The 445,866-nt window shown below is 68.4% G+C and carries 436 protein-coding genes, 4 tRNA genes, 1 other RNA gene, 2 pseudogenes and 1 riboswitch (1 of these 444 running past the window's edge); of the genes and pseudogenes, 202 read left to right on the forward strand and 241 right to left on the reverse strand.

The features are described from left to right. Window positions 1–209: 209 nt before the first annotated feature. Genes fixJ through ABID41_RS00300 form a run of 6 tightly spaced genes read right to left on the reverse strand, consistent with a single transcriptional unit; the run spans window position 210 to window position 5,768 of the window. A complete protein-coding gene (gene fixJ, locus ABID41_RS00275) occupies window positions 210–818 on the reverse strand; it encodes a response regulator FixJ (RefSeq protein WP_331929323.1) in 609 nt (202 codons plus the stop codon). Continuing rightward, the gene (locus ABID41_RS00280; RefSeq protein WP_331929321.1) at window positions 811–2,292 is read right to left on the reverse strand and encodes a PAS domain S-box protein; all 1,482 of its coding nucleotides are present in this window, start codon (window positions 2,290–2,292) and stop codon (window positions 811–813) included. Before ABID41_RS00280 ends, fixJ begins: the two co-directional genes overlap by 8 nt. A gap of 58 nt (window positions 2,293–2,350) precedes the next feature. Further along, window positions 2,351–3,157 (reverse strand): tryptophan 2,3-dioxygenase, encoded by an 807-nt coding sequence (gene kynA, locus ABID41_RS00285; protein WP_331929319.1) that lies wholly within the window; start codon window positions 3,155–3,157, stop codon window positions 2,351–2,353. After that, entirely contained in the window at window positions 3,154–4,380 is a 1,227-nt protein-coding gene (gene kynU, locus ABID41_RS00290; protein ID WP_331929317.1) for a kynureninase, read from the reverse strand. Before kynU ends, kynA begins: the two co-directional genes overlap by 4 nt. A 42-nt stretch (window positions 4,381–4,422) precedes the next feature. Continuing rightward, window positions 4,423–4,782, reverse strand: coding sequence for a DUF6285 domain-containing protein (locus ABID41_RS00295; protein ID WP_331929315.1), 360 nt, complete (start codon window positions 4,780–4,782; stop codon window positions 4,423–4,425). Next, the gene (locus ABID41_RS00300; RefSeq protein ID WP_354296911.1) at window positions 4,779–5,768 is read right to left on the reverse strand and encodes a phosphotransferase family protein; all 990 of its coding nucleotides are present in this window, start codon (window positions 5,766–5,768) and stop codon (window positions 4,779–4,781) included. Before ABID41_RS00300 ends, ABID41_RS00295 begins: the two co-directional genes overlap by 4 nt. A 176-nt stretch (window positions 5,769–5,944) precedes the next feature. Here ABID41_RS00300 and ABID41_RS00305 point away from each other — a divergent pair, with 176 nt between their 5' ends. Next, on the forward strand, window positions 5,945–7,243 hold the full coding sequence (locus ABID41_RS00305) for an acyl-CoA dehydrogenase family protein (protein WP_331931917.1): 1,299 nt from the start codon (window positions 5,945–5,947) through the stop codon (window positions 7,241–7,243). Between the two features lie 3 nt (window positions 7,244–7,246). Here ABID41_RS00305 and ABID41_RS00310 read toward each other — a convergent pair whose 3' ends face one another. Next, window positions 7,247–8,656: a Mur ligase domain-containing protein gene (locus ABID41_RS00310; RefSeq protein WP_331931916.1), complete on the reverse strand. Its 1,410-nt coding sequence runs from the start codon at window positions 8,654–8,656 to the stop codon at window positions 7,247–7,249. Window positions 8,657–8,937: 281 nt separating this feature from the next. On the opposite strand from ABID41_RS00310, the gene ABID41_RS00315 reads away from it, so the two are divergent. Next, window positions 8,938–9,013: transfer RNA gene (locus tag ABID41_RS00315), tRNA-Asn, on the forward strand. Between the two features lie 113 nt (window positions 9,014–9,126). Beyond that, window positions 9,127–9,735: a peptidylprolyl isomerase gene (locus ABID41_RS00320; RefSeq protein ID WP_331931915.1), complete on the forward strand. Its 609-nt coding sequence runs from the start codon at window positions 9,127–9,129 to the stop codon at window positions 9,733–9,735. Here the strand turns inward: ABID41_RS00320 and ABID41_RS00325 are convergent. Beyond that, on the reverse strand, window positions 9,710–11,098 hold the full coding sequence (locus ABID41_RS00325) for an aminotransferase-like domain-containing protein (RefSeq protein ID WP_354296915.1): 1,389 nt from the start codon (window positions 11,096–11,098) through the stop codon (window positions 9,710–9,712). The two genes, ABID41_RS00320 and ABID41_RS00325, sit on opposite strands and share 26 nt — an antisense overlap. A 101-nt stretch (window positions 11,099–11,199) precedes the next feature. Between ABID41_RS00325 and ABID41_RS00330 the strand changes: the two genes are divergently transcribed. Beyond that, window positions 11,200–12,060, forward strand: a complete 861-nt coding sequence (locus ABID41_RS00330) for a DMT family transporter (protein ID WP_331932388.1) — start codon at window positions 11,200–11,202, stop codon at window positions 12,058–12,060. A gap of 15 nt (window positions 12,061–12,075) precedes the next feature. Here ABID41_RS00330 and efp read toward each other — a convergent pair whose 3' ends face one another. Further along, on the reverse strand, window positions 12,076–12,642 hold the full coding sequence (gene efp / locus ABID41_RS00335) for an elongation factor P (protein ID WP_331932389.1): 567 nt from the start codon (window positions 12,640–12,642) through the stop codon (window positions 12,076–12,078). Window positions 12,643–12,780: 138 nt separating this feature from the next. Between efp and epmA the strand changes: the two genes are divergently transcribed. Both epmA and ABID41_RS00345 read left to right on the forward strand, forming a co-directional pair. Next, the gene (epmA, locus tag ABID41_RS00340; RefSeq protein WP_331932390.1) at window positions 12,781–13,833 is read left to right on the forward strand and encodes an EF-P lysine aminoacylase EpmA; all 1,053 of its coding nucleotides are present in this window, start codon (window positions 12,781–12,783) and stop codon (window positions 13,831–13,833) included. 43 nt (window positions 13,834–13,876) lie between these two features. Then, a complete protein-coding gene (locus tag ABID41_RS00345) occupies window positions 13,877–14,905 on the forward strand; it encodes a lysine-2,3-aminomutase-like protein (protein WP_331932391.1) in 1,029 nt (342 codons plus the stop codon). A 7-nt stretch (window positions 14,906–14,912) separates the two neighbouring features. Here ABID41_RS00345 and ABID41_RS00350 read toward each other — a convergent pair whose 3' ends face one another. Then, entirely contained in the window at window positions 14,913–15,731 is an 819-nt protein-coding gene (locus ABID41_RS00350; RefSeq protein ID WP_331932392.1) for a DUF2306 domain-containing protein, read from the reverse strand. A 173-nt stretch (window positions 15,732–15,904) separates the two neighbouring features. Here ABID41_RS00350 and ABID41_RS00355 point away from each other — a divergent pair, with 173 nt between their 5' ends. Together ABID41_RS00355 and ABID41_RS00360 are read left to right on the forward strand one after the other, a co-directional pair. Continuing rightward, the gene (locus ABID41_RS00355; RefSeq protein WP_331932393.1) at window positions 15,905–16,912 is read left to right on the forward strand and encodes a helix-turn-helix domain-containing protein; all 1,008 of its coding nucleotides are present in this window, start codon (window positions 15,905–15,907) and stop codon (window positions 16,910–16,912) included. A 103-nt stretch (window positions 16,913–17,015) separates the two neighbouring features. Continuing rightward, window positions 17,016–17,474 (forward strand): hypothetical protein, encoded by a 459-nt coding sequence (locus ABID41_RS00360; protein WP_331932394.1) that lies wholly within the window; start codon window positions 17,016–17,018, stop codon window positions 17,472–17,474. 32 nt (window positions 17,475–17,506) lie between these two features. Here the strand turns inward: ABID41_RS00360 and ABID41_RS00365 are convergent, their stop codons facing one another. The 3 genes from ABID41_RS00365 to ABID41_RS00375 all read right to left on the reverse strand — a co-directional run bounded on the left by ABID41_RS00365 (window position 17,507) and on the right by ABID41_RS00375 (window position 20,427). Then, window positions 17,507–19,123, reverse strand: a complete 1,617-nt coding sequence (locus ABID41_RS00365; RefSeq protein WP_331932395.1) for an NAD(P)/FAD-dependent oxidoreductase — start codon at window positions 19,121–19,123, stop codon at window positions 17,507–17,509. Window positions 19,124–19,207: 84 nt separating this feature from the next. Continuing rightward, window positions 19,208–19,990 (reverse strand): SDR family NAD(P)-dependent oxidoreductase, encoded by a 783-nt coding sequence (locus tag ABID41_RS00370; protein ID WP_331932396.1) that lies wholly within the window; start codon window positions 19,988–19,990, stop codon window positions 19,208–19,210. Continuing rightward, window positions 19,987–20,427: a VOC family protein gene (locus ABID41_RS00375; protein ID WP_331932397.1), complete on the reverse strand. Its 441-nt coding sequence runs from the start codon at window positions 20,425–20,427 to the stop codon at window positions 19,987–19,989. The genes ABID41_RS00370 and ABID41_RS00375 overlap by 4 nt, the downstream gene beginning before the upstream one ends. Window positions 20,428–20,672: 245 nt before the next feature. Between ABID41_RS00375 and ABID41_RS00380 the strand changes: the two genes are divergently transcribed. Further along, window positions 20,673–21,734, forward strand: coding sequence for an efflux RND transporter periplasmic adaptor subunit (locus ABID41_RS00380; protein ID WP_331932398.1), 1,062 nt, complete (start codon window positions 20,673–20,675; stop codon window positions 21,732–21,734). A 28-nt stretch (window positions 21,735–21,762) separates the two neighbouring features. Further along, complete coding sequence (locus ABID41_RS00385; RefSeq protein WP_331932399.1) at window positions 21,763–24,996, forward strand: efflux RND transporter permease subunit; 3,234 nt, start codon at window positions 21,763–21,765, stop codon at window positions 24,994–24,996. A gap of 42 nt (window positions 24,997–25,038) precedes the next feature. Here the strand turns inward: ABID41_RS00385 and ABID41_RS00390 are convergent, their stop codons facing one another. Beyond that, window positions 25,039–26,868, reverse strand: coding sequence for an ABCB family ABC transporter ATP-binding protein/permease (locus tag ABID41_RS00390; RefSeq protein ID WP_354296923.1), 1,830 nt, complete (start codon window positions 26,866–26,868; stop codon window positions 25,039–25,041). 22 nt (window positions 26,869–26,890) lie between these two features. Beyond that, a complete protein-coding gene (locus ABID41_RS00395; protein WP_354296925.1) occupies window positions 26,891–27,673 on the reverse strand; it encodes a hypothetical protein in 783 nt (260 codons plus the stop codon). 97 nt (window positions 27,674–27,770) lie between these two features. On the opposite strand from ABID41_RS00395, the gene ABID41_RS00400 reads away from it, so the two are divergent. Next, window positions 27,771–28,373: an LOG family protein gene (locus ABID41_RS00400; RefSeq protein WP_331930538.1), complete on the forward strand. Its 603-nt coding sequence runs from the start codon at window positions 27,771–27,773 to the stop codon at window positions 28,371–28,373. A gap of 20 nt (window positions 28,374–28,393) precedes the next feature. Here ABID41_RS00400 and fabA read toward each other — a convergent pair whose 3' ends face one another. From fabA to fliX, 6 genes are all read right to left on the reverse strand, one after another. Continuing rightward, entirely contained in the window at window positions 28,394–28,927 is a 534-nt protein-coding gene (gene fabA, locus ABID41_RS00405; protein WP_331930536.1) for a bifunctional 3-hydroxydecanoyl-ACP dehydratase/trans-2-decenoyl-ACP isomerase, read from the reverse strand. 111 nt (window positions 28,928–29,038) lie between these two features. Beyond that, on the reverse strand, window positions 29,039–29,563 hold the full coding sequence (locus ABID41_RS00410; protein WP_331930534.1) for a GNAT family N-acetyltransferase: 525 nt from the start codon (window positions 29,561–29,563) through the stop codon (window positions 29,039–29,041). After that, window positions 29,560–31,227, reverse strand: coding sequence for an NAD+ synthase (locus ABID41_RS00415; protein WP_331930532.1), 1,668 nt, complete (start codon window positions 31,225–31,227; stop codon window positions 29,560–29,562). The genes ABID41_RS00410 and ABID41_RS00415 overlap by 4 nt, the downstream gene beginning before the upstream one ends. Before the next feature lie 49 nt (window positions 31,228–31,276). Next, window positions 31,277–31,507, reverse strand: a complete 231-nt coding sequence (locus ABID41_RS00420; protein ID WP_354296930.1) for an MmyB family transcriptional regulator — start codon at window positions 31,505–31,507, stop codon at window positions 31,277–31,279. Between the two features lie 215 nt (window positions 31,508–31,722). Next, on the reverse strand, window positions 31,723–32,151 hold the full coding sequence (gene dksA / locus ABID41_RS00425) for an RNA polymerase-binding protein DksA (protein ID WP_331930528.1): 429 nt from the start codon (window positions 32,149–32,151) through the stop codon (window positions 31,723–31,725). A 98-nt stretch (window positions 32,152–32,249) separates the two neighbouring features. After that, window positions 32,250–32,681, reverse strand: coding sequence for a flagellar assembly regulator FliX (gene fliX, locus ABID41_RS00430; protein ID WP_354296932.1), 432 nt, complete (start codon window positions 32,679–32,681; stop codon window positions 32,250–32,252). A 201-nt stretch (window positions 32,682–32,882) separates the two neighbouring features. On the opposite strand from fliX, the gene ABID41_RS00435 reads away from it, so the two are divergent. The 7 genes from ABID41_RS00435 to ABID41_RS00465 all read left to right on the forward strand — a co-directional run bounded on the left by ABID41_RS00435 (window position 32,883) and on the right by ABID41_RS00465 (window position 38,686). After that, entirely contained in the window at window positions 32,883–33,989 is a 1,107-nt protein-coding gene (locus ABID41_RS00435; protein WP_331929538.1) for a flagellar basal body P-ring protein FlgI, read from the forward strand. Continuing rightward, entirely contained in the window at window positions 33,989–34,300 is a 312-nt protein-coding gene (locus ABID41_RS00440) for a rod-binding protein (protein WP_331929540.1), read from the forward strand. The genes ABID41_RS00435 and ABID41_RS00440 overlap by 1 nt, the downstream gene beginning before the upstream one ends. Before the next feature lie 10 nt (window positions 34,301–34,310). Beyond that, window positions 34,311–34,754, forward strand: coding sequence for a flagellar basal body protein (locus ABID41_RS00445; protein WP_354296936.1), 444 nt, complete (start codon window positions 34,311–34,313; stop codon window positions 34,752–34,754). 182 nt (window positions 34,755–34,936) lie between these two features. Then, window positions 34,937–35,094, forward strand: a riboswitch (FMN riboswitch). A gap of 99 nt (window positions 35,095–35,193) precedes the next feature. Continuing rightward, window positions 35,194–35,697 carry a 6,7-dimethyl-8-ribityllumazine synthase gene (locus tag ABID41_RS00450; RefSeq protein ID WP_331932939.1) on the forward strand — a complete coding sequence of 168 codons (504 nt, stop codon included), beginning with the start codon at window positions 35,194–35,196 and terminating at the stop codon, window positions 35,695–35,697. An 8-nt stretch (window positions 35,698–35,705) separates the two neighbouring features. Continuing rightward, window positions 35,706–36,134: a PaaI family thioesterase gene (locus ABID41_RS00455; protein ID WP_354296938.1), complete on the forward strand. Its 429-nt coding sequence runs from the start codon at window positions 35,706–35,708 to the stop codon at window positions 36,132–36,134. Window positions 36,135–36,449: 315 nt separating this feature from the next. Continuing rightward, entirely contained in the window at window positions 36,450–37,337 is an 888-nt protein-coding gene (locus ABID41_RS00460) for a type II toxin-antitoxin system prevent-host-death family antitoxin (RefSeq protein WP_331932937.1), read from the forward strand. Window positions 37,338–37,483: 146 nt separating this feature from the next. Next, a complete protein-coding gene (locus tag ABID41_RS00465; RefSeq protein WP_331932936.1) occupies window positions 37,484–38,686 on the forward strand; it encodes a multidrug effflux MFS transporter in 1,203 nt (400 codons plus the stop codon). Here the strand turns inward: ABID41_RS00465 and ABID41_RS00470 are convergent, their stop codons facing one another. Beyond that, window positions 38,687–40,267, reverse strand: coding sequence for an ABC-F family ATP-binding cassette domain-containing protein (locus tag ABID41_RS00470; RefSeq protein WP_354296941.1), 1,581 nt, complete (start codon window positions 40,265–40,267; stop codon window positions 38,687–38,689). 254 nt (window positions 40,268–40,521) lie between these two features. Between ABID41_RS00470 and ada the strand changes: the two genes are divergently transcribed. The 6 genes from ada (at window position 40,522) to uvrA (ending at window position 48,030) form a co-directional block, all read left to right on the forward strand. After that, complete coding sequence (gene ada / locus ABID41_RS00475) at window positions 40,522–41,577, forward strand: bifunctional DNA-binding transcriptional regulator/O6-methylguanine-DNA methyltransferase Ada (RefSeq protein WP_354296943.1); 1,056 nt, start codon at window positions 40,522–40,524, stop codon at window positions 41,575–41,577. Next, window positions 41,574–42,299: a 2OG-Fe(II) oxygenase gene (locus tag ABID41_RS00480; RefSeq protein ID WP_331929919.1), complete on the forward strand. Its 726-nt coding sequence runs from the start codon at window positions 41,574–41,576 to the stop codon at window positions 42,297–42,299. The genes ada and ABID41_RS00480 overlap by 4 nt, the downstream gene beginning before the upstream one ends. Before the next feature lie 18 nt (window positions 42,300–42,317). Continuing rightward, window positions 42,318–42,788 (forward strand): DUF1203 domain-containing protein, encoded by a 471-nt coding sequence (locus tag ABID41_RS00485; RefSeq protein ID WP_331929917.1) that lies wholly within the window; start codon window positions 42,318–42,320, stop codon window positions 42,786–42,788. A gap of 62 nt (window positions 42,789–42,850) precedes the next feature. Further along, window positions 42,851–44,071, forward strand: a complete 1,221-nt coding sequence (locus tag ABID41_RS00490) for a dipeptidase (protein ID WP_331929915.1) — start codon at window positions 42,851–42,853, stop codon at window positions 44,069–44,071. A gap of 63 nt (window positions 44,072–44,134) precedes the next feature. Then, complete coding sequence (locus ABID41_RS00495) at window positions 44,135–44,938, forward strand: enoyl-CoA hydratase/isomerase family protein (protein WP_331929913.1); 804 nt, start codon at window positions 44,135–44,137, stop codon at window positions 44,936–44,938. A 200-nt stretch (window positions 44,939–45,138) separates the two neighbouring features. After that, a complete protein-coding gene (gene uvrA, locus ABID41_RS00500) occupies window positions 45,139–48,030 on the forward strand; it encodes an excinuclease ABC subunit UvrA (RefSeq protein WP_331929911.1) in 2,892 nt (963 codons plus the stop codon). 38 nt (window positions 48,031–48,068) lie between these two features. Here uvrA and ABID41_RS00505 read toward each other — a convergent pair whose 3' ends face one another. Beyond that, window positions 48,069–48,614 carry a methylated-DNA--[protein]-cysteine S-methyltransferase gene (locus tag ABID41_RS00505; protein WP_331929909.1) on the reverse strand — a complete coding sequence of 182 codons (546 nt, stop codon included), beginning with the start codon at window positions 48,612–48,614 and terminating at the stop codon, window positions 48,069–48,071. Window positions 48,615–48,717: 103 nt separating this feature from the next. Between ABID41_RS00505 and ABID41_RS00510 the strand changes: the two genes are divergently transcribed. Then, window positions 48,718–49,329, forward strand: a complete 612-nt coding sequence (locus ABID41_RS00510; RefSeq protein WP_331929907.1) for a glutathione S-transferase family protein — start codon at window positions 48,718–48,720, stop codon at window positions 49,327–49,329. Here ABID41_RS00510 and ABID41_RS00515 read toward each other — a convergent pair. Further along, the gene (locus ABID41_RS00515; RefSeq protein ID WP_331929905.1) at window positions 49,326–50,210 is read right to left on the reverse strand and encodes a hypothetical protein; all 885 of its coding nucleotides are present in this window, start codon (window positions 50,208–50,210) and stop codon (window positions 49,326–49,328) included. The genes ABID41_RS00510 and ABID41_RS00515 overlap by 4 nt on opposite strands. Window positions 50,211–50,338: 128 nt before the next feature. On the opposite strand from ABID41_RS00515, the gene trmFO reads away from it, so the two are divergent. Further along, window positions 50,339–51,745 carry a methylenetetrahydrofolate--tRNA-(uracil(54)-C(5))-methyltransferase (FADH(2)-oxidizing) TrmFO gene (gene trmFO, locus ABID41_RS00520; protein WP_354296950.1) on the forward strand — a complete coding sequence of 469 codons (1,407 nt, stop codon included), beginning with the start codon at window positions 50,339–50,341 and terminating at the stop codon, window positions 51,743–51,745. A gap of 3 nt (window positions 51,746–51,748) precedes the next feature. Here trmFO and ABID41_RS00525 read toward each other — a convergent pair whose 3' ends face one another. The 5 genes from ABID41_RS00525 to yajC are packed head-to-tail and all read right to left on the reverse strand — an operon-like array spanning window position 51,749 to window position 55,765. Beyond that, on the reverse strand, window positions 51,749–52,441 hold the full coding sequence (locus tag ABID41_RS00525; RefSeq protein ID WP_354297720.1) for a squalene/phytoene synthase family protein: 693 nt from the start codon (window positions 52,439–52,441) through the stop codon (window positions 51,749–51,751). Window positions 52,442–52,490: 49 nt separating this feature from the next. Further along, window positions 52,491–52,850 carry an Mth938-like domain-containing protein gene (locus ABID41_RS00530; protein ID WP_331932671.1) on the reverse strand — a complete coding sequence of 120 codons (360 nt, stop codon included), beginning with the start codon at window positions 52,848–52,850 and terminating at the stop codon, window positions 52,491–52,493. Continuing rightward, complete coding sequence (gene secF / locus ABID41_RS00535) at window positions 52,850–53,785, reverse strand: protein translocase subunit SecF (protein ID WP_331932670.1); 936 nt, start codon at window positions 53,783–53,785, stop codon at window positions 52,850–52,852. The genes ABID41_RS00530 and secF overlap by 1 nt, the downstream gene beginning before the upstream one ends. A 10-nt stretch (window positions 53,786–53,795) precedes the next feature. Continuing rightward, the gene (gene secD, locus ABID41_RS00540; protein WP_331932669.1) at window positions 53,796–55,397 is read right to left on the reverse strand and encodes a protein translocase subunit SecD; all 1,602 of its coding nucleotides are present in this window, start codon (window positions 55,395–55,397) and stop codon (window positions 53,796–53,798) included. A 17-nt stretch (window positions 55,398–55,414) separates the two neighbouring features. Next, window positions 55,415–55,765, reverse strand: a complete 351-nt coding sequence (gene yajC / locus ABID41_RS00545; RefSeq protein WP_331932668.1) for a preprotein translocase subunit YajC — start codon at window positions 55,763–55,765, stop codon at window positions 55,415–55,417. A 117-nt stretch (window positions 55,766–55,882) separates the two neighbouring features. On the opposite strand from yajC, the gene ABID41_RS00550 reads away from it, so the two are divergent. Next, window positions 55,883–56,722 (forward strand): ATP-binding protein, encoded by an 840-nt coding sequence (locus ABID41_RS00550; protein ID WP_331932673.1) that lies wholly within the window; start codon window positions 55,883–55,885, stop codon window positions 56,720–56,722. A gap of 37 nt (window positions 56,723–56,759) precedes the next feature. On the opposite strand, the gene ABID41_RS00555 is transcribed toward ABID41_RS00550, so the two are convergent. The 12 genes from ABID41_RS00555 to ABID41_RS00610 form a co-directional block, all read right to left on the reverse strand. Next, on the reverse strand, window positions 56,760–58,481 hold the full coding sequence (locus ABID41_RS00555) for a LysM peptidoglycan-binding domain-containing protein (protein ID WP_354296954.1): 1,722 nt from the start codon (window positions 58,479–58,481) through the stop codon (window positions 56,760–56,762). A gap of 94 nt (window positions 58,482–58,575) precedes the next feature. Further along, window positions 58,576–59,247: a protein-L-isoaspartate(D-aspartate) O-methyltransferase gene (locus ABID41_RS00560; RefSeq protein ID WP_331927548.1), complete on the reverse strand. Its 672-nt coding sequence runs from the start codon at window positions 59,245–59,247 to the stop codon at window positions 58,576–58,578. Between the two features lie 8 nt (window positions 59,248–59,255). Then, entirely contained in the window at window positions 59,256–60,035 is a 780-nt protein-coding gene (gene surE, locus ABID41_RS00565; protein WP_331927550.1) for a 5'/3'-nucleotidase SurE, read from the reverse strand. After that, complete coding sequence (gene serS, locus ABID41_RS00570; RefSeq protein WP_331927552.1) at window positions 60,032–61,309, reverse strand: serine--tRNA ligase; 1,278 nt, start codon at window positions 61,307–61,309, stop codon at window positions 60,032–60,034. Before serS ends, surE begins: the two co-directional genes overlap by 4 nt. Window positions 61,310–61,385: 76 nt before the next feature. Next, window positions 61,386–62,327: a twin-arginine translocase subunit TatC gene (gene tatC / locus ABID41_RS00575; RefSeq protein ID WP_331927554.1), complete on the reverse strand. Its 942-nt coding sequence runs from the start codon at window positions 62,325–62,327 to the stop codon at window positions 61,386–61,388. Continuing rightward, window positions 62,324–62,872 (reverse strand): Sec-independent protein translocase protein TatB, encoded by a 549-nt coding sequence (gene tatB, locus ABID41_RS00580; protein WP_331927556.1) that lies wholly within the window; start codon window positions 62,870–62,872, stop codon window positions 62,324–62,326. The genes tatC and tatB overlap by 4 nt, the downstream gene beginning before the upstream one ends. A gap of 74 nt (window positions 62,873–62,946) precedes the next feature. Beyond that, entirely contained in the window at window positions 62,947–63,156 is a 210-nt protein-coding gene (tatA, locus tag ABID41_RS00585; protein ID WP_331927558.1) for a twin-arginine translocase TatA/TatE family subunit, read from the reverse strand. A gap of 94 nt (window positions 63,157–63,250) precedes the next feature. Next, window positions 63,251–63,898 carry an SMC-Scp complex subunit ScpB gene (scpB, locus tag ABID41_RS00590; protein ID WP_331927560.1) on the reverse strand — a complete coding sequence of 216 codons (648 nt, stop codon included), beginning with the start codon at window positions 63,896–63,898 and terminating at the stop codon, window positions 63,251–63,253. Then, a complete protein-coding gene (locus ABID41_RS00595) occupies window positions 63,895–64,698 on the reverse strand; it encodes a segregation and condensation protein A (RefSeq protein WP_331927562.1) in 804 nt (267 codons plus the stop codon). Before ABID41_RS00595 ends, scpB begins: the two co-directional genes overlap by 4 nt. Further along, entirely contained in the window at window positions 64,695–65,717 is a 1,023-nt protein-coding gene (gene nagZ, locus ABID41_RS00600) for a beta-N-acetylhexosaminidase (RefSeq protein WP_331927564.1), read from the reverse strand. Before nagZ ends, ABID41_RS00595 begins: the two co-directional genes overlap by 4 nt. Next, window positions 65,714–66,502 carry a cell division protein FtsN gene (gene ftsN, locus ABID41_RS00605; protein ID WP_354296961.1) on the reverse strand — a complete coding sequence of 263 codons (789 nt, stop codon included), beginning with the start codon at window positions 66,500–66,502 and terminating at the stop codon, window positions 65,714–65,716. Before ftsN ends, nagZ begins: the two co-directional genes overlap by 4 nt. Window positions 66,503–66,601: 99 nt before the next feature. Continuing rightward, window positions 66,602–67,774, reverse strand: coding sequence for a deoxyguanosinetriphosphate triphosphohydrolase (locus ABID41_RS00610; protein ID WP_331930610.1), 1,173 nt, complete (start codon window positions 67,772–67,774; stop codon window positions 66,602–66,604). Between the two features lie 78 nt (window positions 67,775–67,852). Here ABID41_RS00610 and erpA point away from each other — a divergent pair, with 78 nt between their 5' ends. After that, entirely contained in the window at window positions 67,853–68,185 is a 333-nt protein-coding gene (erpA, locus tag ABID41_RS00615) for an iron-sulfur cluster insertion protein ErpA (RefSeq protein WP_331930612.1), read from the forward strand. A gap of 37 nt (window positions 68,186–68,222) precedes the next feature. Here erpA and ABID41_RS00620 read toward each other — a convergent pair whose 3' ends face one another. After that, on the reverse strand, window positions 68,223–69,194 hold the full coding sequence (locus ABID41_RS00620; protein WP_354296963.1) for an SH3 domain-containing protein: 972 nt from the start codon (window positions 69,192–69,194) through the stop codon (window positions 68,223–68,225). A 128-nt stretch (window positions 69,195–69,322) separates the two neighbouring features. Here ABID41_RS00620 and xth point away from each other — a divergent pair, with 128 nt between their 5' ends. After that, window positions 69,323–70,102 (forward strand): exodeoxyribonuclease III, encoded by a 780-nt coding sequence (xth, locus tag ABID41_RS00625; RefSeq protein ID WP_331932816.1) that lies wholly within the window; start codon window positions 69,323–69,325, stop codon window positions 70,100–70,102. Window positions 70,103–70,179: 77 nt separating this feature from the next. Continuing rightward, window positions 70,180–70,776, forward strand: a complete 597-nt coding sequence (locus ABID41_RS00630) for a DUF4126 domain-containing protein (RefSeq protein WP_331932815.1) — start codon at window positions 70,180–70,182, stop codon at window positions 70,774–70,776. Here ABID41_RS00630 and ABID41_RS00635 read toward each other — a convergent pair. After that, window positions 70,773–71,174 carry a YidB family protein gene (locus ABID41_RS00635; protein ID WP_331932814.1) on the reverse strand — a complete coding sequence of 134 codons (402 nt, stop codon included), beginning with the start codon at window positions 71,172–71,174 and terminating at the stop codon, window positions 70,773–70,775. The two genes, ABID41_RS00630 and ABID41_RS00635, sit on opposite strands and share 4 nt — an antisense overlap. 110 nt (window positions 71,175–71,284) lie before the next feature. Here ABID41_RS00635 and ABID41_RS00640 point away from each other — a divergent pair, with 110 nt between their 5' ends. After that, a complete protein-coding gene (locus ABID41_RS00640; RefSeq protein WP_331932813.1) occupies window positions 71,285–71,905 on the forward strand; it encodes a hypothetical protein in 621 nt (206 codons plus the stop codon). A 2-nt stretch (window positions 71,906–71,907) separates the two neighbouring features. On the opposite strand, the gene ABID41_RS00645 is transcribed toward ABID41_RS00640, so the two are convergent. From ABID41_RS00645 to ABID41_RS00655, 3 genes are read right to left on the reverse strand one after another with little or no spacing between them, the layout of a single operon-like run. Further along, window positions 71,908–72,591, reverse strand: a complete 684-nt coding sequence (locus tag ABID41_RS00645; protein WP_331932812.1) for an aspartate/glutamate racemase family protein — start codon at window positions 72,589–72,591, stop codon at window positions 71,908–71,910. A gap of 20 nt (window positions 72,592–72,611) precedes the next feature. Further along, window positions 72,612–73,091 (reverse strand): glutathione peroxidase, encoded by a 480-nt coding sequence (locus ABID41_RS00650; protein ID WP_331932811.1) that lies wholly within the window; start codon window positions 73,089–73,091, stop codon window positions 72,612–72,614. A 40-nt stretch (window positions 73,092–73,131) separates the two neighbouring features. Next, a complete protein-coding gene (locus ABID41_RS00655; protein ID WP_331932810.1) occupies window positions 73,132–74,058 on the reverse strand; it encodes a Gfo/Idh/MocA family protein in 927 nt (308 codons plus the stop codon). 127 nt (window positions 74,059–74,185) lie between these two features. On the opposite strand from ABID41_RS00655, the gene ABID41_RS00660 reads away from it, so the two are divergent. After that, window positions 74,186–75,085, forward strand: a complete 900-nt coding sequence (locus ABID41_RS00660; protein WP_354296968.1) for a cobalamin biosynthesis protein CbiG — start codon at window positions 74,186–74,188, stop codon at window positions 75,083–75,085. Window positions 75,086–75,125: 40 nt separating this feature from the next. On the opposite strand, the gene ABID41_RS00665 is transcribed toward ABID41_RS00660, so the two are convergent. The 8 genes from ABID41_RS00665 to glmU all read right to left on the reverse strand — a co-directional run bounded on the left by ABID41_RS00665 (window position 75,126) and on the right by glmU (window position 83,998). Next, the gene (locus tag ABID41_RS00665) at window positions 75,126–75,545 is read right to left on the reverse strand and encodes a VanZ family protein (RefSeq protein ID WP_331932808.1); all 420 of its coding nucleotides are present in this window, start codon (window positions 75,543–75,545) and stop codon (window positions 75,126–75,128) included. 58 nt (window positions 75,546–75,603) lie between these two features. Beyond that, on the reverse strand, window positions 75,604–76,980 hold the full coding sequence (locus tag ABID41_RS00670) for an MATE family efflux transporter (RefSeq protein WP_331932807.1): 1,377 nt from the start codon (window positions 76,978–76,980) through the stop codon (window positions 75,604–75,606). Window positions 76,981–77,081: 101 nt separating this feature from the next. Next, the gene (locus ABID41_RS00675; protein ID WP_331932806.1) at window positions 77,082–77,879 is read right to left on the reverse strand and encodes a class I SAM-dependent methyltransferase; all 798 of its coding nucleotides are present in this window, start codon (window positions 77,877–77,879) and stop codon (window positions 77,082–77,084) included. Between the two features lie 4 nt (window positions 77,880–77,883). Continuing rightward, window positions 77,884–79,263, reverse strand: coding sequence for a class II 3-deoxy-7-phosphoheptulonate synthase (locus ABID41_RS00680; protein WP_331932805.1), 1,380 nt, complete (start codon window positions 79,261–79,263; stop codon window positions 77,884–77,886). A gap of 72 nt (window positions 79,264–79,335) precedes the next feature. Beyond that, window positions 79,336–80,541 carry an O-antigen ligase family protein gene (locus tag ABID41_RS00685; RefSeq protein ID WP_331932804.1) on the reverse strand — a complete coding sequence of 402 codons (1,206 nt, stop codon included), beginning with the start codon at window positions 80,539–80,541 and terminating at the stop codon, window positions 79,336–79,338. Further along, window positions 80,538–81,914 carry a glutathione-disulfide reductase gene (gor, locus tag ABID41_RS00690; RefSeq protein WP_354296971.1) on the reverse strand — a complete coding sequence of 459 codons (1,377 nt, stop codon included), beginning with the start codon at window positions 81,912–81,914 and terminating at the stop codon, window positions 80,538–80,540. Before gor ends, ABID41_RS00685 begins: the two co-directional genes overlap by 4 nt. Before the next feature lie 10 nt (window positions 81,915–81,924). Further along, a complete protein-coding gene (gene rpiA / locus ABID41_RS00695) occupies window positions 81,925–82,611 on the reverse strand; it encodes a ribose-5-phosphate isomerase RpiA (RefSeq protein WP_331932747.1) in 687 nt (228 codons plus the stop codon). 37 nt (window positions 82,612–82,648) lie between these two features. After that, complete coding sequence (gene glmU / locus ABID41_RS00700) at window positions 82,649–83,998, reverse strand: bifunctional UDP-N-acetylglucosamine diphosphorylase/glucosamine-1-phosphate N-acetyltransferase GlmU (protein ID WP_331932748.1); 1,350 nt, start codon at window positions 83,996–83,998, stop codon at window positions 82,649–82,651. A gap of 81 nt (window positions 83,999–84,079) precedes the next feature. Between glmU and gph the strand changes: the two genes are divergently transcribed. The 4 genes from gph to ABID41_RS00720 all read left to right on the forward strand — a co-directional run bounded on the left by gph (window position 84,080) and on the right by ABID41_RS00720 (window position 85,924). Further along, the gene (gene gph, locus ABID41_RS00705) at window positions 84,080–84,793 is read left to right on the forward strand and encodes a phosphoglycolate phosphatase (protein ID WP_354296973.1); all 714 of its coding nucleotides are present in this window, start codon (window positions 84,080–84,082) and stop codon (window positions 84,791–84,793) included. Between the two features lie 18 nt (window positions 84,794–84,811). Next, a tRNA-Val gene (locus ABID41_RS00710) sits at window positions 84,812–84,886 on the forward strand. A gap of 158 nt (window positions 84,887–85,044) precedes the next feature. After that, a complete protein-coding gene (locus tag ABID41_RS00715) occupies window positions 85,045–85,701 on the forward strand; it encodes a DsbA family protein (protein WP_331932750.1) in 657 nt (218 codons plus the stop codon). 43 nt (window positions 85,702–85,744) lie between these two features. Continuing rightward, entirely contained in the window at window positions 85,745–85,924 is a 180-nt protein-coding gene (locus ABID41_RS00720) for a hypothetical protein (protein ID WP_331932751.1), read from the forward strand. Between the two features lie 6 nt (window positions 85,925–85,930). Here ABID41_RS00720 and ABID41_RS00725 read toward each other — a convergent pair whose 3' ends face one another. Next, the gene (locus ABID41_RS00725) at window positions 85,931–87,415 is read right to left on the reverse strand and encodes a flavin-containing monooxygenase (RefSeq protein WP_331932752.1); all 1,485 of its coding nucleotides are present in this window, start codon (window positions 87,413–87,415) and stop codon (window positions 85,931–85,933) included. 122 nt (window positions 87,416–87,537) lie between these two features. Here ABID41_RS00725 and ABID41_RS00730 point away from each other — a divergent pair, with 122 nt between their 5' ends. From ABID41_RS00730 to ABID41_RS00750, 5 genes are all read left to right on the forward strand, one after another. After that, entirely contained in the window at window positions 87,538–88,788 is a 1,251-nt protein-coding gene (locus tag ABID41_RS00730; RefSeq protein WP_331932753.1) for an NAD(P)/FAD-dependent oxidoreductase, read from the forward strand. A 60-nt stretch (window positions 88,789–88,848) separates the two neighbouring features. Continuing rightward, a complete protein-coding gene (locus tag ABID41_RS00735) occupies window positions 88,849–89,457 on the forward strand; it encodes a TetR/AcrR family transcriptional regulator (protein ID WP_331932754.1) in 609 nt (202 codons plus the stop codon). A gap of 68 nt (window positions 89,458–89,525) precedes the next feature. After that, a complete protein-coding gene (gene ppc / locus ABID41_RS00740) occupies window positions 89,526–92,231 on the forward strand; it encodes a phosphoenolpyruvate carboxylase (protein ID WP_331932755.1) in 2,706 nt (901 codons plus the stop codon). 169 nt (window positions 92,232–92,400) lie between these two features. After that, the gene (locus ABID41_RS00745; protein WP_331932756.1) at window positions 92,401–93,093 is read left to right on the forward strand and encodes a cistern family PEP-CTERM protein; all 693 of its coding nucleotides are present in this window, start codon (window positions 92,401–92,403) and stop codon (window positions 93,091–93,093) included. 198 nt (window positions 93,094–93,291) lie between these two features. Next, on the forward strand, window positions 93,292–93,639 hold the full coding sequence (locus ABID41_RS00750; protein ID WP_331932757.1) for a PRC-barrel domain-containing protein: 348 nt from the start codon (window positions 93,292–93,294) through the stop codon (window positions 93,637–93,639). 10 nt (window positions 93,640–93,649) lie between these two features. Here the strand turns inward: ABID41_RS00750 and ABID41_RS00755 are convergent, their stop codons facing one another. Both ABID41_RS00755 and ABID41_RS00760 read right to left on the reverse strand, forming a co-directional pair. Further along, the gene (locus ABID41_RS00755) at window positions 93,650–94,165 is read right to left on the reverse strand and encodes a YdcF family protein (protein ID WP_331932758.1); all 516 of its coding nucleotides are present in this window, start codon (window positions 94,163–94,165) and stop codon (window positions 93,650–93,652) included. 31 nt (window positions 94,166–94,196) lie between these two features. After that, window positions 94,197–94,523 (reverse strand): hypothetical protein, encoded by a 327-nt coding sequence (locus ABID41_RS00760; RefSeq protein WP_331932759.1) that lies wholly within the window; start codon window positions 94,521–94,523, stop codon window positions 94,197–94,199. Window positions 94,524–94,779: 256 nt separating this feature from the next. Between ABID41_RS00760 and ABID41_RS00765 the strand changes: the two genes are divergently transcribed. From ABID41_RS00765 to ABID41_RS00780, 4 genes are read left to right on the forward strand one after another with little or no spacing between them, the layout of a single operon-like run. Further along, window positions 94,780–95,895, forward strand: coding sequence for an ABC transporter permease (locus ABID41_RS00765; RefSeq protein ID WP_331932760.1), 1,116 nt, complete (start codon window positions 94,780–94,782; stop codon window positions 95,893–95,895). Beyond that, complete coding sequence (locus ABID41_RS00770; protein ID WP_331932761.1) at window positions 95,895–96,710, forward strand: ABC transporter ATP-binding protein; 816 nt, start codon at window positions 95,895–95,897, stop codon at window positions 96,708–96,710. The genes ABID41_RS00765 and ABID41_RS00770 overlap by 1 nt, the downstream gene beginning before the upstream one ends. Further along, window positions 96,710–97,648, forward strand: coding sequence for an MlaD family protein (locus tag ABID41_RS00775; protein ID WP_331932762.1), 939 nt, complete (start codon window positions 96,710–96,712; stop codon window positions 97,646–97,648). The genes ABID41_RS00770 and ABID41_RS00775 overlap by 1 nt, the downstream gene beginning before the upstream one ends. After that, window positions 97,645–98,271, forward strand: coding sequence for an ABC-type transport auxiliary lipoprotein family protein (locus ABID41_RS00780; RefSeq protein ID WP_331932763.1), 627 nt, complete (start codon window positions 97,645–97,647; stop codon window positions 98,269–98,271). The genes ABID41_RS00775 and ABID41_RS00780 overlap by 4 nt, the downstream gene beginning before the upstream one ends. On the opposite strand, the gene folD is transcribed toward ABID41_RS00780, so the two are convergent. Then, window positions 98,268–99,164 (reverse strand): bifunctional methylenetetrahydrofolate dehydrogenase/methenyltetrahydrofolate cyclohydrolase FolD, encoded by an 897-nt coding sequence (gene folD / locus ABID41_RS00785; RefSeq protein ID WP_331932764.1) that lies wholly within the window; start codon window positions 99,162–99,164, stop codon window positions 98,268–98,270. The genes ABID41_RS00780 and folD overlap by 4 nt on opposite strands. Window positions 99,165–99,240: 76 nt before the next feature. Here folD and ABID41_RS00790 point away from each other — a divergent pair, with 76 nt between their 5' ends. Then, entirely contained in the window at window positions 99,241–99,660 is a 420-nt protein-coding gene (locus tag ABID41_RS00790; RefSeq protein WP_331932765.1) for a low affinity iron permease family protein, read from the forward strand. On the opposite strand, the gene ABID41_RS00795 is transcribed toward ABID41_RS00790, so the two are convergent. From ABID41_RS00795 to ABID41_RS00805, 3 genes are read right to left on the reverse strand one after another with little or no spacing between them, the layout of a single operon-like run. After that, window positions 99,657–100,109, reverse strand: coding sequence for an NUDIX domain-containing protein (locus ABID41_RS00795; RefSeq protein ID WP_331932766.1), 453 nt, complete (start codon window positions 100,107–100,109; stop codon window positions 99,657–99,659). The two genes, ABID41_RS00790 and ABID41_RS00795, sit on opposite strands and share 4 nt — an antisense overlap. Further along, window positions 100,109–101,107 (reverse strand): phospholipase C/P1 nuclease family protein, encoded by a 999-nt coding sequence (locus ABID41_RS00800; protein ID WP_331932767.1) that lies wholly within the window; start codon window positions 101,105–101,107, stop codon window positions 100,109–100,111. The genes ABID41_RS00795 and ABID41_RS00800 overlap by 1 nt, the downstream gene beginning before the upstream one ends. A 10-nt stretch (window positions 101,108–101,117) precedes the next feature. Further along, complete coding sequence (locus tag ABID41_RS00805) at window positions 101,118–101,699, reverse strand: glutathione S-transferase family protein (protein ID WP_331932768.1); 582 nt, start codon at window positions 101,697–101,699, stop codon at window positions 101,118–101,120. A gap of 168 nt (window positions 101,700–101,867) precedes the next feature. Here ABID41_RS00805 and ABID41_RS00810 point away from each other — a divergent pair, with 168 nt between their 5' ends. After that, window positions 101,868–102,353, forward strand: a complete 486-nt coding sequence (locus ABID41_RS00810) for a 3D domain-containing protein (RefSeq protein ID WP_331932769.1) — start codon at window positions 101,868–101,870, stop codon at window positions 102,351–102,353. Between the two features lie 41 nt (window positions 102,354–102,394). Here the strand turns inward: ABID41_RS00810 and purC are convergent, their stop codons facing one another. After that, window positions 102,395–103,117: a phosphoribosylaminoimidazolesuccinocarboxamide synthase gene (purC, locus tag ABID41_RS00815; protein ID WP_331932779.1), complete on the reverse strand. Its 723-nt coding sequence runs from the start codon at window positions 103,115–103,117 to the stop codon at window positions 102,395–102,397. 567 nt (window positions 103,118–103,684) lie between these two features. Between purC and ABID41_RS00820 the strand changes: the two genes are divergently transcribed. Continuing rightward, the gene (locus tag ABID41_RS00820; protein WP_331932770.1) at window positions 103,685–103,936 is read left to right on the forward strand and encodes a hypothetical protein; all 252 of its coding nucleotides are present in this window, start codon (window positions 103,685–103,687) and stop codon (window positions 103,934–103,936) included. A gap of 173 nt (window positions 103,937–104,109) precedes the next feature. Beyond that, window positions 104,110–104,580 carry a hypothetical protein gene (locus ABID41_RS00825; RefSeq protein ID WP_331932771.1) on the forward strand — a complete coding sequence of 157 codons (471 nt, stop codon included), beginning with the start codon at window positions 104,110–104,112 and terminating at the stop codon, window positions 104,578–104,580. Window positions 104,581–104,804: 224 nt separating this feature from the next. On the opposite strand, the gene ABID41_RS00830 is transcribed toward ABID41_RS00825, so the two are convergent. Next, window positions 104,805–105,098, reverse strand: a complete 294-nt coding sequence (locus tag ABID41_RS00830; protein WP_331932772.1) for a hypothetical protein — start codon at window positions 105,096–105,098, stop codon at window positions 104,805–104,807. Window positions 105,099–105,428: 330 nt separating this feature from the next. Continuing rightward, complete coding sequence (gene plsY / locus ABID41_RS00835; protein ID WP_331932773.1) at window positions 105,429–106,109, reverse strand: glycerol-3-phosphate 1-O-acyltransferase PlsY; 681 nt, start codon at window positions 106,107–106,109, stop codon at window positions 105,429–105,431. Between the two features lie 513 nt (window positions 106,110–106,622). On the opposite strand from plsY, the gene nhaA reads away from it, so the two are divergent. Then, window positions 106,623–107,840: a Na+/H+ antiporter NhaA gene (gene nhaA, locus ABID41_RS00840; RefSeq protein WP_331932774.1), complete on the forward strand. Its 1,218-nt coding sequence runs from the start codon at window positions 106,623–106,625 to the stop codon at window positions 107,838–107,840. A 110-nt stretch (window positions 107,841–107,950) separates the two neighbouring features. Here nhaA and ABID41_RS00845 read toward each other — a convergent pair whose 3' ends face one another. Together ABID41_RS00845 and ABID41_RS00850 are read right to left on the reverse strand one after the other, a co-directional pair. After that, on the reverse strand, window positions 107,951–108,301 hold the full coding sequence (locus ABID41_RS00845; protein ID WP_331932775.1) for a cupredoxin domain-containing protein: 351 nt from the start codon (window positions 108,299–108,301) through the stop codon (window positions 107,951–107,953). Further along, window positions 108,301–108,825, reverse strand: coding sequence for a DUF4142 domain-containing protein (locus ABID41_RS00850; RefSeq protein WP_331932776.1), 525 nt, complete (start codon window positions 108,823–108,825; stop codon window positions 108,301–108,303). Before ABID41_RS00850 ends, ABID41_RS00845 begins: the two co-directional genes overlap by 1 nt. 152 nt (window positions 108,826–108,977) lie before the next feature. Between ABID41_RS00850 and ABID41_RS00855 the strand changes: the two genes are divergently transcribed. From ABID41_RS00855 to ABID41_RS00865, 3 genes are all read left to right on the forward strand, one after another. Then, a complete protein-coding gene (locus ABID41_RS00855) occupies window positions 108,978–109,673 on the forward strand; it encodes an RNA polymerase sigma factor (protein WP_354296982.1) in 696 nt (231 codons plus the stop codon). A gap of 19 nt (window positions 109,674–109,692) precedes the next feature. Next, window positions 109,693–110,268: an AAA family ATPase gene (locus tag ABID41_RS00860; RefSeq protein WP_331930247.1), complete on the forward strand. Its 576-nt coding sequence runs from the start codon at window positions 109,693–109,695 to the stop codon at window positions 110,266–110,268. An 89-nt stretch (window positions 110,269–110,357) separates the two neighbouring features. Beyond that, a complete protein-coding gene (locus tag ABID41_RS00865; protein ID WP_331930245.1) occupies window positions 110,358–111,761 on the forward strand; it encodes a sensor histidine kinase in 1,404 nt (467 codons plus the stop codon). Between the two features lie 65 nt (window positions 111,762–111,826). Here ABID41_RS00865 and ABID41_RS00870 read toward each other — a convergent pair whose 3' ends face one another. From ABID41_RS00870 to cobA, 6 genes are read right to left on the reverse strand one after another with little or no spacing between them, the layout of a single operon-like run. Continuing rightward, window positions 111,827–112,642: a ferredoxin--NADP reductase gene (locus ABID41_RS00870; protein WP_331930243.1), complete on the reverse strand. Its 816-nt coding sequence runs from the start codon at window positions 112,640–112,642 to the stop codon at window positions 111,827–111,829. A 44-nt stretch (window positions 112,643–112,686) separates the two neighbouring features. Beyond that, window positions 112,687–113,424: a phosphoadenylyl-sulfate reductase gene (locus tag ABID41_RS00875; protein WP_331930241.1), complete on the reverse strand. Its 738-nt coding sequence runs from the start codon at window positions 113,422–113,424 to the stop codon at window positions 112,687–112,689. A 5-nt stretch (window positions 113,425–113,429) separates the two neighbouring features. Then, window positions 113,430–113,933 (reverse strand): DUF934 domain-containing protein, encoded by a 504-nt coding sequence (locus tag ABID41_RS00880; RefSeq protein ID WP_331930239.1) that lies wholly within the window; start codon window positions 113,931–113,933, stop codon window positions 113,430–113,432. Then, window positions 113,917–115,572 carry a nitrite/sulfite reductase gene (locus tag ABID41_RS00885; RefSeq protein WP_331930237.1) on the reverse strand — a complete coding sequence of 552 codons (1,656 nt, stop codon included), beginning with the start codon at window positions 115,570–115,572 and terminating at the stop codon, window positions 113,917–113,919. Before ABID41_RS00885 ends, ABID41_RS00880 begins: the two co-directional genes overlap by 17 nt. A gap of 7 nt (window positions 115,573–115,579) precedes the next feature. Beyond that, complete coding sequence (locus tag ABID41_RS00890; protein WP_354296986.1) at window positions 115,580–115,939, reverse strand: DUF2849 domain-containing protein; 360 nt, start codon at window positions 115,937–115,939, stop codon at window positions 115,580–115,582. After that, window positions 115,936–116,784: a uroporphyrinogen-III C-methyltransferase gene (cobA, locus tag ABID41_RS00895; protein ID WP_435529975.1), complete on the reverse strand. Its 849-nt coding sequence runs from the start codon at window positions 116,782–116,784 to the stop codon at window positions 115,936–115,938. The genes ABID41_RS00890 and cobA overlap by 4 nt, the downstream gene beginning before the upstream one ends. A 178-nt stretch (window positions 116,785–116,962) precedes the next feature. Between cobA and gcvA the strand changes: the two genes are divergently transcribed. Further along, window positions 116,963–117,919: a transcriptional regulator GcvA gene (gene gcvA, locus ABID41_RS00900; RefSeq protein WP_331932737.1), complete on the forward strand. Its 957-nt coding sequence runs from the start codon at window positions 116,963–116,965 to the stop codon at window positions 117,917–117,919. Window positions 117,920–117,932: 13 nt separating this feature from the next. Further along, a complete protein-coding gene (locus tag ABID41_RS00905; protein WP_331932738.1) occupies window positions 117,933–118,265 on the forward strand; it encodes a chorismate mutase in 333 nt (110 codons plus the stop codon). Here the strand turns inward: ABID41_RS00905 and ABID41_RS00910 are convergent. Next, window positions 118,238–118,588, reverse strand: a complete 351-nt coding sequence (locus ABID41_RS00910) for an Hpt domain-containing protein (protein WP_354296988.1) — start codon at window positions 118,586–118,588, stop codon at window positions 118,238–118,240. The two genes, ABID41_RS00905 and ABID41_RS00910, sit on opposite strands and share 28 nt — an antisense overlap. Before the next feature lie 93 nt (window positions 118,589–118,681). Here ABID41_RS00910 and ABID41_RS00915 point away from each other — a divergent pair. Further along, window positions 118,682–118,757: transfer RNA gene (locus tag ABID41_RS00915), tRNA-Lys, on the forward strand. Window positions 118,758–119,066: 309 nt separating this feature from the next. Here the strand turns inward: ABID41_RS00915 and ABID41_RS00920 are convergent. Further along, window positions 119,067–122,618, reverse strand: coding sequence for a beta strand repeat-containing protein (locus ABID41_RS00920; RefSeq protein ID WP_354296989.1), 3,552 nt, complete (start codon window positions 122,616–122,618; stop codon window positions 119,067–119,069). A gap of 207 nt (window positions 122,619–122,825) precedes the next feature. On the opposite strand from ABID41_RS00920, the gene ABID41_RS00925 reads away from it, so the two are divergent. Further along, complete coding sequence (locus tag ABID41_RS00925) at window positions 122,826–123,230, forward strand: GFA family protein (protein WP_354296991.1); 405 nt, start codon at window positions 122,826–122,828, stop codon at window positions 123,228–123,230. Between the two features lie 65 nt (window positions 123,231–123,295). Here the strand turns inward: ABID41_RS00925 and ABID41_RS00930 are convergent, their stop codons facing one another. After that, window positions 123,296–123,676: an RcnB family protein gene (locus tag ABID41_RS00930; protein WP_354296993.1), complete on the reverse strand. Its 381-nt coding sequence runs from the start codon at window positions 123,674–123,676 to the stop codon at window positions 123,296–123,298. 193 nt (window positions 123,677–123,869) lie between these two features. Here ABID41_RS00930 and ABID41_RS00935 point away from each other — a divergent pair, with 193 nt between their 5' ends. Next, entirely contained in the window at window positions 123,870–125,009 is a 1,140-nt protein-coding gene (locus ABID41_RS00935; RefSeq protein WP_354296995.1) for a serine hydrolase domain-containing protein, read from the forward strand. A 43-nt stretch (window positions 125,010–125,052) separates the two neighbouring features. Here ABID41_RS00935 and ABID41_RS00940 read toward each other — a convergent pair. The 3 genes and pseudogenes from ABID41_RS00940 to ABID41_RS00950 form a co-directional block, all read right to left on the reverse strand. Beyond that, window positions 125,053–126,365: pseudogene (locus ABID41_RS00940) on the reverse strand (flavin-containing monooxygenase). A 99-nt stretch (window positions 126,366–126,464) separates the two neighbouring features. Continuing rightward, window positions 126,465–127,868 (reverse strand): aldehyde dehydrogenase family protein, encoded by a 1,404-nt coding sequence (locus ABID41_RS00945; RefSeq protein ID WP_354296997.1) that lies wholly within the window; start codon window positions 127,866–127,868, stop codon window positions 126,465–126,467. A gap of 73 nt (window positions 127,869–127,941) precedes the next feature. After that, window positions 127,942–130,221 (reverse strand): NADP-dependent malic enzyme, encoded by a 2,280-nt coding sequence (locus tag ABID41_RS00950; protein ID WP_354296999.1) that lies wholly within the window; start codon window positions 130,219–130,221, stop codon window positions 127,942–127,944. 287 nt (window positions 130,222–130,508) lie between these two features. Between ABID41_RS00950 and ABID41_RS00955 the strand changes: the two genes are divergently transcribed. Then, complete coding sequence (locus ABID41_RS00955) at window positions 130,509–130,850, forward strand: PilZ domain-containing protein (RefSeq protein WP_354297001.1); 342 nt, start codon at window positions 130,509–130,511, stop codon at window positions 130,848–130,850. Between the two features lie 25 nt (window positions 130,851–130,875). On the opposite strand, the gene ABID41_RS00960 is transcribed toward ABID41_RS00955, so the two are convergent. The 4 genes from ABID41_RS00960 to ABID41_RS00975 form a co-directional block, all read right to left on the reverse strand. Further along, window positions 130,876–131,127, reverse strand: a complete 252-nt coding sequence (locus ABID41_RS00960) for a DUF1272 domain-containing protein (RefSeq protein WP_354297003.1) — start codon at window positions 131,125–131,127, stop codon at window positions 130,876–130,878. 210 nt (window positions 131,128–131,337) lie between these two features. Beyond that, a complete protein-coding gene (locus ABID41_RS00965; RefSeq protein ID WP_354297005.1) occupies window positions 131,338–131,589 on the reverse strand; it encodes a hypothetical protein in 252 nt (83 codons plus the stop codon). A gap of 48 nt (window positions 131,590–131,637) precedes the next feature. Continuing rightward, window positions 131,638–134,157 (reverse strand): ABC transporter permease, encoded by a 2,520-nt coding sequence (locus tag ABID41_RS00970; RefSeq protein WP_354297007.1) that lies wholly within the window; start codon window positions 134,155–134,157, stop codon window positions 131,638–131,640. Then, window positions 134,154–134,822 (reverse strand): ABC transporter ATP-binding protein, encoded by a 669-nt coding sequence (locus ABID41_RS00975; RefSeq protein WP_354297009.1) that lies wholly within the window; start codon window positions 134,820–134,822, stop codon window positions 134,154–134,156. The genes ABID41_RS00970 and ABID41_RS00975 overlap by 4 nt, the downstream gene beginning before the upstream one ends. 53 nt (window positions 134,823–134,875) lie before the next feature. On the opposite strand from ABID41_RS00975, the gene ABID41_RS00980 reads away from it, so the two are divergent. Continuing rightward, window positions 134,876–135,517 (forward strand): arylesterase, encoded by a 642-nt coding sequence (locus ABID41_RS00980; RefSeq protein ID WP_354297011.1) that lies wholly within the window; start codon window positions 134,876–134,878, stop codon window positions 135,515–135,517. A gap of 20 nt (window positions 135,518–135,537) precedes the next feature. On the opposite strand, the gene ABID41_RS00985 is transcribed toward ABID41_RS00980, so the two are convergent. The 3 genes from ABID41_RS00985 to ABID41_RS00995 are packed head-to-tail and all read right to left on the reverse strand — an operon-like array spanning window position 135,538 to window position 137,263. Beyond that, window positions 135,538–136,359 (reverse strand): GIN domain-containing protein, encoded by an 822-nt coding sequence (locus ABID41_RS00985; RefSeq protein WP_331930019.1) that lies wholly within the window; start codon window positions 136,357–136,359, stop codon window positions 135,538–135,540. Then, window positions 136,356–136,940, reverse strand: a complete 585-nt coding sequence (locus tag ABID41_RS00990; protein WP_354297014.1) for a DUF1700 domain-containing protein — start codon at window positions 136,938–136,940, stop codon at window positions 136,356–136,358. Before ABID41_RS00990 ends, ABID41_RS00985 begins: the two co-directional genes overlap by 4 nt. After that, window positions 136,937–137,263, reverse strand: a complete 327-nt coding sequence (locus tag ABID41_RS00995; RefSeq protein ID WP_331930023.1) for a PadR family transcriptional regulator — start codon at window positions 137,261–137,263, stop codon at window positions 136,937–136,939. Before ABID41_RS00995 ends, ABID41_RS00990 begins: the two co-directional genes overlap by 4 nt. Window positions 137,264–137,383: 120 nt before the next feature. Here ABID41_RS00995 and ABID41_RS01000 point away from each other — a divergent pair, with 120 nt between their 5' ends. Both ABID41_RS01000 and ABID41_RS01005 read left to right on the forward strand, forming a co-directional pair. Continuing rightward, window positions 137,384–138,190 (forward strand): peptidylprolyl isomerase, encoded by an 807-nt coding sequence (locus ABID41_RS01000; protein ID WP_331930025.1) that lies wholly within the window; start codon window positions 137,384–137,386, stop codon window positions 138,188–138,190. A gap of 37 nt (window positions 138,191–138,227) precedes the next feature. Next, on the forward strand, window positions 138,228–138,578 hold the full coding sequence (locus ABID41_RS01005; RefSeq protein WP_331930027.1) for a hypothetical protein: 351 nt from the start codon (window positions 138,228–138,230) through the stop codon (window positions 138,576–138,578). Here ABID41_RS01005 and ABID41_RS01010 read toward each other — a convergent pair. Further along, window positions 138,575–139,840 carry an MFS transporter gene (locus tag ABID41_RS01010; protein WP_354297018.1) on the reverse strand — a complete coding sequence of 422 codons (1,266 nt, stop codon included), beginning with the start codon at window positions 139,838–139,840 and terminating at the stop codon, window positions 138,575–138,577. The two genes, ABID41_RS01005 and ABID41_RS01010, sit on opposite strands and share 4 nt — an antisense overlap. 67 nt (window positions 139,841–139,907) lie before the next feature. On the opposite strand from ABID41_RS01010, the gene ABID41_RS01015 reads away from it, so the two are divergent. From ABID41_RS01015 to ABID41_RS01025, 3 genes are all read left to right on the forward strand, one after another. Further along, complete coding sequence (locus ABID41_RS01015; RefSeq protein WP_331932179.1) at window positions 139,908–140,489, forward strand: TetR/AcrR family transcriptional regulator; 582 nt, start codon at window positions 139,908–139,910, stop codon at window positions 140,487–140,489. A 173-nt stretch (window positions 140,490–140,662) separates the two neighbouring features. Then, window positions 140,663–141,229, forward strand: coding sequence for a TetR/AcrR family transcriptional regulator (locus ABID41_RS01020; RefSeq protein ID WP_331932180.1), 567 nt, complete (start codon window positions 140,663–140,665; stop codon window positions 141,227–141,229). A gap of 118 nt (window positions 141,230–141,347) precedes the next feature. Continuing rightward, a complete protein-coding gene (locus ABID41_RS01025) occupies window positions 141,348–142,079 on the forward strand; it encodes an SDR family NAD(P)-dependent oxidoreductase (protein ID WP_331932181.1) in 732 nt (243 codons plus the stop codon). A 49-nt stretch (window positions 142,080–142,128) separates the two neighbouring features. Here ABID41_RS01025 and ABID41_RS01030 read toward each other — a convergent pair whose 3' ends face one another. Further along, a complete protein-coding gene (locus tag ABID41_RS01030; RefSeq protein ID WP_354297021.1) occupies window positions 142,129–143,775 on the reverse strand; it encodes an amidohydrolase in 1,647 nt (548 codons plus the stop codon). Window positions 143,776–143,894: 119 nt separating this feature from the next. Here ABID41_RS01030 and ABID41_RS01035 point away from each other — a divergent pair, with 119 nt between their 5' ends. The 3 genes from ABID41_RS01035 to ABID41_RS01045 all read left to right on the forward strand — a co-directional run bounded on the left by ABID41_RS01035 (window position 143,895) and on the right by ABID41_RS01045 (window position 147,312). Beyond that, entirely contained in the window at window positions 143,895–145,523 is a 1,629-nt protein-coding gene (locus ABID41_RS01035; protein WP_331930771.1) for a hypothetical protein, read from the forward strand. Window positions 145,524–145,643: 120 nt separating this feature from the next. Further along, the gene (locus ABID41_RS01040; RefSeq protein ID WP_331930773.1) at window positions 145,644–146,288 is read left to right on the forward strand and encodes a DUF47 domain-containing protein; all 645 of its coding nucleotides are present in this window, start codon (window positions 145,644–145,646) and stop codon (window positions 146,286–146,288) included. A gap of 4 nt (window positions 146,289–146,292) precedes the next feature. After that, window positions 146,293–147,312, forward strand: coding sequence for an inorganic phosphate transporter (locus ABID41_RS01045; protein WP_331930775.1), 1,020 nt, complete (start codon window positions 146,293–146,295; stop codon window positions 147,310–147,312). An 84-nt stretch (window positions 147,313–147,396) separates the two neighbouring features. Here the strand turns inward: ABID41_RS01045 and ABID41_RS01050 are convergent, their stop codons facing one another. The 5 genes from ABID41_RS01050 to ABID41_RS01070 all read right to left on the reverse strand — a co-directional run bounded on the left by ABID41_RS01050 (window position 147,397) and on the right by ABID41_RS01070 (window position 157,299). Next, window positions 147,397–148,521, reverse strand: coding sequence for a dipeptidase (locus ABID41_RS01050; RefSeq protein WP_331930777.1), 1,125 nt, complete (start codon window positions 148,519–148,521; stop codon window positions 147,397–147,399). Further along, window positions 148,518–149,852, reverse strand: coding sequence for an amidohydrolase family protein (locus ABID41_RS01055; protein WP_331930779.1), 1,335 nt, complete (start codon window positions 149,850–149,852; stop codon window positions 148,518–148,520). The genes ABID41_RS01050 and ABID41_RS01055 overlap by 4 nt, the downstream gene beginning before the upstream one ends. 49 nt (window positions 149,853–149,901) lie before the next feature. Beyond that, window positions 149,902–151,353, reverse strand: a complete 1,452-nt coding sequence (locus ABID41_RS01060; protein ID WP_331930781.1) for a glutamate synthase subunit beta — start codon at window positions 151,351–151,353, stop codon at window positions 149,902–149,904. Between the two features lie 18 nt (window positions 151,354–151,371). Beyond that, window positions 151,372–156,015, reverse strand: coding sequence for a glutamate synthase large subunit (gene gltB / locus ABID41_RS01065; protein WP_331930783.1), 4,644 nt, complete (start codon window positions 156,013–156,015; stop codon window positions 151,372–151,374). Between the two features lie 138 nt (window positions 156,016–156,153). Next, window positions 156,154–157,299 carry an L-lactate dehydrogenase gene (locus tag ABID41_RS01070; RefSeq protein WP_331930785.1) on the reverse strand — a complete coding sequence of 382 codons (1,146 nt, stop codon included), beginning with the start codon at window positions 157,297–157,299 and terminating at the stop codon, window positions 156,154–156,156. 68 nt (window positions 157,300–157,367) lie between these two features. Between ABID41_RS01070 and ABID41_RS01075 the strand changes: the two genes are divergently transcribed. The 3 genes from ABID41_RS01075 (at window position 157,368) to pip (ending at window position 159,811) form a co-directional block, all read left to right on the forward strand. Continuing rightward, window positions 157,368–157,739, forward strand: a complete 372-nt coding sequence (locus ABID41_RS01075; RefSeq protein WP_331930787.1) for a DUF423 domain-containing protein — start codon at window positions 157,368–157,370, stop codon at window positions 157,737–157,739. 75 nt (window positions 157,740–157,814) lie between these two features. Further along, the gene (locus ABID41_RS01080) at window positions 157,815–158,807 is read left to right on the forward strand and encodes an alpha/beta fold hydrolase (protein WP_331930789.1); all 993 of its coding nucleotides are present in this window, start codon (window positions 157,815–157,817) and stop codon (window positions 158,805–158,807) included. An 11-nt stretch (window positions 158,808–158,818) separates the two neighbouring features. Beyond that, window positions 158,819–159,811 (forward strand): prolyl aminopeptidase, encoded by a 993-nt coding sequence (gene pip, locus ABID41_RS01085; protein WP_331930791.1) that lies wholly within the window; start codon window positions 158,819–158,821, stop codon window positions 159,809–159,811. An 83-nt stretch (window positions 159,812–159,894) separates the two neighbouring features. Here pip and rodA read toward each other — a convergent pair whose 3' ends face one another. The 6 genes from rodA to ABID41_RS01115 form a co-directional block, all read right to left on the reverse strand. After that, entirely contained in the window at window positions 159,895–161,049 is a 1,155-nt protein-coding gene (gene rodA, locus ABID41_RS01090; protein WP_331930793.1) for a rod shape-determining protein RodA, read from the reverse strand. Next, complete coding sequence (gene mrdA, locus ABID41_RS01095; protein ID WP_331930795.1) at window positions 161,046–163,031, reverse strand: penicillin-binding protein 2; 1,986 nt, start codon at window positions 163,029–163,031, stop codon at window positions 161,046–161,048. Before mrdA ends, rodA begins: the two co-directional genes overlap by 4 nt. 10 nt (window positions 163,032–163,041) lie before the next feature. After that, window positions 163,042–163,551 carry a hypothetical protein gene (locus tag ABID41_RS01100; protein WP_331930797.1) on the reverse strand — a complete coding sequence of 170 codons (510 nt, stop codon included), beginning with the start codon at window positions 163,549–163,551 and terminating at the stop codon, window positions 163,042–163,044. After that, the gene (gene mreC, locus ABID41_RS01105) at window positions 163,552–164,685 is read right to left on the reverse strand and encodes a rod shape-determining protein MreC (RefSeq protein ID WP_354297027.1); all 1,134 of its coding nucleotides are present in this window, start codon (window positions 164,683–164,685) and stop codon (window positions 163,552–163,554) included. It lies immediately after the preceding gene. A gap of 65 nt (window positions 164,686–164,750) precedes the next feature. Beyond that, entirely contained in the window at window positions 164,751–165,794 is a 1,044-nt protein-coding gene (locus ABID41_RS01110) for a rod shape-determining protein (RefSeq protein WP_305299262.1), read from the reverse strand. Window positions 165,795–166,027: 233 nt separating this feature from the next. After that, on the reverse strand, window positions 166,028–167,431 hold the full coding sequence (locus tag ABID41_RS01115) for a sensor histidine kinase (RefSeq protein ID WP_331931303.1): 1,404 nt from the start codon (window positions 167,429–167,431) through the stop codon (window positions 166,028–166,030). Window positions 167,432–167,617: 186 nt separating this feature from the next. On the opposite strand from ABID41_RS01115, the gene ABID41_RS01120 reads away from it, so the two are divergent. Together ABID41_RS01120 and ABID41_RS01125 are read left to right on the forward strand one after the other, a co-directional pair. Further along, the gene (locus ABID41_RS01120; RefSeq protein ID WP_331931305.1) at window positions 167,618–169,144 is read left to right on the forward strand and encodes an ABC-F family ATP-binding cassette domain-containing protein; all 1,527 of its coding nucleotides are present in this window, start codon (window positions 167,618–167,620) and stop codon (window positions 169,142–169,144) included. A 34-nt stretch (window positions 169,145–169,178) separates the two neighbouring features. Then, on the forward strand, window positions 169,179–169,532 hold the full coding sequence (locus ABID41_RS01125; RefSeq protein WP_331931307.1) for a hypothetical protein: 354 nt from the start codon (window positions 169,179–169,181) through the stop codon (window positions 169,530–169,532). On the opposite strand, the gene modA is transcribed toward ABID41_RS01125, so the two are convergent. The 4 genes from modA to ABID41_RS01145 all read right to left on the reverse strand — a co-directional run bounded on the left by modA (window position 169,529) and on the right by ABID41_RS01145 (window position 174,061). Further along, window positions 169,529–170,284, reverse strand: coding sequence for a molybdate ABC transporter substrate-binding protein (gene modA, locus ABID41_RS01130; RefSeq protein WP_331931309.1), 756 nt, complete (start codon window positions 170,282–170,284; stop codon window positions 169,529–169,531). The two genes, ABID41_RS01125 and modA, sit on opposite strands and share 4 nt — an antisense overlap. 143 nt (window positions 170,285–170,427) lie before the next feature. Continuing rightward, complete coding sequence (locus ABID41_RS01135) at window positions 170,428–171,306, reverse strand: EamA family transporter (protein WP_354297031.1); 879 nt, start codon at window positions 171,304–171,306, stop codon at window positions 170,428–170,430. A 204-nt stretch (window positions 171,307–171,510) separates the two neighbouring features. Beyond that, entirely contained in the window at window positions 171,511–173,088 is a 1,578-nt protein-coding gene (locus ABID41_RS01140) for a 2-isopropylmalate synthase (RefSeq protein ID WP_331932169.1), read from the reverse strand. Between the two features lie 247 nt (window positions 173,089–173,335). Beyond that, window positions 173,336–174,061 carry a TVP38/TMEM64 family protein gene (locus ABID41_RS01145; protein WP_331932168.1) on the reverse strand — a complete coding sequence of 242 codons (726 nt, stop codon included), beginning with the start codon at window positions 174,059–174,061 and terminating at the stop codon, window positions 173,336–173,338. A gap of 86 nt (window positions 174,062–174,147) precedes the next feature. On the opposite strand from ABID41_RS01145, the gene ABID41_RS01150 reads away from it, so the two are divergent. Together ABID41_RS01150 and dmeF are read left to right on the forward strand one after the other, a co-directional pair. Beyond that, a complete protein-coding gene (locus ABID41_RS01150; protein ID WP_331932167.1) occupies window positions 174,148–174,423 on the forward strand; it encodes a metal/formaldehyde-sensitive transcriptional repressor in 276 nt (91 codons plus the stop codon). Between the two features lie 10 nt (window positions 174,424–174,433). Beyond that, window positions 174,434–175,435 (forward strand): CDF family Co(II)/Ni(II) efflux transporter DmeF, encoded by a 1,002-nt coding sequence (gene dmeF / locus ABID41_RS01155; RefSeq protein WP_331932166.1) that lies wholly within the window; start codon window positions 174,434–174,436, stop codon window positions 175,433–175,435. Here the strand turns inward: dmeF and ABID41_RS01160 are convergent. Further along, window positions 175,432–175,872 (reverse strand): hypothetical protein, encoded by a 441-nt coding sequence (locus ABID41_RS01160; protein ID WP_331932165.1) that lies wholly within the window; start codon window positions 175,870–175,872, stop codon window positions 175,432–175,434. The two genes, dmeF and ABID41_RS01160, sit on opposite strands and share 4 nt — an antisense overlap. Window positions 175,873–176,010: 138 nt before the next feature. On the opposite strand from ABID41_RS01160, the gene ABID41_RS01165 reads away from it, so the two are divergent. Both ABID41_RS01165 and pyrE read left to right on the forward strand, forming a co-directional pair. After that, the gene (locus ABID41_RS01165) at window positions 176,011–177,213 is read left to right on the forward strand and encodes a pyridoxal phosphate-dependent aminotransferase (RefSeq protein WP_331932164.1); all 1,203 of its coding nucleotides are present in this window, start codon (window positions 176,011–176,013) and stop codon (window positions 177,211–177,213) included. Next, the gene (gene pyrE / locus ABID41_RS01170) at window positions 177,213–177,749 is read left to right on the forward strand and encodes an orotate phosphoribosyltransferase (RefSeq protein ID WP_331932172.1); all 537 of its coding nucleotides are present in this window, start codon (window positions 177,213–177,215) and stop codon (window positions 177,747–177,749) included. Before ABID41_RS01165 ends, pyrE begins: the two co-directional genes overlap by 1 nt. Window positions 177,750–177,822: 73 nt before the next feature. Here pyrE and ABID41_RS01175 read toward each other — a convergent pair whose 3' ends face one another. Together ABID41_RS01175 and ABID41_RS01180 are read right to left on the reverse strand one after the other, a co-directional pair. Further along, a complete protein-coding gene (locus ABID41_RS01175; RefSeq protein ID WP_331932163.1) occupies window positions 177,823–178,053 on the reverse strand; it encodes a DUF2171 domain-containing protein in 231 nt (76 codons plus the stop codon). A gap of 67 nt (window positions 178,054–178,120) precedes the next feature. Beyond that, the gene (locus tag ABID41_RS01180) at window positions 178,121–179,821 is read right to left on the reverse strand and encodes a CHASE domain-containing protein (RefSeq protein WP_331932162.1); all 1,701 of its coding nucleotides are present in this window, start codon (window positions 179,819–179,821) and stop codon (window positions 178,121–178,123) included. A 125-nt stretch (window positions 179,822–179,946) separates the two neighbouring features. On the opposite strand from ABID41_RS01180, the gene ABID41_RS01185 reads away from it, so the two are divergent. Both ABID41_RS01185 and ABID41_RS01190 read left to right on the forward strand, forming a co-directional pair. Continuing rightward, a complete protein-coding gene (locus tag ABID41_RS01185; RefSeq protein WP_331932161.1) occupies window positions 179,947–180,549 on the forward strand; it encodes a glutathione S-transferase family protein in 603 nt (200 codons plus the stop codon). Next, on the forward strand, window positions 180,546–180,740 hold the full coding sequence (locus ABID41_RS01190; RefSeq protein WP_331932160.1) for a DUF4169 family protein: 195 nt from the start codon (window positions 180,546–180,548) through the stop codon (window positions 180,738–180,740). The genes ABID41_RS01185 and ABID41_RS01190 overlap by 4 nt, the downstream gene beginning before the upstream one ends. A gap of 106 nt (window positions 180,741–180,846) precedes the next feature. Here ABID41_RS01190 and ABID41_RS01195 read toward each other — a convergent pair whose 3' ends face one another. Continuing rightward, window positions 180,847–181,626 carry a Coq4 family protein gene (locus ABID41_RS01195; RefSeq protein WP_331932159.1) on the reverse strand — a complete coding sequence of 260 codons (780 nt, stop codon included), beginning with the start codon at window positions 181,624–181,626 and terminating at the stop codon, window positions 180,847–180,849. 118 nt (window positions 181,627–181,744) lie between these two features. Between ABID41_RS01195 and ABID41_RS01200 the strand changes: the two genes are divergently transcribed. Further along, complete coding sequence (locus ABID41_RS01200) at window positions 181,745–181,957, forward strand: ribbon-helix-helix domain-containing protein (RefSeq protein ID WP_331932171.1); 213 nt, start codon at window positions 181,745–181,747, stop codon at window positions 181,955–181,957. On the opposite strand, the gene ABID41_RS01205 is transcribed toward ABID41_RS01200, so the two are convergent. Then, window positions 181,954–182,100: a hypothetical protein gene (locus tag ABID41_RS01205; RefSeq protein WP_331932158.1), complete on the reverse strand. Its 147-nt coding sequence runs from the start codon at window positions 182,098–182,100 to the stop codon at window positions 181,954–181,956. The two genes, ABID41_RS01200 and ABID41_RS01205, sit on opposite strands and share 4 nt — an antisense overlap. A gap of 2 nt (window positions 182,101–182,102) precedes the next feature. Continuing rightward, a complete protein-coding gene (locus ABID41_RS01210; protein WP_331932157.1) occupies window positions 182,103–182,321 on the reverse strand; it encodes a hypothetical protein in 219 nt (72 codons plus the stop codon). Between the two features lie 98 nt (window positions 182,322–182,419). On the opposite strand from ABID41_RS01210, the gene ABID41_RS01215 reads away from it, so the two are divergent. Continuing rightward, entirely contained in the window at window positions 182,420–184,774 is a 2,355-nt protein-coding gene (locus tag ABID41_RS01215; RefSeq protein ID WP_331932156.1) for an ATP-dependent helicase, read from the forward strand. A gap of 65 nt (window positions 184,775–184,839) precedes the next feature. Next, a complete protein-coding gene (gene hisC, locus ABID41_RS01220) occupies window positions 184,840–185,895 on the forward strand; it encodes a histidinol-phosphate transaminase (protein ID WP_331932155.1) in 1,056 nt (351 codons plus the stop codon). On the opposite strand, the gene ABID41_RS01225 is transcribed toward hisC, so the two are convergent. Beyond that, window positions 185,892–187,988 carry a catalase gene (locus ABID41_RS01225; RefSeq protein WP_331932154.1) on the reverse strand — a complete coding sequence of 699 codons (2,097 nt, stop codon included), beginning with the start codon at window positions 187,986–187,988 and terminating at the stop codon, window positions 185,892–185,894. The genes hisC and ABID41_RS01225 overlap by 4 nt on opposite strands. A gap of 207 nt (window positions 187,989–188,195) precedes the next feature. Next, window positions 188,196–188,597, reverse strand: a complete 402-nt coding sequence (locus ABID41_RS01230; RefSeq protein ID WP_331932153.1) for a DUF7662 domain-containing protein — start codon at window positions 188,595–188,597, stop codon at window positions 188,196–188,198. A gap of 108 nt (window positions 188,598–188,705) precedes the next feature. Here ABID41_RS01230 and ABID41_RS01235 point away from each other — a divergent pair, with 108 nt between their 5' ends. Both ABID41_RS01235 and ABID41_RS01240 read left to right on the forward strand, forming a co-directional pair. Next, window positions 188,706–189,572, forward strand: a complete 867-nt coding sequence (locus ABID41_RS01235; protein ID WP_331932152.1) for a 50S ribosomal protein L11 methyltransferase — start codon at window positions 188,706–188,708, stop codon at window positions 189,570–189,572. A gap of 82 nt (window positions 189,573–189,654) precedes the next feature. Further along, window positions 189,655–190,104: a hypothetical protein gene (locus tag ABID41_RS01240; protein WP_331932151.1), complete on the forward strand. Its 450-nt coding sequence runs from the start codon at window positions 189,655–189,657 to the stop codon at window positions 190,102–190,104. Here the strand turns inward: ABID41_RS01240 and ABID41_RS01245 are convergent. Then, entirely contained in the window at window positions 190,101–190,664 is a 564-nt protein-coding gene (locus ABID41_RS01245) for a GNAT family N-acetyltransferase (protein ID WP_331932150.1), read from the reverse strand. The two genes, ABID41_RS01240 and ABID41_RS01245, sit on opposite strands and share 4 nt — an antisense overlap. A gap of 198 nt (window positions 190,665–190,862) precedes the next feature. Beyond that, complete coding sequence (locus ABID41_RS01250) at window positions 190,863–191,207, reverse strand: GIY-YIG nuclease family protein (RefSeq protein ID WP_331932149.1); 345 nt, start codon at window positions 191,205–191,207, stop codon at window positions 190,863–190,865. Window positions 191,208–191,331: 124 nt separating this feature from the next. Here ABID41_RS01250 and ABID41_RS01255 point away from each other — a divergent pair, with 124 nt between their 5' ends. Further along, window positions 191,332–193,149, forward strand: a complete 1,818-nt coding sequence (locus ABID41_RS01255) for an aminopeptidase P family protein (RefSeq protein WP_331932148.1) — start codon at window positions 191,332–191,334, stop codon at window positions 193,147–193,149. A gap of 158 nt (window positions 193,150–193,307) precedes the next feature. On the opposite strand, the gene ABID41_RS01260 is transcribed toward ABID41_RS01255, so the two are convergent. The 5 genes from ABID41_RS01260 to lpxC form a co-directional block, all read right to left on the reverse strand. Further along, on the reverse strand, window positions 193,308–193,718 hold the full coding sequence (locus tag ABID41_RS01260) for an EVE domain-containing protein (RefSeq protein WP_331932147.1): 411 nt from the start codon (window positions 193,716–193,718) through the stop codon (window positions 193,308–193,310). Between the two features lie 22 nt (window positions 193,719–193,740). Next, a complete protein-coding gene (gene ligA / locus ABID41_RS01265) occupies window positions 193,741–196,080 on the reverse strand; it encodes an NAD-dependent DNA ligase LigA (RefSeq protein ID WP_331932146.1) in 2,340 nt (779 codons plus the stop codon). A gap of 180 nt (window positions 196,081–196,260) precedes the next feature. Further along, a complete protein-coding gene (gene recN, locus ABID41_RS01270) occupies window positions 196,261–197,958 on the reverse strand; it encodes a DNA repair protein RecN (RefSeq protein ID WP_354297043.1) in 1,698 nt (565 codons plus the stop codon). A gap of 60 nt (window positions 197,959–198,018) precedes the next feature. After that, the gene (locus ABID41_RS01275) at window positions 198,019–199,053 is read right to left on the reverse strand and encodes an outer membrane protein assembly factor BamD (protein WP_435529976.1); all 1,035 of its coding nucleotides are present in this window, start codon (window positions 199,051–199,053) and stop codon (window positions 198,019–198,021) included. Window positions 199,054–199,211: 158 nt separating this feature from the next. Beyond that, window positions 199,212–200,105, reverse strand: coding sequence for a UDP-3-O-acyl-N-acetylglucosamine deacetylase (gene lpxC / locus ABID41_RS01280; protein WP_331933005.1), 894 nt, complete (start codon window positions 200,103–200,105; stop codon window positions 199,212–199,214). Window positions 200,106–200,458: 353 nt separating this feature from the next. On the opposite strand from lpxC, the gene ABID41_RS01285 reads away from it, so the two are divergent. Then, on the forward strand, window positions 200,459–201,181 hold the full coding sequence (locus ABID41_RS01285; RefSeq protein WP_331933004.1) for a GNAT family N-acetyltransferase: 723 nt from the start codon (window positions 200,459–200,461) through the stop codon (window positions 201,179–201,181). A 58-nt stretch (window positions 201,182–201,239) separates the two neighbouring features. Here ABID41_RS01285 and ftsZ read toward each other — a convergent pair whose 3' ends face one another. From ftsZ to ABID41_RS01310, 5 genes and pseudogenes are all read right to left on the reverse strand, one after another. Further along, window positions 201,240–202,838, reverse strand: a complete 1,599-nt coding sequence (gene ftsZ / locus ABID41_RS01290) for a cell division protein FtsZ (protein ID WP_354297045.1) — start codon at window positions 202,836–202,838, stop codon at window positions 201,240–201,242. Between the two features lie 326 nt (window positions 202,839–203,164). Continuing rightward, window positions 203,165–204,376, reverse strand: coding sequence for a cell division protein FtsA (gene ftsA / locus ABID41_RS01295; RefSeq protein ID WP_435530000.1), 1,212 nt, complete (start codon window positions 204,374–204,376; stop codon window positions 203,165–203,167). A gap of 138 nt (window positions 204,377–204,514) precedes the next feature. Continuing rightward, a complete protein-coding gene (locus tag ABID41_RS01300) occupies window positions 204,515–205,426 on the reverse strand; it encodes a cell division protein FtsQ/DivIB (RefSeq protein WP_354297721.1) in 912 nt (303 codons plus the stop codon). Next, window positions 205,365–206,340 (reverse strand): annotated as a pseudogene (locus ABID41_RS01305) (D-alanine--D-alanine ligase). Before ABID41_RS01305 ends, ABID41_RS01300 begins: the two are co-directional and overlap by 62 nt. Then, window positions 206,337–207,713, reverse strand: coding sequence for a M20/M25/M40 family metallo-hydrolase (locus tag ABID41_RS01310; RefSeq protein WP_331927927.1), 1,377 nt, complete (start codon window positions 207,711–207,713; stop codon window positions 206,337–206,339). The pseudogene ABID41_RS01305 and the gene ABID41_RS01310 overlap by 4 nt, the downstream one beginning before the upstream one ends. 104 nt (window positions 207,714–207,817) lie before the next feature. Here ABID41_RS01310 and ABID41_RS01315 point away from each other — a divergent pair, with 104 nt between their 5' ends. Together ABID41_RS01315 and ABID41_RS01320 are read left to right on the forward strand one after the other, a co-directional pair. After that, window positions 207,818–208,264, forward strand: a complete 447-nt coding sequence (locus ABID41_RS01315) for a PaaI family thioesterase (RefSeq protein WP_331927929.1) — start codon at window positions 207,818–207,820, stop codon at window positions 208,262–208,264. Window positions 208,265–208,435: 171 nt separating this feature from the next. Further along, on the forward strand, window positions 208,436–209,302 hold the full coding sequence (locus tag ABID41_RS01320) for a THxN family PEP-CTERM protein (RefSeq protein WP_331927931.1): 867 nt from the start codon (window positions 208,436–208,438) through the stop codon (window positions 209,300–209,302). A 54-nt stretch (window positions 209,303–209,356) separates the two neighbouring features. Here ABID41_RS01320 and ABID41_RS01325 read toward each other — a convergent pair whose 3' ends face one another. The 5 genes from ABID41_RS01325 to ftsW are packed head-to-tail and all read right to left on the reverse strand — an operon-like array spanning window position 209,357 to window position 214,501. Next, entirely contained in the window at window positions 209,357–209,932 is a 576-nt protein-coding gene (locus tag ABID41_RS01325) for a histidine phosphatase family protein (RefSeq protein ID WP_331927933.1), read from the reverse strand. Next, window positions 209,893–210,804 carry a UDP-N-acetylmuramate dehydrogenase gene (gene murB / locus ABID41_RS01330; RefSeq protein WP_331927935.1) on the reverse strand — a complete coding sequence of 304 codons (912 nt, stop codon included), beginning with the start codon at window positions 210,802–210,804 and terminating at the stop codon, window positions 209,893–209,895. Before murB ends, ABID41_RS01325 begins: the two co-directional genes overlap by 40 nt. Further along, window positions 210,801–212,213 (reverse strand): UDP-N-acetylmuramate--L-alanine ligase, encoded by a 1,413-nt coding sequence (gene murC / locus ABID41_RS01335; protein ID WP_331927937.1) that lies wholly within the window; start codon window positions 212,211–212,213, stop codon window positions 210,801–210,803. Before murC ends, murB begins: the two co-directional genes overlap by 4 nt. Next, complete coding sequence (murG, locus tag ABID41_RS01340; RefSeq protein WP_331927939.1) at window positions 212,210–213,307, reverse strand: undecaprenyldiphospho-muramoylpentapeptide beta-N-acetylglucosaminyltransferase; 1,098 nt, start codon at window positions 213,305–213,307, stop codon at window positions 212,210–212,212. The genes murC and murG overlap by 4 nt, the downstream gene beginning before the upstream one ends. Before the next feature lie 9 nt (window positions 213,308–213,316). After that, window positions 213,317–214,501, reverse strand: a complete 1,185-nt coding sequence (gene ftsW / locus ABID41_RS01345) for a putative lipid II flippase FtsW (protein WP_331927941.1) — start codon at window positions 214,499–214,501, stop codon at window positions 213,317–213,319. A 144-nt stretch (window positions 214,502–214,645) separates the two neighbouring features. On the opposite strand from ftsW, the gene ABID41_RS01350 reads away from it, so the two are divergent. Further along, on the forward strand, window positions 214,646–215,071 hold the full coding sequence (locus ABID41_RS01350) for a DUF2147 domain-containing protein (RefSeq protein WP_331927943.1): 426 nt from the start codon (window positions 214,646–214,648) through the stop codon (window positions 215,069–215,071). A gap of 119 nt (window positions 215,072–215,190) precedes the next feature. On the opposite strand, the gene murD is transcribed toward ABID41_RS01350, so the two are convergent. The 14 genes from murD to ABID41_RS01420 form a co-directional block, all read right to left on the reverse strand. Continuing rightward, window positions 215,191–216,606: a UDP-N-acetylmuramoyl-L-alanine--D-glutamate ligase gene (gene murD / locus ABID41_RS01355; RefSeq protein WP_331927945.1), complete on the reverse strand. Its 1,416-nt coding sequence runs from the start codon at window positions 216,604–216,606 to the stop codon at window positions 215,191–215,193. A gap of 19 nt (window positions 216,607–216,625) precedes the next feature. Then, on the reverse strand, window positions 216,626–217,735 hold the full coding sequence (mraY, locus tag ABID41_RS01360) for a phospho-N-acetylmuramoyl-pentapeptide-transferase (RefSeq protein WP_331927946.1): 1,110 nt from the start codon (window positions 217,733–217,735) through the stop codon (window positions 216,626–216,628). Continuing rightward, window positions 217,735–219,132, reverse strand: coding sequence for a UDP-N-acetylmuramoyl-tripeptide--D-alanyl-D-alanine ligase (locus tag ABID41_RS01365; RefSeq protein WP_331927947.1), 1,398 nt, complete (start codon window positions 219,130–219,132; stop codon window positions 217,735–217,737). The genes mraY and ABID41_RS01365 overlap by 1 nt, the downstream gene beginning before the upstream one ends. Beyond that, a complete protein-coding gene (locus ABID41_RS01370) occupies window positions 219,125–220,579 on the reverse strand; it encodes a UDP-N-acetylmuramoyl-L-alanyl-D-glutamate--2,6-diaminopimelate ligase (RefSeq protein WP_331927948.1) in 1,455 nt (484 codons plus the stop codon). Before ABID41_RS01370 ends, ABID41_RS01365 begins: the two co-directional genes overlap by 8 nt. Further along, the gene (locus ABID41_RS01375) at window positions 220,579–222,321 is read right to left on the reverse strand and encodes a peptidoglycan D,D-transpeptidase FtsI family protein (RefSeq protein WP_331927950.1); all 1,743 of its coding nucleotides are present in this window, start codon (window positions 222,319–222,321) and stop codon (window positions 220,579–220,581) included. The genes ABID41_RS01370 and ABID41_RS01375 overlap by 1 nt, the downstream gene beginning before the upstream one ends. After that, window positions 222,318–222,641 (reverse strand): cell division protein FtsL, encoded by a 324-nt coding sequence (gene ftsL, locus ABID41_RS01380; RefSeq protein WP_331927952.1) that lies wholly within the window; start codon window positions 222,639–222,641, stop codon window positions 222,318–222,320. Before ftsL ends, ABID41_RS01375 begins: the two co-directional genes overlap by 4 nt. Further along, window positions 222,638–223,567 (reverse strand): 16S rRNA (cytosine(1402)-N(4))-methyltransferase RsmH, encoded by a 930-nt coding sequence (gene rsmH, locus ABID41_RS01385; protein WP_331927954.1) that lies wholly within the window; start codon window positions 223,565–223,567, stop codon window positions 222,638–222,640. The genes ftsL and rsmH overlap by 4 nt, the downstream gene beginning before the upstream one ends. Further along, window positions 223,564–224,031: a division/cell wall cluster transcriptional repressor MraZ gene (locus ABID41_RS01390; RefSeq protein ID WP_331927956.1), complete on the reverse strand. Its 468-nt coding sequence runs from the start codon at window positions 224,029–224,031 to the stop codon at window positions 223,564–223,566. Before ABID41_RS01390 ends, rsmH begins: the two co-directional genes overlap by 4 nt. A gap of 282 nt (window positions 224,032–224,313) precedes the next feature. Further along, an RNA gene (rnpB, locus tag ABID41_RS01395) (RNase P RNA component class A) lies at window positions 224,314–224,691 on the reverse strand. A gap of 164 nt (window positions 224,692–224,855) precedes the next feature. Further along, complete coding sequence (locus ABID41_RS01400) at window positions 224,856–225,623, reverse strand: SDR family oxidoreductase (protein ID WP_331927958.1); 768 nt, start codon at window positions 225,621–225,623, stop codon at window positions 224,856–224,858. Window positions 225,624–225,705: 82 nt separating this feature from the next. Further along, the gene (locus ABID41_RS01405; protein WP_331927960.1) at window positions 225,706–226,425 is read right to left on the reverse strand and encodes an N-acetylmuramoyl-L-alanine amidase; all 720 of its coding nucleotides are present in this window, start codon (window positions 226,423–226,425) and stop codon (window positions 225,706–225,708) included. Beyond that, window positions 226,422–227,315, reverse strand: coding sequence for a DMT family transporter (locus ABID41_RS01410; RefSeq protein WP_331927962.1), 894 nt, complete (start codon window positions 227,313–227,315; stop codon window positions 226,422–226,424). The genes ABID41_RS01405 and ABID41_RS01410 overlap by 4 nt, the downstream gene beginning before the upstream one ends. 57 nt (window positions 227,316–227,372) lie before the next feature. Further along, window positions 227,373–228,671, reverse strand: coding sequence for a cytochrome P450 (locus ABID41_RS01415; RefSeq protein WP_331927964.1), 1,299 nt, complete (start codon window positions 228,669–228,671; stop codon window positions 227,373–227,375). Window positions 228,672–228,812: 141 nt separating this feature from the next. Further along, window positions 228,813–229,238 (reverse strand): VOC family protein, encoded by a 426-nt coding sequence (locus tag ABID41_RS01420; RefSeq protein ID WP_331927966.1) that lies wholly within the window; start codon window positions 229,236–229,238, stop codon window positions 228,813–228,815. A gap of 219 nt (window positions 229,239–229,457) precedes the next feature. Here ABID41_RS01420 and ABID41_RS01425 point away from each other — a divergent pair, with 219 nt between their 5' ends. After that, window positions 229,458–230,282: a hypothetical protein gene (locus ABID41_RS01425; RefSeq protein WP_331927968.1), complete on the forward strand. Its 825-nt coding sequence runs from the start codon at window positions 229,458–229,460 to the stop codon at window positions 230,280–230,282. 58 nt (window positions 230,283–230,340) lie between these two features. Here ABID41_RS01425 and ABID41_RS01430 read toward each other — a convergent pair whose 3' ends face one another. Continuing rightward, window positions 230,341–231,486: an acyl-CoA dehydrogenase family protein gene (locus ABID41_RS01430; RefSeq protein WP_331927970.1), complete on the reverse strand. Its 1,146-nt coding sequence runs from the start codon at window positions 231,484–231,486 to the stop codon at window positions 230,341–230,343. Between the two features lie 86 nt (window positions 231,487–231,572). Beyond that, entirely contained in the window at window positions 231,573–232,775 is a 1,203-nt protein-coding gene (locus ABID41_RS01435) for an acyl-CoA dehydrogenase family protein (RefSeq protein WP_331927972.1), read from the reverse strand. A 191-nt stretch (window positions 232,776–232,966) separates the two neighbouring features. On the opposite strand from ABID41_RS01435, the gene ABID41_RS01440 reads away from it, so the two are divergent. Beyond that, entirely contained in the window at window positions 232,967–233,752 is a 786-nt protein-coding gene (locus ABID41_RS01440) for an endonuclease/exonuclease/phosphatase family protein (protein WP_331927974.1), read from the forward strand. Here ABID41_RS01440 and ABID41_RS01445 read toward each other — a convergent pair. Together ABID41_RS01445 and ABID41_RS01450 are read right to left on the reverse strand one after the other, a co-directional pair. Next, on the reverse strand, window positions 233,685–235,148 hold the full coding sequence (locus ABID41_RS01445; protein ID WP_331927976.1) for a phospholipase D-like domain-containing protein: 1,464 nt from the start codon (window positions 235,146–235,148) through the stop codon (window positions 233,685–233,687). The two genes, ABID41_RS01440 and ABID41_RS01445, sit on opposite strands and share 68 nt — an antisense overlap. Before the next feature lie 148 nt (window positions 235,149–235,296). Beyond that, window positions 235,297–235,632: a hypothetical protein gene (locus ABID41_RS01450; RefSeq protein WP_331927978.1), complete on the reverse strand. Its 336-nt coding sequence runs from the start codon at window positions 235,630–235,632 to the stop codon at window positions 235,297–235,299. A gap of 172 nt (window positions 235,633–235,804) precedes the next feature. On the opposite strand from ABID41_RS01450, the gene ABID41_RS01455 reads away from it, so the two are divergent. The 3 genes from ABID41_RS01455 (at window position 235,805) to ABID41_RS01465 (ending at window position 237,060) form a co-directional block, all read left to right on the forward strand. Further along, complete coding sequence (locus tag ABID41_RS01455; protein ID WP_331927980.1) at window positions 235,805–236,227, forward strand: PaaI family thioesterase; 423 nt, start codon at window positions 235,805–235,807, stop codon at window positions 236,225–236,227. A 1-nt stretch (window position 236,228) separates the two neighbouring features. Beyond that, window positions 236,229–236,447: a DUF1289 domain-containing protein gene (locus ABID41_RS01460; protein ID WP_331927982.1), complete on the forward strand. Its 219-nt coding sequence runs from the start codon at window positions 236,229–236,231 to the stop codon at window positions 236,445–236,447. Between the two features lie 121 nt (window positions 236,448–236,568). Beyond that, on the forward strand, window positions 236,569–237,060 hold the full coding sequence (locus tag ABID41_RS01465) for a TIGR02281 family clan AA aspartic protease (protein WP_331927984.1): 492 nt from the start codon (window positions 236,569–236,571) through the stop codon (window positions 237,058–237,060). On the opposite strand, the gene dusA is transcribed toward ABID41_RS01465, so the two are convergent. Both dusA and ABID41_RS01475 read right to left on the reverse strand, forming a co-directional pair. Further along, window positions 237,004–238,038, reverse strand: coding sequence for a tRNA dihydrouridine(20/20a) synthase DusA (dusA, locus tag ABID41_RS01470; RefSeq protein WP_331927986.1), 1,035 nt, complete (start codon window positions 238,036–238,038; stop codon window positions 237,004–237,006). The two genes, ABID41_RS01465 and dusA, sit on opposite strands and share 57 nt — an antisense overlap. 139 nt (window positions 238,039–238,177) lie before the next feature. Then, window positions 238,178–238,441, reverse strand: coding sequence for a hypothetical protein (locus ABID41_RS01475; protein WP_354297059.1), 264 nt, complete (start codon window positions 238,439–238,441; stop codon window positions 238,178–238,180). A 208-nt stretch (window positions 238,442–238,649) separates the two neighbouring features. Between ABID41_RS01475 and ABID41_RS01480 the strand changes: the two genes are divergently transcribed. After that, window positions 238,650–238,964, forward strand: coding sequence for a hypothetical protein (locus ABID41_RS01480; RefSeq protein WP_331929756.1), 315 nt, complete (start codon window positions 238,650–238,652; stop codon window positions 238,962–238,964). A 29-nt stretch (window positions 238,965–238,993) separates the two neighbouring features. On the opposite strand, the gene ABID41_RS01485 is transcribed toward ABID41_RS01480, so the two are convergent. Continuing rightward, window positions 238,994–239,308 (reverse strand): hypothetical protein, encoded by a 315-nt coding sequence (locus tag ABID41_RS01485; protein ID WP_331929758.1) that lies wholly within the window; start codon window positions 239,306–239,308, stop codon window positions 238,994–238,996. A 160-nt stretch (window positions 239,309–239,468) separates the two neighbouring features. Continuing rightward, complete coding sequence (locus tag ABID41_RS01490; RefSeq protein ID WP_331929760.1) at window positions 239,469–241,289, reverse strand: flavin-containing monooxygenase; 1,821 nt, start codon at window positions 241,287–241,289, stop codon at window positions 239,469–239,471. A gap of 164 nt (window positions 241,290–241,453) precedes the next feature. Here ABID41_RS01490 and ABID41_RS01495 point away from each other — a divergent pair, with 164 nt between their 5' ends. Further along, a complete protein-coding gene (locus ABID41_RS01495; RefSeq protein WP_331929762.1) occupies window positions 241,454–241,777 on the forward strand; it encodes a hypothetical protein in 324 nt (107 codons plus the stop codon). 53 nt (window positions 241,778–241,830) lie between these two features. Beyond that, window positions 241,831–242,031 carry a hypothetical protein gene (locus ABID41_RS01500; RefSeq protein WP_331929764.1) on the forward strand — a complete coding sequence of 67 codons (201 nt, stop codon included), beginning with the start codon at window positions 241,831–241,833 and terminating at the stop codon, window positions 242,029–242,031. A 42-nt stretch (window positions 242,032–242,073) separates the two neighbouring features. Here ABID41_RS01500 and ABID41_RS01505 read toward each other — a convergent pair whose 3' ends face one another. Next, complete coding sequence (locus ABID41_RS01505; protein WP_331929766.1) at window positions 242,074–242,424, reverse strand: DUF2200 domain-containing protein; 351 nt, start codon at window positions 242,422–242,424, stop codon at window positions 242,074–242,076. 43 nt (window positions 242,425–242,467) lie between these two features. Continuing rightward, window positions 242,468–243,118, reverse strand: a complete 651-nt coding sequence (locus ABID41_RS01510; RefSeq protein WP_354297063.1) for a glutathione S-transferase family protein — start codon at window positions 243,116–243,118, stop codon at window positions 242,468–242,470. 658 nt (window positions 243,119–243,776) lie between these two features. On the opposite strand from ABID41_RS01510, the gene ABID41_RS01515 reads away from it, so the two are divergent. Further along, a complete protein-coding gene (locus ABID41_RS01515) occupies window positions 243,777–245,114 on the forward strand; it encodes a PQQ-dependent sugar dehydrogenase (protein ID WP_331929770.1) in 1,338 nt (445 codons plus the stop codon). Here the strand turns inward: ABID41_RS01515 and ABID41_RS01520 are convergent. The 4 genes from ABID41_RS01520 to ABID41_RS01535 form a co-directional block, all read right to left on the reverse strand. Then, window positions 245,095–247,635, reverse strand: a complete 2,541-nt coding sequence (locus ABID41_RS01520; RefSeq protein ID WP_354297065.1) for a TonB-dependent receptor — start codon at window positions 247,633–247,635, stop codon at window positions 245,095–245,097. The genes ABID41_RS01515 and ABID41_RS01520 overlap by 20 nt on opposite strands. 135 nt (window positions 247,636–247,770) lie before the next feature. Continuing rightward, complete coding sequence (locus ABID41_RS01525; protein ID WP_331932998.1) at window positions 247,771–248,463, reverse strand: SDR family NAD(P)-dependent oxidoreductase; 693 nt, start codon at window positions 248,461–248,463, stop codon at window positions 247,771–247,773. 14 nt (window positions 248,464–248,477) lie between these two features. Beyond that, the gene (locus ABID41_RS01530; RefSeq protein ID WP_331932997.1) at window positions 248,478–249,650 is read right to left on the reverse strand and encodes an acetyl-CoA C-acetyltransferase; all 1,173 of its coding nucleotides are present in this window, start codon (window positions 249,648–249,650) and stop codon (window positions 248,478–248,480) included. 140 nt (window positions 249,651–249,790) lie between these two features. Beyond that, the gene (locus tag ABID41_RS01535; protein WP_331932996.1) at window positions 249,791–250,288 is read right to left on the reverse strand and encodes a GAF domain-containing protein; all 498 of its coding nucleotides are present in this window, start codon (window positions 250,286–250,288) and stop codon (window positions 249,791–249,793) included. A gap of 59 nt (window positions 250,289–250,347) precedes the next feature. Here ABID41_RS01535 and ABID41_RS01540 point away from each other — a divergent pair, with 59 nt between their 5' ends. Together ABID41_RS01540 and ABID41_RS01545 are read left to right on the forward strand one after the other, a co-directional pair. Then, entirely contained in the window at window positions 250,348–251,544 is a 1,197-nt protein-coding gene (locus ABID41_RS01540) for a M24 family metallopeptidase (protein WP_331932995.1), read from the forward strand. A gap of 202 nt (window positions 251,545–251,746) precedes the next feature. Continuing rightward, window positions 251,747–252,133 carry a DUF3597 domain-containing protein gene (locus ABID41_RS01545; RefSeq protein ID WP_354297070.1) on the forward strand — a complete coding sequence of 129 codons (387 nt, stop codon included), beginning with the start codon at window positions 251,747–251,749 and terminating at the stop codon, window positions 252,131–252,133. 36 nt (window positions 252,134–252,169) lie between these two features. On the opposite strand, the gene ABID41_RS01550 is transcribed toward ABID41_RS01545, so the two are convergent. Beyond that, window positions 252,170–252,967, reverse strand: a complete 798-nt coding sequence (locus tag ABID41_RS01550; RefSeq protein WP_331927634.1) for a class I SAM-dependent methyltransferase — start codon at window positions 252,965–252,967, stop codon at window positions 252,170–252,172. A gap of 198 nt (window positions 252,968–253,165) precedes the next feature. Here ABID41_RS01550 and ABID41_RS01555 point away from each other — a divergent pair, with 198 nt between their 5' ends. After that, window positions 253,166–253,627: a DUF4126 domain-containing protein gene (locus ABID41_RS01555; protein WP_331927636.1), complete on the forward strand. Its 462-nt coding sequence runs from the start codon at window positions 253,166–253,168 to the stop codon at window positions 253,625–253,627. Beyond that, entirely contained in the window at window positions 253,624–254,997 is a 1,374-nt protein-coding gene (locus tag ABID41_RS01560) for an FAD-containing oxidoreductase (protein WP_331927638.1), read from the forward strand. The genes ABID41_RS01555 and ABID41_RS01560 overlap by 4 nt, the downstream gene beginning before the upstream one ends. A gap of 99 nt (window positions 254,998–255,096) precedes the next feature. Here ABID41_RS01560 and ABID41_RS01565 read toward each other — a convergent pair whose 3' ends face one another. Beyond that, on the reverse strand, window positions 255,097–255,879 hold the full coding sequence (locus tag ABID41_RS01565; protein ID WP_331927640.1) for a phosphocholine cytidylyltransferase family protein: 783 nt from the start codon (window positions 255,877–255,879) through the stop codon (window positions 255,097–255,099). A gap of 371 nt (window positions 255,880–256,250) precedes the next feature. On the opposite strand from ABID41_RS01565, the gene lptC reads away from it, so the two are divergent. From lptC to spt, 7 genes are all read left to right on the forward strand, one after another. Then, the gene (gene lptC, locus ABID41_RS01570) at window positions 256,251–256,859 is read left to right on the forward strand and encodes an LPS export ABC transporter periplasmic protein LptC (protein WP_331927642.1); all 609 of its coding nucleotides are present in this window, start codon (window positions 256,251–256,253) and stop codon (window positions 256,857–256,859) included. A gap of 3 nt (window positions 256,860–256,862) precedes the next feature. Continuing rightward, on the forward strand, window positions 256,863–258,002 hold the full coding sequence (locus ABID41_RS01575) for a glycerophosphotransferase (protein ID WP_354297073.1): 1,140 nt from the start codon (window positions 256,863–256,865) through the stop codon (window positions 258,000–258,002). After that, window positions 257,999–259,309 carry a lipopolysaccharide biosynthesis protein gene (locus ABID41_RS01580; RefSeq protein ID WP_354297075.1) on the forward strand — a complete coding sequence of 437 codons (1,311 nt, stop codon included), beginning with the start codon at window positions 257,999–258,001 and terminating at the stop codon, window positions 259,307–259,309. Before ABID41_RS01575 ends, ABID41_RS01580 begins: the two co-directional genes overlap by 4 nt. Before the next feature lie 43 nt (window positions 259,310–259,352). Then, the gene (locus ABID41_RS01585) at window positions 259,353–261,062 is read left to right on the forward strand and encodes a fatty acyl-AMP ligase (protein WP_354297077.1); all 1,710 of its coding nucleotides are present in this window, start codon (window positions 259,353–259,355) and stop codon (window positions 261,060–261,062) included. Between the two features lie 66 nt (window positions 261,063–261,128). Beyond that, the gene (locus ABID41_RS01590) at window positions 261,129–262,127 is read left to right on the forward strand and encodes an NAD-dependent epimerase/dehydratase family protein (protein WP_331928566.1); all 999 of its coding nucleotides are present in this window, start codon (window positions 261,129–261,131) and stop codon (window positions 262,125–262,127) included. A gap of 28 nt (window positions 262,128–262,155) precedes the next feature. Further along, complete coding sequence (locus tag ABID41_RS01595; protein ID WP_331928568.1) at window positions 262,156–262,407, forward strand: acyl carrier protein; 252 nt, start codon at window positions 262,156–262,158, stop codon at window positions 262,405–262,407. Between the two features lie 3 nt (window positions 262,408–262,410). Beyond that, window positions 262,411–263,628, forward strand: coding sequence for a serine palmitoyltransferase (spt, locus tag ABID41_RS01600; protein ID WP_331928570.1), 1,218 nt, complete (start codon window positions 262,411–262,413; stop codon window positions 263,626–263,628). 39 nt (window positions 263,629–263,667) lie between these two features. Here spt and ABID41_RS01605 read toward each other — a convergent pair whose 3' ends face one another. The 3 genes from ABID41_RS01605 to ABID41_RS01615 are packed head-to-tail and all read right to left on the reverse strand — an operon-like array spanning window position 263,668 to window position 266,589. Continuing rightward, window positions 263,668–264,603, reverse strand: a complete 936-nt coding sequence (locus ABID41_RS01605) for a hypothetical protein (protein WP_354297080.1) — start codon at window positions 264,601–264,603, stop codon at window positions 263,668–263,670. 10 nt (window positions 264,604–264,613) lie between these two features. Then, the gene (locus ABID41_RS01610; protein ID WP_354297082.1) at window positions 264,614–265,543 is read right to left on the reverse strand and encodes a diacylglycerol/lipid kinase family protein; all 930 of its coding nucleotides are present in this window, start codon (window positions 265,541–265,543) and stop codon (window positions 264,614–264,616) included. Continuing rightward, complete coding sequence (locus ABID41_RS01615) at window positions 265,528–266,589, reverse strand: CDP-alcohol phosphatidyltransferase family protein (RefSeq protein WP_331932196.1); 1,062 nt, start codon at window positions 266,587–266,589, stop codon at window positions 265,528–265,530. Before ABID41_RS01615 ends, ABID41_RS01610 begins: the two co-directional genes overlap by 16 nt. Window positions 266,590–266,727: 138 nt before the next feature. On the opposite strand from ABID41_RS01615, the gene ABID41_RS01620 reads away from it, so the two are divergent. After that, on the forward strand, window positions 266,728–267,600 hold the full coding sequence (locus ABID41_RS01620) for a metallophosphoesterase family protein (RefSeq protein ID WP_331932192.1): 873 nt from the start codon (window positions 266,728–266,730) through the stop codon (window positions 267,598–267,600). Window positions 267,601–267,639: 39 nt separating this feature from the next. Here ABID41_RS01620 and ABID41_RS01625 read toward each other — a convergent pair whose 3' ends face one another. Beyond that, window positions 267,640–268,107 carry a DUF2141 domain-containing protein gene (locus ABID41_RS01625; protein WP_331932193.1) on the reverse strand — a complete coding sequence of 156 codons (468 nt, stop codon included), beginning with the start codon at window positions 268,105–268,107 and terminating at the stop codon, window positions 267,640–267,642. A 63-nt stretch (window positions 268,108–268,170) separates the two neighbouring features. Here ABID41_RS01625 and ABID41_RS01630 point away from each other — a divergent pair, with 63 nt between their 5' ends. The 5 genes from ABID41_RS01630 to ABID41_RS01650 are packed head-to-tail and all read left to right on the forward strand — an operon-like array spanning window position 268,171 to window position 272,764. Continuing rightward, entirely contained in the window at window positions 268,171–268,608 is a 438-nt protein-coding gene (locus ABID41_RS01630) for an HIT family protein (RefSeq protein ID WP_331932194.1), read from the forward strand. Next, window positions 268,608–269,795 carry an LptF/LptG family permease gene (locus ABID41_RS01635; RefSeq protein ID WP_354297085.1) on the forward strand — a complete coding sequence of 396 codons (1,188 nt, stop codon included), beginning with the start codon at window positions 268,608–268,610 and terminating at the stop codon, window positions 269,793–269,795. The genes ABID41_RS01630 and ABID41_RS01635 overlap by 1 nt, the downstream gene beginning before the upstream one ends. Then, complete coding sequence (locus tag ABID41_RS01640; RefSeq protein ID WP_354297087.1) at window positions 269,792–270,853, forward strand: LptF/LptG family permease; 1,062 nt, start codon at window positions 269,792–269,794, stop codon at window positions 270,851–270,853. The genes ABID41_RS01635 and ABID41_RS01640 overlap by 4 nt, the downstream gene beginning before the upstream one ends. A gap of 4 nt (window positions 270,854–270,857) precedes the next feature. Beyond that, a complete protein-coding gene (locus tag ABID41_RS01645) occupies window positions 270,858–272,009 on the forward strand; it encodes a GNAT family N-acetyltransferase (protein ID WP_331927654.1) in 1,152 nt (383 codons plus the stop codon). Further along, complete coding sequence (locus ABID41_RS01650) at window positions 272,006–272,764, forward strand: nucleotidyltransferase family protein (RefSeq protein ID WP_331927653.1); 759 nt, start codon at window positions 272,006–272,008, stop codon at window positions 272,762–272,764. The genes ABID41_RS01645 and ABID41_RS01650 overlap by 4 nt, the downstream gene beginning before the upstream one ends. Window positions 272,765–272,946: 182 nt before the next feature. On the opposite strand, the gene ABID41_RS01655 is transcribed toward ABID41_RS01650, so the two are convergent. Both ABID41_RS01655 and ABID41_RS01660 read right to left on the reverse strand, forming a co-directional pair. Then, entirely contained in the window at window positions 272,947–274,974 is a 2,028-nt protein-coding gene (locus tag ABID41_RS01655) for an amidohydrolase family protein (RefSeq protein WP_354297090.1), read from the reverse strand. Between the two features lie 75 nt (window positions 274,975–275,049). Then, on the reverse strand, window positions 275,050–276,516 hold the full coding sequence (locus ABID41_RS01660) for a S10 family peptidase (RefSeq protein WP_354297092.1): 1,467 nt from the start codon (window positions 276,514–276,516) through the stop codon (window positions 275,050–275,052). Between the two features lie 394 nt (window positions 276,517–276,910). Here ABID41_RS01660 and ABID41_RS01665 point away from each other — a divergent pair, with 394 nt between their 5' ends. Then, window positions 276,911–278,398, forward strand: a complete 1,488-nt coding sequence (locus ABID41_RS01665) for a S10 family peptidase (protein ID WP_331932889.1) — start codon at window positions 276,911–276,913, stop codon at window positions 278,396–278,398. 21 nt (window positions 278,399–278,419) lie between these two features. Here the strand turns inward: ABID41_RS01665 and ABID41_RS01670 are convergent, their stop codons facing one another. The 6 genes from ABID41_RS01670 to ABID41_RS01695 form a co-directional block, all read right to left on the reverse strand. After that, window positions 278,420–280,114, reverse strand: a complete 1,695-nt coding sequence (locus ABID41_RS01670) for a M61 metallopeptidase family protein (protein WP_331932890.1) — start codon at window positions 280,112–280,114, stop codon at window positions 278,420–278,422. Beyond that, window positions 280,114–281,064 carry an ornithine cyclodeaminase family protein gene (locus ABID41_RS01675; RefSeq protein ID WP_354297095.1) on the reverse strand — a complete coding sequence of 317 codons (951 nt, stop codon included), beginning with the start codon at window positions 281,062–281,064 and terminating at the stop codon, window positions 280,114–280,116. Before ABID41_RS01675 ends, ABID41_RS01670 begins: the two co-directional genes overlap by 1 nt. Then, entirely contained in the window at window positions 281,064–282,365 is a 1,302-nt protein-coding gene (locus ABID41_RS01680; protein WP_331930174.1) for an APC family permease, read from the reverse strand. Before ABID41_RS01680 ends, ABID41_RS01675 begins: the two co-directional genes overlap by 1 nt. Continuing rightward, window positions 282,362–283,339 carry an ornithine cyclodeaminase family protein gene (locus ABID41_RS01685; protein WP_354297097.1) on the reverse strand — a complete coding sequence of 326 codons (978 nt, stop codon included), beginning with the start codon at window positions 283,337–283,339 and terminating at the stop codon, window positions 282,362–282,364. The genes ABID41_RS01680 and ABID41_RS01685 overlap by 4 nt, the downstream gene beginning before the upstream one ends. A gap of 101 nt (window positions 283,340–283,440) precedes the next feature. After that, window positions 283,441–286,380: a TonB-dependent receptor domain-containing protein gene (locus ABID41_RS01690; RefSeq protein ID WP_331932917.1), complete on the reverse strand. Its 2,940-nt coding sequence runs from the start codon at window positions 286,378–286,380 to the stop codon at window positions 283,441–283,443. A gap of 237 nt (window positions 286,381–286,617) precedes the next feature. After that, window positions 286,618–287,775 (reverse strand): pyridoxal phosphate-dependent aminotransferase, encoded by a 1,158-nt coding sequence (locus ABID41_RS01695; protein ID WP_331932918.1) that lies wholly within the window; start codon window positions 287,773–287,775, stop codon window positions 286,618–286,620. Window positions 287,776–287,933: 158 nt separating this feature from the next. On the opposite strand from ABID41_RS01695, the gene ABID41_RS01700 reads away from it, so the two are divergent. The 4 genes from ABID41_RS01700 (at window position 287,934) to ABID41_RS01715 (ending at window position 293,012) form a co-directional block, all read left to right on the forward strand. Further along, window positions 287,934–288,416 carry an Lrp/AsnC family transcriptional regulator gene (locus ABID41_RS01700; protein ID WP_331932919.1) on the forward strand — a complete coding sequence of 161 codons (483 nt, stop codon included), beginning with the start codon at window positions 287,934–287,936 and terminating at the stop codon, window positions 288,414–288,416. Between the two features lie 164 nt (window positions 288,417–288,580). After that, a complete protein-coding gene (locus tag ABID41_RS01705; protein ID WP_354297099.1) occupies window positions 288,581–289,828 on the forward strand; it encodes an aminotransferase class V-fold PLP-dependent enzyme in 1,248 nt (415 codons plus the stop codon). Next, window positions 289,828–291,543, forward strand: coding sequence for a M61 metallopeptidase family protein (locus ABID41_RS01710; RefSeq protein ID WP_331929499.1), 1,716 nt, complete (start codon window positions 289,828–289,830; stop codon window positions 291,541–291,543). The genes ABID41_RS01705 and ABID41_RS01710 overlap by 1 nt, the downstream gene beginning before the upstream one ends. After that, entirely contained in the window at window positions 291,531–293,012 is a 1,482-nt protein-coding gene (locus ABID41_RS01715; RefSeq protein WP_354297100.1) for a S10 family peptidase, read from the forward strand. Before ABID41_RS01710 ends, ABID41_RS01715 begins: the two co-directional genes overlap by 13 nt. Here the strand turns inward: ABID41_RS01715 and ABID41_RS01720 are convergent. The 5 genes from ABID41_RS01720 to ABID41_RS01740 all read right to left on the reverse strand — a co-directional run bounded on the left by ABID41_RS01720 (window position 292,946) and on the right by ABID41_RS01740 (window position 297,735). Further along, window positions 292,946–293,749 (reverse strand): ABC transporter ATP-binding protein, encoded by an 804-nt coding sequence (locus ABID41_RS01720; RefSeq protein ID WP_331929157.1) that lies wholly within the window; start codon window positions 293,747–293,749, stop codon window positions 292,946–292,948. The two genes, ABID41_RS01715 and ABID41_RS01720, sit on opposite strands and share 67 nt — an antisense overlap. Then, window positions 293,725–294,585: an ABC transporter permease gene (locus ABID41_RS01725; RefSeq protein WP_354297101.1), complete on the reverse strand. Its 861-nt coding sequence runs from the start codon at window positions 294,583–294,585 to the stop codon at window positions 293,725–293,727. The genes ABID41_RS01720 and ABID41_RS01725 overlap by 25 nt, the downstream gene beginning before the upstream one ends. Next, window positions 294,582–295,661: an ABC transporter substrate-binding protein gene (locus ABID41_RS01730; RefSeq protein ID WP_331932835.1), complete on the reverse strand. Its 1,080-nt coding sequence runs from the start codon at window positions 295,659–295,661 to the stop codon at window positions 294,582–294,584. Before ABID41_RS01730 ends, ABID41_RS01725 begins: the two co-directional genes overlap by 4 nt. An 81-nt stretch (window positions 295,662–295,742) precedes the next feature. Next, a complete protein-coding gene (locus ABID41_RS01735; protein WP_331932834.1) occupies window positions 295,743–296,723 on the reverse strand; it encodes a TauD/TfdA dioxygenase family protein in 981 nt (326 codons plus the stop codon). 31 nt (window positions 296,724–296,754) lie between these two features. Further along, complete coding sequence (locus ABID41_RS01740; protein WP_331932833.1) at window positions 296,755–297,735, reverse strand: aldo/keto reductase; 981 nt, start codon at window positions 297,733–297,735, stop codon at window positions 296,755–296,757. 399 nt (window positions 297,736–298,134) lie between these two features. Here ABID41_RS01740 and ABID41_RS01745 point away from each other — a divergent pair, with 399 nt between their 5' ends. Next, window positions 298,135–300,423: a TonB-dependent receptor gene (locus tag ABID41_RS01745; RefSeq protein ID WP_331932832.1), complete on the forward strand. Its 2,289-nt coding sequence runs from the start codon at window positions 298,135–298,137 to the stop codon at window positions 300,421–300,423. Here the strand turns inward: ABID41_RS01745 and hemN are convergent. The 9 genes from hemN to ccoN all read right to left on the reverse strand — a co-directional run bounded on the left by hemN (window position 300,420) and on the right by ccoN (window position 309,473). Continuing rightward, a complete protein-coding gene (hemN, locus tag ABID41_RS01750; RefSeq protein WP_331932831.1) occupies window positions 300,420–301,805 on the reverse strand; it encodes an oxygen-independent coproporphyrinogen III oxidase in 1,386 nt (461 codons plus the stop codon). The two genes, ABID41_RS01745 and hemN, sit on opposite strands and share 4 nt — an antisense overlap. 77 nt (window positions 301,806–301,882) lie before the next feature. After that, a complete protein-coding gene (gene ccoS, locus ABID41_RS01755; RefSeq protein WP_331932830.1) occupies window positions 301,883–302,044 on the reverse strand; it encodes a cbb3-type cytochrome oxidase assembly protein CcoS in 162 nt (53 codons plus the stop codon). Further along, complete coding sequence (locus tag ABID41_RS01760) at window positions 302,041–304,218, reverse strand: heavy metal translocating P-type ATPase (protein ID WP_354297102.1); 2,178 nt, start codon at window positions 304,216–304,218, stop codon at window positions 302,041–302,043. The genes ccoS and ABID41_RS01760 overlap by 4 nt, the downstream gene beginning before the upstream one ends. Further along, window positions 304,209–304,694, reverse strand: coding sequence for a FixH family protein (locus ABID41_RS01765; protein ID WP_331929544.1), 486 nt, complete (start codon window positions 304,692–304,694; stop codon window positions 304,209–304,211). Before ABID41_RS01765 ends, ABID41_RS01760 begins: the two co-directional genes overlap by 10 nt. Further along, window positions 304,691–306,202 (reverse strand): cytochrome c oxidase accessory protein CcoG, encoded by a 1,512-nt coding sequence (ccoG, locus tag ABID41_RS01770; protein WP_331929546.1) that lies wholly within the window; start codon window positions 306,200–306,202, stop codon window positions 304,691–304,693. The genes ABID41_RS01765 and ccoG overlap by 4 nt, the downstream gene beginning before the upstream one ends. Before the next feature lie 10 nt (window positions 306,203–306,212). Continuing rightward, window positions 306,213–307,079: a cytochrome-c oxidase, cbb3-type subunit III gene (ccoP, locus tag ABID41_RS01775; protein ID WP_331929547.1), complete on the reverse strand. Its 867-nt coding sequence runs from the start codon at window positions 307,077–307,079 to the stop codon at window positions 306,213–306,215. After that, window positions 307,066–307,245: a cbb3-type cytochrome c oxidase subunit 3 gene (locus ABID41_RS01780; RefSeq protein WP_331929548.1), complete on the reverse strand. Its 180-nt coding sequence runs from the start codon at window positions 307,243–307,245 to the stop codon at window positions 307,066–307,068. Before ABID41_RS01780 ends, ccoP begins: the two co-directional genes overlap by 14 nt. Continuing rightward, window positions 307,242–307,976, reverse strand: a complete 735-nt coding sequence (gene ccoO / locus ABID41_RS01785; RefSeq protein WP_331929549.1) for a cytochrome-c oxidase, cbb3-type subunit II — start codon at window positions 307,974–307,976, stop codon at window positions 307,242–307,244. Before ccoO ends, ABID41_RS01780 begins: the two co-directional genes overlap by 4 nt. A gap of 12 nt (window positions 307,977–307,988) precedes the next feature. Continuing rightward, complete coding sequence (gene ccoN, locus ABID41_RS01790; RefSeq protein ID WP_331929552.1) at window positions 307,989–309,473, reverse strand: cytochrome-c oxidase, cbb3-type subunit I; 1,485 nt, start codon at window positions 309,471–309,473, stop codon at window positions 307,989–307,991. A 306-nt stretch (window positions 309,474–309,779) separates the two neighbouring features. Here ccoN and ABID41_RS01795 point away from each other — a divergent pair, with 306 nt between their 5' ends. Both ABID41_RS01795 and ABID41_RS01800 read left to right on the forward strand, forming a co-directional pair. Beyond that, window positions 309,780–310,037, forward strand: a complete 258-nt coding sequence (locus tag ABID41_RS01795) for a hypothetical protein (protein ID WP_331929550.1) — start codon at window positions 309,780–309,782, stop codon at window positions 310,035–310,037. Window positions 310,038–310,102: 65 nt separating this feature from the next. Continuing rightward, window positions 310,103–310,744, forward strand: a complete 642-nt coding sequence (locus tag ABID41_RS01800; RefSeq protein WP_331929551.1) for an OmpW/AlkL family protein — start codon at window positions 310,103–310,105, stop codon at window positions 310,742–310,744. 64 nt (window positions 310,745–310,808) lie between these two features. Here the strand turns inward: ABID41_RS01800 and ABID41_RS01805 are convergent, their stop codons facing one another. The 4 genes from ABID41_RS01805 to ABID41_RS01820 all read right to left on the reverse strand — a co-directional run bounded on the left by ABID41_RS01805 (window position 310,809) and on the right by ABID41_RS01820 (window position 317,250). After that, window positions 310,809–313,289, reverse strand: a complete 2,481-nt coding sequence (locus ABID41_RS01805) for a hypothetical protein (RefSeq protein ID WP_354297103.1) — start codon at window positions 313,287–313,289, stop codon at window positions 310,809–310,811. A gap of 101 nt (window positions 313,290–313,390) precedes the next feature. Continuing rightward, window positions 313,391–314,551: an acyltransferase family protein gene (locus ABID41_RS01810; RefSeq protein ID WP_331928287.1), complete on the reverse strand. Its 1,161-nt coding sequence runs from the start codon at window positions 314,549–314,551 to the stop codon at window positions 313,391–313,393. A gap of 226 nt (window positions 314,552–314,777) precedes the next feature. Then, on the reverse strand, window positions 314,778–316,973 hold the full coding sequence (katG, locus tag ABID41_RS01815; protein ID WP_331928285.1) for a catalase/peroxidase HPI: 2,196 nt from the start codon (window positions 316,971–316,973) through the stop codon (window positions 314,778–314,780). A gap of 201 nt (window positions 316,974–317,174) precedes the next feature. Then, window positions 317,175–317,250 (reverse strand) — tRNA-Ile (locus ABID41_RS01820). Window positions 317,251–317,403: 153 nt separating this feature from the next. On the opposite strand from ABID41_RS01820, the gene ABID41_RS01825 reads away from it, so the two are divergent. Beyond that, window positions 317,404–318,147, forward strand: coding sequence for an SIMPL domain-containing protein (locus ABID41_RS01825; RefSeq protein WP_331928283.1), 744 nt, complete (start codon window positions 317,404–317,406; stop codon window positions 318,145–318,147). A 159-nt stretch (window positions 318,148–318,306) separates the two neighbouring features. Here ABID41_RS01825 and ABID41_RS01830 read toward each other — a convergent pair whose 3' ends face one another. From ABID41_RS01830 to ABID41_RS01840, 3 genes are all read right to left on the reverse strand, one after another. Continuing rightward, window positions 318,307–318,765, reverse strand: a complete 459-nt coding sequence (locus tag ABID41_RS01830) for a hypothetical protein (RefSeq protein WP_331928281.1) — start codon at window positions 318,763–318,765, stop codon at window positions 318,307–318,309. Next, window positions 318,762–319,118, reverse strand: a complete 357-nt coding sequence (gene panD / locus ABID41_RS01835) for an aspartate 1-decarboxylase (protein WP_331928279.1) — start codon at window positions 319,116–319,118, stop codon at window positions 318,762–318,764. Before panD ends, ABID41_RS01830 begins: the two co-directional genes overlap by 4 nt. Before the next feature lie 210 nt (window positions 319,119–319,328). Next, entirely contained in the window at window positions 319,329–320,198 is an 870-nt protein-coding gene (locus tag ABID41_RS01840) for an alpha/beta hydrolase (protein ID WP_331928278.1), read from the reverse strand. 87 nt (window positions 320,199–320,285) lie between these two features. Here ABID41_RS01840 and ABID41_RS01845 point away from each other — a divergent pair, with 87 nt between their 5' ends. Beyond that, window positions 320,286–320,825, forward strand: a complete 540-nt coding sequence (locus ABID41_RS01845; protein WP_331928277.1) for a YbhB/YbcL family Raf kinase inhibitor-like protein — start codon at window positions 320,286–320,288, stop codon at window positions 320,823–320,825. A 106-nt stretch (window positions 320,826–320,931) separates the two neighbouring features. Further along, entirely contained in the window at window positions 320,932–322,188 is a 1,257-nt protein-coding gene (locus ABID41_RS01850) for a serine hydrolase domain-containing protein (protein ID WP_331928275.1), read from the forward strand. A 3-nt stretch (window positions 322,189–322,191) separates the two neighbouring features. Here ABID41_RS01850 and ABID41_RS01855 read toward each other — a convergent pair whose 3' ends face one another. After that, window positions 322,192–322,548: an LptA/OstA family protein gene (locus tag ABID41_RS01855; RefSeq protein WP_331928273.1), complete on the reverse strand. Its 357-nt coding sequence runs from the start codon at window positions 322,546–322,548 to the stop codon at window positions 322,192–322,194. Between the two features lie 123 nt (window positions 322,549–322,671). Between ABID41_RS01855 and ABID41_RS01860 the strand changes: the two genes are divergently transcribed. The 3 genes from ABID41_RS01860 to ABID41_RS01870 are packed head-to-tail and all read left to right on the forward strand — an operon-like array spanning window position 322,672 to window position 324,377. Further along, a complete protein-coding gene (locus ABID41_RS01860) occupies window positions 322,672–322,893 on the forward strand; it encodes a flagellar basal body rod C-terminal domain-containing protein (protein WP_331928271.1) in 222 nt (73 codons plus the stop codon). A gap of 38 nt (window positions 322,894–322,931) precedes the next feature. Beyond that, on the forward strand, window positions 322,932–323,552 hold the full coding sequence (locus tag ABID41_RS01865) for a TIGR02466 family protein (protein WP_331928269.1): 621 nt from the start codon (window positions 322,932–322,934) through the stop codon (window positions 323,550–323,552). A 21-nt stretch (window positions 323,553–323,573) separates the two neighbouring features. Continuing rightward, window positions 323,574–324,377, forward strand: a complete 804-nt coding sequence (locus ABID41_RS01870; RefSeq protein ID WP_331928267.1) for an RMD1 family protein — start codon at window positions 323,574–323,576, stop codon at window positions 324,375–324,377. 202 nt (window positions 324,378–324,579) lie between these two features. On the opposite strand, the gene rpoD is transcribed toward ABID41_RS01870, so the two are convergent. Together rpoD and dnaG are read right to left on the reverse strand one after the other, a co-directional pair. Further along, entirely contained in the window at window positions 324,580–326,517 is a 1,938-nt protein-coding gene (gene rpoD, locus ABID41_RS01875; RefSeq protein ID WP_331928265.1) for an RNA polymerase sigma factor RpoD, read from the reverse strand. A gap of 86 nt (window positions 326,518–326,603) precedes the next feature. Further along, entirely contained in the window at window positions 326,604–328,505 is a 1,902-nt protein-coding gene (gene dnaG, locus ABID41_RS01880) for a DNA primase (protein WP_331928263.1), read from the reverse strand. A 996-nt stretch (window positions 328,506–329,501) separates the two neighbouring features. On the opposite strand from dnaG, the gene ABID41_RS01885 reads away from it, so the two are divergent. Further along, window positions 329,502–330,437: a DUF808 domain-containing protein gene (locus tag ABID41_RS01885; protein WP_331928261.1), complete on the forward strand. Its 936-nt coding sequence runs from the start codon at window positions 329,502–329,504 to the stop codon at window positions 330,435–330,437. A gap of 76 nt (window positions 330,438–330,513) precedes the next feature. Here ABID41_RS01885 and sigJ read toward each other — a convergent pair whose 3' ends face one another. From sigJ to ABID41_RS01900, 3 genes are all read right to left on the reverse strand, one after another. Then, window positions 330,514–331,377: an RNA polymerase sigma factor SigJ gene (gene sigJ, locus ABID41_RS01890; protein WP_331928259.1), complete on the reverse strand. Its 864-nt coding sequence runs from the start codon at window positions 331,375–331,377 to the stop codon at window positions 330,514–330,516. Between the two features lie 61 nt (window positions 331,378–331,438). Further along, the gene (locus ABID41_RS01895) at window positions 331,439–331,813 is read right to left on the reverse strand and encodes a hypothetical protein (RefSeq protein ID WP_331928257.1); all 375 of its coding nucleotides are present in this window, start codon (window positions 331,811–331,813) and stop codon (window positions 331,439–331,441) included. Between the two features lie 116 nt (window positions 331,814–331,929). After that, entirely contained in the window at window positions 331,930–332,625 is a 696-nt protein-coding gene (locus ABID41_RS01900; protein ID WP_331928255.1) for an HAD family hydrolase, read from the reverse strand. A 218-nt stretch (window positions 332,626–332,843) separates the two neighbouring features. Between ABID41_RS01900 and carA the strand changes: the two genes are divergently transcribed. Beyond that, entirely contained in the window at window positions 332,844–334,016 is a 1,173-nt protein-coding gene (gene carA, locus ABID41_RS01905; protein ID WP_331928253.1) for a glutamine-hydrolyzing carbamoyl-phosphate synthase small subunit, read from the forward strand. Between the two features lie 7 nt (window positions 334,017–334,023). Here carA and ABID41_RS01910 read toward each other — a convergent pair whose 3' ends face one another. Together ABID41_RS01910 and ABID41_RS01915 are read right to left on the reverse strand one after the other, a co-directional pair. After that, on the reverse strand, window positions 334,024–334,497 hold the full coding sequence (locus ABID41_RS01910; RefSeq protein WP_331928251.1) for a YbjN domain-containing protein: 474 nt from the start codon (window positions 334,495–334,497) through the stop codon (window positions 334,024–334,026). A 63-nt stretch (window positions 334,498–334,560) separates the two neighbouring features. After that, a complete protein-coding gene (locus ABID41_RS01915; protein WP_331928249.1) occupies window positions 334,561–337,506 on the reverse strand; it encodes a TonB-dependent receptor domain-containing protein in 2,946 nt (981 codons plus the stop codon). Between the two features lie 640 nt (window positions 337,507–338,146). Here ABID41_RS01915 and ABID41_RS01920 point away from each other — a divergent pair. The 8 genes from ABID41_RS01920 (at window position 338,147) to pseG (ending at window position 346,831) form a co-directional block, all read left to right on the forward strand. Continuing rightward, window positions 338,147–338,353, forward strand: coding sequence for a cold-shock protein (locus ABID41_RS01920; protein WP_331928247.1), 207 nt, complete (start codon window positions 338,147–338,149; stop codon window positions 338,351–338,353). Between the two features lie 229 nt (window positions 338,354–338,582). Next, window positions 338,583–341,873 (forward strand): carbamoyl-phosphate synthase large subunit, encoded by a 3,291-nt coding sequence (gene carB, locus ABID41_RS01925; RefSeq protein ID WP_331928245.1) that lies wholly within the window; start codon window positions 338,583–338,585, stop codon window positions 341,871–341,873. Window positions 341,874–342,275: 402 nt separating this feature from the next. Continuing rightward, window positions 342,276–342,440 carry a hypothetical protein gene (locus ABID41_RS01930; RefSeq protein ID WP_331928243.1) on the forward strand — a complete coding sequence of 55 codons (165 nt, stop codon included), beginning with the start codon at window positions 342,276–342,278 and terminating at the stop codon, window positions 342,438–342,440. Between the two features lie 224 nt (window positions 342,441–342,664). Then, entirely contained in the window at window positions 342,665–343,462 is a 798-nt protein-coding gene (locus tag ABID41_RS01935) for an SDR family NAD(P)-dependent oxidoreductase (protein ID WP_331928241.1), read from the forward strand. Between the two features lie 10 nt (window positions 343,463–343,472). Then, window positions 343,473–343,973 (forward strand): AAA family ATPase, encoded by a 501-nt coding sequence (locus tag ABID41_RS01940; protein ID WP_331928239.1) that lies wholly within the window; start codon window positions 343,473–343,475, stop codon window positions 343,971–343,973. Window positions 343,974–344,144: 171 nt separating this feature from the next. Further along, window positions 344,145–344,618, forward strand: coding sequence for a transcription elongation factor GreA (gene greA, locus ABID41_RS01945; protein ID WP_331928237.1), 474 nt, complete (start codon window positions 344,145–344,147; stop codon window positions 344,616–344,618). Between the two features lie 122 nt (window positions 344,619–344,740). Beyond that, a complete protein-coding gene (locus ABID41_RS01950) occupies window positions 344,741–345,739 on the forward strand; it encodes a mitochondrial fission ELM1 family protein (protein ID WP_331928235.1) in 999 nt (332 codons plus the stop codon). Window positions 345,740–345,787: 48 nt separating this feature from the next. Next, a complete protein-coding gene (pseG, locus tag ABID41_RS01955) occupies window positions 345,788–346,831 on the forward strand; it encodes a UDP-2,4-diacetamido-2,4,6-trideoxy-beta-L-altropyranose hydrolase (protein WP_331928233.1) in 1,044 nt (347 codons plus the stop codon). An 87-nt stretch (window positions 346,832–346,918) separates the two neighbouring features. Here the strand turns inward: pseG and pseI are convergent, their stop codons facing one another. Next, window positions 346,919–347,974, reverse strand: a complete 1,056-nt coding sequence (gene pseI / locus ABID41_RS01960) for a pseudaminic acid synthase (protein WP_331928231.1) — start codon at window positions 347,972–347,974, stop codon at window positions 346,919–346,921. Between the two features lie 65 nt (window positions 347,975–348,039). Continuing rightward, a complete protein-coding gene (locus ABID41_RS01965; RefSeq protein ID WP_331928229.1) occupies window positions 348,040–348,189 on the reverse strand; it encodes a hypothetical protein in 150 nt (49 codons plus the stop codon). 34 nt (window positions 348,190–348,223) lie between these two features. On the opposite strand from ABID41_RS01965, the gene trxB reads away from it, so the two are divergent. After that, entirely contained in the window at window positions 348,224–349,231 is a 1,008-nt protein-coding gene (gene trxB / locus ABID41_RS01970; protein ID WP_331928289.1) for a thioredoxin-disulfide reductase, read from the forward strand. Window positions 349,232–349,375: 144 nt separating this feature from the next. After that, window positions 349,376–350,674, forward strand: a complete 1,299-nt coding sequence (locus ABID41_RS01975; protein ID WP_331928227.1) for a UDP-N-acetylglucosamine 1-carboxyvinyltransferase — start codon at window positions 349,376–349,378, stop codon at window positions 350,672–350,674. Window positions 350,675–350,805: 131 nt separating this feature from the next. Here ABID41_RS01975 and ABID41_RS01980 read toward each other — a convergent pair whose 3' ends face one another. Then, window positions 350,806–351,393, reverse strand: coding sequence for an HdeD family acid-resistance protein (locus ABID41_RS01980; protein ID WP_331928225.1), 588 nt, complete (start codon window positions 351,391–351,393; stop codon window positions 350,806–350,808). A 94-nt stretch (window positions 351,394–351,487) separates the two neighbouring features. Between ABID41_RS01980 and ABID41_RS01985 the strand changes: the two genes are divergently transcribed. Continuing rightward, window positions 351,488–352,150: a class I SAM-dependent methyltransferase gene (locus ABID41_RS01985; protein WP_331928223.1), complete on the forward strand. Its 663-nt coding sequence runs from the start codon at window positions 351,488–351,490 to the stop codon at window positions 352,148–352,150. 12 nt (window positions 352,151–352,162) lie between these two features. Here the strand turns inward: ABID41_RS01985 and ABID41_RS01990 are convergent, their stop codons facing one another. Beyond that, entirely contained in the window at window positions 352,163–352,441 is a 279-nt protein-coding gene (locus ABID41_RS01990) for a hypothetical protein (RefSeq protein WP_331928221.1), read from the reverse strand. A gap of 144 nt (window positions 352,442–352,585) precedes the next feature. On the opposite strand from ABID41_RS01990, the gene ggt reads away from it, so the two are divergent. The 3 genes from ggt (at window position 352,586) to ABID41_RS02005 (ending at window position 355,036) form a co-directional block, all read left to right on the forward strand. Further along, the gene (gene ggt / locus ABID41_RS01995) at window positions 352,586–354,349 is read left to right on the forward strand and encodes a gamma-glutamyltransferase (protein ID WP_354297104.1); all 1,764 of its coding nucleotides are present in this window, start codon (window positions 352,586–352,588) and stop codon (window positions 354,347–354,349) included. An 89-nt stretch (window positions 354,350–354,438) separates the two neighbouring features. Further along, complete coding sequence (locus ABID41_RS02000) at window positions 354,439–354,783, forward strand: MmcQ/YjbR family DNA-binding protein (protein WP_331931668.1); 345 nt, start codon at window positions 354,439–354,441, stop codon at window positions 354,781–354,783. 70 nt (window positions 354,784–354,853) lie between these two features. After that, window positions 354,854–355,036: a hypothetical protein gene (locus tag ABID41_RS02005; protein ID WP_331931669.1), complete on the forward strand. Its 183-nt coding sequence runs from the start codon at window positions 354,854–354,856 to the stop codon at window positions 355,034–355,036. Window positions 355,037–355,058: 22 nt separating this feature from the next. On the opposite strand, the gene ABID41_RS02010 is transcribed toward ABID41_RS02005, so the two are convergent. Continuing rightward, the gene (locus ABID41_RS02010) at window positions 355,059–355,280 is read right to left on the reverse strand and encodes a hypothetical protein (protein ID WP_331931670.1); all 222 of its coding nucleotides are present in this window, start codon (window positions 355,278–355,280) and stop codon (window positions 355,059–355,061) included. An 82-nt stretch (window positions 355,281–355,362) separates the two neighbouring features. Between ABID41_RS02010 and ABID41_RS02015 the strand changes: the two genes are divergently transcribed. The 3 genes from ABID41_RS02015 (at window position 355,363) to ABID41_RS02025 (ending at window position 358,457) form a co-directional block, all read left to right on the forward strand. Then, window positions 355,363–356,886: a UbiD family decarboxylase gene (locus ABID41_RS02015; RefSeq protein ID WP_331931671.1), complete on the forward strand. Its 1,524-nt coding sequence runs from the start codon at window positions 355,363–355,365 to the stop codon at window positions 356,884–356,886. 59 nt (window positions 356,887–356,945) lie between these two features. Next, entirely contained in the window at window positions 356,946–357,980 is a 1,035-nt protein-coding gene (locus ABID41_RS02020; protein WP_331931672.1) for a M23 family metallopeptidase, read from the forward strand. 75 nt (window positions 357,981–358,055) lie between these two features. After that, window positions 358,056–358,457: an MAPEG family protein gene (locus tag ABID41_RS02025; protein ID WP_331931673.1), complete on the forward strand. Its 402-nt coding sequence runs from the start codon at window positions 358,056–358,058 to the stop codon at window positions 358,455–358,457. Between the two features lie 117 nt (window positions 358,458–358,574). Here the strand turns inward: ABID41_RS02025 and ABID41_RS02030 are convergent, their stop codons facing one another. Next, the gene (locus tag ABID41_RS02030) at window positions 358,575–359,096 is read right to left on the reverse strand and encodes a hypothetical protein (RefSeq protein WP_354297105.1); all 522 of its coding nucleotides are present in this window, start codon (window positions 359,094–359,096) and stop codon (window positions 358,575–358,577) included. A 117-nt stretch (window positions 359,097–359,213) separates the two neighbouring features. Here ABID41_RS02030 and ABID41_RS02035 point away from each other — a divergent pair, with 117 nt between their 5' ends. Beyond that, entirely contained in the window at window positions 359,214–359,696 is a 483-nt protein-coding gene (locus tag ABID41_RS02035) for a GNAT family N-acetyltransferase (RefSeq protein WP_354297106.1), read from the forward strand. Here the strand turns inward: ABID41_RS02035 and ABID41_RS02040 are convergent. Continuing rightward, window positions 359,693–360,754, reverse strand: a complete 1,062-nt coding sequence (locus tag ABID41_RS02040; protein WP_354297107.1) for a cell wall hydrolase — start codon at window positions 360,752–360,754, stop codon at window positions 359,693–359,695. The genes ABID41_RS02035 and ABID41_RS02040 overlap by 4 nt on opposite strands. Before the next feature lie 302 nt (window positions 360,755–361,056). Here ABID41_RS02040 and ABID41_RS02045 point away from each other — a divergent pair, with 302 nt between their 5' ends. The 7 genes from ABID41_RS02045 (at window position 361,057) to ABID41_RS02075 (ending at window position 369,414) form a co-directional block, all read left to right on the forward strand. Then, a complete protein-coding gene (locus ABID41_RS02045; protein ID WP_331932837.1) occupies window positions 361,057–363,396 on the forward strand; it encodes a hybrid sensor histidine kinase/response regulator in 2,340 nt (779 codons plus the stop codon). A gap of 171 nt (window positions 363,397–363,567) precedes the next feature. Further along, the gene (gene nadA, locus ABID41_RS02050; protein ID WP_331932838.1) at window positions 363,568–364,650 is read left to right on the forward strand and encodes a quinolinate synthase NadA; all 1,083 of its coding nucleotides are present in this window, start codon (window positions 363,568–363,570) and stop codon (window positions 364,648–364,650) included. Between the two features lie 67 nt (window positions 364,651–364,717). After that, complete coding sequence (locus ABID41_RS02055; protein ID WP_354297108.1) at window positions 364,718–366,229, forward strand: L-aspartate oxidase; 1,512 nt, start codon at window positions 364,718–364,720, stop codon at window positions 366,227–366,229. Continuing rightward, window positions 366,226–367,071, forward strand: coding sequence for a carboxylating nicotinate-nucleotide diphosphorylase (gene nadC, locus ABID41_RS02060; protein WP_354297109.1), 846 nt, complete (start codon window positions 366,226–366,228; stop codon window positions 367,069–367,071). Before ABID41_RS02055 ends, nadC begins: the two co-directional genes overlap by 4 nt. A 59-nt stretch (window positions 367,072–367,130) precedes the next feature. After that, window positions 367,131–367,343: a hypothetical protein gene (locus ABID41_RS02065; RefSeq protein ID WP_331931690.1), complete on the forward strand. Its 213-nt coding sequence runs from the start codon at window positions 367,131–367,133 to the stop codon at window positions 367,341–367,343. 2 nt (window positions 367,344–367,345) lie between these two features. Beyond that, entirely contained in the window at window positions 367,346–367,576 is a 231-nt protein-coding gene (locus ABID41_RS02070; protein ID WP_331931689.1) for a hypothetical protein, read from the forward strand. 143 nt (window positions 367,577–367,719) lie between these two features. Further along, window positions 367,720–369,414 carry an ATP-binding protein gene (locus tag ABID41_RS02075; protein WP_331931688.1) on the forward strand — a complete coding sequence of 565 codons (1,695 nt, stop codon included), beginning with the start codon at window positions 367,720–367,722 and terminating at the stop codon, window positions 369,412–369,414. Between the two features lie 3 nt (window positions 369,415–369,417). On the opposite strand, the gene ABID41_RS02080 is transcribed toward ABID41_RS02075, so the two are convergent. Next, the gene (locus ABID41_RS02080) at window positions 369,418–370,107 is read right to left on the reverse strand and encodes a DJ-1/PfpI family protein (RefSeq protein WP_331931687.1); all 690 of its coding nucleotides are present in this window, start codon (window positions 370,105–370,107) and stop codon (window positions 369,418–369,420) included. Window positions 370,108–370,188: 81 nt separating this feature from the next. Between ABID41_RS02080 and ABID41_RS02085 the strand changes: the two genes are divergently transcribed. After that, the gene (locus ABID41_RS02085) at window positions 370,189–371,130 is read left to right on the forward strand and encodes a GlxA family transcriptional regulator (RefSeq protein WP_354297110.1); all 942 of its coding nucleotides are present in this window, start codon (window positions 370,189–370,191) and stop codon (window positions 371,128–371,130) included. 3 nt (window positions 371,131–371,133) lie between these two features. On the opposite strand, the gene ABID41_RS02090 is transcribed toward ABID41_RS02085, so the two are convergent. Beyond that, window positions 371,134–372,156 carry a cell wall hydrolase gene (locus tag ABID41_RS02090; protein WP_354297111.1) on the reverse strand — a complete coding sequence of 341 codons (1,023 nt, stop codon included), beginning with the start codon at window positions 372,154–372,156 and terminating at the stop codon, window positions 371,134–371,136. Between the two features lie 294 nt (window positions 372,157–372,450). Between ABID41_RS02090 and ABID41_RS02095 the strand changes: the two genes are divergently transcribed. The 5 genes from ABID41_RS02095 (at window position 372,451) to ABID41_RS02115 (ending at window position 376,345) form a co-directional block, all read left to right on the forward strand. Continuing rightward, window positions 372,451–372,633: a hypothetical protein gene (locus tag ABID41_RS02095; protein WP_354297112.1), complete on the forward strand. Its 183-nt coding sequence runs from the start codon at window positions 372,451–372,453 to the stop codon at window positions 372,631–372,633. Between the two features lie 54 nt (window positions 372,634–372,687). After that, window positions 372,688–373,095: a hypothetical protein gene (locus ABID41_RS02100; protein WP_354297113.1), complete on the forward strand. Its 408-nt coding sequence runs from the start codon at window positions 372,688–372,690 to the stop codon at window positions 373,093–373,095. Between the two features lie 132 nt (window positions 373,096–373,227). Next, window positions 373,228–375,471 carry an excinuclease ABC subunit UvrB gene (gene uvrB / locus ABID41_RS02105; RefSeq protein WP_331931794.1) on the forward strand — a complete coding sequence of 748 codons (2,244 nt, stop codon included), beginning with the start codon at window positions 373,228–373,230 and terminating at the stop codon, window positions 375,469–375,471. Between the two features lie 222 nt (window positions 375,472–375,693). Beyond that, a complete protein-coding gene (locus ABID41_RS02110; protein ID WP_331931792.1) occupies window positions 375,694–375,972 on the forward strand; it encodes an exodeoxyribonuclease VII small subunit in 279 nt (92 codons plus the stop codon). A gap of 85 nt (window positions 375,973–376,057) precedes the next feature. Then, window positions 376,058–376,345 (forward strand): hypothetical protein, encoded by a 288-nt coding sequence (locus tag ABID41_RS02115; RefSeq protein ID WP_331931791.1) that lies wholly within the window; start codon window positions 376,058–376,060, stop codon window positions 376,343–376,345. A gap of 193 nt (window positions 376,346–376,538) precedes the next feature. Here ABID41_RS02115 and ABID41_RS02120 read toward each other — a convergent pair whose 3' ends face one another. The 5 genes from ABID41_RS02120 to flgK all read right to left on the reverse strand — a co-directional run bounded on the left by ABID41_RS02120 (window position 376,539) and on the right by flgK (window position 382,351). Next, the gene (locus ABID41_RS02120) at window positions 376,539–376,811 is read right to left on the reverse strand and encodes a GNAT family N-acetyltransferase (protein WP_331931790.1); all 273 of its coding nucleotides are present in this window, start codon (window positions 376,809–376,811) and stop codon (window positions 376,539–376,541) included. Between the two features lie 38 nt (window positions 376,812–376,849). After that, the gene (locus ABID41_RS02125) at window positions 376,850–378,040 is read right to left on the reverse strand and encodes an acetyl-CoA C-acyltransferase (RefSeq protein ID WP_354297114.1); all 1,191 of its coding nucleotides are present in this window, start codon (window positions 378,038–378,040) and stop codon (window positions 376,850–376,852) included. A gap of 64 nt (window positions 378,041–378,104) precedes the next feature. Next, the gene (mnmA, locus tag ABID41_RS02130) at window positions 378,105–379,268 is read right to left on the reverse strand and encodes a tRNA 2-thiouridine(34) synthase MnmA (RefSeq protein ID WP_354297115.1); all 1,164 of its coding nucleotides are present in this window, start codon (window positions 379,266–379,268) and stop codon (window positions 378,105–378,107) included. 46 nt (window positions 379,269–379,314) lie between these two features. Then, window positions 379,315–380,247 (reverse strand): flagellin, encoded by a 933-nt coding sequence (locus ABID41_RS02135; protein WP_331930315.1) that lies wholly within the window; start codon window positions 380,245–380,247, stop codon window positions 379,315–379,317. Between the two features lie 13 nt (window positions 380,248–380,260). Continuing rightward, window positions 380,261–382,351 (reverse strand): flagellar hook-associated protein FlgK, encoded by a 2,091-nt coding sequence (flgK, locus tag ABID41_RS02140; protein ID WP_354297116.1) that lies wholly within the window; start codon window positions 382,349–382,351, stop codon window positions 380,261–380,263. A 383-nt stretch (window positions 382,352–382,734) separates the two neighbouring features. Between flgK and ABID41_RS02145 the strand changes: the two genes are divergently transcribed. From ABID41_RS02145 to ABID41_RS02165, 5 genes are all read left to right on the forward strand, one after another. After that, window positions 382,735–384,294 (forward strand): flagellar hook-length control protein FliK, encoded by a 1,560-nt coding sequence (locus ABID41_RS02145; protein WP_354297117.1) that lies wholly within the window; start codon window positions 382,735–382,737, stop codon window positions 384,292–384,294. A 10-nt stretch (window positions 384,295–384,304) separates the two neighbouring features. Then, entirely contained in the window at window positions 384,305–385,039 is a 735-nt protein-coding gene (locus ABID41_RS02150) for a flagellar hook assembly protein FlgD (RefSeq protein ID WP_331932714.1), read from the forward strand. A 38-nt stretch (window positions 385,040–385,077) separates the two neighbouring features. After that, window positions 385,078–386,454, forward strand: a complete 1,377-nt coding sequence (locus ABID41_RS02155; protein ID WP_331932715.1) for a flagellar hook protein FlgE — start codon at window positions 385,078–385,080, stop codon at window positions 386,452–386,454. 166 nt (window positions 386,455–386,620) lie between these two features. Continuing rightward, on the forward strand, window positions 386,621–386,908 hold the full coding sequence (gene sciP / locus ABID41_RS02160) for a CtrA inhibitor SciP (protein ID WP_331932716.1): 288 nt from the start codon (window positions 386,621–386,623) through the stop codon (window positions 386,906–386,908). 159 nt (window positions 386,909–387,067) lie between these two features. Then, window positions 387,068–387,514 carry a VOC family protein gene (locus ABID41_RS02165; RefSeq protein WP_331932717.1) on the forward strand — a complete coding sequence of 149 codons (447 nt, stop codon included), beginning with the start codon at window positions 387,068–387,070 and terminating at the stop codon, window positions 387,512–387,514. Window positions 387,515–387,516: 2 nt separating this feature from the next. Here the strand turns inward: ABID41_RS02165 and ABID41_RS02170 are convergent, their stop codons facing one another. Then, entirely contained in the window at window positions 387,517–387,987 is a 471-nt protein-coding gene (locus ABID41_RS02170) for an RpiB/LacA/LacB family sugar-phosphate isomerase (RefSeq protein ID WP_331932718.1), read from the reverse strand. 119 nt (window positions 387,988–388,106) lie between these two features. On the opposite strand from ABID41_RS02170, the gene ABID41_RS02175 reads away from it, so the two are divergent. Further along, complete coding sequence (locus ABID41_RS02175; RefSeq protein ID WP_331932719.1) at window positions 388,107–389,144, forward strand: zinc-dependent alcohol dehydrogenase family protein; 1,038 nt, start codon at window positions 388,107–388,109, stop codon at window positions 389,142–389,144. Window positions 389,145–389,159: 15 nt separating this feature from the next. Here the strand turns inward: ABID41_RS02175 and ABID41_RS02180 are convergent, their stop codons facing one another. Next, complete coding sequence (locus ABID41_RS02180; RefSeq protein ID WP_331932720.1) at window positions 389,160–389,498, reverse strand: nuclear transport factor 2 family protein; 339 nt, start codon at window positions 389,496–389,498, stop codon at window positions 389,160–389,162. A 24-nt stretch (window positions 389,499–389,522) separates the two neighbouring features. Continuing rightward, the gene (locus ABID41_RS02185; protein ID WP_354297118.1) at window positions 389,523–390,293 is read right to left on the reverse strand and encodes a helix-turn-helix domain-containing protein; all 771 of its coding nucleotides are present in this window, start codon (window positions 390,291–390,293) and stop codon (window positions 389,523–389,525) included. Window positions 390,294–390,476: 183 nt separating this feature from the next. Here ABID41_RS02185 and ABID41_RS02190 point away from each other — a divergent pair, with 183 nt between their 5' ends. Further along, window positions 390,477–392,585: a marine proteobacterial sortase target protein gene (locus ABID41_RS02190; protein ID WP_354297119.1), complete on the forward strand. Its 2,109-nt coding sequence runs from the start codon at window positions 390,477–390,479 to the stop codon at window positions 392,583–392,585. Continuing rightward, on the forward strand, window positions 392,582–393,160 hold the full coding sequence (locus tag ABID41_RS02195; protein WP_354297120.1) for a class GN sortase: 579 nt from the start codon (window positions 392,582–392,584) through the stop codon (window positions 393,158–393,160). Before ABID41_RS02190 ends, ABID41_RS02195 begins: the two co-directional genes overlap by 4 nt. Here ABID41_RS02195 and ABID41_RS02200 read toward each other — a convergent pair. Beyond that, window positions 393,148–393,537 (reverse strand): RusA family crossover junction endodeoxyribonuclease, encoded by a 390-nt coding sequence (locus ABID41_RS02200; protein WP_331928409.1) that lies wholly within the window; start codon window positions 393,535–393,537, stop codon window positions 393,148–393,150. The genes ABID41_RS02195 and ABID41_RS02200 overlap by 13 nt on opposite strands. An 82-nt stretch (window positions 393,538–393,619) precedes the next feature. Between ABID41_RS02200 and fumC the strand changes: the two genes are divergently transcribed. After that, window positions 393,620–395,011: a class II fumarate hydratase gene (fumC, locus tag ABID41_RS02205; RefSeq protein WP_331928407.1), complete on the forward strand. Its 1,392-nt coding sequence runs from the start codon at window positions 393,620–393,622 to the stop codon at window positions 395,009–395,011. A gap of 72 nt (window positions 395,012–395,083) precedes the next feature. On the opposite strand, the gene ABID41_RS02210 is transcribed toward fumC, so the two are convergent. Then, window positions 395,084–396,100 (reverse strand): polyprenyl synthetase family protein, encoded by a 1,017-nt coding sequence (locus ABID41_RS02210; protein ID WP_331928405.1) that lies wholly within the window; start codon window positions 396,098–396,100, stop codon window positions 395,084–395,086. Between the two features lie 114 nt (window positions 396,101–396,214). Here ABID41_RS02210 and ABID41_RS02215 point away from each other — a divergent pair, with 114 nt between their 5' ends. Then, window positions 396,215–396,979, forward strand: coding sequence for a tRNA1(Val) (adenine(37)-N6)-methyltransferase (locus ABID41_RS02215; RefSeq protein WP_354297121.1), 765 nt, complete (start codon window positions 396,215–396,217; stop codon window positions 396,977–396,979). Here ABID41_RS02215 and ABID41_RS02220 read toward each other — a convergent pair. Further along, complete coding sequence (locus ABID41_RS02220) at window positions 396,976–398,346, reverse strand: alpha,alpha-trehalose-phosphate synthase (UDP-forming) (protein ID WP_331929975.1); 1,371 nt, start codon at window positions 398,344–398,346, stop codon at window positions 396,976–396,978. The two genes, ABID41_RS02215 and ABID41_RS02220, sit on opposite strands and share 4 nt — an antisense overlap. A gap of 378 nt (window positions 398,347–398,724) precedes the next feature. Here ABID41_RS02220 and ABID41_RS02225 point away from each other — a divergent pair, with 378 nt between their 5' ends. Next, on the forward strand, window positions 398,725–399,414 hold the full coding sequence (locus ABID41_RS02225; protein ID WP_331929977.1) for a M23 family metallopeptidase: 690 nt from the start codon (window positions 398,725–398,727) through the stop codon (window positions 399,412–399,414). Window positions 399,415–399,424: 10 nt separating this feature from the next. Here the strand turns inward: ABID41_RS02225 and ABID41_RS02230 are convergent, their stop codons facing one another. Both ABID41_RS02230 and ilvC read right to left on the reverse strand, forming a co-directional pair. Next, a complete protein-coding gene (locus tag ABID41_RS02230) occupies window positions 399,425–399,790 on the reverse strand; it encodes a hypothetical protein (protein WP_331929979.1) in 366 nt (121 codons plus the stop codon). Window positions 399,791–399,935: 145 nt separating this feature from the next. Continuing rightward, window positions 399,936–400,955 (reverse strand): ketol-acid reductoisomerase, encoded by a 1,020-nt coding sequence (gene ilvC / locus ABID41_RS02235; protein ID WP_331929981.1) that lies wholly within the window; start codon window positions 400,953–400,955, stop codon window positions 399,936–399,938. Window positions 400,956–401,162: 207 nt separating this feature from the next. Here ilvC and ABID41_RS02240 point away from each other — a divergent pair, with 207 nt between their 5' ends. Beyond that, window positions 401,163–401,717, forward strand: coding sequence for a DUF924 family protein (locus ABID41_RS02240; protein ID WP_331929983.1), 555 nt, complete (start codon window positions 401,163–401,165; stop codon window positions 401,715–401,717). Window positions 401,718–401,723: 6 nt separating this feature from the next. Here ABID41_RS02240 and ABID41_RS02245 read toward each other — a convergent pair whose 3' ends face one another. After that, window positions 401,724–401,981, reverse strand: coding sequence for a hypothetical protein (locus ABID41_RS02245; RefSeq protein ID WP_331929985.1), 258 nt, complete (start codon window positions 401,979–401,981; stop codon window positions 401,724–401,726). Window positions 401,982–402,133: 152 nt separating this feature from the next. Between ABID41_RS02245 and ABID41_RS02250 the strand changes: the two genes are divergently transcribed. The 7 genes from ABID41_RS02250 (at window position 402,134) to ABID41_RS02280 (ending at window position 407,624) form a co-directional block, all read left to right on the forward strand. Continuing rightward, window positions 402,134–402,760 carry a hypothetical protein gene (locus ABID41_RS02250; protein ID WP_331929987.1) on the forward strand — a complete coding sequence of 209 codons (627 nt, stop codon included), beginning with the start codon at window positions 402,134–402,136 and terminating at the stop codon, window positions 402,758–402,760. A gap of 28 nt (window positions 402,761–402,788) precedes the next feature. Further along, window positions 402,789–403,625 (forward strand): thymidylate synthase, encoded by an 837-nt coding sequence (locus ABID41_RS02255; protein ID WP_331929989.1) that lies wholly within the window; start codon window positions 402,789–402,791, stop codon window positions 403,623–403,625. Window positions 403,626–403,726: 101 nt separating this feature from the next. After that, window positions 403,727–403,948: a hypothetical protein gene (locus tag ABID41_RS02260; protein ID WP_331929991.1), complete on the forward strand. Its 222-nt coding sequence runs from the start codon at window positions 403,727–403,729 to the stop codon at window positions 403,946–403,948. Between the two features lie 126 nt (window positions 403,949–404,074). Further along, complete coding sequence (locus ABID41_RS02265; RefSeq protein ID WP_331929993.1) at window positions 404,075–404,758, forward strand: response regulator transcription factor; 684 nt, start codon at window positions 404,075–404,077, stop codon at window positions 404,756–404,758. Continuing rightward, window positions 404,755–406,116, forward strand: a complete 1,362-nt coding sequence (locus ABID41_RS02270; protein WP_331929995.1) for a sensor histidine kinase — start codon at window positions 404,755–404,757, stop codon at window positions 406,114–406,116. The genes ABID41_RS02265 and ABID41_RS02270 overlap by 4 nt, the downstream gene beginning before the upstream one ends. A gap of 16 nt (window positions 406,117–406,132) precedes the next feature. Continuing rightward, window positions 406,133–406,651: a dihydrofolate reductase gene (locus ABID41_RS02275; RefSeq protein ID WP_331929997.1), complete on the forward strand. Its 519-nt coding sequence runs from the start codon at window positions 406,133–406,135 to the stop codon at window positions 406,649–406,651. Between the two features lie 61 nt (window positions 406,652–406,712). Next, entirely contained in the window at window positions 406,713–407,624 is a 912-nt protein-coding gene (locus ABID41_RS02280) for an SMP-30/gluconolactonase/LRE family protein (RefSeq protein WP_331929999.1), read from the forward strand. A 56-nt stretch (window positions 407,625–407,680) separates the two neighbouring features. Here the strand turns inward: ABID41_RS02280 and ABID41_RS02285 are convergent, their stop codons facing one another. Next, window positions 407,681–408,781, reverse strand: coding sequence for an NADH:flavin oxidoreductase (locus tag ABID41_RS02285; RefSeq protein WP_331930001.1), 1,101 nt, complete (start codon window positions 408,779–408,781; stop codon window positions 407,681–407,683). A gap of 162 nt (window positions 408,782–408,943) precedes the next feature. On the opposite strand from ABID41_RS02285, the gene ABID41_RS02290 reads away from it, so the two are divergent. Then, window positions 408,944–410,221 (forward strand): cytochrome P450, encoded by a 1,278-nt coding sequence (locus ABID41_RS02290; protein ID WP_331930003.1) that lies wholly within the window; start codon window positions 408,944–408,946, stop codon window positions 410,219–410,221. A 4-nt stretch (window positions 410,222–410,225) separates the two neighbouring features. Here the strand turns inward: ABID41_RS02290 and ABID41_RS02295 are convergent, their stop codons facing one another. The 5 genes from ABID41_RS02295 to ABID41_RS02315 form a co-directional block, all read right to left on the reverse strand. Further along, window positions 410,226–410,864 (reverse strand): DUF6655 family protein, encoded by a 639-nt coding sequence (locus ABID41_RS02295; protein WP_331930005.1) that lies wholly within the window; start codon window positions 410,862–410,864, stop codon window positions 410,226–410,228. Window positions 410,865–410,989: 125 nt separating this feature from the next. Next, a complete protein-coding gene (locus ABID41_RS02300; protein WP_331930007.1) occupies window positions 410,990–412,174 on the reverse strand; it encodes an OprO/OprP family phosphate-selective porin in 1,185 nt (394 codons plus the stop codon). Between the two features lie 85 nt (window positions 412,175–412,259). Then, complete coding sequence (locus ABID41_RS02305; RefSeq protein WP_331930009.1) at window positions 412,260–412,547, reverse strand: putative quinol monooxygenase; 288 nt, start codon at window positions 412,545–412,547, stop codon at window positions 412,260–412,262. 171 nt (window positions 412,548–412,718) lie between these two features. Next, window positions 412,719–413,009, reverse strand: a complete 291-nt coding sequence (locus ABID41_RS02310; RefSeq protein ID WP_331930011.1) for a hypothetical protein — start codon at window positions 413,007–413,009, stop codon at window positions 412,719–412,721. 103 nt (window positions 413,010–413,112) lie between these two features. Continuing rightward, on the reverse strand, window positions 413,113–413,808 hold the full coding sequence (locus tag ABID41_RS02315) for a DnaJ family molecular chaperone (protein ID WP_331930013.1): 696 nt from the start codon (window positions 413,806–413,808) through the stop codon (window positions 413,113–413,115). Between the two features lie 72 nt (window positions 413,809–413,880). Here ABID41_RS02315 and ABID41_RS02320 point away from each other — a divergent pair, with 72 nt between their 5' ends. The 5 genes from ABID41_RS02320 to ABID41_RS02340 all read left to right on the forward strand — a co-directional run bounded on the left by ABID41_RS02320 (window position 413,881) and on the right by ABID41_RS02340 (window position 425,770). Beyond that, window positions 413,881–417,504, forward strand: a complete 3,624-nt coding sequence (locus ABID41_RS02320; protein WP_354297122.1) for a hydantoinase B/oxoprolinase family protein — start codon at window positions 413,881–413,883, stop codon at window positions 417,502–417,504. Window positions 417,505–417,525: 21 nt separating this feature from the next. Further along, window positions 417,526–418,104, forward strand: a complete 579-nt coding sequence (locus tag ABID41_RS02325) for a hypothetical protein (RefSeq protein WP_354297123.1) — start codon at window positions 417,526–417,528, stop codon at window positions 418,102–418,104. Between the two features lie 337 nt (window positions 418,105–418,441). Further along, a complete protein-coding gene (locus tag ABID41_RS02330) occupies window positions 418,442–419,119 on the forward strand; it encodes a ParA family protein (RefSeq protein ID WP_331932358.1) in 678 nt (225 codons plus the stop codon). Window positions 419,120–419,512: 393 nt separating this feature from the next. Further along, entirely contained in the window at window positions 419,513–422,422 is a 2,910-nt protein-coding gene (locus ABID41_RS02335; protein WP_331932357.1) for a TonB-dependent receptor, read from the forward strand. 477 nt (window positions 422,423–422,899) lie between these two features. Continuing rightward, complete coding sequence (locus ABID41_RS02340; protein WP_354297124.1) at window positions 422,900–425,770, forward strand: TonB-dependent receptor; 2,871 nt, start codon at window positions 422,900–422,902, stop codon at window positions 425,768–425,770. Between the two features lie 118 nt (window positions 425,771–425,888). On the opposite strand, the gene ABID41_RS02345 is transcribed toward ABID41_RS02340, so the two are convergent. Then, a complete protein-coding gene (locus ABID41_RS02345) occupies window positions 425,889–426,821 on the reverse strand; it encodes a LysR family transcriptional regulator (RefSeq protein WP_331932355.1) in 933 nt (310 codons plus the stop codon). 109 nt (window positions 426,822–426,930) lie between these two features. Here ABID41_RS02345 and ABID41_RS02350 point away from each other — a divergent pair, with 109 nt between their 5' ends. Further along, a complete protein-coding gene (locus ABID41_RS02350) occupies window positions 426,931–427,536 on the forward strand; it encodes an FMN-dependent NADH-azoreductase (RefSeq protein WP_331932354.1) in 606 nt (201 codons plus the stop codon). 9 nt (window positions 427,537–427,545) lie between these two features. Here the strand turns inward: ABID41_RS02350 and ABID41_RS02355 are convergent, their stop codons facing one another. Further along, window positions 427,546–428,046, reverse strand: a complete 501-nt coding sequence (locus ABID41_RS02355) for a GNAT family N-acetyltransferase (protein WP_331932353.1) — start codon at window positions 428,044–428,046, stop codon at window positions 427,546–427,548. 161 nt (window positions 428,047–428,207) lie between these two features. On the opposite strand from ABID41_RS02355, the gene ABID41_RS02360 reads away from it, so the two are divergent. Next, window positions 428,208–428,861 carry a DsbA family protein gene (locus ABID41_RS02360; protein ID WP_331932352.1) on the forward strand — a complete coding sequence of 218 codons (654 nt, stop codon included), beginning with the start codon at window positions 428,208–428,210 and terminating at the stop codon, window positions 428,859–428,861. Here ABID41_RS02360 and ABID41_RS02365 read toward each other — a convergent pair. Then, complete coding sequence (locus tag ABID41_RS02365; RefSeq protein ID WP_331932351.1) at window positions 428,848–429,057, reverse strand: dodecin; 210 nt, start codon at window positions 429,055–429,057, stop codon at window positions 428,848–428,850. The two genes, ABID41_RS02360 and ABID41_RS02365, sit on opposite strands and share 14 nt — an antisense overlap. A gap of 58 nt (window positions 429,058–429,115) precedes the next feature. After that, window positions 429,116–429,475, reverse strand: coding sequence for a nuclear transport factor 2 family protein (locus tag ABID41_RS02370; RefSeq protein WP_331932350.1), 360 nt, complete (start codon window positions 429,473–429,475; stop codon window positions 429,116–429,118). Between the two features lie 138 nt (window positions 429,476–429,613). Between ABID41_RS02370 and ABID41_RS02375 the strand changes: the two genes are divergently transcribed. Then, window positions 429,614–430,336, forward strand: a complete 723-nt coding sequence (locus tag ABID41_RS02375) for a dienelactone hydrolase family protein (protein WP_331932349.1) — start codon at window positions 429,614–429,616, stop codon at window positions 430,334–430,336. Then, on the forward strand, window positions 430,333–430,698 hold the full coding sequence (locus ABID41_RS02380; protein WP_331932348.1) for an EthD domain-containing protein: 366 nt from the start codon (window positions 430,333–430,335) through the stop codon (window positions 430,696–430,698). Before ABID41_RS02375 ends, ABID41_RS02380 begins: the two co-directional genes overlap by 4 nt. A gap of 243 nt (window positions 430,699–430,941) precedes the next feature. Here ABID41_RS02380 and ABID41_RS02385 read toward each other — a convergent pair whose 3' ends face one another. Further along, window positions 430,942–431,367, reverse strand: a complete 426-nt coding sequence (locus ABID41_RS02385; protein ID WP_331932347.1) for a DUF983 domain-containing protein — start codon at window positions 431,365–431,367, stop codon at window positions 430,942–430,944. A 75-nt stretch (window positions 431,368–431,442) separates the two neighbouring features. On the opposite strand from ABID41_RS02385, the gene ABID41_RS02390 reads away from it, so the two are divergent. Beyond that, entirely contained in the window at window positions 431,443–432,819 is a 1,377-nt protein-coding gene (locus tag ABID41_RS02390; protein ID WP_354297125.1) for an aminotransferase-like domain-containing protein, read from the forward strand. Here ABID41_RS02390 and ABID41_RS02395 read toward each other — a convergent pair. The 4 genes from ABID41_RS02395 to ABID41_RS02410 all read right to left on the reverse strand — a co-directional run bounded on the left by ABID41_RS02395 (window position 432,816) and on the right by ABID41_RS02410 (window position 436,485). After that, window positions 432,816–433,712, reverse strand: coding sequence for a DMT family transporter (locus ABID41_RS02395; protein ID WP_354297126.1), 897 nt, complete (start codon window positions 433,710–433,712; stop codon window positions 432,816–432,818). The genes ABID41_RS02390 and ABID41_RS02395 overlap by 4 nt on opposite strands. Window positions 433,713–433,753: 41 nt before the next feature. After that, window positions 433,754–434,659 (reverse strand): aminoglycoside phosphotransferase family protein, encoded by a 906-nt coding sequence (locus ABID41_RS02400; protein WP_331932745.1) that lies wholly within the window; start codon window positions 434,657–434,659, stop codon window positions 433,754–433,756. 23 nt (window positions 434,660–434,682) lie between these two features. Continuing rightward, entirely contained in the window at window positions 434,683–435,066 is a 384-nt protein-coding gene (locus ABID41_RS02405; protein WP_331932744.1) for a hypothetical protein, read from the reverse strand. Window positions 435,067–435,168: 102 nt separating this feature from the next. Continuing rightward, window positions 435,169–436,485 carry a tetratricopeptide repeat protein gene (locus ABID41_RS02410; protein ID WP_354297127.1) on the reverse strand — a complete coding sequence of 439 codons (1,317 nt, stop codon included), beginning with the start codon at window positions 436,483–436,485 and terminating at the stop codon, window positions 435,169–435,171. A gap of 102 nt (window positions 436,486–436,587) precedes the next feature. Here ABID41_RS02410 and ABID41_RS02415 point away from each other — a divergent pair, with 102 nt between their 5' ends. The 5 genes from ABID41_RS02415 to arsB all read left to right on the forward strand — a co-directional run bounded on the left by ABID41_RS02415 (window position 436,588) and on the right by arsB (window position 439,868). Continuing rightward, window positions 436,588–437,379, forward strand: coding sequence for an AraC family transcriptional regulator (locus ABID41_RS02415; protein WP_331933032.1), 792 nt, complete (start codon window positions 436,588–436,590; stop codon window positions 437,377–437,379). Between the two features lie 93 nt (window positions 437,380–437,472). Further along, a complete protein-coding gene (locus ABID41_RS02420; protein WP_354297128.1) occupies window positions 437,473–437,931 on the forward strand; it encodes an ArsI/CadI family heavy metal resistance metalloenzyme in 459 nt (152 codons plus the stop codon). Continuing rightward, on the forward strand, window positions 437,931–438,284 hold the full coding sequence (locus tag ABID41_RS02425; RefSeq protein ID WP_331930550.1) for an ArsR/SmtB family transcription factor: 354 nt from the start codon (window positions 437,931–437,933) through the stop codon (window positions 438,282–438,284). The genes ABID41_RS02420 and ABID41_RS02425 overlap by 1 nt, the downstream gene beginning before the upstream one ends. 10 nt (window positions 438,285–438,294) lie before the next feature. Further along, window positions 438,295–438,813: an arsenate reductase ArsC gene (locus ABID41_RS02430; protein WP_331930546.1), complete on the forward strand. Its 519-nt coding sequence runs from the start codon at window positions 438,295–438,297 to the stop codon at window positions 438,811–438,813. 20 nt (window positions 438,814–438,833) lie between these two features. After that, window positions 438,834–439,868 (forward strand): ACR3 family arsenite efflux transporter, encoded by a 1,035-nt coding sequence (gene arsB / locus ABID41_RS02435; RefSeq protein WP_331930548.1) that lies wholly within the window; start codon window positions 438,834–438,836, stop codon window positions 439,866–439,868. A 42-nt stretch (window positions 439,869–439,910) separates the two neighbouring features. Here arsB and ABID41_RS02440 read toward each other — a convergent pair whose 3' ends face one another. Beyond that, the gene (locus ABID41_RS02440; protein ID WP_331930544.1) at window positions 439,911–440,513 is read right to left on the reverse strand and encodes a PEPxxWA-CTERM sorting domain-containing protein; all 603 of its coding nucleotides are present in this window, start codon (window positions 440,511–440,513) and stop codon (window positions 439,911–439,913) included. A gap of 173 nt (window positions 440,514–440,686) precedes the next feature. Between ABID41_RS02440 and ABID41_RS02445 the strand changes: the two genes are divergently transcribed. Continuing rightward, window positions 440,687–440,944, forward strand: coding sequence for a DUF3297 family protein (locus ABID41_RS02445; protein ID WP_331930542.1), 258 nt, complete (start codon window positions 440,687–440,689; stop codon window positions 440,942–440,944). A gap of 16 nt (window positions 440,945–440,960) precedes the next feature. On the opposite strand, the gene ABID41_RS02450 is transcribed toward ABID41_RS02445, so the two are convergent. Continuing rightward, on the reverse strand, window positions 440,961–441,356 hold the full coding sequence (locus tag ABID41_RS02450) for a hypothetical protein (RefSeq protein WP_331930540.1): 396 nt from the start codon (window positions 441,354–441,356) through the stop codon (window positions 440,961–440,963). 110 nt (window positions 441,357–441,466) lie between these two features. Between ABID41_RS02450 and ABID41_RS02455 the strand changes: the two genes are divergently transcribed. Next, on the forward strand, window positions 441,467–442,165 hold the full coding sequence (locus ABID41_RS02455; protein WP_354297129.1) for an alpha/beta fold hydrolase: 699 nt from the start codon (window positions 441,467–441,469) through the stop codon (window positions 442,163–442,165). 296 nt (window positions 442,166–442,461) lie between these two features. Continuing rightward, window positions 442,462–443,388 carry a LysR substrate-binding domain-containing protein gene (locus ABID41_RS02460; protein WP_331930126.1) on the forward strand — a complete coding sequence of 309 codons (927 nt, stop codon included), beginning with the start codon at window positions 442,462–442,464 and terminating at the stop codon, window positions 443,386–443,388. Window positions 443,389–443,394: 6 nt separating this feature from the next. Here ABID41_RS02460 and ABID41_RS02465 read toward each other — a convergent pair whose 3' ends face one another. After that, window positions 443,395–443,808: a hypothetical protein gene (locus tag ABID41_RS02465; protein ID WP_331930124.1), complete on the reverse strand. Its 414-nt coding sequence runs from the start codon at window positions 443,806–443,808 to the stop codon at window positions 443,395–443,397. A gap of 207 nt (window positions 443,809–444,015) precedes the next feature. On the opposite strand from ABID41_RS02465, the gene ABID41_RS02470 reads away from it, so the two are divergent. Then, window positions 444,016–444,447, forward strand: coding sequence for a hypothetical protein (locus ABID41_RS02470; protein WP_331930122.1), 432 nt, complete (start codon window positions 444,016–444,018; stop codon window positions 444,445–444,447). Between the two features lie 6 nt (window positions 444,448–444,453). Here ABID41_RS02470 and ABID41_RS02475 read toward each other — a convergent pair whose 3' ends face one another. Then, the gene (locus tag ABID41_RS02475) at window positions 444,454–444,918 is read right to left on the reverse strand and encodes a surface-adhesin E family protein (RefSeq protein ID WP_331930120.1); all 465 of its coding nucleotides are present in this window, start codon (window positions 444,916–444,918) and stop codon (window positions 444,454–444,456) included. 191 nt (window positions 444,919–445,109) lie between these two features. Between ABID41_RS02475 and ABID41_RS02480 the strand changes: the two genes are divergently transcribed. After that, complete coding sequence (locus ABID41_RS02480; protein ID WP_331930118.1) at window positions 445,110–445,700, forward strand: CAP domain-containing protein; 591 nt, start codon at window positions 445,110–445,112, stop codon at window positions 445,698–445,700. Window positions 445,701–445,758: 58 nt separating this feature from the next. On the opposite strand, the gene ABID41_RS02485 is transcribed toward ABID41_RS02480, so the two are convergent. Further along, window positions 445,759–445,866, reverse strand: partial view of a PEPxxWA-CTERM sorting domain-containing protein gene (locus tag ABID41_RS02485; RefSeq protein WP_331930116.1) — the end only. The gene runs 543 nt beyond the window's last position; only the last 108 of its 651 coding nucleotides appear in the window; its start codon lies off the right edge, out of view; it ends in the stop codon at window positions 445,759–445,761.

Genomic DNA, 445,866 nt, shown 5'->3' on the forward strand with positions numbered 1-445,866 from the left:
CTGGCCCGCGCCGCATACGGGAATTCCCTTAAGGGCCGTCCCCGACTTTCAGACCCGGCCAGGTTGAAGCACCGTCGCCTTAACAGCAACGGAGTCAGCCATGTCGATCCAGGACGCCTATCTCTACATGGTCGTGACCGCCTTCTCGATCTTCGCCATCGCGGTGTTTGGCGTGTCGATCTGGAGCAAGGGCGGCAAGCACTGACCCGTCAGGCCCGCTCGGCGATCATCGCCAGGCGGACCAGTTCGGAAAGGCTAGCAGCCTTCATCTTGGTCATCACGTTCGCCCGATAGATCTCGACCGTCCGCGGGCTGATTCCCAGGTCGAAGGCGATGACCTTGTTGGCGTGGCCGGCGACCAGGCCCTCAAGAACTTCGCGCTCGCGGCCCGACAGCGAGGCTATGCGCGCCGAGATATCCGCCGCCTCCGCGGCGCCGTGGCGGTCCTTTTCGCCCGCGCTGAGCGCCATCCGGACGGCGGAGAGGAAGGCGTCGTCGTCGAACGGCTTCTCGATGAAGTCTGCGACGCCGGCCTTCATGGCCTCGACGGCCAGGGGCACGTCGGCGTGGCCGGTGATCATGATGATCGGCAGACGGAAGTTGGACGCTTTCAGGCGACGCACCAGTTCCAGGCCGGTCATCTCCGGCATCCGCACGTCAGTCACCACGCAGCCGGCCTGGACTTCCGGCAGAACCTCCAGAAACGCGATGGCCGACTCATGAAGCCGGGGATGCAGATCGGCGGTCTCGAGCAGGAAGCCCAGGGAGTCGCGCACCGCCGGATCGTCGTCGATCACATGCACTGTCACGTCAGCCATCGAGGTCTTCTTCTCCTACGCTGTGCAGGGTGAAGCGGAACGTCGCGCCTCCCCCTGGTGTTTCCTCGGCCCAGATGCGTCCGCCATGGGCCTCGATGATAGTGCGGCAGATTGACAGCCCCACCCCCATACCGTGCCGCTTGGTCGTGAAGAAGGGCTGGAAGAGCTGGTCCGCGATCTCGGGATCGATGCCAGGACCGGTGTCGGCGACCGCAACCTCGGCAAAGCCGGGTTCGCCTGGCGCAACCGTGATCGTCAGGTTGCGGCGATCGCCCTCCACCATCGAGTCCATGGCGTTGCGGATAAGGTTCAGCACCACCTGCTGTACCTGAACCTTGTCGGCCAGCACCAGATCGACGGCCGGGCTGAACGAGAACTCCACCCGCACGCCGTGCTCCTTCGCGCCGACGAGGGCCAGGGCGCAGGCCTCTTCGATCAGCTTGTGCAGCGATTCTACCCGCCGCTCGGTCTCACCTCGGGCCACGAAGTCGCGAAGCCGGCGGATGATGTCGCCTGCCCGCAGCGTCTGCTCGCTGGCCTTGTCCAGGGCGTCGCTCAGCCGGTCCCTCGGGATTTCCTCGGCCGCCAGCAGCCGAACCGAACCGCGGAGATAGTTCGCCATCGCCGAGAGCGGCTGGTTCAGCTCGTGCGCCAGGGACGAGGCCATCTCGCCCAGAGCGGTGAGGCGCGAGATGTGGACCAGCTCCGATTGCAGTTCCTGCAGGCGGGCCTCGGTTGCCTGCCGCTCGGTGAGGTCGCGCGCGAAGCCGGTGAAGAAGCGGCCGTCCTCGGTGTGCATCTCGCCCACCGCCAGTTCCATCGGGAAGGTGGAGCCATCTTTGCGCTGCCCCACGACCACCCGGCCGACGCCGATAATCCGGCGCTCGTGGGTCCGGTAATAGCGCTCAAGATAACCGTCGTGCGCCTCGTGGTAGGGCGAAGGCATCAGCAGGTTCACGTTCCGCCCGATGATCTCGGCCGACGTCCAGCCGAACAGCCGCTCGGCGGCGCTGGAAAACGACTGGATGAAGCCGCGCTCGTCGATGACCACCATCGCGTCGGGCACGGTATCGAGGATGGACCGCAGGTGAGCTTCGCGGCTGGCCAGGTCGCGATTGATCGCCACCGCCCTGCGCCGGGAACGCTGAAAGGACTCGCCGCCATAGACGATCGCGGCGGCCACGACCGCGAAGACGAAGGCGCTGATCAGGTCGGCGTCGCCCAGGCCCTGATTGCGATAGGCAAGAAAGAGGCCGGCGCTCAACCCCAGGACAGCCGCCGTCGCCCCGGTGACGACGCCCGCATAGGCCGAGGCCACCACGACGGCCGGCACGAAAACCAGGAACGCGACGCTCTCACCGGCCAGGGGAGCCAGCATCACCTGCGCCGCCACCCCCGCCCAAACGCCGAGAATGGCCAGGACCACGCCGGTCCAAAGGCTCTGCGACGTGATCAGCGGATCATCTCCCACCATGCACGGCTAATAGCCCAAGCCGCTACCGCAGCCCCTTACGGTATACTCCTTAGCGGGGCTAGAGGACCGTGCGCACCTTGAAGAGTTCAGGGAAGAAAGATCCCTCGAGCGCCTTGGCGAGATAGGCCGCCCCGGCGCTGCCGCCGGTGCCGCCCTTGAAGCCGATGATGCGCTCCACCGTCTTCAGGTGGGCGAAGCGCCACTGCTGGAAGCGGAACTCCAGGTCCACAAGTTTCTCGGCCAACTCGTAGAGATCCCAATATTTTTCGGGATCCCGGTAGACAGCGGTCCAGGCCGCCTCGACCGCAGCGCTATCGACGTGCGGCCTGCGCCAGTCGCGATTGAGCTCGGCTTCCGGAATGGCGAAGCCGCGGCGGGCAATCAGGCGGATCGCCTCGTCATAGAGGCTCGGCTCGGCCAGGGCCTGCACGAGGGGCGCATGGACGTCCGTGCCCTCATGGACCCGCAGCATCGTGGCGTCCTTGGCTCCCAGCAGGAACTCCAACATCCGATACTGGAACGACTGGAAGCCCGAGCTCTGGCCGAGATATGGTCGCAGCGCGTGGTAGTCGCTGGGAGTCATGGTGCCAAGGACGTCCCAGGACTGGATGAGCTGCCCCTGGATGCGGCTGACGCGCGCGATCATCTTGAAGGCCGGCCCCAGGTCGTCGGCGCGGATGTGCTCGCGCGCGGCCCGCAGCTCGTGCAGCGACAGTTTCAGCCATAGTTCCGAAGCCTGGTGGATGACGATGAACAGCAACTCGTCATGCTCGTCCGAGCGCGGCTTCTGGCTGGCCAGCAGGGTGTCCAGGCCCAGATAGTCGCCATAGCTCATCGCTGGCGGGGTATGCAGCTTTTCGGTCATGTGACCGCCGAGACCTCATTGAAGCGGGCCTGCCGCCACTCGCCGCTGGCCATCACGGCCGCCAGGCGATCGACGGCGTCCCAGACGTCGATATAGCGCAGATAGAGCGGCGTGAAGCCGAAGCGAAGCACGTTGGGCGCGCGGAAATCGCCGATCACGCCGCGCTCGATGAGCGCCTGCATGATGGGATAGCCCTGCGCGTGCGTCAGCGCCACCTGGCTTCCGCGCTGGGCGGCCGCGCGCGGAGAGCCGCGGCCGAACTCCGGGCAGCGCTCGAGCGCCAGGTCGAGGAAGAGGTCGCTCAGCCGCATCGATTTGGCGCGGAGCTCGGCCATATCGACGCCATCGAAGACGTCCAGGGCCGCTTCCAGCGCCGTGAGGCCGAGCACCGAGGGCGTGCCGCAGAGACCGCGCAATATGCCTTCGGCCGGCTGGTACTCGTCCGAGAAGGCAAAGGGCGCGGCGTGGCCCATCCAGCCGGAAAGCGGCGTGCGGAACTGCGCCTGCAGCGCCTGGGACACGAACAGGAAGGCCGGTGCGCCGGGACCGCCGTTCAGGTACTTGTAGCCGCAGCCGACTGCGAGGTCCGCGCCTGCGCCGCGCAGGTCGACCGGCAGGGCGCCGGCCGAATGGCTCAGGTCCCAGAGGGCGAGCGCGCCGACTTCATGGGCCCTGGCTGTCAGGGCCGCCATGTCATGGACCGCGCCGGTCTTGTAGTGGACGTGGGTCAGGACCAGCAGCGCGACGCTCGCATCCAGCGCCTGCGGGATCCGCGCCGCCTCGACCACCCGCAACTCGACCTCGCCCAAGAAGTCGCGCAGCCCCTGCAGGATATAGAGGTCGGTCGGGAAGTTGCCCGGCTCGCTGAGGATCACCCGCCGGCCGGGCCGCAGCTTCAGCGCGCCGGCCGCCAGCTTGAAGAGGTTCACCGAGGTGGAGTCGGCGGCGAGCACCTCGTCGGCGGCCGCTCCGATCAGCGGAGCGATCCTGGCGCCGACGCGGCGCGGCAGGTTGATCCAGTCGGCGGTGTTCCAGCTCCGGATCAGGTCCCTGCCCCACTCGCCGGCGACCGCGGCCTGCAGCCGCGGCCCGATATTGCGCGGCAGGGCGCCCAGCGAGTTCCCGTCGAGATAGATGACGCCTTCAGGCAGGTCGAACATATCCCGGCGGGCGGCCAGGGGATCACTGCGATCGAGGTCCAGGCAGTCTTTGCGGCTGAGCATCCGCCGCTCCTAACGGTGATCGACGAGCTTCGCCAGAAGCGATCAGCTATCAGGCTCAGGAACGTAGCTCGGCTGGTCGATGGCGATCTGGTCCTGGATGTTCGCCTTCAAGGCCGCCAGCAGTCCAGGGGTGTCGCGATCCATCTCGCCGGCGCGCAGGCGGCCGCAAAGCTCCGCAGTCAACTCGCCATGATCGCCCGCGTGCCCCAGCAGCGCCGCAAGCCGCGCCGTGGCAGCGGCCTCCGCAGTCGGCCCCTGGGCCAGTTCGCGCCGCACCACGCCCAGGGCGTTGCCGGCCACCCGGGCCAGGAAGGCGTCGCGCGGGGCAAGGCCCGGCCGCACGCCTTCGATCCAGCGGGCGACCGCCTCCACCAGTTCCTCAGCTCGGGGATGCTCGATCACAGGCCGTTCTCCAGAAGGGTGACAAGGTCGATCTCGGTCTCGGACACGCGCCGTCCGATCATCGGCCGCTCGACCGAGACGTCGCCGCCCCCCGCGTAGCTGGCGTACATCATCAGGCACATGACGCCCCACTTCAGCGAGCCGATGGCCTGCCAGTAGAGCACCCGCGACAATGGAATGCCCCGCCCGCCTGCCTGGGCGTAACCATCCAGCAGCTCCTGGTACTGGCCGAAACCGCCGACCGGCCGGTCGGCGCGCCCGAAGCGCCACGAGTTCACGCAGATCCAGCCCAGATCCTCCGCGGGATCGCCGCAGTGGGAAAGCTCCCAGTCGAGGACAGCAACGACGCCCTTGTCGGGGTCGATCATCAGGTTGCCGTTCCTGAAATCGCCGTGCAGCAGTACAGGCTCGATCGGCGGCGGCGGATTCTTCTTCAGGTGCTGGAAGGCCAGTTCGAGGATCGGCCGCTCGGCGCCGGAATTGCGATAGACCTCCTCGTAACGAGCCAGCTCCTCAAGGGCGCCCACCGACTTCAGTCCCGGCGGCGGTGGGGTCGCGTGGATCTGGGCCAGGATCTGGCCACACTGGCCGGCGAGCTTTGGCTGCACCGCCTCGAAGCGCGAATCGCCGACGATCTTGCGGCCGAGGGTCTCGCCGGCGATGCGCCGGGTGATGTGGGCTTCGCCCAGGCCGTCCTCGGGCTTGGCCAGATGGACCAGCGGGGCGACGGGCGCGCCGCGGGCGCCGGCGGCCCGGATCAGGGCCGCCTCCGTAGCGAGCGAAACCGAGCGGCTGGCCTCGGGGTCCATGGGCGCGGACCTACGGCGCAGGACCATCTCCTCGCGGCCGGTCGGGCTCTCGACCGCAAAGGCCCATGTCTCCATGCTGGCGCCGCCGGACAGCCTCTGCAGGTCGGAGACGCGCGCGCCCTCCCCGCCAAGCTGGCCAGCCAGGCCCTCCAGCGCCTCCCTCACCTCGTTTGACATCTCGCCCTCTTGCCGTGGCCTTGAGCGAGCGATCAGGGCGCTGTTTTCACCGCCTGTAAACGGCTCCGCGACGTCAACCCGACTTCGCGATGGCCTGACCCGGCGTAAGTGCTGACATGAATTAGGCTGCTAGCCAGGCCGGCGGAAACAGCCGGCGTCCCGGGAGGAACATCGCCATGGACTTCAGCCTGCCGCCTGAACTGACCGCCTATCTGGCCGAACTCGACGCCTTCATCGAGCGCGAGATCAAGCCGCTGGAGAACGAGAACGACAACATCCGCTTCTTCGACCACCGCCGCGAATACGAGCGCACCGACTGGGACGCCGGGGGCCTGCCGAAGAAGGAATGGGAAGAACTGCTGGCCGAGGCGCGGCGCCGCGCCGACGCCGCCGGGCACCTTCGCTACGCCTGGCCCAAGGAGATGGGCGGCAAGAACGGCACCAACCTCGACATGGCGGTGATCCGCGAACACCTGGCCGCCAAAGGCCTAGGCCTGCACAACGACCTACAGAACGAACACTCGATCGTCGGCAACAACCCCTTCATCCTGATGTTCAAGGCGTTCGCCACCAATGCGCAGTACGAGCGAGACGGCGACAAGCTGCTGTCAGGCCAGATGCGCACCGGCTTTGGCCTGACCGAACCGAACCATGGCTCGGATGCGACCTTCATGGAGACCCGCGGAGTTCGCCACGAGAAGGACGGCAAGCCCGGCTGGCTGATCAATGGCGAGAAGATGTGGACGACGGGCCTGCACGCGGCCAGCCACGTCATGGTCTTCGCCCGCACCTCCGGCAATGACGGCGACGCCCTCGGGATCACCTGCTTCATCGTGCCGATGGCCACGCCCGGCGTGAAGATCGAGGAGTATCTCTGGACCTTCAACATGCCGACTGACCACCCGCGGGTGTCGTTCACCGATGTATGGATCCCGGAGGACAGCTATTGGGGCCAGGTCGATCGGGGCCTGGGCCTGGGCCAGAGCTTCGTGCACCAGAACCGCATCCGCCAGGCGGCCTCCTCGCTGGGCGCCGCGGTCTACTGCATCGAGGAGAGCGTCAAATACGCCCGGGCCCGCAAGCCGTTCGGCAAGGCCCTTGCCGAGAACCAGGCCATCCAGTGGCCGCTGGTGGAGCTGGCGACCCAGGCCGAAATGCTGCGCCTGCTGATCCGCAAGACCGCCTGGGAGATCGACCGCATGGACCACAAGGAGGTCGAGCGGCAGATCTCCGACAAGGTCTCCATGTGCAACTACTGGGCAAACCGGCTGGTGTGCCAGGCCGCCGACCAGGCCATGCAGGTCCATGGCGGCATCGGCTATTCGCGGCACAAGCCCTTCGAGCACATCTACCGCCACCACCGCCGCTATCGGATCACCGAGGGCTCGGAGGAGATCCAGATGCGCAAGGTGGCCGCCTTCCTGTTCGGCTACCTCGGACCCAAGCGCGCCCAGTTCAAGGAAGCGGCGGAATAGGCCTCAGGCGAAGGCCGGCTCGGAATAGAGCCGGTCGAACATCGCCGGCAGCGCGTCGGGCAGGCCCAGCAGCGGACCAGAGGAGAGCAGCAGCACCGCCTCGTCGCCCTTGAGGCCCGAGAGCGCGGCCATCGCCTCCTCCGCCGTGGTGACCTTCTCGACCGCAAAGCCGGCCGCCTCGGTCCGCTCCACGATCTCCTCGTAGGTCGACTGATGGTGGCTGGCCGCGCCATGGACCGGCGGCGGGCAGATCAACACCCTGGACGCGCCTTCGAAAACCGTATCGTACCAGGGCAGAGCGTCGCGACTGCGCCAACTGAAGGTGTGCGGTTCGAAGACCACCACCAGCGGGCGCTCCGGATAGTGCAACTGCATGGCCTCGATGGCCGAATGCGCCTTCTCGTACGAGCTGCCAAAGCCTTCGATCACGGGGATGCGGGAGCTCTTGGTCAACCGATCGAGGCGACGCCGGATGCCGGCGAAGCTGGCCACGCCGCGCGTCAGCGATTCCTCAGAGACCAGGCCCAGTTCCAGGAGATAGGCCGCGACGCCGACGATGTTCTCGACGTTATGAGCGCCCAGCAGTCCCGTTGTGAGCGGAATCACCCGCCCGTCAGGCGCGACCAGATCGAACCGGGTCGTCTCGCTGAAGACCACGTCGCGGCAATGCCAGCCTGGGCCAGGCGCGGTATCGTACCAGACCACCCGCGCGGAGGTTTCGCCGGCGATCGCGCGGATGGCCGGATGCTCGCGCATCACGGCCAGGCCGCTCGCCGGCAATTTGGCCAGCAGGTCGCGGAACGGCGCCTCGTATTCCGGGAAGGTCGGGAACACGTTGACGTGGTCGTGGATCAGCGAGGTCAGCAGCACGCCGCTCGGGCGGTAGAGCTGGAACTTCGAGCGCCGGTCCGTGTCTGAGAGGATGTATTCGTCGCCCTCGATCACCACCGGTCCTGAACCCCAGTGGCCGGTGGCCTCCAGCGACGGAGATATGGCGCCGACCATCCAGCCCGGATCGGCGCCGGCCTCGACCAGGATATGGGCCATCAGGGCGGTGCAGGTCGACTTGCCGAAGGATCCGGCCACGACCGTGACCTGGCGCTGGCTGGTCACCTCGCCCAGCATCTCCGCAAAGGTCGTCACCGGGACGCCGCGCGCGCGGGCGGCAATGACTTCACGATTCGATTCACCGCCCAGCTTGGCGCTGGCCCCCAGGACGAGAACGTCCAGGTCCTGCGGCAGATTCTCCCCGTCGAATCGCCGGTAGAAGGGAAAGCCCAGCCCTTCGACATAGGTGGACATCGGCGGGAACACGTCTTCGTCAGACCCCGAGACCTGATGCCCCGCGTCACGCATCAGAAGCGCGACCGCGGCCATGCCTGCGCCGGCTATCCCTGTGAAATGAATACGCATTTCGTCAAGAGGACCCTTAATTCCCGCCCTTTCGTAGCCCCCGGCGAAGGCGGGGTCGATGGCCTACGGGGTCGCGGGGCCATTGGTCGCCAAGAAGCATTAATGCCCGTTTAACCATCCAGGCGGAACCTCGCCGGCGTCTTCATCGAAGACACCCACCATCACAGAACTTTCTCTCGAAGCCCGGCTCCGGCCGGGCTCTTTTTGCGATCTGTGGACAAACGCAATATGAGCGCTTGCACGCCGGATCGTCGCTGGGTATATCGCCGCCTCCAACGTGATCCCCGATAGCTCAGTTGGTAGAGCAGTCGGCTGTTAACCGACTTGTCGCAGGTTCGAGTCCTGCTCGGGGAGCCACTTGGATTTCAAATTTCCCGACAATTGAGATCCGCTCCCGACAGCCGCGCTAGCCGGCGATTGCGATGCGAACAACGCGCGTTAAGCTCGCCCCTTCAGTTCGGGAGCGTGCGATGAAGCGACGTGTTTTTCTTGGCGGCGCGGCTGCAGCGGTTGCGGCGCCGGTCCTGGCCCAGGCCCAGGCTCCAGGCCCTGTGCGGGTAAGGCTGGACACCGCCGACGGGCCCATCGTGCTGGAGCTCTATCCCGACAAGGCGCCGATCACGGCGGGGAACTTCCTTCGCTATGTGGACGAGAAGCGCTTCGATGGAGCGACCTTCTATCGAGCCTCCAAGGTGCCCAACGCCCCGGAGTTCGGCCTGGTCCAGGGCGGGGTGCAGAACGACCCGGCTAGGGTCCTGAAGCCCATCGCTCACGAGCCGACCACCAAGACCGGCCTCTCCCACACCAACGGCGCCATCTCCATGGGCCGGACCAGCCCCGGCACAGCCACCTCGGACTTCTTCATCTGCGTCGGCGACATGACCTACATGGACGCCGACCCCAAGCAGCCGGGCGACAACCTGGGCTTTGCGGCCTTCGGCAAGGTGGTCGAGGGCATGGAGATGGTGCAGAAGATCCTGGCCGCCCCCACCTCGCCGACCGCCGGCGAGGGCGTCATGAAGGGCGAGATGCTGGCCCAGCCGGTGAAGATCGTCACCGCCCGGCGCCTGCCTGCCTGATCGCACGGTCGAGAACCTCATAGATCGGCGCTTCGCCCGACTGGGCGGCGTTGAAGCGCAGGAAGCCGCGCCAGCCGCGTGAGGCGCTGAACGCCTCGCCAGGGGCCAGCACGACGCCTTCGGCCAGCGCTCGCTGGGCGATCTCGCCGCCGTCGAGGCCGTCCGGCAGCCGCATCCAGAGAAAGATTCCCGCCGCCGGCTCGACCCACGGCGTCAGGCCGAGCGGACGCAGCCGCGCCAGCGTCTCGCCCCGCGCCCGCGCCAGCCGCTCTCGCAGCGACGACAGATAGCGGCGATAGGCGCTGTCCATCAGGATCGCTTGGGTCAGCTCGGCCGCCAGCCCGCCGCCACCGAAGGAGGTCGCGACCTTCAGGTCGATCAGGCCTTCGGTCCACTCCCGCCGGGCGGCCACGAAGCCGCAGCGACCAGCGGCCGACATGGTCTTGGAGAAGCTGCCGATGACCACCACGCGCTCCAGGCCGTCGAAGGCCGCCAGGCGCGGCGAGGCCTCGGCCTCAAGGTCGGCATAGACCTCGTCCTCGACGATCAGAAGGTCATGCCGCTCGGCCAGCTTCAGCAGGCGGTGAGCGGTCACTGCCGAAAGCGTGGCCCCGGTGGGGTTCTGCGGGCCGGAATTGGTGATGTAGAGCCGCGGCTTGCGGGCGATCAGAATCTGTTCGAACTGGTCGAGGTCCGGGCCGGACGGCGTCCAGGGCGCCCCGACCACCTCCACGCGATGGGCGCGCAGCAGGGCCTGGAAATTGAAGTAGCAAGGATCGTCCACCAGGACCGTGTCGCCCGGCTCCAGCAGGAAGCGGCAGACGAGGTCCAGCGCCTGGACGCCGGATTCGGTCAGCATGATCTGGTCGGGCGGAGCTTCCAGGCCAAACCCGGCCAGCCGCCGCGATAGCAGGCTGCGCATGGTCGGGACGCCCAGCGGCGGGCTGTAGTCGGTCAGGTTGGGGTGCGGCGCCCGCGCCAGGCCCCGCAGGGCGCGCCGCACGGCGTCTTCAGGCATCCAGTCGCTCGGGAGCCAGCCGCAGCCGGGTTTCAGCGTCCCAGGCGCGGCCTCCAGCGATTGCCGAGAAACCCACAGCGGATCGATCAAGCGGTCGAGCCGCGGCCCCAGCTCGGCCAGGGCCAGCGGCGGACTGCGGCCGGCGACGTAGAAGCCCGAGCCGCGCCGCGCCTCCAGCACCCCCTCGGCGGCCAGCCGATCATAGGCCTCGACCACCGTGGATTTGGAAACGCCAGCGGCGGCGGCGAAGGCGCGGATCGACGGGGCCTTGGCGCCCGGCTGCAAGGTCCGCGCAGCGATGCGCTCACGGATCGCGCTCATCACCTCATCGACGCGGCCAGCCATCTGTCATGCCTTTCGAACCAGTACAGTTTGTCGAAACTGTATTGCACCGTACCTGTCGAGACGAGTCCCCACCCCCTAGTGCTCCGCGCAGGAGGCAAAGCATGGACGACAAGACGAGAGGCTGGATCGACGGCCTGTTGGGCGTGGCGATCTTCTCGGGATCACTGCCGGCGACACGGTTGGCGGTGGCCGATTTCGATCCGCTGTTCCTGACCGCCGGGAGAGCGGTGATCGCCGGGACTCTGGCCGCCCTGCTGCTGATGGCGACACGGGCTCAAAGGCCCTCGCGGCGCGAGCTGGCGGCCCTGGCGGTGATCGCCTCGGGCGTGGTGGCGGGGTTTCCGTTGCTCACCGCGATAGCCCTGCGCGAGATCACCGCGGCGCATTCGATCGTCTTCATCGGCCTGCTGCCCATGTCCACGGCGCTTTTCGCGGTCTATCTGGGCGGCGAGCGGCCCAGCCGGTCCTTCTGGGCCTTTGCGGGCCTGGGCGCGGCCATGGTCGCCGCCTTCGCCATGACGCGCGGAGCCGAGGGGTCCCTGAAGGGCGACCTCCTGATGGTGGCGGCCGTGGTCGTCTGCGGCCTGGGCTACGCCGAGGGCGGGCGGCTCTCGCGAACCTTGGGCGGCCTGCAGGTGATCTGCTGGGCGCTGGTCATCGCCCTGCCCGTCATGGCGCTGCTGGGCGCCCTGACCTGGCCGGAGGACCTGACGCATGTGAGCGCCCGCGCCTGGACGGGCCTGGGCTACGTGTCGCTGTTCAGCATGCTGATCGGATTTGTCTTCTGGTACCGCGGCCTGGCCCTGGGCGGGGTGGCGGCGGTGGGCCAGCTTCAGCTTCTGCAGCCGCTGATGGGGCTGGGGCTGGCGGCCTGGCTGCTGGGCGAGCCGGTGGGTTGGTCGATGGCCGGCGTGACCGCCGCCGTCGTGCTGTGCGTCGCGGGCGCCAAGCGTTTCGCCTGACGCCCGCCGAAGCGCTTAGTCCTTGGCGCGTTCCGAGTAGGTCCAGTCTTCCGTCAGGACGACCACGCGGGTGCCGCTGGTGATGTACGGCGGGACCATAATCCGCTCGCCATTGGTCAGGATCGCCGGCTTGTAGGACGAGGACGCGGTCTGACCCTTCACCGACGGCTCGGTCTCGGCGATCTCGAAGGTGACGGTGCGCGGCAGTTCCAGGGCGATCGGCACGCCCTCGTGCACCGACAGCACCACCGACATGCCGTCGCTCAGCCACGGCGCGGCGTCCCCGACCACGTCTTCCGAAACCACGACCTGGTCGAAGGTCTCGGGCTGCATGAAGTGATAGCCCTCGCCGTCCTGGTAGAGGAAGTTGTAGGTCCGGTCGTCCACGAAGGCGCGCTCGACCTGCTCGGTCGTGCGCCAGCGCTCTGACACCTTTACGCCGTCGGAGATGCGGCGCATGTCGAGCTGGGTGACCGGCGTGCCCTTGCCGGGGTGGATGTTCTGGGCGGTCAGGACGACATAGAGCTTGCCGTCCATGTCGACGACGGCGCCTTTCCTGAGCGAGCTGGCAGCGACCTTCACGTAGTTCGTCCTCAAGCCTATTGGGGAGGCCGGCCATCGGCCTCGCGCGATTCCGCCGAGCGGCGGTCTTGCCGCGCACCTACAGGATGAAGGCGAAATTCGCCAGTCATGATCGAAATCGCCGCATAGAGGACGCCCGTGCCGACAGCTTCACAAACGCCCTGGTGGCGCGCCGACGTCCATGAGGACCGCCGCCCGTTCCTGATGGCGCGCAACCAGATCACTCGGGCGGTGCGGCGCTGGTTCGAGGATCGGGACTTCGTCGAGGTCGAGGGCGCAGCCCTGCAGATCTCGCCCGGCAACGAGGCCCATCTGCACGCCTTTTCCACTGAAATCATTGGCAATTCCGGTGAGCATGAGACGCTCTACCTGCACACCTCCCCGGAGTTCGCCTGCAAGAAGCTGCTGGCGGCGGGAGAGAAACGGATCTTCGATTTCGCCCGGGTCTGGCGCAATCGCGAGCGCGGCCCGCTGCATCATCCCGAGTTCACCCTGCTCGAATGGTACCGGACGGGCGAGCCCTACGAGCAACTGATGACCGACTGCGCCGACTTGCTGGCGCTGGCGGCCGAGACGATAGGCGCCAAAAACCTCGCCTATCGGCAGGTTTCGTCCGATCCCTTCCAGGAACCTGAACGGTTGAGCCTGCAGGAGGCCTTCGAACGCCATGCCGGGATCAACCTGCTGGCCAGCGTCGCGGCCGACGGCGAGACCGACCGGGAACTCTTGGCTGATGGCGCAAGGGCTTGCGGCGTGCGCGTCGCCGACGACGACGTTTGGCAGGATATCTATTCGAAGGTGCTGGTCGAGAAGATCGAACCGCACCTGGGCGTGGGCCGGCCCACCATCCTCTGCGAGTACCCGATCAGCGAAGCAGCCCTCGCCCGCCCCAAGGCTGGCGACCCGCGGGTCGCCGAGCGGTTCGAGCTCTATGCTTGCGGGGTCGAACTCGCCAACGCCTTCGGCGAACTGACCGACCCGGCCGAGCAGCGGCGGCGGTTCCAGGCCGAGATGGACGAGAAGGCCCGGGTCTATGGCGAGCGCTATCCGATCGATGAGGACTTCCTCGCCGCCCTGGCCCACATGCCGCCGGCCTGCGGCTGCGCGCTGGGCTTCGACCGCCTGGTGATGCTGGCGACGGGAGCGAGCCGGATCGACCAGGTGGTCTGGACGCCGGTAGCCGGAGCATAGGCCGCAATTGCCCCGCGCGGCCCCATGGGCCATATGCGCGCCGATGAGCACCCTTCGCAAACCGGCGGACCTGGTGGCCGCGGGCCTGGCGCCGATGGAGCGCCTGCCCGAGCTGGAGCGCGTGGCCGCACGCTACGCGCTGGCCATCACCCCGGCCATGGCCGAACTGATCGACCCGACCGACCCAGCCGACCCGATCGCGCGCCAGCTCATGCCCGGCCAGGCCGAGCTGGAAGCCCAGCCGCTGGAGCGGGACGACCCGATCGGTGACTTCGCCTTCAGCCCGGTCGAGGGGATCGTCCACCGCTATCCAGACCGGGTGCTGCTGAAGGCCACCCACACCTGCGCCGTCTATTGCCGGTTCTGCTTCCGCCGCGAGATGGTCGGGCCAGAAGGCCTGAAGCCGCTGACCACCGAGACCCTCGACGCGGCGCTGGCCTACATCGCCGGCCGCCCGGAGATCTGGGAGGTGATCCTCACGGGCGGCGATCCCTTCGTCCTGTCCCCTCGCCGGCTAGCCGACATCTCCGCCCGCCTGGCCCGGATCGAGCATGTGAAGGTCGTGCGCTACCACACCCGCGTGCCGGTGGTGGACCCGGCGGCGGTGACCGATGAACTGGTCGAAGCGATCAAGTGCGAGGGCAAGGCGGTCTATGTCGCCCTGCACGCCAACCATCCGCGCGAGCTGACCACGGCGGCGCGGGCCGCCTGCGCCAGGATCGTCGACGCCGGCCTGCCGATGCTGAGCCAGACGGTGCTGCTGAAGGGCGTCAACGACGATCCGGAGGTGCTGGGCGCGCTGATGCGCGGCTTCGTCGAGACTCGGATCAAGCCCTACTACCTGCACCAGGGCGACCTTGCGCCGGGCACCTCGCACCTGCGGACCAGCGTCGAGGAAGGCCAGGCGGTGATGCGCGCCATGCGCGGCCGCTTCTCGGGCCTCTGCCAGCCGACCTACGTTCTCGACATCCCCGACGGCCACGGCAAGGTCCCCATCGGCCCGAACTATGTGGGCGAGGCCAGCGTCGAGGACCCTCAGGGAACCACGCACGCCTATCCGCCGAAGGGCTAGGCCAGCCCTACAGGTAAGGCCCCCACATGAAAGCGACCGTCCCGAACACGCCGGCCGCCGTATAGGCCGCGGCCAGGAAGACCACGGCAGCGGCGAACGCCTTCAGGCCGATATTTTCGCGCCTGGACGCAGCGAAATAGAGCTCAAGCAAGGTCAGCGGGATCAGGTAGCTGCCGAAGACGAGCACGACGTCGGCGGGGCCGGACATGTCGTCGGTCATGCCTACGGGCCCCTGGTTGACCAGGACCCACCCCATAAGCCCGACCCTCAGGAACCAGACGCCGCTCACGACCATGAAGGTGCGCATGGCCCAGATCCGATGGCGCTCGAAGCGGCGCTGGACCGCGCTGCGCCAGGCCAGGCCGGCGAAGAGCAGGATGAGCAGGCCGTTGACCAGAATGGCGACCGCCGAAACGACCGAGAGATAGGTTCCGCGGACCACAGCCAGCCAGATCCCGCTCAAAGCCATGAAACTGGCGATTGCGAGGAAGCTCCGCCCCGTCCAGCGGTGCAGGACCGGCCGAGTTCGACGCAAGCCGGGCACGAGTTGCATCAGGCCCATCAGCGTCACGGCCGACGCCAAGAGAGCGTGGGCGGCGAAGACGAAATTGCCGGCATCGTCGCCAGCGACATAACCATCGATCAGGGGCTTGTCATTCCAGGCGGCGAAGTCTCCGCGCGCGGTGCGGACTCCATAGAAGGCCAGGATGAACCAGATGAAGGCGGCTTGCCCAAAGGCGGCGACGAGGAACCATGCGACGCCCGCCCAACGCAGAGCGGTCGCGGCCAGGCTCGAGGCGGTGACGGAAGGATATGTGGTCGACATGGAGGCTCCGGGCAAAGACCTCGGGATGAGGTGATCTGCACGGAATGCGGGCGGGACGGATCGCCGTCTCGCCGATTTGGAATTCGGCCAGAACTTCTTGGCGTCCGCTTGCCGGACCCTGGACAGCCAGGCGCGCTCGCGCCATGAAAAACGCCCGCATCAGGGAGAACCCGATGTCCAGGGCGTCAGCCCTCAGCCCCCCTGCGGGCCGCATGCTGCGGCCCTGGCGGCCGCCCAGCCGGGTGACCGCCTATGGCTCGCTCGCCGTCGCTTCATTCGTTTGCTACATCGCCGCCCAGTTGCTCGACGCGCCCCTCGCCAAGCGCTTTGCGATCATCGGCCTGGGCGCATGCGGATGGTCGTGGCTGCTCACGCGGGCGCTATTCGACCCGGCAAAGCGCGACGTGCGTTGGGCGCGCATTGTGGGCCTGACCGTCGTCGTCACCGGCGGGCTTACCGCTCTCGTCCCCTCCGGCGGCGAGCTCTCCCGTTTCAGCGAGAACATCTACGCCCTCAGCGGCTCGGCGGCGCTGCTGCTGACCTTCGTCGAGCCGTTCCATCACTACCGGCCCAGCCTGCCAGCCGCCGAGAAGCGCTTCCGAGCGGCGTTTCTCGGGGTCTACACCCTGCTGATCATGGTTTCGATCATCGGGCTGCGCGCCTCGGACAGCGCGGCCAGCGCCCACGCCAACAGCGTGATCAAAAGCATCTGCGCCCTGGTCGGCCTGGTCGCCGCAACCGCGGCTGTATGGTACCGCCGTCGCCACCCGCTGCAGACGGAACAGAGGCCGACAGCGACCAGGCGCGCGGCGAACGCGGACGACGCCAGACTGGCCGAACGCCTCCTACGCCTGTTGCGCGAGGAGGAAATAGACAGGGACCCGGATCTGCGGGTCGCCGATGTGGCCGCACGGCTGGGCGAGCCGGAACACCGCGTCTCCCAGTGCGTCAGCCTCGGGCTCGGCTTCACCAACTTCAACCGGTTGATCAATCATCACAGGATCGAGCGGGCCAAGGCGCTGCTCGCCGACGGCCACGAGCGGCGGTCGATCCTTGAGATCGCCTTCGAGTGCGGCTTCGCGTCCATCGGCCCATTCAATCGCGCCTTCAAGGATGAGGTCGGCCTCACGCCGCGAGCCTTTCGCGCAGCCAGCCGCGGCGAGGTCGCGAGCACGGGCTGACCATTGGCGCGAGCGCGCGCTCGCCAGCCGAATGTTGAGAAATCGCGGTTCGGCGATTACCGTCCCTTCGTCCGAGCAACGACTCTGACCGGGGGGAGACAGCATGGGCGGCAGGGGCGCGGTCTTTTCGGCCATCCTGTGGGGCGGGCTCGTCGCCGCGACGCTGGACATCGGCGCCGCGGTGCTGATCAGCGGCAAGAGCTTCGGCTTCATCCTTCAGTTCATCGCCAGCGGACTGGTCGGGAAATCATCCTTCGAGGGCGGCGCGGCGACCGTTGCGCTCGGCCTTGTGTTGCAGGAGCTGATGGGGCTGATCATCGCCGCCGTCTTCGTGCTGACGAGCCTGAGGCTGCCGACGCTTCGGCGGCGATGGCCTCTCTGGGGCCTGGCCTATGGGGCCGGAATCTTCGCCGTCATGAACTATGTCGTCGTTCCGCTGTCGGCGGTGGGGCGGTTCCCGAAGTTCACCCCTGAGTCCTTTGTGAAGAACCTCGTCGCGATGCTGTTGTTCGGGCTGATCATCGCCTGGTTCGCGCGTCGGCGCCTGGGCGCGGATGCCTGAAGGCCAGACGAAGGAAGCCGCCGTCAGGCGGCCTAAACCCCCGTCATGCTGCGCGCGACGGCTTCAGCGACCTTGATGCCGTCGATGGAGGCCGAGAGGATGCCGCCAGCGTAGCCCGCACCCTCGCCGGCGGGATAGAGGCCAGCCGTGTTGAGACTCTGGAAATCGGCGCCGCGAGTGATGCGGACGGGGGACGAGGTGCGGGTCTCGACGCCCGTCAGGACGGCGTCGGGATCGTCGAAGCCCGGAATCTGGCGGGCGAAGGCCGGCAGGGCCTCGCGGATGGCGGCGATGGCGAAGTCCGGGAGGCAGGTCGAAAGGTCGGTCGGGGTGACGCCCGGGCGATATGACGGGACGATCTCGCCGAGCGCGGTCGAGGGCCGTCCGGCCAGGAAGTCGCCAACCCGCTGGCCCGGCGCGGCATAGGTCCCACCGCCGGCCTCGAAGGCTCGGGACTCCCAATGGCGTTGCAGGGTGATGCCCGCCAGGGGGTGGCCCGGATAGTCCTTTTCCGGCTCGATGCCGACGACGATGCCGGCGTTGGCGTTCCGCTCGTTGCGGGAATACTGGCTCATGCCGTTGGTGACGACGCGGCCCGGCTCGGAGGTGGCGGCCACCACCGTGCCGCCGGGGCACATGCAGAAGCTGTAGACGCTGCGGCCATTGGAGCAGTGGTGCGAGAGGGCGTAGGCCGCCGCGCCGAGGTCCTTGTGGCCGGCGCTGGTCCCGAACCGAGCGCGGTCGATCCAGGACTGCGGGTGCTCGATCCGGAAGCCCAACGAGAAGGGCTTGGCCTCCACATGGACGCCGCGGTCGTAGAGTGTTTGGAAGGTGTCGCGGGAGGAGTGGCCGAGGGCTAGGACCACGTGATCGGCCTCGATGTAACTGCCGTCGTGCAGGCGCAGGCCGTGCAGGCGCCGATGTCCGCCTTCCTCGATGATATCGAAGTCCTCGACCTTGTGCTGGAAGCGATATTCGCCGCCGAGAGCTTCGACCTTCTCACGCATCGCCTCGACCATGGTGACCAGTCGGAAGGTGCCGACATGGGGGTGGGCCTCGGTGAGGATTTCCGGCGGCGCGCCAGCGGCGACGAACTCGGTCAGGACCTTGCGGCTCAGGAAGCGCGGGTCCTTCACCTGGCTATAGAGCTTGCCGTCGGAGAAGGTGCCAGCGCCGCCCTCCCCGAACTGCACGTTGGATTCCGGATTGAGTTCGCTGCGCCGCCAGAGGCCCCAGGTGTCCTTGGTCCGCTCGCGCACCACCTTGCCGCGTTCGAGGATGATCGGGCGAAAGCCCATCTCGGCCAGGATCAGCCCCGCGAAGAGGCCGCAGGGGCCGGCGCCGATGACCACCGGGCGCTTGGCGAGCCCCTCTGGCGCGCGGGCGACGTGGCGGTATTCCATGTCGGGCGTCGGCTGGACGTTGCGGTCGCCGGAAAGCCGCGCCAGGACCTCCGCTTCGCCCCGCACCGTGACGTCCACCGTGTAGACCATCAGGATCGCAGCCTTGCGGCGCGCATCGTGCGCGCGGCGGAAAACGGCGTAGTCGATCAGGTCGGCGGCGGGCACGCCCAGGCGCTCGAGAATGGCGGCAGGCAGGGCCGCTTCCTCATGGCCGAGGGGGAGCTTCAGTTCGGTCAGGCGCAGCATTTGAGGGCTTCTAGCGCACTCGGCGAGCGCCGTCCTCCCCTGCGGGGAGCCCCGCCTGGCTTCGCCGGGAGCTCCCTTTCCGACCTACTCCACCGGCACCGTGTAGTTCAGCGCCAGGCGGCCGCCATCGGGGTAGATGGTCTGGCCGGTGATGTAGGAGGCGTCGTCGCTGGCCAGGAAGACGGCGACGCGGCCGATTTCCTCGGCTTCGCCGAAGCGCCCGAGCGGGGTGCGAGAGAGGATGCGGTGGCGTGCGTCGTCGTCCTGCATGACGCCCTTGAGGATGTCGGTTGCGATGGTGCCGGGGCCGATGGCGTTGACGCGGACGCCGTGGGGCGCGAGGCCCAGCGCCATGGCTTTGGTGAGTTGGCCGAGCCCGCCCTTGGAGGTCACGTAGGCGATCTGGTTGGGGATGGCGAGGACGGCGTTGATCGAGGACATGTTGATGATCGAGCCCTTGATCTTGGCGTCGACCATGTGCCGGGCCACGGTCTGGCCGACCACGAACGGCGCGCGCAGGTTCACCGCCAGCACCCGGTCGAAGTCCTCGAGCTCGGCGTCCAGGATGTCGCCCGGAGCCAGGATGCCGGCGTTGTTGACCAGCACGTCGATGCGGCCCAGCAGGGCGCAGGCGCGGATCACCGCCTTGCGGGCCGCCTCGGCGTCGGCCAGGTCGCAGGCGAGCGCGTGAACCTTGCGCCCCGAGCGGGCGGCGAGGTTGGCGGCGACCTTGTCGGTGCGGGCCTCATCGAGGTCGAGAAGGACGAGGTCGGCCCCCTCCCTGGCGAAGGCTTCGGCGCAGCCGAGGCCGATGCCGCCCGCAGCCCCGGTGATCAGGGCCGCGCGGCCTTCGAGGCGGCCGCTCACCAGACGCCCGTATTCGGCATGGAGGCCCAGGGCTCGGCCGGAGCCTTGCGTTCGCCGGCCTGCAGCAATTCGATGGAAATGCCGTCCGGAGAGCGGACGAAGGCCATGTGGCCGTCTCGCGGCGGTCGGTTGATGGTCACGCCGGCGTCGGCCAGGCGCTGGCAGAGCGCGTAGATGTCGTCCACCGCATAGGCCAGGTGCCCGAAATTGCGGCCGCCCTGATAGTCCTCCGGATCCCAGTTATAGGTCAGCTCGACCATCGGCGCCTTGTTCTGGCGCGCGGCGGCCTCGTCGCCGGGGGCGCAGAGGAAGACCAGAGTGAAGCGGCCGCCCTGGTTCTCGGTGCGGGAGACTTCCACCAGGCCCAACTTGGCGCAGTAGAAGTCGAGCGAGGCGTCGAGGTCCGAAACGCGGACCATGGTGTGCAGGTATCTCACGGCGGCTCAGTTCCCTTCAGTCGGCCCGGAAACAGGGGATGGCGGACGGCGGCGTCGCACGCAAGGCCATGCTGCGGTCCTGCGGCTCCAGGGGCACATTATCCGGCCCACGGCGTATCTGTCCGCGATTTCATTTGCAGTCGGAGAACGCCGGCATCAGAAAACCATTGAAATACGAATTTCGGCCTGGGCTCTGGGCGCGATTCGAGCGCCGCAGATCAATGCGGCCCGGGGGAAAGCAAGGGATGAAACTGAGGCCACAGTACCTCTTCGTCGTCGTGGTGGTGGCGGTCCTGGTGATCGCATTCACGCTTGGCACCATCGTCAACCGGTCCGGACGCGCGGCGCAGGCCAAGACCGCCGAAGCCCGGGGGGCGCCGACGGTGCAGACGGTGCTCACCCCGGAGGCGACTCGCGAATACACGGTGGCGATCCGTGGCCGGACGGAAGCCGCCCGCAGCGTGATCGTGCGCTCGGAGACTCCCGGCGTGGTCGCCGCGACCCCGGCGGTCGAGGGCGCGTTCGTGCGCAAGGGCGCTGTGCTCTGCCGTCTGAACCTCGACGCCCGGCAGGCGACCCTCGACCAGGCCCGCGCCAACCTGCGCTCCAGCCAGCTCCAGCAGAAGGCCTCGGAGGAGCTGCACGCCAAGGGCTATCGCTCGCAGACCCAGTTCCTGCAGGACCAGGCAGCGGCCGATGCGGCGGCCGCGACCGTGCGGCAGGCAGAGCTGGGCGTCGAGCAGATGAGCATCCGCGCGCCCTTCGACGGCGTGTTCGACCGGCGCGACGCCGAGATCGGGACCTATCTGCAACCCGGCCAGGCCTGCGGGACGATGATCGAGCTCAATCCGCTGCTGATCGTCGGCGACCTGCCGGAGACCGAGGCCTCGAAGGTGCAGGTCGGGGCGACGGCGACCGCCAAGCTGACTTCCGGCGAGACCCTCACCGGCCGCGTCCGCTACGCCGCCCGCGAGGCCGATCCCCAGACCCGCACCTATCGGGTCGAGGTGGCGGTGGCCAATCCGCAGATGACCCGCTCGGGGCTGTCGGCGGACGTGCGGATCGGCAGCGGATCGGGTCCGGCGCACCTGGTGCCCCTGTCCTCGCTGGTGCTGGACGCGGCCGGACGCCAGGGAGTCCGCTACGTGCAGGTGGGCGAGAAGGTCGCTTTTTCGCCGGTGAACGTCCTGGAGGAGACCGCCTCCGGCATCTGGGTGGTGGGCCTGCACGGTCCGGTCCGCGTCATCACGGTCGGCCAGTCCTATGTGGCCGAGGGTCAGAAGGTTCGGGCGACGCTCGCGCGCTGACGCGAGGGCTCCCTAAGGAGACGAAGCCATGATCGGACCTCTGATCGACGGCGCGATAAAACGACGGAAAGTCGTCCTGGCGGTCACCCTGATCGCCAGCCTGTTCGGCTTCGGAGCCTATCTCTCCATGCCGCGGGAGTCGGACCCGAATATCGACTTCCCGTTCCTGGCGGTGGTGGTTCCCTATCCGGGGGTCAGTCCCGAGGACGCCGAGCGGCTGCTCGTGCGGCCGCTGGAGACCGAGATTCAGACCATCGACGGCATCAAGGAGATGAACTCCGTCGCCCGGCAGGGCATGGCGGTCGTCAACCTGGAATTTGAACCCAACTTCGACAAGGACAAGGCTCTGGCCGAGGTGCGCGCCAAGGTCGACCTGGCCCGCGGCGAGTTCCCGCCGGACGCCGAAGAGCCGATCATCGAGGAGGCCAGTACGGCGGCCGACCCGGTCATCGGCATCGTGCTGTCGGGCGCGGCGCCCGAGCGGACCCTGTTCCAGATCTCCCGCGAGCTGCAGGACCGGCTGGAAGGCACGCCCGGCGTGCTGGAGGTCTATCTCAACGGCGGTCGCGAGGAGGTGCTGGAAGTCACCATCGACCCGGTGCGGATGGAGGCGGCCAACGTCACCACCGGCGAACTCGCCCAACTCATCGCCCGGAACAACCAGCTCGTGCCCGCCGGCAACCTGGAATCCGGGACCGGCAAGTTCGCAGTCAAGGTGCCCGGCGTGGTCGAGAAGCCGGAGGACATCCTCTCCCTGCCGATCAAGCGCAACGGCGACCGGCTAATCACCGTGGCCGACATCGGCGATGTGCGGCGGACCTTCAAGGAGGCGACCTATATCAGCCGCTTCAACGGCCAGCCGGCCTTCTCGGTGGATGTCGCCAAGCGCTCGGGGGCCAACATCCTCGACACCGTCGCGGCGGTTCGCAAGGTGGTGGCCGAGGAACAGACCCGCTGGCCCGAGACGGTCAAGGTCTCCTACATCTTCGACCAGAGCGACTTTATCGGCCGGACCCTGGTGGTGCTGGAAAGCGGCCTGCTGATCGCGACCATCCTGGTGATGCTGATCATCGTCGCGACCCTGGGCATCCGGCAGGGGCTGATGGTCGGGGCGGCGATCCCCGCCTGCTTCATGATCGCCTTCCTGATGCTGAACGCCACCGGCAACACCCTGAACCAGATGGTGATGTTCGGCCTGGTGCTGGCGGTGGGGATCCTGGTGGACGGCGGCATCGTCGTGGTCGAGTACGCCGACCGCAAGATGGCCGAGGGCCTGACCAAGGAAGAGGCCTTCGCCGCCGCCGGCAAGCGCATGTTCTGGCCGGTGCTGAACGGCACCCTGACGACCCTGTGCGCCTTCGTGCCCTTCCTGTTCTGGAACTCGATCGCCGGGAAGTTCATGAGCTTCCTGCCCCTGACCCTGTTCTATGTGCTCGGCGGCTCGATCTTCATCGCGCTGATCTTCACCCCCGCCCTCGGCTCGATCTTCGGGCGCAAGGCGGCCGTGGACGCCGCGCACCTGGCGGAGATCGAAAAGTCCGAACACGGCGACCCGCTGCAGATGACCGGCTTCATGGGCCGCTATGCGCGGACGGTGCACGCCCTGGGCAAGCGTCCGCTGATGGCGCTCGGCGCCACCGTGCTGGTCATCGTGGCGGTGGTGTCGGCGTTCGTCGCGGCCAAGAAGCCCACCGAGTTCTTCCTGCGCCAGGACCCCGAATATGTGGCGGTCTACGTGAAGGCGCGAGGCAACCTCTCGCCCCAGGCGCAGGACTCGCTGGTCGCCCAGGTCGAACAGCGGATGCAGGGGATCAAGGGGATCGAATCGGTCTTCGTCCGTTCGGGCACGACCAGCCCCGGCGGCGGCCCGAACTCTCCGCCCAACGACACCATCGGCCGGATCAGCGTCGACTTCGTAGACTACGAGGAACGGCTTGGCCTTGGCCTGGTCGGCAAGGACGTCGCCAACGAGATCCGGCGGCGGGTGACCAACATCCCCGGCATCGAGGTCGAGGTCCGCGAGCCCCAGGGCGGCCCGCCCGTGGGCAAGGACGTGCAGGTCGAGCTGCGCGGCCAGGACCCCGTCGCGCTCAACAAGGCGGCCGATCTGGTGAAGGCCAAGATGGCCGCCGACCCACAGCTCTACGAGCTGGAGGACAACCGCACATCGCCGGGAATCGAGTGGAACATGACCGTCGATCGCGAGGCGGCCGGCCGCTACGGCGTGGACGTGCTGACGGTCGGCCAGGCGATCCAATTCGTCACCGGCGGGGTTCTGGTCGGCCGCTTCCGCCCCGACGACGCCGACGACGAGCTGGACATCCGGGTGCGCTTCCCGCCGGAGAGCCGCAACGTCGCGGCCTTCGACACCCTGAAGGTGCCGACCCAGTTCGGGCCGGTGCCGGCCAGCTACTTCATCAAGCTTGCGCCGGCCCAGCAGGTGACGACCATCCAGCGCCGGGACGCCCAGCGGCTGGTGGTGATCCAGGCCAACACCATCGAGGGCGTCGCCACCAACGCGAAGATCGCCGAGCTGCGACCCTGGCTGCAGCAGGCCAACATCCCCCCTTCCGTCCGCTGGAAGTTCACCGGCGCCGACGAAGAGGGTCAGGAAGCGGCGCAGTTCTTCATGGTGGCCATGGCCGTCTCGCTGTTCCTGATGTCGGTGATCCTGCTCTGGCAGTTCAACTCGTACTATGGGGTGGTGGTGACGCTGTCGGCCGTGGCCCTGTCGACGGTCGGCGTGTTGTTGGGTGTGGTGGTGAACCTCGCCCACACCTTCGACTACCTGTCGGTGCTGATGCTGGGCACAGGCGTCGTGGCGCTGGCCGGTGTGGTGGTCGGGCACAATATCGTGCTGGTGGACACCTTCTACCAGCTTCGGCGGACCGGCTTCCCGGCCGCGGAGGCGGCGGTGCGAGCAGCGACCCAGCGGTTCCGGCCGGTGATGCTGACCACCCTGGTGACCGTCGTCGGGCTGCTGCCGCTGATGTTCCAACTGCACCCGAACTTCCATGGCATGCACATGGAGTACAAGGCGCCCGGTTCGGAGTGGTGGGTGCAGCTTTCGGCCGCCGTGGTCTGGGGGCTTTCGTTCTCCACCCTGCTGACACTGATCCTGACGCCCGTCCTGCTGGCCGCGCCCGAGGTGCTATCGGCGCGGTTTGGACGCCTGTGGGCGCGGACCGGCGGGCGCTGGTGGCCGCAGCGGCGCAAGGCTGCCCTCAAGGTCGCAGGCGACGTGCCCAAGGCCGCGGAGTAGCAGAGCGAGGAGCTCCGCCGGCGCGCACCTTGGGGGCCGAGATCAAGCGGTCCGAGTCTGGCGACGCCAGAGGGCGGCGTATTCGCCGCCCTTTTCCAGCAGCTCATCGTGGCGGCCCTGCTCGACGATGCGGCCACGTCGCAGGACCAGGATCAGGTCCGCGTCCACGATAGTCGAGAGGCGGTGAGCGATGACCAGGGTGGTCCGGCCAGCCCGGGCCTTGCGCAGGGTTTCCTGGATCGCCGCCTCGGTCGGGCCGTCGAGGGCGCTGGTGGCCTCGTCGAGCACCAGGACGCGCGGGTCGGCCAGCAGGGCGCGGGCGATGCCGACGCGCTGGCGCTCGCCGCCCGAGAGCTTCAGGCCGCGCTCCCCGACCAGGGTCGCCATGCCACCGGGCAGACTGTCGATGAAGGGCCCCAACTCGGCCGCCTCAGCCGCGGCGCGGATTTCCTGGGCCGTAGCCTCGGGCCGGGCGAAGGCGATGTTGGCGCCGATGGTGTCGTTGAAGAGCGCCACGTCCTGCGGCACCAGGGCGATGGCCCGTCGCAGGGCGGCCTGCTTCACCTGCCGCAGGTCCGCGCCGTCGATGGTGATCGCGCCGCTCTGAGGATCGATCAGGCGCAAGGCCAGGCGTACGGCCGTGGTCTTGCCGGCCCCCGATGGCCCGACCAGGGCCACCGTGTCGCCCGGCGCCGCGCGGAAGCTGACGTCGATGAGCCCGGTAGAGCGGGCGTCATGGCGGTATTCGACGTCCTTGAAGACGATCTCCGCCCCATGACCGGTCGCCGGCGGCAGGTCGCGAGCGTCAGGCGCGTCGACGATGTCGGGCCTCACAGCCCGGAGCTGGACCATCTGCTCCATGTCGATGAAGGCCTGGCGGATTTCGCGATAGTTGAAGCCCAGCATGTTGAGCGGGCCATAGATACCGATCAGCAGCAGGATCGCCATGGTGACATCGCCGATCCGCATGCGGCCTTGCAAAACCTCGTAGCCGGCCATGACGGTCATGAGCGCCAGGCCGATATTGAGCACCAGGGCCTGGACGGCGTTCAGCATGGCCAGCGAAGCGTTGGCGCGGACGCCGGCGCGCACGTAATCGGCCATGGCGCCCTCATAGCGCTCGACCGTCCGCTCCTCCGACCCGAAGGTCTTCACGGTCTCGTAGTTCAGCAGGGCGTCCACCGAGAGGCCGGCGGTGCGGCTGTCGGCCTCGTTCAGCTCGCGGCGATGGGAGAGCCGCCAGTCGGTGATCTTGAAGGTCAGGACCGCGTAGAGAACGATCGTGGCCGCCGCGGTGGCGGCGAAGCGCCAGTCGAGCCGGACGACCATCACCCCCATGGCCAGCACCAGCTCCACGGCGGTCGGGCCGAGGTTGAAGACCACGCTGCGCATCAGGAAGTCGGTGGAGCGGGCGCCGCGGTCGATCACGCGGGCCAGGGCGCCGGTCTGCTTGCCCTGATGGTAGTCGAGGCCCAGCGCCAGGGCGTGGGCGAAGGTCTCGGTGGCCGCTTTCGCCATGGTCGACTGGGCGACCACGGTGAAGATCATGTCCCGCAGGTTGGGTGCGCAGGCGGCGACCAATCGCAGCACCGCGAAGGCCACGGCCAGCAGAAGGAAGCCTGCGCCGAGCGTGGCGACCTGCCCTGCCCCGGGCGCCAGGCGGTTAATGGCGTCACCCAGGGCCACGGGCGCTGCGACGCCCGCCAGCTTGCCGACCAGGACCAGGGCGAGGGCCGCGGCGATCCGCCAGCCGAGCCCCGGCGCGCCCGAGCGCATGACCAGACGCGCGAGGTCGGCCATCGAGCGCCAGAAGTCGAACTTCACCCCGGCTGGGGCGATGGCGCCCGGAACGGCGAGACGGCGAGCGGCCATGGCTGGGGTCAAGGAGGTGCGCCTATTTCAGGAGGATGGTCGACTGGGCGCCGCCGCCGGGCGTCATCCAGTCCACGCGCAGGCCGGCGTCCACCGAGGCGGCGCGGAACGGCCCCTGGGAGAGCGCCGGCGCCGGGGTGGCGTCGATCATCACCGGATTTTCGGTGGCGTCGCCGAAGACGTCGATCTGATGGCGCCCTGGGGTCAGCGGCTGCTGGGTCAGGGCCAGGGCGTAGCGGCCGTCCTGGCCAGCTCGCCCCTCGCCGAACTTGCGCCCGTCGATATGGACGCTGAGCGCCGCGCCGGCCGGGGCGCGCCCCGAGACCACCGCCCCGCCCTCGCGGTCGATGTCGACGGCGTCGACGCCGCTGGCCCCCGTGCCATGGCGCAGCGCCCCGGCTCCAGCCCGCAGCAGCACCGGTTCGCCAGTCGGGGTGATCAGGACGTAGCCCTCGCTCTGGACCGCGCGGCCCTCGACCGTGGCCGAGAGCCCGTAGATCCGGGCTTGGGCGCTGGTCGGCAGGGAAAGGCTCCAGGCGCCCTTGGCGTCGGCCTCGGCGAACTGGGCCTCGCCTTCGGGGGTGGCCAGGCGGACGCGTGAGCCAGCGGGCGCCTCGCCCACCAGGCTGAGCCGCCCGTTCGCACCTCGGACGTCGGTGACGCGGGGAGCGATGTAATAGCCGGGATCGGGCTGCGCGCCCGGCGTCTTGGCGGCCGGGGCCAGGGGCGCGGCCCCCTCCCCGCAGCCGGCCGCCATCGGCAGGACCAGCGCGAGGGACAGGAAGGTGGCGAGGCGTCGGCGCACGGCTTTGCTTGAATCTCCTAGGCGCGGGGCATAGCTAGATCGGTCTTTCCCGCCGCCGCTGCAAGCGGCTGCGACGTTTCTCCTGGAGCTCTGCTGCATGGGCGATGCGCCCGACCGCCTCGATTCGGTCTGTGTCTTCTGCGGTTCTTCCGATGCGGCGGCCCCGGCCCTGCTGGATGCGGCGGCCGAGCTGGGCCGCGCCCTGGCGGCGGCGAAGCTGGAGCTGGTCTATGGCGGAGGCGGCGTCGGCCTGATGGGCGCTTGCGCGCGCGCCGCCAATGAGGCCGGCGGCAAGGTGCTGGGGATCATCCCGCATTTCCTGAAGGAACAGGAACGCCGCCTGGACGTGGTGGAGACGGTGGTCGTCTCGTCCATGCACGAGCGCAAGATGATGATGTTCGAGCGCTCGGACGGCTTCGTCGTGCTGCCCGGCGGCATCGGCACCCTGGAAGAGGTGGTGGAGCTGCTGTCCTGGCGGCGGCTGAACCTGCATGGCAAGCCGGTGGTGTTCTACAGCCCCGACGGCTTCTGGGAGCCGCTGTTCAAGCTCTTCCAGCACACGGTGGACGAACACCTGACCCCACCCAGCTTCATGCATAGCTGGACGGCCGTGGACACGATCGAAGAGATCGTCCCGGCCCTGCACGAGGCCGTGCGAGCCGGGCCGGACGCCGCCCCGGACGTGGCGGAGCTGACCTAGGGGTTTGGATCGCCCCTGTCCTAGTCTTCAACGGGCTGGATCATTCCGACGCGGAGGTCGCTCGCTGCGTAGATCGCGACGCCGTCGGCGAACATCTGGCCATTCGCCACCGCCAGGGCGAGCCGGCCGCGGCGCACCTGCTTGAGGCTGACCTCATAACGGACGAGCTTCGTGCGCGGCGTGACGTCCCCGCGGAACCTGACCTCGCCCACGCCCAGGGCGCGGCCCTTGCCCGGCGAACCGGACCAGCCGAGCCAGTAGCCGATGACCTGCCACATTGCGTCGAGGCCGAGGCACCCAGGCATCACCGGATCGCCCACGAAATGGCAGGCGAAGAACCAGAGATCCGGATTGATATCCAGTTCGGCCACCACCCGGCCCTTGCCGAACTCGCCTCCGTCGAGGCCGATCTCGACGATCCTGTCCATCATCAGCATCGGCGGCGCAGGCAGTTGCGCATTGCCGGGGCCGAAATAACCGCCAAGGCCGGACCGGATCAGGTCTTCCTTGGAGTAGCCGGACTTGGGCGTGTGGAAATCATGCGGGGTCGTCACGGCTGCCAGGCCTCCCTTTCTGTCCAGAGGCCTGAGGAAAGGGCCGCGTTCGACGCCAGCCAAGCCTCCGCTTAGGCGGAGGGTGGCATATGCAAGCTGCGCCTTACAACGCTAGGCGCGCCACCGCTCCAGTTGGACGATCTCGCCATGGTACTGCGCGCGGGCGAATTCCTTGAAGCCCATGCGGGCGGCCAGGCGCATGGAGGGGGTGTTGGCGGGGTTGATGATGCAGACCGTGCGGGGGCCTTCGAAGTTCGCGTCGGCCCAGGCAAGGGCCGCGGCGACGGCCTCCCCGGCCAGGCCCTTGCCGTGGGCCGCGGGGGACATCACCCAGCCGATCTCCGGCGTGTCGCCGAAGGGCGGGTCCATGCTGCGCTGAAAGTTGCAGAAGCCGACGTCGCCGAGGAGTTGGCCGGTCTGGCGGTCGCAGACCATCCAGGGGCCGAAGCCCATCTCCTCCCAGTGGCCGATATTGCGCAGCAGGCGGTTCCAGGCCTCCTCGCGGGTGGCCGGCTTGCCGCCGATGAAGCGGGTCACGTCCGGATAGCCCCACATGGCGGCGAAAGCCTCGAAGTCGGAGGCCTGCTGGCCGCGCAGGGTCAGGCGGTCGGTCTGCAGGACCGGGGCGCGGCTCACGAGGTGGTCACCGCGTCGCGGAAGCCGTTGACGATGGGATAGCGGCGGTCGCGGCCGAAGGCGCGCGGACCGATCTTCACGCCGGGGGCGGCCTGGCGGCGCTTGTATTCGGAGCTGTAGAGCAGGCGCTGGACCTTCTCGACGATCTCGGGGGCGAAGCCGCGGGCGACGATCTCGTCGAGGGTCGCCTCCTCCTCCACCAGGCCGTGAAGGATGGCGTCGAGCTCGGCGTACTCCGGCAGGCTGTCCTGATCCTTCTGGTCGGGGCGCAGCTCGGCCGAGGGGGCCTTTGTGATGATGCGCTCGGGGATCGGGCTGGCGGCGACGCCGAAGGGATCGTTCGCGTTGCGCCAGTCGCAGACGGCGTAGACCTCGGTCTTGTAGACGTCCTTGATCACGTTGTAGCCGCCGCACATGTCGCCGTAGAGGGTGGCGTAGCCGACCGCCATCTCGGACTTGTTGCCGGTGGTGAGCAGCATGTGGCCGAGCTTGTTGGAAAGGGCCATGAGCGAGAGGCCCCGCGCCCGGGCCTGGATGTTCTCTTCCGTCAGGTCCGGCGCCTTGTTCTCGAAATGCGGGGTCAGCATCTGGGCGAAGGCGTCGATAGCCGGGGCGATGGAGATCTCGTCCAGCCGCACGCCCAGGCGGGTGGCGCAATCGGCGGCGTCCTCCAGGCTCTCGGTGCTGGTGTAGCGCGAGGGCAGCATGAAGCAGCGGACGCGGTCGGGGCCGAGGGCGTCGGCGGCGACCACGGCGCTGATGGCGGAGTCGACCCCGCCGGACAGACCCAGAAGCACGCCGGGGAAGCCGGACTTGTTCACATAGTCGCGCAGGCCAAGGACCATGGCGCGATAGATCTCCTCCGGCCCGGTCGGCCAGTCAGCCATCGGCGCCTCACGGCAAGCCCAGCCGCCGGCGCCCTTCTCCCAGACGGTCAGGGCGAAGCCTTCCTCGAACATCGGCAGGCGCATGACCACCTCGCCGGCGGCCGAGAGGGCGAAGGAGCCGCCATCGAAGACCAGCTCGTCCTGGCCGCCGACCTCGTTGACGTAGAGCAGCGGCAGGCCGGTCTCGGCGACCCTAGCCTTGGAGACAGCCATCCGTTCGTCGTCGGCGGTGCGGCGGAAGGGCGAGCCATTGGGGACCAGCAGGATTTCCGCGCCTTTGGCGGCGAGGTCGGCGCAGACGGCGGCGGACCAGATGTCCTCGCAGATCGGAACGCCCAGGCGCACGCCCTTCAGTTCGAAGACCCGCGGTTCGACGCCCGGCTCGAAGACGCGCTTTTCGTCGAAGACCCCGTAGTTGGGCAGGTCGGCCTTGAAGGCCACGCCCTTGACCTCGCCCTCGGCCAGGAACGCCAGGCCGTTGTAAGGGCGCTTCTTGGGGTCGGCGTTGGGCCAGATCACCCCGACCAGGGCGGCGGGCCCATCCTTGGTCTCCAGGGCCAGGCGCTCGACCGCCGCCTTGCCCGCCGCCCAGAAGGCCGGCTTCATCGCCAGGTCCTCCGGCGGATAGCCGTTGATGAAGAGCTCGGAGAACACCGCGAGATCGACGCCGGCCGCCTTGGCCTGCCCGATATGCTTCCTGGCTAGAGCTTCATTGTGGGCGATGGCGCCCACGGTCGGATTGGCTTGGACGGCGGCGATCACAAGGCGTTGGGTCATGGCCTGTGATGTAGCGTCGGTCGGCGACGGGAGCCAGAGGGCTAGGCTATTACAAGGAGGTCAGGCCGGGACGGCAGCCGCGTCCAGGGTTTCCAGACGCGCGCGGATCCGCGTCGCATCGTCCAAGGTCGCAGGATTGTAGACGACCATCGCCGAAGATGACGCACAGGATGTTCCGGCGCTCCGGCGGAAGCGCGCCATAGTCGAATAGCGCGGCGGCAGCCGCCCTGTTCCAGGCCACGACATCCCATGTCGCCGTCCTCGCCAGGGCCGGCTGCATTCCAGGGTGTCCAGCAGCCGCTGGAGACGAGGCGTGACGCCATCGCTCGCACGGTCGCGGATCGCCGGGCGCCCGAGCCCGATCAGGAACAGATGCTCGCGCTCGGCATCGGTCAGCAGCAGGGCACTATGCGATCTTGAAACGTGCTCTAGATTCAAAGAGTTGAGCGCGCTCCGCAAAACCGGGTTCCACTTTTGCGGAACGCGCTCTGAATTCTAGTCGTCGCGGTGAACGCGCTCTTTGCGTTCGTGCCGCTCCTGGGCCTCGAGGCTCAGCGTCGCGATCGGACGAGCCTCCAGGCGAGCGACGCCGATCGGCTCGCCCGTATCCTCGCAGTAGCCGTAAGAGCCGTCCTCGATCCGGCGCAGCGCTTCGTCGATCTTGGAAATCAACTTGCGCTGGCGATCCCGAGTGCGGAGCTCAAGAGCTCGGTCGGTTTCCGACGTCGCCCTGTCTGCCAGGTCAGGATGGTTTTCGGTTTCGCTCTGAAGATGGGCGAGGGTTTCGCGGGACTCCCGCAAAATGTCCTCTTTCCAGTTCAAGAGCTTTTGCTTGAAGTACTCGAGCTGACGCTCGTTCATGAACTCCTCGTCCTCGGAAGGACGATATTCTGGCTTTTCCGCCAACATAGTGGCCGTGCTCATAGACGCCTCAAGCCCCCTCGGTACGTTCCCCGACACACGCCGGGGCGCTTATACCAAAAGTAAATCCGCTTTCAACGAACCTCGCTCTTCGCGGGCGGTTAAGCCGCACGATTCGCACGTTCGAGTTTAGCAAGTTCCACGGCGGCACGCGTTTCAATCTCGTTCAACACGCTTTCCAGGCGCTCGTCATCGGTGCTTAGGCGTTCATCGTGAACTGCCTGTTGCAGGCGCTGTAGATCGTTAAGCGACACCTCGCCCGAAAGAAGGGCGATCTTCACGTCTTCGAGAACATCGAGAATCCGGCCCGCCCGGCTGACCGCCCGGCGCTTGCGTTCCAGCGGCCCGCCGATGTCCTGGAGCGCCAGGATCGCATCGACGCTCATGACGCCCGCGACGCCCGCCGCGCGTGCGACCTGGGCCGCGCCCGCCGCCGCCGGGGCCTGGTTCAGGTGGAACCCGTCGCCGCCCGCCGGTCTGGCCTTGCCGGAGCCGCCGGTCGAACCGACGCCGCTTGTACCGCTGACCTTCATGAAAGGCCCTCTATCACGCTTCGACCTGAATTTCCCTAGTCACGCTTAGGGTATGGTTAATGCCGGGCAATTTCTGCCGCCAGGCAGCCTCCCCCACCCCCATGCCGACGCACATCGCATTGTTTTTATTCAGCTTACAGACTGGCACGCCTATCGCATAGGCGAGGCGAGCTTGTTCCAGTCGTCTGCGCCGGGGTTTCCATGCGCCGTTCAATCCGCCTCTTCAGCGCCGCCTTCCTGGCCGCCGCCCTCGCCGCCGGGCCGAGCTTCGCCAAGTCGCGCATCAAGGACATCGTCGAGTTCGAGGGCGTGCGCGACAACATGCTGGTCGGCTATGGCCTGGTGGTCGGCCTGAACGGCACCGGCGACTCGCTGCGCAACGCCGCCTTCACCCGCCAGAGCCTGGAAGCGATGCTGGAGCGGCTGGGGGTCAACACCCGCGACGCCAACCTCAACACCAAGAACGTGGCCGCCGTCATGGTCACCGCCCGCCTGCCCGCCTTCGCCGCGGCCGGTTCGCCGATTGACGCCTCGGTCTCGGCCATGGGCGACGCCAAGAGCCTGCAGGGCGGCACCCTGCTGGTCACCCCGCTCATGGGCGCCGACGGCCAGGCCTACGCCATCAGCCAAGGCACGGTGCAGACCGGGTCGATCTCGGCCACCGGCGCCTCGGGTACGTCGGTCTCCAAGGGCGTGCCGACCGCTGGCCGCATCGCCGGCGGCGCGATCGTCGAGCGCGAGGTCGGCTTCCAGCTCGCCAGCATGAGCGAACTGAGGATGACCCTGCGCAATCCGGACTTCAGCACGGCGCGCAAGATCGCCGAGGCGGTGAACGGCCGCTTCCCCGGCACGGCGCGGGCGGACAACCCGACCATCGTCACCCTGCGCCCGCCGGGCGGCCAGGACCTGGTCTCCTTCATGTCCCAGGTCGAGAACCTGAGCGTCGACACCGACGCCCCGGCCAAGGTGGTCATCGACGAGGTCGCCGGCGTGGTGGTGATGGGCGAGAACGTGCGGATATCCACTGTCGCCATCGCTCAAGGCAACCTGACGATCACCGTGCGGGAATCGCCTGCGGTCAGCCAGCCGGCGCCCTTCAGCCAGGGCCGGACCACGGTGGTTCCGCAGTCGGATGTCCAGGTGGACGAGGAAAAGGGCAAGAAGCTCATCACCCTCCGCGACGGCGCTTCGCTCTCGAGCCTGGTCGCCGGGCTGAACGCCCTGGGCGTCACGCCGCGGGACATGATCTCGATCCTGCAGACCATCAAGGCGGCCGGCGCGCTGCAGGCCGACATCGAGGTGATGTGATGGACCTGGCCGCCCCTTCCGCCCTGCCCCTTCCCGCCGCCCAGCCGACGGCGCCGAGCGCCGAAGAACTGGCCAAGCGCGGCCAGATCGCCAAGACCGCCCAGGACTTCGAGGCCTCGTTCCTTTCGGTGATGCTGGGCGAGATGTTCAAGGACGTCGGCGCCGAGGCCCCGTTCAACGGCGGCGTCGGCGAGCAGGCGTTCAAATCCTTCCTGAGCGACGCCATGGCCAAGCAGATGGTCAGGAACGGCGGGGTCGGCCTGTCCAACCGCGTCGCAAAGGAAATGCTGAAACTTCAGGGCCTGAGCTAGGAGAGTTCCCATGGCGATTTCCGCCACCGACGCGGCCGACCGGGTCGAACAGCTGATCCTGCTGACCGAGCGCCTCACCGAGCTGGTGGCCCAGGACGCGCAGGCCTTCGAACAGCGCCGGCCGCAGGACGTCGGCCAGAACCTCGAAGAAACCTCCAAGCTGGCCAACATCTACCGGCACGAGTCGGCGCGGGTGCGGGCCAATCCGGCGCTGGTCTCCGGCGCGCCGCTGGAGCAGCGCACCCGCCTGATCCGGGCGACCGAGGCGTTCGACGCCGTGCTGGCCCGCCAGGGCCGCGCCCTGGACGCCGCCAAGACCGTCTCTGAGGGGCTGGTCCGCGCCATCGCCGAAGAGGTCGCCGCCCAGCGCCAGAGCGGCGCCGGCTACGGCCGCGGCGGCGTCGCCGCCCCCCAGCCTTCGGCCACGGCCATCACGCTCAACAAGCGAGCCTGAAGCCCTTCCCCATGGGGAGGGCTATCGCATATGGCTTGCGTCCAGTCGCCCGATCTTTGGCCAACCTGGAGCAGGCTTCAGTTGCCATGGCCCCGTCCTTCATGCGGCAGGGAACAACTAAACGCTTGTTTGACCCCAGGTCATGGGACTAGCCTTGAGATGTCGTCGGGCTGTTCCGACGACCGCGTTCTCAGGGCGGGGTGAAAGTCCCCACCGGCGGTGATGGCGGCCTTGGCCGCACAAGCCCGCGGGCGCCCGATGGCCGATAGGTTCGTCGGGGACAGCAGATTCCGGTGAGATTCCGGGGCCGACGGTTAGAGTCCGGTTATGAGAACCGCTGGCGACGGCCAGTCCTTGAGCGCCTTCGGGCGCACGGGGCCGCTGGCCGAGGCTTAGCGTCTCCCTGAGTCGTGGTTTTGCCCAACTCAGGGATCTGACCATGACCCAACTTGTCACGCACTTTGAAGTCCCCACCGCGAGCGGCGCCTATCGCCTGGCGCGGATCGCGTTCGTCCAGTCCGCCTGGCATAGCGAGATCGTCGACAACGCCTATCAGGGCTTCATCAAGGAGATCGCCGACCTCGGCTTCTCCGAGAACTCCATCGATCGTTTCGAAGTCCCCGGCGCCTTCGAGATTCCGCTGCACGCCCAGACCCTGGCCAAGACCGGCCGCTACGCCGCGATCGTCGCGGCCGGCTTCGTGGTCGACGGCGGCATCTATCGCCACGACTTCGTCGCCTCGTCGGTGATCTCCGGCCTGATGCAGGTCCAGCTCACCACCGAGGTGCCGGTGTTTTCGGTCGTGCTGACGCCGCACCATTTCCATGAGCATGACGTCCATCAGGGCTTCTTCCGCGAGCATTTCCTGGTGAAGGGGGCGGAGGCCGCGCACGCCTGCGCTCGCACCCTGGCGAGCCTCGCCAAGCTCGCCGCGGCGGCGTGAGGCGCCGAATGATGCAGGAAACGGTCCCCATCCCTCCCGGCTTCTCGCGGCACTTCCGCCACAGCCCGGTGACGGATCCGTGGGAGCCGATCTACAGCCGCCAGACGGAGGACGTGGTGGTGCTGGGCCTGGTCGCGGACGCGGCCCACACCAACAGCCGCGGCTTCGTCCACGGCGGCCTGATCAGCGCCCTGGTCGATAACGCCATGGGCCTTTCCTGCGCACGCCGGCTGGGCCAGGGCAGCAGCCTCGTCACGGTGAACCTGGCCTTGGATTTCCTGAGCGCGGCGCAGGTCGGCCAATGGCTGGAATTCGACACCGTGTTCATGAAGCCAGGCGCCACCTTGGCCTTCGCCCAGGCCTTCGTCACCGCCGACGGCGCGCCCTGCGCCCGGGCGAGCGGGGTCTTCCGGGTCGTCAAGAAGGCGACTCACTAGCGGCCGGCGCGTCTCATCCCGAGGGGGTGGGACGCGCCCTCGCCCGCGTGAGGTGAAAACGAAACGCCGGCGAGCAGTTAAGAATGCAAGTCAATTAGGCGCCAGGCTGAAAGCTCGGGTCCTGCCGCAGGGTAATCGCGTAATATACGCATTTTTCAGAGATTTTCTGAACACGAAATCTATCGCGTCGCATTTCTCGAGGCTTGCGCCGAAGCGAAATCGCCTCAACCATAACGCTCATTACAGTTGAGCTTTTGGGGGCGAGCCATTGGGAAGATTACGCATTTTACGTAATCTGATTGGGCTCGAAAAGCTATGAGCAGCTTTGGGGAGCCGGCGGTCGTCACGGCCGGAGATATCAGCCGAAATTTCGGCCAATGGCAGGATCGAGCCCTGAGCGGGCCGGTTCTCGTCACCCACCACGGACGGCCACGGGTCGTATTGGTGTCTGCTGACATGTATTCGAGCTGGAGTTCCAGCGCCTCGCCCGCGCAAAGCGGCAGCTTATTGGAAACCAGTCACGCGGCCGTCCTCGATCACATGGCCGAGGCGTTCATGGCGTTGGACGACCGGATGCGGATCAGCGCGGTCAATCACGTCTTCGAGGCCATGATGGGCCTCAGCGCGTCGCAGATGCTGGGGCGGACCTGGGAGGATCTGTTTCCTTCCTTCACCAGCGCGGTGCTGCGCGAACGGCTGCAGCGGGTGCTCAGGACCCGCGAAGCGCAGGAGTTCGAGGCCTCGGGCGACGGGTTCGGCAGACACAGATATTCGGTGCACGCGTTTCCCTATCCGGGCGGACTGGCGGTGCTGATCCAGAATCGCACGGCCGAGCATGAGCTGCGGCTGGCCGCGCACGAGGGCAAGGCTCTGGAAGAGGCGCTGGGCGCGCTGTCGAAGGTGATGGTCCTGCGTCTGAACATGCACGGCCTGCTGACCGGGATCGGCCGGGATTTCGCAGACCTCGTCGGCTTCACCCATGAGGAGTTGGCCGTCCGGCGCCTCACCGACCTGGCGCAGCATACCGAGCAGACGGGACTGGCCGACGCGCTGGAAAGCGTGATGGAAACCGCTCGCCCGGCCCAGCTCGACGCCACCCTGATCGCCAAGGATGGCCGCGCCCTGCCGGTCCGGCTCGGCGTCTCGGCGATCGTGGACGACCTGACCTCGCAGGGGCTGGTGGCCACCGTGGCGATCGCCTGAACCGCGAAGATTTTTTCGGGGATGTCGGCCGAGCCCCCCTTTGCGCGTCTTGATCTCGGGGCCACATGACGGCCCCGGCCGCAACGCGGCCGCGCAAGGTGGTGCTGGCCCGTTCGGGCCGAAGCGAAAGCAGAGGCTCGTAGGCGATGAAAACCGGATTTGCACGGCTGGCGCTGGTGCTTGGGCTGATCACGGCGGCGGGTCCGTTCGCCATCGACATGTACCTGCCCGCCCTGCCCTCCATCGGCGAAACGCTGAACGCCAGCGCCTCGGCGGTGCAGATGAGCCTGACGGCCTTCTTCGTCACCCTGGGCGTCTGTCAGTTGGTCTATGGCCCGATGGCGGACATGTTCGGCCGCAAGCCGCCGATCTATGCGGGCCTTGCGCTGTTCATCGCCGGCAGCATCGGCTGCGCCCTGGCGCCCACGGTGGAGACGCTGATCGCCTTCCGCGTGCTGCAGGCGGTGGGCGCCTGCGCCGGGATGGTGGTGCCGCGCGCCATCGTCCGCGATCTGCATACCGGCCACGAGGCGGCCCGGCTGATGTCTCTGCTCATGCTGGTGGTCAGCATCTCCCCGATTCTGGCGCCGCTTGCCGGCAGCGCCTTGATCGCAGTCGGCGGCTGGCGCTCGGTCTTCTGGGCGGTGACCATCGCTGGCGTAGTCGGCCTGCTGCTGGCCGCGCTGCAGCTACAGGAGACTCGCCCCGCCGAGCACCGGGCGGAGACTTCCTGGTCCGGCATCCTGACGGGCTACCGCACCCTGCTGGCCGATCCGGCCTTCATGGGCCTGACCTTCGCCGGTGCCTTCGGCATGTCGACCTTCTTCGTCTACCTTGCGGGATCGTCCTTCGTGCTGATCGGGCACTATGGGCTCTCGCCCACCGTCTACAGCCTGTTCTTCGGCCTGAACGCCGTGTCGTTCTTCGGCGCGGCGCAGTTCAACGGCTGGCTGGCGAGGCGCTTCGGCATGGCCGGCATCATCCGCGTCGCCTCCACGGGCCTCGCCGTCACCATGGCCGCGCTGGTCGCCGTGTTCGCCCTCGGGATCGAGCGCCTGGAGGTCATGACCGCCTTTCTGCTGGTCGCCTACGCCTTCCTGGGCGTGGTGACGCCGACCACCGCGGTGCTGGCCCTGGACCACCACGGCAAGATCGCCGGAGCCGCCTCGGCGCTTATGGGCTCGCTGCAGATGGTGGTCGGCTCGGCGGTCATGGGCCTGGCGGGCCTGTTCGCCGACGGCACGCCCGGACCGATGATCGCGGCCATGGGCGCCTGCGCGATCACCTGTTTCTTGGTGGCCCAGGTCTCCCTGCGCTCGGCCACGGCGGCCCAGGTTCCGGCCGAATAGCTAGAACGCAATCCTCCGCTCGACGCCGATGGCTTCCAGGAAATCGGGATCATGGCTGACCACCAGGATCGCGCCGTCATAGCCGCGTAGGGCCGCCTCGACCGCGGCGATCGAGTCGAGGTCCAGGTGGTTGGTGGGCTCGTCGAGGACCAGGAGCTGAGGCGGCGTCGCCGACATCAGCGTGCAGGCGAGCGCCGCGCGCAGGCGCTCCCCGCCGCTCAGAGCATCCACCAGCTTCTCGGCCGCGGTGTTGCGGAACAGGAAGCGGGCCAGGGCGGCCTGGGCCTCGTTTCGGCCGGCGTCGGGATTGAGCCGGCGGAAGGCCTCGACCAGCGTCTCGCCTGACCACAGCATCTCGGTCTTCTGGTCGAACAGCGCCGTGCGCGCGCCGGAAACGACACGGCCGGCGGTCGGTTGCAGCTCGCCGGCCGCCAGCTTCACCAGGGTGGTCTTGCCCGACCCGTTGGGGCCGACGACGGCGACGCGCTCGGGACCGACCATCCGGAAGGACAGCCGCTCGATCACCGGCCGCTCGCCGGGATAGGCGAAAGCGACCTCCTCGAAGGCCAGCACCGTCTTGCCGGCCGACAGCCGCGACGGCGGCAGGGCGAAGTCCAGCCGGCGCAGGCGCTCGACGCGCTCCTGGGCCTGGGCCAGATCGCCGACGGCTTCTCCCTGCAGGCGCTCGGCGATGCGCCCCTCGCGCCCGCCGGAGTTCTCCGCCCGCTCGGCCTGGCCGCCCAGGAACAGGCGGGACTCGGTCCCCTTGGCGGCGAAGCGCTTGCCGGCGGCGTCGCGGCGGGCCTTTTTCTCGCGAGCGGCCTGAGCGTCGCGCGCGGCCTGGGCGACGCGGCGCTCGGCGTTGTCGAGGTCGCGGGCGGCCGCCGCCTCTTCCTGCGCCTTGCGCTCGACATAGAGGTCATAGCCGCCGCCGTAGACCTTTGCCCCCAGGCTGCTGAGCTCGACGATCCGGTCCATCGGTCGCAGCAGCGACCGGTCGTGGCTGACCACCACCGCTCCGCCCTTCCAGGCCGCCAGCGCCGAGGCGATCATCGCCCGCGCCTCGGCGTCGAGATTATTGGTCGGCTCGTCCAGCAGGATGAGGTCCGGCTCGCCGGCCAACAACCCGGCCAGGCTTGCGCGGGTCGCCTGGCCGCCGCTGAGCGAGGCCGCGGGTCGATCAAGGTCGATCCCGGTGAGCCCCACCTGGGCCAGGGCTTCGTCCAGGCGGGCCGGCAAGGTCCAGTCGGCCTCGGCGAAGTCGGTCTCGTCGCCCTCGCCCGCCTCGATGCGGGCAAGCCGCGCCAGAGCCTCTGAGGCGCCCAGCAGGTCGGCGAGGCTGGCGTCAGGCGCCGGGGCCAGGGCCTGGCGCAGGACGCCGATGCGGCCGCGCGTGGCGACCGAGCCCGAGGAGGGCGCCAGTTCGCCCAGCATCAGTCGGATCAGCGTGGTCTTGCCCACGCCGTTGCGCCCCACGAGGCCGGTGCGTTCGGCCCCGAAAGCGAGGGTCAGGTTGTCGAAGAGGCTGTCGCCTTCAGGCGTCCGAAAGGAGAGGCCGTCGAGCGTGATGAAGGAAGACATGGGAAACCGCAGGCAGATTGGCGTTCGGGACGAGACTGGTGTCCGTTGCGCGATCCATTGCGGTGAGCCTCCTTCTTGGGAGGTCCCGATATAGGGGTGACCGCCGGTCGCTGCAAATCGCGGTTTCCGGACCCGGCGGTGCGGCGACGCTTGCAGGCGGGCCGATCCGTGTGGATTTGAGAGCAAGGCGCGGAGTTTCGGCAGGCGCGCGGCGGCCTATTCCATCGGCCATGACGAACGATGGAGCATTGGAGATGCAGAACCTGTTCGAGACCGAAGCCGAACGCTGGGCAGCGGTGACCGCCAAGGACCGCGAGGCGGATGGCGCCTTCGTCTATTCGGTGCGCACGACCGGCGTCTATTGCCGGCCCAACTGCGCGGCCCGGCCGGCGCGGCGCGAGAACGTCGCCTTCCACGACAGCATAGCGGCGGCGGAGGCCGCCGGTTTCCGACCCTGCAAGCGCTGCAAGCCGGACCAGGCTTCGCTGGCCGCCCGCAACGCCGCGGCCGTGGCCAGGGCCTGCCGCCTGATCGACGAGGCCGAAGAGATCCCGAGCCTGGACGAGCTCGCGGCCGCTGCGGGCCTGAGCCCGTTCCACTTCCACCGGGTGTTCAAGGCCGCCACCGGCCTGACGCCGGCCGCCTACGCCCGCGCCCAGCGCGCCGAGCGGGTCCGGCGGGCGCTGCCGGAAAGCCGGACGGTGACGCAGGCCATCTACGACGCCGGCTTCAATTCCGGCGGCCGGTTCTATGAGGCCTCCGAGAAGGTGCTGGGCATGGCCCCGCGGCGGTTCCGGGCCGGCGGCGAGCGGGCGGCGATCCGCTTCGCCGTCGGCGAATGTTCGCTGGGCTCGATCCTGGTGGCGGCGACCGACAAGGGCGTCTGCGCAATCCTGCTGGGCGATGATCCGGAGCTGCTGGTCCGTGACCTCCAGGACCGTTTCGACCGGGCCGAACTGATCGGCGGCGATGAGGCCTTCGAGGCCCTGGTCGCCAAGGTCGTGGGCCTGGTGGAACAGCCGCGCCTGGGACACGACCTGCCGCTGGACGTGCGCGGCACGGCCTTTCAGCAGCGGGTCTGGCAGGCTTTGGCGCAGATTCCGGCCGGGGAGACGGCGAGCTACGCCCAGGTGGCCGAACGCATCGGCAAGCCCGGCGCGGTTCGCGCGGTAGCCCAGGCCTGCGCGGCCAACGCGCTGGCCGTGGCGATCCCCTGCCACCGCGTAGTGCGCAACGACGGGGCGCTGTCGGGCTATCGCTGGGGCGTCGAGCGCAAGCGCGCCCTGCTCGAGCGCGAGGCGGCGGCATGAACGCCCCGCTTCCCGCCGATCCCGCAGCGAGGATCGCGGCCCTCGATTGGCGCGGCGTCCTCGCCGAGTTGGACCAGCAAGGCTGCGCCCTGCTCCCCAGCCTGCTGGACGCGGCGACCTGCCGCGAGGTCGCCGCGCTCTATGGCCAGGAGGCCGGCTTCCGCAGCCGGGTGGTGATGAGCCGGCATGGCTTTGGCCGCGGCGAGTACAAGTATTTCGCCTATCCCCTGCCCTCGCCCATCTCGGAACTGCGGACCGGGCTCTACCCGCGCCTGGTCGAGACCGCGAACCGCTGGAACGCCGAAATGGGGCTGGCGACGCGTTATCCCGCCCAGCATCAGGCGTTTCTCGATCGCTGCCATGCAGCGGGCCAGACGCGGCCCACGCCCCTGCTGCTGCAGTACGGCGCCGGCGACTTCAACTGCCTGCACCAGGACCTCTATGGCGAGCACGTGTTTCCGTTGCAGGTCGCGATCCTGCTGTCGGAGCCCGGCCGCGACTTCACCGGCGGCGAGTTCGTGCTGACCGAGCAGCGCCCGCGGATGCAGTCGCGGGTCGAGGTCGCGCCGCTGCGCCAAGGTAACGGCCTGGTGTTCGCGGTGAACCAGCGGCCGGTGCGCGGAACGCGCGGCTCCTACCGAGTGACCATGCGCCATGGGGTCAGCCAGGTGCGCTCGGGCGCACGCCACACCCTGGGCGTCATCTTTCACGACGCCCTCTAGAGACCTCGGAGAAAAACGATGTCCTTCAAGATCACCGGCCTGCCGGTCGACGAATTTCGCCCGCTGTTCGGGCTGTCCGAGGCCGAGCTGGCGGCGCGGGGCATGGTCCGCGTCACCGCCGACGCGCCGGTCGGCTATCCCTGCCGCATCACCCTGGAAGACGCCCCCGCCGGCCAGACGCTCATCCTACTGAACTACGAGCATCTGGACCTCGATAGTCCCTATCGCTCCCGCCACGCCATCTTCGTGAGCGAAGGGGCGACGCAGACGAAGGTGGCGGTGGACGAACTTCCGGGCTGCCTCACCGCCCGGGCGCTGATCGCCCTGCGCGCCTATGACGAGCAGGGCATGATGACCGCCGCCGAACTGGCGCCGGGGGCGGAGCTAGCGCCCGTCATCGAACGAATGCTCGCCGATCCCCAGGTCGCCTATCTGCATGCCCACAATCCGGGCCGTGGCTGCTATGCGGCGCGGATAGATCGCAACTGAGGCTTGCGCGGGCGGTCCAAACGCTGAAGGTTCGAGCCTTGTCATTTCGGGGAGAGGCGTCGTTGCTCAAGTTTGGTGTTCCGCTCGCGATCCTTCTGGCGGGGGCGGCCGCGCCGGCCCTGGCGCAGTCCACGGCGGTGAAACCCGAGACGAAGATTCTCCACGAGAACCTGATCGTCCTCGACCCCCACTTCGACACCCCGGCCAATATGGCGGTGAAAGGCTTCGACATCCGCCAGCGGCACGAGGTGATCGACGGCAGCCAGGTGGACTATCCGCGGATGGTCGAGGGCGGCGTGGATGGCGGCTTCTTTGCGATCTTCACGCCGCAGGGACCGAACACCAAGGCGGGCAACGACGCGGCGCGCGACCACGCGCTGATGCGGGCCGTGGTGATCCACGAGATGATCGCTCGCGACGACGACCTCTTCACCCTGGCGACCAAGGCCGAGGACGCAGCCCCGATCGTCCAGTCGGGCAAGCGCTTCGCCTTCATCAGCATGGAGAACGGCGCGCCGGTCGCGAATGACCTGACGCTGATGCAGACCTTCTACGACCTGGGCGTTCGGATGATGAGCCCGGTCCATTTCGCCAACAACGCCCTGGCCGACTCCGCGACCGACCCGAAGGGGCCGATCCATGGGGGCCTGAGCCCGCTGGGCAAGCAGTTCGTGGCCGAGGCCAACCGGCTGGGCGTGCTGCTCGACGCGTCCCACGCTTCCGACCAGGTCCTGGACCAGATGCTGGACCTGTCGAAGGCGCCGATCATCCTCTCCCACTCGGGCGTGCGGGCCGTCTACGATCACCCGCGCAACGTTCCCGACCGCCTGCTGCGCAAGCTGGCCGACAAGGGCGGCGTCATCCAGATCAACGCCTTCACCGGCTACATGAAGACCACGCCGGACAATCCGGCCCGCCGCGCCGCCCTGGCCGAGCTCAACCGCACCTACGGCAATCCGCTCGCCCTGGCCGCGGACAAGCGCGACGCCTATCGCGAGGCCCGCAAGGCGATCGACGCGAAATATCCCGCGCCGCAGGCCAACATGGACGACCTGATGGCGCACATCCTCCATGCGGCGCAGGTCGCCGGGAAGGACCACATCGGCATCTCCGGCGACTTCGACGGCGGCGGCGGGATCGAGGGCTTCGCCGACATCACCGACTACCCGGCCCTCACTGAGCGCCTGATCGCCGCGGGCTTCACCCAGGAGGACCTGGCCAAGTTCTGGGGCGGCAACGCGCTGCGGGTGCTGAAGGCCGCCGACGAGGCCAAGGCCAAATAGCGGGCCTTGCCTGACGCGACGGCGGCGTCGCCACCATCGGCGGGGAACCAAGGGAGCCTTGCCGTGTACGAGCACCTCGATCTGCGCCAGGACGGCGACGTCGTCTGGGCGACGATGAACCGGCCCGAGCGGCTGAACGCCCTGAACCGGCGACTGGTCGAGGAGCTGCGCGACTTCTTCGTCGGGCTCTACTGGCGCCGCGACGTGCGGGTGGTGGTGCTGTCGGGCGCGGGCCGGGCGTTCTGCGCAGGGCTCGACCTGAAGGAGCGCAACGCGCAAGGAAACGGCGAGAGGTCGGTGGGCGCAAGCCTGACCGGCCAGCGGCAGATCAGTGAGATCGTCATCGCCATGCGCCGCTGCCCCCAACCGATCATCGCCTGCGTCGACGGCGCCGCCAGCGGCGGCGGCTTCGCCCTGGCCCTGGCCTCGGACGTGCGGATCGCTACCCCGCGCACCCGGATGAACGCCGCCTTCATCCGCATCGGCCTCTCGGCCTGCGACATCGGGGTGAGCTATTTCCTGCCGCGGATGGTCGGATCGTCGGTGGCGGCCGAGTACATGCTGACCGGCCGCTTCATCGAGGCCGAGCGCGCCTATCAGCTCGGCCTGGTCAGCCGCGTCGTGGAGCCGGAGGCGATGGCGGCCGAGGCGCAGCGCTTCGCCGCCGACATGCTGCACGCCACGCCGCTCGGCCTGCGGCTGACCAAGGAGGCGCTCAACCACGCCATCGACGCCCAGGGGCTGGAAGCGGCCATCGCCATGGAAGACCGCAACCAGATCCTCGCCAGCCTCGACGGCGACTTTGGCGAAGGCGTCGCCGCCTTCTTGGAGAAGCGCACCCCGCGCTACGAGCGCCGCGAGGGGTGAGGCCCGCGCTCGGCGGTTAGATGCACCCTGCTGACATCGCTGCTGACAGGTTTGTGCGCGCATCGGCGTAAAACCTGCCGATCGGATTGCCGCAGCCAGGTTTGTTCACACAATGTTCCTGTGTTATCGGTGAGTCTCGGAACTACATTAGACGGAAGCCGCCGAGGGCATCGGCGGCGGTAAGCGTTTTCCGGAAAACCATGGCCGAACAGCTCAACTTCATCCGCGTGCGCGGCGCGCGCGAGCACAATCTGAAGGATGTCAGCGTCGATATCCCGCGTGGGGAACTCGTCGTCCTGACCGGCCTGTCCGGCTCGGGCAAGAGTTCGCTGGCGTTCGACACGATCTACGCCGAGGGCCAGCGTCGCTATGTCGAGAGCCTCTCGGCCTATGCCCGCCAGTTCCTGGAACTGATGAGCAAGCCCGACGTGGACCTTATCGAGGGCCTGTCGCCGGCGATCTCCATCGAGCAGAAGACCACCAGCCGCAACCCGCGCTCGACCGTCGGCACGGTGACCGAGATCCACGACTACATGCGCCTCCTGTGGGCGCGGGTGGGCGTGCCCTATTCGCCGGCGACCGGCCTGCCGATCGAGAGCCAGACCGTCAGCCAGATGGTCGACAAGCTGACCGCCCTGCCCGAGGGCGAGCGGCTCTATCTGCTGGCGCCGGTGGTGAGGGGCCGCAAGGGCGAGTACCGCAAGGAGATCGCCGAGTGGCAGAAGGCCGGCTTCCAGCGGCTGAAGATCGACGGCGAGTTCTATCCGATCGAGGACGCCCCCGCCCTCGACAAGAAGTTCAAGCACGACATCGACGTGGTTGTGGACCGGCTGGTGACCAAGGCCGGCCTCGAGAGTCGCTACGCCGACAGCCTGGAAACCGCGCTGAAGCTGGCCGACGGCATCGCCACGGCCGAATGGGCGGACCTCGCCGACGGCGAGACCGAGCCCAAGCGGCTGATCTTCTCGGAGAAATTCGCCTGCCCGGTTTCCGGCTTCACGATCAGCGAGATCGAGCCGCGGCTTTTCTCGTTCAACAATCCCTACGGGGCCTGCCCCGTGTGCGACGGCCTGGGCGCCAAGCTGGCCTTCGACGCCGACCTGGTGACGCCCGACAAGGAAAAGACCCTGCACAAGGGCGCGATCGCGCCTTGGGCCAAGGGCCCCTCGCCCCTCTACACCCAGACCCTGCAGGCGCTGGCCGCCCACTACGGCTTCTCGATGGACATGCCGTGGTGGAAGCTGCCCGAGGGCGCCAAGACCGTGGTGCTCTATGGATCGGGCTCGGAAAAGATCAAGTTCGTCTATGACGACAACGCCCGGAAGTACGAGGTCAACAAGACCTTCGAGGGCGTGCTGCCCAACCTGGAACGCCGCTGGCGCGAGACGGACTCGTCCTGGGTGCGTGAAGAACTGGGCCGCTACCAGTCGGAAACGCCCTGCGAGGCCTGTGAAGGCTATCGCCTGAAGCCCGAGGCCCTGGCCGTGAAGATCAACGGCCGACACATCGGCGAGATCAGCCGCCTGTCGATCCGCCACGCCGGCGAATGGTTCGCCGGCCTGGAGCAGGTGCTGACCGAAAAGCAGATGGAGATCGCCCGGCGGATTCTGAAAGAAATCAACGACCGTCTGCGGTTCCTGGTCAATGTCGGCCTCGATTATCTGAATATGTCGCGCTCGTCCGGCACGCTGTCGGGCGGCGAGAGCCAACGCATCCGCCTGGCCAGCCAGATCGGTTCGGGCCTGACCGGCGTGCTCTACGTGCTGGACGAGCCGTCCATCGGTTTGCACCAGCGCGACAACACCCGCCTGCTGGAAAGCCTGAAGGGCCTGCGCGACCTGGGCAATTCGGTGCTGGTCGTCGAGCACGACGAGGAGGCGATCCTCACCGCCGACTACGTGATCGACATGGGGCCAGCGGCCGGCGTCCACGGGGGCGAGATCATCGCCCAGGGTCCGCCGAACGAGATCATGGCCAACCCCAAGAGCGTCACCGGCCAGTACCTGTCCGGCGCGCGGGAGATCGAGATCCCCGAACAGCGCCGGCCGATCTCGAAGAAGAAGGTGCTGCGCGTCGTCGGCGCGACCGGCAACAACCTGAAGAACGTGACCGCGGAAATCCCGGCCGGGACCTTCACCTGCATCACCGGCGTCTCGGGCGGCGGCAAATCGACCTTCACCATCGAGACCCTCTACAAGGCCGCCGCCCGCCGGCTGCACAACGCCTCGGATGCGCCGGCGCCGCACGAGCGGATCGAGGGGCTGGAGCTGTTCGACAAGGTCATCGACATCGACCAGTCGCCGATCGGCCGCACGCCGCGTTCCAACCCGGCGACCTATACCGGGGCCTTTCAGCCGATCCGCGACTGGTTCGCCGGCCTGCCGGAAGCCAAGGCCCGCGGCTACGGCCCCGGCCGCTTCTCGTTCAACGTCAAGGGCGGGCGCTGCGAGGCCTGCCAGGGCGATGGGGTCATCAAGATCGAGATGCACTTCCTGCCAGACGTCTACGTCACCTGCGACGTCTGCCACGGCAAGCGCTACAACCGCGAGACCCTGGAGGTCCTCTTCAAGGGTAAGTCGATCTCCGACGTGCTGGACATGACCGTCGAGGAGGCCGCCGACTTCTTCAAGGCGGTGCCGCCGGTGCGCGACAAGATGGAGACGCTGAAGCGGGTTGGCCTTGGCTACGTCCAGGTCGGCCAGTCAGCGACGACGCTGTCGGGCGGTGAGGCGCAGCGGGTGAAGCTGAGCAAGGAGCTCTCGCGCCGCGCCACCGGCAAGACGCTCTACATTCTCGACGAGCCGACCACCGGCCTGCACTTCGAGGACGTGAAGAAGCTGCTGGAGGTGCTGCACGAGCTGGCCGACCAGGGCAACACCATGGTCGTCATCGAGCATAACCTGGACGTGGTGAAGACCGCCGACTGGCTGGTCGACTTCGGCCCCGAGGGCGGCGACGGCGGCGGCGAAATCGTGGCTCAAGGCTCGCCCGAACAGGTGGCCGACAATCCGCGTAGCTGGACCGGTCGCTACCTGGCCGACATCCTCAAGCGTCACGAGGAGCGGCGCGGACAGGCGAAGAAGAGCGCATAAGATCTCTTCTGCTCCCCCATAAAGCGGAAGGAGAAGGATTACCGCCCGCCGAACAGCGGCAGGGTGTCGGGCGAAAGCGCGCCTTCGATTTCCAGCATGCGCAACTTGGTGTCGGCGCCGCCGGGGGCGGAGAAGCCGCCCTTTTTGCCGCCGGACGCCAGGACACGGTGGCAGGGCACCACGATCGGCCAGGGATTGGCGCCGAGGGCTTGGCCCACCGCGCGTGACAGACTGACCTCGCCCAGGCGACGGGCGATGTCGCCATAGGTCAAGGTCTGGCCCGGCGGGATGGCGCGGGCGATGGCGTAAACCTGCAGGTTGAAGATGGGCGTCCCGGCCTCGTCGAGGACGATCTCGCGCAAGTCGCGCTTCTCGCCGGCCAGCAGGGCCTGGATGCCGGCGATCGCGGCGGCGACAACCGGCGGCGGCGCCTGTTCGGCGATCTCGGGATAGCGCTTGGCCAGCTTGGCCTGCAGGCTCGCGCCCTCGACCTGCGGCAGGAATACGGCCGTCAGCCCCTTATCGCTCCATGCGACCGCGCAGAGCCCAAGGGCCGTCTCAAAGCGGTGATAGCCTTCGGTCATGGCGGCATTCTACCAGCTTCGCGCGTCAAGGCTGGCGGCTTTCGGACGCTTGCAGCGCGGTCGCGGTTCGCAATAGCGTGGCCGAAAGACTTAGGGAGCCACCATGATCCTCTACGGCGCGCCGATGCCGGCGCCGAACCCCCGCCGCGTCCGCATCTTCCTCGCCGAGAAGGGTATCGACCTGCCCGAGACGCCGGTGAACATGATGAAGCGCGAACACAAGTCGGCCGAGTTCCGCGCCAAGAACTCGATGGGGCAACTCCCCGCTCTGGAGCTGGACGATGGGACCTGCATCTCCGAGACCGTCGCGATCTGCCGCTACTTCGAGGAGACCAACCCGCAGCCGCCGATGTTCGGGACGATGGCGGTGGAGAAGGCGCTGATCGACCAGTGGATCCGCCGCGTCGAGTTCGCGGTCATGACCCCGGTCGGCAATTTCTGGCGGCACGCGCACCCACGCACCGCGGCTCTGCTGACCCAGTACAGGGACTTCGGGGAGTCCAATCGCGAGACCTATCAGGGAGCGCAGAGGTACGTGGACCGCGAACTGGCGGGCCGCGAATTCTTGGTGGGCGACACCTACTCGATGGCCGACATCTGCCTGCTCTCGACGGTGGACTTCGCCGAATGGATCGGCCTGCCGGTCGAAGACGAGTTCGAGAACCTCAAGGCCTGGCGCGCGCGGGTGAGCGCCCGGCCCAGCGCCGCCGCCTAGGCCTTCCGGCCGCTCAGCCCGCGATAGGCCACCGCGGCCGGCGCGATCATCACCGCGTAGTAGAGCGCGCTGAGCCAAGCCGAGACCAGCAGGTAGAGGATCATCGTCACCGAGAAATAGGCCTGCAGGGACGAATTGTCCGGGTTGAACATCCGTCCGGCTGCCTGGATATCGCCGCCCTTGGCGATAGCCACGGCGGCCACGAAGATCACCAGGACCAGCAGCGACATGGCGACGATGCCGCAGATGGCCAGGGCGTAGGCGCCGGTCAGCTTCCAGAACTGGCCCTTGGTCAGCTTCCAGGAGTCGAAGATCGACAGCCGATGTTCGGCGAAGGTGATGGCCGGGGCCAGCGACAGGCGCACCGCCACAAAGAACAGGACGCCGAGGATGAAGAACTCGATGACCACGGCCATCATGGTTCCCGCCCCCTGCCCCGCCACGCCCATGACGATGGCGGCGATGATCCCGGCGATCAGGACGGCGCCGAACAGGGCCACCATGGCCAGGAGGAAATAGACGAAGGTCAGCAGGGCCAGGCGGATCTCGTCCATGCCCAGCTTGAGATAGGAAAAGCCGTGGTCTTCCGGTCGCAGGGTGACGCGGTAGACCGCCGCCGCCATCACGCACTGGAGCAGCAGGCCGACGATCATCATCGGGAAGAGGACGCCGATCATCTCGCCCAGCGCGGCGGGATCGGGAGTTTCAGCGGGACCGGCTTCCAGCAGGGCGCTGGCCTCGCGGCCAACGGTGGTGAGGTAGACGGCGCTGCAGATGCTGACGAAAAAGCACAGCGCAGCCCAGACGAGGACGATCCTCGGTCGTTCTCGCGTCAGTCGGAAACCTTCGAAAGCGGCGTCGGTCGCCGAGAACGCGTTCATCTCTATCCTCTGGCCTGACGTCGCCATTAACGAGTCGGCCCCTGTTTGGCTGCGGATTCTGGTGATAGGTCCGGCGCCCCGCAAGGCCTAGCTCGCGAAGTCTTGCAATCGTTGCTAGTTAGTCACGCATGTCGATCAAACCTGTCCACATCGTCGGCGGCGGCCTCGCCGGTTCCGAGGCCACCTGGCAAGTCGCCCAGGCCGGCGTCCCTGTCGTGCTTCATGAAATGCGTCCGGTCCGCAAGACGGACGCGCACCAGACGGAGGGCCTCGCCGAGCTCGTCTGCTCGAACTCGTTCCGGGCCGACGACTGGACCGGCAACGCCGTGGGCCTGCTGCACGCCGAGATGCGCAAGCTCGGCTCGATTATCATGGCCTGCGGAGACCAGCACCAGGTGCCAGCCGGCGGAGCCCTGGCGGTGGACCGCGAGGGCTTTTCCCAGGCGGTGACCGCGCGGCTCGAGGCGCACCCGCTGGTGACCATCGAACGCGAAGAGATCGCTGGCCTGCCGCCGGCCGAATGGGACAGCGTGATCGTCGCGACCGGCCCCCTCACCTCGCCGGCATTGTCGGAAGCGATCCTGAAGCTGACCGGCGAGGGCGAGCTGGCCTTCTTCGACGCCATCGCCCCGATCGTGAACTTCGACTCCATCGACATGGACGTCTGCTGGCGGCAGTCGCGCTACGACAAGGCTGGGCCGGCGGGCGAAACCGCCGCCTACATCAACTGCCCAATGAACAAGGAGCAGTACGAGGCCTTCATCGACGCCCTGCTGGCCGGGCCGAAGTCAAAGTTCAAGGACTGGGAGAACGTGCCCTATTTCGACGGCTGCCTGCCGATCGAGGTGATGGCCGAGCGGGGCCGCGAGACCCTGCGCCACGGGCCAATGAAGCCGGTCGGCCTGACCAACGCGCATAAGCCGGACGAGAAAGCCTACGCTATCGTCCAACTGCGCCAGGACAACGCCCTGGGCACGCTGTGGAACATGGTCGGCTTCCAGACAAAGCTGAAGCACGGCGCCCAGACCGAGATCTTCCGGACCATTCCGGGCCTGGAGAAGGCGGTGTTCGCGCGTCTCGGTGGCCTGCACCGCAACACCTTCCTGAACAGCCCGAAGCTGCTGGACGCCCAACTGCGGATGAAGAACCAGCCGCGGCTGCGCTTTGCGGGCCAGGTGACCGGGGTCGAGGGCTATGTGGAAAGCGCGGCTGTCGGCCTGCTGGCCGGCCGTTTCGCCGCCGCCGAACGGCTGGGCGCCGGGATCGAGCCGCCACCGGCCACGACGGCCCTGGGCGCGCTGATCGGCCATATCACCGGCGGCCACATCGACGCTGGCAAGGGCTCGTTCCAGCCGATGAACATCAATTACGGCCTGTTGCCGCCGCTGGAGAACGCCGGCGCCAAGCGCCGCGAGGACGGCAGCCGGATCGGCGCCAAGGAGCGCGGCCGCAACAAGAAGCTGGCTGTGGGCGAACGCGCCTTGGCCGACCTGGACGCCTGGGTCGGGGCGAACACGAAGATCGCCGCCGAATAGGCTTCAGAGTCGCCCGCGGGCGACCGCCAGGAAGAGGCGCAGGCGCGCCTCCAGGTCGCTTGGCCGTCGCCCCTGCGCCCGGACGCGGGCCAGGGTCGCATGGGCCACGGCGGGAAAGGCGGCGACCGATATGCCGTGGGCCTGGTCCAGCGCCTCGCTGAGCGCCGCCTGGGCGTCCTCCCCCTCCATCCCTGCGGTGCCCATCAGGCGTCCGATCGCCCAGGCCTTCCCAGCCTCGGCGACACGGGGAAGATCCGCCCCAGGGTCAAGGACCAGGGCCGCCGCGCGGGCGGCCGCCCCGCCGGTTCCCTCCGCCCACTCCAGGGCGTCGGCAAGGGTCATGGGCTCGGGCTCGAGCTCGCGGTAGCGGGCGTCGACCATCGCCTCCAGCGGCTCGCGCGGCAGGCTGCGCCGCTCGATGGCCTTGGCGAGGGAAAGCGCCGTCGGGTGGTGGCGGACGGGCCGGCCGCCATAGACCTCGTCCAGCACCTCGCGCCACCAGGTCAGGCGAATCTCGCCGAGCAGCGGGTTGGACGCCACCTTGGGCGCGCGCGCCAGTTCGTGATCGAAGGCGTAGATGGCGACCACGTCAGCGCGCTTCTCGGGATCGGCGATGAAACGGCTCGACAGCCAGCGCTCGGAATCGACCCGGCGGGTCTGGGCGTCGAGATCGTCGGGGACTTCAGGTTCGGACATCACGAAATGAGAAAAACGCCCGCCGGGCGCGGTCTGACTGAGCCCGAACCTAGACCGCGATCAGCGCCGCGGCGAGCTTGCGGCCGTCGGCCGTGAGGATGTTGTAGAACTGGCAGGCCGAGGCGGTGTCCATGAACTCCAGCCCGATGCCCGCCCGCTGCAGCGCCTCGCGGACGGGGCGCGGCGGCAAGGCGTTGGAGGCGCCGGCGCCTAGGAGGACGAACTCCACCGCCTCACGGCCGGCCTCGAGCACTTTGGCGAAGTGCTCGGGCGCCAGCTCGGCCATCGATCGCACCGGCCAGGCCAGGGCCTGGTCCTGCAAGATCAGCAACGAGCCCTCGTGACGGCCGGTGGAGAGGCGGAAGCCGCCATCTCCATAGGTCTCGATCTGAGGCGCGTCGCGGGCCACTAGGCCCTCGCCGGCTTGAGCGGCTCGGCCGGCTCGTCCCCGCGCTTCACCCCCCAGAGCAGGATGATCGGTAGAGCGACATAGATCGACGAATAGGTGCCGACCAGGATGCCGAACACCATGGTGATGACCAGCGGCAGCAGCACCGGCCCGCCGAAGAACACTGCGCCCGACAAGGCGAGGATCGCGGTCGAGCCGGTGATCAGCGTCCGGGACAGACGCTCGTTCTCGGACCGGTTGATGACCTCTCCCAGGGGCGCGGTCTTGTACTTGCGCAGGTTCTCGCGAAGCCGGTCGAAGGTGATGACCTTCTCGTTCATCGAATAGCCGATCACCGTCAGCAGGGCGGCGATGGAGGTCATCGAGAACTCGAGGTGGGTCGCCGACAGCATGCCCAGCGTCAGCAGGACGTCGTGGAACACGCCGACCACGGCGCCGAGGCCGAACTGAAGCTGGAAGCGGAACCAGATGTAGAGGAGCATCAGGAAGACCGCGACCCCGAGGGCCATGAAGCCCCCGCGCATCAGTTCGCCCGAGACCTTCGGCCCGACGACCTCGACCTTCTTGAAGGTGATGCCCGGGAAGGTCTTGGCGAGCTCGGCCTTGATGCGCTCGGCGCCCTCGACCGGGTTCACCCCGGCGGCGGTGCGGAAGCGAAGCATGGCGCCGTTGGGCGCGCCAAGTTGCTGGACCTGGGCGTCCTCGCCGCCGACCCGCATCATGGTTGCGCGCAGCGCGCCGATGTCGGCCGGACCCTTGGTTTGCACCTCGATCATCGAACCGCCGATGAAGTCGATGCCGAGGTTCAGGCCCTTGGTGAAGAAGGACACGCCCGAGAGGACGATGAGGATCGCTGAAAAGACCGCCGCATAGGGCGCCAGCCGCACGAAGTTGAAGTGAAACTCACGCGGCAGAATACGGATCAGAGGCCACATATCCTGAACCCTATACGATCGGCAGGGCCTTCGGCCGGGTGGTGCGGAACCACAGGCCGATGAGCACCTGAGTGATGACGACGGCGGTGAACACCGAGGTGACGACCCCGATCAGCAGCGTCCAGGCAAAGCCCCGGATCGGCCCGGAGCCGAACTGAAACATGATCAACGCAGAGATGGCGCTGGTGATGTTGGCGTCCAGGATGGAGACCAAGGCGCGGGAATAGCCGTGCTCCAGGGCCGATATGATCGAGCGTCCGGCATGGGCCTCGTCGCGTATCCGCTCGTAGATGAGCACGTTGGCGTCGACGGCCACGGCCAGTGTCAGGATCAGGCCCGCGATGCCCGGGAAGGTCAGCGTCGCCTGGGTGAACGACATGATCCCGAGGATCAGCAGGACGTTCACGATCAGGGCGATGGCCGCGAAGACGCCGAACAGGCCGTAGGCGAGGATAATGAAGACGATGATCGCCACGCCGCCGATGAGCAGCGAAATCACTCCGGCGCGGACCGCGTCGGCCCCCAGTTCGGCGCCGACGGTGGACTGCTGCTCGACCTTCAGCGGGGCTGGCAGGGCGCCGGCGCGCAGGAGGATCGCCAGTTCATTGGCGCTCTCGGGCGTGAAGTTCCCGGTGATCTGGCCGCTGCCGCCAGTGATCGCGCTTTGGATCACCGGTGCGGAGATGACCTTGTTGTCCAGAACGATGGCGAAACGCTTGCCGATGTTCTGGGCGGTGGCGTCGCCAAAGCGGCGGGCGCCCTGGCTGTTGAAGCGGAACGAGACGACCGCCTGGCCGGTCTGCTGGTCGAACTGCTGCTGGGCGTCGGTCAGCATTTCGCCAGTCACTAGCGCCCGGCGATAGAGAACGTAGGACTGGCCGGAACCGTCGTCGCTGGGCATGACGACCGAGCCCGGCGGAATGCGGCCGACGGCCATATCTTCGGGCGTCACGCTCTCGTCGACCATCTGGAAGGTCAGCTTGGCGGTCTGGCCGATGACGTCGCGCAGGCGCTGCGGATCGCTTTCGCCCGGCGCCTGGACGACGATCCGGTTGACCCCTTGGCGGACGATGGTGGGCTCGCGGGTGCCGAGTTCGTCGATCCGGCGGCGCAGAATCTCGATGGACTGGTCCACCGCGCGGCCGGCTTCGGCGTTCATGGCGTCCTGCGAGAGCGATAGGCGCAGACGACCGCCGCCTTCGTTGGAGATGCTGACGCCGCTGACGCCGGGCGCACCGACAGGCGCGGCGGCTACCGAGGCGCGCAGCTTGTTGACCGCGTCATTGGCCTGGGCCGGGTTGTTGACGAGGACGGTGACCTCGCCGCCGACCTGGCGCAGTTCGGAGAAGGTGATGTTCGCTTCACGCAGTTGGGTGCGAACATCCTCCACGAGGTTGGTCAGTCGCTCGCGCCGAAGGGCTTCGGTGTCGACTTCAAGCAGAAGGTGCGATCCGCCTTGCAGGTCGAGACCCAGGTTTAGGGTCTGCTTGGGCATGAAGCCCGGAAGACTGTCGCGCACGTTGGGCGGCAACAGATTCGGCAAGGTGAAAAGCACGCCGAAGATCGCCGCGAAAACCACGGCGATCACCTTCCAGCGCGAAAGAGTGATCATGTGCAGGTCTAGCCTTTTTAGGCCTTGGCGTCGTTAGCAGGGGCCGGTTCGCCGCGCACGCGGACCTCGGCGATCATGCCCTTCACCACCTTGATGGTGACGCCCTGGGCGATTTCAAGGCCGATTTCCTTGTCCTCGACGCGCACCACCTTGCCGATCACGCCCGAGTTCAGGACGACGGTGTCGTTCCGCTTCAGGTTGGTGATCATTTCCTGGTGCTGCTTCATCCGACGCTGCTGGGGCCGCATCATCAGGAAGTAGAACAGCACGACCAGGCCGACGAGCGGCAGCATCTGGATCAGCATGGCCTGCAGGCCGCCCTCAGCGGCGGCTCCGGCGGTCTGTGCGAAGGCGGGCGTGGCGAACATGGCGCTCCGAAGCTCTTTAGTCAGGGCCCGTCGGGGACCCGGTTTTCAAGTCGGCGGAAGCTATGCGCTGCGTCTTCGTTTTGCAATGGAAGCGCCGTGCCGCTAAGCAGCGCAGCCATGGAAGATGCGTTGAAACCCGTTCTTGTCCGTATCGCCGAGGCGCTGGAGCGTCTGGCTCCCCCTACGAAGGTCGAACCATCCTTCGTAGCTGCGCGGCTCTTCCGTCACGATCCCGTAACCGGCGCCTTCCACCCGGCGCCCGACTACGCCCTTCCTCTCGATTCCCTGCTGGGAATCGATCGCCAGAAGCAGCGGTTCGTGGAGAACCTGGCGCGCTTCGCCAAGAGCCTGCCCGCCAACCACGTCCTGCTGTGGGGCGTGCGCGGAACCGGCAAGAGCACCCTGACCAAGGCCGCCTTCATGGAGGCGGTGCAGGTCTGGCCCGAGCTGAAGCTGGTCGAGGTCGATCGCGACCAGGTGACCGCCCTGCCCGTCCTGTTCGACGAGCTGCGCGGCCGCGCAGAGCGCTTCGTGGTGCTGTGCGACGACCTTTCGTTCGAGGAAGGCGCGGCGGCCGCCAAGGCGCTGAAATCGGCGCTGGAGGGCGGCGTTTCCGGGCCGCCGGAGAACGTACTGTTCGTGGCCACCTCCAACCGGCGCCATCTGATGCCGCGGACCAACACCGAAGATCGCGGACTGGTGGCGTCGGCCGAGGACGCTGAGGAGGAGGTCAGCGTCTCGGACCGCTTCGGCCTCTGGATCGGCTTCCCGCCCATGGACCAGGCGACCTATCTGGCCGCGATCGCGGCCTATGCCGAACGCTTCGAGCTTTCCGATCCGGAACTGGAGCGGCGGGCCCTGCAATGGGCGCAACTTCGCGGGTCGCGGTCGGGCCGCGTCGCCTATCAGTTCATCCGCGACCTGGCGGGCGAACAGGGCAAGCGCTTGCCCGTCTAAAGGCGGCGGGCTCACTTGGCGAGCCCGCCCCCCTTCCCTATTTCGGCAGGACCAGCAACGGGTCAACGGGGCGCGCGCGGTCCTGCGGCGTGGGTGCGTAGCGGACCTCGAAGTGGAGCTGCGGCTCGGAAACGCCGCCGGTGGAGCCGGCCTGGCCGATCTGTTGGCCCTGAACCACCTTCTGCTGCATCTTCACGTCGACGCGAGACAGGTGCCCATAGGCCGTGACCCAGCCATCGGTGTGCTTGATGAGCACGAGATTGCCGAAGCCCGGAACCTGATCGCCCGCATAGACCACATCACCGGCGGCCGCCGAGCGAACCGTCGAGCCGGCCGACGCCCGCACGTTGACGCCGTCGTTCCGCTGGCCGGTGCCCTTCGGCCCGAAGCCTGAGATCACGTCGCCCCGCAGCGGCCAGATGAAGCGGCCCCGGCCGAAGCTGGAAATCTGAGCGTCGGTCGGCGTGCCGGCGGCCGGCGGGTTCACCACCGGCGGGCTGGAGGGCTGGCTCGGCGGCGGCGTGGTCGGCTTCGGATAGCTGCTGGTCGAAGGTGGCGGCGTGGGAACCGGCGTCGGGGTCGAGGAAGGCGGCGCGGGCGGCGCCACCTCCTCGCGGATCGGCCCCCTGTCGCGATAACCCGCCGGCAGAATCACCTGGCGGCCGGGACGGATGGAAGCCCCGACCCGAAGGCCGTTGGCGCCCGCCAGGGCTTTCTGGGTGACGCCGAAGCGCTTGGCGATGAGGGCCATTGTGTCGTCGGGACCGGCCACATAGGCCTTGGCCTTGGTCGGCGGGCCTTGGAGCGTCTGGCCCGGCTGCAGCGCGTAAGGCGCCTTCAGCTTGTTGTCGTCGGCGAGTTGCTTGCGGGTCGTGTCGAGCGACCTGGCGATGGCGTCGAGGTTATCGCCCTTCTTGACCTTGTAGGACTGGGGCTTGCCGGTGGTGTCGACGACCTTGCCGGTCACGCGGGTTCGCACGGTCGGTCGCGCAGGCGGCTCCTCGACAGGCGGCGGGGCCGGCTGGGTCATCCGCGGCGGCGGTTCGGAGCGCGCGGGCGGAGGCTCGTCGAAGGTTCCAGATGAGACCGGAACCTGGACGCGGGTCGTGGTCGGGCCCTTGTCTTTGAAACCCTCGGGAAGAATCAGGCGCTGGCCGATCGAGAGCGGCGCATGGACGTCGCGGTCGTTGGCCTCGGCGATCGCCGCGGCGCTGACGCTGAAGCGACCGGCGATGGCGTAGAGGGTGTCGCCCGAACCGACCACATAGGCCTTGGCCTTGGACGAGGCGGGTCCCTTGAGAACCTGGCCGGGCCGCAGCGCGTAGGGCGCCTTCAGGTCGTTGTCGTCGGCGAGCTGCTTGCGCGTGGTCCCGAGGGTGCGGGCGATGGCGTCGAGATTGTCGCCGCTCTTGACGGTGTAGTCCTTGGCCGGGCCTTCGGCCTCGACGACCTTGCCGGCCACGCTGGTACGGGTGACCGTCTGCATCGCCTGCGGCCGCGAAGCCGGCGGCGGGGTCGCGGGACGGGACGGCGTCAGGGACGGCAGCGGCGTCGCATCCACGGGCGCGCTCGGGCGCGGGGGCGGCAGGTCTTCCGACGGCGGCGGAGGCGGAACCGAGATGGTCGGCGGCGGCGACTGGACCGCGCCCGGCGCTGGCCGGGTCGGGAAGTTTGGACGCACAGGTTCGACGGTGGAGCAGGCCGTGAGCGCCGTGCCGGCCAGGAGGAAGAGAACCGTACGAGGAAGAGAAAGCGTCATCGCCGCTCCGGAAAGCTGGGATCGGAATCAGTCGTGGCGTACTGGTGATGATGGGTTACGGCCGACGCCCAAGCCAACCCAATAAGTCTAAACTTCACGGTTCCTTGGCGACGCCCTCGAGCAGAGGCACGAAACGCACCTCCGTCATGACCTCGGCCCGGAAGCCCCCAGCGCCATCCCCGAGATAGCGGATGAGCTTCTGGACTGGTCCGCGTCCGACTGGGGCGACAAGGATTCCCGCGGGTTTCAACTGTGAAAGCAGGGCCTTGGGCTCCTCCGGCGCCGCCGCTGTGACCAAAATGCGGTCAAACGGCGCCTGCTCGGGCCAGCCGAGCCCGCCATCGCCGAACCGGGTGATCACATTGGTCAGGCCAAGCCCTTTAAAGCGCGCCTCAGCCTCCCCCATCAGGGTGCGATAGCGCTCCACCGTGTAGACGAGGCGCGACAGCCTGGAGAGGATCGAGGTCTGGTAGCCGGAGCCGGTGCCGATCTCGAGAACCCGCGAGCGCGGCTCCACCGAGAGAGCCTGGGTCATCAGCCCTACGATATAGGGCTGGCTTATGGTCTGGCCGCAGGCGATCGGCAGGGCCGAATCCTCGAACGCCCGCTCCTTGAAGAGGTCCGGCGTGAAGATTTCGCGCGGGGTCACCTCGATCGCGCCCAGCACGGACGGGTCGGTGACCCCCTGGGACCGCAGGGCGAGGATCAGCCGTGCGAGCTGCGTGTTTCGCTCGCCGTCGTCCTGTGCAGCTTCTTGATTGCCCATGCTCCGCCTCAGACCTTCGGCGGCGCGCCCCCGAGCACGCCCTTCAGACGAAAGACGGTTTCGGTATGGGTCAGGTCGATATGCAAGGGGGTGACGGAAATCTTACCGTCGTAGACGGCCCGCAGGTCCGTGCCTTCGGCGGGCTTGGACATCTCGTGGCGGAAACCCATCCAGTAGTATTCGCGGTTGCGCAGGTCGGTGCGCTTCTCGGCGTGGCGCACGGAGACGTCTCGGAAGGTCTGGCGGGTGACCTCGACCTCCACGATCTCGTCCACCGGGCGGGCCGGGAAGTTGATGTTCATGAGCACGTCCCTCGGCCAGCCGATCTCGATCAGCCGCTTGACGATCCCCGGGCCGAAGCGCTCGGCCGGGGCGAACACGCCCTGGTCGGCGTTGACCGGCCAGCCCGCCTGGGAGAGGGCGATCGAGGGGATGCCGAGGGCCATGCCCTCGATGGCGCCGGCGACGGTGCCCGAGAGCGTCACGTCCTCGGCCAGGTTCGCACCATGATTGACGCCCGAGAGCACCAGGTCGGGCCGCGGCCCGTCCATGAGCTCGTGAACTGCCAGCATGACGCAATCGGTGGGCGTGCCGGTGGTGGAGAAACGACGCTCGCCCAGCTTCCGGACGCGGACTGGGTCGGCGAGGGTCAGAGCCCGGCTGGCGCCCGACTGCTCATATTCTGGCGCGCAGATCCAGACGTCATCGCTCAAGGCGCGGGCGATGTTCTCCAGCGCAACGAGGCCCCCGGCGTGGATGCCGTCGTCATTGGTGACCAGGATCCTCATTCGCCACCGATGTGGGTCATGCCGGGCAGATAGGGCTGCAGGGCCTGCGGGATCGCGATGCGGCCGTCTTCGTCCTGGTAGTTTTCCATGACCGCGACCAGCGTGCGGCCGACGGCCAGGCCCGAGCCGTTCAGGCTGTGGACGTAACGGGTGCCCTTCTCGCCGGCCTTCTTGGTGCGCGCGTCCATGCGGCGGGCCTGGAAGTCGCCACAGTTCGAGCAGGAGCTGATCTCGCGATAGCGGCCTTCCGAAGGGATCCAAACCTCCAGGTCGTAGGTCTTGCGGGCGCCGAAGCCCATATCGCCGGCGCAGAGCAGCATGGTCCGGAAGGGCAGCTCCAGCGCCTTCAGCACGGCCTCGGCGCAGCCGACCATGCGTTCGTGCTCTTCCTCGGACTTGTCCGGCGCGGTGATCGAGACGAGCTCGACCTTGTAGAACTGGTGCTGGCGGATCATGCCGCGGGTGTCGCGGCCCGAGGCTCCGGCCTCCGAGCGGAAGCAGGGCGTCAGCGCCGTCACCCGCAGGGGAAGTTCTTCTTCCGCCACGATCTGCCCCATGACCAGGCTGGTCAGCGGAACCTCGGCGGTGGGGATCAGCCAGCGGCCGTCGGTGGTCTTGAAGAGATCGTCGGCGAACTTGGGCAGCTTGTCGGTGCCGTAGGCGGCCGCGTCATTGACCATCAGCGGCGGCGAGACTTCGGTATAGCCGTGCTCGCGCGTCTGCAGGTCGAGCATGAACTGGCCGATGGCCCGTTCAAGCCGCGCGATCTGGCCCTTGAGGACGACGAAGCGGGCGCCGCTCATGCGGGCGGCGGCCTCGAAGTCCACCAGGCCCAGCGCCTCGCCCAGGTCGACGTGGTCCTTCGGGTTGGAGATGGCGAAGGGCTCGCCCCAACGGCGTACTTCGACATTGTCATTCTCGTCGGCGCCGGCCGGTACGTCCGGCAAAGGGATGTTCGGCAGGGCGGCCAACAGGTCGTGCAACTCGGCGGAGGCCGCGCGCTCGACCTCGGCCTGCTCCGCCAGCAGAGCTTTCACCTGCTCGACCTCGGCCATCAGGCGCTGGGCCTCGGCCTCGTCCTTCTTCGCCTTGGCCTGGCCGATCAGCTTGGAAGCTTCGTTTCGGCGGCTCTGGGCGGTCTCCAGCGCCAGCTTGGCGGCGCGGAGTTTGGCGTCGAGTTCGACGGCCTGCGCGGCGGCGCCGGAACGACCCTTCGCAGCCCATGCCTTCTCGTAAAGCTCGGGGTTTTCGCGAATGGCTCGGATGTCGTGCATGGTTTCGCCGCCGGTAAGGATGAGCGGACTTCTCTAGAGCGCGTCGCTGGGCGGGCCAACCCCCGGCAGGTCCCGCTTAGACGGGCACGATGTCTCGGCCAGCCTCCTCGTCCTCGCGTTTGCGGCGGATTTCGATGAGCCGCACGCACCAGATCGATACCTCGTAGAGGAGGATGATCGGCACCGCGAGCATGGTCTGGCTGATCGGATCAGGCGGCGTCACCACCGCCGCCACCACGAAGACGCCGACGATGGCGTAGCGGCGTCCGGTCGACAGCGCCTTGGACGAAATCAAGCCCGCCATGCCCAGCAGCGTCAGCACCACCGGAAGCTGGAAGCAGAGCCCGAAGGCCAGCAGCAGGGTCGTGACCAGGCTCAGATAGTCCGAGACCTTGGGCAGCAGCTCGACGGACACCGAGGCGTCTCCGATGATCTGCTGGGAGAGGGAGAACCACAGCACGAAGGGCAGGATCACGTAATAGACCAGCGCCGCGCCCATCAGGAACAGGGTCGGCGAGGCGACCAGGAACGGCAGGAAGGCCTTGCGCTCGCGCTTGTAAAGGCCGGGCGCCACAAAGCCGTAGACCTGCCAGGCCAGCACCGGGAACGAGAGCACCACCGCGCCGAAGCCGGCCAGCTTGAGCTTGGTGAAGAAGAACTCCAGCGGCGCGGTGAAGACCAGCTTCAACCGGTCCGCGCCGGCGGCGTCCGGAACCTCGCGTGCGCCGACAAGAGCCAGGAACAGGTCCTTGGTTCCATTCAGGAACTTCATCACATCGAAACCGCCCGCCTGCTGGGCGTGGGCGGCCTGTTCGGCAGCCAGCAACTGCGCGGCGATGGCGAACGGATGCAGCAGGAACATGTAGATCTGCCGCGAGAACGCGAAGCAGACAACAAAGGCCAGCGCCACGGCTATGACGCAGATGATCAGGCGCGAGCGCAGCTCGACGAGGTGATCGAGCAAAGGCGCCCGGGAGGCCTCGATCTCGGCCTCGTCGGAGTCGTAGGGGTTGCTCACGCCTTGGCTCCGGCCTTGGACTTCGGCTTGGCCGCCGATTTCGGTTTGGCGGTCGAGGACGCCTTGGGCTTGGCCGCGGTCTCGGCCTTGGGCTTGGTCGAGCGACGGGCGCGGGGCTTGGCTTCCGGGGCGGCCGCCGCCGGTTCGGGCGCGGGCGCGATCTCCTCAATGGTGGTCGTCGGCTCGGCCGGCGCGTCGTACTGGTGGCTCATCGGCGGGTGGAGCTGGAAGCTGCCGCTGGAGCCATCCAGGCTGTCGCCGATCTCCTTGAAGACCTGGTCGACCTGGGCGTTGGAGGCGTCGGCCGCCGCCGTGTCGAAGGCTTGGCCGCGGCGCATGGCCTCGACCTCCTTGCGCAGCTCGTCGAGCTCGGACTGGCGCGCCATCTCGTCGAAGCTGGCGCGGAACTCGTTGGCCATACCGCGGATCTTGGCCGTGAACTGGCCCAGCTTGCGCAGCATGACAGGCAGGTCCTTGGGCCCCACGACGATCAGGGCGACCGCCGCGATGACCAGAAGTTCAAGCCCGCCGATCTCGGGAAGCATTCAGTGGCAGCCTAGACGTAAGAGCCCGCGCCGGTGGGGCCGGCGCGGGCGAAACCTTCGGAAGACGGCTTAGATCAGCCGCGGGCCTCGTCCTTTTCGCGTTCCTTCGGAAGCGGCTTGGAGGAATCGGCGGTGTTGGTCGGCTCATCCTTTAGGCCGTCCTTGAAAGCCCGAATACCCTTGGCCGCATCGCCCATGATGCCCGAGAGTTTGCCGCGGCCGCCGAACAGCAGCAGCACGACAATTGCGACGAGAATCCAATGGATGGGTTGAAAGGCGCCCATAAATCCAAACTCCTATGCGTCGGCAGCCGGCCTTGGCGCCGCGCCCCTATTCGCAGTCAATATAGTCGTTCGCCAGGGAAAGCGCCAACGAGTCCTAGTGCGCCGGATCGTCCTCTCCCAGGAAATCCACATGGAACTCCGGAGCCTCGCCGTCTTCGAGAGGATCCTCGTCCGGCGCGCCCAGCCCTCCGGGCGTCGGGACATTGAAATCCGGCGGCAAGTCCAGGCTCAGCAACCCCGCCGCCTTCATTTCCGCCATGCCCGGCAGGTCGGAAAGCTGCGCCAGCCCGTAGTGCTCGAGGAAGGCGTCGGTGGTGCCGTAGGTGACCGGCCGGCCGGGCGAGCGGCGGCGGCCTCTCATCCGCACCAGGCCCAATTCCAGCAGCACGTCGAGAGTGCCCTTACTGGCCTGGACGCCGCGGACAGCTTCGATTTCAGCGCGGGTGACCGGCTGGTGATAGGCGATGATCGCCAGGGTTTCCTGGGCGGCCTTGGACAGGCGCCGCGGCTCTTCGCGCTCCTGCGTCATCAGGAAGGCCAGGTCCTCCGCGGTCTGGAAACGCCAGCGGCCGGCGACGCAGGCAAGTTCCACGCCCCCGCCCTCGTATCGCTGCTGCAGGGCCGCGAGCGCAGCCGGGACCTCGGCGTTCGCCGGCAGGCGCTTGGCGATATCCTCGACGCTGAGCGGCCCGGCGGCCGCGAACAGCAGCGCCTCGACCTGACGTTCGGTCTCGACGCTCACGGCCGCAGTTCCCGACGAGCACGCAGGTAGATGTCGGCGAAGGCCTCGAGCTGCCGCGTCTCGAGCGCGCCTTCCTTCACCAGCTCCAGGCTGGCCGAGAGGGTCGAGGCGACATAGGAGGCCCGGGTCGGGCCCTCGCCAGCCGGCTTGAGCGGGGCCACGCCGGCGAGCGGGGTCCACCGCTCCAGTTCCGGCAGCATGCCGCGCAGGCGGTCGCGCGCGTCTTCGAGCGGATAGGCCTGCTGAACCCGCGGGGCGTAGTGACGGCCCTGCTCCTTGCGGCGCTGCTGGATATAGGCGCTCATCAGGCCATAGAGATCGCCTTCGAGGCGGGTCGAGGGGATCACCTTGATGGCCTCGGGGTCGCCGCGCACGAAGATCTCGCGGCCGAGTTGCGGGCCGTCGCGAAGGGCGTCGGCGGCCTTGCGCATGGCGTCGAGCTTGGCCAGCCGGAAGGCGAGTTGGGCGGCCATCTCCTCGGCCGGGGCCTCTTCGGCCTTCGGGCGCTCGGGCCTGGGCAGGAGAAGGCGCGACTTCAGGTAGGCCAGCCAGGCCGCCATGACGAGATAGTCCGCCGCCAGCGAGAAGCGCACTCGCCGCGCCTGCTGGACGAAGGAAAGATACTGATCGGCCAGCTTGGTGATGGAGAGCTGAAGAAGGTCCACCTTCTGGCTGCGCGCGAGCGCCAGCAGGACGTGAAGCGGACCTTCGTAGCCGTCGATGTCGATGACCAGCGCCTCGCCGTCCTCGGCCGCCGTGTTGGCCGCGTTGAAGTCGAGGTTTGGCTGGAATGTGCTCACGCGGCCCACCTGCCTTCGAAGGCGGCGTCGAAGCGGGCCAGCGCCTCCTCGACATCGAAAGGCTCCGGTGAGCGCGATATCCGTCCCAGGGCCGCCTTGGCCCTGCGCGCAGCCTGGCCGGAAAGCGCCTTGGTCCCGGCGATCACCGCCTTCATCTCGGCCATGTCGCCGTTGCAGTGGAGCACCACGTCGCAGCCAGCGGCGAGCGAGGCCTTCGCGCGGTCGGCGAAGCCGCCGCCGAGAGCCTTCATGGAAAGGTCGTCGCTCATCACCAGGCCATCGAAGCCGATGGCGCCGCGGATCACCTGGCGCATGGCCTTCTTCGAGGTGGTCGCCGGCAGCTTGGGATCGATAGCGGTGTAGACGACGTGGGCGGTCATCGCCATCGGCATGTCCGAGAGCACGCGGAAAGGCGCGAAGTCCCAGGCTTCGAGCTCGTCATAGCCGGTCTGGACCACCGGCAGATCCAGATGGCTGTCGGCCATGGCCCGGCCGTGACCGGGGATGTGCTTGATCACCGGCAGGACCCCGCCGGCGATCAGGCCTTCGCAAGCCGCCCGGCCCAGGAGCGCGACACCTTCCGGCGACTTCGCATAGGCGCGATCGCCGATGACGTCATGGGCTCCCTCGACCGGCACGTCGAGCACCGGCACGCAGTCCACGTTGATCCCCAGCTCGGCCAGGTCGTGGGCCAGAAGGCGCGCGCCCAGCCGGGTGATCTCCCGCCGCAGCAGGGGATCGTTGGCCGGCAGGTCGCCATAGGCCCGGCCCGGCGGATAGCGACGCCAGTGAGGCGGCCCGAGCCGCTGCACGCGGCCGCCTTCCTGGTCGATCAGCACCGGGGCGTCCGGGCGCTCTACAGTGGCGCGAAGCTGGTCGACCATCTTGCGCACCTGGTCGGGCGTATCGACGTTGCGCTTGAAGAGGATGAACCCCCACGGCTGGACGTCGCGGAAGAACGCCTCCTCCTCGTGCGAGAGGCTAAGGCCCTGACAGCCGAGGATCGCGGCGCTGGTCACTTGACGAAGCAGCTCTTACCGGCGGCCTTCAGCTTGCTGCAGAAGGCGCTGGCGTCGGCCTTGCTGGCGAAGCCGGTGACCTGGGTCCGGTAGAGGGTCGAGCCGTTGCGATCGACCGCCTCGACGCGCTTGCCCTTGCCGCCGCCCGCCAGGGCCGCAGCCGCGCTCCACTCTCGATCGGCGATGGCTTGCGAGGAGAAGGCGCCGATCTGGACCGCCGCGCCGCCCGAGGCCGGAGCCGGCGCAGGCTTGGTCGCGGGGGCCTGGGCCAGGGCCTGGTCGATGGTCTTGGGCGCCGAGGTCTTCGGCGCCGGCGGGGGCTGGACGGCGCCCTTGAGCGCCGGCGTCACCGGGGCGATCGGCGCGGCGGCGATCGGGCCGCCGGCGGACGGCGCCGCGCGCGGCGGCGGCTGGACGGTGACCGGGGCCGGACGCGCCTGGGGCTGTTCCGGCGGCGCGGTGAAGTTCGGCGCGGCCGGAGCGGTCTCGCCCTCCTCCGACTGGTAGATCTGCAGGCCCTGGGCCGGATCGTCCGGCTGGTCCTCGGCCGGCGGCGCGCCCTTCATCTGGCCCACGGGTTCGCCCACGGTGCGTGGCGGCTGGCCAGCCTCGCGAACGCCGGAGCGGTAGAACATGATGATGGCGACCACGAGCGCGATCAGGACGAGCGCGCTGAGGATAAGCATCACTGGGGCGGGGCCGCCGCCTCGTACAGGTTGGCGCGCGTCGAAAGCGAGCGGCGCATCGGTCGGGGGCGTGTAGGCGCCGCGATCGGGATCGGACATCGAAGGCTCCGAAAGAGACTCGGGGGCCGCGGCGCGAATCGCGCGCAGCGTTTCAGGGATTTTACCGAAGGGAACCGAGCTTCGAAGCCAGCCCGTCGCCTAATTCAGGACGTCGAGGTGGAAAAGTCGCCGATGCTCTTCGATGGCGAACCGGTCGGTCATGCCGGCGATGTAGTCGCACACCACCCGCGCGCGGCCGGCGTCGTCGCGGTTCTGCGAGCGAGCGAACCATTCCGTCGGCAGGACATCGGGCTCGGCCATGAACAACTGGAACATCTCGGCGAGAATTCGGCGCGCCTGGCTGCGCGTGCGGTTGACCTTCCAGTAGCGGTACATGCGCGCCATCAGGAATTCCCGCAGACGCGAGAGGTCCTCCAGCATGTCCCGCGAGAACGAGACCAGCGCGTAGTCGAGATTGCGGACGTCGTCCGGCGAGGCGACCTTCGTCTCGCGGACGCGGCGATTGGTCTCAGCCAGAACGTCGTCGACCATGGCCCCGATCATCCGTCGGACCGCCTCCAGGCGGACGATGACCGGGTCGAGCCTCGGATAGTCCTTGTAGACGCTGGCCAGGATCGGGCCGATCAGCGGAACCTCCAACAGCTCCTCGAGCTGGAAGAGGCCCGCGGCCACGCCGTCGTCGACGTCGTGATTGTTGTAGGCGATGTCGTCGGCCAGGGCCGCGACCTGGGCCTCGGCCGAGGCCCAGGTGGAAAGGCGAAGGTCGTATTCCTTGTCGAACTCGGCGATGGCGTTCCAGGACGGCCGGTCCAGCTTCTCGGCCACCGGGCCGTTGTGCTTGATCACCCCCTCCAGGGTCTCCCAGGTGAGGTTGAGCCCGTCCCAGCGCGGATAGCGGCGCTCCAGCCGGGTGACGACCCGGAAGGTCTGGACGTTGTGGTCGAAGCCGCCGAAGCGCTCCATCTGGATCTGGAGCTCATCCTCCCCCGCATGCCCGAAGGGCGGATGCCCGAGGTCGTGGGCGAGCGCAATGGTCTCGGCCAGGTCCGGCTCCAGCCCCAGCGCCGTCGCCAGGGAGCGCGCCACCTGGGCGACTTCCAGCGAGTGGGTCAGGCGGGTGCGGAAGTGGTCGCCCTCGTGGGCCACGAAGACCTGGGTCTTCTCCTTCAGCCGCCGGAAGGCCGTGGCGTGAATGATCCGGTCCCGGTCACGAGCAAAGGGCGTACGCGTGCGGCTTTCCGGCTCGGCGATCTTCCGCCCCAGCGATTTGGTGGAATCTTCGGCGTAGGGCGCGCGGGGCGGAGGGATCATCGAAACTCGGCATGACGACGCCCTCTTGGACGAAGGGCTTGGCGGTCTCATATAGACGAGGCAGAGGTTTTCCGCAGCATGACCACGACCGAACTCACCCTATCTCCTGCAGCAGCCAAGCGCTTGCGCGAAATCGGCGAGGCCGAGGGCAAGCCGATCATGTTGCGCGTCGCTGTCGAAGGCGGCGGCTGCTCGGGCTTCCAGTACCAGTTCGATCTGGTGGACAAGGCCCAGTCGGACGACCTGCGCGTCGAGCGCGACGGAGCCGCCGCCCTGGTCGACGAGATGTCGATGGTGCTGCTGAAAGGCTCGGAGATCGATTTCGTCGACGAACTGGCCGGCGCCGAGTTCAAGGTCCGCAATCCCAACGCCAAGTCGAGCTGCGGCTGCGGCGTGAGCTTCTCGATCTAAGCGAAGGCGGGCGCCGCCGGGACGGCGCCCCTCCCCATTAGCGGGTCGGTTCGAGCTTGGTGTTGAGCACCCAGCCCACATTGTCGTTCTCGTCGGCCACTTCCCACCACAGGCCGTTCTTCTGGCCGGTCGGATAAACGATCGCGCCGGGCGGCAGAGTGCGGATCAGCGCGCCCTTGGCGTCAGCGCTCTTGCGCATATTGACCGGCGCGGTGGCGCTGAAGGTCTTCGAGGGCGCGGCCGAAGCGGCCGAGGCGCTTCCGGCCACCAGACCGAGCTCGTTGACCATCTTCGAATAGGCGTCGATGAACGCGATGGTCACGATCCGACCGGTCTCGGTGTCTTCGTAGCCGCCGCCGACCGCGCCGCCGAAGCCGCCGAAGCCGCCCAGGCCGCCGCCGGCGCCCCAGCCGAGGTCGTTCTTCACCGAATAGCCCTCGGTCACGGCGACGGTTTCCGTCGTGCGGACATTGGTCAGCGACAGGATGGTGTTGGCTTCCAGCTTGCGGGTCTTGATGCCGCCGACCAGAGCGCCGGCGCGGCCGCCGATCAGGCCACCGGCGAGGCCGGCCAGGGCCGAACCGCCGGCGTTTCCATCGGAAGCCTGCACCTCGGCGACGAGCACGTAGTCCGCCGCCTTGATCTGGCCCTGCCCCACGTTCGAACCGCGCTGCATGCCCAGGCCCGCGCCGATGTCGCGTTCGGCCTGCGCCGCGTTGAGGCCCGCGGCGCGGTCCACCAGGTTGAAGCAACCCGAGCGCTGCACGATCGAACGCAACAGCTTGGCCGGCGGGGCGAGGTTGTACTGGTTCCAGCCACGGGGGTCGTCACCGTTGGTGATCGACAGCGTGCCGAGCTTGCGCGAGCAGTGCGGCACCTGGGCCGCAGCATTCGCCTGCATCTTCTGAGCGTTGGTGGCCGAGGCCTGACGGCCTTGCGCGAAGACGGCGCTCGGCGCGGCCGTCATCAGAGCGGCGCTGAGCAGCGCAAGCTTGGTAAACCGCGACATGAATACTCCAGTGCATGACAATTGGTCGCAGTTAGCTAGACCATGATTGCGAAAAGGTCACGTTTGTTCGGGGGACTTGAGCCTCGCGAGCGAGCCTTCTAGCGTCCGGCGCCAAGCTGGAGCAGCCGATGCGTATCGCCACCTGGAACGTAAATTCTGTCAACGCGCGCCTGGAAACGGTGCTGCGCTGGTTCGAGGAGGCATCGCCGGATGTCGCCTGCCTGCAAGAAATCAAGTGCGTCGACGAGAAGTTTCCCACCGAAGCCTTCGAGCGGCTGGGCTACAACGCCGCGGTCCACGGGCAAAAGACCTACAACGGCGTGGCGATTCTCTCGAAAACGCCGCTCGAGGACGTCCGCAAAGGTCTCCCTGGCGAGGACGGCGACGAACATGCCCGCTATGTCGAGGCCGTGGTCAGCGGCGCCAGGCCCGTGCGGGTCGCCTCGATCTACCTGCCGAACGGCAATCCGATCGCCACTGAGAAGTTCGACTACAAGCTCCGCTGGATGGCGCGGCTGAACGCTCATGCGCGCGAGTTGCTGGCCTATGAGGAGCCGCTGGCCCTGGTCGGGGACTACAACGTGATTCCCGAGGCCCGCGACGCGGCGCATCCGGAGAACTGGCTGGGCGACGCGCTCTTCCAGCCGCAGAGCCGCGAGGCTTTCCGGGCCTTGAAGTGGCTGGGCCTGACCGAGGCCTATCTGCAGGCCGACGGCGCGCCGGAAGCCTATACCTTCTGGGACTATCAGGCCGGCGCCTGGCAGCGGAACAACGGCATCCGCATCGACCACGCGCTGCTCTCCCCGCAGGCGGCGGACCTGCTGCGCGGCTGCGAGATCCACAAGCACGTCAGGGGCTGGGACAAGCCTTCGGATCACGTGCCCCTGGTGGTCGAACTCGACCTCTAGGCCGCGCTTACGCCGACACTTCTTCTTTGGATTGAAGAGGGTTAGCCTGCCGCCGGGTGCTGTCAGGAGATCGGCCCATGGGCGCGGTCGAACTGGTTGGGGTCGCAGCTAGCCTGAGCCTCTTGGCGGGCTGGCGGCTCTATGCCTGCGTCGCAGCGGCGGGCTTGGCCATGCGCTATGGACTGCTCGACCTGCCCCAACAGGTCCAAGCCCTGGACGCCCTGGCCAATCCGTGGGTGATCGGCGTCGCGGTCGTCGCGGCCCTGGCTGAGCTCGTGGCCGACAAGGTCATGTGGTTCGACAGCCTCTGGGACAGCGCCCACACCCTGATCCGCCCCTTGGGCGGGGCGCTGCTGGCGCTGGCGGTGGTCGATGCCTCCGATCCGACCTGGCAGGTGATCGTCTTCCTGCTCGGCGGCGGCGCCGCCCTACTGAGCCATAGCGCCAAGGCGAGCGCACGGGCGGCGGTGAACACCAGCCCCGAGCCGGTCAGCAACATCGCCGTGAGCGGCTTCGAGGATGTCGTGACCGCAGGCGGGCTGTGGCTGGCGTTGAGCCAGCCACACATCGCGATCACCGTCGCGCTGGCCCTCGTGCTCGGGGCGATCGGGGTGATCTACTTCAGCTGGCGATTGCTACGCCGCCTGAAGCGCTGGTGGTCGAACGAGCTTTAGCGGCCCAGCTTGCCGAGAATATCGGCGATGCCGCCTAGCCCGCCCAAACCGCCGCCGGCGCCGCCAGCGGGCAGTTGGCCGTCAGGCGTAAGCTGATCGATGACCTGGGGCAGCACCTTCGCCAGGGTTCCGGCCGCGACCTGCGGATCGACGCCGAGCTTGGCGGCGAAGTCGGCGAGCATCCCCGAGGACAGCACGCTCTGGATCTGCTCCGCCGAGATCGGCAGGTTTTCACCCTTCCCGACCCACGAAGCGGCCAGACCGCCCAGGCCGCTCTTCTCGAACGTGCCGAGCAGGCCGCCCAGGCCGCCCTCCTGCGCGCCGAGCAGGTCGGTGATCGCGCCGATCGGGGAACCGCCTTCAGCGCCGCCGCCAAGGATACCGTCCAGCAAACCCATAGTTCCCTCCTGCACCTACCATCAGTGGTTTGCTCAAGAAGACACTACTCAGATGACAGTTCAACGCCGTTCGACTTCTCCGCTCCCGCGAACAGCGGTAGCTTGAGCAGATGAGCGAGTGGCCCCAACTGATCCTGCTGCTGGTGCTGGCCGGCCTGGCGGTCACCGTACTGGGCAGCGCTGCGATCTGGCTGATGGATGAGGAGCGGCGAATCCGCCGCGAACTGAAACGGGTGCTGAAGGACGCCCCCGAGGCGATGATCGTCGCCCCGGGGCGCGGCCGCGGAGCCGGCTTCAACTTCACCACAGGCCTGGTGGCGGTCGCCTGGGACTCCGGCCGCTGGTTACTGGTCTACCGGTTGGATGAGTTGGCCGGCGCCGAACTCATCGTGGATGGTCAGGTGCTGGCCAAGGCCTATCGCGGCGAACCGCGCAGAGGGCTCGACCAGCCGGTCGAGCACGCCGCCCGGGTCACCCTGCGGCTGATCTTCGATGATCCGCACTATCCCGATTTCGACCTGGATCTCTGGCTGGCGGGAGACGAGGCCCGGCGCAAGGCGACCACGCCCGGCGACGCCGCCCAGGAAGCCAGTCAGTGGATCAACCGCGCCGAAGCTGTGCTGCGCCGGCCGATCGCGCCGCGGGCCAGCCAGCAGGCGCGCCCGGCGAACGATCGCGATGACGAGGACGAGCCGCCCTTCCACCTGGGCGAGGACGAACGGCTGATCTGAGGCTAGGCCAGCGCGAAATCCACGCCGGCCTTGGCGTGGGCCAGGGCCGTGTCGACCACCGGGCGGTCGACGTCCTGCGGCGAAAGCAGCAGCCCAACCTCGGTGCAGCCGAAGACGACGCTGTCGGCCCCCGGCGACCTTTCGATCATCGCCAGCACCTCGGCCTTGGAGTCCGGACGGATCACGCCCTGGCAGAGTTCGTCATAGATGATGGCGTGCAGGCGCTCGCGGTCGGCCTCGCCAGGGATCAGGGCCTCGACGCCCTGGCTGGCGAGCCGTTCGCGGTAGAACGGCTTTTCCATGGTGAAGCGCGTGGCCAGCAACAACGGACGCGAGCAGCCGCCGGCCTTCACCTGCATGGCGGTGGCGTCGGCGATGTGGATCAAGGGTACGCTGATCGCGGCCTGCACCTGATCAGCGACCAAGTGCATGGTGTTGGCGCCGATCATGATCGCCTCGGCGCCCGCCGCCTGCAGGCGCCTCGCGGCATCGGCCAGCACCGCGCCGGCGGCTTCCCACTCGCCATCGGCCTGCATCTGGGCGATCGGCGCGAAATCGACCGACCACATGACGAGCTGGATCGAATGCAGGCCGCCCAGGCGTTCGCGCACCAGGCGGTTCATCACTTGATAGTAAAGGGTCGTGCTCTCGGCGCTCATGCCGCCGAGCAGGCCAACGGTCCGCATGTCTTACTCGTGGCTGGGAATTAGAGCGCGGCCTTGATCGCGCCGACGACTTCCTCGTCCTGCGGCTCGGTGCGCGGACCGAAGGCGCGGATCAGCTTGCCGTCCTTGCCGACCAGGATCTTGTGGAAGTTCCAGACCGGCTCGGCCGGCTCGCCGAGGACCTCCTTGGCCCACTTGTAGAACGGATGGGCGGTGTCGCCCTTCACGTCGGTCTTGGCGGTCATCGGAAAGTCCACGTGGAAAGTGGTCTCGCAGAAGTCCTTGATCTCGGCTTCCGTGCCCGGTTCCTGGCCAGCGAACTGGTTGCAGGGCACGCCGAGGACGACGAGGCCCTGGTCCTTGTAATCCGAATAGAGCTGCTCCAGCCCCTCGTACTGCGGGGTCAGGCCGCACTTGGAGGCGGTGTTCACGACCAGCACGACCTTGTCGCGATAGGTCTCGAGCGGCAGGTGGCCGCCCTCGATGGTGTGGAACTCGAAGTCGTAAGCGAACTTGGTCATGGCCGTGCTCCACCGATCGATCCGACGAAGCCTAGCCCCGCTAGCCTTGATCCTCCAAGGCCCGTTCCACGGCCAGGGCGAGATCAAGAGCGCGCGTCGCCTCGGGCGCAGTGACGATCGGGCGAGGCGCCTCGCCGCGGACCGCCGCCAGGAAGCCCTCGACGCTGGTGGCCAGGGTGTCCTGCACGCCAGGCGCATCCGCATAGTCGCGGTTGAGGCGGAAGCCCGTCGTATTGCGGAACGCGCGGCTGATGAAATCGATCTCCACCTCGCCGGAGGGGTAGACCAGCTTCATGGTCCGCTTGCGCTCGGGCGCCATGCGGGAAGCGTCGAAGATGGCGGTGAAGCCGTCGTCGAAGGTCACTTCCGCCCGGGCGCGGTCCCAGCCGCCCGAATAGTCGACCGCCCCCTCTCCTTCGACGGCCAGCGGCTCGGCAGTCGAGAGCGAAAGCGCCAGGTCGAGGTCGTGGATCATCAAGTCGAGCACTACCGAGACGTCCAGACTGCGTTCGGAGGGGGCGCCGTGGCGGACTGCTTCGAGCCTCAGTGGCTGCTCGGGGATGTCGAACAGGCCCATGGCCTGGAACACCACCCGCTCCTGGTGCCCGCAGGCGACGACCAGGTTCTTCTTCGCGGCCGCGGCCATGATCCTGTCGGCGTCGGCCAGGCTGATCGCGATCGGCTTCTCGATATAGACCGGCTTGCCGGCCTCCAGCGCCGCCAGGGCGCCTTCGATGTGGACGCTGGCCGGCGAGGCCACCGTGACCACGTCGCAGGCCTCGAGGAACTCGTCCAGCTTGTGGAAGGCCCGGCCGCCGAGCGGAACCGCCAGCAGCGCCGCCCGGTCCGGGTGATGGGTATCGAGCACGGCCGAGAGCGCTGCGCCGGGCGCTCCGGCATATTTGCGTGCATGATGGCCGCCGAAGACCCCGGCTCCGATCACGCCGCCCTTGAGGGGTTCGCCCATGGACTCAAAGCTCCGCATTGCTCTAGGGGCGCCTTACACGCGAAGCCCCGCCGGCGCCACCGGCCGGTGTTGGCCCGCCGGATGCGAACGGTTACAAGCCCAGGGTTCGCCCATTCGGAGTTCCTGAGTGTCCCGCCTCTTCAGCGCCTATGTGATCGTCGACTGGAGCGCGGCGGCCAAGCCGTCGACCGGCCCGGATTCGGTTTGGATCGGGGTGATGAAGCGCGACCTGCGTTTCCGCCTGACCTTCGAATCGTTCAATCCTCCGACCCGGGCGGCGGCCGAGCAGAAGCTCGGGGAAATCCTCGACGACTTCAAGAAGCGGGGCGAACGCGCCCTGGTCGGCTTCGACTTTCCGCTGGGCTTCCCGCGTGGGCTGGCCACAGGCCTGAACCTCTCGGGCGAGGCGCCCTGGCGCGCGGTCTGGGACCAGCTCGACAAGATGGTCAAGGACAAGGCCGACAATACCAACAACCGCTTCGGGGTAGGGTCGGAGATCAACCGGCGCCTGACTGGCGGCCCGTTCCCGTTCTGGGGCTGCCCGCCCAAGGACGCGCTCACTACGCTGCAGCCGAAGCGGCCGCGGGCCCACGGCCCAGACGACCTGCCGGAGTTCCGCCATGCGGACCTGGCCGCCAAGGGCGCGGCCTCGATCTGGAAGCTCTATTACAACGGCTCGGTCGGCGGTCAGGCGATCCTCGGCATCCCGGCGGTCCGGCGGCTGAAACTGGCCCGGGGCGAGGCGCTGAAGGTCTGGCCGTTCGAGACCGGGTTCCGGCCCCTCACCGAGGCCGACCTGGCCGGCGTCGAGGTCGTGGTCGCAGAGGTCTATCCCTCGCTCTACAAGGCCCAGCCGCAGCCTGGCGAGATCAAGGACCAGGCCCAGGTGCGGGTGACCTCCGAGCACTTCGCCCGCCTGGATGAGACCGGCAAGCTGGCCGCGCTCTTCGCCCCGACTATCCCGGCCGCCGACGTCGTAGTCGACGCCGAGACCGAAGAAGGCTGGATTCTGGGCGTCGGAGCCTAGACACGCCTGGCGGAGGCGGATCGCCGAAGGTCTGGCTCTCTCAGGCGGTTCGCGAGCGCTCCGGCGCTGGCTCGACAGCGCGATCCGAAGCGCGGCGGCGGCGCTCGACCACCGGCGGACTGCGCACCGACTGCAGCCACATGGGAACCCAGACCGCGAAGGCGCCGACGACGTCAGCCGAGAGATCGCTGAAGCTGAAGCCGCGATGGGTGAAGAACTGAGCCACCTCGACCGCCGCGCCCAGTCCGATCGCCGCCAGGGTGATCTCAAGCCGGCGGCTTTTCGGGAACGCCATCATCATCAGGACCGTGAGGCCGTAGAACGCGATGAAGTGGGCCGCCTTGTCGGCGGGCACGAAGTTCTTCTCCACGCCCTTGAAGGGGCCGACCATCCCCACCACGCAGACAAGGGTGGCGGCGATCAACAGGAAGCGGGCGGTAAGCTTGAGCTTGGCAGGCATGCCTCAACCTCGCAGGTCAGCGTGAATCTACCGTTCACCTGCGAGCAGATAAACGCGCTCAAAGGCCGCGGCGGGCCAGCATCCAGAAACGCATCGCCAGAAGCCCCGCCGACAGGAAGGAGGCGGTGATGACCGCCCACACGATGCCGTTCAAGCCCATCCCCATCGGGATCGACAGCCACCAGGCCAGTGGCATCATCACCAGAACGTAGCTGGTCATGTGGGTGAAGGTCGGCAGCCAGACATCACCCCGCGCCCGTAGCGCCTGGGCGATCACTACCTGCAGGGCGTCCACCAGGAAGAAGAGGCAGGACAGCACCAACGCGGCGCTGGCCATCTTCAGCACCACCGCGTCCGAAGTGTAGGCCTTGCTGATGACCCCGGCGCTGGGCCAGATCGCCAGCGATATGATCAACCCGAAGGCCGCGGTGATGCCGAAGCCGATCAGGCCCGCGCGCGTGACGCCGCGAGCGTCGCGGGCGCCATAGGCGCGGCCGACCATCACCGCCGTCCCCGTGGAAAGCCCCAGCGGGACCATGAAGACCAGGGCGGCGACGTTCAGCACCACCGCCCAGGCCGCGACGGTCAGGCCGCCCATCCAACCGGCGAAGACGTTCATCGAGGCGAAGGCGGCGACCTCGAAGAAGTTGGACGCCCCTGCCCCATAGCCGATGCGCCGTTGCTCGGTCTCGGCCGGCAGGTCTCGCTCGGGTCGGGAGAAAACCCCCAGGGCCCGCGCTTCGGGCATTCGCCAGATGTAGAGCAGTATCGCCAGCGCCAGGAAGGTGCGCGCGCTGGTCGTCGCCCAGGCTCCCCCGACGGCGCCGAGGGCCGGAAGGCCGAAGGTTCCGGGGACCAGCAGGAGCAGCACGGCCAGGTTGACGCCATTGGCCAGCCACATCATCACCGCGCCGGGCTTGGGCCTGCCCAGGCCCTCCAGCCAGAAGCTCGCCGCGACGCTGACGGCGTAGCCCGGCAGCGAGAGCGCGAAAACCAGCATGACGCGGCCCGCGCCGTCCGCGAGATCCTTCTCCAGCCCGATCAGGTGCAGGAAGGTCGGCCCCGCCAGGAAGGTCAGCGCCATCGAGACCGCGCCGATCCAGAAGCTGTAGATCAGGCCGCGGCGCAGGACCGCGCCGGTCAGATCGCGTCGCTCCTGGCCGATCGCGCGGGCGGTCATCACCTGGACGCCGGTCAGCAGACCCACCGACATGGTCACGACGACGCTGGTCGGCGCCCAGGCCAGAGCGTGATAACCGAGCTGGGTCGCCGAAAAGCGGCCCACGACGATCGCGTCCGACAGCCCCATGACCATGATGCCCAGGCGCGACAGCACCACCGGCCAGGAGAGCTTCCACAGCTCGGCCGTCTCTGTGCGGACAACGTCGATTTCGCGCCCGCCCGAGGGAAGGGCCGCCTGGGCCGGGTCGGCCATGGTCTCACCGGTTTTCAAAGAGGGCGGGAAACTGAGGCTTCCGGCGCTTCGCCGCAAGCGCGGGTTTCCCTCGCGCCGTCTTTTCGGGCGCCGGGTGGCGCTTAGGGCACGACCGGGCGACGGGCGGTATACAGCGCCGTGACCATGTTGCGCTCGACCCGACCGCCGAACTCGCGCTCGGCGATCTCTGCCAGGGCGTCCAGCACTCGCTCGCGTTCGGCCGGATCAAGCTGGGCCACGTCGGAAAACGTGCCGTACAGCGCCCGGACGGCGGCTTGATCAAGGGTCAGGGTCCAGGGCTGCGCCTCATAGCCGATCTCCTCGAATCCCGCCGCCTCGAGCTCGCCGCGCCGCCGCTCGGCGTCCAGCGCGAACGGCGGCCCGCCTGGCGTTCCGGCCGATGGACTTTTCACGCCGCCGACAAGGTGCAGCGTCGCCTCATGGAACGGGTCGGGCCGCACCTCGTCACCGAAGACGTTCCAAACCATGGCCCACCATCCGCCGGGGCGCAGCAACCGCCGCACCTGGGCCAGCCCTCTGCCTGGCTCGACCCAGTGGAACGAGGTCGCGGCCACGCCAACATCGAACGAATTGTCGGAAAGCTCGACGCTTTCAAAGGCTTCAACCAGGATTTCGACGTCGCATCTTTCGCCGAGAAGGGCCGCCATGCGAGGATCGGGCTCAATCGCCACGAGCGGGCGGGCGCCCATCGCCAGCAGCCGCTCGCTGGCCGTGCCGGTACCGGCCCCCACCTCGAACACCGCCACGCCGGGGCGTAGGCCGCACCGCGCGCGCAAGATGTCGAACACCCAGTCGGGATACCCTGGCCGCACGGCGTGATAGCTGACCGGGTCACCGCCAAACGCGGAGCGGCCCGCCGATCTCGGCAAACCGCTCATCGGATCAGACCGCGGCGCGCAGGGCCGCTTCGAGCCGCTCTTCCTTCAGCTTCTCAGCCACGAGGAACGCCAGTTCCAGCGCCTGCTCGCCGTTCAGCCGCGGGTCGCAGTGGGTATGATAGCGGTCGGCGAGGTCGCCTTCCGCCAGCGCCCGCGCCCCGCCCAGGCATTCGGTGACGTTTTGGCCGGTCATCTCCAGGTGGACCCCACCCGGATGGACGCCTTCGGCCTCTGCGATCTGCACGAAGCTCCGCACCTCGGAGAGGATGCGGTCGAAGGGTCGGGTCTTGTATCCGTTGGCCGCCGTCAGGGTGTTGCCGTGCATCGGGTCGATCGCCCAGACGACCGAGCGGCCCGCCTTCTTGGTGGCCTGCAGCAGGCGCGGCAGCCGTTCGGCGATCTTGTCGTGGCCGAAGCGGCCGTAGAGCGTCAGGCGGCCAGGCTCGTTCTTCGGGTTGAGCACGTCGATCAGGCGCAGGAGATCATCCGGCTCCATGGTCGGGCCGCACTTCACCCCGATCGGGTTCTTGATGCCGCGGAAGAACTCGACATGGGCGCCGTCGAGCTCGCGTGTGCGCTCACCGATCCAGACCAGGTGAGCGGAGGTGTCGTACCATTCGCCCGAGGTGGAATCGACGCGGGTCATCGCCTCCTCGAAGCCGAGCAGCAGGGCTTCGTGGCTGGTGAAGAATTCGACCCGGTGCAGGTCGGACTGGCTTTCCGGCGTGACCCCGATGGCCGCCATGAAAGTCAGGGCCTCGCTGATCTTCTCCGAAAGCTCGCGATACTTCGCGCCTTGGGGGCTGTCGGCGACGAAGCCCAGGGTCCAGCGGTGAATGTTGTAGAGGTCGGCGTACCCGCCGCCGGCGAAGGCCCGCAGCAGGTTCAGGGTCGCGGCCGACTGGCCATAGGCCTGCAGCAGGCGCTGGGGATCGGGCGTGCGCGAGGCGGCGTCGAACTCCATGCCGTTGATGATGTCGCCGCGATAGGATGGCAACTCGACGCCGTTGACGGTTTCGACCGGGGACGAGCGCGGCTTGGCGAACTGGCCAGCCATACGACCGACCTTCACCACCGGCTTGCCGCCGGCGAAGGTCAGCACCACCGCCATCTGTAGGATCAGGCGGAAGGTGTCGCGGATGTTGTCGGCGTGGAATTCCTTGAAGCTCTCGGCGCAATCGCCGCCTTGCAGCAGGAAGGCGCGGCCTTCGGCCACCTCGCCCAGCAGGCCCTTCAGTCGACGCGCCTCACCGGCGAACACCAGGGGTGGCATGCCACGCAGGATCTGCTCGACCTTGGCCAGCTCCGCCAGATCCGGATAGTCGGTCGGCATGTGCTTGCCGGGCTTCTTCCTCCAGGAAGCGGGCGTCCAATGTTCGGTCATCGCTCAACTCCACGCCCATCATATGGATGGAACGAGGGCTTCTAACCCCAGAATACTTGTCGCGTCGATGATCTAAGAGCGCGCGGGCCAGTCTTCCAGCGAGAGGCCCTGCTTCTGCACCGCAAGGCAGGCCGTGGCCGCGACGGCGCCGAGGGCCAGCCACCAGTCCTGCCAGACCCCGAACGAGACAGAGGCGAAGGTCAGATAGGCCATGGCCGTGCCGACCGCGGCCGCGCGGCCCAGGTCGGCGCGTTGCGAGCTTTGCCGCGCGATCGCTACCGCCCAGAAGACCGCCGCAGCGACGGCGCCGATGAGGCCGAGCTCAAGCCAGACCTGCAGCGCCCCATTGTGCGGATGCAGGGTGATGTCCGGCCCGAAGGTGCGGCTGGCGTCGACGCCCCAGCCGCGCAGGGGATCGGCCAGTATACGGTCGGCGGCGTGGCCCCAGTAGTCCAGCCGCATCTGCCAGGAAAGCGGCACGGCGGCGTGAAGGGCCTGCAGCCAGCCGAGGCTCCGGGCGGCCAGGACCAGCCACGGCGCGGCCAGCATGAGGAGAGCGGCGGCTCCTCCGAGAACTCTCGGCGTCGCCACCGGCCATCGGCAGACGGCCCAGCCGGCCAGCAGGCTCAGAACCAGGGCGATGATCGGCGCATCGGCTTCAAGGCCGAAGCTGGCGCCGCCGATGCCGAGGGCGATGGCGATGGCCGGCCAGAGCCCTGCCCCCACCCGCCAGCCGGCCACGGCGGCCGCAGGGGCCAGCACCGCCAGCACGAAGCCGCCCTGAGCGACGTTGCGGATGGCCAGGTCAGGCCGAATGGGATCGCCCGTCGCCTCGCGCAGATACTTGTAGATCGCAGCTCCGGTCAGGGCCTCGATGAGAATGACGAGCCCGAAGGCCGCCACGCCCCACGTGAATATGCGCAGGGCCAGCGCCCGGACGTCCGCGTCGGCCGCAGAGGCCGAGCGGAAGAGCGCCCAATAGAAGAGGCTTCCTGCCAGCAGCTTGAAACCGGTCGTATTGCCGATTTCGGTCGGCTTGAACGGGCTCCAGATCGTCGAGACCAGGGCCCACAGGCAGAGGACCAGGATCGCCAGCGCGGCGGGGCGGTCGGCCTCCGAGACCTGGAAGGCCCGCAGGCTGAGCAGGCCTCCCAGCACGGCCAGGGGCGTGAATCCCAGGGGGCTGAGCCACCCCAGCAGGGGCGCCAGGGTGAAGACGAAGCAGAGAACCCAGCCGTACCAGACCGCCCAGCCGGCGGCCCACCCCGCTCGGGTCACGCTGCCGCGCCCTGCGGCACGTACTTGTCGCGCATGGTCACCAGCTCTTCGGCCAGGGTCGGATGAACGGCGCAGGTCGAATCCCACTGCTGCTTGGTGACCCCCATCTTCAGCGCGACGGCCGCCATCTGGATGATCTCCGGCGCGTCGGCCCCAACGACATGGCAGCCGAGAATCTTCTGGCTGGCCTGATCGACCACGAGCTTGATCAGGCAGCGCTCATCACCGCCGTAGAAGGTGGTTTTCATCGGGCGGAAGCGCGACAGGTAGATGTCCACCTTGCCATGCAGATGGCGCGCATCGGCTTCCGAGAGGCCCACCGCGCCGACGGGCGGCTGCGAGAAGACCGCCGACGCGACCATGTCGTGATCGAAGCTGATCGGATTGTCGTAGAACTCGGCCTGGGCGAAGGCCGCGCCCTCGCGGATCGCCACCGGCGTCAGGTTGATCCGGTCGGTGACGTCACCGACCGCCCAGATGTTCTCGACATTGGTGCGCGAGAACGCGTCGACGGCGACGGCGCCGGCGTCGTTCAGACGAACCCCGGCGTTCTCCAGCCCCAGGCCCTCGACATAGGGCCGGCGGCCAGTGGCGAACATCACCAGGTCGGTCTCGATGTCGGCGCCGGCGGTCATGCGACTGACGAGGCCGCCGGGGGTCTTCTCGATGGCCCGGTGCTGGGAACCCAGCACCACCTTGATCCCGCGCTTCTTCATCTCCTCGGCGACATGCGAGCGGACGTCGTCGTCGAAGCCGCGGAGGATGTTGGCCCCGCGATAGACCAGGGTGGTGTCCACGCCCAGGCCGTTGAAGATGCCGGCGAACTCGACGGCGATATAGCCGCCGCCGGCGATCATGATCCGTTTCGGCAGCTCAGGAAGGTGGAAGGCCTCTTCCGAGGTGATGATGTGTTCGGCGCCCGGGAACTCGGTCGGCTTCCACGGCCGGCCGCCGGTGGCGATGAGGATCTTTTCGGCGGTGACCGTCCCCTTCCCCACCAGCTCGATGGTGTGGGCGTCCTGCAGGCGGGCCTTGGCGTGGACGATCTCGGCGCCGGCGTTGCTGAGATTGGTGACATAGATGCCCGAAAGCCGCGCGATCTCGCGATCCTTGGCGTCGAGGAACCTCTTCCAGTCGAAGCTCGCCCCGCTGGCCGACCAGCCGTAGCCCTCGGCGATCTGCGCTTCGTGGGCGAATTCCGACGCATAGACCATGAACTTCTTGGGCACGCAGCCGCGGATGACGCAGGTGCCGCCCACGCGGTGCTCCTCGGCCACCGCCACGCGCGCGCCCGACACCGCGGCCAGGCGTGCGGCGCGCACGCCGCCCGATCCCGCGCCGATCACGAAGAGGTCGTAGTCGTACTTCGCCACTGCTCGCTCCTTAGGGCTCGATCGTGACGACGCCTTCGGGCGTGCCCACCAGAGCCATGTCCGCCAGGTCGAGGAAAAGGCCGTGATCGACCACGCCGGTCACGCTCTTCAGCGCGTCGGCGAGCAAGGCGGGATCCTCGATACGCCCGCAAGCTGCGTCATAGATTAGGTTGCCGCCGTCGGTTTTCACCGGGACGCCGTCCTTTATCCGCAGCCGGGGCGCGACGCCGAGGTCGCATTCAGCCAGGGCGTCGCAGATGCGCAGGGCCGTCGTCTCGTGTCCGAACGCGACCACTTCGATCGGCAGCGGAAACTTGCCGAGCATGGGCACGCGCTTTTCGGCGTCGGCGATGACGATGCAGCGCTTGGAGGCTTCCCAGACCAGCTTCTCGCGCAGCAGCGCCGCGCCGCCGCCCTTGATCAGCGCCAGGGCCGGACCGATCTCGTCAGCCCCGTCGACCGTGAGGTCCAGGCTGGTGATCGGCCCGAGCTCGCCAAGGCGGATGCCGAGGCTGGCGGCCAGTTCGGCGGTCGCCACCGAGGTCGGCACGCCGACGATGTCCAGCTTGCGCGCGGCCAGGGCCTTCACGAACCAGGCTGCGGTGGAGCCAGTGCCCAGGCCCACGGCCATGCCGTTTTCAACCAGGGCGGCGGCGGCTTCGCCGGCGGCCCGCTTTTGATCGTCTGCAGTGCTCATGCCGGTCACATAGGCGAAGCCGCGCCTCGCCGCGACGTTATTTCTTCGCCTTCTTGGCCAGCTTGGCGGCGCGGAAGCGGGCGGCCCAGCCTTCCTTCTCCACCTGGGTCGAACGCTCGAGGGCGAGCGCGTCGGGCGCGACGTCGCGGGTGATCACCGACCCCGAGCCCGTATAGGCTCCCGGACCGACGGTGACCGGGGCCACCAGCGCCGAGTTGGAGCCGATGAACGCCCCCTCGCCAACATGAGTGTCGTACTTGTCGAAGCCGTCGTAGTTGCAGAAGATCGTGCCCGCGCCGATGTTCGCCTTCGCGCCCACCGTGCCATCGCCCAGATAGGTCAGGTGGTTGGCCTTGGCGCCCGGCCCCACCTTGACCTTCTTCACCTCGACGAAGTTGCCGATGTGGGCCTCCTCGCCGATGTCCGCGCCCGGCCGCAGGCGGGCATAGGGGCCGATCAGCGCGCCCGAGGCGACGCGGGCGCCTTCCAGATGGCTGAAGGCGCGGATGACGGCGCCGGTCTCGATGCTCACGCCCGGGGCGATGACCACGAACTGCTCGATGACCGCGCCGGCGGCGATCTCGGTGTCCCAACTGAAATAGGCCGTCTCCGGCGCCAGCATCTGCACGCCCTCAGCCAGGAAGTGGGCGCGGCGGCGCTGCTGGAAGATCGCCTCGGCCTGCGAAAGCTGCATCGGCGTGTCGGCGCCCATGACCGCGCTTTCGGGCGCGATGGACGCCCGAACGATCATCTCGTCGGCGTTGGCCAGCCCGACGATGCCGGTCAGGTAGTACTCGCCCTTGGCGTTATCGTTGGTCAGGCGCTCCAGCCACGAAAAGAGCTGCGCCCGCTCGGCGCACAGCATGCCGGCGTAGCAGGCCCGGACCATCTGCTCGTCGGGCGTGGCTTCCTTGGGCTCGACGATGCGGAGCACATGGCCGTCTGCGCCGCGGATCAGGCGGCCGTAGAGCAGGGTGTCGGCCGGCTCGAAGCCCAGCAGCGCAAGGGGCGCCCCCTCCTCCCGGAGCTTGAATAGCGGATCGAGGTCGTGCGGCTCCAGCAGCGGGCAGTCGCCGTTGACCACCAGCACGTCGCCCTCGAACCCGGCCAAAGCCTCCTTCGCGGCCAGCACCGCATGGCCGGTGCCGAGCGGCGGGTCCTGCACGGCCACCGCCTGCTCGCCCAGGCGCTTCACCACCAGCTCGCGAACGGCCGGGCTATGCGTGCCGACCACCACGACGATGCGGTCGCAGCCGACGCGCTCCACCGTGTCGATCACCCGGTCCAGCAGAGTCCGGCCGCCGACCTTGTGCAGCACCTTCGGAACCGGCGACTTCATGCGCGTGCCCTGGCCGGCGGCCATAATCACAGCGGCGCGTGGGGTCATGAGGCGGTCCTTGCGAGTCGACGATGTTGCAATCATGTGGGCTTTAGCCGAAACCGCGAAGGGTTTCGACGGAGCGTTTCCTTGAGTGAACTCGCGGCCCTGGCGGGCGCCACCATCGTCTTCGACCTCGACGGCACCCTGGTCGACTCCGCGCCCGACCTGATCGGCACGCTCAACGTCATATTGGCCCAGGAAGGCATCGCGCCGCTCCCAATCGAGGAAGCCCGCTCCTTCATCGGCTACGGCGCCCGGCGGCTGATCGAGCGCGGCTTCGCGGCCCAGGGACATCCGGCCCCGGCCGAGCGGATGGACGGCCTCTTCGCCCGCTTCATCGCCCACTACAACGAGCACAGCGCTGACCTGACCCGTCCCTTCCCCGGCGCCGTAGCGGCGCTGGAAGCGATGAAGGACGCCGGCGCCAGACTCGCGGTCTGCACCAACAAGCTCACTGGCCTCTCCGTGCCGATTCTCGAAAGGCTGGCCCTGGCGCCGCTGTTCGATGCGGTGATCGGCGCCGACTCGGCCCCGGCGGCCAAGCCCGACCCACGCCACCTGGTCCACACGATCGAGGCCGCTGGCGGGCTGACGGGCCGCGCCGTCATGGTCGGCGACGCCGCCACCGACGCTGGCGCAGCCCGCGCCGCGGGCGTTCCACTAGTGCTCGTGAGCTTCGGCTACACCGAGATCCCGGCCGCCGAATTGGCCCCCGACATCCTCATTGATCACTACGATCAACTGCCAAATGCATGCTTGCGGCTTCTGACCGCTTGCCCGGCGCAAAGCGAGCGGCTATAGCGGCGCCCTTCCTGCGGCGGATGCGTAGCTCAGCGGGAGAGCACCTCGTTCACACCGAGGGGGTCACAGGTTCAATCCCTGTCGCATCCACCATTATTCTTCCGACGATTCAGGCGCTTAGACTTTTGCCGCGTTGGCGCGATGGCCACGCCTCTAAGAAACCTCATCATATCGCTCGCTCAGCAGGTGATTGCGTTCGACGCTCGCGTTGGTGGCGCCTAGCCTCCTTCTCAAATTGAGAGGGGATCGTCATGAGGCAGTTTGAGCTGCGCCCCCGCCTCTCCCTGGCCCTGGCCGTGGTCGCAGCGCTGGCGCTGACCTGGTTTCTGCAGACTCGCCCGCCGCCGGCCAAAGCCCTGCGGCTGACGCCGGTGGTGGAGTCCGTGCTGGCCGACCCCGGATCGCCGCGGCTGGGAGCCGAGGCGCCAGACGTCGTCATCGTCGTCTTCACCGACTATCGGTGTCCGATCTGCCGCAAGACCGCCCCTGCCCTCGACCGGCTGCTGGCGAGCGATCCGGGTGTCCGGGTCGTCTACAAGGACTGGCCTATTCTCGGAGAGCAGTCGCGCGCCGGGGCCAGGATCGCGTTGGCGGCGCACCGGCTGGGCGGCTACGCCCGGATGCACCACGCCCTGATGACCGATCCCGGCCCGCTGTCGATCGACGCCGCGCCACGGCTGGCGGAGCGGGCGGGCCTCGACGCCGAAGCCCTGAACACGGCGCTGGCGGACGGGTCGGAAGCGATCGACCTTCAGCTCAATCGGCACAGGGCGCAGGCCTTCGCGCTCGGCCTGCAGGGCACGCCGGCCTACCTCGTTGGCCCCTACTTGGTGCAGGGCGGTCTGGACGACCGCAAGCTCGCCGCCATGGTCGCCAGGGCGCGCAAGACCGGGCCGCCGAAATCCTAAGCTGAGCCATGAACCTTTTGCGACATGGCGACGTTTGGCCGGCATGTCTGCGTCCTCGTCCACGCCCAAACCGCCGCGCAATTCGCTGTACGACCTGGCCGGCCGTCCGGGATGGCGCGACTTCCGGGCCACCGGCCGGGCCTATCGCGCGCGGCTCTTCAAGGACGACGTCGAGGCGCTCGCGCGACGGCTGGAAGAGCCCTACCTGGAAAAGAAGGTCTAGGCGGTCCTAAGCGGCCAGGTCGCAGCCCTGAGCCGGCGCAGGCTTCGAGAAGGCCATGACGCCGTCGTCCACCCTGCCGAACCGCAGCGAAACCAGGTCGAGCGCGTAGTTCTGGTGCAGCTTCCAGGGCTTCTTCACCCCCTGCTTCGGGAACTGGTCGAGGGCGCGCTGGACATAGCCCGACGTGAAGTCGAGCCATGGCGCCTCGCCAACGCTCGGGTCCGGGATCGGAACGCATTGGCGTGCGCGGATCCGGTCCATGTGGTTCAGCAAGCGGCAGACGTACTCGCAGGTCAGGTCGCACTTAAGCGTCCAGGAGGCGTTGGTGTAGCCGAAGGCGGAGGCGAGGTTCGGCACGCCGCCGTACATCATGCCCTTGTAGGTCATGGTCCTGGCCATATCGATGCGCTGGCCATCGACGCTGACCTCCAGGCCGCTGAGCAGTTGCAGCTTCAGGCCGGTGGCGCTCACGATGATGTCCGCCTCGAGTTCCTGGCCCGATTTCAGCTTCAGGCTCCCCTCGGTGAAGGTCTCGATGTGGTCGGTCACCACCGAGGCGGTCCCCGCCTTGATGGCGTCGAACAGGTCAGCGTCCGGCACCAGGCACAGGCGCTGGTCCCAGGGGTTGTAGCGCGGCGTGAAGTGGGTCTCGACGTCATAGTCCGGGCCCAGGTGCTGGCGGACCATGTCGATGATCTGGGCCTTCACCTTCTCCGGTTTCTTGCGGGCGAGATTGAAGAACAACATCCCGAAGAGGACGTTGCGCCAACGGGTCAGGCCGTAGGCGAGCTTGGCCGGGAGCTTGGCGCGGAGCCAGTTGGCGGTGGCGTCCTCGGCCGGGCGCGAAACCACATAGGTCGGCGAGCGCTGCAGCATGGTGACGTGACCGGCGCTCTTCGCCATCTCGGGGACCAGGGTGACCGCCGTCGCGCCGCTGCCGATCACCACCACCTTCTTGCCGGCGTAGTCGAGGTCCTCGGGCCAGGCCTGCGGATGGATGAGCCGCCCCTTGAAGCGCTCCACGCCGGCGAAATCCGGCATGTAGCCGCCCGCATAGTCGTAGTAGCCGCTGCACATGAAGAGGAAGTTGCAAGTCAGGCGGACGACCCGCTTCTCCGGCCCGACCTCGGCCTGGACGGTCCAGGCGGCGTCCTGCGTGGACCAGTCCGCGCGCTTCACATGGTGATTGAAGCGGATGTGGCGGTCGATGCCGTGCTCCCGCGCGGTCTCGCGGACATAGTTCAGGATCGAAGGACCATCGGCGATCGCCTTGGCCTCCCGCCACGGCTTGAACGCATAGCCGAGCGTGTACATGTCGCTGTCCGAGCGGACGCCCGGATAGCGGAAGAGATCCCAGGTGCCGCCGATGGCGCCGCGGCCTTCCAGGATCGCATAGGTCTTGCCCGGGCAGTTGGCCTGAAGGTGGCGGCCCGCCCCGACGCCGGACAGTCCGGCGCCAACGATGAGTACGTCGAAGTGTTCGACAGCCAAGATCGCTTCCCTCAGTACGCGGAAAGTAAGCCGCGATCGCATAAAGATGCGCTTTCGGGCGCCGTTCGCCAACCATCGGTCGCTGGGCGATCCTATATAGCTAGGGTTGATCGGGAGCGGCGATGATGGCGCAGTCTGGCAGATCTCGGGTTGTGATCGTCGGAGGCGGGTTCGGCGGCCTGGAGGCGGCGCGGGGCTTGGCCAAGGCGGCGGTGGAAATCACCCTGTTGGACCAGCGCAACTACCACCTCTTCCAGCCCCTGCTCTATCAGGTGGCGACCGCGGCCCTGTCGCCTTCGGAAATCGCCTGGCCCCTGCGGCATGTCCTGACCCGCCAGGCCAATGTGCGCGTGGTGATGGCCCAGGCCCTGGCCATCGACCTGGAACGGCGCGAGGTCGAGAGCACGGCCGGCGTCTTTCCCTATGACCATCTGATCCTCGCTACGGGCGCCACCCATTCGTATTTCGGCAAGCCGCAATGGGAACAGCACGCGCCGGGCCTGAAGAGCCTGGCCGACGCCACGGAACTTCGCCGTCGCATCCTTTCGGCTTTCGAGCAGGCGGAAACGGCCGATCCCGGCGCACGCCCCGCCCTGCTGACCTTCGCCATCGTCGGCGGCGGCGCGACCGGCGTCGAGATGGCCGGGGCCGTCGCCGAACTGGCCCGCGACGCCCTCAGCCGCGACTTTCGCCAGATCGATCCCAGCCTGGCGCGGGTGCTGCTGATCGAAGGCGGCCCAAGGGTCCTTCCCGCCCTGGCCGAGGATCTTTCGGCCTATGCCGGCCGGGCGCTGAGGGAACTCGGCGTCGAGGTCATGACCGGGACCACCGTGACCGGCCTGGAGGACGGCCGAGTGCAGCTCGGCGACCAGGTCATCGAAGCTGGCACGGTTATCTGGGCCGCCGGCGTCGCCGCCTCCAAGCTCGCGGCGGAACTGGCCGCCGAGCATGACCGGGCGGGACGGGTCAAGGTCGCCGCCGACCTCTCCCTGCCCGACCACCCCGAGGTCTTCGTGGTTGGAGACGCGGCGGCCATGCTCTCGGACGGCAAGCCGGTCCCCGGCATCGCCCCGGCGGCCAAGCAGGCCGGCCGCCATGCCGCGCGCCAGGTGCTGGCGCAGATCGCCGGACGCCCGACCGAAGCCTTCCGCTACAGCCACGCGGGGGATCTGGCGACCATCGGCCGGCACAACGCCGCGGTCCAGCTTGGTCGGGTGAAGCTGACCGGCTTCATCGGCTGGATCTTCTGGGGCGTGGCGCACGTCTACTTCCTGATCGGGCTGCGCAACCGCATCGCCGTGGCCTTCGACTGGCTGTGGAGCTGGCTGACCCGCCAGCGCAACATCCGCCTGATCGTCCAGCACCGCGCTTGACGCCCGTGGCGGTCGGTGAGCAGGATACCGATCGGTAACACTCTGAGCGCAGGCGGGACTATGAAGACGTCTCGGAAGGAAGCTGGGTCGCGGGCGGCTGAGAACGCGTCGCGCAGGCCGGCGCGTGACCGGATCTTCGAGACCGCCCGGGACATGTTCTACCGCAAGGGAATCCGCGCCGTGGGCGTGGAGAGCATCGCCGCCGAGGCCGGCGCGACCAAGATGAGCCTCTACCGGAACTTTCCCTCCAAGGACGAGTTGGTGGCCGCCGTGCTGCGCCAGCAGTCCTGCGAAAGCTGGGCATGGTGGGATGAGGTGGTCGGCCGCTACGACACTCCACGCGCCAAGCTGGAAGGCCTGTTCGACGCCTTCGCCGAGAAGTCGGACACCGACGAGGAGCATGGCTGCGCGCTCTGCAATGCGGCGGTCGAGCTGCACGAGCCCGATCACCCGGCGTTCCTGGTGGCCAAGGCGCATAAACAGGAGACCCACCGCCGCCTGATCGAGCTGTCTCGCGCCGCCGGGGCGAAGAGCGACGAACTTGGCGACAGCCTGATGCTGCTGCTGGAAGGCTCGCACATGGCGCGGGTGACCCTCGCCAAGGACGCGCCCGCCCGCATGCTGCCCCGCGCCGCCCGCGCCCTGATGCGCGAGTACCTGGACCACTGACAAGGCGAGACGCCGCTGCGAATGCGGTTGTACAAATTCCAGGTCGCAGGCAGGCGGAAGGTGTGCGCGTGACCGACCGAGTGACAAAGTCGCCGCCCTCGGAGCTGAGGGTCAGGGTTCGAGTACTGGGCAAGGTCCTGGGGGACGTGATCAAGGCCCAGGACGGCATGGCCCTGTTCGATCGTATCGAGGACATCCGCCGGACCTCGGTCGCCTTTCACCGCGATGGCGGCGCGGCCAATGCGGCCCTGCTGGAAGAACGCCTTCGCAGCCTCGACCTGACCGAGACGGTGCGTTTCGCACACTCGTTCGCCTGCTTCCTCCAGATCACCAATATCGCCGAGGACTACCTCCAGCGCCGCCGCAGTCTGAAGGACGGCGAGGTACGGGAGGATACGCTGGCCGGCGCCGTGCACAGCCTGGCCGGGGAAGGCGTCTCCCCCGCCGAGGTCGCCAAGCTGCTGCAGACCGCCCTGATCGCCCCCGTCATCACCGCCCACCCGACCGAGGTCCGCCGCAAGAGCGTCCTTGACCGCGCCGCAGCGATCGCCGCGGCCCTCTCCGCCTGGGAACACGCGTCAACCGACGCCGCGCGGGACGATCGAGAGGTAGAGTTGCTGCGCGAGGTCGCCATCTTCTGGCGCACCCGCCTGCTGCGCGGCGCGCGCCTGGGCGTCATCGACGAGATCGAGAACGCCGTCTCCTTCTTCGAGCGCAGTTTTCTGGAGGAGCTGCCCCGGCTCTATGCGCGCTGGACCCGGGACCTGGCCTCTACCCTGCCCAGCTTCCTGCGGATCGGTTCCTGGGTCGGCGGCGACCGCGACGGCAATCCCTTCGTCACCGACGAGGTCCAGCGCCAGGCGTTCGCGCGACAGTCGCGGGCGGCCCTGCTGGACTATCTCGACCGCATCCATGCGCTGGGCGCGGACCTTTCGATCTCCAGCACGCTGACAAAGGTCAGCCCCGCCCTGCAGGCCTTGGCCGACCTGTCGCAGGACGACTCCCCCCAACGGGAGGACGAGCCCTATCGACGCGCCTTGCGTGGGGTCTATGCGCGGCTGGCCGCCGCCTATCCGGCCCTCACCGGCGAAGCTGTTCCCCGCCCATCGTCGCTGCCGGCGGAGCCCTATCCCGACGCCGTGGCCCTGAAGGCCGACCTGCAGACCATCCTGGACTCGCTCATCGAGAACCATGGCGAGATCTTCGCGGAAGGCCCTCTTCCCCGCCTGATCCGGGCCGTGGACTGCTTCGGCTTTCACCTGGCCACCCTCGACCTGCGGCAGAACTCGGCGGTCCATGCACGGACCATCGCCGAGCTGCTGGCCGTGGCCGGCGTCTGCCCCGACTATGGCGCCCTGGACGAGGAGGCCCGCCGCCGCCTGCTGCTGGGCGAGCTCTCCCACGGCCGCCTGCTCTATTCGCCCTATGCCGACTACAGCGATGAGACCCGCCGCGAATACGCGGTGCTGTCCCAAGCCGCCCGCTCCCGCGCGCTCTACGGGCCGCAGGCCATCCGCGCCTACATCGTCTCCAACACCCAGTCGGTTTCGGATCTGCTCGAGGTCTACGTCCTGTTGAAGGAGGTCGGCCTCTTCCATCCCGGCGAAAAGCCCCGCACCGAGGTCTTCGCCGAGCCCCTGTTCGAGACCATCGGCGACCTGCGCGCAGCGCCGGACACCATGCGAGCCTATCTCGGCCTGCCGCTGATCCGGACTCTGCTGGCCGAAGGCCGGCTGCAGGAGGTGATGATCGGCTATTCGGACTCCAACAAGGACGGCAGCTACCTCACCTCGACCTGGGAGCTTCACCAGGCCAGCCGCGCCCTGCTGGCGGCGACCGACGAGGCGGGCCTTCGCCTGCAGCTCTTCCACGGCCGCGGCGGCACGGTCGGCCGCGGCGGCGGATCCAGCTACGACGCCCTGCTGGCCCAGCCGGAAGGCACGGTCCGCGGTCGTATCCGCATCACCGAACAGGGCGAGGTCGTCGCCAACAAGTACGCCGACCCGCAGTTGGCCGAGCAGAGCCTGGAAACCATCGTCGCCGGCGTCGCCCTGGCGTCGCTGCGCAAGCCGGCAGTCGAGCGCCTGGGGGAGAAGCACGCCGCCACGCTCGACGCGCTGTCCCAGGCCTCTATGGAGGCCTATCGCGGCCTCGTCTACGAGACCCCCGGCTTCGTGGACTATTTCTACGCCGCCACGCCGCTGACCGAGATCGTCGAGCTCAACATCGGCAGCCGGCCGGCCTCGCGCCAGCCGACCCGCAGCATCGAGGGTCTTCGGGCCATCCCCTGGGTGTTCTCATGGTCCCAGTCGCGGACCATGTTGCCGGGCTGGTACGGGTTCGGCTCGGCCATCGCCACATCGGGGGTGTCGACCCAGCAGCTCCACGACCTGCACGAGGCCTGGCCGTTCTTCGCCACCACCCTGTCGAACATGGAGATGGTGCTGGCCAAGAGCGACATGCACATAGCCCACCGCTACTCGGACCTCGTCGAGGACAAGGCCCTCGCCGAGACGATCTTCGGCAGGATCGAGGCCGAATGGGAGCGGACCTGCGAAGCCCTGCTCGCCATCAACGGCCAAACAGCCTTGCTCGACCGCTATCCGGACCTGGCCGAGGCGCTGCGCACCCGCCTGCCCTACATCGACCCGCTCAACCACCTGCAGATCGAGCTGATCCGTCGCCGACGGGCCGGCGACAGCCATGAGGCGGTGCGCGAGGGAATCCACCTGACCATCAACGGGATCGCCGCCGGCCTGCGCAACAGCGGCTGACCGCCCCGCGCCAAGGCGAACCACGTCAAAGCTCGCCGAAAGGTGGCGCTTGTTGCAATTCTTTACGTGAGTTTTCAATTGGATAACAGGCAGATCCTCGGCGTCCGGGATAGTTAAGGGGAGTTATCAATTGCGCTCGGCGGCTCGCCTGGCGCTCCAGGGGATCGCCATGATCAGACACATCGCGGCCTGCGCGCTCGCTGGAATCACGCTCGCCGCGGCCTCCTCGGCCGCCGCCGTGGAATGGAACAGCAGCCAGATCGGCTACACGCAGAACGTGGCGTTCGGCGGCTTCACCGGCGCGGGCCAACTGAACGGCCTTTCGTCCAACGTCAGCTACACCCTGCAGTCGGTTACCGGAAATAGCTGGACCTTCGGCTACTCGGTCACCAACACCTCGGCCTCGCCGGTCGACGCCGCGCGGGTGTCAGGCTTCGGCTTCGACGTCGATCCGAACGTCACCTCGGCCAGCTCCACCGGCGCCTTCGGCGTCACCGGCAGCGGCAATGCGCCGATGCTGGGCAAGTTCGAGCTCTGCTTCCTGGCGAGCGGCGGCGGCCAATGCGCCGGCGGCGGCGGGGCCGGCGTGGATCTCGGCGAGAACGGCACGGGCAGCTTCACGCTGAACTTCGCCTCGGCGATCAGCAATGTCGACCTGACCAACCTGTTCGTCCGCTATCAGTCCATCGACGCGCCGACCGCCGGCGTGGTCGGCGGTTCCGGCGTCGGCCAGGCCGTCTCCGTGGGCAGCGCCGTGCCTGAGCCGGCCTCCTGGGCGCTGATGATCATCGGCTTCTCGACCGCAGGTGCGCTGCTGCGCCGTGAGCGCCGCCTTCAAGTCGGGGCTGGCCGGGCCGCCTGAGCCCCGCCTATCCCCGCAAGAACGTTCCCGGGATGGCTCCGAGCGCCGTCCCGACGGGGCGGCGGGGAGTCGCAGAACTCGATCCGTCGGGTTCAATCGCCCCCGCGGCTCCCCGTTTCCCGCCCGCATCGACAAAACGACCCGGCTGCGGATCGAACGGCAGAGCTGGGCGTTTCCAGAGCCGATCTGGAGGAAGCCATGAGTCTCGACGCCCTGATGATCCGCAGCGCCAACCTGCTCGGCGCGCCGCTCAAGGACGCATCCGGCAAGAAGCTCGGCGTGATCCGCGAAGTGTTCTTCGAGCGCGACACCGGACAGGCCCGGTTCGTGGCCCTGGAACTCGGCGGCCTGTTCGGCGTCAGCGGCAAGTTCCACCCCATTCCATGGCGCGCCCTGCGCTATGACGAGCGCGCCGACAGCTATGTCACTGACCTCACCAAGGACGTGCTGAAGAACAGCCCGGCCTACGACCGCGACCAGTTCAACGACATCGCCTATGGCTGGAGCGAGCAGGCCGAGCGCTATTTCCGGACCGACACGGTCTAGGCGGCCTCTCTTATCGGCGAACGGGTGGAAGTCCCCGCCGCTTCGCCAGCGCCAGCACGCCGTCATAGGGAATGGCCGGAACCTCGCGCAGTCGCATTCGGGCCCACTGGAACGCGCCCATCTGCGCGACTCCCGCACTCACCGAGCCGTCGATCGCCGGAACCCCCAGCGCCGCAAGGATCAGGCGGGTCCGCAGGGCGTGGTAGCTGTCGGTGCAGACGATGGCGCCCGGCAGCCCGTTCGTGCGAATGAACCGAGCCGCCGCCAAGCCGGTCTGAAGCGTGTCGAGGCTGGCCTCGTCGAGAACCAGGCGGCTGGACGATACGCCGCCGGCGACCAGCCGCTGCGCCATGATCGAGGCTTCCGAGGGGCCATGGCGCCCTACTCCGCCGGAGCAGAAAACCTGGGCGCGCGGATAGGCCTGCGCCAGCCGCCGCCCGCCCTCGATCCGGCGCAGCAGCGCGGCGCTGGCCGTGCCGTCAGGCCGGACCGCCGCGCCGAGGATGACAATGAGGCGTTCGGGCACGGCCAAGCATGACCGGCAGGCTGGCGACCGTCTAGGCTCTGGCTTCCCGGTTCATCGGCGGCCGATATGCCTCGATCAGGTCTTCCTGTTCGGCCTGGCGGACGACGAAGCGCACGTTCAGGCGTGTCATCACATCGGCGTCGTCGCCATAGGTCTCGCGCGCCTGGGCGAGCTGCTCGCGCCAGGTCAGCCGCGAAAGGCTTTCGGTCTCACCGACGAAGAGGATGTCGACGCCCTTGGCCGCGGGCTTGCAGATCACGTAGTTCGCGCCTGCGGGCGGCAGGATACGCTCCTCGTCAAGGGCGGTGTACCGATAGAGGACGCCGGACTTTCCGGCGATTTCGATCTGACGGGTCAACGCACGCTCCCGACCTTGAAATAGATGCCCATAGGCCGGACGAGCCGGCTCGGCCGATCTCTAAGGCTCGCGAGTTGGGCGAAAAATGGGCCAAGCTGGGGCGTGGCGATCACCTTGTCGCGACCTCAAGGCGAGTTCCGGCGCCGCGCGACAACCTGCGCATAAGGCGTTCCGTGTCGCGCGACGGCTCTGCTAGGTTGACCGTAGGGGCGGTTCAACTCACCTAAACACCGCCTGCGAGGCCGAACGCGAGCTGATGGAACGACCCGCCGATTTCATCCTGACGGAAGACGCTGACGGCCAGAAGGCGGTCCTCTCCGGCGACTGGACCGCCACATCGACGGGGGACGCGGCCGCGCGCCTGATCAACACCTTCCGCGAAACGCCTCCCCACAGCCTCGACCTGACCGGCGTGCGCCGGCTGGACACCGCAGGCGCCTACGCGGTCATCCGCGCGGTGGGCGACGGCGAGGCGCGAGAGCGGATCCAGGCGCGCCCCGAAACCCGCCGGTTGCTGGAACTGGTCGGCGCCGCAGCCGCGGAGCGTCCGGAGAAGCGCAAGGGCCCGACCGGCTTCTATGAGCTCGCCATCCGGGTCGGCCGCGGGGTCTTCGACCTGGGCGCCGAGATCTTCGAGACCATGGTCTTCGTCGGACACCTGCTCGTGGTCTTGGGCCGGATCATCATCAAGCCCTCCCGCATCCGCTGGCCGGCGGTGGTCTCCCTGGCCGAACGCGCGGGTCTCGACGCGATCCCGATCGTCGCCATCACCTCGTTCTTCATCGGGGCGGTGGTGGGCCTTCTGGGCGCAAACATGCTGCAGCAGTTCGGGGCCCAGGTCTTCGCGGTCGAACTGATCGGCATCGCCGTACTGCGCGAGTTCAATATCCTGATCACCGCCATCCTGCTGGCGGGCCGCTCGGCCTCGGCCTTCGCCGCCGAGATCGGGTCGATGAAGATGAACCAGGAGATCGACGCCATGAAGGTCCTGGGGGTCGATCCGTTCGAGGGCCTGGTGTTCCCAAGGTTCGCCGCCCTGCTGGCCACCATTCCGCTGCTGACCTTCGTGGCGACGATCGCCGGCCTGATCGGCGGCCTGATCGTCACCTGGTCCGTGCTGGACCTGGGGCCGGCGTTCTTCCTCCAGCGCATCATCGACAATGTCGGGCTGACCCATTTCCTGGTCGGGCTTTCCAAGGCCCCGATCATGGCCGCGGTGATCGCCGGCATCGGCTGCCGCCAGGGCATGGAGGTGGGCGGAGACGTGGAATCCCTGGGCCGCCGGGTGACCGCGGCCGTGGTCCACGCCATCTTCGCCATCATCGTGATCGATGCGATTTTCGCGCTGATCTACATGCAGTTGGATATCTAGTGACCGATCTTCCCGCTCAGATTGATGACGACGAGGGTCCGGCGATCGAGGTCCACGGCCTGCGCTCGCAGTTCGGCGACAACGTGGTGCACGAGAATCTCGACCTGACGGTCGCGCGCGGCGAGGTGCTTGGCGTCGTCGGCGGATCGGGCACCGGCAAGTCGGTCCTCCTGAACAGCATCATCGGCCTGCGTCGTCCCGAAGCCGGCACGATCAAGGTGATGGGCCAGGACATCCAGCATGCCTCGCGCCGGCGCTGGTCGGAGATCGAGCGCAGTTGGGGCGTGCTGTTCCAACAGGGCGCCCTGTTCTCGAACCTGACTGTGCGCGAGAACGTCGCTGCGCCCATGCACGAGCACACCACGCTCTCGCGCAAGGTGATCGACGAGCTGGCCGACCTGAAGATCGCCCTGGTCGGGCTGCGCCCCGGCGCCGGCGACCTCAAGCCCGCCGAGCTCTCGGGCGGGATGCGAAAGCGCGCCGGTCTGGCGCGGGCGCTGGCCCTCGACCCGCAACTGCTCTTCCTGGACGAACCCACGGCCGGTCTCGACCCGATCGGCGCCGGCGCGTTCGACGAGCTGCTCCGCGACCTGTCCGAAAGCCTCGACCTGACCGTGTTCATGATCACCCACGATCTCGACACGCTCTATACGATCACCGACCGCGTCGCGGTGCTTGCAGACCGTCACGTCATCGAAACGGCGCCGGTTCGCGAGCTGGAGCGTTCAACACATCCTTGGGTGAAGGAATATTTCCTGGGCCCGCGCGGTCGCGCCGCGGCGACTGCATCTGAGAGAGCCGGGAAATCGGTCTGATGGAAAAAGACGCCAACTATGCCCTGGTGGGCTTTTCGACCCTGCTGCTCTTCGCCGGCCTGGTGATCTTCTCCCTATGGCTGGCGCGGCTGCAGTTCGCCCAGGACTACGACGTCTACGACATCATCTTCGATGGACCCGTGCGCGGGCTGAGCCAGGGCGGCGAAGTTCACTTCAACGGCATCAAGGTCGGCGAGGTGACGCGCATCCAGCTCGATCCGGACAATCCAAGCCGGGTGATCGCCAGGGCGCGCGTGACCTCCGACGTGCCGATCCGCGTAGACTCCTACGCCACTCTGGAGCCCCAGGGCATCACCGGGGTGAACTACGTCCAGATCACGGCCGGCACTCCGGCCAGGCGGCTCCTCAAGGACACAGTGCCGCCCGGCACGGTCCCTCGCCTACGGACCCAGCGCAGCGCGCTTTCCGACATCCTCGAGGGCGGCGGAACCGTGCTGACCCGGACGGTTGAGGCCTTGGACCGGGTCAACCGAGTGCTTTCGGACCAGAACATCAAGACCGTGAGCGCCGCCATCAACGACGCCCAGGCGGTGACCGCCGAGCTGAAGGCCCGGCGCGCCATGATCGCCGACGCCCAGAAGTCGCTGCAGAGCATCGACAAGGCCGCGACCGAGATCGCAGCCCTCAGCAAGTCCAGCCGCGAGTTGGTCGACGGCGACGGCAAGCGCACCATCGAGAACCTGGCCGCCGCCTCGGAAGAGGCCCAAGCCGCCGCGAAGGATCTGCGCGGCATGCTGGGTCGGCTAGACGGCCCGGCCACCGACTTCGCCAACAACGGCCTCCCCGAGCTCACCGCGACGATGCAGTCGCTGCAACAGACGGCGGAGTCGCTCGACCGGCTCATCCGCAACCTCGAAAGCAATCCGCGCGGCCTGGTCGGCAAGGCGCCGGCCCAGGAGATCAAGGTCAAGCCATGAGAGCCATCCGACGCGTCCTGCAATCCTTGGCCCTGGCCGCGACCGCGGTGGGTCTTTCGGCCTGTATCTCGCTGCTGCCCGAGGAAGACCCGTCCCAGCTCTATCGCTTCGACGGCGTGCCCGCCGCCGACGCCCAGCAGGCCGCCGCCACCGACAGCTTCGGCGTCCTGAGGACCGGCGGCGGCTTCGTCCAGTCCGCCTCCGGCGATCGCATCATGACGGTGACCGGCGAGCGGGTGGCGTTCATCTCCGGCGCGCGCTGGGTGTCCCCGGCCTCGGTGCTGTTCAACGACGCCGTCATGCGCGCCTTCGACCAGAACACCGGCCCGGCGCGCCTCGTGACGCGCGGTGAGGTTCGGCGGGCGGAATATGGCTTGCGGATCGACGTCACCCGCTTCGAGGTGGTCTACGACCAGGGCGAAAAGGCCGCCCCGAACATCGTCGTGGCCCTACGGCTCAGCCTCGTGAACATGGCCGACCGCACGCTCGCCGGCTCGAAGCTGGTCGAGACGACGGCCCGGGCCGACGACAACCGCGTCTCGGCCATCGTCCGCGCCTTCGACGAGGCGGTGGCCCAGGTGACGGGCCAGACGGTCGCCTGGACGAACGGCCGCGGAGCTTAGGCCTCCAGGCCGGCGATGCGCTTGGCGGCGGTGACGGTGTTCTGCAGCAGGCAGGCCACCGTCATCAGCCCCACCCCGCCCGGCACCGGCGTGATGTGGCCGGCGACGGCCAGTGCCTGCTTGTAGGCGACGTCGCCCACCAGCTTGGTCTTGCCCTGCGCGGCCTTGACCGGATCGCTGAACGGGACGCGGTTGATCCCGACGTCGATGACGGTCGCGCCCGGCTTGATCCAGTCGGCCTTGATCATCTGCGGCCGGCCGACCGCCGCCACCAGGATATCGGCCTCGCGGCAGACCGCCGGCAGGTCCTGGGTGCGCGAGTGGGCGATGGTCACCGTGCAGTCGGCCTGCAGCAACAGTTGAGCGATCGGCTTTCCGACCAGCACCGAGCGGCCGACCACGACGGCGCGCTTGCCGGTCAGGTCGCCAAGGGTCTCGCGGAGCATGATCATGCAGCCGAGCGGGGTGCAAGGCACCAACGACGGCAGGCCCTGGGCCAGCCGGCCGGCGTTGACCACGTGCAGGCCGTCGACGTCCTTGGCCGGGTCGATGGCCTCGATCACCGCCTTCTCGTCCAGTCCCTTGGGCAGCGGAAGCTGCACCAGGACGCCGTGGATCGCCGGGTCCTTGTTCAACTGATCGACCAGAGCCAGGAGCTCGGCCTGGCCGACGTCGGCCGGCAGGCGATGGGTGACCGAGTGCATGCCGGCAGCCTTGGAATGCTCGCCCTTCGAGCGGACATAGACCTGGCTGGCCGGGTCCTCGCCCACCAGGACAACCGCCAGGCCGGGCTGCAGCCCGTGCTCGGCCTTGAGCCTGGCGACCTCTTGCGCCGCGGCTTCGCGCAGGCGCTCGGCCATGATCTTTCCGTCGATGATCTGTGCCTGGGACATGTGCACTCCTGGTCGGAACTGGCGCTCGCACTACCCGTTCAGCCTGCGCCGCGCAATGCGGCCCGGAGTCCGAAGTATGAGCAAGTTCAGTCAGGACTTTACGAAGTTTGCGACTGTGACAGCCCGGTGGACGGGGCGTCCGGCGGTATTCGCCGTCTGTTGCATGCTGGTGATCGGCTGGGCCATCACCGGGCCTTTATTCAAATTTTCGGACACCTGGCAGTTGGTGATCAATACTTCGACTACCATAATCACGTTCCTCATGGTGTTCCTGATCCAGAACACTCAGAACCGCGACAATAACGCCATTCACGCCAAGTTGGATGAACTGATTCGCGTTGGCAAAGCTCACAACGCCTTCATCGGCATCGAGAATTTGCCCGACAAGGAACTTGAGGCGATCCTCAAGAAGCTTGACGAGGAGGCCGAGGATATTCGCAAGATCAGCGGCGCGATCCCCGATCGCCGGGCCAAGCCAAAGGCGCCGCCGGCCTAGAGCCTCAGCCAGGCCGCCACCGCCCAGGCGTGGGAGTCGTGACGCAGGGCGGTGATCGCCTCCAGCGGCTCCAGCCAGAGCAAGGTGTGGTCGTCCTCGATCTTGAGCGAGGCGTCTTCTGCAATGAATTCAAGGCGATGGAAGCTGCTTCGATTGTTCCAGGCGACGCCTTCGGTGTTCACGAAGTACTGGTCGGCGAGGCCGAACACCTCCCCTGCCCGCACCTTCAGGCCGGCCTCCTCGCCGTACTCGCGGACCACCGCCTGGGCCGAGGTTTCGCCGGGGTCGACGCCGCCTCCAGGCAGGTCGAACCAGGTCGCGTCGTCAGGTTTCCTGACGAACACCACAGCAATCCGCCCATCGCGCGCCAGCAGGCCGAAGGCCGCCGGGCGGTCCGCATAGTCCCGGCCGGGCAGCAAGTCCCCGAATTGCGGAGGTTTTTGCGTCATCAATCGCGCCCGTAGAGCGAGTCGTAGGGGTCGGCCTTGCCGGCCAGCACATCCTCAACGCGCAGGGCCGGCCAACCGACCGTAGCGCGCGGACTGGCGCGCCATGCCGATACGATCATGTCCCGAAGCTCCGAGGCGCCGACCGCCAGCCGCTCGGCCGCGAAGGCCGCCCCGCGCGGATCGCCGCTCGCCAGTCCGCCTGCCTTTTCAAGGCGATAGAGCGGGATCACCTGGGTCGCGGTCTCGCCCAGATAGTCGACCGTCCGCTGCTCGATCGGGCAGTCGCAGGACTTCAGGGGCGTCATCTTGCTGGAAACATCGGCAGGTTTGACGCCGGCGAAGACGATATCGCCCTCGAACGGCCCGTGGATGCGGGCCCGGGTGAACCCCTCCGGATTGGGGAACTCGCCCCAGCCGTTGTAGTGGACGGTCACGTGCAACGGCTGGGCGCCGTCGCCGACATAGTGCGAAAGCTCGCCGATGGCCCCCAGGATCAGCGCCTCGCGCCGGGCGAGGTCACGGACGTACCAGGCCTTGCGGACCCGGTCCTTCTCGCGGGCGGCCATGTAGCTCAGGACGCGCCAATAGCCGAAGTCCTTGGTGAGCTGCTGGTGCTGCTCGATGATCGCATAAGGCAGATAGCCGGCCTTCCAGCTATCGAGGCCCGCGGTCTGCAGGCCCTTCTCGTAGTCGGCCCGCGTCGGCGGCAGGGGCAGGAAGGACGGGCCGCCGAGGATCTTCCCGTCCTCGTCCAGGTCGAGGAAATGAGCGGCGTCGCGGTTGTGGTCGTGGATGCGCCCGGCGCCCTTGGACCGGTCCGGCTCGCGCGACAGCTCACCGACGTCGCGCACCGCCTGGGCGTTGCGCAGGAAGGCCGGGACCTCGCCCGGCAGAGCCTGCATCGCGCTCTCGCCGACCATGCGATGGCCGCTCGACCCCCAGGCCAGCGCCTGGGCGGGCATCAGCAGCAGGGCGGCGGCGATCAGCGGAGCTTTCATGCCGCTCCGTTTAAGCGATCTTGAGCTCGCCCTCCACCCGCTTCACCCAGGCCTTCACCGCCGGATAGCGATCGAGGTCGAAGCCGCCCTCGTGGGCGACGCGGGTATAGGCCACCAGGGCGACGTCGGCGAGGCTGAGCCGGTCGCCGACGAGGAAGGCCCCTCCGGCCAGGCCGTCCTCCAGGCGCTGCAGGGCGCCATTGCCCCGCTCCACCAGCCTGGCGTCGAGATCGGCCAGCGACTTGCCGAGATAACGAACCTGGAAGCGCGCGACCGCGACATAGGGCTCGTGGCTGTACTGCTCCCAGAACATCCATTCGAACATCCTGGCGCGGAGATAGGGATCGGCGGGGATCAGGGCGGAGCCTTCCGCGAGGTGCAGGATGATCGCGTTGGACTGGGCCAGCGGACGGCCGTCGTCCAGGATCACGGTGGGCACCTGGCCGGCTGGATTGATCGCCAGGAAGGCCTGAGTCCGAGACTCACTTTTCAAAACATCGGTTTCGATCCACTCGTAAGAGAGGTCCAGGAGGTCGGCGACCCAGCGCACCTTGAGACAATTCCCGGAAATAGAATCTCCGTAGATCCGCATACGAAACCCCTTCTCTGACAAGGGGTTGATAGCGCTCGCCAAGACGCCGTGGAAGTCACGGCGCCTATATGTCGCTGTTAGAGAAACTTCACTAGGGGTTGATCCGGCGTTCGGAGTCCGGGTACGAAGGCCGCCGCTGGAAAGATCAACGACGAAGGAGCCGCCGTCATGCGACGTCGCCTCGCCGCCCTTGCCGCCCTTCCTCTCTTCCTGGGGCTGTCTCAAAGCGCGCAAGCTGCGCCCGCCAAAGACCCGCTTGGCGACCTCATCGTCTCGGCCCTGACCGGGGCCCTGCCGGGCACGCCCGAGTTCAGTATGCGGGCCACGCTCTATCACGTCGGCGCCAAGGGCGTCGGCACCCTGGACTCCCTGGGCTGCAAGGTGGTCGCGATGCGCACCGTGGCCGTGGACACCAAGGTGATCCCGCGCCGGACCAAGCTGTTCATCAAGGAAACCGTCGGCCTGCCGATGCCCGACGGCCGCGCCCATGACGGCTACTGGTACGCCACCGACACCGGCGGCGCGATCAAGGGCAACAAGATCGATCTCTTCACCGGCCATGGCTCGTCCTCGATGAAGCCGCTGATGGCCATGAACCTCGCCAAGCTGAGCGTCGCCAAGGTCGGCGAATTCAAGGGCTGCCCCCCGGCGTAAGGCGCTCTCCGCCTCCGGAGACGGGAGCGCCCTGAGCGGACCTACAGCGCGATGCCGAGGCGGTGGGCCACTTCGGCGTAGCCTTCGACGACGTCGCCGAGGTCGCGGCGGAAACGGTCCTTGTCGAGCTTCTCATTGGTCCGGCTGTCCCAGAGCCGGCAGCTATCGGGGCTGATCTCGTCGGCCAGGATGACGTGCGAGACCTCGCCCTCCCGCACGCGCCCGAACTCCAACTTGAAATCCACCAGCGTGATGCCGACCGCGCCGAACACCCCACGGAGGTCGTCGTTGATCCTGCGCGTCAGGGCCACGATGTCGTCGATCTCCTGGGTCGAAGCCCAGTTGAAGGCGGCGATGTGCTCCTCGGCCACCGGCGGGTCGTGAAGCTTGTCGTCCTTCAGGTAGAACTCGACGATCGGGCGCGGCAGGGTCTGGCCCTCCGGCAGGCCGAAGCGCTGCGAGAGCGAGCCCGCGACGATGTTGCGGCAGACCACCTCGAGCGGGATGATCTCGACTTCCCTGATCAGTTGCTCGGACAGATTGAGCCGCTTGATGAAGTGGGTCTGCACGCCGATCGAGCTCAGCCGCCGCATCACGAACTCGCTGATGCGGTTGTTGATGACGCCCTTGCCTTCGAGCACTGCGCGCTTCCGGGCGTCGAAGGCGGTCGTGTCGTCCTTGAAGAACTGGATCAGCGTGCCGGGCTCGGGGCCCTCGTAGAGGATCTTGGCCTTGCCCTCGTAGATCTTCCTGCGGCGGGCCATGCGGTCGGCGCTCAAGGATCGCCGCGCCTCGACCTCGGCCTTCAGCCTGGGCCAGCTAGGGTAGCCATGCCCCCTCGCCACCACCGCAAGCGCCTTCGAGAGGGCCACTTGCGCCACATCAGCGTCAGGGAACACGGCCAGGATCCGGTTTTGCGACGAGGGGTCACCCGATCGACAGTCCCGCTGGAGAGCCCGCGCCAAGTCGCGAAGCCGACGGAGATCAGGATTGCTGGGAAGTACGCTGCGCACGATCGTCCTCCTTTCAAGGAGCCCGAGGTCCGCATACCGGGCAGAAAGAAGGCAGGCGAAATGTGCAGTTCAGGGGCGGGCTTGAAGCCCTTTCCGCGGACCGGACGCGCGCCTGACGCGTAGATGGCCTGTATGCCATGAACCGGCATCGAGGCAATAGCTGGGTCGGAGGTTGAACGCCTCGGCAAAGCGCTGGGGGCATGCGGCGCGGACGTTGCACGGTTGAGGCATCGGTCAGCGCCAAGCGGACTCGCCGGTTGTCCGAGAAGGGTGGGGAGCGGACGCGTGGCTGTTAGGCTCCGCCGCGAGGAGCAACACATGATCTGGAATGTGATCGACAAGCGAACTCGCCCCTACCGGTGGGCGAAGATCAACGCGATTATTGAAGCGACTTGGCACGACAACACCGTCGCGGACACCGATATCGCTCCACCTCCTAGGTCCGCTGAAGAGGAGGTCACATATGACCAGCGCGAGAGCCTGAGCCTGCATGAAGCGATTACGTGGGCGAACGACCAGTCCTGCCCTGTGACTCTCTACCTGTATGACGAGGGCGCTGGCACCTCCTGAAAGGACAGAGTCTGAGGTGGGTCGGCTTCGGTCTGTCGAGACGTTCCCGCAAGCGGACCGAGAGCTAGGTCGGCTTTTCGTCCCGGGGCTTTGGTCTCCTAGTGGCGCAGTCGCGCCCAATCACACGAGAACGGCCGTTGATCTCGGCGGGAGCCTAGGGTGAAGGTTGTTTGATGAGCATGCCCCACATCGTCACCTTCTTCGCGCTGCTCACTTTCGCAGTTCCAGCTAGCGCATCAGCGGCAAAAACGGTGGAGGCGTGCGATGTGGCCGAGCGTCCTCGAGATTATCAGCGCCAGAAGTTTACAGTCGCAACTGATCTCACAATCGACATGCGTCACGGCGCTTTGTTGAATCACGAGGCCTATCCTGAATGTAAGGGCATCTTGTTTGCCGTAGTCCCCAATACGCCGGCCGCCGCGGCATATCGTGAAATTGAAGACGCGATGCTTGGGGTGACTTACTTTCGTCGGCACACGCGCCGTGCGCCCAGTGTATGGCTGGACTTGCACGGCATTAGGGTGAGAGCCACGGGCGCAATGTTCTGCAGCAGCGCCAGCGAACACGATTGCCAAATGCACGTCACCGACCTTCGAGATGTGGCGTATCCGCCGAGCTTCCCAACTGAGATGCGCCCGAGGTAGGCCTGGTTCACAAGAGTTTCGGTCGTCGCTTTGGGGTCGATTTCGGTCCCAAACCTTGTCGCCGATCGCGATGGTCACGCAAGCGGACCTTCAAAAGAGTCCGCTCTCAGCCTCACCGCCAACGTCCGCTAGTGGCGCCAAGCTGTTGCTCCGGGGCGGACTAGGTGTCCTGCCGTGAAGCGGACTCGCCGAATGGCTCTGCGGGGTGGATTGGGGACGTTGGCTCATTTCGTGAGAGCGGCGGCGGCGACTGAGATAATCTGCTCTACGAGATGTTCGGTATTGGTGCCGATGTAGGCGTCCATCCGCCAGCGAGCCTCTAAGAAATGCTGTCCGCTTGGACCTTCCAGAAACGGCACAATTTCCTCGAGCTCGGGTTCAGTGAACTCCCAATTGATGTGGCTCGCGTACTCCGCCTGCCATGTGAGCCGATGAGGTTCGTAGGCGAGCCGCAGGGCATCCAAGGTCTCGCTGAAGCTTGCTCCGGCGGCAGTAAGAAGTGGGGAGCCACCGAGCATAGCGCTCTAAGAAGCCGCCGCCGTCGATCCGCGCTTGAATACCGCTCGCTGCCATGAAGCGAGTGATGAGCGCAGTCTTGGCTGCACTCGGAGGTTCATCGATCTGAGCGGAAGTCATGCTCGTGCCGGTCCTAAAGTTGGCTGCACCCTAGCGTGACCTTGAAGGTCCGCAATGTCAGGCTATGACGTCGAGACATGTTGGCCCTTGGTCTTTGACCCGAAGCAGACTGATCAAGGGTTCGCAATGGGTCGCAAGCTGAAATGGCCCGACCGTCCACGAGCGGATCTGCCGCGTCCGCAAATCGCATTCAGGCTGAGGACTGCGGCCCGTTAGCGGCCGCTCACTCCTGGCTGCGAAGTGCGCCCAAGCCGTGGCTCCGTGCCAGCGAGCAGCCGCTTGATGTTGGCTCGATGACGAACAATCACGAACGCGGCGCCCGCGATCACCAGCACCCGATAAGGAAGGGGCTCGTCGAGGCCGCATACCAGGGCGACCGCTGTCAATGCGGCCAGCATCGAACTCACCGACATTATCCGGAAGAGAGCCAGGGTGACCCCGAAGACGGTCAAGGCGCCCAAAGCGACTGTCCACGACATTGCCGCCAGCACGCCGACGCCGGCCGCAACGGACTTGCCGCCGGTGAAGTTCAGCCAAATCGAACGGGCGTGCCCCAGCAAGACGGCAAGTCCGGCGAGACAGACGGCCCAGGCAACGAACGATGACGGCTCGACCCATGCCGCCGGCTTTGTGGCGGGCCATACTAAAAGGGCTTGGGATAGCCAGCGGATGAAGACGATCGCCGCCGCTCCCTTCAGCGCGTCTATCGCCAGCACCGCAGCGAAGGGCCGGAGCCCCAGCGTCCGAAGGACATTCGTCGCCCCAGTCGAGTTGGAGCCATGCTCCCGGATATCGATACCCTTGAGAAATTTGCCCGCCAGGAAGCCGGTCGGCGTGGAACCGAGAAGGTAGGCGATCCCCAACCCAAGCGCGCTCATCAGCCAAAAGAGCATCGGCTCCCCCCGTCCCCGTCATTGAGCACTTCCGCTTAACGGCGGATTGGAAGCAAGCTGCCACCTCTAGGGACAAACGGGGGGCCCGCGTGAAGTCCGCCTCACTGAAGCATAACGACCCTTGGAGAGGTGTTGAACAAGCAGCTTCAGGAGCTGCTCGTCGACGCATTCCCCGATTTGGAAGGCGACTACTATGGCGCAAACCCGCCAGACTGAATTTTCGTCGGCTTCGATGGGGAGCGGCCTGTCGCCCATCTAGCGGCGTACAAGCGGAAGGCGAAGCGGGACGATGATCCAATAGAGATCGGTATGATCGGCGGCGTAGCTGTCACGCCCTCGTTTCTTCACCGAAGAATCTGCGGTCGGGCTTGACCTTGACGGCGATGCTGACGATTTTCGGGACAGATATCAGGCCGCTTCGGCGGCCAGGCCGCGCCCCTGGTGGCGAACTCGGTCCGGCGTCCGTCGATAACCTGACGCCACGACAGCTCGATCCAATTCCTGGAGGCCGCCGTGGGGAACACGCCTGACACCGCTCATCACAAGCCCGCATCGGCGCTGCGCGCCTTTCTCCGGCAGGAAGCCTCGGGCGGCTACGTCCTGATGGCGGCGGCGGCCCTGGCGCTGGTGGTCGCCAACACGCCCTTGGCCGAGACCTATTTCGCGGTGCTGGACCACCATCTCGGCTTCGCGGTCGGGCCGCTGGCGCTCGAGGAAAGCGTCCTGCACTGGATCAACGACGGGCTGATGGCCGTCTTCTTCCTGCTGGTCGGGCTGGAGATCAAACGCGAGGTCCTGGACGGCCAGCTTTCGCGGCCGTCGCGGGTCGTCCTGCCCGGCCTGGCGGCGCTGGGCGGCGTCGCCGCGCCCGCGCTGATCTATCTCGCCTTCAACGCCGCCCATCCCGACAGCCGCGCGGGCTGGGCGATCCCGTCGGCCACCGACATCGCCTTCGCCCTGGGCGTCGTCGCCCTGCTGGGCGATCGGGTCCCGAGCTCGCTCAAGATCTTCCTGACCGCCATTGCGATCATGGACGACCTGGCGGCGATCCTGATCATCGCGGTCTTCTATACCGCGCAGTTGCACCTCGAGGCCTTGATGGCCGCCGGCGGCGTCATGGCGCTGCTGCTGGCGTTCAACCGGCTGCGCATCACCTCGCTCTGGCCCTATCTGATCGCCGGGCTGGCGATGTGGTTCTTCGTGCTGGAGTCCGGCGTTCACGCCACCCTGGCCGGCGTGGCCCTGGCGATGTTCATCCCCCTGCGCAGGAGCCCCGGCGCTCCGGACGACGCAGCCTCGCCGCTGCATCGATTGGAGCAGGCCCTGCACAAGCCGACCGCCTTCCTGATCGTGCCGCTGTTCGGCTTTGCGAACGCGGGGCTGTCCTTCGCGGGGGTCAGTCTGGCGAGCCTGGCCGACCCGGTTCCATTGGGCGTGGCCCTGGGTCTCTTCGTCGGGAAGCAGTTGGGCGTGTTCCTGACCGCCGCGGCGATCATCAAGCTGGGCTGGGCTCACATGCCCAGGGACGCCTCCTGGGGCCAGCTCTATGGCGTGGCCGTGTTGTGCGGCATCGGTTTCACCATGAGCCTGTTCATCGGCAATCTGGCCTTCGCCCAGGCGCACCTGATCGACCAGACGAAGATCGGGGTGCTGGTGGGATCCCTGGCCTCGGCGCTGCTCGGCCTGGCGATCCTGCGTATCGTACGCCGCGACGGCCAGAGGCCGGACTAGAGCCTTTCAGGGCTAGATGGAATCATCTAGCCCGTCGGAAAAGGCTCTACTTTCTTAGTGTTAGAGCGCGTTCGAGCGGCGAAACCGCGTACACTTTCGCCTAACGCGCTCTAGGTCCGAGCCGCGGGGCGCACCAGGAGCCTGCCTTTCATGCCCGGGTGATAGCGGCAGGTGAACGCGACGGCGCCGGGGCGCGTCAGTTCGATCCGCGCGCTTTTCCCGATGGGCAGCTCGACATCGAAGCTCTTGTCGGAGGCCGTCGCGGTGTGCACGAACATGTCGTGGTTGACCCACAGGATGGCGTCTCCGACCCGGAGATCGGAGGGGATCGGCCCAAACCTCATCTTGTCGATGACGATCGTGAAGGTCCTGGGCGGCCTGCCGGCGGCCGGAGACGCCGCCCCTGCTGCGAGGACCAATGCCGCGACGCCGATCCGGGCCAGCGCCTCGCGCCGCAGCATCACTGAAGCTCCGCGGCCACGTGCTCGGCGTGGCTCTGATGCTCAGTGAACAGGGTCAGCCCGGTCTCGAGCAGCGACTTCAGCTCGCCGTTCTGCGCCTTCGGGATGAGCGTGTCGTGCAGCGCGCCGTTGACGGTGCGGTGGAAGGCCACCTCGCCTTCGACATAGGCGCGGTCGAATTCGGCGCCCGAAAGCTTCGAAAGCTTGGCGGACTGCTCGGCGGCCTGGCTCGACAGGGCCTGGCTGGTCGCGTTGGCCTGCGGCGTGACGCCGAGCTTCTTCACCAGGGCCAGCGCCTTGTCGTTCACGGCGGCGTGGTCGCGAACCATCTCGGCGGCGAAGTCACGCACCGCCTTGTTGTCCGACTTCGCCAGGGCCTGCTTGCCGGCGTCCACGTCGATCTGGCCGGCGGTATAGGCGATGTGCGCGATCTGGGCGTCGTTCAGCGCCGGCCCCTGTGCGGCCGCAGCCCCCGAAATCGCCAGCCCGCCCACAGTCAGCGCGACGGCCAATCTTCTCAGCATGTCTTGTCCTCCGGTTCGCCCCGATCCAGCATCGGCGCTCTCCATTTGACGCCGGAGGCGCGCAAAGGCGCCCGCTTGCTTTTCCGGGCGCTTTTTCGGGGTTCGGGCGTCCAAGAGTGAGCGGGCCTGATCGAGCCGGCCTGGAGGAGTTCGTGAACGCAGCCATCCCTCACCCCGACTGTTCCGACTTGAGCGATGCGGAACTGGCCCGCCGGTTCGGCGCACGCGACCCGGCGGCGGTGCGCGCCATCACCCAGCGCCACAACCAGCGCCTGTTCCGAGCGGCCTGGGCCGTGCTACGCAATCACGCCGAGGCCGAGGACGTCGTGCAGACCACCTATGTCCGCGCCTTCGCCGCCATCGAAAGCTTCGAGGGCCGCGCCTCGCTCTCCACCTGGCTGACCCGGATCGCCCTCAACGAGGCGCTCGGCCGGGCCCGCGCCGCGCGCCGCCGCCGAGCCCGGCTCGACGCGGACTCCGTCACCGATCTCGACCAGTACCGAGAAAAGCTCATGCAAGGATCGAAGGCCCAGGACGGCCCGGAAACCGCCGCGGCGGTCAAGCAGGTGAGCAGGCTGCTGGAAGCGGCGATCGCCGGCCTGCCCACGGAATTTCGGCTGGTGTTCGTCATGCAGCAGGTCGAGGGGCTGAGCATCGAGGAGATCGCTCAAACCCTCGGCATCCTGCCGGCCACGGCCAAGACGCGCCTGGTGCGCGCCAGGCGGCGGCTTCAGCAGGCCCTCGAGGCGGACCTCAAGGACAGCCTGGCCGGCGCCTTCCCCTTCGCCGGCGCCGACTGCGCTGCGCTGACGGAGCGGACGGTCGCGGCGATCTGCGGGGACGATTGAGGTCGCAAAGGGCTGGCGCGTGACGATCGACAAACCGAACTTCTTCCTGCTGACCGGCGGGCCTGGCGTCGGCAAGACGGCGCTGATCGAGGAACTGCGCCGGCGGGGCGAGCGGGTGGTGGAGGAGACTCACCGGCGCATCATCCGCGAGGAGGTCGCCCGCGGCGGGCGCGCCCTGCCCTGGCTGGACGCGTCGGCCTATATGGCGCGGGCGGCGCGCGAGGACATCGCCATCTTCGAGGCCATGGCCGGCGTGAGCGAGCGGGTGTTCTTCGACCGGGGCATCCTCGACAGCCTGCCGCAGCGTGGCGAGCCGGAGGACTGGCTGGCGGAGGCGATGCTGGACCGGCGCTACAACGCGCGGGTCTTCATTCCGCCGCCCTGGAAGGCGATCTATCGCCAGGACGCCGAGCGCAAGCAGAGCTTCGCCGAATGCCAGGCGACGCATGCAGCGATCGAGCGCCTCTGCCGCCGCTGGGGCTATGAGCCGGTGGAGGTCCCTCGGGCGGACGTCGCTGCACGCGCCGATTTTGTTCTGAAGCTGGCGCAACCCACAGCCGAGGGCGAGACGCAAGACCGCTTGCCCGCGACCTGAAGTCTCGTTGACCCCGGGGGCGTCCGACGGCCATCTTCCAAGGCCCAGGTAACAACCGTGGCGTGTGTCTTTTGGTGGGGCGAGTTCCGGTGCGTACCGAGGCCGACGGCGAAGTTAGGTCCGCCTTGCAGGCGAGCGCGCTCTCCGGCGTCCTCACGGCCCTGCGCCAGGCGCCCCTGGGGATCGCGATCTTCGACCGCGAGATGCGCTACCTGGCGGCGTCCAGCCGCTATCTGACCGAGCAGGGCCTCCCGGGCGAGACGCCGATCGCCGGCCGGGCGCACTACGAGCTCTTCCCCGAGGTGCCCCAGCGCTGGCGCGACATCCACGCCCAGGCGCTGCGCGACGGCGCCGAGCTGAGCCACGAAGCCGACTCCTTCGTCCGCCACGACGGGCGGACCGATTGGGTGCGCTGGTCGGTGAGCCCCTGGCGGACCGACGAGGGCGAGATCGGCGGGATCGTCCTCTACACCGAGTTCGTGACCGGGGCGGTGGCGGCGCGAGCCAGGCTCGAGGCGGCCGAGGCGCGCTATCGAGCCGTGTTCGACCAGGCCGCGATGGCGGTGGCGCGGGTGGCGCCGGAAGGAGCCTTCCTGGAGGTCAACGACCAGTTCTGCGCCATGACCGGCTATGACCGCGACGAGCTGGCGCAGATGCGGTTCCAGGACATCACCCACCCCGGCGACATGGAGCGCAGCCTCGCCTACACCCAGACCCTGCTGGCCGGCGAGATCGGCACCTACTCGATCGAGAAGCGGCATATCGCCAAGAACGGCGAGCCCTTGTGGCACAACCTGACGGTCTCGCTGGTCCGCGACGGCGCCGGGACGCCGGCCTACTTCGTCACCATCATGTACGACATCGGCGCGCGCAAGCGGGCCGAGGCCGAGCAGAAGCGCTACGAAGATCAGCTCAAGCTGATGATCAACGAGCTGAACCACCGGGTGAAGAACACCCTGGCGACGGTGCAGTCGATGGCCTCGCAGACCTTGCGGGGCGAGGCCGATCCGGCGGTGGCCTACGAGAAGCTCTCGTCCCGCCTGCTTGGCCTGTCGCAGGCGCACGACGTGCTGACCCGAGAGCGCTGGCACGGCGCCAACCTGGACGAGGTGATCGAACGGGCGCTCAAGCCGTTCGTGGGCGCGGCGCCCGAGCGGGTGGCGATGAGCGGCCCGGCGGTCCGCCTGCCGCCTGAGGGCGCGCTTTCGCTGGCGATGATGTTCCACGAACTGGCGACCAACGCCGTGAAGTACGGGGCGTTCTCCGTCGAGGGCGGACGCATCGAGCTGGACTGGTCGCTGGATCGCGGGCGGCTGGAACTGACCTGGCGGGAGGTCGACGGCCCGCCGGTGAGCCCGCCGACGCGGGTGGGCTTCGGCTCGCGCCTGATCGAGCGCGGCCTACGCGGGGAACTGAAGGGCGAGGCCAAGCTGACCTATGCGCCCGAGGGGCTGATCTGCACGATCCAGGCGAACCTCAAGCCGGAGAGCTGAGGGGGCCGGTGGCGGCGCGATCGTCGGCGCCGCCATGACGAAACCGGATGGCGCGAGAGATCGCCTCAGGTCTCGACGAAGGCCTTTTCGAGGACGAAGTCGCCGGGAGCGGAGATCGAGCCTTCGACGTAGCCGCGGTCCAGGAGGATGGTCTTCAGGTCGGCCAGGACCGAGGGACCGCCGCAGAGCATCAGGCGGTCCACCGCCGGGTCGAGCGGCGGGACGCCGAGGTCCTCGAAGATCTTGCCCGAGGTGATGAGATCCGTGACGCGGCCCTGGGTCTTGAAGGGCTCGCGGGTCACGGTCGGGTAGTAGCGGAGCTTGTCGCCGATCACCTCGCTGAGGATCTCGTCCTCGCGCAGGTCCTTGGTGAACAGCTCGCTATAGTTCAGGTCGGCCACGTTGCGCACGGTGTGGGTGACGATCACCTCGTCGAAGCGCTCGTAGACTTCCGGGTCGCGGGCCAGCGAGAGCCAGGGGGCCAGGCCCGTGCCGGTGCCGATCATGTAGAGCCGCTTGCCGGGCTTGAGGCCGTCGAGCACCAGGGTGCCGGTGGGCTTCTTGCCGATCAGGACCTCATCGCCGACCTTGATCTTCTGCAGGCGCGAGGTCAGCGGGCCGTCGGAGACCTTGATCGAGTAGAACTCGAGCTCGTCGTGCCAGGCGGGGCTGGCGATAGAATAGGCGCGCACCAGCGGCTTGCCGTCGACTTCCAGCCCGACCATCACGAACTGGCCCGAGGAGAAGCGCAGGCCCGGGTCGCGGGTGGTGCGGAACGAGAACAACTGGTCGGTCCAGTGGCGGACCCAGGTGACGGTCTCGACCATGAAGGCGCCGCGCGCCTTGGAAGCGGCCGGGGCCGTAGCGGTTACGTCGGTCATAACGGCTCTCTAACTAAGACCAATCTGCGTGTCATTAAGAGGCGTCAAATATCGCCGCCGACGTTGGTGACCGTCCCAGGGGCGCGCGCGACATGGATGCCGCACTCGGTCTTGTCCTGGCCGGCCCAGCGGCCGGCGCGGACGTCCTCGCCCTCCTCCACCGGCTTGGTGCAGGGCCAGCAGCCGATGGACGGGAAGCCCTGCGCCACCAGGGGATGGGCCGGCAGGTCGTGCTCGGCCATATAGGCGTCGAGTTCTTCCTTGGCCCAGTTGGCGAGGGGATTGAACTTCACCTGGCCGCTGGCCTCCTCGACCACCGGTAGCGACAAACGGTCGCCGCCATGGAAGCGCTTGCGGCCGGTGATCCAGGCGTCGAAATCGACCAGGGCGCGGTCCAGCGGCAGCACCTTGCGGACGTTGCAGCAGGCGTCGGTGTCGGTCTGCCAGAGCTTGGCGTCGGGATCGGTGACGGCCAGGTCGTTATAGGCCGGGCGCAGGTCGCGCACGTCGGTCAGGCCGAGCCTGGCGGCCAGGTTCTTCCGATAGTCGAGCGTCTGGCCGAACAGCATGCCGGTGTCGAGGAACAGCACCGGCAGGTCCGGGCGGATCTTCGAAACCATGTGCAGCAGCACGGCCGACTCCGCCCCGAAGGACGAAACCAGGGCGAGCTTGTCGCCAAAGCTTTCGATCGCCGATGCCAGCACGGTGGCCGGATGCGCGTGTCGCAATTCGGCGTCGAGACGCGCGGCGATGGAGGGACGCTCGGTCTGATCGAAAGCCATGGGCTTTAGGCCTCTCTGCGCTCGGCGAAGGCCGGTGTCCGGCCGTCGGCGGCGCGCTGGTAGACGTGGCTGTAACGACGGGTGGCGGCTTCCCACTGCTCGGCGTTGGAGCCGTCCGCCGGTTCGAAGGCGTCGACGCCGCAGCGGAACATGAACAGCGCCTGCTCGCGCAGGACGTCGCCCACCGCCCTCACCTCGCCGGTGAAGCTGTAGCGCTCGCGCAACAGCCGGGCGTTGGAGTAGTGGCGGCCGTCGCGGAACTTCGGGAAAGCCAGGGCCACCACCGCCAGGCGCGGCAGGTCGTAGGCCAGGACCTCGATCTCCTCGCCGGCCTCGACCCGGACGCCGACGGCGCGGCCTTCCGAGAGCAGGCGGTCGCCTTCGGACTGGAACCTCGTCAGCGAGATGATCACGTCGCCCGGCGGCAGGGACTCGTCGTCGGCGACGCTGGTGAAGGGGTCGTTGGCCAGGGCCGCGCGGCCCTGGTGCATCTTAATTAGCGTCGGCATAGACGGCCTCCTTGAAGGGCGCCGCGCCGGTGCGGCGGTAGGTGTCGAGGAAGCGCTCGCCGTCCTTGCGTTCGCGCAGATAGACCTCGACCATCTGCTCGATGGCTTCGGCGACCTTGGCCGCCGGCAGCGCCGGGCCGAGGATCTGGCCGAGGGCGGCGTCGTTCTCCGGCGTGCCGCCCAGGGTGACCTGGTAGAATTCCTCGCCCTTCTTATCGACGCCGAGGATGCCGATCGCGCCCACATGGTGGTGACCGCAGGCGTTGATGCAGCCGGAGATCTTGATCGGCAGCTCGCCGATCTCTTCGGCGCGGGCCGGGTCGGCGAAGCGCAGGGCGATCTGCTGAGCGATCGGGATCGCGCGGGCGTTGGCGAGCGTGCAGTAGTCCAGGCCCGGGCAGGCGATGATGTCGGTGATCAGCTCCATGTTCGGCGTGGCCAGGCCCGCCGCGGCGAGAGCCTCGTAGACCTCGGGCACGTCGTCCAGCTTCACGTGCGGCAGCAGCAGGTTCTGCTGGTAGTTCACCCGGATCTCGTCCTTGGAGAACCGCTTGCCGAGCTCGGCCACCACGTCCATCTGCTCGCTGGTCATGTCGCCGGGGGTCTCGCCCGGCGTCTTCAGGGAGACGTCGACGATCGCATAGCCGGGCGCCTTGTGCGGGCGCACGTTGTGGCGAAGGAAGCGGGCGAAGGCGGGATCGGACGCCTTGCGGGCCTCGACGCGTTTCGAGCCGGGAGGCAGGACTTCCAGTTCGGTGGCGAAGCTGGCGCGGATGCGGGCGAGCTCTTCGTTGGGCAGGTCGACCGTGGCCGGATCGGTCTTGCCCCACTCTTCCTCGACCTGACGGGCGAATTCCTCCGCGCCGAGGGAGGCGACCAGCACCTTGATCCGGGCCTTCCAGATGTTGTCGCGGCGGCCGTGGCGGTTGTAGACGCGCAGGATCGCCTGCAGGTACGACAGCAGGTGGCGGGTGGGCAGGAACTCACGGATGGTAGAGCCGAGGTAGGGCGTGCGGCCAAGACCGCCGCCGACCATCACCTCGAAGCCCAGTTCGCCCTCGCGGCCGCGGCGCAGAGCCAGGCCGATGTCATAGACGCGCGTGGCGGCGCGATCCTTGACCGCCGCGCCGACGGCGATCTTGAACTTCCGCGGCAGGAAGCTGAATTCCGGGTGCAGGGTCGACCACTGGCGGATCGCCTCGGACCAGACGCGCGGGTCGTCCAGCTCGTCGGAGGTGGCGCCGGCATAGGGGTCGGCGGTGATGTTGCGGATCACGTTGCCGGAGGTCTGCATCGAGTGCATCCCGACCTCGGCCAGATGGTCGAGAATCTCCGGCGCGTCCTTCAGCTTGATCCAGTGGAGCTGCAGGTTCGTGCGGGTGGTGAAGTGGCCGTAGCCCTTGTCGTAGGTCCGCGCGATGAAGGCGAGCTTGCGCAGCTTGGCCGAGTTCAGCGTCCCGTAGGGGATCGCGATCCGCAGCATGTAGGCGTGAAGCTGCAGATAGAGACCGTTCATCAGCCGGATCGGCTTGAACTGGTCCTCGGTGATCTCGCCCGCCAGGCGCCGGGAGACCTGGCCCCGGAACTCGGCGGCGCGGTCGGCGACGAAGGCCTTGTCTATGCTGTCGTACTGGTACATCGCGCCCTCACTTGCGCTTGATCAGATTGACGCGTCCGGAGGACCGGGCGGCGCCTTGGGCGTTCTGTAGGAGCTCTACGTCCTCGCCGCCATCGGCTTGCTTGCCGTGCTGCGGGTGGTTGGACGGGCCGAGCGCGCGCACGCGCTCGCGGAACGAGAGCGGGGCCCAGCCTTCGCCGGCCTCGATCACGTCGATCAGGTAGGGGTCGACCACGATGGTGGGGTCGCTCTTGGCCTTGGCTTCGGCGAGCTCGGCGGATTCCTCGTCATCGAACAGCTCGGCCTCCGAGAAGCGGAACGCCCAGCGGCCCTGCTTCCAGAACACGACCTCCCCGTCTGCCAGAAGGTTGGCGGTCAAGGCTTTCATGACTTCACTCCCAGCTCGAGCGCCCGAGCTTCGTCTTGCAGTGTCGCTTCCTGTCCGCCGGCCTGCGCCAGGGCCATCGCCTCCCCGACGATCAGCAGGGCGGGCCCTGCGACATCGGCCGCGGCGTCCGGCAGCTCGGACAGCTTGGTGAGGATGCGCCGCTCGTCGGAGCGGCTGGCGTTCTCCACGACCAGGGCGGGGGTCGCGGCCTGGCGGCCGGCGGCCATCAGGCGCGCAGCGATCCCGGCGGCGGTGGAGACGCCCATATAGATCACGACCGTCTGGTTCGGCCGGGCCAGGCTTTCCCAGTCGAGGTCCGGTTCCCCGCCGGACGCGGCGTGGCCGGTGACGAAGGTCACGGCCTGGGCGCTGCCACGGTGGGTCAGGGGCGCGCCGGCGCTGGCCCCGGCCGCCAGGGCCGCGGTCACGCCGGGCACGACATGGCATTCGACGCCAGCCTCGCGGCAGGCTTCCAGCTCCTCGCCGCCGCGGCCGAAGATGAAGGGATCGCCGCCCTTGAGACGCACCACCTTCAGCCCCTCCTGGGCGAAGGCGACGAGCATGCGGTTGATCTCTTCCTGAGCGTAGGAATGGCGCGACTTGCGCTTGGCGACCGAGATCCTGCGCGCCGCAGCCGGCGCCAGATCGAGGATTTCGTCAGAGACAAGGCCGTCGTGGACGACCACCTCGGCGTTCTGCAACGCCTTGAGCGCCTTGAGGGTCAGGAGCTCGGGGTCGCCGGGGCCGGCGCCCACCAGCCACACGGCCCCGCCCTTGCGGGCAGGAGCCCCGCCCAGCACGACGAGACGTTTGGTCGCCTCGTTTTTGGGCTTGCGATGCGGCATCGTTTTTAGCTTCTCTAAACGCCAGGGCTTGAAAACCAGAGCGGGACGGGCTTTCACCCGCCCCGCTGATATATCCGCCGAAGAAAAGGGCCGATACCTCGGCGGATGGTTGCAAACTGGCCTCGCAGGGGCCAATTCGCAACCCAAGGACTTCTGCCGGGGGTGTCAGGAAAACTCGATGGAGCGCAATACCGAACGCCGCCGGCTGCCGCCGCTGAACGCCCTGAGGGCGTTCGAGGCTGCTGCGCGGCACCTGAACTTCTCAAGGGCTGCTGACGAACTCTCGGTGACGCCGGGGGCGGTGAGCCAGCAGATCCAGAACCTCGAAGACTATGTGGGCGCGGCGCTTTTCAAGCGCACGCCCAAGGGGTTGCTGCTGACCGACGCGGCGCAGACCGCCCTGCCCGCCCTGCGCGAAGCCTTCGACCGGCTGGCCGAGGCCGCCTCGATGCTGACCGCGGCCGTGGACGGCCGGCGCCTGACCCTGACGGCCGCCCCCTCGTTCGCGGCCAAGTGGCTGGTGCCGCGGCTGGGCCGGTTCGAGGAACTGCATCCGCACGTCGACGTGTGGCTGTCGGCGGGCCTGGAACTGGTCGACCTGACCGCCGGCGAGGTGGATGTCGCCATCCGCTACGGCGCCGGGCGGTATCCGGGGCTGGAGGTGCGCCGGCTGATCGGCGAGACGGTGATTCCGGTGCTGTCGCCGGACCTGGCGGCGACCACGCCGCTGAACGACCCCGCGGACCTGGCCAATCACATCCTGCTGCACGACGGCTCGCCCGAGCCGGACGATTCCTGCCCGGACTGGACCATGTGGCTGGCCGCCCGCGGCCTGCGCGGCATCGACGGCGCACGGGGCCCGCGGTTCAACCAGTCGAGCCTGGTGATCGAGGCGGCGGTGAACGGCCGCGGCGTTGCGCTGGCCAAGCGCACCCTGGCCCAGGCCGACCTGGACGCCGGGCGGCTGGTCGCCCCGCTGCAGATCGCGACGGCCGTGGACTTCGCCTATTACGTGGTCCATCCGAAGGCCAAGGGGCGGCTGCCGCAGGTGAAAGCCTTCATAAACTGGATCGCCGCGGAGGCCGAAGCGCACGAAGCGGCCCTGAGAAGCCTGGACAACGGCGCCGGGATTTAGTCCTACACGGCTTATGAAAATCATCGTCGATGAACGGCCCTTGCCGGCCGACTGCGAGACCATGCTCGACGTCCGAAAGGGCGTCGACGCCCTGGACCGCGCGCTTGTGCTGATGCTGGCCGAACGCCAGCGCTACATGGACGCCGCCGCCCGCATCAAGGCCGACCGCGACGCGGTGCACGACCAGGCCCGGATCGAGGACGTGGTCGCCAAGGTGAAGGCCGCCGCCCGCGAGGCCGGCCTCTCCGAGGAGATCGCCGAACCGGTCTGGCGAACCCTGATCGACCGCTGCATCGCCTATGAGTTCGGCGTGTGGGATCAGCTCCGCGGCGTGCGCAAGGACTGAAGCGCCCGCTCGTGCAGATAGGCGGCGATATCCGACAGCGCCGCGTCCAGAGCATCACGCACTCCGTCGAGCGCGCCGGGCCCGTCGGCCTCGGCGCGCGCGCAGGCGTCGCCGAGCGCGACGGCGCCGATTCCCCGCGCCGCGCCCTTGATGGTGTGAACGGCGTCGCGCCAGCCGTCCGCGGCCGGGTCCAGAAGATTCGACCAGATCGCCGCCTGCTCGCGAAACAGCCCCAAAACCTCCTCGATGACGTCGCCGTCGCCCGCGGTGAAGCCCTCAAGGTATTGAAAATCAACGACTCCTGAGATGTCGCGCTTCGCCATGAAATTTCCCCCTATCGAGGCCTTGCTTTGTCTCAGGCTTCGAGTATGTTCCGCGCCCTCGCCGCTGGTTGCGCAAGCGACCGCCGCCGAGACGGGTGTATAGCTCAGTTGGTAGAGCAGCTGACTCTTAATCAGCGGGTCCAAGGTTCGAATCCTTGTACACCCACCAAAATTTCTCAAAAGTTTTAGCCGCTTAGCGGCACGACGCGCAGAGCAAGGCGCGTATCGTGCGATTTCGATCACAATCGCCGGCCGCGGAGGTGGCGGACTTCCTTGGGTCCCCGGCCCGTTGGCGTTCGACGGGAGGTCGGACGAGTCGGCGCGGAGTTCGCAGCGGAGCTGCCGAAGCCTCGGCGGTGAACGGAGCGACTGGCCTTAGCACAACCATCGCTAGACTCCCGCGACCAGATAAGAACCCGCGCGCGCTAAGGGCGACGGGAGACATGCCCCTCCCGTCGCCCTCGCTCGCGTGCGCCGGTCAGCCGACGCCGATCCAGCCGTCAGGGAGGCTGGAGAGCTGTACGCCGACGAGGGTCATTTGCGCCCCGCCGGTCATGCTGATGACCACGTCCGCGCCGGACTGGGCGGTGGTGTAGGTCGTGCCCGTGAGCAGGTTCACGCGGTCGCCCTCGGCGGCGTTGAAGTCGAGGACCCGGTCGACGCCGGCGTCTCCCCAGGCGTGGAAGACGTCCGCGCCCGCGCCGCCGCTGAGGGTGTCGTCGCCGCGGTCGCCGGCCAGCCAGTCGGCCCCGTCGCCGCCGGAAACGCTGTCGGCGCCCTGGCCGCCCCGGACGATGTCGTCGCCCACTCCGCCATAGGCCGTGTCGTCGCCGAGGTTGCCGTAGACGATGTCGGCGCCCTCCTCGCCCCACAGCAGGTCGTGGCCCTGGCCGCCGACCACCCAGTCTCCGCCGGCGCCGCCGGAGACGGTGTCCTGGCCGGTGTTGCCGTGGGCGTCGTCGAAGCCTGAGCCGCCGACGATGACGTCGTCGTCGTCGCCTCCGCGAAGGAAGTTGGTCCCCTCGCCGCCCTCGACGCGGTCGTCGCCCGCGCCGCCGAACACGGAGTCGTCGCCCAGGTCGCCGAAGAGCTGGTCGTCGCCGTCGTCGCCGTTGAGGAGGTCGCCGTCCTGGCCGCCGCGCAGGATGTCGGCCCCGCCGCCGCCGGAGATCGTGTCGGCCCCGGCGTTGCCGTGAGCGAAGTCGGCGCCGTCGCCCATGCTCGCGCCGTCGTTCCCTGCGCCCGCGGAGTAGCTGTCGTTCCCCGAGGCGAAGGTCGCCGTGTCATCGCCGGACGTGCCCTGGGCGTTGGCGGGAACTGAACCGCCGCCGCCGCTGCCACCGCCTCCCCCGATCTGGGCGCCGGTGATGTCGGTGACCATGTTGGAGAACTGCAGGCGCTCGACCTCGGTCAGGACGTCGGTCCCGTCGGGGCCGGTGACCTGGGTCCGCCCTGCGCCCAGGCTGGTGATGACGTAGGCGCTGCGCAGGCCGGAGAAGACCGCCACGTCGGTCCCGGCCCCGCCGAGGATCTCGTCGTTCCCGAGGCCGCCGGTCAGCCGGTCGTTGTCGCCGCCGCCCGCCAGGCTGTCGTCGCCTGACCCGGCGACGATGAGGTCATCGCCGCCTGCGCCGACCAGGGTGTCCGCGCCGGCTCCGCCGGTGAGGTCGACCGACTGCAGCGAGGTCATGCCCGAGGCGTCGAACAGGTTGTCGTCGCCGTCCCCGACATAGGTGATGGTGTTGGGCGCCAGGCCGGTGAGGGAGAGGTCGCCGGTGACGGTCACCCGCTTTCCGTTGAGGACCAGCTCCTCGACATTGGTGACGGTCAGGTCGGTGTCGCCGTCGCCGTCGAGGTCCAGCAGCATGGCCGAGCCGTCGCCGCTGGGGGTGATGGTCAGGGCCGCGGTCGGGGCGGACAGGGCCGGGGCGGTGATCTCCACGACGTCGGTCCCGAGACCGCCGTCGACGCTTTCGGCGCCGCTGCCTGGCGTCCAGACGAAGGTGTCGGCCGCCGAACCGCCGACCGCTTCCGGCGCCGGGACATAGTCCGGGTCGCCGAGGTCGGCCGCGCCCAGGCCAAGGCTATTGGTGTTCTCGAGCCGGACGATGCTGGCGAAGGCGTCGCCGCCGCCGTCCTGGTCGATCTGGACGAGCGTCGCGGCGCCGTCCTGGACCAGGCGCATGAAGCCGCCCGCAAAGGGGCTCGCGCCCGGCGTCCAGCCGGTCAGGCGCGCGGCCAGGGCGTCGGTGACGTCGAGGACGTCCTCGCCCGACTGGAAGTCGGCGATCGTGACCAGGCCAAGCGCGGCGGGATCCAGCCGCAGGGTGTCGCCGCCCTCGCCAAGGGTGACCTGGGCGGTCTGGCCCGCGCCCGGCGAGACGGTGATGAAATCGTCGCCGCCGCCGCCATTGACGGTGTCGGCCCCGGTTCCGGCGTCGATGGTGTCGTTTCCGGCCGGGCCGATCTCGGAGTTGGCGCCCTCGTCCGCGAAGATGGTGATCGGGCCGGACGTGCCGGTCTCGTGCGCATCGACATGGATCATGCCATCGCCCAGGAGCACGTCGTCGCCGGCCCCGCCGGAGAGGCTGTCGGCGCCGCTGACCCCGGCCAGTACGTTGGCGTTCGCATCGCCGCTGAGGGTGTCGGCCGCGAACATGACGCCGGAGAGGTTCTCGACGCCGCTGAGCTTGATGAGACCCTGGAGGGTGTCCTGGGCGGTGGCCTGATTGGCGAGGGTGACCTTGACCCCGCCGGTGAGGGTCTCCGAATAGAACGACAGGGTGTCGGTCCCGTCGCCGCCGACGACGACCGAGGGGCCTGCGCCCACCGACAGGAGATCGTCCCCCGCGCCGCCGGAGAGGCTGTCGCCGCCGCCCGCGCCCCAGAGCCAGTTACCGGCGGCGTCGCCGGTCAGGGTGTCGTCGCCGACCGTGCCGGTGAGGTGCTCGATGCTGACCAGGGTGTCGAGGCCAAGGCCGGTGTTCTGCGGCCCGGCCACGGAGAGATCGACCGTCACGCCGGCCGGGGCGTCGAAGAATGAGGCGCGGTCGATGCCGGCGCCGCCGTCAAGACGATCGTCGCCGGCGCCGCCGACCAGGAGGTCGTCCCCCGTCCCGCCGTTCAGGGTGTCGTTGTCGGCCTCGCCTCGCATGAGGTCGTGACCGTCGGAGCCCAACAACAGGTCGTTCCCGCCGGCGCCTTGGATGGTGTCGTCGCCGGCGCCGCCGTCGAGGGTGTCGGCCTCGGCCCCGTCGTCGGCGAAGACCTCGATCTCGCCGGTGAGTTCGCTGATGAGGACGACGCCGTCGCCCAGCAGCAGGTCGGCGCCTGCGCCGCCGGACAGCGAATCCGCGCCGCTCCAGCCGGCCAGTATGTTCGCGTTCGCATCGCCGCTAAGGGTGTCTCCGGCGAACATCACGCCGGAGAGGTTCTCGACGCCGCTGAGCTTGATCAGGCCCTGGAGGGTGTCCTGGGCGGTGGTCTGGTTGGCGAGGGTGACCTTGACCCCGCCGGTGAGGGTTTCCGAATAGAACGACAGGGTGTCGACCCCGTCGCCGCCGGCGACGATCGAGGCGCCATTGCCCACCGACAGGAGATCGTCCCCCGCGCCGCCGGAAAGGCTGTCGCCGCCGCCCGCGCCCCAGAGCCAGTTGGCGGCGGCGTTCCCGACCAGGCTGTCGGCGTAGAGCGTCCCGGTGAGGTGCTCGATATTGACCAGGGTGTCGAGACCGAACCCGGTGGCCTGTGGCCCGGCCAGGTTGAGGTCCACGGTCACGCCGGCCGTGGCGTCGAAGAAGGAGGCGCGGTCGAAGCCGTCGCCGCCGTCCAGCAGGTCGTCGTCCGCGCCGCCCGTCACCAGGTCGTGGCCGGCCTCGCCGAGCAGGGTGTCAGCGCCCTGGCCGCCTCGAAGGATGTCGTCGCCCGCGCCCCCGCTGAGGCTGTCGTTTGCTTCCAGGCCATTGATCTCGTCGTCATCGACGCCGCCCGAAAGCGTGTCCGCATCGATCGTGCCTTCAATCAGCGCCATGCGCCTTCCCCCACTGATGGCGCGCGGACGGCCAAGCGCCGCACGCGCCGATCGGAGGCGTCGTTTCTCCGGCCGCCTCCCCCTGGGGACTCAATTATGCGAGCTGCGTGGTGCGAACCTCCCCCATTTGGGGGAGGCTGCTGACACGCGCTGGCAGGAGGGGCGTTTCAGAATGGCGCTCTGGAATGAAGGAAGGGAGCCACCGCCATGACCCTCGTCGCCACCTGCCATTGCGGCGCCACAAGGATCGAGCTGCCCTATGCGCCGACCGAAGCGCACGAATGCAATTGCAGCTTCTGCGCCCGCACCGGGGCGGTCTGGGCCTATTACCGGCCAGGCGAGATGAAACTGGTCTCCCAAGCCGAGGATCGGGTCTATTCGGCGAGCGAAGGCCTCAACCTGCACCACTTCTGCGGCCGCTGCGGCATGCACGCCTTCGGCGATTCGCCGGACTGGGCCTCCGCCTACAACCTGGATGGGACGCCCAAGGAAGGCTTCGAGGCCGGCGCCGTGCCCGCCGAACGCATCCATGGAGTGAACCTGCGGCTGATCGACGACCTCGACTGGTCGGCGATCACGGTCGAGAAGGTCGACGGCCGCAACAACTGGTAGCGCGCCCCCCACAAAAAAAGCCCCGGCCGAAGCCGGGGCTGAAGGGAGCGAAACCAGTTGGGGGCTTAGCGCAGGCCGCCCACGATCACCGAGGCGATGATGCCGGTGGCCAGGGCCGCCAGGACCACGTCGCCATTGTCGGCGCGGTAGTAGGCGTAACCACGCGGCGGCGGAGCCCAGCCGTAACGACGGTAATCGTTCACGATGTAGGTGCGGGTCCGATAATGGTCGAAGCGCTGGCCACGGGCCCAGCGGCGATGACCATAGGCGTGACCGGGAGGGCCATAGTGCGGACGGCGGTTGTCGTAGCGGTCGGCATAGTTCGGGCGCCCGTCGCGGTCGCGGTCGCCATAGGGGCCGCCACGGCCGCCATAGGGTTGGGCCGAGGCCGCGAAGCCGGTCAGCGTCATGGCGGCGGCGGCGGCGATCAGAATGGCCTTCTTCATGTCGTGTCTCCTCAGGTTGAGACCACCCTAGCCGGGCCTGCCTGAACACGACCGGGAACGGCCAATTCATCTGCCGTTCACCCAGCGGAAATGCCTTGTACGCCAAGGAATCCCGCCATGCTGGCGCCCGCGAAGGGCACTACCCAGCGCCGGGCTTTGCGCTAAGGTTTTCGCAAAGACCGGGAGGACGGGAATGGCGGAGACTATCCGTGCGGCGCTGGAAGCGGGCTTGCAGGAAAGCGGCCTGCCGGGCGTGGCGGTCGCGGCGATCACCCCGGGCGGAGAGGCAGTGAACCTGGCGGTGGGCGCGCCGGGTCCCGACGCCGCCGAGGCGCTGGCGCCCGATGCGGTGTTCTGGATCGCCTCGATGACCAAGGCGATCACCGCCCTGGCGGCGCTGCAACTGGTGGACGCCGGCCGCCTGAGCCTGGACGAGCCGGTCGGCAAGTGGCTGCCGGGACTGGCGCAGCCGCAGGTGCTGGAGGGCTTCGACGCCGAGGGCGCGCCCAGGCTGCGGCCGGCGCGCGGGCCGATCACCCTGCGGGGGCTGCTGACCCATACCAGCGGGTTCGGATACGACTTCGCCAGCCGCGACCTCGCCCGCTGGCTCGCGCATAGCGGCTCCAACACCCTGGGCCCGGCGGCGCCGGAGGGACTGCCGCTGCTGTTCGACCCCGGCGAGGCCTGGACCTATGGGCACGGGCTGGACTTCGCCGGCTTGCTGATCGAGGCGGCGACCGGCAAGGCGCTGAACGAAGTCCTGGCCGAGCAGGTGTTCGCGCCGCTTGGGATGGCCGACACCAGCCTCTCGCTGACGGCGGCGCAGCGAGGGCGGCTGGCCCCCATGCACGCGCGCCTGCCGGACAGGGGACTGACGCCCCTGCCCTTCGCCCTGCCCGAGCCGCCGCACTTCCAGATGGGCGGCGGCGGGCTCTATTCGACGGCGGGCGATTATCTGAAATTCCTGCGCGCCCTACGGGACCGCCAGGCGGGCCTGCTGTCGCATGAAGGGATGGAGCTTCTGCTGACCAGCCAGCTCACCGAGCCGCGCCCCGGGGCGCTGAAGAGCGCCGCGCCGCACCTGGCTCTGGACTACGACCCGTTCCCAGGCCAGCCGACCGGTTGGAGCCTGGGCTTCCTGGTCAATCTGGAGCCCGGCCCGGCAGGACGCTCGGCGGGCAGCCTTTCCTGGGCCGGGCTCAGCAACTGCTACTACTGGCTGGACCTGGAGCGCGGCGTGGCCGGCGTGATGATGGCGCAGTTGCTGCCGTTCGCCGATCCGGGCGCGCTGGCCCTGTTCGACCGGTTCGAGCGGGCGGTCTATGCGAGTTGAGGGCTGACTCCCCTGCGGGGGCGCATCTGCTTCCGTCAGGCGGTCACTCCGCCGCCGCCAGCCGTCCGGTTTCGGCGCGAGCGGGGATCGGCAGCGCGTCGCCGGCGGACTTGGCGCGGCCTTCGCCGGCGCGGATCTCGCGCAGCAGGTCGTGGACATAGACGCCGAAGTCGACCTGGATCGTGTGGCGGGCGGCGGCGGACGATAGCGGCCGGTGAGATAGGCGCCGACCAGCTTGGCCTGCTGCTCGGCGAAGTTCACCAGGGTCGGCAGCGGCTGGGCCAGGCCCATGAAGAAGAGGTTCGGGACGTCCGGCCGCATCATCCGCTTGAACAGCGGGAAACGGTTCTCGGCGTCCGGAAGCAGGTCGGGGTCGTCGAAGAACGGGAAGCTGATCCGGTAGCCGGTGGCGTAGACGATGGCGTCGACATCCTCGACGCTGCCGTCCTCGAAGCGGACCTGTCGGCCCATGAGCTGGGCGATGTTCGGTTTGAACTTCACATCGCCGCAGCCAGCCCTCGTCAGGAACTCGCCCGACACCGACGGGTGGGCCTCCAGCGGCTCGTGGTCGGGCTTCGGCAGGCCATAGTCCTCCATGCGCCCGATGGCGCGCTTAATCTTCTTGCGGGCCAGGGAGAGGCCGAGCTTGCGGGGCATCCAGTGCGGCATGGAGGCTTTGTCGGCGACGTGGCCGTCGATGTACTTCGGCAGCACCCAGACGCCCCGGCGCGCGGCGACCCAGAGGTTTCGGGCGATCGGGCGCTGCGAGAGCTCGGAGGCGATGTCCATCGCCGAATTGCCCATGCCGACCACGACGATGTTCTTGCCGCGCATGTCCACCGGGTCGAACGGCCCGCGATAGTCGTGGGCATGGAAGGCCGGCCCGTCGAAGGTTCCGGGATATTCGGGGCTGCGGGCGTCCCAATGGTGGCCGTTGCAGACCAGCAGCACATCATAGAGTCGCGTCTCGCCGGTCGAGAGAGTGACCGTCCAAAGGCCGTCGGCGGTGCGCTCGGCCCGCTCGACCTTGGTGTTGAAGGTGATCAGGGGGCGCAGGCCGAAGTGGTCCACATAGTCGTGGAAGTACTTCAGGAGCTGGGCGTGGTGGGGGAAGTCCGGCCAGTCGGCCGGGACTGGATAGTCCTCGAAGGCCAGCCGCCACTTGGAGGTGTCGATGTGGAGACTCTGGTAGCAGGCCGACAGGCCGTTCGGGTTCTTGAAGTACCAGTTGCCGCCGATGTCGTCCGACATCTCGAAGCAGTCGAACGGAACGCCCAGGTCCTGCAGCCGCTTGGCGGTGGTGAAACCGGAACAGCCGGCCCCGACGATGCAGGCCTTGGGCAGGTTGCTGGCCATGGGTTCCTCCTCAACGCCTGGTCTTGCGCCAGATCGAGGAGGAGGATGTACCCTGCAAAAGGCCGATGAAAGACCGACGTTACGGAAGGCTCCGCGGCGTCAGCGGGCCATGTTGATGACGTGGACCTGGGTGAATTCGGCCAGACCCTCCTCGCCGAGCTCGGTCCCCAGGCCTGATGCCTTGGCGCCGCCGAACGGCAGGTTCGGGGCGAGCTCGGCGTGCTTGTTGATCCAGACCGTACCGGTGTCCATGCGCCCGGCGAGCTCGTAGGCCTTGTCGAGGTCCTTCGACCAGATGGAGCCGCCCAGGCCGTAGTCGGAGGCGTTGGCGCGGCGCAGGGCGTCCTCGGCGTCCTTGAACTTGATCAGCGGCAGGACGGGGCCGAACTGCTCCTCGTCGACCAGGCGCGAGCCGTCGGTGATGTCGCGGACGATGGTCGGGCGGATGAAGTAGCCCTTGCCTGGCGCGCGCTCGCCGCCGGCGATGACCTTGCCGTCCTTGCGGCCTTCCTCGATGAAGCCGAGCACCTTCTCGTATTGGGCCTTGTTCTGCAGCGGGCCGAACTGGGTCCCCTGCTCCAGGCCGTCGCCGACGACCGCCGCCTCGGCCAGCTTGGCGAGTTCGGCGCACATGGCGTCGTAGATGCTCTCGTGCACATAGACCCGCTTCATGGCGATGCAGACCTGGCCGGAGTTCTGGAAGGCCGCGCCGAAGATCTTGGGCGCGGTCTCGACCGGATCGACGTCGCCGAGCACGATGCCGGCGTCGTTGCCGCCCAGTTCCAGGGTGATGCGCTTGAGCGCGTCGGCCGCCCCGGCCATCACCTTGCGCCCGGTCTCGGTGGAGCCGGTGAAGGATATCTTGCGGATGTCCGGATGCTTGGTGAGCTCGCCGCCCAGGTCGTTGGCGTCGGCGATGACGTTGAGAACGCCGGCCGGCAGCAGGTCTTTCACCAGTTCGGCGATCTTCAGGGTGGCCAGAGGCGTGGTGGCCGCGGGCTTCAGCACCACGGTGTTGCCGGCCAGCAGGGCCGCCGGAACCTTGAAGGCCATCAGGATCAGCGGGAAGTTCCAGGGGACGATCGCGCCGACCACGCCGAGGGGACGGCGGCGCAGCTCGACCTTCTTCTGCGGGCTGTCCTCGAGGATCTTGGTCGGCAGGTCGATGTTCGAGAAATAGCGGAAGAAGGCCGAGGCGCCGTAGGCCTCCCCGATGGCGTCCTGCAGCGGCTTGCCCTGCTCTTGGGTCAGGATGCGGCCGATCTCGGCGGCGTTGGCCTGGATGACGTCGGCCATGGCGGCGAGCGCGGCGCGGCGCTCCGCGATGGGGCGGGCGCTCCAGGCCGGGAACGCCGCCTTGGCGGCGGCCACGGCCTCGTCGAGCTGGGCCTTCGAGGCCCGCGCGCATTGGGCGACGAGCCCCTCCGTCGCCGGATTGACGACATCCATCAGGCTGTCGCCGTCCACGAGGCGCCCCCCGATCAGCAGCTTGAACGGACCCATGACGCTTCTCCCTTTGGCCTCGCCCCCTGGATGTGGCGATCGGTCGGCGGAAGAAAAGCCTGGCGCCGTTACGTCAGGCAACGGCTCCTGCGTGGGTTCCGGCCGCCTGGCTGGCCACAAGGGCTGTCATGTTGACGATCCCGCGGACGGTAGCGGCCGGGCTGAGCACGTGCAGCGGCTTGGAGAGGCCCAGCAGCATCGGCCCCACCTCGACCGCCTCGGTGGCGGCGCTGAGCAGGGTGAGCGCGATGTTGGCCGCATCCAGCGAGGGCGCGATCAGCAGGTTGGCGTCGCCCGAGAAGGCGCCGCCGGAGATGTAGCGGCCGCGGACCTGCTCGGAGAGGGCCGCATCGCCGTGCATCTCGCCGTCCACGTCGAGGCCGGGCGCCGCTTCGTGGATGATGGCCAGGGCCTGGCGCATCTTGCGGGCCGAGGGCGAGTTCGAGGAGCCGAAGCTGGAGTGCGAGAGCAGCGCCACCTTCGGGGTGACGCCGAAGCCGCGCACCGCCTCGGCCGCCAGGATGGTCGCCTCGGCGATCTGCTCAGCGGTGGGATCGACGTTGACGTGGGTGTCGCAGAAGAACAGCGCGCCCTTGGGCAGGATCACGCAGGACAAGGCCGACGCGCGCGAGACCCCCGGCCGCAGCGGCACCACCGGCAGGGCGTAGGTGAAGTGGCGCCACCAGTCGCCGCTGCCGCCCACCAGGGCCCCGTCGACCAGGCCGCGGCGAAGCAGCATGGAGGCGCCCACGGTCGGACGGTTGGTGACCCGCCGGCTGGCCGCGGCCGCCGGCACGCCGCGACGCTCGACGATGGCGCGGTATTCGGCGGCGATGTCCTCGATCAGATCGTTCTCCGGATCGAAGATCTCCATGTCGCGGTCGATGACGAGGCGAAGACCGAGCTCGCGTATCTTAGCCTCGATGACGTGGCGGCGGCCGACCAGCACAGGCCGGGCGAGCTGTTCGTCGGCGACGGTCTGGACCGCCCGCAGGACCCGCTCGTCCTCGCCCTCGGCATAGGCGATGCGGCGCTTGCAGTCGCGGGCCTGGGCGAAGACCGGGCGCATGAGTTGGCCCGAACGATAGACGTAGCCTTCGAGCTCGGTGCGGTAGGCGTCGAAGTCGGCGATCGGCCGGCGGGCGACGCCGGAGTCCATGGCCGCCTTGGCGACGGCCGGCGCGATCTCGAGGATCAGGCGCGGATCGAAGGGCTTGGGGATCACATAGTCGCGGCCGAACAGCGGAGCCTGGCCGGCATAGGCGCTGGCGACGACCTCGCTGGCCTCGACGCGGGCGAGTTCGGCGATAGCCTCGGCGGCGGCCTTCTTCATGGCCTCGTTGATCTCGGTTGCGCCGACGTCGAGGGCGCCGCGGAAGATGAACGGGAAGCAGAGGACGTTGTTGACCTGGTTCGGATAGTCCGAGCGGCCGGTGGCGACGATGGCGTCGGGCCGGGCGGCCAGGACGTCCTCGGGCCGGATCTCCGGCTCCGGATTGGCCAGGGCCAGGATCATCGGGTTCTTGGCCAGCAGCGGCAGCCACTCGGGCTTGAACACCCGGGGGGCCGAGAGGCCCAGGAAGATGTCCGCGCCCGACAGCACCTCCGGCAGGGTCTGGGCGTTGGTGTCGCGCGCATAGCGGGCGAGCTCCGGCGTCAGGTCGCCGCGATCCTTGCGGACCACGCCGTTGATGTCGGTCAGGGTGACGTTGTCGGCGGGCAGGCCCATGCTGACCAGCAGATCGACGCAGGCGAGCGCCGCGGCGCCGGCGCCGGAGGTGACGAGCTTCACCTCGCCGAGCGACTTGCCCTGGATCGTCAGGGCGTTGCGGACCGCGGCGGCGCAGACGATGGCCGTGCCGTGCTGGTCGTCATGGAAGACCGGAATGTTCATCCGCGCGCGCAACTGGCGCTCGATGGTGAAGCATTCGGGGGCCTTGATGTCCTCGAGGTTGATGCCGCCGAAGGTCGGTTCGAGGGCCGCGACCACCTCTACGAAGCGGGCCGGGTCGGAGGCGTCGACCTCCAGGTCGAAGACGTCGATACCGGCGAACTTCTTGAAGAGGACGGCCTTGCCTTCCATCACGGGCTTGGAGGCCAGTGGCCCGATGTTGCCGAGCCCCAGGACCGCGGTGCCGTTGGTGATGACGGCGACGAGGTTGCCGCGGGCCGTGAGCCGTTCGGCCCAGGCCGCATCCTCGACGATGGCGTTGCAGGCCGCAGCGACGCCGGGCGAATAGGCCAGGGCCAGGTCCCGCTGAGTCGCCATCGGCTTGGTGGGTTCGACGCTGAGCTTCCCGGGGCGTCCAAGCTGGTGATAGGCGAGCGCAGCGCGCCGCAGGGCGTCGTCCAAAGCCGGTATCCTTCCGTACTGCAACACTAGGCGGCGACTTCGCTCGCCGCGCGAGCCTTCCGATACGACGGCGGGGAACGTCGATTCTACCCCTCGCCGTGGAAATCTCTGAGGAATGGCCCTTCGGCCACGGTTCACGCCGCGTACTTCTCCGCCGCCGCCGACCGTTTTTCAGCGCCGCGACGACACGCCGCGTTTCGCATATCAGCGTTTTATGGCTTTGGATGTCCTTGGCCGGACGCTATAGTTAAGCCTGTTTTAAAGCGTTCGCCCCTAAGGATCCCGCTGTGACCGAGCCCGACTATTCCGATCGCAGAGAACACCCTCGCGAACCGACCAACCTGCGCGCCAGAGTGTTCTATGGCCAGGGCATGGCCCACTGGGCCGATTGCACCATCGTGGACCTGAGCAAGGGCGGCGCGCGCCTGCAGATTTCCTCGATCTATCCCCTGCCCTCGCGCTTCGTGCTGCTGCAACTGCTCGGCGGTGTCGTCTACGACGTGCGCGTGCGCTGGCGGCGGGGCGACATGACCGGCGTATCCTTCGATGCGCGCACCGAGATCGAGGGCAGCTCCGAAGAGCGCCTGGCCGGCGTGCAGAAGGCCTGGCTGGCTCTGCGGGCGGCCTAAGCTCCTTCCCTTGCGGGGAGGCTCGTCAGTCAGCTTCCCCAATCGGGGAGCATCCAGGGACCACACGCTCCGATGACGCCGGGTAGCGGGCTAGAAGGCTCGCGGGCCTGATCGGGCGCGGCGCGAAGCCGCCGCCGCAGTTGGGGCAGGCGCCCTGCAGGACGCCTTCGGCGCAGGCGGCGCAGAAGGTGCATTCGAAGCTGCAGATACGGGCGTCGCCAGCGGCGGGCGGCAGGTCCTTGCCACAGCATTCGCAGTTCGGCTTGAGCAAGAGCATGGCGCGTCCTCCGTGCGCCGGAGGCTAAGGCGTCGGCCGGTCCGGTCAAAGGACCAAGTTCCCACGAAAAGCGACAATTGGCGCCGCAATTGCATGGCCTTAGGCGAAGGATCTCACTTCGGGACGCGGCGCCGGAAAACCGGCGAATAAGGGCTGTTCGTTGAGGTGACTAAGGCCGCCCGCCCCACGGGCGGCCTCCTTTTTCGCCCCTCAGGCGTCCAGCGTGCGGCCAGTATGGGCCACATGGAAATCGCCGCTGACCGACAGCACGATCCAGTCGCCGGAATGGGCGATGCACCACCCTTGCGGCGTGCAGACCTGGACTGCGCCGGCCTCAGTCATGGCGTGCGCATCGTCGCCAAGCCAAGCCCAGAGCTTGTGCCAGTTACGGGTGTCGTTGGGCGGCGGAACGCGAAGCGCAGCGCCGTGATCAAAGGCGGGGTTGGAGCGGGCGGACCTCATCGACGGGAAGTACGCCGTTGCGTCGGTAACCGTATCCTTAATGCGGATTCACTCTGTTCGAAGGGCGGCCGCAGGTCGCTTGGCGAGGGCGTGCAGGGTGGCGAAAAGTCCGCCGAGACCGGCCAGCAGCGCTGCTCCGAAGACCAACAGAAACACGCCCGACCAGTCCACCGCCCACTGCGCCTTGAAGATCTGGGTGACCACCGGCCAGGCGGCCAGACAGCCGAGGCCGACACCGGTGACGCCGGCGATCAGGCCGACCGCGCCGTACTCCAGGACATAGGCGCCCAGCACCTGCAGCCGGGTAGCGCCCAGCACCTTGAGGATCGAGGCCTCGCGGGTGCGCGCCTGGGCGCGGGCGGCGATGGCGCCGGTCAGGACCAGCAGGCCGGCCAGGGCCGCCACCGCGGCGGCGGCGCGGATCGCCAGGGCCAGCCGGTCGAAGAGATCGGTGGCCGCCTCCAACTGCTCGCGCACCGAGATCACGTTCACCTCCGGGAAATCGCGGCCGAGGGCGCGGGTGACGCGGGCCTCCTGGGCGCGGTCGGCCTTGGCGATGGCGACGTGGCGCAGGTCCGCTCCCTCCAGAGAGGCTGGGGTAAGGATCAGGGGGAAGCTCGGCCCGAAGCCGCCGACGTCCACCTTGCGCAGGACGGCGAGCTTCGCCTCGATCTCGCGGCCGAGCACCGAGAGGGTGACGTCGTCGCCGAGCCCCAGTCCGGCGGCCCTGGCGGCCTCGACCTCCATGGCGAGCAGGGGCGGGCCGCGATAGTCGGCCGGCCACCACTCGCCCTCGACGATGTCGGCGCCGCGCGGCTTAGCGCCGATGGCGGAGATGGAGACGTCGTTGTCGAAGGCCCAGCGCTGGCGTTCGGGGATGGATTTGCGGTCCACCGGACGGTCCTTGATGCGGACGATGCGGCCGGTGAGGAACGGGGCGCGCAGATAGTTGCCGGCGGTCAGGGGCTGACCGAAGGCGGCGGCCACCGCCTGGTCGAAGCGGGCGGCTTCCGCGCCGGGGATCTCGGTGAAGACTATGGCCGGGGCGGTGCGGGGCGCGACCTCGGCGACCTGACGCAGCAGGCTCGACTGGATCAGCACGACGGCGGCCAGCAGTCCGACGCCGAGGCCGATGGCCGGGGCGGCGGTGCGGGCGGCTGAGCGTGGCCCTGCGAGGTTGGCCAGGCCCATGCGGACCATGCCGCGCGCGCCGCCTCGCAGCCGGCCGGCCAGGCGCGTCGCCAGCCGCCCCAGCCACCAGAGCAGCAGGAACGACACGGCCACGCCGCCGATCATCAGGCCGGCGGCCAGCGGAGTCGGGGCGGTCAGGACCGAAAGGACCGCCAGCCCCAGGGCGGCCAAGGCGGCGGCGATGGTCTCGCCGCTCCAGGCCAGGCGCGCGCCGACGTCGCGGCGGAAGAGACTGGCCGGCGGGGTGGCGCGGGCCCGGGCCAGGGGCGCCAGGGAGAAGGCCGCCGCCGACAGCAGGCCAAAGGCGGCGGCGCGCAGCAGCGGCTCCGGATAGACCGCGAACAGGGCCGGCACGGTGAGGTCCTTCGGGATCAGGCCGGCGAGCACGAACGGCGCGGCCGCGCCCAGCGCCACGCCGACGGCGACGCCCAGCAGCGCCAGGACCCCGATCTGGGCGAGATAGAGGTTGCGGATGAAGTCGCCCTCGGCGCCCAGGGCCTTCAGCACCGCGATCGAGGGCTTGCGCTCTTCAAGGAAGGCCGAGACCGCCCCGAAGACGCCGAGGCCACCTGCCACCAGGGAGGCGAGACCAATGAAGCCGAGGAAGTATTCGAGCTGGTCGATCAGCCAGCTCACGCCGGGCGTGGCGTCCTGGCGGTCGCGCATCCGCACGGTGCGGTCCTTGATCGTCTTGCGCATGGCCTTGCGGGCCTCCACCGGGGAGACGCCCTGCGGCAGGGCGATCCTGGCGGTTTCCAGGAACGGCAGGCCGGGCTGGAGGAAACCGCCCCTCTCCACCGCCTGGCGCTGAACCAGGACCCGCGGGCCGAGGGCGAAGCCACGCGACAGGCGATCGGGCTCCTGCACCAACACGCCGCGGATCTCCACCGGCAGCTCGCCGACCAGAATGCGGTCGCCGACGTGAAGGGCCAGGCGCTCCAGCAGCACCCGCTCGATGACCGCGCCGGCGGCGCCATCGGCCGCAGGACGGATCGCCTGCTGCAGGTCGCCGCCGCTCTCAAGCGTGACTGCGCCTGCGAGAGGATAGGCGGCGCTGACCCCCCGCAGCTCCACCAGCCGGCGCTCGCCGGACGGGGCCTCGGCCATGGCGCGGCTGCCGACCGCCCATGAGACGCGCCCCGCCCGCTCGATGGCCGCGCGCTCGGCCGGGGTGAAGCGCCGCTGGTCGACGGTGACCGCCAGGTCGCCGCCGAGGATCTCGCGGGCTTGCGAGGCCAGGCCCTGCCGGAACGCCTCGGCGGTCGAGCCGGCCGCGGCGATGGCGGCGACGCCCAGCGCCAGGCAGGCCAGGAAGATCCGAAAACCCTTGACGCCCGAGCGCAGCTCACGGGCCGCAAAGCGCAGGGCGAGGTTCATGTGTGGCCGCCGGCGAGGCGCACCTGGCGGTCGGCGCGACCGGCCAGCGCCGGGTCGTGGGTGACGAGCACCATGGCCGCCCCCTCCTCCGCCACCAGGCCGAAGAGCAGGTCGGCGACCCTGGCGGCGTTGGACGCGTCGAGATTGCCGGTGGGCTCGTCGGCGAACAGCAGGGCCGGCCGCGGGGCGAGCGCACGCGCCAGGGCCACGCGCTGCTGCTCGCCGCCGGAAAGCTGATGCGGATAGTGCCGCTGGCGGGCCGAAAGCCCGACGCGGTCGAGCCAGGCGCGCGCCGTCGCCTCGGCATTGGCCAGGCCGGCGATCTCCATGGGCGCGGCGACGTTCTCCAGGGCGGTCATGTTGGGCAAGAGGTGGAAGGCCTGGAAGACCAGGGAGACCTTGCCCCGCCGCAGCCGGGCGCGGCCATCCTCGTCCAGCCGCGCCAGTTCCCGGCCCAGCAGCTCGACGCTGCCGGCGGTGGGCTGTTCCAGGCCGGCGGCCACGGCGATCAGGCTGGACTTGCCAGAGCCCGAGGGACCAGTGATGGCGATGCGCTCGCGGGGCGCCACCGAAAAGCTCAAGTCCTTGAGGATCTCCACGGGGCCGGCGGCCGACGGCAGGGTCAGGGAGACGTTTCTCAGGACGAGCGGCGGCGTGTCGGACAAGGCGGCCTCGGGCGGTTGAGCTTGGCGGGCTAGAGCCTAGATAGGACAGCAGAATGCGCGAGACACCCATACCGTCCCCGACACGCCGAATTCTGCTGGCCGGCGCCCTGGCGGCGATCCCGCTGCCGAGCCTGGCCCAGGCCCGCCCGGTGATCACCATGCTGGGGGATTCGATCACCGCCGGGTTTGGCCTGCCGGCGAGCGCGGCCCTGCCCGCGCAACTTCAGGCGCAGCTTCGGCGGCTCGGCTCTGCGGCGCTGGTGCGCGGCGCCGGGGTTTCCGGCGACACCACGGCCGGCGGCCTGGCGCGGGTCGACTTCAGCGTCCAGCGCGACACCACGCTCTGCGTCGTCGCTCTGGGCGGCAACGACCTTTTGCAGGGGATCGACCCCAGACGCAGCCAGGCCAATCTGGACAAGATCGTCGCTCGCCTGAAAGCACGCAAAATCAAGGTTCTGCTGGCAGGTCTTAACCCACCGACGGTGATCGGCCGCGGCTATGCCCGCGAGTTCCAGGCGATCTTCCCGGCCGTGGCCAAGGCTCATCGCGTGCCGCTCTATCCGAACCTGCTGGCCGGCGTGGGACAGACGCCGCGCCTGAACCAGCGGGACGGCTTTCACCCCAACAGCCAAGGCGTCACGGTCATCGCCCGAGGGCTGGCGCCGGTGGTCCTGAAGGCGCTGGGGCGGGGTTAGGCGCGGCCGATTTCCGACCGCTACGCCTTGCGGGCTTCCTCCTCCTCCGCGTCGGAGGGGCTGCTGGCGCGGCTGCCGTCCTCGAAGATGATCGAGCCGGCGCCGGTGACGTCGGTTTCGAGGCGCTTGGGGTGAGTGACCAGCCGCACGGAGGCCGAACCGGAGATGTCGAGGTTGGCCGCCTCGCGCGGGGCGATGACCGCTTCGGCCGCACCGGAGACCTTGGCCCTGGCCGCGTCGTTGACCAGGTCGGCGAGGTCGGCCTCGCCCGAGCCGGAAAGGTCGAGCACCAGTTCCCGGGCCTGGCCGCTGGCCAGGACCTCGGCCGAACCGCTGGCCGAGATGGACAGCCGCCCCTGCTTGAAGTCGCGGATCTCCAGGCGGTTGTCGCCGCCGATCTCGAACTCGGTGATCGCGGGGGCGGCGATGGCGATGCGCAGGCGGACATATTCCGGCGGCGACTTGGCGAGGCTGAGCCGGCCGCCCGAGAGGCGCACCTGATCGACCAGCTCCTTCGGCCCGGTGATGGTGACCTTGCCCGGCCCGGCGGCGGCCTGGACGAACTCGATGCTGGCCGGCACGTCGAAGATCGCGCGGGTCGAGCCGTCCCAGGTCAGTTCGCGGGTCGCCTCGTTGGCCTCCTGGCGCTTGGGCGAGGAGGGGGGCCCCCAGTCGCGGTCGCGGCGGCCTCGCTCGAAATGACGGCCGTCGTGGTCGTGCCAGGCGAACCACTCCCAATGACGGCTGGCGAGTTCCGGCCCACCGAGGGCGGCCGCGCCGCCGAGGGCCGCGGCGCCGACGAAGAGGCCGGCCACGGCGATGAGGAGGAGGACGCGGATCATGGGGTCGCTCCTTGGGCGGAGACAGGTTCGATGGCCGGCTTCAGCAGCCGGTAGTGAAGGCGCCCGTACCAGACGAGGGCATTGACCATGCCGATGACCACGATGGTCAGGATGGCCCCGACCGAGGCCGACAGGGCCATCAGGCCGATGCCGCCCAGCAGGGCCGCGGCCGGCCCGCCCGGTGGATCCAGGAACGGCCCGGCCGCGAACATGAAGCCGCCGCCGAGGAACACCGCCCCGACCGCGACGATCAGGCCGAAGAGCACGCTGGCGACGGTCATGAGGATCGGCAGCAGGATCAGCAGGTCGATGGCGCCGAGGCCGAGAACGGCGAAGACGGCGCTGACGGCGGAGGTCGGGTTGCGCTGCTCCTCCCATTTCTTCAGGCCGATCTCGGCGCGCAGCTCGCGGGCGAGGCGGGTCGGATCGCCAAGCGCAGCGGCCACCTCCTCTTCGGTGCGACTGGCCGCGACGCCTTCGGCGAAGTGAGCCTCATAGTCGGCGACGGCTTCGGCGATCGCCACTGCAGGCAGGCCCGACAGGCCGAGCCGCAATCGGTCGATGAAGGCCTGACGGTTCATTCGGCGTCTCCCAGAATGCTCTCGACAGCCCGAGAAAAGGCTGCCCATTCCGCCTTTTGTGCGGAGAAGCTAACCCTCCCCGCCTCCGTAAGCTTGTAGTACTTGCGCGGCGGTCCGGCGGGGCTCTCGACCAGATAGGTCTCGACCAGCCCATCGCTCTGCATCCGCCGCATCAACGGATAGATCGTCCCCTCGCCCATATCGATCCCCTCGGCCAACTGGCTCGCGATCTCGTAGGCGTAGCTGTCGTGTCGGGAGAGCAAGGCGAGCACGCAGAGCTCGAGCACTCCCTTCTTCAGTTGGACCTGTACGGTTTCGACCACGGCGAGCCTCCAGTTCGAGGTATCTTGTATCGCGTAGTAGTGGTTATAGCAAGGTAGCTTGCATTACATCTTAGCAAGCTTTGCTGGCCGCCATCGGCGGGTTTCCTTCATATTCCTCGCATGATCCGGACGATCGCCATCACCGCCGCCCTCCTCGCCGCAGCTCCAGCCCAGGCCGCCGACTGGCGAACACTCGATCCCGACGACACCTTGGTCATCGACACCTCCAAGGGCCGGATCGTGGTCGAGATGGCGCCGCAGGTCGCGCCCAAGGCGGTGGAGCGGGTCAAGCTCCTGACCAGGGAAGGCGTCTATGACGGCCTGCTGTTCCATCGGGTCATCGAGAACTTCGTCGACCAGACGGGCAACCCCAACAACCGCGACGGCGGGGTCTCGGTTCATCCGGACCTGCCACCGGAATTCACATTTCGGCTGAAGCCGGAGGACGGGGCGAAGATGGTCGTCCGCGCGACCGACAGGGTGGCGGGGTTTCTGGGCTCCCTGCCGATTGAGGGCGCCTCCGACCTGGAGGCCCAGAACGCGGCGGGCGGCGGTCGCAGGGCCTGGGGCGCCTACTGCCCCGGTGTGGCCGGCATGGGCCGGCAGGCGGCCGAGGACACGGCCAACTCCGAGATCTTCTTCATGCGCGCGGCGAGCCGGCGGCTCGACCGGGACTACACGCCCTGGGGCCGGGCGGTGATCGGGCTGGACGTCATCCGCGCCATGACGGTGGGCGAGCCGCCGGCGCAGCCGGACCGGATGATCCGCGTGCGGGTCGCCGCCGACCTTCCGCCGGCCGAGCGCCCGAAGGTCGAGGTGATGAACGAGCGCGGCGAGGCCTTCGCGGCCCTGGCCGCCCGGGTTCGCCAGGAGAAGGGCGCGGACTTCTCAATCTGCGATATTGATCTTCCCGCAAGGATGAACTGAGGTTGCATCCGCACCTGAAATCGCTCGGGAGATCCTCATGAAAAGCCTGATGATCGGCCTTCTGGCCGCAGCAAGCCTCGCCCCTGCGGCCGTCGCTCAGACCGGGAACACGCCGCTGGGCGTTACTCGCGAACAGCTCGAGGACGCCGACCTGCTCGACGCCAGCGGCCGCGAGATCGGCGAGGTCGAGAACCTGATCGTCGGGACGGACGGCATGGTCACCGGGGTCATCGTCGAGATCGACCAGCGCGATCCCTTGCCCGACCGCCGGGTGCAATTGCCGCTGGCCGGCCTGAAGGCCGTGCCCGAGCGCGGCGAGCCGGACGACTTCGACGTCCAGACCCAGCAAACGCGCGAGCAACTGCTGGCCTTGCCGGAAGCGCGCTAGGCGAATGCCGGCTCGGCCGCGCCTCGGCGGATCATGATCGAGGCGACCGCTGCGACGAGGCCGGCCAGGCCCGCCAGGACGAAGGCTTCCAGGTAGCGCCCCTGGCTCGCGCGGATGACGCCGGCAGTGATCGCGGCCGTCGCCGCGCCCGCCTGGTGGCCTGCGGCGATCCAGCCGAAGACGATGGGCCCGTCGCGGTCGCCAAAGGCCTCTGTGGCCAGCCTGACAGTCGGCGGCACGGTGGCGATCCAGTCCAGGCCGTAGAAGACGGCGAAGGCGCTGAGCGCCAGGAACGAGAAATCGGTGAACGGCAGGGCCATCAGCGAGAGGCCGCGTAGCCCGTAATAGACGAAGAGCAGCTTGCGCGGGTCGTAGCGGTCGGTGAGCCAGCCCGAAGCGGTGGTGCCGATCAGATCGAAGATCCCCATCAGCGCCAGGAGGCCGGCGGCGCGGGTCTCGGGCAGGCCGTAGTCGGCGCACATGGCGATCATGTGCACGCCCACCAGGCCGTTGGTGGTCAGGCCGCAGACGAAGAAGCCGGCGAACAGCAGCCAGAAGGTGCGCGTGCGCGCCGCCCGGAAGAGCGCGCCGAACGCGCCGCGCAGGGCTCCTGCCCCGCCGGCCTGCGGGGCCTGATAGTCGGCGGGCGCGCCATAGGGCTTCTGGCCGATGGCGGCAGGCGTCTCGGGCAGCAGGAACCAGACGACGGGGACCAGGAGCGCCATCACCGCGGCGACCGCCAGCACCACCGGGCGCCAGCCGCCGGCCTCGGCCAGGGCGGCCATGCCCGGCAGGAAGATCAGCGAGCCGGTGGCCGTAGAAGCGCTGAGCAGCCCCATCATCAGGCCGCGACGCTCGACGAACCAGCGATTCACGACGGTCGCGCCCAGCACCATGGCCACCGCGCCGGAGCCGACGCCGGTCATCACGCCCCAGGTCGCCACGTACTGCCAGGGCTCGCTCATCAGCGAGGAGAGCGCCGTCGAGGCCGCCATCGTCACCAGGGCCAGGGTGACGGTGCGGCGCACGCCGAAGGACTGCATCAGGGCCGCGGCGAACGGACCGGTCAGGCCATAGAGGAAGATGCCCACCGCCGCGGCCGCCGAGATCGCGCCTCTGTCCCAGCCGAAGGCCCGCTCCAGCGGTAGCATCAGCACGCCGGGCGCCGAACGCAGGCCTGCGGCGGCCATCAGGGCGGCGAACACCACGCCCGCGGCGACGAACGCGTATTTCTGGCCAAAGGGACGGGCCGGGGCTATCATAATGTTACTGACCTGTAAGTTTCGCACTTTGTATACGTACCGGTCAGTTACATCGTCAAGCGAAGTCATGAGCCAGCCGAAACCCACGCCCCCGCGCGCCGCCGACAAGATCTTCGAAACCGCCCGTGACCTCTTCTATCGCGAGGGCATCCGCGCGGTGGGCGTCGATGAGATCGTCGCCAGGGCCGGGGTGACCAAGCCGAGCCTCTACCGGACCTTCAAGTCCAAGGACGAGCTGGCCGCGGCGGTCATGCGCCGGGCCGCCGATGGCTTCTGGGACTATTTCGAAGCCGCCGCGAAACAGCATCCGGGCGACCCGCGGGCGCAGATCCTGACTTTCTGCGACGAACTGGCCGTCCGCGCGCGCAAGGACGGCTACCGCGGCTGCCCGCTGACCAACGCGGTGGTCGAGTATCCCGAGCACGGCCACCCGGCGCGGACCGAAGCCCAGAACCACAAGGCCGAACTGCGGACCCGCCTGCGGGCCATGGCCGCAGAGATGGGCGCTGCGGACGCGCAAGGCCTCGGCGACGCCCTGCTGCTGCTGATCGAAGGCGCCTACATCTCGACCCAGCTCTTCGACGAGGACCGGCCGTCGAATGGCCTCGCTGCGGCGGCCGAGCGGCTGATCTCGGCGTATGCGGGCTAGGCGTTAGACGCCCGCGCTGGGGCAGCCGATAGCCGAGACCGCCTGAGGCGGCCCCCTCCGTCTCGCCTTCGGGCCATTTCCCCGGCGCGGGAGAATCTGGGCACGCGCCTCTCTTCCTTCATTTCTTGAGAGGGATACTTGACTGATCGTTCCAGTATCTCCATCTGACTTTTATGGCCAGGCCCAAGACATTCGACCGGGATGACGCGCTCGACGCCGCGATCGGGGTGTTTCGCGAGCATGGGTTCGAGGGGACCTCGGCCCAGATGCTGGTGGGCGCGATGCAGATCGGCCGCCAGAGCCTGTACGACACCTTCGGCGACAAATGGCGGCTCTATTGCGAGGCGGTCGAGCGGTACACGCAGCGCGAGGCGCTGGCGCATCGCGAGGCGCTGAACCACGGGCCGAAGGCCATCGACGGGCTGAACGCCGCGATCGCCCGGGTGGTCGAGCAAGCCGGTCAGGCTTGCCTGGGCGTCGGGTCGGTCTGCGAATTCGGACGCGCCCACGACGATCTCAGCCGGCTGCATCAGAGCGCCGACCGCGCCCTCTCCTCGGCCTTCGCCGAGCAGATCGCGCGGGCGCAGGCGCAGGGCAACGTGGCCGCTTCCATCGTTCCGGAAGAGGCCGCAGGCTTCCTGCTGGCGAATATCGCCGGCATCCGGATCGCGGCGCGGGCCGGGGCCGGGCGCGACCAGCTTCGAGCACTGGGAGAGCTGGCGATCAGGGCGCTTCGATGAGGCGTCTTTTGCTCAATTTTGGATCGATCATTCCGCAATCTGAATGACCGATGACGGCCGGCGCGGAGGGCGCAACGGCCGCAAAATTCTGGAATAATCAGTCAAGAAGGAAGCAAGCATGCGTGAGAATCTCGAAGGCAAGGCGGCGATCGTGTTCGGCGGATCGCGGGGCATCGGTGCGGCGATCGCCGTGCGACTGGCCCAGGAAGGCGCGGACGTGGCGTTGACCTATGTGTCGTCCCCCGACAGAGCGGCGGCGACCGCCAAGTTGATCGAGGCCGAGGGGCGGACCGCCCTGCCCCTGCACGCCGACAGCGCCGATGCGGACGCCGTACAGGCCGCCGCGCGCCAGGCGGCCGAACGCCTCGGGCGCCTGGACATCGCAGTGATCAACGCCGGCGTGCTGGCTCTGGGCGCGATCGAGGACGCGAGCCTGGCGGACCTGGACCGCAGCCTGGAGATCAACCTGCGGGGCGTGTTCCTGGCGATCCAGGCGGCGCAGAAGCACATGGGCGCGGGCGGGCGGATCATCACCATCGGCAGCAATACGGCCAATCGCGCGGTCGCCGGTTCGAGCATCTACGGCATGACCAAATCGGCGGTCGGGGCGCTGGTGCGCTCGGCGGCGCTCGACCTCGCGCCGCGAGGGATCACGGTCAACAACGTCCAACCCGGCCCGATCCGCACCGACATGACCCGAGAGGCGATCGACTGGCTGGTCCCGCGCATTCCGCTGGGCCGGGTCGGGGAGCCGGAAGAGGTCGGCGGGCTGGTGGCCTATCTGGCGCGGCCGGAGACCGGGTACATGACCGGGGCGAGCATCACGGTGGATGGCGGGATGTCGCTTTAGCTCCGCCGGGATGACACGTTGGGCGATCCATCAGAGGAGGAGGATCTGCCTACTTCCTTGCCTCGTAGACCACCTTGCCGCCGACGATGGTCATGACCGCGTGGGCCTTGGCGATGTCGGCGAAGGGGGCGGTCATCAGGTCGACGGAGAAGACCGAGATGTCGGCGGGGCGGCCGGGGGCCAACTGGCCAAGCTCGGCCTCACGGAAAGCGGCGTAGGCCGGGCCGGTGGTGAACATCGCCAGGGCCTGGGCGCGGGTGACGGCCTCATCCAGGCCCCAGTCGGCTCCGGCGTTGCCGGCCAGGTCGTGGCGGTAGGCGGCGGCGTAGAACTCCACCAGCGGATCGCCCTTCTCCACCGGGGCGTCGGAGCCGCCGGCGATGACCGCGCCGGTCTTCAGCAGGCTTTCCCAGGCATAGGCGCCCTTGAGGCGGTCCTCTCCCAGACGCGCAGGGGCGAAGTAGAGGTCGCCGATGGCGTGGGACGGCTGCATGGAGGCCACGACGCCCATCCGGGCGAAGCGCGGCAAGTCTTCGGGGGCGAGGATCTGGGCGTGCTCCACCCGCCAGCGGGCGGCCTTCAGGGAGGCGGGGTCATCGGCGAAGGCCTGCTGGTAGGCGTCCAGGACGATGCGGTTTCCGCGGTCCCCGATGGCGTGGATCGCGACCTGGGCGCCGGAGGCCCGCGCCTTGGCCAGCGCCGCGTCGATCTGCGCGCGCGGGGTGAGGATGAGGCCGGTTCCCTCGGCGTCCGAATAGGGAGCCAGCAGCGCGGCGCCGCGCGAGCCCAAGGCGCCGTCCATGTACATCTTCACGCCGCGCACGCGCACCAGGCCGGTCGGATCCTGCGAGGGGCCGGCTGAGAGCACCTGCGCGCCGTCCTCGGGGCGGAGGTAGTTGTCGATACGGACGGACAGCTTGCCGGCCGCAGCGAGCGCCTTCTGGTCCGCGACCTCGGCGGCCTCGACGCTCATGTTGTGCAGGCCGGTCCAGCCGCGCGAGGCGTAGAGGTCGGCGCCGCGCCGCACGGCCTCGGCGCGCTGGGCGGGCGTGGGCGGCGGGATCTTGCCCGCGACCAGGTCCATGGCGTTGTCGATCAACATGCCGGTCGGCTGGCCCGACGCGTCCTTGAGGATCTGGCCGCCTGAGGGCGCCTCCGTCCCGGCCGTCAAGCCAGCCAGGGCCAGCATCTTCGAATTGGCCACCAGGGCGTGGCCGTCGGCGCGGGTGAGCGCGACGGGCCGGTCGGGCACGGCGGCGTCGAGGTCGGCGCGGGTCGGGAAGCGCTTTTCGGGCCAGTGGGTCTCGATCCAGCCGCGGCCGGAGATCGGCTCGGTTCCCGGATGCTCGGCCGCCCAGGTCTTGAGCCGCTCGGTGAGCGCCGCGGCCGAGGGCGTGCCCTCCAGGCTGAGGGTCATCTCGCGGAAGCCGACGCCGGAGAGGTGCGCGTGAGCGTCCACGAAGCCCGGAAAGGCGGCCGCGCCGGCCAGGTCGACGTCCTGAGCGCCGGGAACGGCGGCCCGCGCCTGGGCCAGGGGACCCGCGAAGGCGACCTTGCCGTCCTTGACGGCCAGGGCCTCGACCTTGGCGGTCCCGGTGTAGATCGGGCCGCCGTGGATCAGCAGCTCCTGGGCGGCCGCCTGTCCGGCCACGAAGGCGGCCGCCGAAAGGGTCAGCCATTTCAAGGATGCGCGCATGGTCCCCCCGAGTCGCAAGGTCGGCCTATGATCAGGGCTGAGCTGCCATAGGCAATGGCCGGCGCGCGCCAGGCTCCGGAATCGCGGCAAGCTTGGCCGTAAGCGTCGGAGGAACGGCCATGGGGCTGGCTGGGCGCGTCATGCTGGGCCTGGCGGCGGCCGCCGCGGGCCTGCTGGCGCTGATCTATGTGAATGCAGCGTTCGGGGCGCTGCCGGTCTATGTGGGCGCGGAAAGCGCGCACCTTATCTCGGCGCTCTACGGACCGGCGGCCGCCAAGGCGCAACTAGGGCTCGGGGCGCCGGACGACCCGGCCTTTTCGCTGATCATTCGTGGGCTGACCTATCTGACCCAGAGCCTCATGCCCTGGCTGCGGCTGCTGGGCGGAGCGGCCTATGTCGGCGGACTGCTGCTGGTCTTCCAGGCGGTGCGGCGAAACCTGGCGCCGGAAGTGGCCTTGGGGTTCCTGGCCCTGGCGCTGGTCTATCCCTACCACCGGTTCGCCTTCGCCGCCCTGCCCGAGGGGTGGTGCGTGGCGGCGCTGGGCGCGGCCGTGCTGCTGACCGCGCGAACCTACTTGGGGCAGCCTCTGATCCACGGCCTGGCTGCGGGCGCCCTGGTGGCGGTGCTGACCCTGCTGAAGCCGCAGGGACTGGCGGTCGGAGGTGCGTTCGTGGTCCTGGCGGCCTGCGACCTGGCGTTCGGGCGCAGGAACTGGGCGGTGTTCGCCGGCAGGCTGCTGACGCTGGGGGCGAGCTTCCTGGTGGCGGTCAACGGCCTGCGACTTCTGGCTGGAGGCGAGGTGGCCGCGCCGTTCAGCTTCTATCTGGCCGATCACTATCGCCCGCTGCTGGAGGGCGCCGTCCCGCCCGCTGGCTGGATCGCGGCGGCCCGGGGCCTGGCGGCGATGATCTCGGGCGCGGTCCTGCTGGCGGCCGTGCCGGCGGTCACCGGCCTTCTGCGGATCGAACTGCGCTGGCTGTGGACGCGCGGGCGCGCGAGATTCGCGCTGGAGCCGCAGGAGACGGTCTTCCTGCTCGCCCTCCTCTGCCTCGCCCTGACCATCCTGCTGACCGCCGTGCTGGCGAGCGGCGGCGCGCCCGACAGGGTCTGGGGCCGGCAGTTCGAGGCGCTGATTCCGGTGCTGTGGCTGGCGGCCGCGCCGTTCATCGTCGAGTTCGAGAAGGGCGGCGGGCCATGGTGGCGGCGCGCCGTGGCCACCGGCCCGCTGATCGGGCTGGCGGGACTGGCGATCTGCCTGCTGGACGGGGCCAAGGCGTTGCCGCGGGACGCCGCAATGCTGGGAGCGTTCGGCGCCGACCCTATCCCCTATTTCGCGGCAGCCGGCGCCGTGGTCGTCGCAGGCGCGCTGGCGATCCTGGCGACGCGCTGGCCGGTGTGGAGGGTCTGGCTGGCGGTGCTCATCGCCCTGGCGGCAATCTCCACCACGGCGGACCTTGCCTGGCGGAAAGGCCAGGACGGGCGGCGGGCGCAGATGGCCGCCGAGCTCTCGGCGGCCGACGCCCTGGTCTCCCCGCGACCCGGCGAAGTGGCCGTGATGGCGGCCGATCCGCTGGAGGGACGCCTCGCCTATCTGCGGCTGCGGGCGAGACCAAGCGCGGTGGTAAGCGACAACGGCGACGATCGCCTGGCGGCCGCCGACACCCTGGTGATGGTGGGCGATGGGGCTCCACAAGGCGGTTGGAGGGTGGTCTTCCGAGGTGAAACCGTCACAATCTTCACACGCTAGGCGGGCAGGCGGCGCCACCGCGCCGTCTCGCCCTCTTGGGTCTGGCCAAGGAAGCGGCTAAGGAGCGCGCCAAGAGCATCGCGCCGCCGTCGGTCGCGATACGAAGGACACGGACGGAAGATGCTGAGCTGGTTCCAGGCGCTTATGCCTAAGGAATTGAAATTCTTCGAGCTTTTTAGCGCCCATGCCGAGACTTTGGTGCAGGGCGCCACGGCTCTGCGCGAGGTGCTGCAGGGCGGGGACGATGTGCCGGCGGCCTGCGCCAGGGTGGTCGCCTACGAAGATGCAGCCGACGCGATCACGCGAGACGTGCTGCTGAACGTTCGCCGGAGCTTCATCACCCCTTTTGATCGCAGCGACATCCAGGACCTGATCACCTCGCTGGATGACGCCATCGACCAGATGCACAAGACGGTGAAGGTGGTCAGCCTGTTCGAGCTGCGCGAATTCGAAGACCCGATGCGGGAAATGGCCGACATCATCGTCGAGGCCGCCCTGCTGACCCGCGAGGCCGTCGGCCTGCTGAGCGGCATGCGCCAGAACGCGACACGGCTGAACCAGCTCACCGAACAGATCACCCATATCGAGGACCGCTCCGACGCGATCTACGACGCCGGCCGCAAGGCGCTGTTCCTGGCGCACCGGCACGGCGACGCCATGGCCTTCGTGGTCGGAGTGGACGTCTACAGCCATCTGGAGAAGGTGATGGACCGGTTCGAGGACGTGGCGAACCGGATCAGCGGCATCGTCATCGAGCAGGTCTGACCCCGTGGAGATCCTGGCAGGCTACGGGCCGCTGCTGATTATCCTGATCGCCGTCGCCCTGGCGTTCGACTTCCTGAACGGCCTGCACGACGCGGCCAACTCCATCGCCACGATCGTGGCGACCCGGGTGCTGCCGCCGTTCGCGGCGGTGGCCTGGGCTGCGTTCTTCAACTTCATCGCCTTCCTGTTCTTCGGCCTGCACGTGGCCAAGACCATCGGCGCCGGCCTGGTCATGCCCGAGCTGATCAGCGACGGGCTGATCTTCTCGGCGCTGATCGGAGCGATCGCCTGGAACCTCATCACCTGGTGGGCGGCGCTGCCCTCCTCCTCCTCGCACGCCCTGATCGGCGGGCTGGTGGGCGCGGGGGTGGCCAAGGCCGGGATGGACGCGATCATCTGGGGCGGGCTGAACAAGACGCTGGTGGCGATCGTGCTGTCACCGGCGACGGGCTTCGTGCTGGCCCTGATGCTGATGCTGATCGTCTCCTGGGCGTTCGTGCGGTTCACGCCATTCGCCGTGGACGGGGTGTTCCGAAAGTTGCAGTTCGTCTCGGCCTCGCTCTATTCGCTGGGCCACGGGGGCAACGACGCCCAGAAGACCATGGGCATCATCGCCGCCCTGCTGATCGCGCACGGGATGGGGCCGAGTTCGGGCGAGTTCGCCGTGCCGCTGTGGGTGGTGCTGTCCTGCCAGGGCGCGATGGGCCTGGGCACGCTGCTGGGCGGCTGGCGGATCGTGCACACCATGGGCTCGCGCATCACCCGCCTGACGCCGATGCAAGGCTTCTGCGCCGAGACCGGCGGGGCGATCACCCTGTTCGCCGCCACCAGCCTGGGCGTGCCGGTCTCGACCACCCACACCATCACCGGCGCCATCGTCGGGGTGGGCTCGGCCAAGCGGGTCTCGGCCGTACGCTGGGGCGTGGCCAAGGACATCGTGACCGCCTGGGTCATCACCCTGCCGGCCGCAGCGGTGATCAGCGGCGTGACCTACTGGGCGCTCGGGCGGCTGATGGAGGGGTGAGGCGGTCGCGACCTCCCCCTAACGGGAGGGAGAAGTCGTCCCTGGAGGGGCCTTTTCCTTCCCTGCGCAGCGGGGAGGAAAAGATCAGGCCCAGATGCGTTCGGCGTAGGCGACGAAGTTGAGGCCGAGGACCTTATCGATGACCCGGGGCTTGTGGCCGCGGGCGGCGAGCAGGCGGGCGAGCTTGCGGAACTGGTCGGGGCCGCGCAGGTCCAGCACGAAGGGATAGGTGTCGGCGCGTTCGCCCTTGGCGGCGATGCCGGCGGCGACACGGCCGGCGTTCTCGGCGGCGAGCGCTTCCTTGTAGGCCTCCATGTCGTCGATGGCGGCCACCGACCCATCGGTGCCGATGCCGACATGGTCTTCGCCGCAGACCTTCAGGGCGTGCTCGATATGGGCCACCACGTCGTCGGCGCTGGCGTGGCCGCTGAGGTTCAGGAACGGCATGAAGTAGACGCCGACGAAGCCGCCCTTCTCGGCGACGCCGCGCAGTTCGGCGTCGGTCTTGTTGCGCGGCAGGTCGGTGACCGCCTTGCAGCCGGTGTGGTTGATCGAGATCGGGGCCTTGGAGGCGGCGATGGCGTCGAGGCAGGTCTGCTCGCCCGAGTGCGAGAGATCGACCATCAGGCGGGCGGCGTTGAGGCGCTCCACCACCTGGCGGCCGACGGGCGTGAGGCCGCGGTTCTGCGGGGCCATGGAGCCGTCGCCGAGGCTGTTGGGCAGGTTGTAGGTGAGCTGGACGATGCGGACGCCGCGACCGGCGAACTCGTCGACCCGGGCCACGTCGCCGGCGATCTGCTCGGCGTTCTGGAAGCCGTAGATCACCCCGACCTTGCCGGCCTGCTTGGCCCGGCGGATGTCGGCGGCCTGGCGCACCAGGGTCAGGTCGTCGGGATAGGCGGCCAGCAGCCTGTCCCAGGCGTCGAGGGAGGCGAGCGTGTAGGCGTAGGGCTCCTGCGGACCGGCCACATAGCCGAGGGTGATGTTGACCGCCGTAAGGCCCGACGCCCTGGCGTCGGCCACACCGCGGTCGTCGACGTCCAGCTTCAGGGTGTCGGCGGCCGGACCGGGCTTGGCGCCGATCTGCAGGTTGGGGTTGGCGAGCCCGCCCAGGGCGTTGATGACGATGGGCGTCTCGTCGGCGGCGAAGGCCGGGCGAGCCAGCGTGGCGGCGGCGCCCAGCGCCAGGGCATGACGGCGGTTGATCATTCTGCGCCCTTTCGGATGGCGATGTCGGCCTCGGGATCGAAGGCGGCGCGGGGATATTCCCGGCCGCGCTTGACGGTGAGGGTCAGGGTGCGCAGGGCCTTGATGTCCTGGGACGGGTCCTGGGCGGTGAAGACGAGATTGGCGAGCTTGCCCGGCTCGATAAGGCCGAAGTCGGCGTCCTTGCGGATCGCGAGCGCGCCGTTGCGGGTGGCCGCGACGATGGCGTCCATCGGCGAGAAGCCGGCCTTGGCGACCAGCAGCTCGAGCTCTTCGTAGAGCGCCGGGAACGCCGCCTCGGGGGCCGAGAAGCCGTCGGTGCCGGCCGAGACGATCACGCCGGCCTTGCGGGCCTGGTCGGTGAGGCGGGCGGCCAGTTCGGTGGAGCAGTAGGGCCTGGTCGGCCGGCCCTTCATGGCCTCGTAGATGCGGACCGTGGCGTCGAGGATGACGCCGTCCTGCTTCATCCTGGCGAACAGGGGGGCGATCTGCGGGTTTACGCCCCTGCCGAACTTCGCCTCATCGACCGGGGCGCGGTTGTGGTACTGGCCGGGCATCGGATCGGAGACCTGGTAGGCCAGCATGCAGACGTGACTGACCACGTCGGCGCCGGCGTCCAGCACCTCCTTCGGGCTAGCCGGGAAGACCGCAGCGTGGGCCCAGACAGGCAGGTTCTGGCGGTGGGCTTCGGCGGTGATCCGCGCCACCTCCTGGCCAGGCAGGTTGGCGTAGACCTTGATGGCTGAGGCGCCCGTGCCGGCCGCCTGCGCCACGGCCATGGTGAGGTCGGTCTCAGGGGTGACCGCACGCATCCAGGGAACCTGGCCGCCGACCGCGCCGAGCGAGGCGGCCTGGACCCGCGGGTCCTCGAAGAAGGAGGGACCGGCCATGAGGGCCGCGTAGTAGATGTCCGGTCCGGGGATCTCATGGATGCGCGAGGCGCGGGCGAGGTCGGCGATGTTGCGCAGGTCGTCGGCCATGTCGCGGGTCGAGGTGATCCCGCTGTAGAGGTCGCGCTTCATCTGCGCCTGCGCCCAGGGGCGATCGGGCGGCGTGGCCAGATGCTGGTGGCTGTCGGTCAGGCCCGGCAGCACGTACCTGCCGCTCATGTCGACGACGCGGACGTCGCCGGCGAACTTGAAGGCGATCTCGCTGTCCTTCCAGACCTTCGAGATACGCTCGCCGTCCACGAGGATGGACATGCCCGGCCTGGGGGCCGCGCCGGTCCCGTCGATCAGGGTGACGTTCTTGTAGACGGTGCGCGGCTCGGCCGCCTGGGCCGGCGTGAGGGCGAGACAGGCGGCGAGCGCGGTAAGGCAGGAACGGATGAACATCCTTCTTGCCTAGCCTGCGATCGCCCTCCCGCTCAACCCAAAGCTCCGCTTAGCGCGGAAGCTTGCTCGTCCCCATCAGGTATTCGTCCACCGCCTGGGCGCACTGACGGCCTTCGCGGATCGCCCAGACCACCAGGGACTGGCCGCGCCGCATGTCGCCGCAGGAGAAGATGTTCGCAGCGCTGGTCCGGTAGTCGGTGACCGGCGCCTTCACGTTGCCGCGCGGGTCGAGCTCGACGTTCGACTGGCCGATGAACTCGTTGTGGCGCGGGCCGACGAAGCCCATGGCCAGCAGGACGAGGTCGGCCTTGATCTGGAACTCGCTGCCGGCGACTTCCTGCAGGACCTGACGGCCGTCTTCGCCGGCCACCCACTCCATGCGGACGCACTCGATGGCCTCGACCTTGCCGTTCGAACCGACGAAACGCTTGGTCGCCACGGCGAAGTCGCGCTCGCAGCCCTCCTCGTGCGAGGACGAGGTGCGCAGCTTCAGCGGCCAGTCGGGCCAGGTCAGCAGCTTGTTCTCGCGAGCCGGCGGCTGGGGCATGATCTCGAGCTGGATGACCGAGGCCGCGCCGTGGCGGTTCGAGGTGCCGATGCAGTCCGAGCCGGTGTCGCCGCCGCCGATGACCACCACATGCTTGCCGGTGGCCGAAATGCCGCCGTTGGGGGCAGCGCGCAGTTCGTCGTCGCCGGCGTTGCGCTTGTTCTGCTGGACCAGGAATTCCATGGCGAAATGGACGCCGGCCAGCTCACGGCCGGGAACCGGCAGGTCGCGGGGATCTTCAGAGCCGCCGGCCATGACCAGCACATCGTAGTCGTCCAGCAGGCGCTGGACCGAGACCGTCTTCCCGACCTCGAAATTGGTCCGGAAGATCACGCCTTCTCCTTCCATCTGCGCGACGCGGCGGTCGATCAGATGCTTCTCCATCTTGAAGTCGGGGATGCCGTAGCGGAGCAGGCCGCCGATGCGGTCGTTCTTCTCGAACACCGTCGGGGCGTGGCCGGCGCGGGCGAGTTGCTGGGCGCAGGCCAGGCCCGCGGGGCCCGAGCCGACGACGGCGACGCGCTTGCCGGTGCCGCGCGGCGACATCTGCGGCTTGATCCAGCCTTCCTGCCAGCCGCGGTCGACGATCTCGCACTCGATCGTCTTGATGGTGACCGGGGTGTCGATGATGTTCAGGGTGCAGGACGCCTCGCACGGGGCGGGGCAGACGCGGCCGGTGAACTCAGGGAAGTTGTTGGTGGACTGGAGGTTTTCCAGCGCCGCCTTCCAGTGCTCCCGATAGACCAGGTTGTTGAAGTCCGGGATCTGGTTGTTCACCGGGCAGCCCTGGTGACAGAACGGGATCCCGCAGTCCATGCACCGCGAGGCCTGGCGCGAGACGTCCTGCGCCGGCATCGGGCGGACGAACTCCTTGTAGTTCTTCACGCGCTCCTGCGGAGCCTCGTAGGTGCGCTCCTGGCGCTCGATCTCAAGAAAGCCGGTAGGCTTACCCATAGTCTGATCCTCCCCGACTTATTCGGCCGCGACGGCCGCAGCCGCCTGGCGCTCAGCCGCCATGTCCTGCAGGGCGCGGCGGTAATCCTTGGGCATCACCTTCACGAACGAGCCGAGGGTTTCGTCCCAGTTCTCCAGGATCTCGCGGGCGCGATCGGAGCCCGTGTAGAGATGATGGCGCTCGATCAGGATACGCAGGCGTTCGGCGTCGAAGCGAAGCACGTCGCCCATGCCGTTGTTGTCCACCGACAGCGACCGCTGGCTGGGACGATAGGGCTCGTCCTCGCGGGTGGCCGGAGCCGAGGGCTCGATCTTCTCGAGATCGACCATGGCCTTGTTGCACAGGTCGGCGAAGCGGCCCTTGGGGTCGTAGACATAGGCCACGCCGCCGGACATGCCGGCCGCGAAGTTGCGGCCGGTGTCGCCCAGCACCACGACCACGCCGCCGGTCATATATTCGCAACCGTGGTCGCCCACGCCCTCGACCACCGTGACCGCACCCGAGTTGCGGACGGCGAAACGCTCGCCGGCCACGCCCTGGATATAGGCCTCGCCGGCGATAGCCCCGTAGAGCACGGTGTTGCCGGCGATGATGTTCTTGGTCGGGTCGCGGCGCGCCTCGGCCGGCTGGCGCAGGACCACGCGGCCGCCGGACAGGCCCTTGCCCACATAGTCGTTGCCGTCGCCGGTCAGCTCCAGTGTGACGCCGCGGGCGGTGAAGGCGCCGAAGCTCTGGCCCGCCTGGCCGCGGAACTTGATGGTGATGGTGTCCTCGGGCAGGCCGGCATGGCCGTAGCGCCTGGCCACCTCGCCCGAGAGCATCGCGCCGGCGGTGCGGTTGATGTTCTTGATGGCGTATTCGAGCAGGACCGGCTCGCCCTTCTCAAGCGCCGGAGCGGCGTCGGCGATGAGGGTGTTGTCCAGCGCCTTGCCCAGGCCATGGTCCTGGCGGTCCATGTTCCAGAGGCCCTTGGCGCCTTCCGGGGCGGCCGCGAACAGCAGCTTGGAAAGATCCACGCCCTCGGCCTTCCAGTGGTCGACCGCCTTACGGGCGTCGAGCCGGTCGACGCGGCCGACCATCTCGTTGATCGTGCGGAAGCCCAGAGCGGCCATGATCTCGCGCAGCTCTTCGGCGACGAAGAAGAAGTAGTTGATCACGTGCTCGGGCTGGCCGTTGAAGCGCGCCCGCAGCACCGGGTCCTGGGTCGCCACGCCCACCGGGCAGGTGTTCAGGTGACACTTGCGCATCATGATGCAGCCGGCGGCGATCAGCGGCGCGGTGGCGAAGCCGAACTCGTCGGCGCCCAGGAGGGCGGCGATGGCCACGTCACGGCCGGTGCGCAGGCCGCCGTCCGCCTGGACCGCAACGCGGGTGCGCAGGCCGTTGAGCAGCAGGGTCTGCTGGGTCTCGGCCAGGCCGATCTCCCACGGCGAACCGGCATGGACCAGCGAGGTCAGCGGCGAAGCGCCGGTGCCGCCCTCGAAGCCCGAGATGGTGATGTGGTCGGCGCGCGCCTTGGCCACGCCCGCCGCGACCGTGCCGACGCCCACTTCGGACACCAGCTTCACGGAGATGCGGGCGCGGGAGTTGACGTTCTTCAGGTCGTGGATGAGCTGGGCCAGATCCTCGATCGAATAGATGTCGTGGTGCGGTGGCGGCGAGATCAGGCCAACGCCCGGGGTCGAGTGCCGGACGCGGGCGATGTTCTTGTCGACCTTGTGGCCCGGAAGCTGACCGCCCTCGCCGGGCTTGGCGCCCTGAGCCATCTTGATCTGGATGTCGTCGGCGTTGACCAGGTACTCGGCGGTGACGCCGAAGCGGCCGGACGCCACCTGCTTGATGGCCGAGCGCATCGAGTCGCCGTTCGGCAGTGGCTTGAAACGGTCGGACTCTTCGCCGCCCTCACCGGTGTTGGACTTGCCGCCGATGCGGTTCATGGCGACCGCGAGGGTCGTGTGGGCCTCGCGGCTGATGGAGCCGAAGCTCATGGCGCCGGTGGCGAAGCGCTTGACGATCTCGCTGGCCGGCTCGACCTCGTCGATCGAAACCGGCGGCGCGGAATAGTTGAAGCGCATCAGGCCGCGGATGGTCAGCAGGCGCTCGGACTGTTCGTTGATGCCCTCGGCGAAGGCGCGATAGTCGTCCGAACGGCCGCCGCGGACCGCGTGCTGCAGCTTGGAGACCGTCTCCGGCGTCCAGGCGTGCTGCTCGCCGCGCAGGCGGAAGGCGTACTGGCCGCCGACGTCCAGCATGTTGGCGTAGATCGGATTGTCGCCATAGGCGTCGCGGTGACGGCGCACCGACTCCTCGGCGATCTGGGTCAGGCCGATGCCTTCGATGGTGGTCGCAGTGCCGGTGAAGAACTTCTCGATCAGCTCGGACGACAGGCCGACAGCGTCGAAGATCTGGGCGCCGCAATAGGACTGGTAGGTCGAGATGCCCATCTTGGACATGACCTTCAGGACGCCCTTGCCGATGGCCTTGATGTAGTTCTTGCGGACCTCATAGGCCGAGAGCTCGACGCCCTGGCGGACGCGGATGTTCTCCAGGGTCTCGAAGGCGAGATACGGGTTCACCGCCTCGGCGCCGTAGCCGGCCAGGACGCAGAAGTGGTGCACTTCGCGCGCTTCGCCGGTCTCGATGACGAGGCCGGTCTGCATGCGCAGGCCCTGACGGATCAGGTGGTGGTGGACCGCGGCCGTGGCCAGGGCGGCCGGGATCGGGATGCGGTCGGAACCGACGCGGCGATCCGACAGGATCAGGATGTTCTTGTCGGCCAGGACGTGCTCGGTCGCCTCGCGGCAGATGCGGTCGATGGCGCGCTCAAGGCCCGCAGCGCCCTCCTCGGCCGCCCAGGTGACGTCGATGGTGGCGGTGCGGAAGGAGCCGTCCAGCAGTTCGCTGATCGAGCGGATCTTCGCCAGGTCCTCGTTGGTGAGGATCGGCTGGGAGACTTCCAGGCGCTTGTGGGTGCCGGCGTGACGGCCGAGCAGGTTCGGACGCGGGCCGATCATCGAGACCAGGCTCATGACCAGCTCTTCGCGGATCGGGTCGATCGGCGGGTTGGTGACCTGGGCGAAGTTCTGCTTGAAGTACTCGTAGAGCAGCTTCGAGCGCTTGGAGAGCACGGCGATCGGGAAATCGGCGCCCATGGAGCCGATCGGGTCTTCGCCGGTCCGCGCCATCGGCTCGAGGAAGAACTGCTCGTCCTCCTGGGTGTAGCCGAAGGCCTGCTGGCGATCGAGAAGCTGGTCGGCGTCGGTGGCCTGGGCTTCGCTGTAGGCGATCTCCGGCAGTTCCTCGAGCTTGAACTGGGTCTCGGCCAGCCACTCGGCGTAGGGCTCGGCCCCGGCGAGGGTGCGCTTGATCTCCTCGTCCTCGATGATCCGGCCTTCCTCCATGTCGATGAGGAGCATCTTGCCGGGCTGCAGGCGCCACTTGCGGACGATGCGCTCTTCCGGAACGGTCAGGACGCCGACCTCGGAGGCCATGATCACATGGTCCTGGTCGGTGATGATGAAGCGGGCCGGGCGCAGGCCGTTGCGGTCGAGGGTCGCGCCGATCTGGCGGCCGTCGGTGAAGGCCACGGCGGCCGGACCGTCCCACGGCTCCATCAGGGCGGCGTGGTACTCGTAGAAAGCCTTGCGCTTGGCGTCCATGAGCGGGTTGCCGGCCCAGGCTTCCGGGATCAGCATCATCACCGCGTGGGCCAGCGGATAGCCGCCGGCGACCAGCAACTCGAGCGCGTTGTCGAGGCAGGCGGTGTCGGACTGGCCGTGCGGAATCAGCGGCCACATCTTGTTGAGGTCGGGCCCCAGCAGGTCGCTTTCCAGGGTGCGCCGGCGAGCGTTCATCCAGTTCACGTTGCCGCGGACGGTGTTGATCTCGCCGTTGTGGGCGATGAACCGGTAGGGGTGGGCCAGCTTCCAGGACGGGAAGGTGTTGGTCGAGAAGCGCTGGTGGACCAGGGCCAGGGCCGATTCCGTGATCGGGTTGGCGAGGTCCTCGTAGAAGGTCCCCACCTGGTCGGCGAGCAGCAGGCCCTTATAGACCACCGTCCGGGTCGAGAAGGACGGCATGTAGAGGTTGGCGATGCTGGGCAGGCCATGCTTGGCCGCCAGCTCGGCCAGCGGGTTCTGGGTCTGCTTGCGGACCGCCAGCAGCTTGCGCTCGTGAGCGTCCTGGCTGCGGATGTTGGGGCCGCGGCCGACGATGGCCTGGCGGATCACCGGCATCTCGGCGAGCACCGCCTCGCCCAGGCCGTTGGTGTTCACCGGCACGTCGCGCCAGCCGATGAGCGGCTGGTGCTCGACCTTCAGGAAGTGCTCGAACTGGCTGACGGTGATCTGGCGAGCGGCCTCGTCACGCGGCAGGAAACACATGGCGACCGCATATTCGCCGGCCGGGGGCAGATCGAGCCCTTCCTTGCCGGCCCAGTCGCGCAGCAGGGCGTCCGGAATCTGAATCAGAATCCCGGCGCCGTCGCCCACCAACGGGTCGGCGCCGACTGCGCCGCGGTGATCGAGGTTGATGAGAATCTCGAGACCAGCAGCCACGACTTCGTGCGATTTGCGGCCTTTGATATTGGCCACGAAACCTACACCGCACGCATCATGTTCGTTGCGCGGGTCGTAAAGACCTTGCCGTCCCGGAGCTCCCATCGGGATACCTCGCTCTCAACTAGCGGGCGCACATAAGATCGGCTTTCAACACCGATGTCGCACCCAAATCGGCGCGCATTTACTCGGCAAGATCATCCCTTGTCGATGGGCCACAAGGCTTGAAAACGAAAAGTTTTTCTAAGACGCGACATCTAGTAGCGATTTCTCGGCGTCTCGCGCGACTTTACAGCCTGTAAGGATCATTGCAGTCGCCAGTTCGGCACGCATCGTGCCCAACATCTTGGAGATCATGGGCTGGCCGCCGGCCCCCAGCGCATAGGCCCAGGCGCGGCCGACGAAACAGGCCTTCGCGCCAAGGCTGAGCGCCTTCAGCACGTCGAGGCCGGAGCGCACGCCGCCGTCAAGGAACACCTCAAGGTCGCCGCCTACCGCATCGACCACCGCCGGAAGGGCGGAAACCGAGGAACGCACGCCGTCGAGCTGGCGCCCGCCGTGGTTGGAGACCACCACGCCTTGCGCCCCGGCCTTGACCGCGTCGCGCGCGTCTTCGGGATCGAGCACGCCCTTGATGACGATCGGACCGTCCCAGACCTGGCGCACGAAGTCGAGGTCGGCCCAGGTGACGGAACGGTCGAAGTTCCTGGCGATCCAGCTCAGGAAGTCGGTGACGCTGCGGCCCTGGGGAATCGCGCCGCTGACCGAGCCGAGGGTGTGCGGCCGACCGTTCAGCCAGACGTCCCAGGTCCATTCCGGATGGCTGATCCCCTGCCAGGCGGTGTTGAGCGCGCCCGAGACGCCACTGGAGCCGGTGAAGCCCGAGCGGACGTCGCGATAGCGGGCGCCGGGAATCGGCAGGTCGACGGTGAAGACCAGCACCGGGCAGCCGGCGTCCTTGGCCCTGGCCAGCAGCTCGCGCATGTAGCCGCGGTCCTTGAGCATGTAGAGCTGGAACCAGGGCGGCGTTCCGGCGGCCGCCACCTCCTCGATCGAGCAGACCCCGACCGTGGAGAGGCAGAAGGGCACGCCGGCCTCGGCGGCGGCCTTGGCGGCCTGAACCTCACCGCGGCGGCCGTACATGCCGGCCATCCCGACCGGCGCCAGACCCAGCGGCATGGTCATCTTCTGGCCGAAGACCTCGACCGACATGTCGAGGGAGGTCATGTCGCGCATCACACGCTGGCGCAGGGCCAAGGCCTCAAGGTCGGAGACGTTGCGGCCGAGGGTCACCTCCGCATAGGAGCCGCCGTCGATGTATTCGAAGAACATCTTCGGCAGCCTGCGCCGCGCAAGCTCGCGATAATCGTTGACCGATGCCGGTTTCACCCCGCCCTCCTCCTTGGCCTTTGAGGCTATTGGTAGCGGCGGCGCGCCACCTCGGCTAGGCAAGGCGCATGAGAGAGCTTCGTCCCTGGATGGCGGCGGCGGCCGTCGTAGGTTTCCTGGCCGTCGGCTTCGGCGCCTTCGCTGCGCACGGGATCACCGACCCCAAGGCCAAGGAGTGGATGCACACCGGCGCCAACTACGCCATCGTGCACGGGCTGGGCGTCTTCGCGGCGGCCTTCGCCGTGAGCCAGGGCGCGCGCGGGGCGCGGCTGGTCCCTCCCCTGTTCCTGGCGGGCGTGGCGATCTTTTCCGGCTCCCTGTTCGCCATGGCGCTGGGCGGCCCGCGCTGGCTGGGCGCGATCACCCCGATCGGCGGGACGCTGTTCCTGGTCGGCTGGGCGGCGCTGGCGGTGGCGCTGATGCGGAAGAGCCGGTTCTGATCGCGCCTTAAGGCGCGGCTTGCCTTCCCTGCGAGGCAACCTGTCAGAGTGACCTTCCAACCAGGAGGACGCTCGATGTCTCAGGCTCTCGAACGCCAGATGCCGCCGGTCAAGCACGCCCAGGTGAACGGGATCGACATGGCCTATTACGAGGTCGGTCCGCGGGGCGAAGGCGCGCCGATCATCTTCTGCCACGGCTTCCCGGAACTGGCGTTCTCTTGGCGCCACCAGCTCAAGGCCTGCGAGGCGGCCGGGCGCTGGGCGATCGCGCCGGACCAGCGGGGCTATGGCCTGACTTCGCGGCCGGAGGCGATCGCCGACTACGACATGGAGCACCTGACCGGCGACATGGTCGGGCTGCTGGACCATCTGGGTGTCGAGAAGGCGATCTTCTGCGGCCACGACTGGGGCGGGATCGTCGTCTGGCAGATGCCGCTGATGCATCCAGGCCGCGTGGCCGGGGTGATCGGCCTAAACACGCCCTTCCTGCGCCGCGCCCCGCTCGACCCGATCGAAGGCATGCGCCATGCCTTCGGCGAGGACATGTACATCGTCTGGTTCCAGAAGCCGGGGGTGGCCGACGCGACCCTGGCGAAGGATGCGGACAAGACCATGCGCTTCTTCATGCGCAAGCCCGCGGCCATCACCGCAGAGGCGACGGCCTCGGCCGCGGCCACAGGATCGACCTTCGCCTTCGGCCAGGCGCTGGAGGCCTGGGACAAGCGCGACACCGCCAACCAACTGCTGTCGCCGGACGAGCTGGCGGCCTTCGTCGAGACCTTCGAGGCGACCGGGTTCACTGGCGGGATCAACTGGTATCGGAACTTCAGCCGCAACTGGGAGCGGTCGGCGAACCTGCCGACGCGGATCGACGGCATCCCCTGCCTGATGATCATGGCCGAGAAGGACGTGGTGCTGTCGCCGGCCATGGCCGATGGGATGGAGGACGTCGTCGCCGACCTGGAAAAGAAGCTGATCAAGGATTCCGGCCACTGGACGCAGCAGGAGAAGCCGCAGGAGGTCAATCACCTCATCCTTGACTGGATGGACCGCCGCTTCCCGAAGTAGACTCGCCAGCGATGGAACAGAACGCCCCGCCGATCCACGTGTCGACCACCGCCCATCGCAGGGGCCTGTTTCCCGACAATGAGCCCTTCACCTATGGCTGGCTGCCGACCGGCGGACCGCACGAGATCTTCTACGAGGAGTGCGGGAACCCGAAGGGCAAGCCCTGCGTGATCCTGCACGGCGGCCCGGGCGGGGCGATCAACCCGACCATGCGCCGGTTCTTCAACCCCGCGAAATGGCGGATGGCGCTGTTCGACCAGCGCGGCTGCGGCAAGTCGCGGCCGAACGCCAGCCTGGACGACAACACCACCTGGTCGCTGATCGAGGACATCGAGCGGCTGCGGGTCCATCTGGGCGTCGAGAAATGGACGGTGTTCGGCGGGTCCTGGGGGTCCACCCTGGCGCTGGCCTACGCCATCACCCACCCGGAGCGAGTCGAGGCCCTGGTGCTGCGGGGGATATTCCTGCTGACCCAGAGGGAGCTGCGCTGGTTCTATCAGGAAGGCGCCTCGATGCTGTTCCCCGACGCCTGGGAGCGGTTCTGCGCGCCGATCCCGGAGGCCGAGCGCGGGGACATGATGGCCGCGTTCCACAAGCGGCTGACCCATCCGGACCGCCGGGTCCAGGCCGAGGCCGCAAGCGCCTGGAGCCAGTGGGAAGGCGACACCATCTCCATCCGCGGACCGGCGGCGCGCCCCTCGAAGTTCAACGAGGTGGACTTCGCCATCGCCTTCGCGCGGATCGAGTGCCACTTCTTCGTCAATGGCGGCTTCTTCGGCGAGGACGGCTGGATCCTGAAGAACATCGAGAAGATCCGGAAGATTCCTGGCTGGATCGTTCAGGGCCGCTTCGACGTAGTGACCCCGCTGGACAGCGCCTGGGCGCTGAAGCGGGCCTGGCCGGAGGTGGACTTCAACATCGTCTGGGACGCCGGCCACGCCTCGACCGAGCCGGGCGTGGTGGACGGCCTGGTGCGGGCGACCGACGCGGCGCTGAAACTGTAGGTCAGAATCGAGTTCACCCCCTCCTGGGCGCCCCTCAGTCGGCCGTTCGGCCGACAGCTCCCCGATGGAGGAGCCTCTTGGGCCTACATGAACGCGCCCTTGCCGCTGGTGACTTCGGAGTAGCGGTGGACGCGGACGGCCTGGACGAGGCCAAAGCCGATCATGACCGTCAGCATGACGGTGCCGCCGTAGGAGAGCAGCGGCATGGGGACGCCGACGACCGGCGCGAGACCCATGACCATGCCGCCGTTGATCAACACATAGAGGGCGAAGGTGGCGGTGGTCCCGGCGGCCGAGAGGCGGCCGAAGTGCGAGTGGGCCAGGGCCGAGGTGCGCAGGGCCATGAAGATCACCGCGCCGTAGAGGAAAAGGATCGAGAAGCAGCCCAGGAAGCCGAACTCCTCGGCCAGGGTCGCGAAGATGAAGTCGGTCTGCTTTTCGGGCAGGAAGTTGAGCTGGCTCTGGGAGCCGAGGCCGTAGCCCTTGCCGAAGAAGCCGCCCGAGCCCAGGGCGATCTTGGACTGGAGGATGTGATAGCCCGAGCCGGAGGGGTCGCTCTCCGGGTCGAGGAAGGTGAGCACGCGCTTTCGCTGGTAGTCGTGCAGCACGAACATCACCACCGGCGGGATGGCGACGACGAAGGCGGCCAGCCCTGCGAAGATGACCCGCCAGGAAAGCCCGGCGAGCACGACGATGGCGGCGCCGGTCATGGCGATCAGCATGGCGGTGCCGAGATCCGGCTGGTGCATGACCAGGATGACGGGCGCGCCGATCATGGCCGCGGGGATCAGGAGCCACCAGGAGAGACGTGCCCGGTCGGCCGATATGCCGTGATAGAACCGCGCCAGGGCCAGCACGATGCCCAGCTTCATGATCTCCGACGGCTGGAAGCTGAACGGGCCGAGCGCCAACCAGCGCTGCGCGCCCATGCGCACGTCGCCCACCGCCTCGACCGCCACCAGCAGCAAGAGGCCTATGCCGTAGATCGGATAGGCCATGGCGAACCAGACCCGCAGGTCGATCATCGCCAGACCGATCATCAGCGCGAGGCACAGGCCGAAGCGGATGAGGTGCTTGGCCGCCCACGGCTCCCATGAGGAACCGGCGATGGAGAACATCATCAGGGCCCCCGCCCCGGCGATGAGGCAGAGGACGAGGGCGAACAGCCAATCGACCTCGGACAGCTTGACGACGAGGCGGTCGCGCTCGCCGGGACGGGTCAGGGCGCTGACGGTCATGTCGGGCCTCCGGCGGCGGTCGAGCCAGGAGCTGCGGCCACGTCGATGGGATCGTCCGGAACGCCGCCCTCGGTCTCGGTCTCCGGCGGCAACTCGGGCATGGGAAGCGGCTGCTCGATCCGGGAACGCAGCTCGGGGTCCTTCAGCAGGGCCACGCGCATGATCTCGCGCGCCTTGGGCGCGGCGTTCACCGCGCCGCCGAGGCCGTGCTGGACGATCACCGACATGGCGTAGCGCGGCGAGTCGATGGGCGCGAAGCAGATGAAGAGGCCGTGGTCTCGATAGCGCCAGGGCATGCCGACACCTCCGCGCGGCCCGCCCTTGGCGTAGGAGCGCACCTGGGCGGTGCCGGTCTTGCCGGCCATCAGGATGTCGCCGAGGCCGAGCTGGCTGGCGCGATAGCCGGTGCCCCCCGCCTCGGTCACCGCGGCCATGCCCTCACGGACGTATTGGATGTGCTCGGCGGCGAAGGGCAGGTCCGGCACGGCCGCGCCGGACTTAAGCTCCTTGCCCCCGATGGCGCGGATGAGGCGCGGATTGAGCGCCTTCCGGCCGTTGGCCAGGCGCGCGGCCATGACCGCGAGCTGCAGGGCGTTCACGGTCAGCATCCCCTGCCCGATCCCGTAGCTGAGGGATTCGCCGGGGTGCCACTTGGGATCGCGCGGGCGGTGCTTGCGGACCCATTCAGTGGAGGGCACGACGCCCTTCTTCTGGCCCGGAATGCCGATGTCGAAGGTCTGGCCGAGGCCGAACGCTTCGGCCGCCCTGGCGATGCGATCGGGGCCGATCCGCGCGGCGACGGTGTAGAAATAGACGTCGCAGGAGTTCTTGAGGGCGTCGCGCATGGTCTGCATGCCGTGCCCGCCGCGCTTGTGGCAGTGGAAGTAGCGGTTGCCGAAGTACATGCCGCCCGAGCAGCCGATGCGGACCTCTGGATCGACGCCCGCCTCGAGCGCGGCCATGGCGGTCATGGTCTTGAAGGTCGAGCCCGGCGGATAGGTGCCGGTGATCGCCTTGTCGAGCAGCGGCCGGCGCTCGTAGTTGGCCAGGGCGCGGTATTCCGAGCCGGTCATGCCGCGGACGAAGCGGTTGGCGTCGAAGGACGGCGCCGAGGACATGCAGAGGACGTCGCCGGTCCGGCAGTCCAGCATCACCGCCGCGCCGCTTTCGTCGCCGAACACCTCCAGGGCGCGGTTCTGGACATCGACGTCGAGGGAGAGCTGGATGGTCTTGCCGGCGGTGGCGGCGATGTCGCCGGCCTCGTCGCGGCTGACCTCGCGGCCGTTGGCGTCCACCTCCACCTTGCGGGCGCCGGGCTTGCCGCGCAGGTCGAGGTCGAAGGCCTTCTCCACCCCCTGGCGGCCGATGCGGAAGCCCGGGTGGAGGAGGATGGGATCGGAGTTCGGGCCGGTCGGGGTCAGGTCCTCCTGATTGACCTTGGCCACGTAGCCGATGACGTGGGCGAAGGCTCCGCCGTAGGGATAGACCCGCACCTCGCCCATGTCGGCGGTGACGCCGGGCAATTCCGGCGCGCGGATGTTGATGGCGGAAAACTCCTCCCAGGTCATGTCCTCGGCCACCGAGACCGGGACGCGCTTGGGGGTCTGCTTGATGTCCTTGACCAGCCGGGCCTGGCGCGCCTCGTCCAGAGGGACGAAGTTGGCCAGGGTCTTCAGGGTGGCCGCCGTGTCGATGTCTTCGTCGCGGGAGACCAGCAGGCGGAAGTTCGGGCGGTTCGACGCCAGGATCGCGCCGTTGCGGTCGACGATCAGGCCACGCGGCGGCGGCACCAGTCGGAAGTTGAACTGGTTCGAGGCCGACATCTTCTCATAGCGCTGGGTCTCGATGATCTGCAGGTGCGCCAGGCGTGCGCCCAGCGCCGCAAGGCCCAGGCCCGCGATGCCGCCCATGAGGAACATGCGGCGGTGGAACACCCCCTGCCGCTCGTTGACCTCGGAAAAGAAAATTGAGGGCTCTGCCATCCCCTGACGCCTAACGGAAACGCACGTCTGCGTCCTCGAACCGATCGATGAGCAGATGTGCGAAGGGGAACAATATGACGGTGGCGAGGAATTGCCAGGCGACCGCGAGCGGATGGGCCGTGGCATGTGCGCTCACCGCGCTGAGGAGATAGGCCGAGCCGAGGGCAAGGCCTGTGGCCAGGGCGAACCAGCCCCACATGACCGGAAAAGCCTGACCGGCCATGATGCTGCGTCCGATCAGGGCCGCCCCGTAGACCAGCAGCAGAGAGACCGCCCAGAGGCCCATGGGCGCACTCCAGAGGATGTCCAGGAACAGGCCCATGGCCAGCACCGCCAGCGGCGCGAGCATGGAGGGGCGGATGATCGCCCAGGCGAAGGCCGGGACCATCGGGAAGATCGGCTCTGGAAGCGCCAGGCCGAACAGCCGGAACGGCAGCGAGAACAGGACCGTCAGGATGAGGCACTGGACCAGCGGCACCCCGATCCAGCGCCATGGAGCCAGGGGACGGGCGCCGGCCATCTAGAACGGCACCTCTGACACCGACGGCTGGGCCGGAGGCGGAGACGGCGCGGGCGCCGGCGTCGGGGACGCCTGAGGACGGGGGGCCGCCGGCTTGGGAGCCGGCGGGCGCGCGGGGGCAGGACGCGGCGCGGCCTTGGGCGCCGGCTGAGCGGCTGCGGGCCTGGCCGCGGCGCCAGGCGCCGCCGGCGCCGCGGCCGGCGGCGTCGAGGTGACGCCCACGGTCGGCGGCGGGCTGGCGGGCGGCGGGACCGGCATGCGGTTCAGCTCGGCCGCGGCGGCGGCGCTGAGCTGGGAGAAGTCCTGGAACAGCATGACCTGCACGAAGTCGACGGGAGCGGCGTCGGAGGCCAGCACCACGCGCCAGCGGCCATCCAGGCCCTTGGCCACCACGCCGACCGGCAGGCCGCGTGGCAGCACGCCGCCATCGCCGGAGGTGACCACGCGGTCGCCCTGCTTCACCGGATCCTGACCACGCAGGTATTCGAGGCGCGGATTGGGGCCGCCGTCGCCGGTCAGGATGGCGCGGGCGTTGGTGCGGTCGATCATGACCGGGGTGCGCGAGGCCAGGTCGGTCAGCAGCAGGATGCGGCTGGCGCCCTCGGTCACGCCAATGATCCGGCCGACGAGGCCGTTCTCGCTCATTACCGGGTTGCCGGGCTTAATGCCCTTTTCCGTACCGGCGTTGGCCAGGCGGGTGTTGGAGAACGGCCCCCTCGCCTCGCTGACCGTGCGGGCGGCGACCATGGGGATCGGCGGATCGGTCTTCAGGCCGAGCAACGCCTTGTAGCGGTTGTTGGTCTCGCGCAGGTTCAGGGCCGTCGCCTGCCACTGGCGCATCTCGCGGAGTTCCGCCTTCAAGCGGCGGTTCTCCGAGACCGCGAAGAAGTAGCCGCGAACCCCCTCGACGCCGTCGCCGATCCAGCGGCCGGGAGTGGCGAGCACGCCGGTGACCGGCGCGGCGATCGCATCGCCCATCTTGCGCGACGCGCCATAGGCTTCGGTCTGGAAAGTCTCCCGGCGGTCGGAGAACAGCAGGGCCAGGGCCACCACCAAGGCGACGACGAGCGCGACCCCGGCCGTCCAGGCCAGTGGGACTTTCAGCTCGCCGAACGGATTCTCCCGAAGCGCCACTGGAACCTGCTCACCCTAGAGATGCGACCCGAGAGACCTCCCCCAGGCCGCGACTCGCGCAAATTCTACGCCAGGGTGGACTCAAGAACGCCCTTCATCCACTTCGGATGTTCAAGCACCTTGCCGCAACCCAGGGCGACGCAGGATAGCGGATCGTCCGCCACCGTGACCGGCAGGCCGGTATGGTCGCGGATCTCGGCGTCCAGACCGCGGAGCAGAGCGCCGCCGCCGGTCAGCATGATACCCTTGTCGGCGATGTCGGAGGCCAGCTCCGGCGGGGTCGCTTCCAGCGCCATCTTCACGGCGTCGACGATCTGGCCGACCGGCTCGGCCAGGGAGTCCGAGGCCTGCTTCTCGCTGATACGCACTTCCCGCGGCACGCCCTGCATCAGGTCGCGGCCCTTGACCTCGATCGAGAGGCCTTCGCCGTCGGCCGGAGCGCGGGCGGTGCCGATCTCCTTCTTGATGCGCTCGGCGGTGGTCTCGCCGATCAGCAGGTTATGGTTGCGGCGCATGTAGCTGATGATCGCCTCGTCCATCTTGTCGCCGCCGACGCGGACCGAACGCGAATAGACGATGCCGGAGAGCGAAAGCACGGCGACTTCGGTGGTGCCGCCGCCGATGTCGACCACCATCGAACCGGTCGGCTCGTGGATCGGCAGGCCGGCGCCGATCGCCGCAGCCATCGGCTCGTCGATCAGGCCCACGCGGCGGCCGCCGGCGTTGAGGCAGGAATCGTTGATGGCGCGGCGTTCGACGGCGGTGGCGCCCGACGGCACGCAGACGATCACCTTCGGGTTCACGAAGCCCTTGCGGTTGTGAACCTTGCGGATGAAGTACTTGATCATCTCCTCGGCGACTTCGAAGTCGGCGATGACGCCGTCGCGCATGGGACGGATCGCCTCCATGTGGCCGGGCGTCCGGCCCAGCATCTGCTTGGCCTCGATGCCGACGGCGTGGACGACCTTGCGCCCGCCGACGTTGCGCAGGGCGACAACCGACGGCTCGTTCAGGACGATGCCTTTGCCCTTCATGTAGATGAGGGTGTTGGCGGTGCCGAGATCGATGGCGATGTCGTTCGAAATGGCGCCGAAGAGTGACGAAAACATGCAGGGCCCTGGGGATGGGAAGCGGAATTGGTGGGTGTGCGAAGCCCAGGCTGCCGACGTTCGGTTTCGATTTTGGAAACCAGGGGCGGCGTCAGCCTCCGCTTGCAGGACAGATGGTCCGTGTGCCCTGCCAGTCGGTTGATTTCAAGGCTTAATGACACGTCTGTGGTTTCGCGTCGCACGAGAAACTGTGGACACGCCCGAAGGCGTGCGACGAAGGAAGTGGGAAGGGTTCAGACCGTCGCTGGAATAGGGGCGGAAATACGGCATTTGAACCCAATCGGGGCGAAATCGAAGCTGACGTCGCCGGCGAGTTCCCGTTCGACGGCCCGGCGGATGAAGCGGAGCCCGAAACCGCTGTGGTCGGGCTCGCGCACCGGAGGTCCGCGACTCTCGCGCCATTCCAGCAGGATCGAGCCGGCCTGCCGGGACCAGTGGACCAGCAGCCGGCCTTGCGGCTCAGAGAGCGCACCGTACGTGGCGGCGTTGGTCGCCAACTCGTGCAGGACCATCGCGAAAGTGACCGAGGCGCGGGTCGAAAGCCGCGCCTGCGGCCCCTCGCACAGGATCGCCTCGTCGCCGTAGGGGGCGAGGACGCCGGCCACGAGGTCGCCGAGATCGGCCGCCTCCCAGCGCTGCTCGGCCAGGCGATTGTGCGCGCCCGAGAGCGCCATCAGCCGGGCCTCGAAAGCCTGGCGCATTCCGGCCGGATCGCCGACGTCGTGGAAGCTGTGCGCGGCCAGCGACTGGACGGTGGCCAAGGTGTTCTTGACCCGATGGTTCAGTTCGTCGAGCAGAGTCTTCTGCAGGTCCTCGGCGCGCTTTCGCTCGGTAATGTCGATCATGATGTTGATCGCCCCTGCCAGCTCGCCGCCGGGTGAAAAGAGCGGGGTCGAATAGGCGAGGAAGGCGCCCTTGCCGCCGTCCGGCCGCTCGAAGATCACTTCGGCGGCCGAGATCTGGCGGCGCTCCTTCAAGGCCATCGCGATGGGCGAACGGTCCAGCGGCATGGGCGCGCCGTCCGGCTCGTAGAGCTTGTAGGCCCCGCACCACCGGTCCTTGCCGATCCGCGGCTCGCGCCCCCAGAGCTCCACCGCCGCGGGATTGAAGCCGAGCAGCACGCCGTCGGCGTCGGTCTGACATAGGGCGATGGGAGCGGCCTCCACGACCCGCCGCGACCAGCCCTGGCGCGCGCGAAGCATGTCCCGCGCCTGGCGGAGATCGGTGACGTCCTGCACGCAGTTGACCGCGCCGATCAGCATTCCGCGCTCGTCGAAGATCGGCTCCACGCTGAAGAGGACGTGGGTGCGGCGCCCGCCGGGGCGGACCAGCACCACCTCGCGATCCCTGACCGGAACGCCGGTGGCCAGGGCCTCGGACACCGGGGATTGGCGCAGGGTCATCGGCGCGCCATCGGCGTGATAGGCGTGAGCCAGCGCCGCCGGCGGCCGACCGAAGACGGGTTCTTCTTCCCATAGCTCCGACGCCCTGCGATTGCAGAACACCATGCCGCCGTGCCTGTCGCATATGTAGATGCCGACCGGCAGGTGGCTGACCAGACCCTCCCAGGAATGGAAAGCCTGATCGAGCAAACGCGCGGCGCTACCGCGCGCCAGCGCAAGTCCAGCCTCAGCCATCGGGGCCTCCCCCAATTGGTCGATCGAACGAACCGCGGCTCAAATCTGCGGATCGGGTCGATTGTTCCGGCGAGTCGGACTGATTGGCGACTCTGGGTTGGCGGTGTCGCAAATGGGTGACAGCCCTGCGGCTGCGGCGCCGCTAGGCTTCGGGCTCGTTTCCGCCCCCAGATCAGCCCCTCGCAGATGTCACCCCGTCAGGCCGTGTTGGGCGTCGAGAACGCCAGCTTCTTCTACGGAACCCACAAGGTCTTCGAGGGCGTCAGCTTCCAGCTCGACGCCGCGCGCACCGCCCTGGTCGGCGAGAACGGGGCCGGCAAGTCGACGCTTCTGAAGTGCCTGCTGGGCGAACTGCAGCTCATGGACGGCCAGATCGTCCGCTCGCGGGGCCTGAAGATCGGCTACGTGCCGCAGGAAACGCCGCCGGGCCTGGCCGACAAGAGCGTCCGCGAAGTACTGGAAGCCGCCCTGCCCGTCACCGACGGATCGGAGGACTGGAAGGTCGACGTGATGCTGGACGAGATCGGCGTCGCCTACGAGACGGCCCAGCAGGCGTTCGGCTCGCTTAGCGGCGGGTGGCAAAGGCTGTTGCTGATCGCGGCGGCGGCGAGGCTGGCCGAGCCGGACCTGCTGATCCTCGACGAGCCGACCAACCACCTGGACCTCTCGAACATCAACACCCTGGAGGGATGGCTGGACGAGGACGACCGGCTGCCGATGCTGATCGTCAGCCACGACCGCGCCTTCCTGCAGAGAACGACGACGCGGACGCTGTTCCTGCGCAGCGACGGGGCGCACAGCTTCAAGGTTCCGTTCGTGGAGGCGCGCGAGGCGCTGCTGCAGCGGGACGCGGCCGACGCCGTGCGGCGGCAACTTGAAGGCAAGGAAATCGAACGGCTGCAGAAGGTGGCGGCGCGCTACCGCGTCTGGGGCGTCAAGAACGACGCCTTCCACAAACGCGCCAAGGCCACCGAGAAGCGGATCGAGCGGATCGAGGCCGACCGCACCAGCGCCTATGCCGCCCGTGAGCGGCGTCTGGAGCTGAACGACGGGGAGATGGACGCCAAGGTCGCCCTGCGGGTGCGCGACTATGCGGTCCAGACGCCGGACGGTTCACGCAAGCTCTTCACGATCGATCGGCTGAACCTGGCGCGGGGCGATCGCGTCGCGTTGCTGGGCGTCAACGGCTCGGGGAAGTCGACCCTGCTGTCGCTGCTGGCGGCTGCCTTCGATCCGGCGCGGGAGCATTATGACGGCCAGGCGCCGATCAGCTTCAACCCGCAGAGCCGGCTGGTCTATTTCGACCAGAAGATGGCCGACCTGCCGCTGAAGACCAGCCTGCTGGCCTATGTGACCGCCGCCGAGGGGGCGACCGAGCGAGAGGCGAACGCGCTGTTGGCGAAGGCTGGATTCGCCCATGCGCGGATCAAGGCGCCGATCGGCGACCTGAGCTTCGGCGAGCGGGCGCGGCTGGTCTTCCTGCGGATGAGGCTGGCCAAGCCCAACCTCTACCTGCTGGACGAGCCGACCAACCACCTGGACATCGAGGGCCAGGAGGCGCTGGAGGCGCAGCTCGACGCCTCGGACAACGCCTGCATCTTCGTCTCCCACGACCGGCACTTCACCCGCAGCGCCGCGACGCGGTTCCTGGAGATCCGCAAGGGCCGGCTGGTGGAGGTGGAGGACGCCGAGGCCTTCTTCGCCGACCAATAGTCGAAACCGGCGAAGCGCATTAGGGTCGCGCGCCATGCAGAACATCATCACCTGGGCGGGGCGTATCGCCCTGGCGGTCGTCCTGGCCTTTTGCGTGCTCGGCGCGCTGGACCCGCACTACAACGCGCGCCGCTGGGCGCCGCCGGCCGATGCGACCATGCACATGATCTACGGCTACCTGCTGACCGTGCTGTCGGTGATCGCCCTGCCCCGCGTGAAGCCCTGGACCATCGGCGGGGTGTTCATCGCGCTGGGCGTCGGGCTGGAGGCGGGCCAGGCGCTGGGCTGGATCTCGGGCACGTTCCAGATCAAGGACCTGGCCGCGAACCTGAGCGGCGTGATCGCCGCGCTGGTCCCCTTCGCGCTCGCCAAGCGCAAGGCGCGCTAGCGAAGCACTGTAAAGCCGTACTTCTTGAAGATGACCGCAGCGCGCGGGCCGCGCATGAAGGCGAGGAACCTGGCCGCGTCCGGGTTCTTCGAGCCGGCGACGAGCGCGGCCGGATAAACGATCGGCGGATGGGTGTTCGTCGGGAACAGGCCGACGATGCGCACCCGCGGCTCGACCTTGGCGTCGGTGTCGTAGACGACGCCCAGCGGGCTCTCGCCGCGGGCGACGAACAGCAGGGCCGAGCGAACGTTCTCGGCCGAGGCGAGCCGGCCAGAGACGCTGTTCCAGACCCCGAGCGCGGTCAGGGCGGACCGTCCGTAGCGGCCGGCAGGCACGTCGGGGCCGGCCAGGGCCAAGCGACCGGAACCGAGCGCCCTGGCGATCGGCATGCCGCGGCCGATCCTGAGATTCACCTTCGAGCCCTTGGGCGCGATCAGGGCCAGGCGATTGGTGAGCAGGTCGCGACGGCTCGCGGCGACGATCAGGCGGCGCTGAGCCAGATAGTCCATCCACTCGCTGTCGGCGGAGATGAAGATGTCGGCCGGCGCGCCCTGCTCGATCTGGCGGGCGATGACCGACGACGCGGCGTAGGAGAACCGCGCCTGCCCCCCGGACCTGGCGTATTCGGCGCCGACCTCGTCCAGGGCGTTCTTCAGGGAAGCCGCGCCGAAGACGGTGACCGGCGCAGCCTGGGCCGCCGTCGCCAGCAGCAGCGAGGCCAGGACGGCCGCCACGTATCGGATGAGGTTCACGCCAGGCTTCCTCTCGGATGGACCGCGACACCGGCCCGGGATCGGGACGCGACAGCGGCGGCGACCGAAACCGAGGCGGCGTCTCATGCAATTCCTATTCGGCAATCCCTATTCGGCAATCCCCTCGGGTCCCTTGAGGGACATCAACCGAGGGCGGTCATCACTACACCGACGGCGGTCGCCAGGCCGCCGATCATCTGGCGGAGCGAGAGCTTTTCCTTGAATAGGCGGCGGCCGGCGGCGGCGGCGATGGGGGCTTCGATGACGCCAACGGCGCGGACAGCGCCCGCGGGCGCCATGGCCAGGGCGGCGAACCAGCAGGCCGAGGCCGCCGCCCCGAAGAAGCCAGCGCCGAGGGACTGGCGCCACGAGGCCATCACCGCGCTCAGGGCGCCGGGCCGAGTGACGGCCAGGAAGATCACCAGGCCGATGGACTGCATGGTCTGGGCGACGCAGACCGAAGCCGTCGCCGCATAGATCGGATGGGCCGCATCAAGAGCGACGCCCGCCTGCCGGTAGGCGTTCAGCGTGATCCCGAAGGCCAGGCCCGAGGCCAGGCCGAACAGGGCGCCGCGGCCTGCGCCCTTCTCGCCCCCCGCCCGGGGCCAGGAGAGAACGGCGAGTCCTGCGGTGGTCGCGGCGACGCCGGCCCAGGCGTGAGGGCTGAGTTGGTCGCCGACCAGCACGCCCATCAGCGCCGCCAGCGGCAGCGAGGACTGCTGCATGAAGGTCGCCACGGCGAAGCCCGACCGCCGCATGGCCACCAGCAGGGCGGCGGTGGCGGCCACCTGGCCCGCGGCTCCACTGGCGACGGCCGCAGCAAAGCGCCAGGAGAACCTCGGCGCGGCGTCCGGGGTCATGAGCGCCACGACCGCGAAGATGGTCAGGGCGAACGGCAGACCGAACAGGAAGCGGACCAGGGTCGCGCCCCAGGGGCCGGCGTCGCCGACCAGCCCGCGCTGCAACGCATTGCGCGCAACCTGCAGCGGCGCAGCGGCCGCCGTCAGTACAATCCAGAGCATGATTCAAAGCACAGCCGCGCTGGCGGCTGCCCCACCTCGAGTGTCATCCCGGCTGAGCGACGCGGAAGGCCGGAATCCATTAGCGGCTGATGTCAAGGCGTCGCCCACGGCGCCGCATCCTGTCCGATCGGGTGTTCATGGGTCCCGGATCGGCCTCTGGCCGAACCGGGAAGACACTCGTGAGGCAGGCGGCGCCGGGCGTCCTCAGAAGCCCGAGGCGATCGCGTCCGGAGCGCTCTTTTCCTTGCGGGCGAAGAGGTTGTTGAGCGCGTTGACATAGGCCTTGGCCGAGGCGGTCAGGGTGTCGGTGTCGGCGGCCTGACCAGTGGCGATGCGGCCGTCTTCTTCCAGACGCACCGAGACCTGGGCCTGGGCGTCGGTGCCCTCGGTCACCGCATGGACCTGGAACAGGCGCAGGATGGCGGTGTGGGGCACGACCTCGTGGATGGCGTTGAACACTGCGTCCACCGGACCATCGCCCGTCGCCTTGGCCGACCGCTCCTCGCCGTCGACCGTGACGGTCAGGTCGGCCTCCTGCGGGCCGTCGGTGCCGGCGATCACGCGCAGGTGCTTGACCTGGATGCGATCGGCGCTCGAGGCCAGGGCGTCGTCGACCAGGGCGATGAGGTCATCGTCGAAGACGTGCTTCTTCTTGTCGGCCAGGTCCTTGAAGCGCTGGAAGGCCTCGTTCAGGGCGTTCTGGCCCAGGTCGTAGCCCAGCTCCTTCAGCTTCTCGCGGAAGGCGTGGCGGCCGGAGTGCTTGCCCATGACCAGGTTGGTCGAGCCCTGGCCCACGTCGTCGGGGCGCATGATCTCGTAGGTCTCGGCGTTCTTCAGCATCCCGTCCTGGTGGATGCCGCTCTCGTGGGCGAAGGCGTTCTTGCCGACGATCGCCTTGTTGAACTGCACCGGGAAGCCGGTGATGGCCGAGACATAGCGGCTGGCGCGGGTGATGTGGGTGGCGTCGACGCCGGTGTGGAAGGGCAGCCGGTCGCCGCGCACGCGCAGGGCCATGACCACTTCTTCCAGGGCCGCGTTGCCGGCCCGCTCGCCGATGCCGTTGACCGCCACCTCGACCTGGCGCGCCCCGCCCTGCACGCCCGACAGGCTGTTGGCGACCGCCAGGCCCAGGTCGTTATGGCAATGGGTCGAGAAGATCACCTTGTCGGCGCCCGGTACGTTCTCGATCAGGTCGCGGAAGATGTCCGCATATTCGGAAGGATAGGTGTAGCCGACGGTGTCGGGGATGTTGATCGTGGTGGCGCCGGCGCGGATCGCGGCCTCAACGCAGCGGCGCAGGAAATCGCGCTCGGTGCGGGTGGCGTCCTCGGCCGACCACTCGACATCGTCGCACAGGTTACGGGCGTGGCTGACCGAGCGGGTCACCATGTCCAGCACCTTTTCCGGCTCCATCTGCAGCTTCCACTTCATGTGGACCGGGCTGGTCGAGATGAAGGTGTGGATGCGGCCACGCTTGGCCGGGCGGATGGCTTCGGCGCAGCGCTCGATGTCGGCGGGGGCGGCGCGGGCCAGACCGCAGATGGTGCTCTCGGTGACGATCTCGGCGATGGCGCGGACGGCTTCGAAGTCGCCGTTCGAGGCGATCGGGAAGCCGGCCTCGATGACATCGACCCGCATGTCCTCGAGGATCTTGGCCAGCTCCAGCTTCTCGTCCAGCGACATGGAGGCGCCGGGGGACTGCTCCCCGTCGCGCATGGTGGTGTCGAAGACGATTACGCGATCACGGGAATCGCGGGCGGCGGCGGCGGAAACGGTGGTCATTGGGGGCTCTCTTCGCGGGGGCGTTGTTGGGCGTCTCGGGTTGCGGAATGTCCCCTGGGCGCCCGGCCGCGAAGGTGCGCAGCCTAAAGGGTAGCCCAGGGGCGGCTAAGCCCCAGGTCAAGAAGAAGCAGGCTGTTCGGCTGCGTACGCATGGTGCGCTGTGTACCCAAACGACGCCCGAGCCGCAAGACTCTTGCGCAAAAACCGACTTATCGACGCCGGGGCGCAAGAAGTTGCCGCGAAAGACTCAGTCCTTGCGTGGGCCGCTGATGGCGTCCTCGCGGGATTTCAGCCACTTGCGGGCGAACCAGCCGATGGCGATCCACACTACGACGATGGCTCCGAGGCCAAGCAGATGCTCGCCGCCCTCGCCTCTCAGGACCCGGACGATGGAATTGCCGGCGAAGGCGGTGAGGATGATCTTCGGAACGATTCCGATGGCGGTGCCGAAGGCGAAGTCGCGCATCCGCATGGGCGTGACACCGGCCGCCATGTTCACGACGATGAACGGCGCCGAAGGCACAAGCCGCACGATCAGGCTGGCCAGGAAGCCGTTTCGGCCCACCAGGTCCATGAACCGCTGCATGCTCTCGCCGGAGAGGGTCCTGAGCGCGCGCGCGCCGGCCGCCCGTCCCAGGTAGAAGCCCACCAGGGACGAGACCATGGTGCCGATCCAGCTATAGGCGAATCCGGCCCAGGCTCCGAAGGCCACCACCGCCGCGGCGATCAGCACGAACTGCGGCACGCCGACGAAGGCTAGGACGGCGAAGGAGAGCACCGCGACCGGCAGCGCCCACGGCCCATCGGCGGCCAAGCCCAGCCAGCGCTCCACCGTCGCTTCGCCGTCGAAGCCGAGCACCTGGGCGCCGAACAGGAAGACGACGCCGACGCCGCCGAACAGGACGAAGGACACGAGGAGGGTTCGCCAGGCCTTGGCGTCCATCTCGTAGAGGAAGCGCAGAAAACGACCCATCGCCCATCCCGTCGCCTGTTCGCGGGCCGTGGTCAAGGCGCGTGGCGGCTTGCGTAGCCGCTGGCTATACCATAGGGGGGTATGGTATGGGACATCTCACCGCCGACCCCGAAGCCCTGCTCAAGCGCGTGCGGCGCATCGCCGGCCAGGTGGCCGCGATCGAACGCTCCATCGAAAGCCGTGCGGAGTGTGGGGCGATCCTGCATCTCGTGGCCGCCGCGCGCGGCGCGATGAGCGGGCTGCTGGACGAGATCGTCGAGGCGCACATTCACGAGCACCTGGCAAAGCCAGGCCTGTCCGACGACGACCGCGCCAAGGCCGCCCAGGAAGTGATCCAAGCTTTCCGCCGCTACTCGAAATAGGCCGCTCCTCATGACGACATCCGCAGACATCGAGGCGTTCGCGCACGATCACGTCTTCCTCGGTGCGAACCACGACAGCAACGCCCGCAGAACCTTGTGGGTGGTCTGCCTGACCGCCCTGATGATGGTGGTCGAGATCGCGGCCGGATACTGGTCCGGCTCCATGGCCCTGCTGGCCGACGGCTTCCACATGGCGACCCATGCAGGGGCGCTGGGCGTGGCGGCCATAGCCTACATCTATGCGCGGAGGCACGCCGGCAATCGCCGCTTCAGCTTCGGCACGGGCAAGGTCGGTGACCTCGCCGGCTTCGCCTCGGCCTTGGTGCTGGCGATGATCGCCCTGGGGATCGGGGTGGAGTCGGTTCGCCGCCTGTTCGAGCCGGCCAACGTCGCCTTTGGCGAGGCGACCATCGTCGCGGTCGTGGGTCTGGTCGTTAACCTCGTCAGCGCCGCCCTGCTCGGGGCCGGCCACCACCACCACGGACATGGACACCATGGCCACAGCCATGCTCACGGTCACGAGCACCGTCACGGCCATGCTCATGACCACGATCACGACCATCACGCGCACCCGCATCATGACCATGCCGACGACGGCCATCATGGCAGGGACAACAACCTGCGCTCGGCCTACATGCACGTGATGGCCGACGCCCTCACCTCACTGCTGGCCATCGTCGCCCTGCTGGCCGGCTGGTTCCTGGGCTGGACCTGGCTCGACCCGGCCATGGGGATTGTCGGCGCCCTGGTCATCGCGCGCTGGTCGTGGGGCCTGCTGCGCGACACCGCCCAGATCCTGCTGGACACCACCGACGCCCATGTCGCCGAGGAAGTGCGCGAACTGGTGGAGACGCCCGGCGACGCCCGCATCACCGACCTGCATGTCTGGAGGGTGGGCCCCGAGGCGCACGCGGCCATCGTCAGCGTCCGGAGCCAGACGAGCGTGGAGGCCATTCGCCGGCGCCTGGCCCCTGTCCACGAACTGCGCCACCTGACGGTGGAAGTCCGCTAGGGCGGGCAGCGGATCAAGGCGACCGGGCTACCCCAGGGGCCGCCGGCCACGGTCATGGTCTCGGCCGGCCCGACGCCGGAGAAGACCAGGGTGAAGCTCTTCAGCTCCGGCGGGGCCTGGGCGGTGCATTCGGCGTCGATGGCGTAGCCCTCGGTGGTGGGGGTGACCTTCTTGAAGGCGCAGGAGACCTCGCCCGCGGTCCCGACGCTGTCGCGCCTGAAGTCCCAGCCGCCGGCCTGGCAGCCCGCCAGGGAGACGGCCCAGTGGCCGACATAATCGGGCCGCGTAGCGGTCGGCGGAGCGACGGCCGGAGCAGGCGCCGGGACTGGAGCCGGAACCGGAGCGGGCGTGGCCGAGGCGGTTCGCGTTTCCTGGCCGCATCCGGCCAGGAACGTGGCGCCCAGGACGAGCGCTATGAAGCCGGAATGGTCGAGCATCTCTGTCCTCGCCTGTGGTTCTGAGGAAACGAGTAGTCCGCAAACGCCGTTCCGCCGCTGAGGCGGGATTGCCTTTCCCCGCCCTTGGGCTAAACCGCCCGCGTTTTCCTCTTAACTTGCCCCGGGAGTATGCCCGCCATGTCGCTCGAATCCGCCGCGCTCGCCCGCGTGAAGCCGTCCGCCACCCTGGCGGCCGACGCGAAAGCACGTGAGCTGAAAGCGCAGGGCCGGAACGTGATTTCCCTGGCCGCGGGCGAGCCCGACTTCGACACGCCGGACAACATCAAGGAAGCCGCCATCAAGGCGATCCGCGACGGCAAGACGAAGTACACCAATGTCGACGGCATTCCGGAGCTGAAGGAAGCCATCGTCGCCAAGTTCCAGCGCGAGAATGGCCTCTCCTACAAGACCAGCCAGGTGAACGTCTCGCCGGGCGGCAAGCCGGTGATCTGGAACGCCATGCTCTCGACCCTGAACCCGGGCGACGAGGTGATCATCCCGACGCCGTACTGGGTCAGCTACTGGGACATCGTGCTGCTGGCCGGCGGCACGCCGAAGGCCGTCGCCACCTCGGACGCCACCGGCTTCAAGCTACAACCGGCCGACCTGGAAGCGGCGATCACGCCGAAGACCAAGTGGGTGTTCCTGAACTCGCCCTCCAACCCCTCGGGTGCGGCCTACACCAAGGAAGAGCTGCGCGGCATCGCCGACGTGCTGCTGCGCCATCCGCATGTCTGGATCCTGACCGATGACATGTACGAGCACCTGGTGTTCGGCGACTTCCAGTTCTGGACCATCGCGCAGGTCGAGCCGGCGCTCTACGACCGCACCCTGACCATGAACGGCGTCTCCAAGGCCTATGCCATGACCGGCTGGCGGATCGGCTATGCGGCCGGCCCCGAGGCGCTGATCAAGTCGATGGCCAAGGTGATGAGCCAGACGACCTCCAACCCCTCGTCCATCTCGCAATGGGCGGCGGTCGAGGCGCTGAACGGCGCCCAGGAGTTCATCAAGCCGAACGCCAAGCTGTTCGAAGCCCGCCGCGACCTGGTGGTCTCGATGCTGAACCAGGCCAACGGCATCGCCTGCCCGACGCCAGAGGGCGCCTTCTACGTCTATCCGTCGGTGGAAAAGCTGATCGGCAAGAAGAGCCCGTCCGGCAAGGTCATCGGGAACGACCAGGACTTCGCCGTCGAACTGCTGGAACAGGAAGGCGTCTCGGTGGTGTTCGGCGCGGCCTTCGGCCTCTCGCCGTTCTTCCGCATCAGCTACGCGACCTCCAACGCCGTGCTGGAAGACGCCTGCACCCGCATCCAACGCTTCTGCGCGAACGTGACGTGATGGACGCCGCGGCGCGTAGACAACTCGCTGCGGACATAGACGCGGCCGCGCGACTGACCGGGGACTTCGTGCTCCGGTCGGGCGCGCGGGCCAACGAGTATTTCGACAAGTATCGGTTCGAGGCCGACCCTCGGCTGCTCAAGCGGGTGGCCCAGGCCATGCTGCCGCTCGTGCCGCCGGAAACCGAGGTCCTGGCCGGCGTTGAACTGGGCGGCGTACCGATCGCCACGGCGATGTCGCTGCTGTCGGGCTGGCCTACCGCCTTCGTTCGCAAGCAGCCGAAGGCCTACGGCACCTGTCTCGCCGTGGAGGGCGGCGACCTGAGCGGCAAGCGTGTCGTGATCGTCGAGGACGTCATCTCCACCGGCGGCGCGGTGCGCGACGCCAAGGCCCGTCTGGATGACGCCGGCGCGATCACCATCGCAGTCATCTGCGCCGTCTGGCGCGGCGGAGGCCCTGCGCAGATCGAGGGCCTCGATCTGCCAGTGCTTCCGGCGCTGACGCTCGACGACCTGAAGGCGGCGAGCACGCGCTGAGACCGCCTGCGGCGGCCCCTTCCGTCTCGCCGTCGGCAAGCCCCCCCTCCCCCGAGGGGAGAATCCGCAGCGCCTAGTGCTTTTCGCGCCAGGCGGCCTTGGCCGCTTCCTTGGTGATGTTCAGGCGGACCTTGTCGTCGATGACGTCATCGATCCACGAGACCGGAATCAGGTGGTGCTTGAGCCCGGCGCCGAGGTCCAGCTTGGCGAGCTCGATCTCTTCACCGACGATGTGGTCGACGCGGCCGACATGGCCTCCGTCCGAGCCCACCACTTCCATATGTTCGCGAATGCCGGGATGCATGGTCTTGCGTCTCCATCCTGCGTTTCGGGGTGCATGGAGAACGGCTCGGCGGAGGGGCGGTTGCAGGTCAGGCCGCCGATCCCAGGTCCATCATCTCGTCGTCGGCGCCGATCGGCGGCAGGGTGAAGGCGATGGTGCAGACCACGCCGGTCGGCGGGAAGTCGAGGTCCACGACGCCGTCGAGCTGGTGAGCTAGGCCGCCGACGATCACCCGGGAGCCGAAGCCCTGGCGCTCGGGCTTTACGACCGGCGGGCCGCCGATCTCGCGCCAGACGATGCGAAGCGGACGCGGTCCGGCGCCCGGGCCTACCGTCCAGGTGACATGCACGCGGCCATACTCGTTGGACAGCGCCCCGTACTTCGCTGCGTTGGTGGCCAGTTCGTGGAAGGCCATGCCCAGGGCGACGGCGGTGTTCGGCGCCAGCCAGACATGCTCGCCGGCGATAGCCAACCGTTCGCCGTTGGCCCCGCCATAGGGGGCCAGTTCCTGGCCCACCAGTTCGGCGAGGCTCGCACCGCTCCAGTTGTCGCGGGTGAGCAGGTCGTGCGCATGGGAAAGGGCGATCAGCCGCGCCTCGAAGGTCGCGCGCACGCTGGCGACGTCCTCTCCATGGCGGAGGCTTTGGGCTGCGATCGACTGCACCGTGGCCAGGGTGTTCTTCACGCGATGGTTCAACTCGTCGAGCAGCAGCCTCTGGCGCGCCTCGGCGGCGATCCGGGCGGCGACCTCGCGCTCGGCGGCCAGGCGCGCGCTTACCTGACGCCAGGTGGCCACGCTGATCATCACGGTGGCCAGCAACCCGGTTCCCAGAAAGACGAGACTAAGCCAGCGATCCGAGGTGCGGTCGTGGTCGGCCCTGGCCCGGTAGATAATGGTCCAGTCCCGCCCCCCGACCCTGAGCAGGCGCATGGCCGCCATGCCTCCGGTGAGCGGCGCGGCGCCTGGCGATTGGCGCAGCAGGCTCGCCTCGCTGGGCTTCCCGTCATATACGGCGTAGTCCAGGCCGACCGCCCTGGCCGAGGGCAGGACGTTGGACAGCAGGTCCCCGGCTCGGAAAGGCGCATAGACGAAGCCTTCGAGGCGTTCGCGGCGCTGCTCGATCGTCGGGGGCGTGACGCCCCCGCGATAGACCGGCTCATAGATCAGGAAACCTGCCTGCGGATTTTGGGCCTCGGCGTCCTGGGCGAGCAGGACCTTGCCCGAGAGCGCCGGCATGCCGGTGTCGCGGGCGCGGTTCATGGCTTCGCGGCGCACGGGATGACCGTGCATGTTGAATCCCAGAACCCGGCGGTTCGCCTCGTCCAGAGGGTGCAGGTAGATGATCGCGTGGAGTTCGCCGTCCGGCTCCCGCGGAGGCAGGCTGGGTACGCCCTCGGCCGCAAGCTCCGCAGCCCTGTGCGCCTCCTCGCCGGGCCGGATTCGCGCCGAGAACCCGATCCCGCGAATCCCTGGATATCGGCGGGCGATCTCGATCCGGTCGGCGAAGGCGCGGAATTCGTCGGCGCTGACCGCATCGCTGGCCGCGAACAGGCCCGCGCCGGCCCGCAAGACCGCGATGTAGGTTTCCAGCCTGTTGCCGACGGCGTCGTTGGCCTGGTCGACCACGGCGTCGAACCGCAGGCGTTCACGCTGTTCCCGGCCGTTTTCCAGGATCACCGCGCCAGCGAGCGTCACCACGAGCCCTGCCGCCGCGACAATGCCGGGCAAGGCCAGCGTCGGCCAGTTGCGCACCTTCGCGCGAGCTTTCTCGAAGAAGCTGGTGGCCAAGGCGCTTCCGATCCTGTTCGAGGATCAACGCCTTAGCTCCGAACAGGCCGGCTGGGAAGGCGCGGTTGATCGTGCGCGCGCTTCCTCTAGGCTCACCCTGGGGGGAGCGGATCAGAGAGGTCGATATGCTGATCTTCTATCATGCGCCGCAATCCCGCTCGGGGACCACGTTATGGTTACTGGAGGAGCTGGGGGTCCCCTACCAGATCGAGCTGGTGGACATCCGGCGCGAGGGCGGGGCGCCGGAAAGCTACCGGGCCATCCAGCCCCACAAGAAGGCGCCGGCCATCGTGCATGAAGGCGTGGTGATCACCGAACGCGCCGCCATCGCGACCTATCTGGCCGACGCCTTTCCAGAGGCCGGCCTCGCGCCGCCCATCGGCGATCCGCGGCGCGGACCCTACCTGAGCTGGCTGGTTTATGTGGACTCCGTGCTCGACCCTTGCCTGTCGGCGAAGGCGTTCGGCTGGCAATACGATGCGCTGACCGTCTCGTTCGGTCGTTTCGAAGACGCCGTGGCGCATGTGGAGGCGACGCTGAGCGCCCACGACTACGCGGTCGGCGACGCCTTCACCGCGGCCGATGTCAGCCTGGCCACCGCCCTGCATTGGGCGGCGCACGTGGCGAAACTGCTGCCGGAGACGCCGGCGGTCCGAGGCTATCTCGACCGGATTCAGAAGCGCCCGGGCTTCCAGCGCTTCATGGCCAAGGCGATGGAGGGCGCATGAGCAACAACGTCGTGAACCTGAACAAGGTCCGCAAGGCCCGCGAACAGGCGCTGGCCAAGGAGCAGGCGCGCGAGAACCGCGCCAAGTTCGGCCGCACCAAATCCGAGAAGACCCGCACTGAGGCCGAGAAGGAAAAGGCCGACCGCACCCTGGACGGCGCCAGGCGGGAACCGGAAGACGACGCGAGCTGAAGGAGGCATGGGCGCGGGTGGGGAAGGCTCGACACTCCCCCACCCGCCCGGCGCAACTAGCCTGCGCCATTCGCGCGCCCGTCCCCACGGCAGGCGCGCAAAGTCGTCACATCCGGGCCGGAACCGCCTGATCTCGGGCCTCGGCCGGGATGGAATCGTAGATCGTGGCCGGTGTGATCCCCAGACGCTTGCGGGCGGCCACGAGCGGCTCGTTCATCAGGCGCTCGTAATCCTCGCCCAGCAGCCAGGCCGCCGCCTTGCCGCGCTTGTAGCCCTGCCAGATCGCCTTCACGTACGGATAGTCGGCGCCCCGCGAACGCGAGACGGCGCCGAGCGCGATCAGCGCCCAGCCAAGGCCCTTGGTCTGAGCGTACGAGAAGGCGACGAGGCACGCCTCGCCCAGGCCGTCGCGGTGATAGCCGGACAGGATGTGCCAGATGTCGTGCACGTCGCGGGTGCGGCGGCCGAACCAGGCATAGGGGTGCTGGATGTCGATCTCGTTCCCCTCGATACGGCTGACCTGGACCAGCCCTTCGGCCGAGAGGCGCTCGGAACGGATGAAATCGCGATAGGCCGCGCCCACGGTGCCTGCGCCGAAAGAGTCGAGCCAGGCGTCGTCCATCAGCCGCTCGGCGAACTCCTGCCGCTGATAGGCGATGCGGCCGCCCTGCACGGTGGTCAGCAGGCGCTGGTAACCCTTGGCCGTCGAGGTCCCGTTGAGCGCCCGCATGATCTCGAAGACCTGTCCGGTGTCTTCCTTGTCGTTCAGCAGGCGCTGCAGCGCCTTGAGCGCGACGCCCCACTGCATGCGGGGCTTGGGCATGGGGGCGTCCGGCTGGACCTGGCGGCGAATCGGAACCTCGCGGACGTCGGCGGTCATAGCCATGACGGCGGCCTCGATAAAACAAACAGCGTTCGAATTGAAAGTGACGCATGCGTCATCTTTATGCAAGCGACAATCGAAAGCCTTTGCGGCGGCGTTGCGCCTGGGCCACAACGCCGCCATGCCGCTGAAGAAACGCTCGATCCTGCTGTCCGGCCACGCCACCTCAATGGCCCTTGAGCCGGAGTTCTGGGAAGTTCTGGACGCCATGGCCGCCGCAGACGGCGTGAGCCTGGCCGTCCTGATCGCCGGGATCGACGCTTCGCGCGGCGACCGCCCCCTCGCCTCGGCCTGCCGCGTGGCGGCGCTGGCGTTCGTGAAGGCCTCGGCCTAGAGGCCCATGCCCGGCGGATAGAAGAACCGCAGCAGGGCCAGGAAGGCGAACACGAGGCCGAGCCCTATGGCCAGCCAGAGCACCAGGGGGATTCCCTTGCGACGCTGCCGTGCGCCCGGCGGAAGGTCGTCGTCGTCTTCCACGGCTATTTGGGCTGCGGGATCGGCGCGTCGGGCAGCTTCGGCGCGTCAGGGGGAATGTTCGGCGGGCGCGGGATATTGATGTCCAGGTTGACGCCTCGCGGCTCGGACACGGCCTGGCGCCCGGCATAGACAAGGTATCCGACCGCCGCGACGCCCGCGATCAGCACGCCGACGAGCACGGCGATCCAGACAAGCGTTCCATTGCTGGCCCTCGGGGCCATCACCTGCCTCCTCCCGCCACAGTCACGTTAAGAACGAACCGCCGCAGGGGGCGGTTCCGGGCCTTAAGTCACGCGCCGCGTGTGCTACATATGTTCCGATGTCCGCCGATGAATCATTCGACAATCCGTTTGACGACGCCCTGCCGGTCGCGCGTGTCAGCGATCTGGCCCGGGTGCGTGGTCCCGACTATCTGGAAGGGCTGAACCCCGAGCAGCGCGCCGCCGTCGAGGCGACGGAAGGGCCGGTGCTGGTGCTGGCTGGCGCCGGGACGGGCAAGACCCGGGTGCTGACCACGCGGCTGGCCCACATCCTGGCCACCGGGCGCGCCAAGCCCTGGGAACTGCTGGTCGTCACCTTCACCAACAAGGCCGCGCGCGAGATGCGCGAACGGATCACCCATATCATCGGGCCGTCGGCTGAGGGCCTGCGCTGGCTGGGCACCTTCCACTCGGTGGCCGCCCAGATCCTGCGCCGCCACGCAGAGCTGGTGGGCCTGAAGTCGAACTTCACCATCCTGGACACCGACGACCAAGAGCGCCTGATCAAGCAGGTGCTGGAGGCCGAGAATGTCGACGCCAAGCGCTGGACGCCGAAAGCCCTGGCCGGGCTGATCGACCACTGGAAGAACCGCGGCTGGACGCCCGACCGCCTGCCGCCGTCGGAGGGCCGCGAGTTCGCGAACGGCAAGGGCCCGGCCCTCTACCGGCTCTATCAGGAGCGGCTGCGGGTGCTGAACGCCTGCGACTTCGGCGACCTGCTGCTGCACAACCTGACCCTGTTCATGGCCAATCCGGACGTGCTGGCCGACTTCCACGACCGGTTCAAATACGTGCTGGTGGACGAGTACCAGGACACCAACGTCGCCCAGTACCTGTGGCTGCGGCTGCTGGCTCAGAAGCGCCAGAACGTCTGCTGCGTCGGCGACGACGACCAGTCGATCTATGGCTGGCGCGGGGCCGAGGTGGACAACATCCTGCGCTTCGAGCGCGATTTTCCCGGCGCGACGGTGATCCGGCTTGAGCGGAACTATCGCTCGACCAGCCACATCCTGGCGGCGGCCTCGGGCCTGATCGCGGCCAACAAGGGGCGCCTGGGCAAGACGCTCTGGACCGAGCAGGACGGCGGCGAGAAGGTCATCGTCCGCGGGGTCTGGGACGGCGAGGCCGAGAGCCGGCTGATCGCCGAGGAGATCGAGCGCGCCCACAAGGGCGGGACCGAGAAGGACCCCCGAAGGTACCGCGACATCGCCATCCTCGTGCGGGCCTCCTTCCAGATGCGGGCCTTCGAAGAGCGCTTCGTGATGCTGCAGATCCCCTACACGGTGGTCGGCGGCCCGCGGTTCTTCGAGCGGGCGGAAATCCGGGACGCCCACGCCTATCTGCGGCTGATCCAGTCGCCGGACGACGACCTGGCTTTCGAACGCATCGTCAACGTCCCCAAGCGCGGCATCGGCGACACCACCGTCCAGAAGCTGCTGCAGATCGCCCGGCTGAACGGCGTGCCAGTGATGCAGGCCGCCCGAGAAGCCATCCAGACCGACGAGCTGGCCGCGCGCACCCGCACGGCGCTGTCGAACTTCATCCGCGACCTCGACCGCTGGCGCGGCCAGGCCCAGGCGATCCACCATTCGCGCCTGACCGAGCAGGTGCTGGAGGAGAGCGGCTATACGGACGCCTTGCGCCTCGACAAGACGCCGACCGCCCAGACCCGGCTGGAGAACCTGAAGGAACTCGTCCAGTCGATGCAGGCCTTCGACACCCTGGAGGCCTATCTCGAGCACGTCTCCCTGGTGATGGACATGGACCGCGGCCCACAGGCCGACGCAGTGCAGATCATGACCCTGCACTCGGCCAAGGGGCTTGAGTTCCCACTGGTCTTCCTGCCCGGCTGGGAGGAAGGCGTATTCCCCTCCCAGCGCAGCATGGACGAGAAGGGCGAGAAGGGCCTCGAGGAAGAGCGGCGGCTGGCCTATGTCGGCATCACGCGGGCCCGGGAGGAAGCGCGGATCTCCTTCGCCGCCAACCGCCAGGTCTATGGCCGCTGGACGAGCCAACTTCCCAGCCGCTTCGTGGACGAACTGCCCCTGGCCAATGTCGAGGCGAGCTCGGAGACCGGATACTACGGCGGCGGCCCCGGCATGCAGCAGCAGCACGGCAGCCGCTGGGACGAGAGCCCGACCTTCGGCGCCGGCTATTCCTCCCCCGGCTGGAAACGCGCCCAGGAGCGGAACTTCCGCGGCAGCCATCCCGGCCGCGGCCAGGTCATCGAGGGCGAAGGCCGGCTGGTGGTGTCGGAGTCCTCGGCCGCAAGCGACTTCAAGCGAGGCCAGCGGGTGTTCCACCAGAAGTTCGGCTACGGCGCGGTCAAGTCGGTGGACGGCAACAAGCTGACCGTCACCTTCGACAAGGCCGGCGAGAAGAAGGTCATCGACAGCTTCGTCGAGAAGGCGTGAGCCCCCCATCTCGTTTGACGCTTGCCCGCCCAGCCCCTAAGCCCACGGCTCGACCGGAGGAGCCGATGAGCCGCTACTGGAGCGCGCTAGTGCGCGAGTTGAAGCCCTATGTGCCGGGCGAGCAGCCGCGCATTCCCGATCTGGTGAAGCTGAACACCAACGAGAACCCCTACGGCCCTTCGCCGCGCGCCCTGGCGGCGATCGCCGCCGAAGCCGGCGACGATCTGCGGCTCTATCCCGACCCCGAGGCCACCGCCCTGCGCGAGACCCTGGCGCGCTATCACGGTGTGCGGCCGGAGCAGGTCTTCGTGGGCAATGGGTCGGACGAGGTCCTGGCCCACGCCTTCGCCGCCCTGCTCAAGCACGAGCGGCCGCTGCTGTTTCCGGACATCACCTACAGCTTCTATCCGGTCTATTGCCGGCTGTTCGGGATCGGCTTCGAGGCCGTGCCGCTGGACGAGGGCTTTGGCCTCCGCACTGCGGACTATGTGCGCCAGGCCGGGGCGATCATCCTGCCCAACCCCAATGCGCCGACCGGCGTCGCCCTGCCGCGAGCTGAGATCGAAGCGCTGCTGCGCGTCCAGCCGGACGTCCCCGTGGTGATCGACGAGGCCTATGTGGACTTCGGCGGCGAGAGCGCCATTCCGCTGATCGCAAAGCACCCGAACCTGCTGGTCGTGCAGACCATGTCGAAGTCGCGGGCCCTCGCCGGCCTGCGGGTCGGCTACGCCATCGGAGATGCGGCGCTGATCGAGGGGCTGGTGCGGGTGAAGGACAGCTTCAACTCCTATCCGCTGGCCCGGACCTCCCAGGCGGGCGCCATCGCCTCCGTCGAGGACGACGCGTATTTCCAGGACCGCCGGGCCGCGGTGATCGCCAGCCGCACGCGGATGGAGGCCGAACTGCGGCGGCTGGGCTTTGAGGTCCTGCCGTCCGCCGCCAACTTCGTTTTCGCCCGTCATCCGGAGCACGAGGGCGCGACCTTGGCCAAGGCGTTGCGGGAGCGCGCTGTGCTGGTCCGCCACTTCGCCGCCCCGCGGATTTCGGACCACCTGCGGATCACGGTCGGAACCGACCGGCAGATCAACCGCCTGATCGCGGCCCTGGAAGAAATCCTCTAGGCGACCGCGTCGAGGTCGACCTTGGCCTCCCGCGGCCAGAGCCGCACCTGGCCGCAAGCCTCGATGAACGCCTTGGCAGCGTCCGGCCCATCCAGCGCGATGACGCCCTCGTCCAGGTCGGTGGCGGCGATCCCGGCGCGTTCGAGCAGCGGCTCGGCGCCCGGCGCGTAGGCGATGAACTTGCAGTGGGCGTAGGCGTCGCTGACGAAGTCCTTCGCCGTCTTGTCCATCGCCAGGCGTTGCGCGCCCTCGGGCGAAGGGACCACGGCCACGGCGTCGTAAAGCACCGAAGGGCCGCCATCGATCTTCTGCTTGGCCGGCAGCAGGCCGCCATTGCTCAAGGTCACGCCGGCGATGTGAGGCGCCACGACCTCAGCAACCGCGCCCTCCACCTCGGCGGCGGCGATCAGGCCCCGGACGAGCCCTGCATCCGCGCCATCGGTCACCAGCAGCCCGAGCTTGCGGCCCTTGAAGCTATTCGGGCCGCGCTTGACGATGCTGAGCGCGTCGGACGGCGGCAGGTCGATGGGCGCCCTGGCCGGCGGCAAGGCGTCGGGCAGGACCGCCAGGCCCAGCCCCTTGGCGACGGCCGTCGCCAGCCCCTCATCAATGTTGCGCAGGTGGGCGACCATGCGCTCGCGGATGTCGGCCCGTTCGCACTTGCTGAGCTCGAAGGTCAGGGCGTCGCCGATATGCTTCTGCTCCACGGCGGTCTGGCTGATGAAGAACTGCCGCGCCTGGCTGTAGTGGTCGGCGAAGCTCTCGGACCTGACCTGACGCTTTTCTCCAGCCTCCTGCGAGGGGAAGTGCGGATAGCCGCGCTCGGGACATTCGCGCGGCCCGCCATGCTCGCCCCAACTGTTCGGCTCGTAGTTCACGCGGCCGACCGGGTTCTTCATCGCCATGTGCCCGTCCTGCTGGAAGTGGGCCATGGGACAGCGCGGGGCGTTGACCGGGATGTGGGTGAAGTTCGGGCCGCCCAGGCGCTTCAACTGGGTGTCCAGGTAGGAGAAGTTCCGGCCCTGCAGCAGCGGATCGTTGCTGAAGCCGATGCCCGGCACGACGTTCTGGGTGCAGAAGGCGACCTGTTCGGTCTCGGCGAAGAAGTTGTCCACCGTGCGGTCGAGCACCAGGCGGCCGACGATGCGGATCGGGATCTGCTCCTCCGGGATGATCTTGGTCGGGTCGAGGACGTCGAACTCGAAGGCCTCGGCGAAGGCGTCGTCGAAGAGCTGGACGCCCAGCTCCCATTCCGGCGGCGAACCGCCGTTGATCGCGTCCCAGAGGTCGCGGCGATGGAAGTCGGGGTCGGCGCCGTTGATCTTCACCGCTTCGTTCCACATCACCGACTGCAGGCCGAGCTTGGGCCGCCAGTGGAACTTCACGAAGGTCGAGACGCCGGCGAGGTTGATGAAGCGGAAGGTGTGGACGCCGAAGCCTTCCATGAAGCGGAAGGAGCGCGGAATCGCCCGGTCCGACATCACCCACATGACCATGTGCATGGATTCCGGCGTCAGCGAGATGAAGTCCCAGAAGTTGTCATGGGCCGACTGGGCCTGCGGAAAGCCGCGGTCCGGCTGCTGCTTCACCGAGTGGATCACATCGGGGAACTTGATGGCGTCCTGGATGAAGAAGACCGGGATGTTGTTGCCGACGAGGTCCCAGTTGCCTTCCTGGGTGTAGAACTTCACCGCAAAGCCGCGGACGTCGCGGGCCAGGTCGAAGGACCCCTTGTTGCCGGCGACGGTCGAGAAGCGGACGAAGACCGGCGTGCGCCGGCCCACCTCCTGGAACGGGTCGGCGCGGGTGACCTCGGACAGGGACTCCGTGGCCTCGAAGAACCCATGCACGCCAAAGCCGCGGGCATGGACGACGCGTTCGGGAATCCGTTCGTGGTCGAAGTGGAAGATCTTCTCGCGGAAGTGAAAATCCTCGAGCAGCGAGGGCCCGCGCTCGCCGACCTTCAAGGTGTTCTGGTCGTCGGCGACCGGAATTCCCTGCTCGGTGGTCATGACCGGCGTTCCGCCGGAAGCGACCTGGTGAGTCTCACCACCCCGCCCAGGATTGCGGTTCTTGTAGGCGTCGTCGGCCATCGGAGTTTCTCCCGCTCGTGTTGGCCTAGAGCGGGTGATGGGGGGAATGGTTCACGGCCGGGCTTGCACAAAAGGAGGTCTTAGATGCTCCCCCCGGGGCTGCTTGATCGGTGTTCATGGGTCCCGGTCTTCGGCCCGCGGCCGAAACCGGGATGACACCCAAGCCATATGCGATCGCCCTCCCCCGGGCGAGGAGGATCTAGACCTCTAAGCCTTGCGCGACCTGACCGCCTTGGCGACCAGCACGCCGAGGCCGGCGACGAGTGCGACGGCGCCGCCCACCACGGCGGTGACGCTCAGGGCCTGGCGCTTGTGGGCCTCGTGCGAGGCGGTTTCGGACGCGGCCTTGAGAACCGGCGGCTGAATTTCGTGTGCCAACTGATCCTTGCGGAAGGTCACCACGCCGCCGCCGACCTCGGCCACCTTCCAGTCCTGATCGAGCCAGGCCCGTTGATGCGGCTTCTCGGCCTCGCTCCTCCACCAGCCCGGCTGCTGGGCCGCCTTGGGCAGGGACGCGCCGAGAACGGCCTCGATCTCGGCGAAGCTGGCGCGCCATTCGGCGGCGGCCAGGCTGGCGAGATGATCTGACAGGGGGCTGTATTTGCTCATGGCGGCTCGCTGCAGGCTTGGGAGGCCGGCATGATGGCACGGTCGGAGGCGGAAGTGAAAAAGCCGCGCCCCCTCGCCTTTCGGCCGCCTTGGCTCTAAACGGCGCGCATGAGCCAAGACGCCGTCCAGATCATCGCCCGCGGGCCCCGCACCGAGGCCGAAACCGCAGCCGCCGCCATCGACGCCGATCCGATGCTGGAAGGCGCCACCTATTCCATCCTGGAAGAGGACGAGGATCACGACATCTGGCGCATCGACGCCTTCCCGACGACCTCGGAGGAAGCCGACGGCCTGGTCGCCGTCCTGGCGAACTATCCGAAGCTGAAGACCATGGTCGAGAAGCTGGCTGACGCCGACTGGCTTGCCATGGCGCTGTCCGGCCTGCCGCCGGTGCGCGCCGGTCGGTTCTTCGTCTATGGCGCCCACGACAGGGGCAAGGCCCCGCCCAACACCGTGAACCTACGCATCGAGGCGGGCGCCGCCTTCGGCACCGGCCACCATGGCACCACTGTCGGCTGCCTGGTGGCCTACAACGATCTGATCAAGTCCAAGCGCTTCCCGCGCGTATTGGATGTCGGCGCCGGCACCGGCGTGCTGGCGATCGCCGCGGCGCGCACCGGCAGCAAAACCGCCGTCGGCACCGACATCGACGCCCCGTCGGTGCGGATCAGCCGCGAGAACGCCAAGCTGAACAAGGCGGGCGCCCGGTTCGTCCACGCCTCAGGCCTCGGCCACCAACTCGTGCGGCAGGACGCGCCCTACGACCTGGTGTTCGCCAACATCCTGGCCCCGCCCCTGGTCGCCCTCTCGCAGGACATCAAGCTGGCCCTGAAGCCTGGCGGCTTTGCGATCCTCTCGGGCCTGTTGCGCACCCAGGAGCGGCGCGTGCTGGCCGCCTATCTCTCCAAGGGCTTCCGCCTCTACCGCCGGCTGCATCGCGACGCCTGGGCGACCCTCGTCCTGCGCAGGGCCTAGGAACCGGGGCCAAGACCCGGCGTTCCTCCGACCGTCGAGGGGCGGGTCCCGAAGAGGACCTGAACCCGAGGAGGAACGTCCAATGGCCGAAGAGCCAATTGTCGAACGGACCACCACCGAAAGCCCGGCTGGCGAACGGCGGGAGGATATGCGCATGGTGGACCGGCGCCGCGGCGGATCGGCGACCGGATGGTGGATCGCAGCCCTGGTGGCGATCATCGCCGTCGCCGGCCTGTTCTTCATGTACAGCCAGAACTTCGTCGGCCAGAGCGACCTGATGGCCGCCCGCGACGAAGGCCGCGCGTCCGCCATGGTCGAGAACGCAGCGACCGATGCTCAATCGGCGGCCGCCCAGGCCAGCGAGGCCTCGGCCAAGGCCGCATCGAGCGTCGCCGACGCCACCCGCGCGGCGGCCGAACGCTCGGCGGCGAGCGCCGAGCAAACGGCGCAGAACGCCCGAGAAGCGGCGGCGAGCGCGACCGACTCGGCGGCCGACGCGACCGTCACCGTCCCGGAACCTTCGCCTAACTAGGCGTTGCGGCGGGCCGCCCACTCGTGCGCCAGCACGGCGTAGATGTGGGTGTCCCGCCAGCCGCCCTCGTGCGCCGGCTGGTTCTGGCGAAGCGTGCCCTCGCGCCGCAGGCCGAGCTTCTCCATGACGCCGAACGAGCGCCGGTTGCGGGTGTCGCAGGAGGCCCAGACGCGGTGGGCGTCGAACCGATCGAAGGCCAGGTTCACCAGCGCCCGCGCCGCCTCCGCGCCCAGGCCCACGCCCCAATAGGCGCTGCCCAGGCTGTAGCCGAAATCGGCGTTGCGATGGTCGCTCAGGCCCAGGCGCACCGAACCGATCACCTTCCGCTCGGCCAGGAGTTCGACGGCGTAGCTGAAGTCGCGGCGCGGCCACGTCGCCTGCTGAGCGATCTGGCGCTCCAAGAACTCGTGCGTCACCTGTTCGGTGTTCGGCCCCCAATCCATGTAGCGGACTGTCAGCGGGTCGGTGGCGTAGGCGTGGATGTCGTCAAAGTCCTCCAGGCGAAACTCGCGCAGCAACAGCCGCGGAGTCTGGAGGGGATAAGGTGGTTGGTCTTCCATAGAGCGTCTCCGAGGTGAAACCGTCGGCAGGGCTCTTGGCTGTCCTCGACCCCTGACCGGTGCGGCGGGGTCGTGGGGTCCAGGTGCGGGCGCTCAGCCCGCGCGCAGACGCACGGCCCCAAAGGGACCGGACGAATTCTGAGCGGTGCGGGTCGTGCGCATGACAGCGTTATGCCGATTTGGCGGCGAACCGTCCAGCTAAACCGCCGAGCGGGCGCCAAGTTGCGCCAGCCAGTGACGCTCGCGCTCCTTCAGCCAGCTATCGCGCCCCAGCGGGCCGAGGTCCTCGTCCTCGAGCAGTTCGAGGATAGAGAACTCGAACGCCTCCTCCCCGCCGTGGGCCTTCCAGGCCGCCTGCATGTCGCGATTGCGGTGCGAGCCGAGCCGCAGGCTGAAGAAGGATGAATTGCGCTGGCCGTCGAGATTGCGCGAGGCGCCGACCCAGGCCTCGGCGGTCGGGCGGCAGCGGATGGCGAAGATCCCGACCGGGACCTTGCGCTCCTTGTACTGGCGGATGGCTTCGCGGCGACTGGTCTTGTCCATGCGGCGGAGAATGGGGATGGCAGGCTGCCACGTCAATTATACCCGGATAAAATAATTGACGCGACGTGAGCCCTGATCACGGCCCACACTGGCGCGCGCCAGGGCCGAGGATTAAGTTCGGGCCATGCGTCAAACCTTTGATGAATCCACCGATCCGTCCTTCGGACCCAAGCACGTTCCGCTGATCCGCGCCGCGATGAAGGCCCAGGGTCTGGACGGCTTCCTGGTGCCCCACGAGGACGAGCATCAGAACGAATACCTCCCGGCGGCCAACGACCGCCTGGGCTGGGCGACCGGCTTCACCGGCTCGGCCGGGGCGGCGGTGATCTTCCCGGACAAGGCGGCGATCTTCGTGGACGGTCGCTATACGCTGCAGGTCCGCGACCAGGTCGACGGCAGCATGTTCGAGATCCGCGACCTCGTCGAAGGCGGCGTCACCGCCTATCTCGAAACCGCCGCGGCCAAGGGCCAGGTGATCGGCTATGACCCGCGCCTGCATTCGCCGGATGCTCTGGAGCGCCTGCGGGCGGCGGCGACCCGCGCCGGGGCCACGCTGAAGGCGGTCGGCTCCAATCCGCTGGACGAGGCCTGGGGCGCGGCGCGCCCCGCCCAGCCGACCGCAGCGGTGGTTCCTCACCCCCTGGAATACGCTGGCGAGGAGTCCGCAGCCAAGCGCGCCCGCATCGGCGAGGCTCTGGCCGCCAAGGACGCCGAGGCGACGGTGCTGACCGCCCCCTCCTCCATCGCCTGGCTGTTCAATGTGCGGGGCGGCGACGTGATCCGCTCACCCCTGCCGCTTGGGCAGGCGATCGTGAACAAGGACGGCACGGCCCGGCTGTTCCTCGATCCGGCCAAGGTCTCGGCGGACCTGCGGGCCTGGCTCGGCAACGAGGTTCGCCTGGAGACTCCGGACGACCTGCCCCAGGCCCTGGCCGAGCTGAAAGGCAAGCGGGTGCTGGTGGACCCGGCCCAGTCCTCGGCCTGGTACTTCGACACCCTGGCCAGGGCCGGCGCCGAGGTGCTGCGCAGCGAGGATCCCTGCGCCCTGCCCCGCGCCTGCAAGAACCCCGTCGAGATCGACGGCGCGCGCGAGGCCCACGCCCGCGACGGCGTGGCGGTGACGCGGTTCCTGCAATGGCTGGCCACCGACGCTCAGACGCGCACGGTGGACGAGGTCGAGGTGGTGACCCGGCTCGAGGGATTCCGTCAGGAAACCGGCGCCCTGAAGGATCTGAGCTTCGACACGATCGCCGGCGCGGCCTCCAACGGCGCCATCGTGCACTACCGGCCGACCACGCGACTCAACAAGCAGACCCAGCGGGGATCGCTGCTGCTGGTGGATTCCGGCGCCCAGTACCTGGACGGCACCACCGACATCACCCGCACCGTCGCCATCGGCGAGCCGAGCCATGAGATGCGCGAGCGCTTCACCCTGGTGCTGAAGGGCCATCTGGCCCTGGCTGCGATCCGCTTCCCGGCCGGAACCACCGGCTCGGCCCTCGACGCACTGGCGCGCGCGCCGCTGTGGAGCTGCGGCCTCGACTACGATCACGGCACCGGCCATGGGGTCGGGTCGTATCTGGGCGTCCACGAAGGGCCTCAGCGGATTTCAAAGCTGCCGAATTTCGTGGCCCTGAAGCCAGGGATGATCGTCTCCAACGAGCCCGGCTACTACAAGGAAGGCGCCTACGGCATTCGCATCGAGAACCTGCAGTTCGTCACCGAACCGGCGCCAATCGCCGGCGGCGAGCGCGAAATGCTGGGCTTCGAGACGCTGACCCTGGCCCCCATCGACCGGCGGCTGATCGCGGTGGACATGCTGACCCCGCAGGAGCGCGCCCAGATGGACGCCTATCACGCCCGGGTCCTGGCGACGATCGGCCCGCGGCTGCAGGACGCCGACGTCCGCGCTTGGCTGGAAGGCGCCTGCGCGCCGCTGTAGCCGGAAGGACAGTCCTTGGGTCGCACGCCCACATCCCATGATCGTCATGGCCGGGGCGGCAGGTCCCGGCTATCCCGATGCACAGTCCAGTCCGGAGAGTTCGCTGCGTCTGGATTCTCGGCACGCTGACGCGGCCGAGGATGGCGAATGGAGAAGGGCTATTCCCCCGCCATCTTCAGGATGGTCGCCCATTCGGCATCGCTGACCGGTGAGACCGAGAGCCGGCCCTGGCGCAGCATGGCCATGTCCGAGAGCGCCGGCGTCGCCTTCATGTCCGCCAGGGTCACCGAGCGGGGCAGCTTGCGGACGGGCGTCAGCTCGACAGCGACGAACTTACCGGTGGCGTCGGTGGCGTCGGGGAAAGCCTCCTTGGCCACCCGGGCGACCCCGACCACGTCCTTGCCTTCCTGGGAGTGGTAGAACAGCACCTGGTCGCCGACCTTCATCGCCTTCAGGTGGCCGGCCGCGGCAAAGTTGCGGACGCCATCCCAGACGGTCTTGCCGTCCTTCTGGAGGTCCTCGAAGGAGTAGGTCTCCGGTTCGGATTTCACGAGCCAATGCGACGCCATGCGAACCTCCGCTTTGTCGGTGTCAGCCGGTCACGAGGGCCAGCCATTCGTCCTCGGTCATGACCTGGATGCCCAGGTCGGTGGCGGTCTTCAGCTTCGAGCCCGCGCCCGGCCCCGCCACCACAAGGTCGGTCTTCTTGGACACCGAGCCCGACACCTTGGCCCCAAGGCTCTCGGCCTGGGCCTTGGCCTCGTCCCGGGTCATCCGCTCCAGGCTGCCGGTGAAGACGATGGTCTTGCCGGCCACGGCGGTGTCGGTCTTCGGCCGCTCGGCCGGCAGGACGGTCAGCTCCGCCAACAGGGCTTCCACCTTCGCCAGATTATGCTCTTCGGCGAAGAACTGGGCGACCATGCGCGCGGCGACCGGGCCGACGGCGTCCACGCCAGCCAGTTCGCGCAAGTCCTCTCCAGGCTCTTCCTGGGCCGCTTCGCCCGCGACCTTGCAGATGGCGTCCCAGTCGCCGAAGCGCTCGAGCAAGGCGGCGCGGGCGCGGGAGTTCAGCTTCGGGATCGCCAGTTGCAGGCGCTTGTCCAGCGAGACGTCCTCGGGAAGCAGCGGCGAGTTTCCGCCGCCGAAATCCAGCACCGCCCGGATCGCCGTCGGCCCCAGGCCCTCCAGCTCCACCAGGGCGGCGTAGCTCGGTCCGCCGAGCTGGGTGGAGGCGGCTTCCGAAGTCTGAATGAAATGCTCGACGGTCTCGAAATGACGGGCCAGGGCAAGGGAGGTCGTCTCGCCCACATGGCGGATGCCCAGGCCGAAGATGAAGCGGTCCAGCGGGATCGACCGCTTGGCCTCGATGGCTGCGACCAGGTTGGAGACCGAGGTCTCGCCATAGCCGTCGGTGGCGCGCAGTTCGGTGAGCTTTTCCTCGTCCCTGGCCAGCCGGAAGATGTCGGCCGGCTCCCTGACCCAGCCGCGTTCGAAGAAGGCGGTGAGCTGCTTTTCGCCCAGGCCCTCGATGTCGTAGGCGCGGCGGGACACGAAGTGGCGCAGGTGCTCGATGCGCTGGAACGGACAGGCGAACTCGCCCGAGCAGCGGCGCACCACCGTCTCGGCTCCCGAGGCCGTGGTCTCGCGGACCAGCGGCGTGTGCAGATGACAGGGACAGTGGGTCGGGAATTCGTAGGGGACGGAGTCGGCGGGCCGCTCCTCCGGCACATAGCCGAGAATCTGCGGGATCACGTCGCCAGCCCGCTGCAGGATCACCGTGTCGCCGATGCGCACGTCCTTGCGCGCGATCTCATCGGCGTTGTGCAGGGTGGCGTTGACCACCACCACGCCGCCGACCGTCACCGGCCGCAGCCGCGCCACCGGCGTCACCGCCCCGGTGCGGCCGACCTGGATGTCGATGGCTTCGAGGATGGTCCGCGCCTGCTGGGCCGGGAACTTGCGGGCGATGGCCCAGCGCGGGGTGCGGGTGATGAAGCCAAGCCGCTGCTGCCAGTCCAGGCGGTCGACCTTGTAGACCACGCCGTCGATGTCGTAGCCGAGCTTGGGCCGCAGCGCCTCCATGGCGGCGTAGGCGTCCAGCAGGCCCTGGCCGCTGATGACCCGGCAGCTTTCCGGCGTCGTCTGGAAACCCCATGCCTTGAGCTTGCCGAGCGCTTCCCACTGGGTCTCTGCGAAGGGCTCGCTGAGCTGGCCCCAGGCATAGGCGAAGAATTTCAGCGGCCGGCTGGCGGTGATCTTCGGGTCGATCTGGCGCAGGGAGCCGGCGGCGGAGTTGCGGGGATTGGCGTAGGTCCGGAGCCCGGCCGCCTCGTTGGCGGCGTTGAGGGCGGCGAACTCTTCGTGGCCGAGATAGACCTCGCCGCGGATCTCGATGACCTCGGGCCAGCCAGAGCCGGCCAGCCGCTTGGGGATCTGCGCGATGGTGCGCAGGTTCTCGGTGACGTCCTCGCCGACCCGGCCGTCGCCGCGCGTCGCGCCCTGGACGAAGACGCCGTTCTCGTAGCGCAGCGAGGCCGAGAGCCCATCGATCTTTGGTTCGGCGGTATAGGCGATCTCCTCGCCCCCCGGCAGGCGCAGGAAGCGGCGGATGCGGGCGTCGAACTCCAGCGCGTCCTCGTTGGAGAAGGCGTTGTCGAGGCTGAGCATGGGCACGCCATGCTCGACGGGCGAGAACTGCTCGGCCCTCGCGGCGCCGACCCGCAGCGACGGCGAGTTGTCCCGGACGAGGTGCGGGAACGCCGCCTCGAGCTCGTTGTTGCGGCGCTTGAGGGCGTCGTACTCGGCGTCCGAGATCGTCGGCGCATCCTGCTGGTGATAGCGGATGTCGTGCGTCGCGATCTCGTCGGCGAGCCGGGTCAACTCCTCGACGGCTTCGGCCTCGGTCAGGTCGGCGGCGGAACGGTCCGTCATCAAGATCTTACCCAAGCCAAAACTGTTACGTGCCTCTTTCCTCCCCTGCGCAGCGGGGGAGGGGGACCGCCCGAAGGGTGGTGGAGGGGGCGGCGGCGCGCACGGAGCTTGGGGCTTGCCCCCTCCATCGGCTGCGCCGGTCCCCCTCCCCCATGAATGGGGGAGGAAAAATGCAACGCTTCACGCATCCATCAGCGCCCGGGCGGCCGCACGGGCGGCGTCGGTGATTTGGGCGCCGGCCAGCATGCGGGCGATCTCTTCTTCGCGGTCCGCGGCCGAGAGCGTCTCCACCGCGGTCCGGATGCGTTCGGCGTCGCCGGCCTTGGATATCCGCCAGTGCGCCTCGGCGCGGGCGGCGACCTGCGGGCTATGGGTGACCACCAGCACCTGGGCCTGGCCGGCGAGGCGCTTCAGCCGCAGGCCCACGGCGTCGGCCACGGCCCCGCCTACGCCCTGGTCCACCTCGTCGAAGATCATCAGCGGCTGCGCGCCCTCGGAGCGGCCGGCCAGCGAGGCCTTCAGCGCCAGGGCGAAGCGCGCCAGTTCGCCGCCGGACGCGATCGCGCCCAGGTCGCCGAACGGCGCGCCGGGGTTGGTGGCGACCTCGAAGGCCACGCGGTCAGCGCCGTTCGGGCCAAGCCGCTCCTCAGCCAGCGGCTCCACGGAGACCTGGAAGCGGGCCTTGTCGAGCTTCAGCGGGCCAAGCTCGCCCATCACCGCCTTGGCCAGGCGATCGCCGGCGGCCTTGCGCGCCGCGGTCAGCGTCTGCGCGGCGGCGAGATAGGCCAGGCGCGCCGCGGCGACGGTGGCCTCGGCGGCCTTCAGGTCGTCCTCCGAGCTCTCCATGGCGCGCAACTTCTCGGCGAAGCGGACGCGCAGGATCGGCAGTTCCTCGACGCTGACCGACAGCTTGCGGGCCATGCCGCGCAACTCGAAGAGCCGCTCCTCGGTCTTCTCGAGCTGGTCGGGGCGGAAGTCGAAGGCTTCGGCGGCGGCGTCGACTGCGGCCTCGGCCTCCTGGGCCTCACTGAACACCCGGTCGATGGCGGTGCTGGCGGCGGTCAGGCGCGCGACCGCGGCGGTCTCCTCCCCTGCCCCGGCCGCCACGGCGCGGGTGCGGGCGTGCTCGATGGCTCGCACGGCCTGAGCCAGACGGCCGGTAAGTCCCTCGAAGGCCGCTCGGGCGTCGGAGATGTCGGCCAGCGCCTTTTCCGCGGCGCCCAGGATGGCGCGTTCCTCAGCCAGGTCCGGCTCCTCCCCCTCGCGCGGGTCGAGCCGGTCGAGCTCCGACAGGCGAAGCGTCAGTTCCTCGGTCTCGGCCGCGGAGCGTGCCACGATCTCGCGCAGCTCCTCGGCGCGGGTCCGCGCGGTCCGCCATTCGGACCATATGCGGGAGACCGCCCCCGTCTCCGCGCCCAGCGCGCCATAGGCGTCGAGCAGCGGCCGATGATTGCGGGCGTCTAGCAGGCCGACCGTGTCGTGCTGGCCATGCACCTCAAGCAGCAGCTCGCCGAGTTCACGCAGGACGGTGGCGCTGGTCGCCTGGTCGTTGACGAAGGCGCGGCTGCGCCCGTCGGCGCTGAGCGTGCGCCGCAGGACCAGATCCTCGCTCGGGTCGTAGGTGATGCCCTTGTCGTCCAGGACCGCCCAGGCGGGATGGTCAGCGCCAAGGGCGAAGACCGCCGAAACGGCGGCCTGGGCCGCGCCACGCCTCACGAGCCCGGCGTCCGCGCGCGCGCCGGTGGCCAGGCCCAGGGCGTCGAGGATGATCGACTTGCCCGCCCCAGTCTCACCAGTGAGCGCGGTGAGGCCGGGCCCGATGGACAGGTCCAGGGCCTCGATCAACACGACGTCGCGGATCCACAGTCCGATCAGCATGGCGGCAAGATCGCCCGGAATCACCCGGTTCGGAAAGACGCTTAAGTTCGCTTTAGGTTCTTATTTGCCGTCGCCGCCCATGCCGGGCAGGCGCGAGAGCAGCCCATCGTGCTCGCGCAGCGCGGGTTTGGCCCCGGCGGCCGGCTCCGGCGCAGGGCTCGCAGCCTCCGCAGCGGCCGGCTCGGCGACCGGGGCGGCCTCCGGCGCGGCGTCCGTCGCCGGGACCTCGGCCGGCGGCCGGATGGTGGTTTCCTTGTCCTTCACGAAGGGCAGGTGCGAGACAAGGCTGCGACGCTGGGTCTGCTGAGGCTCGACCGCCGGACGCAGGCCGCGGCTGGTCAGCAGCCGGTAGGCGTCGCGATACCAGGCGTCGCCCGGATAGTTGTAGCCGAGCACCGCGCCGTTCCGGTTGGCCTCTTCCATCAGGCCGAGGGTCAGGTAGGACTCGACTAGGCGATAGAGCGCCTCGGGCGTGTGGCTGGTGGTCTGGTAGCGGTCGACGACGGTCTTGAAGCGGCCGATCGCGGCCAGGGTGTCGCCCTGGCGCAGATAGTAGCGGCCGATGGTCATTTCCTTGCCGGCGAGCTGGTCGTTGACCATGTCGATCTTCAGTCGGGCGTCGGCGGCGTATTCCGAGCGCGGATAGCGCTGGACGACCTCGGTGAGGTTGGCGAGCGCCTGGCCGGTGGCGGCCTGGTCACGGCCCACGTCTACGATCTGTTCGAAGTAGCAGATGGACTTCAGATAGTGAGCATAGGCGGCGGCCGGATTGCCCGGATAGAGCGAGATGAACCGGTCGGCGTCGCCGATGGCCTCGGCGTAGTCGTTGCCCTGATAGTGCGCATAGGCGGTCATCAGGATCGCGCGGCGCGACCATTCCGAATAGGGGTGCTGACGCTCCACCTCGCCGAAATACTGGACGGCCTGGTTCCACAGCCCACGGTCGAGCCGGTTGGCGCCGGTGGCGTAGAGCAACTCGACGGGGCGCTCTTCATAGGCGAGCCGCGGCTGCTTCTTCTTGCCGGCGCAGCCGGCCAGGGCGAGTACGGCGACACCGACGACGAGAGCCGTGCGAGTCCGGGAATTGCGCAGCAAGGACACCTTCACCTCAAAAGGATCGACGCGCGCCCCCGCGCCGTGAGTCCCCGCTTCTACAGCATGCAATGCAGGGCGCAAATGCGGCGGATCGCCGAAATCCGTTCGCTGGAAGACGAGCTCGGCTACGGGCTCGTTTCCGGCCTCGCGTCAGCGGCTTAGACCGCCTCGGCGAATTCGGGAACGAGCGTGCGATAACGCCAGGACTTGGGCGAGGCCAGCAGCGCCCGCACCAACTGGTTGTTGACCGCGTGACCGGCCAGCACGCCCTCGAAACGGCCGAGGATCGGCGCGCCGAGCACATAGAGGTCACCGATCGCGTCCAGCGCCTTGTGGCGGACGAACTCGTCCGGCCGGCGCAGGCCTTCCGGGTTGAGGATGCGGTCGCCCTCGATGACGACGGCGTTTTCCATCGAGCCGCCGCGGGCCAGGCCCATGGCGCGCAGGGCCTCGACCTCGTGCAGGAAGCCGAAGGTGCGGCAGTCGGCCAGTTCGGAGCGGAACGCCCGTTCATCCATCGGCAGGTCGACGTACTGGCGGCCGATCGCAGCGGACGGGAAGCGGATTTCGAAAGCGATCTCGAACTCGTCCGACGGCTTGAGCGTGGCGCTCTTGTCGCCGTCGACGAAGGCGATGGGCTCGAGGATCTCGATATAGCGACGCACGGCGTCCTGGCGGCGGCGGCCGGCGCGATCCAGGATCTGCACGAACGGCTCGGCCGAGCCGTCCATGATCGGCATCTCCGGGCCGTCGAGTTCGACGGTCGCGTTGTCGACGCCCAGCATCACCAGAGCCGCCATCAGGTGCTCGATGGTGGAAACGCTGACGCCGGCGGCGTTCTCGACGACGGTGCCGAGCTGGGTCTTGGTCACCGCCTCGCCCGAGACCGGCACGCGGTTGTCGCGGTCGGCGACGTCGGTGCGCACGAAGACCACGCCGGAACCAGCCGGCGCCGGCCGGACGGCGACGCGAATGTACTCGCCCGTATGGACACCGACGCCAGCGAAGATGGCGGGGCCTTGCAGGGTGTGCTGGTACTCTTGTGCGCGCAAAGCAAAACCTCTCGGACCTTGCGCGGCCGCGAAGGCCGCTACGTCCCAACTGCTCAGGTACGCCCTATGCTGCGCCGCGGCAAAACACTTCCTGTTTCGCAATGTTTCGCCTGAGACCGCCAGAAACCCATTAAGAATCAAGGCGAAAGAAGGGTGTCTTGCCGGCTTCGGGACGGCTCCGTAACCTTCCATCCAGACCGGCGGAACACGGGAGGCGACGATGGCGGCAATTCAGCAAGATTCCTGTTTCGCAGGCGCCGCCTACCGCCCGCAAAGCCGGCCCTAGGCGGCGTCGCCTATCGGCTCCCGCGGGGAGCCAGCGGGGCGCCAGCGCCCCCAGCAGAAGACACCGAATGACCACGAACCAACCTGCCGGCATGCCGCCCGCGGAAGCCGCGCGGCTTGCCGCGATCGAGCTCGAGACGCGCTTCACCCTGGATTCCGATGGCCGGATCATCGGCGAGGCGCCGCCCGACCTCTCGCCGGGACCGCTGCTCTACGTCGCCGACCTGGAGCCCAGATTGATGGCCCTGAGCCACGCCGTTCCGCAGGAGGTCGCAGCGGGGGCGGACGCCGACAGTCTCGAAGCCAGCCTGCTGGCCCTGTCCGCAATGGGCCCCGTGAACGCGGCCGAGGGCCTGAGCTTCCTGCTGCCGCACCGCACAGCGGCGCCCACAGCGGCTGAGCTCGTCGCCTGGGGGACGGCTCCGGGCTCCGCCCTGGAGACGCGCTTCGCTGAAGCGGGGATGCCGGAGGCGCTGGTGAGGGCGGGCTTTCGGGAGGTGGCCGACCTCTGGCCGCCCTGGTGCGCCGCGATGGTCGATGGGGAGGTCGCCGCCCTCGCCTTCTCGGCGCGACTGTCGCCCATAGGCGCGGAACTGGGCCTGGTGACTCTGCCTGCCTATCGCGGCCGTGGGCTGGCTGCGGCGGCGACCGCCGGCTGGAGCGCCCTGCCCGCCCTCGCCGACCGGACGCTGTTCTACAGCACGACGCGTTCGAACTTCGCCTCGCAACGGGTGGCCGCCAAGCTCGGCCTGCCGTTCATCTGTGCGACCTGGGAAATTGTCAGGGCCTGAAACGCTGAATGGCCGGGGTCGCCCCCGGCCATTCGAACTTTGCGGTCAGACTTTTCGCCTAGTTGGCGAGACGGCGCAGGAAGGACGGGATCTCCAAGTCTTCCTGATTGTCGGTCTGCGGCTCCTCAACCGACTGCTCCACCGGCTGGGCGCTGGTGCGGCTGATCGAGGCCTGGCGCGGCTGGTGCTGCGGCGCGGGCTCCTGGTAGCGCGGACGACTGCCGAAGAGGCTCAGGAAGCCGCCGCGGCTCGGACGGCGATCCTCGAAGGCCGGCTGCGAGAACAGCGGCTCTTCATCCACTTCCTCGACCGAAGGATCGACGATCCGGGTGATCGGACGGCTGATCTGCGGCTCGGGCGCAGCAGCGACGCTCGGCGCAGGAGCCGGCGCCGGAACAGCCTGGGCCGGCGCGTAGAGATCGCCCTGCTCTTCCTCGAAGGCGGCCTTCACCGGTTCCGGCGCGGGCGCCGGCGCGATCGGGGCGGCGGCGACCTGCGCAGGAGCCGGCGGCGGCACGTAGGCCGGCGGCTCCGGATAGCGCGGCGCCGGACGCTGGGCGAAGGTCGGGAGCGGACGGGCGATCGGCTGGGTCACCGGCTGCGTCACGGGGGCCGGACGGCTGGTTTCGGCGCGCAGCGGCGGGGCGGCGAGCGGCTTGCGCTCCACCTTCGGCTCGATGGCGGCGATAGAGGCGCCGTCCATGCCGGTCGCCACGACCGACACGCGGATCATGCCTTCCAGGGTCGGATCGAACGCCGCGCCGAAGATGATGTTGGCGTCGGCGTCGACCTGTTCGGAGATGGCGTTGGCCGCCTCGTCGACTTCCAGCAGGGTCATGTCCAGACCGCCGGTCACATTGACCAGCACCGCCTTGGCGCCCTTCAGCGAGACTTCGTCCAGCAGCGGGTTGGCGATGGCGTTCTGGGCGGCCATCAGGGCGCGGTCTTCGCCGCCGGCTTCGCCGGTGCCCATCATCGCCTTGCCCATCTCGGTCATCACCGTGCGGACGTCGGCGAAGTCGAGGTTGATCAGGCCCGGCAGCACCATCAGGTCGGTGATTGAGCGCACGCCCGAGTGCAGGACCTGGTCGGCCATTCCGAAGGCCTCGGCGAAGGTGGTCCGCTCGTTGGCGACCCGGAACAGGTTCTGGTTCGGGATGACGATCAGGGTGTCGACATAGCGCTGCAGCTCACCGATGCCGGCCTCGGCTAGGCGCATCCGGTGGCGGCCTTCGAAGTGGAACGGCTTGGTCACCACGCCGACGGTCAGGATGCCGCGCTCGCGGGCGCACTTGGCGATGATGGGGGCAGCGCCAGTGCCAGTGCCACCGCCCATGCCGGCGGTGATGAAGATCATGTGGGCGCCGTCGAGGTGCTCGCCGATCTCTGGAATGGACTCCTCAGCCGCGCTCATGCCGACCTCGGGGTGAGCTCCGGCGCCGAGGCCCTGGGTCACCTGCACGCCGAGCTGGATCCGGCGATCGGTCTTGGAGAAGGCGAGCTGCTGCGCGTCGGTGTTGGCGACGACGAACTCGACCCCTTCGAGGTGCGCCTCGATCATGTTGTTGACCGCATTGCCGCCAGCGCCGCCGACGCCGAAAACGACGATGCGCGGCTTCAGTTCGGTCGCGCGCGGCGCGGAAAGTGCGATAGCCATTGGGACCCCATGTCCTCCGTACCGTGGTCAATGGAACCCCCAGCGACCCGCCCGCCGAGGTTCCTGCGACGGTCGGCGTTAAGGAGGCGCCCACCATCGTTAATTGGCAGTTAACTGCATAAGGCGAGTCGGACGGGCTGGAAGGCGCATCCACAACAAAATTTCTTACGCCACAAGGCTTAGCGTTACCGGAGGCCGACCGAAGCGGCGCCGTTAACCAAACTCGCCAAGTCGCTCAACGAACAGGGTTTTGCCGTTTCGGGACACTTTTTCGGGCCCTCGAATCGCAAATCAGCCCGAAGTGATTCGGCCGGCGCGGGAACCCGTTAAAGGTTCTCGCGCAGCCAGGCAGCGGCCTTGGCGACCGGGTTGGCCCGGGGGTCCAACGGCTCGCGACGCAGTTTGGCCGAGGCCAGGGCCTTGGACGACACCGCCTCGCGCGGGCCGAAGGCCGCCCGCTGCAAGACTCCTGCCGCCGCGCAGAAGGCGGGGCCGGAGGCGGCGTCAGCCAGGTGCGGCACCCGGCGCGGACGGCCCAGGCGCGCCGGACGATCGAACACCCGCACGGCCACTTCGCGTACGCCGGCCAACTGGCTGGCCCCGCCGGTCAGCACCAGGCTCGCGCCCGGCTCCACCGGGCAGCCCGAAGCCCGCAGCCGGTCACGGAGCAGTTCCAGGGTCTCTTCCACGCGCGGCGCGATGATCCCCTTCAGCAGCGAGCGCGGCGCGATGACCGGGCCGGCGCCAGGGTCGTCCCCGCGGGGCGGGGCCTCGATCATCTCGCGGTCCTCGTTGGCCGACGCGATGGCCGACCCGTGCAGCGTCTTGATCCGCTCGGCGCCCGCCACCGAGGTGGAGAGGCCGCGCGCGATGTCGGCGGTGACGTGGCCGCCGCCGACCGCCAGGGTCTCCACGTGCAGCAGGCTGCCGCCGGCGAACACCGCCGCCGAAGTCGAGCCGCCGCCCATGTCGATGCAGACCGCACCGAGGTCCATCTCGTCCTCTTCCAGCGCAGCCAGGGCCGAGACGAAGGGCGCGGCGACCACGCCTTCGAACTGCAGGTGGGCTCGCTCGACGCAGGCGCCGAGCGTCTGGTAGGCGGCCTCGCTGACCGTTACGACCAGCAGCTCCACGCCCAGGGTGCGGCCGAACATGGCGCGCGGGTCGCGGATCGCGGCCTGGCCGTCCACCGACCAGGCGACCGGCAGGATGTGGGCGGCGCGGCGGCCCGGAATCTTGATCTGGCCCAGCGCCTGCTGGATGGCGCGCACCAGGTCGCCGTCGTTGATCGGACGCCCGCCCAGTGAGACGCGCCCGCCGACCCGATGGCTGGCGAGCTGGCCTCCGGCCGTGGCGACCGTCACGCCCTGGACCTGCACCCCGGCGACGTTCTCGGCGCGCTCGACCGCCTGGGCGATGGCGTCGGACGCCTCATCCAGGTTGACGATCGCCCCGGCCTTCACGCCGCGCGACTGCACGTAGCCGACGCCGGCGGCGGTCAGCGTCCGGTCGCCGCGGCGCACGCCCTCGGGCTTCATGATGAAGCACGTGACCTTGGAGGCGCCGAGGTCGACGGCGGCCACGACGGGCTGACGGCTCAGCGCGGCCTTCAGGCCCTCGCGGCTTTCCCTGCGCTCCTCAATCCGGGTCGCCAATCTAGTCCCTTCCCTTGCTCGTCACGCGCCGTTGGCCACCAACTGGCCCGGCAGCACCCCATCACGCGGGCGCACCGCCACCACCGCAGGATCGCGCAGGTCGATCCGCTCGAAACCCAATTCCAATATGCGCGAACGCTGATCCAGTTGCTCGAGCTGGATCAGGGCCGCGCCCTCGTCGACCGCCGGCAGTTGCACCAGCGAGCCGTCCTTCATCCGCAGGTCCCAGCGCCGCCCGTCCACCCGCACCAGGGCCTCGGTCCGCTCGGCCAGGCGAGGCCGCGCGGCGACTTCCGGCAGGATCGTCGCGGCCGCCTCGTTGGCGCCGACGCCGACGATCAACGGCAGGGTCGGGAACCGGCCAGGATCGGCTTCTGAGATGACTCGGCCGGCCTCGTCGATCACATGGCTGCGACCGCCATTTTGCCAGACGGCGAGGCGTTTGCGCTCGGTCACCGCCAGCACCAGGGTGTCGGGCAGCAGGCGCACCACGCGCGCTTCCTTGACCCAGCCCACCTGCTCGACCCGCTGGCGCAGGGCCTCCAGGTCCATGCCGATCATTGGCTGGTCCTGATAGATCTGGGCCGCGCGCAGGATGTCCGGCGTTGCGATCTCCGAGGCGCCCTGGACGTGCACGGCCTTCAGCTTGAAGCCCAAGCCCGCCAGCGACCCGCCGGTCGCCGAAGCGATCGAGGCGCCGGCCTTCTCGCTGCGATGGCCAGTGGCCATGGTCACGATGAGCGCCACGGCCACCACGCCCCCGGCGGCGAGCAGCGCCCCGACCGGTGAGAGGCCGACGCCGCGGGCCGCGCCCAACTTGGCAGGCGAATAGGCGCCGCCCTGCTTCTTGGCGCGGGGGCGGGCCTTGGAGCTAGCGGGCGTCTTTGCCCGAGGCTTCGCTGCGGCTGGCGATTCCCCCCGCACCGCGGGCATACGCATCCTCCGTGATCCAAAGCACTAGACGGTCGAAGTCCAACCCCTTCTGGGCCGCCTGCTCGGGAACGAGCGAAGTGGGCGTCATGCCGGGCTGGGTGTTGACTTCCAGAAGGACCAGAATGTCGTTAACGTCGTCATAACGAAGATCCGAGCGGGTAACCCCACGGCAACCCAGCGCGGCATGCGCCCGCTCGGCCATTTTCATTGCACGATCAAAGACTTGCTTGGGAATTTCAGCGGGCGTGACGTGCACCGAACCGCCCTCTGCGTACTTGGCTTCGTAATCGTAAAATTGTGAACGCGGCTGGATGTCGGTGACCGTGATCGCCTTGCCGTCCATGACCCCGACGGCGAGCTCCTTTCCGGCCACGTAAGGCTCGATCAGAACCTCTTCGCCGAAGCTCCAGCCAGGCTCGACGATTGCCTGCGGCGGGCGATTCGCCCCCTGCTCGACGATGAAGACCCCGACCGAGGATCCCTCCGCATTGGGCTTGATCACATAGGGCGGCGGCATGACGTGATCGGCCGCCGCCACATGGCGGTTGAAGAGCCCGCCTCCGGGGACGGCGACGCCGGCCGCGGCCATCACGGCCTTGGCCTTGAACTTGTCCATCGCCAGGGCCGAGGCCAGCACCCCGCAGTGGGTATAGGGAACGCCGACGGTTTCCAGCACCCCCTGGACGCAGCCGTCCCTCGCCCCAGACGCCGTGCAGGGCGTTGAAGCAGACGTCGGGCTTCAGCTCGGTGAGGACCTGGGCCAGGTCGCGGCCCGCATCGACATAGCTGACCTTCGCGCCCAGTCTCTCCAGCGCCGCGCCGCACTCCCGCGCGGAGGAGAGGCTGACCTCCCGCTCCGCCGAAAGTCCGCCCATCAGCAGGGCGACGTGGCGGCCGGAGAGCGCGCCGCTCATTGCGCCTGCGCCGCCGCCGTCGTCCGGAAGTCGATGTCGCTGTCGGCCACGGCGTAGACGAAGGCCGTCCAGACGGCGACGTTCTGGGCCAGCTCCTTCGGGTCCACCTTGTCGAGGGTGTCGTCGGCCGAATGGTGCAGGTCGAAGTAGCGGCTGGCGTCCTGCTGCAGTTCCACCACCGGCGTTCCCAGGCGTTTCAGCCCTTCGACATCAGCGCCGCCCTCCTCGGCCGGCGCGCCGGACACGATCGTCTTCAGCGGAGCCATGGCGGCCTCGAACGCCTTCATGGCCGGATGGTCGTGGCTGCCCGCCGGCAGCCTGGCGGCGAAGATCTGGCCGGCGCCCAGGTCGCTTTCGCCGGCGACGATGATCTTGCCGACCTCGTCCTTGTGCGCCTCCGCGTAGGCCGCGCCGGAACCGCCCTGCTCCTCGGCGCCCCACATGACCACGCGGATCGTGCGGCGCGGACGCTCCGGCAGGCCGGCGATCAGCTTGGCGGCCGCCGTGGTGATGCCGATGCCGGACGCATCGTCGATCGCGCCGGTCCCAGCGTCCCAGGAGTCCAGGTGACCGCCGATCACGATCACCTCGTCGGGCTTCTCTCGCCCCTTGATCTCGCCGACCACGTTGTAGGCCGGCGCCTTGGCGCGGAAGGTGGAGGCCATGGAGAGCTTGATCTTCACCGGCTTGCCCCGCACGACCATGCGCTCTAGCAGCTCGGCGTCGGGCGGCGAGAGCGCCGCCATGGGAATGCCCGCCATCGCGCCGCCGCCGCCGTGCGGCAGGCGCGTGTCGTCGGTGGAGATCGAGCGCACCAGATAGGCCACGGCCCCGCGCTTGGCCGCCTCGGCGCCGGCCGAACGGGCCTGCACGCCCGAAGCGTAGCCGGAGATGTCCTGGGTGCGACGCATCTTCTGGGTGACGACGACGATCTTGCCCTTCAGCGCGCCCTCGGGCTGGGCCAGCATCGCATCGAGGCTGTCGAACAGGGCGATCTCGGCCTCGATCCCGCCGGCCGGCGTCGGCGCCGACCGGCCCAGGCCCAGGATCTGCAGCTTCTGAGGATAGGGCGACACCACCTCGGCGCTCTCGGCCCCGCGCAGCCAGGACTCGGTCTCGAAGGTCTCCACATGGACGTTTTCGAAGCCCAGGGCCTTCAGCTTGGCCACGCCCCAGTCGCGGGCGCGCTCCATGCCGGCCGAGCCCTGAGGGCGGGCTCCGACCTCGGTCGTGAGCGACTCCGTCAGGTCCCAGGCGGTGCTGTCGCTCAACGCCTTTTCGCTGAGCGACCTGGCGGTGGCGGGGAGGTCCGCGGCCTGGGCGGCGCTGGACGCGATGAGGGCGGCCGACGCCGCTAGCAGGACGATACGCATGGTCCGGCGGTGCCTGCGCGGCGGAGCGCTGTCAAGCGCCCGCTGATGCTGACACCACGCTGGCGGCAGCAGGCCCGCATGCTGCGCCTCGACCGGAGGACGCCATGCCTGTCGCGACCGCTCTCGACGATCTCCCCGCCCCGCCCTGCGCCCAGCTTCTGGGCTGGCGCGTGCTCGACGCCCGCCCCGCGGACGGCTGGATCCGCATCGGCTTCGAAGGCCGGCCAGAGTTCTGCAATCCCGCTGGCTTCATCCAGGGCGGCTTCCTGGCCGCCATGCTCGACGACACCATGGGGCCGGCCGTCTTCGCCCACACCGAAGGCGCGCTCTACACCGCCACCATCGACATGAACGTCCACTACCTCACCCCGGCGCGGCCGGGCCCGATCATCGGCGAGGCCCAGGTGGTGCAACTGGGCAAGAGCGTCGGCTTCGTGGACGCTCGCCTGTTGGACAAGGACGGGACCTGGTTGGCGAAGGGCTCCGCAAGCGTCCGCCTGGTCCCCAGCGGCAAGGCGCTGAAGATAGAGCCCGGTCAGAACGCGGCTTAGTCCTGCCTGGACTTCGCGTGTCGCGGGAATACTTCGAACGCCAAAGGACGTCGCGCAACTATTACCAGGTGAATTTTTCGATCGAATAACATTTCTGGTTGCGAGATTCACATTACAGCGTTACGCGTCGCCCAAGTTTCGCGCTCGCTCGGGGCGCGAGGAGGGCCAGAAATGAACTTCAGAATGAAGATGCGCGCGGCCGCGCTGGCCGCGGGCGTCGGCCTTGCGGCGACCGCCATCGGCGCCCCGGCCAACGCCGGCGTCGTCACCATCAGCAACATCCAGGGCGTGTGGAGCGTCGCCAGCCCCACGGGGTCCATCAACAACGGCTCCCCGACCTCGACCGTCAGTTGGGGCCACGGCGTGGAAGACGGCGGCTACAGGAAGAGCAGCTACAGCTTCACCGCCGCCGGCTCGCCCTTTTCGGCCGATCTTGGCGACGGCGACGAAGGCGGTCCGTTCAAGCTGGGCACGTTCCAGCACAACAACTGGCCGGTCACCGGAACCACACTGCAGAACGTGAAACTGACCGTCAGCGCCCTCGTGACGATCGACGGGGTCGACATCGGCCTACAGGACTTCGTCTACGGCTTCACCCATGTCGAGACACCGAACGAGGGTTCCGGCTGGTTCGGCGCCTGCCAGTTCGGCGGAACTTCCGGCGACTCGAACAACAAGTACGGCTGCTCGGACAAGGTGCTGGTCAACACCATCTCCTACAACAACAGCTTCGTGTTCGGGAAAGACACCTACACCCTCGACATCGCGGGTTTCCTGGTCGGCGGCAATCTGGCCAGCTCGTTCATCACCAAGGAAAGCGCGGTGGTCAGCGAGAAGTGCGGCAAGGACAAGAAAGGCAAGTGGAAGTACTGCGACGTGACCCATGCCTTCGACAACAAGGCCGACATCATGGCGACCGTCAGCATGGTCAGCTCGGCGGTGCCCGAACCGGCCACCTGGGCGATGATGATCGTCGGCTTCGGCGCCGTCGGGACCATGGTCCGCAGCTCGCGCCGCCGGGCGACCTTCGCGGCCTGACGAGCTCGCAAACCTCTCCAGTCGCGCCGTCGGCCCCCGGGCCGGCGGCGTTTTTCATGGATCGACGAAGTCGACCTCGCCGCCGGCAATGTCGATCACCGCGGCGGTCCCCAGCCCCAGCCGCTTCCAGAACGGCATCGGCTCGAAGCCGAGCCGCCGGGAAAGCCAAAGGGTGATCACCCGGCCGTGGGCCACGATGATCGGCGTCGTCGCGGCCTCCAGCCTGCCGAGGGCCGCGCCGAAGCGGGCCTGAGCCGCATCGCCGGTTTCCTCGCCCATCACCAGCTCGCCGGGCCGGGCGAACATCCGCGCCACCTGGGCCTCGAACACTTCCTGGGCGACGAAGGGATTGTGGTCGGCCTCCTGCTCGCGAAAGCCGGCGTCCTCTATCGGCGTCAGCCCTAGCTCGAGGCCCATGGCCAGGGCGGTGTCGCGCGCCTTCGGTTCGGGGCTGCAGGCCAGGCGGTCGGGCGCGAGCGGCCCCAGCTTGCGGGCCAGGCTCCTGGCGTCGATACGTCCCTCCGGGGAAAGCGCCCAGTGCGAGCGCGGCTGGTCGGGCGCGATCTGCGGGCGCCCGTGCTTGACCAGGATCAGCCGGCCTTGGGCCTGCCCACGCGCTTGATCTCCCATTCGAGATCCACCCCCAGCTTGGCCTTCACGTCGGCGCGAACCGCCTCGCCCAGGCCTTCGAGGTCGGCGGCGCTCGCCTCCCCGGTATTGATCAGGAAGTTGGCGTGCAGGGGCGAGAACATGGCCCCGCCAAAGAGCTTGCCGCGCCAGCCGGCCGCGTCGACCAGCTTCCATGACGAATGACCCGGCGGGTTCTTGAACGTCGAGCCGCCGGTCTTCTCGCGGATTGGCTGGGTGGTCTCGCGCCGGGCTGTGATCTCCTCCATCCGCGCCTGGATGGCGGCAGGGTCGTCGGGCCGGCCCTGGAACAGGGCGCCGGTGAAGATCAGCCCGCCTTCGGCCGCCCTGGCCGACTTGCGATAGGTGAACCCCATCTGCGCATTGCTGAAGGTCACGCGCTCGCCTGCGCGGGTCACAGCATAGGCCTCGATCAGGACGTCCTTGGTTTCCGAGCCATAGCAGCCGGCGTTCATCACGCTTGCCCCACCGATCGAGCCGGGCACGCCGCGGTAGAACTCCAGGCCCGCTATGCCTGCCTTGGCCGCCTCCCGCGCCAGGACCGCATCGAGCGTGGCCGCTCCGGCATAGATGCGGCTTTCGCCGCGAGGCTCGACCTTGCCGAAGGCCTTGCCCAGGCGGATCACCACGCCTTCGACGCCACCGTCACGGACGAGGGTGTTCGACCCCACGCCAAGAGGCAGGATCGGCACGTTTTCGTCCAATCCCTTCAGGAACGTGACGAGGTCGTCCTCGTCCTCCGGCAGGAACAGCACGTCGGCCGGACCGCCCACCCGGAACCAGGTGAACGGGGCCAGGGCCTCGTCCTTCAAGATACGCCCGCGAACCGCCGGCAGGTTGTCCCGCCAACTCACTGGGAAAGCGCCTCGAGTTGGGCAGGCAGGGCGTGCGCCCAGGCGGTGATGTCGCCCGCGCCCAGGCAGACCACGAGATCTCCCGCCTTCGCCTCCTGGGCGATCAGCGGCGCCAGGGCCGTCGGGCTCTCCAGCACCAGGGCGTGGCGGTGGCCGAACCGGCGCAGGCCTTCGACCAGGCCTTCCTTGGTGGCGCCCGCGATCGGGCTCTCGCCGGCCGTATAGACGTCGGCGACGATCACCGTGTCGGCGTCGTTGAAGCAGCCGCAGAACTCGTCGAACAGGTCGTTCAGGCGCGTGAAGCGGTGCGGCTGGACGACGGCGATCACCCGGCCGTTGGTAACGCGGCGGGCCGCGCTCAGCACCGAGGCGATCTCGACCGGATGGTGGCCGTAGTCGTCGATCACCCGCACGCCGTTCGCCACGCCGGTGGTGGTGAAGCGACGCTTCACCCCGCCAAAGCCCGCCAGGCCCTTGCGGATGTCCTCGTCGGAAACCCCCAGCTCCCGCGCCACGGCGACGGCGGCGGTGGCGTTGAGCACGTTGTGCTGCCCGGCCATGGGCAGGTGCAGGTCCTTCAGCCGGGAGACGGGGCCTTCCTTGGGCGCGAACACCACGTCGAAACGCGAGCCGTCCGGGCCCATGCTGATGTTTTCGGCGCGAACCTCGGCCTGGGGGTTGCTGCCGTAGGGAATGACCCTGCGGTTCTGCACCCGCGCGGCCATGGCCTGGACCTCGGGATGGTCGGTGCAGACCGCCGCGAACCCGTAGAACGGCACGTTCTCCACGAAGTCCTGGAACGCCTTCTTCACAGCGTCGAAGTGGCCGTAGTGGTCCAGGTGCTCGGGGTCGATATTGGTGACGACGGCGCAGGTGGACTTGAGCTTAAGGAAGGTGCCGTCGCTCTCGTCGGCCTCCACCACCATCCACTCGCCCTCGCCCACCTTGGCGTTGGTGCCGTAGGCGTTGATGATCCCGCCGTTGATGACCGTCGGATCCTTGCCGCCGGCGTCCAGCAGCGCCGCGACCATCGAGGTGGTGGTGGTCTTGCCGTGGGTGCCGCCGATCGCCACCGAAAAGTGCAGGCGGGTCAGCTCGGCCAGCATCTCGCCGCGATGGACCAGCGGCAGGCGCTTCTCTCGCGCGGCCAGCATCTCGGGGTTATCGTGCCGGATCGCCGTCGAATAGACGATGGCCGAGGCGCCCTCGATATTGGCCGCGTCCTGGCCGATGAACACCTTGGCGCCCAGCTTCTCCAGCCGTTCGGTGTTGGCGCTGGCCTTGGCGTCGGAGCCCTGCACCGTATAGCCGATGCGCAGCATGATCTCGGCGATGCCGCTCATGCCGATGCCGCCGATGCCCACGAAGTGCACGGGGCCGAGATCGAAGGGGACGGGTCGCTTGTTCATCTTTGGGCGGCGGTTCTTTCAACGAGGTCGGCCAGGCGCTCGGCCGCGTCCGGCTTGGCGATCGAGCGCGAGCCGGCAGCCATGCGCGCCAGCCGGTCGGGGTTGCTCAGCAGCTTTTCCAGCGCTCCGGCCATGGCTTCGACGGTGAGCTGGCTCTCGCGCGCCACCTCCGCTCCGCCGGCCTCGGCCAGGACGCGGGCGTTCTGGCCCTGGTCATCGTCGAGCGCGATGGCCAGGGGGATCAGGATGGCCGGCTTGCCCGCCACGGCGAACTCGCAGACCGAGCCGGCGCCCGAGCGGCCGATCACCAGGTGCGCGTCGCGCAGCCGGCTGGCCATGTCGCGGAAGAAGGGCGCGATCTCGGCCTCGACCATGGCGTCGGCATAGATCCGCCGGGCGTTGTCCATGGACTCCTTGCGGGTCTGCTGCTGCACCTTCAGGCGTTGGCGCAGGCCCTCTGGCAGCTTGCGGATCGCCACGGGCATCAGTTCGGAGAGCAGGCGCGCGCCCTGGCTGCCGCCGGTGATCAGCAGCCGGATCGGGCCGTCCGGCGTCGGCGGCGTATAGGGCAGATCGGCCAGCGCGCGGATCTCCGGCCGCACCGGATTGCCGACCACGATCGCGTGCTCGGCCACGCGGCCCGGCGCCTTCTGCAGCACCGGAAAGGCGCAGGCGACGGCGCGCACGTGGCTGGCCAGGCGCCGGTTGGCCCGGCCCATCACCGCGTTCTGTTCGTGCAGCAGGGTCGGCCGCCCCTGGGTGATCCCGGCCAGCAGGCCCGGGACCGACGGGTATCCGCCGAACCCGACCACCACGGCCGGGTCGATCCGGTTGAAGGCGTCCCTGGCCTGCAGCACCCCGCGGACGATGGCGATCCCCGCCTGGGCCATGCTGATCGGATCGCCGCGGCGGAAGGTGCGGGCCGAAAGGCCGATGCGCTCCTCGGCGGGAAAGTTCTCGGCGAAGGCGGCCGCGCGCTCGTCGGAGGCCAGGACGATCTTCCAGCCGCGAGCGATCAAGGCCTCGGCCAGGGCCTGCGCCGGAAACAAATGGCCCCCGGTGCCCCCGGCGGCGACGACAGCGATCTTGCGCATTGCGAGCCTTTAGGCGAACGCGCCGGCCTTGGCGAGGCCCTCGCCCTGCGAATAGGCGCCCGGCCTGCGGCGGGTCAGCGCAAGCGCCATCCCCACGGTCAGACAGATCGCCAGCATCGAGGAGCCGCCATAGGAAATGAACGGCAGGGTCATGCCCTTGGTCGGGATCATATTCAGGTTCACCGCCACGTTGATGAAGGCCTGCTGGCCGACGAGGACGAACAGTCCGGCCGCAGCCACCTGCTCGAAGGGATCGGTGAGTCGCATGGCGCGATAGAGGCCGCGCACGACGATGAAGCCGAAAAGCGCGATCAGCAGCAGCGAGAAGATCAGGCCGTACTCCTCGGCGCCCACCGAATAGATGAAGTCGGTGTGCAGGTCGGGCACGTGCCGCTTCATGACGCCCTCCCCCGGGCCGCGGCCGAAGAGGCCACCGGCGGCGATGGCCTCGGCCGCGCGGTCCACCTGGTGGGTGTCGGCCTTGTCGGGACTCAGGAACCGGTCGACCCGGCTGGCCACGTGCGGGAACAGGAAATAGGTCGAGGAGAGGCCCACCACGGCCGCCCCGCCCAGCAGCATCACCCAGGACAGCGGCACCCCCGCCATCCAGAACGCGGCCCCGAAGGCGACGGTGATCAGCACCGTCTGGCCGACGTCCGGCTGCACCAGCAGCAGGGCGACGGACAGGAAATAGAGCCCGAAGGCGATCGAGACGCCCGGCACGCCCTGCCCCTTCTGGCCTTCTGCGAACATCCAGGAGACCAGCACGATCAGCGCCGGCTTCATGAATTCCGAAGGCTGCAAGGTGAAGCCGCCAAGCTGCAGCCAGCGGGTGGCGCCCTTGGCCGTGTGGCCCATGAACGGCAGGGCGATCATCACGGCGATGGCCGCCAGATAGATGAAGAACGCCGCGCGCCTTACGCCCCGCACGTCCAGCATCGAGACGGCGATCAGGATCGCCGCGCCCACCCCGGCGAAGACGCACTGACGGACCGCGAAGTGGAAGGGGTCGCCGACGTTCATCCGCGCCGCCGCGGCTGGGCTGGCGGCGAAGGACATCATGACCCCGACGGCGATCAGCGCGGCCACGGCGCCCAGCATCCAGCGATCGGTCGTCCACCACCAGATCCCGACCGGCGAACGGTCGCTGCGGGCGAAAGCATGCGCCTGCTGGTGACGGTGGACGTGGCTCATCGGCATCTCCGCGGGCGTAGGGGCGCGCATGAGTCACATGCGCCCCGCGTGCTTAATTTTCCTTAACAGAGTGGCGGATAGGAGGATCAATAGCCATGTGACGTGGCGCTTGATCCCCCGAAAGTCCCAGATACAAACCCACCGATGAAGACGGCTATTTCGAGACTGTTCCTGCTGCTGGCGGCAGCGACGCTGCTGGTGGCCCCGATCCAGGCGACCGCCACGACCTACGGCGACGTCTATGGCGTCTGGCGTAATCCGAAGAACACGGTGCACGTGGAGATCAAGCCGTGCGGCGCCCGCGTCTGCGGCTACGTGGTGTGGGCCAACGCCAAGGCCCAGGCCGACGCGCGCGAAGGCGGCACGCCCAACCTGATCGGCTCGCAGTTGCTGCGCGAATTCGCGCCCGACAGCAAAGGCGGCTGGAAGGGCAAGGTGTTCGTGCCCAACCGCAACATGACCCTCTCGGGCACAGCCAAGCCGATCAACGCCTCCAGCCTGGTGGCTCGCGGCTGCCTGCTGCCGGGCATCCTCTGCAAGTCCCAGGTCTGGACCCGGGTCGCGGCGTAAGAAGACCCCCTCCCCCGCCGGGGGAGGTGGATCGATGCGAAGCAGTCTGCGGTCCCACCCATCCGGCGCAGTCCTCCCCTGCGGGGAGGCCCCCTCAGTGGGGGGATCTGATCTTATGCTCAGGCCCGCACGCCCTTGGCCGCCGGCTGGGCCAGCTCGTTCACCGCCCGCCGGAACGCATCGCCGCGAGCTTCGAAGTCGGGGAACTGGTCGAAGGAAGCGCAGGCCGGCGACAGAAGGACCACGGCGTCCTGGCCGCTGGCGATCGCGTCCGCATAGGCTTCGGCCGTCGCCGCCCGAAGCGTTCCGCACTCGGCGACCTTGGCCCTGCCCTTCAGCGTCGCGGCGAATTCCTTCTGCGCCTCGCCGACCAGATAGGCCTTCTCGATCCGCGGGAAGAGGTCGGTCAGGCTCTCGATCCCGCCAGCCTTCGGCTGCCCGCCGGCGATCCAGTAGAACTTCGGATAGCTCGACATGGCCTGGCGCGCGGCGTCGGCGTTGGTGGCCTTGCTGTCGTTGATGAACCGCACCTTGCCGATCTGGCCCACCTGCTCCATGCGGTGCGCCAGGCCCGGGAAGCTCATCAGGCCATCGACCGCCTCCTGGGCGGTCAGGCCGAGCCCCTTCACCGCCGAATAGGCCGCGGCCGCGTTCTGCCAGTTGTGCCGCCCAGGCAGGGAGCGCGCGCGCAGCAGGTCCGCCACCTCCACCGCCCGCTCGCCGGTGGCGTCATAGAGCACCCCCTGCAGCACATAGACCCCGCGGCCCATGGCCTTGGAAGCCGAGATCGGCACGATGGTCCGGCGGTTGGCTGCGGTGATCTCGGTGCAGATCCGCTGGCCCCAGGGATCGTCCACCCCGATGACCGCGGTGTCGCCCTTGCCCTGGTTCAGCAGCACCCGCCGCTTGGCGGTGACATAGCCCTCCATCCCGCCGTGGCGGTCGAGATGGTCGGGCGTGACGTTGAGCAGGACCGAGACGTCGGGCTTCAGGCTCGAGGTCAGGTCGAGCTGGTAGGACGAGAGCTCCAGCACGTAGACCGCGCCGCCGTGCATGTCGTCGAGGCCCAGCACGCCCTGGCCGATATTGCCGCCCACCCGCGTCGCGCGCCCGGCGGCGGCGCAGATGTGGCCGATCAGGGCGGTGGTGGTGGACTTGCCGTTGGTCCCGGTGATGGCGACGATCTTCGGCCGCTTGTGCTCGGGGGCGGCGTTCACGGTGCGCGCGAAGAGCTCGATGTCGCCGAGGATCTCGACGCCTGCGGCCTTGGCCTTCTCCACCGTCCAGTGCGGCTTGGGATGGGTCAGCGGCACGCCCGGCGACAGCATCAGCGCCGCGAACTGCGACCAGTCGGCGGTGGAGAGATCCACCAGCGGCAAGCCTTCGGCCTGCGCGGCGGCGCGGCTCTCGGGGCGTTCGTCCCATAGCGCGACCTCGGCCCCGCCCAGGATCAGCGCGCGCGCAGCCGTCAGCCCCGTGCGGGCCAGGCCAAACACGGCGACCTTCCTGCCTTCGAAGCCGCGGACCGGGATCATGACGCGCGCCTGCCCTCCCCTATCGCAGCTTCAGGGTCGCCAGCCCCACCAGGGCCAGCATGACGGCGATGATCCAGAAGCGGATCACGACGGTGCTTTCCGACCAGCCGAGCTTTTCGAAATGGTGATGGATGGGCGCCATGCGGAACACCCGCTTGCCGGTCAGCTTGAAGGACGCGACCTGGATCATGACCGACAGCGTTTCCATGACGAACAGCCCGCCGATCACCCCCAGCACGATCTCGTGCTTGGTGGCCACGGCCACCGCGCCGATGCCGCCGCCCAGGGCCAGCGAGCCGGTGTCGCCCATGAAAATCTTCGCTGGTGGCGCGTTGTACCAAAGGAAGCCCAGTCCAGCACCGATCATCGCCCCGCAATAGATGGCGACTTCGCCAACGCCGGGAACGAAATGAAGTTGCAAGTACTGCGCGAAGACGTAGTTGCCAACCAGATAGGCGATGAGACCGAAGGCCGCGGCGGCGATCATCACCGGCACAGTCGCCAGGCCGTCCAGGCCGTCGGTGAAGTTCACCGCGTTGGCCGCGCCCACGATGATAAAGGCCCCGAAGGCCAGATAGAGCCAGCCCAGCGGCAGGATCGCCTGCTTGAAGATCGGGAAGGTGACGGAGGTCGAAAGGTTCGGCGTTTCCGGCGGGCTCGTCCCGTAGACGATCATCAGGGCGACGGCGCCGATCGCGATCAGCGCCTCGAGCGCCAGCCGGACCTTGCCCGACACCCCGGCCGTCGATTGCTTGGTCACCTTGGCGTAGTCGTCGGTGAAGCCGAGGACGCCGTAGCCGGCGGTGACCAGCAGCACCGACCAGACATAGACGTTGGAGAGATCCGACCACAGCAGAGTGCCGACCAGCAGACCGGCCAGGATCATCACCCCGCCCATGGTCGGCGTGCCGGCCTTCTCGACCACGTGGCGCTCGATGCCGTCGGTCCGGATCGGCTGGCCCTTGCCCTGCCTCGCCTGCATCCAGCGGATGAAGCGCGAACCCATGGCCACGACGACGAGCTGGGCCGTGAAGATGGCCATACCAGTCCGGAAGGTCTGGTATTTCAACAGGTTCAGGAACGGCACATAGCCGTCCGCTGCGAGCTGCTGATACAGCCAATAGAGCATCAGCTCGTCTCCACCGACCGCACGTCGAGGGCTTTCAGCGCAGCCGCGACCGCGCCGGCTCTCGAGCCGTTCGACCCCTTCACCATCACGAGATCGCCCGGCTCCATGGCCGCGCTGATCAGCGGCGCAAGTTCCGCCGCAGTGTCGGCGTAGCCGCCCCGACGAGTCGGCGGAAGGGCGTCCCAGAGGGATTTCATCAGCGGCCCGGCGCAGAAGACGAGGTCTGCTCCCGCCTCGTCCAGCGGCGCGGCGAGGGCCGCGTGGAAAGCAGGCGCGTCAGGCCCCAGCTCCAGCATGTCGGTCAGGGCGACGATCCGCCGGCCCCGCGTCTGGCGCGCGCCCAGGCTCTTGAACGCCGCGGCCATGGAGATCGGGTTGGCGTTGTAGCTCTCGTCGATCAGGGTGAAGGCGCCGCCGGCGAGGCGCACCTGCGTCTCGGCCCCGCGCCCGGCCAGCGGTTCGAAGGCGCCGAGGGCCGCGATGCTGTCGTCCAGGCTGACGTCCAGCGCCTCCAGCATCAGCAGCACCGCCATGGCGTTCGGGCCCCAGTGGAACCCGGTCTGGAGGATGGAGAAGTCCAGCGCCTTGCCGTGCAGGCGCGCCTTGATGGAGGCGCGGCCGGCCTCGGGCGCGAAGTCGACCAGCTCGGCGTCGCACGTCCGGCCGGAGCCGAAGCTGCGGACGGTGGCGCCGGCCTTGTGCGCCTCCTCGGCCAGCAGCTCGTACCATTTGTTGTCGGCGTTCAGGATCGCCACGCCGCCCGGCTCGATGCCGGCGAAGATCTCGGCCTTGGCCCTGGCGACGCCCTGCTCCCCGTCCGGGAAGGCCTCGACGTGGACCGGCCCGACCGTGGTGATCAGCGCCGCATGCGGGCGCACCATCTTCGACAGCGGGGTGATCTCGTCGGCGTGGTTCATGCCGATCTCGAAGACCGCCCGCTCTGTGTCGCGCGGCATCCGCGCCAGGGTCAGCGGCACGCCGATGTGGTTGTTGTAGCTCTTCACCGAGGAGTGGGCCTTGCCGGCGCGCGCCAGGCCCGCCCGCACCGCCTGGGTCACGCTGGTCTTGCCGACCGATCCGGTGACCGCGCCGCGGCGGGCCTGGGGCGCACGAAGGCGGGCGGCTTCTCCCAGCTTTTCCAAGGCCTTGAGCGTATCTTCGACGCGGACGCTGGAGCCATCCACCGGCTTGGAGGCCAGTGTCCCGGCCGCGCCGCCGGCCAGGGCCTGCGGTACGAACTCATGCCCGTCGCGTACGCCGGCCAGGGCGACGAACAGGTCGTTCTGCTCGATGCTGCGGGTGTCGATGGAGACGCCGTTCACCGAGAAGGCCGAGCCCGAAAGTTCTCCGCCCGTGGCCGCGACGATCTCGTCCGAGGTCCAGAGCGGTTTAGTCATTGGCGCCTCCCAGCGCAGCGGCCACCTCGGCGACGTCGTCGAACGGATGAACGGTCGAACCTATGGTCATGCCCTGCTCGTGCCCCTTGCCGGCGACCACCAGCACGTCGCCGGGTCCCAGCAGGGCTACGCCCGCGCGGATGGCCTCGCGGCGGTCGCCGATCTCGCGCGAACCCGGCGCGCCGGCCAGCACCTCGGCGCGGATCGCCGCAGGGTCTTCCGTACGCGGATTGTCGTCGGTGACGATGGCGATGTCGGCGTATTGCGCCGCCGCCAGCCCCATCAGCGGCCGCTTGGTGCGGTCGCGGTCGCCGCCGGCGCCGAACACCACGATCAGCTTGCCGTCCACGTGCGGGCGCAGCGACTTCAGCACCGTCTCCAGCCCGTCGGGCGTGTGGGCGTAGTCGACATAGGCCTCGCCGCCCTTGGGGCCAGTCCCGACCCGTTGCAGCCGGCCGGGCGCGCCTTCCAGCGTCTCCAGCGCGGCCAGCACCTCGGCGACGGGCTCGCCCACGGCGATGCAGAGGCCCGCCGCCACCAGGGCGTTCGAGGCCTGGAAGTCGCCGGCCAGCGGCAGACGGATGTTGTAGACCTTGGCGCGCGCCTCGATCTTCAGCGACTGGCCGTCCGGGGTCGGCGACCGTTCGACCAGACGCAGCCCCTGCCCCGCCTCGCCCACCGACAGCACCGAGTGCCCGGAGCAGACCGCCGAGGCGGCGAATGCGCCATAGGCGTCGGAGTCCGCATTCAGCACGGCGGTCCCGCCGCGCGGCAGCAGTTCCTCGAACAGCCGCAGCTTGGCGTCCCGATAGGCTTCCATGGTCTGGTGGTAGTCCAGGTGGTCCTGGGTCAGGTTCAGGAAGCCTGCCGCCTGCAGGGTCACGCCGTCCAGGCGCCGCTGGTCGACGCCGTGGGACGAGGCCTCCATGGCCACGTGGGTCACGCCCTTGGCCGCCAGGATCGACATCAGCTCGGCCACGTCGGCGGCGTCCGGAGTCGTCAGGCCGGAGGGGGTGACCTGTTCGTCGAGGCCAGGTCCCGTCGCGCGCACGCCCAGCGTGCCCATGCTGGCGGCCTTGTGGCCGAGGCGGTTGAAGATCTGACGGCAGAAGGTGGCGACCGACGTCTTGCCGTTGGTGCCGGTCACCGCGACCACCACCGGCGGCTGGGCGCCCCAGAAGGCGCGCGCGGCCAGGGCGTAGACCCGGCGCGGATCGGGCGTGACGATCACCGGGACCTCGAGCCCCGGGATCTCCGCATCGGCTATCACCGCGGCGGCGCCGGCGGCGACCGCCTTGGGGACGAAGTCCTTGCCGTCGACCTTGGAGCCCGGCAGGGCCGCGAACAGGAATCCTGGCCGCACCTTGCGGCTGTCGGCCGTGACGCCTTCGATCTGCACATCGTGGTCGAAGGAACGCTGGACCAGCGCTGAAAGCGGCCTGGACATCAGTGGCCGTTCCCGACGGGCTTGTCGTCGCCGATGATCTTGATCCGCTCGGCTTCGCGCTGGACGCCCAGGAACGGCGCGATCCGGTCGATCACCCGGCCGGCCGCCGGCGCCGCGACCCAGCCACCGGTCGAAAAGCCGTAGGTCTTGGCCGTGCCGTGCGGCTCGTCCATCAGGATCAGCACGAAGTAGCGGTCCTGCTCCACCGTCCCGGCGGTCGGGAACACCGCGGCGAAGGAGGAGACCTGCTTGTCGTTGGAGTAGCCCCGGATGGCCGGATCGTACTTCTCGCCGGTGCCGGTCTTGCCGCCCACCGACAGGCCCGGCGCGTCGGCCGACTTGCCGCTGCCGCCGATGACGTTGGCGCGCATGATCTGCAGCATCTGCAGCGAGGTCTGCTCGGACACCACCCGTTGGCCCTTCGGGCGCTGGCCCGCATCGAGCTTCTTGATGGTCAGCGGCACCAGGTAGCCGCCATTGAGCAATGCGCCCATGGCCGAGGTCACCGCCAGCGGGCTGACGTTCATCCCGTGGCCGAAGGAGGTCGAGGCCACCGCGTCCATGTCCCACTTGCGCGGGGTCAGCGGACGGGCCGACTCCATCAGCTCCACCTGCGCCGGACGGGTCAGGCCCAGGTTGGTGAAGTAACGGCTCAGCCGCTCGCCGCCGATGCTCTCGGCCAGCTTGGCGGTGCCGATGTTGGAGGAGTTCTGGAACACCTCGACCAGCGTCAGGATCTTCCGCGTCGCGTGGTAGTCGTGGATGGTCCGGTAGCCCAGCTTGAAGGGCTCGCGCGCATCGAAGGTCGAGGATGGGGTCGCGACCCCGGTGTCCAGGCCGATGGCGACGGTGAACGCCTTGAAGGTCGACCCCATCTCGTAGATCGCGGCCGCCGCGCGGTTCAGGCGCGCGTCGTCGCCGGCCTTGGCCGCCTGGTTCGGGTCGAAGGTCGGATAGCTCGCCATGCCGAGGATTTCCCCGGTGTGGACGTTGGTCACGATCCCCACCGCGCCCTTGGGGGCGAACTCGGCCGCGGCCTTGTAAAGCTCGTCCTCCAGCGCCGCCTGCACCCGCAGGTCGATCGAGAGCGCGACCGGCGTCGTGCCGCCGCCCCCCGCGCGGATGGTGTCGTTCAGCGCCCGCTCGGCGCCGGCCAGGCCCACGCCGCCGGTGTCGGCGAAGCCGATCAGGTGCGCGGCCGTGTGGCCCAACGGATAGACCCGCCGCTCTTCCGGCTCGAAGCTCACGCCCGGCAGTCCAAGGGCGTGGATGGTGCTCCGCTGCTCGGGCGTCAGGCCGCTGGCCACGAAGCCACGACGATCGCTCTTCAGCACCTTGTTCAGCCGCTGGCGATTGATGTCCGGGAAGGTGCGGATCAGGTTGCGGCGGACCTCTTCGGCGTCCCAGATCTCCCGCGGATCGACATAGAGCCCGTAGTGCAGCAGGTCGGCGGCCAGCATGGCGCCGTTGCGGTCGACCAGATCCGCACGGGCCGCGCCGACCGGCGCGGCGTAACCGCTACCGGGTCCGGCGTCGGAGAAGATCGCCGCCCGCGTAGCGCCGATGGCCAGCACCATGAAGGCGGTCGCGAACACCGCCAGCACGAAGAAGATGCGGATGCGGGTGTCGTCCTCGGCCCGGCCCGACGCGCGCGCGCGCTCGAAGGCGTGTTCCAGGCCCCAGACCTTGTCCTTCAGCCAGCGCCATGCGGGCGCTTCGAATGTCGGGTGCGCGAGGCTCAAGACTTGGGTTTCCCGAGGGCGACTTCGCCCAGCTTATCGATGGTGGTTTCGCGCTTGGCTTCGACCGGAGCCATGCCGAGATGAGCGGTGGCCAGCGCCTCGACCCGGGCGGGCTGCTCCAGGTGGGCGACCTCGGCCTGCAAGAGCCGGATGCGCACCTTCTCGGCTTCGATCTGCCGCTCGATCGAGGCGATCTCGGCGCGCTCGGAGCCAGCCATTGTCTTGGCCAGGTAGACGACCAGGATCATCGCCACGAGGACGCCGAGGGCGACGACGTCCACCAGGCGGAAACCGCGAATCTTCCGGTCGAAGAGGCTCATGCGGCCTCCTTCCACACCGGCGCGGAGGTGCGAACCCCAACCCGCAACTTGGCCGAACGCGCGCGCGGATTGGTCGCGGTTTCAGCCTCGCTCGGAGCCTGCGCTCCGCTGAACAACAGCTTGAAGCTGGGCTCCTCCTTGGCCTCCACTGGCGGAGCGTGACGCGACCCGCCCGGGGTCTTGCCCGCGCGCTCGGTGAAGAACGCCTTGGCGATCCGGTCCTCCAGCGAGTGGAAGGTCACCACCGCCAGCCGGCCGCCCGGCTTCAGCGTCCGCTCGGCCGCCACCAGGCCGGCCTCGAGTTCGGAGAGCTCTTCGTTGACGGCGATGCGCAGGCCCTGGAACGACCGCGTCGCCGGATGCACCTTGGCCCCGCGCCGCCCGCCCAGGGCGCGCTCGATATGCTCGGCGAGGTCCAGGGTGCGGGTGAACGGCTGCTCAGCCCGGCGCCGCACGATGGCCGAGGCGATGCGGCGCGATTGCCGCTCCTCGCCATAGACGAAGAGGATGCGCGCCAGTTCCGCCTGCTCGGCAGTGTTGACGATGTCGGCGGCGGTCGCCCCCGTCGCGCCCATCCGCATGTCCAGCGGCCCGTCGCGCATGAAGGAGAAGCCGCGCTCGGCCTGATCGAGCTGCATGGATGAAACGCCGAGGTCCAGCGCCACGCCGTCGGCCACGCCCTCCCCCAGCTCCTCGGCCATTTCCGAGAAGCGGGCCTCGACCAGCCGGAAGTTCTCACCGAGCCCTTCGGCGAAGCGGCGCGCGGTGGGGTCGCGATCGAAGGCGACCACGCTTGCGCCCGCCGCCAGGAAGGCGCGCGAATAGCCGCCGGCCCCGAAGGTGCCATCCACGATCAGCTTGCCAGGCGCCGGCTCCAGCGCCGCCAGGACTTCGTCCAGCAGGACCGAGGTGTGCGGCGCACTCACTGCCCGACTCCCAGCTTGGCCGCGCGCTGCTGGGCGCGAAGCTCGGCCAGCCCCGCGCGCGCCAGTTCGCGCTGCGCGGCGCGATGGGCCTGGAACGCTTCGCGCTCCCAGATCTGGAAACGATCGCCCAGGCCGACCAGCACCACCCAGTCGGAGAGGCCGAACTGGTCGCAGAGCTGCTCAGGCAGGGTGATCCGGCCGGCGGTGTCGAAGCTCATCTTCGCCTGGCCGCCCAGCACCGACAGCTCGATGGCCGAGCGCACGGGATCGCCGAACGGCAGCTCCTCGATCAGCGCCATGTAGCGGTCGAACAGGGCTTTGCCGCCGCCTTCGATGCAGTCGGCCTCGATGGAGGGGAAACAGACGATGCCGTCGAATGGCCCGGACAGGAGCGCGCGGAATTCCAGCGGCACGACGATACGCCGCTTGGCGTCCACCTGTTTCTCGAAGGTCGAGAGAAACATCCCGCCGGCCCCAGTACGCGGCCCCAAGCGAGCCGCCGCTCCATCCGATTTCAGCCCCGCGACGCGCCGGGATAGGCGCTCCGCTACGGCCTAACGGACGCTGATTGGGTTAACATGGGATCAATTGGGAAACAATGACTCCAGACATCGATTCCTGGGAATATCAAAGATGTTGATCAGCCTCACACAGCTCTTTCGACAACAGTTCACAGAACATACAGCGAACTTGTTAAGTAATGTGGCCCAGCTTGGGACACGGCGTGGATCGATTGTGGAAAACTAGGGACCAGACGGCCTGTAAGCCGGGTTCTGTGCGCCCGCGAACGGGCGTGACGATCATTCCTCTGGACCGCCCATTGCTGGACGGTTCTCGCGACCTACCCGGACGCCTCAGGCCTATGACGGCCCTACCCCGCAAGGGGCGCGGAATCCCTATTCGGTCTTGCTCCTGGCGGGGCTTGCCGTGCCGTTCCTGTCACCAGGCCCGCGGTGGGCTCTTACCCCACCCTTTCACCCTTACCTCGGTCGAAACCGGGGCGGTCTGCTCTCTGTGGCGCTATCCCTGGGGTCACCCCCGGCGGGCGTTACCCGCCGCCATGTCATAGTGGAGCCCGGACTTTCCTCGACAGCCGAAACCGCCGCGATCGCCCAGCCATCTGGTCCGTGCGGAAAGTGATGCCCCGCCCCGCCGAGGTCAAGCCGATCTCCGTCCCAATCGGTCCCAAGCGAGGAGAGGGGTGGGGCCTTGCCGGTTCAGCAGGCCCCTGGCGGCTTCGCCGCCTGTCCCTCCCCCACGTGGGGGAGGGAACGCTTTCCCTGAGTTCCTAGAACTCGGCCGAGCCGCCGTCGCAGGGGACGACCGTGCCGGTGGTGTAGGCGCTGGCGCGGCTGGCCAGGAAGATCGCCACGCCGGCGATGTCCTCGGGCGTGCCGATCCGGCCGCGCGGGTTCGACTTGGCGATGGAGTCGCCGGCGCGGGCCAGGGTCGCAGCCATCATGTGGCTCTGGAAGGGGCCGGGCGCGATGGCGTTGACCAGGATGTGCTCGGGCGCCAGGCGCCTGGCCAGATGGCGGGTGAGCATGATGCAGCCGGCCTTCGAGGTCGAATAGGCGTAGGTCTCCAGGCCAGGCGGCTGGATGCCGTTGACCGAGGCGATGTTGATCACGCGCGAGGGCTCCTCGTGCGTCGCCGCCGCGCGCAGTTGCGGCAGCAGCTTCTGCGTCAGGAAGAAGATCGACTTGACGTTCAGGTCGACGGTCTTGTCCCAGCCGTCTTCCGGATATTCGTCGATCGGCGCGCCCCAGGTGGCGCCGGCGTTGTTGACCAGGATGTCGAGCTTGCTCTCGCGCTCGGCCACGGCGCTCGCCAGGCCGACGATGCCTTCCATCTTCGACAGGTCGAAGGGCAGCGAGACGCAGGTCCCGTACTTCGAGAGCTCTTCGGCCAGGCCGTCGCAGACCTCGGCCTTGCGGGACGAGATGTAGACCTTCGCGCCGTTCTCCACATAGCCGCGGGCGATCATCTCGCCGATGCCGCGGCTGCCGCCGGTGACCACGGCCACCTTGCCCTCGACGCTGAACAGGTTACGCATCCGAATATCCCTTTTTAGAAAAATAGGTATGGTTTGAGTCAAAATCTGTCGCGCGGAGTGCTGAGCCCAGCGGGCCGTAACGTCAAGCCGCCGCGCGCAGAAGGGCGATCAGCCGGGCCCGGGTCATGCCATCGGCCACGCCGTCCACCTGCTCCGGGCGCCAGTGGCGCTGGAAGGCCCGCACGATGGTCGCAGTGTCGGCGTCGTACTTGCCCGACGGCGCGCAGTCGTAGCCCAGCCTGGTAAGCCCCGCCTGCAGGGCGAAAACCCCGGCCCCTTCCTCGCCTTCGGCCAGCGGCAGGCCGGGCGCAGCTTCCGGCTCGACCCACAGGCCGTGGCCGGCCTGCGCCAGCCGCTTCCACGGAAAAAGTTCGCCCGGGTCCTGCTTGCGCGCCGGCGCGACGTCGGAATGGCCGACGATCCTGGCGTCCTCGATGGTCCAGCGGCCACGGATGTCGCCCAGCAGGGCGATCACCGCCTCGACCTGCGCGTCCGGGAACGGGCGATAGCCGAACTCGTGCCCCGGATTGACGATTTCTATGCCGATCGAGCGGCCGTTGATGTCGGTCTCGCCCTTCCAGAACGACAGCCCCGCGTGCCAGGCCCGGCGCGCCTCCGGCACCAGGCGGAAGACCCGGCCGTCCTCCTCGACCAGATAGTGCGAGGAGACCTTCGCCTCGGCGTCGCACAGCCGCTCCAGCGCCGCCGCCCCTGTCTGCATGCCGGTATAATGCAGGACGACCATGTCAGGCGGCGCGGTGCGCTCGTTGAAGTTCGGCGAAGCCGCCTCGATAAAGTTCATCGCGCACGGTTCCGCAGGTTGAACAGAAACAGCATGGCTTGGTTGGGCCTCATGGCGATGATCAGCACGCCGACCAGCGCCACCGCGGCGCCGAAGGCCATGCGCGCATCGAACGGGTCGTTGGTGATGGCGACTCCCAGCCCGATCGTGGCCAGGGGAGTCATCAGGGTCAACGGCGAGATCAGGTTCGCCTCATAGCGCTGGATCAGGAAGTAGTAGGCCGTGTGGCCGAACACCGAGACCACCACGGCCGAGAACGTCACCGCGGCCCAGAACCGCCAGCCGATGGAGAAGACGGTCTCGAACCCGCCGGGCTCCAGCACCAGCGAGGCCGGGATCAACACCGCGGCCGAGGCCCAGCCCACCCAGGCCTGGAACTGCAAGGGCTGCACCCCCTCCATCTGCTTCATCAGCACCGCACCCAGCGATCCCATCACCACCGAGACCAGCACGAAGGCCAGCCCGCCGCTGAAGTCGAACCCGGCCGGGTCCCACATCACCGCCAGGGCCCCGACCAGGGTCAGGCAGATCCCGAACAGCCGCCGGGCGCTGAGCCGCTCCCCCAGCAGCAGGAACGACAGCAGGGTCGTGGTCGGCACCATGAGCTGGCTGACGATCGCCGCCGACGAGGGGCTCGCAGTCTTCAGGGCGATGAACATGAAGGCGAAGGAGCCCGCGCCCATGCAGACCGACACCACCAGCAGCCGCCACAGCGGCCGGGGCGGCGAGCGCAGCCAGGGGAAGACCGCGAGCGCCACGATCCCGAACCGGACGGCGGCGTAGAACAGCGGCGGCGCGTGCAGATAGGCCACCACGTACTTGGAGACGATGTTGTTCCCGGCCCACAGCATGCAGACAAGAACCAGCAGGGCGAAGTCGCGCAGGGCCATGACAACGCTTAGGCGTGGTTTGCACGGCTTTGGCAAGCCTGCGGCTTGGCCGAGGGGCTAGTTCCTGGCTGGAATCAGGACCTTCATCTCCTCATAGCCCTTGATGAAGATCGAATAGCTGCGGCGCGGCTCCTCCAGCAGACGGATCTGCGGGAAGCGCTTCATGATCTCTTCCCAGACGATCTGGAGCTGCAGCTCGGCCAGGCGGTTGCCCACGCAGCGATGGATGCCGAAGCCGAAGGAGAGGTGCTGGCGCGGCCGCGGGCGATCGATGACGTAGTCGTTGGGACGCTCGACCACCTCCTCGTCCCGGTTGCCCGAGACGTACCACATGGCCACGCGGTCCCCTTCCCGGATGGTCTTGCCGTGGAACTCGAAGTCCTGCACCGCCGTCCGCGCCATGTGCGCCAGCGGGGTCTGCCAGCGGATGGTCTCCGACACCATCGAGGGGATCAGGCCGAGGTCGCCGCGCAGCTTCTCGTACTGGTCGGGATTGCGGTTCAAGGCGAAGACCGAGCCCGAGATCGTGTTCCGGGTGGTGTCATTGCCGCCGATGATCAGCAGGGTGATGTTCGAAAAATACTCGTCCATCGTGCAGTCGCGGGTCGCCGCGCCATGGGCCAGCATCGAGATCAGGTCCCCGCCCGGCTCGGCGTTCACCCGCTCGTTCCACAACCGGATGAAGTAGTCGCGGCAATCGGCTAGGGCCTCGCGCCGTTCCGCATAGGTCTGGACCGGTCCGTAGCCTGGCGCGCTGGTCATGGCGTCCGACCAGTAGGTCAGCTTGCGCCGCTCCTCGAACGGGAAGTCGAACAGCGTCGCCAAGGTCATGGTGGTCAGCTCTTTCGAGACCAGGTCGACCCAGTCGAAGGGCTCGCCGATCGGCAGCGAGTCCAGGATCAGGCCCGCCCGCTCGCGGATCTGCGGCGCCATCTCGGCCAGCCTCGCCGGCGCCACGGCCGGGCTCACCGTCTTGCGCTGGATGTCGTGGTCGGGCGGGTCCATGCCGATGAAGCTCGGCGCGCCCGCCCTCGCCGCCTGGATCTGCGCCTCCGGCGGCAGCACGCTGGACTTGGGGTTCAGGGTGATGCCCTGCGCCGAAGAGAACACCTGGTGGTTTGAGTCCGCCTCGACGATGTCGTTGTACTTGGTGATCGACCAGAACGGCCCGTAATTGCTGTCGGGCGTGAAGTGGACCGGGTCCTCGGCCCTCAGCCTGTCGAAATAGGCCCAGTGCGCGTCGTCGCGGAAGGCCGAGGCCCAGGCCGGGTTCAGCTCCTCGAGGGGAATCTCATAGGCGCGCTTGCGGGCCAGAGCCCGCTTTTCGCTCAGCATGTCGGAAACGCCGTCGGCCATGGCCTCACTCCCTGTCGTCGCCGCGGCCATTCGAGGGCCGCGGTCGCCTCCCTATATGGGAACGCCTTCGAACCTTGTTCCACAAGGATAGAAACAGGGAGCCCGACCAGCCGCTGCGCGCGGCCGGCCGGCTCGAAGACTTCAGGCCGAGGCGTGCTGCACGCCGTCCTGCGCCACGGCGGCCATGTCCATGTACATGACCTCCCAGACGTGGCCGTCGATGTCCTGGAAGCTGGCGCCGTACATCGGGCCCATGTCCATGACCGGCTTCCAGGGCTTGCCGCCGGCGGCCAGGGCGTTCTTCAGCATGTCGTCGACCTCGCCGCGGCCGCTGGCCGAAAGGCAGGTCAGCACCTCGGTCGCCTTGGTGGCGTCGCTGATCTCGCCGTTGATGAAGTCGCGGAAGCGGTCGTGCTCCAGCAGCATGGCGAAGATGTTCTCCTCGATGACCATGCAGGCCGTGTTCTCGTTGGAGAACTGCTCGTTGAACGAAAAGCCGAGCGCGCCGAAGAACTTGCGCGACGCAGCCACGCTCTTCACCGGCAGGTTGACGAAGATCATTCGCATGGGAGGCTCCTTGGGGTGCGATCGACCCTAGGACGCGCGAGCCCCGGCCGTCCCGACAAATCCCGCGAAATTTTCTCGGCGCGCCGCTTCCTACCGGCAGTTGCGGCGCGCGGCCGGGCTCACCTCCTGGACGTGTCGCCCATATCGCTGCATGCTCGAAGGTTCGTTCCCACGGCGACGACCCACCGCGGCTGGGAAACCACCCGAAGAAAGGGCGCTATGACGAGAGTGTGGCCAGGCGAGCCGCAGAGCAGTTGGGACAAGGTGGAAGCTTCCGGCGCTCACCGGGATCGAAAGCTCTGGGTTCCGATGCTCGACGAGTTGCCAGCCTGGCGTACGCCGGCCGAGCTCAACCAACATTATGTGGTGACCCCGCCCTGGTGGTATCGCGGGCTACTCTATGGGCTGGGGCTGGCCCTGGCCGCGCTCATGATCGTCCTGATCTGGCATGGGCAGTCGGGCTTCGGCATCGTCCGACGGGTCCTGGCGATCGTGCTCGGAGGAGGCCTCACCCTCGCGATACTGGGTTGGATCGCCCACGATCTGAAGCGGGAGCTGAAGAACCGCGCCCAACGCGACGAGATCGTCGCATCGATCTTCGCGAATCTGCAGAAAGCGCACGTTCCAGTCTGGGCGCTCTTCGTCGGCAAGATACGACTGGGCGACCGCATGTCCGCCCCCAATGATACGCCTGACGATCTGATATTCGTCTTCGACCTCAGGGCCCCGCCCCAGGTTCTTCGGCGCCAGCGCGCGATCGCCACCGCCTGGGTCGATACGGTCGCGGGTCGCCAGCGCACCAACGTTCCCGAAGACCTCGGCGCCGCTTTCGCCGGCCGCAGTTCGGTCCATTGCGCCGAAGTCTTCGGCGATCACATGCACGGCGTATGGATGTGGCGCAAACCGAGCCTGCTGCCGTTCTACGTTCTGGGCCTTGCCCTCGACGACCCTCAGACCGCCGAGGAATTCACCGACGAGACGGTGTTCTTCACCCGCCGGCCGCCGATGGCCCTGAGGCAACAGTCCAGGATCGCCAAGATCTGAGCGCGGACAGAAGCGGCGCTCCAGCAAGCTGAAGCGCCGCTTGGGTGAGCGGTTTGGCCTACGCCGCCTTACCCAGGCTCAGCCCTTCGTAGCGGGCCAGGTGGTGATCGGTGGAGCCGAACGTGCTCTCGATCATGGTCGCGCGCTTGAAGTAGTGGCCGATGGCCAGTTCGTCGGTCATGCCCATGCCGCCGTGAAGCTGGATGGCGTTCTGGCCGATGAACTTGGCGGCCTTGCCGATCTGGACCTTGGCTGCCGAAGCCCCCTTGGCGCGTTCCCTGGCCTCGTCGCCCAGCTTGATGTCGGCCATGTAGGTCATGGAGATCGACTGCTCGAGCTGGATGAACATGTCGACCATCCGGTGCTGCAGCACCTGGAACTGGCTGATCGGCTGACCGAACTGCTTGCGCTGCTTGGTGTATTCCAGCGTGCCTTCGTGCAGCTTGCGGAACACGCCGCAGGCCTCGGCGCATAGCGCGACCGTGGCCTCGTCGATGACCCGCTCGACCAGCGGCAGCGCCGCGCCCTCGACGCCGACCAGGGCCTCAGGCCCCACCGAGACGTTCTCGAAGCTCACCTCCGAGGCGCGGAAGCCGTCGACCGTCGGATAGTCGCGGGTCGAAACGCCCTTGGCGTCCTTCGGAACGATGAACACCGAGACGCCCTCGGCCTCGCGCTGGCCGCCGCCGGTGCGGGCGGTGACGATCAGGTGGGTGGCGTAGGGCGCGCCGATCACCACCGCCTTGTGGCCGTTGATGACGTAGCCGGCGCCGTCCTTCTTGGCCGTGGTCTTCAGGTCCTGCCAGGTGTAGCGGGCCTGGGGTTCGGCATAGGCGAAGGCGAAGATCGTCTGGCCGCCGATGACGCCGCCGATCAGGTCGGCCGCGCCGGCGTGGCCCGAATGCTTCAGGAAGCCGCCGCCGATCACCACCGTGCCGAGATAGGGCTCGACCACCAGGGCTTTGCCCAGCTCTTCCATGATGACCATGTTCTCGGTGGCCCCGCCGCCGAGGCCGCCGAGCTCCTCGGCGAACGGCGCGCCCAGGATGCCGAGTTCCTCGGCGAAGGCCTTCCAGACCTCCGGGCGCCAGCCCGGCTCGGCCTTCAGCGCCGCGCGGCGCTGATCGAAGCTGTAGTGGTCGGCCAGGTAGCTGGCGACCGTGTCACGCAGCAGCGACTGTTCTTCGGTGAAGCTGAAATCCATCTGATTTCCCCGTAAGGCGTCCCGCCCGAGCGCTCCGGCCCAGGCGGGAAATAGGCTTTGTTCTGCGACGTGAGGCGAAGCTGGGCTCAGAGGCCCAGCACGGCCTTGGCGATGATGTTGCGCTGGATCTCGTTCGAACCGCCGTAGATCGAGGTCTTGCGGCCGTTGAAATAGTCGCCGGCCAGCCCCTCGGCGTAGTCCGGGCCGATATTGGTGTTGTGGCCGATGTCGCGCAGATACGGCGCGCCGTAGTGGCCGACCGCTTCGAGAGCCAGCTCGTTCAGGCGCTGCTGGATCTCAGTGCCCTTGATCTTCAGGATCGAACTTTCCGGCCCCGGCCCCTTGCCGCTGGACTCGCCGGCCAGAGTGCGTAGTTCGGTGAACTCCAGCGCCGTCAGGTCGATCTCCAGTTCGGCCACCTTGCGGCGGAAGAACGGGTCGTTCAGCAGCGGGCCGCCCATGTCCGACTGTTCGGTGCTGGCGATCTCGCGCACGCGCTCCAGGCCGCGCTTGGACCGGGCGACGCCGGCGATGCCGGACCGCTCGTGCGCCAGCAGCGCCTTGGCGCAGGTCCAGCCCTGGTTCTCATGGAAGATGCGGTTCTCGACCGGCACCTTCACATTGTCGAGGAAGACGTCGTTGACCTCGTGGCCGCCTTCCAGGGTGGTGATCCGGCGGACCTCGATGCCCGGGGTTTTCATGTCGATCAGCAGGAAGGAGATGCCGGCCTGCGGCTTGGCGTTCGGGTCGGTGCGGACCAGGAAGAAGCCCCAGTCGGCGTGTTGGCCGAGCGTGGTCCAGGTCTTCTGGCCGTTGACGATGTAGTATTCCTTGCCGTCGGCCTCGGTGACGCGCTCGGCCTTGGTCTTCAGGCTGGCCAGGTCCGAACCCGCGCCCGGCTCCGAATAGCCCTGGCACCACCAGACGAGGCCGTCGCGGATGCCCGGCAGGAACTTCTCCTTCTGCTCCTGGGTGCCGAAGGTGTAGATCACTGGCGCCAGCATGGAGACGCCGAACGGGAGGATGCCGATGGTGTCCGCGCGGGCCTGCTCCTCGGACCAGATGTACTTTTGGGTGGGCGTCCAGCCCGTGCCCCCGAACTCGGCTGGCCAGGACGGAACCGACCAGCCCTTCTTGGCCAGGATACGGTGCCAGGAGAGATAGTCCTCCTTGCCCAGGTCCTCGCCCCGCTGCTGCTTTTCGCGCAGCGCCTGGGGATAGTTCTCGGCGATGAAGGCGCGGGCCTCCTCGCGGAAAGCGATGTCTTCGGGCGAAAAATCGAGGTCCATGACGGCTCCCTGGCGCGAGCATTTACAGTGTAATTCGTTAGTCGCGGACCATAGGCGAGTGCGCCGCGGAAGGGAAGATGACGTTTACGTCAACGTCATTTCAACTTCCCGCCAGTTCCCCTTGCCTGGCAAACGCCGCGGCCGTTGGCGCCGTTGCGCGGGGCGTCCGCCTCGTGCATCCCTAGGCCCCCATGCCCCGCATCCTCACCTACAACGTCCATCGCTGTGTGGGCACGGACCGCAAGCTGGACGTCGGCCGGGTCGCTGACGTGATCGCCGCGCTCGAACCCGATATCGTCGCCCTGCAGGAACTCGACGTCGGCCGCGCGCGCACCGGGGGCGTCGACCAGGCCCACCAGATCGCCCGCCGCCTGAAGATGGCGTTCCACTTCCACCCGGCCCTGCGGGTTGAGGAGGAGCTCTACGGCGACGCGGTGCTCACCACGCTTCCGGAGCGGATGATCCAGACGGGCCCCCTGCCCGGCCTGCCCAGCATCCCGCAGCTCGAGCCCCGCGGCGCGGTCTGGATCGCCATCGAGGTCGACGGACAGCCGGTCCAGGTGATCAACACCCACCTTGGCCTGGTGCCGCGGGAACAGCAGGTCCAGGCCTCCTGGATCGCCGGCCCGTCCTGGCTGGAGCATCCCATGCGCAAGGGGCCAACCATCCTCCTGGGCGACTTCAACGCCACAGGCGCCTCGGTGGTCTATCGCACCCTGGCGGCCAAGCTCGACGCCGCCCGCCGGCTCTCGCCCAAGCGCTCGCCGACCTCGACCTTTCCGTCGGCCCTGCCGGTGCTGCGCATCGACCACATCTTCGTCAGCCCGGAGATCAAGGTGCACAATGTCTTCGCGCCCTTCGACCCGACGACCCGCATCGCCTCCGACCACCTGCCGCTGGTGATGGACTTCAGTGTGGCCCAAACCGCGTCTGCAGAAGCGGAGTCTCATCGTAAAGCAGCTCCCGACGGCCGATGAGGTCCCAGGAGTCGGGCACGCCGAACGGGTCTCCGACGTGATAGGTGGCGATGATCTCGCCCAGGATCGTCTGCTTCATCGGCAGGATCGGCGCAAGGCGCCCTTCCCGGTTCAGGAAGTCGATGGCCGCGACCAGGCTGCCGCCGCGCTCGGCGCGGGCCTTGCCGATCGCATCGCCCGTCAACCCCATGAAGTGACCGATCAGCCGGTCGCGCAGCGCCTGGATCGCCAGCCGATCGCCGTCCCGGCCCGCCTGCACGGCGATCTCCGCCTCGGTGTCGAAGCCGCCTGAGCGGTTGTTGAGGTTGGCCGAGCCGACCCGCGCCAGGGTGTCGTCGATGACGGTGACCTTCGAGTGGACGATGATCTTCATGCCCGAGGGCGTGGTCGGATAGAACGCCCGGAACCGCCCGAACACGTCAGCCGACCGCAGCCGCCAGAGCATGTTGGAGCGCGCCCGATCCATGGTCATCTGGTCGAACCAGCTCGGGCTGCGGCCGGTGGAGATCAGCACCACCTCCGGCCCGTCCGGCTCGGCCAGCCGCAGCGCCAGGGCCCGCGCGATCAGCGGCGAGGTGAAGTACTGGTTCTCCAGATAGATCACCGACTTGGCCGAAAGGATCGATTCCACCGTCAGGCGGCGGATCTCGGCCACCTCCTCCCGCTGGTCCCAGCCAGGTTCGGTGCGCTGGATGGAGACCTCCACGTCCTTCAGATGGGCCGGAACGTGGACGGGCCATGGATCCTCGGGCGAGGGCTCCGGCTCGGGAATCGCCTCGCCGGTGGCCCGCCGCCAGCGTTCGCGCGCAAGGTCGCCCATGGAGGCGGCGGCCGCCCCGTCCACCATGACCATCACCTCGTGCCGCGGCGGGTGATAGTGCTGGTCGGGCATGATCCGGCGCGGATCGTTCTCCAGATGGCCGGGGGTGTCCCAGCGGTCGATGCTGATGTCGCCGCCGCCGCAGAAGGCCAGCTTGTCGTCGATCACCAGCACCTTCTGGTGGTGGCAGGCGCCGAAGGGAACGTGGTCGTCCAGCCAGAACTTCACCCCCGTCCCCCGGAACCAGTGGCGGGCCTTGTGGGGAAAGAACTGCTGGCTGGCGGCGATCGGCAGGGCCGACTTCCAGATCAGCAGCCGGATATCCAGGTCGGGCCGCGCACGCGCCAGCGCCACCAGGATGCGCCCGACCTCGTCTGGATCGGCAGGGCCATCGAAGCCGTCCGGGAACAGCCGCGCCCGCGGATCAAAGCCCCAGCCCAACAGCAGCACCGAGCGCCGCGCCTTGCGCAGCGCCTCGAAGACGGCGGTGAAATAGACTTCGGTGTCGACCAGAAACGCGGCCCGGTCCGCCCTCACCTTGCGCCAGCACGTCTCGCCGGGCCTCAAGAGATCCATCCGCCGACCAAAGCCCCGCTGCAACTAACCATCAAAAGCCTACGGCCAAGGCGGGTTCCGTACGAGCGCCAAGGTTGCACAAATAAAAAGAAGCGCCCGGGTGGGGACCAGGCGCCTCAGGTGGACTGTGGTGGGAACAGGCGGATTGCTAGCCGCCGCGGGCGGCGGTCGCGCTATAGGCTTGGCAGGGACCAGTAAGTTCGGCAGCGAGACGCTCGCGGCGGTCGGCGCTCACCGACTTGCCATCGCGCTTGCCCTTCTCGTACTCGACCTTGCCGCGCTCCAGGGCGAAGGGGCTGCGCGCGCGGCGCTCGCCCTTGATGAAGGCGTCCATGGAGGCCGTGTCGACACTGGCTACTCCGGAGTCGGCCAGGCCCTTGCAGCGGTTGGCCTTCAGGAATTCGGCGTCGCTGACCGCGGCGCTCGCAGCGCCGGCGGCCGAGGCCAAGCCCGCAGCAACGATAGCGATAGCAATGATTTTCATCGGTCACTCCCTCGATCTGACCCAACGAAACCTGCTCGCTAACGCCGCACTACTCAAATGAATTTCCATCCACGTTCAACTTTCACCGTTACACATAAGTAATAATCGAACGGCGTTACTGCTAACCATAAATTTCTTGTAATGCACTCGCCGTCGAGGCCAACCTTCACCTATGTCCTACTCGCTCCAGCTCGACATTCCCGGCGCCAACGCCGTCCTGCGCCGGGCCTTTCCCGGCCGGGACCAGGCCTATTTCCCGTCCGTCACCCTGGTGGAGCCGGGGCGTGTCCATGTGGTCCTGCCCTATCACGAGAGCACCCTGCGCCCAGGCCAGTTGATCTCCGGCCCCACCCTGATGGGCCATGCCGACACCGCAGCCTATGTGCTGATCCTGGCCCACATCGGCGATCAGTTGATGGCGGTGACCAGTTCGCTGGTGATGAACTTCCTGCGCGGCGCCCGGCCCGGCGAACTGCATGCGCAGGCCGAGTTCCTCCGCCTGGGACGGCGGAACGCGGTCTGCGACGTCAAGCTCTGGACCGAAAGCCCGGACCGTCTGGCCGCGCAGGCGACTGTGACCTACGCTATCCCCTGACATGACCGACAGTCCCGCCCGTCCGCCCGCCCCCATCAAGACCCCCTGCGTCAAGGTTTGCGTCGTGGATGGGGAGAGCGGCCTCTGCCTCGGCTGCTACCGGCGTCTTAACGAAGTGGCCGGCTGGGCGCGGCTGAGCGAGGCCGAACGGGAAGCCATCATGGCCGAACTGCCAGCCCGCCGCGGCCTGATACGGCCTGAAAAGCTTGCGATGTTCTAAGCTTAACCGTTTGTTGTAGTTAAGCTTCTTAATCTTAAACGTTCACTATACGACAACTAGGCTGGGTGCAGATTGCCCCCGCCGAAGCGAGCCTCTTCGGCCGAGGTGGTCGAGGTTTTCTATGCTCAAGCTGGCGGTCATGGCCCTGATGGGTTCGATCACCGTCGTCGGCGCGGCGGAGGCGGTCAACGCCTCCCGACCCCACACGCCTGAGCTGCGCGCCGAAGTCGCCATGACCCCGGAAGGCCAGGGTGCCTCCGTCGCCAAGGGCCAAGACGGCCATTACTGGGCCGAGGCCGAGGTCAACGGGGCCCGCGTCCGCTTCCTCGTCGACACCGGGGCCAGCACGGTCGCCCTCACCCTGGCCGACGCCCGGCGCCTGGGTCTCGAAACTGACAAGCTCGACTACAGTCAGAGCGTCGTCACCGCCTCCGGCCAGGCCCGCGCCGCCGCCGTGACGCTCGGCGAAATCTCCGTCGCCGGCGCGCGCATGACCAATGTGGAAGCCCTGGTCATCGAGAACGGGCTCGAGAGCTCGCTGCTCGGAATGAGCTACCTAGGCCGCCTCGCCAGCTTCGAAGCGACCCGCACCGCGCTCATCCTTCGCCCGTAGGACCTGAGCCAGGGCCGCGTCGATCACCTCGATCCCCGCCCCGCTCTTCACGCCCTCGACCGTCAGCACCCGACGCCAGGCCCGCGCCCCGGGCAGCCCGTGGAACAGCCCCAGCATGTGCCGGGTCATGGCCGCCAGGTGCGTTCCCTTGGCCAGTTCGCCCAGCACGTAGGGCCGGTAGAGCTCCACCGCCTGGAAGGCGTCCACGTCCACGCCCTCGCCTGCCCCAAACACCCGGCGGTCGACCTCTCCCAGGATCGCCGGGGTGTGATAGGCCGCGCGGCCCAGCATCACGCCATCCACGGTCTGGAGCTGCTCCATCGCCTCGTCCAGCGATCCGATCCCGCCGTTGATCGCGATGGTCAGGTCCGGCCGCTCGCGCTTCAGGCGATGCACCAGCGCGTAGTCCAGCGGCGGCACGTCACGGTTTTCCTTCGGCGACAGCCCCTGCAGCCAGGCCTTGCGCGCATGGACGACGAAGCTCGTGACCCCCGCCTGGGCGCAGAGCTCCACCAGCCGGAACAGGCTCTCCTCCGGGTCCTGGTCGTCCACGCCGATACGGCACTTCACCGTCACCGGGACCTTCACCGCCGCGCCCATCGCAGCCATGCACTCGGCCACCAGCTCCGGCTCGCGCATCAGGCAGGCCCCGAACCGCCCGCTCTGCACCCGGTCCGACGGGCAGCCGACGTTCAGGTTGATCTCGTCGTAACCCTCGGCCTCACCGATCCGCGCCGCCGCCGCCAGCTCGGCCGGCTCCGACCCGCCAAGCTGCAGCGCCACCGGATGCTCGGCCGGACTGAAGCCCAGCAGCCGCTCGCGATCCCCATGCAGCACCGCGCCCGTCGTCACCATCTCAGTGTAGAGCAGCGCGCGCGAGGACAGGGTCCGATGCAGCATCCGGCAATGCCGATCGGTCCAGTCCATCATCGGGGCGACGGACAGCCTATGGGATTGGAAATACGCCGCTTTCGACATGAGGCTCAGCAGATTGATCGGGTGGCGGTTCTACGCGATTTCCCCGAGAAATTCGCCCCCTTTCGCCGCGCCCGAAGATCCTCCCCCATTGGCGGGGGTGGATCGCCGAAGACGAGACGCAAGGCGGTCTCCGGCCGCCCTAGCGCCGCTTGCCGCCCAGCATCTTCCCGGCCACCAGCAGCGCCGCCAGGCCGGCCGCGCCGACCCCCAGGGCCAGGCCTACCTGCCGCCCACGTCCCGGCGCGACGGTGATCCGGTGGAACAATTCCCCGTCCACCGCCCACCAGGCGCCCGAGGCCTTGTCGAAGCCGTGCCGCTTGAACCGGATGGCCGCCTCGCGGGCCAGGTCCGCCGCCTCGCCTGCGCTGCGGCCGGTGGCGACGAAACCGGTGTCGGGCCGCACGCGTTTGGGATCATCTGCCAGGAGCCAGCTCTCGCGCAGAACGTTGAAAACGCGGCCAAGTGGCGCATGTGAGGAGATCGTGGGGCGACGACGCAGAAACCGCTGGATAGACTCTGCCATACGCCAATGGACTCCGTACGCGTTCCGGCCATAACCGGATGGGGCGATTCCAAGCTTGGCGCCTCTGCGAGCACCGTGGACCTAAAGTATGCGTGAATTTGTCGATCTCACGGGCGCGTCAGGCGCCGCCTATCGTTTCCGGGCCTGGCCCACCACCGGCCACCACATCCCGACCGCCGGCAACTTCGCCGTGCTGGTCTTCGAGAACGATCGTCCCGAGATCGTCGCCCTGGGAGTCAGCAGCGACTTGTCGCGCGCCAAGGCGGCGGCGCAGGAGACCCTGACCCAGACCTCCGGCTATCTGTTCACGCGCCTGAACGTCTCGCGCGCCTCCCGCCATGCCGAGCATGACGACCTGCTCGCCAGCCAGCCCAAGGCGGCCACCTTCAATCAGGAAATCTGAACCTAGCGGCGGGGCGGCCCCGCCGTGCTTCAGCCCTCGTTCTTGACCAGTTGCGGGCGGTGCTTGGCCACGATGTCCTCGTGCTCGCCGACCCGATGCGCCCGCGCCACGTTCAGGCGCAGATAGAGCTGCTCGGCCCCATGCTCGGCCACCGCCTCCGCCCACAGCGGCCGGGCGCTCATCAGGCTCTGGGCCTCGCCGCAACCGATGACCTGCAGCGCGCCCTCTTCGCGGCGGACGATCAGGTAGTTTCCGGCCGTCGCCGGCAGTTCGCGATTGGTGTCGTGCAGACGGAAACGATAGAGCGCGCCGCTGGCGCCCTCGATGTCGAGCAGGTCTTTCAAGCTTGGTCCTCCCACTTTCCCGCCGTGGGCGAGTCACCGGGCAAGAAAATGGCGGGACCTGGGCGGCGAAGCGGCGAAGCTTGGCCGTAACGGCCTGAACCTCGGCGTGGCCGGGCCCCGACGGCCCCGCACTGACGAATCAGGAGGTGGTTTCCAAGCCTCAGCGGAACGCCAACCCCTCGAACTCGCCCGACGCGCGCCAGTCCTCGATGTAGCGGAAATAGGCCGCCGCTCCGGCCGGATAGCCGACATTGAGCCGCGAGGCCGGCGTCGGCGCCTGGCCTTCGTTGTTGTAGTAGCCGGGCGTGCAGTCGGGCGCGCCGGTCATGCGGCCGTGGCTGGTCAGCAGCAGTTCGACCCAGGCGTCCTGCGCCTCCTGGGTGACCTCGACCTCCCTGGCCCCCCGGCTCAGCGCATGGCTGACCACCGCCGCGATCGTGCGGCCGCTGTCGGTCAGGTTATGCGGCACGTTGGAGATGAGGTTCGCCCCCTGCGCCGGCTGTACGAAGAACGCGTTGGGGAAGCCGTGCACGTGGATCCCGTGCTTGGAGCGGATGCCCTCGGCCCAGGCCTCGGAAAGGGTCAGCCCATCGCGCCCGACCACCTCGAAGCCTGAGCGCCGCCGATAGCCGGTGCCGACCTCGAAGCCGGAGGCGTAGATGATGCAGTCCACCTCGTACTCGACCCCGGCGACCACGAAGCCCTTCTCGATGATCTGCTCCACGCCCTGGCCGTCGGTGTCGATCAGGCGCGTGCTCGGATTGTTGAACGCCTGCAGATAGGCGTCGTGGAAGCACGGGCGCTTGCAGAGCTGGCGATACCAGGCCTTCAGGTTCTGCGCCGTCTCGTGGTCGCCGACGATGGCGTCCACCCGCGCGCGGATCTCCTCCATCTTTTCGAAGTCGGAATCCTCGAAGGCGGCCAGCATGTTGGCCGGCGTCCGCTGGTCTGCCGGCAGCTCGGAGATCTTGCTACGGATGCGCCGCGACAGGTCGGTCCAGCCGTCCTGCACCAGATCGACCTCGGCGCTCCCGCCCGCCTGGTTCTCGGTGAAGTTCTCCAGCCAGCGCTGCTGCCAGCCGGGCGTCGCCACGTCCTTGAACCACTGCGGGTCGATCGGCGCGTTGGCCCGCACGTCCACCGAGGAGGGAGTGCGCTGCACCACGTAGAGCCGCTTGCAGGCCCGCGCCAGGTGCGGAACCGCCTGCACCGAGGTCGCCCCGGTGCCGATGATCGCCACCCGCTTGTCCGCCAGCTTCTCCATCGGCGCGCCCTTGGGGTCCCCGCCCGTATAGCCGTAGTCCCAGCGGCTGGTGTGGAACGAGTGCCCCTTGAAGCTCTCCAGCCCCGGAATCCCCGGCAGCTTCGGAACGTGCAGCGGCCCGGTCCCCAGGCCGATGAAGCTGGCCGTGAAGCGGTCGCCGCGATTGGTGGTAATCACCCAGCGGGACTGGCCCCCGTCCCACTCCAGCCCGGTCACCTGGGTGTGGAAGAGCGCGTTCTCATAGAGGCCGAACTGCCGTCCGATCCGCTGGCATTGCTCCAGGATCTCCGGCGCATGAGCGTATTTCTCGCTCGGCATGTGGCCGGTCTCTTCCAGCAGCGGCATGTAGATCATCGAGGCTGTGTCGCACTGGGCGCCCGGATAGCGGTTCCAGTACCAGGCGCCCCCGAAGTCCCCGCCCTTCTCGATGATGCGCACGTCGGTGACGCCGGCCTCCGCCAGCCGCGCCCCGGTCACCAGCCCGGCGAAGCCGCCGCCCACGAAGGCGAAGGTCACGTGGTCGGTCTTGGGCTCGCGCTCGACCAGCGGCGTGTAGGGATCGTCGAGATAGTGCGCCAGGCGCCCCTTCACCTCGATATACTGCTCGTTGCCGTCCGGCCGCAGGCGTTTGTCGCGCTCGGCCATGTACTTGGCCAGCAAGGCCTTCTTGTCGATGGCGGGTCGTTCGGCGACGGGGATCCCGGTCTCCAGCGTCATGCTCGCACCTGTCAATTCGATCGCCGTCGAGCGGCGGAACAGCAATACGGACTCGCGGTATTTTTCGAACTTAAAGTACGGCTTCTGCCACGACTAGACCGAGCGAACGGACGTTTGACATCAGCCCTTGCCAGCGCCCTCGGACGGGCTCAAAGCTTGAGCTGATGATCGCCCGCCTGCTCGCGATAGTCGCCCTCTTCCTGGGCGTGACGCTTGCGCAAGCCTCGATGGCCGCTGCGCCGGCCGCGATCGCGCACACGGCCGCCCATGTTTCCGCCGACGCCATGGACGACATGGCCGACTGCCACGCACCGGCCAAGCAGCCCGCCTGCCAGATCGATTGCGCCCTCTGCCATGCCCTGGCGCCCGCCTTGGCCCCGGCCGGCTATGTGTCGGTGAGCTATGCGGCCTTCCCGCCGGCCGTGCTTTCGCCTTGGGAAACCCGCGCCATCGAGGTCGAGCCGCCGATCCCCCGCATCCCTTCGTAGACTCCTCAGATCACATCATTTTTTCGGCCCTGAGAGGCCAAACGAGGTTTCCTATGAAGACCATCATCAAGTCGCTGGCGATCGCCGCCGCCCTGTCCATGACCGCGGGCGCCGCCCTGGCCGCCGAGCAATCCATGAAGGACTGCTGCGCCAAGTGCGAGTGCTGCAAGGACATGCACAAGGGCATGCACGGCGACATGCAGAAGCCCGACGCCAAGCCGGGCGCCGAGCAAGCGCCGGAACACCAGCACTAAGCTGACGAAGCGGACGTGGCCTTCGGGCCGCGTCCGTGACGTCTATCGCCGCAGGATCTTCTCCATCGCCTTCCCCTTGGCGAGTTCGTCCACCAGTTTGTCGAGGTAGCGGATTTCCCGCATGGTGGGCTCCTCGATGTCCTCGACCCGGACACCGCAGATCACGCCCTTGATCAAGGACCGCGACGGATTCATCGCCGGCGCCTGGTCGAAGAAGTCCTCGAAACTGGTCTTGGCCGCCAACTGCCCGTCCAGGGCCTTCTGGTCATAGCCCGTCAGCCACGAGATGATCTCGTCGACCTCGGCCTTGCTGCGCCCCTTCCTCTCGGCCTTGGCGACATAGGCCGGATAGACGCTCGCGACGCTGACTGAATAGATCCGATGCTTGGTCATGCCTCCTCCTCCTCGCCCGCGCCTCCGAGCCGCCTGGCGAGTATCACCCGCCCGACGCCGCGGTGAACACCGCCAATTGCGCCGCGAACGCCCGCCGGTAGGCCGGCCGCGCCTCGCCCCGGGCGATAAAGGCCGCAAGGTTCGGATATTCCTCCAGCAGACCCGATGTCTCCAGCCGGCGCAGCACCGTCACCATCAGCAGGTCGCCGGCGCTGAACCCGCCATCCAGCCACTCGGCCTCGCCGAGCCGGCGCGAAAGCTGGCCCAGCCGCCCCCGCACCCGGCCATCGAGGATCGGCAGCCGCTCAGCGTACCAGGCCTTGTCGCGCTCAGCGTAACCGGCCATCTCGCGATCGACGATCGGCGGCTCCACCGTGCTGAGCGCGGCGAACATCCACATGATCGCCCGCGCCCGGGCGTCCGCATCGACCGGCAGCAGGCCGGCATGGCGCTCGGCGATATGCAGGACGATGGCCCCGGACTCGAAGAGGGCCAGATCTCCCTCCTCGTAGGTCGGAATCTGGCCGAAGGGATGTAACGCCAGATGCACCGCCTGCTTCATCTCCTCGAACGAGACCAGCCGGACCTCATAGGGCTGGCCGACCTCCTCCAGCGCCCAGCGGACCCGCATATCCCGCGCCAGCCCCCTGCCCCGGTCGGGCGAGCTCTCGAAGGCGGTGATGGTGGGTGTCATGATGCTGGTCTCCTTCTCGGCTCTCCCAAGGACGAACGCCCGGCGCGCGGCCCGACACGCTCACTGGAGGATCTTTCGCGCCCGCTCCCGCCTTGGCGCCCCTGAGCGCGGGCGATTAGATCGGCGCCATGCCGCCCATCCCTGACGCCCTTGAACTGATCGACCGCGTCGTGGAAATGCGTCAGGCCGACCCCGAGCTCCTTGGCCGCTTGCTTGGAGGCCAGCCCAGGCCCGCCCCGGACCAGCCGAACCCCGGCTGGACTGTCGCTCCCACGGCGGCCGAAGCTTCGCCTATTAACGGCTGCAGAGAAGCGGAGGCGCCTCAAGGCAACGCTAAAACGTTATGCGGAGCCGCCCCACGTAAAGCGCGCTAAATCGCTGGTTCACCGCTCATACAAAGGGCGGGGCAGCTCAGGGCTGCATCACATCACGCTCGTAGCTTCAATCCTGAAGACCTTCGCGATTTGCGCGTGACCTGGCGGATGATTGAGAGCGGCCTACTGGCCTTTACCCCCGACTACGAGATCAAGTCCTATTGAAGAGAGTTGCTAAGCCGCCACCGTCGGCGCGACTTGGCGATCCATCCCCTTCCTCCAAACGGAACCAATCCACCCCGCCCGCCATATCACCCTGGGGACCGCCCAATGGAGTAAGCGGCATGACGCCTCGTCTCCTCCCCCTCCTGGCGGCCACATCGCTGGCCGCCTGCGCCCAGGGCTCGCCCGACCCCTTCGCCGGCTTCGGCCATCAGCCGACCCTGCCCGCGCCGCAGACCAGCATCATCCCCACCCTCAACGCACGCCAGGCGGTCGGCTGGCCGGCGGGCGTGCAGCCGCAGGCGCCGGCCGGGTTCACCGTCACCCGCTTCGCCGGCGACCTCGCCCATCCGCGCTGGCTGCTGGTCCTGCCCAATGGCGACGTGCTGGTCTCCGAGGCCTCCTCCGAGGCCAAGCCCGCCAAGACCATCGCCGACTGGTTCGCCAACCGCCAGGAGGCCAAGGCCGGCGCGGCCATGCCCAGCCCCAACCGGATCATGCTGCTGCGCGACGCCGACGGCGACGGGATGGCCGAGACCCGCACGGTCTTCGCCCAAGGCCTCAAGCGCCCGTTCGGCATGGCCCTGACCGGCGGCCAGCTCTATGTCGCCAATGACGACGGCGTCGTGGCCTTCGACTATGCGGATGGCCAGACCTCGGTCACAGGCCCAGGTCGTCGGGTTTTCGACCTGCCGGGCGACCCGATCAACCACCACTGGACCAAGACCGTCGTCGCCGATCCCACCGGCGCGCGGCTCTACGCCACCGTCGGCTCCAATTCCAATGTCGGCGAGAACGGCATGGAGGCCGAGGCGGGCCGCGCCGCCGTCGTCCAGTTCCCCCTGCCCAATGGCCCGGCCCGCATCTACGCCTCGGGCCTGCGCAATCCCGTGGGCCTGGCCTTCGAGCCCCGGACCGGCGTGCTCTGGACTGCGGTGAACGAGCGCGACATGCTCGGCGACGACCTCGTCCCCGACTACATGACCGGCCTGCGGGAAGGCGCCTTCTACGGCTGGCCCTACAGCTATTTCGGCCAGAACGTGGATGAGCGGGTCAAGCCGCCCAGGCCAGACCTCGTCGCCACGGCCATCGCGCCCGACTATGCGTTGGGCGCCCACACGGCCTCGCTGGGCCTCGCCTTCTACACCGCGGAGCTCTTCCCGGCCCACTATCGCGGCGGCGCCTTCGTCGGCCAGCACGGCTCCTGGAACCGCCGCCCGCCCGCCGGCTACCGCGTGGTCTTCGTCCCCTTCGAAAACGGGCGGCCCACCGGACCGCCCGAGGTCTTCCTCACCGGGTTCCTCAACGCGCGGGACGAGGCCCAGGGCCGGCCTGTCGGCGTCGCCGTCGACAAGGCCGGCGCCCTGCTCGTCGCCGACGACGTGGGCAAGGCGATCTGGAGGGTGACGCCCAGCAGCGGAGCTACTGGAGCTTCCCCCTCTACCGGAACTTCCAGGTAAGCCCGACGCCCCACATCCGCGGCGGGCCGGCCACGAAGGTCGGCATGCCCAGGCTATCGCCGGTGTTGCCGGCGTCGATCAGGTACTCTTCGTCTGTGATGTTGTTGACGAAGGCCTCCAGGGTGAGCGGCCTGCTCGCCGCCGTCCACGACACCCGCAGGTTGGCCAGGCCGTAGGCGTCCTGCAGTTCGTCCTGGATATTGTCGGCCACCAGCGCCCGCGGCGGCTGCTGGAACATCGCCCGGTCGTTGTCGTCGCTGAAGAACACCTTGCTCTGCCAGGTGTAGGTCGGCCGCACCGAGACCTCGCCGCCCAGCGCCGCAAAGCGCCAGTCGGCCCCCAGCGACAGCGAATGATCCGGCGACAGGCGGAAGCGGTTGCCGTCATAGGCCCCGTCCTTGAACCGCGCGTGGCTGTAGGCGTAGGTCGCGAAGAGATCGAGCCCCGAGACCACCGCCAGCTCCGCCTGCGCCTCGACGCCGTAGGCCTCGGCCTTGCCCGCGTTGGTGACGACGAACAGCGTGCCCTGCTGCTCGACGGTCTGGAAGTTGTCGTAGTCGTAGAAATAGGCCGCCGTATCGAGCCGCAGGCGACGGTCCCACAGGGCCGCCTTGGCGCCGACCTCATAGCTGTCGACGGTCTCGGCCTCGATCTCGGCGAAGCGGGCCGGGTCATAGGGATTGGCCGGCGCGCTGGCCGCCAGCACCTCGGGCAGCCGTCCGCGGGCGTAGGAGGCGTAGAGGTTGGCGTCGTCGCTCAGCTTGTAGCGGCCGACCAGGCGCCAGGTGAAGCCGGAGTTGTCCGCCTCCCGCTCCGTCGGCGTCCCCAGCGCCGAGGTCGGCTGGAAGGTCAGGCCGAACATCGGCAGGGTCGGGATGGCCTGGACCATCGGGCTCTGCAGCCCGGCCATGATGGCGTTGGCCTGGGCCAGGCCCTGCGGCGATCCGCCGGCCGCCAGGCCCGAGGCGCCGATCACTCCGCCCAGCACGCTACGGCCGCCGACCGTCCGCGAGCCGAAGCCGGTGGTCTTGTCGTCGCGGGTGTAGCGCAGGCCCGCCGACACCTCGAAACGGTCGGTCACGTCGAAGGAGACGTCGCCGAACAGGTCGAAGGAGTCGAGCTCGCTGGTGTTGACCGCCTCCTCCACATGGTTGGCGCGCAGGTTGGCCGCGATCGCCTGGCCCTGGGCCGGGGTCAGCAGCAGCCGCCCGCCGCTGGCCTGGGCCGCGACGCCCTGCACCAGTTGGCCGATGAACCGCGGATCGGCGAACAGGGCTTCCGGCGCCGGCGTCGTAGCCGGCAGGCCCAGGGCCGGACCGCCGTTCAGCACGCCGGCCAGTTGCGCGATCGCCATCCGCTCGTCGAACTGCAGCGGCAGGCGCTGGCGGTCCTCGGCATGGAAGTAGCCCGCGCCGACGAAGCCGCGCACCCGGCCGCCGGCGTCGTAGTTCAGCCGCAGCTCCTGGCTCCACTGCTCTCCGACCGCGTCGTTCAGGCCGGTCAGCAGGTTCAGCGAGATCCCGTCCGGATCGAAGGTCTCCTCGCTGTCGAAGCGGCGCACGGCGCTGATCGACGACAGGCTGAGGGCGTCGTTGATCTCGTAGTCCACCAGGGCGGTGACGCCCCAGACCGTGCGTTCCAGGCCAAGCTCCCGGCCGCCCTCGAAGTTGTTCGGCGCGCGCAGGGCCGCCGGCTCGCTGGCGCCACGGCCCGCCAGCACCTTGCCCGTCGCCGGGTCGGTCGGCGAATAGCCGCCAGACTTGAACGCGGTCCCCGCGGGCTCGTCGCGCTGGTAATTGACGATGAAGTCGGAGCTCAGCCGCTCGTTCGGCTCGAAGTGCGCCGAGATCCGGCCGGCCCAGCTATCCACCGACTGGAAGTCGTCGCCGCCCAGGGCGTTCCCCACATAGCCGTCGCGCTGGCGCATCCGCCCCGAAAATCGCAGCGCGAAGGCTTCGCTCAGCGGAATGTTCACCGCCCCTTCCGCCAGGGCGTAGGAATAGTCCCCGCCCTCGGCGCGCAGATAGCCGTCGAAGCCGCTGGGATCGGCCTTCCTCTGGATGATGTTGACGCCGCCGATCAGGGCGCCCCGGCCGAACAGGGTCGATTGCGGCCCCTTGGCCACCTCGATCCGCTCCAGGTCGAACAGCTCGACATAGGAGCCCTGGGCCTTGGAGATCGAAACCCCGTCCTGGAACACCGAGACGCGGGCCTCGGAATAGGCGCTGGTCTCGTCCGAGGTGATGCCGCGCACCACGAAACCCGGATTGTTCGGCGACTGCTCCTGCACCTCGAAGCCCGGCGTGAACAGCGCCACGTCGGCGAAATCCTGCACGCCCAGCTCTTCCAGCCGCTCGGCGGAATAGGCGGTCAGCGACATCGGCACGTCCAGCGCCGCCTGCTCGCGCTTCTGGGCGGTGACGACGATCTCCTGAACGGTGGCGTCCTGGGCGAGCGCCGCCCCGCCCGTGAGCGCGAACGCGCTCGCCGCGGCCAGCAGCCGCGTGGTCAACCTAAGCATGACTATCCCCTCGGCGCCCGGGAGCGGCGCACTAGCTTCGCCGTTAGCGAGCGTCGATGACGGAGTTATGAATCCGCTCGCGGTTGATGACTGGGAGCCGTCAGCGAAGGGGGACCCCGGCGACGGAGTTGCGCCTCAAACCCGCCCGGTCACCGGCAGCAGCGCCCCAGTCACCGCCCGCGCTTCTTCCGAGGCCAGGAACAGCATCACCGCCGCCAGGTCCGCCGGCGCCACCCAGCTCGAGAAGTCGGCGTTCGGCATGTCGGCCCGGTTGGTCGGGGTGTCGATGATCGAGGGCAGCACCGCATTGACGGTCACCCCGTCGGCCTTCAGCTCTTCGGCCAGCGCTTCGGTCAGCTTGTGGACCCCGGCCTTGGAGGCCGCATAGGCGCCCATGCCCATCGAGGCCTTCACCGCCCCGTTCGCCCCCACATTGACGATCCGCCCCGCGACGCTGCGCTTGAGGTGCGGAATGGCCGCGCGGCTGGCGTTGGTCGCGGTCAGCACGTTCATCTTGAAGAGCGTGTGCCAGGTCTCCCAGGACCCCTGCTCCAGGGTCTCCCAGCGGAACCCGCCGGCCACGTTGATCAGGGCGTCGAGCCCGCCGAAACGGTCGGCCGCCGCATCGACCGCGGCGCTCGCGGCGAGCGCGTCCGTCAGGTCGACCCCGCCCTGGAAGAAGGCCTTGTCGCCCAGTTCATAGGCGACCTCGGCGTGCGGGGCGTAGTCGATCAGCGCGACCCTCGCCCCGCCCGCGGCGGCGGCTCTCGCCACCGCCGATCCCAGTATCCCGGCCGCACCAGTGATGGCGATGATGCGTCCGGTCATGGGAATCCTTTACTCTAGAGACGTTCGACGATGGTCACGTTGGCCATACCACCGCCTTCGCACATCGTCTGTAGCCCATAGCGGCCGCCCTTCTGTTCCAGGACGTTCAGCAGGGTCGCCATCAGCTTCGTGCCCGATGCGCCCAGCGGGTGGCCGAGCGCGATGGCGCCGCCGTTGACGTTGATCTTGGCCGGATCGACGCCCAGCGACTTGATGTAGGCCACCGGCACCGACCCGAACGCCTCGTTGACCTCGAAGGCGTCGATGTCGCCGATCTTCATCCCGGCCTTCTTCAGCGCCCGTTCGGTCGCCGGAAGCGGAGCCTCCAGCATGATCACCGGATCGTGGCCCAGCACCGACAGGTGATGGATGCGGGCCAGCGGCTTCACGCCCAATGCCTTCAGGCCCGCCTCGGAGACCACCATCACGCCCGAGGCGCCGTCGCAGATCTGGCTGGACGAGGCCGCCGTCAGCCGCCCGCCCTCGGCCAGCAGCTTCACGCCCTTGATGGCGTCCAGGCTGGCGTCGAAGCGGATGCCTTCATCGACGTTGTGGATGCTCTTGGAGCCGTCCGGGCCCACGACCTCGACCCCGACGATCTCGTTCTTGAAATTCCCGGCCTGGGTCGCGGCGATCGCACGCTGGTGCGACTGGAAGCTGTACTCGTCGATCTCGTCCTTGGTCAGGCCGTACTTGGCCGCCACCATCTCGGCGCCCATGAACTGGCTGAACTGGATGTTGGGATAGCGCGCCTGCATCCGCGGGCTCATGTACTGGCCAAAGCCGTTCTGGGCGGGCAGCGCCGCCGACAGGCCCATCGGCACGCGCGTCATGCTCTCGACCCCCGCGGCGATCACCACGTCCATGGTTCCGCTCATCACCGCCTGGGCCGCGTATTGCAGCGCCTGCTGCGAGGAGCCGCACTGGCGGTCGACGCTGGTGCCCGGCACGCTTTCCGGCAGCTTGGAGGCCAGCACCGCATTGCGCCCGACATTGATCGACTGCTCGCCGACCTGGCCGACGCAGCCCATGATCACGTCCTCGACCAGGGCCGGATCGGCGCCCGTGCGGTCCATCAGTTCGTTGATCACGACCGCGCCCAGATCGACCGGATGCCAGTCCTTCAGCTTGCCGCCCTTGCGCCCGCCGGCGGTGCGCGTCGCTGCGACGATATAGGCTTCGCCCATGGTTTCGCTCCCGATAAATGCGCGTTCGCCCGCGCTTCGGGGATTCATGTAAGGACGCGACGCGGCGTAAGCCAACCAGGGGCCGCACCCCACCCAAATCCTCCCCCGCGGCGCGAGACGGAGGGGGCGCGCACCGCCCGTCAGCCTGAAAACGTCGCCGCCAGGATCTTTTCCAGCCAGGCCGCGTCGATCTCGTCGAACGCGGCCAGCTCCGTGGCGTCCACGTCGAGCACCGCGATCAGTTCGCCGTCTTTCCCGAACACCGGAACCACGACCTCGCTGGCCGAGCGGCTGTCGCAGGCGATGTGCCCTGGGAAGGCGTTGACGTCCGGCACGACCTGGGTCTGGCGGCTCGCCGCCGCCGCCCCGCAGACCCCGCGCCCGAAGGCGATGCGCAGGCACCCCAGCGTCCCCTGGTAGGGCCCGACCACCAGCTCGTCCTTCTTCTCCGGATCGACCACGTAGAACCCGGTCCAGAAGAAGCTCGGAAAGCTCGCCGCCAGCATGGAGGCGAGCGTCGCCATCCGGGCGGTCAGGTTCGGCTCCCCGTCCAGCACGGAGGCGATCTCCTCGGCGAGCACGGCGTAGCGCTCGGCCTTGGCGGCGGGCAGGGTGAGTTCGTTGAAGGCTTCGGCCATGGCCGGCTATATACGGTCGCTCCGGACACCTCGCTAGCGCCCTCCAGACGGAGCTTCCCATGACCAACGGCATCGGCGGATCGACGGCCCAGGCCGAGCTCGCGGAACTGAAGCCCTGGCCCAATCCTGCGCCCGCCATCACCGCCCAGGAGCGCCACGCCCGCCTGGCCCGCGCCCGCGAGCTGATGCGCCAGATCGGCGCCGAGGCGCTGATCATCGGCGCCGGAGCCAGCCTGCGCTATTTCGCCGGCGTCCCCTGGGGCGCCACCGAGCGCCTGGTCGCCATAGTCCTGCCGCTGGAAGGGCCGCCGCGCATGGTCTGCCCGCGCTTCGAGCTCGGTTCCCTGGAAGCCTCCCTCGGCGTCGAGGCCGAGCTGCTGCTCTGGGAAGAGCACGAAAGCCCCTACGCCCTCGTGGCCCGCGCGGCGGACGGCGCGAGCGCCCTGGCCATCGACCCCGCCCTGCCCTTCTTCGTCGTGAACGGAATCGCCAAGGCCGCCCCGAGCCTGAAACTCCTCGACGGCGCCCCGGTGGTCGACGGTTGCCGCATGATCAAGTCGGCCGCCGAGCTCGCCCTCATGTCCCAGGCCAAGGCCATGACGCTGGAGGTCCACCGGCGCGCCGCCCGCATCCTGAAGCCGGGGATCACCACCGGCGAGGTCCGCCGCTTCATCGACCAGGCGCACCGGGCCCTGGGAGCCGACAACGGTTCGTCCTTCTGCGCGGTGCAGTTCGGCCGGGCCAGCGCCTATCCGCATGGCCTGCCCGGCGAACAGGCCCTGGAGGACGGCCAGATCGTCCTCATCGACACTGGCTGCCAGGTCCAGGGCTACAACTCCGACATCACCCGCACCTATGTCTTCGGCGAGGCCTCCCCCGAGCAGCGCCGCATCTGGGAGATCGAGCAGCGCGCCCAGGCCGCCGCCTTCGCCGCCGTCAAGCCCGGCGTCCCCTGCGAGGAGATCGACGCCGTCGCCCGCGCCATCCTCGCCCAGGCCGGCCTCGGCCCCGACTACGAACTGCCGGGCCTGCCCCACCGCACCGGCCACGGCATCGGCCTCTCGATCCACGAGGCGCCCTATCTGGTCCGCGGAGACCGCACCCCGCTGGCGCCCGGCATGTGCTTCTCCAACGAGCCGATGATCGTCATCCCCGACGAATTCGGCGTCCGCCTGGAAGACCACTTCCACGTCACCGCCGACGGCGCGGCCTGGTTCACCCAGCCCCAGCCCAGCCTCGACCGCCCCTTCGGCTGACCCGTCGTCTCCCTCCCGGCGATGGGTGGCTATCGATCTGAACGGCGGAACCTGCCCGTCCCGGGCCATATGCGATCGCCCTCCTCATCGAGGGGAGGGACGCGATCAACAAATGTATCGGGCGGCCAAAGCCCCGCCTCAATGCGGAACCACCCCCGCAAGCTCCGCCTTTTAGTCGGGCCACCATCAGGGAGACTGGCTCATGGGCGTGTTCAGCTCGATCATGGATAAGATTTTCCACCGCAAGAAGCCGGCCGCCGCGCCGGCGGCTCCGGCTCCGACTCCTGCCGCGGCGCCCGCCGCGGCCGCACCGCCGCCGCCTCCGCCCGAACCGGTCGATGTCGAAGCCGTGCTGACCGAACTGGCGTCGTCCAAGGGCGGCGGCGGCAACTGGCGCACCTCGATCGTCGACCTGCTGAAGATGCTCGACCTCGACTCCAGCCTCGACGCCCGCAAGGAGCTCGCCGCCGAGCTGGGCGTCGCCGCCGGCCCGCACGGCAGCGCCGAACAGAACATCGCCCTGCAGAAAGCCGTCTGGGCCGCCCTCGAAAAGAACGGCGGCGTGATCCCGGCCAGCCTGCGCGATTGAAGCCCCTCGGCGCGCCGGCCTATCGCTGACGCGCCGTTACTTCCTGCAAACGAACAGGCCTGACGACTTCCGCACCCGGAAGACGCCGCCGCCCGCCTCGAAGACCGCCGCTATCTCACCGCGCAGGGCCTCCAGCTCGGCCGGTCCCGCCTGGTCGCCTGGCGGGCTCGAAGTGAGGTAGGCGAGCACCGCCTCGGGATCGGGGATCGTCAGCGCATCGTCGTAGGCGACAAGCTCGACCTTCTCGAACGCCGAGGCCAGCAGACCAGCGCCGTTCTCCAGGTTGAACCCGTCGATCAGTTCGTCGCGCCCCGCCCCGCCGAACACCGCCGCCTTCAGGGCGAAGAGCTCGGCCATGGTCTCGCGGCCGTTGGTCGCCGCCACCGCCATCCCGCCCGGCCTCAGCACCCGGGCGATCTCTCGAACTCCCGCGGCCGGATCGCTCAGGTGGTAGAGCATGTGCATGGCCAGCACGAGGTCGAAGCTCTCGTCCTCGAACGGCAGAGCCGCGGCGTCCGCCACCTGCCCCCGAGGCCTTCGCCACCGCCCCACCGACTCGGCCCTGCCCACAGCCTCCTTCACCATGCCCGGCGAGAGGTCGCTCAGAGTCAGCGAGAGGTCTTCGGGAATGTCGCCCGCGCCCTTCTCCCACAACCAGCCGGCGCCGCAGCCCAGCTCCAGCACCTCCCCGGCCATCGGCCAGCGAACCTGCCGCGCCACCCACTCGAACCAGTCGCCGCGGCCATGCCCGTGCAGGCTCGCGCGCACCGCCAGCTTCGATGAATCCCGGTACTGCTCGCCCCTCAGATAGTCCGCGCTGGTCCAAGCGCTCATGCCGCCTCCCCTGATCGTCACCACCGTTCACATTGCAGCTTCGCAGAAACCTGCGCCTAATCGCCAGACCCACTGCGCCGCCACCAGTTCCCGCGTCCGAAGCAAAGGAACCCGTCGTGCCCATTCCCCGATGTCATCCCCGTTTCGGTTAGAACCACCGTCTCCTGCCGAGCGAGAAGGACGGCGAAAGGAAGCCAGATGACCCTCTACGTCCTCGCCCTGCTGATCGGCGTTGTCGCGGGCCTGCGGACCATGACCGCGCCGGCCGCCATGAGCTGGGCCGCGCACCTGGGCCTCACGCCTGTCGCAGGAACGCCGCTCAGCTTCATGGCCGCCGCCCCGACGGCCTGGATATTCACCGTCCTGGCGCTAGGCGAGTTCGTCGCCGACCAGCTTCCTCGCACCCCCAGCCGCAAGGCCCCATTCGCGTTCGGCGGCCGCATCGTCTCGGGCGCGCTCTGCGGCGCTGTCATCGGCGCGGCGGACGGCGCGCTTGCCGCCGGCCTGTTGCTGGGCGTCGTCGGCGCGATCATCGGAACGCTGGGCGGCTATGAGGCGCGCATGCGGCTCGCCAGGCTCTTCGGTCGCGACCTGCCGGCCGCCCTCATCGAGGACTTCATCGCCATCGCCGGCGCCCTGCTGATCGTGAGGGCGCTGTGAGCCGCGCCTTCGACGCCATCGTCATCGGCGCGGGACAGGCCGGCCCTTCCCTCGCCGCCCGCCTCGCCGGCGCCGGCATGAGCGTCGCGGTGATCGAGCGCAAGCTGGTCGGCGGGACCTGCGTCAACACCGGCTGCATGCCCACCAAGACCCTGGTCGCCAGCGCCCGCGCCGCCCATGTCGCGCGCCGCGGCGAGGCTTATGGCGTGCGCCTCCCTGGTCCGATCTCCATCGACATGGCCACCGTGAAGGCCCGCGCCGACACGGTCACGATCAATGCCCGCACGAACCTGGAGGCCTTCCTCGCGGGCCAGCAGGGCGTGACCCTGATTCGCGGCCATGCGCGCTTCGTCTCCACCCATCAGGTGGAGGTGGGCGGCGAGCGGCTCAGCGCCCCGCGCATCTTCATCAATGTCGGCGGCCGCGCCGCCGTGCCCGACATGCCAGGCGTCCACGAGACGCCCTTCCTGACCAACACCACGATCCTTGAGCTCTCCGAGGTCCCCGAGCACCTCGTCATCGTCGGCGGCAGCTACATCGGCCTGGAATTCGCCCAGATGTACCGCCGCTTCGGCGCGGAGGTCACCGTGGTCGAGAAAACCCCCCGCCTCATCGGCCGCGAGGACCCGGAGGTCTCCGACGCTATCCGCGAGATCCTTGAGGCCGAAGGCGTCCGTTTCCGTCTCGACTCCGACTGCATCTCGTTGGCCCCGCGCGATGGCGGGGTTTCCGTCGGCGTGGACTGCACGTCCGGTGATCGGGCCGTCGAGGGCTCGCACGTCCTGCTGGCGGTCGGCCGGCGTCCCAACACCGACGACCTCGGCCTGGAGGCGGCGGGCATAGCCACCGACCCGCGCGGCTACATCACCGTGGACGACGCCCTGCAGACCAATGTCCCCGGCGTCTGGGCCCTGGGCGACTGCAACGGCCGCGGGGCCTTCACCCACACCGCCTACAACGACTTCGAGATTGTCGCCGCCAACCTGCTGGACGGCGAGCGGCGCAAGGTCACCGACCGCATCGACACCTACGCCCTCTTCATCGACCCGCCGCTCGGCCGCGTCGGCATGACCGAGACCCAGGCCCGCCAGGCTGGTCACGAGGTCCGCATCGGCGTCCGCCCCATGACCCGCGTCGGCCGGGCCGTGGAAAAGGGCGAAACCGCCGGCTTCATGAAGGTGGTGGTGGACTCGGGCGACGAGCGCATCCTCGGGGCCGCGATCCTCGGCGTCGAAGGCGACGAGGCGATCCACGCCCTCCTCGACACCATGTCCGCTGGCGCCGGCGCCGACCGCCTGCGCCGCACCATGCACATCCACCCCACCGTGTCGGAACTGATCCCCACGGTCCTGGGCGAGTTGAAGCCTTAGCCGAAAAACCCTTCTACCCTGGCGGGAGAAGGCGGCCTTGAGAAGCAGGTCGGATGAGGGGGAAGCGGCCTATGGTTTCGCGGGTGCTCGCCAGCGCCCCTACGCCACCTCGCGGGCGGCGGCGAGTTCCTCGGCTTCCACCCAGCTCTCGGTGAGCTGCTGGTTGCGCGCCACGTCTTCGGGGAAATCCATCTCGGCCCATTCCAGGCCCTGGATCGAGGCCACGTGGACCGCATCGCCCGCCTGGGCCATTTCGTTGATGGCGCTCAGGTACCAGCGCTTCAGGCCTTCCGGCGTGCGCAACGCTTCCTCGACCATGGCCACGAACATCGCCGCGCCCTCCGTCGAGAAGCGCAGGAAGCCGATCGACTCGGCGTCATAGAGGGTGATGGTCTTGCCGATGGCCAACAGGCGCGCGCCGTCGGTGAACACCTTCATGTCGTCGGAATCGTAGGAGTCCTTGCGGTCGATGGTCACCGTGATCGGCGCCTCGGGCGCGGCCAGCAGGCGCTCGGCGATCGCCGGCTCGAACAGGGTGTCGCCGTTCAGCAGCAGGAACGGACCGCGCATCTCCTCGCGCACCATCCAGCAGGTCGCGAGGTTGTCGGTGACGCTGTAGAACGGGTTGAAGAAGGTCCGCACGGTCATGCCCGGCAGCGCCAGGCGCTCGATCTCGGCGTCGACCTGGTCGGCGCCGAAGCCGGTCACGACAACGACTTCCTTGATCCCGGCCTGGGCCAGGTGCTGCAACTGCCAGTGCAGCACGGTCTTGCCCGCCAGGTCGATCAGGCACTTCGGGCGGTCGTCGGTCAGCGGCGACAGCCGCCGGCCTTGGCCAGCGCTCAGGATGATCGCCTTCTCGACAGAGGTCTTCAGCATCATGGACAATTGTTTCTAACGTCCCACCCGGACTCGGAGCATTGATGTAACATTCGCCCTGCCTTTATGCAGCAGGCCGCTACGGAAGGTCGCATGTCAGCTGCGGTCATTCCGTCTCTGCCGGTAGGCCAGGTAAAGACCCGCGGCGCCCGCGCATATCAGCACAAGGCCCAGGATGGCCATCAGAATACTTAACATCTCAGGTCGCCCCCGAACCCGATCGCGCGTCCGCGCACTGGTCTTTCTCCATGCTCCAGCATGTCAGATAGTGCTGAATAAGCTCTGATCCACATCTCGAACGTGGCGCGCCGCAAAAAGAGGCGTATTTCTCCGCCGAATCCCGCGCGCCCGGCGCCGCGCACAGAGGACCCGCCATGGCCAGTCAGGCCGATGTCATTTCGAACGGAGCCGAACGGCGCGAAAAGCGCCTGTCGGTGGTCGCGCACCTCAAGCGCGGCCTGCCGATCGCGGCCGGCCTGCTCGTCATCCTCTGCATCATTCAGGTCGCGTTCCGCAGCCTCGCGGCTGAGCCCGAGCCGACGACGCCGACCCAGGCCTCGGCCATGATCGGCCCGCACTTCTCCGGCCAGAGCGCCGACGGCCGCGCCTTTCGCATCACCGGCGAGCGCGGCGTGCGCGATCCGAAGGTCGAGGGGCGCATCCTGATCACCGCCCCGGTGCTCTCGCTGCGCAACCCGAACGGCGTCACCCAGACCGCCACCGCCCGCGACGGGATCTATGACGAGCCCGCCCACACCCTGATCCTCACCGGCGACGTGCGCATGGACAACGGCGCCGGCGCCAGGTTCTCGGCCGAACGCGCGGCGATCGACACCCGCACCGGCTCGGTCAGCGGCCAGAGCGGCCTGCGGATCGACAGCGGCGAGACCCAGATCCAGTCCGGCGACTATTCGGTCGAGGAGAAGGGCGACCGCCTGATCATGAAGGGCGGGGTGCGCGGCCGCTTCACGCCGCAGAACTAAGCCGTGGCCCAACCCGCCAAGAAGGTCTGCTTCCTCTACATCGCGCAGACCCACCAGATCCTGCACAGCCTCTCGATCGCCATCGAGCTGGCCCGCAACTGGCCGCAGTTCCAGGTCGACCTGGCCGCCACCTCTCCCGCCCACCTCGACTATATCGAGGAGGCCCTCGCCAAGCTGGGCGGCGCGCCGGTGCGCCCGCGCCTGCTCGGCCCGCGCTGGCTGCGCGAGTTCCATCCCGGCGAGGCCTCCACCCCGCCCAAGGCCGCGATGCTGCTGGCCAACCTGCGCGTCTTCGCCGGCTACGACGCCGTGGTCGCGCCCGAGCGGACCACAGCCCTGATCCGCCGCCTGGGCGTCAAGCGGCCCCTGCTGGTCTACACCCAGCACGGCGCCGGCGACCGCGGCGGCCCGTTCGAGCCGCGCCTGGGCGTCTTCGACCTGGTGATGGCCGCCGGCCCCAAGCAGCGCGATCGCATGGTCCCGGCCTTCGTGCGCCCGGAAAACTGCGCCATGGTCGGCTATCCGAAGTTCGACATGGTCGAGGCGCTCTCGCCCCATCCCCGGAGCCCCTTCGCCGACGACCGGCCGGTCGTCGTCTACAACCCGCACTTCGATCCGCGCCTCTCCTCCTGGCCGCGCTGGGGCCTGGAGGTGATTGAGCAGATCGCCGACGACGGGCGCTTCAACCTGATCTTCGCCCCGCACGTGCGCCTGTTCGACCAGCCGGCCGCGCCCGACCGCACGCCGCTGCAGCGCTTCGAGGGCCATCCCCGCGTCCACGTCGACCTGGGCGGGCCGGCCGCCATCGACATGACCTACACCCGCGTGGCGGACGTCTATCTCGGCGACGTCTCCAGCCAGATTTACGAGTTCCTGCGCACGCCCAGGCCGGCGGTGTTCCTCAACGCCCATGGCGTCGCCTGGCGCGGCGACGAGAGCTATCGCCACTGGCTCTACGGCCCGGTGCTGGACAGCGTCGCCGGCCTGCCCGCCGCCATCGCCTCGGCCATCGCCGGTCATGGCGACTATATCGCCGAGCAGCAGGCCGGCTTCGCCGAGAGCTTCGACCTCCAGGCCCGCTCGTCCTCCCTCCGCGCGGCCGAGGCCATCGCCGTGCGCCTGGGCGCGAGGCCCGCGCCTTGACCAACTCCGCCAAGGAGGGCCTTGGCCGCATCTTCGCCAACGCCGGCATGCTGCTGGGCGGACGCTCGGTTAATGCGGTGATCAGCCTCGGCTACATGGCGCTCGCCGCCCGCGCCCTGGGCGTGGCCGAGTTCGGCGTCCTGGTGCTCATCAACACCTTCGCCCAGTTCGTCGGCGACGTGGTGCGCTTCCAGTCCTGGCAGGCGGTGCTGCAGTTCGGCGCCGCGCCCCTCGCCGAGGGCCGGCGCGAAGACTTCCAGCGGGTGGTGCGTTTCGGCGTCGTCCTCGACCTGATCAGCGCCCTGGCCGGGGTCGCGGTCGGGGTGGTCGGCTCGCTGGTCTTCGGGCCCGCCCTCGGCCTGCCCGAGGACATGCGCGGGAACGCCGCCCTCTATGCGCTCACCATCGCGGCGCTGGCCCCGGCCTGCCAGATCGGGCTGCTGCGGCTCTTCGACCGCTTCGCCCTGCTCTCCATGCAGCAGGCCATCTCCTCGGCCGTCAGGCTGGCCGGCGGCCTGGTCGGCTTTGCGATCGACGCCCCCGTCGGCTTCTTCCTGATCACCTGGGGCGCCGGCTCGGTGGCCGCCTTCCTCTATGTCGCGGTCTGCGCCTGGCGCGAGCTCGGCCGCCGCGGCCTGCTGGCGAACTTCCCGTGGTCGGGCCCGCTGACCGCCGGCATGCCCGGAGCCTGGCGCTTCGCCTGGGCCACCAACGCCTCGGCCACCCTCGACGTCGCCTTCACCCACGTGGCCACCCTCACCGTCGGGGCCGTCGTCGGCGCCACCGAGGCCGGCCTCTGGCGGGTGGCGCGCCAGATCGCCGACGCCCTGGCCAAGCCGGCCCGCCTGCTGATCCCCGCCCTCTATCCCGAGCTCGCCAAGGCCCGCGCCAGCGGGGCCGAGGCCGACATGCACCGGCTGGCGATCCGCATCGGCCTGATCGGCGGCGCCTTCGCCACCGTCCTCCTGCTGGTCGCGGTCTTCGCAGGCGAGGCGCTGCTGCGCCTGGTCATGGGCGACGCCTTCGCCCCCGCCGCCCCGACCATGATCCTGCAGGTCGCCGCCGCGGTGATCGGCGTCTGGGCCCTGCCGCTGGAGCCGATGCTGGTCTCCATGGGCCGCCCCGGCATGGTGGTGCGCGTGCGCCTGATCGTCGCCATCGTCTTCCTGATCGCCCTGCCCCAGGTGATCTCGCGCCATGGCCTGGAAGGCGGCGGCGTCGTGCTTATTGCGGCCGCCGCGGCCACCGCCCTTGGCCTGCTTCTCAGCCTCCGCCGACTGATGGGCCGCGCAAAGGCCGCGCAGTAAACTCTTGCGTTACCGCCCCGAAGAGAGCGAAAGGCGGGACACTATGATCACCCCCACCCAACCCGAGCGCGACGTGCGGCTTGCCGACTTCCCGACGCTCGTTGCGGCGCTGGATTACGCCGCCCAGGGCGCCACCGGCGTCAACCTCCACGGCCTGCGCGGCGAACTGGCCGAAGTCCTGCCCTACCAGACGTTGCGCCAGCAGGCCCTCGACTACGCCCAGCGGCTGCTGGCCGCGGGCCTTGCGCCCGGCGACCGGGTCGGCCTGGTCGCCGAGACCGACGGCGATTTCGTGCGCGCCTTCTTCGCCTGCCAGTACGCCGGCCTGCTGCCTGCGCCCCTGCCGCTACCGACGCCGCTGGGCGGGCGCGCGGCCTATGTCGAGCAGATCCGCCGGATGCTGGACGCCGCCAGGGCCGCCGCCCTCGTCGGTCCCGCGGGCCTGGCCGAATGGGTCGCCGAGATCGCCGAAGGCCAGGGCCTGACCTTCGCCGGCACGCTCGCCGACCTGCCCGCAGAGGCCTCCGCCGAGTTGCCGGCCATCGGCCCCGACGATCCCTGCTACCTGCAGTTCTCCTCCGGCAGCACCCGCTTCCCCACCGGCGTGCTCGTCACCCACCGCGCCCTGATGGCCAACGCCGTCGCCATCACCCGCGACGGCCTGCAGGTGAAGCCGGCCGACCGCGCCATCTCCTGGCTGCCGCTCTATCACGACATGGGCCTGGTCGGGTTCCTGCTCAGCCCGCTCTGCGCCCAGATGTCGGTGGACCTGATGCCCACCGGCGCCTTCGTGCGCCGCCCGCTGCTCTGGCTGGACCTGATCGGCCGCAACGGCGCCACCGTCTCCTACAGCCCGACCTTCGGCTACGAGCTGTGCGCCCGCCGCGCCCAGAACGCGGCCATCGACCACCTCGACCTTTCCGGCTGGCGCATCGCCGGCCTCGGCGGCGACATGATCCGCCTGCCGCCCCTGCGCGAGTTCGAGCAGGCCTTCGCCGCCGTCGGCTTCTCGCCCAAGGCCTATGTCGCCAGCTACGGCATGGCCGAGGCGACGCTGGCCCTCTCCATGGCCCCCCTCGGCGAGGGCCTCGTGGCCGAAACCCTCGACGTCGACCGGCTCGAGCAGGACGCCCAGGCCATCGCGGCGACCGCCGGCTCGCGCGCTCGCGACTTCGCCCGCTGCGGCCGCCCCCTCCCCCATCACGAGCTGCAGGTCCGCAACGAGTACGGGGAGGTTCTGGGCGAGCGCCAGGTCGGCCGCATTTTCGCCCGAGGTCCCAGCCTCATGAAGGGCTATTTCGAGCAACCCCAGGCCAGCGCCGACATCCTCGGCGCCGACGGTTGGCTCGACACCGGCGACCTCGGCTACTTCTCCGAAGGCCAGATCGTCATCACCGGCCGCATCAAGGACCTGATCATCCTCAACGGGCGCAACATCTGGCCGCAGGACCTGGAATGGACCGCCGAGGCCGAGATTCCCGGCCTGCGCAGCGGCGACGTCGCGGCCTTCTCCGTCCCCGTGGAGGGGGAGGAATCCGTCATCGTCCTCGTCCAGAGCCGCAGCAGCGACGCCGAGGTCCGCGAACGCCTGGTCCAGGACGTCACCGACCTCCTGCGCCTGCGCCATGGTGTCGAGGCCAAGGTCACCCTGGTCGGCGGCCACGCCCTGCCCCAGACCTCCTCGGGCAAGCTCAGCCGCTCCCGCGCCCGCGCCGGCTACCTCGCCGCCCAGACCGACAAGGCGGTGGCCTAGCTTGGCCCGAGGGGGAGCCCACTCACCCCTTCTCCCGCGAGGGAAGAAGGACACCAGGCTCTGGCGATGACCCGCCTCGCCGCGGTCACCGGCGCCACCGGCTTCCTCGGCCGCCATGTGGTGCGCCATCTTGCCAAGGCCGGCTGGCGTGTCCGCATCCTCGCCCGCAAGGACCCGATCCATCCGCTCTGGCGGGACATCGAGCCCGAGGTGGTGATCGGCGACCTCGCCGATGACGCCGCCCTCGACCGCCTGTGCGCCGGCGCCGACCTCGTGGTCCACCTGGCCGGCCTCACCAAGGCCTGGACCCCGCAGGCGTTCCACACGGTCAATACCGAGGGCGCCCGCCGCCTGGCCCAGCGCACCACCGGCCGGATGCTGCTGGTCTCCAGCCTGGCCGCCCGCGAGCCGACCCTCTCCGACTACGCCGCCACCAAGCGCGCGGGCGAGGAAGCGGCCCGAGTCGTGCTCGGCGACCGACTCGGCGTCGTCCGCCCGCCGGCCCTCTATGGCCCCGGCGACCCGGAGACCCTGCCGCTCTTCAAGCTGGCGGCCAAGAGCCCGGTCCTGCCGCTGCTCGATCGGCAGGCCAGCATCACCCTGATGCACGTGGAGGACGCAGCGCGACAGATTGTCGCCTTGGCCGCGCAGGAGCCCCCGTTCACTGTCGCTCTTTCGGATGCGCGTCCGTACGGCTACGGTTGGCGCGACATCATGCAGACGGCCGCCGACGTTTTCGGCGCCTCACCGATTTACCTTAGAATTCCGGGTTTTATGCTGAACATCGCCGCCGCCTTCGGCGCACTGGCGCCGCGTTCCGGCCACGCTCCGATGGTCACGTCCGGCAAGGTTCGGGAGATCCGCCACCGCGACTGGGCCATCCGCCCGGAGGAACAGCCCTATCTGCTGCCCAAACCGCATTTCGATCTGCGTTCGGGCTTCCTACATAGCGTGCACGGCTACGTCGCAAGTGGCGTCAACTTTGGCAGTTTAACGACACCTCTAAAAAAAGGTACAGCAGGCCCACTCGGCGAACGGCGCCAAACATGCGACGATCACGGATGATCGTTCGAGGGGGACGCATCAAGAACTCATGGATTTGATCTCTGACCCCACCGTCAACCAGGTGGCGCGAGCCGCCGAGACGGTCCTAGGTCGCAGCGTGCATGTCACTGCGGCGTCCGACATTTCACGCGACCTGGCGGTCGACTCCCTCGCGCTTATGAACATCGTCATGGAGCTTGAGGATCACTTCGACATCTCGATCCCCATCGATCGGCTGAGCGAAGTCCAAACCGTGGGCGACCTGTCGTCCCTTATTGACACCATCCGAAACAAGGCTTGAGCAATGGCCCTGCTCGACAGGCACGCCGCGCAGCGCGGTGCGTATGAGGCGATCCGTAACGCGTCCGCTGACCCCTTCAGCGTTCGCTTCGATTCCGTGACCTCTCCGACCGAAGGCGTGATCGAGGGGCGCAGGACGATCCTCCTGGGCACCAACAACTATCTCGGCCTGACCTTCGATCCCGACTGTATCGAGGACTCCGTGCGCGCGGTGCGCGAGCGCGGCACCGGCACCACGGGTTCGCGGATCGCCAACGGCAGCTATGACGGCCACGTGGCCCTCGAAAAGGCGCTGGGCGAATACTACGGCCGCAAGCATTCGATGGTCTTCACCACCGGCTACCAGGCCAATCTTGGCCTGCTGTCGACCTTGGTGGGCCGCGACGACCACCTGATTCTCGACGCCGACAGCCACGCCAGCATCTATGACGGCGCGCGCATGGGTCAGGCCGAGGTCACTCGCTTCCGCCACAACGACCCGGAAGACCTCTACAAGCGCCTGCGCCGCCTGAAGGACACGCCCGGCGAGAAGCTGGTCGTGGTCGAAGGCATCTATTCAATGCTCGGCGACGTCGCTCCGCTGAAGGAGATGGTCGCCGTGAAGAAGGAGATGGGCGCCTATCTCCTCGTGGACGAAGCCCACTCCATGGGCGTGCTTGGCGCCAATGGCCGCGGCCTGGCCGAGGAAGTCGGCGTCGAGGAAGACGTCGACATCATCGTCGGCACCTTCTCCAAGAGCCTCGGCTCGGTCGGCGGCTTCGTGGTTTCCGACCTTCCGAACTTCGAGGTCATGCGCGTCGTCTGCCGGCCGTACATGTTCACCGCCTCGCTGCCGCCGGCGGTGGTCGCCTCGACCCTGACCTCCCTGCGCAAGCTGCAGGAAACGCCGGCCCTGCGCCACAAGCTGCACGCCAACGCCCGCCATCTCTACGAGGGCCTGCAGAACCTGGGCTTCCAGACCGGCCCGAACTGCAGCCCGATCGTCGCCATCACCATGCCCGACCAGGTCAGCGCCGTGATGATGTGGAACGCCCTGCTGCAGAACGGCGTCTACCTGAACCTCGCCCTGCCGCCGGCCACCCCGGACAGCCGCCCGCTGCTCCGCTCCAGCATCAGCGCCGCCCACACGCCCGAACAGATCGCCGAGGTTCTGGCCACGGTCGAACGCGTCGCCCGCGAACTCGGCGTCCTGGCCGAACCCAAGCGCGCCGCCATCGCGTAGGAAGAACCTCTCTCCCTCCCCTTCTTGGAGGGAGAAGTCCTACCTCTCCGCCTCCTGCCGCGCCCGTCGCGCCTGCCACAGCCGCCAGGCCATCCCCGGCGCGGCCAGGATTACGTGCCGCTCGCGCCACGGCGTCAGCGGCACCGGCAGGCCGGTATGCCGCTCGATCTTCCAGGCCGCATAGCGCGCGGCCCCCTCGAAGGTGAAGGCCGCCTTGATAAGCCGCGTCACGTTCAGCGGCTTGCCCAGCGCCCGCCGCAGCCGCCAGGCGCGGCCCGCCCGCGCCCGTTCGCCCCGCGCCATCTGCGGCCGCAGCCGGCCGGCCGCCAGCGCCTCGTAGCAGATCCCGGCGCCAGCCCACGCCGCCGGCAGGATCGCTTCGTACCGGCCCGGCGCGACCGCCAGGATCTGCGCCTCGCGCCCCTTCGGCTCCACCCGCAGTTCGGCCGCATAGGTCTGGCGGAACAGCGCCGTCCAGTAGTCCGCCGCGGTTCCCTCCCTCGGTCCGACCACCGCGGCGAACCTGGCCGCCGTCATCGCCGCCTGGGCCACCGCCGCCCGCACCGCCTGCGCCCGCGTCTCATCCGCCGCCCAGATCAGCGCGCAGGGCTGGACGAAGCGGGTCCAGATCGTGGTGTCCGCCCCCTGCCCGGTCACCGCCCGCTCGAACTGCGCCAGGGTCATGGAGGCGACCTTGGCCCGGTGGACCCGGCCGCCGTGCTCGAACTCGTGATAGCTGACGTCCGGCCAGATCACCCGCCCCGCCAGGCCCCGCAGCCCGGGCCGCGGCCGGTCGGTTAGGACATAGAAGTCCATCACCCCGTCTAGGTCGCCGGTCCGCAGCACCGATCCGTAGAACAGCACCGCGCCGGCGTGCGCGAACCGCCGCGCCATCTCCGCGCCCATCGCGCGGGCGTGCTCGGGCGCGGCCTGATCCAGCTCGGCCGCCACCAGGGCGTCCAGCGCGCCGGTCATGGTGCCGAACTCATGGCGCCAAAAACCTCAGCGTCGGGCCCTTGCGCACGATCACCTCGCCGCCGGGAAAGATCTCGCCATCGACGATGACCGGGTCGGCGCTGGCCACCGACAGCCGCTCGGCCGCGCGCCGCCGATAGCCGTTGCGCTCCAGCCACGCTGGCTTCTTCCCGGCCAGGATCGGCGGAATGGCCAGGGCCAGCTTCGAGGGCGGCGCGTCCACGTCCAGCACCTTCATCTCGTCGGTCGGCGGCCCGAACGGCTTCAGCCCGAACGGCAGCCGCTTCAGGGTCGTCGCCATCAGCACGAAACGCGCCCCGTTGCGGAACGGCTCGTCGTCCAGCCGCGCATCCACCTTCACGCCCTGCCGCCAGACGTCGCGCGCGCCGCCGAACAGCGCCCCCGTGGCCGCTCCGGCGATGGTCATCCCCACCGCCAGGCTATGATAGGCGCCCATCCGATGCACCGACTGGGCCATCTGCGTCGCCTTGACGAAGGCCCCCATGCCGAAGACGAAGCCGCGCACCGGCGCCCGCCCGCCATCGGCCCAGGTGATCTCCAGCGGCGAGCGGAACTTGTAGGCCGGCTCGGGCTCACGCGCCTTGCGCAGCGCCGCCTCCAGGCTCCATCCGCCCTTCGCGCCCAGGTCCAGGGCCAGGATGTTGGTCTTGCCCGAAGGCAGGATCGCCAGGGTCGGCATGACCTCGCCATAGGCCGCCGGCAGGGCGCTCAGCACCTCACGTACGGTCCCGTCGCCGCCGTCGACGACGATCAGGTCCACGCCGTCCGCGGCGAAGTCGCGCAGGTCGCGGGCCAGGGCCGCCGGCGTCATCGGCTCGACCTGGCGCACGCCGTCGGGGCCGTCCGCCGGCGTCGCGCCACGGTTGCCGTGGCTGCGCGGGTTGCGGATCACCCCGACCGATTTCAACGCGAGAGCCACGAGGTGACCTGCCCGCGCGGCGTCATCAGGCCCTGCAGCACCTGGCCGACATGGACCAGCAGCGAAAGGCCCGTCCAGGCCGCCACGGCGACCAGTCCGACGTCCGGCCGCCCGGCCAGGCTCGCCAGGGTCAGGATGATCAGGTTCGGGTTCCGCCGGGCGGTGATCAGCCGGAAGAAGCTGTCGAACGGCCGCCAGGCGTGCATCTCCACCTTGAACAGCGCCAGGAAGATCCCCTCCAACACCCGCTGGAGGACATAGCCGCCGACGATCACCGCCAGGATCAGCTCCGGCTGGCTCACCGGACGGGCGCCCGCCTGCACGCCCACCAGCCAGGCCCACCACCAGAACGGCGGGTGGATCAGGTCGATGCCGTGATCGAAGACGTTGCCGATCTTCGACGAGGTCAGGGTCACCCGAGCCAGCTTGCCGTCCACCGTGTCGAGGAAGGTCATGATCCAGGCGCAGACCAGCCCCCAGCCGAAATGCCCCGTCCAGAACAGGTAGAAGGCCGCCAGCACCAGCAGGAAGCCGATGAAGGTCACTTGGTTCGGGGTCATCTTCGCCAGGGCGCACCAGCGCGTCACCACCCGCGCGGGCGGCGGCCAGACGTACTTGGTGACGATGTCGGTCACGCCCTTGTACGAGCCCTGGAACAGCCGCTTCTCCACCGCCGCGCGGTTGTCGGCGGTCAGCCGCACCAGCACCGGCGGCTCGCGCTTGCGCAGCGCGCTGTTATAGGCCGAGCCCAGCTCCAGCGGCCCCAGCCGCGCATACTCTTCGGGCGCGACGGCTCCCAGGCTCTCGCCCTGCTCCAGCCGCGCCAGCGCCCGGGCCATCGGCTCGCCTCGACCGTGCATGGCCACCGGTGTCCCGGCCTCGTCGGTCAGGATCACGTCCGGCCGCTCGGCCAGCGCCTTGATCAGGGATTCGTCGAACACCCAGCCGGCGTCGGCCACAATCACCCCGCGCGCAGGATCGGGCGCGCCGCTGGCGCCGAGGCCCAGCCGCTGATAGATGCGCTCCAGGCGATCGGCGGGGCTCATGCCCCAGATGCGCGCCTGCGCCGTCCCGACCACGATGGCGCTGGGGGCCACTGCTGCTTTCGTCAATTCCGCCAACTGTGCTGATTATATGGAACTGATAATCAGCTTCGCAGTCCCTCGCTAGAAACCATCGCCGCCTTGCCGCTCTTTCGCCTTGCGCACCTGACCGACCCGCACCTGCAGCCGCCGGCGAACGCCCTGCAGCGCGGCGATCTATTCTCCAAGCGCGCATTGAGCGCTTTCGCCTGGCGACGCAAGGGCGCGGAACATCAGCCGCAGGTCTTGCAGGCTCTGACCGACGACATCGGCGCCTATCATCCCGACCATGTCGCCCTCACCGGCGACATCATCAACTTCGCCGCCCCGGCCGAGTTCGCCGCCGCCCGCGCCTGGCTGCAATCCCTGGGCGATCCGCGGAATATCACCGTCAGCCCCGGCAACCACGACGCCCTGGTCGCCAAGGGCGCGCCCGAGCGTTTCGCCCCCTGGCGCGAGTGGCTGGGCGACGAGGAGCAGCCGGCCTTCCCTACCCTGCGCCGCCGCGGCCCGGTCGCGATCATCAACGTCAGTTCGGCGATCCCCACCGCCCCCTGGCTCGCCACCGGCCGTGTGGGCGCAGATCAGCTCGCGGCCCTCGACCGCCTGCTGAGCTCGTTGGACGGCCAGGACCTTTTCCGCCTGCTGCTCATCCACCACCCGCCCGCGCCCGGCGTGGTCAGCAAGCGCAAGTCGCTGGAGGACGGCGAGGCGTTCCGCGCGGTCATCAAGGCCCGCGGCGTCGACCTCATCCTCCACGGCCACGGTCACGAGCCGGCGGTCAGCAGGATCGACGGCCCCTCCGGCCCGATCCCCGTCCTCGGCGCGCCCTCGGCCTCGGCCAGCCTCGACGGCCACCACACCCCGGCCCGCTGGCACGCCATCGAGCTCGACGGCCACGCCATCCGCGTCACCGCCCGCGGCCTCGCCCCCAGCGGCCGCTTCGAAGACCTCGGCGCCTACCGGCTGGTTTGAAACTTGCGACGGACAGATCCTCCCCCGGCCGGGAAGGATCTAATTCAGATACCGCATCCTGATCGTGATCCTGTTGTCTCCGCCGACCACCGGGAACCGCACGCTCCGGAACGGCGGCAGGCCCACCCGGGTCGGGGCGTCGTTGGAAAAGCCGAAGCCCTCGGTCGGCATCCCCAGCCCGTTGCGGTTGAAATCCTGGTCGCCGTTGGCGTCGTGATAGATCGCCACCGCGTAATGCCCGGCCTTGGGCAGGTTGAAGCAGACCCTCGTGGTCGGAGCCTGGGCGCTCACCCGCACCCGCGCCAGCTTGCCCTTGGGAGCCAGGAAGCGAGCGGCCTCGTCCGGATAGACCGTCACCGCCACCTGCCCCTGCGCGGCCCGCACCCCGTTCACCTGCACGTGCAGCCGCACGTCGGTCGCGCTCCCCTCGCAAGCCTCGGCGAAAGCTGGCCCTGCGCCCAGCAATCCGGTCGCGGCGAACGTCAGCAGGCCGGTTCGTGCTTTCATGAAATTCCCCGACTCCCTATGTTGCGCCCCGCGGCGAGTTCGCGCCGGAACACAGGCTGCTGGATGAGCAACGAGACCGCCCGTAACTTCGGCTATCCCGCCACCACCGTGGCCGAAACCGATCGCTGGCTGGTGCTCGTCCGTCCCAAGCAGCCGACCTTCGGCTCCCTGGTGCTGGTCTGCAAGGACGAGGCCCGCGCCTTTTCCGATCTCGGCCCCGAGGCCTTCGCCGACCTCCAGGTCGCCGTCCGCGGGATCGAGCGCCTGCTGCGCGCCAGGGTCGGCTACGAAAAGATCAACTATCTCATGCTGATGATGGTCGATCCTGACGTGCACTTCCATGTCGTTCCGCGCTACGAAGGCGCGCGCGAATACGGCGGCGTTTCCTTCCCGGACGCCGGCTGGCCCGGTCCGCCGGCTCTGGCCGCCGCCGTCGAACTCGGCCCCGACATGTTGGCCGACCTGACGCAGAGCCTCCGCCGCGACTGGTCGGCCGCTTGATGCGCCTGCTGCTGATCGATCGCTATGTGCTGCGCCTCACCGCCGGTCCGATGATCGGCTGCCTGGCCGTGACCCTGGTCGCCCTTCTGCTGGAGCGCGCCCTGCGTCTGCTCGACCTCCTGTCCCAGAGCGCCGAGCGCTTCGGCTATGTGGTCCAGCTCACCGGCCAGCTCGTGCCGCACTATCTGGGCCTGGCCCTGCCGGTGGCCTTCTTCGTGGCCCTGTTCATCGTCATCACCCGGCTCAGCGACGGGTCGGAGACCGACGCCCTGCTGGCCAGCGGCTTTTCCCTGACCCGGCTCGCCGCGCCGTTCGTGGCCATGGGCGTGGCGCTGATGGTGCTCAGCCTGATCGTCTTCGGCTACGCCCAGCCCTACAGCCGCTACGCCTATCGGGCGATCATGCACAGCGCCGCCACCGCCGGCTGGAACGGCCAGATCCAGGCCGGGGCCTTCGTCACCGACCAGAACGTCACCATGACCGCCGACCAGGCCGACGTGAAAGGCCAGCGGCTCGAGCGCCTGTTCATCCGCCGGCTCTCGCCCGAGGGCCGCGAGGAGACCATCACCGCCCAGGCCGCCGACCTGACCATCTCGCCCGATGGCGCCACCGTCACCCTGAACCTGCGCAACGGCCGCCGGGTGATCCAGACCGCGGCCGGCGGCTACGACATCCTGCAGTTCGAGTCCTTCGTCACCGAGGCGCCGCTGGCCGGCTCCCAGGCCCTGCTGCGCGCCCGCGGCGGCGACGAGCGCGAGCTCACCCTCACCGAGCTCGCCCAGGCCGCCAAGTCGAAGAACAGCCTGATTCCCGCCGCCACCCTGAAGGCCGAGCTCTACGGCCGCCTGGCGCGGGCGGCCTTCCTGCCGTTCCTGCCGCTGATCGCCTTCCCGCTCGGCCTGGCGGCCAAGCGCGGCCGGCGCGGCGCGGGCCTGGTCTTCGCCGGCGTCCTGCTGCTCGCCTTCCAGCACTCGCTGCAGTTCGGCCAGGGCCTGGCCGAGGGCGGCCGCGTCTCGCCGCTGATGGCCATCGGCCTGCCCTTCGCGCTGTTCACCGGCTTTGGCGTCTGGATGTTCCTCGGCAGCCGCGACCGGCCGGGCGACACCCCGATCAGCCGCATGGTCGGCTCGATCAGCGAGGCCTTCGACCGGATGCGCTCCATGGTCTCGGGGGCGCGCGCCGCATGAAGACCCTGCGCGGCTACGTCACCCGCATCGTCGCCACCCGCATCATCGGCGCGGCCGCCATCCTGCTCGCCGTCCTGCAGATTCTCGATCTGCTCGACGTCACCACCGAGATCATCGACCGCGGCCTGGGCGCGGCCGGCGTCCTGCACTACGCCACCCTGCGCCTGCCGCGCCTCCTGGAGCAGGTGCTGCCACTCAGCGTCCTGGCCGGCGGCCTTTTCGCCTTCGCCCAGCTCGCCCGCGAGAGCGCGGTGATCGCCATGCGCTCGACCGGTGTCTCGGTCTATCGCCTGATCGGCATCGTCGCCCCGGTCGCCCTTTGCGTCGCGGTCCTCGACTACGTCACCGTCGAGGTCGTCGCCCCGCGCACCGACCCGGCCCTGGAAACCTGGTGGGCGCAGACCGCGCCGGCCAGCGACAAACCGGCCGCCGTCCGTTCGTTCCGCGCCGGCGCCGATCTGGTCTTCGCCGCCCCGGGCGACGAGGCCGGCCGCGCCCTCTCCGACGTGCGCATCTACCGCCGCGACGCCGAAGGCCGGATCACCGAGCGCATCGAGGCCCCCCGCGCCGTCTACCAGGACCGCCAGTGGCGGCTGCAACAGCCGCGGATGGTCCGCTTCACCGCCGACGAGGCCATGATCTCCACGGCCCAGCAGCTCGCCTGGGACACGCGGCTGCGCCCGGCCGACGTCCAGGTGCTGCTCTCGCCCGACCAGGCCCCCAGCGCCGCCAACGCCCGCCGCGCCCTCGCCGGCGGCGGCGCCGAGCGCCCGGCCAGCTTCTACGCCATGCGCCTGCAACAAGCCCTGGCCGGCCCGCTGTCGGCCGTGGTCATGATGCTGCTCACCGTTCCCGTGGCCCTGGGCAACTTCCGCAACCGCGAGGGGGCGGTGCTCACCACCTCGGCCCTGGCCGCTGGCCTCGTCTTCCTGGTCGCCGACGGCCTCTTGGTGGCGCTCGGCGAAGGCGGCATGCTCAGCCCGATCCTGGCCGCCTGGACCGCCCCGCTGGTGTTCGTGGCCCTGGCCGTGACGGTCCTGCTTCGGATGGAAGGATAATCCCGTGACCTCCCGCTCCGGCGGCCCGGTGACCGTGACCGAGGTCAGGTCGAAGTCCGAGCTCGCCCGCTTCATCCGCGTGCCAATGGACCTGAATCGGCATGATCCCAACTGGATCGCGCCGCTGATCAGCGAGCGCCAGGCCGCCCTCAGCGCCGGCTCCAACCCGTTCTTCGAGCACGCCGACGTCCAGTACTGGATCGCCAGCCGCGGCGGCCGCGACGTCGGCCGCATCAGCGCCCAGATCGACGCCCTGGCGCCGTTGGTTCACGACGCCCATCCCGGCCACTTCGGCATGATCGCCGCCGAAGACGACCCCGAGGTCTTCGCCGCCCTCTTCGCCGCCGCCGAGGCCTGGCTGAGGAAGCGCGGCTGCGAGCAGGCCATGGGCCCCTTCAACCTCTCGGTCAACGAAGAGGTCGGCCTGCTGGTCGACGGCTTCGACACCCCGCCCATGGTGCTGATGGGCCACGACCCGGCCTATGCCGGCCCGCGCATCGAAGAGCAGGGCTACGCCAAGATCCGGGACCTGTACGCCTATATCTGCCACACCAGCGACGACCTGCCGCCGTCGATCCTCAAGCGTGTCCGCCGTGGCCCGGCCGAGGGCGTCACCCTGCGCATGCTCGAGATGAGCCGCTACGACGCCGAGGTCATCGCCCTGACCGAGATCCTCAACGACGCCTGGAGCAACAACTGGGGCTTCACCCCCACTACCGAGGCCGAGACCGCCCAGCTCGCCAAGTCGCTGCGGCCGGTGATCGACAAGCGCCTGGTCTGGTTCGCCGAGATCGACGGCGACATCGCCGGCTTCATCGCCGTCCTGCCCAATGTGAACGAGGCCATCGCCGACCTGGACGGCAAGCTCCTGCCCTTCGGCTGGGCCAAGCTGCTCTGGCGGCTGAAGGTCTCCGGCGTGAAGACCGCCCGCGTCCCGCTGATGGGCGTCAAGCGCAAGTACGCGGGCGGCATGCGCGGCCAGCTCATGCCCTTCCAGCTCATCGACGCCGCCGCCCAACAGGCCCGCGCCCTCGGCTACGAGCGTTTCGAGCTATCCTGGGTGCTCGAGGACAATCTCCCCATGCGCCGCATCGCCGAAACCATCGGCGCCCCTGCCTACAAGACCTATCGCGTCTACCAGAAGGATCTGGCGTGACCGCCTTCACCGCCCTCGTCCTGGCCGGCTCGCGCGGCGAGCCCGACGCGCTCACCGCCTATGCTGGAGTCTCGCACAAGGGCCTGATCGAGCTCTCCGGCCGCACCCTCCTGGAGCGGGTCGTCACCGCCCTCTCCGACGCTGGCGCCAGCCACATCGGTGTCTCCACCGCCGACGCCGCCATCGCCGACCTCCTTGGCAAGATCAAGGTCGCCGCAACTATCGAGGCTCTGCCGGCCTCGCCCAGTCCCAGCCTCAGCGTCCGCCAGGGCGCCGAGGCCCTCGGCCTGCCGGTGCTGGTCACCACCGTCGACCACGCCCTCCTGCAGCCCGAATGGGTGATCCGCTTCCTGGCCGACGTCCCTGAGCAAACCGATGTCGCCGCCCTGCTCGCCCCCGAAGCCGCTGTCCACGCCGCAGCTCCCGAGACCCAGCGCAGCTACATGCGCTTCGCCGACGGCCGCTATTCCGGCTGCAACCTCTTCTACCTGCGCAACGCCCGCGCCCTGAACGTGATCGACCTCTGGCGGCGGATCGAGTCCTACCGCAAGCAGCCCTGGAAGATCGCCGCCATGCTCGGCCCCGGCATGCTGCTCGGCTATCTGATGGGCCGCCTCACCCTGGACCAGGCCGTCGCCCGCCTCGGCGCCAAGGCCGGCGTCACCGCCACCGCCGTCCGCACCCCCTACGGCCTCGCCGCCGTAGACGTAGACAAGCCCGCCGACCTCGACCTCGTCCGCCAGATCGCAGGCTGATCCTCTCCCGGCTAAACCGCCAACTCCCTTCTCCCCTTGCGGGAGAAGGTGGCCCGCGCAGCGGGTCGGATGAGGGGCTACGCGCCCCAGCACCCAGACGATTGGGAAGCCGAACCTCAGCTCCCGCTCATCAATCCGCCTCCGGCGGCCACCTTCTCCCACGAGGGGAGAAGGATAAGCCCCTACTTCGCCACGCTCGCCGGAGGCGGCGCCGCGAACGGCTTGATGTTCAGGTGCTGGTAGATCTCGGCCGGGTAGTAGGCCACCCCGCCGACCATGGTCATGCGCACCTTGCGGATGTCGCTGATGTTCTTGGTCGGATCGCCGTCGACCAGGATGAAGTCGGCCAGCTTGCCGCGCTCGATCGAGCCCAGCGAGGCCTCGCGGCCGAAGTAGGTCTCCGCGTCCAGGGTCGCCAGCCGCAGGGTCTTGCCGGGCGAGATGCCGGCCTTCACGTAGAGCTCGAGCTCGCGCAGCAGCGAGAAGCCGGTGCCGTCGTCGGTGCTGGGCAGCAGTTGGACGCCCTTGTCATCCAGCATCTTCAGCACTTCCAGCACCTTGGCGAAGCCGCTGTGGTAGTCGGCGTCCTGCTGTGGGCTGTCGATGGTCACGAAGTTGCGCTTGCGATAGCGCTGGTAGCCGATCGGCACGTGCGACAGGTAGGGCGCGTCGCCCTCCTGCACCTGGCCCGACCGCGACAGCATCAGCCGCTCGAGGATCATCGCCGTGGTGTCCAGGGCGATTTTCTTCTGCTGCATCAGGGCGACGGTCTGCTGCACCCGCGGCGAGGCGAGGTCCAGCGAGCCGGCGCGCGCCATGCCGGTCAGGCGTAGCGGGGTGCGGGTGTCTTCGGTGGGGTCGAGGATCCAGCCCAGCATGAGCTGGTTGATATGGGCGATGTCGTTGTAGCCGTCCTTGATCACCCGGTCGGGCGAAGAGAAGGCCGGGACGTGGCCGGTGACTCCCATGCTCAGCCGGTGCGCCTCGGCGGCGATCGGCGCGACCCAGTCGGGGTTCATCGAGTTGTAGATCTTGATCTGCCAGTAGCCGCGGTCGGCGTACCAGCGCACGTCCTTCAGCGCGTCGTCCAGGCTGTCGGCGATGAAGCCGTGGCGCGCCGAATAGGGGCTGCGGCCTTCGAGGAAGCCGTTGCGCACGATCCGCGGCCCGGCCAGCTTGCCGGTCTCCAGCCCGTCCAGCCAGCCCAGCAGCTCTTCGTTGTAGTTCCCCTGGTCGCGGGTCGCCGTGACGCCCGCCGCCAGGTTGAAGAGGTTCGACGACAGCGAGGTGTGCGAGTGCATGTCGTGCAGGCCGGGGACCAGCGTCCCGCCCTGGCCGTCGATCACCGCCTCGCCGGCCGGCGAGGCCAGCGCGCCCTCCTGCGGCTCGACGCCGGTGATCTTGTCCTTGAAGACGACCACGGTCGAAAGGCCGCCGACCGTCATGGTCTTGGGATCGAACACCCGGACGTTGCGGATGCGGACCGGCGTCTCGAACCGGTGGGCCAGCTTGGCCTGCGCGTCCATCGCCTCCTGCAGCTCGATCTCCTGGCTGACCTTCTGCAGCGCCGGCACGTTACCTTCCGCGCCTTCGCGGATCAGGCTGCCGCTCAGGGTGCCGAACAGTTCGCCCTTGGCGTCGATCAGCACATGGCTGGGCGACATGTCGATGCCCGACAGCTCATAGACCGTGACCGGGATCGCCTTCGCGCCCTCGCCCAGGGTCAGTTTGCGCACTTCCTTCAGGCGCATCTCGCCGGCCGGCGCCAACGGCAGGGTGTGGTTCGGGGCTTTCAGCAGCGCCTTCACATAGACGCCCAGCATCCACGGGCTGGCGTCGTTGGCCGCATAGAGGATCGGCCGCGAGGCCGCGATCTGGCCCTTGTCGGCCTGGCTGGTCCACTCGGCCTTGCCCGCCGCCCAGGTGAAGCGCTCCTGCACCGGGCTGCCGAACAGCGAGGAACCGTCGATCGACCAGCTCACCGGCATGCCCGAGGCGTCGAACGCGATCGTCTCCTTGGCCTTGGGGCCGCGGCCGTTGTTGCTGACGGCGTAGTCGACGGTGGCGCTCTTGGCCTGCACGTCGGCGGTCAGGTGGCCGACCTTCTCGCCATTGGCGATCACCACGAACTTCTGGACCTCGGCCGCCGCAGGACCGACGAGCCCGGCCGCAAGGCTGAGGGCGAGCAATGAGACGCGAGCTGAAATCATCGGGCTAAGCTTTTCATTTAGAGCAAAAAATTCCCTTCTCCCGGGGAGAAGGACAAGTCCGGCGCGCCCCGCCACCTACGGCCGGACGAACTTGCGCACGGCCTCGCTCAGCGCGGTGTGGTTGGCCGGATCGGTGAACACCGAGTGGCCGCCGTCGAAGAAGGCCGCGGTCAGTTGCGCGCTCGGCACGCCGGCCTGGTCGAGGGCGTAGCGCGCGCCATAGGGCGGGGTGGTGATGTCGTAATAGCCCGCCGCCCAGAACAGCCGCAGCTTCGGATTGGCCTGCATGGCCTTGCCGATATAGCCGTTGACGTCGGCCATGCCCTCGTAATCCCAGGCCGAATTCACATCGAGATTCAGCGAGTTGTAGGTCTCCGCGGTGCGGAACTTCAGGTCGCGCCTGTAGTAGGACTCCAGCGCGTTCATCCCCTCGGCGATCTTCAGCGCCCCGGTCGGCGCCGGGCCCGGCGGCCGCGGCGCGGCGTAGTTCATCCCCGGGTCGTCATAGGGCGGTCGCTTGGCCGGTGCGTCCAGTCGCGCCGTCGCCCGGCCGTCGAGCTGGCCGGTGCGCAGGCCCTGGTCCTTCAGCAGGTTGAACATGAAGTCCTCGCGGCGCAGCCGCAGGTCCTTGGAGAGGATGAAGTCCGCCGGCAGCCCGATCAGCGCCGACATCTTCTCGGCGATCTGACGCTTTCTTTCCGCCGGCAGGCTCGCGCCCTGGATCAAGGCGTTGACGTATTCCGTCCGCGCGAACTCGACCGCCTCGTCGTGCACCTGCTGCACGCTGCGGCCGGCGCGGTCCATCTTCTGGTGATACCAGGCCGTCGTCGCAAAGGTCGGCAGGCTGGTCACATAGGGCATTTCGCGCCCCGACGGATTGCCCACCAGCGCGAACAGCAGGATGCCGTCGAGCTTCAGGTCGTCGCCGATCTTGGTGATCATCGCCGCCCGCGTGGTGCCGTAGCTCTGGCCGAGCATGTAGCGCGGCGAGGCCTCGCGCCCGTTGGCCTTCAGCCAGTCGAGCATCACGGTCTTCACCTCCTGGGCGTCGCCGGTGCGGCTCCAGAAGATCTTGCCGTCGACACCCGGGAACGGCCGGCTGTAGCCGGTGCCGATCGGATCGATGAACACCAGGTCCGTGGCGTCGAGGATGCTGTCGGGATTGTCGACCATCACCTGGTTCGGCCCGTCCTCGGTGCGCTTCTTCGGACCGAACGCGCCGAAGTGCAGCGGCGTAGTCGAGGCGCCCGGCCCGCCGTTGAACAGGAAGAGGACCGGCCGGCCTGCGTCCTTCTTGTCGGTCCGCACATAGGACGTGGTGACGACCGAACCGGTCGGCGCGCCCTTCTCGTCGGTCAGGAAGGTCTCGGCGACGATCGCCTTGTAGGCGACCTTCTGGCCGTGGAAGACGCCCGAATGCTGCGTCACCGCGACGACCGGCGCCCGGCTCGCGGTCAACGGCGCCGCGGGCTGGGCCAGGGCCGCCGTCCCCGGCGCTGCGGCCAGCACGGCCCCGGCCATCAGAAGCGCGCGTAACATCATGGTCTCTCTCCCGACGCGGGCCGGCGACGAGTCCGCATGACGTCGCGCATAAATCGTTCCCCGGGCCTTGGACGAAACGATAGCGGCGCCGGACAGAAATTCTTTTCGAACTCACCCCCCCGGACATCAAGCCGCACATGGCCTAGTCGCGTTTGTGGGGGACGGCCGATAGCTTATGCCGATTGCCGATAGGCTGCCGATAGGCTGCCGATAGCGCCAATTCGTCGGGCATAGGGTTGAGCTCTCCTCCGCATCCGCCGCATGGACCATGCAGGGCTCCGCTTTGGCGATGCATAAACCGGCCCGGCGCGCCCCCCGCTTCCGGCGAGATCGACAAGATAATGCACGGATCGGCGCTTAACCTGACGATAGAGCCGTATCATGGAGTTCCCGCGTGCGTTTGAAGACTGCCGCCGCCGCCCTCGTCCTGCTCGTCGGGACGGCGCCCCTCGCCCACGCCCGGAACGCCCCGGCGGCGCTTGAGCAGGCGGCCCCGATCGCCTTCGCCACGCATCACTCCGGAACCTTCAACGGCCAGAAAATCAAATACTTGGCGACGGTCGGCGAGACGATCGTGAACAACGACGAGGGCGAGCCGGTCGTCCGCTTCGTCACCACCTCCTACGTCCGCGAGGGCGTGAAGGACCAGGCCTCGCGCCCGGTGATCTTCCTGTTCAACGGCGGCCCCTCGACCGCCTCGGCCTGGCTGCGCATGGGCGCCTTCGGTCCGCGCCGCATCTCCGCGCCGCAGGACCCAAAGGCCGAAATCCCCAAGCCTTACAAGGTCGTAGACAACACCTACACCGTCCTCGACGTCGCCGACCTGGTGTTCATCGACCCGCCCGAGACCGGCTTCAGCCGCGTCCTGCCGGCCGGCAAGCGCGCGGATTTCTACGAGGTCGACGGCGACGCCGCCGCCGTCTCGCGCTTCGTCGAGACCTGGCTCAAGGCCAACGGCCGCGAGGCCTCGCCGAAGTATCTGCTGGCCGAAAGCTACGGCACCCTGCGCGCGACGGTGATGGCCGGCGACCTGGCGAAGACCATGCCCCTCGACGGGGTGATGCTGTTCGGCCAGGCGGTGAACATGATCGAGACCAGCCAGCGGCCGGGCAATCCGATCTCGTTCGCGACCAACATCACGGCCCTGGCCGCCATCGCCGCCTATCACGGCCGAGCGGACACCCAGGGCAAGCCGATCGCCGAGTTCGTGGACGAGGCCTACGCCTTCGGCATGGGCGAGTACCTGCAGGCCCTGGTGAAGGGCAACGAACTCCCCGCGGCCGAGCGCCAGCGCATCGCCCAGCGCCTGCAGGCGTTCACCGGGATCAGCGCCGACTACTACCTGGCGCACGACCTGATCATCTCGAAGGTCGACTTCGTGAAGGAGCTGCTGAAGGACCAGGGCCAGGTGCTGGGCATGTACGACGCTCGCTACGCCGGCCCGGCCGCCGCGCCCGGCCAGCGGCCCACCGACCCGTTCGGTAAGGTCTCGGACATGGTCGAGCCCGCGCTGAAGGAGCACCTGGCCAAGGACCTGGGGGTCACCCTGCCCGCCAGCGACTACCGGATGGCCGCGCCCGACACCCGCAACTGGGACTGGTCGCCGACCAGCGGCATCGGCGGCCCGTTCAACGACTTTGATTATCAAGCCAATTTCGCCGCCGCCCTGAAGGCCAAGCCGGACTTCCGGCTGATGATCGGCACCGGCCTCTACGACACGACGACCACGGTCGGCCCGGCCCGCTACCTGAAGGCCAAGGGCGTCCTGCCGCCCGACCGCGTGCAACTGCGCCAGTACGAGGGTGGGCACATGTCCTACACCAACGAGGATGCGCTCAAGGCCATGACCAGCGACGTCCGGGCCTTCGTGACGGGGCGCTAAGCGCCCCGCTCTTTCAAAGCCTTAGCGGGCGCAGGCGCTGTCGGGGACGCCGGCGGCGCGAGCCCACTGATAGACCTCGACCTCTTCGCCGCGCGGCAGGTAGCTGATCGGAAAGGTCTTGCCCTCGCGGGTGACCTGCAGGTTCAGCTTGGCCTGCGGATTCCCCTGCACCCCGTCCAGCGCCTGGGCGTAGGTGACGACGTCGCCGTTGCGCAGGCCGGCCTTTGCAGCCTCGGAATCCGGCTTCAGATCGCGGATCGTCTTGACGTCGCCCACCAGGGACTTGGGCTCGAAGCCCAGGTCGAAGCGGCGGACCTTGCCGGTCGTGCGGGTGAAGCAGGGGCCGAAGCCGTCCGACTCCGGCAGCATCAGCTCGCCGCGCAGCATGGCGGCGTGGAGATCGGGCCCCGCCTGCCCCAGCTCCCTGATGAGCAGGGCCAGCCAGTCTGCCTCGCTGGTGGATAGGCCCTTCCGCTCGCGCTCGACCATCTCGATCATCAGGTCGTCCAGCGACCGCTCGCCGCCGGAGGCCTTGCGGATCTTGCCGTCGAGCACGGCGAAGTACATGGCCCCGCGGTCATAGGGCAGGACGCGGATACGGGTGTCCTCCCAGAAACGCGGCGCGATCTGGTCGTCGGGCGTGTCGTTCAGGGCGTTGGAGTAGTAGCGGCGTGCGGTGTCGTTCAGGTCGGCCAGGTACTCGTCGGGCGACAAGAGGCCTGCACGCATCGGCAGAAGCCCTTGATAGAACACCGCATTCCCCTCGCCGAACCACTGGCCGAGGCCATCGAGCGAGGTCCAGGTGTGGATCATCTCGTGCGCCAGCGTGCCCTTCAGGGCCTCGCCGGAGCCGGTCTTGCCATAGGTGGTCAGGAACGAGTTGGTCAGGGCGGCCCCGCCCCCGGCGTTGATCGGGTTGTAGCGCAGGAAGACGCGATAGGGCGGCTCGGCCGGATCGCGGAAGAAGCCGGTCATCCAGCCATGCAGCTTCTCGGTCCAGGCCATGGTCGGGGCAGGATCGAAGGGCGGGGTCCCAAGCCACACGGCCGAGAAGCCGCCGTGGGCGGTCTGGGGATAGCGATGCATGGGACCGGCCATGAAGACGGTCCGCGCCAGGCGGCCGGCCGGTCCGACGCCCAGGCTGACGTCACCGTCGCCATAGCTGGAGGTGGCGGCGGAGCCCGCGTCTAGGGAGCTCAGGTCCCAGCGTAGCTGCACGTCGTAGGGCTGCGCGTTCTCGGGCAGCAGGATGAAGGTGTTGCCCACCGCCGACAGGCCGCGCCCCTCGGTGCGGAGCTGGTAGGGCGGGCCCGAGCCACGCTTGGGCGGGGTGTTGTCGATCGGGGCGCGGTAGCTGACCGTCAGGTCGCCCCTCACCGGCCGCGCCGCGCTCCAATGGCGCGCATAGACCAGCGAAACCGGATCGTCCTTGTAGGTCAGCGGGACATCGCCGGCTGCATCGGAGGCCTTCAGTTCGGTCAGGGTGGTGGCGACTGTCGCCGTATTAGCGATCACCACCGGCAGGGTCAGCAGCGGCGCGCCGGCGGGCGCATCGACGCCCGTCATGCGCAGGGTCACGTACACATGCCCGACGCCATCGGGCTGGTCGGCCGCGCCGGGCTTCAGCAGGACCTCGAAGCGTTCCTGAGCCATCGCCATGGAGGCATGACTGACGGTGGCCAGCAGGGCGGCGGCCAGGAAAAACCCCTTACGCATCAGCGACTTTCCGTTTCCTTGTAGAGCGCCCAGGCGCTGGCCAGATCCTGGACCACGTGGCCGAGCGACTTGTAGACGGTGATCTGAGCCGCGCTCTGGCGGCCCTCGACCTGACCGGCCAGCACCTGCCCGATCTCGGCTACGACGTGGGCGTCGTCGATCAGGCCGGCGGCCTTGGCGGCCAGGAACTCCGCCCCTTGAGCCAGCACGCCCTCGCGGCTGTCTGCGATGAAGCGCGAGCCGGCGACCAGGTCGTTGTCCACCTCCACAGGCCCGGCATAGCTGGAGCCGACGACGTTCACGTGGGTTCCGGGCTTCAGCCACGCGCCATAGAGGATCGGCTCCTTGGCGGCACTGACCGTGCAGACGATGTCGGCCTCGGCGACCGCCGCCTTGGCGTCGGGCGCCGCGGTCACGGGAACGCCCAGCTCAGCGGACATCGCGGCGGCGAAGGCCTGGGCGCGCTCGGCCGAGCGGCCCCAGACGGTGATCGCTTCCAGCGGCCGGACCTTGGAGATCGCGCGGGCATGGGTCGCGGCCTGCTCGCCATAGCCCAGCAGCGCCAGCCGCCGCGCGTCGGGCCGCGCCAGGGCGTCGGTGGCCACGGCGCTGGCCGCGGCGGTGCGGATGGCGGTCACCTCGCCGGCATGGACGACGCAGACCGGCGCGCCGTTCTCCGGCTCGAACAGCACCACAAGGCCCTGGTGGGACTGGCGGCCCTTGGCGAAGTTCTCGGGGAAGACGCTGATGACCTTGGCCCCGAACGGCGCATGCTCGCCCAGCGCGCCGGGCATCAGGCCGAACATCCGTCCATCGGCCAGTGGGATGATCGAACGCAGCAGTTGCCGGGTCTCCCCGGTCGAAAAGGCGATCATCGCCTCGCGAACGATGGGGATGCAGAGCTCGTAGGTGAGGCGGCGGGCGACTTCCTCGCGGTCGATGACGCGCATCAGGCGACGGCCTTCTTCGGGGCGAACGCATAGTAGGCGATGCCGATCGCCGCCCAGACCGCGAGCGCGGCGTAGGGCGTCCAGTCGGCGGTGAAGCCGAGCACCGCCACGACCAGGGCGGCGACGCAGCCGGCATAGGCCCAGCCGATGGTCGCGCCCGGCGAGAGCTTGAAGCGCGCGGCCTGGTAGATCTCCGGATGCTTTCGCACCACCACCGTCGCCGAGATGCAGGTCGCCGCGTACTTGAGCAGGGTCGGAATGTTCACCGCCAGGAACAGGCTGGTCAGGTTCATCGGCGCCAGCAGGCCCAGCGCCGTCGCCGCCAGGATGGCCAGCAGCGCATAGTGCGGCGTGCCGTGCTTCTCGTGAACCTTTGCCAGGACGGAGGGCAGCATGCCCTGGCGGGCCATGGCGAACAGGCTACGCGAAAAGCCGAGATAGAGCGAGTTGATCGACTTGCAGATCGCGACCACCGCGGCCAGCACGATCAGCGGCTTGGCGACCGGCCCCATGAACGGCTGGGCCGCGTCGAGCAGCGGCGTCTCGCTCTTGGCCAGAGCCTCGGGGCCGAGCACGCCGATGGCGACGACGCCGACCATCAGGTAGAGGCCCACGGCGCTGAGGATGGAGAGCCCGATCCCCAGGGGGATTGTCTTCTTGCCGTCCTTGACCTCGTCGCCGATCTCGGTCGCCGCCTCGATGCCGAAGAAGAGGCCGATCAGCAGCGGGATGGCCGCCAGCATGCCCCCCGTCCCATGCGGCAGCATCGGCTGGAACTTGGCCGGGTCCACGTGCGGCGCGCCCCAGGCCGAGAACACCAGGAAGAGCACCACCAGCGCCCCCATCAGGATGACCTGCAGCCGTGCGGCCAGCCCAACGCCGTAATAGTTGGCGAGGAAGAACAGGGCGAAGGTCGCCAGCATGGTCGGCTTGGTCGGCAGGGGCACGACCATGGAGAGGTAGCGCACCATCACCAGGGCCAGGATCAGCATGGCCCCGACGTTTGAGACGATCCGCAGCCAGGCGATCAGATAGCCGACGAAGGGATGGATGAACCGCCGCGACCACTCGAAGGACGCCCCCGAAGTCGGCAGGGCCGAGCCCATGAAGGCGTAGGTCATGGCGATGACGAACATCGGCACGGCGGCGACCAGCACGGCCAGCAGCATGCCGGGCCCGGCCAGGGCGGTGGCCGGCGCGATGACCGAGAAGATCGCCACGCCGACGGCGGTTCCAAGGCCCAGGGCGACGACCGCCAACAGGTCGACGCCCTTGTGCATCCGCTGGGTCGCGTCGGTCATAGAGTCCTTCCGGTGACGTTCTGATAGAGCCAGGCCGCGACCGCCAGATCCTGGGCGGCGTGGCCGAGCGACTTGTAGAGGGTGATCTCGCGCTCGTCGGTGCGGCCGGGCCTCGCGCCGGCCAGGACCTCGCCGATCTCGGCGGCGATATGGCTGTCGTCCACCAGGCCGGCGGCCTTGGCGCGGAGGAACTCTCCGCCATGCGCCAGCACATGCTCGCGATGGTCGACGATGAAGCGGCCAGCGGCCACCAGGTCGCCGGCGATCTCCGCCTGGGCCGGCCCGCTGGAGCCGACGATGTTGACGTGCGCGCCGGGCGAGACCATCCCCGCCTCCAGCACCGGATCGACGGCCGAGGTGACGGTGCAGATCATGTCGGCGCCATCGAGCGCCTCAGGCAGGGCTGCGGCCCTGGCGACGACGCCGGTCTCGCCCCAGACCTCGGCGGCCAGGGTCTCAGCGCGGTCGGCGGCGCGCCCCCAGATGCGGATCTCGCGCAGGCGGCGCGTCTTGGCGATCGCAAGGGCGTGGGCCTTGGCCTGCAGGCCGGTTCCGAGGATGGCGAGGGTGTCGGCGTCCGGGCGGGCCAGGGCCTCCGTCGCCACGGCGCTGGCGGCGGCGGTGCGGATGGCCGTGATCGCCCCGGCATCGGCAAGGCAGATCGGCGCGCCGCTTTCCGGGTCGAACAGCATGACTAGGCCCTCGTGGGCCTTGGAGCCGTCGGCGTGCTTGAAGACGCTGATGAGCTTGGCGCCGAAGACGCCGCGTTCGGAGAGCGCGGCCGGCATGATGGCGAAGGTCCTCCCCTCGCCCAACCCGATGAAGCTGCGCAGAAGCTGGCGGACCCGGCCGTCCGACAGGGCGATCATCGCCTCGCGCACCGCCGGGATCGCCGCTTCGTAGCTCAAGCGGGCATGGACTTCGTCGCCGCCGAGGACGAGGAGGCCGCTCAGATCGTCGCCCGTCCCGCCCATGCGCAAACTCCAGTCCAGAATAGTACGCGGCGTCGGCCCATGGGGGAGGCCGACGCCGCTGACGACCACGCAGGGAGGGAGCCACCGCGCGGTCGAAGCGCTTAGAACCGCGCGGTCAGGCCCACATAGTACTGACGGCCGAGAATGTCGCCGTAGTCGCGGGTCGGATATGACGGCTGCTCGTCGGTCAGGTTCGTGACGCCGCCGCGGATCGTGTACTTGTCGAACTCGTACTGGGCCGAGATGCTGTGGCGGATGTTCGCCTTCACATTCGGGACCGGCTTCGACTCGATGGTGTCCGTGATGTCGACCTTGGCGTCGTCCAGATACTGGAGCTGATAGGTCGCGCGGAACGGACCGCGAGCGTAACGGGCGTCGAAACGAGCCACCCACTCCGGCGTCTTCGTCGTGCCGTCTTCGCGCAGGAGGTCGAAGCCGGTGACCGAGGTCTCCAGCTTCGAGGTGTGCGTCGCCTGGACGCCCAGCTCGAGTTCGCCGAGATCGGCGTCGTCGAAGAAGCGGCCGACCTGGAAGCGGTAGTTGATGTCGTAGACTTCACCGCGATAGGTGACCTGACCGGCGTTGTAGGTGGTCTGCAGCGCGGTCACGACGTGGCCTTGGTCGTTGCGGGTGAAGGTGCCACAGACGTCCGCCGGCATGACCGAAGAGTCGTAGCAGGTGGCCAGGAAGTTCGCGGGCTCGAACAGCGAGAGGCCATCGGTGAGGTCGATCTCGATGCGGTCGAAGATCACCGTCAGGCCGGGCACGAAGGTCGGCTGGAACACGAAGCCATAGGTGGTCGTATCGGCGATTTCGTTCCGCAGATCGAGGTTGCCGCCAGTGGTGACCAACGCGTTGGTGAAGTTCTCCGACGGGTCTTGGAAGCCTTCCAGCGGGCCATAGCTCGGGTTCGCCGCGAACAGCGCCTGGCAGTTGGCGATCCGGACCGCCGGGTTCGGGCCGCCGTTGATGCGGTCGGCGTCACAGGGATCCCGCGAGATGGAGCCCAGGGCCGTACGGGACGGCTCGAACATCTGGTCCAGGGTCGGCGCGCGGAAGTTGCGGCTGCGCGAGGCGCGCAGGCCGAAGCCTTCGAAGACGCCCCACTGCAGGCCGGCGCTCCAGATGTTTTCCTTGCCGGCGATCGAGTTGTCCACGTGGCGATAGGCGCCGTTGAGGTCGAGCGAACGGAACAGCGGCATGGAGAAGTCGCCGCCAAGCAGCGGCACCAGCAGTTCGGCCGAGAACTCGTTGGTATGGTAAGAGGCCGAGGTGCCCTGAACCGGCACGCCAGCGCCGGTCAGGCCGAGACGGTCGGCCTCATAAGGTGAGAACTTCGCCTCTTCGCGGCGGTACTCGTAGGCGACGCTGAACTTGCTGGCGCCGGCCGGCAGTTCGAAGAGATCGCCGCCCAGGGTGGCCAGGAAGTTGTCCTGGGTGTTGAGGAACTCATCACCCGTGACCACCGTGGCGTAGCCGCGCGCGCCCTGGCTGACATTGCCCTGGCCGAACGGATTGATCGGGGCGCAGGCCGCGTCGTCGTTGGCGGTCGTAGCGTCGGCGTTGATGGCGCAGACGATGTTGCCGGCGCTGTTGCGGGCGGCGTCGATCGCGTTGTTGAACTTCGCGGTGTTGACGCCCCAGCCGCTGGACGAACCCTTGGCCTGGGCGCGGCTGTAGGAGGCGCTCCAGTAGAAGTTCCGGTCGGCGTAGTCGAAATCCCCGTCGAGGCTGACGAGGCCGCGATAGGTCTCGGTGGTGGTTACCCGGTTACGGGTCGGCAGCAAATCGGTCCACCACTTGGAGAGGAAGATCGGCGGGCCGCCGGCGCCCAGGATCGAACGCGCCTGATCCGACAGATACGGGTTGCTGCGGTTCAGCGTGATGTAGCCCGAGCCGGTGCTCGGCTGGTTCAGCACGGTGTTGCTGGCCTGCTCGCCGTAGGGATCGCGCGCCTCGACCTTGGCGTAGAGGAATTCGCCCGACAGCTTGATCCGGTCGGTGATGTCGTAGTGGCCGATAAGGTTGGTGTTGAACCGCTCGACGCCGGCATAGAGCGCGGCCAGCTCGCCGTAGCGGAGCCCCTCGCCGCCTTCGGCGAACGGCGGAGCGCCCTGGATCACGCCCGGATTGTAGGGAACCAGGTCGCCGTTGTTGTTGAACTGCAGCGGCACGCCGTTGTAGCCGAGCATCGCCGCGAGCGGCGCCGGAGCGCGGTTGAACAGCACGCCGTTGGCGTTGAATTCCCAGAAGTGCGCGTCGAAGATTTCCTTCAGCGCCGGAACGCCGTCGTTCGGACCCTTATTGGCTGGGTTGGTGACGGTCAGGCGTCCGAGGGCGCTGCGCGGGCGATCATAGTCGAACAGCGGATCGGTCTTCGACCATTCGACGTTCACCGCCACGTTGCCGCGGTCGTCGGCGAAGTTCTTGCCGAACGTGCCGCGCAGCGAGGTCTGCGGGTAGTCGCCGCGCGAGGAGACGCCGTACTGGGCGTCGAGCTCGACGCCGTCGAAGCTGTCCTTCAGCACGTAGTTCACGACGCCGGCGATGGCGTCGGAGCCGTAGACGGCCGCACCGCCCGCCTGGACCACGTCCACGCGCTCGATCAGGCCGGTCGGGATGGTGTTGGTGTCGACGACGCGGTCGCCGCCGGCCGAGGAGGTCACGAACCGGCGGCCATTGACCAGGGTCAGGGTGCGGCCTTCGCCGAGACCGAACAGGTTCGGGTACTGGCGGCCGTCGCCAGCCGCTTCGCCCGAGCCGTCGGGCTGCGGGACCATGACGGTCATGGACGTGATCTGGTTCAGGACCTGGCCGGCCTGGACGAAGCCACGGTCCACCATGCTCTGCTGGTCCACCACGGTGACGGGAGCTTCGGTGTTCACCTCGGCGCGACGAATGCGCGAGCCGGTGACCACGATTTCCTCGACCGTCTCGGCGTCTTGCGCGAAAGCCGGCGCGGCCGCGAAGGCCGACGCAAGCGCCAGACCGCCCAGCACGCTGGAGGCGAGCAAGCGCCCGCGAACCGATTGAACCTTCATAATACCCCCTTTTCAGTCGCGGCTTTTTCCGCCGCGATACGCGCCTGCCAGTCCCCGTGATGGCAGGCCGCTCAAGACCGACTTGCGCTTTTACGCTTGTGGAAAACTAGGTCGGCCGAACCGGTTTTTCTTTTCGTTCTTCAAACCGACACCGAAGCATCGCAGATGAATTATGCGATCAGGTATGTTTGCCTGCATGGGCAATGCGCGATATCGAAATGGGACGACCGAGCATTATCACCGCTTACGGTAGAGCCGAAGCGCCGCGGCCAAGCGCCCCAGGCCGTCGTCCAATTCCGCCGCATCGCGGCCAAAACCGAGCCTCACATGGCCCGGCGTTCCGAAGAATTCCCCGGGCGCGACCACCAGGTGATGCTCGCTCCAGAGCCAGTCCGTCAGGGCGCGGGTGTCGGACACGCCGACGACCTTTGGAAAATACATGCAGCCGTATGGCGGCGGCTCGCCCTCCAGCAGCCCCTCGGCGATCATCTGACGGGCATGGCGCTCGGCCACCGGACGGGTCGCGGCAAGCAACGCCTTCCAGTGCCCATCGAAGGGCTCGATGTTCTCGAGCACCCGAGCGGCGACCGCGTGCGAGAGCTTGGAGACGCCCCAGTCACCCTGGTCGCTCGCGGCCAGGATAGCGCGCGCGTCCTCGGCCGAGGCGATGGCCCAGCCGCATTTGAGCGCGAAGAGCCCCTGCGCCTTTGTCAAGCTGCCGACGCTGATGATCCGCGGCGAGAGCGTCGCCTTGGCGGGGGCCGGTCCGGCGAAGTCGCCATAGACCTCGTCGATGACGATACGGACGTTCTCCGGAAGAGCCGCGAGCAGCGCCAGCACCGCCTCGTCCGAAAGCGCCGCCCCGGAAGGGTTGTGCAGGTGGGTCAGCAGGACCAGGCGGGTGCGGGGGCCAACCAGAGCGGCCAGCTCGACCGGCTCGATCTGGAAATCCGGCGCCCGGCGCGGGACGTAGCTGACGCTCGCGCCGGCGGCCGCGGCCAGGCTCGGCAGCAGGTCGAAGCACGGCGTCTCGACGATGACGTGGTCGCCTGGCTCGACATAAGCCCGGATCGCCATCGCCATGGCGCTGGTCGCGCCGGTCGTCGAGACGACGTTCTCCCGCTGGACGCCGTAGCGCTGCGCGACCGCGGCGGCCACGAAGCGGTTGCCGTTGACAAAGACGCTTTCATAGCGGTCGGTGATCTGCTCGCCGAACGCCTCGCGCACCACGCGCGCCAGCAGTTCGGTCGGCTCCTTTATGGTGGAGTCATAGAGCACAGCCGCGTCCCGGGTCGTCGCCACGGCGCGCATCATCGCCTTCACCCAGTCGGCATAGTCGTCCGCCGACGGGATATGAGCTCCCGCCGTCTCGGGGGACTTACTCGCCTTGCTCAATTTGTCGCCCCCAGTGGCGGCTCGCCGCTACGTAGGGGCCGCCGAATGATCATGGAGAGAGCCTATCCCCGGAGTGAGGATTATCTTGCCTAAGTCGCCCTTGACAGGCGCAACTCCCGCATCCGCTATGCAGGAGCATTTGATTAAGGACATAAGCTATGCCCGCCGAGATTGACGCCATCGACATGAAGATCCTCGAGCTGATGCAGCGCGACGCGTCGCTCTCCACCGCAGAACTGGCCGAGCGGGTCGGCCTCTCCCAGTCCCCCTGCTGGCGGCGGATTCAGCGCCTGCGGGAAGAGGGTTACATCAAAGCCCAGGTGGTGATCGTCGATCGGGAGAAGCTTGGCTTCAAGATGCAAATCTTCGCCCAGGTGAAGATGACGACGCTCAGCGACGAGGACCGCGCCAAGTTCCACAAGGCGATCAACGACATCCCCGAAATCCTTGAATGCTATACGGTTTTCGGGGAGATGGACGCCATGCTGAAAATCCTGGCCCCGGACGTGATCTGGTACCAGGACTTCATCTTCTCGACCCTGCTGAAGCTGCCGGGCGTGGTGGATGTGCGCTCCATCGTCACGCTGACGGAGTCGAAAAGCACGACCGCCATCCCGATGCGCGCGCGCAAATTCCGCTGATCGGCCCCCACGACGCATAGGCAATGCAGCATCTCGCCGCGGGAGGGATAATCCAGTCCAGCCCCGCGAGCTTGACCGCCGAGAACGACAAGATAATTCGACGGCCGAGGTCTAGCGTTTCCGATGAGCGGGCCTCGTCTCGCAGCCAGAAACGGGACCGCAAGATGCTGACGCGCCGAGCCCTCGTCGCCGCCACCGCCGCTGGAAGCGCGATCGCGCCGACGGCCGCCCGCGCCGCGACGGCCGCTCCCTCACGCCTGCCGGCGAAGGCCGCCTTCGCGGTCATGCCCTTCACCTATCTGGACTCGGGCTCGACCCACCCGATGCCGCTGGGCGCGCGCGCGGCGCTGGAGGAGTACCTTCACTACAAGACCCAGGACGGCTCGGTTCCGCCCGGCTACAGTGTCGGGGCCAAGGAACGGGCGATGATCGGCAAGTTCGCCGCCCTGGTCGGGGCGAGCCCCGACGAGCTTTCGCTGATCCAGTCCACGACCATGGGCGAGAACCTGGTCATCCAGGCGCTGGACATCCCGCGCAGCGGCGGCCGGATCGTCACCGACGCCCTGCACTTCTTCGGCTCCTTCTATACCTACGGGGAACTCGGCAAGGCGGGGATGGACGTCGTCACCCTGCCGATGACCAAGGACGGCCGCATCGACATGGACGAGATGGCCGCGGCGGTGAACGACCGCACGCGCCTGGTCTCGATCAGCGCCGTCTCGACCACCAACGGCTTCCAGCACGACCTGAAGAAGGTCTGCGACCTGGCCCACGCCCACGGCGCCTATGTCTATGTCGACATGGTCCACGCGGCCGGCGTGACGCCCATCGACCTGCGCGCCGCCGGCGTCGATTTCGCCGCGGCCTCTTCCTACAAGTGGCTGATGGGGGACTTCGGCCTGGGCTTCCTCTATGTCCGCAAGGAAATCCAGGACAAGATCCGGCGCCCCTGGTGGGGCTATCACCAGGTCAACGCCTTCAAGGCCCACGTCTTCCCCTATGACGAGCCGGGCCAAGGCGTGGCGACCTACAGCGCGTCACCCGACGCAGCCGGCCGGTTCGCCATGGGCACGACCTCCTGGACCGGCGTCGTGCAGCTCGACTACTCGCTCGGCTGGCTGACCGAGACCGGCGTCGCCAATATCGAGGCGGCCCGTCAGCCGCTGATCCAGGCCGTCCAGACCGAGCTGCGCCGCCGCGGTTACGAACCGCTGACGCCGCTCGACTCCAAGACCGCCCTCGTCGCTTTCGCCCTGAAGGACGCCCGCCGGAAGCTGGGCGACCTGCTGAAGGCCGCCGACATCCGCCTCACCGTTTCGCAGAACCGCTTCCGCGCCTCGCTCGCCGTCTTCAACGACATGAACGACGTGGACCGGCTGCTTTCCACCCTGCCCCGGAATCCTCCCGTCTGATGTCTTTCGCAAAGCTTCTGGCCGCGACCACCGCCGCCTTGGCGCTGGCCGGCGTGGCGCACGCCCAAGGCGCGCCGCCCTCCCTCGACCTGACCCTGCGCCCGCACGCTTCGGCCGGCGCGCTGGACGCCGTGGACGTGACGCTCAAGCTGCAGGCGCCGAACGCCAGGCCCGGCGAGAACTTCCTGCGGCTGCCGATGGTGTTCGCCTCGGTCGAGACCGCCCGGTACGAGGCCGCCGACATCCAGGTGACCGACACCAAGGGCGCCGTGCCACTGGTGCAGAAGGACGATCCGGCCGATCCGTCGAACTTCATGTACTTCCGCCGCTGGCAGGTGGCGCGCGAGACCGTCGGCGACGTGACCGTGCGCTACAAGGCGCCGGCCCGCGCCTTCCGCCCGAGGCTCGGCTCCGGCCCGCCCTTCGACCTGCGTCCCGAGGCTGGCGGCGTCAACGGCGCCGGCGTCACCTTCCTGGCGCTGCCGGACACGCAAAAGCCCTTCAGCCTGCACCTGGCCTGGGATCTCGCCGGCATGCCGGCCGGCTCGCGCGCCGCCCAGAGCCTGGGCGAAGGCGAGCTGCGGATGACCGGCCCGGTCGAACTGCTGGCCAACACCTACTACATGGCCGGACCGATGAGCAGCTATCCGGCCGAGAGCGGCGGGCCGTTCGCCATCTACTGGCTGGGCGCGCCGCCGTTCGACGTCCAGGCCGTGGCGAGCTGGACCGAGAAGGCGCGCACCGCGATCGCCACCTTCTTCGGCGAGCCGGACAAGCCCTATCGCGTCTTCTTCCGCAAGAACCCCTATCCGGGGACGGGTGGGGCTGGCCTGCTCAACTCGTTCATGTCGGGCTTCAGCGATGATCCCCCGCCGACCGTGGAGGGCATGCGCCACCACCTGGCCCATGAGATCGTCCACAACTGGCCGGGCAGCCTGTCCGGGCCGAACGGGATCATCTCCTGGTACGGCGAGGGCCTGGCCGAGTTCTATTCGGCGACCATTCCCTGGCGCGCCGGACTGATCGACACCGACGACTTCCTGGCCCAGGTGAACGAGCGGGCCCAGAGCTATTACGGCAACCCGGTGAACACCGCGCCGGCCAGCGAGATCGCCGCCAAGTTCTGGAGCGACACGCGGGTCCGCAAGCTGCCCTATGACCGCGGCGCCTTCTACATGGCCATGGTCGACGCCCAGGTACGGGCCAAGTCCGGGGGCAAGCGCAGCCTGGACGACCTGGTGAAGGCGATGATCGCCCGCCGGGATGCCGGCCAGTCCTATGACACCGACGCCTGGCTGAGCCTGGTGGTCGCCGAGCTGGGCCCGCAGGCCAAGACGGAGCACGAGGAGATGATGGCCGGCAAGCTGCTGGTCCCGCCCTCCGAGGCCTACGGCCCCTGCTTCAAGCGCGAAGACGCAACCTATCGCGTGTTCGAGCTCGGCTTCGACGCCGCCTCGCTTACGGCATCGCCCCGGATCGTGCGCGGCCTGGTCGCCGGTTCGAACGCCGCGAAGGCGGGCCTGAAGGAGGGGGACGAGGTGACCGAGCAGGTCGTCCTCGACGCCGTCCAGGGCAAGCCTGACGACACCATCACCCTGAAGGTCCGCCGCGACGGCAAGGACCTGCAGATCACCTACCTGCCCCGCGGCGAGGCCCTGCCCGGCTATCGCTGGAGCCGCGTGGCCGAAGTTCCGGGCAGCAAATGCGCCATCTGATCACGATCTCGCTCGCCGCGGCCCTGCTGGCCTCGGCCGCCCCGGCGTTCGCGGCCGAGGCCGCGCCTGCGGCGGCGGTTTCCGCCCCGCGCAGCTATTCCAGCGACCACACCGGCGTCTTCGGCGGACGCAAGATCGCCTATCGCGCCACCCTGGCCGAGACGATCCTGCACGATCCCAAGGGCCAGCCGGCGGCGAGCCTCTACAGCTTCTCCTACGTGGCCAAGGGCAAGGATACGAACCGGCCGGTGGTGTTCGTCTTCAACGGCGGCCCCGGCTCCTCGTCGATCTGGATGCACATGGGCATGCTCGGCCCGCGGCGCGTCGCGTTCCCTGATCCGGTGCATCCGCCGACCACTCCGCCCTTCAAGCTGGAGGACAATCCGTTCTCGCTGCTGGACGTCGCGGACCTGGTGTTCATCGACCCCGTAGGCACCGGCTACAGCCGCCTGCTGCCGGGCGGAAAGGGCGAAGACTTCTACGGGGTCAGCCAGGACGCCAGGGCCACCACCGAGTTCATCCGCGACTGGCTCAGCGCCAACGGCCGGTGGAACTCGCCGAAGTACCTGGTCGGCGAGAGCTACGGCACGGTCCGCGCCTCGGTGCTGGCCAACACCCTGATGGGCGGGCCGTTCTCGCCGACCGGCGCGCTGGGCGGGGTCACCCTGAACGGCGTCATCATCCTGGGCCCGTCGTTCGGCGGCCGCTCGGCCGGGGACGAGGCCTATCTGAACAACCTGCCGACCATGGCGGCCACCGCCTGGGTCCACGGGCGCACCCCGCGGGAGGGCCGCACGCCTGAAAGCGTCGCGGCCGAAGCGCGCCGCTTCGCGGCCGAAACCTATCTACCGGCGCTTTACGCCGCCGAAGACCTGCCGGCCGCCGACCGTCAGCGGGTCGCCGAGGGCCTTTCCAAGCTGACCGGCCTGCCGGCCCAGAACTGGCTGGACTCCAACCTGCGCATTTCGCTCGAAGAGTTCGGCAAGCTGCTGCTGAAGGACCAGGGACTGCAGCTCGGCGCCTATGACAGTCGCTACACCCTGCCGCTCGCCGCCAGCGGCGGGGATCCGGTGGCCGACGACCCGGCTATGGGCCAGTACACCCCGGGCTTCATCGCCGTGCTCAACGACTATGTCCGCAACGAGCTTAAGGCGCCCGCCCCGACGACCTACCAGCCAATCGCCTTCGGCGAGGTCAACGGGCGCTGGAACTGGGGCCAGCCGAGGAACTATGCGGAAGACCTGGCCGCCGCCATGCGCCGCAACCCTTCGCTGAAGGTGTTCGTCGGCGCCGGCTACTACGACCTGACCACCACCCTGGGCTCGGCCGAGTACGTCACCCGCCGCTCGGGGCTGGCGCACGACCGGCTGACCCTGCGCGCCTATCCCTCGGGCCACATGCCCTACATGGGCGACGACAGCCCCAGGCTGCTGGGCGCTGATATCCGCGCGTTCATCGCCTCGCGCTGAAACGCCTCGTCCAGCGGGTCCTGGACGCCGAGGTAGCCGAGCAACTGGCGGCGGAGATCAAGTGCGCGAGCGTGACGCCCCCTGCCCTCCTGCGGCAGGTTGACGGCGATGTCCGCGGCGATCTTGCCGTCGTCGAGCACCACCACACGGTCGGCCAGCTCGATCGCCTCGTCGACGTCGTGGGTGACCAGGAGCACGGCCGGATTGTGCACCTCCGAGAGGCGGCGCAGCAGGATGTGCATGCGGATGCGGGTCAGGGCGTCGAGGGCGCCGAAAGGCTCGTCGGCCAACAGCAGCTCGGGCTGGCGGACCAGCGAGCGCGCCAGCGCCACCCGCTGCTGCTCGCCGCCCGAGAGCTCGTACGGCCAGGAGTTCTCGCGACCGCCCAGCTCCACCTCAGCCAGGGCTTTGCGGCCGCGCTCGCGAACCTCGCCGCCCTCGAGGCCGAGGACGACATTGTCCAGCACCCGCTTCCAGGGCAGCAGGCGGGCGTCCTGGAAGACCACCGAGAGCTTCTCAGGAACGAGGAGTTCGCCCGAGCCTGTCGCCTCCCGGTCGAGGTCGGCCAAGGCGCGCAGCAGGGTGCTCTTGCCTGAGCCCGAGCGGCCCAGCAGGGCGACGAACTCGCCGCGCTGGATGTCGAGGTCGACGCCGTTCAGCACCCCCTTGAGGGTGAAGCGGCGGACGAGGTTGCGGACGCGAACCGTCGGGCTCACTGAGCGAGTGTCTTGCGCCATGACAGCACCTTCTTTTCGAGGAAGCGAACGGCCGCGTCCGACGAGACGCCGAGGATGGCGTAAACGACGAGGCCGAGCAGGATGACGTCGGACTGGGCATAGGTCCGCGCCAGGTTGATCATGTAGCCGATGCCGCTGGTGGCGTTCAGTTGCTCGACCACCACCAGGGCCAGCCAGGCCCCCATCACGCCGAACCGCAGGCCCAGCATGAAGCCTGGCAGGGCGCCCGGCAGGACCACGTGCCGGACGAAGGCCAGCCGGCCAAGGCCGAGGGTTTCGGCCAGCTCCACATGCTTGATGTCGATGGCTCGCAGGGCGTTGTGGGTATGGACATAGATCGGGATGAAGACCGACAGCGAGATGACGATGACCTTCATCGCCTCGCCGATACCGAACCACAGGATGAACAGCGGAATGAGCGCCAGGGTCGGGATCGCGCGCTTGAGCTGCACCAGGCCGTCGAAGACGTAGCCCCCTAGCAGGCTGAGGCCCGAGATCAGGGCGACGACCACGCCGACGGCCACGCCATAGGCAAGGCCCTGGCCGGCCCGCCAGGCCGACACCGCGATGTTCGCCTGCAGCCGTCCCTGCTCGATCAGGTCGGCTCCGGTGATGACGGCGACCCAGGGCGCGGGAAGGATGCGCGGATCGATGAAGCCGGTGGACGAGCCGATGGCCCAGGCCACCAGCAGCAGGACCGGGCCTAGCAACCATCCGTAGGGCGCGGGATGGCCCAGGCCCAGGCGGCGCTTGCGCCGGGCGGCGGGCGGCGGGCTTTCGGCGGCGTTCTGCGCGGCGGCCGCAGCCGGCCGCTCGAGGATGTGGGCGACGCTCATGGTTGGGCCTCGTTCTGCGCAGTCTTCACGGGTGCGACCGCGTCCGCCGCGATGGTCTCGAAGCGACGGTCGAAGATCTGGGCGGCGTCGAACGGCTTCTGGCCGCCCGCCTTGGCGAGGGTGTCGATCGAGGCCTGCTGCAGGGCGATCGCCTCGGACCAGTCGCGGGGAATGACGGAGTCGCCGCTTGCGGCGACCACGAAGCGGGCGTCCTGCAAGGACAGGCCCTGGTCCTTCACATAGTAGGCCTGGGCCCACTCCTCCTTGTGGGTCCGGGTCCATTCGGCGGCCCGGGCCCAGAACTTCACGTACTCACGCAAGGCGGCCGCCTTGGCCGGGTCGCGCAAGGTCTCCTCGCGCACATAGAGATTGAGCAGGTCGTCTCGGAACGGCGGATGCCGCAGGACCTTGCCCCCGTCCTTCGCGTAGTTGTCGAGGTAGCGCTTGGTGGGAACGCCCGCGCCCAGCGGCGCCACGTCGACAAGGCCGGTGACCAGGGCGTTCGGATAGACGTCGCCGGTGCTGGGCAGCTCGACGAGGGTTACGTCCTGGGTGGTGAGGCCCTGGGCGGCCAGGGTCCGCAGCACGATTTCCCCCTGCACCTGGCCAGGGCTGTAGGCGATCTTCTTGCCCCGGAGGTCGGCCAGGCTCGTGATCTTCGCCTTGGGCGAGACACCCAGCTCGAACAGCGGATACTTGTAGGGTTCGGTGCGCAGGCGGACGGCGATCATCCGGACCGGAATGCCAACCCATGTCGCGTGGATGGGCGGGATGTTGGCCGCCGAGCCGACATCGAGCGCCTTGGCGTGGAACGCCTCGGTGACCTGCGGCCCGCCGCTGATCTGAGCCCACTGGACCTCGAACGGCAGGTCCTTGATCCAGCCGGTGTGTTCCAGCACCCGCTGGGTGGTGGGATCGCCGATCACCAGCCTGGTTCCCGGAGGAATCGTCGTCGGCAGGGGCGCATCCAGGGCGAGTTGAGGCCCCGGCGCGTCCTGGGAACGGCCGCAGGCGGTCACGCCGAGCCCCGCGGCCATGAGTGCGATAGCGACGATGAACGCCTTGCGCCTGTTCACTTGGTTCAACCTGGATTCTTGGGGAAAAATCCCGGGCCGCCCTCTCCAGCGCGGCCCGGGAGCTGTGCTCGACGAGGGAGATCAGCCGAGGACGTTGAAGAGCGGGCCTTCCAGGGCCTGGGACTTGAAGCCGTCCGGGCCGACCGGCAGTTCGCCGGCGACGGTGATCCGCCGAACCGTCCGTCCCAGATTGAAGTGCGCGTAGTCGATGGGTCCGGCGTGGGCGACCGCCTGGTTGTCCCAGACCACCAGCGCCTTGGGCGACCAGCGGAAGCGGACGGCGTATTCGGGGCGGGTGAGTTCGCCGTAGAGCAGGTCGAGCAGGGCCTGGCTCTCGCGTTCCTTCAGCCCGACGATGTGGGTCGTGGTGCCCGGATTCAGGAACAGCAGTTTCTCGCCGGTTTCGGGATGGACCCGCACCAGCGGATGCAGGGAGACGAACGGGCCGGTCGAGCGGCCGTCCTTGCGAGGTTTGCGGGCGCCGCCGCCGGCGTCGTAGGAGCTGGTCTGGTGCACCGCCTGCAGGTCGTCGATCAGCCGCTGGATCTTCGGCGTCAGGCCATCATAGGCCGCGATCAGGTTGGCGAAGAGGGTGTCGCCGCCATAGGCCGGAATCTCGGTTCCGTGCAGCAGGGAGTAGCTGTTGGGGTTGGCGACGAAGGTGATGTCGATGTGCCAGCCCTTGTAGTCCCGCGGCGGGCGAGCCGACGGCGGACCGGTGTCGTTCTCGGTCCGCCGGACGCGATACTCGTCGACCTTGCGCTCCCAGATCTCCGGATGGTCATCCAGGCCTTCGGAAATCGGATGGGCGGGCGTCAGGGGGCCGAAGGTGCGCCCGAAGGCCTTGAGCTGTTCGTTGCTGATGTCCTGGTCGCGGAAGAAGACCACGCGCCACTTGTTGATGGCCTGGCGGATCTCCGCGATCGTCTCGGCGTCCAGGGGCTGGCGAAGATCGACGCCCGAGATCTCGGCGCCGATCAGCGGCGTGACCGGATCGACGACGATGCGTGTCGGGGTGAAGTCCTGGCCTTCGGCGACCGGACGGAGGGCGGTGACGCTCATACGGGTTTCTCCTTGATTTATAACGGTTTGATCAGGCAGTGGCGCGGGCGGGCACGGGCGAGGCCCCGGCCGGATAGCGGGCGCCGACGGTCGATCCTGGGATGAAGGCCGCCTCCAGTTCGGCGACGTCGGCCGGGCTGAGTTGCAGGTCGTTGGCGTCCCAGTTGGCCTCCAGGTGCGTGATCCGCCGGGTGCCGGGGATGGGGACGACATTCTTCGAGAGCACCCAGGCGAGGCTGACCTGGGCGACGCTGGCGCCCAGGCGCAGGGCGACCTTCTCGGCCACGGCACGGCGCTGGCTGTTGGCGGCGACGGCCTCGGGCTGGTAGCGCGGATGGAGGTTGCGGCGATCGCCCTCCTCCACCGGCCCGGCTCCGGCCAGGAAGCCTCGGCCAAGGGGGCTGTAGGCCACGAAGCCGACGCCCAGCTCGCGGGCGGTGGGCAGGATTTCGTCCTCGATCTCGCGGGTCCACAGCGAGTACTCGCTTTGCAGGGCGGCGATCGGGTGGACCTTGTGGGCGCGGCGCAGGATCTCCGCGTCGACCTCGGAAAGGCCGATCCCGCCGATCTTGCCCTCGGCCTTGAGGCGGCCGAGTTCGCCGACCGTGTCCTCGATCGGCGTCTGGGGATCGAGGCGGTGCAGGTAGTAGAGATCGATGTGGTCGAGGTTCAGCCGCTTCAGGCTGGCCTCGACGGCGGCGCGGGCATATTCGGGCCGGCCGTCGAGTCCGCGGCCGCTCTGCTCGCGGTCCAAGCGATTGCCGAACTTGCTGGCGACGACCAGCTTGTCCCGCTTCCCGGCGATAGCCTTGCCGACCAGCTCTTCGTTGTGACCCGAACCATAGATGTCCGCGGTGTCGAAGAAGGTGATCCCGAGATCGATGGCGCGGTGGATCGTGGCGATGGACTCCGCGTCCTCCGCCTGGCCGTAGACATGGCTGAGCCCCATGGCGCCATAGCCCTGACGGCTAACTTCGAAGGGGCCTAGAGGCACGCGGGGGGAGGACGACATGGGGAGCTCCAGAGGGCTGCAACTTAATCCCCTTAATTCCCACCTTTATAGTTGGTGTTGTCAATTCAGAACCGAGACGAGACCCTCTCCGGCTGCCCGATGTTTTCTAAACGGCCGCCGGAGAAAGACTGACGTTGATAGTTTTCTCCCGTTATTTCAGGTCACTATACGCATGTCGGAGATAACGATCGGCTCTCTTGCGGGTCGATCGACGCGCACACCATGCATTTAGAAAATCTCTTCGTTCTGAAAGAAGGTCTTGCTTCTATTTCCTACTCTACAAGTAGGATTGGTGAGGCGCCGCGGGGGCCGAACGCCTCGCCTGTCCCTCGTGCGCACCTCCCCGAGGAACGACGAGGCCAGCAGAAGAAACCGATGTCTCTCCGCCATAGATTACTCATGACGACGCTAGCCGCCGGGCTCGGCGCGGCCGCCCCAGCCTTTGCGCAGCAGGCCCCGGCGGCCGCCGCTGGCGACGCCGTCGACACCGCCGACGCCGCCGGTTCGGTCGAGGAACTGATCGTCACCGCGCGCCTGCAGGCCGAGCGCGCCCAGGACGTGCCGATCCCGCTTTCGGCCATTTCCGGCGCCACGCTGGAGCAGACCGGAACCTACACCCTCGAGGACGTGCAACGCCGCGCGCCGAGCTTCACCGCCTACAACTCCAATCCGCGCAACTCGTCGGTGGGCATCCGGGGGATCGGCGTGTCGTCAGCCTCCGACGGCCTCGACACCTCGGTCGGCTTCTATTTCGACGGGGTCTATCTGGGCCGGCCGGGCATGGCGCTGGCGGACCTGATCGACATTGAGAGCTTCGAGGTGCTGCGCGGGCCGCAGGGCACGCTCTATGGGCGCAACACCTCGGCCGGCGTGGTCAATATCCGGACCCGCAAGCCCAGCTTCACGCCGGAGGCGGTCGCCGAGGTCTCGCTCGGCTCCTATGGATACAACCAGCTACGGCTAAGCATGACCGGGCCCTTGGTCGACGGCCTCCTGGCCTATCGTCTCACTGCGTTCAACACCGACCGGAACGGGACGCTGGACAACATCAAGACCGGGGTTTCCGGCAACAGCATCGGCCGTAGCGGCGCGCGCCTGCAGCTCCTCGTCACGCCGTCCGAGAACATCAGCGCCCGGGTCATCGCCGAGTACTCCCAGGAGGACGACACCTGCTGCGTCGGCGTGCTTACCGACGTGCTCTCCCCGGCCGTCGGCGGCGCGGGAACCCAGCGGACGCTGAACGCCCTGGCCGCCCTCGGCTACGTTCCGCAGGGCTCGACGGAGTACACCCAGGCCAACGCCATCCAGAACATGCGGACGGACCAGGACGCGCTTTCGGCCCAGGTCGACTGGGACCTCGGCTGGGCCGACCTGACCTCGATCACCGGCTACCGGCACTGGCATTTCGATCCGCTGCAGGATTCCGACGGCACCCCGCTGGACATCATTCAGGTCAATGTCGCCAGCACCCACACCTGGCAGTATTCCCAGGAGGTCCGCCTGGCTTCCAAGCCCGGCCGGTTCAACTGGCAGGCCGGCGCCTACGCCTTCCATCAGCGCCTGAAGGACCACTATATCCTGAACCAGTTCGGCTACGACGCCGGCGCCTTCTACACGGCGCTCAATCGCCAGACGAACCCGGACGCCCCGGAAGTGATCATCGCGCCGGGCTCGCAATACATCGGCGATACGCGCTCGAACGTCACCTCATGGGCCTTGTTCGGACAGGCGAACTTCGAGGTCACCGACAAGCTGATCCTGACCGGCGGGCTCCGCTACACCGAGGACAAGCGGACCGGCGTCACCGTCACCTCGACCCGGGGCACGCCCTACGTCCCGACCTCGATCATGTTCAACTACGACACCCAGGTTAAGGGCGACAACGTCTCCTACCTGCTCAGCGCCGCCTACAAGGTGACGCCCGACAACATGCTCTATGCCTCGTACTCGACGGGCTACAAGGCGGCGGGGCTGAACCTCAACTCGGCGGTTTCGGCCGGCTCACCGCTGGTGGTGGACCCGGAGAAGGTCGAGAACTGGGAGATCGGTTCGAAGAACCAGTTCTTCGACCGGCGCCTGACCCTGAACGTCAGCGGCTTCTGGACCGAACTCGAGGGCCTGCAGGCGAACATCGCCCTGCCCGGCGTCCGCTCGTTCCTGGCCAATGTCGGCGACGTGCGCTCGCGCGGGGTCGAGATCGAGGGCAGCTACGACATCACTCCGGACCTGAACGTCTCGGCCAACGGCTCGTGGATCGACGCCAAATACTCCTCCTATCCGAACGGCCCCTGCCCGGTCGGCAAGACCGCGCCCTGCGACCTGACCGGCAAGCGGCTGTTCCAGTCGCCGGAGTGGATCTTCAACGCCAGCCTGCGGTACGAACGGGACCTGGCCAGCGACGTGCGCGGCTATGCGCTGGCCCAGTACGCCTATCGCTCGGAGCAGGAGGGCACGGTCCAGGCCGATCCCCTGACCCGCATCCCGGCCTATTCGCTGGTCAACCTGCGGCTGGGCGCGCGCTTCCAGGACGGCAAGTACGACCTCTCCCTATGGGCGGACAACCTGCTGGACGAGACCTACTTCCAGCAGGTCGGCACGTCCTCGATCGTAGGGGCGTCGGCCTACGGGATCTCGGGGCGCCTGGGCAATCCGCGGACCTGGGGCGCGACGCTGCGAGCCAGGTTCTAGAGCGCGCGGGAGTGGCGGACGGCATCCGGCTCGAAATAGGCGTCGAACACCGCGCAGACCGACCGCACCACGAGGCGGCCGGTCTGCGTCACGGTGATCCGTCCGCCCTGCCGTTCGACGAGGCCGTCCTGCTCGAAGGGCGCGAGGCGGTCGAGTTGCGGGGTGAACGCACCCATGTCCCGGCCATGGCGGCTGCAGACATCGAACAGGTCGACATAGAAGTCGCACATCAGCCGGCCGATGATCTCGGCGCGAAGGCGGTCCTCGGAGGTCAGGGCGACGCCGCGGGCGACCGGCAAGCCTCCCTTCTCGACTGCGGTCCGCCAGGGAAGCTCCTGCGCAACGTTCTGCACATAGCCTTGCGGCAGACTGCCGATGGCCGAAGCGCCAAGGCCGAGCAGGGTCATGGCGGTGTCGGTGGTGTAGCCCTGGAAGTTGCGGCGCAGGCGCCCTTCCTGCTGAGCCACCGCCAGCTCGTCCTCGGGCAGCGCGAAGTGATCGAGGCCGATGCGGACATAGCCCTCTGCCTGCAGCCGTTCGGCGGCGCTTTCGGCCTGGTCGAGGCGTTGGCTCGGCCCCGGCAAGGCCTTCTCGTCGATCAACTGCTGATGGGACTTCATCCACGGCACATGGGCGTAGCCGAACAAGGCCAGGCGCTCGGGCCGCAGGGGCAGCAGCGCATCGATGGTCTCAAGGGTGTTGGCCGTCGTCTGGTGCGGCAGGCCGTACATCAGGTCGAGGTTGATCGAGCGGACGCCGGCGTCGCGCAACCAACCCATGCAGCGGGCCACCTCCTCGATCGACCCGTTCCGGTTGACCGCGGCCTGCACCTTCGGAGACAGGTTCTGCACACCCAGGCTGGCGCGGCTCAATCCATGATGAGCGGCGGCCTGGACCCACTCGCGGGTCAGGCCGGGGGGATCAAGCTCGGCGGCGACCTCAAGATCGCCGGTCCGCTCGAAGACACGGCCCACGGCGGCGAACAGGAGATCGAGCTCGTCCGGCTCCAGCATGTTGGGGCTGCCGCCGCCCAGGTGCACGGCGCTGACCGGCAGACGGCCCGGCAGGGCTTCGTCCAGCAGGGCGATCTCCCGCAGCAGGTAATCGACATAGTCGGCCACCGGCGAATGGCGGTTCACAGCCCGGGTGTTGCAACCGCAGTACCAGCACAGCCGATCGCAGAACGGTATGTGCATATAGAGCGAGATCGGAACGTCGAGGGGCAGCTCGGCGAGCCAGCCGCGATAGGTCTCGGCCGAGACCTGCGGGCTGAATTGCACCGCCGTCGGGTAACTCGTATAGCGCGGGGCTCGCCCGTCGTACCTCGCCACGAGATCGGCGAGCGCTTCGTTCGTTGGGCGCGGCGAATGGACAACGGTCAAGGCAAGCCTCCTGCTTTCGCGGCAGACTGCCCGGCCCGCACCAGCCGCGCCCTGACATTAATCAATCGATGGCTTGATCAATCGCTGAGCGGCCGGTCGGCGGGATCCTCGATAAGGATCCGCGACGCGTCGCCCATCGGGTCGTCGTACTGTCCGGCCCGGAACGTCCACCAGAAGGCCGCCAGCCCGATGAGGGCCAGGAAGACCGAGGCGGGCGCCAGGAAGATCAGGATGCTCATCGGCGTCCTCCGACCATCGCCATCCGCAGGGCGTTCAAGGTCACCACCAGCGACGAGCCTGACATCGCCAGGGCCGCCACGAAAGGATTGATCAGCCCCAGCATCGCCGCCGGCGCCGCCACGAGGTTGTAGAGCGCCGCAAAGCCGAAGTTCTCCAGGGCGCGGGTGCGGGCGCTGCTCGCAACGTCCAGGGCCGTGGTGACGGCGGAGAGTCCCTCGCCGGAGAAGATCAGGTCCGCAGCGTTCTGGCTGGCGTCCAGCGCCGTGCCGGGAGCCATGGCCGCGTGAGCGTTGGCGAGGGCGGCGGCGTCGTTGAGGCCGTCACCGACCATCAGCACCTTGCGCCCTTCCGCCGCCCGCTGCTTGACGGCGTCGGCCTTGTCCTGGGGGCTGAGCCCTGCGGACCAGACATCGAGCCCAACGGCGCGCGCGGCGCGGGCGACGGACGCCTCGACATCCCCGGACAGAATCTCGACGCTGAGGCCACGCCGCTGCAGGCCCGCGACCACCTCGGCGGCGTCGGCGCGGATCGCATCCTCGAACACGAAGCGGATCTTGGTGTCGCCCTCGAAGCCGAACCAGAGCTCGGTCTCGCTGGCGAGAGCGCCCTCGACGCCGACGAAGCTGGCGCGGCCGAGCCGAGCGCGACGACCGTCGATCAGGCCTTCGACGCCTTGCCCGGCCGTCTCGACCACGGCCTCGGCCACCAGGCCGGTTCCAGCCTCGGCCGCCAGCGCCTTGGCCAGCGGGTGGGCCGAGGCCCTCGCGAGCGGAGCGGCCATGGCGACCGCGGCGGGCAGCGGATCGAGCAGGCGCGGCCGGCCTTCCGTGAGCACGCCGGTCTTGTCGAAGATCACGTGATCGACCTCGGCCAGGCGTTCCAGAGCCGCGCCGGACTTCACCAGCACGCGCTTGCGGAACAGCCGCGCCGAGGCGCTGACCTGGACTGCGGGGACGGCCAGCCCCAGGGCGCAGGGGCAGGTGATGATGAGCACCGCGACCGCCCGCAGCAGCGCCTCGCGCCAGCCGAGGCCAAGCGCCCAGCCCACGGCCAGGGTCAGGGCCGCGGCGGTGTGGACCACCGGGACGTAGAGGGCGGCGGCCTTGTCGGCCAGGCGGACATATTTCGAGCGGGACTGGGCGCCGGCCTCGACCAGCCGGGCGATGGCCGCGACGGCGGAGTCCTCCGAGCGCGCCGTGGCCCGCAGGCGCAGAACGCCCAGCAGGTTGACGGCGCCGGCCCGGCAAGTGTCGCCGGGCCCGATCACCACCGGCGCCGTCTCACCGGTCAGCACCGCATTGTCGAGCTCGGAAGCTCCCTCCTCCACCAGTCCGTCCACCGGGATTCGCTCGCCCGGACGAACCAGCAGCCGGTCGCCGGGACGGACCTCGGTCAGGGGCACATGGCGCTCGCGACCATCCGTGTCGATCGCCACGGCGGACGGCGCCTGCAGGGCCATCAGGTCGGCGGCGGCGCTGCGCGCCGTCGAGCGCAGGCGATGATCCAGCCAACGGCCGATGAGCAGCAGGAAGAGCAGCGAGACGGCCGCGTCGAAATAGGTGTCGGCTCCGCCCAGCAGGGTCTCCACGAAGCTGATCACCAGGGTCAGGATCACGCCGATGGAGATCGGCACGTCCATATTGGCGCGGCCAGCCTTCAGCGATCGCCACGCCGACGTGAAGAACGGCGTCCCCGCATAGATGGCGCAGGGCGCGCCGACCGCGGCGCTCATCCACTGCATCAGGGTGCGGGTGGCCGGGCCCAGTTCCTGGCCGAACAGGCCGGCCCAGATCGGCACCGAGAACATCATCGCGTTCATGGCGCCGAAGGCGGCGACGCCGAGCGCCAGGCTCAGTTTGCGCCCTTCGGCGTCATGCGCCGCGACCGCCTGCGCAGGATCGAAGGGCTTGGCGGGATAGCCGATGGCGTCCAGTCGCTTCAGCACCGCCCCGGGATCGCCGCGCCCGGCGCCGAAACCGACGGTGAGCTTGCCCGACGAGAGGTTCAGCCGTGCCGCTTCGACCCCCGGCAGGGCGCCGACCTCGCGTTCGATCTTGGCCATGCAGTTGGCGCAGCGCGCGCCGGTGACCAGGAGGTCAAGGCTGCGGCGGCCGTCTTTCTCAGGCCGCAGGAAGGCGGTGAAGTCGCCGGCGAAGTCGTGGGTTACGGCCATGAGAGCCTCTTCTCAGCCTCCAGCGTTTCGCCGCCCTTCCCCTGCGCGTTGAAGGAAAGGTCCCAGGCGCCCGCTTCGGGCTTGGCCCGGGCTGCATAGCGGCCGGGCGCGGCCTCGGCGAAGGTAAGCGCGATCCGGCCCGCTTCGGTGGCCGGCCGGCTGAGCAGGCCGGTGAGCTTCAGGCCGGTCACCGGCGCCCCCTTGGCGTCCACCACCTCGACCGTCACCGCGTTCGACGCGGTCGCGACGGCCGCGCGCCAGCCCAGGGCCGCCTGGGCCCGCTGCTGGGCCATGTGCTTGTTGTAGGCCAGCCCGTCCTCGTAGGGCGTCACCGAGACCTGCCCCGGGAAGGAGCGATAGGCGGCCATCATGAAGGTCACGTCCACGGCGATCACCACGCCGAAGAAGCCGACCACCATGAGCAGCACATGCCAGCCGCGGATCTGGAAGCCAGGGGTCTGGGTTGCGTCGGTCATCGGGGGTTCGCCGCTCCGGAGAGGAAGGTCGTCTTGACCCGCGCGGTCTCGGCCGGAGTGCGGACGATGAACGCGCCAGGAAGGTTGGTGGCGGTCAGGCTGTCGGACGGCAGGCTCACGAACACCCGCACCGCTTCAACCCCGTTGGCCGGGACCGACACAGTGATGGTCTCGCCCGTCGCCTTGGCGCCCGGAGTCTTCAGGATCGAGCCCTTCGCGCCTTCGAAGGCGACGATGGCCTCGACGTCATGGAAGCTGCGATTGGCGATCTTGAGCGTGTAGCCATTGCGAACGGCGCCGTCGTGCAGCCGGACGAAGACCGGGTTGCGATCGTGCAGGACGTGCAGGTCCAGGCTGGAACGGTGCGTCAGCCCCCAGATCATCAGGGCCGACACGATCGAAAGCGCCACGGCGTAGAACATGGTCCGGGAGCGAACCAGCTTGTAGACCGCGGGCTTGCCGGCGGCGCGCGCCTCGACGGCGGCGTCGGTGTCATAGGCGATCAGCGCCTTGGGGCGGCCGACCTTGATCATGATCTCGTCGCAGGCGTCGATGCAGAGCCCGCAATTGATGCACTCGAGCTGGGCGCCGTCGCGGATGTCGATGCCCATCGGGCAGGCGGTGACGCACTGCTTGCAGTCCACGCAGTCGCCGCGACCGGTCCAGTCCGAACCCTTCTTGTGCGCGCCGCGCGGCTCGCCACGGTCATAGCGATAGGTGACCTGCAGCGAGTGGCTATCGAGCATGGCGCCCTGGATGCGGGGCCAGGGGCACATGTAGATACAGACCTGCTCGCGCATGGCGCCCGCAAACACGTAGGTCGTGAAGGTGAGCAGCCCCGCGAACAGGTAGCCCGTCATCGGCCCATGGCCGATCCAGAAGTCGCTGAGCAGGGTCGGCGCGTCGTGGAAGTAGAAGATCCAGGCGCCTCCGGTCGAGAAGCCGATGGCCAGCCAGGTGATATGCTTGCCGACCTTGCGCCACAGCTTGTTGAAGGACCACGGCGCGGCGTCCAGGCGCATGCGCGCGTTGCGGTCGCCCTCGAACATCCGCTCCACATAGATGAAGAGGTCGGTCCAGACCGTCTGCGGGCAGGCATAGCCGCACCAGAGGCGGCCGAACAGCGCGCTGACCAGGAAGAGGGCCAGCGCTGCCATGACCAGCAGGCCGGTGATGAAGTGCACCTCCTGCGGCCAAAGCTGGATATCGAAGAAATAGAACCGGCGACCGGTGAAATCGACCAGCACCGCCTGGTCGGGCAAGGAGCCCGGGCGGTCCCAGCGGATCCAGGGGGTCACGTAGTAGATCCCGAGCATCAGGATCATCAGCGCCCACTTGATGGCTCGCCAGCGACCATGGACCAGCTTCGGGTAAATGGCCGCCCGCGCCTTGTACAAGCCCCCGGACGGGGGTTTGTTGGAAGAACGTGCGCGGGCGGCGGCCGAGACCGGTCCCGACCCCTTGGGATCGGGAGGCGTGGAATGCGTCCGGTCGATTACAACAGTCATTACAGTTGGCTCACTGCCCGGCGGCGTCGCTGTGGATGTAGACGGCCAACGCCTTCAGGGTGGCCGGGTCGAAGCGGCTCTGCCATGAGGGCATCACCCCACCCCGCCCGTTCCAGATCTGGCCATGGATGTCCTCGCGCGAGGAGCCGTAGAGCCATTCCTGGTCGGTCAGGTTGGGCGCGCCCAGCGCCTGGTCGCCCTGGCCCGTCGGGCCGTGGCAAGCGATGCACTGAGCCTGGTAGATCGGGGCCGCGCGCGCGACGGCGGCGCGATCGGCCGGCCGACGCGACAGCGCCACGACATACTCGGTGAGATCCGAGATCTGCGACGCTGTCAGCATCTGGTCGCGCCCGAAGGCCGGCATCTGCGACTGGCGGGCGGCCTCGTGGTTCGAGCGGATCCCGACCTGGATGGTGTGGTGGATGTCCTCGAGCTTGCCGCCCCACAGCCACACGTCGTCGCGCAGGTTGGCGTAGCCCTTGGCGCCGGTGCCGCCCGTGCCGTGGCAGGTGGCGCAGTTGTCGCCGAACACCGACTGACCGACGGCCTGGGCGTAGGCGAGCAGTTGCGGGTCGCGCTCGATCTCCTCCAGGGAGGCGGTCGCGAGTTGCGCCCCTTGCGCGCCGCGCACGGTCTTGAGGGCGGCGAGTTCGCCGGCCACCGCGACACGGTCGGACTGGCCGAGCACGCCCTTGGTGTAACCGCTGATCCCCGGCCAGGCCGGCATCAGCACCCAATAGACGGCCGCCGCGGCGATCGAGAGATACCAGACCCACAGCCACCAGCGCGGCAGCGGATTGTCCAGTTCGCGGATGCCGTCCCACTCGTGACCTGTGGTCTCGACGCCGGTGACCTCGTCAGACTCACGCTTCGACATCAGGGGTCTCCTCGTCCTGCAGGGGCAGGTGCGCCATACGTTGGAAGGCTTCGCGATGCCTCGGCCAGAGGGCGTAGAGGACGCCCGCGGCGAAGATCGCGCCGAAGTAGATCAGGCCGCCTTGCTGGGCGAAGCGCGCCACGGTTTCGTATTCGAGGCCGCTCATCTCAGGTTCTCCGGGTCCTCGGCCTTGTAGGTGCGGAAGTCGACCAGCGTGCCGAGCATCTGGAGATAGGCCACCAGGGCGTCCATCTCGGTGACGCGTTCGGGATCGCCGTCGAAATCGCGCTGAACGATCTTCTCGCCGTAGCGGGCGCGCATCTTGGTGGACGATGCGAACGGATCGGCCTGCGTCTCGAGGTCTTCCTTGGCGTTGTCGATCATCTCCTGGGTGTAGGGCACGCCGACCTTGTTCATGGTCCGGATCTTCTCGGCCACGTCGCGGTAGTTGAGCTCCTTCTCCGCCAGGAAGGCGTAGGGCGGCATGACCGATTCCGGCACCACCGACCGCGGGTCGATCAGGTGGTCCTTGTGCCAGGCGTCGGAATACTTGCCGCCGACGCGGGCCAGGTCAGGGCCGGTGCGCTTCGACCCCCATTGGAACGGGTGGTCGTACATGCTCTCGGCGGCCAGGCTGTAGTGGCCATAGCGCTCCACCTCGTCGCGCAGGGGCCGGATCATCTGCGAGTGGCAGACGTAGCAGCCCTCGCGGATATAGATGTCCCGGCCTTCCAGCTCGAGCGGGGTGTAGGGGCGCACCCCTTCCACCTTCTCGATGGTGCTCTCCAGGTAGAAGAGCGGCGAGATCTCGATGATGCCGCCGATGGAGACGACGAGCAGGATCGCGATGACGAGCGGTAGCGAGTTCCGCTCAAGGATTCCGTGTTTCTTCAACATGCTTGGGGTCCCCTACTCGGCCGGAGCGAGCGCGAGGGCGGGACCGCCGAGGGCCTGGGCGTCAGTCGCCGTGCTCTCCATGCGGACCGTACGCCACAGGTTGTAGGCCATGATCACCGCGCCGGAGAGGTACATGAGACCCCCGACTGCCCGGATGACGTTCTCGATATGCTTGGCTGCGACGGTCTCCACGAAGGAGTTGGCCAGGAAGCCCTGCGGCGTGTACTCGCGCCACATCAGGCCCTCCATGATGCCGGAGACCCACATGGCCGCGATGTAGAGCAGCACGCCGGTCGTCGCGATCCAGAAGTGCCATTCGACCAGACGCATGGAGTAGAGGCGCTCCTTCTTCCAGAGCCAGGGCACCAGGCAGTAGACGGCGCCGAAGGAGATGAAGCCGACCCAGCCGAGCGCGCCGGAGTGAACGTGGCCGATGGTCCAGTCGGTGTAGTGGCTGAGGGCGTTGACCTCGCGGATCGACATCAGCGGGCCTTCGAAGGTCGACATGCCGTAGAAGGCGATGGACACCGCCATCATCCGGACCACCGGGTCGGTGCGCAGCTTGTCCCACGCTCCAGAGAGGGTCATCAGGCCGTTGATCATGCCGCCCCAGGACGGCATCCACAGCATGATCGAGAAGGTCATGCCCAGGGTCTGCGCCCACTGCGGCAGGGCCGTGTAGTGCAGGTGGTGGGGACCGGCCCAGATGTAGATGAAGATCAGCGACCAGAAGTGGACGATGGACAGGCGGTACGAATAGACCGGCCGCTCCGCGCGCTTGGGCACGAAGTAGTACATCATCGCCAGGAAGCCCGCCGTCAGGAAGAAGCCGACGGCGTTGTGGCCGTACCACCACTGGATCAGCGCATCCTGCACCCCGGCGAACAGCGAGTAGCTGCGGCTCGACAGGAGATTGACCGGCAGGGCCAGGTTGTTGACGATGTGCAGCATCGCAATCGTCACGATGAAGGCCAGGTAGAACCAGTTCGCCACGTAGATGTGCGGCTCTTTGCGCTTCCAGATCGTGCCCAGGAAGATCAGCAGATAGGCGACCCAGACGATGGTCAGCCAGAGGTCGGTGAGCCATTCCGGCTCGGCATACTCGCGGCTCTGGGTGATGCCGGCCATGTAGCCGAGGGCGGCCAGCACGATGAAGAGCTGGTAGCCCCAGAACACGAACCAGGGCCAGGCGCCGCCGGCCAGGCGCGCCCGGCAGGTGCGCTGGACCACGTAGAACGACGTCGCCATCAGCGCGTTGCCGCCGAAGGCGAAGATCACCGCCGAGGTGTGCAGCGGCCGTAGCCGCCCGAAGTTCAGCCAACCCGCCTCAGGGAAGTAGAGAAGGTTCGGCCAGGAAAGCTGGGCCGCGATGAAGACGCCGGCCAGCAGGCCCGCCACCGCCCAGAACATCGTGGCGATGACACCGGCGCGAACCACGCCGTCGGCATACTCATCCTGCGGCGATCGCAGCTTACCGTGCGGAAGAATGACGGTCATGACTGCGCACGCGATCAAGCCGGCGATCACGAAGATCCACCCCTGAAGGCGGAACAGCCGATCATCCGAGAAGGCCGTTGCGACGACTGCCCCGAAGGTCGCCGCCGCTGTTATGAAATAGAGGGCTAGCGCGTTTAGCGGTGCGCCGTCCTCACGAGCCGATTGCACAGACATGGTCCCCCATCGCTGGCTGTTACGCCTTTGCAGCTTGTCTCTCTCACGCAGGGGAAGGGCGCTTTGACTTTCATCAATGGCCTCAGCCGCCGCGTGATCAGATTGGGCCAAATTGTGACAAGGGAGCCCTTAATGGCCCACAAATCCGAAATTTCGCTGCTGGCAGGCCTGACGAGCCTGGTCGGCGCGGCCGTCACCGGGCAGTTCGCCCTACGGCACATCCAGTCGATTCAGGCGGTGGGCCCGATCTGCGGCGACGGGGCGGAGCCTCATTGCGCCTGGTGCCCGGCCACCCTCGCCCTCCTTGCGCTTGGGCTTGTCCTGCTGACGCTCTCGGCCGGTCGCCGACAAGTTGCGCTTCGTCAATGCGCGGGGGTCAAGTCGGACTGACCCTGCCCTCAAGCCGCTGAGTGACAAAAGGCGCCTGACGCGCCAGCAGCGGCGGGGGATTCATTATGAAAACCAAGTTCCTGGCCGCCGCGGCGGCTACCCTTGCCCTGGGCGCTCCGGCCCTGGCCAGCGCCCAGAGCGCACCTGCGAAGGGCGACCTTCTGGTCACCCTGCGGGCGACCAGCGTCAGCTCGTCCGCAGACGACGCGATCACCACCGCCGCCGGCGCCGCGACTGGCCTGAACGTGGACGTCGGATCCGACGTCATGCCGACCCTCGGCTTCACCTATTTCCTCACCGACAAGCTGGCGGTCGAGGCCATCCTGGGCATGACCCAGCACGAAATCCGGGCGAAGGGTCCGGGCACGGACGTGGAGGTGCATGAGACCTGGGTCCTGCCGCCGGTCGTGACGCTGCAATACCGCCCGCTCAGCTCTGGTTCGTTCAGCCCGTATGTGGGCGCCGGCGTGAACGCCATGGTGTTCAATGGCAAGGACAAGAACGGCTTCGAGGTCGATCTCGACAACTCGCTCGGCCTTGCCCTGCAAGCCGGCGCCGACGTCGCGCTCAACGAGCAATGGTTCCTGAACGCCGACGTGAAGAAGGTCTTCGTCAAGACCGACGCCAAGATCAACGGCGGCGCGCTGAAGAGCGAAGTGCAGCTCGACCCGTGGGTCGTCTCCATCGGCCTCGGCCGCCGTTTCTAAATCGCCGATTCAGCGACTGAACAAAGGGTCCGGACCTCACGGTCCGGGCCCTTTTTGCTGCGCTCTAGAAGATCAGCTTGCGGAAGGTGAGCCGCACGGAACGGCCGACTGGATCGAGCAGGTCCGGCTGATAGCTGATCGGGACGGCGCCGCTGGACGTCCGCACCTCCTGGCGCTCGTCGAAGACGTTGTTGATCGCCAGCGTGGCGCGTACGCCCCTCAGCCAGCGGTGCTCCCGGGCGATCGGCTGCATGCCGAGGTCCGCGAACAGCCGCAGATTCACCGTCGTCATGTCGGAGAACTTCAGGTCCTCGCCGGTGCTGCCGCCCACGACGTTGGTGCTGCTCTCCCACTTGGTGTTCATGGCTACGCCCAGGCCGCCGCGGGTGTAGTTCGCCTGCAGGTCCACCTGGTGACGCGGCGAGCCGCCGCCCTGCCCGAGCGCGCCCCCGTCGAGCAGATCGAGGGTCGGAAGGCCGGGCCGGATCAGCACGTCGTCGCGGAATGCGTAGGTGTGGTAGACGCCGATCTGGAACACCCCGCCACGCGGACCGCCCCCACCGAAGCCGCCGAATCCCGGACCGCGCCCGCCCATGCGGCCGCCAGGCATGCGCGAGGGGCCGCGCTCGATCACCGCTCCGCCGGCCGCACCTGGCGCAGTTCCTTCCAGAGGGGTTTGGGCCGGCGCCTGGCCCTGAGGCTGCGCTTCGGGCTGGCCGGCGGCCGGCGGCTGAGCCGCAGCGGCGGCCTGGGCCGCGAATCGGCGGCGCGCTTCGGGATTCGGTTGCGGGCCGACGGGCCGCGAGTAGGTGAAGCCCCACCGCAGCTCGTCGCGGGCCTGGCGGGCGAAGTTCACCGGTCGGGCGTCGACCTGCACCAGCACGCCATCCGCGTCGCGGATGAAGCGATCTGGGAAGGCGCTCTCCACCTGGGTCGAAGCCGACGGAAAGCCTACGACGGCGTCGTGGGTGCGGCGCGAGACGTAGTTGGCCTGCAAGGTCAGGTTCGTCTCGTCGAACGGCTTGTAGCTCAGCCCCACCTTGAAGACGTCCTTTCGGCCGCCGTCGAGGTCGCGGTTTCCGCCGGAGATTCGCACGACCTGGGTGGTCTGGCCGGTTTCGAAGTCGAACACCCGCACGTCCGGCGTGGCGACCACCGGGTCGCCGAGCTGATTCATGGTCGGCGCTTGGTCCGTCCGGCTGAACGAGGCCATGACCCGCAGGGGCTTCACGGGAGTCCAGTTCAGGCCCGCGCCCACCGTGGTAAGGTCGCCGAAGTCGGAGAGGTGCTGGATCCCCAGGTTCACATTGCCCGACAGCTTGCCGATGTAATCGCCCAGTCCCTCGTCGGCGCGGGTGAAGGGCACGTCGAAGCTGCCCTTCAGTTCGCCGATGCTTCGGTCGAGGTTCCTCGACGTGGCCAGCCCGGCCCGCAGGGCGTCGCTGTCCAGCTCGGTATAGGAGGCCCGCGCCGTGAGGGTCGAAGAGATCTGCCCGGCGGGCAGCTCGAAGAACGACCGGTTGAGGACGATGTCGGACACCGCCGAGGTGGTGATGGCCTTGCTCCGGTCGGTATAGGAGAGGCTGTCGAGGGCGCGGTCGGTTTCGCTGCGGGAGTCGTTGTAGCCAAGCTCGCCGGTGTAGGACCATTGCCATCCGGCATAGGCGCCCCGCGCCGAGGCGGCGAGTCTCGCGTCCTGCGCATCCGATTTGCGCAGCAGCGGCTGGCCCGTGAGCGCCGAAGCTCCCAGGATCGACTCGCTGTCGTTGTGCTCGAACAGCCCGTTGAAGGTGGCCGACACGCCGTTGTCGAACGGCTTGGCCCAGACGGCGTTCAGGCTGACGTCGTTCGATTCCGCCGTCAGGCTCCGATCCGTGTGCTCGGGGTCGACGATGTCGCGGTCGCTTTCGAAGATCGGATCGGTGTGGGTCGCCTTGGCGTCGAGAGTCAGGCGCTCGCCGCGCATGATCCGCAGCAGGCCGGCGTGGCCGCTGGCGCTGGCCCCTCCCCCCGACTGGGTGGGCGAAGAGCCCGATCCCTCCACCACCGTGGCGTGGAAGCGCCGGCGCAGGACGATGTTCACGACCTTCTGCTCGGCCGGATAGCCGTACTTCAACGAGACCTCTTCCGGCAGGATCTCGACGCGGGAGATGGCCTCGGTCGGCAGGTCGCGGATTTCGTTGAAGCCCGAGACCCGGCCGCCGTCGATCAGCACCACCGGCCGGCCGCCGCCGCCCTGGGCGCTGGCCGTCTGCGGCGCTAGCGCGTCCAGCAGCTCGGTGATGTTGGCCGCGCCATAGGCCCGGATCTCCCGGGGGGTGATGGTCATTTCCGGCGCGATGTCGCCGATCACCTGTCCCGGAAGGTTGCGGGAGCCGCTGACCACCAGCTCCTCGACCTCGAAGTCCTCGGCCGCATAGTCCTGTTCCGGCGCGACCTCCTGGGCAAGCGCGGCGCCGGTGGTGAGGGCCAGGACGGCTGTGCCGAGCAGCAGGCGGGCGGCCAGGGTGGCGGGCGCGCGCCCGCGGACGATCGAAGGTCTCAAGTGGAATCCCTTGGCGGAGTAACAGCAGAGCCGCTCGGAAAGCAGCTCTGCCTTGAACGCGCGATGAATGGAGCGCCGTCGCTGCGACCGCCAGTTTTTTGTCAGTCCTGGATCCGCCAGCCCCGGGACCACTTCGCCGGCAGCTCGATCCATCCCGCCAGAGCTTCCCGCATCCGCGGCTCCACGTATCGCGCGAACAGCCAGCTCACCGCCAGGCAGACGACGATGGCGAGCGCGACCGCGGCGATGTCGGCCATGCCCGTCGCGTACAGGAAGGCCAGGAACCGGGCGCCTGTGATCTGGTGCACGAGATAGAGCGGATAGGTCATCAACCCGATCTGGCGGACGAAGGACCTGACCGTGCCGCTCGGCGGGCGATACCGCTCCAGCACGGCGAACCCCACGGCGGCGAATATGCAGCAGGACCACATGGCCAGCGGCGCCAGCACGCTCTGGCCGTAGTCGCGCACCGGCACAGAGTTCCGCGAGATGTAGTAGAGCGAGACCATCGAGCAGAGGTAGGCGGCCAGGACCCATGCGAACCTTGCCCGGCTTTTGCCGCGCCGCCAAATCTCGAACAGGAAGACGCCCAGCAGGAAGAAGCTTCCGGTGGAGATCAGCGTGACCCGCGCCAGATAGGTCGACAGGGCCTGGGCGAGCTGGTCGGTGAAAAGCTCGCTCACCGGGACCGACACCCAGATGACCGCCTGCACGATCATCGCCACACGGGCCCACCAGCAGACGTCGCGGCCCTTGTCGAAGCAGAGCACCAGCCAGATCAGGAAATAGAAGATCGCCTCGGCGACGAGGGTCCAGATCACCCCGTCGATCCAGGGGCCCTTCGGGAGCAGGAGGATGGTGCGCAGATACCGCTCGGTGGCGACGCCCAGCGGCAGAACCCCCGCCGAGACGATCACCAGATAGGCGCAGGTCGCGAAGAACAGGACCCCCGGGATCAGGCGCAGGAAGCGGCCTCGGAAGAAGTCGCTCGCCGCCTTCCCCTGGGCCGACATGGTGATCACGAAGCCGGAGATCACGAAGAAGACCTCGACCCCGACCCATCCGGCGGAAATCACCGGAACCGACCAGGGATAGACGGGGCCCTCGGGGATGACGTCGCGGATGCCCCCGCTTCCGGATCCCTCGGACCAGGCGAGGAAGAAGTAGTGATAGAGGACGACCAGCAGGGCCGCGATCAGTCGAAGCATATCCAGCGAGGCCACGGCCTTGCGTGCAGGCGCCTCGCCCGGGATCGGAGACATTCGAGCCTCGAAAAAGAGAATCCTGGGTGATCAGAGGGCGTTAGATTGGGGCAAGTGTACGGCCACAAGCCCTGCCGTGAGCATGGGCGCCGCGTGGCGCCGGGGCCTGAATACCCCCCACGCGCGAATATCTCGCAAACAGGTGAAAATCGCGCCGTTTGGCGCCCGATAAAGCAGCAGCCTACGGGCGAGCTTTCGACCACCTTGCCGGAAGCTCGCCCGACCGTCAGGCGGCGAGGTCGAACCGGTCGAGGTTCATCACCTTGTCCCATGCCTTCACGAAGGCGTTCACGAAGGCGCCCTGGGCGTCGTCGGCCGCATAGACCTCGGCCAAGGCCCGCAGTTGGGAGTTCGAGCCGAAGATCAGGTCGACACGGGTGCCGCTCATCGTCGGCTGCCCGGTCTTGCGGTCGCGGGCGACGAAGACGCCGTCCTCCTCGGGCGAGGCTTCCCACTTCATGCTCGTGCTGGTCTTGAGCAGGTTCTTCAGGAAGTCGTTGGTAAGGGTCTCCGGCCGATCGGTGAACACCCCGTGCTTCGAGCCGCCGACATTGGCGCCAAGGACGCGCAGGCCGGCCACCAGGACGGTCATCTCCGGCGCGGTCAGGGTCAGCAGGTGCGCGCGGTCGACCAGAAGCTCCTCGCCCGAATAGACCGACGGCGCGCCCCTGAAGTTGCGGAAGCCATCGATGACCGGCTCCAGCGGGTCGAAGGTGAATGAGTCGGTCTGCTCCTGCGACGCGTCCGTGCGGCCGGGGGCGAAGGGGACCACGACGTCGTGGCCGGCCTTCTTCGCGGCCGCCTCGACCGCCGCGCAGCCGCCGAGCACGATCAGGTCGGCGAGGCTGACGTTCTTGCCGCCGGCGTTGAACTCCCGCTGCACACCTTCGAGCACAGAGAGCGCCTTCGCCAGTTCCGGCGGTTCGTTGACGGCCCAGTCCTTCTGCGGGACCAGCCGGATGCGCGCGCCGTTGGCGCCGCCGCGCTTGTCCGAACCACGATAGGTCGAGGCCGAGGCCCAGGCCGTGGCGACTAGCCGGCTGATCGAGAGTCCCGAGTTCAGGAGTTTCGTCTTCAGGATCTCGATGTCGGCCGCCGAGAGCGGCTCGCCCTGCGGCTTTGGCACCGGGTCCTGCCAGATGCGCGGCTCGGCCGGGACTTCCTTGCCCAGCAACAGGCCGTGCGGACCCATGTCGCGGTGGGTGAGCTTGTACCAGGCCTCGGCGAAGGCCTTGGCCAGCAGGTCCGGGTTCTCGTAGAACCGTCGCGAGATCTTCTCGTAGGCCGGATCGAGGCGCAGCGAGAGGTCCGTGGTGAGCATGGTCGGGCGATGCTTCCGGATCGGATCGTGCGCGTCCGGGATAGACGGCTCGGCGTCCTTGGCGACCCACTGATGCGCGCCCGCCGGGCTCTTGGTGAGCTCCCACTCGTGCTCGAACAGGTTCTTGAAGAACCCGCCGCCCCACTTGGTCGGGTTGTGGGTCCAGGTGACTTCGATGCCGCTGGTGATGGTGGCGTCGCCATTGCCGGAACCGAAGCTGTTGGACCAGCCCAGGCCCTGCATCTCGAGGCCCGCAGCCTCCGGCTCGGCCCCGACGTACTGCTCCGGGTCGGCCGCGCCGTGAGTCTTGCCGAAGGTGTGGCCGCCGGCGATCAGGGCGACCGTCTCCTCGTCGTTCATCGCCATGCGGGCGAAGGTCTCGCGAATGTCCTTCGCCGCGGCGAGCGGATCGGGCGTGCCGTTCGGCCCCTCGGGATTGACGTAGATGAGGCCCATCTGCACCGCCGCCAGCGGGTGCGCCAGGTCACGGTCGCCGGAATAGCGCTCGTCGCCGAGCCACTCCCGCTCCGGTCCCCAGAAGACGTCCCGCTCGGCCTCCCAGACCTCGGTGCGGCCGCCGCCGAAGCCGACGGTCTGCAGGCCCATGGACTCCAGGGCGCAGTTGCCGGCCAGGATCAGCAGGTCGCCCCAACTGAGCTTGCGCCCGTACTTCTCCTTGATCGGCCACAGCAGCATGCGCGCCTTGTCGAGATTGGCGTTGTCCGGCCAACTGTTCAGGGGCGCAAAGCGCTGCGTCCCGTGGCCCCCGCCCCCGCGGCCGTCGCCGACGCGATAGGTGCCGGCGCTGTGCCAGGCCATGCGGATGAAAAGCGGACCATAGTGGCCGAAGTCGGCCGGCCACCAATCCTGCGACGTCGTCATCAACTTGCCGATGTCGGCCTTCACCGCATCGAGATCGAGACTCTTGAACTCGGCCGCATAGTCGAAGTCCTCGCCCAGCGGGTCTCCCGCAGGCGGGTTCTGGTGCAGGACCGAAAGGTCAAGCTGGTTCGGCCACCAGAGCCGATTGGTCATTTCGAAGAGAACAGCCCTGCCTTCAACCTTACCGCCGTCTACTGGACATTTGGTGTCAATGTTCATGACAACCTCGCGTTTTTCGGGTTTGCCGGTTTCGACGCGAAATGATTGCGCCGCCTAGCCAGACCGTCCAATCGCTAATTTCTTTGGCCACGATAGAGCGAGCCATTGCCGCTTCGGGCTTCGGCGCGGCAGCCTTCGCTTGCCTCGCCCATACGTCGCAATCCGGCTTGCCGAGCCGTAGCTGACGAAGCAAGCGAAGGCTGGTGGGCCCGGTAGGACTCGAACCTACAACCAGACCGTTATGAGCGGTCGGCTCTAACCATTGAGCTACAGGCCCCTGCAGCGACGCAGGGCGCTTGCGTTACCACGACCTGCACGCGCCTTAAAGCTGCCGTTCAGCTTGGCTTTGTCAGAACCTGCAACCACCGATCGCGATATTGCGTTCGGCATCCTTTGACCCGCCCGCCTGCCGGGCGCTTGGGAGACCTCGATGAAGACCATCATTCGCGCCGGCGCCATGGCCCTGCTGCTCAGTTCCGCCGCCGCGCCCGCCGCGTTCGCACAGACAACCCAGGCCGCAACGGCGGATTCGATGTTCCAGACCACGACCCTGAACCTCTCGGCCCATGGCGAGACCCGCGTCGCGCCGGACAAGGCGACCATCAATCTCGGCGTGGTGTCGGAGGCTCCCACCGCCGCGGCCGCGCTCAGCGCCAACAGCGAGCGGATGAATACCGTGATCGCCGCGCTCAGGAAGGCCGGCATCGCCGACAAGGAGATCCAGACCTCCGGCCTGAACCTCTCGGCCCAGTACGACTACGTCCAGAACGAGCCGCCGCGCCTGCGGGGCTACCAGGCCTCGAACCAGGTGACGATCACCGTCAACGACCTCGCCAGGCTGGGCCCGGCGGTCGACGCCACCGTGAAGGCCGGCGCCAACCAGGTGAACGGCATCTCCTTTGGCCTGAAGGACCCGACCGCAGCCGAGAACGCCGCCCGCGAAGAGGCGGTGAAGGCCTTGGCCGCCAAGGCCGACCTCTACGCCAAGGCCACCGGCCACCGCGTCCAGCGGCTGGTCAATCTGAGCGAAGGCGGCGGCTTCGTCTCCCCGCCGCCGCCCATGCCGGTGATGGCCTATGCGCGGATGGAAAAGGCCGCCGACGCCACGCCGGTCTCCGGCGGCGAGCTGAGCGTACGGGTCGACATCACCGGCCTCTATGAACTGACGAAGTAGGTCAAGGCGCGACCGCCTCGCATTCATCCTGGTTCGTCATGGCCGGGGCCGCCAGGTCCCGGCCATCCATGGACACCGAGGGCGGCCGGGGATGACGATCGGGAGTGGGACCGGTTAGATCCAAGCCATATGCGATAGCCCCTCCCCTCGCGGGAGGAGCTACTGCTTCGGGCCGAGTCCGGCTCGTGCGAAGGCGGCGCCCAGCTTTTCGGCGATCACGATCCCAGGCGGGGTCCGCTCGCCCTCCATCACCGCCGCGTAGACGAAATCGGTGTCCTGGATGGCCCCGGCCGCCCAGGCGACGCCGCGCGAACCATCGGGATTGCTGGGGCAACTCGCCGTGCGCGCCGGGCCGCTGGTCGGCGCCGACTTCAGCAGGTCATCGACCGTGCGCAGGCCGGGCTTTTCGCAGGCCGGCAGCTCGCGGCCGCAGACCATGTGCGATCCGTACTGATAGACAACCTTCCCGCCCTTCCCGATCAGGACGCAGGTGCCCGGATCGCCGATGGCGACCGAAATGGCTTCGTCGAGGACCGCCCGGTCCACGCCCTCCGGCGCCCTGGGACTGCAGGCCGCCAGGAGCGCGGTCAGGCAGAGCGCGGCGGCCGCGCGCGTCACGCCGCCTTCTTGATCTCGTTGCCCTCGTCGAGCAGCACGACGTTGGGCGAGTAGTTGCGGGCCTCTTCGGCCGCCAGCATGCCGTAGGTCACGACGATGACCTTGTCGCCCTTCTGCACGAGACGGGCGGCCGCGCCGTTGACGCCGATGACCTTCGAGCCGCGGGGGGCCTCGATGGCGTAGGTGGTGAACCGCGCGCCGGTGGTGATGTTCAGCACATCGACCTGTTCGTGGGGGAAAATACCCGAAGCGTCCAGCAGATCGCGGTCGATCGCGATCGATCCCTCATAGTCGAGATCGGCTTGCGTCACCGTGGCCCGGTGCAGCTTGGACTTCATAAGGGTCACCAGCATAGGCGGTCCTTCTACGTGCAGCGCACAACACCCTCGAAACTCAAGGGCCGTCGGATATAGCGTCGAAATGTGGCCATCACAATTGCCGCTGCGCAGCAAGATTGACCGAACGGCAATATGCCGCGCTCGCCCGAGCGGCGCCCCGCGCCAGGACGCTATTATTTTCAGAGCGCTAGCGTCCTTGGGCCCGAAGCTGACAAGCTCGTGAGGCTACTCGGTGACCTCGCGCATGAACGCGCTGATGTCGTCCAGCACCGGGGCTCGGCCGCGGAAGGGCCGGGCGATCGCCGCCATGATCTCGTTGTGCCCGAGGTCGGCATAAGCCCGCGTCTCCACCTGCGCGCCCCTGGCCTTCAGCGCCTTGGCCAGAACCTGCGTGTTACGGGGGGCGACAACCTCGTCGGCGTCGCCGGTGAGCAGCAGCATCGGAGGCGTCTGCGGCCCGACGAAGTTCGCCGGTTGGGTCTGCGCCGGATCGGCGGCCGTGCCGAAGACGGCGGCCCTATGTCCGCTCAGGGGCAGGAAGTCGTAGGGACCGGCCAGGCCCACCACGCCCCGGATGCGCCCCGGATCGACGCCCGCCGCCTGCAGGTAGCGCGGGTCGGCGCCGAGCATCACCGCGTTGTAGGCGCCCGCCGAATGTCCCAGGAGGACGATCTTCGAAGCGTCGCCGCCATAGTCGCCGGCGTTGTCCACGACCCAGCGGACCACCTTCGCGCCGTCCTCGAGGAAGTCGGGGAAATGCGCCTCCGGGAACAGGCGATAGTCCGGCAGGACGACCACATAGCCGCGGGCGGCCAGCGCCTGCGCCACCCAGCCATAGTCCCACTTGCGCCCCTTCTCCCAGCCGCCGCCGTAGAGGAACACGGCCACCGGGCGGGCCACCGCCATCTGGCGCGGGGCGTAGACGTCGAGCGACTGGCGCGGCAGCGGGCCATAGGCTTCGCCGCTCGCCCGGACGATCGCGGGATCCCTGGAGGTGAAGGTCGCGAAGACCCCGAGCGGGGTGCACGCCGTCAGCAGCAGGGCCACAGGGAGAACTGCGGCGAGGCCGAGCCAACGCCGTACCGGAAAGACCATGGCTTAACGGCTAGGCGGTTTTCCCCCGCGCCGCAACCAAGCCCGCGCCCGCGCCGTTCTTGCTGGACCAGCACAGGAGAACGGCCGATGCCCGCGCACTCCGGAGAGACCATCACCATTTTCAAGGTCGAGCCCCGCGAGGAGAGCGGGATCGTGGTCATGTCGCCGTCCCAGGAGACCGACGGTCACCTGGCTGATCGCCACTCGGCCTATCACGACAACGTCTCCCCGCCCCTCACCTGGACCAATGTCGAGGGGGCCGAGACCTACGCCGTGATCGTCGAGGATCCCGACGCCCCGCGCGAACAGCCCTTCGTCCACTGGATGATCTGGAACATTCCGGCCGAGGCCGGGGGCCTGCCAGAAGGCGTGCCTCCCGCCGAATACATCGACCCGCCGCACCCGATCATCCAGGGCCGCAACGACACTGGCAAGTATGGCTGGTACGGCCCGCGCCCGCCGGCCGGCACGGGCGTCCACCGCTACTACTTCCAGGTCTTCGCCCTGGACCAGCATGTGGAGGTCGAGCCGGAAACGCCTCTGGTCGAGTTGCTCAACATTCTCAAGGGCCACACCATCGCCCAGGGCGAGATGATGGCGACCTACGAAGCGCCGACCCGGCAATAGGCCCGGTTCGCAAAGAAAGCGCGCTTGACGCCCGCAAGGTCAGCCCAGCCATATCGCGCTGAGGCCCGGCGAACGTGACCGGGCCCACAACATTGGGCGAGGCGATATGGACGGCGATCAGGCCCTTGGCGGCTTTACTTCCGAAGGTCTGGCGGCGATCCCCGCCGCCCTGCAGCCGGTGGCCGAGGCCGGTGACCTGTCGGGTTTCGTGACCCTGCTCTGGCGGCGGGGCGAGGTGGCCCAGGTCAATACGATCGGCTACCGCGACGTCGCGGCCAAGACGCCGATGACGCGCGACACGCTGTTCCGGATCGCCTCCATGACCAAGCCGATCACCTCGGTCGCCGCTCTGATGCTGCTGGAGGAAGGCATCCTCAAGCTGGATGACCCAATCACCAAGTGGCTGCCGGAGTTCGAGGGCATGCAAGTGCTGCGCTCGGCCACCGGGCCGCTGGAGGATACGGTTCCGGCCCGGCGCGACATCACCGTCGACGACCTGATGACCCATCGGTCGGGCCTGGCCTACGGCTTCACCTCGATCGGGCCGATCGCCTACGCCCACCAGAAGGCCCTGGGCTCCCCACTGGGGCCGAGCATGACCACCGACGCGTGGTTGGCGGCCCTGGGCTCCCTGCCGCTGTCCTATCAGCCGGGCGAGCGCTTCCACTACAGCCACGCCACCGACGTCCTCGGCTTCCTGGTCGGACGAGCGGCGGGCGTGACCTATCGCGACTTCATCAAGCAGCGGATCCTCGAGCCGCTCGGCATGCACGACACCGACTTCTGGTGTCCGCCTGAGAAGCGCGATCGGATGGCCAAGCTCTACCGGATCAATCCGGAGACCGACGCGCTGCAGGACGTCTCCTTCCCTCACGTGCCGGAGGCGCCGGAGTTCTGCTCGGGCGGCGGCGGCCTGATCTCGACGGCCGACGACTATCTCCGTTTCGCCCGCATGATGCTGGCGGGGGGCGAGCTCGACGGCGTGCGCTATCTGCGGCCGGAGACCCTCGCCCTGATGAGCGAGAACCGGCTCACGCCCGAGCAGCGCGAGATCCCGTTCATGGGCATCCCATTCTGGACGGGCCAGGGCTTTGGACTGGGGGTCTCGGTGATCACCGATCCGGAAAAGCAGGCCTGGATGGGCGCCGGCTCCAAGGGCTCGTTCGGCTGGCCGGGCGCCTTCGGCACCTGGTGGCAGGCCGACCCGTCCGAGGACATGGTGATGATCTACTTGATCCAGAACTCCATGCCGCTGGAGCCGGAGGCCGCCGCGCAACTGGCCACGGGCCAGCGCATGGGCGGCCGCGCCGCCCTGCCGGCGTTCCAGAAGCTGACCTATGCGGCCCTGGGCCGACCGCTCTAGCCGCTAAGGGTTACGGGGGGCGACGCAGATCGGTCGCCCTTCGAAGGTGTCGCCTATCAGGCTCATGTCGCCTTGCATCAAGTCCCGCCGCGCCCGGTCGAAGGCGCGGGTCTCCGCCTGCGGCTTGACCCCGGGCGGGCAGATCGAGACGTCGACCCTCATGCCGCGGGGACAGGTGCAGATGTCCTCGCGCTTGTCGAGGCGGCTGGCCGGCACCCGGCAGGAGACGGGCAAGGTCTGGCCGCCGACATCGAGGCAGATGACGGTCTGGGTCGGGGGGTTCTGCGAGAGCGGCGCCTGGGCCAGCGCCGGGCCGGAAGCCGCCAGAAGCGTGGCGGCGATCAGGAAATTACGGATCATAGAATGGCCTCCTTGCGCAGCTTGGGGCCGAGTTTCCCTGAGGTTTCGTTGACAGGCCGTTCACTACGCTGCTGCGCGAAGGCTTAACCGCGGCTGGCCTATCTTGGTTGCGGAAGGTGGCCCATGGACCCGATCGCGACGGCTCAATACGGCATGATGGCGGCGGCGCGGCGGTTCGACGCCTCGGCTTCGCGGGTGGCGCGCATGGGCGTCGAGGGCGAGCAGGTTGACCTGCCCGTCGAAATCGTCGAGCAGATCACCGCCAAGACGGCCTTTTCCGCCAACGCCTCGGTGATCCGCACCGCGCAGGACATGCAGGGCGACCTGCTCGACATCCTGGCCTAGGTTTTGACAAGCGCGCCCGGGCCGTTTAGCGGCGGCTCATGAGCCTCCGCACTCTTTTCGTAACCCAGGTCTACGAAGCCTCGCTCGCCGGCGAGAAGAACTTCGAGGACTTCAACGCCGAACTCGAAGACGCCTGCCGCATGCTGGCCGACGAGGACCTGGCCGGCCAGGCCTGGTGCAGGGAGCACGGCTACGGCGGCTACACCTCCTACGCCTCGCTGGACGACCTGCCGATGCGGGCCAGCATCTTCGAGGACCTCAAGCGCAAGCTCGACAAGCACGCGGCCGCCTACGCCAAGGCGCTGCGCCTGGACCTCGGCCGCCGGCGACTGAGGCTCGACAGCCTGTGGGTCAATATCCTGAAGCCGGGCGCCTCGCATTCGGGCCACATCCACCCGCACAGCGTGCTCTCGGGCACGGTCTATGTGGCGACGCCCAAGGGGGCCAGCGCGCTCAAGCTCGAGGACCCGCGCCTGGCGATGATGATGGCCGCCCCGCCCCGCGAGGCCGACGCGCCGGAGGAGGTCCGCAACTTCGTCTATCTGCAGCCCCAGCCCGGCACGATATTCATGTGGGAAAGCTGGCTGCGGCACGAGGTGACCCCCAACGCCGCGCGCAAGGAACGGGTCTCGGTCAGCTTCAACTACGCCTGGCGCTAGGGAAGCTGATATACTGGCGTTATGTCGGCCCGCCCGCAGCGCCTCCCTGAACAGATCGCCGCCCGGGCGGTGCTGCTGGGCGAGCGGATCGACACCGCCGGCCTCGAGCGCGAGGACGCGATTTCCTCCACCCCGATCGCCTTCCGGCATGGCGAGGGCCTGGTGGTCGTCTTCCGCTACGGCGTGGTGGTGATGGTCGGGCTTGAGGCCCTGGCCGAGGACGAGGTGCTTCGCAGCCTGGCGCCGCGGGTGCGCGATCCGGTCGCCGTCCGCGAGGAGGAAACCCTGCTCCTCTCGACCAGCGAGGAAGCGGCCGGAAGGCCGGAAGGCGGGGCGATCCGCATCGGGACGCCCTCGGCCGACAAGCTCCTGGTCGCCGCCGACGCAGTCGCAAAGAGCGCGGCCCTGGCCAGCGACGAGCGCCAGGTGGCCGAGGTTTTCGACACCATCGAGCCCTGGGCCCGACGGCTGGCCGAGACCGGCAAGAGCCCCAGCGGACGGCGCAGCGTGGCCCGGATGATCGGCTCGGCCCTGCTGGTCCAGCACCGGGTCGCGGCGCGGGTGGCGGTGCGCGAAAAGCCCGACATTCTATGGGATCGGCCAGACCTCGAGCGGCTCTATGCGCGGCTCGAGGACGAGTTCGAACTGGTCGAACGGGCCGAGACCCTGGGCCGGAAGGTCGACCTGATCAGCGAGACGGTGACCGCCATGAGCGACATGATCGACACCGAGCGCTCACTGCGGCTCGAGGTCATCATCGTGGTCCTGATCCTCGTGGAGGTCCTGATGGTGCTGATCCAGACCGCGCTGGGAATGCCCCACTAAGCGCCTGTCCGGATTGATATTTTCAGCTATCGGCAGCTTTACATTGGCAGGCGCCGATGGCGAAACCTGCCGCTCACGGCCAGCGAGGCGAGCCCGCGCAAGGGCCCGGCCTCGCCGGGACAGTTCCAGAAACCTGCGCAGCCGCGCCGCGCCGTCGTCAGGTTTCCTGCCGAAACGGCCATCAACCTGACGATAGACGAGCTTAGCTGTCGAGGAAGCTCCGCAGCTTGCGCGAGCGCGAGGGGTGCTTGAGCTTGCGCAGGGCCTTGGCTTCGATCTGGCGGATCCGCTCGCGAGTCACGCTGAACTGCTGACCGACCTCTTCGAGGGTGTGGTCGGTGTTCATGCCGATGCCGAAGCGCATGCGCAGCACGCGCTCTTCCCGCGGAGTGAGCGAGGCCAGGACCCGCGTGGTGGTTTCGCGCAGGTTCGACTGGATCGCCGCGTCGATCGGAAGGATGGCGTTCTTGTCCTCGATGAAGTCGCCCAGGTGGCTGTCTTCCTCGTCGCCGATCGGGGTTTCGAGGGAGATCGGCTCCTTGGCGATCTTCAGGACCTTGCGCACCTTCTCCAGCGGCATGGCCAGCTTTTCGGCCAGCTCTTCCGGGGTCGGCTCGCGGCCGATCTCGTGCAGCATCTGGCGGCTGGTGCGGACGATCTTGTTGATCGTCTCGATCATGTGCACCGGGATACGGATGGTCCGGGCCTGGTCGGCGATCGAGCGGGTGATCGCCTGCCGGATCCACCAGGTGGCGTAGGTAGAGAACTTGTAGCCGCGGCGGTATTCGAACTTATCGACCGCCTTCATCAGGCCGATGTTGCCCTCCTGGATCAGGTCCAGGAACTGCAGGCCGCGGTTGGTGTACTTCTTGGCGATCGAGATCACGAGACGCAGGTTGGCCTCGACCATTTCCTTCTTCGCCTGACGGGCCTCGCGCTCGCCCTTCTGGACGGTCTGGACGATCCGGCGATAGTCGTCGATCGGCACGCCGGTCTCGGTCGCCAGGGCGGCGACCTCGGCGCGGATGTCGCCGATCTGAGAGGCGTCGTTCTCGACGAACTTGGTCCAGCGGACGCCGAGCGGCTTCACCTGGGCGGCCCAGTCGGGCGCCAGCTCCTGGCCGAAATAGGCCTTGAGGAACTCGGTGCGCGAAATGCCGTAGCTGTCGGCCAGACGCAGCAGGCGGCCTTCAAGGCCCATCAGGCGCTTGTTGATCGCGTAGAGCTGCTCGACCAGGGCCTCGATGCGGTTGTTGTTCAGCTTCAGGGTCTTGAGGTGCTGAACGATGGTCAGCGAGGCGGAGGTGTAGGCCTTGCGGTCGGCCTCCGAGAGGTCCTCGCCCTTCAGGCGCTTGCCGACCAGCTTCTCTTGCAGGGCGCGGAAGCTGTCGAACTCGGCGGCGATGGCGTCCAGGGTCGCCATGACCCCTTCGCGCAGCTCGCCTTCCATGGCGCTGATGGTCGGACCGGCCCCGTCGTCGAAGTCGTCGTCGTCGTCAGCGCCCTCGGCCTTGGCGACGGCCTCGCCGTCTTCGGTCTCTTCTTCGGACTCGGAGGACTCGGCCGCGCCGATTTCGGCGGCCGCCGCGTTGGCGCCGCCATAGGTCTGCTCGAGGTCGATGACTTCACGCAGCAGGATGCGGCCAGAGCCAAGTTCCTCGCGCCACACCATGATGGCTTCGAAGGTCAGGGCGCTTTCGCACAGGCCGCGGATCATCGTGTCGCGGCCGGCCTCGATGCGCTTGGCGATGGCGATTTCGCCTTCGCGGGACAAGAGCTCGACCGAGCCCATCTCGCGCAGGTACATCCGCACCGGGTCGTCGGTGCGGTCGTAGGCCGGTTCCTTGGTGGTCTCGACCACCGCGGTCTCTTCCCGGACGGCCACTTCACCGCCGTCGGCGTCTTCTTCCGCCTCGACGACGTTGACGCCCATCTCCGACAGCATGGCCAGCGTGTCTTCGATGGCCTCCGACGTAACCTCTTCCGAGGGCAGGACCTTGTTCAGCTCGTCCATCGTGACGTAGCCACGAGCTTTGGCCTGCTTGATGAACTTCTTTACGCCGGCGTCGGTCAGGTCGAGCAGCGGGCCATCGCCGCCGGTCGTCTCCGTGGTTTCCGCTTCAGCCGTGTTCGTGCTCATCTAGGTCTCCGGATTTCGGCCATTGCCCCGCTTCGGAAGGGCGTGAACCGAAGATGCTCCAATAGCGAGTGGACGGTCGTACTCCTCTACGACCCATCTCCCGCCCAAATCGTTCCCGTTCTGATCGCGCGTTTCAGTGCGTCACGTTCGCCTTTAAGACGTTCGAGGGCTTCCATATCTGAACGACCGCTAAGGTTTCCCTTCGCGGACACGATAGCCTCGTCGAGCGCCGCGAGCCTGGCGAGGCCCGCAAAAGCTTGCGACCACTGGGATTTAGCAGCTTCGAGGGAGACATCCGGTTTCAGGATGGGCGCGCCCGATTTCGCAGCGGCCCGGTCGATGTCTGTCAAGAGCGCATTAAACCCGCAAGACGCCAGATGGCGCGCGAGAAGGGCGGTGTCAAGATGATCGGCGTCCAATCGCAGGCGGATAATTTCCGCTGTCAGATCGACAAGCATCGGATCGCCAAAGCCTTTTGAGATAAAAGCGCTCTCAAGATGGTCGTCCAGGACGCTGGGATCGGCCAGCGCGTGCTTGACCATGGCGGCGGCCGTCGTATCGAGCGACTGGGCCAGCCGGCGGGCGGCGGCGCGGCCGGCCTCGGTCGGCGCAGGATCGATCCAGTCGCGACCGCCTCCACGCCAAGACCTTGATCCGCCTGCACTTCCCCGTTGCGGCCGCGCTTGCCCCTCGCCTCTTGCGCGCGGCTGCGGGCCGGTGGCGTCGAAGCGTTCGAGCAGGGCTTCCTTGTAGGCCTGCTGCAGGTCCTTGTCGGCGATCGAGGCCGCGGCAGCCCGCAGGCGGGACTTGAAACCGGCCCGCCGCTCGGGCGTGTCGAGAGGCTCCAGGTCGTGCTCGCGGGTGAAAAGCGCCTGCACGAAAGGCGTCGTCTGCGACAACTGGGCGCGGAGGGCGGGCGCCCCCTGCTCGCGCAGCACCTCGTCCGGGTCCTTGCCGCCCTCGACGATGGCGAACTTGAAGCTCTTGCCCGGCTTGAGCATCGGCAGGGCGCGGTCGATGGCGCGCGAGGCGGCCTGACGGCCGGCCCGGTCGCCGTCGAAGCAGAGGGTCGGCTCCGGATGCAGCCGCCAGAGCATCTCCATCTGGTCTTCGGTGAGCGCGGTGCCCAGCGGGGCGACGGCGGCGACGCCGGCGCGCTGGCAGGCGATGGCGTCCATATAGCCTTCGACCACCACCAGGGCCGGGCTTTCCGAGCTCGGCGCGGCGCCGAGGATCTTCCGCGCCTCGCCGACGCCGTAGAGGGTCGCGCCCTTGTGGAAGAGCGGGCTTTCCGGACCGTTGAGGTACTTGGCGCGGGCCTGCGGGTCCATGGCCCGGCCACCGAAGGAAAGAATGCGGCCGCGGTGGTCGGCGATCGGGAAGATGATCCGGTCGCGGAAGCGGTCATAGGGCGCCCCGCCCTCCTCCGGCGCGATCAGCAGGCCCGCCTCGACCAGCTCGCCCGGCTTGGCGCCCTTGGTGATCAGGTAGTCCTTCAGGGCCGTGCGGCCGGCCGGCGAAAAGCCCAGGCGAAAGCGTGGCCACTCGGACTCCGGCAGGCCGCGGCGCTCCAGATAGGCGCGAGCCTCCTTCCCTTCCGGGCGGCGCAGGGCGGCCTCGAACCACTGGGCGGCGGCCTCCATCCAGTCGGAGAGGCCCTGGCGCTGGCGCTCCTGCTCGGCCGAGCGCGGATCGGGGGTCGGCATCTGCAGCCCGGCCTCGGCGGCCAGGCGCTCCACCGCCTCCATGAAGGACAGGCGCTCGGTTTCCTGCAGGAAGGTGATCAGGTCGCCGTTCTTGCCGGAGGAGAAGTCGAAGAACTGGCCCTTCTCATCGTTCACGTAGAACGAGGGGGTCTTTTCCTTGTTGAACGGCGAGAGGCCGACATATTCCCGCCCCTGCCGGCGCAGCTTCACGGTCCGCCCGATCAGATCCGACGGACGGAGACGGGATTTGATCTCCTCAAGGAATCGATCGTCGACTCGCACGACCATTTCGAACGACCTATGGAAAGCGCGCCGCCAAAGCCCGATTCGCTAGTTTCTCCATCATCAGGCGATAGTCCCACATCGCATGTGGATGGGGATTGGCTTCAGCCAGGCTGTGGATCGTTATGTAAGTTCCCTGTTTGTTCGGGACAAGCACGGCGCCTGCGACCGCCGATGTCGCCCTGCGCGCAACTCGAGACTGGCCAGATTTCCGCTCAAAGCGACCGAACGGTTCCGGCGCTCGGGACGCTCACGCGGCGCTTATGAGAAGTCAGGAGAGTCCGCTTGCAAGCCTCTACTATTCTCGCTCCTTTAGGTGAATGAGCAGCCCGAAGCCGACCTTTCGCAATGAACCTGACGTTTTTCGGCAGGATCGCCGCAAGCTGCTGAGTTTAGCTCTGATCGGCGTCGCCTTCGTCGTCCTGGGCGTCTCATTCATCACCCAGCCTGAGCTCTGGAAGTCGACAAGACACTCGGCTGGTTTCATCGAGATAGTGGGCTGGTTGGCGACGCTGTTTTCTCTGCTTGCCTTGGCGCAATCGTCGTCTCATTTGTGCGCCCCGTCACAGTCAAGCTGGGCCCCGAAGGGATTACCGTCAGCTCGGTTTGGCGAACATATTCGCGGCCATGGAACGCCGTCGATGACTTCAGGCTTTGGCAATACAAGGGAAACCGCACGGTCGTTTACAACGATACGGCGCCCCCCAACGCCCGACTTGCAGAGATCAACCGAGAACTGACCGGGGCGACAAGTGGGCTGCCCTCAGCCTTAAACGTTGATCCGGAACAGCTTCTTGCGGCAGTTGAAGCGGCAAGGGCTCGGTGGCATGGCGATGTCCGCAGAGAGCCCGGCGCCGAATAGCCGCACGTCCGCTCCTCGGCAGCGTCACGCCGCGCGGGCGCGCCTTGCGCGGTTGGGCGCCGTGCTCTTTACGGCCACGGGCTGAACCCGTACCGACAGGCGAGTTCGAACCGTCGCACAAAGGATTTCTCTGCATGCCCTCCGGTCTTGTCGCGCTGCTGGACGATGTCGCAGGCATCGCGAAGATCGCCGCCGCCTCGCTGGACGACGTGGCCGGCGCGGCGGGCAAGGCCGGGTCGAAGGCGGTGGGCGTGGTCGTCGACGACACGGCGGTGACGCCTGGCTACGCCATGGGCTTCACCCCCGACCGCGAGCTGCCGATCGTCCTGAAGATCGCCATCGGGTCGCTGCGCAACAAGCTGGTCTTCCTGTTGCCTGGGGCCCTGCTGCTGAGCGCCTTCGCGCCGTGGCTGGTGACGCCGCTCCTGATGATGGGCGGGGCATATCTGTCGTTCGAGGCGACGGAGAAGATCATCGAGGCCTTCACCCCGCACCATGAGGGGAGCGAGGTCGAGGAGCTGGCCTTGAGCGCCAAGGATCTGGAGGACCAGAAGGTGGCCGGCGCGATCCGCACCGACCTGATCCTCTCGGCCGAGATCATGGCCATCGCCCTGGCGAGCGTGTCCGACCGGCCGCTGCCGATCCAGGCGGGCGCCCTGTTCGTGGTCGGCGTGCTGATCACCATCGCCGTCTACGGGGCCGTGGGGCTGATCGTGAAGATGGACGACATCGGCGTGCACATGGCCCAGCGCAAGAGCGCCCTGGCGCGGGGGATCGGGCGGATGCTGGTCAAGGCCATGCCGGTGACCATGTCCTGGCTGACGGTGATCGGCACCGCGGCCATGCTGTGGGTCGGCGGCGGCATCCTGGTGCACGGCCTGGAGCAGTTCCACCTGACGCCGATCCCGGTATGGGTCGAGGGCCTGTCACACTGGGCGTCTGGCGTGCCGAGGATCGGCGCGGCGACGGGGTGGATGGCGTTCGCGGTCGGCTCGGCGGCGGTGGGCTTCGTGATCGGGTCGGTGATCGTGGCGGTGATGCACGTGATGCCGAAGCGGAAGGGGGCTTAGCGCTGGCCGCCTGAAGGCGCCCCTTCCGTTTCGCCTTCGGCGGGCGCCTCCCCCGGCGGGGGATCCGGCTTGGCCGTCAGGCCAGGTGGGCCAGCTTGTCGGGGTTGCGGACCAGGTAGACGGCGGCGAGTTTGCCGTCTTCGCCGGGTTGGAAGGCGATGGTCATCAGGCCGTCCTCCTGTTCGAGGATCACGCCCGGATAGCCGTTGATCCGCACCGCGCGGAGGTTGAGCGGCCAGACGTAGTCCGTGCCGCTGCGCCAGGCCAGGCGCGACAGGAGGTCGAGGACGTCCTCGCGGCCGACCAGCGGCCGAAGCGCGGCCTTGCGCTTGCCGCCGCCGTCGGAGACGAGGACGGCGTCTTCGGCCAGGACCGCCGATAGCGCCTTCATGTCCCCCTGCCCCGCCGCGGCCATGAAGGCGGCGGCGAGCTTGGCGGCCTCCTCCTGGCTGACCGTGAAGCGGGGGCGGTTGTCCTTCACGTGGGCCCGGGCGCGCGCGGCGAGCTGGCGGACGGCGGGCTCGGTGCGACCGAGGGTTTCGGCGATGGCGTCGTAGTCCTCGTCGAACACGTCGTGCAGCAGGAAGACGGCCCGCTCCAGGGGCGAGAGGCGCTCCAGGGCCAGGAGGAAGGCCACCGAGACGTCCTCGGCGCGCTCGACGGGATCGACGGTGAGCTCCTCGATCAGGGGTTCGGGCAGCCAGGGGCCGCGATAGGCTTCGCGCTGAACCTTGGCCGAGCGCAGGCGGTCGATGCAGAGGCGGCTGGCGGTGCGCACCAGCCAGCCGGCGGGATCGCGAATGTCTTCCTCGGTCTTCGTCCAGCGCAGCCAGGTGTCCTGCACCACGTCCTCGGCCTCGGCGACCGAGCCGAGCATGCGGTAGGCCAGGCGCAGCAGGCGCGGGCGCTGGGCTTCGAAGGCTTCGATGTCGGCGGCCATGGGCTTCTCCTGGCGTAGTTCAACTTGGATGGGTCGGCGCTGCAAGCTGGGCCGGGACGCCTCAGGCGGGACGACGGAAGACCGCGATGGCCAGCGCCAGGATCGCTGGCAGATAGACGCCCGGAAGGTCGCGCAGCACGAAGGGAACCGGGCTGGCCGAACACGCCGCGTCGTAGATGTGGACGATGGCGTGCAGGGTCAGGAAGAGCGCCCCCACCACCAGGGCCGGCCAGCCCTGGACCGGCCGTGCGGCGAACCAGGCCAGGCCGACGGCGGTGACCAGATAGGCCGCGCCGATGTCACGGACGAAGTGCGGATTGAACGGGCCGGTGGCGATGACGCCGGGCACGGCGCCGTACCACCAGTACGAGGCGAAGAGCATGGCCAGGGCGTTGAGGCCGAGCAGCAGGGCCAGGACGGCCGCGAGGATGCGCATTTTGCGAAGTCTCCGAGTTCTCGCCCATAGGACGGCTCGGGGGCCAGCTTTGTGACATCGGCGGTTTGCGCCATGGCCTGAAAGGGGGACCTGGCCGAACCGAGAAATGAGGCTTTCTAGCCTAGCTGCTCGATCCAGGCCGGGAGGTCGCGGATGGAGGGAAGTTCTACGAAGCGCGGGTGGCCGGCGGGGGCGTCGGCCATCTCGTGGGCCCAGGTCAGGGGATAGGGGACGTGGGCGCCGTAGGCTCCGGCCTCGATGGCCGGCAGGATGTCCGAGCGCATGGAGTTGCCGCACATCACCGCCTCCTGCGCGCCTGTGCCGTGGCGGGCGAAGACGCGGGAATAGGTCGAGGCGTCCTTCTCGCTGACGATCTCCACCGCCGCAAAGAGGTCGCCCAGGCCCGAGGCCGCCAGCTTCTGCTCCTGGTGCAGCAGGTCGCCCTTGGTGATCAGGATCAGGCGATAGCGGCGGGAGAGTTCGGCCAGGGTGTCGTCGACGCCGGGCAGCGGCTCGACCGGCTCGGTCAGCATCTCGCGGCCGACGGCGAGGATTTCGCGAATCACGTGGCCGGGGGGTTCGCCGCCGGTCATCTCCATCGCGGTCTCGATCATCGAGAGGGTGAAGCCCTTCACGCCGTAGCCGTAGAGTCGGAGGTTGCGCTTCTCCACCGCGGCCAGGCGCTCCTCCAGCGCCGCCTTGTCGGCGACGTCGGACAGGAGTTCGGCGAACCGGTCATGCGTCAGGCGGAAAATCGTCTCGTTATGCCAAAGCGTGTCGTCGGCATCGAGGCCTACGGTCGTGATGTTCATTCGCGTCGGACTTGGGCTTCTTTTCGAGGGTTCGGGGCGGCCGCATCTAGCGCATCGGGCGGGCCTGCGTCGATGTCCCCGAGCCGCGCGCATTGACCCGGGGGGCTCTAGTCATTAGGTACGCGCCGGTTTGCCGAACAAGCGGACACGTTGAGAACGGGCGGGGTTCACCCTGGCCCGTCTTTTTGCGAGCATGCGACCTGAAGATGGAGACGCCGATGACCGTTGAACTGCTTCCTGGTGTCACTGGCGTGCTGGTCCTGGCGAACGGCGCGGTCCTGCAGGGAATCGGCGTCGGCGCGGTCGGCGATGCGGTCGGCGAGGTGTGCTTCAACACCGCCATGACCGGGTATCAGGAGATCCTGACAGACCCGTCCTACATGTCGCAGATCGTGGCCTTCACCTTCCCGCACATGGGCAATGTCGGGGTGAACGTTGAGGACATCGAGCAGATGTCGGGTTCGGCCGAAACCGCGGCGCGCGGCGCGATCTTCCGCGACGTGCCTACCGCGCCGGCCAACTGGCGGGCCGACGGCGACCTGGACACCTGGATGAAGCGCCGCGGCGTGATCGGCCTGGCCGGGGTGGACACCCGCGCCCTCACCCGCTCGATCCGCGAGAACGGCATGCCGCACGGCGTCATCGCCCACGCGCCGGATGGCAGGTTCGACCTCGACGCCCTGCGCGAGAAGGCCAAGGCCTGGGCCGGGCTGGAGGGCATGGACCTGGCCAAGGACGCCTCGTGCCTGCAGCCGTTCGTCTATGACGAGGGCCTTTGGAGCTGGCCGGAAGGCTACGCCAAGCCGGCGGCCGAGCCGAAGTACGAGGTCGTGGTCATGGACTACGGCGTCAAGCGCAACATCCTGCGGGCCCTGACCTCGATCGGCGCGCGGGTGACCGTGGTGCCGGCCAAGACCACCGCCGAGGAAGTGCTGGCCCGCAAGCCGGACGGCGTGCTGCTGTCGAACGGGCCCGGCGACCCGGCCGCGACCGGCGAGTACGCGGTGCCGGAAATCCGCAAGCTGGTGGAGTCCGGCACGCCGGTGTTCGGCATCTGCCTGGGCCACCAGATGATGGCCCTGGCGCTGGGCGCCAAGACCGTGAAGATGGACCAGGGCCACCACGGCGCGAACCATCCGGTCAAGGACGTGACCACCGGCAAGGTGGAGATCGTCTCGATGAACCACGGTTTCACGGTGGACCGCGACAGCCTGCCCGAGCCGGTGGTGGAGACGCACGTCTCGCTGTTCGACGGCACCAACGCCGGCATCGCCCTGAAGGACCGGCCGGTGTTCTCGGTGCAGCACCACCCGGAGGCCTCGCCCGGCCCGACCGATTCGCTCTACCTGTTCGAGCGCTTCGCCCAGAACATGGACGCGGCCCGCAAGTAGGGCTGCGTCACCAGCCGGCCATGGCCTTCATGTCCGGCACGAAGCTCAGCCAGATGGCGAAGTTGTCGTCCAGCGCCTCGCGGGTGCCGCCGGGGCTGAGGTTGATGTCGTAGGTGAACCAGGGATCGCCCTCGTCGTCGACGTAGCAGTCGAGATAGCGGTTCTCGGTGTTCCAGCCGTTGGCCCGGTCGACACCGATCTTGCCGTCGACGTCGAAGCCGGCGGTGAGCTGCATCGAGGCGCAGCGCTCTCCCTTGCAGTCGTAGAGGTGGACCTCGAAGTTCACGCCGTCGGCGACGGCTTTGAGGTAGGGATCGCCATCCTCCCCCCGATCGAGCTCGGCCTCGTAGCCGCTTTCCGTCAGCCAGGCCTGGAGCTCCCTGGCGGTCATGCCGCCGCCCGGAAGCCCCGCCGCCGAAGCGGAGCCGGCAAGCACGCACGCCGCTGCGGCCATGGCCGCAGCCCCTCGATAACGCATCATTCCCAGCCCTCTGACCCGGCGGCAGGATAGGCTGCTTCGCCGCCGGGACGCCAGATCGGCGGCTCAGAACCGGGCCTTCAGCCCGGCGAAGGCGTAGCGGCCGACCAGGTCGTAGATGCCGTCGTCGCCTGCGCCCTGGACGACGCCCAGCGGCGGCTCTTCGTCGAAGAGGTTGTTGATTCCGCCATAGACCTCGAAGCCATCGAAGCGGCCGGGCAGTTTCCAGCGCACGATGACGTCGTGGTACCAGACCGGCTCGATCTGCGAGGGCGAGATCGACTCCGCACCGTCACGTTGGGGATCGCGGTTGTAGCGGACCGAGCGGCTGACGAACCTGGTCTTCCAGGCGACCCGCACCGGGCCCTGGTCGTAGCTGATGTTCGACAGCAGCTTCCACTCGGGGTTGCCCAGGGTCAGCTCGTTGATCTGCACCTCGTCCGGCCGGTCCTGGAAGGCGAAGAGCCGCAGCTTGTCGAGGTGGTTGGCGGTGATCGCGACGGTGAAATTGCCGTCCAGGGCGCGCAGGGCGCCCATGCGGGCGGTGATGTCGTCGATACCGCGTTGGTAGGAGACCGTCAGGTCCCAGCCGCTGGTCTCGAGCTTGGAAGCGTTGAGGTAGGTCGATTCCACGAAGTCGATCTGGTTGTTCTCGTCGCGGGTGAACAGGCTGCAGAAGGACTCGTCCGGCCCGCCGCTGGCGTCGACGCAGTTGTTCACGATGTCCTGCGGGTCGATGAAGGTAATCGCGTCGGTGATCTTGATATTGTAGTAGTCGAGCGTGATCGAGAAGTTGGGCGTCCAGCGGGGCTGGAGCACGAGCCCGACGGTCCAGCTCTTGGCCTTTTCCGGATCCAGGTTCTCGTTGCCTGAAGCCGTGCCCTGGATGCTCTGGTTGTCGATGGCGACGAAATCTGGCGGCAGGCCGAGGGCCGCGCAGTTGCCCGGACGATCGGGGTCTCGGCCGACATCGGCGGCGTCGCAGGGGTCCTCGACATCGAAGAACGACGAGGTGGCCGGCAAGAAGGCCTCGGTGATGTTCGGCGCGCGAACGGCCTCCGAATAGGTGCCGCGGAACTTCACGTCGCGGAACGGCGCATAGACGCCGCCGACCTTCCAGGCGGTGGCGCTGCCGACGGTGGAATAGTCGGCGTAGCGGATGGCCGCATCCAGGGTGAGTTCGTCGATCCAGGGACGTTTGGCGAGCAGCGGCACCCGCGTCTCGGCGAAGACCTCCTTGACGTCGAAGCCGCCCGAGGCGTCGGGCTGGGGCGCGGTGTCGGAGAACCCGGCCTTGATGAAGGGGTCGTTGATGTTCTTGCTGTCTTCCTTGCGGTACTCGAAGCCGCCGGCGAAGCCGACGGCGCCGCCGTCGAGATTGAGGAACTTCGAGGTGTCGAAGCCGAAGGTGGCGGTGACCACCTCCTGGTCGATCTGGTGCTGGCGGAAGGCTTCGTGGCGGACGTATTCCAGGGCCGCCAGGCTGTTCTGCTGGCCGAACGGATTGTAGGGCACGCAGGCTTCCGGGGTCATGTTTTCGGGCGCCGTCCAGCCCTCATACTGCGCCTCCGGCACGTCCACCCGGCAGCGGACCTGGCCGGAGTTCGGATCGACCACGGAGTCGATCGCCGCGGCGTAGTTGCCCGGGATCATGCTGTTGCGCGAGACGATGGTGTTGCGGGTCTGGCCGCGGTTGTAGCTGAGCTCCCAGGTCAGGTCGGCGAAGTCGGTCTCGAACTTGCCGTCGAAACCGGTGACGAACCGCCAGGTCTCACGGGTGATGTTGTTGGTCCGCGCGCCCATGTCGCCGTTGAAGCGGGCGATCAGCGGCAGGGAGTCCGGGCTGAGCGTGTCCAGCCGCGCCTGGATCTGCGGCGTGATGAAGGCGCTGTCCGGCTCCAGCACGTAGTCGCCGAAGGAGAACGAGGGCTGGACGAAATCGGCGACCTTGGTCTGAACGAACTTGCCGTCGAAGGTGAAGTTGACGTTCGGGGTGATCGCATAGCGGAAGGTGGTCGCCAGACCCCGGCGGTTGGTGGGCGGGGACAGCAGCAGCCAGTCTTCCAGCGCGAAACAGGTGTCGCAGGGACCGGCGAAGGAGCCGAAGGCCGAGGAGTTGACGCCGATCCGCGGCGGCTGGGTCACCGGCGTCCCGTTGACGGTGAAGCCGGCCAGGGGCGAGAGCGCCCCGGTGGCGGTGTTCAGGTCGAGGATGACGCCGTTCTCGTCGATCGTGTCGGAGAGCACGAACGGCACGAGCAGGCGGTCGGGGGCGCCGTCGAACGGGTCGGAATTGACGATCGTCCCGTAGTTGTTGAGCGAGCGGATGTCGGTGGCCTTCACGCCGCGGGTCTGGTCCCAGAAGCCCGTGAAGGTGAAGTTCGCACGGTCGTTGTCGAAGTTGTGGCCGACGGTGAGATAGGCCGAGGTGTTGCGGCCGAACTTGCCCTCCCACGGCTGCCCGCGCTCGACCTGGGCCTCGACGCCTTCGAAGTCCTTCTTGGTGATGATGTTGACCACGCCGGACACAGCGTCGGAGCCGTAGATGGCCGAGGCGCCGCCGGTGATCACCTCCACCCGATCGACCAGGGCGGTGGGGATCGAGTTGAGGTCCACCGCGGAGTCGCCGGCGTCGCCCGCCACGTGGCGCTTGCCGTCCACGAGGGTCAGGGTGCGCGAGGTCCCCAGGTCGCGCAGGTCGGGGAAGTTGAGGCCGCCGGCGTCGCCGAAGCTGTTGCCGTTGCCGCGCACCGTGCCCGAAAAGCTCAGCGCCGGAAGCTGGGCGATGACATCGCCCAGGTTGGACGTCCCCGAGTTCTGAATGAGCTGCTGCGAGACGGTCGAGACCGGCGTCGGCTGGTCGAGGTTCGGACGCGGGATGCGCGAGCCGGTCACCACCAGTTCGGAGACGGTGCTCCCCTCCTCCTGGGCGTAAGCGCAGGAGGCCGCGCCAAGCGCGAGCGCGCCGCCGAGCAACGTGGTGGCCAGGAGCTTGGCCTTGGAGACTTTCATGAGGAAACCCCACCCTCTGTGATCCGGTCGGGCTCCGCGAACGACGTTCGATAAGCCCCATGCCGAGCTGTAATCGCGGAAGGCGCAGCTAGTTCCCGGCTCGCGTTCAAGGCGAACCAAATGTGTCATTTTCGTCACGCAACTTGCGTGGGTGCAGTGGGATGTCGGGGCAAGGCTCTGGTTTTACTAGAGTTCCTAGAGCGAGGCGGCGCGGTGAGAGGGCGCCGTTTGGCCCATATTCGCGCGGAGGGAGAACTCTCTCGGGGGAGGATCTGGGTGACTTCTCCGTCCCCCTCATGGGGAGGGACAGGCCGCGAAAGCGGCCAGGGTGGGGCTGCGGAGTCAGCAAGACCCACCCGTCTCGTCGCTAACGCGCCGATCCACCGGCGGCCCACTCCGTCTCGCCTGCGGCGAGCCACCTCCCCCAACGGGGGAGGATCTGGGAGGGAGAAGTCATCCCACACCGCCTTGCGGAGGCTTCTGAACCGAGTTACCGTGAACCGTCAAACTCGTACGGTTCGGCTGAATTTCGACGCTCCATATCCCGGCGCACCGAACCTGCTCCCCGACCCTCCCGAACTTTGATGCGCGGCTCAAAAGACTTGGGTTGCGGAACGACTTACCCAAGGACGACACTTCTATGGCTACCGGCACTGTTAAATGGTTCAACGGAACCAAGGGCTATGGCTTCATCCAACCGGACGATGGCGGCGCCGACGTCTTTGTCCACATCTCGGCCGTTGAACGCGCCGGACTTCGCAGCCTGAACGAAGGCCAGAAGATCACCTACGAACTCGAGCAGGACCGCCGCAGCGGCAAGATGGCCGCCGGCAGCCTGCAGGTCTAAGCAGTTCCGCAACGGACCCCACCAGGTCCATGCATCGAAACGGCTGCGGGCCGGCGGAAACGCCGGCCCGTTTTCGTATCTGGAAGACAGGGCGCGACAACGCGGCGGGACGTAGGGGAGCATTGCGCTTGCACCTTGACGACTCCGGCTCTAAACGGCGCGCTTAACCTGCAGTTTGATCGGGACCGGGCGCGCCTGAAGGTGCGACCGCCCATGCGCGCGAGTGGACATGCCGAAACGCACAGACATTTCCTCGATCCTCATCATCGGCGCCGGCCCGATCGTCATCGGACAAGCCTGCGAGTTCGACTATTCGGGCGTCCAGGCCTGCAAGGCGCTGCGCGCCGAGGGCTACCGGATCGTGCTGGTCAACTCGAACCCGGCCACGATCATGACCGATCCGGACGTGGCGGACGCGACCTATATCGAGCCGATCACCCCGGAGATGGTCGAGAAGATCATCGCCAAGGAACGCCCTGACGCCCTGCTGCCGACCATGGGCGGCCAGACCGCGCTGAACACGGCCCTGGCGCTGGAAAGCGCCGGCGTGCTGGCCAAGTACGGGGTCGAGATGATCGGCGCGAAGGCCGACGTCATCGACAAGGCCGAGGACCGCCAGAAATTCCGCGACGCCATGGACAAGCTGGGCCTGGAGAGCCCGCGTTCGCAGGCGGCGCACTCGATGGACGAGGCCATGGAGGGCCTGGAATTCGTCGGCCTGCCGGCGATCATCCGCCCGTCCTTCACCCTCGCCGGCACCGGCGGCGGCATCGCCTATAATGTCGAAGAGTTCAAAGAGATCGTCGAGCGCGGCCTCGACCTCTCGCCGACCACCGAGGTGCTGATCGAGGAAAGCGTCCTGGGCTGGAAGGAGTATGAGATGGAGGTCGTCCGCGACAAGGCGGACAACTGCATCATCGTCTGCTCCATCGAGAACGTGGACCCGATGGGCGTGCACACCGGCGACTCGATCACCGTGGCCCCTGCCCTGACCCTGACGGACAAGGAATACCAGCGCATGCGCGCGGCCTCGATCGCCGTGCTGCGCGAGATCGGGGTGGAGACCGGCGGCTCCAACGTGCAGTTCGCGGTGAACCCGGCCGACGGGCGCATGGTGGTCATCGAGATGAACCCGCGGGTGTCGCGGTCCTCGGCCCTGGCCTCGAAGGCCACCGGCTTCCCTATCGCCAAGGTCGCCGCGCGCCTGGCCGTCGGTTACACGCTCGACGAGCTGATGAACGACATCACCGGCGCGACGCCGGCCTCGTTCGAGCCCAGCATCGACTACGTGGTCACCAAGATCCCGCGCTTCGCCTTCGAGAAGTATCCGGGCTCTGAACCCTACCTGACCACCGCCATGAAGTCGGTGGGCGAGGTCATGGCCATCGGCCGCACCTTCTCCGAGAGCCTGCAGAAGGCGCTGCGCGGCCTGGAGACCGGCCTGACCGGCCTGGACGAGATCGAGATCGAAGGCGCACACGATCCGGAAACCGGCGACGCGGCGGTGATCCGGGCGCTGGGCCAGCCGACCCCCGACCGGCTGCGGGTGATCGCCCAGGCCTTCCGCCATGGCCTGTCGGTGGAGGCGGTCGCGGCCGCCTGCCGCTACGAGCCCTGGTTCCTGCGCCAGATCGAAACCATCGTCGCGACCGAGGAAAGCCTGCGCCGCAAGGGCCTGCCGCGGACGGCGGCCGAGTTCCGCGCCATCAAGGCCCAGGGTTTCTCGGACGCCCGCCTGGCCAAGCTGACCCACACCACCGAGGCCGAGGCCCGCGAGCAGCGCCGCGCCCACGGCGTGCGGCCGGTGTTCAAGCGCATCGATAGCTGCGCCGGCGAGTTCCGGGCGGCCACGCCCTACATGTACTCGACCTACGAGACCGGCTCGCTGGGCCAAATCCCCGAGTGCGAGAGCGAGCCCAGCGACCGCAAGAAGGCGATCATCCTGGGCGGCGGTCCGAACCGGATCGGCCAGGGCATCGAGTTCGACTACTGCTGCTGCCACGCCGCCTTCGCCCTGGACGACATCGGGGTGGAGTCGATCATGGTCAACTGCAACCCGGAGACGGTCTCCACCGACTACGACACCTCCGACCGCCTCTATTTCGAGCCGCTGACGGCCGAGGACGTGCTGGAACTGATCGCGGTCGAGCAGGCGCGCGGCGAGTTGCTGGGCGTGATCGTGCAGTTCGGCGGCCAGACGCCGCTGAAGCTGGCCAAGCCGCTGGAAGACGCCGGCATCCCGATCCTGGGCACCAGCCCGGACGCCATCGACCTGGCCGAGGACCGCGAGCGCTTCCAGCAACTGCTGCACAAGCTGAAGATCGCCCAGCCGGTGAACGCCATCGCCCGTTCGCGGGAAGAGGCCTTCGCCGGCGCGCACGCCGTCGGCTATCCGATCGTGATCCGCCCTTCCTACGTGCTGGGCGGCCGGGCGATGGAGATCATCCGCGACGACGAGCAACTCGAGCGCTACGTGAACACCGCCGTGCAGGTGTCGGGCGACAGCCCGGTGCTGATCGACCAGTACCTGAGCCGCGCCACCGAGGTGGACGTCGACGCCCTGTGCGACGACGCCGGTCAGGTGTTCGTGGCCGGGGTGATGGAGCACATCGAGGAGGCCGGCGTGCACTCGGGCGACAGCGCATGCTCGCTGCCGCCGTTCTCGCTGAAGGCCGAGACCATCGCCGAGCTGAAGCGCCAGACCGAGGCCATGGCCCGGGCGCTGGAAGTCCGCGGCCTGATGAACGTGCAGTTCGCCATCGAGGAGCCGCACTCCGACAACCCGCGCATCTATGTGCTGGAAGTGAACCCGCGCGCCAGCCGGACCGTGCCGTTCGTCGCCAAGACCATCGGCCAGCCGCTGGCCTCCATCGCCGCCAAGCTGATGGCCGGCGAGAAGCTGGCGAGCTTCAACCTGGTGGAAAAGCCCTATGACCACATCGCGGTGAAGGAGGCGGTCTTCCCGTTCGCCCGCTTCGCCGGGGTCGATACGGTGCTGGGCCCGGAAATGCGCTCCACCGGCGAGGTGATGGGCCTGGACTGGATCCGGCCCGGCGAGACCAACGGCGCGGCCTTCGCCCGCGCCTTCGCCAAGAGCCAGCTCGGCGGCGGCGTGAAGCTGCCCAAGGGCGGCAGCGTCTTCGTCTCGGTCAAGGACAGCGACAAGCCGTGGATCCTGGAGCCGGTGAAGCTGCTGCTGGGCCAGGGCTTCAAGGTGCTGGCCACCGCCGGCACCGCCTCCTACCTGTCCGAACAGGGCCTGGAGGTGTCGCCGATCAAGAAGGTGCTGGAGGGGCGTCCGCACATCGTCGACGCCATGAAGAACGGCGAAGTGCAGCTCGTCTTCAACACCACCGAGGGCAAGCAGTCCCTGGCCGACTCCTTCGAGATCCGCCGCACGGCCCTGATGATGAAGACCCCCTACTTCACGACCGCGGCCGGCGCCCTGGCCGCGGCCCAGGCCATCGTGGCGACCGTCGAGGACACCCTCGATGTGCGCCCGCTGCAGAGCTACGCCTGAGACGGCTCGGCCGGTGGGCGGCTCGAGCGTCGCCCATCGGCCGTCGCGGCGAGCGATGACGACTCGCGAAGGCCTTGGAACAAAACGTGATCCCGGCCGTTTTAGGCAATGGTGAAGCTTAGCTCCACCTAATCTTGTCAAAGGGTGGCCAGTTTCCACCCTGACGGGAAAGCTCGGTCATGCGAGCGCCTCGCAAACTCCTGTTTGTGAAGGACTTAGCCAGAAATTCCCGATTGACCGCCGTTCGGCGGAAGCGCAACCTCAAAGCGTCGCCACGCTTTTGCGGGCGCAAGTGGGCGAGCTTCCGGCGGCCCCTGATGACCAGCCGGTCTGCCCATTCGGGCGCCTGTCGCGGTGTGGCGGAGGACGTGTCCTCTGAAACAGTGTGCGAAGGAAGACGCCATGCAAACCGGACACCACGAGGGTGAGGTCCACCATCACAAGAACAAGCACCTGCTGGAGCGCTTCGAGGGGTATACCGACCTTATTGTCGTGGCTCTGATTATCGCTCTCGGCGCTGCCATGCTCATCGGTCTCCTCACGGCGAACGGCAGGGTGACCTGGTAGACAACCAACGAAAGATCCGGGTCCGGCGGCCCCAGGAGGTCTGAGGCCGCCGGGCTCCATCGTCGCGAACAGGTCCTGAAGCGCCCCCCGAGGGGCGGCCGGGCCGTGCTGCTTTCGTTCCTCCCGAACATCGCCGGCTTACGCTGGGGTCAGGCTGGTCCTCCGCCTGAACCTGGGCTACGCGTTGGTGACTGAACAACGATCATAAACGGGAGGACTTCCGCATGGCGGGCCGTGTCGAGGGCAAGGTGGCGCTGGTGACGGGCGGATCGAGCGGCATCGGCCGCGGATGCGCCGAGCGCCTGGCCCAGGAAGGGGCGCACGTCGTCGTCACCGACCTGCAGGACGACAAGGGCGCGGCGCTGGTCGCCGGCATCGAGGGCGCGGGCGGCAAGGCCTCCTACCTCCACCACGACGTCACCTCCGAACAGGCCTGGATCGACACGGTCGCGGCGGTGAAGGCGAAGCACGGCCGGCTGGACATCCTGGTGAACAACGCCGGCATCGGCCTGAGCGGCTCGGTGCTGGAGATGAGCCTGACAGACTTCCAACGGCAGACGGCGGTCAACCTGGACGGGGTGTTCCTGGGGTCCAAGCACTCGATCCCGCTGATGCGCCAAAGCGGCGGGGGCTCGATCATCAACATGTCGTCGGTGGCGGGCCTGAAGGGCGCGGCGATCCTGGCGGGCTATTGCGCCACCAAGGGCGCGGTGCGTCTGTTCACCAAGTCCGTGGCGCTGGAGTGCGCGGCGGCCAAGGACGGCATCCGGGTGAACTCGGTCCACCCCGGCATCATCGAGACTCCGATCTGGGACACCATCGTCGGCACCGGCGAACCCGGCGACAACGCCCGCCCGCCGCGGGGCCCGGTCCTCGACGCCATGACCGCCGACGGGGTGCCGCTGGGGGTCAAGGGCTACCCCGAGGACATCGCCAACGGGGTGCTCTGGCTGGCCTCCGACGAGAGCCGATATGTCACGGGCGCCGAGTTGGTCATCGACGGCGGCTTTTCAGTGAAGTAACCCGCTGCGCATGAGCGCCACACTTCACGTCGTCTATGGTCCGGCCGGAGCCGGCAAGTCCACCTACGCCAAGGAACTGGCCCGCCGAACGCCGGCGGTCCACTTCGCCATCGACGACTGGATGGCGCGGTTGTTCGCCCCCGACATGCCCGACCCGATCGAGTTCGAGTGGCTGATGGAACGGGTCGAGCGTTGCGAGGCGCAGATCTGGTCGACCGCCGCGGGCGTGATCGCGGCGGGCACCTCGGTGGTCCTGGACCTGGGGCTGCTGCGGCGGAGCGACCGCGCGCGGGTCGCCGAGATCGCCCAGGCGGTGGAGCTGCCGCTGCAGTTCCACTTCGTGACCGCGCCGGAAGCGGTCCGGCGCGCGCGCGTACAGGAGCGCACCGAGGTCCGCGGCGAGAATTTCGCCCTGGCGGCCGGGCCGGAAATGTTCGAATTCATCGAGGGGGTCTATGAGGCTCCGGACGACGCTGAACTGGAAGGCGCGATCATTTCGGAAAGCGCCTGAAACTCAGCGCCCTGCAGGGCGGAGCGATCGCTTTCGGAGGGTTACGGGGACCGGCTCGGGTCGGCCCCTTGAGTTTTCGCGCCCGCGCATCTAGTCTCTATCCCCCCGGACGCCTGCGCCCGCGGCCGGCAAAACACCTCCCAAAAGGGCGAACCCGAGTCCTCACCACCGATGGAAAAAGTCCCGATGACCGCCGAGGGCTGGCAGGCTCTCGACGACGAACTGAAGCGTTTGAAGACTGCCGAGCGGCCCGCCGTGATCGCAGCGATCGCCGAAGCACGCTCGCATGGCGACCTTTCTGAGAATGCGGAATACCACGCCGCCAAGGAGCGGCAGGGCTGGATCGAAGGCCAGATCGCCGAGATCGAAGACAAGATGGCTCGCGCCCAGGTCATCGACGTATCCAAGCTTTCCGGCACCCAGGTGAAATTCGGCGCGACCGTCTCGGTCGTGGACGAAGACACCGAGGAAGAGGCCCGCTACCAGATCGTCGGCGAACACGAAGCCGACGTGAAGCAGGGCAAGATCTCGATCGTCTCGCCGCTGGCCCGCGCCATGATCGGCAAGGAGACCGGCGACGTCGTCGAGGTGAACACCCCCGGCGGCGGCAAGGCCTACGAGATCCTCAAGGTCGAGTGGCTTTAGAGCGCGTTCCGCAAAAGTGGAAACCGGTTTTGCGGTTAGAACGCGCTCAAACCTTTGGATTTAGAGCACGATTCAACGATCAGACGATTCCGTCTGATCGCATCGTGCTCTAGAGCCTCGACTTGCCAAAATCAGCATCGCCCGTCGGAACGCCGCTCACCATCTGGGCGGTCTCTGACGGGCGTGCCGGCATAGAAGCCCAGGCGCTCGGCCTGGCGCAGGCGGTCGCACGCCAGCGCCCGGCGAGCGTCGAGATCAAGCATGTCGCCTGGAAGGGCGAGCTCGGCCGGCTGCCCTGGCGGCTGATGCCGTTTCCTCGGCTGCTGCTGAAATCCGGCGGCGAGATCGCCCCGCCCTGGCCGGACATCTGGATCGCCACCGGCCGCGCCACCCTGCCGCTCTCGATCCGCGTGAAGGCCTGGTCGCGGGGCAGGACCTTCGTCGTCCAGACCCAGGACCCGCGCATCCCGGCGCGGCGCTTCGACCTGGTGATCCCGCCCCGCCACGACCGGCTGGAGGGCGAGAACGTCTTTCCGATCACCGGATCGCCAGGCCGCGTCACGCCAGAGCGCCTCGCCGCCGAGTTGGAACGCTTTTCCGCCGAGCTGGAGCCCCTGCCCCACCCGCGGGTGGCGGTGATCATCGGCGGCAAGTCCAAGGCCCACGACCTTTCGACCGAACGCGCCGAGGCCATGGCCCGGGAAATCGAGACGGCGGTCCGGGCGGCCGGCGGATCGGTGATGGTGAGCTTCACCCGCCGCACGCCGCCCGAGGCCGAAGCGGTGATGGCCGCGCGGCTGAAGACCCTGCCCGGCCAGGTCTGGAACGGCCAGGGCGACAATCCCTACTTCGCCTACCTGGCGGCGGCGGACTACATCCTGGCGACCGAGGACTCCACCAACCTCGCCACCGACGCGGCCTCGACCGGCAAGCCGGTGCTCGTGCTGGCGATGGAGGGCGAGAGCCGCAAGCTGAGGCTGTTCCACGACGACCTCCAGCGCCTGGGGGCGGCGCGGCGTTTCGAGGGCGTGCTCCAGGACTGGAGCTACGAGCCCCTGGCGGAAACCGATCGCGCCGCGAGCGAGATCCTGCGCCGCTACGATATCCGCCAAAGAGGTTGAGCGGCTTAGCTTTTCAACCCGACGCTTTCGGGGTCCCATGGGATCGAGATGATTCTGCGTCCTCGGATCCTGTTCATCGCCAATGGCGGCCCGACGGTGGGCGGCGGCCACGTCATGCGGTCCCTGACCCTGGCGCGAGCCCTGGCCCAGCACGGCGCCGACTGCGTGTTCCTGGCGGCCCCGCCCGTCGCCGCGATCCTCGACGCCTTCGGCCCGGAGATGGGCCGCGAGGAGGCCGTCTCGCTGGAGCCCGCCGCCATCGTCCGCGGCGCGGTCGGGATGCAATTCGACGCCGTAGTATTCGACCACTACGGCCTGTCGCGGGCCGAGCATGACGCCATCGCCGCCGGCCGCCCGGCCATGGTCATCGACGACCTGGCCAACCGCCCGCTGGGCGGGGCGCTGGTGCTGGACCCCGGCCCTGCCCGCACAGAGACCGATTATGCCGAATGGATCGACGGGGCGCGGCTGCTGCTCGGGCCGCAATATGCGCCGGTGCGGCCGGAGTTCGCTGCCCTGCGGGAACAGGCCATCGACCGCCGGGGCGGTCCGGTTCGGCGCATCCTGATCGCCCTGGGCATGACCGACGTGGACGGAGTGACCTCGCGGGTCGTCGATCGCCTGCGCCAGCGCAACGGCGAGATCGACTTCGACGTGGTGCTGGGAAGCGGCGCGCCGAGCCTGCCGGGCCTGGCCAGGGTGGCGGCGCACGACCCGCGGGTGAACGTGCATGTGGACGCGCTCAACATGGCCGAGCTGACCCTGGCTGCCGACGTCGCAATCGGGGCCGGCGGCTCGACGGTGTGGGAGCGCTGCACCCTGGGCCTGCCGTCGGCGCTTGTGGTGCTGGCGGAAAATCAGTGGCCGGCGGCCAAGGCCCTGGCCGAGAGGGAGGCGGCCCTGGTGATCGACATCGCCCAGGGGGACTTCGACGCGGCGCTCGACCGCGTGTCGGTGAAGCTGGTGAAGGACGCGGCCTGCCGCGCCCGCCTGACGGCGGCGAGCCTGGAGCTTTGCGACGGCCTGGGCGCCGAGCGGGCGGCGGAGGCGTTCCTCGAGGTGCTGTCGGCGGGGGCCAAGGGTCGGCGTTGACGAAAGCCGGATGACGATCTGAGAGATCCGGGTGGCTGGATCCAGCCCATATGCGATTTCCTCCGCGAGGGAGGGCCCAACTTCCCCTCAGCCCAGCATGTCCCAGGCAAGCGGCTCGCCGCGGGCGAGGTCGCGGGCGGCGGGACGGCCCAGTATCTCTTCGAGGTGGGCCGGGGCGAGGCCGGCGCCGGGGCGGATCGAGCGGATATTGGCGCGGGTCAGGGGCTGGCCGGCCTTCACGTCGGCCGCGACATAGAGCGAGCGGCGGAACTGCAGGGAGGCGCGCTCGGAGCCGAGGGTGTCGTAATGCGGCCAGCCCAGGGCGCGCCAGGCGTCCCTGCAGTCTCGGACGAGCGCGGAGAACTCCTGCGGTTCCAGCGAGAAGGCGGCGTCCGGACCGCCGTCGGAGCGAGCCAGGGTGAAGTGCTTTTCGATCACGCAGGCGCCGGTGGCGACGGCGGCGACGGAGGCGGCGCTGCCGGGCGTGTGGTCGGAGAGTCCCACCGGAACGCCGAACCGCTGCTGCATGTCGGCGACGGTGCGAACATTGGCGTCCTCGAAGGTCGAGGGATAGCTGGAGACGCAGTGCAGCAGCAGCACGCCGGGGGCGCCGGCCTCGAGCGCCGCGTCGCGCGCGGCGGCCATCTCTTCTGCATTGGCCATTCCGGTGGAGATGATCAGCGGCTTGCCCCTGGCCGCGGCGTAGCGGATCAGCGGCAGGTCGACCGCCTCGAAGGAGGCGATCTTGTAGGCCGGGGCGTCCAGGCCCGCGAGGAGGTCGACGGCGGTCTCGTCGAACGGGCTGGAGAAGATCGTCACCCCGCGCCGGCGGGCGCGCTCGAAGATGGCGGCGTGCCATTCGAAGGGCGTCTGGGCCTCCTGGTAGAGCTCGTAGAGGCTGCGGCCGTCCCAGAGGCCCCCGTGGATACGGAACTCAGGCCGGTCGACGTCCATGGTGATGGTATCGGCGGTGTAGGTCTGGATCTTGATGGCGTCGGCGCCGGTGTCGGCGGCGGCGTCGACCATCTGCAGGGCGCGATCGAGGCTGCCGTTGTGGTTCCCCGACAGCTCGCAGATGACATAGGGCTCGTAGCCGGGGCCGATCTTGCGGCCGGCGATCTCGATCTCAGGGGGCTGGCTCATCTGGACGCCTCGAAAACTGGCCGCAGCTTAGGCATGGCCGCTGAAGCGGACGTTAACCAAGCCGATCAGCGCGGCGGCCGCCACCGGCTGACCGCGAAGCCCAGGCAGACGCCGAGCGCGATGCCGATCGCCACGCCGACGCCGATATTTCCGGTCGCCTGTCCCAGCGCCGCGCCGAGCGCGACGCCGATGGCGATCCACAATCCAAAATTCATGGCCGACTCCCGGCGCCTGCCCTACATACGTCTCATGTCGCAGAACGCTCCACGCACCACCCGCTGCCTGGTCCTGGGCTCCGGCCCGGCCGGCTACACCGCCGCCATCTATGCCGCCCGCGCGCTGCTGAAGCCGGTGCTGATCGCCGGTATCCAGCCCGGGGGCCAGCTCACCATCACCACCGACGTCGAGAACTATCCCGGCTTCGCGGACGTGATCCAGGGGCCGTGGCTGATGGAGCAGATGCGGGCCCAGGCCGAGCATGTGGGCACCGAGATCATCAACGACATCGTCGTGAAGGCCGATCTCTCGCAGCGTCCGTTCCGGCTGGAATGCGACAGCGGCGAGGTCTGGCTGGCCGAGACCCTGATCATCGCCACCGGCGCCCAGGCAAAGTGGCTGGGCCTGGAGACCGAGCAGAAGTTCCAGGGCTTCGGCGTCTCGGCCTGCGCGACCTGCGACGGCTTCTTCTATCGCGGCAAGGAAGTGGTTGTGGTCGGCGGCGGCAACACCGCCGTGGAAGAAGCGCTGTTCCTGACCAATTTCGCCTCGAAGGTGACGGTGGTTCACCGCCGCGACGAGTTCCGCGCCGAACGGATCCTGCAGGAGCGGCTGTTCGCCCACCCGAAGATCGAGGTGGTCTGGAACGCCGCGATCCACGAAGTGACCGGCACGACCGAGCCGCTGGGCGTCACCGGCGTGAAGCTGAAGGACGTGAACACCGGCGAGATCCGCGAGATCAGCGCCGACGGCGTGTTCATCGCCATCGGTCACGCCCCGGCCTCGGAACTGTTCAAGGGCCAGCTCGAAATGGACGCTTCGGGATACCTGAAGGTGATCCCCGGTTCGGCAGCCACCGCCATCAAGGGCGTCTTTGCGGCCGGCGACGTCACCGACGACGTCTATCGCCAGGCGGTGACCGCGGCGGGCATGGGCTGCATGGCGGCGCTGGAAGCGGTGCGCCTGCTGGCGGCCGAGGACCACGAGAAGGCGCACCACCCGATCAGCCAGCACGAGAGCCAGCGCATCGGGGCCTGGTAAGCGACGGGCCGGCGCGAAAAGGCCGCGCCCGACGGCCCCTAGCGAAAGGCCTCGTTTCCGCCTAGCTAGCCGAGCGTGGGAGAATCTCTTCTCCTACCGAGTAATCGACGGCCCAATTTCCCAAGGACGAGGCGATCCGCCGCCATGACGAACCTGATCGTGCGAGGCGGACGCGCCTTGCGCGGAAGCATCACGCCTTCCGCTAACAAGAACGCCGTCCTGCCGGTGCTGTGCGCCACGCTGCTGTCGGACGAGCCGATCGTCCTGCATCGCGTCCCCGACATCACCGACGTGCGCAAGCTGCTGGATTTCTTCACCAAGCTCGGCAGCTCGGTGGACATGGACTATGCGAGCGGGACGCTGCGGCTGCACCATGGCGGCGAGCTGGATCCCAAGGCCGCGCACCTGCCGCTGGGCATGCGCTCCTCGATCATGCTGATCCCGGCCCTGCTCTATCGGTTCGGCCGCGCCAGCCTGGAAGAGGACGTCACCGGCTGCACCCTGGGCTCGCGCGAGATCGACCCGCACATCGAGGTCTTCCGGGCCTTCGGCGCCGAGGTCACGAGCGAACCTTCGGCGACGGTGATCACCGCGCCCAAGGGCTTCTGCGCCGTGCAGCACTGGCTGGACTACGCCTCGGTCACCACCACCGAGAACTTCGTGCTGTGCGCGGTGACGGCCAAGGGCGCCTCGCAGCTCACCAACGCGGCCTGCGAGCCGCACGTCCAGGAGTTCTGCGAGTTCCTGAGCCTGATGGGCGCGAAGATCAAAGGCGTCGGCGGATCGCGCATCAAGGTCGAGGGGGTCGAGGGCCTGGCCGGCATCGAGTTCACCTTCGCCGACGACTTCCACGAGGTGGCGACCTTCCTGGCCATGGGCGCGATCACCGGCGGCGAGATCGCGGTGCAGAACGGGTCGGTGGAACAGTTCCCGCTGCTCGACCGCACCTTCGCCAAGTTCGGGGTCGAGGTGACGCACGAGAACGGCTGGAGCCGCGCGCGGGTGGACGGGCGGCTGAAGGTGCGCGAGCCCTTCACGTCCAACATCCTGACCAAGGTCGAGGCCGCGCCCTGGCCCTATGTGCCCGCCGACCTGCTGCCGATCTTCATCGCGCTGGGAGTGCGCGCCGAGGGGCAGGCGATGTTCTGGAACAAGGTCTATGACGGGGCGCTGGGCTGGCATGCCGAGCTCGGCAAGTTCGGAGCGCACGCCCTGCTCTGCGATCCGCACCGGCTGATCATCTTCGGCGGCAAGCCGCTGACCCCGGCGCGGGTGGAAAGCCCCTACATCATCCGCGTGGCGATCGCGCTCTTCATGCTGGCCGCCAGCATCGAGGGCGAGAGCACCATCCTGAACGCCAGCCCGATCCAGCGCGCGCACCCGAAGTTCGTCGAGAACCTGAACGCCCTGGGCGCCGACGTGAGCTGGGTGGTGGGGGACTAGGGCGTGTGCCGCCGGCCTTCCCGGCGGCCCTCGGCGTCTATGGATGGCCGGGACCTGACGGCCCGCCATGAAAAACAGAAGGCCGAGCTTCGTATGCGATAGCCCTGCCGTGGAAGGGCCAGCGAAGACGTTTAGGCCGCCGCGCGCTTGCGCATCGAGCGGACGCGGAAGCCGAGGACCAGCAGGGTGACGCCGAAGACGAGGCCGTAGGCGCCGAGCCACCAGGTCAGGACCACCGCGCCGACCATCGGGGCCAGGATCAGGGCCGCGCCGAACAGCAGCGAGACGATGGCCGAGAAGGCGAGCCAGCCGCGGCCGGCGACCGGCTCGCGACGGAAGACCGCCGCCAGCTTCAGGGCCCCGGCGATGATCGACCAGACGGCCAGGATCGCCACGAAGGTCACCATGCCCAGGCGCGGCATGAAGAAGAGCACCACGCTGGCGACGATATTGGCCACGCCTTCGAAGGCCAGCCAGCCCCAGGGGCTCTTCTGGCGGGCGGCCCTGAAGGCCGCGGCGATGGCCAGGAAGCCGTCGGCCATCAGATAGATCGAAAAGACGATCACCAGGGAAAGCGCCGTGGTGACCGGCGCCATCAGGGCCAGGATCCCGAACAGGATCCCGATCACGCCGCGCGCGACGATGGCCTGCCACGAGACGCCGTCGAACAGTGCGGAGAACGCCGGATTCGGCACATGCAATCTCTGATCTGCAGTCATGGCCCAGTCCCGTTTTGAGGGAAATTCCGCAGCCAAGCTCATAGTTCCCGAAAGATCCGAGATTCCGCCGCTCGGGTGATGCTAGGAGGGGCGCGTGATCAAGCCGTCCCTGGAAGGCCGCCGCGCCTTCATCCTCGAAAACACCCGCCTCCAGCAGCCGCCGCACACCCCGGAGCTGACGCTGCACCTGGCCGACGAGGTCACGCCGATCTGGCGGATGACCGAGGAAGCCCTGGCCGAGATCGGCTTGCCGCCGCCGTTCTGGGCCTTCGCCTGGGCCGGCGGGCAGGCCCTGGCGCGCTACATCCTCGACCATCCGGGCGAGGTGGCCGGCAAGCGGGTCATCGACTTCGCATCGGGTTCGGGCATCGTCGGGATCGCGGCGATGAAGGCCGGGGCCGGCCATGTGCTGGCGACCGACATCGACCCGTTCTGCGGGGCGGCGCTGTCGCTCAACTGCGCGGCCAACGGAGTGAGCATCGACTTCACCGACCAGGACCTGCTGGACGCGCCTGCGCCGGAGGCCGACGTGATCCTGGCCGGCGACATTTGCTACGAGAAGCCGCTGGCCCAGAAGGTGATGGATTGGCTGGCCCAGGCGCACGTGCGCGGCGCGCGGGTGCTGATCGGCGATCCCGGCCGCAGCTACTTCCCGCGGGTGGGCCTGGAGAAGCTGGCCGAATACCGGGTTCCGACGACCCGGGAGCTGGAAGACAGCGAGGTCAAGAAGACCGCGGTCTGGACCCTGCCCGCCTGATCTCCGTCCCCGTCAGGTCATTTGCGCGATGATCGTGGGATCGCAGCTCGTGGCCAGCATCATGCCGGCGCGGTCGCGGGCGAGCATGAGCAGGTCTTCGCTCATGTCGGCGTTCGGCAGCGTCATGTTGTAGCAGCTCTCGACCGGGCTGCTCATGGTGTGCAGCAGGCTCACGACGTCCCGCTCGATAATCCAGGCATCGGCGGCGAGTTCGTCGGCTGAGGGCTGTTGACCCATCTGGCCGATGACCAGACAGGCGATCAGCCCGAGCGAAACCGCCAAGGCGTCCATAGTTCGCATATCTATCCCCTAGGACCCGGCATATAGCGAAGCCCAGCGCGGGAAACAATGCGAATTGTGCAGTGCACAAATGCGCAAGCCGTACAAACTTCGCCTTATAGTGCCCGCAAACGAGAATCCGCATCTGGAGTCCCCATGCGCCGCCGCACCTTCCTGGGCGCCCTGCCCGCCTCCGCAGTCGCCACCGCCGCGCTCGCCCAGAGCCGCGACGAGAACCCGAACCGCAATCGGCCCGACGTGCATGGCGGCGACCGCATCGACGGCGCGACCTTCGCCTCGCGCAGCGCGGCCTGGGGCGTCCATGGCGCGGCGGCCACCGCCCATCCGCTGGCCAGCCTGACGGCGCTGGACATGCTGCGGCGGGGAGGTTCGGCGGTGGACGCCGCCGTCGCCGCCAATGCGGTGCTGGGGCTGATGGAGCCGATCTCCTGCGGCGTCGGCGGCGACTGCTTCGTCATGCTGTGGGACCCGAAGACGAAGAAGGTCGAGGGCCTGAACGGCTCGGGCCGCAGCCCGCGGGGCCTGAGCCTGGAGACCGTGCGCGGGCGGGCCAAGAACGGCCTGATCCCCTCCTACGGCGCGATCGCGGTGAGCGTGCCCGGCGCGGTCGACGCCTGGTGGACCCTGCACCAGCGCTACGGCAAGCTGCCGTGGAAGGACCTGTTCGCCCCGGCCATCGCCTACGCCGAGGAAGGCTTCCCGGTCACCCAGAACGTCGCCTACTACCTGGGCCGTTCGCTGATCAACTTCACCAAGCCCGGCGTCGGCATCGAGGAGATCGACAACTTCAAGAAGGTCTGGGCCGCCGGCGGGGCCACGCCCAAGGAAGGCGAGATCTTCAAGAACCCGGCGCTCGGCCGCACCTATCGGCAGATCGCCGAGCACGGGCGCGAAGGCTTCTACGGCGGCGAGGTGGCCGCGGCCATCGAGGCCTATTTCAAGCGGATCGGCGGTTGGATGACCAAGGCCGACCTCGCCGACCACCACTCGCGCTGGGACCCGCCGCAGAAGATCAACTATCGCGGCGTCGACGTGCACGGCCTGTCGCCCAACAGCCAGGGCCTGGCCACGCTGCAGGCGCTGAACATCATGGAGGCCTTCGACTTCAAGGCCATGGGCTTCCAGTCGGCGGCGGCGATCCACCATGCGGTGGAGGCCAAGCGCCTGGCCTTCGAGGACCGCGCCAAGTTCTATGCCGACCCCGACTTCTTCAAGACGCCGACCGAGTGGCTGTTGTCGAAGGAATACGCGCGCGAGCGGGCCAAACTAATCTCGCCGAACAAGATCCTGACGCCGGTCCATCCGGGCCAGGCGCCGAGCCATGGCGACACCACCTATTTCACCACCGCCGACCAGGACGGGATGATGGTGTCGATGATCCAGTCGAACTATCGCGGCATGGGATCGGGCCTGTCGCCGGACGGGCTGGGCTTCATGTTCCAGAACCGCGGCGAGCTGTTCGCCCTGACCGACGGGCACGCGAACATCTTCGCCCCCGGCAAGCGGCCCTTCCAGACCATCATCCCCGGCTTTGCGACGCGGAACGGCGAGCCGTGGCTGGCCTTCGGGGTCATGGGCGGCGACATGCAGCCCCAGGGCCAAGCGCAGATCATCTCGAACATGGTCGACTTCGGCCTCTCCCTGCAGGAAGCCGGCGACAGCCCCCGCTGGCACCATGGCGGCTCCACCGAACCGACGGGCGAGGCCCAGAAGGGGATCGGCGTCCTGAACCTGGAGAGCGGCGTGCCGGAGGCGACCAAGGCGGCGCTGGCGGCCATCGGCTGGAAGATGGCCCCCGATCCGGGCGGCTTCGGCGGCTACCAGGCCATCGAACGTTGGCCGGGGCGCTATGCGGCGGCCACCGAGATGCGCAAGGACGGCGTCGCGCTGGCCTACTGACGACGCTGCGCGCCCGGCGGTTGGCGATCCTGATTGACGCCGGCTCCTGGCGGGTGAAGCTCGCGCCTCGCCCACCAGGAGGACGGCCGATGAGCCCTGAGGAGATGCGCGAAATCATCCTGAGCTTTCCCGGCGTCGAGGAAGGCTCGTCCTACGGCCAGCCGGCCTTCAAGGTGAACGGCAAGTTCTTCACGCGGCTGCGCGGGGAAGACCAGAGCCTGGTGCTGCTGGAGGTCGACCGGGACGAGCGGGAGATGCTGATGGAGGCCGAGCCGGGGACCTTTCACATCACGCCGCATTACAAGGACTATCCGAGCGTGCTGGCCAGGATCGAAACCCTGCATCCGGGATCGTTGCGAAACTTCCTGGAGCGGCGCTGGCGCAAGGTCGCGCCGAAGAAACTACAGAAGGCGCGGGACGCCGGGGAAGCCTGACAGCGCCCTGTCGCATCCAGCCGATACCGACAAGCTGACCGGATATTCCGGACCGACAATGGAGACAGACATGCCGCAGCCCAAGCCGCTCGCCCGCTTCGAGTTCGAGGAAACCGAAGAAGGCTACGTGCTGACGATCGGGGCCGAAGGGGGCGAGAGCCTGACCCTGGAAGTCACGCCCGAGCAGATGGACGTCATCATCGACGCCCTGAATGACGTGCTGGGCGGCGACGACGAATTCGAGGACGACTAGGCGGGGCGCCCTCGTGGGCGCGTCAGAACTCGTCTTCGATCGCCGCGCGGAACTGCTCGAAGACTTCGGCGGCGCGTTCGTCGGTGGGTTGCTCGGGTTCGGGCTCGGGCTTGGGCGCGGCGCCGCCGAGGATGCGGCCGGCCACTGCGCCGCCCTGGACGAGCAGCAATTCCTCCCCTTCCTCAAGGCTGAGAAGAAGCTGGGCCAGCTTGGGCGAAAGGTCGTCTAGGTCGATGCGCTTCATGACGCGCGGAATTTAGCCGTGCTGCGAAGGTGACACCAGGGCGCACCAGCCCTAGACCATGGCCAAGACGAATGGAGAGCGCATGGCCTACCGGTCGCTGAGGGAGTTCATCGCCAGGCTCGAGGCGGCCGGCGAACTGGTGCGGGTGAGCGAGCCCGTATCAAGCGTGCTGGAGATGACCGAGATCCAGCGCCGCCTGCTGGCCAAGGGCGGGCCGGCGGTCCTGTTCGAGAACGTGATCCGGGCCGATGGCGAGCGTTCGTCCATGCCCTGCCTGGTGAACCTGTTCGGCACGGTGAAGCGGGTGGCCATGGGCGTGACCCTGGAGGGCCGCGAACGGGAGACCGCCTCCGACCTGCGCGAGGTCGGCGAACTGCTGGCCTTCCTGCGCGCGCCCGAGCCGCCGCGCGGGCTGAAGGACGCCTGGGACATGCTGCCGCTGGCCAAGACGGTGATGTCCATGCGGCCGGCCACGGTGAAGAAGGCGCCGGTGCAGGAGGTGGTCTGGACCGGCGACCAGATCGACCTTTCCAAGCTTCCCATCCAGACCTGCTGGCCGGGCGAGCCGGCGCCGCTGATCACCTGGCCGCTGGTGGTCACCAAGGGGCCGTCGGAGGACCGTGAGGACGACTACAATCTCGGCATCTATCGCATGCAGGTGCTGGGCAAGGACCGGACGATCATGCGCTGGCTGGCCCATCGCGGCGGGGCGCAGCACCATCGGCGCTGGAAGGCGGCCGGCAAGCCGGACGCCCTGCCCGCCTGCGCGGTGATCGGCGCCGACCCGGGCACGATCCTGGCGGCGGTGACTCCGGTGCCGGAGACGCTGTCGGAGTATCAGTTCGCCGGGCTGATGCGCGGGGCGAAGGTGGAGCTGGTCCCGGCCAAGACCGTGCCGCTGCTAGTGCCGGCCAACGCCGAGATCGTGATCGAAGGCCACGTCATGCTGGACGAGTACGCCGACGAGGGTCCCTACGGCGACCACACCGGCTACTACAACTCGGTCGAGAAGTTCCCGGTGTTCAAGGTCAGCGCGATCACCATGCGCAAGGACCCGATCTATCTGACCACCTTCACCGGCCGGCCGCCGGACGAGCCGAGCGTGCTGGGCGAGGCCCTGAACGAGGTGTTCATCCCGCTGATCCGCCAACAGTTTCCGGAGATCGTGGACTTCTGGCTGCCGCCGGAGGGCTGCTCCTACCGGATCGCCGTGGTCTCGATGAAGAAGGCCTATCCGGGCCACGCCAAGCGCGTGATGATGGGCGTCTGGAGCTATCTGCGGCAGTTCATGTACACCAAGTGGGTGATCGTCGTGGACGACGACATCAACGCCCGCGACTGGAAGGACGTGATGTGGGCCATGTCCACGCGGATGGACCCGGCGCGGGACATCACAGTCGTGGAAAGCACCCCCATCGACTATCTCGACTTCGCCTCGCCCGAGAGCGGCCTTGGTTCCAAGATAGGCCTAGACGCCACCAACAAGTGGCCGCCGGAGACTAAACGCGAATGGGGCGAGAAGCTGGGCATGGACGAGGCCACCGTGAGGGCGGTCAGCGAGAAGTGGTCGAGGCTCGGCCTGCCTGGAGACGGGGAGCCGGTTTAGGGCGATTTGGGGAAACCTCCCCTGGCGGGGAGGCCCCCTCAGTCGGCAAGGAGGCGTCGTTGAGGCTTGTTCCGCTTGTCCTGGCCGGTCTGGCCGTCGCCTGCTCGCCGTCCGGAGGCTCAAGCGCGCAGGCGCCGAAAACTGCCGCGGCGACCGCCTCGCCCGCCGCCGGGCCACGGCTGTCGCTGCCGATCGCTTGCACGGTAGGATCGACCTGCGAGGTCCAGAATTATGTCGACCTCGACCCCGGCCCGGGCGTGAAGGACTACCGCTGCAGCAGCAACACCTATGAGGCCCACAGCGGCGTCGACATCCGCCTACTGGACATGAAGGCCCAGGCGGCCGGCGTGGACGTGCTGGCCGCGGCGGCCGGCACGGTGGCGCGGCTGCGGGACGGGGTTCCCGACATATCCATCCGCGAGCGCGGCAAGGCGGCGGTGAACGGCCAGGAGTGCGGCAACGGCGTGGTCATCAGCCATGGCGACGGCTGGGAGACCCAATACTGCCACCTGGCCCAGGGCAGCGTGAAGGTGAAGGTCGGCGACCAGGTCGCCGCCGGCGCGCCGATCGCCAAGGTCGGACTGTCGGGGCAGACGGAATATCCGCACGTGCACCTCACCGTGCGCAAGGACGGGGTGATGATCGACCCGTTCGCGCCGAACCTGGCGCCAGGATCATGCGACGGCGCGGCCGCCGGCGGCGGGATGTGGACGCCGCAGGCCGCCAAGGCGATGGCCTACAAGGCCGGAACGGTGCTCAACGCCGGCTTCGCCGCCGCCCCGGTGAGCATGGCCAGCATCGAGGCGGGCGCCCTGCCCCGCCCGACCACGACGAGCCCGCTGATCGCCTATGTGCGCGCCATCAACCTGCGTGGCGGCGACGTCCAGGAACTGACGCTGACCGGCCCGGACGGCAGGGTGCTCGCCACCAGCGCCCAGCCTCCGCTGGATCGCGCCAAGGCCCAGTACATGTTCTTCGTCGGCAAGAAGGCGCCGGCGGCCGGAGCCTGGGCCAGGGGCCGCTACACGGGCGCCTATGTCGTGCGACGGGATGGCCAGACGGTGGTCAGCAGGACCTTCGCGATCGAGCTTTAGCCTCGCCCAGGCTTGCCCTTTCGGTGAATCCGCGCCCAACTGCGCCACTTCGCGGGGGCGAAAGGACATCTAGGCATGAACACGGTGACGTCAGGTCACGCGGCCGCGCTTTGGGTTGGGCTGCACCTGATCCTGTTGCTGATCCTGTCGCTGCTGGTGGTCCGGCAGAGGCGGAAACACAAGGTCGCGCTGGGCGACGGCGGCATACCCGAGCTCGAGCGGGCGATCCGCGCCTTCGGCAACGCCACCGAGTACATACCCGCGGCCCTGATCGGCATCGCCGTTCTGGCGGTGGTCGAGGCGCCGGCGCTGGCGGTGCACCTGACCGGGTTCCTGCTGTTCGCCGGCCGGGTGCTGCACGGCTTCGGCCTGTCGCGCAGCGGCGGGACCTCGCTGGCGCGGGCCATCGGGGTGACGCTCACCTGGCTCGCCTACGTGTTCGCGAGCGTGGCGCTGCTGTTCTACGCGATCGCCTGAGGCAGGAGGGCGCGGGCGGCTTTCAGCTACCCCTGCCCCTCATCAGACCCGCTGCGCCGGCTACCTTCTCCTGCAAGGGGAGAAGGACGAATTCTCATATGCGGTCGCCCTGCCTTCTCAGGCCTGGTCGCGCTTGGCCTGGGCCTTCTTGGTCGCCTGGGAGACGCTGCCGACCTTGGCCGGAGCGGTCTTCGACGAGACCTTCCGGCTTTCGACCTGGCGCATGCCCTTGCCGGCGGTGCGGCCGGGCTTGGGGACGGCGGGCGGCGGATTGGCGAGACGCATGGCCAAGGCGCGGCGCGCGGCGTCGATGTGGGCCTGCTTGACGCCCTCGACCCGCAGGCGGGCCGCCCGGCTGTTCACGCGCCGGAGCGCGGCGGAGAAGACCTGCTTGCGCTCGCGGGGGCGGTCGGCCGTGCCGGGAAACGACCCGCCGCGGGGTTCGGCCTTGCCGCGCACCTCGCGGGACTTCTGGTGAGCGAGGCTGCGCTCCTTGCCGCGCAGGTCGCGCAAGCGGCGCTTGGCCTCGACCAACGCCTTGGCGTCGAGCAGGTCGAGCGCCGGACGCCGCGAACTCTTGATCAGCTCGGCCTCGTCGTGGCTGAGCAGGCTCAATTCCCTTCGATTGTTGATGGACACGGCAGACCCCTCTTGTCGCGCAATCATGGTTGATACGGAACGCGCCCCGCCCGGCCAGGTTGCGCGCGACGTCCGAAAGGCGTTTCCCCTTACGCCAGCGGGCCCTAAGCTAGGCGGATGATCCGACATGTTCGCCCGGCCGATCACGCCGCCATCCGTTCCGTCGTGGAGGCCGCCTTCGGCCGCGTTGACGAAGCCGACCTGATCGAGCGCCTGCGCGCCGACGGCGACGTCATGTTCGAACTGGTGGCGGAAGAGGTCGGCGAGATCGTCGGCCACATCCTCTACAGCCGCCTGTGGGCCGACAGCGTGAACCTCTATGCCGCCCTCGCCCCGCTGGCGGTGGTTCCCGGGCGTCAGAAGGCCGGCATCGGATCGCGCCTGGCCCTGGCCTCGATCGAGACGGCCAAGGACTTCGGCGCCCATGCGGTGCTGGTGCTGGGTCACCCCGAATACTATCCGAAGTTCGGCTTCAGCCGCGCCGCCGCGGCCCTGGTGAAGTCGCCCTATTCGGACAGCCCGGCGATGATGGCGCTGGTGATCGAGGACGGCGCGCTCGATGAGCCCGTCCTCGTGGCCTATCCGAACGCCTTCAGCTAGTTCTGCGAAGCCTGGACGGAGCCCGGCGCCGACGCAGCGGCCTCCGGCGCAGCGGCGGTTTCGGCGGGCGCCGATTGCGCCGCCTCCATGGCCGCCAGCGAGCGGTTGATCTCGCGGACCTCCTCGGGGGTCGGCTTGCGGCGGGCGGCGTAGAGGGTGCCGAGCACGCGGGTGCGCTCGCCGCCGGACGCGCTCGCATCGGCGACATTGTAGGTCCGCACCTCGCCGGCGACGGCGAGCGTCACCTGGCGGCCGGCGCCTATGCCCTGGCCTTCCGGATCGAGCAGGCCGTTGGTCCGCGCATCGAGGCTGTCGAGGATGGCCGGCGAGATATAGGCCTCGCCGCCGGCGTAGCGGCCGGTGAAGGCCGCCGGCTCGCCCCAGGGACCGGTCCAGCGATAGAAGATGTGCAGGCCGACCTGCTTCATCTTCACCAGGGTCGGGGCCCAGTAAGGGGCGACATAGTTGGCGTGATAGTGGGTGGCCGACCCCACCGTCTTGTTGACGTGGCCCTCGAGCGCGCGGCGCGCGACGGCCTGGGCCCGGCGCCAGGCGGCGGGCTCCGGCGCATAGCGGAGCGAGCCGTCGCAGGTGAAGCTGAACTGGCAGCCGGTGGGCCGGGCCGCACCCTGATAGACCACGGCGCAGACCGACTTGGGATAGGCTGGATGGCGGACACGGTTGAGCACCACCTGGGCCACCGCCTCCTGGCCGAGCTCAGGCTCGCGGGCGCTCTCGTAGTACACCGCGTCGGTCAGGCACTTCAGGGCGCGGGCCGCGTCCTGACCGCCGGCCTTGAGCACGAAGGGGCGCATCGGCCGGATCGGAAGCTTGGAGAAGGCGCGCAGGGAGTTGATCTCCTCGGCGCTCTCGGCGGTGGTCGCCTCGACGCCGAGGTTCGGGAGTTGGCTGATGTCGAGGCTCGTCCAGCCGACCGTGCGCCCCCAGGGATCGGCCTGGCGCAGCACCGGATCGTGGCGCCGGGCGAGCGCCAGCATGGCCGGATCCATGTCGGCGGTCAGGCGTTGCAGGCCCCTATCGCTGAAATTGCGGGCCACGGTAGCGACGCCCGCGGCGCGCTCGTTCCGGCTGGGAGACACGCGCGGATTGGCGCACGCAAGCAGGACCACCGCCAGGGCGCAACTGGCGGCAAGGGCCCCAATAAGCCCCCGCTGAGAAAGGATCCGCGAGAGGTCCAGCTTCAAGGTCTCACAATGGTCAGGCCAGGCTCCATGCAGCCGCAAGCAGGCAAAATAGGGGCCAAGCGGGGCAAGATCGAGTATTGCGTGGGGTCCGGGCCGCTCCCATGCTTGTGCGAGCCGGTTCAAGATTCGCCGGTTTCGTAGGAGCGGCCGTTGCGATGACGCCCGCCGGTTCGCAGTTTCGCTTCATTCCCAGGCGCTCGCCGGCCTTCGCCGTGGCGCTCGCCATCAGCGTCGGCGCCATGGCCGCAGCCATGGGGATACGCGGCCTGTTCGCCGGTTGGGACACCGCGCTCGCCCTGTCGGTCACCCACTTCCCCGCCTTCGTGGTGGCGACGCTGTTCGGCGGCCAGCGATGGGGATGGGCGAGCCTGGCCGGGGCGCTGGCCATATCGCTGCTGGCTCGCGGCGGCATCTCCGACAACCATGCGGGGGTGGTGCTCTACGCGCTCTCGGGCGCGGTGACGGTGGCGGTGGGGGCGGCGCTGCGCGACATCGTCCTGCGGCTGGACGAGGCCCAGGCGGCGCTCGACCGCAGCGAACAGCGCCTCCAGCTCGCCCAGGAAGCCGGCGAGGTCGGACTGTGGGACTGGGACGTCGAAACCGGCCAGGGCTACTGGTCCCCGACCCTGCTGCGCAATCTCGGCCTGCCCGTTTCCAGCGCCGCCAGCATCAGGACCTTGCTGGACGTGGTGCATCCGGACGACCGCCAGATGGTCCGGGCGGGAAACATCCGGGCCATCAGGACCGGGCGCATGGCGCCCATGGAGTACAGGATCGTCCGGCCCGACGGCGAGGTGCGATGGCTGCTGTCGCGCGGCGAGATGCTGCAAAACGGCGTCGGCCGGATCGTCCGCGCGGTCGGGGTGAACATCGACATCACCGAGCGGCGATACGCTTTTGAAAAGGTTCGCGAAAGCGAGGCTCGCTTCCGCACGCTGGCGGACAGCGCTCCGGTGCTGCTGTGGGTCTCCAGGACCGACGGCGTGCGGGAGTTCGTGAACGAGGCCTATGTCGAGTTCCTGGGCCGGCCGTTCGAGGAAGCGCTCAGGTTCGACTGGCGCGAGCGGGTGCACCCCGGCGACCTGGAGCGCGTCCTGAAGGAGCAGATCGCCGGCGAGGCCTCTCGCCAGCCGTTCACGCTGGAGGCGCGATACCTGCGCGGCGACGGCGCCTGGCGTTGGATCCGGTCGGTGTCACGGCCGCGCCATGGCCCCGGCGGCGCCTTCGCCGGCTTCGTCGCCATCGGCATCGACATCACCGATGCGCGCCAGGCCGAAGAGAACCTGAAGAGCATCAACGACCTGCTGGCCGAGCGGGTGGAGGCGGCGCTGGCCGAGCGCGACGAGGCCAACGCCCGCCTGCACCACGCCCAGAAGCTGGAAGCGGTCGGCCAGCTCACCGGCGGCGTCGCCCATGACTTCAACAACCTGCTGACGGTGATCACCGGAGCGCTGGACCTGATCCAGCGGCGGCCGGACGACGTGGAACGCCGCACGCGGATGATCGAAGCCGCCCTGGGCGCGGCGTTGCGGGGGCAGCGCCTGACGCAGCAGCTCCTGGCCTTCTCCAGGCGCCAGGCGCTCAAGCCCCAGGCGATCCGCGTGGACGAGCTGCTGCTCGAGAGCGAGCCGCTGCTGCGGAGGGCGATCGGCGAGACCGCGCTCTTCGAGCTGGCGCCGGGCGCGGGCGACGCGACGGCGATGCTCGACCCCGGCCAGTTCGATGCGGCGATCATGAACCTGGCGGTCAACGCCCGCGACGCCGTACCGCCGGGCGGCCAGATCAGGCTGAGCACCGAAAGCTGCGAGCTGGCCGAGGGCGAGGTCCCCGACGTCGCGCCGGGCTCCTATGTCCGCATCCTGGTGGAGGACAACGGCGTCGGAATGGAGCCGGGCATCCTGACCCGCGTCTTCGAACCGTTCTTCACCACCAAGGACGTCGGCAAGGGAACGGGCCTCGGCCTGTCGCAGGTCTACGGCTTCGCCCGCCAGAGCGGCGGCGGGGTGACCATCACGACCGCGCCGGGAGAGGGCGCCCGCGTCAGCCTCTACCTGCCCCGCTGCCCGACGCCGCCGGCCAGGGCGGAGCCGCCCTGCGCCCCCGCCGAGGCGAACAGGCGATCCCTCAAGGTGCTGCTGGTCGAGGACGACAAGGAAGTCGGCGACCTGGTCGCGGCCATGCTGGAAGAGCTCGGCCACCAGGTGGTCCGCGTCGACGCGGTGGCGGCGGCCCTGGCCTGGCTGGAGAAGGGCGAGGCGCTCGACGTGATGCTGACGGACCTGGTGATGCCCGGCGGCCGCTCGGGCCTCGACCTCGCCAAGGCCGCCTGCGAGCTGCGGCCGGGCCTGCCGGTGATCCTTTCCTCCGGCTATACCGGCGAGGCGCTGGCGGCGGTCAACGACGCGCCCTGGCCGCTGCTGAAAAAGCCCTATTCGGCGGAAGTCCTGGCCGACGCTCTGGCCCGAGCGGCCGACCCGGAGACCCAGCCCGCCTGACCTGGCGTCAAGAGAAAGTGGGCTTGTGCCGCCCATTCCAGAGGTCTATATCATCAGTCGTCGGTTTTGCTCGTTTTGAGCATAATCACCTGACGCCGACGGGGCGCTGCAGATCTCCGCGGCGTTTTTTGAGGCCGATGAAATGCTCATTTTGAGCATAAGGAGGACGCCATGGCCGACGGTACGCAGTTTCCGTTCACGCCCGCAGTCGAGGCCGCCACTTCCCCTCTGTGGGAGAAGCTGAAGCATCACGTCACGCCGATGGAATGGCGCCTGCACGCGCCGCTGATCGCCGAGATCAACCGCCTGAAGCGCGAGAAGAACGCGGTCATCCTGGCGCACAACTACATGACGCCCGAGATCTTCCATGGCGTGGGCGACTATGTCGGAGACAGCCTGGGCCTGGCCAAGGAAGCGGCCAAGTCGGACGCGGCGATCATCGTCCAGGCCGGCGTGCACTTCATGGCCGAAACCTCGAAGATCCTCTCGCCGAAAAAGACCATCCTGATCCCGGACCTGACGGCCGGCTGCAGCCTCGCCTCCTCGATCACCGGCGCCGACGTGCGACTGATCAAGCAGCGCTATCCGGGCCTGCCGGTGGTGACCTATGTGAACACCACGGCCGACGTGAAGGCGGAGACCGACGTCTGCTGCACCAGCGCCAACGCCGTGCAGGTGGTCGAGCACGTCGCCAAGGAATGGGGCGTCGACCGGGTGATCCTGATCCCCGACGAGTTCCTGGCCCGCAACGTGGCCCGCCAGACGAGCGTCGGCATCATCGCCTGGAAGGGCCGCTGCGAGGTGCACGAGCGCTTCACGGCCGAAGACATCCTCGAGCTGAAGGCCGCCTATCCGAACGCGCAGGTGCTGGCCCACCCGGAATGCCCGGCCGAGGTGCTGGAGGTTTCCGATTTCGCCGGCTCGACCGCGGCGATGAACGATTACGTGCTGCAGAAGAAGCCCAAGCAGGTGGTGCTGATCACCGAGTGCTCGATGGCCGACAACGTGGCGGCCGACGCGGTGGACACCGAGTTCGTGCGCCCCTGCAACCTCTGCCCGCACATGAAGAAGATCAGCCTCGACAACATCTACGAGGCGCTGGTCCACAACCGCTTCGAGGTGACCGTCGACCCGGCGATCGCCGAGCGCGCGCGGCTGGCGGTGCAGCGGATGGTGGACCTGCCGCCGCCGGCGGTCCCGGCCCGCTACGACCTGGTCAAGGCCCGCCACCACGTGGACGTGGAACTGATCTAAGCGCACGGGCCCGCGTCCCGAGACGCCGGGCTCGCGCCGCTTCGCACCACAAGGAGGCGAAGAGCGAGTGGAACGCATCCAGCATGACGGCGTCCTGATCGTCGGGGCCGGCCTGGCCGGGCTTTCGGCGGCGCTGGCCGCGGCGCCGACCAAGGCGCTGGTGCTGACCGGCGCGCCGCTGAGCCAGGGCTGCTCGTCGGCCTGGGCGCAGGGCGGCATGGCCGCGGCGCTGGGCGAGGACGACGCGCCGGCCCTGCACGCCGCCGACACGATCGCGGCAGGCGCCGGGCTGGTCGATCCGGACATGGCCGAAATCCTGGCTCAGGAAGGCGCGGACGCCGTCCGCCGGCTGGCCAAGCTGGGCGCGCCGTTCGATCGCAACGAGGGCGGCGAGTTCGCCACCAGCCTGGAGGCGGCCCACTCGCGCGCCCGCGTCGCGCGGGTCAAGGGCGACCAGGCCGGACGAGCGATCATGGATGCGGTGATCGCGACCGCGCTGTCGGCGCGGCACGTCTCGGTGCGCGCCGGATGCCGCCTGCGCGGGCTGCTGCGCGACGCCCAGGGCCGAGTGCGCGGCGTGCTGGCCGAGGAGAACGGCCGGCCGATCGAGATCGTCGCCCCCGCCACGATCCTGGCCACCGGCAGCGTCGGCGGCCTCTATGGCGTAACCACCACCCCCGCCGAACTGCTGGGCGAGGGCCTGGCGGCCGCAGCCCTGGCCGGCGCGACCGTCGCCGATCCGGAGTTCGTGCAGTTCCACCCGACCGCCATCGACATCGGCCGCGATCCCGCGCCGCTGGCGACCGAGGCCCTGCGCGGCGAAGGCGCCAAGCTGATCGACGGCGAAGGCCGGCCGTTCATGGAGCGCTACCACCCGAGCGCCGAGCTCGCCCCGCGCGACGTGGTGGCCCGGGCGATCCATGCCGAGCGCGAAGCCGGGCGCGGCGCCTTCCTGGACGCCCGCGAGGCGGTGGGCTCGCACTTCCCCGAAGAGTTCCCGGCGGTGTTCGCCGCCTGCCTGTCCGGCGGGGTCGATCCGAGGGTGGCGCCGATCCCGGTGGCGCCGGCCTGCCACTATCACATGGGCGGGATCGTCACCGACGCCGACGGGTGCACTGACCTGCCCAACCTGTTCGCAGCGGGGGAATGCGCCTCGACCGGCGTGCATGGCGCCAATCGCCTGGCGTCCAACTCGCTGCTGGAGGCCGCCGTGTTCGGCGCACGTGCGGCGCGGGCGGCCAGGGAGGTCGTCGATCCCAAGACGCGGCCGCTGCGCTGCACGCCGGCGCCCGAGCTGCCGCCGAAGGCCCTCGCCGAGCTGCGCGCCGCCATGAGCCGCGACGCGGGCGTGGTCAGGGACGCAGCCGGCCTGACGCACCTCGTCGCCCTGATCGACCGGCTCGAGGCCGCGCACGGCAAGGCGCTGCCGCTAGCAGCGGCCCGGCTGGTGGCCGAGGCGGCGCTGGCCCGGGGCAAGAGCCTTGGCGCGCACTTCCGATCCGACGGGCCGGCGGACGACGATCCGCAGCGGACCTTCATCAATCTCGCCTCCACAGAGACGCGCGTCGCGGCCGAATGACAGCTCCCATCCCTGACATCCTGATCCAGCCCGTGGTTTCAGCGGCGCTGGCCGAAGACCTTGGCCGCGCGGGCGACGTGACCGCCCAGGCCTGCATCGACGCGGACGCCCGGTTCTCCGCGGTGTTCGGGGCCAGGCAGGGCGGCGTGGTGGCGGGGCTGGCCTGTGCGCGGCTGGCGGTGCTGGCGCTGGATCCCGACGCCGTGTTCGAGGCGAGTGTTTCCGACGGCGCCAGGGTCGCGCCGGGGATGGTGCTGGCGAAGGTCACGGCCAACGCCCGCGCCCTGCTCTCGGCCGAGCGGACGGCGCTGAACCTGCTCGGCCGGCTGTCGGGGGTCGCCAGCCTGACCGCGGCCTATGTGGACGCCGTGGCCGGGACCAAGGCGCGCATCGCCGACACCCGCAAGACCACGCCAGGCCTGCGCCACCTGGAGAAGTACGCCGTCCGCTGCGGCGGCGGGCTGAACCACCGCTTCGGCCTGGATGACGCGATCCTGATCAAGGACAACCACGTCGCCGCCTGCGGCGGTGTCGCCCAGGCCCTGGAACGGTCGCGCGCGGCGGCCGGCCACCTGATGAAGATCGAGGTCGAGGTGGACAGCCTGGACCAGCTCAAGGAGGCCCTGCCCTATCGGCCGGACGTGGTCATGCTGGACAATTTCAGCCTGGCCGACCTGGCGACGGCGGTGGGCCTCGCCGGCGGCCAGATGGTGCTGGAGGCCTCGGGCGGGGTGAACCTGCAGACCGTCCGGGCCATCGCCGAGACCGGGGTCGACGTCATCAGCGTCGGGGCCCTGACCCACTCGGTGTCGGTGCTGGACATCGGCCTGGATGCGGCCTGAAACGCCGGAACTAGGCCGGCTCCGAGCGGTTCCTTCTGTTCAGACGGAAAGGAACTCCCATGAGCAAGCCTCCTCCGATCCCCAAGGAGCAGCGGTCCTTTCGCGGCCAGCGCCCCGACATCCAGGGCAGCGGACAAGACCGCCGGGACGCCAAGACCGGCCTGCAGTCGCCTGACCAGGGCGACGGCGACGTGAACCTTCGCAGCCAGGGCCGTCAGGGCAATATCCACCAGAACGTCGACACCGTTCACCACAAGACCCAGGACCGCTAGTCATGCCAGGCAAGCATCCGGCGACCGAGCGCTGGGGCGGGCCAGGCGCCAGCCACGAGAACGCCAAGCGTCCTCCGCCTCCCAAGCAGGATCCCCGCGCCCCCGGCGAACCGACCAACACGCCTTACAGCCACGTCTCCGGCGGCGGCGGCGAGCGCGACCGCCATCATGCCCACGACGTGAAGGGCAAGCGGGACACCGAGGAAAACTCGACGCAACGCCGTAAGCCGTGAATGGGCGGGACTGGCGGCCCGGCCATGACGAACCAACGGGATGACTTCTCTCACCCCTCATTGGCAGGGAGGTCGCCGTCGAGCCGTTAAACGTATTTTGCGTATTGCGCCCGACACTTCCGGCGGGGAGTTCGGGCGGCGTAATGAAGTTTGCGGTTTTTGAGTTCGACGAAGGGTTCGACGGCGTGGCGCGTGCGGCGCGGCGGATGGGACCGTCGCGCTGCGCGACGGTGGCGCTGTACTCGGTGCTGGTGGCGCTTACCCTCTCCCCTGTCTTCGCGGCCGGCTGGGCGAGCCTCTTCCTCATCGCCGAGGGATGGAGCTGGTGGGCGACCAGACCGCACATGCGCGGCGTCCCCACGACCGCCCAACGGGTTTGGTATCTCGGCTCGGCCCTGGCCCTGAACCTCGTCTGGGTGGGGCTCGCCCTCGCCTACTGGTTCGCCGCCTTCGCCGGGTCGGAATACTTTGCGCTGCTGATCTGGTCGGCCCTGCTGTTCAACGGCATGAGCCACGCCTACCGCTCGCCGCTGGCCTCGCTGATCTTCGGCGGGCCCAGCGCGCTCTGCATATGGCTGACTCCGCTGCTCGCCCCGCGCTTCCATGGGGCGGAGCAGGTCTTCGTGGCGGCCGGCGCGACCATCTATGTGGGCTATGCGATCATCTCTGCGTCGAGGGCCGTGCAGGCGGCGCACAACCTCGCCGCCGCACGCCGGGAGCTGGAAGCCCAGACACGGGACGCCCAAGCCGCCAATCAGGCGAAGTCGGCCTTCCTGGCCATGATGAGCCACGAACTGCGCACTCCGATGAACGGCGTGCTGGGGATGGCCCACGCGCTGGAACGCACCGAGCTCGACCTCAGGCAGCGGCAATACGTCGAGACCCTGCTGAGGTCGGGCGGCGGCCTGATGACCATCCTCAACGACGTGCTCGACCTGGCCAAGATCGAGAGCGGCAAGTTCGACATCCAGACCCGCCCATTCGAACTGCGCCAGGCGGTGATGCGGGCCAGCGACCTGTGGGCTCAGGCCGCGTACGAGAAGGGACTGGCCTTCACCTGCGAGGTCGAGCTGCCGGCGGGGCAATGGCGCACGGGCGACGACGCCCGCCTGCGGCAGATCCTGCAGAACCTGCTCTCGAACGCGGTCAAGTTCACCAGCGAGGGCGAAATCCGCCTGATGGTGCGATCGGCCCTGGAAGACGGGATCATGTTCACTGTGTCGGACACTGGCATGGGCATAGACGAGGCGGTCATAGGCCGGCTTTTCCAGGGCTTCAGCCAAGCCGACACCAGTATCTCCAGGCGGTTCGGCGGCACCGGCCTGGGCCTGGCGATCTCGCGGGAGCTGGCGCGGCTGATGGGCGGCGACATTCGGGTCGAAAGCCGGCTCGGCGAAGGCTCGCACTTCACGCTGACCCTGCCGCTGGCCCCGGCCGATCCGCCGGCGCCCCAGCCGGCGGACGCCGCCGGGGCTCCGGTGACTCAGCAGCTACAGGTGCTGGTCGTCGACGACAATCCGACCAACCAGGAGGTCGCCCGCGCCCTGCTGGAAGCCATCGGCGCCCTGGTCGACACCGTCTCCAGCGGCCTGGAGGCCCTGGCCTCGCTGGAGGCGCGCCAGTTCGACGTGGTGCTGATGGACATCCACATGCCCGGCATGAACGGCATCCAGACCCTGGAGGCTATTCGCGCCAGCGGCCGGGCGTCCCTGCCGGTGGTCGCCCTCACCGCCGACGCCATGGCCGGCGAGTGCGACCGGCTGATCGCGCTCGGCTTCAACGGCTATGTGAGCAAGCCCATCGAGCCGGCGGCCCTGGTGCGGGTGCTGACGCACTGAGCGTCAGGACACGGCGTTCAGTCTGTCAGCGGCGGCCTGCGCCGCAGCCACGCGAGTCTCTACGGCCGGGCTCAGCCTGGCCTTGACCACGGCCAGCACCTCGGGCGAGGCGAGCTCGGGGCGGCCCGACTGGAACGGCGGCGACGGCGCGTATTCAAGACCAAGCTGGATCGCCTGGGCGAAGCTTTCGCCGGCCAGTTCCGCGGCGACCACGAAGGCGAAGTCCAGGCCCGCGGTCACCCCGCCGCCGGTGATGACATCGCCGTCGCGGACCACCCTGCCCTCGTCGACGATGGCGCCGAAGGGCCGCAGGAGGTCGCGCCAGGCCCAGTGGCAGGCCGCCCGCTTGCCGGTCAGGAACCCGGCGGCGGCGAGGATCAGGGAACCGGTGCAGACGCTGGTGAGATAGCGGGCGCCTCCGCCCAGCCTGCGGATCTCGTCCATGAAGGCCTCGTCCAGCATGGCGTCGGTCGCGCCGAAGCCGCCAGGCACGCAGAGCAGGTCGCAGCGCTCGACCTTCGCGAGGTCGGCGAGGCCGGTGAAGGTCAGGCCCTCGGCCTCCACGTCCGCGCCGCCCATGGAGGCGACGAGCACGTCCGTGTCGGGCAGGCGCGAGAGCACCTGATGCGGCCCGGTGAAGTCCAGGTGGGTGACGGCCGGATAGAGCGGGATGACGATCTGCAGGCGGGACATCGCTGTTCCTCGTAAGTTGACCCCGTGAGGATGCGGCGCCTAAGGTTCGGCAGAAATGACGATCTTCCCTCGTTTACCGCCATGCCCAGAACGCTGAACATCCTGGTCTTCCCCGACTTCCAGATCCTGGACGCCACCGGTCCGATCGCGGCCTTCGAGATCGCCGCGCGGTTCGCGCCCGGGGCCTATCAGATCAGGCTGGTGGCGCTGGAGCCGGGGGCGACGAGCTCGTCGTCGGGCGTGAGCCTGATGGCCGAGGGGCTTCCGGACGAGGCGGCCCACACGCTGATCGTGGCGGGCGGCGACGGGACGCGGCCCGCCATCCGCTGCGAGCGGACGATCGGCTGGCTGCGCCAGGCCGCGGCCGGAGCCTCGCGCACGGCCAGCGTCTGTTCCGGCGCCTATCTGCTGGCCGAGGCAGGCCTGCTGGACGGGCGGCGGGCGACCACCCATTGGCAACGCTGCGCGGACTTCGCGCGGCGCTATCCCAAGGTCGTGCTGGAGCCGGACCGGATCTTTATCCGCGACGGGTCGATCTGGACCTCGGCGGGGATCACCGCCGGGATCGACCTTTCCCTGGCGTTGATCGCCGAGGATCTGGGCGAGGACGTCGCGCGGGCCGTGGCCCAGCAGCTCGTGGTCTATTACCGGCGCCCGGGCGGGCAGTCGCAGTTCTCGGCCCTGCTGGAAATGGGTGGCCAGGGCGGGCGGTTCGCGCCCCTGCTCGACTGGATGCGGGAGCGGCTCGATACGCCCTTGAGCGTCGAGAGCCTGGCGGCGCAGGCGGCCATGAGCCCGCGCAACTTCGCGCGCGCCTTCGTCGCCGAGGTCGGGGTCACGCCGGCCAAGGCGGTGGAACGCCTGCGGCTGGAAGCGGCGCGCATCCAGGTCGAGGACTCCGCCGCGCCGATCGACGCCATTGCGCGCCTGACCGGCTTTCGCGATCCGGAGCGGATGCGGCGGGCTTTCATGCGCGCCTTCGGACAACCGCCGCAGGCCCTGCGGCGGACGGCGCGCGCGTAAGCGTCAGTTCACCCCGACCAGGGCGACCGTGGGCGGGGTCTTGAGCTCGACCGACTGGACCGGCTGCACCAGCTTGGGCGTCTCCTTGGCGGCCTTCGAGGCCTCGACCTTGAGCGGCGCGGTCTTCAGGACGGCCGCCTGCAGCGTCTGGGATATCTGGATGTTCTGCGGCGGCGGCGCGGCCGTCAGGCTGGCGTAGACCACCCGATCCTCGGCCTTGGGCGCGACGCTCGGGGCGGCCCGGCCCGGACGGTAGAAGACGTGCATCCCGACCTCCGCGGTGCGGATCAGGCGCGGCCCCCAGTTCGGCGCGACGTTGACCGTGTGGAAGTGGGTGGCGGCGCCGACGCCCGGCACGACCTTGCCGGCGAGCGCGCGGCTGGCCACGCGCCCAGCCCGAGCCCAGGCGGCCGGCTCACGGCCACGGCGCATCGAGCCGTCGCAGGCGAAGCTGAACTGGCAGCCGACGCGCTTGCCCGCGCCCTGGAAGACCACGGCGCAGACGCTCTTCGGGAAGGCGGGATTACGGACGCGGTTGAGCACGACCTGGGCCACGGCCGCCTGGCCGGCGGGCGTTTCGCCCCGCGCCTCGTAATAGACGGCCTGGGTGAGGCATTCGAGCTCGCGCGAGCCGTTGAGCGCACCGCGCGTCGATGAACTCTGCGCCGGGGCGGCGTTCAGGCGGATCAACTGCGCCGGACTGCCGGCCGGGCGATCCTGATAGGCGGCGATGATCGAGTTCTGACGATCGCGCTGGGCCGTCTCGGCTCCGATGAAGGAGTCGTGCCGCGCGGCTAGCTTCAGCATGCCGGGCGACATGGCCTCGGCCTGCCGCTGAAGGACGTCCTCGGAGAAGCCGCCGGCCGCGGCGTCCGCGATGCGCGAGGCGCGAGCATGGTCGGTCGCCGTGCGGGCCATGCCGCCGGCCATGTAAGCTGCGCCAAGAGCCAGGCCGAGGCCCGAGCCGATCAATGCGGCGCATGTAGACGCGCGCCAATCGGCGCGGGCCTTGGATACCAGTTTCAAGAAGATCGTGTCCCGTGTGGCGAGGGCGATGCGCCCCCCGACATCGTCGCCACGGTGCGCCCCTGCTCATGCTGGCGGCGTCGCGGCAGAGAGCCTGTCGATTACACGTGGAGTGACAGGCTACGGCGAAGTTGGCGCGACTTATCGCTGCCGTGGAGGCTCAAGGCAAGGCGCTATTGCGTCGCAGGCCTTATTTTTTTGGAATCTGTTAACCGTCGAAGGGAAATTCGAAGGAACCTTGACTGGGTCTTTCCGTTGCTACGGCGACGCTGTTTGGGGCTTTGGAGTAGCCAGATGCAAAAGACGTTCGGCCTGATCGCAGCGGGCTTGCTGATGACCCTGCTGACGGCCTGCGGGCACAACGTCGAGCAGCGCGCCGCGACCGGCGCCGTTGCTGGCGCCGTGGTCGGCGGGCCGGTGGGCGCAGCCGTCGGGGCCGGCGCCGGGGTGCTGGTCAGCAAGGCCACCGACCGCTAGGCCAAAACCAGGCCGCCACGGGAACGCCCAAATTCGGGCGTCAGACTGGCGCCGATGCTGAAGCAAGCGGTCCTCATCACGGTCGTCGCGAGCCTCGCGATGCCGGCTGCAGCCGCGTCGTCGTGGCGCGTCCAGCAGGCCTGCGCCATGCAAAGATACCTCCGCGCCACCCCGGCCTTCCCGACCGCGACCTGGGGCCGCCAGGCCTCAAACGTCTCGCTCGGCGGCGGCGGGCTATCGGCCAGCCGTCGCGAAGACGCCGCCGCCCGGGCCCAGTTCGACAGCGCCATGCGCTCGGGCCGCGCCTTCGCGGACCGCGCCGCCGCGCAACTGGCCCGCGAGAAGAACATCAGCCAGCAGGAAGCCTATCGCCGGATCGGCGCAGACGCAGGCCCGTGGCCACAGGTGACCGCCGTCCAGTGCCAAGCCCTCGAACGCCGGTCGCGGACGGCTGCGAACTAGCGGAAGCCTCGGTCTTAAAATAACTCGCCGTTCGAAGCGCTCTCCCTCCGAGAAGTCTTTCCGCTACTGCTGACGAGAACTGACACTCGGGCGCGCTAGCGTCCGGGCATGATCGATCCTACTTTGGCGTTCATGCCCCGTTCCGCACCGCCCAGCACGTCCGGCGTCGCCGACATGTCGGCCAGCTTCGACTACGACGAAACCGCCATGCCGATGCTGTGGAAGCCGCATCGCCCCGCCCGGCCGGAAAAGTCGGAAGGGGGGCGGCGCTTCAAGCTGGTCAGCGACTACGAACCGGCGGGCGACCAGCCCACGGCCATCGCCGACCTGGTGGAAGGCCTGGAGGGGCGCGAGCACGACCAGGTGCTGCTGGGGGTCACCGGCTCGGGCAAGACCTTCACCATGGCCAAGGTGATCGAGGCGACCCAGCGTCCCGCCCTGATCCTGGCGCCGAACAAGACCCTGGCGGCCCAGCTCTATTCCGAGTTCAAGGCCTTCTTCCCCGACAACGCGGTCGAGTTCTTCGTCTCGTACTACGACTATTACCAGCCCGAGGCCTACGTCCCGCGGACCGACACCTACATCGAGAAGGACTCCTCGATCAACGAGCAGATCGATCGGATGCGCCACTCGGCGACGCGGGCGATCCTCGAACGCGACGACGTGATCGTGGTGGCCTCGGTGTCCTGCATCTACGGCATCGGCTCGGTCGAGACCTATACGGCCATGACCTTCACGCTGGAGCCGGGGCAGCGCCTGGACGAGAAACAGTTGATGGCCGACCTGGTGGCGCTTCAGTACAAGCGCAACGACCAGGCCTTCGAGCGCGGCTCCTTCCGCCGCCGGGGCGACACCATCGAGATCTTCCCGGCCCACTATGAAGACCGCGCCTGGCGGATCTCGCTGTTCGGGGACGAGGTCGAGGCGATCAGCGAGTTCGACCCGCTGACCGGCAAGAAGACCGCCGACCTGCCGGGCATCAAGATCTACGCCAACAGCCACCACGTGACGCCTCGGCCGACCCTCAACCAGGCGGTCGTCCAGATCCGCGAGGAGCTGAAGGAACGGCTCGACTGGCTGGTGGCCAACGGCAAGCTGCTGGAGGCCCAGCGCCTGGAGCAGCGCACGACCTTCGACCTGGAGATGATCCAGGCCACCGGCTCCTGCGCCGGCATCGAGAACTACAGCCGCTTCCTCTCCGGCCGCCGCACCGGCGAGCCGCCGCCGACCTTCTTCGAATACATCCCCGAGAACGCCCTGCTGTTCGTCGACGAGAGCCACCAGGCGATCCCGCAGATCGGCGCCATGTACCGCGGCGACTACCGGCGCAAGTTCACCCTGGCCGAGTACGGCTTCCGCCTGCCCTCCTGCCTGGACAACCGGCCGCTCAAGTTCGAGGAGTGGGACGCCATGCGGCCGCAGACCGTCTCGGTCTCGGCGACGCCCGGGAACTGGGAGCTGGAGCGGTCCGGCGGCGTCTTCGCCGAGCAGGTGATCCGGCCGACCGGCCTGATCGACCCGCCGGTCGAGGTGCGCCCGGTCTCGAAGGACAATCACAGCCAGGTCGACGACGTCATCGCCGAGGCGCGCGAGACCATCGCCCGCGGCTATCGCACCCTGGTCACCGTCCTCACCAAGAAGATGGCCGAGGACCTGACCGAGTACATGCACGAGCAGGGCCTGCGCGTGCGCTACATGCACTCCGACATCGACACCATGGAGCGGATCGAGATCATCCGCGACCTGCGGCTGGGCGCCTTCGACGTGCTGATCGGGATCAACCTGCTGCGCGAAGGCCTCGACATCCCCGAGGTGGGGCTGGTGGCGATCCTCGACGCCGACAAGGAAGGCTTCCTGCGCTCGGAGACCTCGCTGATCCAGACCATCGGCCGTGCGGCGCGGAACGTGGACGGCAAGGTCATTCTCTACGCCGACAGCGTCACCGGCTCGATGGAGCGGGCGATGGCCGAGACCCAGCGCCGCCGGGAGAAGCAGGAGGCCTACAACCTCGAGCACGGCATCACGCCGGAAAGCGTGAAGAGCCAGATCAAGGAGATCCTGGCGAGCCCCTACGAGAAGGACCGGGTGCTGGTGCCGGTCGGCGTGGCCGAGGACTCCAAGCCGTTCGTCGGCGACAACTTCAAGGCCACCCTGCGGGATCTGGAGGCGAAGATGCGACAGGCCGCCGCCGACCTGGAGTTCGAAACCGCCGCGCGCCTGCGCGACGAGATCAAGCGGCTCAAGCTGCTCGACCTGGAGTTCGCCAACGACGCCCTCGCCGGCGAGGGCGAGGTGGGCGACAAGGAAGCGGTCAAGCGGGTCAGGGCCGAGGCGCGCGCGGAATCCGCGGCGCGCTTCAAGAAGGGACGGCGCTGAGGCGCAAGCGATTGTTTTCTAAAACAAACAGTCCCGGCTCAGAGCGCCCGGACGGCGCGCCTGTCACCCAAACTCCACACCCCGCCTCGCTGCGCGTTTCAGTCGTCAGTGACCGGAACCACGGCTGCGCTTCGCGCGTAGTCATGGGTGAAGAGGGGATAGCGGTCGAACGTGGCCCGTTGGGGGCTGCACCGCTGATGCGACCCCCTGGGGAAGAAGAAGATGACGCCTCCGCTTTCCGTGGTGGCCAATAACGCCGCCCCGTCGTCGACCAACGACCTGTCCGAACGCATTCGTCGACTGCAGGCCGAAGCCAAGTCGCTGGCCCGCGAACATGTCCACGCCCTTGAACAGGCCATCCTGCAGGTCGAGCGGCTGTCGGCCGAGATCGCCGACGGCGGCGACGCCTATCCGGCGGGCGTGCGCGAGCTTGCCCGTCGCCTGGCCGAAGACTGCGAGATGAAGGTCCAGACTCTCGAGGCCATATCCTCGCGCGCCTGACAGGAGAAACCGGGCCGCCGCCCTCCCCGCTGGCGCGAATCCTGCTGCTCAGTCCTCGGATTGTTCAGCTTTGGGAGCGTCGGAAATGGCGATGCGGACTTCAGCGGCCCTGAGCGTAGTGGCCGTAAACCAGATTCAGGCCGGGCCGAGCGTGGCCGACCAGATTCGCCTGCTGCAGGCCCAGGCGAAGGCCTTGGCGCGTGATCAGATCGGGGCGCTGGAAACCGCCCTGCTCCAGGTGGAGCGGCTGTCGGCGGAGATCGCCAACGGCGGCGAGGCCTATCCGGTCGGCATTCGCGAGATCGCCCGCCGGCTTGCCGAGGACTGCGAAGCGAGCGGCAATACGCTCAAGGCGATCGCCGGCCGGGCCTGAGGGGCGAAGGAAGGCTGCGTCACTCAAAATCACGGTGTCATCCCGGTTTGCAAAGCAAGACCGGGACCCATACGCGCCCGATCCCGATGGCGCGGCCTAGCCCATTCCTGAGAAATCCGGTGTTCATGGGTCCCGGTCTTCGGCCTGCGGCCGAAACCGGGATGACACGCAAGTTCAGCGGCGCTCCACGAGCCTAGGCGACGAGGTCGCGGAACTCGTGGCTGCGCCTCAGCCAGGCGGCAGCGTAGCCGCAGATGGGCGTGATCCGCAGGCCGCGCTGCCGGGCGTTGGTCGCGACAGCCGTCATCAGGCGGCCGGCCGCGCCCGAGCCGCGCAGGGCCGGCGGGCTTTCGACATGGTCGATATAGAGATGCTCCCCCGAGAGCCGATAATCGGCCCAGGAGGTCATGCCGTTTTCGACCATCTCGAAACGGCTTTCGGCGACGTTGTCGACGAGCTGGTTCATGATCCCTTCCGAACGCCTGAGAACCCGATCAGATCTAGTTAGACCAGTTCCACGGCCATCGCGGTAGCCTCGCCGCCGCCGATGCACAGGCTGGCGACGCCGCGCTTTCCGCCGCGGGCCTGGAGGGCGGCGATCAGGGTGGCGATGATCCGCGCGCCGCTGGCGCCGATCGGGTGGCCCAGGGCGCAGGCGCCGCCGTTGACGTTCAGCCTGGCCCGGTCGACGCCCATTTCGCGTTCGGCGATCATCGCCACGATGGCGAAGGCTTCGTTGACCTCGAAGAGATCGACATCGTCGACGCTCCATCCGGCCTTGCTCAGAGCCTTCTGCATGGCCGGCACCGGCGCGGTGGTGAAGAGGCCCGGCTCATGGGCGTGAGCCGCGTGGCTCACGATGCGGGCGGCCACGCTGAGGCCCAGGCGCTCGGCGATCGAGGCCCGCGTCAGCACAAGCGCGGCGGCGCCGTCCGAAATGGACGAGGCGTTTGCGGCGGTGATCGCCCCGTCCTTGCCGAAGGCCGGCCGCAGAGTGGGGATCTTGGCCGGGTCAGCCTTCAGCGGCTGTTCATCCGTGGAGACGGTCTCGGTTCCCTTGCGGCCGACGACCTCCACCGGGACGATCTCGCGGGAGAACGCGCCGTTCCGGGTCGCCGCCTTGGCGCGCTCCAGGGAGGAGATCGCGAACTCGTCCATCGCCTCGCGGGTGATCTGATAGGCGCGCGCGGTCTCGTCGGCGAAGGAGCCCATCAGCCGGCCGGGCTCGTAGGCGTCCTCGAGGCCGTCGAGATACATGTGGTCGAAGGCCGTGTCGTGGCCGATCCGGGCGCCGCCGCGATGCTTGTTCAGCAGGTACGGGGCGTTGGTCATGCTCTCCATGCCGCCGGCGACGATGATCTGGGCGCTGCCGGCCGCCAGGGCGTCGTGGGCCATGATGGCCGCCTGCATGCCCGAGCCGCACATCTTGTTGACCGTGGTGGCCTCCACCGACTTCGGCAGGCCCGCGCCCAGGGCGGCCTGGCGCGCCGGGGCCTGGCCAAGGCCGGCCGGCAGGACGCAGCCCATGAAGATCTGTTCGACGGCCTCGGGCGAGACACCGGCCCGCTCGACCGCGGCGCGCACCGCCGCCGAGCCGAGTTCGGTAGCCTTGACGGGGCTGAGCGCGCCCTGGAAGCCGCCCATCGGCGTGCGGGCATAGGCGGCGATGACGATCGGATCGGAGGTTTGGGTCATACCACCGATATAATTCATCGCCTGGAGAATTGAAACGCGCCGGCCGCGAACGGGCGCCGCCGCGTCAGGCGTCGGCGGCGCGCACGGTGCGCTCGATGAAGCCGCCACCGAGAACCCGGTCGGGCTGCTCGGGCGCATAAAGGACGCAGGCCTGTCCAGGCGCCACGCCTTCCTCCAGCGTATCGAGAACCACGGCCACCTGGCCGTCATGGAGCGCCAGCCGTCCGGGGACGGGTTCGCGGGTCGAGCGGACGCGCGCCAGCACCGGGCGGCCGGCGGCGGCGGCCATGTCGTCGCCCTCGCCCAGCCAGTTGGTTTCCTTGAGCGTCAGCGAGCGGGTCAGCAGCGCCTCCCGCGGGCCGACGATCACCTGGCGCTTGTCGGCGTCGATCTTCACCACGAACAGCGGATCGCCCACCGCGATGTTGAGGCCGCGGCGCTGGCCGATCGTGTAGCGCGTCACGCCTTCGTGGCGGCCGAGAATCCGGCCGTCCAGGTGCACGATGTCGCCCGCCTCGGCCCCTTGCGGACGCAGACGGTCGATGATCGTGGTGTAGCGGCCTTCCGGCACGAAGCAGATGTCCTGGCTGTCGGGCTTGTCCGCCGCCGCAAGGCCGAGTTCGGCCGCCACCCGGCGGACTTCCGGCTTCGGCAGCCCGCCCAGCGGGAACCGCAGGAACTCCAGTTGCTCCCGCGTGGTGGCGAACAGGAAGTAGCTCTGGTCGCGGGCCGGATCGACCGCGCGCAGCAACCGCGGGCCGTCCGGGCCATCCTCACGCCGCACATAGTGCCCGGTGGCCATGGCCTGCGCGCCCAGGTCGCGGGCCACGTCCAGCAGGTCGCGGAACTTGACCGTCTGGTTGCAGCGGATGCACGGCACCGGCGTTTCGCCGCGCAGGTAGGCGTCGGCGAAGTCTTCGATGACCTGCTGCTTGAAGCGGCTTTCGTAGTCGAGGACGTAGTGCGGGATGCCGATCATGTCGGCCGCGGTGCGCGCGTCGTGAATGTCCTGGCCCGCGCAGCAGGCGCCCTTCTTCTGGATCGCCGCGCCGTGGTCGTAGAGCTGCAGGGTGACGCCCACCACGTCGTAGCCGGCCCGCGCCAGCAGCGCGGCGGTGACGGTGGAGTCCACCCCGCCCGACATGGCCGCGATCACCCGCGCGCCGGCAGGCAGACCGACGGCGGCGCGCGCGGCCTCGACGGCGGCGTCTGTGAAAAGCGCGTTCATGGCGCGCTATGTAGCGCTTGCCCCGCCGGTTTGCGAGGCGCCGGCCCTATTTCAGGACGCTGAGAAGCGAAGAGTCGCGCAGGGTGATGAACACCTGGCTCGATGCGTTCAGCGCCAGCGTCGCCTTTTCGAGCTCTACCGTGGCGGTCGGCATATCGGCGTCGACGATACCGCCGATCATACCCTTCAGGCTGTTCTGACGGGTGACGAGATCGGCTTTCACGTCGTCGACCCGGGCCTGCATCATGCCGTTGTGGGCGGTGGTGTCGATGACGTCGCTGGCGACGGAGTCCCAGACCGCGAGCTGGCTTTCGAGGAAGGTCCGCTGGGCGTCGCTCAAGGTGCCGTCGAACGAGGTCGCGGGATCCTCGTGGAAGGCCTGCATGGTCTTGAACGCCTCCAGCATGGCCGTTCCCAGGTTGCTGGCGAGGATGCCGGTCTTCACCGTGGTGGCGTCGTCCACCTTATGCTCGGTGATGAAGTCGTCGTTGGCGAAGAAGTCCGAGATCAGCGGCGTCGCCGGGTCGGTGAGGTCGGACAGGTCCTCGGCGGTGACCGGCCTGGTGTCGATCTTGCCGCCGGCGAACATGTACTTGCCGTTGTATTGGGCGTTCATGGCGGCGACGCCGATCTGGAACTGCGCCTGCATCTCCTGCATCAGAGTGTCGGTGCGGCCGGTCGCGATCGCCTCCTCGATGGCCTTCTTCGCCGCCGAGGCCGCATCTCCCAACTGGGTCAGCGAGAAGTCCTGGGTGGTCAGCTTGTCGGCGATGGTGGTGTTCTGCTCGAGATAGCCGCTCAGCCGCGCATCCACCGACCGCATGGCCGTGAGGATCTCCGCGTCGCGGGAAAACTCCTTGAGATTCGAGCCGTTGCGCTGGGTCGCGACCCGGTTGCCGGCTTCGATCTGGGCGCGCTGCGCCTGCATGATGTTCGAAAGGACGAGGTTGTAGTTCCCGACGGTCGTCACGCGATACATGGGTCGGCCTCCGCTAGATCATGCTGGTCAGGACGTCGAACAGCTCCTTCGCCGCCTGGACCATGCGGGCTGAAGCGTTGAAGGCCTGTTGATAGGTGGTCAGGTTCACGAGTTCTTCGTCGACATTGACGCCTTCGACGGCCTGGCGCCTGGCCATGGCCTCGGTGGTGACGGCGTAGGCCGCGTCCATGCGGGTTTCCGCCGCCTCGGCCTGGCGGCCGATCGAGCCGCCGAACTCCGAGGCGTAGCGGGTCAGGGTCATGGTCACCGCGCCGAGCTCGCCGGCGGCGGCGAAGCTGGTGGTCAGGTCGCCCGCCGCGGCGAGCAGCCGGGCGCCGCGGCCGTCGCCCTTGGTCACCGCCGGCTGACCGGCGGCCACGGAAAGGTCGAGGGTCGCCAGGCCCAGCCTCATCGGATCCTCGGCGATGGCCGGATCGACGCTGAGCCGGCCGGCGCGGCCGCTGCGTTCGACCACGCCCAGGCCGAACAACTGGCTCATCGACGGGCCGCCGGCCCCCCGCTCGGTGAGGTCCTGGGTGATGGAGAGGGTCGCGTTCTGCGGCGGCGAGCCCTTGAAGGTCAGGGCGCCCCTGGCGTCCAGGCTGAACTGGCCGTTCATGCCGACCCCGGTCGCCGGGTCGTTCAGGGCGGCCAGCAGGTCGGCCATCGTGCCGCCGGCCGGGACGGCCACGGCGATCTCGCGGATCGGCTTGCCGTCGGCTGCGGCCAGGCCGAACTTGATCGTCTGGCCGGCGGTGAACCCGTGCGGATCGGTGGGCTTCAGGCCGGTCTCGTAGCTGATCATCCCATCGGAACGGATGAGGTCGTTCAGCCCGAAGAAGTGCGAAAAGCCCCTGCCCGCCTTGTTCGACGTGCCTTCGTCGATGGCGATCCGGTTGTCGCCGGTCCCGGTGAGGCTGAGCTTGCCGTTGGCGAAGCTCGCTGTCGCGCTGCCGCCCAGGGCGTTGTTCAGGTCGGTCAGGAAGTTGGCCGAGGTGAAGGCGCCGCCCGGCGTCATGGTCATGGCGTCGAAATCGATCTCGACCGTGTTCTGGACGAGGCCGTCCTTGTCGAGCACAGCCACCGTCGTCTTGCCGGTGAAGCCACTGACGGCGGTGGGCAGGTCAAGGCCGGTGTCACGGCCGGTGAGGCTGTTGGGCGCCGGCGCCGAGGTGGCCTTGTTGTGCGCGGCGTTGATCTGCTCGGCCGCGCGGGAGACGAATTCGCCGAGCTGGTCGGCCATGCCCGGCAAGGTGGTGTCGCGCAGGTCCATCAGGCCGCGGATCTCGCCGCCCTCGATCTTGATGGGCTGGGGGAAACCGAGCCCGCCCTCCGGCTCGACGGCGATATAGCCCTTGGTGGCGTCGGTGCGGTTGTAGCTGAGGGTCGCGGCCTTGCCGTCCCCGGCCAGGAGGATGCCTTCGGTCGAGCGCACGGTGACGCCGCCGTTCGACTTCAGCGTCACGCGGACATTGACCAGCGTGGCCAGTTCGTCGACGAGCTGGCTCTGGATGTTTTCGGAGCCCGAGGCGTCGCCGTTGGTCAGCTTGGCGCGACTGATGTCGGCGTTGAGCTGGTTGATCTGGACCAGCAGGTCGTTCGCGCGATTGACGTTGGCTGAGATCTCCGCGTCGACCGTCTCGCCCAGCTCGGCGAACTGGGCGTTGATCCGGTTGGTCTCGGTGAGGAAGTCCTCGACGTTGGAGATCGCCTGGCTGCGCAGCAGGCTGGACGACGGGTCGTCGGACGCGGCGGAGAAGGCGCTGAAGATCGTGTCCAGGCGCGTGAAGTAGTAGCTGTCGGTGGCCGGATTTCCGAACAGGCTCTGAGCGTTGTCGAGATAACGCGAGACGACTTCCCAGCGGCTGGACTCCGACGAGGAGGTCAGGGTCGCGAGCTGGAGATACTGATCGGTGATCCGGGTCACGCCCTGGATGTCGACGCCCATGCCCTGACCGCCGACCACCAGCGGCGCCTGGTCCACCTTTTTGCGGACATAGCCGGGAGTATTGACGTTCGCGATGTTGTCCGAGGTGACTCGGAGATTCATCTGGGCCGCGTTGAGGCCGGAAGCTGCTGTCTTCAGCGTCGCCGTCAGTGACACGGTTTAACCCTCCGCCCGGCAAAGCTTGTCGCGGGACCCGGCCATTTCTGCCGGGATAATGGTGAACGGCCCGCACAGGCCCTGCGAAAATCCAATGTTTTCAAAGACCCTCTCGCGAGGTGCCTTCGAAACCGTTTCTGGACGCGCAAGAGCGGCGCCAGTTCGGCGGGGTCGGCAGGGAACGCCCCAGCGGGTCGATCGAGGCTCGGCAAAAAACGCCACAAAGCCTGGAAGGGGCGGCCCTATCGGCAGCATTTTTCCCATTCCTTTCAACAACCTGACGAGTTGGCGCGAAGGTTGCTCAGGGATGCGGCGAACGTACCCGGCGCAGAAGCGCTCCCATCGCGAAGTTCCGCCCGGTGCGGAACCGATTGCCGGAAGCCATGACTGCGCCCCTGTTCAATTTGCTGATCGCCAACCCCGTGATCGGCGCCGCTCAGCAGAACGCCGCCGCCCAGGGCCCCCTGGCCGGGTTCGAAGCGTTGCTCGCGGCCTTCTTCGGCGCGCCTGGCGAGGGGGCGGACGCCGCCCTGGCCGGAACTCCCGTGGCGACGCAGGACGACCAGGCCGCCGCGGCCGACGATCCGACCGCCAACGCCACCGACCCGACCGCCCTTCCCACTGATGCGCTGAGCCTGGCCGCCGTGCTAGCGGCGCAGCAGCCGCAGCAGGCCGCGACGACAGAGGACGCAGGTGCGGAGGGCGAGGCCTCCGACGCGCCCAAGGCCGCGACGCCCGCCGGGCCGTTCCAGGCCGCGGCCGAAGCCGAGCAGCAGGCGCGGGCCGAGACCGGCGCCGCCGTTCCCGCGGAAGGAAAGCCGACGCTGCCGCCTCAGGCGGCGCAGGCCCAGGCCGCTCATCCGCCGAAAGCCGCGGGCCTCACCACGAAGGCCAACCCCTCCGACACCGCCCTTGCGGCCGTGTCGCGCGAAGCGGCGGACGCCCCGGCGGACGTCTCCGCCAAGCCGACCGCCCCGGAGGCGCCTCAGCCTCAGACGAAGGGCGGCGAGCCGGCAAGCCAGCCCAAGCCGCAGGCCGTCGCCCAAGCCCCCGCCCAAGCCCCCGTCGCAGCGCCGCCTCCCGCGCCCGCCCCGGCGGCGGCGGCGGTCGAGACCCCCGTCGAAGCCCCGTCGGAGACGGCCCAGACCCTGGCCGCCGCCACACAAAGCCCAGCGGTCGCGGTTCCGGCGACGAAGGAAGCCCCGGCGCTCACGACGCCGCCGAAAAAGGCGAGCGAGGCGTCCCATCGCCAAGCGTCCGGCCCGGCCGCACGCCAGCCCGCCGCCGACCAGCCGGCGCTTGCGAACGCAGTGGCGCCGGTCGCGGAAACCGACGCCGCGCCCGAGGGCAAGGTCTCCACCGAGACCGCGCCAGCCACACCGACCAAGGAAGCCAAGTCCGAGGCGATCGATACGCCGGACTTCCAGCCCTCCGCCCCTGCCGCCAGCGCCCAGGCCAACGCCGCTGCGCCTCACGCGCCACAGGTTCGCGCCACCTCCGAGACGGTGGCCAACCTGACCGCGGCGATCAGCAAGAAGCTTGAGGGCCGGTCCACGAAGTTCGACATCGAGCTCACGCCGGCAGGCCTCGGCCATGTCAGCGTCTCGGTGGAGATCGCCGCCAGCGGCAAGATGAGCGCGGCCATGTCCTTCGACTCCCCGCAGGCGGCCGCGGAGCTGCGTTCGCGCTCCCACGAACTGCATAAGGCCCTGGAACAGGCCGGGTTCGACGTCGCCGGCGGCCTGACCTTCGACGTCAACGGCGACCGCGGCGAGGGCGGCCGCAACCTGGCCCAGCAGCAACAGCAGAACGACGGCGCCGCCTGGCGCGGCCGAGCCTTCCAGGCCGTCCTCGGAACCGCCGGCGAAGCGGCCGAAACCGCCGCCTCCGCTGCTCTCCACTACAGCCGCCGGTCCGACGCCGGCGTGGACATCCGGATCTAGGAGAACCTCCATGGCCATCGATCCGACAACCGCCATCTCGCCGACCAGCGCCACGGCCACCGGACGCACCCGGATGGCCGACAGCTACGAGACGTTCATGAGCCTGCTGACGGCGCAGATCCGGAACCAGGATCCGCTGTCGCCGATGGACTCCACCCAGTTCACCCAGCAACTGGTGCAGATGACCGGCGTCGAGCAGCAACTGCTGACCAACGACCTGCTCGAGAAGCTGGTGACCAACACCGGGTCCGGCATCCAGACCTCGGTCAGCCTGCTGGGCCGCGAGGTCCGCGCGCTGAACGACGAGGCCAAGCTTACCGCCGGCCAGGCCCAGTGGTCCTACAAGCTCGACCGCGAGGCCACCGACGTGACCGTCGAGGTGCTCAACGAGTACGGCAAGGTGGTCCACGTCTCCAAGCCGGAGGACAACAAGGCCGGTGACCACACCTTCACCTGGAACGGCAAGGACATCGAGGGCGCCCAGGCGCCGAACGGCGGGACCTATACCCTGCGCGTCACGGCCAAGGATTCCGCCGGCGAGACCGTCACCTCCACCGGCTTCATCAAGGGCGTGGTGACCGGCGTCGAGCAGACCAACGGCAAGACCTTCATCACCGTCAACGGCGTCCCGATCCCGTGGGAAACGGTCACCTCCATCGCCGAGGTCGGCGACGCCCCCTCGAACGACAACCCCGACAACCCGGACACGGAAACTCCGCCGCCGTCCGAAGAGGCCGCCGCCTAAGCGCGCGCCCGCAACAATCATAGAAGAAGGCAGACCCCATGAGCATCAACAGCGCCATGCTCTCCGGCGTTTCCGGGCTGATCACCAACTCGTCGGCCCTGGCGGCGATCTCCGACAACATCGCCAACGTCAACACTACCGCCTACAAGCGTAACCAGGTGAACTTCGCCAACGTCGTGACCGCCCAGGCGGTGAAGGGCCGCTACTCGGCCGGCGGCGTCCAGGCGGTCACCCGCCAGTTCGTCAGCCAGCAAGGCCTGATCCAGAGCTCGACCTCGCCGACCGACCTCGGCATCTCGGGCGACGGGTTCTTCGTGGTCGCGACCAAGGGCGGCCCGCTGACCCCGGCGGACGAGCGCATCTTCACCCGCTCCGGCTCGTTCAGCGTCGACGCCGACGGTTACCTGGTGAACGACGCCAACCTCTATCTGCAGGGCTGGCCGATCCAGGACGACGGGACGTTCAACGCCAATCCCTCCGACCTGAACATGATGCAGTCGATCAATGTGAAGAACCTGGGCGCCGCGGTCCGCGCGACCAGCAACATCACGGTCAACGCCAACCTCAACAAGACCCAAGCCGCCGACGTCGCCAAGAACGCCGCCTACGCCGCCGGCGAGATGGCTCTTTGGGCCGCCAACCCGGCCGATCCGAACGCGATCCAGCCGGACTTCAGCTTCGAGATGAACGTCATCGACTCCGTGGGCGCCACGCACAAGGTCGCCGTGGCCTTCCTGAAGGACGACAGCGCCCCGAACCTCTGGAAGGCGGAAATGTACGCGGTCCCGGCCTCGGACGTTAACACCCCCAACGGCCTGATCGCCTCCGGCGACATCGCCTTCACGGCCGACGGCCAACTGGACCTGGCGAACGCCGCCACCACGCTCTTCGGCCCCACCGCCACGCTCCAGCTCGGCGCCTCGGGCTCGGGCGCGAGCCCCCGCTGGGCCGACAACCTCGGCATCGAAGGCTCGGACATCGACCTCGACTGGGGCACGGTCACGCAATACGCCTCGCCCTCGGTGCTCAACTCTGCGAACTCGGACGGCGCCAACGTCGGGAACGTGGTCGGCGTGGAAGTCGGCGAAGACGGCGTCGTGTCGGCTATTTTCGACAACTCTGAAGTTCGCAAGATTGCGAAGATCGGCCTCGCCAGTTTCGCCAATCCAGATGGCCTGGCCGCGGTCAGCGGAAATGCTTATCGCGCCACCATTCCTTCCGGTGAATTCGTGATCAAGCAGCCGGGCCTGGCCGGCGCGGGTGAAATCGCCGCCGGCACCTTGGAAGCTTCCACCGTCGATCTCTCGGCGGAGTTCACAGGCCTGATCACCACCCAGAAAGCTTACTCGGCATCTTCCAAGATCATCACAACAGCCGACCAGATGCTTGAGGAGTTGATCAACATTAAGAGGTAATATTTGGCGTTAATTTCTCTAACCATCGACCAACAACTTAAACTGTACCAAAAGCGCACACCGTTAAATCATGGATAAGGTTTTGTTTACTATCGTGATTCACCGGCTGTTATGCTCGCCGGTCTACGGTCGGCCGGAACAGTGATGGTCGGAAAGGCGTAAAGCCATGTTGCAACAACAGCAGACACGCACGAACAGCCGCGGCGAGGCGTACGTGATCGGCCCGACGGGCGCGCCTCTGACGCTTAAGGACCTGCCGCCGGCCGACACCGGCCGCTGGGTCATCCGTCGCAAGGCCGAGGTTGTCGCCGCCGTGCGCGGCGGGCTGCTGACGCTGGACGAAGCTTGCGACCGCTACTCGCTGACCAACGAGGAATTCCTCGCCTGGCAGAAGTCGATCGACCGTCACGGCCTCGCCGGGCTGCGCACCACGCGCCTGCAACAGTATCGCTGAGCCCCCAGCCCCTCTGGGGCTCGAGGCGAAATGACGGCCGCGCCGCTGCCCCGGCGCGGCCGTTGTCGTTTCGGGCTGGGCGAAGGGCGGAAAGCGGCCGGCGCCATTCCGTCACGGTGTTCGATTAGCGTCCTCACCTCGCCTCCAGGGAGAAGCGCCATGAAGATCGTCACCAGCCTGAGCTTTCAGGGCCAATGCCGCGAAGCCTTCGACTTCTACGCCCGGGTCCTCGGCGGAAAGGTCACCGCCGCCTATCCGTTCGGCGAGGGACCGGCCGACATGCAGGTCGATCCCAAGTACAAGGATTGGCTGATGCACTGCTGGCTGGAGGTCGGCGACCAGGCGCTGATGGGCGCGGATATTCCGCCCGAGTTCGGACCGAACATCGACAAGCCCAAGAACGGCTTCGACGTCACCTTCCACACCGAAGACCTGGCCGAAGCCCGCCGCGTGTTCGACGCCCTGTCGGACGGGGGCAAGGTCGGGATGGCCTTCGGCGAGACGTTCTGGTCGCCGGGCTACGGCAGCCTGACGGACAAGTTCGGCATTCCGTGGATGGTCAGCACCACGCCCGGCCAGAACTGGTCCCCGTCAGCCGCGAGCTGATCCTACAGTTCGGCGATGTCGAGCCTGGCGAGACGCTCGCGCCGCTCGGCATAGCGGCCACCTTGAGCCGCTGTGCTCAGGAACGTCTCAAGGATGCGCTCGGCGGCGGCCTCGTCGGTGACGTCTGCGCCCAGGACCAGCATGTTGGCGTCGCCGTGCTCGCGCGCGGGGGCGCTCTCCTCCGTCGTGTGAAGCAGCGTCGCCCGCACGAAGGGAAAGCGGTTGGCGGTCATCGCCATCATCTGGCCGCTGCCGCACATCCCGATGGCGAAGTCGGACCGGCCCGTCTTGATCTCCGCCACCAACCGAAGCGCGTAGTCCATCGCATCGACACGCTCGGCGGCGCTGGCGGTCCCGCAATCGTTCACCGAATAGCCATTGGCGAGCAGCCAGCCCTTCAGCCGCGCCTTCATGGCCACGCCTCGATGGTCGGACGCGATCGAGATCGGCTTGTCGGTCAGCTTGCGGGTCATGGCGCAGCCTAGCGCGGCTCTGGAAGCAGGCGCAATTCGCCCGTCTTGGACTGCGCGGCGCCCGCAACCTTGATCGGGCCTGACGCGTTCCCGCACCGCGCAGAACGCGGGAGGTCGGGATGAAGGCTCTCGTCTATAACGGACCTGGCAAGAAGGCGCTCGAGGAACGGCCCAAGCCCGAGGTGAAGGACGCCGGTGACGCTGTCGTTCGGGTGCTGAAGACCACCATCTGCGGCACCGACCTGCACATCCTGAAGGGCGACGTGCCGACCTGCACGCCCGGCCGGATCCTGGGTCACGAGGGCGTCGGGGTGATCGACAGCGTCGGCGCGGGCGTGACGGCGTTCAAGCCGGGCGACCATGTGCTGGTGTCCTGCATCTCAGCCTGCGGCAGGTGCGACTATTGCCGGCGCGGCATGTATTCCCACTGCCGGACGGGCGGCTGGATCCTGGGCAACGAGATCGACGGGACCCAGGCCGAGTTCGTGCGCATCCCGCACGCGGACACCAGCCTCTACCCGATCCCGGAGGGGGCCGACGAGGAGGCGCTGGTCATGCTCAGCGACATCCTCCCCACCGGCTTCGAGTGCGGCGTCCTGAACGGCAAGGTCGCGCCGGGCTCGACGGTGGCGATCGTCGGCTCAGGCCCGATCGGCCTGGCGGCCCTGCTCACCGCCCAGTTCTATTCGCCCGCCCAGATCATCATGCTCGACCTGGACGAAAATCGGCTGCAGGTCGCCAAGCGCTTCGGCGCGACCCATACGATCAACGCTTCCGGAGAGGCGGCGGCCGAGCAGGTAAAGGCCCTGACCGGCGGCATGGGCGTGGACACGGCGATCGAGGCGGTCGGCGTTCCGGCCACCTTCATCACCTGCCAGGACATCGTCGCCCCGGGCGGGGTGATCGCCAATGTCGGCGTGCACGGGGTCAAGGTCGACCTGCACCTGGAGCGGCTGTGGTCGCAGAACATCTCGATCACCACCCGGCTGGTCGATACGGTGACCACGCCCATGCTGCTGAAGACCGTGGGCGCACAAAGGATCGACCCCAAGCTGCTGATCACCCATCACTTCAAGCTGGATCAGATCCTCGACGCCTACGACACCTTCGGCCGCGCGGCGGAGACCCAGGCGCTGAAGGTGATCATCGAGGCCTGAAACCCGCGATGGCCCTCACTCGGCGCTTTGCTGGTGTTGAACGAGCCGCCATCGACCGTCCGTTCGAAGGTAGGTCGACGTGCATACGCAGCGATAGGCGGCGCTGGCGTCCCTCTGCGCCTCGGCCCGGTAGCTCAGCACGGCCAAGTCCTCATCGACCTCGCTCAAGACCGCGTCGCGCGTCGAGACCGACCGCCATCTCTGCCCGCCTATGGTCTCCATCACCGCGGCCCTGTCGAGAGTCCCGACCCCGGCGAAGGCCATCAGGCAGGCAGAATGAAGCAACTGCGCGTATTCCTCCACGCCGCCGAGCCAGAGCTTTTCCTCGGTAGGCCAGAGATCCTGGAAGGTCATGGCGCCGCTCCCTGCGGCGCAGGTTCAAGCCGCGCCGCCCGGAAAGAAACGCGCGAAATCCTTGTCGGTGACCCGCGCGAGGGTCTGGCGGTAGTCGTCGTAATGCGCCCCGCCGGCGGTGATCCGCCCGAACGCCGGCTGGGTCACGCGGCGCAGGGGGATAAAGGCGATCGGGGCGGCGGCCGGGGTCAGGTGGCTGCCCTGACCGGCCTGCAGCGTGGCCAGCACGCCGTACATCTCGCCGCCGATCGCCGGGCGGCCGAGAATGACCAGCCGAAACTGGCCCTGCTCGTTGGTGACGAGATAGATGTGGCCCGACTGGTTGGACAGCGACACCAGGCCCTTCTGGGTAAAGTCGGCGTCCTGGCGCGCAGCCTCGCGGAACGCCAGGCTGGACGAGGCCTCTTCCCAAGCGATCTCGGTCCGGTAGGCGAAGACGGCCGTGGGGTCCTCGAACGAGGGGCGCAGGGTCAGGTATTCGCCCTGCAGCCAGGCGACCGCGGTGCGCGAATAGGCGCCCAGCGTCTCAGGGGCCAGGCCAGGCGACGGCGAGGCCGCCTCGCGGGCCGGCGCGCGCAGGGGCGCGCCCAGGGCCTCCTCCAGCCGGATGGTCGTGGCCAGGGTGAAGGGCCGGCGGCCGGCCAGGGCCTTCTCCAGCGTCGAGATGCTGATCTTGGCCAGATCGGCCAAGGCCTGGCGCGAGAGGCGGCGGCGGGCCAGCTCCTCGCGCACTCGCGCGGCGATGGCCTGGCTCAGTTCGGTCGAAAGGTCGGCTTCCCCCGGGGCCAGGGTCATCGTCTCAGCTCCTGACGAATCCGCACATTTCCGCACATTGCGGCGCCTCGCCGGACCCGGCAAGGCGGGCGCCGGATGATCTGCACGGCTTGCGCACGAACTATGCCGATCATGAGGCTCGCGGCGGGCGGGCAGTGTGAAGAGAAGGGAGATCTCTCGCTTTCGAGATGAGGAGATCATCCCATGTCTGCTTTCGACGTCGGCGTCGGGCCGCGCCGCCCCCGCCTCATCGCCCTCGCGGCCCTGGCGCTGGCCATGCTGGCCGCCCTGGTGTTCGGCCAGAAGAGCTTCGCCGGCGAGCCCGGCGACGTGACCTCCGGCGCCCTGGTGATGCGCGCCAGGGGCGGCGATGCGGTGGTCGAGGCCGTGCGGCTGGGAACCGACATCGACATGACGGTCAGCGGCCTGACCGTGCGCACCCGCGTCACCCAGGCCTTTCGCAACAACACTGACCACTGGGTCGAGGCGGTCTATGTCTATCCCCTGCCCGAGGACGGCGGGGTCGACACCCTGAAGATGGTGGTCGGGAACAAGGTCATCGTCGGCGAGATCAAGCAGAAGGCGCAGGCCCAGGCGATCTACGAGGCCGCCAAGGCCCAGGGCGTGAAGGCCAGCCTGGTCGAGCAGGGCCGCCCGAACATGTTCACCAACTCGGTCGCCAATGTCGGCCCAGGCGAGACGGTGCTGGTGCAGATCGAATACCAGGCGCCCGTCTCGGTCTCCGGCGGCGACTATTCGCTGCGCGCGCCGCTGGTGGTCGCACCGCGCTACACCTCGCCCGGCGCGGCGCCCGCCCCTGACGCCCTGGCCCCGATCGTCGACCCGCGAGTGCGGGGCAAGATCAATCCGGTGAGCATCACCGTCCACCTGCGAGCCGGCTTCCCGCTGGCCGCCGTGTCCAGCGCCACCCACGCCCTGGAGGTGCGCGACGAGCGTGGCGGCAAGAAGATCAGCCTGGCCGCGGGCGAGGTTCCGGCCGACCGCGACTTCGTACTGACCTGGCGGGCCAAGCCGATGGCCGCCCCGGCCGTGGGCCTCTTCCACGAGAAGGTGGCCGGCGCCGACTATGTGCTGGCCCAACTGACGCCGCCGATCACCATGCGCGCTGCGCCGCCCGCGCCCCGCGACATCGTCTTCGTGATCGACAATTCCGGCTCGATGGGCGGGGAATCCATGCGGCAGGCCAAGGCCAGCCTGGCCTACGGGCTGGCGCACCTGAAGGCAGGCGACCGCTTCAACGTGGTGCGCTTCGACGACAGCCTGACGGTGCTGTTCCCCAAGGTGGTCGCGGCCGACGCGGCCCATGTGGCCAGGGCCCAGCGCTTCGTCGCCAGCCTGGACGCCGATGGCGGCACAGAGATGGTCCCGGCCATGGCTGCGGCGCTGGCCGACGATCACGCCGGCGACGCCGGCCGGGTGCGCCAGGTGGTGTTCCTGACCGACGGGGCGATCGGCGATGAGCAAGGCCTGTTCGACACCATCAGCGCCAGCCGCGGCCGCTCGCGGGTGTTCATGGTCGGGATCGGCTCGGCGCCCAACACCTACCTGATGAGCCGCGCCGCGGAGCTGGGCCGGGGAACCTTCACCCACATCGGTTCGACCGACGCGGTCGAGGACGCCATGCGCGCCCTGTTCGACAAGCTGGAAAACCCGGTCGCCACCAACCTGACGGCGACATTCGAAGGGACGCAGGCCGACCTGGCGCCGGCCGTGCTGCCCGACCTCTACCGCGGCGAGCCGGTGACGGTGGCGGCGAGGGTCGGGGCGATGAAGGGGACCTTGCGGATCAGCGGCGTGATCGACGGCAAGCCGTGGGAGACCCGCATCTCGCTGAAGGACGCCGAGGCCGGCAAGGGCATCTCCAAGCTGTGGGCCCGCCGCAAGATCACCGACGCCGAAGTGGCCCGCAGCCTGGGCCAGATCAGCGAGGACGCGGCGGACGCCCGGGTGCTGGAACTGGGTCTGGAGCACCAGCTCGTGACCAGCCAGACCAGCCTGGTGGCGGTCGACAAGACCCCGTCGCGCCCGGCCGGAACCCCGCTGGCCCGCGCCGACCTGCCGCTGAACCTGCCGGCCGGCTGGGACTTCGACGTGCTGTTCGGCGGCGCCCGCCATCCCGGCGCGGACGGCCAGGCCGATGCGGAGCCCGGTGAGCAGGCCGGCGGCCTCGACCTGCCGCAGACGGCGACCGACGGCCCGATGCTGGTCACGATCGGCCTCTCCCTGCTGGCTTTGGGCGGGTTGATGGGCGCCGGCGGCTGGATGCTGGCGGGCCGGAGGAAGGCGGCGTGAGGCGGCGGCTCCTGTTCCTGGCCCCGGCGGCGCTAGTCGCAGCCGTGGGGCTGGGGCTCTGCGGCCAGGGGCTGTCGATCCCGGCCAAGGCGGCCCTGGCCCAGGCGCTGCTCGAGCGCGCCTTCGACCGCTCGGTCGCCACGGGCCAGCCGGTGAAGCCGTGGCCCTGGGCCGACACCTGGCCGGTGGCGAAGGTCACCTTCCCGCGCCTGGCCCGCACGGTGATCGTGCTGGACAGCGCCAGCGGCCAGGCGCTGGCCTTCGGGCCCGGCCACGTCGCCGGCACGCCCCAGGCCGGCGACCGGGGCACGGCGGTCTACGCCGCGCATCGCGACACCCACTTCGCGCTGCTGGGCCAGGTGAAGACCGGCGACGCCATCGAGGTGGAGCGCATCGACGGCCGCCAGGCCCGCTTCGAAGTGGCCGGCGCCCAGGTGGTGCGTTGGGACGCCTCGGGGATCGATCCGAACGGGCCGGGCCGCAAACTGGCCCTGGCGACCTGCTGGCCGCTCGACGCCAAGGCCCACGGGCCGCTGCGCTACCTGGTCTGGGCCGAGCCAGCTCAGCGCTGGTAGGGAGCGCCGAGCAGGTTGACGTCGGAGAGCTTGCGCACGGTGACCGCGATGCGTTCGCGCTCGCCAGCGCGACGCTCCACCAGCAGGCGCGCCACCTGGGCGTCGTCGTGGAAGGCGTAGCCCTTGATGGCGTCGAGGATGGCCTTGGCCAGGTTGTCGAGGTCGATCCAGGGCGGATCGCCGACATATTCCATCACGATATCGACCGCGAACTCGCCCCAGGTCGGCCGCGAACCGCGCCAGGCCTTGCGGAAGAACTCGTAGATCAGCGGCTTGTAGTATTTGGCCTGGGTGGTCAGGCCATCGACCACGACCTCGACCACGCCGTCGCTTTCGCGGGCGCGCACCTTGCCATGCTGGGTCCAATCGTCGTCCATGCTGCTCCCATAGGCCCTCGACGCCTTGCAGTCTCGCCCGCGTTCGTTAAACCGGCGCTGCGCATTGAACGGAGCCCTGCACATGACCGCGACCCGCACCGAAACCGACACATTCGGACCTATCGAGGTCGCGACCAATGTCTACTGGGGCGCTCAGTCCCAGCGCTCGATCGGCAACTTCAAGATCGGCTGGGAGAAGCAGCCGAAGCCGATCATCCGCGCCCTCGGCATCGTCAAGCGCGCCGCCGCCGAAGCCAATATGGAGCTCGGCCGCCTGGACCCGACCATCGGCAAGGCGATCATCGCCGCGGCCCAGGAAGTGATCGACGGCAAGCTGGACGACCACTTCCCGCTGGTGGTCTGGCAGACCGGCTCGGGCACCCAGTCCAACATGAACGCCAACGAGGTGATCTCGAACCGCGCCATCGAGATGCTGGGCGGCGAGATGGGCTCCAAGAAGCCCGTCCACCCAAACGACCACGTCAATATGAGCCAGTCGTCGAACGACACCTATCCGACGGCCATGCACATCGCCTGCGCCGAGCAGGTGGCCAAGGACGTGATGCCGGCCCTGGAGCACCTGCACGCGGCCCTGAAGGCCAAGTCCAAGGACTTCGAGCACATCATCAAGATCGGCCGCACCCATACCCAGGACGCCACGCCGCTGACCCTGGGCCAGGAGTTCTCCGGCTACTCGCAGCAGATCGCCAACGGCGTGCGCCGGATCAAGGACACCCTCTATGGCCTCTATGAGCTTGCCCAGGGCGGCACCGCGGTCGGCACCGGCCTGAACGCCCCGGTCGGCTTCGCCGAGCTGGTGGCCAAGAAGATCGCCGACATCACCAAGCTGCCCTTCGTGACCGCCCCGAACAAGTTCGAAGCCCTGGCCGCGCACGACGCCATGGTGTTCAGCCACGGCGCGATCAACACCGTCGCCGGTTCGCTGTTCAAGATCGCCAACGACATCCGCTTCCTGGGCTCCGGCCCGCGCTCGGGCCTCGGCGAGCTGTCGCTGCCGGAGAACGAGCCGGGCTCGTCGATCATGCCGGGCAAGGTCAACCCGACCCAGTGCGAGGCCATGACCATGGTCTGCGCCCAGATCTTCGGGAACAACGCCGCCCTCACCTTCTCGGGCGCCTCGGGCCACTTCGAGCTGAACGTCTTCAATCCGGTGATGGCCTACAACTTCCTGCAGTCCTGCCGCCTGCTGGCGGACGCGGCCGTGTCGTTCACCGACAACTGCGTGGTCGGCATCGAGGCCCGTGAGGACAACATCAAGGCGGCGCTGGAACGCTCGCTGATGCTGGTCACCGCCCTAGCCCCGAAGATCGGCTACGACAACGCCGCCAAGATCGCCAAGACCGCCCACAAGAACGGCACCACACTGCGCGAGGAAGCGGTCGGCGGCGGCTACGTCACCGACGCCGAGTTCGACGAGGTGGTCCGCCCGGAAAAGATGATCAGCCCCGGCTGATCATTCGCCGCACGCGAGCAACAAAAAGGCCGCTCTTCGGAGCGGCCTTTTCTTTTGGGGATGCGGCCTGCGTCAGGCTTTGCGCTGCACGGCGAAGTCGGCCAGGTCCTCGAGGGCCGGACGCCAGCTATTGCTGGCGGCGAAATCGACGAGGCGGCTCTTGGCCGTGGCGGCGTAGTTCTCGGCCAGGGCCAGGGTGGCCGCGTCGGCGCCGGTGGAGGCGATCAGCTCGCAGGCGCGGGCGAAGTCCTCGTCGGTCTGTTCGCGGCGGCCGACGGCGCGGTCCCAAAACGGCTTTTCCGCAGTCCCAGTCCCGGCGATGGCGAGCAGCAGCGGCAGGGTCGCCTTGCCCTCGCGGAAGTCGTCGCCCGGGTTCTTGCCCAGGGTGTCGCTGGCGCCGGTGTAATCGAGGGCGTCGTCGATCAGCTGGAAGGCCAGGCCCAGGTCCTGGCCGAAGCGCCGAAGGGCCTCGCAGCGTTCCGGCGAGGCGCCGGCCGAGACAGCGCCAGCCTCGGCGGCGGCGGCGAACAGCTCGGCGGTCTTGGCCTTGATGATCTCCAGGTAGAGGTCCTGGGACAGGTTCAGGTCGTGGGCGCGGGTGAGCTGCAGCACCTCGCCCTCGGCGATGACGCGGCTGGCGCGGGCGAGGATCTCCAGGGCCTGCATGGAGCCGGCCTCTACCATCAGCTCGAAGGCGCGGGCGAACAGGAAGTCGCCGACCAGCACGCTGGCCGGAGCGCCCCAGATCAGGTGAGCGGCGACCTTGCCGCGGCGAAGCTGGGAAGAATCGACCACGTCGTCGTGGAGGAGCGTGGCGGTGTGGATAAACTCGACCGCGGCGGCCAACTTGATGCAGGCGTCGTCCTCGCCCCCGGCCACCCGGGCCGCGGCGATGGTGAGCAACGGGCGCAGGCGCTTGGCCGAACCGCCGATGAGGTGCTCGGCCAGGGCGGGAATCACCGAAACCGGGCTCTGCATCCGGTCCCGGATCAGCGCATCGACCTTGGCCATATCGGGGCGCGCCAGTTCCAGCAGGCCCTCGATCGAGACGGCGTGCTGGCGGGCGACAGTGGCGCTAGCGGCGTCCAAAATACCGAAACTCCAAGGTCTTCTACGTAGATCCAGAAGCCCAACGTTTGCGCGCGACAATGGTCACGCGATAGACGAGGGTCAAGGCGGGGGCTTAGCCGTCCCTGAGCGCAAATGGAACCTGTCACAGAGCATATTAGAGTCGAGGTCAGCATAGATCGCGTCCTGGGAGGGCGCGTATCGCTGCGCCAGGGCCGCCAGGGCTATCGCGCCGGCATGGACGCGGCCCTGCTGGCGGCGGCCTGCGACGCGCCCGAAGGCGCGCGGGTGCTGGAGATCGGCTGCGGGGTCGGCGGCGCTCTTTTGGCCGCGGCGGCCAGGCGCCCCGGCGTGCGCTTCCTCGGCCTGGAGGCCAATCCCGAGGCCGCCGCCCTTGCCCGCGAGAACGTCGCCGCCAACGGCATGGGCGAGCGGGTCGAGGTCATCGACGGCGACATCGGCCGCCGGTTCCACAGCTACGGCCTGGCCCCATTCGACGCGGCCATGGCCAATCCGCCGTTCTTCGACGACGCAGGGACCCTGCGCGCACCCGCGGAGGCCAAGCGCCAGGCGTGGATCGCCGAGGGTGGGCTGGCCGCCTGGACGGCGTTTCTGCTCAAGGCGGTGCGCGAGGGCGGGTCGATCACCCTGGTCCACCGCGCCGACCGGCTGGCCGACATCCTGGCCCTGCTGGCGCCCAAGGCCGGCTCGTTCCAGGTCCGGCCGATTCACGCCCACGCCGATGCGCCGGCGAAGCGGATCCTGGTGCGGGCGCTGAAGACCGGCAAGGCGCCGCTGCAGCTCCTGCCGCCCCTGGTGCTGCACCCGCGCACGGGAGCCAAACACACCGCCGAAGCCGAGGCCATCCTGCGTGGCGAGGCCTCGCTGGGCTGGCTCTAACCGATCAGGGCCGCCACATAGGCGTCGCGCCAGGCGATGACGTCGGTCTTGCGCAGGTTGTCCATGAGAGCGGTCCAGCGCTCGATCCGTTCGGCCCGCTCCATGCCGAGCCCCTTCACGATCCCCTCGGCGACGGCGGCCCGATCGAAGGGATTGACGATCAGCGCCTCGGCCATCTGCTCGCTGGCGCCGGCGAACTGCGAGAGCACCAGGACGCCGGGGTCCTTTGGATCCTGCGCGGCCACGTACTCCTTGGCCACCAGGTTCATGCCGTCGCGCAGGGGTGTGACCAGGCCTATGCGCGCGGCCCGGTAGACGCCGGCCAGCTCGTCGCGGCGATAGGTGCGGTTCACATAGCGGATCGGCACCCAGTCCACCGTGGCGAAGGCGCCGTTGATCCGGCCGCTCACCGCGTCGAGGCGGGCGCGGATTTCCTGGTAGGCGACCACCTCCTCGCGGCTGGGGGTGGCGATCTGCAGGAGAAACACCTTCTCGCGCAGCTCCTCGTGGTCGTGAAGGACCTGCTCGTAGGCCAGGAAGCGGTCCTCCAGCCCCTTGGAGTAGTCGAGGCGATCGACGCCGATGATCATGTCCCGGCCGTTCACGCTGGCGCGCATGCGTTCATATTCGGCCTGGGCGACCGGACCTTCGGCGGCGGCGACGAAATTCTCGACGTCGAGGCCGATCGGGAAGGCGCCGATCCTGGCCGAGCGACCGAAGGCGTGGGCGACGCCTTCGTCGTCGATCGAACCTTCGGCCTCGGTGCGGACATAGTCGCGGAAGGCCCCGGTGGAATCCTCGGTCTGGAAGCCGAGCAAGTCGTAGTCGAAGAGCGCAGCCACCAGCTCGCGGTGGTCCGGCAGGGTGATCAGCAACCGCCGAGCCGGCCAGGGGATGTGCAGGAAGAACCCGATCCGGTTCTTCAGACCCCGCGCCCGCAGCTCCCGCGCCAGGGGGATCAGGTGGTAGTCGTGGACCCAGATGAAGTCGTCGGGCCCGACCAGCGGGGTCAGGGCGTCGGCGAAGCGCGCGTTGACCCGTGCATAGCCCTCGCTGAAGGTCCGCTCGTAGGCGCTGAGGTCCACCCGGTAGTGGAACAGCGGCCAGAGAGTCCGGTTGGCGTAGCCGTTGTAGTATTCCAGCCGGTCCTGTTCCTCGAGATCGACCGTGGCGACGGTGACCCCGCCGATCCGCTGGACCGAGAGCTGGCCGGTGTATTCGTCGACCGTCTGGCCGCTCCAGCCGAACCAGACGCCGCTGTGCTCGCGCAGGGCGGCGGCGAGCGCCATGGCCAGGCCGCCGACGGCGCCGTCTCCTGTATCTCCGGGCGGCTGGACGCGATTGGAGACGACGATCAGGCGTCCCATGGGCCGCACTCCCGATTACTGCTGACGCGCGCGACGATCGCACGTATAGATTTGCGCAGGACGCTTAATTCAGAGCTCTTTCCTGCAAAACGTCAGAATATAGATCGCCGCTGGACTATAACGCAGCAGGCGCTGCCATTGATCCAAGCGGACGCTCAAAACTAATTGAAGGTGTTATTCGACGCACCCGACGGTGGTCTTTTATCACACCTGACGCCACCGTCGCCCAACCTCACGCACCTGTGAGATTCACCCAGCGACACCCGGTCACATCCTTCGCCGTGCGCTTTGGCTCCATATGGTCCCTCTCGGAGTGAGCGATGCGCGCGCCACGCGCGGCGCGACCAGCCGAAATCGAAAAGGAGACCACGGACGCCGATGCTGCGCGCCTTGACGCCCCCTGCCGCCCATCAGATCAAGCACTGGCTGGCCCATGCCTGGTCCACGCTCGCCTTCGCCGTCCTGGCGACCGGCGTGTTGCAGGTCGGCGCCCACGCCGCGGCCCGCGCCGACTTCATCAGCGCCCATCCCGAGCCCGCTCGGGTCGTGGAATTGACGCCGACCATGCGCACGGTGCAGGTGCTGACCTGGGAAGGCGCAGACGTCGACGGCGACGGCGCGCCGGATTTCGCGAACCCCACCGGCAAGGCGCCGCGCGTCCACGACGCCTATGGCTACGGTGCGTTCGGCGCCTCGCGCGACGGCGGCTCACGCAGGCACGAGGGCGTCGACTACATGGCCGAGGCCGGCCAGGACGTCACCGCTCCCCTCTCCGGCTACGTCACCAAGATCGGCGCGGCCTACGCCGGCGACAACGATCTGAAGTTCGTCGAGATCACCAACAGGGCCATCGATTACACGGCGCGGGTCTTCTATGTGGATCCCACGGTCGGGGTCGGCGACGTGGTGCGCCTGGGCCAAGTCATCGGCGCCGCGCACAGCCTGCAGCACAAGTACCCGGGCGGCATGACCAACCACGTGCATCTCGAGGTGTTCGGCACGAACCAGAAACGCCTCGATGCGACCGCCCTGCTCACCCAGGAATATGTGACCCGGATCGTCGGCTAGGCTAGGCCGGCTATTTCGCGACCGCGGCGGGCCGCTCGCTCACGGGCGGGGCGACGCGCGGCGGCTTCTTTGTCGGGGGTGTATAGACGCCCGCCGTGCTGGTCGAGGCCACACCTCCCCCGCTCTCGTCCACGCAGCCGACCAGCGAACCGGTGTGGAGCAGATTATCCTTTCCCAGATAGCTGCAGGCCTTTCCGTCATAGGCCGAACAGGCGGCGACCTTGTCGTAGACGCCGTCTTGGACGCCGGCCGACGTGTTGCAGGCGCATCTGCACATCGGCTTGGACTGCTGCTGCGGCTTCTGTTGCGCATGGGCCCCGCCGGCGACGAGCATCGACAGGGCGGCGAACGCGGACAGGGCGTGTGTGAAACGCATGGATTAGCTCCCCTTGCTGATCGCCCACCCCCGCGCTCAACCGAAAGAACAACGTTCGAATATCTCAGCCGCAGTCGACCCCGCCAGCAAAAAGAAAAGGCCCAGGCTTTCGCCTGGGCCTCTGCGTTTCGCTCTGGTCGAAGCCTTAGTTGCGCGACTGGTCGACCAGCTTGTTCTTGGTGATCCAGGGCATCATGGCGCGCAGGCGCTGGCCGACTTCCTCGATCTGGTGTTCCGAGGCACGGCGGCGGGTGGCCTTCAGGCTCGGCTGGCCGGCTTCGTTCTCCAGCATGAAGTCGCGGACGAAACGGCCGGACTGGATGTCTTCCAGCACCTTCTTCATTTCCGCCTTGGTGTCGGCGGTCACGACGCGCGGGCCGGTGACGTACTCGCCGTACTCGGCGGTGTTGGAGATCGAGTAATTCATGTTCGAGATGCCGCCTTCGTAGATCAGGTCCACGATCAGCTTCACCTCGTGCAGGCACTCGAAATAGGCCATCTCGGGGGCGTAGCCCGCCTCGACCAGGGTTTCGAAGCCAGCGCGGATCAGTTCCACCAGGCCACCGCAGAGCACGGCCTGTTCGCCGAACAGGTCAGTCTCGCACTCTTCACGGAAGGTCGTCTCGATGACGCCCGAACGGCCGCCGCCGATGGCCGAGGCGTAGGCCAGGCCCAGGTCGAGGGCGTTGCCGGTCGGGTTGGCGTGGATGGCGATCAGGCAGGGCACGCCGCCGCCCTTCTGGTATTCGCCGCGCACGGTGTGGCCCGGGCCCTTCGGGGCGACCATCAGGACGTCGATGGTGTCCTTGGGCTCGATCAGGTTGAAGTGCACGTTCAGGCCGTGGGCGAACAGCAGGGCCGAGCCGTCCTTGATGTGCGGAGCGATTTCGTTGGCGTAGATGCCGCGCTGCAGTTCGTCGGGCGCCAGGACCATGATGGCGTCGGCCCAGGCCGAGGCCTCGGCGACGGTCATGACCTTCAGGCCGTCGGCTTCCACCTTCTTGGCGGTGGCCGAGCCGGGACGCAGGGCTACCACGACGTCCTTGACGCCGGAGTCCTTAAGGTTGAGCGCGTGAGCGCGACCTTGGCTGCCATAGCCTACGATCGCGATCTTCTTGTCCAGGATGCGGGCGAGGTCGGCGTCGCGGTCATAGTAGACGCGCATGATCATTCTCCTGAAGTCGAAGGTAGCCGCGGTTTCACGCAACGGCGCCGCAGCAAAGGCCGGGCTATGGAGGGGAATTTTGCGCCGAGGTCAAGGGAGGCTCGCCCCAATGCGGCGTTTCGCCGGAAAAACCGATCGCGAACGGTCGTGCTTGAACCCAAAGCGCCGCCGTCCGACATAGACTATCCAAATTCGGAGGACACCTGCATGGCGGCGACGCCCAAGGACGTGGTCGGCTTCTGGACGGCCGCCGGACCGGAGAAGTGGTTCAAGAAGAACCCCAAGTTCGACCACTCGATCGCGCTGAAGTTCGAGCCGGTCCACCACGCGGCTGCGCGCGGCGAGTACGACGCCTGGATGGCGAGCGCCGAGGGCTCGCTGGCCCTGCTGATCCTGCTCGACCAGTTTCCCCGCAACCTCTACCGCAACTCAGGGCACGCCTTCGCCACCGACTCCAAGGCGCGGAGCATCGCCCGCGCGGCTGTTGCGTCAGGCCAGGACCGGGCCGTCGATCCGACGCTCCGCCAGTTCTTCTACCTGCCCTTCGAGCATTCGGAGGAGAAGGCCGACCAGGACGAGGCCGTCCGGCTGTTCACGATCCTCAAGGAGGAGAGCGGCGACGGCGAAGGGCTGCGCTGGGCCGAGCTGCACCGCGACATCATCGTGAAATTCGGGCGCTTCCCGCACCGAAACCGCTGCCTGGGGCGGGCGACCACCCCCAACGAGCAGGCGTTCCTCGACGAGGGCGGCTTCGCCGGCTAGCGCCGGTCAGCGGATATCCCGCTGGACCTGCATCCGCGAGGTGTCGTTCTGCGCGTCCTGGCGTAGCTGGCGCCATTCGGACTCGGTGTGGCAGACGCGCTTGCCGAAGCGGGAGCCAGTCACCGGCTCCTCCTTGCAGACCATCTTTTCCTTTTGCGGCTTGGCGGCTGCGGGAGCGGCGGCCGGGGTGGACTGCGGCGCGGCCTGGGCGATCGGTTCGCCGGCCGCAAACAGAGCCACCGAGGCGAGAAGTGAAATGAACACTGGAGATAGATCCTGTCTGGAGGGCGCGCCTTCTCAGGCGGCGCCGAAGTTCGCTTTTCGCAAACCTGCGATATTTCGCGCTGGCGGTCCAGCGGCGCGCCGACCCGAGATTCCCAGTGGAGCGGCGCCGTATGCCCCGATAGGTTGCGCCCATGTCGACCGAAACCCAGCAAGCCCGCGCCGAGACGCTCAAGCACCACTTCGGGCGATTGGGGCTGTCGGCCAAGCCGGCCTTCCTGGCCCTTTACGCCGTCGCGGCGCTGGCGCTGTTCGGCTATGCGCAGAAGTTCGTTCCGGCTTCGCTGCTGCGCTATCCGTTCGGGCTTCTCTTCTTCCTCCCGCCGGGCGCGGTGCTGGCGGCCTGGATCTTCCGCACCAGCCGCGGCGGTTTCCGGTTCGACTGGAAGTGGGCGTTCCTGTCGGGCGTCGTCGCCCTGCTGCTCTGGGAGGGCGTGGCCAAGGGCGCGGCATGGGCGGTCACGCAGGCGACCGGAACCCCGTACGACCAAGCCTTCCCGCTGGAGCGGAACGTGAAGCCTGCGCCGGGCAAGAACTTCTACCGCAACGACATCACCGGCACGAAGTGCCTCCACCGCCTGCAGGGAAAGCTGCTGCACGACACCCTGCCGCAGCACCTGTGCCTGGAGGGCGCGGACTACTCGAAACTGGCCGACGGCGTGCAGGACGTGCGGCTACACGGACGGGTGGGCTTGCTTGGCCGAAGCATAGACGGATATGAGCTGCCGGCTCGCACTTCGCCCTCTTCGGGCGCAGACTGAAGGCTCCGAATCACCCGCAGGTCAGCCGATGAACGCCCACGTCGCCATCGCCGCCAGCACGGCCGATCATCCCGAGCAGCAGTATCTCTCCCTGCTCGCGGACATCCTTGAGAACGGCGTCCAGCGGGGCGACCGGACCGGCACCGGCACGCTTGGCGTCTTCGGTCGCCAGATGCGGTTCGACCTGGCCAAGGGCTTCCCGCTCCTGACCACCAAGAAGCTGCACCGCAAGTCGATCATCCTGGAGCTGCTGTGGTTCCTGCGCGGCGACACCAATGTCCGCTGGCTGCAGGAGCGCGGGGTCAGCATCTGGGACGAATGGGCGGACGAGAGCGGCGAACTCGGCCCGGTCTATGGCAAGCAGTGGCGTTCGTGGACCGCCCCCGATGGCCGGGTGATCGACCAGATCGCCGCGGTGCTCGAAGGGCTGAAGACCATGCCCAATTCGCGCCGGCACATCGTCTCGGCCTGGAACCCGGCCGAGGTGGACGACATGGCCCTGCCGCCGTGCCACTGTCTCTTCCAGTTCTTCGTGGCGGACGGGAAGCTATCCTGCCAGCTCTACCAGCGCTCGGCCGACGTCTTCCTGGGCGTGCCGTTCAATATCGCCTCCTACGCCCTGCTGACCATGATGATGGCCAAGGCGACCGGCCTGGAGCCCGGCGAGTTCGTCCATACCCTGGGCGACGCGCACCTCTACCTGAACCACCTGGACCAGGCGCGCGAGCAGTTGACGCGGGAGCCCTACCCGCTTCCGGTCATGGAGATCGCCGACAAGCGCGACCTCTTCGGGTTCGAGTACGAGGACTTCAAGCTGCGCGGCTACAAGGCGCACGAGAAGATCGCCGCCCCGATCGCGGTCTGACCCTTACAGATTTGCGAGTTCCGCGACCGCGCCCTGAGAGGCCGGGGCGGTTTGCTCTCCTGGTCCGGAACGATCCGGGCCGACACATCAAGGAGAGCCCAATGCGCAACCTCGTCGCCCCCGCCGCCCTCGTCCTGAGCCTCGCCCTCGGTTCGGCCGCCCTGGCCGCCACCCCCGCAAGCGCCCCGGCGAAGCCCGCCCCCGCCACGACCAAAGCCAGCATGGCGACCAAGCGCGCCGCCTGCGAAAAGTCGTGGGCTAGCCAGAAGTCCCACACTGGCGACAAGGCGGCCTTCGTGAAGGCGTGCGTCGCCAAGGGATAATTCCCTTAGGCGCCGGCCGGGCGGCCGGTCTCCCGCGGCCGCCCGGCTGTCTTGCAGTTCCCCGATGAACGGAGCCATCCTCGCAACCGACCCTCAGCCAGACCCTCAGCCTCGGGGACCAAGGCCATGAGCCGCCGCATCCTGCTGGTAGAAGACGACGCCGAGACGGCGGACTACATCCTCAAGGGCCTGCGCGAGGAGGGCTACACCGCCGAGCACGTCGCCGACGGCCGCGACGGCTTCTACGCCGCCAGCGACGCCGGCTTCGACGCCATCATCATGGACCGCATGGTGCCGGGCATGGACGGCTTGAGCGTCATCAAGGCCCTGCGCGCGGCCTCCATCGCCACCCCGATCATCATCCTCTCGGCGCTCAGCCACCTGGACGAGCGGGTGAAAGGCCTGCGGGCCGGCGGCGACGACTACCTGACCAAGCCCTTCGGCTATTCGGAGCTTTCGGCGCGGCTGGAGAACATCATGCGTCGCCGTGGCGGGCCGGAGGTGGAGACCAGGCTGACCTGCGGCGACCTGGCGGTCGACCTGCTGGCGCGCCGGGTGACCCGCGAGGGCCGCGTGCTCGACCTGCTGCCGCGGGAGTTCAAGCTGCTGGAGTACCTGATGCGGCACAAGGATCGGGTGGTGACCCGGACCATGCTGCTGGAACAGGTCTGGGACTACCGCTTCGACCCGCACACCAGCGTGGTCGACACCCATATCAGCCGCCTGCGCAAGAAGATCGACGAAGGCTTCGCGCAGCCGCTGCTGCACACCCTGCGCGGAACGGGCTACCGGCTGTCGCAGGAGCCATGAGCACGGCTCCGTTGCGCCTTCGCCCCCGCACGGTCATCGCCCTGATGCTGGCGGTGGCTATTCCGGCCCTGGCCGTGGGCCTGCTTACGGTCGACCGCATCGGCGAGGCGATCATCGCCGAGCGGCAGCGGGCCGTGGCCGCCGCCGCCCGGGACTATTTCGTCGCCTTCGCCCACGAGGAGGGGCTCACCCCCCTCGCCCGCGCCCTCGACCTTCGCGAGCGCACCGACCCGCAAGGCGCTTTCCGCTACGCGCTCTACGGCGCGGACGGCCGCCGGCTGGGTGGTGCGGACCTGACGCCCGCCGAGGGACTGCCGCCGTCCGGCGAGGCGCGCATGAAGATCCCGAGCGAGGGCCGCAACGCACCCTGGCGGGTGATGGTACAGCCGCTGTCCACCGGCGGCACGCTGGTCGTCTACGAGGACATCAGCGAACGCATCGCCTTCCGCCGCGCGCTGGTGGCCAGCGCGGGCGTGGCGCTGCTCGCGGCCATAGGCGTGGTGACGCTGGCGGCGCTGTGGCTGAACCGGCGGCTGCTCGACCGCATGGAGACCCTGGCCGCCACCGCCCATCGCATCGCCGAGGGCGATCTTTCGGCCCGCACCGAGATCCACCCCAAGGGCGACGTCTTCGACCGCCTGGGCGAATCCATGAACGGCATGCTCGACCGCATCGAGGAACTGATGACCGGCATGCGGACGATCACCGACAGCCTGGCGCACGACCTGCGCTCGCCATTGACGCGAATGCGCGCCGACCTTTCCCAGGCCCTGGAGCCCGACCTGCCCGAACGCAACCGTCAGGAGGCGATCGCCCTGGCGCATGACGAGGCCGACCGGGCGCTGGCCATGCTGTCGGCCCTGATGGACATCGCCCGGGCGGAGGCCGGCCTGTCGCGCGACATGATGGAGCCGGTCGACCTCTCCGTCCTGGTCGCCGAGGTCGGCGAGTTGTTCGCCCCGGTAGTCGAGGACGCCGGCCAGACCTTCGTTCCGCCCGAGCCGCGCGCGCCGCTGGTCGTCCAGGGGCATGAGCTGATCCTGCGCCAGGCGGTCGGCAACCTGCTGCACAACGCCGCCCAGCACGCCGGGCCCGGCGCCGAGGTGCGGCTGATGCTGGAGGAGGCGGGCGGGCGCATACGGATCGTGGTGAGCGACACCGGCCCCGGCATTCCCGAGGAACACCGCGGCCGGGTGCGCGAACGGTTCGTGCGGCTGGACGAGGCGAGGTCGCGGCCCGGCGGGGGCCTGGGCCTGGCCATCGCTGCGGCTTGCGCCAAGCTGCACGACGGGGTGCTGGACCTGGAGGACGCGCATCCGGGGCTGCGAGTCGTGATCGACTTGGCCGATACGCGCTAGCTGCTACAGAAGGGGCATGAGCACGCCCATCCTCGCCGCCGGTCCCATCGCCCGCGCCCGCAACGGCGTCATCGGCCGGGGCGGAACCCTGCCCTGGCGACTGAAGACCGACCTGGCCAACTTCCGCGCCGTGACCATGGGCAAGCCGGTGATCATGGGCCGCAAGACCTGGGAGAGCCTGCCCAAGAAGCCGCTGGTCGGGCGCACCAACATCGTGCTGTCGCGGGACGGATCCTTCGAACCCAAGGGCGCGGTGGTCTGCGACGACTTCGCCGACGCAGTCTCCATCGCCCGCGAACAGGCGGCCGAGGACGGCGTGCCCGAGTTCTGCGTGATCGGCGGCGCCTCGCTGTTCGAGTTGGCCCTGACCCGCGCCAAGCGGATCTACCTGACCGAGGTCGACGCCGACATCGAGGGCGACGTCGTGCTCTCGCCCATCGACGAGGGCCGCTGGACCGAGGTCCGCAGCCAGTCCTATCCGGCCGGCGAGGGCGACGAACATCCGTTTAAAATTAGGGTTCTGGAGCGCCGCTGATCGGGCCATAGTTCCGGCAACGCCACCGAGCCGTGTGGCGACAACAGGAGGGACCGCGTCCATGGATCTGCAGCTCGTCGCCGAGGGGTTCGAGTTCCCAGAGGGCCCAATCGCCATGTCCGATGGCTCGGTGATCCTCACCGAGATCAAGGCCCAGCGGTTGACCCGCGTCTATCCGGACGGCCGCAAGGAGACCGTGGTCGAGACCGGCGGCGGCCCGAACGGCGCGGCGATCGGCCCGGACGGCGCCATCTACATCACCAACAACGGCGGCGCGTTCCAGTGGATCGAGAACCAGGGGATGACCATCCCCGGTCCTACCCCGCCCTCGCACACCGGCGGCTATATCCAGCGCTACGACTTGAAGACCGGCGAACTGACAACGCTCTACAGCGAGTGCGACGGGCGCAGGCTGATCGGTCCCAACGACATCGTGTTCGACAAGCAGGGCGGGTTCTGGTTCTCCGACCACGGCTGCTCGACGCCGGAAGGCCGCAAGTACGGCGCGATCTACTACGCCAAGATCGATGGCGGCCACATCACCCGCGAGCGCGACCACATCGTCTCGCCCAACGGCATCGGCCTGTCGCCGGACGAAAGGACCGTCTATCTGGCTGATACGCAGCTCGGCCGGCTCTGGGCCTTCGACGTGGCGGAGGCCGGAAAGCTGACCCCGCCCCAGGGCTTCGGCCCCGGCCGGGTGATCTGCAACCTGCCCGGCTACCAGCTTCTCGACAGCCTGGCCGTAGAGGCCTCGGGCAAGGTCTGCGTGGCGACCATCATCAACGGCGGGATCACCGCCTTCGACCCCGACGGATCGGTCGAACACTTCCCGGTGCCCGACACGATCACCACCAACATCTGCTTCGGCGGGCCGGACATGAAGACCGCCTGGATCACCGCCTCGGCGACCGGGAAGCTTTACAAAGCCGCCTGGCCGCGGCCGGGCCTGAAGCTGAACTTCAACGCCTAGGCTTGGGCCGAACTCTCCTTCTCCCTTGCGGGAGAAGGATGGTCCCTAGCCCTCCCCTAGGACAGGCTCGCCAGGGCGGCGCGTTCGAAGTTCTGCAGTTCGTCGGTGCGGCCGTCGCGGATCTTCAGCGCCCAGTTCGGGTCCTGCAGCAGGGCGCGGCCGACGCCGACGAGGTCGAAATCGCCCCGATCCAGGCGTCGGTTCAGCTCGTCCAGCGAGGCGGGCTTCGAACCCTCGCCCGCAAACGCGGCGATGAATTCGCCCGAGAGGCCGACCGAGCCCACGGTGATGGTCGGAACGCCCATCAGCTTCTTGGCCCAGCCCGCGAAGTTCAGGTCCGAGCCCTCGAACTCCGGCTCCCAGAAGCGCCGTTGCGAGCAGTGCAGGATGTCGGCGCCCGCGTCGACCAGGGCGCCAAGCCAGGCTTCCAGGGCCTTGGGATCCTGGGCCAGCTTCACCTCGTAGTCCTGCTGCTTCCACTGGCTGATGCGGATGATCACCGGATAGTCGGGGCCGACGGCGGCGCGCACAGCGCGCAGGATGTCGGCGGCGAAGCGGGCGCGGCCGGGCAGATTCTTGGAGCCGTAGGCGTCTTCGCGGACGTTGGTGCCGTCCCAGAAGAACTGGTCGATCAGGTAGCCGTGCGCGCCATGCAACTCGATGGTTTCGAAGCCGAGTTCCTTGGCGCTCTTCGCCGCCTGGGCGAAGGCCTCGATGGTGTCGGCGACCTCCTCGTCGGTCATGGCCTCGCCGAACGCCTTGCCTGGGCGCGACAGGCCGGACGGGCTGTCATAGGGGCCGGGCGGGTTCCATTCCGGGTCGCGCGTGCGAACCGCGCCCACGTGCCATAGCTGCGGCCCCATGGCCCCGCCGACCGCGTGGACCTCGTCGATCACGTGCTTCCAGCCCGCCAGTTCCTTTTCGCCATGGAAGCGCGGGACGTTCTTGTCGTTGACCGAGGCGGGGCGATTGACCCCGGTCCCTTCCGAAACGATCAGGCCGACCTCGGCCGCCGCGCGGCGCTTGTAGTACTGAGCCACCTCGTCGTTGACGACGCCGCCAGGCGAGAAAGACCGGGTCATGGGGGCCATGACGATACGGTTCCTGAGGCGCAGGCCTTTGAATTCAAAAGGCTTGAAGAGGGCGTCGGCCGACATGCGGACTCCAAATTGCGAAGGGACGTTCCGGCGGCTTTAGAGCACGACCGGTCGTTTTGTCAGTTCAGTTTTTCTGTTGCACGCCAAGAACTTCCCCTGAGGCCGATCCGGCGCCATTCTCAAGTGAACAACGGTCACCAAAGATCAGCCGGAGGAAGCGAGATGAGCGACGGCGCAGTCGACCTGAAGGCGGAGGCTCGCGCGCGAGCTTATTCGATGCCACTCGACGAGATGAACGTGGCCGATCCGGAACTCTTTCGGACCGACACCATGTGGCCCTACTTCGAGCGGCTGCGGAAGGAGGACCCGGTCCACTACCACAAGGAGGGCCTGCACGAGGAAGGCCCCTATTGGTCAGTGACCAAGTACAACGACATCATGGCGGTCGACACCAATCACGCGGTGTTCTCGTCCGAGCCGGCGATCACGATCTTCGATCCGAAGGACGATTTCCCGCTGCCGATGTTCATCGCGATGGACCCGCCCAAGCACGATCTGCAGCGCAAGACCGTCAGCCCCATCGTCTCCCCGGCCAATCTCCACCTGCTTGAACCGGTCATCCGCGGACGCATCCAGCGGACCCTGGACGCCCTGCCGATCGGCGAGGAGTTCGACTGGGTGGACAAGGTGTCGATCGAGCTCACCACCCAGATGCTGGCGACGCTCTTCGACTTCCCGTGGGAGGAGCGCCGCAAGCTGACCCGCTGGTCCGACGTGGCGACCGCCGGCCCCGAGTCCGGCCTCTTCAGTTCCACCGATCCCGAGATCGCCGAACAGGAGCGCAAGGTCGAGCTGTTCGAATGCGTGGACTACTTCACGCGGCTCTGGAACGAGCGGGTCAACGCCGAGCCCAAGGGCGACCTGATCTCCATGCTGGCCCATGGCGAGGCCACCCGGAACATGGACCGGATGGAGTACCTGGGTAACCTGATCCTGCTGATCGTCGGGGGCAACGACACCACCCGCAACACCATGAGCGGCTCGGTCCTGGCCCTGCACCAAAACCCCGACCAGCGGGAAAAGCTCTACAAGAACCCGGAGCTGATCCCCTCGATGGTGTCGGAGACGATCCGCTGGCAGACGCCGCTGGCCCACATGCGGCGTACGCTGACCCAGGACTTCGAGCTGGGCGGCAAGGCCATGAAGAAGGGCGAGAAGATCATCATGTGGTACGTCTCGGGCAACCGCGACGACGAGGTGATCGAGAACCCGAACGCCTACATCATCGACCGCGAAAGGCCCCGGCAGCACCTGTCCTTCGGCTTCGGCATCCACCGCTGCGTGGGCAACCGGCTGGCCGAACTGCAGCTCAAGATCCTCTGGGAAGAGATCCTGCCCCGCTTCCCGACCATCGAGGTGCAGGGCGAGCCGCGCCGGGTGCTCTCCTCCTTCGTGAAGGGCTACGAAAACCTGCCGGTAGTGATCCCGCAGCGGCTCTAGAGGCCTACCAGAGCTTCCACCAGGGCTCGGAGTCCAGGGCGCTGTCGCCGGGGCGCACCTCCTGCTGGCCCCAGGGCAGGACCATCATCAGCTTGTGGCTGCGCATGGTGGTGGTTCCGGAGGCGCGGACCTCGACGGCGATCGGCTTGCCGGACTTCCGCTCGTAGGCGAAGGCCGAGAACTCGGCCACGCCGCTGCGGTCGTTGCGGCTGTAGATCGACAGTTCGGGGATGGTGACCACCGTCCATTGCGGCGAGATCGGCACTTGGATCGAAGGAATGCCGAGCACGCGGCTGATCTGGTCGATCGAGAGCACGCCCATGCGGATCTCGACGATGATGTCGGCGCCCTCGCGAGTGGGTGAGAGGCGCGCGCCGCGCGACACCAGACCCTCGCGAATCGCGCTCTGGGCATAGTCGGCGCCCTCGCCGCGGAAGTTGGCGGTGTCGAGGAACACGCTGGCGCCGGCCGGGATCGGCAGGGTGAGCTGCTTGGCCGCCCGTTCGGCGGCATGCGAAACCAGAAGCTGTTCGGTGGCCGTGCGGCCCGGCCGCGTCTCGACCGGCGTGGCGCAGCCGCTCAGCAGGAAGGCGCCCGCAAGCAGCCCGCTCAGGGCTGAAGACCACCGGAAAATTGCGACCATGGTTACGCTCCGTCCGTACGCCTACACACTCCACGCGGCCAGTTGCGCCGCCCGCGCCGCCTATAGCGCGTTCGCGGCAGCTTTAGGGTGCGCCGCCACGACTCTGCGCTGAAAACCTGCCGGTGTCAGAAGGTCAGTTGCAGACGCCCGGCCAGGCTGTCGCCCCGGTCCGCCCCTGCATAGGGGCCGTCGGGACGCTCGACTTCCCAGTGGCTCAGGTCGACCATCAGCCGCATCCATTGCTCGAGCCGCCAGTTCACCCCGACCTCAGCCTCGCGTCCGAGGCCGCCCAGGGGCGCATCGGTGTTGTCGAGCACCTGATAGCGGATCGCAACATCCCAGCCGCCGAAGCCGCCTTTCGACACCGGCCTGGCGGGGGCCGTCTTCACGAAGGTTCCGCTGCGCGAGGAGTAGGCGCTTGGCTCGCCGGTCAGCGACCAGCCGGCTGAGAGCGACCAGGCGTCCACGTCCGCATGCAGGGAGCGGGCGTCGATCTCGCGGCGGCCGGCCTCGACGAAGGACCAGCCGCGCCCGCGCACGCCGCCCAGTTCCAGGCCGTAGCCCTGGCCGTGTACGGGATCGGCGATCGCGCCGAGAGCAACCTGAACCTGATCGTTGAAATGCCCGGCCCAGTTCGTGTTCCGGGACAGAGACTTGCGCTCGCCCAGGTCCTCGTAGAAGGCCCAGGCGCCCAGGTGGACCAAGCCGGTCTCCGACCTCACCGGGTTCCAGTGGCCGCGCAGGAGATAGGTGGTCGTGTCGCGAGTCGCCTCGCGGTTGGCGGGATCCTCGCCGGCCACTTCGCCGGCCAGATGCCATCCCGCGCCGTAGATCTTGGCGATGCCGCCCCAGCCGTAGAACCCCTTCACCGGCGCAGCCGCCAGGGCGACGCTGTTACGCTCCATGAAGGCGGTTCCCTCCGAGCTGGACGAGCCTTCGAGGCCGCGTTCGCTCAGGCGGTTGCCCAGGGTAAATTCGAGCTCCCGGCCGTCCCACTCGTCGCGCCAGACGAGGTAGGTGCTCCGCAGAACCGTTTCGCCGCCCTGGAAGTCCGCTTCAACGTTGTAGATCAAGTGCTTTCCGGACCGGCCCGCCAGACCAGCCCGCAAGGTCCGCCACTCGCGCCCCGAGGCGTTGCGGGCGTCATGGGCCGAACCGGTCGTGGAATAGCCGTCCAGCACCAGCCGTCCCTTGGGGCGGATGGCGAAGCCGCCGTCCTGGCTGACCAGTTCGCCGCTATCCCAGGAAAGAGCCTGCGCCCCCGCCGGGCCCGCCCACGCGACCGCCAGCCCTCCGGCGACCGCGCACAATACCCCTGCCTTGAAAATGAAAGCCTCCCCGATCTCGCGCCTTCAAGACGCAGACCGGGCAGGCCTCCACAACAGGAAAATCGTCTCAGACGCCGTCGAGGTATTCGATCTCGGGACGGCCGCCCATGCAGGGGCCCATCTTGGCGCCGGCGGCCTTGAAGTAGTCGCTGCCGCCGTGAGCCTTCAGGGCGGCTTCGTCCTTGTAAAGCTCGAGCACCTTGTAGACCGTCGGGTCCGTGCGGCTCTTGGTCAATTGGTAGGCCAGGTTGCCCGGCTCGTTCGCCCGGACCTGCTTGGTGAGATCCGCGAAGATCGCCTCGAATTCAGATTGCTTGCCGTCCTGGACCTTCAAGGTCGCGACCACGCCGATCATGCTGTCCTCCCAACAGTTGTTTGAAAGGCGAACCTAGAGGCGCCGGCATGCGGCGACAAGCTGCCGATGAGCGGCCTATCGGCAGGTTTTGTTCACAATCCGCGCAGGAAGGCGCCGATCGATGTCGGCAAATCAAGGACTTATGAAACGGCGGGGAGGCCTATCGGCAGGTTAGCGGCCCTGACGTTCGTTCCACCCATAAGCCACCCAGTGGTGGCCGCCCAGGTGACGGGCCTCGATCACGCCGTCGTCGGTGTGGGCGCGGGAACGCTTGGCCCGAAGCGCGAGTCCGCCGAGCGCCAACAGGGCCGAGGCCATCACCGCGATCACGACGACGGTCGCCGCGAAGAAGACCGCCAGAACAGCCCCGACGACGATCGCCGCGAGGGTGGCGAGCGCGCCACCGACCGCCGCGAAACCGCGAAGCGCCGAACCGTGCTTCCTGGCGAATTCCCGAACCATCAGCTTCCTCAAGGGCGCCGCTTGTAACGGCTAAAACGAATAATTTGGCCGGGCGATCCCGGCCGTCAACGCAAACCGACAGAAACACGACAAAGTGGCGTCATCATGCCGCGCCCGCCAGCGCCATGGCCTTGCGCTCGCGCATGATGTCGTTGAACGCGGCGTTGATCGCGGCGGACTTGGCCTCGGCGATGTCGATGAACTCGGTCGGCAATCCCCGGGCGCGGGCGCGGTCGGGGTGGGCTTCGGAGAGCATCGACTTCCAGGCTGCGCGGACGGTGTCGTCCGGCGCGTCGTGGGGCACGGCGAGAATGCCGTAGGGATCGTCGGCGCCGATACCGAGGTGCACCGCCTTGAGGCGGCGGAAGACCAAGGGTGAGAGGCCGAAGAGGTCGCTGACCTGCTCCAGGTAGTCCAGCTCGTCGGCGCTGACGACGCCGTCGGCCGCGGCGATGTGAAAGAGGCCGTCGAGCACGTCTTCCAGCAGGGTCGGGCAACGGGCGTAGCGCTTGGCCAGGCGCCGGGCGTAGCTCTCGAAGCCGCGGGTCGTCTGCCGCGCCAGTTCGTACAGCCGATGAACATTGCGCTCGGAGGCGGCGTCGGGCTGGAAGACCTGGGCGAAGGCGTCGAACTCGCCGACGCTGGCCCGGCCATCGGCCTTTGCGAGCTTGGCGCCGAGGGCGGTGACCGCGGTGGAAAAGGCGGGGTCCTCTCCCGGCCGGGTGGCGGGACAGTCAGCGCAGTCACCCGCATCGGGCTTACGGACTGCGAGCCCAGCAATGTTGCGCCAGAAGCTCATGGGAGTAATCGGAAGCTGTAAGGCGGCGAGCGGCCCCTGACAATGTGCAATGACCCCACGGAAGGTTACGGTTTGGACAGACTCTGGAGCTTCTGGATCGATCGCGGCGGCACCTTCACCGACGTGATCGCAAGGTCCGACCAGGGTGACGAGCGATCCTTGAAGCTGCTGTCCGCCTCTCCCGCCTATGAGGACGCCGCCGTCGAGGCCATGCGCCGGGTGCTGAAGACGCCGCCGGGCGCGCCGTTTCCCGCCCAGCGGGTCGCAGCGATCAAGATGGGCACGACGGTGGCGACCAACGCGCTGCTGGAGCGCGCGGGCGCCAGGACGCTGCTTGTCACCACCGAGGGCTTCGCCGACGCCCTGGTGATCGGCGACCAGGCGCGGCCCGATCTCTTCGCGCTCAACATCGTCCGGCCAGAGCCGCTCTACTCCGGTGTCCTTGAGGCGCGCGAGCGGCTGGGGGCCGACGGGGAGGTCGTGCGCCCACTCGACCTGGACGACCTGAAGTCCAGGCTGGCGGCCGCACGGAAAGACGGGTTCGCCTCGGCCGCCATCGCCTTCCTGCACGCCGACCTCAATCCGGGCCACGAGCTGGCGGCGGGAGAAGCCGCGCGGGCCGCAGGCTTCGAATTCGTCGCCCTGTCGCACGAGGTCTCGCCCCTGCCCCGCTTCACGCCGCGGGCCGAGACGACGGTGGCCGACGCCTACCTGACGCCGGTCCTGCAGGCCTATGTCGACAAGGTGGCGGGTGCGGTGGCCGGCGCGCCGCTGTTCTTCATGACCTCGGCCGGGGCGCTGGTGAAGGCCGAGGCGTTCCGCGGCCGCGACGCGGTGGTGTCGGGGCCGGCCGGCGGGGTGGTCGGGGTCGCCCGCACCGCGCAGATCGCCGGGGAGAGCCAGGCCCTGGGCTTCGACATGGGCGGCACCTCGACCGACGTCTGCCGCTATGCAGGCCTGCTGGAACGGCGCGACAACGCCCGCATCGCCGGGGTGAAGCTGCGCAGCCCGATGCTGGACGTGGAGACGGTGGCCGCCGGCGGCGGGTCGATCCTGGCGTTCGACGGGCTGCGGGCGCGGGTGGGACCGCAGAGCGCCGGGGCCAATCCAGGCCCGGCAGCCTACGGACGCGGCGGGCCTGCGACGGTGACCGACGCCAACCTCGTGCTTGGCCGGCTCGACCCGCGATTCTTTCCGCCGATCTTCGGCCCGAACGCCGACGCTCCGCTCGACGTCGCGGCGGCGCGAGCCGCCATCGCCGACCTGGCGGACGCCATGGGTGCGACCAGCGTAGAGGCCGCCGCCGAGGGCTTCGTGGCCATCGCCGTCGAACAGATGGCCCGCGCCACCGACCGGATTTCGACCGAGCGCGGCTTCGATCCGCGCGACCACGCCCTGACGGCTTTCGGCGGCGCGGCCGGCCAGGTGGCCTGCGAGGTGGCCCAGGCGTTGGGGCCGACGCAGGTGATCTGCCCGCGGCACGGCAGCGTGCTGTCGGCCTGGGGGATCGGGCAGGCCGAACTGGCGAGCCTGCGACAGGTCGGCCTGGAAGCGCGGCTGGATGCGACGGGCCTGGCCCGGGCGCGGGACGCCGCCGCCGAGGCCAAGGCCGCCGCGGTGGCGGCCCTGGCCGACCAGGGGGCGAGCGCGGACGAGGTCCGGCTGACCCTGCGGCTGCGATACGAAGGGGCGGACGCCGAACTGCCGGTCGCCTTCGACGGCTTGGCCGAGGTCAAGGCGAGCTTCGAGGCGGGCCACAAGCGGCTGTTCGGCTTCATCGAAGCGGCGCTGCCCATCGTCATCGCCTCGGTCGAGGCCGAAGCGGTGAGCGGCGGAACACAGGCTCTTCCTCCCTCTCCTAGGGAGGGCGGATCGGCGCGTGGCGACGAGACGGCCCGGCAGTCCCCCACCCTGGCCGCTTCGCGGCCTGTCCCGCCTGGCGAGGGCGAAGGAGAAGAGACGGCGCGGATGTTCTTCCACGGGGGCTGGGTGGAGGGGCCGGTGGTGGCGGCGGGGGAGGTGAGCAGGGTCGAAGGCCCGGCCCTGATCGTCCGCCCCGACACCCAGATCGCGGTCTCGCCCGGCTGGACGGCGAGCCGCGGCCCCGACGGGATGATCGTCCTGAACCGGGCGGGTGCGGCGCGCAGCGCCAGGCTGGCGCTGGACAGGGCCGACCCGATCACCCTGGAGCTGTTCAACAAACGTTTCATGGGCGTGGCCGAGGCCATGGGGGCGGCGCTGGAGCGCACGGCGCATTCGGTGAACATCAAGGAGCGGCTGGATTTTTCCTGCGCGCTCTTTGACGTGGACGGCGGCCTGGTCGCCAACGCGCCGCACATGCCGGTGCACCTCGGCTCCATGGGCGCCAGCGTGCGCGCAGTCCGCGACCGCCATGCCGACATTTCACCAGGCGACGCCTTTGCCCTGAACAACCCCTATGCGGGCGGGACGCACCTGCCGGACATCACCGTGGCCATGCCGGTGTTCGTCGAGGGGCCGAGGCCGGCGTTCTACGTCGCCGCTCGCGGGCACCACGCCGACGTCGGCGGGATACAGCCCGGCTCCATGCCGCCCTTTTCGCACACCCTGGAAGAAGAGGGCGTGCTGCTGGACGCCCTGCCGATCATGAAGGATGGCGTCTTCCTCGAGGCGGCGGTGCGCGAGGCGCTGGGCGCCGGGTGCTATCCGGCGCGGGCGCCGGACCGGAACCTGGCGGACCTGAAGGCGCAGATCGCCGCCTGCCAGGCCGGGGGCGCGGCGGTGAAGACGATGATCGAGACCTACGGCGGCGAGGCGGTGGCGGCCTATATGGGCTTCGTCCAGGCCAATGCGGCGGCCTCCGTCCGGCGGGCGGTCGGCAAGCTGGCCGACGGGATGGCGCGGGTTCCGATGGACGGCGGCGGGGAGATCGTGGTGCGCACCGTCGTGGATGCGGCGGCCGGCGAGGCGGTCCTGGACTTCCGCGAGTCGGCCGACCAGCTCACCTCGAACTTCAACGCGCCTTCCGCCATCGTCGATGCGGCGGCGCTCTATGTGTTCCGCAGCCTGGTGGACGACGACATTCCGCTGAACGCCGGCTGCCTGGAGCCGCTGAAGATCCTGACCCGCGAGGGCTCCATGCTGGCGCCGCGGTTCCCGGCGGCGGTGGTGGCCGGCAATGTCGAGACCAGCCAGCACGTGGTCGACGCGCTCTACGCGGCGCTGGGTGTGATGGCGAACGCCCAGGGCTCGATGAACAACTTCACCTTCGGCGACGAGCAGCGGCAGTACTACGAGACCATCTGCGGCGGGGCCGGCGCGACGGCGAGTCAGCCCGGCGCCAGCGCGGTCCATACGCACATGACCAATTCGCGCCTGACCGACCCGGAGATCCTGGAGCGCCGCTTTCCGGTGCGGGTGGAAACCTTCGCCCGGCGAAGGGGATCGGGCGGCGGCGGCCTGCAGCCGGGGGGCGACGGGGCGCTGCGGCGCATCCGCTTCCTGGCGCCGATGGACGCGGCCCTGCTATCGACCCGGCGCGAACATGCGCCGCAGGGGCTGGCGGGCGGCGGGGCGGCCCTGCCGGGCGCGCAACGTTTGATCGCGGCCTCAGGCGCGGTAAAGGAACTATCAGGTTGCTTTTCGCTTAAGGTGTCCGCCGGCGACGTCATCGAGATCGAGACGCCCGGAGGCGGCGGGTTCGGGGCCCGCGGCTGATCCCACCCACTTCGAGGTACCATGTCCGGAATGCTCTTCGCCCTCGCCCTCCTGGCCCAGGATCCCGCGGCGTCCGCCGCTTCGCCCTCGACCGGGCCGGAGCCGGCGCCGGCGGCCCAGGAGCTGCCCTGGCCGCCCGGCGCGCCGCGCGACGATTATGGGCTGGTGGCCTTCTGCCACGGCGCGCTGACCGGCTACCTGGAGCTGCACGACCGGGTGATGCCGGAGGTGACCCGGATCGAGACCACCTGGCGGGCGCCGGGCCGGTCGCTGGCCGAGGACATGAAGATCTATGCCGACATCGACAAGCAGGGACGCAAGGACCTGAAGCTGTTCGAGCGGGCCATCGATGCGGCCGAGAAGGCCAGCCCGCGCCCGCTGGCGCCGATCGGGGCGGCCGCGATCCAGCGGGGCCGCGCCACCTGGGCCGGCGCCGCCAGCCTCTCCGACGCGCGGATCGCCCAGGAGTGGATGAGCTGGTCGCTGCCGGTCCGCTGCGGACCGACGGCCCAGCGGCTCGAGAAGAACGCCAAGCTGATGGGCGCGGCCTTCGATCCCACCGCCGAGGTGGCGATCACGACGGACGCGCCGGGGAACTAGGGGAAACCAGACCCCCGCTGGGACGGCAGTCACATACGGCCCAGCTCCAGCTACCCTGATCTTTCCCGGATCGTCACGCCGGCCGCGTGAAGGCGCCGGGGATTCATGCGCATCAGCGTTTCCCGGCGATCCTCGGACCTGCCGGCCCGGCCACGACGAAGGCTGAGTTTCAGTGGCGCTGACGGGGAGGCCTCTCGACCGGCTTCGCCGGGAGCTCGCCCAACGCGGGAGCATCTTGGGGCGCCAAACTCGCGCCTAAAGAGCGCTCGATAGTTCGCCTCCGGATAACTATGGTTTACGTGCGCATCCGGGGCGTAACAACGAGAAGAAGATCGGCTTGCCGACTGTCGCTTTTGTCAATCCGAAGGGCGGGGCCGGGAAGACCACCGCCGCGCTGTTGCTGGCGCTTGGCCTGAGCCGGCTGGGCGCGCGCGTGGCGATGATCGATTCCGATCCCAACAAGCCGCTGGTGCACTGGGCCTCGCTGCCCGGCCGTCCCGACAAGGTGAGCGTCCACCCGGCGCCGACGCTGGAGGACATGCGCGATGCGCTGCGCGAGGCCCAGCGAAAGCAGCCGGACTGGCTGATCCTCGACACCGAGGGCTCGATCCGCGGGGCCATGGCCTTCACGACCATGCGGCTGGACCTGGTGGTCACCCCGCTGGCGGCCTCGCAGCTCGAGGCCATCCAGGCGATCAAGGCCGCCGAGATGGTGGCCCAGTTCGGGCGGCGAGCCGGACGCCCCCTGCCCCATCGCTGCCTGCTGACCCGCGTGCCGGCCGCCCTGCGGCCACGGTCGCTGAAGGACGTGGTCGAGCAACTGCGGTCCAGCGAGATCGAGATCCTGCCGACCCCGCTGATCGAGAAGGAAGCGTTCCGGACCCTGTTCGCCATCGGCGGCGGTTTCGACGAGCTGGAACGCAGCGGCGTGAGCGGCGTGGCCGCGGCGAGGGCCAATGCCGACGCCTATCTGGCCGCGATCCTCGAGCTGGTCGTCAAACCTACCGCCGCTTGAAATTCTAGACTCCGCCACGCGCGGCAAACGTGCGGGATTCGCCGAAATCTCCCCAAAGACGCGACGTAAACCAGTGGGTAACGCTGTTTTATCCGTTTGGCGGCGATTGTGTCCGGAAAGATACACTTCTGAACGCAGCCGCCAAATCGGCGTGGGCCGCAAAAACACTCATTGATTTTTATAGGGATTTTCCCGTCGATTTCGAAGCGGCGGTATGTATTTGACGGGACATCAAAAGCTAACAGCGAAATTTGTTCGGCATTTCGTCGAAATACCAGCGTTTTTCTTTTGCTCTTGGAAATGAGACTTGCGTTGCCGGCCCTCTACGGCTCTCTGCCCTTTCTCTGCGCTCCGTTATTCGACGGATACCGCAGTTATATTTAGGGGAAACGCATGCATTGTAGATTTCTCGCCGGAGCCTCCTCCCTCGCGCTCCTGGCGACCCTGGGCCTAGCGGCCCCGGCCAATGCCCAAGACGACACTGCGGAAGTGACCGAAGTCGTCGTCACCGGCTCTTTCATCGCCGGTACGCCCGAGACCGCAGCCATGCCGGTCAACGTCATCGGGCAAGACGAAATGCAGAAGCAGGGCTCGCCGAGCACGGTCGATCTGCTGAAGTCCATCCCGGCCGTCTCCGGCGTCCTGGGTGAAGCCAACCAGTACGCCGCGGCCCAATCGACCGGTTCCGGCAACGTGAACCTGCGCGGCCTGGGCGCCCACCGCACCCTGGTGCTGATGAACGGCCGCCGCATGGCGATCTCGCCCGGCGCGATCTATGTCGACACCAACCTGATCCCCACGGCCGCGATCGGCCGCGTGGAAGTGCTGAAGGACGGCGCGGCCGCGACCTACGGCTCGGACGCCGTCGGCGGCGTGGTGAACTTCATCACCCGCAAGAACCTCAACGGCCTCGAGGTCCAGGGCAACTACTCGTACATCGACGGGTCCAACGGCGACTACTCGCTCAGCGCGGCCTATGGCTGGCAGGGCGACCGCGCCGACGTGCTGCTGACCGCGGGCTACCGCAAGCGCACTGAGCTGCCGGTGACCGAGCGCGACTTCGCGATCCGCTCGCTGACCGACAACCCGCAAGGCGGCTGGTCGGCCTTCGGCAACCCCGGCGTCTATCAGACCAGCGCCGACGGGACCTTCCGTCCGGGCGCCACCGGCACCCTGGTCGACCCGGCCTGCAACACCATCTCCGGCCCGCTCAACGCCTCGGGCTGCCAGTTCCAGTTCATCGGCTTCAACAACCTGATCGAAGACGAAGACCACTGGCAGATCTACGGCGAGGTCAATGTCGACCTGACCGAGAACACCAAGTTCCACGTCGAAGCCCTGTACGCCGGCCACGAAGTGGCGACCGAGCACTCCTCGCCGTCCTATCCGCCGAACAACTACCCGACCTCGGCCCTGACCGGCATCGCGGGCCGCAACAACGGCTTCTACATCCCGGCCAACAACCCGGGCCTTCAGGCCCTGCTCGGCCAGATTCCGGCCAGCCAGAGCGCCCTGGCCGCCGCGGCCGGCGCCAACGGCCTGTTCACCTCGATCGCCTGGCGTCCGCTGGGCGTGGGCGGCAACGACCTGTTCGGCGGCGGCTCCAAGCACGACCGTCGCTACTTCGACACCTACCGCGTGTCGGCCGGCCTGAAGGGCGAGTTCGACTTCGCCGGCGGCATCGGCTGGGATGCGGCCGTCACCTACATGGACTCCAATGCGGAGATCGCCACGCCGGACATCCTGGTGGGCAAGCTGCAGCGGGCTCTGATGGGCTTCGGCGGCGATAGCTGCACCGGCGCCACCGCCGGCCAGAACGGCTGCCTGTGGTTCAACCCGTTCTCGACGGGCGTCGCCAGCAACGTCCTGGACGGCCGGACCAACCCGGGCTTCGTCGCCTCGACGGCCAACAGCCGTGAAGTGCTCGACTACATCTTCGGCGAATACGCCTACAAGATGCGGTCGCAGATGCTGAGCGCCGACCTGGTGTTCAACGGCAAGGTCGATGCGATCGACTTCGGCGCGGGCCCGCTGGCCTGGGCCGCCGGCGGCCAATACCGCTGGAGCGGCGTGGAGCGTCACAACAACAACGACTCCAACATCGCCGTCAGCCCCTGCTCCGACTCGTCGGTGATCCCGGGCTCGACCTGCGCGGCCCAGAACGGTCCGTTCAGCTTCTTCGGCGCGACCGGCGACTACGACCTCGACTATTCGGTCGGCGCGGCCTTCGCCGAACTGCAGATGCCGTTCACCGATACGCTGACCGGCACCTTCGCGGTCCGCTACGAGGACTACGGCGGCAACATCGGTTCGACCACCAACCCGAAGGTCGCCCTGAAGTGGCAAGCGCTCGACTGGCTGGCGTTCCGCGCCTCGGCCGGCTCGACCTTCCGCGCTCCGCCGCAGACCCAGATCGCCAACGTCCCGGTCACCAACCTGTCCTACACCTCGGTCGCCGGCGGCTATCGCGCCTATGACCTGTGGGGCAACCCGGACCTGAAGCCGGAAAAGGCCGACACCTTCAACGTCGGCGCCCTGTTCGACTTCGGCGATTTCACCGCGTCGATCGACTACTGGCGCTTCAACTTCAAGGGTCCGATCGCGGCCGAAAGCGGCAGCCAGATCGTCAACACGGTCTTCAACAACGGCGCCGCTGGAGCCAACCGCTGCGCCGATCCGGCCTATGCCGGCCTGGTTTCGCGGATCAGCTTCGACGGCGGCGTCTGCAACGCGACGGGCATCAACCGCGTGAAGCAATTCTACGTCAACGGTCCGGACATCCAGACCAGCGGCCTGGACTTCGCGGCGAACTATCGCGCCCGCGACGTGCTCGGCGGCGACATGGCCTTCGGCGCCGAACTGACCTACGTCTTCGAATTCAAGGTCGACCCGACCCAGATCGAAGGCGTCACGACGGCTGCGGAACGCGACCTGGTCGGCACGATGGACTACCTCGGCTACGGCTCGCAGCCGCAGTGGAAGGGCAGCGCCTTCGCCGAATACACCCGCGGCGACCACAACCTGCGTTGGACCATCCGCTATGTCGACGACATGATCGACACCCGCGGCGTGACCTCGCCGGCGACCTTCGCGACCAACCAGAAGGGCCTGAAGATCGGCGCCTTCGTCACCCACGACCTGGCCTACCGCGTCTTCCTGCCCTGGGACACGACGCTGACCGCCTCGGTGATCAACGTGTTCGACGAAGAGCCGCCGTTCGCGCGTCTCGACCTCAGCTACGACCCGTTCACCGCCAACCCGCTCGGCCGGTACTACAAGGTCGGCGTGACGAAGAAGTTCTAGAACTTCTTCTCTATCGAGCATTACGACTGGGGGCGGCTCTTCGGAGCCGCCCTTTCTTTTTGCCTACCCTAAACTGAAAAACATGATGGCCCTTCAGAGGCGGCGCCGATCCTAGGGATTCGGGATTTGCCGTCGCAGAAACAGGCGCCAGCGCTCATACCGAACCCTATAATTCTATTTTCCGGCGGCCGTGGCGCGTGAGCAACACCACCTCCCAGGCGCCATTTTTGACATAGCCGATAAATTCTCGGCACGGAAAAATATAGCAAAACCAGTGAAATTTTCGAATCGGCGGTATGCTTACATCGTACATTCGACATAGCTGTCAGATATTTGAGGGACTCCTCACGCGGGTTGAGATCGCCCTTGGCCCTACCCCCGCAAATTTTCGCTTGTGCGGACAGTTCTAGACTGCACTTTTCGCCGCCAACGCCACGGCGATTACATCAAGAACGCAGTTATACATTAGGGGTAGGAATGTTGATTAACAGATACTTGACTGGCGCTTCATCCATCGCGGTCGCCGCCGCTCTCGGTTTCGCTGGCGCTGCGCAGGCCCAAGAGGCCGCGGAAGTGCAGGAAGTGGTCGTCACCGGCTCGTTCATTGCCGGCACGCCCGAGAACGCGGCCCTGCCGGTCAATGTCATCGGTCAGGACGAAATGCAGAAGCAGGGTTCGCCGAGCACGGTCGACCTGATCAAGTCCATCCCCGCCGTTCAGGGCGTCGCCGGCGAATCCAACCAGTTCGGCGCCGGCCAGACGACCGGCGCGGGCAGCGTCAACCTTCGCGGCCTGGGCTCGGAACGCACCCTGGTGCTGATGAACGGCCGCCGCATGGCGATCTCGCCCGGCTCGATCTACGTCGACACCAACATGATCCCCAGCGCCGCCATCGGCCGGGTCGAAGTGCTGAAGGACGGCGCGGCCGCCACCTACGGCTCCGACGCGGTCGCGGGCGTCGTGAACTTCATCACCCGCAAGAACCTGAACGGCCTGGAAGTCTCGGCCGGCTACTCGCTGATCGACGGTTCGGACGGCGACTACAACGTCAACGCCGCCTATGGCTGGCAGGGCGACAACGCCGACATCCTGCTGACGGCCGGCTATCGCCGCCGCTCCGAACTGTCGGCGATGGACCGCGACTACGCGGTGCGTCCGTTCAACGAGAACCCGCAAGGCGGCTGGTCGACCTTCGGCAACCCGGGCCTCTACCTGACCCGCAGCGCGCCGGGCACGGCCTTCACGACCCGCTTCCTCGATCCGGCCTGCGCCGCGATCAGTGGCCCGGTCAGCACCAGCGGCTGCCAGTTCCAGTACATCGGCTTCGACAACCTGGTCGAAGATGAAGATCACTGGCAGCTCTACGGCGAGATCAACGTCGATCTGACCGACAACACCAAGTTCCACGCCGAAGCGCTGTACTCCGGCCACGTGGTCTCGGCCGAGAACTCCTCGCCGTCCTACTCCCCGAACAACTTCCCGAGCTCGGCCCTGACCACCGTCGGTCAGCCGAACGGCTTCTTCATCCCGGGCGAGAACCCCGGCCTGCAGGCGCTGGTCGCCGCTGGCCAGATCTCGGCGGCCCAGGCGGCCAACGGCGCCTTCACCACCGTGTCGTGGCGTCCGCTGGGCGTGGGCGGCAACCCGCTGTTCGGCGGCAAGGGCAAGGAAGACAAGCGCGCCTTCGAAACCTACCGCATCTCGGCCGGCCTGAAGGGCAAGTTCGACTTCGCCGGCGGCATCGGTTGGGACGCGGCCCTGACCTACATGGACAGCAGCAGCGACATCGCCACGCCGGACGTCCTGGTCGGCAAGCTGCAGATGGCCATGCGCGGCCTGGGCGGCGACAACTGCACCGGCAACACGCCCGGCCAGAACGGCTGCCTGTGGTTCAACCCGTTCTCGACCGGCATCGCCGGCAACGTCCTGGATGGCCGGACCAACCCGGGCTACGTCTCTTCGACGGCCAACAGCCTCGAAGTGCTGGACTACATCTTCGACGAATACGCCTACAAGATCCGCTCGCAGATGTTCACCGCCGACCTGGTGTTCAACGGCGAAGTCGGCGCGATCGACTTCGGCGCGGGCCCGCTGGCCTGGGCCGCCGGCGGCCAATACCGCTGGAGCGGCATCGAGCGCACCAACAACGACTTCACCAACATCGCGGTCAGCCCCTGCGCGGACTCGTCGGTCATCTCGGGTGCGACCTGCTCGGCCCAGAACGGCCCGTTCAGCTTCTTCGGCGCCCTGGCCGACTACGACCTCGACTACTCGGTCGGCGCGGCCTTCGTCGAACTGCAGATGCCGTTCACCGACACGCTGACCGGCACCCTGGCGGTCCGCTACGAGGACTACGGCGGCAACATCGGTTCGACCACCAACCCGAAGGTCGCCCTGAAGTGGCAAGCCACCGACTGGCTGGCCCTGCGCGCTTCGGCGGGCTCGACCTTCCGCGCTCCGCCGCAGACCCAGATCGCCAACACCGCGACCACCAGCCTCGCCTACACCACCGCGGCCGGCGGCTATAAGGCCTACGACCTGTGGGGCAACCCGAACCTGCGTCCGGAAAAGGCCGACACCCTCAACCTGGGCGCCCTGTTCGAGTTCGGCGACTTCCGCGCTTCGGTCGACTACTGGAAGTTCGCCTTCAAGGGCCCGATCGACAACGAAGGCGGTTCGGACATCGTCAACGCGGTGTTCCCGGCCGGCCAGCCGAACCACTGCAACGATCCGTCCTACGCCGCCCTGGTGTCGCGGATCAGCTTCACCGGCACGTGCTCGGCGACCAACATCAACCGCGTCCGCATCAACTACATCAACAGCCCGGACGTGGACACGAGCGGCATCGACTTCTCGGCCAGCTACACGGCGCGTGACGTCTTCGGCGGCGACATGAACTTCGGCGTCGACATGACCTACGTGCTCGAATACGAGGTCGACGAGGCCATGATCGAAGGCATCGTCGTTGCGCCGAAGACCGACTATGTCGGCACGATGGACTACCTCGGCTACGGCTCACAGCCGCAGTGGAAGGGCAGCGCCTTCGCCGAATACAACCGCGGCGACCACAACGTGCGTTGGACCGTCCGCTACGTCGACGACATGATCGACACCCGCGGCGGCACCTCGACCTTCGCCACCAACCAGAACGGCCTGAAGATCGGCGCGTTCGTCACCCATGACCTGGCCTACCGCGTCATGCTGCCCTGGGACACGACCCTGTCGCTGTCGGTGATCAACGTGTTCGACGAAGAGCCGCCGTTCGCCCGTCTTGACCTCAGCTACGACCCGTTTACCGCGAACCCGCTGGGCCGGTACTACAAGCTGAACGTCATCAAGAAGTTCTAGAGGTTCTTCCCCCTCGAGAACTAATACTGGGCGGCTCGTTTGAGCCGCCCTCTTTTTTTGCCGGCGCGCTCGCGCGGCCGAGGACGACGATTGGGATGGCGCCCGACAGCCTGCGCGGTCAGGCGGCGGCCTGGCCCGGCTCCGCATGGTGACGCGCGCAGACGTCCCAGACCGGCTCGCCGCCGAAGCGTTCCAGCAGCAGGTCCGTCAGCGCCTTGACCTTGGCCGGCATGTGGTTGGCGGGGGGCGGCCGCACCACGAAGAGGCCGGCCTCGGGCATCGGATAGTCCAGCAGCAGCGGGACCACCTCGCCGCGTTCGATGGCTGGGCCGACGAGGAAGGTCGGCAGGGCCGTGACCCCGAGGCCCGCGACGGCGGCGGCGAGGATGGCTGGCCCGGCGTCCGCCCGGAAACGTCCCTCGGGTCGCACGGTGATGGTCTTGCGGCCCTCCTGGAAGCGCCAGACCTCGTTGGCCTGGGTGATCGCCTCGCAGCGTTCCAGGTCTTCCGGCCGCGCCGGCGCGCCGTTCTTTTCCAGCCAGGCCGGACTGGCGACCACCGCCACGCGGATAGGCGCGATCCTCCGGGCCACGAGGCTGGAGTCGGGCAGTGAGCCGATCCGCAGGGCCACGTCGTAGCGCTCGCCGATCAGATCGACGTAACGGTCGCTGTAGGAAGCGTCGATCTGCAGCTTCGGATGGCGGGCGGCGAGTTCGGCCATCACCGGAGCCAGATGGGTCATGCCGAAGGACAGCGGTGCGGAGACCCGCAGGGATCCGACGATCTCCTCGCCGCGCTGGACGAGGTCGTCGCGCGCGGCCTCCAGCTCGGCCAGCACCTTGTCGGCGCGGACCTTGAACTCCATGCCCGCCTCGGTGACCGCGACTCCGCGCGTCGTGCGGCTGAGGAGCTGGGCGCCGAGTTCGGCCTCCAGGCGCGAGACCCGCCGGCTGACCATGGATTTCGAGAGTTTCAGCCGCTGGCCGGCCCGGCCGAAGCCCCCTGCCTCGGCCACCTCGACGAAGGCGCGGATATCTTCAAGGTCCAGCACGACAGTTCCCCAGGATGCAACAATCTAGTGCGAAATATAGGGCTACTGTTGCAGAACCGAAGGCCACATCTGTGCGGCGTCGAATTCATTCAACGTCCTGGAGGGTGGCATGTCCAACATTCTGGTTCTCAACAGCAGCGTCAGCGGCGAAGCCTCGGTTTCGCGCCTGCTGGTCGCCGACGCCGTCACCGAACTGACCCAACGCGATCCGAACGCCAAGGTCGTGTTCCGCGACCTGGCCGCCGATCCGCTGCCGCACCTGCTGCCGAGCACGGTGGCCGGCGTTCGCGCCACGGCCTCGACCCCGGCCGAAGAGGAAGCACGCCGGCTCTCGGACGAGCTGATCGCCGAACTCCGCGCCGCCGACACCGTGGTGATCGGCGCGCCGATGTACAATTTCAGCATCCCGACGACGCTGCGGGCCTGGTTCGACCACATCCTGCGCCCCGGCGTGACCTTCCGCTACTCGGAGGCCGGCCCCGAAGGCCTGCTGACCGGCAAGCGGGTGATCGTGGTCGAGAGCCGCGGCGGCCTCTACAGCGAAGGCCCCGGCCAGGCGGCGGATTTCCAGGAGCCCTATCTGCGCCAGTTGCTAGGCTTCGCCGGCATGACCGACGTGACCTTCATCCGGGCCGAGAAGATCGGCTTCGGGCCAGAGTTCCGCGAGCAGGCGGTGGCCGACAGCCGGGCGGAACTGGCCAAGCTGCCGGCCTGACCGCTTCCCCTACACGTCCCGTCGCATGAACAGGCGCGCGGTCTCATCGAGGCCGCGCGCTTCGTGTTCGCGGCGGATGTCGGCCATGGCCGGGGTAAGGTCCGACACCTCCACAAAGCCCAGCCGGCGATAGTAGGGGGCGTTGAACGGAACCTCGCGGAAGGTCGAGAGCGTGAGCGCGAGGAATCCCCGATCGCGGGCCAGGGCCGAGACGACGTCCAGCAGGCCAGCGCCGATGGCGCGGCCGGCATGGGACGGCAGGACGTCGATCTGCTCCACATAGGCGCAACTCTCGACCTCGCGGAACATCACGAAGGCGACGGGAACGCCCGCCTCCTCGGCGACCAGCAGGCCGCCCTCGGCGATGCGGCGCGCCAGGGTGTCGGCGTCGGTGGGCTCGTCATCGGCGATGGAGGCCAGGTCGGTTCCGAGAAAACGCGTGGCGGACATGCGTTCGATGTCGCGCACGCGGCCGATCTCGACGGGGCGCGCAGGTCTGATCTGGATCATGGATTCGTCCGTGAAGGAGCCTCGGCCGCGTCGGCGGCCGGGAATGCAGAAAGCGGGTGGGCGCAGGCGGCGTCAGGCTTTCAAGGGTCGGGAAGGCTCCATACGGGTCGCAGATGCGATCGACGCGTTCTACATAGACCCATCAGCCGCGGGACCCCACCATGCAGACGCCACGCCTTATCTATTTCGCCGATCCGATGTGCTCGTGGTGCTACGGCTTCTCGCCGGTGATCGCGCAGATCCGGCAGACCTTCGGCCGCGCCTTGCCGATCGAGGTGGTGATGGGCGGCCTGCGCCCCGGCAACGACAAGCCGACGACCGAGCAGGCCAAGACCGAACTGAAGATCCACTGGGAGCACGTGCACGAGGCGACGGGCCTGCCCTTCGACGACGCCGTGCTCGACCGGCCGGGCTTCCTCTATGACACCGACCCGGCCGCGCGGGCCGTGGTGCGGGTGCGGCGAGAGGACGGCGAGAAGGCGGTGAATTACCTGCGCCGGCTGCAGCAGGCCTTCTACGCGCAGAACCAGGACATCACGAAGGCCGAGACGCTGGCCAACCTGGCCGCCGAGTTCGGCGTCGACCGCGACGCCTTCCTGGCCGATTTCGAGACCGACGACCTGAAGCACGAGACCTGGAACGACTACGCCATCGCCCAGCGCGCCGGCGTCACCGGCTTTCCGACCCTGGTCGGCGGGCCGAACGAGGAAGGGGCCTATGGCGTGGTGACCCGTGGCTTCGCCCCCGCGCCACCGGTGCTGCAGGTGCTGCACCAGTGGCTGGGAACCGAGCCGGAGCCGGCTATTCGAGGGTGAAGCCGACCTTCAGCAGCACCTGGTAGTGAGCAACCTTTCCGTCCTCCACATGCCCGCGGAGTTGCTGGACCTCGAACCAGCGGATGTTGCGCAAGGTGGAGTTGGCGCGTGCGATGGCGGCCTGGATAGCCTCTTCCACGCTGGTCGCCGACGAACCGGCGAGTTCGACGACCTTGTAGACGTTGTCCTCCGACATGATTGTCTCCCTTGTTGATCAAGGGAGACAACGAAGGCTTGCGCAGGGTGGTTGCTCTTCAAGCCGGGACCAGGTCGAGGAAGCCGGTGACGCTTTTCAGGCGGCCGTCCTCGACGCGGACATAGTCGGTTCCCTTGATCGGCGGCTGCTGGCCCTCGGGACCGAGGCCCCAGGAGAAGCGGACGTGCTCCCCATGGCCGTCAGGCTGGCCGATCAGGGCGAAGCGAAAGCCCGGGAAGCGTTCCTGGACGCCGCCGATCAGGGCCGCCAGACCTTCGTGACCTTCGACGGCTGCGAGCGGGTCGACATAGACGGCGTCGGCGGTCCAGGTGTCGGCGATGATGTTGTGACGGGCCGCAGGATCGGTCTCGTTCCAGGCGGCGATGTAGATCTCGGCGATTTCGGCGGCGTTGGTCATGGCGTGGCTCCTTGTCTTGGATGAGCCGACCATGCGCCGGGCGGGGACGCGTCGCGATTACCCCGCAGGTAACGGCGCGGCAGCCTTGCCGAGCGGCGAAGGCGCGCCCTAGCGTCTGCGCAAACCAGGGAGCCTGCCATGATGAACAGCCATCTGCGCACGATCGAGTACCACCGGAACGGCGAGGCGCTGGACGGAGCGTTGGTGTTGCCGGAGGGCGCCAAGGTTCCCCTGCCCGGCGTGCTGGTCTTCCACGGCTGGGAGGGCCGTTCGGAGGGGCAGGAAGCGTTCGCCCATCGACTTGCCGGGCTCGGCTATGGAGCGTTCTGCGTGGACCTCTACGGCAAGGGGAAGCGCGGCTCGACCCCGCAGGAATGCGAGGCGCTGATGACGCCGCTGTTCCAGGACCGGGCGGAGCTTCGCGAGCGGCTGCTGCACGTAGCGCAGGTGGTCGGCGAACTGCCTGAGTTGGACGCGGGGCGGCTGGCCGCCATCGGCTTCTGCTTCGGCGGGCTTTGCGTGCTGGACCTGGCGCGGGCGGGCGCTCCCTTGCGGGGCGTGGCGAGCTTTCATGGCCTCTTCACCCCGCCCGGCCTGCCGACAGCCTCGCCGATGGCGGCGAAGGTCATGGCCTTTCACGGCTGGGACGACCCGATGGTCCCGCCGGCCGATGTCGTGGCCTTGGGCCAGGAACTGACCCAGGCCGGCGCGGACTGGCAGATCCACGCCTTCGGCGGCGCCAAGCACGCCTTCATGAATCCGGGCGCGAACGCGCCGGAAATGGGCCTGGAATATAACGAGCGCGTCGCCCATCGGGCATGGACGGGCCTTGCCGGCTTCCTGGGCGAGGTCCTGGCGTGATCAAGCTGACCTTCGCCCTCGTGCGGGCGCCGCACCTGACCCGCGAGCAGTTCCAGGACTACTGGCGCAACACCCACGGCCCCCTGGTGGCCAGCGTGCGCGAGACGCTGCGCATCCGACGCTATGTGCAGTTGCACAGCTTGCCGGCCGAGATTTCCGCCCAACTCCAGGCTGTTCGCGGCGGGCCGGAAGGGTTCGACGGGGTGGCTCAGCTCTGGTGGGACAGCTTCGAAGACATGGCCGGCGCCGACAGCGAGGCGGCGCGGGCGGCCGGAGCCCTGCTGCTGGAGGACGAGAAGCGCTTCATCGACCTGGCCCGCTCGCCGCTCTGGTGGGGCGAGGAGCACGTGATTTTCCAATAAGAAAGGGGCGCTGCCGACGAAGATCGGCAGCGCCCCTTCTTTGGCCTGTCCCCAACAGGCGGACCTTGTCGCCATCCGGGCGCCAGGTCAGAAACCATGGCGCCTTTATGACGGACGTGGCGAGTCCTTCCAATCAACATTCTTGTCGCAGTTGTCCGCAGCGACCGCGTACCACCACGAAATACCGCGAGCGTGGCGCCGAGGACGCCCTACCTGAAGTGGAGCGACGAGGATCTACGCGGTTCAGTCGCGCGCCTTCGGGCGCAGGCCGAAACCGCCTTCGCCATGGCCGCCGAGGCTGCTCCACTTGGCCTCCTCGGCCTTGTGGAAGTACTGCGAGGCGACCAGCCAGGCCTTGACCGGCCGCAGGGTCCCGAGACAGCCGATGATCAGGGCCGGGAAGACGGTCACCGCGTGCACCCAGATCGGCGGGTGGAAGGCGATCTCGACCCAGGTGAAGACCGCGATCACCACGATGCCGACGCCGCTCATCACGAAGAAGGCGGGGCCGTCGGCCGGGTCGGCGAAGCTGTAGTCGAGGCCGCAGACGTCGCAGCGCTCAGCGACGGTCAGGAAGCCGCTGAACAGCCGCCCTTCCCCGCAGCGCGGACAGCGGCAACGCAGGCCAGAGACGATCGGCGGAGGAGGATTGTAGATATTGTCCGACATGGGAGCCATACAATCTGAGTTGATAGTCATACAATCTGCATTTAATGTATGGACACGTAGAGGGATTGGCAAGCCATGTCTCCGAAATCAAGGGCAAGCTGGCTGCGGCGCGTGGAGCGTGGCGGGCCGATCTATCTCTCGATCCTGCACGCGCTCGAGCAGGCGATCGCCGAGGGTGAACTGCAACCGGGCGAGCAGCTTCCGACCCAGCGGGCGATCGCCGCGGAACTGGGCATCGACCTGACGACTGTCACCCGCGCCTATGCGGCGGCCACGGCGCAGGGGCTGATCGCCGGCGCGGTGGGCCGCGGCACCTTCGTCACCGGCCGCACCTCCGACGACGAGGTCGGGATGGTCGATCTCTCCATGAACCTGCCGCCGCCGCCGAAGGGGCTTTCGCTCGGGCGGCTGCTGAAGGAGACCAGCCAGGCGATCCTGGAGCGCACCGACGCCCAGACACTGATGGCCTATCACCCGCCCGGCGGGTCGCTGGCCCAGAGGACCGCGGGGCTTTCCTGGCTGGCGCCTTGCCTGGGGCCGGTGGCGGCCGAGCGCCTGCTGGTCGCACCCGGGGCGCAGGCGGCGCTGACCACGATCCTTGGACTGCTGGCAGGGCCCGGCGACTGCGTGATCGTGGAGCCGCTGACCTATCCCGGCGTGCGGGCCACGGCGGCGCATCTGGGCTTGCGGCTGATCCCCTGCCCGGTCGACGAGGACGGCGTGACGCCGGAGGCGCTGGAGGCGCTGTGCGCCGAGCACGCGCCAAAGGCGATCTATCTGATCCCGACCCTGCACAACCCGACGACGCGGACCATGAGCCTCGCGCGGCGCGAGGCGGTCATCGCTGCGGCCCGCAAGACCGCGACGCCGATCATCGAGGACGACGCCTATGGCCGACTGCCGCCGACGCCGCAGCCGGCGCTGGCGAGTCTCGCGCCCGATCTCGTCTGGCATGTCGCGACCACCGCCAAGACGCTTTCGCCAGGCCTGCGCATCGCCTTCGTGGTCGCGCCGGATGCGGCGGCCCAGCGCTTCGCCGAGGCCTTAAGGGCGACGGCGCTGATGGTCTCGCCCCTGAGCGCAGGCGTCCTGACCGCCTGGATCCGCGAAGGGACGGCCGAGCGCATCCTGGAGGGCGTGCGGACCGAAAGCGCCGAGCGACAGGCCCTGGCGCGCGAGATCCTGCCGCACGCCAAGGGCGGCCCGGGGGGCGTGCACCTCTGGCTGGACCTGCCGGCGCACTGGCCGGGCGAGCGGCTGCGGCAGACGGCCCAGACCCGGGGGCTTTCGCTGGTGACGGCCGAGGCCTTCGCCGTAGGGCCGCAGGCGGGCGGCGGCCTGCGCATCTCGCTGGGCGGGCCGGCCCGGCAGACGGTGCTGGCGCAGGCGCTGCGCAGCGTGGCGGCGATCCTCGACAGCGACCCGGCTGGCGTCGGCCGGCTGGTGGTCTAGGCGGGCGTCGGCGGCGGGGCGGCGTCCAGGTCGCCGGGCTCGGCGTGGCGTTCGCCCAGCACGACGGCGAAGCTGCCGGCGATGATCAGAAGGCCGCCCAGGGCCAGGGCCCAGGTCAGATGGTCGCCGAAGAAGGCCACCCCGAGCGCCGCGCCCATCAGGGGCTCGATATTGATGAACACCCCGGCGCTGGCGGCGCCGACGCGGCTGGAGCCGAACTGCCAGGCGGCGGTGGCCAGCAAGGTCGAGAGCACGCCCTGCCCGATCACCCCGGCCCAGGCGGCGGGGCTGAGGTCCAGTCTCGGCGCGCCGTGCATGACGAAGGCCAGGGGCAGGATGGTGACGGCGGCGATCACGATGCTGACCGCGGTGACGCCGAGGGGGGTCGGCGAATCCGGCGCGCGGCGCAGGACCAACAGCCAAGCCAGGAAGATCAGCAGGGCCGCCAGCGAGAGGGCGACGCCCAGGGGCGAGCCTGCGCCCTCGGGCTTGCCGGCGATCAGCGCCGCGCCGGCCGTGGCCGCGGCGACGCCCGCCCAGGAGGCGGCGGTGACCTTCTCGCCGAGGAAACGCGCTGAGATGGCGATCAGCGCCGGCATGACGCCGACCAGCAGCGCGGCCAGGGTGACGCTGACCCGCGCCAGGCCCTCGAACTGCACGAGGAAGGCGACGCCGTAGAGGACGCCGGCGGCGATCACCGGCGGCGACCGAAAGAGCGCGCGGACCTCCGGGCGGCGCAGGGCGAAGGGCGCGGCGGCCAAGGCCGCGACCAGGAAGCGGAGCAGGACGACGTGCGCGGCCTGCGTTTCCTGCAGGGCGACCTTGCCCAGGGGGAAGCCGAGTCCCCAGAAAACCCCGGCCAGGGTGAGCGCAAGAAAGGCGAGCCGTCTCATGACCGCCCCTTTGCCCTATTCGCCCGGGCGAGGATAGGCGGCTAAGGCGCGGCCCAGGCCTCGGCGACCGCCAGCATCTGGGCCCCGCCTTCCAGGCCGAGCTTCTGGCACAGGAGGGCCGTGGAGACGCGCTCGATGAAGCCCCACTGCCAGATCGGCTCGGGCGGCACGCCGGTCAGGGTCGAAAGCAGCTCAGCCCGCTCGCGCCCGAGCGCCAGCGGATCGCCGGCCAGCAGTTCGGTGGTCCACTCACGCATGGGGATACCGAGATCATAGGCCGGCTCGATAAGGAGGCCGTCGGGATCGACCAGCTTGAACCGGCCATCCGCAGCCTGCAGGGTGTTCCAGCCGTGGGCGTCACCGTGGGCCAGCAGGGCCTGGGCAGGATCGAAGGCCGCCTCGCGCTGGCGGGCGTAACCGAGCGCCGTCTCCACGACGCGGCCCGAACAGGGACGGTCCAGCTCGTTCCAGGTGGCGCTGATGAACTCCGCCAGGGCGCGGGCCTTCTCCGCGCCATTGGTCAGCCCTTCGGGCGGTGGCGCGGTCCAGGCCTCGCGCAGGGTGGCGCAGAGGGCGGCGAGCTGGTCGGACAGGGGCCAGCCGGTCTGGACGAGCTGGCCACCTAGACGCTCCAGCAGCAGCGCACCCACGGCGGCATCGTGACGGTGGACGAGGACATAGCCCCGCCCCTGCGCGGCCAGCAGGGTGCGCAGCTCGTCCCCTGCCGGGTCGGCGCCCGGAGGCGAAAGCTTGAGGACGACCGGCTGGCCGCCGGCCATCCATGCCTCAAGGACCAAAGCCTCGGTCCCGCCGCCGAGCACGCTGCCGAGGGAAAGCTCCCAGCGCGCGGCCAGGCGATCGGCCAGGGCCGGCAGGGAGGCCAGCCAGCGGAGCCCCGCCTCCCCGGCCGCGGTGGCCCGCAGCCTTACGGGTTCGGGAATTTCCATAGCGTCAGCCTAGAGCGCCGGCTTCAGGCGGGAAAGTTCAGATAGCCCCGCTCGACCATGCGGCGCAGGCCCTCATAGGCCTCGGCCAGTTCCTCGTAGGTCATGCGCAGCCGCGCCAGCTTGTCGGTCTGGTCGGCGTTCAGCGGCTGCGGCGTCTGGGTGAGCGCCAGGGCCTCGGCGGCCCACTGGGCGCGGGCCAGGGCGGCAGCTACGGCCAGTTTCTGGAACTTGGCGGCGTCCGCATGGCCCAGCACCTGGCCGATCACCTCGCGGTTGGAGGCGTAGGCGGTGTAGTCGATCTGTTCGATGTGGCCGCGCAGGCGCCGCTGGGCCTGAGGGTCGAGCCCGGTCTCCGGCTCGAAGTGATCGTTCGTCCGCCGCACGCTGGCCGTCCGCGTCACCGACATCCCGACCTCCGGTCGAAACACCCCCGTATGGATCGGGAGCGCCCACAGTCTCGCTTGCCGGCGCTTAAGAGCCGGTTGACGACGAGAACGGGGTTACCGGGATCAAGCTGCGAGTTGAACGCGCCAGCGCTCGTCCCGCGGGGACGGGCGCCGGTGGAGGCGCCGATCGAGCAGCGTCCGCGCCCTGGCGGTCTCGCCGCTGCGCATCAGGGCGACGAGCAGCGTATCCTCAATGACCTCGCGCTGTGCTCCGCTGCCCCCGATCCGCGCCACGTCCGCGGCGGCGGGTCCGAGCAGTCGGACGCACTCGGCGAAGTCCTCGGTGGCGAAGGCGAGCGCGGCGCGGCAGATGGCTGGCGCCACCGGCCCGGCGGCCAGCGCATTCCCGTCGACCATGGCGTCCAGGGCGGCGATGCGTCTATCCAAGGCGTCCCGATCGCCGGTCGCCGCCTCGACAAGGCTCATATGGGCGTCGACGAAGGGATGCCCCGCCTCCGGGTAAGCCGCGCGGGCATAGTCGGCGAGCTCCCGCCAGAGATCGGCCGGGGCGCCGTGGCCGTAAGCGTCCAGCCGCCAGAGCAGGGAAGCCCCGTCGCTGACCACATTGATGGGCAGGCCCAGAGAGACGGAGGGCCGCACCTTGTCCTCATAGATGGCGAGGGCGTTCGCCACGTCGCCCCGGTCCAGGGCGGTGATTGCGGCATGCCAAGCGATGTGGCCATGCAACAGGCCGCTGCGGTCGTAGCTGGGCAGCCAGCCTTCTATCAGGGCGTCGGAATCGGCGCCGGCGCCGCCCTCGAACATCGCGTGGACCAGGGCGTGGACGCCGTTGGCGTTCTCCCGGCGCAGCTCAAACGACCTCTCCAGCATTGCGCGGCCACGGGCCACTTCGCCGTTTTCGGCCAGCGCCCAGCCGCGGGAGGCCAGGAACCACCAGTCGTCCGACGCGAACCGGTCCGCGTGGCGCTCGCACAGATCGACCCGCGCCTGGTCGTGGTCGGCCATGCCAGAGAAGGCGAAGAGACCGAACGCCCCCAGCGGCAGCGACAGGATCAAGACGTCCTGAGGCCACAGCCCGGCGTGCTCGAGCGCGCGGTCCAGCGCCTCGGGCGAGCGTCCGCCGATGGCGAGGGCCAGGACATCGACATGGCTTTGCTCGCGCTCGTCGCCACGGCGCGCGGCAAGGCCCCTAGCGGCTTTGATCTCCTTCCGCGCCTCGGCGGAACGGCCGTGACCCGCGTACAGCCGAGCGCGAGCGGCGTGGGCCAGGGCGAACTCCGGGTCGGCGTCGATCGCGGCGCTCAGGCGCTCGGCCGCCCCCGGCCAGGCCGAGAGCATCAGGTCTACGCCTTCGCGATACAGCGCGGCCGCGCGGCCAGACGTGGTGGAAAGCGGCAGATCGTATTTGTCCACGTTCACGGCGCGGCCCCTCGGTGTTCTCTTCGACGGCGACCCTACTGGTTTCGTTCATGGCCGTATTTCGACTACAGGACAGATTATGTCGATTATCGGCCAGCCTATATGACCGCGCGCTGGACCTCGGTGCAGGCCCCGCCGGACGCACCGCCCCCCGCGCCGACAACGGTCCGCGTGCAGAGCCTGCCTGCCCGCAGCCATTTTCCCGAACATGCCCACGGCTGGGCGCAGATGGTCTACGCCACATCTGGCGTTCTGACGGTCGCTATCGAGGGCGCCTCGTTCGTGATTTCGCCGGAGCAGGCGGTGTGGTTGCCGCCCGGCGTGCCCCATCGCGTCGGTTCACTCCATGGCGCCGAGTTCAGAAGCCTCTGGATCGCGTCGGAAGTTGCGCGGCCCCTGCCCGGCAGTCCGACCGTGATCCGGGTCTCGCCACTGCTGCGGGCGCTGATCATCGAGGCCGCCAGCCTCAGCGCAGAGGACCTGGACGCCGGATATTCGGGCCGCGTAACCCGGTTGATCCTGGACCAGCTTCGCCGGGCCGAACCGATCGCGGCAGCCCTCCCCTGGCCTAAGGGCGGCGCCCTGGGCCGACTCTGCGAGGCCCTCTATGACGATCCCGCCGACACCCGGTCTGCTGGCGACTGGGGGCGGGAACTGGGGATGTCGCCAAGGACCCTGAGCCGGCGGTTCGAAGCCGAGGTCGGCGTCAGCCTGCGGTCGTGGCGCCGGCGCATGCGCCTGTTCAAGGCCATCGAGATGCTCGGCGGGGGCCTGGATGTCACCCGGACGGCCCTGGACCTCGGCTATGGATCGCCTTCGGCGTTCATCCACGCCTTCCGAACCGAAATGGGAGACGCCCCGCAAGCGTATTTGCGACGGACCAGCCGAGCCTAGCCTTACAGCGCGGCGCGCCCGCGGTGATCGCGCTTGACGATTCTATATTTCTCGAAATATAGAAAGAAAATCGAATTGCGCGGCGAGGAAACCATGAAGCGCCTTCACCTGCACGTCACCGTGCCCGACCTTCACCAGTCCATCCAATTCTACGAGACGCTCTTCGGCGCCGCCCCGAGCGTGGTGAAAGACGACTACGCCAAGTGGATGCTCGAGGATCCGAAAGTGAATTTCGCGATCTCCGCCCGCGACCGGACGCCGGGCCTCGACCACGTCGGCATCCAGGTCGATTCGACCGCCGAGTTGGGCGAGCTGTCAGGTCGGTTGAAGGCGGCCGGAGCCCAGACCTTCGACGAGGAAGCGACGACCTGCTGCTACGCCAAGTCCGACAAGAGCTGGGTGAGCGATCCTTCGGGACTGCGCTGGGAGACGTTCTTCACCTTCGGCGAAGCGACGACCTACGGCGAAGACCCCGCCCAGGCGGCCCTGGAGGCGGCGACCGGCGCCTGCTGCGGCCCGACGACGCCGGCGACGCCGGCGTGCTGCTCGTGATCGAGGCTCCTCTCGCTATCGACGCCCTCAGCGCCCTGGCTCACGCCGGGCGCCTCGAGGCGTTCCGCCTGCTGGTGAAGGCGGGGCCGGAGGGCCTGGCGGCCGGCGAACTGGCGCGGCTGACGGGGTCCAAGCCCAACACGCTCTCGACCAACCTCAACATACTCTCGACAGCGGGTCTGGTGAGTTCACGTCGCGACGGCCGCTCGATCATCTACACGGCCGGCTACGACCGGATGCGTGAGCTGCTCGCCTTCCTGATGGAGGACTGCTGCGGCGGCTCCCCCGAAATCTGCGCGCCCTTGGCGGCGGTCGTCAGCAAGCGCTGCGCGGCCGAAGGCGCCCGCGCCTAGAGTCGAGACCATGCCCAAGAAGACCTACACCGTTCTCTTCCTCTGCACCGGCAACTCCGCCCGATCCATCCTGGCGGAAGCCATCCTGAACAAGCAGGGCGGCGGGCGTTTCAAGGCGTATTCGGCCGGCTCCATGCCGACTGGCCGCGTGAATCCGCACGCTGTTCCCCTCGTCCAGGCGCTCGGGTTCGAACCAGCCGACTTCCGCTCGAAGTCCTGGGACGAATTCGCCACCCCGGACGCGCCCGAGCTCGATTTCATCTTCACCGTTTGCGACAACGCCGCAGGCGAGGTGTGCCCCATCTGGCCGGGCAAGCCGATGACAGCCCATTGGGGCATTCCGGACCCCGCCGCCGTCGAGGGGACCGACGCCGAGAAGGCCGCGGCCTTCGCCGAGGCCACACGGCAGCTCGGCAACCGCATCCGCCTGTTCCTGGCGCTGCCGCTTGCGTCCATCGACGCGATGTCGCTGCAAACGAGGCTGGCCGACATCGGACGAACCGCAAGCGAGGCGGCGGCCAACCGATGACCGAGATATCCCCTGCGCCCATGTCGCGCTTCGAGCGCTATCTTACGGTCTGGGTGGCGCTCTGCATCGTCGTCGGGCTGGCGCTCGGACGCCTGCTGCCGGACGTCTTCCAGGCCATCGGCGCCGCCGAGGTCGCGAAGGTCAATCTGCCGGTCGCGATCCTGATCTGGCTGATGATCATCCCGATGCTGATGAAGGTGGACTTCACCGCAATGCGTGCGGTCGGCCGCCATTGGCGCGGCATCGGGGTGACGCTGTTCATCAACTGGGCGGTGAAGCCTTTCTCCATGGCCGCCCTCGCCGCGTTCTTCATCGGCTATCTCTTTCGGCCGCACCTGCCCGCGGGAGAGATCAACAGCTACATCGCCGGCCTGATCCTGCTGGCCGCCGCGCCCTGCACGGCCATGGTGTTCGTGTGGAGCAACCTGACCAGGGGCGAGCCCCACTTCACCCTCAGCCAAGTCGCCGTGAACGATACGATCATGGTCGTGGCCTTCGCACCGATCGTCGGGTTGTTGCTGGGCCTGTCGGCTATCTCCGTCCCCTGGCAGACGCTGATGCTCTCGGTCGGCCTCTACATCATCATGCCGGTGATCCTAGCGCAGATATTCCGGTCCGCGTTGCTGAAGCGCGGCGGCGAGGTCGCGCTTCGCCGGGCGCTGGCGCGGATCGGGCCGATATCGCTCACGGCCCTGCTGGCGACCCTGGTCCTGCTGTTCGGCTTCCAGGGGCAGCAGATCCTCGGCCAGCCGGCGATCATCGCGATGCTGGCGGTTCCGATCCTGATCCAGGTCTACTTAAACGCCGGCCTCGCCTACCTGCTGAACCGGGCGACCGGCGAGGCGCACTGCGTGGCCGGCCCATCGGCCCTGATCGGGGCCAGCAACTTCTTCGAACTGGCGGTGGCCGCCGCCATCAGCCTGTTCGGGTTCTCTTCCGGGGCGGCGCTCGCGACCGTGGTCGGGGTGCTGGTCGAAGTGCCGGTGATGCTCTCGATCGTCGCGATCGTGAACCGGACAAAGGGCTGGTACGAGCGGGGTTCCGTCGTCCGGTAGACCGGTCGAGGCGCCCTCGCACGGAACGAGGGCGCCCCTTGCTCAGGCGACCGCCAGGCGCCGGCGCGCGCGCAGGCTCGCTCCGGCGACGCCGAATCCCAGGATCATCAAGGCCCAGGCGGCAGGCTCGGGCACGACCGACGCCATCGGCACGCCGACACGTCCGATGTTGAAGGCCTCGTCGCCCGTCGCCGCGCCGTTGTTCGTCACGGCCTTGGCGGAAAAGCCGTCCTTCTGCACCGCGCTGTAGATCGAGTGGGCGGTCAGCCCCGCGAACGAGACGTCGGCGAACGGCCCGCCGGCGGCGTTGAACGGGGCGCCTGTCCAGGTGAACACCAGGTTCGGGACCAGCGGATCGTCCGTGTCGCTCGGCGGCGGCAGCAAGGCGGAGGTGAACTCCACCGTCGCCGCGAGATCCGCAGCGTAGATGCCCGAGCTTATGCTGCCGTCCACATAGCCCGCGAAGTCGTAGATGATCAGTTGCGATCCGGGGACAAGGCCCTGGTCGCCTGCAAGCGTGCCGCTGTACGAGAACTCAAAATCCGGCCCAACGGGGGTGACGGTGTCGAGCACCGGTATGATCGCGGCGCTGGCGCCCGAGGAGACGGCGAACGCGGCGCATGTGGCCAACAGCAGCTTCTTCATGGCAGTCCTCCCTATCGGTCCCCCCGACGGTTTGGACGCACGCGAAATAACAACGTTACGTTAACTATGTGACCGGGCCACGGGCCAAATCACAAGTCGCGGAACGAGCCTGAGAATGAGCGGCTTCAGGCGCCGCGGTTGGCAACGGCGACGCGGGAGGCTAATGCGAGCGGATGAGCGACACGCGCCCCACCACGCCGCCCGATCGGCTGTCCGTCAATCCGAGCAGCCCCCATTACGACGCCGAAGCGCTGGAGCGCGGCGTCGGCGTCCGTTTCAAGGGCGTCGAGAAGACCAATGTCGACGAATACTGCGTCAGCGAGGGCTGGGTGCGGCTCAGCGTCGGCAAGACCGTCGACCGCAAGGGCAACGCCATGACGGTCAAGCTGCAGGGCACGGTCGAGCCCTACTTCCAGGACATCAAGGAATAGCGCCCCGCCCCGGCCCTCAGAACCGCAGGCGGCGAGCGTCGGGGTTGGCGTAGTAGAGCATCACCTGGCCGACGATGATGAACAGCGCGCAGCCGGAGAGCAGGAACGGGTCGATATAGATCGCCTCGTTGAAGGCGAACTTGCCGGCGCTGATCTTCTTCCAGCCGTTGAAGTGCTGCGTGGCGGCGACCACCGCGCCAAGGAACCCGATCACGGTCGCCAGATAGCGCCCCGTCCAGCCCAGGCTGACGGGGCTGAGCATGCCGAGGCCCAGGAGGCCGATGACCGACCGCTGCATCCGGCAGTAGGGGCAGACATAGACCACACCGGTCAGATCCATCGCCCAGGCGCCGACGCTGATGAGGATGGCGAGCACGCCGAGGATCTGAATGTGGCGGCGGGTGAAATACATTCGGGCCTCTCAGCGATTCTGGTCTTGCGGCGGGACTGGCGCGCACGGCTTGGGTTATCACAACGGCCAGATGATGACCGAAGCATTGATCGCCGAGAACGGGCATTTCGATGAGTGAACCCCCTCCCCTGGTCCTGCTCCCCGGTCTGCTGTGCGACGACCGGCTATGGCGGGAACAGGTCGCCGGATTGCGGGACGTGGCCGAGGGCCTGGTGGCGGACCTCACGCTCGACGAGAGCGTCGAGGCGATGGCCGCCCGGGTGCTCGCCCAGGCGCCCGAGCGCTTCGCCCTGGCGGCGCTGTCGATGGGCGGCTACGTGGCGTTCGAGATCCTGCGCCAGGCGCCCGACCGCGTGACGCGGGCAGCGCTGATGGCGACCAGCGCCGCGCCCGACAGCCCGAGCCGCGCCGCCGAGCGCCGGGCGGCGATGAAGGCGATGAAGTTCGGACGCTTCCTTGGCGTGACCGACCGCATGCTGCCGCAACTGATCCATCCGGACCACGTCGGCGGCGAGATCGGGCGCGAGGTCATGGAAATGGCCGGGCGCGTAGGGGCCGAGGCCTTCCTGCGGCAGCTGACGGCCATACTGGGGCGGCCGGATTCGCGGCCGCTGCTGGCGAATATTCGGATTCCGACCCTGGTGGCGGTGGGAGACGACGACCGGCTGACCCCGCTCGCGGAAGCGCGCGAGATCCACGAGGGCGTCGCCGGATCGCGGCTGCACGTGTTCGAACGCTGCGGCCATCTTCCGCCGATGGAAGCGCCGCAGGAAACGACAGCGGTGCTGCGGGACTGGCTGCTGGATTAGAAGCCCGGGATGACTTCTCCCTCCCCATGAAGAGGAGGGATACTGGACACTCCCGCTTCTAGCCTAGCCGCAGGCGAGCCTGGCGGGCGGGCTTTCGGGACGGAGCGGGCTCGCGATGGGCTCGGCGCGCCATCATTTGCTGCAGCCAGAGGACCCAACCGAAGGGAACTTCCTTATGCAACCTGTGCAGTTCTTCCATGGCGTCACCTCAAGAAATCGCTGTCTTGGGGCGGAAGATCGGGCGAACGCCGGTCGATGACAAACGCGTGCTCCTGCTATATGCATTAGGAAGACTTATGGCAGACATCCTCGCTTCCATACCCCTCAGCGCGATCCGCGTATTCGAGGCCGCCGCCCGGCTGGGCAGCTTCACCCGGGCGGCGGAGGAGCTTGGAATCACCCAGGCGGCGGTGAGCTGGCAGGTGAAGGCGCTGGAGCGGCGGCTCGACCAGCCGCTGTTCCTGCGCAGGCCGCGGGAGGTGACGCTGACGCCAGCCGGCGAACGGCTGGCCCGGGCGGCCAGCGAGGCGATGACGGCGCTGCGCAGCGCCCTCTCGGACCTGAGCGAGACCGGCGAGGGCGTTCTGGCGATCACCACCATGCACACGGTCGCCAACCAGTGGCTGGCGCCGCGGATCGGGGGCTTCCAGATCTCGCATCCGAAGATCGCGGTCCGACTGGACACCTCGAACGCGCTGATCGATCTGGCGCGGGAGAACGTCGACGTGGCGATCCGCAGCGGCGGCGGCCAGTGGCCGGGGCTTGCGGCGCACTATCTGTTCCCGACCGTCCAGACGCCGCTGTGCACGCCCGAACTGCTGGAGAGCCTGGGCGGCCTGGCGCGCGCCGAGGACCTGGTCGACGCGCCGCGCATCGGCGCGCCACAGGAGTGGGCGGTATGGTTCGCCGCGGCCGGGGTCGGCCCCTCCGACGGTGCGGCCGCCGCGCCGCGCCTGGCGGGAGACACCCAGACCCTGGAGATCGCCTCGGCGTTGGGCGGCCAGGGCCTGGCGCTGGCCAATCCGATCCTGTTTTCCAGCGAACTGAGGTCAGGACGGCTGGTGATGCCGTCGCCGGTCTATGCGCACTATGGGTCGGGCTATTGGCTCGCCTACCCATCCGACCGCCGGCGGGCGCCCAAGATCAGGGCGTTTCGGGACTGGCTTTTGGCCTGCATAGCGGACGACCCGATGATCCGGGCCTATCCACCACGCGAGGCGTAGCAGGCGTCAGGACGCGACGCAGGTCGAGAGGTTCACCGGGCCGGTGGGCAGGCGTCTCCACTCGCCGCTGACCTTCTGGAACTCCGCGACCGCGGTCGCCGGGCGGTATTCGGAACGGGCCGCGTCCCAGCCTTCCCAGCCCATGGCGACCGCCACCTTGGCCTCCATGCCCTTGGCGGCTTCCGCAGGCGCGACTTCGCGCTCGCCCTTGCAGGCCACTTCGAAGGCGCGGCACTGCTCGCCCTCCGCCTTGCCCTTGCACTGGTCGTCGCCGGCCTTGATCTCGCCGTGCCAGGTGCGGATCGCAGTGTCGAGCCCGGCGTACTTGTCGCCCCCTTGAGCCTTCTGGCTCGCGCCCTCGCCGCAGGCGGTCAGTCCAAGAGCGGCCACCGCGAGGATCGCCATGGGTAGTCTGGTCACACTTTACTCCAACAGGCCTCGTCCCAAGAAAGCAGGACGCCTGACCAACGCTAAAGACCGGGAAGATGGCGCGGGCATGACACGAGCTTACTTTTCCCCCCTGACGGCGCCATTCAGCCTGCATTCAGCTCCATTTTGAGACAGTGCCGCCTGTAGCCGACCGTCCGCGGATCCTGGAATCCCGGCCCCGGTCGGAAGGAGGTTAGTATGAAGAAGTTGCTGATCAGCGCGATGGCCGGAGTGGTCGCAGCAGGTTCGCTCGCCGCCGTGGCGACGAGCGCTGAAGCTCAGCCTTACCGTTACCGGCATCATCGCGACAACAACGATGCGGCCGCAGCCGCTGTGGTCGGCGGCGTATTGGGCCTTGCGCTAGGCGCGGCCATCGCCGGTTCGAACAAGGACCGCCGCTACTACGACAACGGCTACTACAACAACGGCTATTACAACGGGTACTACAACAACGGCTACTACGGCCGCAGCGGCTATGACCGTGGATATTATGGCCGTTCCTACTACGGCCGCCCGGCCTATGCCTATGGCTACAGTTATGGACCGCCGCGGATGTGCGTCACCCGGGACCGGGTCTATGACCCCTATATCGGCCGCCGCGTGACCGTGCAGCGCAGCTATCCCTGCTGATAGCGGCTATTCCTTCGCGCCGGCGGCCAAGGCGTCGCGGACGACGGCCTGGAAGTCGAACACCGACATCTTCTGGCCGGAGACGCGGGTAGGCTTGCCGGCGCAGACCTGCTGCAGCAGGTCGAAACGCTCGTCCCCGGGATTTACCTCCTGCCACGGGTCGGGCGTCTCGACTGCCCGCAGGGTGCGGCCATCGGCCGAGACGAACCGGCGGGCGAGGTCGCGGGTGCGCCCCATACCGCAGCCGAACTCGCGATAGGTGGCGACCATGGTCGCGCCGTCCATCGGATGGGCGACGATCAGATAGATCCAGGCGCGCGCATCGACCCCGTCCCGGCTCACACTGCCGACATCGTAGACGAGGGCGCTCTGGCCCTTCTTGAAGCTCACCGCATCGAACGGCGCGGCGTGGGCGCATGATGCGCCCAGGGCGAAGGCTCCGAGAGCCCCGGCGGCGATTCTGAACAGCATCCACAGCCCTCCGAGCGAGCGTGGTCCCTCGTGACGGCGCCTGCGCCGTACACGGCCGGGACAGTTAACTTTCCAGCGGCTCGGAAAGTTCACGATCGGCGCCAATGGGTGCGCGTTTTGTCGCAGGGCGCCGGGACGGCGACGCTCGCTACAGCTTGGATCGAGGGACCTATCTTCGAAGACGGACGCTGATGCCGCGCGCCTCCCTTTTGCCTGCCCTATTGCTTGCCTCCATCGTGGCCGCGCCCTGCGCCGCGCGGGCCGATCGCCTGGAGGCCGACGTCCTGGCCGAGCTCAACTACGCTCGCGCCCAACCGCAGCGATACGCCGAGGAACTGGCGCAGGCGCTGGACACCGGGCGCAGCGCCTTCCGCACGCTTCCTGACGAGGATCCGCAGGTGGTGGAGGAAGCGATCGACTTCCTGATGGGCCAGGCTCCCCTGCCCGAGCTCCGCACGCACCAAGGCCTGACGGCCGCCGCCGCGGCCCATGTGCGATCGCAGGCGCGGCGGGGAGAAGGGCACGGGCCGGTGGCGCTGTCGGCGCGCCTGCAGCGCCAGGGAGTCTTCGCCGGGCTGTCGGGCGAGAACATCTCCTACGGCTATCGCACGCCGCGGGACGTCGTGCTGCAACTGATCATCGACAGTCGCGTGCCCGGCCGGGGCCACCGCAAGACGATCTTCGGGCGGAGCTGGCAGGCGGCGGGCGTGGCCTGCGGCCCCCATCCGGCCTATGGCGCCATGTGCGTAATCGACTTCGCCGGCGCGATCGTCGAACGGTGAGAACGAAAAACGCCGCCGACGGCTGTCGGCGGCGCTATCGAGAGTCTTCTGACCTCGATCAGGCGAGCGCGAGCGCGGCCTTCTGGCGACGGCTGCGGATGGCCGAGCCGGCGAGGCCGAAGCCAGCGATCAGCATCGCCCAGGTGGCCGGTTCCGGCACCGCCGA

The organism is Phenylobacterium koreense (assembly GCF_040545335.1).
Taxonomy (GTDB): domain Bacteria; phylum Pseudomonadota; class Alphaproteobacteria; order Caulobacterales; family Caulobacteraceae; genus Phenylobacterium; species Phenylobacterium koreense.

Coding starts and splice junctions, on each gene's coding strand:
- fixJ (WP_331929323.1), bottom strand. CDS start 818: ATGGCTGACGTGACAGTGCATGTGATCGACGACGATCCGGCGGTGCGC.
- ABID41_RS00280 (WP_331929321.1), bottom strand. CDS start 2,292: ATGGTGGGAGATGATCCGCTGATCACGTCGCAGAGCCTTTGGACCGGC.
- kynA (WP_331929319.1), bottom strand. CDS start 3,157: ATGACCGAAAAGCTGCATACCCCGCCAGCGATGAGCTATGGCGACTAT.
- kynU (WP_331929317.1), bottom strand. CDS start 4,380: ATGCTCAGCCGCAAAGACTGCCTGGACCTCGATCGCAGTGATCCCCTG.
- ABID41_RS00300 (WP_354296911.1), bottom strand. CDS start 5,768: ATGTCAAACGAGGTGAGGGAGGCGCTGGAGGGCCTGGCTGGCCAGCTT.
- ABID41_RS00305 (WP_331931917.1), top strand. CDS start 5,945: ATGGACTTCAGCCTGCCGCCTGAACTGACCGCCTATCTGGCCGAACTC.
- ABID41_RS00310 (WP_331931916.1), bottom strand. CDS start 8,656: ATGCGTATTCATTTCACAGGGATAGCCGGCGCAGGCATGGCCGCGGTC.
- ABID41_RS00320 (WP_331931915.1), top strand. CDS start 9,127: ATGAAGCGACGTGTTTTTCTTGGCGGCGCGGCTGCAGCGGTTGCGGCG.
- ABID41_RS00325 (WP_354296915.1), bottom strand. CDS start 11,098: ATGGCTGGCCGCGTCGATGAGGTGATGAGCGCGATCCGTGAGCGCATC.
- ABID41_RS00330 (WP_331932388.1), top strand. CDS start 11,200: ATGGACGACAAGACGAGAGGCTGGATCGACGGCCTGTTGGGCGTGGCG.
- ABID41_RS00345 (WP_331932391.1), top strand. CDS start 13,877: ATGAGCACCCTTCGCAAACCGGCGGACCTGGTGGCCGCGGGCCTGGCG.
- ABID41_RS00350 (WP_331932392.1), bottom strand. CDS start 15,731: ATGTCGACCACATATCCTTCCGTCACCGCCTCGAGCCTGGCCGCGACC.
- ABID41_RS00355 (WP_331932393.1), top strand. CDS start 15,905: ATGTCCAGGGCGTCAGCCCTCAGCCCCCCTGCGGGCCGCATGCTGCGG.
- ABID41_RS00360 (WP_331932394.1), top strand. CDS start 17,016: ATGGGCGGCAGGGGCGCGGTCTTTTCGGCCATCCTGTGGGGCGGGCTC.
- ABID41_RS00365 (WP_331932395.1), bottom strand. CDS start 19,123: ATGCTGCGCCTGACCGAACTGAAGCTCCCCCTCGGCCATGAGGAAGCG.
- ABID41_RS00380 (WP_331932398.1), top strand. CDS start 20,673: ATGAAACTGAGGCCACAGTACCTCTTCGTCGTCGTGGTGGTGGCGGTC.
- ABID41_RS00385 (WP_331932399.1), top strand. CDS start 21,763: ATGATCGGACCTCTGATCGACGGCGCGATAAAACGACGGAAAGTCGTC.
- ABID41_RS00390 (WP_354296923.1), bottom strand. CDS start 26,868: ATGGCCGCTCGCCGTCTCGCCGTTCCGGGCGCCATCGCCCCAGCCGGG.
- ABID41_RS00400 (WP_331930538.1), top strand. CDS start 27,771: ATGGGCGATGCGCCCGACCGCCTCGATTCGGTCTGTGTCTTCTGCGGT.
- ABID41_RS00415 (WP_331930532.1), bottom strand. CDS start 31,227: ATGACCCAACGCCTTGTGATCGCCGCCGTCCAAGCCAATCCGACCGTG.
- ABID41_RS00420 (WP_354296930.1), bottom strand. CDS start 31,507: ATGCAGCCGGCCCTGGCGAGGACGGCGACATGGGATGTCGTGGCCTGG.
- dksA (WP_331930528.1), bottom strand. CDS start 32,151: ATGAGCACGGCCACTATGTTGGCGGAAAAGCCAGAATATCGTCCTTCC.
- fliX (WP_354296932.1), bottom strand. CDS start 32,681: ATGAAGGTCAGCGGTACAAGCGGCGTCGGTTCGACCGGCGGCTCCGGC.
- ABID41_RS00435 (WP_331929538.1), top strand. CDS start 32,883: ATGCGCCGTTCAATCCGCCTCTTCAGCGCCGCCTTCCTGGCCGCCGCC.
- ABID41_RS00440 (WP_331929540.1), top strand. CDS start 33,989: ATGGACCTGGCCGCCCCTTCCGCCCTGCCCCTTCCCGCCGCCCAGCCG.
- ABID41_RS00445 (WP_354296936.1), top strand. CDS start 34,311: ATGGCGATTTCCGCCACCGACGCGGCCGACCGGGTCGAACAGCTGATC.
- ABID41_RS00450 (WP_331932939.1), top strand. CDS start 35,194: ATGACCCAACTTGTCACGCACTTTGAAGTCCCCACCGCGAGCGGCGCC.
- ABID41_RS00455 (WP_354296938.1), top strand. CDS start 35,706: ATGATGCAGGAAACGGTCCCCATCCCTCCCGGCTTCTCGCGGCACTTC.
- ABID41_RS00460 (WP_331932937.1), top strand. CDS start 36,450: ATGAGCAGCTTTGGGGAGCCGGCGGTCGTCACGGCCGGAGATATCAGC.
- ABID41_RS00465 (WP_331932936.1), top strand. CDS start 37,484: ATGAAAACCGGATTTGCACGGCTGGCGCTGGTGCTTGGGCTGATCACG.
- ABID41_RS00470 (WP_354296941.1), bottom strand. CDS start 40,267: ATGTCTTCCTTCATCACGCTCGACGGCCTCTCCTTTCGGACGCCTGAA.
- ada (WP_354296943.1), top strand. CDS start 40,522: ATGCAGAACCTGTTCGAGACCGAAGCCGAACGCTGGGCAGCGGTGACC.
- ABID41_RS00480 (WP_331929919.1), top strand. CDS start 41,574: ATGAACGCCCCGCTTCCCGCCGATCCCGCAGCGAGGATCGCGGCCCTC.
- ABID41_RS00485 (WP_331929917.1), top strand. CDS start 42,318: ATGTCCTTCAAGATCACCGGCCTGCCGGTCGACGAATTTCGCCCGCTG.
- uvrA (WP_331929911.1), top strand. CDS start 45,139: ATGGCCGAACAGCTCAACTTCATCCGCGTGCGCGGCGCGCGCGAGCAC.
- ABID41_RS00505 (WP_331929909.1), bottom strand. CDS start 48,614: ATGACCGAAGGCTATCACCGCTTTGAGACGGCCCTTGGGCTCTGCGCG.
- ABID41_RS00510 (WP_331929907.1), top strand. CDS start 48,718: ATGATCCTCTACGGCGCGCCGATGCCGGCGCCGAACCCCCGCCGCGTC.
- ABID41_RS00515 (WP_331929905.1), bottom strand. CDS start 50,210: ATGAACGCGTTCTCGGCGACCGACGCCGCTTTCGAAGGTTTCCGACTG.
- trmFO (WP_354296950.1), top strand. CDS start 50,339: ATGTCGATCAAACCTGTCCACATCGTCGGCGGCGGCCTCGCCGGTTCC.
- ABID41_RS00525 (WP_354297720.1), bottom strand. CDS start 52,441: ATGTCCGAACCTGAAGTCCCCGACGATCTCGACGCCCAGACCCGCCGG.
- secF (WP_331932670.1), bottom strand. CDS start 53,785: ATGTGGCCTCTGATCCGTATTCTGCCGCGTGAGTTTCACTTCAACTTC.
- secD (WP_331932669.1), bottom strand. CDS start 55,397: ATGATCACTCTTTCGCGCTGGAAGGTGATCGCCGTGGTTTTCGCGGCG.
- yajC (WP_331932668.1), bottom strand. CDS start 55,765: ATGTTCGCCACGCCCGCCTTCGCACAGACCGCCGGAGCCGCCGCTGAG.
- ABID41_RS00550 (WP_331932673.1), top strand. CDS start 55,883: ATGGAAGATGCGTTGAAACCCGTTCTTGTCCGTATCGCCGAGGCGCTG.
- ABID41_RS00555 (WP_354296954.1), bottom strand. CDS start 58,481: ATGACGCTTTCTCTTCCTCGTACGGTTCTCTTCCTCCTGGCCGGCACG.
- ABID41_RS00560 (WP_331927548.1), bottom strand. CDS start 59,247: ATGGGCAATCAAGAAGCTGCACAGGACGACGGCGAGCGAAACACGCAG.
- surE (WP_331927550.1), bottom strand. CDS start 60,035: ATGAGGATCCTGGTCACCAATGACGACGGCATCCACGCCGGGGGCCTC.
- serS (WP_331927552.1), bottom strand. CDS start 61,309: ATGCACGACATCCGAGCCATTCGCGAAAACCCCGAGCTTTACGAGAAG.
- tatB (WP_331927556.1), bottom strand. CDS start 62,872: ATGCTTCCCGAGATCGGCGGGCTTGAACTTCTGGTCATCGCGGCGGTC.
- tatA (WP_331927558.1), bottom strand. CDS start 63,156: ATGGGCGCCTTTCAACCCATCCATTGGATTCTCGTCGCAATTGTCGTG.
- ftsN (WP_354296961.1), bottom strand. CDS start 66,502: ATGTCCGATCCCGATCGCGGCGCCTACACGCCCCCGACCGATGCGCCG.
- ABID41_RS00610 (WP_331930610.1), bottom strand. CDS start 67,774: ATGATCCCTCCGCCCCGCGCGCCCTACGCCGAAGATTCCACCAAATCG.
- erpA (WP_331930612.1), top strand. CDS start 67,853: ATGACCACGACCGAACTCACCCTATCTCCTGCAGCAGCCAAGCGCTTG.
- ABID41_RS00620 (WP_354296963.1), bottom strand. CDS start 69,194: ATGTCGCGGTTTACCAAGCTTGCGCTGCTCAGCGCCGCTCTGATGACG.
- xth (WP_331932816.1), top strand. CDS start 69,323: ATGCGTATCGCCACCTGGAACGTAAATTCTGTCAACGCGCGCCTGGAA.
- ABID41_RS00630 (WP_331932815.1), top strand. CDS start 70,180: ATGGGCGCGGTCGAACTGGTTGGGGTCGCAGCTAGCCTGAGCCTCTTG.
- ABID41_RS00635 (WP_331932814.1), bottom strand. CDS start 71,174: ATGGGTTTGCTGGACGGTATCCTTGGCGGCGGCGCTGAAGGCGGTTCC.
- ABID41_RS00640 (WP_331932813.1), top strand. CDS start 71,285: ATGAGCGAGTGGCCCCAACTGATCCTGCTGCTGGTGCTGGCCGGCCTG.
- ABID41_RS00645 (WP_331932812.1), bottom strand. CDS start 72,591: ATGCGGACCGTTGGCCTGCTCGGCGGCATGAGCGCCGAGAGCACGACC.
- ABID41_RS00650 (WP_331932811.1), bottom strand. CDS start 73,091: ATGACCAAGTTCGCTTACGACTTCGAGTTCCACACCATCGAGGGCGGC.
- ABID41_RS00655 (WP_331932810.1), bottom strand. CDS start 74,058: ATGGGCGAACCCCTCAAGGGCGGCGTGATCGGAGCCGGGGTCTTCGGC.
- ABID41_RS00665 (WP_331932808.1), bottom strand. CDS start 75,545: ATGCCTGCCAAGCTCAAGCTTACCGCCCGCTTCCTGTTGATCGCCGCC.
- ABID41_RS00670 (WP_331932807.1), bottom strand. CDS start 76,980: ATGGCCGACCCGGCCCAGGCGGCCCTTCCCTCGGGCGGGCGCGAAATC.
- ABID41_RS00675 (WP_331932806.1), bottom strand. CDS start 77,879: ATGAGCGGTTTGCCGAGATCGGCGGGCCGCTCCGCGTTTGGCGGTGAC.
- ABID41_RS00680 (WP_331932805.1), bottom strand. CDS start 79,263: ATGACCGAACATTGGACGCCCGCTTCCTGGAGGAAGAAGCCCGGCAAG.
- rpiA (WP_331932747.1), bottom strand. CDS start 82,611: ATGAGCACTGCAGACGATCAAAAGCGGGCCGCCGGCGAAGCCGCCGCC.
- glmU (WP_331932748.1), bottom strand. CDS start 83,998: ATGACCCCACGCGCCGCTGTGATTATGGCCGCCGGCCAGGGCACGCGC.
- ABID41_RS00715 (WP_331932750.1), top strand. CDS start 85,045: ATGAGGCAGTTTGAGCTGCGCCCCCGCCTCTCCCTGGCCCTGGCCGTG.
- ABID41_RS00720 (WP_331932751.1), top strand. CDS start 85,745: ATGTCTGCGTCCTCGTCCACGCCCAAACCGCCGCGCAATTCGCTGTAC.
- ABID41_RS00730 (WP_331932753.1), top strand. CDS start 87,538: ATGATGGCGCAGTCTGGCAGATCTCGGGTTGTGATCGTCGGAGGCGGG.
- ABID41_RS00735 (WP_331932754.1), top strand. CDS start 88,849: ATGAAGACGTCTCGGAAGGAAGCTGGGTCGCGGGCGGCTGAGAACGCG.
- ABID41_RS00745 (WP_331932756.1), top strand. CDS start 92,401: ATGATCAGACACATCGCGGCCTGCGCGCTCGCTGGAATCACGCTCGCC.
- ABID41_RS00750 (WP_331932757.1), top strand. CDS start 93,292: ATGAGTCTCGACGCCCTGATGATCCGCAGCGCCAACCTGCTCGGCGCG.
- ABID41_RS00765 (WP_331932760.1), top strand. CDS start 94,780: ATGGAACGACCCGCCGATTTCATCCTGACGGAAGACGCTGACGGCCAG.
- ABID41_RS00775 (WP_331932762.1), top strand. CDS start 96,710: ATGGAAAAAGACGCCAACTATGCCCTGGTGGGCTTTTCGACCCTGCTG.
- ABID41_RS00780 (WP_331932763.1), top strand. CDS start 97,645: ATGAGAGCCATCCGACGCGTCCTGCAATCCTTGGCCCTGGCCGCGACC.
- folD (WP_331932764.1), bottom strand. CDS start 99,164: ATGTCCCAGGCACAGATCATCGACGGAAAGATCATGGCCGAGCGCCTG.
- ABID41_RS00790 (WP_331932765.1), top strand. CDS start 99,241: ATGAGCAAGTTCAGTCAGGACTTTACGAAGTTTGCGACTGTGACAGCC.
- ABID41_RS00795 (WP_331932766.1), bottom strand. CDS start 100,109: ATGACGCAAAAACCTCCGCAATTCGGGGACTTGCTGCCCGGCCGGGAC.
- ABID41_RS00800 (WP_331932767.1), bottom strand. CDS start 101,107: ATGAAAGCTCCGCTGATCGCCGCCGCCCTGCTGCTGATGCCCGCCCAG.
- ABID41_RS00805 (WP_331932768.1), bottom strand. CDS start 101,699: ATGCGGATCTACGGAGATTCTATTTCCGGGAATTGTCTCAAGGTGCGC.
- ABID41_RS00810 (WP_331932769.1), top strand. CDS start 101,868: ATGCGACGTCGCCTCGCCGCCCTTGCCGCCCTTCCTCTCTTCCTGGGG.
- purC (WP_331932779.1), bottom strand. CDS start 103,117: ATGGCCCGCCGCAGGAAGATCTACGAGGGCAAGGCCAAGATCCTCTAC.
- ABID41_RS00820 (WP_331932770.1), top strand. CDS start 103,685: ATGATCTGGAATGTGATCGACAAGCGAACTCGCCCCTACCGGTGGGCG.
- ABID41_RS00825 (WP_331932771.1), top strand. CDS start 104,110: ATGAGCATGCCCCACATCGTCACCTTCTTCGCGCTGCTCACTTTCGCA.
- ABID41_RS00830 (WP_331932772.1), bottom strand. CDS start 105,098: ATGCTCGGTGGCTCCCCACTTCTTACTGCCGCCGGAGCAAGCTTCAGC.
- plsY (WP_331932773.1), bottom strand. CDS start 106,109: ATGCTCTTTTGGCTGATGAGCGCGCTTGGGTTGGGGATCGCCTACCTT.
- ABID41_RS00845 (WP_331932775.1), bottom strand. CDS start 108,301: ATGCTGCGGCGCGAGGCGCTGGCCCGGATCGGCGTCGCGGCATTGGTC.
- ABID41_RS00850 (WP_331932776.1), bottom strand. CDS start 108,825: ATGCTGAGAAGATTGGCCGTCGCGCTGACTGTGGGCGGGCTGGCGATT.
- ABID41_RS00870 (WP_331930243.1), bottom strand. CDS start 112,642: ATGACCGACGTAACCGCTACGGCCCCGGCCGCTTCCAAGGCGCGCGGC.
- ABID41_RS00875 (WP_331930241.1), bottom strand. CDS start 113,424: ATGGCTTTCGATCAGACCGAGCGTCCCTCCATCGCCGCGCGTCTCGAC.
- ABID41_RS00880 (WP_331930239.1), bottom strand. CDS start 113,933: ATGCCGACGCTAATTAAGATGCACCAGGGCCGCGCGGCCCTGGCCAAC.
- ABID41_RS00885 (WP_331930237.1), bottom strand. CDS start 115,572: ATGTACCAGTACGACAGCATAGACAAGGCCTTCGTCGCCGACCGCGCC.
- ABID41_RS00890 (WP_354296986.1), bottom strand. CDS start 115,939: ATGAAAGCCTTGACCGCCAACCTTCTGGCAGACGGGGAGGTCGTGTTC.
- cobA (WP_435529975.1), bottom strand. CDS start 116,784: ATGCCGCATCGCAAGCCCAAAAACGAGGCGACCAAACGTCTCGTCGTG.
- gcvA (WP_331932737.1), top strand. CDS start 116,963: ATGGAGCGCAATACCGAACGCCGCCGGCTGCCGCCGCTGAACGCCCTG.
- ABID41_RS00905 (WP_331932738.1), top strand. CDS start 117,933: ATGAAAATCATCGTCGATGAACGGCCCTTGCCGGCCGACTGCGAGACC.
- ABID41_RS00910 (WP_354296988.1), bottom strand. CDS start 118,588: ATGGCGAAGCGCGACATCTCAGGAGTCGTTGATTTTCAATACCTTGAG.
- ABID41_RS00920 (WP_354296989.1), bottom strand. CDS start 122,618: ATGGCGCTGATTGAAGGCACGATCGATGCGGACACGCTTTCGGGCGGC.
- ABID41_RS00925 (WP_354296991.1), top strand. CDS start 122,826: ATGACCCTCGTCGCCACCTGCCATTGCGGCGCCACAAGGATCGAGCTG.
- ABID41_RS00930 (WP_354296993.1), bottom strand. CDS start 123,676: ATGAAGAAGGCCATTCTGATCGCCGCCGCCGCCGCCATGACGCTGACC.
- ABID41_RS00935 (WP_354296995.1), top strand. CDS start 123,870: ATGGCGGAGACTATCCGTGCGGCGCTGGAAGCGGGCTTGCAGGAAAGC.
- ABID41_RS00945 (WP_354296997.1), bottom strand. CDS start 127,868: ATGGGTCCGTTCAAGCTGCTGATCGGGGGGCGCCTCGTGGACGGCGAC.
- ABID41_RS00960 (WP_354297003.1), bottom strand. CDS start 131,127: ATGCTCTTGCTCAAGCCGAACTGCGAATGCTGTGGCAAGGACCTGCCG.
- ABID41_RS00965 (WP_354297005.1), bottom strand. CDS start 131,589: ATGAGGTCCGCCCGCTCCAACCCCGCCTTTGATCACGGCGCTGCGCTT.
- ABID41_RS00970 (WP_354297007.1), bottom strand. CDS start 134,157: ATGAACCTCGCCCTGCGCTTTGCGGCCCGTGAGCTGCGCTCGGGCGTC.
- ABID41_RS00980 (WP_354297011.1), top strand. CDS start 134,876: ATGCGCGAGACACCCATACCGTCCCCGACACGCCGAATTCTGCTGGCC.
- ABID41_RS00985 (WP_331930019.1), bottom strand. CDS start 136,359: ATGATCCGCGTCCTCCTCCTCATCGCCGTGGCCGGCCTCTTCGTCGGC.
- ABID41_RS00990 (WP_354297014.1), bottom strand. CDS start 136,940: ATGAACCGTCAGGCCTTCATCGACCGATTGCGGCTCGGCCTGTCGGGC.
- ABID41_RS01000 (WP_331930025.1), top strand. CDS start 137,384: ATGATCCGGACGATCGCCATCACCGCCGCCCTCCTCGCCGCAGCTCCA.
- ABID41_RS01005 (WP_331930027.1), top strand. CDS start 138,228: ATGAAAAGCCTGATGATCGGCCTTCTGGCCGCAGCAAGCCTCGCCCCT.
- ABID41_RS01010 (WP_354297018.1), bottom strand. CDS start 139,840: ATGATAGCCCCGGCCCGTCCCTTTGGCCAGAAATACGCGTTCGTCGCC.
- ABID41_RS01015 (WP_331932179.1), top strand. CDS start 139,908: ATGAGCCAGCCGAAACCCACGCCCCCGCGCGCCGCCGACAAGATCTTC.
- ABID41_RS01020 (WP_331932180.1), top strand. CDS start 140,663: ATGGCCAGGCCCAAGACATTCGACCGGGATGACGCGCTCGACGCCGCG.
- ABID41_RS01025 (WP_331932181.1), top strand. CDS start 141,348: ATGCGTGAGAATCTCGAAGGCAAGGCGGCGATCGTGTTCGGCGGATCG.
- ABID41_RS01030 (WP_354297021.1), bottom strand. CDS start 143,775: ATGCGCGCATCCTTGAAATGGCTGACCCTTTCGGCGGCCGCCTTCGTG.
- ABID41_RS01035 (WP_331930771.1), top strand. CDS start 143,895: ATGGGGCTGGCTGGGCGCGTCATGCTGGGCCTGGCGGCGGCCGCCGCG.
- ABID41_RS01040 (WP_331930773.1), top strand. CDS start 145,644: ATGCTGAGCTGGTTCCAGGCGCTTATGCCTAAGGAATTGAAATTCTTC.
- ABID41_RS01050 (WP_331930777.1), bottom strand. CDS start 148,521: ATGATCAACCGCCGTCATGCCCTGGCGCTGGGCGCCGCCGCCACGCTG.
- ABID41_RS01055 (WP_331930779.1), bottom strand. CDS start 149,852: ATGTTCATCCGTTCCTGCCTTACCGCGCTCGCCGCCTGTCTCGCCCTC.
- ABID41_RS01060 (WP_331930781.1), bottom strand. CDS start 151,353: ATGGGTAAGCCTACCGGCTTTCTTGAGATCGAGCGCCAGGAGCGCACC.
- gltB (WP_331930783.1), bottom strand. CDS start 156,015: ATGGGAGCTCCGGGACGGCAAGGTCTTTACGACCCGCGCAACGAACAT.
- ABID41_RS01075 (WP_331930787.1), top strand. CDS start 157,368: ATGAGAGAGCTTCGTCCCTGGATGGCGGCGGCGGCCGTCGTAGGTTTC.
- ABID41_RS01080 (WP_331930789.1), top strand. CDS start 157,815: ATGTCTCAGGCTCTCGAACGCCAGATGCCGCCGGTCAAGCACGCCCAG.
- pip (WP_331930791.1), top strand. CDS start 158,819: ATGGAACAGAACGCCCCGCCGATCCACGTGTCGACCACCGCCCATCGC.
- rodA (WP_331930793.1), bottom strand. CDS start 161,049: ATGACCGTCAGCGCCCTGACCCGTCCCGGCGAGCGCGACCGCCTCGTC.
- mrdA (WP_331930795.1), bottom strand. CDS start 163,031: ATGGCAGAGCCCTCAATTTTCTTTTCCGAGGTCAACGAGCGGCAGGGG.
- ABID41_RS01100 (WP_331930797.1), bottom strand. CDS start 163,551: ATGGCCGGCGCCCGTCCCCTGGCTCCATGGCGCTGGATCGGGGTGCCG.
- ABID41_RS01110 (WP_305299262.1), bottom strand. CDS start 165,794: ATGTTTTCGTCACTCTTCGGCGCCATTTCGAACGACATCGCCATCGAT.
- ABID41_RS01115 (WP_331931303.1), bottom strand. CDS start 167,431: ATGGCTGAGGCTGGACTTGCGCTGGCGCGCGGTAGCGCCGCGCGTTTG.
- ABID41_RS01120 (WP_331931305.1), top strand. CDS start 167,618: ATGTCACCCCGTCAGGCCGTGTTGGGCGTCGAGAACGCCAGCTTCTTC.
- ABID41_RS01125 (WP_331931307.1), top strand. CDS start 169,179: ATGCAGAACATCATCACCTGGGCGGGGCGTATCGCCCTGGCGGTCGTC.
- ABID41_RS01135 (WP_354297031.1), bottom strand. CDS start 171,306: ATGCTCTGGATTGTACTGACGGCGGCCGCTGCGCCGCTGCAGGTTGCG.
- ABID41_RS01140 (WP_331932169.1), bottom strand. CDS start 173,088: ATGACCACCGTTTCCGCCGCCGCCGCCCGCGATTCCCGTGATCGCGTA.
- ABID41_RS01145 (WP_331932168.1), bottom strand. CDS start 174,061: ATGGGTCGTTTTCTGCGCTTCCTCTACGAGATGGACGCCAAGGCCTGG.
- ABID41_RS01150 (WP_331932167.1), top strand. CDS start 174,148: ATGGGACATCTCACCGCCGACCCCGAAGCCCTGCTCAAGCGCGTGCGG.
- dmeF (WP_331932166.1), top strand. CDS start 174,434: ATGACGACATCCGCAGACATCGAGGCGTTCGCGCACGATCACGTCTTC.
- ABID41_RS01160 (WP_331932165.1), bottom strand. CDS start 175,872: ATGCTCGACCATTCCGGCTTCATAGCGCTCGTCCTGGGCGCCACGTTC.
- ABID41_RS01165 (WP_331932164.1), top strand. CDS start 176,011: ATGTCGCTCGAATCCGCCGCGCTCGCCCGCGTGAAGCCGTCCGCCACC.
- pyrE (WP_331932172.1), top strand. CDS start 177,213: ATGGACGCCGCGGCGCGTAGACAACTCGCTGCGGACATAGACGCGGCC.
- ABID41_RS01175 (WP_331932163.1), bottom strand. CDS start 178,053: ATGCATCCCGGCATTCGCGAACATATGGAAGTGGTGGGCTCGGACGGA.
- ABID41_RS01185 (WP_331932161.1), top strand. CDS start 179,947: ATGCTGATCTTCTATCATGCGCCGCAATCCCGCTCGGGGACCACGTTA.
- ABID41_RS01190 (WP_331932160.1), top strand. CDS start 180,546: ATGAGCAACAACGTCGTGAACCTGAACAAGGTCCGCAAGGCCCGCGAA.
- ABID41_RS01195 (WP_331932159.1), bottom strand. CDS start 181,626: ATGGCTATGACCGCCGACGTCCGCGAGGTTCCGATTCGCCGCCAGGTC.
- ABID41_RS01200 (WP_331932171.1), top strand. CDS start 181,745: ATGCCGCTGAAGAAACGCTCGATCCTGCTGTCCGGCCACGCCACCTCA.
- ABID41_RS01210 (WP_331932157.1), bottom strand. CDS start 182,321: ATGGCCCCGAGGGCCAGCAATGGAACGCTTGTCTGGATCGCCGTGCTC.
- ABID41_RS01215 (WP_331932156.1), top strand. CDS start 182,420: ATGTCCGCCGATGAATCATTCGACAATCCGTTTGACGACGCCCTGCCG.
- hisC (WP_331932155.1), top strand. CDS start 184,840: ATGAGCCGCTACTGGAGCGCGCTAGTGCGCGAGTTGAAGCCCTATGTG.
- ABID41_RS01225 (WP_331932154.1), bottom strand. CDS start 187,988: ATGGCCGACGACGCCTACAAGAACCGCAATCCTGGGCGGGGTGGTGAG.
- ABID41_RS01230 (WP_331932153.1), bottom strand. CDS start 188,597: ATGAGCAAATACAGCCCCCTGTCAGATCATCTCGCCAGCCTGGCCGCC.
- ABID41_RS01235 (WP_331932152.1), top strand. CDS start 188,706: ATGAGCCAAGACGCCGTCCAGATCATCGCCCGCGGGCCCCGCACCGAG.
- ABID41_RS01240 (WP_331932151.1), top strand. CDS start 189,655: ATGGCCGAAGAGCCAATTGTCGAACGGACCACCACCGAAAGCCCGGCT.
- ABID41_RS01245 (WP_331932150.1), bottom strand. CDS start 190,664: ATGGAAGACCAACCACCTTATCCCCTCCAGACTCCGCGGCTGTTGCTG.
- ABID41_RS01250 (WP_331932149.1), bottom strand. CDS start 191,207: ATGGACAAGACCAGTCGCCGCGAAGCCATCCGCCAGTACAAGGAGCGC.
- ABID41_RS01255 (WP_331932148.1), top strand. CDS start 191,332: ATGCGTCAAACCTTTGATGAATCCACCGATCCGTCCTTCGGACCCAAG.
- ABID41_RS01260 (WP_331932147.1), bottom strand. CDS start 193,718: ATGGCGTCGCATTGGCTCGTGAAATCCGAACCGGAGACCTACTCCTTC.
- ligA (WP_331932146.1), bottom strand. CDS start 196,080: ATGACGGACCGTTCCGCCGCCGACCTGACCGAGGCCGAAGCCGTCGAG.
- recN (WP_354297043.1), bottom strand. CDS start 197,958: ATGCTGATCGGACTGTGGATCCGCGACGTCGTGTTGATCGAGGCCCTG.
- ABID41_RS01285 (WP_331933004.1), top strand. CDS start 200,459: ATGACCACGAACCAACCTGCCGGCATGCCGCCCGCGGAAGCCGCGCGG.
- ftsZ (WP_354297045.1), bottom strand. CDS start 202,838: ATGGCTATCGCACTTTCCGCGCCGCGCGCGACCGAACTGAAGCCGCGC.
- ftsA (WP_435530000.1), bottom strand. CDS start 204,376: ATGAAGCCCGAGGGCGTGCGCCGCGGCGACCGGACGCTGACCGCCGCC.
- ABID41_RS01300 (WP_354297721.1), bottom strand. CDS start 205,426: ATGCCCGCGGTGCGGGGGGAATCGCCAGCCGCAGCGAAGCCTCGGGCA.
- ABID41_RS01310 (WP_331927927.1), bottom strand. CDS start 207,713: ATGCGTATCGTCCTGCTAGCGGCGTCGGCCGCCCTCATCGCGTCCAGC.
- ABID41_RS01315 (WP_331927929.1), top strand. CDS start 207,818: ATGCCTGTCGCGACCGCTCTCGACGATCTCCCCGCCCCGCCCTGCGCC.
- ABID41_RS01320 (WP_331927931.1), top strand. CDS start 208,436: ATGAACTTCAGAATGAAGATGCGCGCGGCCGCGCTGGCCGCGGGCGTC.
- ABID41_RS01325 (WP_331927933.1), bottom strand. CDS start 209,932: ATGGGAGATCAAGCGCGTGGGCAGGCCCAAGGCCGGCTGATCCTGGTC.
- murC (WP_331927937.1), bottom strand. CDS start 212,213: ATGAACAAGCGACCCGTCCCCTTCGATCTCGGCCCCGTGCACTTCGTG.
- murG (WP_331927939.1), bottom strand. CDS start 213,307: ATGCGCAAGATCGCTGTCGTCGCCGCCGGGGGCACCGGGGGCCATTTG.
- ftsW (WP_331927941.1), bottom strand. CDS start 214,501: ATGAGCCACGTCCACCGTCACCAGCAGGCGCATGCTTTCGCCCGCAGC.
- ABID41_RS01350 (WP_331927943.1), top strand. CDS start 214,646: ATGAAGACGGCTATTTCGAGACTGTTCCTGCTGCTGGCGGCAGCGACG.
- murD (WP_331927945.1), bottom strand. CDS start 216,606: ATGATCCCGGTCCGCGGCTTCGAAGGCAGGAAGGTCGCCGTGTTTGGC.
- mraY (WP_331927946.1), bottom strand. CDS start 217,735: ATGCTCTATTGGCTGTATCAGCAGCTCGCAGCGGACGGCTATGTGCCG.
- ABID41_RS01365 (WP_331927947.1), bottom strand. CDS start 219,132: ATGACTAAACCGCTCTGGACCTCGGACGAGATCGTCGCGGCCACGGGC.
- ABID41_RS01370 (WP_331927948.1), bottom strand. CDS start 220,579: ATGTCCAGGCCGCTTTCAGCGCTGGTCCAGCGTTCCTTCGACCACGAT.
- ftsL (WP_331927952.1), bottom strand. CDS start 222,641: ATGAGCCTCTTCGACCGGAAGATTCGCGGTTTCCGCCTGGTGGACGTC.
- ABID41_RS01390 (WP_331927956.1), bottom strand. CDS start 224,031: ATGTTTCTCTCGACCTTCGAGAAACAGGTGGACGCCAAGCGGCGTATC.
- ABID41_RS01400 (WP_331927958.1), bottom strand. CDS start 225,623: ATGCGTAACCTGTTCAGCGTCGAGGGCAAGGTGGCCGTGGTCACCGGC.
- ABID41_RS01405 (WP_331927960.1), bottom strand. CDS start 226,425: ATGAACTTTATCGAGGCGGCTTCGCCGAACTTCAACGAGCGCACCGCG.
- ABID41_RS01410 (WP_331927962.1), bottom strand. CDS start 227,315: ATGGCCCTGCGCGACTTCGCCCTGCTGGTTCTTGTCTGCATGCTGTGG.
- ABID41_RS01415 (WP_331927964.1), bottom strand. CDS start 228,671: ATGGCCGACGGCGTTTCCGACATGCTGAGCGAAAAGCGGGCTCTGGCC.
- ABID41_RS01420 (WP_331927966.1), bottom strand. CDS start 229,238: ATGCGAATGATCTTCGTCAACCTGCCGGTGAAGAGCGTGGCTGCGTCG.
- ABID41_RS01425 (WP_331927968.1), top strand. CDS start 229,458: ATGACGAGAGTGTGGCCAGGCGAGCCGCAGAGCAGTTGGGACAAGGTG.
- ABID41_RS01430 (WP_331927970.1), bottom strand. CDS start 231,486: ATGGATTTCAGCTTCACCGAAGAACAGTCGCTGCTGCGTGACACGGTC.
- ABID41_RS01435 (WP_331927972.1), bottom strand. CDS start 232,775: ATGGACCTCGATTTTTCGCCCGAAGACATCGCTTTCCGCGAGGAGGCC.
- ABID41_RS01440 (WP_331927974.1), top strand. CDS start 232,967: ATGCCCCGCATCCTCACCTACAACGTCCATCGCTGTGTGGGCACGGAC.
- ABID41_RS01445 (WP_331927976.1), bottom strand. CDS start 235,148: ATGGATCTCTTGAGGCCCGGCGAGACGTGCTGGCGCAAGGTGAGGGCG.
- ABID41_RS01450 (WP_331927978.1), bottom strand. CDS start 235,632: ATGAAAATCATTGCTATCGCTATCGTTGCTGCGGGCTTGGCCTCGGCC.
- ABID41_RS01455 (WP_331927980.1), top strand. CDS start 235,805: ATGTCCTACTCGCTCCAGCTCGACATTCCCGGCGCCAACGCCGTCCTG.
- ABID41_RS01460 (WP_331927982.1), top strand. CDS start 236,229: ATGACCGACAGTCCCGCCCGTCCGCCCGCCCCCATCAAGACCCCCTGC.
- ABID41_RS01465 (WP_331927984.1), top strand. CDS start 236,569: ATGCTCAAGCTGGCGGTCATGGCCCTGATGGGTTCGATCACCGTCGTC.
- dusA (WP_331927986.1), bottom strand. CDS start 238,038: ATGTCGAAAGCGGCGTATTTCCAATCCCATAGGCTGTCCGTCGCCCCG.
- ABID41_RS01480 (WP_331929756.1), top strand. CDS start 238,650: ATGCGTGAATTTGTCGATCTCACGGGCGCGTCAGGCGCCGCCTATCGT.
- ABID41_RS01490 (WP_331929760.1), bottom strand. CDS start 241,289: ATGACGCTGGAGACCGGGATCCCCGTCGCCGAACGACCCGCCATCGAC.
- ABID41_RS01495 (WP_331929762.1), top strand. CDS start 241,454: ATGATCGCCCGCCTGCTCGCGATAGTCGCCCTCTTCCTGGGCGTGACG.
- ABID41_RS01500 (WP_331929764.1), top strand. CDS start 241,831: ATGAAGACCATCATCAAGTCGCTGGCGATCGCCGCCGCCCTGTCCATG.
- ABID41_RS01505 (WP_331929766.1), bottom strand. CDS start 242,424: ATGACCAAGCATCGGATCTATTCAGTCAGCGTCGCGAGCGTCTATCCG.
- ABID41_RS01510 (WP_354297063.1), bottom strand. CDS start 243,118: ATGACACCCACCATCACCGCCTTCGAGAGCTCGCCCGACCGGGGCAGG.
- ABID41_RS01515 (WP_331929770.1), top strand. CDS start 243,777: ATGACGCCTCGTCTCCTCCCCCTCCTGGCGGCCACATCGCTGGCCGCC.
- ABID41_RS01520 (WP_354297065.1), bottom strand. CDS start 247,635: ATGCTTAGGTTGACCACGCGGCTGCTGGCCGCGGCGAGCGCGTTCGCG.
- ABID41_RS01525 (WP_331932998.1), bottom strand. CDS start 248,463: ATGACCGGACGCATCATCGCCATCACTGGTGCGGCCGGGATACTGGGA.
- ABID41_RS01530 (WP_331932997.1), bottom strand. CDS start 249,650: ATGGGCGAAGCCTATATCGTCGCAGCGACGCGCACCGCCGGCGGGCGC.
- ABID41_RS01535 (WP_331932996.1), bottom strand. CDS start 250,288: ATGGCCGAAGCCTTCAACGAACTCACCCTGCCCGCCGCCAAGGCCGAG.
- ABID41_RS01540 (WP_331932995.1), top strand. CDS start 250,348: ATGACCAACGGCATCGGCGGATCGACGGCCCAGGCCGAGCTCGCGGAA.
- ABID41_RS01545 (WP_354297070.1), top strand. CDS start 251,747: ATGGGCGTGTTCAGCTCGATCATGGATAAGATTTTCCACCGCAAGAAG.
- ABID41_RS01550 (WP_331927634.1), bottom strand. CDS start 252,967: ATGAGCGCTTGGACCAGCGCGGACTATCTGAGGGGCGAGCAGTACCGG.
- ABID41_RS01555 (WP_331927636.1), top strand. CDS start 253,166: ATGACCCTCTACGTCCTCGCCCTGCTGATCGGCGTTGTCGCGGGCCTG.
- ABID41_RS01565 (WP_331927640.1), bottom strand. CDS start 255,879: ATGATGCTGAAGACCTCTGTCGAGAAGGCGATCATCCTGAGCGCTGGC.
- lptC (WP_331927642.1), top strand. CDS start 256,251: ATGGCCAGTCAGGCCGATGTCATTTCGAACGGAGCCGAACGGCGCGAA.
- ABID41_RS01585 (WP_354297077.1), top strand. CDS start 259,353: ATGATCACCCCCACCCAACCCGAGCGCGACGTGCGGCTTGCCGACTTC.
- ABID41_RS01590 (WP_331928566.1), top strand. CDS start 261,129: ATGACCCGCCTCGCCGCGGTCACCGGCGCCACCGGCTTCCTCGGCCGC.
- ABID41_RS01595 (WP_331928568.1), top strand. CDS start 262,156: ATGGATTTGATCTCTGACCCCACCGTCAACCAGGTGGCGCGAGCCGCC.
- spt (WP_331928570.1), top strand. CDS start 262,411: ATGGCCCTGCTCGACAGGCACGCCGCGCAGCGCGGTGCGTATGAGGCG.
- ABID41_RS01605 (WP_354297080.1), bottom strand. CDS start 264,603: ATGACCGGCGCGCTGGACGCCCTGGTGGCGGCCGAGCTGGATCAGGCC.
- ABID41_RS01615 (WP_331932196.1), bottom strand. CDS start 266,589: ATGAGCCCCGCCGATCGCCTGGAGCGCATCTATCAGCGGCTGGGCCTC.
- ABID41_RS01625 (WP_331932193.1), bottom strand. CDS start 268,107: ATGAAAGCACGAACCGGCCTGCTGACGTTCGCCGCGACCGGATTGCTG.
- ABID41_RS01630 (WP_331932194.1), top strand. CDS start 268,171: ATGAGCAACGAGACCGCCCGTAACTTCGGCTATCCCGCCACCACCGTG.
- ABID41_RS01635 (WP_354297085.1), top strand. CDS start 268,608: ATGCGCCTGCTGCTGATCGATCGCTATGTGCTGCGCCTCACCGCCGGT.
- ABID41_RS01640 (WP_354297087.1), top strand. CDS start 269,792: ATGAAGACCCTGCGCGGCTACGTCACCCGCATCGTCGCCACCCGCATC.
- ABID41_RS01655 (WP_354297090.1), bottom strand. CDS start 274,974: ATGATTTCAGCTCGCGTCTCATTGCTCGCCCTCAGCCTTGCGGCCGGG.
- ABID41_RS01660 (WP_354297092.1), bottom strand. CDS start 276,516: ATGATGTTACGCGCGCTTCTGATGGCCGGGGCCGTGCTGGCCGCAGCG.
- ABID41_RS01670 (WP_331932890.1), bottom strand. CDS start 280,114: ATGCGTAAGGGGTTTTTCCTGGCCGCCGCCCTGCTGGCCACCGTCAGT.
- ABID41_RS01675 (WP_354297095.1), bottom strand. CDS start 281,064: ATGCGCGTCATCGACCGCGAGGAAGTCGCCCGCCGCCTCACCTACGAG.
- ABID41_RS01680 (WP_331930174.1), bottom strand. CDS start 282,365: ATGACCGACGCGACCCAGCGGATGCACAAGGGCGTCGACCTGTTGGCG.
- ABID41_RS01685 (WP_354297097.1), bottom strand. CDS start 283,339: ATGGGCGGGACGGGCGACGATCTGAGCGGCCTCCTCGTCCTCGGCGGC.
- ABID41_RS01690 (WP_331932917.1), bottom strand. CDS start 286,380: ATGAAGGTTCAATCGGTTCGCGGGCGCTTGCTCGCCTCCAGCGTGCTG.
- ABID41_RS01700 (WP_331932919.1), top strand. CDS start 287,934: ATGCCCGCCGAGATTGACGCCATCGACATGAAGATCCTCGAGCTGATG.
- ABID41_RS01705 (WP_354297099.1), top strand. CDS start 288,581: ATGCTGACGCGCCGAGCCCTCGTCGCCGCCACCGCCGCTGGAAGCGCG.
- ABID41_RS01710 (WP_331929499.1), top strand. CDS start 289,828: ATGTCTTTCGCAAAGCTTCTGGCCGCGACCACCGCCGCCTTGGCGCTG.
- ABID41_RS01715 (WP_354297100.1), top strand. CDS start 291,531: ATGCGCCATCTGATCACGATCTCGCTCGCCGCGGCCCTGCTGGCCTCG.
- ABID41_RS01720 (WP_331929157.1), bottom strand. CDS start 293,749: ATGGCGCAAGACACTCGCTCAGTGAGCCCGACGGTTCGCGTCCGCAAC.
- ABID41_RS01725 (WP_354297101.1), bottom strand. CDS start 294,585: ATGAGCGTCGCCCACATCCTCGAGCGGCCGGCTGCGGCCGCCGCGCAG.
- ABID41_RS01735 (WP_331932834.1), bottom strand. CDS start 296,723: ATGAGCGTCACCGCCCTCCGTCCGGTCGCCGAAGGCCAGGACTTCACC.
- ABID41_RS01740 (WP_331932833.1), bottom strand. CDS start 297,735: ATGTCGTCCTCCCCCCGCGTGCCTCTAGGCCCCTTCGAAGTTAGCCGT.
- ABID41_RS01745 (WP_331932832.1), top strand. CDS start 298,135: ATGACGACGCTAGCCGCCGGGCTCGGCGCGGCCGCCCCAGCCTTTGCG.
- ccoS (WP_331932830.1), bottom strand. CDS start 302,044: ATGAGCATCCTGATCTTCCTGGCGCCCGCCTCGGTCTTCCTGGCCCTC.
- ABID41_RS01760 (WP_354297102.1), bottom strand. CDS start 304,218: ATGGCCGTAACCCACGACTTCGCCGGCGACTTCACCGCCTTCCTGCGG.
- ABID41_RS01765 (WP_331929544.1), bottom strand. CDS start 304,694: ATGACCGACGCAACCCAGACCCCTGGCTTCCAGATCCGCGGCTGGCAT.
- ccoG (WP_331929546.1), bottom strand. CDS start 306,202: ATGACTGTTGTAATCGACCGGACGCATTCCACGCCTCCCGATCCCAAG.
- ccoP (WP_331929547.1), bottom strand. CDS start 307,079: ATGTCGAAGCGTGAGTCTGACGAGGTCACCGGCGTCGAGACCACAGGT.
- ABID41_RS01780 (WP_331929548.1), bottom strand. CDS start 307,245: ATGAGCGGCCTCGAATACGAAACCGTGGCGCGCTTCGCCCAGCAAGGC.
- ccoO (WP_331929549.1), bottom strand. CDS start 307,976: ATGTTGAAGAAACACGGAATCCTTGAGCGGAACTCGCTACCGCTCGTC.
- ccoN (WP_331929552.1), bottom strand. CDS start 309,473: ATGACCGTCATTCTTCCGCACGGTAAGCTGCGATCGCCGCAGGATGAG.
- ABID41_RS01795 (WP_331929550.1), top strand. CDS start 309,780: ATGGCCCACAAATCCGAAATTTCGCTGCTGGCAGGCCTGACGAGCCTG.
- ABID41_RS01800 (WP_331929551.1), top strand. CDS start 310,103: ATGAAAACCAAGTTCCTGGCCGCCGCGGCGGCTACCCTTGCCCTGGGC.
- ABID41_RS01810 (WP_331928287.1), bottom strand. CDS start 314,551: ATGTCTCCGATCCCGGGCGAGGCGCCTGCACGCAAGGCCGTGGCCTCG.
- katG (WP_331928285.1), bottom strand. CDS start 316,973: ATGAACATTGACACCAAATGTCCAGTAGACGGCGGTAAGGTTGAAGGC.
- ABID41_RS01825 (WP_331928283.1), top strand. CDS start 317,404: ATGAAGACCATCATTCGCGCCGGCGCCATGGCCCTGCTGCTCAGTTCC.
- panD (WP_331928279.1), bottom strand. CDS start 319,118: ATGCTGGTGACCCTTATGAAGTCCAAGCTGCACCGGGCCACGGTGACG.
- ABID41_RS01840 (WP_331928278.1), bottom strand. CDS start 320,198: ATGGTCTTTCCGGTACGGCGTTGGCTCGGCCTCGCCGCAGTTCTCCCT.
- ABID41_RS01845 (WP_331928277.1), top strand. CDS start 320,286: ATGCCCGCGCACTCCGGAGAGACCATCACCATTTTCAAGGTCGAGCCC.
- ABID41_RS01850 (WP_331928275.1), top strand. CDS start 320,932: ATGGACGGCGATCAGGCCCTTGGCGGCTTTACTTCCGAAGGTCTGGCG.
- ABID41_RS01855 (WP_331928273.1), bottom strand. CDS start 322,548: ATGATCCGTAATTTCCTGATCGCCGCCACGCTTCTGGCGGCTTCCGGC.
- ABID41_RS01860 (WP_331928271.1), top strand. CDS start 322,672: ATGGACCCGATCGCGACGGCTCAATACGGCATGATGGCGGCGGCGCGG.
- ABID41_RS01865 (WP_331928269.1), top strand. CDS start 322,932: ATGAGCCTCCGCACTCTTTTCGTAACCCAGGTCTACGAAGCCTCGCTC.
- ABID41_RS01870 (WP_331928267.1), top strand. CDS start 323,574: ATGTCGGCCCGCCCGCAGCGCCTCCCTGAACAGATCGCCGCCCGGGCG.
- rpoD (WP_331928265.1), bottom strand. CDS start 326,517: ATGAGCACGAACACGGCTGAAGCGGAAACCACGGAGACGACCGGCGGC.
- ABID41_RS01885 (WP_331928261.1), top strand. CDS start 329,502: ATGCCCTCCGGTCTTGTCGCGCTGCTGGACGATGTCGCAGGCATCGCG.
- sigJ (WP_331928259.1), bottom strand. CDS start 331,377: ATGGCCGCCGACATCGAAGCCTTCGAAGCCCAGCGCCCGCGCCTGCTG.
- ABID41_RS01895 (WP_331928257.1), bottom strand. CDS start 331,813: ATGCGCATCCTCGCGGCCGTCCTGGCCCTGCTGCTCGGCCTCAACGCC.
- ABID41_RS01900 (WP_331928255.1), bottom strand. CDS start 332,625: ATGAACATCACGACCGTAGGCCTCGATGCCGACGACACGCTTTGGCAT.
- carA (WP_331928253.1), top strand. CDS start 332,844: ATGACCGTTGAACTGCTTCCTGGTGTCACTGGCGTGCTGGTCCTGGCG.
- ABID41_RS01910 (WP_331928251.1), bottom strand. CDS start 334,497: ATGATGCGTTATCGAGGGGCTGCGGCCATGGCCGCAGCGGCGTGCGTG.
- ABID41_RS01915 (WP_331928249.1), bottom strand. CDS start 337,506: ATGAAAGTCTCCAAGGCCAAGCTCCTGGCCACCACGTTGCTCGGCGGC.
- ABID41_RS01920 (WP_331928247.1), top strand. CDS start 338,147: ATGGCTACCGGCACTGTTAAATGGTTCAACGGAACCAAGGGCTATGGC.
- carB (WP_331928245.1), top strand. CDS start 338,583: ATGCCGAAACGCACAGACATTTCCTCGATCCTCATCATCGGCGCCGGC.
- ABID41_RS01930 (WP_331928243.1), top strand. CDS start 342,276: ATGCAAACCGGACACCACGAGGGTGAGGTCCACCATCACAAGAACAAG.
- ABID41_RS01935 (WP_331928241.1), top strand. CDS start 342,665: ATGGCGGGCCGTGTCGAGGGCAAGGTGGCGCTGGTGACGGGCGGATCG.
- ABID41_RS01940 (WP_331928239.1), top strand. CDS start 343,473: ATGAGCGCCACACTTCACGTCGTCTATGGTCCGGCCGGAGCCGGCAAG.
- greA (WP_331928237.1), top strand. CDS start 344,145: ATGGAAAAAGTCCCGATGACCGCCGAGGGCTGGCAGGCTCTCGACGAC.
- pseG (WP_331928233.1), top strand. CDS start 345,788: ATGATTCTGCGTCCTCGGATCCTGTTCATCGCCAATGGCGGCCCGACG.
- pseI (WP_331928231.1), bottom strand. CDS start 347,974: ATGAGCCAGCCCCCTGAGATCGAGATCGCCGGCCGCAAGATCGGCCCC.
- ABID41_RS01965 (WP_331928229.1), bottom strand. CDS start 348,189: ATGAATTTTGGATTGTGGATCGCCATCGGCGTCGCGCTCGGCGCGGCG.
- trxB (WP_331928289.1), top strand. CDS start 348,224: ATGTCGCAGAACGCTCCACGCACCACCCGCTGCCTGGTCCTGGGCTCC.
- ABID41_RS01975 (WP_331928227.1), top strand. CDS start 349,376: ATGACGAACCTGATCGTGCGAGGCGGACGCGCCTTGCGCGGAAGCATC.
- ABID41_RS01980 (WP_331928225.1), bottom strand. CDS start 351,393: ATGACTGCAGATCAGAGATTGCATGTGCCGAATCCGGCGTTCTCCGCA.
- ABID41_RS01990 (WP_331928221.1), bottom strand. CDS start 352,441: ATGGACGCCTTGGCGGTTTCGCTCGGGCTGATCGCCTGTCTGGTCATC.
- ggt (WP_354297104.1), top strand. CDS start 352,586: ATGCGCCGCCGCACCTTCCTGGGCGCCCTGCCCGCCTCCGCAGTCGCC.
- ABID41_RS02000 (WP_331931668.1), top strand. CDS start 354,439: ATGAGCCCTGAGGAGATGCGCGAAATCATCCTGAGCTTTCCCGGCGTC.
- ABID41_RS02005 (WP_331931669.1), top strand. CDS start 354,854: ATGCCGCAGCCCAAGCCGCTCGCCCGCTTCGAGTTCGAGGAAACCGAA.
- ABID41_RS02010 (WP_331931670.1), bottom strand. CDS start 355,280: ATGAAGCGCATCGACCTAGACGACCTTTCGCCCAAGCTGGCCCAGCTT.
- ABID41_RS02015 (WP_331931671.1), top strand. CDS start 355,363: ATGGCCTACCGGTCGCTGAGGGAGTTCATCGCCAGGCTCGAGGCGGCC.
- ABID41_RS02025 (WP_331931673.1), top strand. CDS start 358,056: ATGAACACGGTGACGTCAGGTCACGCGGCCGCGCTTTGGGTTGGGCTG.
- ABID41_RS02035 (WP_354297106.1), top strand. CDS start 359,214: ATGATCCGACATGTTCGCCCGGCCGATCACGCCGCCATCCGTTCCGTC.
- ABID41_RS02045 (WP_331932837.1), top strand. CDS start 361,057: ATGACGCCCGCCGGTTCGCAGTTTCGCTTCATTCCCAGGCGCTCGCCG.
- nadA (WP_331932838.1), top strand. CDS start 363,568: ATGGCCGACGGTACGCAGTTTCCGTTCACGCCCGCAGTCGAGGCCGCC.
- nadC (WP_354297109.1), top strand. CDS start 366,226: ATGACAGCTCCCATCCCTGACATCCTGATCCAGCCCGTGGTTTCAGCG.
- ABID41_RS02065 (WP_331931690.1), top strand. CDS start 367,131: ATGAGCAAGCCTCCTCCGATCCCCAAGGAGCAGCGGTCCTTTCGCGGC.
- ABID41_RS02070 (WP_331931689.1), top strand. CDS start 367,346: ATGCCAGGCAAGCATCCGGCGACCGAGCGCTGGGGCGGGCCAGGCGCC.
- ABID41_RS02075 (WP_331931688.1), top strand. CDS start 367,720: ATGAAGTTTGCGGTTTTTGAGTTCGACGAAGGGTTCGACGGCGTGGCG.
- ABID41_RS02080 (WP_331931687.1), bottom strand. CDS start 370,107: ATGTCCCGCCTGCAGATCGTCATCCCGCTCTATCCGGCCGTCACCCAC.
- ABID41_RS02085 (WP_354297110.1), top strand. CDS start 370,189: ATGCCCAGAACGCTGAACATCCTGGTCTTCCCCGACTTCCAGATCCTG.
- ABID41_RS02095 (WP_354297112.1), top strand. CDS start 372,451: ATGCAAAAGACGTTCGGCCTGATCGCAGCGGGCTTGCTGATGACCCTG.
- ABID41_RS02100 (WP_354297113.1), top strand. CDS start 372,688: ATGCTGAAGCAAGCGGTCCTCATCACGGTCGTCGCGAGCCTCGCGATG.
- uvrB (WP_331931794.1), top strand. CDS start 373,228: ATGCCCCGTTCCGCACCGCCCAGCACGTCCGGCGTCGCCGACATGTCG.
- ABID41_RS02110 (WP_331931792.1), top strand. CDS start 375,694: ATGACGCCTCCGCTTTCCGTGGTGGCCAATAACGCCGCCCCGTCGTCG.
- ABID41_RS02115 (WP_331931791.1), top strand. CDS start 376,058: ATGGCGATGCGGACTTCAGCGGCCCTGAGCGTAGTGGCCGTAAACCAG.
- ABID41_RS02120 (WP_331931790.1), bottom strand. CDS start 376,811: ATGAACCAGCTCGTCGACAACGTCGCCGAAAGCCGTTTCGAGATGGTC.
- ABID41_RS02125 (WP_354297114.1), bottom strand. CDS start 378,040: ATGACCCAAACCTCCGATCCGATCGTCATCGCCGCCTATGCCCGCACG.
- mnmA (WP_354297115.1), bottom strand. CDS start 379,268: ATGAACGCGCTTTTCACAGACGCCGCCGTCGAGGCCGCGCGCGCCGCC.
- ABID41_RS02135 (WP_331930315.1), bottom strand. CDS start 380,247: ATGTATCGCGTGACGACCGTCGGGAACTACAACCTCGTCCTTTCGAAC.
- ABID41_RS02145 (WP_354297117.1), top strand. CDS start 382,735: ATGACTGCGCCCCTGTTCAATTTGCTGATCGCCAACCCCGTGATCGGC.
- ABID41_RS02150 (WP_331932714.1), top strand. CDS start 384,305: ATGGCCATCGATCCGACAACCGCCATCTCGCCGACCAGCGCCACGGCC.
- ABID41_RS02155 (WP_331932715.1), top strand. CDS start 385,078: ATGAGCATCAACAGCGCCATGCTCTCCGGCGTTTCCGGGCTGATCACC.
- sciP (WP_331932716.1), top strand. CDS start 386,621: ATGTTGCAACAACAGCAGACACGCACGAACAGCCGCGGCGAGGCGTAC.
- ABID41_RS02165 (WP_331932717.1), top strand. CDS start 387,068: ATGAAGATCGTCACCAGCCTGAGCTTTCAGGGCCAATGCCGCGAAGCC.
- ABID41_RS02170 (WP_331932718.1), bottom strand. CDS start 387,987: ATGACCCGCAAGCTGACCGACAAGCCGATCTCGATCGCGTCCGACCAT.
- ABID41_RS02175 (WP_331932719.1), top strand. CDS start 388,107: ATGAAGGCTCTCGTCTATAACGGACCTGGCAAGAAGGCGCTCGAGGAA.
- ABID41_RS02180 (WP_331932720.1), bottom strand. CDS start 389,498: ATGACCTTCCAGGATCTCTGGCCTACCGAGGAAAAGCTCTGGCTCGGC.
- ABID41_RS02185 (WP_354297118.1), bottom strand. CDS start 390,293: ATGACCCTGGCCCCGGGGGAAGCCGACCTTTCGACCGAACTGAGCCAG.
- ABID41_RS02190 (WP_354297119.1), top strand. CDS start 390,477: ATGTCTGCTTTCGACGTCGGCGTCGGGCCGCGCCGCCCCCGCCTCATC.
- ABID41_RS02200 (WP_331928409.1), bottom strand. CDS start 393,537: ATGGACGACGATTGGACCCAGCATGGCAAGGTGCGCGCCCGCGAAAGC.
- fumC (WP_331928407.1), top strand. CDS start 393,620: ATGACCGCGACCCGCACCGAAACCGACACATTCGGACCTATCGAGGTC.
- ABID41_RS02215 (WP_354297121.1), top strand. CDS start 396,215: ATGGAACCTGTCACAGAGCATATTAGAGTCGAGGTCAGCATAGATCGC.
- ABID41_RS02220 (WP_331929975.1), bottom strand. CDS start 398,346: ATGGGACGCCTGATCGTCGTCTCCAATCGCGTCCAGCCGCCCGGAGAT.
- ABID41_RS02225 (WP_331929977.1), top strand. CDS start 398,725: ATGCTGCGCGCCTTGACGCCCCCTGCCGCCCATCAGATCAAGCACTGG.
- ABID41_RS02230 (WP_331929979.1), bottom strand. CDS start 399,790: ATGCGTTTCACACACGCCCTGTCCGCGTTCGCCGCCCTGTCGATGCTC.
- ilvC (WP_331929981.1), bottom strand. CDS start 400,955: ATGCGCGTCTACTATGACCGCGACGCCGACCTCGCCCGCATCCTGGAC.
- ABID41_RS02240 (WP_331929983.1), top strand. CDS start 401,163: ATGGCGGCGACGCCCAAGGACGTGGTCGGCTTCTGGACGGCCGCCGGA.
- ABID41_RS02250 (WP_331929987.1), top strand. CDS start 402,134: ATGTCGACCGAAACCCAGCAAGCCCGCGCCGAGACGCTCAAGCACCAC.
- ABID41_RS02255 (WP_331929989.1), top strand. CDS start 402,789: ATGAACGCCCACGTCGCCATCGCCGCCAGCACGGCCGATCATCCCGAG.
- ABID41_RS02260 (WP_331929991.1), top strand. CDS start 403,727: ATGCGCAACCTCGTCGCCCCCGCCGCCCTCGTCCTGAGCCTCGCCCTC.
- ABID41_RS02265 (WP_331929993.1), top strand. CDS start 404,075: ATGAGCCGCCGCATCCTGCTGGTAGAAGACGACGCCGAGACGGCGGAC.
- ABID41_RS02270 (WP_331929995.1), top strand. CDS start 404,755: ATGAGCACGGCTCCGTTGCGCCTTCGCCCCCGCACGGTCATCGCCCTG.
- ABID41_RS02275 (WP_331929997.1), top strand. CDS start 406,133: ATGAGCACGCCCATCCTCGCCGCCGGTCCCATCGCCCGCGCCCGCAAC.
- ABID41_RS02280 (WP_331929999.1), top strand. CDS start 406,713: ATGGATCTGCAGCTCGTCGCCGAGGGGTTCGAGTTCCCAGAGGGCCCA.
- ABID41_RS02285 (WP_331930001.1), bottom strand. CDS start 408,781: ATGTCGGCCGACGCCCTCTTCAAGCCTTTTGAATTCAAAGGCCTGCGC.
- ABID41_RS02290 (WP_331930003.1), top strand. CDS start 408,944: ATGAGCGACGGCGCAGTCGACCTGAAGGCGGAGGCTCGCGCGCGAGCT.
- ABID41_RS02295 (WP_331930005.1), bottom strand. CDS start 410,864: ATGGTCGCAATTTTCCGGTGGTCTTCAGCCCTGAGCGGGCTGCTTGCG.
- ABID41_RS02305 (WP_331930009.1), bottom strand. CDS start 412,547: ATGATCGGCGTGGTCGCGACCTTGAAGGTCCAGGACGGCAAGCAATCT.
- ABID41_RS02310 (WP_331930011.1), bottom strand. CDS start 413,009: ATGGTTCGGGAATTCGCCAGGAAGCACGGTTCGGCGCTTCGCGGTTTC.
- ABID41_RS02315 (WP_331930013.1), bottom strand. CDS start 413,808: ATGAGCTTCTGGCGCAACATTGCTGGGCTCGCAGTCCGTAAGCCCGAT.
- ABID41_RS02325 (WP_354297123.1), top strand. CDS start 417,526: ATGTCCGGAATGCTCTTCGCCCTCGCCCTCCTGGCCCAGGATCCCGCG.
- ABID41_RS02335 (WP_331932357.1), top strand. CDS start 419,513: ATGCATTGTAGATTTCTCGCCGGAGCCTCCTCCCTCGCGCTCCTGGCG.
- ABID41_RS02340 (WP_354297124.1), top strand. CDS start 422,900: ATGTTGATTAACAGATACTTGACTGGCGCTTCATCCATCGCGGTCGCC.
- ABID41_RS02350 (WP_331932354.1), top strand. CDS start 426,931: ATGTCCAACATTCTGGTTCTCAACAGCAGCGTCAGCGGCGAAGCCTCG.
- ABID41_RS02355 (WP_331932353.1), bottom strand. CDS start 428,046: ATGATCCAGATCAGACCTGCGCGCCCCGTCGAGATCGGCCGCGTGCGC.
- ABID41_RS02360 (WP_331932352.1), top strand. CDS start 428,208: ATGCAGACGCCACGCCTTATCTATTTCGCCGATCCGATGTGCTCGTGG.
- ABID41_RS02365 (WP_331932351.1), bottom strand. CDS start 429,057: ATGTCGGAGGACAACGTCTACAAGGTCGTCGAACTCGCCGGTTCGTCG.
- ABID41_RS02370 (WP_331932350.1), bottom strand. CDS start 429,475: ATGACCAACGCCGCCGAAATCGCCGAGATCTACATCGCCGCCTGGAAC.
- ABID41_RS02375 (WP_331932349.1), top strand. CDS start 429,614: ATGATGAACAGCCATCTGCGCACGATCGAGTACCACCGGAACGGCGAG.
- ABID41_RS02385 (WP_331932347.1), bottom strand. CDS start 431,367: ATGTCGGACAATATCTACAATCCTCCTCCGCCGATCGTCTCTGGCCTG.
- ABID41_RS02390 (WP_354297125.1), top strand. CDS start 431,443: ATGTCTCCGAAATCAAGGGCAAGCTGGCTGCGGCGCGTGGAGCGTGGC.
- ABID41_RS02395 (WP_354297126.1), bottom strand. CDS start 433,712: ATGAGACGGCTCGCCTTTCTTGCGCTCACCCTGGCCGGGGTTTTCTGG.
- ABID41_RS02400 (WP_331932745.1), bottom strand. CDS start 434,659: ATGGAAATTCCCGAACCCGTAAGGCTGCGGGCCACCGCGGCCGGGGAG.
- ABID41_RS02405 (WP_331932744.1), bottom strand. CDS start 435,066: ATGTCGGTGACGCGGACGGCCAGCGTGCGGCGGACGAACGATCACTTC.
- ABID41_RS02415 (WP_331933032.1), top strand. CDS start 436,588: ATGACCGCGCGCTGGACCTCGGTGCAGGCCCCGCCGGACGCACCGCCC.
- ABID41_RS02420 (WP_354297128.1), top strand. CDS start 437,473: ATGAAGCGCCTTCACCTGCACGTCACCGTGCCCGACCTTCACCAGTCC.
- ABID41_RS02430 (WP_331930546.1), top strand. CDS start 438,295: ATGCCCAAGAAGACCTACACCGTTCTCTTCCTCTGCACCGGCAACTCC.
- arsB (WP_331930548.1), top strand. CDS start 438,834: ATGTCGCGCTTCGAGCGCTATCTTACGGTCTGGGTGGCGCTCTGCATC.
- ABID41_RS02440 (WP_331930544.1), bottom strand. CDS start 440,513: ATGAAGAAGCTGCTGTTGGCCACATGCGCCGCGTTCGCCGTCTCCTCG.
- ABID41_RS02445 (WP_331930542.1), top strand. CDS start 440,687: ATGAGCGACACGCGCCCCACCACGCCGCCCGATCGGCTGTCCGTCAAT.
- ABID41_RS02450 (WP_331930540.1), bottom strand. CDS start 441,356: ATGTATTTCACCCGCCGCCACATTCAGATCCTCGGCGTGCTCGCCATC.
- ABID41_RS02455 (WP_354297129.1), top strand. CDS start 441,467: ATGAGTGAACCCCCTCCCCTGGTCCTGCTCCCCGGTCTGCTGTGCGAC.
- ABID41_RS02460 (WP_331930126.1), top strand. CDS start 442,462: ATGGCAGACATCCTCGCTTCCATACCCCTCAGCGCGATCCGCGTATTC.
- ABID41_RS02470 (WP_331930122.1), top strand. CDS start 444,016: ATGAAGAAGTTGCTGATCAGCGCGATGGCCGGAGTGGTCGCAGCAGGT.
- ABID41_RS02475 (WP_331930120.1), bottom strand. CDS start 444,918: ATGCTGTTCAGAATCGCCGCCGGGGCTCTCGGAGCCTTCGCCCTGGGC.
- ABID41_RS02480 (WP_331930118.1), top strand. CDS start 445,110: ATGCCGCGCGCCTCCCTTTTGCCTGCCCTATTGCTTGCCTCCATCGTG.